Annotated in this window: 466 protein-coding genes, 5 tRNA genes, 11 pseudogenes, 1 riboswitch and 1 other annotated feature (2 of these 484 only partly in view); of the genes and pseudogenes, 172 read left to right on the forward strand and 310 right to left on the reverse strand. The window is 43.8% G+C overall.

The genetic code is table 11. The features are described 5' to 3' along the window. Window positions 1–410, reverse strand: the 5' portion of a protein-coding gene (locus tag GOL65_RS02995; protein ID WP_140918712.1) for an RrF2 family transcriptional regulator. It extends 112 nt beyond the left edge of the window; 410 of the gene's 522 nt are visible here — the first part of the coding sequence; its start codon is at window positions 408–410; its stop codon lies beyond the left edge, outside the window. A gap of 71 nt (window positions 411–481) precedes the next feature. Then, a complete protein-coding gene (locus GOL65_RS03000) occupies window positions 482–1150 on the reverse strand; it encodes an FMN-dependent NADH-azoreductase (RefSeq protein WP_140918713.1) in 669 nt (222 codons plus the stop codon). Window positions 1151–1387: 237 nt separating this feature from the next. Between GOL65_RS03000 and GOL65_RS03005 the strand changes: the two genes are divergently transcribed. The 4 genes from GOL65_RS03005 (at window position 1388) to yidA (ending at window position 4396) form a co-directional block, all read left to right on the forward strand. Continuing rightward, complete coding sequence (locus GOL65_RS03005; protein WP_140918715.1) at window positions 1388–1729, forward strand: metalloregulator ArsR/SmtB family transcription factor; 342 nt, start codon at window positions 1388–1390, stop codon at window positions 1727–1729. 72 nt (window positions 1730–1801) lie between these two features. Next, complete coding sequence (locus GOL65_RS03010; RefSeq protein ID WP_140918716.1) at window positions 1802–3091, forward strand: arsenic transporter; 1290 nt, start codon at window positions 1802–1804, stop codon at window positions 3089–3091. Between the two features lie 4 nt (window positions 3092–3095). After that, window positions 3096–3524 carry an arsenate reductase (glutaredoxin) gene (gene arsC, locus GOL65_RS03015; protein ID WP_140918717.1) on the forward strand — a complete coding sequence of 143 codons (429 nt, stop codon included), beginning with the start codon at window positions 3096–3098 and terminating at the stop codon, window positions 3522–3524. Between the two features lie 62 nt (window positions 3525–3586). Beyond that, window positions 3587–4396, forward strand: a complete 810-nt coding sequence (gene yidA, locus GOL65_RS03020; RefSeq protein ID WP_140918718.1) for a sugar-phosphatase — start codon at window positions 3587–3589, stop codon at window positions 4394–4396. Window positions 4397–4448: 52 nt separating this feature from the next. Here the strand turns inward: yidA and GOL65_RS03025 are convergent, their stop codons facing one another. From GOL65_RS03025 to GOL65_RS03080, 12 genes and pseudogenes are all read right to left on the reverse strand, one after another. Then, the gene (locus GOL65_RS03025; protein ID WP_140918719.1) at window positions 4449–5087 is read right to left on the reverse strand and encodes an NUDIX hydrolase N-terminal domain-containing protein; all 639 of its coding nucleotides are present in this window, start codon (window positions 5085–5087) and stop codon (window positions 4449–4451) included. 16 nt (window positions 5088–5103) lie between these two features. After that, entirely contained in the window at window positions 5104–5445 is a 342-nt protein-coding gene (locus GOL65_RS03030) for a hypothetical protein (protein ID WP_140918720.1), read from the reverse strand. A gap of 133 nt (window positions 5446–5578) precedes the next feature. Next, window positions 5579–6427 carry an S-formylglutathione hydrolase gene (gene fghA, locus GOL65_RS03035; protein ID WP_179038152.1) on the reverse strand — a complete coding sequence of 283 codons (849 nt, stop codon included), beginning with the start codon at window positions 6425–6427 and terminating at the stop codon, window positions 5579–5581. Window positions 6428–6502: 75 nt separating this feature from the next. Further along, window positions 6503–7620 (reverse strand): annotated as a pseudogene (locus GOL65_RS03040) (S-(hydroxymethyl)glutathione dehydrogenase/class III alcohol dehydrogenase). Window positions 7621–7681: 61 nt separating this feature from the next. Next, window positions 7682–7957 (reverse strand): metal/formaldehyde-sensitive transcriptional repressor, encoded by a 276-nt coding sequence (locus tag GOL65_RS03045; protein ID WP_140918721.1) that lies wholly within the window; start codon window positions 7955–7957, stop codon window positions 7682–7684. A gap of 143 nt (window positions 7958–8100) precedes the next feature. Then, the gene (gene panD / locus GOL65_RS03050; RefSeq protein WP_456085568.1) at window positions 8101–8481 is read right to left on the reverse strand and encodes an aspartate 1-decarboxylase; all 381 of its coding nucleotides are present in this window, start codon (window positions 8479–8481) and stop codon (window positions 8101–8103) included. A gap of 25 nt (window positions 8482–8506) precedes the next feature. Next, entirely contained in the window at window positions 8507–9355 is an 849-nt protein-coding gene (panC, locus tag GOL65_RS03055) for a pantoate--beta-alanine ligase (RefSeq protein ID WP_140918722.1), read from the reverse strand. 23 nt (window positions 9356–9378) lie between these two features. Beyond that, window positions 9379–10224 (reverse strand): 3-methyl-2-oxobutanoate hydroxymethyltransferase, encoded by an 846-nt coding sequence (gene panB / locus GOL65_RS03060; RefSeq protein ID WP_140918723.1) that lies wholly within the window; start codon window positions 10222–10224, stop codon window positions 9379–9381. Next, window positions 10221–11063, reverse strand: a complete 843-nt coding sequence (locus tag GOL65_RS03065) for a Rossmann-like and DUF2520 domain-containing protein (RefSeq protein ID WP_179038153.1) — start codon at window positions 11061–11063, stop codon at window positions 10221–10223. The genes panB and GOL65_RS03065 overlap by 4 nt, the downstream gene beginning before the upstream one ends. 46 nt (window positions 11064–11109) lie before the next feature. Then, complete coding sequence (locus GOL65_RS03070) at window positions 11110–11874, reverse strand: TIGR03915 family putative DNA repair protein (RefSeq protein ID WP_140918725.1); 765 nt, start codon at window positions 11872–11874, stop codon at window positions 11110–11112. Window positions 11875–11883: 9 nt separating this feature from the next. After that, window positions 11884–13146 (reverse strand): putative DNA modification/repair radical SAM protein, encoded by a 1263-nt coding sequence (locus tag GOL65_RS03075; protein ID WP_140918726.1) that lies wholly within the window; start codon window positions 13144–13146, stop codon window positions 11884–11886. Between the two features lie 494 nt (window positions 13147–13640). Then, on the reverse strand, window positions 13641–14069 hold the full coding sequence (locus GOL65_RS03080; protein ID WP_140918727.1) for a universal stress protein: 429 nt from the start codon (window positions 14067–14069) through the stop codon (window positions 13641–13643). 346 nt (window positions 14070–14415) lie between these two features. Between GOL65_RS03080 and ivbL the strand changes: the two genes are divergently transcribed. The 3 genes from ivbL to ilvN all read left to right on the forward strand — a co-directional run bounded on the left by ivbL (window position 14416) and on the right by ilvN (window position 16615). Beyond that, window positions 14416–14511, forward strand: a complete 96-nt coding sequence (gene ivbL / locus GOL65_RS03085) for an ilvB operon leader peptide IvbL (protein WP_108899406.1) — start codon at window positions 14416–14418, stop codon at window positions 14509–14511. Window positions 14512–14624: 113 nt separating this feature from the next. Continuing rightward, window positions 14625–16319 carry an acetolactate synthase large subunit gene (gene ilvB, locus GOL65_RS03090; RefSeq protein ID WP_140918729.1) on the forward strand — a complete coding sequence of 565 codons (1695 nt, stop codon included), beginning with the start codon at window positions 14625–14627 and terminating at the stop codon, window positions 16317–16319. 2 nt (window positions 16320–16321) lie between these two features. Continuing rightward, entirely contained in the window at window positions 16322–16615 is a 294-nt protein-coding gene (gene ilvN / locus GOL65_RS03095; RefSeq protein WP_140918730.1) for an acetolactate synthase small subunit, read from the forward strand. Window positions 16616–16691: 76 nt separating this feature from the next. Here the strand turns inward: ilvN and GOL65_RS03100 are convergent, their stop codons facing one another. Then, entirely contained in the window at window positions 16692–17303 is a 612-nt protein-coding gene (locus tag GOL65_RS03100; protein ID WP_140918731.1) for a response regulator transcription factor, read from the reverse strand. Window positions 17304–18044: 741 nt separating this feature from the next. Here GOL65_RS03100 and dcuC (GOL65_RS03105) point away from each other — a divergent pair. Both dcuC (GOL65_RS03105) and GOL65_RS03110 read left to right on the forward strand, forming a co-directional pair. Beyond that, window positions 18045–19463 (forward strand): anaerobic C4-dicarboxylate transporter DcuC, encoded by a 1419-nt coding sequence (dcuC, locus tag GOL65_RS03105; protein WP_179038363.1) that lies wholly within the window; start codon window positions 18045–18047, stop codon window positions 19461–19463. Window positions 19464–19722: 259 nt separating this feature from the next. After that, entirely contained in the window at window positions 19723–20901 is a 1179-nt protein-coding gene (locus GOL65_RS03110) for a sugar efflux transporter (RefSeq protein WP_140918733.1), read from the forward strand. An 84-nt stretch (window positions 20902–20985) separates the two neighbouring features. Here the strand turns inward: GOL65_RS03110 and GOL65_RS03115 are convergent, their stop codons facing one another. Next, on the reverse strand, window positions 20986–21729 hold the full coding sequence (locus tag GOL65_RS03115; protein WP_140918734.1) for an SDR family oxidoreductase: 744 nt from the start codon (window positions 21727–21729) through the stop codon (window positions 20986–20988). A gap of 221 nt (window positions 21730–21950) precedes the next feature. Continuing rightward, window positions 21951–22134, forward strand: a riboswitch (yybP-ykoY riboswitch). Window positions 22135–22145: 11 nt separating this feature from the next. On the opposite strand from GOL65_RS03115, the gene mntP reads away from it, so the two are divergent. Beyond that, the gene (mntP, locus tag GOL65_RS03120; protein ID WP_140918735.1) at window positions 22146–22715 is read left to right on the forward strand and encodes a manganese efflux pump MntP; all 570 of its coding nucleotides are present in this window, start codon (window positions 22146–22148) and stop codon (window positions 22713–22715) included. A gap of 110 nt (window positions 22716–22825) precedes the next feature. On the opposite strand, the gene GOL65_RS03125 is transcribed toward mntP, so the two are convergent. After that, window positions 22826–23485, reverse strand: coding sequence for a helix-turn-helix domain-containing protein (locus tag GOL65_RS03125; RefSeq protein WP_140918737.1), 660 nt, complete (start codon window positions 23483–23485; stop codon window positions 22826–22828). Between the two features lie 246 nt (window positions 23486–23731). Here GOL65_RS03125 and eptA point away from each other — a divergent pair, with 246 nt between their 5' ends. Both eptA and GOL65_RS03135 read left to right on the forward strand, forming a co-directional pair. Beyond that, window positions 23732–25369: a phosphoethanolamine transferase EptA gene (eptA, locus tag GOL65_RS03130; protein WP_140918739.1), complete on the forward strand. Its 1638-nt coding sequence runs from the start codon at window positions 23732–23734 to the stop codon at window positions 25367–25369. Window positions 25370–25401: 32 nt separating this feature from the next. Further along, window positions 25402–25776 (forward strand): diacylglycerol kinase, encoded by a 375-nt coding sequence (locus GOL65_RS03135; RefSeq protein ID WP_140918740.1) that lies wholly within the window; start codon window positions 25402–25404, stop codon window positions 25774–25776. 128 nt (window positions 25777–25904) lie between these two features. On the opposite strand, the gene qseC (GOL65_RS03140) is transcribed toward GOL65_RS03135, so the two are convergent. The 4 genes from qseC (GOL65_RS03140) to qseB are packed head-to-tail and all read right to left on the reverse strand — an operon-like array spanning window position 25905 to window position 29950. Then, window positions 25905–27257 (reverse strand): quorum sensing histidine kinase QseC, encoded by a 1353-nt coding sequence (gene qseC, locus GOL65_RS03140; protein WP_140918742.1) that lies wholly within the window; start codon window positions 27255–27257, stop codon window positions 25905–25907. Continuing rightward, the gene (locus GOL65_RS03145) at window positions 27254–27916 is read right to left on the reverse strand and encodes a response regulator (RefSeq protein WP_140918743.1); all 663 of its coding nucleotides are present in this window, start codon (window positions 27914–27916) and stop codon (window positions 27254–27256) included. The genes qseC (GOL65_RS03140) and GOL65_RS03145 overlap by 4 nt, the downstream gene beginning before the upstream one ends. Window positions 27917–27929: 13 nt before the next feature. After that, on the reverse strand, window positions 27930–29291 hold the full coding sequence (gene qseC, locus GOL65_RS03150) for a quorum sensing histidine kinase QseC (protein ID WP_140918744.1): 1362 nt from the start codon (window positions 29289–29291) through the stop codon (window positions 27930–27932). Then, complete coding sequence (gene qseB / locus GOL65_RS03155) at window positions 29288–29950, reverse strand: quorum sensing response regulator transcription factor QseB (RefSeq protein ID WP_140918746.1); 663 nt, start codon at window positions 29948–29950, stop codon at window positions 29288–29290. Before qseB ends, qseC (GOL65_RS03150) begins: the two co-directional genes overlap by 4 nt. 177 nt (window positions 29951–30127) lie before the next feature. Here qseB and GOL65_RS03160 point away from each other — a divergent pair, with 177 nt between their 5' ends. The 4 genes from GOL65_RS03160 to GOL65_RS03175 all read left to right on the forward strand — a co-directional run bounded on the left by GOL65_RS03160 (window position 30128) and on the right by GOL65_RS03175 (window position 34650). Continuing rightward, the gene (locus tag GOL65_RS03160) at window positions 30128–30538 is read left to right on the forward strand and encodes a YgiW/YdeI family stress tolerance OB fold protein (RefSeq protein WP_140918748.1); all 411 of its coding nucleotides are present in this window, start codon (window positions 30128–30130) and stop codon (window positions 30536–30538) included. A gap of 204 nt (window positions 30539–30742) precedes the next feature. Next, window positions 30743–31357 (forward strand): LysE family translocator, encoded by a 615-nt coding sequence (locus tag GOL65_RS03165; protein WP_140918750.1) that lies wholly within the window; start codon window positions 30743–30745, stop codon window positions 31355–31357. Between the two features lie 310 nt (window positions 31358–31667). Next, complete coding sequence (locus tag GOL65_RS03170; RefSeq protein WP_140918751.1) at window positions 31668–33713, forward strand: TonB-dependent receptor domain-containing protein; 2046 nt, start codon at window positions 31668–31670, stop codon at window positions 33711–33713. Window positions 33714–33774: 61 nt separating this feature from the next. Further along, a complete protein-coding gene (locus tag GOL65_RS03175; RefSeq protein ID WP_228723045.1) occupies window positions 33775–34650 on the forward strand; it encodes an alpha/beta hydrolase in 876 nt (291 codons plus the stop codon). 69 nt (window positions 34651–34719) lie between these two features. Here GOL65_RS03175 and GOL65_RS03180 read toward each other — a convergent pair whose 3' ends face one another. The 6 genes from GOL65_RS03180 to GOL65_RS03205 form a co-directional block, all read right to left on the reverse strand. Next, window positions 34720–37239 (reverse strand): DUF3772 domain-containing protein, encoded by a 2520-nt coding sequence (locus GOL65_RS03180; RefSeq protein ID WP_140918752.1) that lies wholly within the window; start codon window positions 37237–37239, stop codon window positions 34720–34722. Window positions 37240–37290: 51 nt separating this feature from the next. Beyond that, window positions 37291–39252 carry a peptidase U32 family protein gene (locus GOL65_RS03185; RefSeq protein WP_140918753.1) on the reverse strand — a complete coding sequence of 654 codons (1962 nt, stop codon included), beginning with the start codon at window positions 39250–39252 and terminating at the stop codon, window positions 37291–37293. Window positions 39253–39469: 217 nt separating this feature from the next. After that, entirely contained in the window at window positions 39470–39754 is a 285-nt protein-coding gene (locus tag GOL65_RS03190) for a transposase-like zinc-binding domain-containing protein (RefSeq protein ID WP_140918754.1), read from the reverse strand. A gap of 32 nt (window positions 39755–39786) precedes the next feature. Further along, a complete protein-coding gene (locus GOL65_RS03195; RefSeq protein ID WP_140918755.1) occupies window positions 39787–41655 on the reverse strand; it encodes a TolC family protein in 1869 nt (622 codons plus the stop codon). A gap of 1 nt (window position 41656) precedes the next feature. Continuing rightward, window positions 41657–43828 (reverse strand): peptidase domain-containing ABC transporter, encoded by a 2172-nt coding sequence (locus GOL65_RS03200; protein WP_140918756.1) that lies wholly within the window; start codon window positions 43826–43828, stop codon window positions 41657–41659. 28 nt (window positions 43829–43856) lie between these two features. Continuing rightward, window positions 43857–45110: an HlyD family secretion protein gene (locus tag GOL65_RS03205; protein ID WP_140918757.1), complete on the reverse strand. Its 1254-nt coding sequence runs from the start codon at window positions 45108–45110 to the stop codon at window positions 43857–43859. A 963-nt stretch (window positions 45111–46073) separates the two neighbouring features. On the opposite strand from GOL65_RS03205, the gene GOL65_RS03210 reads away from it, so the two are divergent. The 5 genes from GOL65_RS03210 (at window position 46074) to GOL65_RS03230 (ending at window position 56124) form a co-directional block, all read left to right on the forward strand. Then, window positions 46074–49745: an Ig-like domain-containing protein gene (locus GOL65_RS03210; RefSeq protein WP_179038154.1), complete on the forward strand. Its 3672-nt coding sequence runs from the start codon at window positions 46074–46076 to the stop codon at window positions 49743–49745. Between the two features lie 111 nt (window positions 49746–49856). Continuing rightward, window positions 49857–51947 (forward strand): type I secretion system permease/ATPase, encoded by a 2091-nt coding sequence (locus tag GOL65_RS03215; protein WP_140918759.1) that lies wholly within the window; start codon window positions 49857–49859, stop codon window positions 51945–51947. A 14-nt stretch (window positions 51948–51961) separates the two neighbouring features. After that, a complete protein-coding gene (locus GOL65_RS03220; RefSeq protein WP_228723046.1) occupies window positions 51962–53203 on the forward strand; it encodes an HlyD family type I secretion periplasmic adaptor subunit in 1242 nt (413 codons plus the stop codon). Then, a complete protein-coding gene (locus tag GOL65_RS03225; protein WP_140918760.1) occupies window positions 53204–55126 on the forward strand; it encodes a TolC family protein in 1923 nt (640 codons plus the stop codon). Between the two features lie 386 nt (window positions 55127–55512). Beyond that, window positions 55513–56124 (forward strand): response regulator transcription factor, encoded by a 612-nt coding sequence (locus tag GOL65_RS03230; RefSeq protein WP_168189626.1) that lies wholly within the window; start codon window positions 55513–55515, stop codon window positions 56122–56124. A gap of 1310 nt (window positions 56125–57434) precedes the next feature. On the opposite strand, the gene GOL65_RS03235 is transcribed toward GOL65_RS03230, so the two are convergent. Beyond that, window positions 57435–58097, reverse strand: coding sequence for a DUF3313 domain-containing protein (locus tag GOL65_RS03235; protein WP_140918761.1), 663 nt, complete (start codon window positions 58095–58097; stop codon window positions 57435–57437). 403 nt (window positions 58098–58500) lie between these two features. Further along, window positions 58501–59487 carry a helix-turn-helix domain-containing protein gene (locus GOL65_RS03240; protein WP_140918762.1) on the reverse strand — a complete coding sequence of 329 codons (987 nt, stop codon included), beginning with the start codon at window positions 59485–59487 and terminating at the stop codon, window positions 58501–58503. A 165-nt stretch (window positions 59488–59652) separates the two neighbouring features. On the opposite strand from GOL65_RS03240, the gene GOL65_RS03245 reads away from it, so the two are divergent. Both GOL65_RS03245 and yjbD read left to right on the forward strand, forming a co-directional pair. Next, window positions 59653–60552: a manganese-dependent inorganic pyrophosphatase gene (locus GOL65_RS03245; RefSeq protein ID WP_140918763.1), complete on the forward strand. Its 900-nt coding sequence runs from the start codon at window positions 59653–59655 to the stop codon at window positions 60550–60552. A 61-nt stretch (window positions 60553–60613) separates the two neighbouring features. Continuing rightward, window positions 60614–60877 (forward strand): DUF3811 domain-containing protein, encoded by a 264-nt coding sequence (yjbD, locus tag GOL65_RS03250; protein ID WP_130591216.1) that lies wholly within the window; start codon window positions 60614–60616, stop codon window positions 60875–60877. 190 nt (window positions 60878–61067) lie between these two features. Here yjbD and GOL65_RS03255 read toward each other — a convergent pair. Then, window positions 61068–61984, reverse strand: a pseudogene (locus GOL65_RS03255) (LysR family transcriptional regulator). A gap of 104 nt (window positions 61985–62088) precedes the next feature. Here GOL65_RS03255 and GOL65_RS03260 point away from each other — a divergent pair. Next, window positions 62089–63273 carry an MFS transporter gene (locus tag GOL65_RS03260; RefSeq protein WP_140918764.1) on the forward strand — a complete coding sequence of 395 codons (1185 nt, stop codon included), beginning with the start codon at window positions 62089–62091 and terminating at the stop codon, window positions 63271–63273. A gap of 164 nt (window positions 63274–63437) precedes the next feature. Here the strand turns inward: GOL65_RS03260 and GOL65_RS03265 are convergent, their stop codons facing one another. From GOL65_RS03265 to GOL65_RS03300, 8 genes are all read right to left on the reverse strand, one after another. Further along, window positions 63438–63737 carry a c-type cytochrome gene (locus GOL65_RS03265; RefSeq protein WP_140918765.1) on the reverse strand — a complete coding sequence of 100 codons (300 nt, stop codon included), beginning with the start codon at window positions 63735–63737 and terminating at the stop codon, window positions 63438–63440. Between the two features lie 8 nt (window positions 63738–63745). Then, window positions 63746–64243 (reverse strand): TlpA family protein disulfide reductase, encoded by a 498-nt coding sequence (locus GOL65_RS03270; protein WP_140918766.1) that lies wholly within the window; start codon window positions 64241–64243, stop codon window positions 63746–63748. Then, the gene (locus GOL65_RS03275; protein WP_140918767.1) at window positions 64233–64946 is read right to left on the reverse strand and encodes an ABC transporter ATP-binding protein; all 714 of its coding nucleotides are present in this window, start codon (window positions 64944–64946) and stop codon (window positions 64233–64235) included. The genes GOL65_RS03270 and GOL65_RS03275 overlap by 11 nt, the downstream gene beginning before the upstream one ends. A gap of 2 nt (window positions 64947–64948) precedes the next feature. After that, window positions 64949–66061 (reverse strand): ABC transporter permease, encoded by a 1113-nt coding sequence (locus GOL65_RS03280; RefSeq protein ID WP_140918837.1) that lies wholly within the window; start codon window positions 66059–66061, stop codon window positions 64949–64951. 13 nt (window positions 66062–66074) lie between these two features. Next, a complete protein-coding gene (locus tag GOL65_RS03285; RefSeq protein WP_140918768.1) occupies window positions 66075–67355 on the reverse strand; it encodes an ABC transporter permease in 1281 nt (426 codons plus the stop codon). A 2-nt stretch (window positions 67356–67357) separates the two neighbouring features. Beyond that, entirely contained in the window at window positions 67358–68728 is a 1371-nt protein-coding gene (locus GOL65_RS03290) for a Fe-S-containing protein (protein ID WP_140918838.1), read from the reverse strand. 158 nt (window positions 68729–68886) lie between these two features. After that, window positions 68887–69414, reverse strand: coding sequence for an iron transporter (locus GOL65_RS03295; RefSeq protein ID WP_140918769.1), 528 nt, complete (start codon window positions 69412–69414; stop codon window positions 68887–68889). A gap of 90 nt (window positions 69415–69504) precedes the next feature. Next, on the reverse strand, window positions 69505–71421 hold the full coding sequence (locus GOL65_RS03300) for an FTR1 family iron permease (RefSeq protein WP_140918770.1): 1917 nt from the start codon (window positions 71419–71421) through the stop codon (window positions 69505–69507). 657 nt (window positions 71422–72078) lie between these two features. Between GOL65_RS03300 and GOL65_RS03305 the strand changes: the two genes are divergently transcribed. Together GOL65_RS03305 and uspE are read left to right on the forward strand one after the other, a co-directional pair. After that, complete coding sequence (locus tag GOL65_RS03305; RefSeq protein ID WP_130591209.1) at window positions 72079–72828, forward strand: FNR family transcription factor; 750 nt, start codon at window positions 72079–72081, stop codon at window positions 72826–72828. A 117-nt stretch (window positions 72829–72945) separates the two neighbouring features. Further along, window positions 72946–73890 carry a universal stress protein UspE gene (gene uspE / locus GOL65_RS03310; protein ID WP_140918771.1) on the forward strand — a complete coding sequence of 315 codons (945 nt, stop codon included), beginning with the start codon at window positions 72946–72948 and terminating at the stop codon, window positions 73888–73890. A gap of 328 nt (window positions 73891–74218) precedes the next feature. Here uspE and pntB read toward each other — a convergent pair whose 3' ends face one another. Together pntB and pntA are read right to left on the reverse strand one after the other, a co-directional pair. Further along, a complete protein-coding gene (gene pntB / locus GOL65_RS03315) occupies window positions 74219–75625 on the reverse strand; it encodes a Re/Si-specific NAD(P)(+) transhydrogenase subunit beta (protein ID WP_140918772.1) in 1407 nt (468 codons plus the stop codon). A 12-nt stretch (window positions 75626–75637) separates the two neighbouring features. After that, a complete protein-coding gene (gene pntA, locus GOL65_RS03320) occupies window positions 75638–77170 on the reverse strand; it encodes a Re/Si-specific NAD(P)(+) transhydrogenase subunit alpha (protein WP_140918773.1) in 1533 nt (510 codons plus the stop codon). A 375-nt stretch (window positions 77171–77545) separates the two neighbouring features. Between pntA and ydgH the strand changes: the two genes are divergently transcribed. After that, a complete protein-coding gene (gene ydgH / locus GOL65_RS03325; protein ID WP_140918774.1) occupies window positions 77546–78499 on the forward strand; it encodes a DUF1471 family protein YdgH in 954 nt (317 codons plus the stop codon). Window positions 78500–78713: 214 nt separating this feature from the next. Further along, window positions 78714–80108: an amino acid permease gene (locus tag GOL65_RS03330; protein WP_140918775.1), complete on the forward strand. Its 1395-nt coding sequence runs from the start codon at window positions 78714–78716 to the stop codon at window positions 80106–80108. A gap of 364 nt (window positions 80109–80472) precedes the next feature. Here GOL65_RS03330 and GOL65_RS03335 read toward each other — a convergent pair whose 3' ends face one another. Beyond that, window positions 80473–81117 carry a Qnr family pentapeptide repeat protein gene (locus GOL65_RS03335; protein WP_140918776.1) on the reverse strand — a complete coding sequence of 215 codons (645 nt, stop codon included), beginning with the start codon at window positions 81115–81117 and terminating at the stop codon, window positions 80473–80475. A gap of 58 nt (window positions 81118–81175) precedes the next feature. Further along, on the reverse strand, window positions 81176–85063 hold the full coding sequence (gene hrpA, locus GOL65_RS03340) for an ATP-dependent RNA helicase HrpA (protein ID WP_140918777.1): 3888 nt from the start codon (window positions 85061–85063) through the stop codon (window positions 81176–81178). Window positions 85064–85291: 228 nt separating this feature from the next. Here hrpA and GOL65_RS03345 point away from each other — a divergent pair, with 228 nt between their 5' ends. Further along, window positions 85292–85897, forward strand: coding sequence for an FMN-dependent NADH-azoreductase (locus tag GOL65_RS03345; RefSeq protein ID WP_140918778.1), 606 nt, complete (start codon window positions 85292–85294; stop codon window positions 85895–85897). Between the two features lie 70 nt (window positions 85898–85967). Here the strand turns inward: GOL65_RS03345 and GOL65_RS03350 are convergent, their stop codons facing one another. Genes GOL65_RS03350 through GOL65_RS03360 form a run of 3 tightly spaced genes read right to left on the reverse strand, consistent with a single transcriptional unit; the run spans window position 85968 to window position 89104 of the window. Continuing rightward, window positions 85968–86291, reverse strand: a complete 324-nt coding sequence (locus tag GOL65_RS03350; RefSeq protein ID WP_140918779.1) for a YdbL family protein — start codon at window positions 86289–86291, stop codon at window positions 85968–85970. A gap of 9 nt (window positions 86292–86300) precedes the next feature. Beyond that, a complete protein-coding gene (locus GOL65_RS03355) occupies window positions 86301–86462 on the reverse strand; it encodes a YnbE family lipoprotein (RefSeq protein ID WP_130593633.1) in 162 nt (53 codons plus the stop codon). A gap of 26 nt (window positions 86463–86488) precedes the next feature. Further along, window positions 86489–89104 (reverse strand): YdbH family protein, encoded by a 2616-nt coding sequence (locus tag GOL65_RS03360; protein WP_140918839.1) that lies wholly within the window; start codon window positions 89102–89104, stop codon window positions 86489–86491. A 162-nt stretch (window positions 89105–89266) separates the two neighbouring features. Between GOL65_RS03360 and GOL65_RS03365 the strand changes: the two genes are divergently transcribed. Both GOL65_RS03365 and hslJ read left to right on the forward strand, forming a co-directional pair. After that, on the forward strand, window positions 89267–90253 hold the full coding sequence (locus tag GOL65_RS03365; RefSeq protein ID WP_140918780.1) for a 2-hydroxyacid dehydrogenase: 987 nt from the start codon (window positions 89267–89269) through the stop codon (window positions 90251–90253). Between the two features lie 177 nt (window positions 90254–90430). Continuing rightward, window positions 90431–90862 (forward strand): heat shock protein HslJ, encoded by a 432-nt coding sequence (gene hslJ / locus GOL65_RS03370; protein ID WP_140918781.1) that lies wholly within the window; start codon window positions 90431–90433, stop codon window positions 90860–90862. A 118-nt stretch (window positions 90863–90980) separates the two neighbouring features. Here the strand turns inward: hslJ and GOL65_RS03375 are convergent, their stop codons facing one another. Then, on the reverse strand, window positions 90981–91226 hold the full coding sequence (locus GOL65_RS03375) for a DUF333 domain-containing protein (protein WP_140918782.1): 246 nt from the start codon (window positions 91224–91226) through the stop codon (window positions 90981–90983). Between the two features lie 607 nt (window positions 91227–91833). On the opposite strand from GOL65_RS03375, the gene nifJ reads away from it, so the two are divergent. Further along, window positions 91834–95376, forward strand: a complete 3543-nt coding sequence (gene nifJ / locus GOL65_RS03380) for a pyruvate:ferredoxin (flavodoxin) oxidoreductase (protein WP_140918783.1) — start codon at window positions 91834–91836, stop codon at window positions 95374–95376. A 165-nt stretch (window positions 95377–95541) separates the two neighbouring features. On the opposite strand, the gene GOL65_RS03385 is transcribed toward nifJ, so the two are convergent. Then, window positions 95542–95817: an IS1 family transposase gene (locus tag GOL65_RS03385; protein ID WP_130591195.1), complete on the reverse strand. Its 276-nt coding sequence runs from the start codon at window positions 95815–95817 to the stop codon at window positions 95542–95544. Between the two features lie 504 nt (window positions 95818–96321). Here GOL65_RS03385 and ttcA point away from each other — a divergent pair. Further along, window positions 96322–97245 (forward strand): tRNA 2-thiocytidine(32) synthetase TtcA, encoded by a 924-nt coding sequence (gene ttcA, locus GOL65_RS03390; protein ID WP_140918784.1) that lies wholly within the window; start codon window positions 96322–96324, stop codon window positions 97243–97245. A gap of 83 nt (window positions 97246–97328) precedes the next feature. On the opposite strand, the gene zntB is transcribed toward ttcA, so the two are convergent. The 3 genes from zntB to ydiJ are packed head-to-tail and all read right to left on the reverse strand — an operon-like array spanning window position 97329 to window position 101871. Then, entirely contained in the window at window positions 97329–98312 is a 984-nt protein-coding gene (gene zntB, locus GOL65_RS03395) for a zinc transporter ZntB (protein WP_140918785.1), read from the reverse strand. A gap of 54 nt (window positions 98313–98366) precedes the next feature. Continuing rightward, window positions 98367–98789, reverse strand: a complete 423-nt coding sequence (locus GOL65_RS03400; RefSeq protein WP_140918786.1) for a hotdog fold thioesterase — start codon at window positions 98787–98789, stop codon at window positions 98367–98369. 28 nt (window positions 98790–98817) lie between these two features. Next, window positions 98818–101871, reverse strand: coding sequence for a D-2-hydroxyglutarate dehydrogenase YdiJ (gene ydiJ / locus GOL65_RS03405; protein ID WP_140918840.1), 3054 nt, complete (start codon window positions 101869–101871; stop codon window positions 98818–98820). 296 nt (window positions 101872–102167) lie between these two features. On the opposite strand from ydiJ, the gene ydiK reads away from it, so the two are divergent. Beyond that, window positions 102168–103265, forward strand: coding sequence for an AI-2E family transporter YdiK (gene ydiK, locus GOL65_RS03410; RefSeq protein ID WP_140918787.1), 1098 nt, complete (start codon window positions 102168–102170; stop codon window positions 103263–103265). Between the two features lie 252 nt (window positions 103266–103517). Here the strand turns inward: ydiK and ppsA are convergent, their stop codons facing one another. Next, the gene (gene ppsA, locus GOL65_RS03415; RefSeq protein WP_407657453.1) at window positions 103518–105908 is read right to left on the reverse strand and encodes a phosphoenolpyruvate synthase; all 2391 of its coding nucleotides are present in this window, start codon (window positions 105906–105908) and stop codon (window positions 103518–103520) included. Window positions 105909–106208: 300 nt separating this feature from the next. Between ppsA and ppsR the strand changes: the two genes are divergently transcribed. After that, a complete protein-coding gene (ppsR, locus tag GOL65_RS03420; RefSeq protein ID WP_140918788.1) occupies window positions 106209–107030 on the forward strand; it encodes a posphoenolpyruvate synthetase regulatory kinase/phosphorylase PpsR in 822 nt (273 codons plus the stop codon). A 256-nt stretch (window positions 107031–107286) separates the two neighbouring features. Here ppsR and GOL65_RS03425 read toward each other — a convergent pair whose 3' ends face one another. Genes GOL65_RS03425 through GOL65_RS03495 form a run of 15 tightly spaced genes read right to left on the reverse strand, consistent with a single transcriptional unit; the run spans window position 107287 to window position 115280 of the window. Beyond that, the gene (locus GOL65_RS03425) at window positions 107287–107679 is read right to left on the reverse strand and encodes a Mor transcription activator family protein (protein WP_130590730.1); all 393 of its coding nucleotides are present in this window, start codon (window positions 107677–107679) and stop codon (window positions 107287–107289) included. Continuing rightward, window positions 107676–108089, reverse strand: coding sequence for a gp16 family protein (locus GOL65_RS03430; RefSeq protein ID WP_140921052.1), 414 nt, complete (start codon window positions 108087–108089; stop codon window positions 107676–107678). Before GOL65_RS03430 ends, GOL65_RS03425 begins: the two co-directional genes overlap by 4 nt. A 1-nt stretch (window position 108090) precedes the next feature. Next, on the reverse strand, window positions 108091–108291 hold the full coding sequence (locus GOL65_RS03435) for a Lar family restriction alleviation protein (protein WP_140921053.1): 201 nt from the start codon (window positions 108289–108291) through the stop codon (window positions 108091–108093). Beyond that, the gene (locus GOL65_RS03440) at window positions 108291–108590 is read right to left on the reverse strand and encodes a hypothetical protein (protein WP_140921054.1); all 300 of its coding nucleotides are present in this window, start codon (window positions 108588–108590) and stop codon (window positions 108291–108293) included. The genes GOL65_RS03435 and GOL65_RS03440 overlap by 1 nt, the downstream gene beginning before the upstream one ends. Beyond that, on the reverse strand, window positions 108577–108879 hold the full coding sequence (locus GOL65_RS03445; RefSeq protein WP_179038155.1) for a nucleoside triphosphate pyrophosphohydrolase family protein: 303 nt from the start codon (window positions 108877–108879) through the stop codon (window positions 108577–108579). The genes GOL65_RS03440 and GOL65_RS03445 overlap by 14 nt, the downstream gene beginning before the upstream one ends. Beyond that, on the reverse strand, window positions 108866–109126 hold the full coding sequence (locus GOL65_RS03450; RefSeq protein WP_179038156.1) for a hypothetical protein: 261 nt from the start codon (window positions 109124–109126) through the stop codon (window positions 108866–108868). Before GOL65_RS03450 ends, GOL65_RS03445 begins: the two co-directional genes overlap by 14 nt. Before the next feature lies 1 nt (window position 109127). Continuing rightward, the gene (locus tag GOL65_RS03455; RefSeq protein ID WP_130591027.1) at window positions 109128–109736 is read right to left on the reverse strand and encodes a DUF3164 family protein; all 609 of its coding nucleotides are present in this window, start codon (window positions 109734–109736) and stop codon (window positions 109128–109130) included. After that, window positions 109733–110035, reverse strand: a complete 303-nt coding sequence (locus GOL65_RS03460) for a hypothetical protein (protein ID WP_140921055.1) — start codon at window positions 110033–110035, stop codon at window positions 109733–109735. Before GOL65_RS03460 ends, GOL65_RS03455 begins: the two co-directional genes overlap by 4 nt. A 1-nt stretch (window position 110036) precedes the next feature. Continuing rightward, window positions 110037–111278, reverse strand: a complete 1242-nt coding sequence (locus GOL65_RS03465) for an ExeA family protein (RefSeq protein ID WP_140921056.1) — start codon at window positions 111276–111278, stop codon at window positions 110037–110039. Window positions 111279–111288: 10 nt separating this feature from the next. Beyond that, window positions 111289–113070, reverse strand: coding sequence for a DDE-type integrase/transposase/recombinase (locus GOL65_RS03470; protein WP_179038157.1), 1782 nt, complete (start codon window positions 113068–113070; stop codon window positions 111289–111291). 13 nt (window positions 113071–113083) lie between these two features. Beyond that, window positions 113084–114127 (reverse strand): AAA family ATPase, encoded by a 1044-nt coding sequence (locus tag GOL65_RS03475; RefSeq protein ID WP_140921058.1) that lies wholly within the window; start codon window positions 114125–114127, stop codon window positions 113084–113086. Window positions 114128–114136: 9 nt separating this feature from the next. Continuing rightward, window positions 114137–114439, reverse strand: coding sequence for a helix-turn-helix domain-containing protein (locus GOL65_RS03480; RefSeq protein ID WP_140921059.1), 303 nt, complete (start codon window positions 114437–114439; stop codon window positions 114137–114139). Then, the gene (locus tag GOL65_RS03485; RefSeq protein ID WP_140921060.1) at window positions 114436–114675 is read right to left on the reverse strand and encodes a hypothetical protein; all 240 of its coding nucleotides are present in this window, start codon (window positions 114673–114675) and stop codon (window positions 114436–114438) included. The genes GOL65_RS03480 and GOL65_RS03485 overlap by 4 nt, the downstream gene beginning before the upstream one ends. Then, entirely contained in the window at window positions 114672–115019 is a 348-nt protein-coding gene (locus GOL65_RS03490; protein ID WP_179038158.1) for a hypothetical protein, read from the reverse strand. Before GOL65_RS03490 ends, GOL65_RS03485 begins: the two co-directional genes overlap by 4 nt. Before the next feature lie 60 nt (window positions 115020–115079). Continuing rightward, window positions 115080–115280, reverse strand: a complete 201-nt coding sequence (locus GOL65_RS03495) for a DNA-binding protein (RefSeq protein ID WP_407657454.1) — start codon at window positions 115278–115280, stop codon at window positions 115080–115082. A 91-nt stretch (window positions 115281–115371) separates the two neighbouring features. On the opposite strand from GOL65_RS03495, the gene GOL65_RS03500 reads away from it, so the two are divergent. The 36 genes from GOL65_RS03500 (at window position 115372) to GOL65_RS03675 (ending at window position 142001) form a co-directional block, all read left to right on the forward strand. After that, window positions 115372–115893 carry a helix-turn-helix domain-containing protein gene (locus GOL65_RS03500; protein WP_140921061.1) on the forward strand — a complete coding sequence of 174 codons (522 nt, stop codon included), beginning with the start codon at window positions 115372–115374 and terminating at the stop codon, window positions 115891–115893. A 32-nt stretch (window positions 115894–115925) separates the two neighbouring features. Beyond that, window positions 115926–116468: a hypothetical protein gene (locus GOL65_RS03505; protein WP_140921062.1), complete on the forward strand. Its 543-nt coding sequence runs from the start codon at window positions 115926–115928 to the stop codon at window positions 116466–116468. A gap of 13 nt (window positions 116469–116481) precedes the next feature. After that, the gene (locus GOL65_RS03510; RefSeq protein WP_140921063.1) at window positions 116482–116928 is read left to right on the forward strand and encodes a hypothetical protein; all 447 of its coding nucleotides are present in this window, start codon (window positions 116482–116484) and stop codon (window positions 116926–116928) included. Window positions 116929–117000: 72 nt separating this feature from the next. Then, complete coding sequence (locus GOL65_RS03515; protein ID WP_140921064.1) at window positions 117001–117570, forward strand: hypothetical protein; 570 nt, start codon at window positions 117001–117003, stop codon at window positions 117568–117570. A 97-nt stretch (window positions 117571–117667) separates the two neighbouring features. Further along, entirely contained in the window at window positions 117668–118036 is a 369-nt protein-coding gene (locus tag GOL65_RS03520; RefSeq protein ID WP_130590743.1) for a putative holin, read from the forward strand. A gap of 2 nt (window positions 118037–118038) precedes the next feature. Beyond that, on the forward strand, window positions 118039–118650 hold the full coding sequence (locus GOL65_RS03525) for a transglycosylase SLT domain-containing protein (protein WP_140921065.1): 612 nt from the start codon (window positions 118039–118041) through the stop codon (window positions 118648–118650). Beyond that, window positions 118641–119048 carry a hypothetical protein gene (locus GOL65_RS03530; RefSeq protein ID WP_140921066.1) on the forward strand — a complete coding sequence of 136 codons (408 nt, stop codon included), beginning with the start codon at window positions 118641–118643 and terminating at the stop codon, window positions 119046–119048. Before GOL65_RS03525 ends, GOL65_RS03530 begins: the two co-directional genes overlap by 10 nt. Further along, window positions 119014–119166: a hypothetical protein gene (locus GOL65_RS03535; RefSeq protein WP_179038083.1), complete on the forward strand. Its 153-nt coding sequence runs from the start codon at window positions 119014–119016 to the stop codon at window positions 119164–119166. The genes GOL65_RS03530 and GOL65_RS03535 overlap by 35 nt, the downstream gene beginning before the upstream one ends. Beyond that, complete coding sequence (locus tag GOL65_RS03540; protein WP_140921067.1) at window positions 119153–119356, forward strand: TraR/DksA family transcriptional regulator; 204 nt, start codon at window positions 119153–119155, stop codon at window positions 119354–119356. Before GOL65_RS03535 ends, GOL65_RS03540 begins: the two co-directional genes overlap by 14 nt. Beyond that, window positions 119353–119664, forward strand: a complete 312-nt coding sequence (locus GOL65_RS03545; RefSeq protein ID WP_140921068.1) for a hypothetical protein — start codon at window positions 119353–119355, stop codon at window positions 119662–119664. The genes GOL65_RS03540 and GOL65_RS03545 overlap by 4 nt, the downstream gene beginning before the upstream one ends. Before the next feature lie 20 nt (window positions 119665–119684). Beyond that, window positions 119685–119993, forward strand: coding sequence for a hypothetical protein (locus GOL65_RS03550; RefSeq protein WP_140921069.1), 309 nt, complete (start codon window positions 119685–119687; stop codon window positions 119991–119993). Between the two features lie 2 nt (window positions 119994–119995). Then, entirely contained in the window at window positions 119996–120550 is a 555-nt protein-coding gene (locus GOL65_RS03555; protein ID WP_140921070.1) for a DUF3486 family protein, read from the forward strand. After that, window positions 120550–122157 (forward strand): hypothetical protein, encoded by a 1608-nt coding sequence (locus GOL65_RS03560; RefSeq protein ID WP_140921071.1) that lies wholly within the window; start codon window positions 120550–120552, stop codon window positions 122155–122157. The genes GOL65_RS03555 and GOL65_RS03560 overlap by 1 nt, the downstream gene beginning before the upstream one ends. After that, window positions 122157–123632, forward strand: coding sequence for a DUF935 domain-containing protein (locus GOL65_RS03565; protein WP_140921072.1), 1476 nt, complete (start codon window positions 122157–122159; stop codon window positions 123630–123632). Before GOL65_RS03560 ends, GOL65_RS03565 begins: the two co-directional genes overlap by 1 nt. Next, window positions 123622–124725, forward strand: a complete 1104-nt coding sequence (locus tag GOL65_RS03570; RefSeq protein ID WP_140921073.1) for a phage head morphogenesis protein — start codon at window positions 123622–123624, stop codon at window positions 124723–124725. Before GOL65_RS03565 ends, GOL65_RS03570 begins: the two co-directional genes overlap by 11 nt. A gap of 2 nt (window positions 124726–124727) precedes the next feature. After that, window positions 124728–125213 (forward strand): phage virion morphogenesis protein, encoded by a 486-nt coding sequence (locus tag GOL65_RS03575; RefSeq protein WP_130591017.1) that lies wholly within the window; start codon window positions 124728–124730, stop codon window positions 125211–125213. Window positions 125214–125458: 245 nt separating this feature from the next. Further along, entirely contained in the window at window positions 125459–126511 is a 1053-nt protein-coding gene (locus GOL65_RS03580) for a peptidase (protein WP_140921074.1), read from the forward strand. 13 nt (window positions 126512–126524) lie between these two features. Further along, window positions 126525–126893, forward strand: a complete 369-nt coding sequence (locus GOL65_RS03585) for a head decoration protein (RefSeq protein WP_140921075.1) — start codon at window positions 126525–126527, stop codon at window positions 126891–126893. 39 nt (window positions 126894–126932) lie between these two features. Beyond that, a complete protein-coding gene (locus GOL65_RS03590) occupies window positions 126933–127916 on the forward strand; it encodes a major capsid protein (RefSeq protein WP_140921076.1) in 984 nt (327 codons plus the stop codon). A 10-nt stretch (window positions 127917–127926) separates the two neighbouring features. Continuing rightward, window positions 127927–128370: a gp436 family protein gene (locus tag GOL65_RS03595; RefSeq protein ID WP_140921077.1), complete on the forward strand. Its 444-nt coding sequence runs from the start codon at window positions 127927–127929 to the stop codon at window positions 128368–128370. Next, complete coding sequence (locus tag GOL65_RS03600) at window positions 128367–128825, forward strand: Gp37 family protein (protein ID WP_218652002.1); 459 nt, start codon at window positions 128367–128369, stop codon at window positions 128823–128825. Before GOL65_RS03595 ends, GOL65_RS03600 begins: the two co-directional genes overlap by 4 nt. Further along, window positions 128822–129067 carry a hypothetical protein gene (locus tag GOL65_RS03605; RefSeq protein ID WP_218652003.1) on the forward strand — a complete coding sequence of 82 codons (246 nt, stop codon included), beginning with the start codon at window positions 128822–128824 and terminating at the stop codon, window positions 129065–129067. Before GOL65_RS03600 ends, GOL65_RS03605 begins: the two co-directional genes overlap by 4 nt. Continuing rightward, entirely contained in the window at window positions 129057–130478 is a 1422-nt protein-coding gene (locus tag GOL65_RS03610; RefSeq protein ID WP_140921079.1) for a phage tail sheath subtilisin-like domain-containing protein, read from the forward strand. Before GOL65_RS03605 ends, GOL65_RS03610 begins: the two co-directional genes overlap by 11 nt. Window positions 130479–130480: 2 nt before the next feature. Next, window positions 130481–131002, forward strand: a complete 522-nt coding sequence (locus GOL65_RS03615; RefSeq protein WP_140921080.1) for a phage major tail tube protein — start codon at window positions 130481–130483, stop codon at window positions 131000–131002. Window positions 131003–131141: 139 nt separating this feature from the next. Further along, window positions 131142–131429, forward strand: coding sequence for a phage tail assembly protein (locus tag GOL65_RS03620; RefSeq protein ID WP_140921081.1), 288 nt, complete (start codon window positions 131142–131144; stop codon window positions 131427–131429). Between the two features lie 163 nt (window positions 131430–131592). Beyond that, window positions 131593–134430, forward strand: a complete 2838-nt coding sequence (locus tag GOL65_RS03625) for a phage tail tape measure protein (RefSeq protein WP_140921082.1) — start codon at window positions 131593–131595, stop codon at window positions 134428–134430. Continuing rightward, a complete protein-coding gene (locus GOL65_RS03630; protein WP_140921083.1) occupies window positions 134427–135287 on the forward strand; it encodes a phage tail protein in 861 nt (286 codons plus the stop codon). The genes GOL65_RS03625 and GOL65_RS03630 overlap by 4 nt, the downstream gene beginning before the upstream one ends. Further along, the gene (locus tag GOL65_RS03635) at window positions 135284–135499 is read left to right on the forward strand and encodes a tail protein X (RefSeq protein ID WP_130590762.1); all 216 of its coding nucleotides are present in this window, start codon (window positions 135284–135286) and stop codon (window positions 135497–135499) included. Before GOL65_RS03630 ends, GOL65_RS03635 begins: the two co-directional genes overlap by 4 nt. After that, window positions 135487–136626: a phage late control D family protein gene (locus GOL65_RS03640; protein ID WP_140921084.1), complete on the forward strand. Its 1140-nt coding sequence runs from the start codon at window positions 135487–135489 to the stop codon at window positions 136624–136626. Before GOL65_RS03635 ends, GOL65_RS03640 begins: the two co-directional genes overlap by 13 nt. Then, entirely contained in the window at window positions 136623–137180 is a 558-nt protein-coding gene (locus GOL65_RS03645; protein ID WP_140921085.1) for a phage baseplate assembly protein V, read from the forward strand. The genes GOL65_RS03640 and GOL65_RS03645 overlap by 4 nt, the downstream gene beginning before the upstream one ends. A 54-nt stretch (window positions 137181–137234) precedes the next feature. After that, a complete protein-coding gene (locus GOL65_RS03650) occupies window positions 137235–137606 on the forward strand; it encodes a GPW/gp25 family protein (protein WP_140921086.1) in 372 nt (123 codons plus the stop codon). Next, window positions 137584–138708, forward strand: coding sequence for a baseplate assembly protein (locus GOL65_RS03655; protein WP_140921087.1), 1125 nt, complete (start codon window positions 137584–137586; stop codon window positions 138706–138708). The genes GOL65_RS03650 and GOL65_RS03655 overlap by 23 nt, the downstream gene beginning before the upstream one ends. After that, on the forward strand, window positions 138701–139288 hold the full coding sequence (locus tag GOL65_RS03660) for a phage tail protein I (protein ID WP_140921088.1): 588 nt from the start codon (window positions 138701–138703) through the stop codon (window positions 139286–139288). The genes GOL65_RS03655 and GOL65_RS03660 overlap by 8 nt, the downstream gene beginning before the upstream one ends. Next, the gene (locus GOL65_RS22145) at window positions 139281–140282 is read left to right on the forward strand and encodes a phage tail protein (RefSeq protein ID WP_140921089.1); all 1002 of its coding nucleotides are present in this window, start codon (window positions 139281–139283) and stop codon (window positions 140280–140282) included. The genes GOL65_RS03660 and GOL65_RS22145 overlap by 8 nt, the downstream gene beginning before the upstream one ends. Before the next feature lies 1 nt (window position 140283). Next, a complete protein-coding gene (locus GOL65_RS03670) occupies window positions 140284–140709 on the forward strand; it encodes a tail fiber assembly protein (RefSeq protein WP_140921090.1) in 426 nt (141 codons plus the stop codon). A gap of 242 nt (window positions 140710–140951) precedes the next feature. Next, entirely contained in the window at window positions 140952–142001 is a 1050-nt protein-coding gene (locus GOL65_RS03675) for a 3-deoxy-7-phosphoheptulonate synthase (RefSeq protein ID WP_140918789.1), read from the forward strand. 236 nt (window positions 142002–142237) lie between these two features. Here GOL65_RS03675 and lplA read toward each other — a convergent pair whose 3' ends face one another. From lplA to GOL65_RS03695, 4 genes are all read right to left on the reverse strand, one after another. Further along, complete coding sequence (gene lplA / locus GOL65_RS03680) at window positions 142238–143254, reverse strand: lipoate--protein ligase LplA (RefSeq protein ID WP_140918790.1); 1017 nt, start codon at window positions 143252–143254, stop codon at window positions 142238–142240. Window positions 143255–143352: 98 nt separating this feature from the next. Then, complete coding sequence (locus GOL65_RS03685; RefSeq protein WP_140918791.1) at window positions 143353–143721, reverse strand: VOC family protein; 369 nt, start codon at window positions 143719–143721, stop codon at window positions 143353–143355. Window positions 143722–143823: 102 nt separating this feature from the next. Next, on the reverse strand, window positions 143824–144513 hold the full coding sequence (locus GOL65_RS03690; protein WP_140918792.1) for a helix-turn-helix transcriptional regulator: 690 nt from the start codon (window positions 144511–144513) through the stop codon (window positions 143824–143826). 51 nt (window positions 144514–144564) lie between these two features. Next, a complete protein-coding gene (locus tag GOL65_RS03695) occupies window positions 144565–145029 on the reverse strand; it encodes a C40 family peptidase (RefSeq protein WP_140918793.1) in 465 nt (154 codons plus the stop codon). A gap of 327 nt (window positions 145030–145356) precedes the next feature. Here GOL65_RS03695 and ltaE point away from each other — a divergent pair, with 327 nt between their 5' ends. Beyond that, window positions 145357–146412: a low-specificity L-threonine aldolase gene (ltaE, locus tag GOL65_RS03700; protein ID WP_140918794.1), complete on the forward strand. Its 1056-nt coding sequence runs from the start codon at window positions 145357–145359 to the stop codon at window positions 146410–146412. Window positions 146413–146611: 199 nt separating this feature from the next. Here the strand turns inward: ltaE and btuD are convergent, their stop codons facing one another. Both btuD and btuC read right to left on the reverse strand, forming a co-directional pair. Next, window positions 146612–147373: a vitamin B12 ABC transporter ATP-binding protein BtuD gene (gene btuD / locus GOL65_RS03705; RefSeq protein ID WP_140918795.1), complete on the reverse strand. Its 762-nt coding sequence runs from the start codon at window positions 147371–147373 to the stop codon at window positions 146612–146614. Then, the gene (btuC, locus tag GOL65_RS03710; protein ID WP_140918796.1) at window positions 147357–148358 is read right to left on the reverse strand and encodes a vitamin B12 ABC transporter permease BtuC; all 1002 of its coding nucleotides are present in this window, start codon (window positions 148356–148358) and stop codon (window positions 147357–147359) included. The genes btuD and btuC overlap by 17 nt, the downstream gene beginning before the upstream one ends. 239 nt (window positions 148359–148597) lie before the next feature. Here btuC and GOL65_RS03715 point away from each other — a divergent pair, with 239 nt between their 5' ends. Beyond that, the gene (locus tag GOL65_RS03715; protein WP_179038159.1) at window positions 148598–149227 is read left to right on the forward strand and encodes a type VI secretion system-associated protein TagO; all 630 of its coding nucleotides are present in this window, start codon (window positions 148598–148600) and stop codon (window positions 149225–149227) included. Between the two features lie 49 nt (window positions 149228–149276). On the opposite strand, the gene GOL65_RS03720 is transcribed toward GOL65_RS03715, so the two are convergent. Together GOL65_RS03720 and GOL65_RS03725 are read right to left on the reverse strand one after the other, a co-directional pair. Beyond that, window positions 149277–149519: an ogr/Delta-like zinc finger family protein gene (locus tag GOL65_RS03720; protein WP_140918798.1), complete on the reverse strand. Its 243-nt coding sequence runs from the start codon at window positions 149517–149519 to the stop codon at window positions 149277–149279. 60 nt (window positions 149520–149579) lie between these two features. Further along, entirely contained in the window at window positions 149580–150668 is a 1089-nt protein-coding gene (locus GOL65_RS03725) for a phage late control D family protein (protein ID WP_140918799.1), read from the reverse strand. A gap of 157 nt (window positions 150669–150825) precedes the next feature. On the opposite strand from GOL65_RS03725, the gene GOL65_RS03730 reads away from it, so the two are divergent. Genes GOL65_RS03730 through GOL65_RS03755 form a run of 6 tightly spaced genes read left to right on the forward strand, consistent with a single transcriptional unit; the run spans window position 150826 to window position 156331 of the window. Continuing rightward, window positions 150826–152016 carry a phage tail sheath protein gene (locus GOL65_RS03730; RefSeq protein ID WP_140918800.1) on the forward strand — a complete coding sequence of 397 codons (1191 nt, stop codon included), beginning with the start codon at window positions 150826–150828 and terminating at the stop codon, window positions 152014–152016. A gap of 9 nt (window positions 152017–152025) precedes the next feature. Next, window positions 152026–152541 (forward strand): phage major tail tube protein, encoded by a 516-nt coding sequence (locus GOL65_RS03735; RefSeq protein WP_140918801.1) that lies wholly within the window; start codon window positions 152026–152028, stop codon window positions 152539–152541. A 25-nt stretch (window positions 152542–152566) separates the two neighbouring features. Further along, the gene (locus tag GOL65_RS03740) at window positions 152567–152905 is read left to right on the forward strand and encodes a phage tail assembly protein (RefSeq protein ID WP_140918802.1); all 339 of its coding nucleotides are present in this window, start codon (window positions 152567–152569) and stop codon (window positions 152903–152905) included. Between the two features lie 8 nt (window positions 152906–152913). After that, on the forward strand, window positions 152914–153033 hold the full coding sequence (locus GOL65_RS03745; RefSeq protein ID WP_140918803.1) for a GpE family phage tail protein: 120 nt from the start codon (window positions 152914–152916) through the stop codon (window positions 153031–153033). Next, entirely contained in the window at window positions 153030–155870 is a 2841-nt protein-coding gene (locus tag GOL65_RS03750) for a phage tail tape measure protein (protein WP_140918804.1), read from the forward strand. The genes GOL65_RS03745 and GOL65_RS03750 overlap by 4 nt, the downstream gene beginning before the upstream one ends. 32 nt (window positions 155871–155902) lie before the next feature. Next, entirely contained in the window at window positions 155903–156331 is a 429-nt protein-coding gene (locus tag GOL65_RS03755; RefSeq protein WP_140918842.1) for a phage tail protein, read from the forward strand. 133 nt (window positions 156332–156464) lie between these two features. On the opposite strand, the gene GOL65_RS03760 is transcribed toward GOL65_RS03755, so the two are convergent. The 20 genes from GOL65_RS03760 to GOL65_RS03855 form a co-directional block, all read right to left on the reverse strand. Further along, window positions 156465–156890: a tail fiber assembly protein gene (locus GOL65_RS03760; protein ID WP_140918805.1), complete on the reverse strand. Its 426-nt coding sequence runs from the start codon at window positions 156888–156890 to the stop codon at window positions 156465–156467. A 3-nt stretch (window positions 156891–156893) separates the two neighbouring features. Further along, window positions 156894–158132 (reverse strand): phage tail protein, encoded by a 1239-nt coding sequence (locus GOL65_RS03765; RefSeq protein WP_140918806.1) that lies wholly within the window; start codon window positions 158130–158132, stop codon window positions 156894–156896. Further along, window positions 158129–158737 (reverse strand): phage tail protein I, encoded by a 609-nt coding sequence (locus GOL65_RS03770; protein ID WP_179038364.1) that lies wholly within the window; start codon window positions 158735–158737, stop codon window positions 158129–158131. The genes GOL65_RS03765 and GOL65_RS03770 overlap by 4 nt, the downstream gene beginning before the upstream one ends. Further along, window positions 158730–159641, reverse strand: a complete 912-nt coding sequence (locus GOL65_RS03775; protein WP_140918807.1) for a baseplate assembly protein — start codon at window positions 159639–159641, stop codon at window positions 158730–158732. Before GOL65_RS03775 ends, GOL65_RS03770 begins: the two co-directional genes overlap by 8 nt. After that, complete coding sequence (locus GOL65_RS03780) at window positions 159641–160000, reverse strand: GPW/gp25 family protein (RefSeq protein WP_140918808.1); 360 nt, start codon at window positions 159998–160000, stop codon at window positions 159641–159643. The genes GOL65_RS03775 and GOL65_RS03780 overlap by 1 nt, the downstream gene beginning before the upstream one ends. Continuing rightward, window positions 159997–160626: a phage baseplate assembly protein V gene (locus GOL65_RS03785; protein WP_140918809.1), complete on the reverse strand. Its 630-nt coding sequence runs from the start codon at window positions 160624–160626 to the stop codon at window positions 159997–159999. The genes GOL65_RS03780 and GOL65_RS03785 overlap by 4 nt, the downstream gene beginning before the upstream one ends. Window positions 160627–160716: 90 nt before the next feature. Continuing rightward, window positions 160717–161361, reverse strand: a complete 645-nt coding sequence (locus GOL65_RS03790) for a phage virion morphogenesis protein (protein ID WP_140918810.1) — start codon at window positions 161359–161361, stop codon at window positions 160717–160719. Window positions 161362–161364: 3 nt separating this feature from the next. After that, the gene (locus GOL65_RS03795; protein WP_140918811.1) at window positions 161365–161607 is read right to left on the reverse strand and encodes a hypothetical protein; all 243 of its coding nucleotides are present in this window, start codon (window positions 161605–161607) and stop codon (window positions 161365–161367) included. A 15-nt stretch (window positions 161608–161622) separates the two neighbouring features. Next, a complete protein-coding gene (locus GOL65_RS03800) occupies window positions 161623–161901 on the reverse strand; it encodes a hypothetical protein (RefSeq protein WP_228723048.1) in 279 nt (92 codons plus the stop codon). Next, window positions 161898–162800, reverse strand: a complete 903-nt coding sequence (locus tag GOL65_RS03805; RefSeq protein ID WP_179038160.1) for a hypothetical protein — start codon at window positions 162798–162800, stop codon at window positions 161898–161900. The genes GOL65_RS03800 and GOL65_RS03805 overlap by 4 nt, the downstream gene beginning before the upstream one ends. Further along, on the reverse strand, window positions 162797–163264 hold the full coding sequence (locus GOL65_RS03810) for a phage tail protein (RefSeq protein ID WP_140920795.1): 468 nt from the start codon (window positions 163262–163264) through the stop codon (window positions 162797–162799). Before GOL65_RS03810 ends, GOL65_RS03805 begins: the two co-directional genes overlap by 4 nt. Before the next feature lie 3 nt (window positions 163265–163267). Then, window positions 163268–163579, reverse strand: coding sequence for an Rz1-like lysis system protein LysC (gene lysC / locus GOL65_RS22625; RefSeq protein WP_456152038.1), 312 nt, complete (start codon window positions 163577–163579; stop codon window positions 163268–163270). Window positions 163580–163798: 219 nt separating this feature from the next. Continuing rightward, window positions 163799–164137, reverse strand: coding sequence for a M15 family metallopeptidase (locus GOL65_RS03820; protein WP_140920796.1), 339 nt, complete (start codon window positions 164135–164137; stop codon window positions 163799–163801). Next, window positions 164124–164414 carry a phage holin family protein gene (locus tag GOL65_RS03825; protein ID WP_140920797.1) on the reverse strand — a complete coding sequence of 97 codons (291 nt, stop codon included), beginning with the start codon at window positions 164412–164414 and terminating at the stop codon, window positions 164124–164126. The genes GOL65_RS03820 and GOL65_RS03825 overlap by 14 nt, the downstream gene beginning before the upstream one ends. After that, window positions 164411–164809 carry a putative holin gene (locus GOL65_RS03830; protein ID WP_140920798.1) on the reverse strand — a complete coding sequence of 133 codons (399 nt, stop codon included), beginning with the start codon at window positions 164807–164809 and terminating at the stop codon, window positions 164411–164413. Before GOL65_RS03830 ends, GOL65_RS03825 begins: the two co-directional genes overlap by 4 nt. Window positions 164810–164815: 6 nt before the next feature. Continuing rightward, window positions 164816–165019, reverse strand: coding sequence for a tail protein X (locus GOL65_RS03835; protein ID WP_140920799.1), 204 nt, complete (start codon window positions 165017–165019; stop codon window positions 164816–164818). Then, a complete protein-coding gene (locus tag GOL65_RS03840; RefSeq protein WP_140920800.1) occupies window positions 165019–165504 on the reverse strand; it encodes a head completion/stabilization protein in 486 nt (161 codons plus the stop codon). Before GOL65_RS03840 ends, GOL65_RS03835 begins: the two co-directional genes overlap by 1 nt. A 98-nt stretch (window positions 165505–165602) precedes the next feature. Continuing rightward, window positions 165603–166463, reverse strand: a complete 861-nt coding sequence (locus GOL65_RS03845; RefSeq protein ID WP_140920801.1) for a phage terminase small subunit — start codon at window positions 166461–166463, stop codon at window positions 165603–165605. Window positions 166464–166511: 48 nt separating this feature from the next. After that, a complete protein-coding gene (locus tag GOL65_RS03850) occupies window positions 166512–167546 on the reverse strand; it encodes a phage major capsid protein, P2 family (RefSeq protein ID WP_179038162.1) in 1035 nt (344 codons plus the stop codon). Between the two features lie 62 nt (window positions 167547–167608). Continuing rightward, window positions 167609–168451 (reverse strand): GPO family capsid scaffolding protein, encoded by an 843-nt coding sequence (locus tag GOL65_RS03855; RefSeq protein ID WP_140920803.1) that lies wholly within the window; start codon window positions 168449–168451, stop codon window positions 167609–167611. Window positions 168452–168604: 153 nt separating this feature from the next. On the opposite strand from GOL65_RS03855, the gene GOL65_RS03860 reads away from it, so the two are divergent. The 3 genes from GOL65_RS03860 (at window position 168605) to GOL65_RS03870 (ending at window position 172583) form a co-directional block, all read left to right on the forward strand. Next, window positions 168605–170323 carry a terminase large subunit domain-containing protein gene (locus GOL65_RS03860; RefSeq protein WP_140920804.1) on the forward strand — a complete coding sequence of 573 codons (1719 nt, stop codon included), beginning with the start codon at window positions 168605–168607 and terminating at the stop codon, window positions 170321–170323. Between the two features lie 56 nt (window positions 170324–170379). Continuing rightward, window positions 170380–171372 carry a phage portal protein gene (locus GOL65_RS03865; protein ID WP_140920900.1) on the forward strand — a complete coding sequence of 331 codons (993 nt, stop codon included), beginning with the start codon at window positions 170380–170382 and terminating at the stop codon, window positions 171370–171372. Between the two features lie 440 nt (window positions 171373–171812). Continuing rightward, a complete protein-coding gene (locus GOL65_RS03870) occupies window positions 171813–172583 on the forward strand; it encodes a hypothetical protein (protein ID WP_140920805.1) in 771 nt (256 codons plus the stop codon). Between the two features lie 50 nt (window positions 172584–172633). Here GOL65_RS03870 and GOL65_RS03875 read toward each other — a convergent pair whose 3' ends face one another. From GOL65_RS03875 to GOL65_RS03915, 9 genes are all read right to left on the reverse strand, one after another. Next, window positions 172634–173323: a DNA adenine methylase gene (locus tag GOL65_RS03875; protein ID WP_140920806.1), complete on the reverse strand. Its 690-nt coding sequence runs from the start codon at window positions 173321–173323 to the stop codon at window positions 172634–172636. A gap of 114 nt (window positions 173324–173437) precedes the next feature. After that, the gene (locus GOL65_RS03880) at window positions 173438–175948 is read right to left on the reverse strand and encodes a replication endonuclease (RefSeq protein ID WP_140920807.1); all 2511 of its coding nucleotides are present in this window, start codon (window positions 175946–175948) and stop codon (window positions 173438–173440) included. A gap of 10 nt (window positions 175949–175958) precedes the next feature. Next, window positions 175959–176318: a DUF3850 domain-containing protein gene (locus tag GOL65_RS03885; RefSeq protein ID WP_140920808.1), complete on the reverse strand. Its 360-nt coding sequence runs from the start codon at window positions 176316–176318 to the stop codon at window positions 175959–175961. A gap of 2 nt (window positions 176319–176320) precedes the next feature. Continuing rightward, window positions 176321–177214, reverse strand: coding sequence for a Dam family site-specific DNA-(adenine-N6)-methyltransferase (locus tag GOL65_RS03890; protein WP_140920809.1), 894 nt, complete (start codon window positions 177212–177214; stop codon window positions 176321–176323). A gap of 148 nt (window positions 177215–177362) precedes the next feature. Beyond that, the gene (locus GOL65_RS03895) at window positions 177363–177599 is read right to left on the reverse strand and encodes a TraR/DksA C4-type zinc finger protein (protein WP_140920810.1); all 237 of its coding nucleotides are present in this window, start codon (window positions 177597–177599) and stop codon (window positions 177363–177365) included. Between the two features lie 2 nt (window positions 177600–177601). Further along, complete coding sequence (locus tag GOL65_RS03900; RefSeq protein ID WP_140920811.1) at window positions 177602–177826, reverse strand: DUF2732 family protein; 225 nt, start codon at window positions 177824–177826, stop codon at window positions 177602–177604. Between the two features lie 92 nt (window positions 177827–177918). After that, window positions 177919–178131, reverse strand: coding sequence for a phage filamentation protein Fil family protein (locus GOL65_RS03905; protein WP_140920812.1), 213 nt, complete (start codon window positions 178129–178131; stop codon window positions 177919–177921). A 77-nt stretch (window positions 178132–178208) separates the two neighbouring features. Next, a complete protein-coding gene (locus GOL65_RS03910; RefSeq protein ID WP_140920813.1) occupies window positions 178209–178418 on the reverse strand; it encodes a hypothetical protein in 210 nt (69 codons plus the stop codon). 115 nt (window positions 178419–178533) lie between these two features. Next, the gene (locus GOL65_RS03915; protein ID WP_140920814.1) at window positions 178534–178860 is read right to left on the reverse strand and encodes a Cox family DNA-binding protein; all 327 of its coding nucleotides are present in this window, start codon (window positions 178858–178860) and stop codon (window positions 178534–178536) included. 100 nt (window positions 178861–178960) lie between these two features. On the opposite strand from GOL65_RS03915, the gene GOL65_RS03920 reads away from it, so the two are divergent. The 3 genes from GOL65_RS03920 (at window position 178961) to GOL65_RS03930 (ending at window position 180747) form a co-directional block, all read left to right on the forward strand. Beyond that, entirely contained in the window at window positions 178961–179263 is a 303-nt protein-coding gene (locus GOL65_RS03920) for a helix-turn-helix domain-containing protein (protein WP_228723049.1), read from the forward strand. Between the two features lie 128 nt (window positions 179264–179391). Beyond that, a complete protein-coding gene (locus GOL65_RS03925) occupies window positions 179392–179688 on the forward strand; it encodes a transcriptional regulator (RefSeq protein WP_179038163.1) in 297 nt (98 codons plus the stop codon). Window positions 179689–179766: 78 nt separating this feature from the next. Beyond that, the gene (locus GOL65_RS03930) at window positions 179767–180747 is read left to right on the forward strand and encodes a phage integrase (RefSeq protein WP_140920816.1); all 981 of its coding nucleotides are present in this window, start codon (window positions 179767–179769) and stop codon (window positions 180745–180747) included. Between the two features lie 129 nt (window positions 180748–180876). Here GOL65_RS03930 and ihfA read toward each other — a convergent pair whose 3' ends face one another. The 12 genes from ihfA to cydH form a co-directional block, all read right to left on the reverse strand. Continuing rightward, window positions 180877–181173, reverse strand: coding sequence for an integration host factor subunit alpha (ihfA, locus tag GOL65_RS03935; RefSeq protein WP_029095030.1), 297 nt, complete (start codon window positions 181171–181173; stop codon window positions 180877–180879). Between the two features lie 4 nt (window positions 181174–181177). Further along, window positions 181178–183565, reverse strand: coding sequence for a phenylalanine--tRNA ligase subunit beta (gene pheT / locus GOL65_RS03940; protein ID WP_140920817.1), 2388 nt, complete (start codon window positions 183563–183565; stop codon window positions 181178–181180). Window positions 183566–183581: 16 nt separating this feature from the next. Further along, window positions 183582–184565 (reverse strand): phenylalanine--tRNA ligase subunit alpha, encoded by a 984-nt coding sequence (gene pheS / locus GOL65_RS03945; RefSeq protein WP_140920818.1) that lies wholly within the window; start codon window positions 184563–184565, stop codon window positions 183582–183584. A gap of 97 nt (window positions 184566–184662) precedes the next feature. Further along, window positions 184663–184785, reverse strand: a sequence feature (Phe leader region). Further along, entirely contained in the window at window positions 184736–184780 is a 45-nt protein-coding gene (gene pheM, locus GOL65_RS03950; RefSeq protein WP_152537847.1) for a pheST operon leader peptide PheM, read from the reverse strand. It overlaps the preceding feature by 45 nt. A gap of 145 nt (window positions 184786–184930) precedes the next feature. Then, a complete protein-coding gene (rplT, locus tag GOL65_RS03955) occupies window positions 184931–185287 on the reverse strand; it encodes a 50S ribosomal protein L20 (RefSeq protein ID WP_027273088.1) in 357 nt (118 codons plus the stop codon). 37 nt (window positions 185288–185324) lie between these two features. Then, the gene (gene rpmI, locus GOL65_RS03960) at window positions 185325–185522 is read right to left on the reverse strand and encodes a 50S ribosomal protein L35 (protein ID WP_029095034.1); all 198 of its coding nucleotides are present in this window, start codon (window positions 185520–185522) and stop codon (window positions 185325–185327) included. Window positions 185523–185619: 97 nt separating this feature from the next. After that, the gene (infC, locus tag GOL65_RS03965; RefSeq protein ID WP_130591155.1) at window positions 185620–186162 is read right to left on the reverse strand and encodes a translation initiation factor IF-3; all 543 of its coding nucleotides are present in this window, start codon (window positions 186160–186162) and stop codon (window positions 185620–185622) included. A gap of 3 nt (window positions 186163–186165) precedes the next feature. Then, entirely contained in the window at window positions 186166–188094 is a 1929-nt protein-coding gene (thrS, locus tag GOL65_RS03970; protein ID WP_140920819.1) for a threonine--tRNA ligase, read from the reverse strand. A 259-nt stretch (window positions 188095–188353) separates the two neighbouring features. After that, window positions 188354–189142: a DUF2071 domain-containing protein gene (locus GOL65_RS03975; protein ID WP_140920820.1), complete on the reverse strand. Its 789-nt coding sequence runs from the start codon at window positions 189140–189142 to the stop codon at window positions 188354–188356. Between the two features lie 73 nt (window positions 189143–189215). Next, a complete protein-coding gene (locus GOL65_RS03980; RefSeq protein ID WP_140920821.1) occupies window positions 189216–190085 on the reverse strand; it encodes a fructosamine kinase family protein in 870 nt (289 codons plus the stop codon). Window positions 190086–190291: 206 nt separating this feature from the next. Then, the gene (locus GOL65_RS03985; RefSeq protein WP_140920822.1) at window positions 190292–190837 is read right to left on the reverse strand and encodes a YniB family protein; all 546 of its coding nucleotides are present in this window, start codon (window positions 190835–190837) and stop codon (window positions 190292–190294) included. A gap of 185 nt (window positions 190838–191022) precedes the next feature. After that, a complete protein-coding gene (gene cydH, locus GOL65_RS22545; protein ID WP_130591149.1) occupies window positions 191023–191241 on the reverse strand; it encodes a cytochrome bd-I oxidase subunit CydH in 219 nt (72 codons plus the stop codon). A 168-nt stretch (window positions 191242–191409) separates the two neighbouring features. On the opposite strand from cydH, the gene purR reads away from it, so the two are divergent. Both purR and GOL65_RS04000 read left to right on the forward strand, forming a co-directional pair. Further along, window positions 191410–192426 carry an HTH-type transcriptional repressor PurR gene (gene purR, locus GOL65_RS03995; protein ID WP_140920823.1) on the forward strand — a complete coding sequence of 339 codons (1017 nt, stop codon included), beginning with the start codon at window positions 191410–191412 and terminating at the stop codon, window positions 192424–192426. A 301-nt stretch (window positions 192427–192727) separates the two neighbouring features. Beyond that, window positions 192728–193141, forward strand: coding sequence for a type VI secretion protein (locus GOL65_RS04000; protein ID WP_179038164.1), 414 nt, complete (start codon window positions 192728–192730; stop codon window positions 193139–193141). Window positions 193142–193194: 53 nt separating this feature from the next. Here the strand turns inward: GOL65_RS04000 and htpX are convergent. The 9 genes and pseudogenes from htpX to pgpB form a co-directional block, all read right to left on the reverse strand. Next, a pseudogene (gene htpX, locus GOL65_RS04005) lies at window positions 193195–194067 on the reverse strand (protease HtpX). A gap of 226 nt (window positions 194068–194293) precedes the next feature. Continuing rightward, window positions 194294–196354, reverse strand: coding sequence for a carboxy terminal-processing peptidase (gene prc, locus GOL65_RS04010; RefSeq protein ID WP_140920825.1), 2061 nt, complete (start codon window positions 196352–196354; stop codon window positions 194294–194296). 19 nt (window positions 196355–196373) lie between these two features. After that, window positions 196374–197069 carry an RNA chaperone ProQ gene (gene proQ, locus GOL65_RS04015; RefSeq protein ID WP_140920826.1) on the reverse strand — a complete coding sequence of 232 codons (696 nt, stop codon included), beginning with the start codon at window positions 197067–197069 and terminating at the stop codon, window positions 196374–196376. A 133-nt stretch (window positions 197070–197202) separates the two neighbouring features. Then, window positions 197203–197661, reverse strand: coding sequence for a GAF domain-containing protein (locus GOL65_RS04020; protein WP_140920827.1), 459 nt, complete (start codon window positions 197659–197661; stop codon window positions 197203–197205). Between the two features lie 83 nt (window positions 197662–197744). Continuing rightward, complete coding sequence (gene yciH / locus GOL65_RS04025; RefSeq protein WP_140920828.1) at window positions 197745–198071, reverse strand: stress response translation initiation inhibitor YciH; 327 nt, start codon at window positions 198069–198071, stop codon at window positions 197745–197747. A gap of 16 nt (window positions 198072–198087) precedes the next feature. Beyond that, entirely contained in the window at window positions 198088–198789 is a 702-nt protein-coding gene (gene pyrF, locus GOL65_RS04030; protein WP_140920829.1) for an orotidine-5'-phosphate decarboxylase, read from the reverse strand. Between the two features lie 61 nt (window positions 198790–198850). Beyond that, entirely contained in the window at window positions 198851–200020 is a 1170-nt protein-coding gene (gene lapB, locus GOL65_RS04035) for a lipopolysaccharide assembly protein LapB (protein WP_140920830.1), read from the reverse strand. Window positions 200021–200026: 6 nt separating this feature from the next. After that, window positions 200027–200347: a LapA family protein gene (locus GOL65_RS04040; protein WP_140920831.1), complete on the reverse strand. Its 321-nt coding sequence runs from the start codon at window positions 200345–200347 to the stop codon at window positions 200027–200029. Window positions 200348–200548: 201 nt separating this feature from the next. Further along, window positions 200549–201304 carry a phosphatidylglycerophosphatase B gene (gene pgpB / locus GOL65_RS04045; RefSeq protein WP_140920832.1) on the reverse strand — a complete coding sequence of 252 codons (756 nt, stop codon included), beginning with the start codon at window positions 201302–201304 and terminating at the stop codon, window positions 200549–200551. A 250-nt stretch (window positions 201305–201554) separates the two neighbouring features. On the opposite strand from pgpB, the gene ribA reads away from it, so the two are divergent. Beyond that, window positions 201555–202145, forward strand: a complete 591-nt coding sequence (gene ribA / locus GOL65_RS04050) for a GTP cyclohydrolase II (RefSeq protein WP_140920833.1) — start codon at window positions 201555–201557, stop codon at window positions 202143–202145. 67 nt (window positions 202146–202212) lie between these two features. Here the strand turns inward: ribA and cysB are convergent, their stop codons facing one another. Both cysB and topA read right to left on the reverse strand, forming a co-directional pair. Further along, window positions 202213–203187 (reverse strand): HTH-type transcriptional regulator CysB, encoded by a 975-nt coding sequence (gene cysB / locus GOL65_RS04055; RefSeq protein WP_140920834.1) that lies wholly within the window; start codon window positions 203185–203187, stop codon window positions 202213–202215. A 244-nt stretch (window positions 203188–203431) separates the two neighbouring features. Further along, window positions 203432–206020, reverse strand: a complete 2589-nt coding sequence (gene topA, locus GOL65_RS04060) for a type I DNA topoisomerase (RefSeq protein WP_140920835.1) — start codon at window positions 206018–206020, stop codon at window positions 203432–203434. Between the two features lie 378 nt (window positions 206021–206398). Here topA and GOL65_RS04065 point away from each other — a divergent pair, with 378 nt between their 5' ends. Next, window positions 206399–206650 carry a YciN family protein gene (locus GOL65_RS04065; protein WP_140920836.1) on the forward strand — a complete coding sequence of 84 codons (252 nt, stop codon included), beginning with the start codon at window positions 206399–206401 and terminating at the stop codon, window positions 206648–206650. A gap of 40 nt (window positions 206651–206690) precedes the next feature. Here GOL65_RS04065 and GOL65_RS04070 read toward each other — a convergent pair whose 3' ends face one another. Together GOL65_RS04070 and sohB are read right to left on the reverse strand one after the other, a co-directional pair. Then, a complete protein-coding gene (locus tag GOL65_RS04070) occupies window positions 206691–207095 on the reverse strand; it encodes a VOC family protein (RefSeq protein WP_140920837.1) in 405 nt (134 codons plus the stop codon). Between the two features lie 271 nt (window positions 207096–207366). Further along, window positions 207367–208413 carry a protease SohB gene (sohB, locus tag GOL65_RS04075; protein WP_140920838.1) on the reverse strand — a complete coding sequence of 349 codons (1047 nt, stop codon included), beginning with the start codon at window positions 208411–208413 and terminating at the stop codon, window positions 207367–207369. A 183-nt stretch (window positions 208414–208596) separates the two neighbouring features. Here sohB and GOL65_RS04080 point away from each other — a divergent pair, with 183 nt between their 5' ends. After that, window positions 208597–209358 (forward strand): YciK family oxidoreductase, encoded by a 762-nt coding sequence (locus GOL65_RS04080; RefSeq protein ID WP_140920839.1) that lies wholly within the window; start codon window positions 208597–208599, stop codon window positions 209356–209358. An 83-nt stretch (window positions 209359–209441) separates the two neighbouring features. Here the strand turns inward: GOL65_RS04080 and GOL65_RS04085 are convergent, their stop codons facing one another. The 14 genes from GOL65_RS04085 to rnm all read right to left on the reverse strand — a co-directional run bounded on the left by GOL65_RS04085 (window position 209442) and on the right by rnm (window position 223857). Further along, the gene (locus GOL65_RS04085; RefSeq protein WP_140920840.1) at window positions 209442–210713 is read right to left on the reverse strand and encodes an amidohydrolase; all 1272 of its coding nucleotides are present in this window, start codon (window positions 210711–210713) and stop codon (window positions 209442–209444) included. A 42-nt stretch (window positions 210714–210755) separates the two neighbouring features. Further along, the gene (gene dcuC, locus GOL65_RS04090; protein ID WP_140920841.1) at window positions 210756–212054 is read right to left on the reverse strand and encodes a C4-dicarboxylate transporter DcuC; all 1299 of its coding nucleotides are present in this window, start codon (window positions 212052–212054) and stop codon (window positions 210756–210758) included. Window positions 212055–212691: 637 nt separating this feature from the next. Then, window positions 212692–214629: a BglG family transcription antiterminator gene (locus tag GOL65_RS04095; RefSeq protein ID WP_140920842.1), complete on the reverse strand. Its 1938-nt coding sequence runs from the start codon at window positions 214627–214629 to the stop codon at window positions 212692–212694. Window positions 214630–214964: 335 nt separating this feature from the next. After that, window positions 214965–215705, reverse strand: a complete 741-nt coding sequence (gene dagF / locus GOL65_RS04100; RefSeq protein WP_140920843.1) for a 2-dehydro-3-deoxy-phosphogluconate aldolase — start codon at window positions 215703–215705, stop codon at window positions 214965–214967. Between the two features lie 3 nt (window positions 215706–215708). After that, a complete protein-coding gene (locus GOL65_RS04105) occupies window positions 215709–216821 on the reverse strand; it encodes a DgaE family pyridoxal phosphate-dependent ammonia lyase (RefSeq protein WP_140920844.1) in 1113 nt (370 codons plus the stop codon). Continuing rightward, entirely contained in the window at window positions 216805–217944 is a 1140-nt protein-coding gene (locus GOL65_RS04110; protein ID WP_140920845.1) for an amidohydrolase/deacetylase family metallohydrolase, read from the reverse strand. Before GOL65_RS04110 ends, GOL65_RS04105 begins: the two co-directional genes overlap by 17 nt. 29 nt (window positions 217945–217973) lie before the next feature. Further along, window positions 217974–218624 carry a DUF4310 family protein gene (locus tag GOL65_RS04115; protein WP_140920846.1) on the reverse strand — a complete coding sequence of 217 codons (651 nt, stop codon included), beginning with the start codon at window positions 218622–218624 and terminating at the stop codon, window positions 217974–217976. A 97-nt stretch (window positions 218625–218721) separates the two neighbouring features. Next, window positions 218722–219519 carry a DUF4311 domain-containing protein gene (locus GOL65_RS04120; RefSeq protein WP_130591123.1) on the reverse strand — a complete coding sequence of 266 codons (798 nt, stop codon included), beginning with the start codon at window positions 219517–219519 and terminating at the stop codon, window positions 218722–218724. Between the two features lie 32 nt (window positions 219520–219551). Continuing rightward, window positions 219552–219848, reverse strand: coding sequence for a DUF4312 family protein (locus tag GOL65_RS04125; protein ID WP_130591122.1), 297 nt, complete (start codon window positions 219846–219848; stop codon window positions 219552–219554). Further along, on the reverse strand, window positions 219848–220213 hold the full coding sequence (locus GOL65_RS04130) for an SFCGS family glycine-rich protein (protein ID WP_130591121.1): 366 nt from the start codon (window positions 220211–220213) through the stop codon (window positions 219848–219850). The genes GOL65_RS04125 and GOL65_RS04130 overlap by 1 nt, the downstream gene beginning before the upstream one ends. A gap of 20 nt (window positions 220214–220233) precedes the next feature. After that, on the reverse strand, window positions 220234–220572 hold the full coding sequence (locus tag GOL65_RS04135; RefSeq protein WP_130591120.1) for a transcriptional antiterminator: 339 nt from the start codon (window positions 220570–220572) through the stop codon (window positions 220234–220236). A gap of 430 nt (window positions 220573–221002) precedes the next feature. After that, window positions 221003–221884, reverse strand: a complete 882-nt coding sequence (gene rluB / locus GOL65_RS04140) for a 23S rRNA pseudouridine(2605) synthase RluB (RefSeq protein ID WP_140920847.1) — start codon at window positions 221882–221884, stop codon at window positions 221003–221005. A 106-nt stretch (window positions 221885–221990) separates the two neighbouring features. Beyond that, window positions 221991–222611: an L-threonylcarbamoyladenylate synthase gene (locus GOL65_RS04145; RefSeq protein WP_140920848.1), complete on the reverse strand. Its 621-nt coding sequence runs from the start codon at window positions 222609–222611 to the stop codon at window positions 221991–221993. Window positions 222612–222936: 325 nt separating this feature from the next. Then, window positions 222937–223857 carry an RNase RNM gene (gene rnm / locus GOL65_RS04150; protein ID WP_140920849.1) on the reverse strand — a complete coding sequence of 307 codons (921 nt, stop codon included), beginning with the start codon at window positions 223855–223857 and terminating at the stop codon, window positions 222937–222939. Between the two features lie 403 nt (window positions 223858–224260). Between rnm and GOL65_RS04155 the strand changes: the two genes are divergently transcribed. Beyond that, window positions 224261–225385, forward strand: a complete 1125-nt coding sequence (locus tag GOL65_RS04155) for a ribosomal protein uL16 3-hydroxylase (protein ID WP_140920850.1) — start codon at window positions 224261–224263, stop codon at window positions 225383–225385. A gap of 352 nt (window positions 225386–225737) precedes the next feature. On the opposite strand, the gene dppF is transcribed toward GOL65_RS04155, so the two are convergent. From dppF to pepT (GOL65_RS04185), 6 genes are all read right to left on the reverse strand, one after another. Next, the gene (dppF, locus tag GOL65_RS04160) at window positions 225738–226748 is read right to left on the reverse strand and encodes a dipeptide ABC transporter ATP-binding subunit DppF (RefSeq protein ID WP_140920851.1); all 1011 of its coding nucleotides are present in this window, start codon (window positions 226746–226748) and stop codon (window positions 225738–225740) included. Then, window positions 226745–227725 carry a dipeptide ABC transporter ATP-binding protein gene (gene dppD / locus GOL65_RS04165; RefSeq protein ID WP_140920852.1) on the reverse strand — a complete coding sequence of 327 codons (981 nt, stop codon included), beginning with the start codon at window positions 227723–227725 and terminating at the stop codon, window positions 226745–226747. Before dppD ends, dppF begins: the two co-directional genes overlap by 4 nt. A 12-nt stretch (window positions 227726–227737) precedes the next feature. After that, entirely contained in the window at window positions 227738–228628 is an 891-nt protein-coding gene (gene dppC / locus GOL65_RS04170) for a dipeptide ABC transporter permease DppC (RefSeq protein ID WP_130591113.1), read from the reverse strand. Between the two features lie 10 nt (window positions 228629–228638). Then, a complete protein-coding gene (gene dppB / locus GOL65_RS04175) occupies window positions 228639–229658 on the reverse strand; it encodes a dipeptide ABC transporter permease DppB (RefSeq protein ID WP_140920853.1) in 1020 nt (339 codons plus the stop codon). Between the two features lie 125 nt (window positions 229659–229783). Beyond that, a complete protein-coding gene (dppA, locus tag GOL65_RS04180) occupies window positions 229784–231376 on the reverse strand; it encodes a dipeptide ABC transporter periplasmic-binding protein DppA (protein WP_140920854.1) in 1593 nt (530 codons plus the stop codon). Window positions 231377–231897: 521 nt separating this feature from the next. Next, window positions 231898–233139 (reverse strand): peptidase T, encoded by a 1242-nt coding sequence (gene pepT, locus GOL65_RS04185; protein WP_140920855.1) that lies wholly within the window; start codon window positions 233137–233139, stop codon window positions 231898–231900. A 395-nt stretch (window positions 233140–233534) separates the two neighbouring features. On the opposite strand from pepT (GOL65_RS04185), the gene potA reads away from it, so the two are divergent. The 5 genes from potA (at window position 233535) to GOL65_RS04210 (ending at window position 238966) form a co-directional block, all read left to right on the forward strand. Further along, a complete protein-coding gene (potA, locus tag GOL65_RS04190) occupies window positions 233535–234650 on the forward strand; it encodes a spermidine/putrescine ABC transporter ATP-binding protein PotA (protein ID WP_140920856.1) in 1116 nt (371 codons plus the stop codon). Next, entirely contained in the window at window positions 234634–235509 is an 876-nt protein-coding gene (gene potB, locus GOL65_RS04195; RefSeq protein ID WP_140920857.1) for a spermidine/putrescine ABC transporter permease PotB, read from the forward strand. Before potA ends, potB begins: the two co-directional genes overlap by 17 nt. Further along, complete coding sequence (gene potC, locus GOL65_RS04200; protein WP_130591107.1) at window positions 235506–236282, forward strand: spermidine/putrescine ABC transporter permease PotC; 777 nt, start codon at window positions 235506–235508, stop codon at window positions 236280–236282. Before potB ends, potC begins: the two co-directional genes overlap by 4 nt. Window positions 236283–236348: 66 nt before the next feature. Next, on the forward strand, window positions 236349–237389 hold the full coding sequence (gene potD / locus GOL65_RS04205) for a spermidine/putrescine ABC transporter substrate-binding protein PotD (protein WP_140920858.1): 1041 nt from the start codon (window positions 236349–236351) through the stop codon (window positions 237387–237389). 335 nt (window positions 237390–237724) lie between these two features. After that, window positions 237725–238966, forward strand: a complete 1242-nt coding sequence (locus GOL65_RS04210; RefSeq protein ID WP_140920859.1) for a Zn-dependent hydrolase — start codon at window positions 237725–237727, stop codon at window positions 238964–238966. A 557-nt stretch (window positions 238967–239523) separates the two neighbouring features. Here the strand turns inward: GOL65_RS04210 and GOL65_RS04215 are convergent. From GOL65_RS04215 to lolC, 6 genes are all read right to left on the reverse strand, one after another. Next, complete coding sequence (locus GOL65_RS04215; protein WP_140920860.1) at window positions 239524–239976, reverse strand: GNAT family N-acetyltransferase; 453 nt, start codon at window positions 239974–239976, stop codon at window positions 239524–239526. A 109-nt stretch (window positions 239977–240085) separates the two neighbouring features. Beyond that, window positions 240086–240934, reverse strand: a complete 849-nt coding sequence (gene cobB / locus GOL65_RS04220; protein WP_140920861.1) for a Sir2 family NAD+-dependent deacetylase — start codon at window positions 240932–240934, stop codon at window positions 240086–240088. A gap of 28 nt (window positions 240935–240962) precedes the next feature. Beyond that, window positions 240963–241874 carry an N-acetylglucosamine kinase gene (gene nagK / locus GOL65_RS04225; protein ID WP_140920862.1) on the reverse strand — a complete coding sequence of 304 codons (912 nt, stop codon included), beginning with the start codon at window positions 241872–241874 and terminating at the stop codon, window positions 240963–240965. A gap of 32 nt (window positions 241875–241906) precedes the next feature. After that, window positions 241907–243160 (reverse strand): lipoprotein-releasing ABC transporter permease subunit LolE, encoded by a 1254-nt coding sequence (gene lolE, locus GOL65_RS04230; protein ID WP_140920863.1) that lies wholly within the window; start codon window positions 243158–243160, stop codon window positions 241907–241909. Next, complete coding sequence (gene lolD, locus GOL65_RS04235; protein ID WP_140920864.1) at window positions 243160–243864, reverse strand: lipoprotein-releasing ABC transporter ATP-binding protein LolD; 705 nt, start codon at window positions 243862–243864, stop codon at window positions 243160–243162. The genes lolE and lolD overlap by 1 nt, the downstream gene beginning before the upstream one ends. Next, window positions 243857–245059 carry a lipoprotein-releasing ABC transporter permease subunit LolC gene (gene lolC, locus GOL65_RS04240; protein WP_140920865.1) on the reverse strand — a complete coding sequence of 401 codons (1203 nt, stop codon included), beginning with the start codon at window positions 245057–245059 and terminating at the stop codon, window positions 243857–243859. The genes lolD and lolC overlap by 8 nt, the downstream gene beginning before the upstream one ends. Window positions 245060–245478: 419 nt before the next feature. Between lolC and mfd the strand changes: the two genes are divergently transcribed. Continuing rightward, on the forward strand, window positions 245479–248928 hold the full coding sequence (gene mfd / locus GOL65_RS04245; RefSeq protein WP_140920866.1) for a transcription-repair coupling factor: 3450 nt from the start codon (window positions 245479–245481) through the stop codon (window positions 248926–248928). Window positions 248929–249014: 86 nt separating this feature from the next. Here mfd and GOL65_RS04250 read toward each other — a convergent pair whose 3' ends face one another. The 7 genes from GOL65_RS04250 to GOL65_RS04280 all read right to left on the reverse strand — a co-directional run bounded on the left by GOL65_RS04250 (window position 249015) and on the right by GOL65_RS04280 (window position 256162). After that, a complete protein-coding gene (locus GOL65_RS04250) occupies window positions 249015–250319 on the reverse strand; it encodes an NAD(P)/FAD-dependent oxidoreductase (protein WP_140920867.1) in 1305 nt (434 codons plus the stop codon). 253 nt (window positions 250320–250572) lie between these two features. Continuing rightward, on the reverse strand, window positions 250573–251112 hold the full coding sequence (ycfP, locus tag GOL65_RS04255; protein WP_140920868.1) for an alpha/beta hydrolase YcfP: 540 nt from the start codon (window positions 251110–251112) through the stop codon (window positions 250573–250575). Between the two features lie 84 nt (window positions 251113–251196). Beyond that, window positions 251197–252234 (reverse strand): beta-N-acetylhexosaminidase, encoded by a 1038-nt coding sequence (gene nagZ / locus GOL65_RS04260; protein WP_140920869.1) that lies wholly within the window; start codon window positions 252232–252234, stop codon window positions 251197–251199. Window positions 252235–252402: 168 nt separating this feature from the next. After that, on the reverse strand, window positions 252403–252984 hold the full coding sequence (gene lpoB / locus GOL65_RS04265; protein WP_140920870.1) for a penicillin-binding protein activator LpoB: 582 nt from the start codon (window positions 252982–252984) through the stop codon (window positions 252403–252405). A gap of 12 nt (window positions 252985–252996) precedes the next feature. Beyond that, window positions 252997–253347 (reverse strand): purine nucleoside phosphoramidase, encoded by a 351-nt coding sequence (hinT, locus tag GOL65_RS04270; protein WP_140920871.1) that lies wholly within the window; start codon window positions 253345–253347, stop codon window positions 252997–252999. Window positions 253348–253422: 75 nt separating this feature from the next. Continuing rightward, window positions 253423–253575, reverse strand: coding sequence for a hypothetical protein (locus GOL65_RS04275; RefSeq protein ID WP_179038165.1), 153 nt, complete (start codon window positions 253573–253575; stop codon window positions 253423–253425). 175 nt (window positions 253576–253750) lie between these two features. Continuing rightward, window positions 253751–256162, reverse strand: coding sequence for an autotransporter family protein (locus GOL65_RS04280; RefSeq protein ID WP_140920872.1), 2412 nt, complete (start codon window positions 256160–256162; stop codon window positions 253751–253753). Between the two features lie 860 nt (window positions 256163–257022). Between GOL65_RS04280 and GOL65_RS04285 the strand changes: the two genes are divergently transcribed. After that, window positions 257023–257253 (forward strand): DNA polymerase III subunit theta, encoded by a 231-nt coding sequence (locus tag GOL65_RS04285; protein WP_140920873.1) that lies wholly within the window; start codon window positions 257023–257025, stop codon window positions 257251–257253. Window positions 257254–257622: 369 nt separating this feature from the next. On the opposite strand, the gene GOL65_RS04290 is transcribed toward GOL65_RS04285, so the two are convergent. Then, entirely contained in the window at window positions 257623–258051 is a 429-nt protein-coding gene (locus tag GOL65_RS04290) for a universal stress protein (RefSeq protein WP_140920874.1), read from the reverse strand. A gap of 890 nt (window positions 258052–258941) precedes the next feature. Beyond that, on the reverse strand, window positions 258942–259235 hold the full coding sequence (locus GOL65_RS04295; RefSeq protein ID WP_140920875.1) for a hypothetical protein: 294 nt from the start codon (window positions 259233–259235) through the stop codon (window positions 258942–258944). Window positions 259236–259682: 447 nt separating this feature from the next. Here GOL65_RS04295 and GOL65_RS04300 point away from each other — a divergent pair, with 447 nt between their 5' ends. Further along, the gene (locus GOL65_RS04300) at window positions 259683–260111 is read left to right on the forward strand and encodes a TOBE domain-containing protein (RefSeq protein ID WP_140920876.1); all 429 of its coding nucleotides are present in this window, start codon (window positions 259683–259685) and stop codon (window positions 260109–260111) included. A gap of 74 nt (window positions 260112–260185) precedes the next feature. On the opposite strand, the pseudogene GOL65_RS04305 reads toward GOL65_RS04300, so the two are convergent. The 26 genes and pseudogenes from GOL65_RS04305 to GOL65_RS04425 all read right to left on the reverse strand — a co-directional run. Then, window positions 260186–260359 (reverse strand): annotated as a pseudogene (locus GOL65_RS04305) (isocitrate/isopropylmalate family dehydrogenase); the annotation flags it as partial. Window positions 260360–260641: 282 nt separating this feature from the next. Further along, window positions 260642–261835, reverse strand: coding sequence for a tail fiber domain-containing protein (locus GOL65_RS04310; RefSeq protein ID WP_140920878.1), 1194 nt, complete (start codon window positions 261833–261835; stop codon window positions 260642–260644). Window positions 261836–261907: 72 nt separating this feature from the next. Next, window positions 261908–262906, reverse strand: coding sequence for a DUF6453 family protein (locus tag GOL65_RS04315; protein WP_179038166.1), 999 nt, complete (start codon window positions 262904–262906; stop codon window positions 261908–261910). Next, entirely contained in the window at window positions 262903–265617 is a 2715-nt protein-coding gene (locus tag GOL65_RS04320; RefSeq protein ID WP_140920880.1) for a phage tail tip fiber protein, read from the reverse strand. Before GOL65_RS04320 ends, GOL65_RS04315 begins: the two co-directional genes overlap by 4 nt. After that, window positions 265617–266015 (reverse strand): DUF6950 family protein, encoded by a 399-nt coding sequence (locus GOL65_RS04325; RefSeq protein WP_140920881.1) that lies wholly within the window; start codon window positions 266013–266015, stop codon window positions 265617–265619. The genes GOL65_RS04320 and GOL65_RS04325 overlap by 1 nt, the downstream gene beginning before the upstream one ends. Window positions 266016–266027: 12 nt before the next feature. Beyond that, window positions 266028–266612 (reverse strand): hypothetical protein, encoded by a 585-nt coding sequence (locus tag GOL65_RS04330; protein WP_140920882.1) that lies wholly within the window; start codon window positions 266610–266612, stop codon window positions 266028–266030. Beyond that, the gene (locus tag GOL65_RS04335) at window positions 266612–267202 is read right to left on the reverse strand and encodes a hypothetical protein (protein WP_140920883.1); all 591 of its coding nucleotides are present in this window, start codon (window positions 267200–267202) and stop codon (window positions 266612–266614) included. Before GOL65_RS04335 ends, GOL65_RS04330 begins: the two co-directional genes overlap by 1 nt. A 3-nt stretch (window positions 267203–267205) precedes the next feature. After that, window positions 267206–269413, reverse strand: coding sequence for a phage tail tape measure protein (locus tag GOL65_RS04340; protein WP_456152039.1), 2208 nt, complete (start codon window positions 269411–269413; stop codon window positions 267206–267208). Window positions 269414–269473: 60 nt separating this feature from the next. After that, a pseudogene (locus GOL65_RS22630) lies at window positions 269474–270458 on the reverse strand (tape measure protein); the annotation flags it as partial. A gap of 12 nt (window positions 270459–270470) precedes the next feature. Beyond that, entirely contained in the window at window positions 270471–270761 is a 291-nt protein-coding gene (locus GOL65_RS04345; protein WP_179038168.1) for a phage tail assembly protein T, read from the reverse strand. A gap of 11 nt (window positions 270762–270772) precedes the next feature. Further along, window positions 270773–271144, reverse strand: coding sequence for a phage tail assembly chaperone (locus GOL65_RS04350; protein ID WP_140920886.1), 372 nt, complete (start codon window positions 271142–271144; stop codon window positions 270773–270775). Between the two features lie 31 nt (window positions 271145–271175). Beyond that, a pseudogene (locus GOL65_RS04355) lies at window positions 271176–271613 on the reverse strand (phage tail protein); the annotation flags it as partial. A 59-nt stretch (window positions 271614–271672) separates the two neighbouring features. Next, the gene (gene gp17 / locus GOL65_RS04360; RefSeq protein ID WP_140920887.1) at window positions 271673–272020 is read right to left on the reverse strand and encodes a tail completion protein gp17; all 348 of its coding nucleotides are present in this window, start codon (window positions 272018–272020) and stop codon (window positions 271673–271675) included. Beyond that, window positions 272017–272466 carry an HK97-gp10 family putative phage morphogenesis protein gene (locus tag GOL65_RS04365; protein WP_140920888.1) on the reverse strand — a complete coding sequence of 150 codons (450 nt, stop codon included), beginning with the start codon at window positions 272464–272466 and terminating at the stop codon, window positions 272017–272019. Before GOL65_RS04365 ends, gp17 begins: the two co-directional genes overlap by 4 nt. Beyond that, window positions 272463–272801 carry a phage head closure protein gene (locus GOL65_RS04370; RefSeq protein WP_140920889.1) on the reverse strand — a complete coding sequence of 113 codons (339 nt, stop codon included), beginning with the start codon at window positions 272799–272801 and terminating at the stop codon, window positions 272463–272465. The genes GOL65_RS04365 and GOL65_RS04370 overlap by 4 nt, the downstream gene beginning before the upstream one ends. Before the next feature lie 8 nt (window positions 272802–272809). Then, window positions 272810–273136 carry a head-tail connector protein gene (locus GOL65_RS04375; protein WP_140920890.1) on the reverse strand — a complete coding sequence of 109 codons (327 nt, stop codon included), beginning with the start codon at window positions 273134–273136 and terminating at the stop codon, window positions 272810–272812. Next, window positions 273136–273558 carry a hypothetical protein gene (locus GOL65_RS22150; RefSeq protein WP_228723051.1) on the reverse strand — a complete coding sequence of 141 codons (423 nt, stop codon included), beginning with the start codon at window positions 273556–273558 and terminating at the stop codon, window positions 273136–273138. The genes GOL65_RS04375 and GOL65_RS22150 overlap by 1 nt, the downstream gene beginning before the upstream one ends. Before the next feature lie 59 nt (window positions 273559–273617). Further along, entirely contained in the window at window positions 273618–274829 is a 1212-nt protein-coding gene (locus GOL65_RS04385) for a phage major capsid protein (protein WP_140920892.1), read from the reverse strand. A gap of 12 nt (window positions 274830–274841) precedes the next feature. Continuing rightward, window positions 274842–275696 carry a head maturation protease, ClpP-related gene (locus GOL65_RS04390; protein WP_140920893.1) on the reverse strand — a complete coding sequence of 285 codons (855 nt, stop codon included), beginning with the start codon at window positions 275694–275696 and terminating at the stop codon, window positions 274842–274844. Between the two features lie 12 nt (window positions 275697–275708). Continuing rightward, window positions 275709–277013, reverse strand: a complete 1305-nt coding sequence (locus tag GOL65_RS04395) for a phage portal protein (protein ID WP_179038169.1) — start codon at window positions 277011–277013, stop codon at window positions 275709–275711. Next, window positions 277013–278755, reverse strand: coding sequence for a terminase large subunit (locus tag GOL65_RS04400; RefSeq protein ID WP_140920895.1), 1743 nt, complete (start codon window positions 278753–278755; stop codon window positions 277013–277015). The genes GOL65_RS04395 and GOL65_RS04400 overlap by 1 nt, the downstream gene beginning before the upstream one ends. Next, window positions 278709–279176, reverse strand: a complete 468-nt coding sequence (locus GOL65_RS04405; RefSeq protein ID WP_140920896.1) for a phage terminase small subunit P27 family — start codon at window positions 279174–279176, stop codon at window positions 278709–278711. Before GOL65_RS04405 ends, GOL65_RS04400 begins: the two co-directional genes overlap by 47 nt. A gap of 118 nt (window positions 279177–279294) precedes the next feature. Beyond that, entirely contained in the window at window positions 279295–279624 is a 330-nt protein-coding gene (locus tag GOL65_RS04410) for an HNH endonuclease (RefSeq protein WP_407657456.1), read from the reverse strand. 5 nt (window positions 279625–279629) lie between these two features. Continuing rightward, the gene (locus tag GOL65_RS04415; protein WP_140920898.1) at window positions 279630–279866 is read right to left on the reverse strand and encodes a hypothetical protein; all 237 of its coding nucleotides are present in this window, start codon (window positions 279864–279866) and stop codon (window positions 279630–279632) included. 6 nt (window positions 279867–279872) lie between these two features. Next, the gene (locus GOL65_RS04420) at window positions 279873–280151 is read right to left on the reverse strand and encodes a hypothetical protein (protein WP_228723052.1); all 279 of its coding nucleotides are present in this window, start codon (window positions 280149–280151) and stop codon (window positions 279873–279875) included. Beyond that, entirely contained in the window at window positions 280148–281059 is a 912-nt protein-coding gene (locus GOL65_RS04425; protein WP_179038170.1) for a hypothetical protein, read from the reverse strand. The genes GOL65_RS04420 and GOL65_RS04425 overlap by 4 nt, the downstream gene beginning before the upstream one ends. Window positions 281060–281730: 671 nt before the next feature. Between GOL65_RS04425 and GOL65_RS04430 the strand changes: the two genes are divergently transcribed. Further along, window positions 281731–282024, forward strand: a complete 294-nt coding sequence (locus GOL65_RS04430) for a hypothetical protein (RefSeq protein ID WP_140921100.1) — start codon at window positions 281731–281733, stop codon at window positions 282022–282024. An 89-nt stretch (window positions 282025–282113) separates the two neighbouring features. Here the strand turns inward: GOL65_RS04430 and GOL65_RS22550 are convergent, their stop codons facing one another. Next, the gene (locus GOL65_RS22550; protein ID WP_218652004.1) at window positions 282114–282275 is read right to left on the reverse strand and encodes a YnfU family zinc-binding protein; all 162 of its coding nucleotides are present in this window, start codon (window positions 282273–282275) and stop codon (window positions 282114–282116) included. A 121-nt stretch (window positions 282276–282396) separates the two neighbouring features. Here GOL65_RS22550 and GOL65_RS04435 point away from each other — a divergent pair, with 121 nt between their 5' ends. Both GOL65_RS04435 and GOL65_RS04440 read left to right on the forward strand, forming a co-directional pair. After that, the gene (locus GOL65_RS04435; RefSeq protein WP_140921099.1) at window positions 282397–282633 is read left to right on the forward strand and encodes a hypothetical protein; all 237 of its coding nucleotides are present in this window, start codon (window positions 282397–282399) and stop codon (window positions 282631–282633) included. A gap of 256 nt (window positions 282634–282889) precedes the next feature. Beyond that, window positions 282890–283204, forward strand: a complete 315-nt coding sequence (locus tag GOL65_RS04440; protein WP_140921098.1) for a BON domain-containing protein — start codon at window positions 282890–282892, stop codon at window positions 283202–283204. Window positions 283205–283957: 753 nt separating this feature from the next. On the opposite strand, the gene lysC (GOL65_RS22555) is transcribed toward GOL65_RS04440, so the two are convergent. From lysC (GOL65_RS22555) to GOL65_RS04455, 4 genes are read right to left on the reverse strand one after another with little or no spacing between them, the layout of a single operon-like run. Beyond that, complete coding sequence (gene lysC, locus GOL65_RS22555) at window positions 283958–284191, reverse strand: Rz1-like lysis system protein LysC (protein ID WP_218652005.1); 234 nt, start codon at window positions 284189–284191, stop codon at window positions 283958–283960. After that, on the reverse strand, window positions 284124–284498 hold the full coding sequence (locus tag GOL65_RS04445) for a hypothetical protein (protein ID WP_140921097.1): 375 nt from the start codon (window positions 284496–284498) through the stop codon (window positions 284124–284126). Before GOL65_RS04445 ends, lysC (GOL65_RS22555) begins: the two co-directional genes overlap by 68 nt. Then, complete coding sequence (locus GOL65_RS04450; RefSeq protein WP_140921096.1) at window positions 284495–284929, reverse strand: lysozyme; 435 nt, start codon at window positions 284927–284929, stop codon at window positions 284495–284497. The genes GOL65_RS04445 and GOL65_RS04450 overlap by 4 nt, the downstream gene beginning before the upstream one ends. After that, the gene (locus GOL65_RS04455; protein ID WP_179038171.1) at window positions 284919–285251 is read right to left on the reverse strand and encodes a phage holin, lambda family; all 333 of its coding nucleotides are present in this window, start codon (window positions 285249–285251) and stop codon (window positions 284919–284921) included. Before GOL65_RS04455 ends, GOL65_RS04450 begins: the two co-directional genes overlap by 11 nt. Window positions 285252–285687: 436 nt before the next feature. On the opposite strand from GOL65_RS04455, the gene GOL65_RS22360 reads away from it, so the two are divergent. Then, window positions 285688–285819, forward strand: a complete 132-nt coding sequence (locus GOL65_RS22360; RefSeq protein WP_267313814.1) for a hypothetical protein — start codon at window positions 285688–285690, stop codon at window positions 285817–285819. Window positions 285820–285857: 38 nt separating this feature from the next. Here GOL65_RS22360 and GOL65_RS04460 read toward each other — a convergent pair. The 13 genes and pseudogenes from GOL65_RS04460 to GOL65_RS04520 all read right to left on the reverse strand — a co-directional run bounded on the left by GOL65_RS04460 (window position 285858) and on the right by GOL65_RS04520 (window position 294750). Further along, window positions 285858–285935 (reverse strand): annotated as a pseudogene (locus GOL65_RS04460). 394 nt (window positions 285936–286329) lie between these two features. Continuing rightward, on the reverse strand, window positions 286330–287409 hold the full coding sequence (locus GOL65_RS04465) for a helix-turn-helix domain-containing protein (RefSeq protein WP_140921094.1): 1080 nt from the start codon (window positions 287407–287409) through the stop codon (window positions 286330–286332). Beyond that, window positions 287393–288019 carry a hypothetical protein gene (locus GOL65_RS04470; protein ID WP_140921093.1) on the reverse strand — a complete coding sequence of 209 codons (627 nt, stop codon included), beginning with the start codon at window positions 288017–288019 and terminating at the stop codon, window positions 287393–287395. The genes GOL65_RS04465 and GOL65_RS04470 overlap by 17 nt, the downstream gene beginning before the upstream one ends. A gap of 337 nt (window positions 288020–288356) precedes the next feature. Beyond that, the gene (locus GOL65_RS04475; protein ID WP_140921092.1) at window positions 288357–288716 is read right to left on the reverse strand and encodes an antiterminator Q family protein; all 360 of its coding nucleotides are present in this window, start codon (window positions 288714–288716) and stop codon (window positions 288357–288359) included. 18 nt (window positions 288717–288734) lie between these two features. After that, on the reverse strand, window positions 288735–289766 hold the full coding sequence (locus GOL65_RS04480) for a DUF968 domain-containing protein (RefSeq protein ID WP_179038172.1): 1032 nt from the start codon (window positions 289764–289766) through the stop codon (window positions 288735–288737). Between the two features lie 3 nt (window positions 289767–289769). After that, window positions 289770–290561, reverse strand: coding sequence for an ORF6N domain-containing protein (locus GOL65_RS22155; RefSeq protein ID WP_228723053.1), 792 nt, complete (start codon window positions 290559–290561; stop codon window positions 289770–289772). Window positions 290562–290779: 218 nt separating this feature from the next. Continuing rightward, complete coding sequence (locus tag GOL65_RS04490; protein WP_140921050.1) at window positions 290780–291136, reverse strand: hypothetical protein; 357 nt, start codon at window positions 291134–291136, stop codon at window positions 290780–290782. Beyond that, window positions 291133–291780: a phage N-6-adenine-methyltransferase gene (locus GOL65_RS04495; protein WP_140921049.1), complete on the reverse strand. Its 648-nt coding sequence runs from the start codon at window positions 291778–291780 to the stop codon at window positions 291133–291135. Before GOL65_RS04495 ends, GOL65_RS04490 begins: the two co-directional genes overlap by 4 nt. Continuing rightward, window positions 291777–292811, reverse strand: a complete 1035-nt coding sequence (locus GOL65_RS04500) for a conserved phage C-terminal domain-containing protein (protein ID WP_140921048.1) — start codon at window positions 292809–292811, stop codon at window positions 291777–291779. The genes GOL65_RS04495 and GOL65_RS04500 overlap by 4 nt, the downstream gene beginning before the upstream one ends. Beyond that, window positions 292808–292990 carry a hypothetical protein gene (locus tag GOL65_RS04505; protein ID WP_140921047.1) on the reverse strand — a complete coding sequence of 61 codons (183 nt, stop codon included), beginning with the start codon at window positions 292988–292990 and terminating at the stop codon, window positions 292808–292810. The genes GOL65_RS04500 and GOL65_RS04505 overlap by 4 nt, the downstream gene beginning before the upstream one ends. Continuing rightward, entirely contained in the window at window positions 292987–293748 is a 762-nt protein-coding gene (locus GOL65_RS04510) for a KilA-N domain-containing protein (RefSeq protein ID WP_140921046.1), read from the reverse strand. Before GOL65_RS04510 ends, GOL65_RS04505 begins: the two co-directional genes overlap by 4 nt. Window positions 293749–293922: 174 nt before the next feature. Beyond that, entirely contained in the window at window positions 293923–294471 is a 549-nt protein-coding gene (locus tag GOL65_RS04515) for a YmfL family putative regulatory protein (protein WP_140921045.1), read from the reverse strand. 69 nt (window positions 294472–294540) lie between these two features. Continuing rightward, window positions 294541–294750 carry a helix-turn-helix transcriptional regulator gene (locus GOL65_RS04520; protein ID WP_140921044.1) on the reverse strand — a complete coding sequence of 70 codons (210 nt, stop codon included), beginning with the start codon at window positions 294748–294750 and terminating at the stop codon, window positions 294541–294543. A gap of 109 nt (window positions 294751–294859) precedes the next feature. On the opposite strand from GOL65_RS04520, the gene GOL65_RS04525 reads away from it, so the two are divergent. From GOL65_RS04525 to GOL65_RS04540, 4 genes are all read left to right on the forward strand, one after another. Beyond that, window positions 294860–295561 (forward strand): LexA family transcriptional regulator, encoded by a 702-nt coding sequence (locus tag GOL65_RS04525; RefSeq protein ID WP_228723054.1) that lies wholly within the window; start codon window positions 294860–294862, stop codon window positions 295559–295561. 26 nt (window positions 295562–295587) lie between these two features. After that, entirely contained in the window at window positions 295588–296022 is a 435-nt protein-coding gene (locus GOL65_RS04530; RefSeq protein ID WP_140921043.1) for a hypothetical protein, read from the forward strand. 2 nt (window positions 296023–296024) lie between these two features. Further along, complete coding sequence (locus tag GOL65_RS04535) at window positions 296025–296351, forward strand: hemolysin XhlA (protein ID WP_228723055.1); 327 nt, start codon at window positions 296025–296027, stop codon at window positions 296349–296351. Window positions 296352–296717: 366 nt separating this feature from the next. Beyond that, the gene (locus GOL65_RS04540; RefSeq protein WP_140921042.1) at window positions 296718–296954 is read left to right on the forward strand and encodes a hypothetical protein; all 237 of its coding nucleotides are present in this window, start codon (window positions 296718–296720) and stop codon (window positions 296952–296954) included. Window positions 296955–297033: 79 nt separating this feature from the next. On the opposite strand, the gene GOL65_RS04545 is transcribed toward GOL65_RS04540, so the two are convergent. After that, window positions 297034–297540: a hypothetical protein gene (locus GOL65_RS04545; protein ID WP_140921041.1), complete on the reverse strand. Its 507-nt coding sequence runs from the start codon at window positions 297538–297540 to the stop codon at window positions 297034–297036. Window positions 297541–297678: 138 nt separating this feature from the next. After that, entirely contained in the window at window positions 297679–298122 is a 444-nt protein-coding gene (locus GOL65_RS04550; protein WP_140921040.1) for a hypothetical protein, read from the reverse strand. A gap of 262 nt (window positions 298123–298384) precedes the next feature. Between GOL65_RS04550 and GOL65_RS04555 the strand changes: the two genes are divergently transcribed. The 7 genes from GOL65_RS04555 to GOL65_RS04585 all read left to right on the forward strand — a co-directional run bounded on the left by GOL65_RS04555 (window position 298385) and on the right by GOL65_RS04585 (window position 303214). Beyond that, window positions 298385–298756 carry a hypothetical protein gene (locus GOL65_RS04555; RefSeq protein WP_140921039.1) on the forward strand — a complete coding sequence of 124 codons (372 nt, stop codon included), beginning with the start codon at window positions 298385–298387 and terminating at the stop codon, window positions 298754–298756. A 33-nt stretch (window positions 298757–298789) separates the two neighbouring features. Continuing rightward, window positions 298790–299620: a YfdQ family protein gene (locus tag GOL65_RS04560; protein WP_140921038.1), complete on the forward strand. Its 831-nt coding sequence runs from the start codon at window positions 298790–298792 to the stop codon at window positions 299618–299620. A gap of 91 nt (window positions 299621–299711) precedes the next feature. Continuing rightward, complete coding sequence (locus GOL65_RS04565) at window positions 299712–300266, forward strand: HD family hydrolase (RefSeq protein WP_140921037.1); 555 nt, start codon at window positions 299712–299714, stop codon at window positions 300264–300266. Window positions 300267–300359: 93 nt separating this feature from the next. Further along, window positions 300360–300866, forward strand: a complete 507-nt coding sequence (locus tag GOL65_RS04570; protein WP_140921036.1) for a hypothetical protein — start codon at window positions 300360–300362, stop codon at window positions 300864–300866. Window positions 300867–301093: 227 nt separating this feature from the next. After that, window positions 301094–301810, forward strand: coding sequence for a hypothetical protein (locus tag GOL65_RS22160; RefSeq protein WP_228723056.1), 717 nt, complete (start codon window positions 301094–301096; stop codon window positions 301808–301810). Window positions 301811–301860: 50 nt separating this feature from the next. Beyond that, window positions 301861–302106, forward strand: coding sequence for an excisionase (locus GOL65_RS04580; protein WP_140921035.1), 246 nt, complete (start codon window positions 301861–301863; stop codon window positions 302104–302106). Further along, window positions 302087–303214, forward strand: coding sequence for a phage integrase Arm DNA-binding domain-containing protein (locus tag GOL65_RS04585; RefSeq protein WP_140921034.1), 1128 nt, complete (start codon window positions 302087–302089; stop codon window positions 303212–303214). The genes GOL65_RS04580 and GOL65_RS04585 overlap by 20 nt, the downstream gene beginning before the upstream one ends. 44 nt (window positions 303215–303258) lie before the next feature. Here the strand turns inward: GOL65_RS04585 and GOL65_RS04590 are convergent, their stop codons facing one another. Further along, window positions 303259–303786 (reverse strand): hypothetical protein, encoded by a 528-nt coding sequence (locus tag GOL65_RS04590; protein WP_140921033.1) that lies wholly within the window; start codon window positions 303784–303786, stop codon window positions 303259–303261. Window positions 303787–304011: 225 nt separating this feature from the next. Then, window positions 304012–305265: an NADP-dependent isocitrate dehydrogenase gene (gene icd / locus GOL65_RS04595; RefSeq protein ID WP_140921032.1), complete on the reverse strand. Its 1254-nt coding sequence runs from the start codon at window positions 305263–305265 to the stop codon at window positions 304012–304014. Window positions 305266–305397: 132 nt separating this feature from the next. Here icd and rluE point away from each other — a divergent pair, with 132 nt between their 5' ends. From rluE to purB, 5 genes are all read left to right on the forward strand, one after another. Further along, window positions 305398–306018, forward strand: coding sequence for a 23S rRNA pseudouridine(2457) synthase RluE (gene rluE, locus GOL65_RS04600; RefSeq protein ID WP_140921031.1), 621 nt, complete (start codon window positions 305398–305400; stop codon window positions 306016–306018). Beyond that, a complete protein-coding gene (locus tag GOL65_RS04605; protein WP_140921030.1) occupies window positions 306011–306460 on the forward strand; it encodes an NUDIX domain-containing protein in 450 nt (149 codons plus the stop codon). Before rluE ends, GOL65_RS04605 begins: the two co-directional genes overlap by 8 nt. Window positions 306461–306582: 122 nt before the next feature. Then, the gene (mnmA, locus tag GOL65_RS04610) at window positions 306583–307686 is read left to right on the forward strand and encodes a tRNA 2-thiouridine(34) synthase MnmA (protein ID WP_140921029.1); all 1104 of its coding nucleotides are present in this window, start codon (window positions 306583–306585) and stop codon (window positions 307684–307686) included. Window positions 307687–307688: 2 nt separating this feature from the next. After that, the gene (gene hflD / locus GOL65_RS04615) at window positions 307689–308312 is read left to right on the forward strand and encodes a high frequency lysogenization protein HflD (RefSeq protein ID WP_140921028.1); all 624 of its coding nucleotides are present in this window, start codon (window positions 307689–307691) and stop codon (window positions 308310–308312) included. Window positions 308313–308338: 26 nt separating this feature from the next. After that, window positions 308339–309709 (forward strand): adenylosuccinate lyase, encoded by a 1371-nt coding sequence (purB, locus tag GOL65_RS04620; protein WP_140921027.1) that lies wholly within the window; start codon window positions 308339–308341, stop codon window positions 309707–309709. A 68-nt stretch (window positions 309710–309777) separates the two neighbouring features. On the opposite strand, the gene pepT (GOL65_RS04625) is transcribed toward purB, so the two are convergent. Next, a complete protein-coding gene (gene pepT / locus GOL65_RS04625; protein WP_140921026.1) occupies window positions 309778–311019 on the reverse strand; it encodes a peptidase T in 1242 nt (413 codons plus the stop codon). 405 nt (window positions 311020–311424) lie between these two features. Here pepT (GOL65_RS04625) and GOL65_RS04630 point away from each other — a divergent pair, with 405 nt between their 5' ends. Further along, on the forward strand, window positions 311425–312087 hold the full coding sequence (locus tag GOL65_RS04630; RefSeq protein ID WP_140921025.1) for a DedA family protein: 663 nt from the start codon (window positions 311425–311427) through the stop codon (window positions 312085–312087). Between the two features lie 52 nt (window positions 312088–312139). On the opposite strand, the gene GOL65_RS04635 is transcribed toward GOL65_RS04630, so the two are convergent. After that, a complete protein-coding gene (locus GOL65_RS04635) occupies window positions 312140–312373 on the reverse strand; it encodes a hypothetical protein (protein ID WP_140921024.1) in 234 nt (77 codons plus the stop codon). Between the two features lie 161 nt (window positions 312374–312534). Between GOL65_RS04635 and GOL65_RS04640 the strand changes: the two genes are divergently transcribed. Continuing rightward, complete coding sequence (locus GOL65_RS04640; RefSeq protein ID WP_140921023.1) at window positions 312535–312759, forward strand: hypothetical protein; 225 nt, start codon at window positions 312535–312537, stop codon at window positions 312757–312759. A gap of 120 nt (window positions 312760–312879) precedes the next feature. Here GOL65_RS04640 and GOL65_RS04645 read toward each other — a convergent pair. The 6 genes from GOL65_RS04645 to uvrY all read right to left on the reverse strand — a co-directional run bounded on the left by GOL65_RS04645 (window position 312880) and on the right by uvrY (window position 316413). Continuing rightward, window positions 312880–312966: transfer RNA gene (locus GOL65_RS04645), tRNA-Leu, on the reverse strand. A gap of 11 nt (window positions 312967–312977) precedes the next feature. Next, a tRNA-Cys gene (locus GOL65_RS04650) sits at window positions 312978–313051 on the reverse strand. A gap of 25 nt (window positions 313052–313076) precedes the next feature. Next, a tRNA-Gly gene (locus GOL65_RS04655) sits at window positions 313077–313152 on the reverse strand. Between the two features lie 156 nt (window positions 313153–313308). Then, window positions 313309–313863: a CDP-diacylglycerol--glycerol-3-phosphate 3-phosphatidyltransferase gene (pgsA, locus tag GOL65_RS04660; protein ID WP_140921022.1), complete on the reverse strand. Its 555-nt coding sequence runs from the start codon at window positions 313861–313863 to the stop codon at window positions 313309–313311. Between the two features lie 68 nt (window positions 313864–313931). Next, window positions 313932–315764 (reverse strand): excinuclease ABC subunit UvrC, encoded by a 1833-nt coding sequence (gene uvrC / locus GOL65_RS04665; RefSeq protein WP_140921021.1) that lies wholly within the window; start codon window positions 315762–315764, stop codon window positions 313932–313934. Further along, the gene (uvrY, locus tag GOL65_RS04670; protein ID WP_140921020.1) at window positions 315757–316413 is read right to left on the reverse strand and encodes a UvrY/SirA/GacA family response regulator transcription factor; all 657 of its coding nucleotides are present in this window, start codon (window positions 316411–316413) and stop codon (window positions 315757–315759) included. The genes uvrC and uvrY overlap by 8 nt, the downstream gene beginning before the upstream one ends. A gap of 632 nt (window positions 316414–317045) precedes the next feature. On the opposite strand from uvrY, the gene GOL65_RS04675 reads away from it, so the two are divergent. Beyond that, on the forward strand, window positions 317046–317324 hold the full coding sequence (locus tag GOL65_RS04675) for a monooxygenase (RefSeq protein ID WP_407657491.1): 279 nt from the start codon (window positions 317046–317048) through the stop codon (window positions 317322–317324). A gap of 55 nt (window positions 317325–317379) precedes the next feature. Here GOL65_RS04675 and GOL65_RS04680 read toward each other — a convergent pair whose 3' ends face one another. The 3 genes from GOL65_RS04680 to tusE form a co-directional block, all read right to left on the reverse strand. Then, the gene (locus tag GOL65_RS04680) at window positions 317380–318015 is read right to left on the reverse strand and encodes a phage N-6-adenine-methyltransferase (protein ID WP_228723057.1); all 636 of its coding nucleotides are present in this window, start codon (window positions 318013–318015) and stop codon (window positions 317380–317382) included. 1218 nt (window positions 318016–319233) lie between these two features. Beyond that, window positions 319234–319551 (reverse strand): heat shock protein HspQ, encoded by a 318-nt coding sequence (hspQ, locus tag GOL65_RS04685; protein ID WP_140921018.1) that lies wholly within the window; start codon window positions 319549–319551, stop codon window positions 319234–319236. 118 nt (window positions 319552–319669) lie between these two features. Further along, window positions 319670–319999 (reverse strand): sulfurtransferase TusE, encoded by a 330-nt coding sequence (gene tusE / locus GOL65_RS04690; RefSeq protein ID WP_140921017.1) that lies wholly within the window; start codon window positions 319997–319999, stop codon window positions 319670–319672. 146 nt (window positions 320000–320145) lie between these two features. On the opposite strand from tusE, the gene GOL65_RS04695 reads away from it, so the two are divergent. Continuing rightward, on the forward strand, window positions 320146–320952 hold the full coding sequence (locus GOL65_RS04695; protein ID WP_140921016.1) for a sulfite exporter TauE/SafE family protein: 807 nt from the start codon (window positions 320146–320148) through the stop codon (window positions 320950–320952). 141 nt (window positions 320953–321093) lie between these two features. Here GOL65_RS04695 and GOL65_RS04700 read toward each other — a convergent pair whose 3' ends face one another. Beyond that, window positions 321094–321288, reverse strand: coding sequence for a hypothetical protein (locus tag GOL65_RS04700; RefSeq protein WP_130591069.1), 195 nt, complete (start codon window positions 321286–321288; stop codon window positions 321094–321096). Between the two features lie 380 nt (window positions 321289–321668). Between GOL65_RS04700 and GOL65_RS04705 the strand changes: the two genes are divergently transcribed. Continuing rightward, window positions 321669–321941, forward strand: a complete 273-nt coding sequence (locus GOL65_RS04705; RefSeq protein ID WP_140921015.1) for a YdgH/BhsA/McbA-like domain containing protein — start codon at window positions 321669–321671, stop codon at window positions 321939–321941. A gap of 115 nt (window positions 321942–322056) precedes the next feature. Here GOL65_RS04705 and zinT read toward each other — a convergent pair whose 3' ends face one another. Beyond that, window positions 322057–322716: a metal-binding protein ZinT gene (zinT, locus tag GOL65_RS04710; protein WP_140921014.1), complete on the reverse strand. Its 660-nt coding sequence runs from the start codon at window positions 322714–322716 to the stop codon at window positions 322057–322059. A gap of 249 nt (window positions 322717–322965) precedes the next feature. Continuing rightward, window positions 322966–323430 carry a hypothetical protein gene (locus GOL65_RS04715; protein WP_140921013.1) on the reverse strand — a complete coding sequence of 155 codons (465 nt, stop codon included), beginning with the start codon at window positions 323428–323430 and terminating at the stop codon, window positions 322966–322968. A gap of 810 nt (window positions 323431–324240) precedes the next feature. Here GOL65_RS04715 and GOL65_RS04720 point away from each other — a divergent pair. After that, window positions 324241–324870: an ORF6N domain-containing protein gene (locus GOL65_RS04720; RefSeq protein ID WP_140921012.1), complete on the forward strand. Its 630-nt coding sequence runs from the start codon at window positions 324241–324243 to the stop codon at window positions 324868–324870. 134 nt (window positions 324871–325004) lie between these two features. On the opposite strand, the gene GOL65_RS04725 is transcribed toward GOL65_RS04720, so the two are convergent. The 41 genes and pseudogenes from GOL65_RS04725 to GOL65_RS04925 form a co-directional block, all read right to left on the reverse strand. Then, window positions 325005–326198 carry a tail fiber domain-containing protein gene (locus GOL65_RS04725; protein WP_140921011.1) on the reverse strand — a complete coding sequence of 398 codons (1194 nt, stop codon included), beginning with the start codon at window positions 326196–326198 and terminating at the stop codon, window positions 325005–325007. Between the two features lie 71 nt (window positions 326199–326269). Beyond that, on the reverse strand, window positions 326270–327268 hold the full coding sequence (locus GOL65_RS04730; RefSeq protein WP_140921010.1) for a DUF6453 family protein: 999 nt from the start codon (window positions 327266–327268) through the stop codon (window positions 326270–326272). Then, window positions 327265–330474 carry a host specificity protein J gene (locus tag GOL65_RS04735; protein ID WP_179038173.1) on the reverse strand — a complete coding sequence of 1070 codons (3210 nt, stop codon included), beginning with the start codon at window positions 330472–330474 and terminating at the stop codon, window positions 327265–327267. The genes GOL65_RS04730 and GOL65_RS04735 overlap by 4 nt, the downstream gene beginning before the upstream one ends. 55 nt (window positions 330475–330529) lie before the next feature. After that, entirely contained in the window at window positions 330530–331126 is a 597-nt protein-coding gene (locus tag GOL65_RS04740) for a tail assembly protein (protein WP_179038365.1), read from the reverse strand. Window positions 331127–331220: 94 nt separating this feature from the next. Next, a complete protein-coding gene (locus tag GOL65_RS04745) occupies window positions 331221–331565 on the reverse strand; it encodes a hypothetical protein (RefSeq protein WP_140921008.1) in 345 nt (114 codons plus the stop codon). Window positions 331566–331584: 19 nt separating this feature from the next. Continuing rightward, a complete protein-coding gene (locus GOL65_RS04750) occupies window positions 331585–332406 on the reverse strand; it encodes a DNA translocase FtsK (RefSeq protein ID WP_140921007.1) in 822 nt (273 codons plus the stop codon). Window positions 332407–332619: 213 nt separating this feature from the next. Then, complete coding sequence (locus tag GOL65_RS04755; protein ID WP_140921006.1) at window positions 332620–333342, reverse strand: C40 family peptidase; 723 nt, start codon at window positions 333340–333342, stop codon at window positions 332620–332622. Between the two features lie 2 nt (window positions 333343–333344). Beyond that, window positions 333345–334094 (reverse strand): phage minor tail protein L, encoded by a 750-nt coding sequence (locus tag GOL65_RS04760; RefSeq protein ID WP_140921005.1) that lies wholly within the window; start codon window positions 334092–334094, stop codon window positions 333345–333347. Between the two features lie 8 nt (window positions 334095–334102). Then, the gene (locus GOL65_RS04765; RefSeq protein ID WP_140921004.1) at window positions 334103–334447 is read right to left on the reverse strand and encodes a phage tail protein; all 345 of its coding nucleotides are present in this window, start codon (window positions 334445–334447) and stop codon (window positions 334103–334105) included. Between the two features lie 2 nt (window positions 334448–334449). Then, window positions 334450–337548 (reverse strand): phage tail tape measure protein, encoded by a 3099-nt coding sequence (locus tag GOL65_RS04770; RefSeq protein WP_179038174.1) that lies wholly within the window; start codon window positions 337546–337548, stop codon window positions 334450–334452. Continuing rightward, complete coding sequence (locus tag GOL65_RS04775; RefSeq protein ID WP_322091295.1) at window positions 337548–337859, reverse strand: DUF1799 domain-containing protein; 312 nt, start codon at window positions 337857–337859, stop codon at window positions 337548–337550. Before GOL65_RS04775 ends, GOL65_RS04770 begins: the two co-directional genes overlap by 1 nt. Next, on the reverse strand, window positions 337859–338170 hold the full coding sequence (locus GOL65_RS04780; RefSeq protein WP_140921001.1) for a phage tail assembly chaperone: 312 nt from the start codon (window positions 338168–338170) through the stop codon (window positions 337859–337861). The genes GOL65_RS04775 and GOL65_RS04780 overlap by 1 nt, the downstream gene beginning before the upstream one ends. 59 nt (window positions 338171–338229) lie before the next feature. After that, entirely contained in the window at window positions 338230–338898 is a 669-nt protein-coding gene (locus GOL65_RS04785; RefSeq protein ID WP_140921000.1) for a phage tail protein, read from the reverse strand. Window positions 338899–338935: 37 nt separating this feature from the next. Then, the gene (locus tag GOL65_RS04790) at window positions 338936–339349 is read right to left on the reverse strand and encodes a phage tail terminator-like protein (protein ID WP_140920999.1); all 414 of its coding nucleotides are present in this window, start codon (window positions 339347–339349) and stop codon (window positions 338936–338938) included. Further along, on the reverse strand, window positions 339346–339930 hold the full coding sequence (locus GOL65_RS04795; RefSeq protein WP_140920998.1) for a hypothetical protein: 585 nt from the start codon (window positions 339928–339930) through the stop codon (window positions 339346–339348). Before GOL65_RS04795 ends, GOL65_RS04790 begins: the two co-directional genes overlap by 4 nt. 1 nt (window position 339931) lies before the next feature. Then, on the reverse strand, window positions 339932–340282 hold the full coding sequence (locus GOL65_RS04800) for a hypothetical protein (protein ID WP_140920997.1): 351 nt from the start codon (window positions 340280–340282) through the stop codon (window positions 339932–339934). A gap of 1 nt (window position 340283) precedes the next feature. After that, window positions 340284–340772 carry a DnaT-like ssDNA-binding protein gene (locus GOL65_RS04805; RefSeq protein ID WP_140920996.1) on the reverse strand — a complete coding sequence of 163 codons (489 nt, stop codon included), beginning with the start codon at window positions 340770–340772 and terminating at the stop codon, window positions 340284–340286. Window positions 340773–340812: 40 nt separating this feature from the next. Next, window positions 340813–341775: a major capsid protein gene (locus GOL65_RS04810; RefSeq protein WP_140920995.1), complete on the reverse strand. Its 963-nt coding sequence runs from the start codon at window positions 341773–341775 to the stop codon at window positions 340813–340815. Window positions 341776–341778: 3 nt separating this feature from the next. After that, window positions 341779–342477, reverse strand: coding sequence for a hypothetical protein (locus tag GOL65_RS04815; protein ID WP_140920994.1), 699 nt, complete (start codon window positions 342475–342477; stop codon window positions 341779–341781). A 64-nt stretch (window positions 342478–342541) separates the two neighbouring features. Continuing rightward, window positions 342542–343654, reverse strand: coding sequence for a phage minor head protein (locus GOL65_RS04820; RefSeq protein ID WP_140920993.1), 1113 nt, complete (start codon window positions 343652–343654; stop codon window positions 342542–342544). Then, entirely contained in the window at window positions 343626–345044 is a 1419-nt protein-coding gene (locus GOL65_RS04825; RefSeq protein WP_140920992.1) for a DUF4055 domain-containing protein, read from the reverse strand. Before GOL65_RS04825 ends, GOL65_RS04820 begins: the two co-directional genes overlap by 29 nt. After that, window positions 345044–346369, reverse strand: coding sequence for a phage terminase large subunit family protein (locus tag GOL65_RS04830; RefSeq protein WP_140920991.1), 1326 nt, complete (start codon window positions 346367–346369; stop codon window positions 345044–345046). The genes GOL65_RS04825 and GOL65_RS04830 overlap by 1 nt, the downstream gene beginning before the upstream one ends. Beyond that, on the reverse strand, window positions 346338–347165 hold the full coding sequence (locus GOL65_RS22165; RefSeq protein ID WP_228723058.1) for a hypothetical protein: 828 nt from the start codon (window positions 347163–347165) through the stop codon (window positions 346338–346340). The genes GOL65_RS04830 and GOL65_RS22165 overlap by 32 nt, the downstream gene beginning before the upstream one ends. A 3-nt stretch (window positions 347166–347168) precedes the next feature. Next, on the reverse strand, window positions 347169–347417 hold the full coding sequence (locus tag GOL65_RS04840) for a hypothetical protein (protein WP_140920990.1): 249 nt from the start codon (window positions 347415–347417) through the stop codon (window positions 347169–347171). A 3-nt stretch (window positions 347418–347420) separates the two neighbouring features. After that, window positions 347421–347699, reverse strand: a complete 279-nt coding sequence (locus GOL65_RS04845; RefSeq protein WP_228723059.1) for a hypothetical protein — start codon at window positions 347697–347699, stop codon at window positions 347421–347423. After that, window positions 347696–348604 (reverse strand): hypothetical protein, encoded by a 909-nt coding sequence (locus GOL65_RS04850; RefSeq protein ID WP_179038175.1) that lies wholly within the window; start codon window positions 348602–348604, stop codon window positions 347696–347698. The genes GOL65_RS04845 and GOL65_RS04850 overlap by 4 nt, the downstream gene beginning before the upstream one ends. Window positions 348605–348792: 188 nt before the next feature. After that, entirely contained in the window at window positions 348793–349029 is a 237-nt protein-coding gene (locus tag GOL65_RS04855) for an Acb2/Tad1 domain-containing protein (protein ID WP_140921180.1), read from the reverse strand. 29 nt (window positions 349030–349058) lie between these two features. Next, on the reverse strand, window positions 349059–349511 hold the full coding sequence (locus tag GOL65_RS04860; protein ID WP_140921179.1) for a lysis protein: 453 nt from the start codon (window positions 349509–349511) through the stop codon (window positions 349059–349061). Beyond that, window positions 349508–349924, reverse strand: a complete 417-nt coding sequence (locus tag GOL65_RS04865; RefSeq protein WP_140921178.1) for a structural protein — start codon at window positions 349922–349924, stop codon at window positions 349508–349510. The genes GOL65_RS04860 and GOL65_RS04865 overlap by 4 nt, the downstream gene beginning before the upstream one ends. Beyond that, window positions 349917–350303 carry a phage holin family protein gene (locus GOL65_RS04870; protein ID WP_140921177.1) on the reverse strand — a complete coding sequence of 129 codons (387 nt, stop codon included), beginning with the start codon at window positions 350301–350303 and terminating at the stop codon, window positions 349917–349919. The genes GOL65_RS04865 and GOL65_RS04870 overlap by 8 nt, the downstream gene beginning before the upstream one ends. Before the next feature lie 248 nt (window positions 350304–350551). Next, complete coding sequence (locus GOL65_RS04875) at window positions 350552–351682, reverse strand: helix-turn-helix domain-containing protein (RefSeq protein ID WP_140921176.1); 1131 nt, start codon at window positions 351680–351682, stop codon at window positions 350552–350554. Continuing rightward, a complete protein-coding gene (locus GOL65_RS04880) occupies window positions 351648–352301 on the reverse strand; it encodes a hypothetical protein (protein ID WP_140921175.1) in 654 nt (217 codons plus the stop codon). The genes GOL65_RS04875 and GOL65_RS04880 overlap by 35 nt, the downstream gene beginning before the upstream one ends. Window positions 352302–352374: 73 nt before the next feature. Then, window positions 352375–352938 carry a DUF1133 family protein gene (locus GOL65_RS04885; protein ID WP_140921174.1) on the reverse strand — a complete coding sequence of 188 codons (564 nt, stop codon included), beginning with the start codon at window positions 352936–352938 and terminating at the stop codon, window positions 352375–352377. Continuing rightward, window positions 352935–353225, reverse strand: coding sequence for a hypothetical protein (locus tag GOL65_RS04890; protein WP_140921184.1), 291 nt, complete (start codon window positions 353223–353225; stop codon window positions 352935–352937). The genes GOL65_RS04885 and GOL65_RS04890 overlap by 4 nt, the downstream gene beginning before the upstream one ends. Window positions 353226–353379: 154 nt before the next feature. Beyond that, the gene (locus GOL65_RS04895; protein WP_140921173.1) at window positions 353380–353955 is read right to left on the reverse strand and encodes a hypothetical protein; all 576 of its coding nucleotides are present in this window, start codon (window positions 353953–353955) and stop codon (window positions 353380–353382) included. A 16-nt stretch (window positions 353956–353971) separates the two neighbouring features. Next, window positions 353972–354607, reverse strand: a pseudogene (locus GOL65_RS04900) (phage N-6-adenine-methyltransferase); the annotation flags it as partial. Continuing rightward, the gene (locus GOL65_RS04905) at window positions 354600–355019 is read right to left on the reverse strand and encodes a hypothetical protein (RefSeq protein WP_140921171.1); all 420 of its coding nucleotides are present in this window, start codon (window positions 355017–355019) and stop codon (window positions 354600–354602) included. The gene GOL65_RS04905 and the pseudogene GOL65_RS04900, both read right to left, overlap by 8 nt. Before the next feature lie 234 nt (window positions 355020–355253). Further along, entirely contained in the window at window positions 355254–356657 is a 1404-nt protein-coding gene (locus tag GOL65_RS04910; protein WP_140921169.1) for a replicative DNA helicase, read from the reverse strand. Further along, complete coding sequence (locus GOL65_RS04915) at window positions 356647–357507, reverse strand: hypothetical protein (RefSeq protein ID WP_140921168.1); 861 nt, start codon at window positions 357505–357507, stop codon at window positions 356647–356649. The genes GOL65_RS04910 and GOL65_RS04915 overlap by 11 nt, the downstream gene beginning before the upstream one ends. Window positions 357508–357684: 177 nt before the next feature. Continuing rightward, a complete protein-coding gene (locus GOL65_RS04920) occupies window positions 357685–358122 on the reverse strand; it encodes a toxin YdaT family protein (protein WP_140921167.1) in 438 nt (145 codons plus the stop codon). Window positions 358123–358166: 44 nt separating this feature from the next. After that, on the reverse strand, window positions 358167–358376 hold the full coding sequence (locus tag GOL65_RS04925) for a Cro/CI family transcriptional regulator (RefSeq protein ID WP_140921166.1): 210 nt from the start codon (window positions 358374–358376) through the stop codon (window positions 358167–358169). Between the two features lie 108 nt (window positions 358377–358484). Here GOL65_RS04925 and GOL65_RS04930 point away from each other — a divergent pair, with 108 nt between their 5' ends. The 9 genes from GOL65_RS04930 to GOL65_RS04970 all read left to right on the forward strand — a co-directional run bounded on the left by GOL65_RS04930 (window position 358485) and on the right by GOL65_RS04970 (window position 365592). Beyond that, window positions 358485–359123 carry a LexA family protein gene (locus GOL65_RS04930; RefSeq protein ID WP_140921165.1) on the forward strand — a complete coding sequence of 213 codons (639 nt, stop codon included), beginning with the start codon at window positions 358485–358487 and terminating at the stop codon, window positions 359121–359123. A 272-nt stretch (window positions 359124–359395) separates the two neighbouring features. Next, window positions 359396–359584, forward strand: coding sequence for a hypothetical protein (locus GOL65_RS04935; protein WP_140921164.1), 189 nt, complete (start codon window positions 359396–359398; stop codon window positions 359582–359584). 1186 nt (window positions 359585–360770) lie between these two features. Then, complete coding sequence (locus GOL65_RS04940; protein WP_140921163.1) at window positions 360771–361022, forward strand: hypothetical protein; 252 nt, start codon at window positions 360771–360773, stop codon at window positions 361020–361022. Window positions 361023–361025: 3 nt separating this feature from the next. Then, window positions 361026–362492 (forward strand): exonuclease family protein, encoded by a 1467-nt coding sequence (locus GOL65_RS04945; RefSeq protein WP_140921162.1) that lies wholly within the window; start codon window positions 361026–361028, stop codon window positions 362490–362492. A gap of 2 nt (window positions 362493–362494) precedes the next feature. Then, window positions 362495–363442 carry a recombinase RecT gene (locus GOL65_RS04950; protein ID WP_140921161.1) on the forward strand — a complete coding sequence of 316 codons (948 nt, stop codon included), beginning with the start codon at window positions 362495–362497 and terminating at the stop codon, window positions 363440–363442. Further along, window positions 363439–364125: a lambda exonuclease family protein gene (locus GOL65_RS04955; protein WP_140921160.1), complete on the forward strand. Its 687-nt coding sequence runs from the start codon at window positions 363439–363441 to the stop codon at window positions 364123–364125. Before GOL65_RS04950 ends, GOL65_RS04955 begins: the two co-directional genes overlap by 4 nt. Beyond that, window positions 364122–364292: a hypothetical protein gene (locus GOL65_RS04960; protein WP_179038176.1), complete on the forward strand. Its 171-nt coding sequence runs from the start codon at window positions 364122–364124 to the stop codon at window positions 364290–364292. Before GOL65_RS04955 ends, GOL65_RS04960 begins: the two co-directional genes overlap by 4 nt. A gap of 56 nt (window positions 364293–364348) precedes the next feature. After that, complete coding sequence (locus GOL65_RS04965; RefSeq protein WP_140921159.1) at window positions 364349–364567, forward strand: DUF4224 domain-containing protein; 219 nt, start codon at window positions 364349–364351, stop codon at window positions 364565–364567. After that, a complete protein-coding gene (locus GOL65_RS04970) occupies window positions 364567–365592 on the forward strand; it encodes a tyrosine-type recombinase/integrase (protein ID WP_140921158.1) in 1026 nt (341 codons plus the stop codon). Before GOL65_RS04965 ends, GOL65_RS04970 begins: the two co-directional genes overlap by 1 nt. Before the next feature lie 114 nt (window positions 365593–365706). Here the strand turns inward: GOL65_RS04970 and GOL65_RS04975 are convergent. Together GOL65_RS04975 and GOL65_RS04980 are read right to left on the reverse strand one after the other, a co-directional pair. After that, window positions 365707–365794, reverse strand: a tRNA-Ser gene (locus GOL65_RS04975). Window positions 365795–365951: 157 nt separating this feature from the next. Next, window positions 365952–366371, reverse strand: a complete 420-nt coding sequence (locus tag GOL65_RS04980; RefSeq protein WP_140921183.1) for a CoA-binding protein — start codon at window positions 366369–366371, stop codon at window positions 365952–365954. Window positions 366372–366550: 179 nt separating this feature from the next. On the opposite strand from GOL65_RS04980, the gene GOL65_RS04985 reads away from it, so the two are divergent. After that, on the forward strand, window positions 366551–367009 hold the full coding sequence (locus GOL65_RS04985) for a methylglyoxal synthase (protein WP_140921157.1): 459 nt from the start codon (window positions 366551–366553) through the stop codon (window positions 367007–367009). Window positions 367010–367051: 42 nt separating this feature from the next. Here the strand turns inward: GOL65_RS04985 and helD are convergent, their stop codons facing one another. Then, the gene (gene helD, locus GOL65_RS04990; RefSeq protein ID WP_140921156.1) at window positions 367052–369106 is read right to left on the reverse strand and encodes a DNA helicase IV; all 2055 of its coding nucleotides are present in this window, start codon (window positions 369104–369106) and stop codon (window positions 367052–367054) included. A 208-nt stretch (window positions 369107–369314) separates the two neighbouring features. Between helD and GOL65_RS04995 the strand changes: the two genes are divergently transcribed. Continuing rightward, entirely contained in the window at window positions 369315–369767 is a 453-nt protein-coding gene (locus tag GOL65_RS04995; protein WP_140921155.1) for a YccF domain-containing protein, read from the forward strand. A gap of 33 nt (window positions 369768–369800) precedes the next feature. Then, window positions 369801–371966 (forward strand): YccS family putative transporter, encoded by a 2166-nt coding sequence (gene yccS / locus GOL65_RS05000; protein WP_140921154.1) that lies wholly within the window; start codon window positions 369801–369803, stop codon window positions 371964–371966. 46 nt (window positions 371967–372012) lie between these two features. Here the strand turns inward: yccS and GOL65_RS05005 are convergent, their stop codons facing one another. Continuing rightward, window positions 372013–372633 carry a TfoX/Sxy family DNA transformation protein gene (locus tag GOL65_RS05005; RefSeq protein WP_179038177.1) on the reverse strand — a complete coding sequence of 207 codons (621 nt, stop codon included), beginning with the start codon at window positions 372631–372633 and terminating at the stop codon, window positions 372013–372015. Window positions 372634–372867: 234 nt separating this feature from the next. Here GOL65_RS05005 and sulA point away from each other — a divergent pair, with 234 nt between their 5' ends. Beyond that, the gene (sulA, locus tag GOL65_RS05010; RefSeq protein WP_140921152.1) at window positions 372868–373362 is read left to right on the forward strand and encodes an SOS-induced cell division inhibitor SulA; all 495 of its coding nucleotides are present in this window, start codon (window positions 372868–372870) and stop codon (window positions 373360–373362) included. An 800-nt stretch (window positions 373363–374162) separates the two neighbouring features. Continuing rightward, on the forward strand, window positions 374163–375239 hold the full coding sequence (ompA, locus tag GOL65_RS05015) for a porin OmpA (RefSeq protein ID WP_140921151.1): 1077 nt from the start codon (window positions 374163–374165) through the stop codon (window positions 375237–375239). 107 nt (window positions 375240–375346) lie between these two features. Here ompA and matP read toward each other — a convergent pair whose 3' ends face one another. Then, entirely contained in the window at window positions 375347–375802 is a 456-nt protein-coding gene (matP, locus tag GOL65_RS05020) for a macrodomain Ter protein MatP (protein WP_140921150.1), read from the reverse strand. A 196-nt stretch (window positions 375803–375998) separates the two neighbouring features. On the opposite strand from matP, the gene GOL65_RS05025 reads away from it, so the two are divergent. From GOL65_RS05025 to ppx, 4 genes are all read left to right on the forward strand, one after another. Further along, window positions 375999–377750: an AAA family ATPase gene (locus GOL65_RS05025; protein WP_179038178.1), complete on the forward strand. Its 1752-nt coding sequence runs from the start codon at window positions 375999–376001 to the stop codon at window positions 377748–377750. Between the two features lie 99 nt (window positions 377751–377849). Continuing rightward, the gene (gene fabA / locus GOL65_RS05030; RefSeq protein WP_130591050.1) at window positions 377850–378368 is read left to right on the forward strand and encodes a bifunctional 3-hydroxydecanoyl-ACP dehydratase/trans-2-decenoyl-ACP isomerase; all 519 of its coding nucleotides are present in this window, start codon (window positions 377850–377852) and stop codon (window positions 378366–378368) included. Between the two features lie 559 nt (window positions 378369–378927). Next, window positions 378928–381021 (forward strand): polyphosphate kinase 1, encoded by a 2094-nt coding sequence (gene ppk1 / locus GOL65_RS05035; RefSeq protein ID WP_140921148.1) that lies wholly within the window; start codon window positions 378928–378930, stop codon window positions 381019–381021. A 2-nt stretch (window positions 381022–381023) separates the two neighbouring features. Then, the gene (gene ppx / locus GOL65_RS05040; RefSeq protein WP_140921147.1) at window positions 381024–382565 is read left to right on the forward strand and encodes an exopolyphosphatase; all 1542 of its coding nucleotides are present in this window, start codon (window positions 381024–381026) and stop codon (window positions 382563–382565) included. A gap of 64 nt (window positions 382566–382629) precedes the next feature. Here the strand turns inward: ppx and ompW are convergent, their stop codons facing one another. Continuing rightward, entirely contained in the window at window positions 382630–383280 is a 651-nt protein-coding gene (ompW, locus tag GOL65_RS05045; RefSeq protein ID WP_130591048.1) for an outer membrane protein OmpW, read from the reverse strand. A 407-nt stretch (window positions 383281–383687) separates the two neighbouring features. On the opposite strand from ompW, the gene GOL65_RS05050 reads away from it, so the two are divergent. After that, window positions 383688–384455, forward strand: a complete 768-nt coding sequence (locus GOL65_RS05050; RefSeq protein WP_140921146.1) for a YciC family protein — start codon at window positions 383688–383690, stop codon at window positions 384453–384455. A gap of 58 nt (window positions 384456–384513) precedes the next feature. Here the strand turns inward: GOL65_RS05050 and GOL65_RS05055 are convergent, their stop codons facing one another. Then, the gene (locus tag GOL65_RS05055; RefSeq protein ID WP_140921145.1) at window positions 384514–386229 is read right to left on the reverse strand and encodes a SulP family inorganic anion transporter; all 1716 of its coding nucleotides are present in this window, start codon (window positions 386227–386229) and stop codon (window positions 384514–384516) included. Window positions 386230–386456: 227 nt separating this feature from the next. Here GOL65_RS05055 and GOL65_RS05060 point away from each other — a divergent pair, with 227 nt between their 5' ends. From GOL65_RS05060 to yciA, 3 genes are all read left to right on the forward strand, one after another. Then, complete coding sequence (locus tag GOL65_RS05060) at window positions 386457–387326, forward strand: NAD(P)-dependent oxidoreductase (protein WP_140921144.1); 870 nt, start codon at window positions 386457–386459, stop codon at window positions 387324–387326. Window positions 387327–387406: 80 nt separating this feature from the next. After that, window positions 387407–387970 carry a septation protein A gene (locus tag GOL65_RS05065; RefSeq protein ID WP_140921143.1) on the forward strand — a complete coding sequence of 188 codons (564 nt, stop codon included), beginning with the start codon at window positions 387407–387409 and terminating at the stop codon, window positions 387968–387970. A 159-nt stretch (window positions 387971–388129) separates the two neighbouring features. Continuing rightward, entirely contained in the window at window positions 388130–388549 is a 420-nt protein-coding gene (yciA, locus tag GOL65_RS05070; RefSeq protein WP_140921142.1) for an acyl-CoA thioester hydrolase YciA, read from the forward strand. 85 nt (window positions 388550–388634) lie between these two features. Here yciA and GOL65_RS05075 read toward each other — a convergent pair whose 3' ends face one another. After that, window positions 388635–389426, reverse strand: a complete 792-nt coding sequence (locus GOL65_RS05075) for a TonB family protein (protein ID WP_140921141.1) — start codon at window positions 389424–389426, stop codon at window positions 388635–388637. Window positions 389427–389656: 230 nt separating this feature from the next. On the opposite strand from GOL65_RS05075, the gene GOL65_RS05080 reads away from it, so the two are divergent. Then, a complete protein-coding gene (locus GOL65_RS05080; RefSeq protein WP_140921140.1) occupies window positions 389657–389953 on the forward strand; it encodes a YciI family protein in 297 nt (98 codons plus the stop codon). 66 nt (window positions 389954–390019) lie between these two features. Here the strand turns inward: GOL65_RS05080 and GOL65_RS05085 are convergent, their stop codons facing one another. Further along, the gene (locus tag GOL65_RS05085; RefSeq protein ID WP_140921139.1) at window positions 390020–390199 is read right to left on the reverse strand and encodes a YciY family protein; all 180 of its coding nucleotides are present in this window, start codon (window positions 390197–390199) and stop codon (window positions 390020–390022) included. A gap of 191 nt (window positions 390200–390390) precedes the next feature. Here GOL65_RS05085 and cls point away from each other — a divergent pair, with 191 nt between their 5' ends. Together cls and GOL65_RS05095 are read left to right on the forward strand one after the other, a co-directional pair. After that, window positions 390391–391851, forward strand: coding sequence for a cardiolipin synthase (cls, locus tag GOL65_RS05090; RefSeq protein ID WP_140921138.1), 1461 nt, complete (start codon window positions 390391–390393; stop codon window positions 391849–391851). A 37-nt stretch (window positions 391852–391888) separates the two neighbouring features. Beyond that, window positions 391889–392224, forward strand: coding sequence for an HI1450 family dsDNA-mimic protein (locus GOL65_RS05095; RefSeq protein WP_108899207.1), 336 nt, complete (start codon window positions 391889–391891; stop codon window positions 392222–392224). Between the two features lie 90 nt (window positions 392225–392314). Here the strand turns inward: GOL65_RS05095 and GOL65_RS05100 are convergent, their stop codons facing one another. After that, window positions 392315–392962 (reverse strand): YchE family NAAT transporter, encoded by a 648-nt coding sequence (locus GOL65_RS05100; protein WP_140921137.1) that lies wholly within the window; start codon window positions 392960–392962, stop codon window positions 392315–392317. Window positions 392963–393434: 472 nt separating this feature from the next. Here GOL65_RS05100 and adhE point away from each other — a divergent pair, with 472 nt between their 5' ends. Continuing rightward, the gene (gene adhE / locus GOL65_RS05105) at window positions 393435–396104 is read left to right on the forward strand and encodes a bifunctional acetaldehyde-CoA/alcohol dehydrogenase (RefSeq protein WP_140921136.1); all 2670 of its coding nucleotides are present in this window, start codon (window positions 393435–393437) and stop codon (window positions 396102–396104) included. A 1158-nt stretch (window positions 396105–397262) separates the two neighbouring features. Next, window positions 397263–397670 (forward strand): histone-like nucleoid-structuring protein H-NS, encoded by a 408-nt coding sequence (hns, locus tag GOL65_RS05110; protein WP_130591035.1) that lies wholly within the window; start codon window positions 397263–397265, stop codon window positions 397668–397670. A gap of 294 nt (window positions 397671–397964) precedes the next feature. Here hns and GOL65_RS05115 read toward each other — a convergent pair whose 3' ends face one another. The 4 genes from GOL65_RS05115 to rssB form a co-directional block, all read right to left on the reverse strand. Then, window positions 397965–398969, reverse strand: coding sequence for an NAD-dependent epimerase (locus GOL65_RS05115; protein WP_140921182.1), 1005 nt, complete (start codon window positions 398967–398969; stop codon window positions 397965–397967). Between the two features lie 8 nt (window positions 398970–398977). Continuing rightward, entirely contained in the window at window positions 398978–400321 is a 1344-nt protein-coding gene (locus GOL65_RS05120; protein ID WP_140921135.1) for a UDP-glucose dehydrogenase family protein, read from the reverse strand. A 24-nt stretch (window positions 400322–400345) separates the two neighbouring features. After that, window positions 400346–401263: a UTP--glucose-1-phosphate uridylyltransferase GalU gene (gene galU / locus GOL65_RS05125; RefSeq protein ID WP_140921134.1), complete on the reverse strand. Its 918-nt coding sequence runs from the start codon at window positions 401261–401263 to the stop codon at window positions 400346–400348. 232 nt (window positions 401264–401495) lie between these two features. Beyond that, complete coding sequence (rssB, locus tag GOL65_RS05130; protein WP_140921133.1) at window positions 401496–402506, reverse strand: two-component system response regulator RssB; 1011 nt, start codon at window positions 402504–402506, stop codon at window positions 401496–401498. Between the two features lie 143 nt (window positions 402507–402649). Here rssB and GOL65_RS05135 point away from each other — a divergent pair, with 143 nt between their 5' ends. The 6 genes from GOL65_RS05135 to GOL65_RS05160 all read left to right on the forward strand — a co-directional run bounded on the left by GOL65_RS05135 (window position 402650) and on the right by GOL65_RS05160 (window position 406332). After that, window positions 402650–403108 carry a YchJ family metal-binding protein gene (locus GOL65_RS05135; RefSeq protein WP_140921132.1) on the forward strand — a complete coding sequence of 153 codons (459 nt, stop codon included), beginning with the start codon at window positions 402650–402652 and terminating at the stop codon, window positions 403106–403108. A gap of 85 nt (window positions 403109–403193) precedes the next feature. Beyond that, complete coding sequence (gene purU / locus GOL65_RS05140) at window positions 403194–404027, forward strand: formyltetrahydrofolate deformylase (protein WP_140921131.1); 834 nt, start codon at window positions 403194–403196, stop codon at window positions 404025–404027. Between the two features lie 188 nt (window positions 404028–404215). Then, window positions 404216–404300 (forward strand) — tRNA-Tyr (locus GOL65_RS05145). 99 nt (window positions 404301–404399) lie between these two features. Further along, window positions 404400–404972, forward strand: a complete 573-nt coding sequence (locus GOL65_RS05150) for an LOG family protein (RefSeq protein ID WP_140921130.1) — start codon at window positions 404400–404402, stop codon at window positions 404970–404972. Between the two features lie 103 nt (window positions 404973–405075). Next, complete coding sequence (gene xthA / locus GOL65_RS05155) at window positions 405076–405882, forward strand: exodeoxyribonuclease III (protein ID WP_140921129.1); 807 nt, start codon at window positions 405076–405078, stop codon at window positions 405880–405882. Between the two features lie 60 nt (window positions 405883–405942). Further along, window positions 405943–406332 carry a pyrimidine (deoxy)nucleoside triphosphate diphosphatase gene (locus tag GOL65_RS05160; RefSeq protein WP_140921128.1) on the forward strand — a complete coding sequence of 130 codons (390 nt, stop codon included), beginning with the start codon at window positions 405943–405945 and terminating at the stop codon, window positions 406330–406332. A 15-nt stretch (window positions 406333–406347) separates the two neighbouring features. Here GOL65_RS05160 and GOL65_RS05165 read toward each other — a convergent pair whose 3' ends face one another. The 4 genes from GOL65_RS05165 to GOL65_RS05180 form a co-directional block, all read right to left on the reverse strand. Further along, complete coding sequence (locus GOL65_RS05165; protein WP_179038179.1) at window positions 406348–408279, reverse strand: DNA topoisomerase III; 1932 nt, start codon at window positions 408277–408279, stop codon at window positions 406348–406350. Beyond that, window positions 408279–409373: a tRNA 2-selenouridine(34) synthase MnmH gene (gene mnmH, locus GOL65_RS05170; RefSeq protein WP_140921126.1), complete on the reverse strand. Its 1095-nt coding sequence runs from the start codon at window positions 409371–409373 to the stop codon at window positions 408279–408281. The genes GOL65_RS05165 and mnmH overlap by 1 nt, the downstream gene beginning before the upstream one ends. Next, a complete protein-coding gene (selD, locus tag GOL65_RS05175) occupies window positions 409373–410416 on the reverse strand; it encodes a selenide, water dikinase SelD (RefSeq protein ID WP_140921125.1) in 1044 nt (347 codons plus the stop codon). Before selD ends, mnmH begins: the two co-directional genes overlap by 1 nt. A gap of 190 nt (window positions 410417–410606) precedes the next feature. Continuing rightward, entirely contained in the window at window positions 410607–411155 is a 549-nt protein-coding gene (locus GOL65_RS05180; protein ID WP_140921124.1) for an NAD(P)H nitroreductase, read from the reverse strand. Window positions 411156–411314: 159 nt separating this feature from the next. On the opposite strand from GOL65_RS05180, the gene sppA reads away from it, so the two are divergent. From sppA to pncA, 3 genes are all read left to right on the forward strand, one after another. Next, window positions 411315–413171: a signal peptide peptidase SppA gene (gene sppA, locus GOL65_RS05185; RefSeq protein ID WP_140921123.1), complete on the forward strand. Its 1857-nt coding sequence runs from the start codon at window positions 411315–411317 to the stop codon at window positions 413169–413171. A 132-nt stretch (window positions 413172–413303) separates the two neighbouring features. Continuing rightward, entirely contained in the window at window positions 413304–414329 is a 1026-nt protein-coding gene (gene ansA, locus GOL65_RS05190) for an asparaginase (RefSeq protein ID WP_140921122.1), read from the forward strand. A 17-nt stretch (window positions 414330–414346) separates the two neighbouring features. Beyond that, on the forward strand, window positions 414347–414970 hold the full coding sequence (pncA, locus tag GOL65_RS05195; protein WP_140921121.1) for a bifunctional nicotinamidase/pyrazinamidase: 624 nt from the start codon (window positions 414347–414349) through the stop codon (window positions 414968–414970). A 116-nt stretch (window positions 414971–415086) separates the two neighbouring features. On the opposite strand, the gene msrB is transcribed toward pncA, so the two are convergent. After that, window positions 415087–415494 (reverse strand): peptide-methionine (R)-S-oxide reductase MsrB, encoded by a 408-nt coding sequence (gene msrB / locus GOL65_RS05200; RefSeq protein WP_140921120.1) that lies wholly within the window; start codon window positions 415492–415494, stop codon window positions 415087–415089. Between the two features lie 360 nt (window positions 415495–415854). Between msrB and gapA the strand changes: the two genes are divergently transcribed. After that, window positions 415855–416850: a glyceraldehyde-3-phosphate dehydrogenase gene (gene gapA / locus GOL65_RS05205; RefSeq protein WP_130590782.1), complete on the forward strand. Its 996-nt coding sequence runs from the start codon at window positions 415855–415857 to the stop codon at window positions 416848–416850. A gap of 101 nt (window positions 416851–416951) precedes the next feature. After that, a complete protein-coding gene (locus tag GOL65_RS05210; protein ID WP_140921119.1) occupies window positions 416952–417833 on the forward strand; it encodes a D-hexose-6-phosphate mutarotase in 882 nt (293 codons plus the stop codon). 79 nt (window positions 417834–417912) lie between these two features. Here the strand turns inward: GOL65_RS05210 and GOL65_RS05215 are convergent, their stop codons facing one another. From GOL65_RS05215 to rlmKL, 6 genes are all read right to left on the reverse strand, one after another. Further along, window positions 417913–418662 carry a MipA/OmpV family protein gene (locus tag GOL65_RS05215; protein WP_140921118.1) on the reverse strand — a complete coding sequence of 250 codons (750 nt, stop codon included), beginning with the start codon at window positions 418660–418662 and terminating at the stop codon, window positions 417913–417915. A 70-nt stretch (window positions 418663–418732) separates the two neighbouring features. Next, on the reverse strand, window positions 418733–419302 hold the full coding sequence (pqiC, locus tag GOL65_RS05220) for a membrane integrity-associated transporter subunit PqiC (protein WP_140921117.1): 570 nt from the start codon (window positions 419300–419302) through the stop codon (window positions 418733–418735). After that, entirely contained in the window at window positions 419299–420924 is a 1626-nt protein-coding gene (gene pqiB, locus GOL65_RS05225; RefSeq protein ID WP_140921116.1) for an intermembrane transport protein PqiB, read from the reverse strand. The genes pqiC and pqiB overlap by 4 nt, the downstream gene beginning before the upstream one ends. A gap of 11 nt (window positions 420925–420935) precedes the next feature. After that, entirely contained in the window at window positions 420936–422264 is a 1329-nt protein-coding gene (pqiA, locus tag GOL65_RS05230; protein WP_140921115.1) for a membrane integrity-associated transporter subunit PqiA, read from the reverse strand. Window positions 422265–422494: 230 nt separating this feature from the next. Continuing rightward, complete coding sequence (locus GOL65_RS05235) at window positions 422495–424399, reverse strand: ABC transporter ATP-binding protein (RefSeq protein ID WP_140921114.1); 1905 nt, start codon at window positions 424397–424399, stop codon at window positions 422495–422497. A 3-nt stretch (window positions 424400–424402) separates the two neighbouring features. Further along, window positions 424403–426574: a bifunctional 23S rRNA (guanine(2069)-N(7))-methyltransferase RlmK/23S rRNA (guanine(2445)-N(2))-methyltransferase RlmL gene (gene rlmKL / locus GOL65_RS05240; RefSeq protein ID WP_140921113.1), complete on the reverse strand. Its 2172-nt coding sequence runs from the start codon at window positions 426572–426574 to the stop codon at window positions 424403–424405. Between the two features lie 207 nt (window positions 426575–426781). On the opposite strand from rlmKL, the gene GOL65_RS05245 reads away from it, so the two are divergent. Next, complete coding sequence (locus tag GOL65_RS05245) at window positions 426782–427885, forward strand: YcbX family protein (RefSeq protein WP_140921112.1); 1104 nt, start codon at window positions 426782–426784, stop codon at window positions 427883–427885. Between the two features lie 18 nt (window positions 427886–427903). Here the strand turns inward: GOL65_RS05245 and GOL65_RS05250 are convergent, their stop codons facing one another. From GOL65_RS05250 to pepN, 3 genes are all read right to left on the reverse strand, one after another. Next, window positions 427904–428461, reverse strand: coding sequence for a cell division protein ZapC (locus tag GOL65_RS05250; RefSeq protein ID WP_140921111.1), 558 nt, complete (start codon window positions 428459–428461; stop codon window positions 427904–427906). A 191-nt stretch (window positions 428462–428652) separates the two neighbouring features. After that, on the reverse strand, window positions 428653–429663 hold the full coding sequence (gene pyrD / locus GOL65_RS05255) for a quinone-dependent dihydroorotate dehydrogenase (RefSeq protein WP_140921110.1): 1011 nt from the start codon (window positions 429661–429663) through the stop codon (window positions 428653–428655). Between the two features lie 199 nt (window positions 429664–429862). Next, on the reverse strand, window positions 429863–432481 hold the full coding sequence (pepN, locus tag GOL65_RS05260; RefSeq protein ID WP_140921109.1) for an aminopeptidase N: 2619 nt from the start codon (window positions 432479–432481) through the stop codon (window positions 429863–429865). A gap of 417 nt (window positions 432482–432898) precedes the next feature. Between pepN and GOL65_RS05265 the strand changes: the two genes are divergently transcribed. Beyond that, on the forward strand, window positions 432899–433258 hold the full coding sequence (locus tag GOL65_RS05265; RefSeq protein ID WP_140921108.1) for a hypothetical protein: 360 nt from the start codon (window positions 432899–432901) through the stop codon (window positions 433256–433258). Between the two features lie 290 nt (window positions 433259–433548). On the opposite strand, the gene GOL65_RS22560 is transcribed toward GOL65_RS05265, so the two are convergent. After that, on the reverse strand, window positions 433549–434400 hold the full coding sequence (locus tag GOL65_RS22560; RefSeq protein WP_407657492.1) for an acyltransferase family protein: 852 nt from the start codon (window positions 434398–434400) through the stop codon (window positions 433549–433551). 306 nt (window positions 434401–434706) lie between these two features. Between GOL65_RS22560 and GOL65_RS05275 the strand changes: the two are divergent. The 5 genes and pseudogenes from GOL65_RS05275 (at window position 434707) to GOL65_RS05295 (ending at window position 442249) form a co-directional block, all read left to right on the forward strand. Continuing rightward, window positions 434707–435745 (forward strand): annotated as a pseudogene (locus GOL65_RS05275) (IS630 family transposase). A gap of 818 nt (window positions 435746–436563) precedes the next feature. Continuing rightward, entirely contained in the window at window positions 436564–437772 is a 1209-nt protein-coding gene (pncB, locus tag GOL65_RS05280; RefSeq protein ID WP_140921490.1) for a nicotinate phosphoribosyltransferase, read from the forward strand. 275 nt (window positions 437773–438047) lie between these two features. Next, window positions 438048–439448, forward strand: coding sequence for an asparagine--tRNA ligase (gene asnS / locus GOL65_RS05285; RefSeq protein ID WP_140921491.1), 1401 nt, complete (start codon window positions 438048–438050; stop codon window positions 439446–439448). 293 nt (window positions 439449–439741) lie between these two features. Beyond that, window positions 439742–440824, forward strand: a complete 1083-nt coding sequence (ompC, locus tag GOL65_RS05290) for a porin OmpC (protein WP_140921499.1) — start codon at window positions 439742–439744, stop codon at window positions 440822–440824. A gap of 234 nt (window positions 440825–441058) precedes the next feature. After that, window positions 441059–442249: an amino acid aminotransferase gene (locus GOL65_RS05295; RefSeq protein ID WP_140921492.1), complete on the forward strand. Its 1191-nt coding sequence runs from the start codon at window positions 441059–441061 to the stop codon at window positions 442247–442249. Between the two features lie 64 nt (window positions 442250–442313). Here GOL65_RS05295 and GOL65_RS05300 read toward each other — a convergent pair whose 3' ends face one another. The 8 genes and pseudogenes from GOL65_RS05300 to GOL65_RS22565 all read right to left on the reverse strand — a co-directional run. Then, window positions 442314–442496 carry a hypothetical protein gene (locus GOL65_RS05300; protein ID WP_140921493.1) on the reverse strand — a complete coding sequence of 61 codons (183 nt, stop codon included), beginning with the start codon at window positions 442494–442496 and terminating at the stop codon, window positions 442314–442316. Between the two features lie 638 nt (window positions 442497–443134). After that, window positions 443135–443539 (reverse strand): Imm7 family immunity protein, encoded by a 405-nt coding sequence (locus GOL65_RS05305; RefSeq protein WP_140921494.1) that lies wholly within the window; start codon window positions 443537–443539, stop codon window positions 443135–443137. 189 nt (window positions 443540–443728) lie between these two features. Continuing rightward, on the reverse strand, window positions 443729–444475 hold the full coding sequence (locus tag GOL65_RS22025; protein WP_218652039.1) for an EndoU domain-containing protein: 747 nt from the start codon (window positions 444473–444475) through the stop codon (window positions 443729–443731). A gap of 540 nt (window positions 444476–445015) precedes the next feature. After that, window positions 445016–445339, reverse strand: coding sequence for a hypothetical protein (locus tag GOL65_RS05315; RefSeq protein WP_140921495.1), 324 nt, complete (start codon window positions 445337–445339; stop codon window positions 445016–445018). A gap of 12 nt (window positions 445340–445351) precedes the next feature. Beyond that, the gene (locus GOL65_RS05320) at window positions 445352–446368 is read right to left on the reverse strand and encodes a VENN motif pre-toxin domain-containing protein (RefSeq protein WP_140921496.1); all 1017 of its coding nucleotides are present in this window, start codon (window positions 446366–446368) and stop codon (window positions 445352–445354) included. Between the two features lie 184 nt (window positions 446369–446552). After that, a complete protein-coding gene (locus GOL65_RS05325; protein ID WP_140921497.1) occupies window positions 446553–446816 on the reverse strand; it encodes a hypothetical protein in 264 nt (87 codons plus the stop codon). 527 nt (window positions 446817–447343) lie between these two features. Then, entirely contained in the window at window positions 447344–447706 is a 363-nt protein-coding gene (locus GOL65_RS05330) for a hypothetical protein (protein WP_140921498.1), read from the reverse strand. Window positions 447707–448338: 632 nt separating this feature from the next. Further along, window positions 448339–449404, reverse strand: a pseudogene (locus tag GOL65_RS22565) (VENN motif pre-toxin domain-containing protein); the annotation flags it as partial. A gap of 1 nt (window position 449405) precedes the next feature. Here GOL65_RS22565 and GOL65_RS05340 point away from each other — a divergent pair. Further along, complete coding sequence (locus tag GOL65_RS05340) at window positions 449406–449600, forward strand: SymE family type I addiction module toxin (RefSeq protein ID WP_140921529.1); 195 nt, start codon at window positions 449406–449408, stop codon at window positions 449598–449600. A gap of 64 nt (window positions 449601–449664) precedes the next feature. Here GOL65_RS05340 and GOL65_RS05345 read toward each other — a convergent pair whose 3' ends face one another. Then, window positions 449665–449988, reverse strand: coding sequence for a hypothetical protein (locus tag GOL65_RS05345; protein ID WP_140921530.1), 324 nt, complete (start codon window positions 449986–449988; stop codon window positions 449665–449667). A 756-nt stretch (window positions 449989–450744) separates the two neighbouring features. After that, window positions 450745–451955 (reverse strand): annotated as a pseudogene (locus tag GOL65_RS22570) (VENN motif pre-toxin domain-containing protein); the annotation flags it as partial. Between the two features lies 1 nt (window position 451956). Here GOL65_RS22570 and GOL65_RS05355 point away from each other — a divergent pair. Continuing rightward, on the forward strand, window positions 451957–452157 hold the full coding sequence (locus tag GOL65_RS05355; RefSeq protein WP_140921531.1) for a SymE family type I addiction module toxin: 201 nt from the start codon (window positions 451957–451959) through the stop codon (window positions 452155–452157). A gap of 40 nt (window positions 452158–452197) precedes the next feature. Here the strand turns inward: GOL65_RS05355 and GOL65_RS05360 are convergent, their stop codons facing one another. The 5 genes from GOL65_RS05360 to GOL65_RS05380 all read right to left on the reverse strand — a co-directional run. Continuing rightward, window positions 452198–452545: a DUF596 domain-containing protein gene (locus GOL65_RS05360; RefSeq protein WP_140921532.1), complete on the reverse strand. Its 348-nt coding sequence runs from the start codon at window positions 452543–452545 to the stop codon at window positions 452198–452200. Window positions 452546–452553: 8 nt separating this feature from the next. Then, complete coding sequence (locus GOL65_RS05365; protein WP_140921533.1) at window positions 452554–452802, reverse strand: hemagglutinin; 249 nt, start codon at window positions 452800–452802, stop codon at window positions 452554–452556. Between the two features lie 96 nt (window positions 452803–452898). After that, complete coding sequence (locus GOL65_RS05370; RefSeq protein WP_140921534.1) at window positions 452899–453333, reverse strand: hypothetical protein; 435 nt, start codon at window positions 453331–453333, stop codon at window positions 452899–452901. Next, window positions 453320–461260 (reverse strand): hemagglutinin repeat-containing protein, encoded by a 7941-nt coding sequence (locus GOL65_RS05375; RefSeq protein ID WP_407657493.1) that lies wholly within the window; start codon window positions 461258–461260, stop codon window positions 453320–453322. Before GOL65_RS05375 ends, GOL65_RS05370 begins: the two co-directional genes overlap by 14 nt. A 34-nt stretch (window positions 461261–461294) precedes the next feature. Continuing rightward, window positions 461295–461373, reverse strand: the final stretch of a protein-coding gene (locus GOL65_RS05380) for a ShlB/FhaC/HecB family hemolysin secretion/activation protein (RefSeq protein ID WP_140919198.1). It continues 1658 nt past the right edge of the window; only the last 79 of its 1737 coding nucleotides appear in the window; its start codon lies off the right edge, out of view; its stop codon occupies window positions 461295–461297.

A 461373-nucleotide genomic window follows, 5' to 3' on the forward strand; every position in this document is an offset into this window, starting at 1 on the left:
GTGTGCTGGGAGAAAACCTGCCGCATGGCCTGTTCTGCTTCTAACATAATACGATGAATTGAACATACACCTTCAGTTGCCCACTGAGGCGCTTGCCGATCAAATACCGCACAGCGCTCACGTATCTCTTTGCACTCAAATAACCCCTTATTACCATCAACGGCTTCAACCACATCCTTAACCGAGATAGATTCAGGTGAACGAGCCAGATGAAAGCCACCTCTGGCTCCTTCCGTTGAATTCACAATGCCGGACTTTTTTAGTTTAGTAAAAATCTTGGCTAAAAAGTCGACAGGAACTCCCTGCAATTCAGCGAGATCGCGCACGTTTGCTTCTTTGATTCCGTCACGCTGGCTAATATACAACAAACAATGCAGTGCATACTCAACCCCCGAACTGACAAACGCCATGACTCCCCCTGAATAATTAAACCTGTTATTGCTGCGCTAAAGTCTACCGCAGAACGCTTTTGGTGTCCTGCTTATACCGCCATTTCTGGCTGGTTGCACTTAGCCATACTGGTTGCCCACTCTGTGGCCAGTTGGTCCAGGTCATTATGGGCGCGAACTAATGCGGCTTCACGAGCCTCGGCAACGGTAAATTGCAGTGGTTGAGCATCAACAAACTGCGGAGCTTCTACACCAATAAAGGCAAAAGCCGCTTTAAGTACCGGAGTCATGGCATCCATATGACTATAAGGTGAACCCTGACGTAAATCAGCACCGCGAGTAGTAATGAACAGCACTTTCTTATCACCCAGTTTACCAACGGTAGAACCATCCGCCAGTAAATCGTAAGTCACGTTAGTACGGGTAATAGCATCAATAAATGTCTTAAATGTTGATGGAATGGTCCAGTTGTACATTGGCATTGCACATACCAGTACATCAGCATCCATTACTCTCTGACACATGGCGTCAGATGAAGCCAATACCTCATGCATTCTCTCTGTCCGCTCCTCTTTAGGCGTATAGGTTGCCTGCACAAACTCTGCGGAAACGTGAGGCTGAACATCCTCGGTTACATCGAGATAATCAATGTCGAACTCAACACCATTACTTTTCAGTTGCTGAAGAAAATAACGTCCCAGTGCACGTGAGTTAGACCACTGGTGGAATTTTGAGCTCGCATCAATATGTAATATTTTCATTTGTGTTCCATATGCTTAATTGAGAATGAATGCTTAAAATTAACTACGACTATTTTTGTCGTAGTTAAGATATTCCTTTTTATGTTTTACGACAAGAGGAATTTTTCTGATTCAGATCCAATGAAGCGATAAACACCACCATTCAATCATATTCGTTAAAACAGATATGTTTTGTTTGACTCTGATATTTATCACCGTATGATAATCTCTTGGATTTCACCTAATCGGGTATTCATTATGGGGCCATTAACACCACTTCAATTGTTCAAAATATTGTCAGATGAGACTCGTCTGACAATCGTATTATTATTGAAAGATTCCCATGAGCTTTGCGTTTGTGAGTTATGTGAAATCCTTAAACTACCTCAGCCAAAAATATCCCGACATTTAGCCATGCTCAGAGAAACGGGCATTCTGCTCGATCGTCGTGAAGGTAAATGGATTCACTACCGCCTTTCACCCAATATACCGCTGTGGGCTGGTAATATTATTGAGCAAGCCTATAGCAGCGAGCTTAATCAAATAAAAGCAGTTCGTTATTCAGTATTAACAGAGAATAAACAGACTCGTTGTCGATAAATTTTTTATCTATACATATTCGTTTATTCATATATATAAAGTTAAAGCACCAATAATATTCATGGAGATTTTATGTGGTTGGCACTTAGCATTTTTCTTCTCACAATTACTTTGGTTATCTGGCAGCCAAGAGGATTAGGTATTGGCTGGAGTGCCACCCTTGGTGCCCTTCTGGCTTTAATGACCGGAGTGGTTCATCTGAACGATATTCCCGTTGTCTGGAACATTGTCTGGAATGCTACCACAGCCTTTATCGCAGTGATTATCATCAGTCTGTTGCTGGATGAATCAGGCTTTTTTGAATGGGCGGCATTACATGTTGCCCGTTGGGGAAATGGTAATGGTAAGAGGCTTTTTACCTATATTGTTTTATTGGGTGCTGCAGTAGCTGCGCTGTTCGCTAACGATGGTGCAGCCTTAATATTAACGCCAATTGTTATTGCAATGCTTCTGGCATTAGGATTCAGTCGTGGTGCTACATTAGCATTTGTAATGGCGGCAGGATTTATAGCTGATACCGCCAGTTTGCCTTTGGTGGTATCAAATCTGGTTAATATTGTATCAGCCGACTATTTTAATATTAGCTTCAGCAATTATGCTGCCGTTATGGTTCCGGTCAATATCGTGGCTATTCTGGCAACATTAATCATGCTTCACTGCTTCTTTACCCGATCGATCCCCGCTAGCTACGACATGAAGTTATTAAAGTTACCTGAAGAGGCAATACGGGATCGGAAAACCTTTAAAGCCGGGTGGCTAATTTTAGCCCTGTTACTGATTGGATTTTTTGGCTTAAATCATTTAGGAATCCCGGTCAGTCTGGTGGCATCGGTCGGTGCTATTACTCTTTGGATTATTGCACGACGAAGCCGGATTATTGATACCGGTAAGGTGATCCGTGGCGCACCATGGCAGATAGTTATCTTCTCACTAGGTATGTATTTGGTGGTTTATTGCTTACGCAATGCAGGGCTTACCTATTACCTTTCTCAAATTTTAGATCTGTTGGCCGAACAGGGATTATGGGCTGCCACACTGGGTACTGGTTTTCTAACCGCGTTAATGTCAGCAATAATGAATAATATGCCAACAGTGTTGGTTGGCGCCCTTTCAATTGAAGGCAGTTCGGCAACGGGCGTAATAAAGCAGGCGATGATTTATGCCAATGTTATTGGCTGCGATCTTGGCCCCAAAATTACGCCTATTGGTAGTCTGGCGACGCTGCTCTGGCTGCATGTATTAGCACAGAAAAATCTCACCATTACCTGGGGCTATTATTTCCGGGTTGGTATCATTATGACGTTTCCCGTTCTTTTGATAACGTTAATTGCACTGGCAATTCGCCTCTCATTTTTGGTATAAAACTATGCGAAAAATTACTATTTATCATAACCCTGCTTGCGGAACCTCGCGTAATACTCTGGCATTAATCCGTAATAGCGGTGTTGAGCCAACGATTATTTTTTATCTGGAAAATCCCCCCAGCCGCACCGAATTACTTAACATAATTGAAGATCTGCAAATGTCACCCCGAGAGCTGTTGCGTAAAAATGTCGAACCTTATGAAACATTAAATCTATCGCAAGCGCACTGGAACAATAGCCAGATTATTGATTTTATGCTGCAATACCCCATTCTGATTAACCGTCCAATAGTGATTACTGAACTGGGAACTAAACTTTGTCGCCCTTCTGAAGTGGTACTGGAAATATTACCGGATCGCCAATCAGCTGCGTTCACCAAAGAAGACGGCGAACAGATAATTGATGAACAGGGTAATCGGATTATTAAGTAACAATACTCATTAGCAATCTGTCTCTTTCGCTAATCTTTCAGCCTATTGTGTAAGGGAACGTCATGACCGTAAAATTAATCGCCATCGATCTGGATGACACACTGCTTCAGGATGATAAGACCATTTCTCCCGCTGTAAAACAGGCGGTGAGTCAGGCGCAATCTCAGTGTGTTCATATTGTTTTAGCTTCAGGACGCCCTTATAGCGGTATGCGGGGATATATAGAAGAGTTAGGGCTGAATAAAGCTGGCTGTTACTGTATTTCTTATAATGGTGGATTAGTGCAACACGCGAGCAACGGTGAAGTCATTAAGCAAACACTGTTATCCATTGAAGATTATAACCATGTTAGCGCCCTGTCTCTGCATCTTAATATTCATTTTCATGCTCTAACTTACGATGCTCTTTATACACCAAATCGGGATATCAGCACTTATACTGTACGGGAAGCCTTCCTCAGTCATGTTCCGTTAATCTACTGCCCAATTGATGAAATGAACCCAGACCTGATGTTCCCCAAAATGATGTTTATTGACCATCCAAAGGTTCTGGATGCCGCGATAGAAAAAATTCCTGCCAGTTACCATGACAAATACACCCTGGTAAAAAGTTCTCCTTTCTTTCTGGAAGTGCTGCACAAAGATGTCGACAAAGGAGCCGCGGTTAAATTCTTATCCCAACAGCTAAATATCCAGCAATCAGAAGTGATGTGTATTGGCGATCACCATAATGATTTACCGATGCTTAAGTTTGCGGGTATTGGGGTTGCCATGGGAAATGCGTCTGACGAAATTAAGCAACATGCGCAATTTGTCACCCGCACCAACCAGCAAGATGGCGTGGCATTTGCCATTGAGAAATTTTTAGCCTGACCGCTGGAATATTTATCCAGGGGAAATCATGATGCGATTTCCCCTACGACAGTCAGTCAAATACCGGCTGCCAGTTTTCGGTGCGACAGGCTTCAAAACATAAAGCAATTTGCTGTACCGTGGTTTTATCTTCTGAGAGTTCAGGCAGTTGTTCCAGACCAAACCAGCCGCTTTCTAATGTTTCGCTGTTGGCAACAAAATGGCCGCCAATCACTTCGCACTGAACAAAAACTTTGCAGATACCATAGGCATAAACTGGCGTGTTATGAAGATTGCGATCCTGTAGCGCAATTAATCGGGTAGCGATAACATCCAGTCCCGCCTCTTCCTTCACCTCTTTTACCGTATTAGCCCGGATAGACTGATTCACATCCACCCATCCTCCCGGTAAAGACCAATAACCGCTATTTTCTTTGACCAGTAATATTTTTCCCTGCTCAAATATCGCTGCCCGACAGTCCAGTTTCGGGGTTTGGAAACCAGTTTCATTACAGAATACATTAGTGACATGGGCCATTGGCAGGCCGCTATACTGGCTGACAATCTCAGCCGACAGCTCACGAATGCGTTCAAAACGCTCCCGATCGTAAACGTCCTGAGAGTAGTGACATCCCGTCTGACCAATAAACTGCAGCTCAATTGCCCACTTTAACCAGCGTATTTCATCTGATTCAGCTGGTTTCTGCTTCAAAATCAGAAAAATATCATTAGGTAAATTGAGATAGTGATGTGGCGTAAATATGCCTGACTGAATGACAGCCCCATAAAGCTAAAGCAAAATCTATCCCTGCTTCCGACGCCAGCCTGGCACTCTCACCGGATGCGCCAATCCATAAGGTTCCGGATTTATTCTGATCGGTTTGCGGTAAATCACCTGATTGAAAATCAAAACGTATAACCTCAGCGTATTGAGATAAAGACCGATCAAACTGAGCATGTTCAGAACAGAGTATATCCACCCTGCAATTTTGCTGTTTTAACTGCTGTAACAGCAAACCGGCATTATCGGGCAGGCATTCATAATCGAACAAAATATGGCTATAACGCATAGTGACCTGATGAAGGAATCTGAAAGCAAAGTAGCATTATGTTAGCAGTATGATGGGCATTTTACAGCAGGATAAGGGAAGTTATCCGGCACAATGATGGCCACCGGATAACATTTTAGTTACAACGTCACCATTATGCTTGTTGCAAATGTTTCATATGAAACTCAAGGTGTTGTTCAATAAAGCTGGCGATAAAATAGTAGCTGTGGTCATAACCTTGCTGCATACGCAGGGTTAACGGATAGTCGATATCAGCAGCAACCTGCGCTAAGCCTTCCGGCTGAAGCTGCTCGCCAAGAAAGCTATCGTTATCCCCTTGATCTACCAGCATGGGAATGGCTTTTCCCTGATAGTATTTTAACAGTTCACAGGCATCCCATTGTTGCCAGCTCTGGCGATCCTCGCCTAAATAGGTCTGGAATGCATTTTGTCCCCATGGAACGGCCGTTGGATTAACGATGGGTGAAAACGCCGAAACCGAACAGAAACGTTCCGGATTACGTAACGCCATCACCAAGGCACCATGCCCCCCCATCGAGTGACCAGAAATGGATTGAGGTCCGTTAAAACCTAACTTATTGCTTAAGAGGTGAGAAAGTTCATCTCGCAAATAGTCATACATTCTGTAATGCCCGGCCCAGGGCTGTTGGGTAGCATTGAGATAGAATCCAGCTCCCTGACCTAAGTCCCACTGGCTGACATCTGCCACCGCTTCCCCTCTGGGACTGGTATCCGGCATGACTATCGCAATCCCCAGTCGGGCAGCAATACGCTGTGCGCCAGCCTTAGTGGTAAAATTTTCATCATTACAGGTTAATCCTGACAGCCACCATAACAATGGCGGCGATGGCCAACGGGATGAATCAGGAATAAACAGGCTGAAGGTCATCGCGCAGCTAAGGGTGGATGAATGGTGGCGATAGCGCCGCTGACAACCATCAAACACCTTATGTTGCTCAATAAGCTCTAATTCATTCTGCATCTAAAAGCTCCTTTGATAATTTTAGCGATACTGAAGCAGAGCGCGGCAATAAACCTGCGCTCCATCGGGTAATCACTACTTATCGCCAAAGTGGATAACGGTACGAATAGACTTACCTTCATGCATCAGATCAAATGCCTGATTAATCTCTTCCAGCGGTAAAGTATGGGTAATGAATGGATCAAGCTGAATATCACCTTTCATCGCCTGTTCGACCATGCCAGGTAGCTGGCTGCGACCTTTTACACCACCAAAAGCTGAGCCGCGCCATACACGTCCGGTAACCAGTTGGAATGGACGTGTACGAATCTCCTGACCAGCACCGGCTACGCCAATAATGACGCTTTCGCCCCAACCTTTATGGCAGCACTCCAGCGCTGAACGCATCACATCGACATTACCTATACATTCGAAACTGTAATCCACACCACCATCGGTCATTTCAACAATCACGTCCTGAATAGGTTTATCGTAATCTTTAAGATTAATGCAGTCTGTCGCTCCCATCTCTTTAGCCAGTTCAAATTTGTCCTGGTTGATATCAATGGCAATAATACGACCGGCTTTAGCCTGTACCGCACCTTGTATAGCTGCCAGACCAATACCTCCTAAACCAAAGATAGCGACTGTATCTCCAGCTTTAACTTTCGCAGTATTGTGTACGGCGCCAATACCGGTGGTGACACCACAACCCAGCAAGCAAACCTTCTCCAACGGAGCTTCAGGATTGATTTTTGCCAGAGAGATTTCTGCCACAACTGTGTACTCACTGAATGTACTGGTGCCCATATAGTGATAAATAGGCTGGCCATTGTAGGAGAATCGGGTTGTTCCATCAGGCATTAAGCCTTTGCCCTGAGTGGCTCGTACCGCCTGACACAGGTTGGTTTTACCTGATTTACAGAACTTACACTCACCACATTCGGCGGTATACAGAGGAATCACATGATCGCCGGGCTTTAATGACGTGACACCGTCACCAATCTCAACCACAATACCACCGCCTTCATGGCCTAATACTGCAGGAAAAACCCTTCCGGATCGTCACCGGATAGCGTAAAGGCATCCGTATGACACACGCCAGTATGGGTGATACGCACTAAGACTTCGCCTTTCTTTGGTGGAGCAACGTCAATTTCAACAATCTGTAACGGTTTTCCGGCTTCGAAAGCCACAGCAGCACGAGATTTCATAAGGTTTCTCCATCAACATTTATTTAGAACCAGTAACATCAGACTGGTTCGGTAGAAATAGTTACTTCAGATAGGAATGAATAAGACCGGCAAGTTCATCAACCTTAGTGGATTGTAGCTCGCCTGAAGGGAGTATCTCCCGCAGCTCATCACGCAGATGGGTCTCTAAAATGTCGTTCATTAAGCCATTGGCCGCCCCGCGAAATGAGGCTATTTGCTGTAACAGCAACTGGCACTCTTTACCGGACTCCAGCGCTTTTTCTAACGCCTTCACCTGCCCTTTAATTTTACGTACCCGGGTAAGGATTCGTTTTTTATCAGCATCCAACTTTGGCATGGTATCGCCCTCTATATAGTATAGGGGGGTATACTATATTAATATAATAAATTGAGCAAACTGCATCGCTAATAACTGAGTGATTAATAAAAGAAATTCTGACAGCATTGTGGCCTGAAGACTCAGACCACAATACAGAGAGATTAAGCCAGGTCTTCTAAGCGACCGTGCTTTTCATAACGGGAAATTCGAATAACGCCATTGTCATCGTCCACAAACACCACTTTAGGCTGATGGGTCTTCGCCTCTTCTGGTGTCAGTTGGGCATAACACATGATGATCACTTTATCACCCACCTGCACATGGCGGGCGGCGGCGCCATTAAGACAAATCAGACCGCTGCCTCTTTTGCCTGAAATAGTATAGGTTTCAAATCGGCTACCGTTATTGATATTCACAATTTGAACCTTTTCATACTCCAGAATGCCTGAGGCATCTAACAGATCCTGATCAACAGTAATGCTGCCAATATAGTCCAGTTCAGCCTGAATCACTGTTGCCCGATGGATCTTGCTTTTTAACATGGTTAATTCCATGACTGCCTCTTATTCAAAGATCAAACACAAAGTTATCAATTAAGCGCGTTTTACCAATGTAAACCGCCATGGCACACAGAACCGGTGCGTCAATAGTTTCAACCGGCGTCAACTTACTGGCATCAACAATAGAGATATAGTCAATTTTGGCCATCGGTTCCTGCAAAATGCAGTTCTCCATTTGGGAGATAATCACCGAACACTGCTTTTCACCCTGCTGCATCAGCTTTCGACCCAACTGAATGGCACGATACAGACAAAGTGCTGCCTGACGCTGTTCTGCATTTAAATAACTGTTACGTGAACTTTTAGCCAGGCCGTCATGTTCACGGATAATTGGACAACCAACCACCTGAACATCAATATTCAGATCGTTGACCATTTGGCGAATTACCGCCAGTTGCTGCGCATCTTTTTGTCCAAAATAGGCGCGATCGGGCTGAACAATGTTGAAAAGCTTGCTCACCACCGTACAGACTCCACGAAAATGGATTGGACGGCTACGTCCGCACAGCTCTTCGGTCAGGCCTGTCATATCAACAAAACTGCAAAAATTGGCCGAATACATCTCTTCAGCTCGCGGGTGGAAAATCAAGTCCACGCCAGCCTGTTGGCAAAGCAGACTGTCTTTATCAAGATCTCGCGGATAGCTGGCTAAATCTTCCGTTGGCCCAAACTGCATGGGATTAACAAAGATTGAGGTCACTACTCTGTCATTCTCTGCTTTTGCCTGAGTCATCAGACTTTGGTGGCCTTCATGCAGATATCCCATGGTCGGTACCAGACCAACCTGTAGTCCGGCCTTTTTCCAGGCCTTAACCGTTTCCCTTACTTGCTGAATGGTTGTGACTATCTGAACCAAAGTGTCTCTCCTGTTGATACCCGTTATACGCGGGAAAACTCCAGTTGAAGTTTTTCCATAATTGCATCATCGATACGGAAAATATGCTCTTCTGCCGGGAAACTGCCTGACTTGGTTTCCCTGATGTAACTTTCAAAACCCGTTTTCATTTGTTCGCCAACGTTATTGAACTGTTTGGCGAATTTCGGTGTAATTCCACCATATAATCCCAACATATCCTGATAAACCAGTACCTGACCATCACATCCTGCTCCGGCACCAATACCGATGGTAGGTATTGTCAGACATTCTGAAATCAGAACGGCCAACGCGGCGGGGACGCACTCCAACACCACCGCAAATGCGCCAGCTTGTTCAACCGCCAGCGCTGAATGGACAATTCGGCGCGCCGCTTCTTCATCGCGCCCTTGCACTTTAAATCCACCAAATGCATTAACCGATTGTGGCGTTAATCCTAAATGTCCCATCACGGGAATCGCGGCCTGAGTGATAGCTTTAATCTGTGGACAAACCTCTTCACCCCCTTCCAGCTTAACCGCCTGAGCATGGCCTTCTTTTACCAGTCGGCCTGCGTTATACAACGCATCCTGCACGGAAATCTGGTAAGACATAAACGGCATATCGGTTACCACTAACGCACGTTTAGCAGCTCTGGCAACGGCTTTACTATGATGAATCATATCTTCCATCGTCACGGCCAGCGTGTCGTCATAGCCCAGCATAACCATCCCCAGAGAATCACCCACCAATAACGCATTAATTCCCGAATCATCCATCAGTTTAGCGGTTGAAAAGTCATAGGCCGTTAACATGGTGATTTTGTCGCGACTGATTTTTTGCTGTTGTAAGGTCACAACGGTGTTTTTCACTTTTTTAACTCCGCTTCAATGAATGAGTAATCCCGGTCCGGATTCTTTCGTTTGGCTACCGTTAATAAAACCTGTGATAAGCCAATATAAATACTACGTTCCTGCTCACCTAACGCTTCAAGGTGATGGCGAATCGTCATCGCATCACCTCTTTCCAGAGGTCCGGTTAATGCGTTAACCATGCCCGAAGAACAGATATTTTCAGCGTTGCCAAGAAATAAGGCATTCCAGGCTTTATCTGAAAATTCCCGATCGAATCCACACTGCTGAAAAATATCGGAACCTATTTTAGTCAAACCAATCACTAAATTGCTAACCATAACAGAAGCAGCGTGGTACAACGCTTTGTTTTCTGCATTCATGGTTCTTACCGAATTACCAAGAGACTCAATAAGTGTGGTTATTTTTATCAGATTAGTTTGGCTACCTTCAACGGTAAAATAGACCGCAGGTAGAGATTCAACAGAATGAAGTCTGTCATGAATGGCATAAACAGGATGAACGGAATATCCACAGGCACCATATTGTTCAAGACCATCAAACACTGATGATGATAATGCTCCACTACAGTGGCAAATATTTTTCCCCGCAATGGGATACTGCTTCAGTTCTTGCCAAAGTGTTGCAATAGAGGTATCCGGTACGGTTAAAAACAGCGTATCGCAAGCCTGAAGTAAAGAAGAGAGTTGACTGAAAAACTGGCTATTGGTGAAGCTTGCCGCTGCCTGAGCATCATCCAGATTACGGCTATAGTAACCAACAACGTTAATGCCCCGACTGGCAAAATATTTGCCTAAGGTAAAACCTACCTTCCCGGCTCCGATAAACCCTATATTCAAAAGCGTCACCCGACATTTTGTCTATTTGCAGGGCTATACCATAGCGTTAATTTTGCATTTCCGGTAGTAAATGCCAAAAGCGCGCTGGCATATGTTGGCGTTGTTGTCGCTTATTGATTCTTTCTCTAATGGTTATTGCTTTAAAATAGTTTCGCCACAGCGTCTGAAATTGCTGCTCATCTTCCGCTAATAACGTTGGATTAATTTTCCCATCAATCAACGTATTCTCGTCCGGCAATATAATTTCTTCAACTCGTTGCAAATTATAATAAAAACCGTATCCGCGGCGAATGTCATATAGCGCCCAATGCTGATCGGCAAAGCGATCAATAAAGTGATGAAGAGCTAATGGCAAAGTATTGTAGTCCGGAGCTACCGGAGCAAAAAAGATGTTCTCTTTAGTTTTCTGAAAGCGCACAAACTCAATCAAATACATGGTGTCTTTACTGACCTTTTTGGCCAGTTTTAGCATAGCCATCACATCTTCATCAGCAAAGTGTGTTTCAATCGAATGGGGTGCATCAATCACTTTACGGATATAACGGAATATCAGATGGTCTGCTTCAGGCAGATCTGATTGCCACACATGATGAATATGGTTCAATGCCTGTCTGGATAACTTTTTACCCAATGCCGCCCATACCCGATCGGATTTATTCGGATCGGTGACTGTCGTGTGAACCCTCTCCATAAACATCGGTTCAATATCACCTTCTGCCAGGAGCGCCTGCGGAAAATGCTTAATCTTATAGGCATCAAATACTACACTTAACAAGCCATCGAAAGTTTTGTCATAGTAGAAAATAGACATCGTTTTCTCCTAATCAGTAAAACCGAATGACAGCTGTTGCTGTGCAGGTGATGGTAATAATGGCGTATCTCGCAACACACTTTTTACATACTCCGGGGTTGCTTCATGAATGGTGTAATGCGGTAGCTCGTTATTGGTAATAAAGTACCGGGCTCGTTTTAACACTACGCCAATTTTCTTTAATCCATTCAGATTTAAGCGCCCATGTTTTCGGGCCACCATAATCATTTTCGCCGACTTCACTCCCACGCCGGGAATGCGCAAAATAGTAGCGTAATCTGCCGTATTCACATCAACCGGAAAACGTTCCGGATGACGAATTGCCCAGGCCAGTTTAGGGTCCATATCCAAATCAAGATAAGGACTTTTATCATCCAGAATCTCATTGGCATTAAATTGATAAAAACGCATTAGCCAGTCCGCCTGATACAAACGATTCTCTCGCTTCAGACAGGGATCTTTCACTACCGGTAAGCGTTTATCATAGGTATTCACCGGGATATATCCGGAGTAATAAACGCGTTTCATGCTTTGGCGCTGATACAACGCGGATGAGAGATGCAGAATATCTTTATCATTATCTTTAGCTGCACCAACGATGATTTGAGTACTTTGCCCTGCTGGCGCAAAACGGGGAGCTGAACGAAATTTCCGTCGCTCTTCCAGGCTCTGCACCATGCCCTGCTGAATATAGTGCATTGGCTTATACACACTTTGATGATCTTTTTCTGGTGCCAGCAGTTTCAGGTCCTGTTCCAGAGGGATCTCAAGATTCACACTCAGGCGATCGGCGTACAATCCTGCCTGATAAACCAGTTCCTGACTGGCACCCGGAATGGTTTTCATATGGATATAACCATTGAAGTGGTGAACTGTGCGTAGATCTTTCACTACCCGCAGCATCTTCTCCATAGTGTGATCCGGACTCTTTATCACGCCCGAACTAAGAAACAGCCCTTCAATATAGTTACGCCGATAAAATTCAATCGTGAGTTCCGCTAACTCTCCGGGTGTAAAAGCCACCCGTTCAATATCGTTACTGCGACGGTTAACACAGTAAGCGCAATCAAACAGGCAAAAGTTAGTTAGCAATATTTTAAGCAACGATACGCAGCGGCCATCTTCAGTAAAGCTGTGACAAATTCCCCAACCGCTGGTGCTGCCTGTCATCCCTGCTTTATTACGCCGCGTGGTTCCACTGGACGAACAGGACACATCATATTTCGCTGACTCCGCCAGAATGGTCAGCTTGTGAAGTACACTCTCTTTCATGTCGATCTCCGGGCGTTATCATTTACCACCAATATACTGTATAAATATACAGCTATCAATATATGATAATAACCAGAGCAACAGAAGTCAGTGAGAAAAGTAACAACATAAATTGAATCAAACTGATAAAAAGACTTAATAGTTCACTTTTATACCTCTGGACAACCATAGTCTATCATCGGGAGGGACGGGCGTAGGGGTCGTAGCAGCTTTAGCTGCCGGACAAACAGGCAAAGCCTGTTTGAACAGCGCTTGCGCTGGCCCGAAGGGTGAAACACCGCTAGGTGTTTCATAACTGCCCCTAGCCCGGCCAGGCCCGATACACTCCAATGTTAAGTACAAATTGTTTTCCGACCGGACACACTATCAATATAGGCTCGATGTTATCCCGGTCGGAATATCCTCAACAGCCGATTTATCAACAAATAAACAAAATAAATATATATGATGAGCCATCATCCGACAGCCCATCACTGAATGGTGAACAACCCGACTTACCTTACAATAAGCACTGATGTGGTTGCATAACGAACAATACTGGAAGCATTAGAACCTAATAAGTGTGTTTTTATATTAGGTCGTTTGGAGCCAATGACAATTAAGTCAGCGCCGATCTGCTCGGTGACCTCGACAATCTCATCTCTGACAGATCCAAAACTCATTGAATAAGAGACGCGATCTTTAGGCAGGTCGATAGTGGATGAGATTTCTTCCAGTTTTTTCTTGGCTTTAACGGCCGCTTTATCTTGCAGCTCCATATAGCCTAACTCATAAGAATTAATGATGGATGTTGACATGGGAAATACATGAAGCAGCCGGATTTTAGCGTCTGACTGTTTCGCCAAATGCACCGCGTATTCCAATGCTTTGCGGGTTAATTCGTCTTCCATGATATCTACGGGTACTAAAATAGATTTGTACATGCTGCACGCTCCTATTTTTTGTATACCTGGATCATCTATTTAATTATATCGGAGAAATGAATAATCTGTTGTGAGCTGGTTAACTTATTGAACTATCAATGCACGAAATCAATTTGTATGAAAAATAGCCTTGTTCTGAAATTGGTTAAGATGAACTTAAATGAGGAGTTGAAGATAACCCGCATCAAATGAAGAGAACATTGTGAGGCTCCCTGCTATACAGTGATAAACCTCTCACTTTTTATGTCTAATCAAAAAAATTAATCAAACCGGGTTGTGCATGTTTCATCGCTGTGCTTTTATTAACGGTACTGACATTTTATATATTGAAAAGGTAAACCCTGTGATGCCATCTCAATTCACTTCGACTCTTCTCCTTACCGCGCAACCTGCCGCGGTGGTCGTCGTGCGTGTGGTGGTGGTCGTCGGCAGTGCGCCGTAACGGGTCCTAATCAACGTAACGATTTCGAAACCCCGCCGGCGCAAACCGGGCGGGGTTTCTGCTTTATAGACTCCCTGCCCCGAGTGCCCGGCCTAACGTAAAGGAAAAAAATTATGGCCACTTCGGGTATGCCACATCAACGAACCCGTTTTACGGGTGCTGAGTTAATTGTTTATTTACTGGAACGTCAAGGGATCACGACGGTCGCAGGCATTCCTGGAGGTGCAGCGTTACCACTGTATGATGCACTGGGGCAAAGTACCATTATTCATCATGTGCTGGCTCGTCATGAACAAGGTGCAGGCTTTATTGCACAGGGAATGGCGCGTTCTACCGGTAAAGCTGCGGTTTGTATTTCATCCAGCGGTCCCGGTGCTACCAATCTGGTCACTGCCATTGCCGATGCCAAATTAGATTCCGTTCCGCTAGTCTGTATTACCGGTCAGGTTGCTTCCAGCATGATAGGTACTGATGCCTTTCAGGAAGTAGACACCTACGGCATTTCAATTCCTATCACTAAACATAACTATCTGGTACGGGATATTAGTGAATTGCCAAAGATTATGTGCGATGCATTCCGTATTGCTGAATCTGGCCGCCCTGGCCCGGTATGGATTGATATTCCTAAAGACGTTCAAACCGCCACTATTGAGCTGAGCGAACTACCACCCATTCCGGTGCCCGATCAACCTCCAATGTTCGATACGGCTCTGGTAGCTCAGGCCGCAGAAATGATTAATCAGGCGAAGCGCCCGGTATTGTATTTGGGCGGCGGTATTATTTGTGCTGATGCCCATAAACAGGCGATAGAGCTGGCGGAGCGTGCTAACTTACCAACCACCATGACATTAATGGCACTGGGTACCTTGCCCGCTGAGCATCCATTATCTTTGGGCATGCTGGGGATGCATGCTAATCGTAGTACTAACCTGATTCTACAAGAATCGGATCTGTTGATTGTTATGGGCGCACGCTTTGACGATCGCGCTATTGGTAAAGCAGAGCAATTCTGTCCAAATGCCAAAATCATTCATGTGGATATCGATCGTGCTGAATTGAGCAAGATACGCCAACCTCAAATTGCTATTCATGCAGATGTTGGTCAGGTTTTAGAGCAGTTATTACCTCAAATTAGCGCACAACCACGCGACGAATGGATTAAAACTGTTAACCAGTTCCGCCAACAATACCCGGTTCAAATGCCGGATGCCGATAATCCATTAAGCCATTACGGATTGGTACTGGCTGCCGCCCGGGCAGTAGACTGTGAAGCAGTTATTACTACCGATGTGGGTCAGCATCAAATGTGGGTAGCTCAGGCTTACCCTCTGTGCCGCCATCGTCAATGGTTAACATCAGGTGGGTTGGGCACTATGGGCTTTGGTTTACCGGCTGCTATCGGTGCCGCACTGGCAGATCGTAACCGTAAGGTTTTATGCTTCTCCGGAGATGGCAGCCTGATGATGAATATTCAGGAAATGGCAACTGCGGTTGAACATAATCTGGATGTAAAAATTATTCTGATGAATAATCAGGCGTTAGGACTGGTTCACCAACAGCAAACGCTGTTTTATCAGGAGCGTATTTTTGCTGCAGCTTACCCTTATCGTACCGACTTTATTAAAATTGCCGCTGGTTTTGGCATGGATACCTGCGATCTGAACGCCGAACAAGATCCGGAAGCCGCTCTGGCAGAAGCCATTCGTCGCCCTGGCCCTTGTCTGATTCACGCGCTAATCGATATTAACCAGAAAGTTTTCCCGATGGTACCACCAGGTGCCGCTAACATCGAAATGGTTGGAGCTTAATTATGTCTACAGAACAGTCTCAGCAACATCAAATCGCTTTAGAGCTAATTGTTCGCAACCATCCGGGCGTTATGTCACATATTTGTGGCCTGTTTGCCCGCCGGGCATTTAACGTAGAAGGTATTCTCTGCATGCCATTAAAAGGTGATACAGAAAGTCGTATCTGGCTTTTAGTACAAAAAGACCAACGCCTGTCCCAGATGGTTAGTCAGGTAGAAAAACTGGAAGACGTACAACAGGTCAAATACAGTGAAGATCTAAGCGTATTTGACCAACTAAGAAGTTTTATTCAGTAACATAACGATTTTTTCTGTGAGGGTAATCTTAATTACCCTCACAGGAAGATTAAACCTGATTCAGGCCGCATAATAATTACCCTGGTAAACCACAGAGCTTATACAGGTCCATTGAGTTTTTGATATTTAATTTATACATAATATTATAGCGGTGAACGCTCACGGTTTTCACACTGATATTAATTTTATCACCGATGTCTTTATTACTCATACCCTGAGATATATATTGAAATATTTCATATTCTCGTTTTGATAATGAGTCAATTCGTTTAACTTCATCATCATAAAGGTTATATTTAGGAATACACTGGAACCCATCAATGACCAATTGAGAGACTAATATTAATGATTTAATGTCATGTGTTTTATCAATAATGCCATCAATGGAATACTTCATGGCATTAAGAATATTCATGCCGGAGGTTTCTGATACTAAAGCAATAATTTTCGTGTCCGGGCTTACGCTGCGTATTCCTTCAACCAGTTTATCTCTGCCTGAATTTATCAGGTCGATACTAATTAGAACCAGATCAATACTTAAACTGCTTACTCGTTCAGCAATATTATCCGTAGTATTGGTTACGGTTATTACCTCAAGACAATCCGCATCTTTTAGTAATTCGCTAATCGCGAAACAAACGAACTGATTACTGTCAACAATCAATGTACGAATAACTTGTTGTTTCATTTATAACATCCTCGATTTAAAACTATTAGTTCGCTCGAATATTTCATCATAAATTATAATGAAACACTCTCCGCTTATATTGCATATAAGAATAACACCCTTATAGTTTGTGAGATTTTAGTAAAACTATATCTGACAAAACATGTTGGGCATTACGTTAAGTAATGACGTTCTAAAATACCGACTACTAAAATCCACCTGTCCTATATTTGACACTTGAAATATCAGGCCAAACATGTTGTAAAAATAATAACTCGACAAAACACCTATTGACTACGATTTCACTGTCCTATTTTGGACACCTCTTGAATACTGCTTCTGAATGGTGATCCCTGATAATCGTGCTGACATAAAAGTCAATTGCTCAATATTGGATACTTGACTCACTGCCACCGATGCGTTGCAAAGAATAATAGTACTTAATGCCCCACCCTGATATTGGTTGAGTATCCAATATTGGACCTCGCGCCATAAAGAAAAGTATGCATTTCATATGATGATAAAAACTACCGATATAATAGTGAGATAGTAATCAACACCAATATAATCAAACAAACCAGTCGATGATGCTAATCACACTTCTTTAACTGGTTCATTACCATGAACTTCAAGACATTGATCACATTATTCATCCAATCGATGCACCACATTTGTTAAATCTGTATAGTACACATCATTTTTTTGTACTCGACGCGTTTATTGTGCTGCTATTTTATGTGTCTCATCTTGGAGAAAAATATGATGGATGTTCCATATACGGTAAACCTACTGATTGGTGCGATTGTTGCCATTGCGGTGGGTTACTACATTATCAAAGGGTATTCTGCTACCGGAGTACTACTGATTGGCGGTCTGTTACTACTATTAATTAGCATCTCTTTAGGTCGCCCGATCCTGGCAGAAAAGGCATCGACCGGATTTCTGCTAACTGACGTTTTTGAATTTATGAAAACGTTATTAAGCAATCGGGCCGCCGATCTTGGCATGATGATTATGATTCTGTGTGGATTTGCTGCTTATATGACACATATTGGCGCAAACGATATGGTGGTTAAGCTGGCCTCCCATCCACTCAAATATATTAACTCCCCTTATATATTGATGATTGCCGCCTATTTCGTCGCTTGTCTGATGTCACTGGCAGTATCATCGGCTACCGGACTGGGCGTGTTATTAATGGCTACTCTGTTCCCATTAATGGTAAATGTGGGAATAAGCCGGGGTGCGGCAACCGCAATTTGTGCCTCTCCTGCTGCGATTATCTTATCCCCGACTTCTGGCGATGTGATTGTCGCGGCTGAAGCCTCTAAAATGGGCGGTGATAAGCTGATTGAATTTGCTTTCCATACCACATTGCCTATTTCCATCATTGCTATTATTGCTATCGCCATTACTCATTTCTTTTGGCAGCGCTATCTGGATAAAAAAGAGAATGTCGTTAGCGAAAAGCTGGATGTCTCACAAATTAAAACCTATGCACCTGTGGCTTACGCTATTTTGCCATTCCTGCCAATTATCGGTGTATTAATCTTCTCCGGGAAAATCAGCCTGCCGTTCACTAATGAACAAGGTGTTGCCCACGTTATTCCTAATCTGAACATTATTACCATCATTATTATCTGTATGGTGCTAACGGCAGTTATTGAGTTCTTACGCACTTTCAGTGCCAAGAAGATGTTTGCCGGTTTAGACTCAGCCTATCAGGCAATGGGTGATGCCTTTGTGACTGTGGTTATGCTGTTAGTGGCTGCGGGAATTTTTGCTCAAGGGCTAAGTTCTATCGGGTTTATTGCTGGCCTGATTCAGTTAGCTGAATCTTCTGGTGGCGGTGCCATGATCATGATGCTGGTTCTGGTGGTTATCACTATGTTGGCCGCCATGGCAACGGGTTCTGGTAATGCGCCGTTTTATGCCTTCGTGGAATTCATTCCTAAGCTGGCGGACCAAATGGGCATCAACCCGGCGTATCTGGTTATTCCTATGCTACAGGCATCAAATATCGGGCGCACCATGTCTCCGGTATCGGGCGTGGTGGTTGCTACCTCAGGGATGGCAAAAATATCACCGTTTGAAGTAGTTAAACGTACATCAGTACCGATGATTGTTGGTATGATCGTGGTTATTGTTGCCTCTCACTTTAAAGTGCCGCTAAACCTGTAGTTATTTTATTGCTATCGCCGATATTATTCGGCGATAGCTTATTTATTCTCTTCTGTTCACATCTGATTAATACCGCACGCTTGGTCAAATAATAACCTTAATAAAATAATTAACTCAGGTTATTGATTAACCAATTATTTGATCGCCAATAGTCATTAATATTTTTTGTTATCACTAAGTTATAGAATTAAAACGCCTTTTTATTTCAATTTAAACGGCGTATTATCCGCGCAGTTCATTATTTGAAACGATTCACTTTATGCGATCACTCCCTGCCTCTTTAAAACAAATGACGGATGTCACGTCGCTGGCTTTTCTGTTTATTGCCTTTTTAACTGGTATTGCCGGTGCATTACAGACGCCAACCCTGAGTCTGTTTTTAACCACAGAGGTACAAACTCGCCCGGTTCTGGTCGGCCTGTTCTATACCGGTAGTGCCATCATCGGCATTATTATCAGCCAGATGATCGCCAGCTACTCGGATAAATCTGGCGACCGGAAAATGCTGATAATTCGCTGCTGCTTGTTTGGTGCATTAGGCTGCATTTTATATGCTTTTAACCGCAACTATTTTTTGCTGCTTACCGTTGGCGTGGTGCTATCCACCTTTGGCTCAACGGCAACACCACAGTTATTTGCTCTTGCCAGAGAACATGCAGATAAAACAGGACGAGAAGCGGTAATGTTTAGCTCTATTTTACGGGCTCAAATATCGCTGGCGTGGGTGATTGGCCCGCCATTAGCTTTTGCACTGGCTTTGGGATTTGGTTTTAAAACCATGTATTTCTCTGCCGCTATCGCATTTGTACTCTGTTCTGTAGTGGTTTGGTACGCCTTGCCTTCTATGCCCAAAGCGAAACAGGCAACTAATACCCCGGTTCAGGCCCCGCGCCAGAATCGGCAATCGGTGCTGTTGCTATTTATTGTTAGTTCTTTGATGTGGACCTGTAACGGCATGTATATCATTAATATGCCGCTTTATCTGATTAGTGAATTGCAGCTGCCTGAAAAGCTGGCTGGGGTGATGATGGGAACCGCCGCCGGTTTAGAGATTCCGGTAATGCTGATCGCCGGTTACTACGCCCAGCGATTAGGAAAACGTAAACTCATGCACTACGCCATTGTTGCAGGGTTGCTGTTCTATATCGGGTTATTCTTCTTTACCTCCCCCTGGATATTGCTGATTTTACAGCTACTGAATGCCATTTTTATCGGTATCTTAGCCGGTATTGGCATGCTCTATTTTCAGGATTTGATGCCGGGTCAGGCCGGTGCAGCCACGACATTATTTACCAATACGGTTCGGGTTGGCTGGATTGTTGCAGGATCACTGGCAGGTACCGTAGCAGAGATATGGAGCTTCCACGCTGTCTTCTATATTGCTGCCGCTATGTGTCTGGCAGCAACCCTGTGTTTGCTGAAGATTAAAGTCGCATAATTCACTAATCATTAATCATTAATCATTAATCAATTGGAACACACCAATATCCTGATCAAAGATACTGGTGTGTTCATTCAATCATTAAATAATGCCACCATTTACCCGCAGCGTCTGTCCATTAACCCATGCCCCATCCGGCCCGGCTAAAAACGATACCGCAGAGGCGATATCTTCTGGCTGCCCCAAACGTTCCAGCGGCGCCAGATGAGCCAGTTTCTCAACCAGCTCCGGGGATTTACCATTCAGAAATAATTCAGTCGCCGTCGGTCCCGGAGCTATGCTATTCACGGTAATATTACGACCGCGCATCTCTTTGGCCATTACGCTGGTCAACGCCTCTACTCCCGCTTTGGTTGCCGCATACATACCATAACCGGGCTGAAGTAAACCAACCACCGATGAGGAAAAATTGATGATCCGTCCACCGTGTTTTAACCGTTTTGCCGCTTCCCGGGAAGTGTAAAACGTTCCTTTCAGATTAATATCCAGCAAACGCTCTACATCCGCATCACCCATCTCTTCAACCGGTGCTAAAGCCATCACCCCAGCGTTATTAACCAGAATATCAATGCCACCAAAAGCCGCCTCCGCCTCATTAAACAGACGTTTAACCGCGCTGGCATCACTAATATCGGCTTGAATGGCTATGGCCTGTGCCCCATCCAATTGCAGTTGATGAACCAACTCATCCGCCATGACCTGATTACCTGCATAGTTGATGATCACAGAAAAACCATCAGATGCCAGACGTTCTGCAATAGCCGCACCAATTCCCCGGGATGCTCCGGTAATTAAAGCCACTTTTTTTATAACCTGTTGTTTCATAAATTTGTCCCACCTGATTGGTCCGTTTTACATTATGACTATGAATTATTTTAGTCTATCGCCAACGGGATCTTAATGTGTAGAAGATTAACTGTTTTTATTTCATGCAAGTAGCAGATACTGACACATCAATAAAGATGATAATAAGAATCATTTAATTTTACTCATTGATATTATTGAGTTATTTATTCTTGGCTATCCCGACAACGAATGTTAAACTGCCTGCCGTCATTGGGGAGTAGCCGGTTTTTGTTAACACAACAAAAGCGCTTGTATCAACATACTCGCATGAACTTCACAGGTTCAGCGTGGTGCAGGCAACCGTCAGGTAGGCGAGACCATAGACATATTGCGCACACTGTAGGTTGGGAGGTGCCCAATATGTATATGAGGAGCCCGGCCGGAGAAACTAAACAGTGAACCTTTCTGCAACACTTATCCTTGCTTTTGGTATGTCTATGGATGCTTTTGCTGCTTCCGTAGGTAAAGGCGCAATTCTGCATAAACCCCGTTTCAGGGAAGCATTCCGCACAGGACTTATCTTTGGCTGTATTGAAGCCATCACGCCATTAATTGGCTGGGGAATTGGACTGGTCGCGGGCCAGTATGTTGCCGAATGGGATCACTGGGTAGCCTTTATCCTACTGTTCATTTTAGGTTGTCGCATGATTGTTGAAGGTTCGAAGCAGCCTGAAGCGGATGCACCAAAACTACGTCGTCACTCCTTCTTAATTCTTGTTACTACCGCATTTGCAACCAGTCTGGACGCTATGGCGGTTGGTGTTGGCCTCGCCCTGTTGCAGGTTAATATTATTCATACCGCAATGGCAATTGGTCTGGCTACCATGATTATGGCAACGCTGGGAATGATGGTAGGACGTTTTATTGGCCCCATTCTTGGTAAACGCGCCGAGATTATTGGCGGGATCATTCTGATTGGTATCGGTATTAATATCTTGCTTGAACATTTGGAGTGGGTTGCTTAAACCAACTCTGACAGCTTATCGCCCATCCACACATGGGCGATATTAACGGCTATTGGCTTTCCTGCCGATGAATCCTTGTTAATACTATGCCGTTTTCTATCTTTAATGAGTTACTTCACCTGTTCTGCATCTGCCCGAGCTTGATTCAGTATCGCTTTTGCTATCCATTTCGTTACGGCCTGAACATCATCATTTTCCAGCTGCCAGATATCTTTTAATACCATAAACACTTCTGAGCCATAAATAATCGACAATGCGTGGTTTACTTTTTCGACCAGATCCGCAGGTAATTCATCATTAAGCGGTGCAGTTACTTGCTTAAGGATCTGTTTACGATGCCCTCTGACCAGTTTTTCCCGCTTTATTGATACATCAACTGTATCATCCGTTTCTGATTTAAACAGCGATGCTCGCTCTTCTGCCCATTGTTGCAAAGATAACAATAATGCTGCTCTCAGTGCGCCTTCATGTTTAAACATTTGCGGATAAGCAAAACTCAGTAACTCATTAACTCGCTCTTCAACTCTGGTTTGTTCTGGCTGCCACAAAATAATGGGTTTAAGACTTTCATCCACTACGGCTGAAATCAGATCGCTTTGAGTAGGAAAATAACGATAGGCTGTTGCCCTGGATACCTGCGCTTCTGTGGCCAATTCCGTCACGGTTGGAAAAGCACCCTTTTCAAATAATTTCATGGCCTGTTTAATCAGAAGATTATATTTTCTTCTTTTTAAATTGGTCAGCTCACGTTCTTCAATACCAGATTCCATTTATTGCCTCTGCTTTGTATTAAAAGTCTTGCTCTAAATATAGTATCAAAATATTTCAATAATAAAGATAAATTAATAGCGCAAAATAAATTCAATGATTTCAATAAGTAAATATTCCCTTATCGATAACTTCAAGGGTAACAGTTTCCCCATAACACTTATCATTAATGACTTAATAATTGATTAAGGATTGGCTGATTAACTGCTGACTATTCACCAATTACTCATGGTCAGAGATAGTTATTTATGAGAAAAGTTGCCCGGATAAAATGTAACGATATTCTATTTGTTATTGCGGTTACTCTGTTTATCACTTTTATTCAAAATACCCGTTTTTTTTATCGGGCATGGCAGATCGTCGAGCCAGACTCCCTGCGTAACATTCTTTTCTCCGCCTCTATGCCGGTGCTATTATTTTGCTGTCTGAATGTCATCTTTAGCTTATTACTGCTTCCCTATCTCCGTAAGCCGGTCGCTATTATCTTCATTTTAGTCGGTGCTGCCGTTAATTACTTTATGTATAGTTTCAACACGGTTATTGACGGGAATATGACTCAAAATGCGCTGGAAACCGATCTCCATGAGGCCCTTGACCTATTCTCTTTTAAAATGGTGCTGTGGTTTACACTGATTGGCATTATTCCTGCCATCATTGTTGCATGGACAAAGATCACGCCTTCTCGCAGCTGTTGGCGTTTCGTGTGGGTAAGAGCTACCAACATTATCGTTTCACTACTGGTGATTGTACTAATCGCACTGTTTTTCTATAAAGATTACGCACCGTTTTTCCGCAACAATAAAGATATGGTCAAACTGCTTACCCCTTCTAACGTAATTGGCAGTCTGGTAAAAAATCTTTCGAATTATATTGATTCCCGTAAACCATTTGAACAAATTGGCCTTGATGCCCATAAAGGTCCGTTAATTACGCAACAGCCTAAAAAAACCTTACTGGTTCTGGTGTTGGGGGAAACAGCCAGAGCAGAAAACTTCTCTTTGGGCGGTTATTCACGTAATACCAATCCTCAATTATCAAAACGGGATAATGTCACCTATTTTGATAATGTTAGTTCCTGCGGTACGGCCACCGCCGTTTCTGTACCCTGCATGTTCTCCAATATGCCCAGAAAACAGTACAGCGAATCAACCGCTAAACATACTGAAAATGTCATGGATATTCTGGCACGTGCAAAAGTTAACGTGCTGTGGCGCGATAATGACAGCGGGTGTAAAGGGGTATGTAATCGCGTGCCATATGAAGATGTTACTAAATTGAAGTTGCCGGAATTATGTAAAGATGGTGCCTGTCTGGATGATATCCTGTTGTATAAGCTGGATGATTACATCAATACCCTCGACAACGACGGTATTATTGTTTTACATCAGATGGGCAGTCATGGTCCCAGCTATCACCAGCGTTATCCAAAAGAGTATCGTCAGTTTACGCCAACCTGCGATACCAATGACATTCAGGATTGTGACGTAGCCAGCCTGCGTAATACCTACGACAACACCATTGTGTATACCGATGCCATGCTGGACAAAACCATCAGTCTGCTGCAAAAACATCAAGACAAATTTGCTACCGCGATGATTTATCTGTCTGACCATGGTGAATCACTGGGAGAAAATGGTCTGTATCTGCATGGTACTCCTTATGCCATCGCCCCAAGTCAGCAAACTCATGTGCCTATGTTGATATGGACTTCTGCTGAATATCGCCAGGCACAAAAGCTGGATGAGGGGTGTTTAGCCAAAGAGGCAAAACAAAACGAATTCAGCCAGGACAATCTGTTTCACTCTTTGTTGGGCATTTTCAATATTCAGACAACGGAATATCAGTCGACTCTGGATATGTTCAAGAGCTGTCGTAAAACCAGTTAATTCACTATTCTGATGATCGGACAGGAGAAATTATGAGTAAAGTTCAAGCAACAGGCATCACCCGTATTGTTAATGCTGCCGGATATTCCCGCGCCGGGTTGATTGCCGCCTGGAAAAATGAAGCAGCTTTCCGTCAGGAAGCCATTTTGTGTCTGGCCGCAGTAGCGATTGCCTGCTGGCTTAGCGTTACTTCTGTTGAACGAATCTTACTGATTGGCTCGGTGATTCTGGTGGTAATAGTTGAACTACTTAATAGCGCAATTGAAGCTGTGGTAGACAGAATTGGTGCTGAACATCATGAATTATCGGGTCGGGCTAAAGATATGGGATCGGCAGCGGTGTTAATCACTTTATTGCTGGCTGCATTAGTTTGGGGAGGGGTTTTATTACCCTATGGATTTAGATAATTTTTTATATCCTCATCAATTTCTATAATTCCTACTTTAGTACTTGTGAATCCTCCGGCCGTAAGCACATCATGGTGTACGGCCGGAAACAATTTCCTTATCAGTAGCAATCGGTCCGAATATCTAAACTATCGCCAGAAGCCAACCCTAACACTGAATCCACCTTCCTCTCGATTGGCGAAATTAATCTCCAGACCATGCAGTTCAGCGATTTGCTTAACAATAGAAATCCCCAAACCGCTGCCAATTTTTGTTTGTCCTGGCGGACGATAAAAACGCTCACCTAATCGCTGTAAGTGTTCCTCAGTGACGCCTGGCCCACTGTCTTCAATCATTAACTGCTGCTCGGTTAAGGTGACGCTGACTGAACCCTCTGCCGGAGTATAGTGCAATGCGTTATCCACCAGATTTCGAACCAGCAATGATAGTAAAACTTCATTTCCCTGCCTGTCCGGCGGCATACCCTGATAATTTATCTGCAGATTTATTTGCTGCTCTTTTGCACTGGCAAAAAAAGCAGGCTGCATATCCTGTATTAACTGCTGCCAGTTAATGGTTTGCTGTTCCGGAATACCTGATTGAGCATCAAGTCGGGATAAGGTTAATAGTTGATCTACCAGCCTAGAGGCACGATCGATACCAATCGTCAGATTATTTAACGCCCTTTTCTGTACTTCAGGTTTATTTACCGTCAATTGAGCCACTTCGGTTTGGACCCGAAGAGCCGTTAACGGGCTGCGTAGTTCATGAGCAGCATCAGAAACAAAGCGTCGCTCCCGCTTAAGCATGTCACCAATACGAGCAAACAGCAGATTTAGCGCATCAACAAAGGGTTGCACTTCTGGTGGCAGATTTTTCTCTTCAATGGGTGTTTCATCATCCGGTTTTCGTAGCTTAAGCTCAGAAGTTACCCGCTTGAGAGGTGCTAATTCACGGTTAATCATTAGTGTAATAATAATCAACATAATTGGAATCATGGTTCCCCAAGGGGTTACCTGATGATCGAGCAAGATCGACTTAGCCAGTCGCTCCCGGTAAGCATTTTTCTGCCCGACAGCAATAATAAAACGCTGGTCCTGAGACTTAAGCCATAACACTCGCCATAGCTTACTTTCTCTGAACTCGGGAATCTCTCCCAACTTAGTATCCGTCGGGGAGTAAAAGAAATCGGGTACATCATCTCTGTCAGTCAGTAACTTTTTGCCATCAGTGGTGAAAATAGCAAATGAAAGTGCATCCCGGGCTTGCTTAAATTGATCGGGGCGAAATGAGGTATTGTTATTTTTAGCCTGAATCGTCAGTAAATCATCCAGACCTGAACGTTCCAGCCGTTTAGCAAACATAATCTGTTCCGCATCATATGCCAGTCGAATACGATGACGAACTTTAACGTAACCAATGGCTGATGAAATGACCCAGGAAAGCAGAATCAGAATAGTGAAAATCAGGATAAGGCGCGTACGCAGGCTTAATCTTTTCATTTTTCATCGCCTAAGGCATAACCCATTCCGTAAATAGTACGGATAAGATCTTTACCTAATTTATGACGCAAATTATGAATATGTACTTCTACCGTATTACTGCTGACGTCATCACTCCATGAGTATAACTTTTCTTGTATTAGCGCTTTGCTTAATACTCTGTTCTGACTCAGTAAAAATAATTCCAACAGCTTTAATTCTCTGGAGGTGAGGACTACTGGTTCACCCGCTTTAGTTACCACATAGTTGGCGGTATCTAATGCTATATCTTTATATTGAATAACTGAGCTTAGCTGCCCATGACGGCGACGAACCAAAGCCTGAAGACGAGCAGCCACTTCTTCCAGTGCAAACGGTTTGCACAAATAATCATCCGCGCCGAATTGTAATCCGCTCACCCGCTCTTTTATGGCATCACGCGCGGTTAAAATCAGTACCGGTGTGTCTATTTTTTTCTGACGCCAGTATTTGAGAATATCCAGCCCATCAATATGGGGCAGGCTCAAATCAAGAATCACCGCATCATAAGGCGCAGAATGGATAGCATTTTGTCCCTGTAAACCATCATTAAACCAGTCAATAGTGAAACCAAACTCAGTCAGGCCAACCTGAATTCCATCACCAATCAACTCATCATCTTCAACCAGCAGAATCCTCATGCCGGGCTCCTGTTTAATTAATTTCACGCCAGCTAATAACAACCTTAAAGCCGCCCTGTTCCCGATTACTAAATTTAACGCCCAGTCCATGTAAATGCGCAATACGCTGTACTATAGACAATCCCAGTCCACTGCCTGTCTTTTCCTGACCTGGTGGACGAAAAAAGCGTTCACCAATACGTTGCAAATATTCATTGCTAACACCGGGGCCTTCATCCTCCACGCTAAAACTATGTCTATCTAACGTCACGGTGATGGAGCTACCCTGTCGACCATAGCGAATCGCATTATCCAACAAATTACGCAGCAAAACCGATAACAGCAGTTGCTGCCCCTTAATGAGTGCAGGCTTCTGATGGATATCTAAACGGATATCAATACCTTCTGTCTGCGCTTTAGGGTAGATATCAGCAATGGCGTTTTGTAGCAGTGCCTGCCATTCTATTTGCTGTACATCATCTAATTGTGAAAATGAATCCAGTCGTGAAAGCATTAATAACTGATCAACCACTCGCGTAGATCTGTCTATCCCATCCGTCAGATTAGCCAAAGCATGCTGACGCATCGCTTCATCGTCACCAGATAATTGCACCACTTCGGTCTGTACTCTGAGCGCTGCTAAAGGGCTACGTAATTCATGCGCAGCATCGGAAGTAAAACGCCGTTCCCGCACCAGCATCATACCAATACGGGTAAATAATTTATTTAGAGCATCAACAATTGGCTGAATTTCACTGGGAAGCCGGCTCACTATTAACGATGATTCATCATCAGGCTGGCGTCGATTAAGTTGATTCGCAATATGGCGTAACGGCTTTAATTCCCGCGTAATCAACCAGACCATCAACAAAGCCATTAATGGTAATGCTATCAACCAGGGTTTGAGCTGTGAAATTAGCAAATCTTCCAGCATATCATCGCGGTAATCCAACTCCTGACCAACAGCAACGATATAACGACTATCAGCCGTTTTTAACCAGACAATCCGCCATAGATCGTCATCTTCGTTAATTGCGCTATTTGCAAAGCCATCCTGATGATAGTTGAAGATAAAATTACTGCCATTATCTCCATCATGTAGCACCATTTTCCCATCGGGAGTAAATATGGCAAAAGCTAAAGCATCATCGTCCTGAGCCCCCCGATTATGGCGTAATAACTTTTTAGTTTTTGGTAACTGCTGAGAAATATTACCGATAGTTGCGGGTTGCAATACTGAAAGCCGCTTGGCAAATATCATTTGCTGAGTATCAAACATCTCATCAATATTTTTACTGGTTTGCCGCCACGCCAGAAAACTGGCTATCGACCAGGTTACTACCACCAGCAGAATAAACAGAAGGATCAAACGCAGTCGCAAACTCAGTGTTTTCACTTATTGTCCCCCAGCGTGTATCCCACTCCATGTACCGTACGGATAAAATCATTTCCCAGTTTGCGCCGTAAATGGTGAATATGGACTTCAACCGCATTACTGGAGACCTCTTCATCCCAGTTATACAGTTTTTCTTCAATCAGAGGACGCGGCAGAACCCGACCGATGTTGTGCAAAAACAGCTCCAGAATTGCCAACTCTCTGGGTTTAAGGATAACAGGCTCTCCATGACTGGTTACACTCATGGTTGCGGGTTCATATACTACATGCCCATAGGAAATAGTTGGGGTAAGCTGACCATGGCGCCGGCGAATCAAAGCCTGCAATCGTGCTGCCACTTCGGTCAGGGCAAATGGCTTACACAGATAATCATCAGCCCCCTGCTGTAACCCATCGATACGCTGTTCCAGTGCATCGCGGGCAGTCAAAATGAGTACCGGGACATCATGACCGCTTTTGCGCCAGTCGCGCAGAATATCCATACCGTCAATACCCGGCAAAGAGAGATCGAGAACAACAGCATCATAAGGTGCAGCATCAATTGCCCGTTGGCCACTTTTCCCTTCAGAAAACCAGTCCACGCTAAAACCCAGTTTAGTCAATCCGGACTTGACTCCGTCACCAATCAGCCGATCATCTTCAATTAGCAAGATACGCATAATCTACTCCCATTAATTAACGGCCCATTTTTACAGGATAAACTCCAGTCTGGCTATTGCCGAAAGCCCGTTACGCAAATATATTTTTTATTTTCATTCTATTAAGATCCTGTTAAGAACTTAGTGATTTAATAGTTAGCGAAAAGAGTAGATCACCTGTCATTGAGGGAATAAAACATGAAAAAATTAACGATGTTAGCTTTAGTTGCCGCATTAGCCAGCGCTCCTGCTTTTGCTCAAAATAGCGCTTCAAATGGTGGATTTAGTGGCCCCGGAGCAACGACTACCGCACCAACTCAACAAGGTGGCGGATTTTCAGGCCCTAATGCAGGCACCATGACGGTTGAGAAAGCCTTAACCATGAGTGATGATACCTGGGTTACCCTGCAGGGAAATATCGAACAGCAAATCGGTAAAGAGTTGTATGTATTCCGCGATAAAACCGGCACTATTAATGTTGATATTGACCACAAACGCTGGAATGGTCTGACTATCTCTCCGACTGATACTGTAGAACTACAGGGTGAGATCGATAAAGACTGGAACTCTATTGAGCTTGATGTGAAGCAAATTAAAAAGATTAAGTAACAACCCGTTTAGCAGAAAAATGCCTTCTTCCATTTCCTGATATCCTTACCTTTAGCCTGATTATCCTGTCAGGCTTTTTTTTAGCCAACGAGCTGAGTTATCTGATTTTTCAGGCCACATATCATTTACCGCTTTGTATTTTTATTCAGCTCTGACATTATCAAAGCATAAAGCCTGTAACTATGGATATATGTCGGAGTTTCAATGCTGGAAACCTCTCTTTTTGTTGCCACTATCGCCACCCTTGGCATGCTATCACCGGGACCCGATTTTTTTCTGGTAATTAAGAATGCGGCCCGTTATCGTCGTTCTGTTGCCATGGTAACTGCGCTCGGCGTTATTCTTGGTGTTGCTACCCATATGTCATATTGTGTCGCAGGTTTAGCGGTCGTCATTACCGCAACGCCCTGGCTGTTTAATCTGTTAAAGTATGCTGGCGCACTCTATCTAATCTGGATTGGTATTCAGGCTCTGCTATCTCGCGGTGGTAGCAAAATGGATATTACAAACCTTGATCGCCAACAAACCAGCTATAAAAATGCCTTCATTCAGGGATACCTGTGTAATTTACTGAATCCCAAAGCCACACTGTTTTTTCTTTCCGTTTTTACTCAAGTACTCAGCATTGATTCCAGCACCGGCGAGAAATTATGGTACGCCTTTATTATCTGGATCCTGGCCGTTATCTGGTGGCCACTGTTAATTGTTCTGATTCAAAGTGCCCCGGTTCGTCGTGGACTGGCAAAAGTTCAAAGCATGGTGGATAAAGTGCTTGGCGTAGTACTGATTGGTTTAGGTATTAAAGTTGCTTTAGGATAAAGCAACTCGCTACAGTAGGCCGTTATTGGACGGCTTACTGTTTCCTTCGACTATCTGTTTTTAATCAATAATCGTTAATGATGTGACAATGTCACTGTAAATTCTCTTCTATAGCTTTATTCCCCCTGCTTACCACTGATTTCAAAATCAGTCCACATCAACAATATTAATAATAATTATTATCATTCGTATTTTCATGTAGTAGCATATGCAACGCCTGTTTGCCCGGCATTTAAAACCAATATTAAAGATTCGGCATCCACCTCGGAGCACAGTCTTTTGTTTTTATTATCATACTCAGGGATACACAATGAAAACCAGATCGTTAAACACACTCTGTCTGGCCATTATCAGTAGCTTCACTCTTCCCGCAATGGCGGCAGAAAGTGAAGAAACCATGGTTGTTACCGCATCGGGGTTCCAACAGGTACTACGTAATGCACCAGCCAGTATTAGCGTAGTTACACGCGAGCAACTGGAGAAAAAGCCCTTCCATAATTTGGGAGATGCGGTAAAAGATGTTGAAGGCGTCAGCATCACCGGTAGTGGTACCAATAGTCAGGATATCTCTATTCGAGGCTTACCCGGTGACTACACTCTAATTCTGGTTGACGGTAAACGTCAAAATAGCCGTGAGTCACGTCCTAACGGTAACGGCGGCTTTGAATCAGGCTTTATTCCACCCATGGAAGCCATTGAGCGCATTGAAGTAATTCGCGGCCCGATGTCTTCACTATATGGTTCTGATGCCATGGGCGGCGTAATCAACATCATCACTCGCAAAGTCGGCAGCGATTGGAATGGTGCTGTGAGTATGGATGCTACGTTGCAGGAAAACTCCGACTCCGGGAATATCTATGCGGGTAACTTCTACCTGTCTGGTCCGTTAGTTGAGAATCGCGTTGGATTCCAGCTATATGGCTACGGTAATTACCGACCAGAAGATGACATTATTGAAGGATACAACGAAAACGATAATAAAGGTGTTACCGCCAAACTGAGCTTTACGCCTACGGATACTCAACAAATCATTTTAGAAGGTGGTCGCGCGATACAAAAACGCGAGTCAACGCCAGGAAAATCCATTGAAGCCTATACGGTTCGCGGCTCACTTAAACAGCCTAATCCCAAAACAAATATCAATAATGAACGTAACCACTGGGCGCTGACGCATACCGGACAGTGGGATTTTGGTTTTTCCGACATTAGCGTGTATCAGGAAAAAACTAAACGCAGCACCGAAACACATACTTTGGACAGTTCTACCGGCTCCTGGAACGGTGGTTATAGCGACAGAAAACCAGAAATCACCAATACCGTAGTGGATGCTAAGTTAACCCTTCCTTTACCATCCAACATGGTCACCATTGGTGGTCAGTATCAGTATTCTGAGTTAAATGATGACTCAACCACCGGCAGAACAACCGCAGAGAAAACAGACATTACTGCCTGGCAGAAATCGGTGTTTATTGAGGATGAGATCGCCCTGCTGGATGATTTAACCTTTACCGGCGGCGTACGCTTAGACGACCATGAAACCTACGGCGATTACTGGAACCCACGTGGCTATCTGGTCTATCACCTGACAGATGAAATTACGCTGAAAGGTGGTGTAGCAAAAGCTTTCCGTGCACCAACCTTACGTGAAATCAGTCCTGATTATGGTACCGCCACTCAGGGTGGTGCCGGCATTATGTATGGCAATCCTGACCTTAAGCCTGAAACCAGTGTAAACCAGGAGATCGGCATTGCTTACGACCATGAGTCTGGTTTCAACGCTGCCCTGACACTGTTTAATACCGACTTTAAAAATAAGCTCACCAGCTACAGTACCGGCGGCAAAGACCCGATTACCGGTTTAAATCTGTACACTTATGACAACGTTGGTAAAGCAAATATCAAGGGCGTAGAAGCCGCGACCACCATCCCACTGGTGACCAATTGGATTCTGGGTTTGAACTATACCTATCTGGACTCCAAACGCAAAAGTGATGATGAATTCTTCACTTCTGGTGAATCACTAAAGGGACAACCGCTAGCACAAACGCCTAAGCACAGTGCTAATGCTAAGTTAACCTGGACGGTTAATGACGATCTGGAAACCTATACCCGCGTAACCTATACCGGTAAACAAGTATGGGCAGCACAACGTAACAGTTATACCGGCCCTCGCTATCGTGATGGTTTCACCACTGTTGATGTGGGCGGTAGTTATCAAATTAACAAAAATACCCAGTTAAACCTGGCAGTGCTGAACATTACGGATGAAACTGGTGATGATATCAATACTAACGGCGGGAACTGGATCGTTGAAGATGGCCGCCGCTATTGGGCCGGTATTAACGTGAAGTTCTGATACTGCATGGCGGAGTCACTATTCTGGCTCCGCCCGGTAATTTATAAGCAATGGTGTCCCCATGTCTAAATTAATCGCGCTGTTCTCCATGCTGCTGTTTTCCACCGCCCTTAGCGCCAAACCACAGCAGACCATTCCTCCTATTGATAAAACAGCCTATCAGCACTTCCAAATTCAACAATATGATATGAATGCCGATGAGCAACGCAGTTATCGAATCTATATTGCCGTTCCCAATACGCCACCGCCCACTTCCGGTTATCCAGTGTTATATATGCTGGATGGCAATGGTCAGTTCCCGCTGGCGGTAAACAGTTACCATCCTGATAATGGTCCCGCTCCGTTAATTATCGCTATTGGTTACCCTGGCGATGTTAGCTATAACACCGTACCACGCACCCGTGACTATACACCACCGGCCGAAGGGGAAGAGTTTGCTCAGGGAGGAAAAGCTGAAATATTTAACCAGTTTATTAACCAACAGTTAAAACCCTGGGTGAACCAGCACTATGCGGTTAATCAACAGAAACAGACATTAGCGGGTCATTCATTTGGTGGATTATTTACGCTCTACACGCTGTTTAATCACCCTCAACAATTTCAGCACTATGTTGCAGCCAGTCCTTCGCTCTGGTGGGGAAATGGTGTAGTAATTCCTGCTAGTTCGCCATTGTTATCTCAGTGGCCGGAATCCATTCTGGTAACCGTTGGAGAGTATGAAGAAAAACCTAATCCGGCAGATGCCAATAAGCCACAAGATGCGGAGCGCGCCAAAAGGCAGGCAAAACGCCAACAGGTAACCAAAGCCCGTGCACTGGCGGCAGAGATGAAGCAGCAGGGAGGCAATGTGAACTTCATTCTGTTCCCCGGGAAAAACCACGGTAGCGTTATCCCTGATGCCATAAAAGCAGCGGTGATTACAGCTGGAAAAACATAATACTACATCTGATAATTGCCCTTTCCGTTAACGCGCTTAATCGGGCGCTAACGGAAAGATTTCAATTAATTATTCGTCTTCTTTTTTACTGTTATCGGTATAAGCTGCTGCAATCTCCGGCGGCAGATTTTGCACTACTAAACTCTGAGGACTGGAAAGCTTAACGTTTGCTGCCCGTAACCGCTTCAGAATATCAAATAACAAATCGCTTTTGGTTCGGCTGACAACCCGTGGACTACTAACATAACCCGTAACGCTTAGCGTAATACCATCTGGCGTTAACTGGCTAAAAGAGACAGAAGGCGCGGGCGTATCCTGAATAGCTTCATGGGCTACGTAAGCTTCCAGCAAAATACCTCTTACCTGTTCAGGATCGATATCCAGTGGGAAGATTAATGGAATGGTAGCCACACCCTGAGCATTGCCCATGGTGACGTTACGCACATTTTGGGAAATTAGCTGAGAGTTAGGCACAATCACCGTTGATTTATCACTAAGTTGAATTTCAGTGGCCCTGACGTTGATACGTCGAATATCCCCTTCAACACCGCTGATACTGACCAAATCCCCTACTTTTACTGGCCGTTCCGTCAGCAAAATCAAACCTGAGATAAAGTTCTTAACGATCTCTTGCAGACCAAAACCGATCCCCACTGATAGCGCACTGACGATCCAGGCCAGCTTATTCCATTCAATACCCAGCAATGACAGAGTAATCAGAATCAGTAGCACATAACCAATATTGCTAAACAGCGTAACTAAGGACATCCGCATTCCGGTGTCCATTGCTGTTTTCGGCAGGAACTTCGTTGCCAACCAGCGACGGGCAGTGCGCAGAATGTACAAGCCAATCACCGCGCTGATTAAGGCGCTCATGACGTTTGCCGGAACGATATTTATTTTGCCAAAGCTATCACTTCCCAAAATATCGATAGCTTTATCAACAATGGTCATTGGCGTGGTAGCACCATAAGTGCCATTAAACAGCGCAATCGCTGCCAACATAACCAGAATAGTATTACCTATCGCGGAAAATAGAATGGTTGCCTGTTCCAGATAGCGATTGTCCAGACTTAACGCCTGTTTAATCCATTTTCCACTGGCGTGATTGACTGAGAACAGGCTTTCACACAAGTCGCCCATCAACTTAGTGGTTAAATAAAGGCAGGAGAAAACAATACAAACCCACACCAGTTCATAGGTTAAAAAGCGCGCCAGTGGAATATAACCAATCAGCAATGCCAGCACGATTACGACAGAAACGGCGCTAACCACTAAATGAATCAGGCTACCCAGCGAGGTTCGGGGTTCCAGTGGTTCACCTAACGCTACCATCTCCCGACGGATACGATTAGTCCGACGCGTTGCTCGCCATACCAGTAACGCAATTAATAACGCGGCAATACCGTTACTAAAAATAGCGGCAGAGACGCTACTACCAATAACATTATTGAATTGTTCCAGGGTGCCAAATAACATCAACACAATCGCGATCCCGGTGGGATAAGGCTTAAGTGCGATGGCAATCAGATCCGGCATCGGTATCAGTCGCCATGATGGCCGTTGAATAGACAGCAACGCCCTGCCCAACCCGGCAATCAGCCCGGAGAAAATGGTTAATCCTAATATCCCATTAGCAAAGTTATCTACCAGTGGCGGTAGCGTATTATTGCGGGCAAATACCAAATAAAACAGGTTCGCTCCGCCGTAAATAGTAATAACCGTCACAATAACCGTCGCAAAAGCTAAAAAGGTACGACGCAAGCGTCCATCAGGAAAACCCCAAATGCTTAACCATACCAGCGCTTTTTCCAGATATTTACGAGCATAGAGCCAAACTCCAATAGCCAGAGCCATCAAAATGATTGAACCAAACAATCGATCGGGCTGCCAGGCTTGCGTAATATTATCAGACAACATTTGGCTAAAGCCGACAATTTTAGTTCTGTCATCTACCTGTGGACTAAAAACAGGTGCCCAAAAACGCGGCCCTAAAATACTGCCGGAATTTAATGCCAACTGGGTTTTCAGCGCGTTTCGCCGTAATTCTATGATTTGCTTTGACAGGTTGCTGGCATTGGTTTTTAAAGTTTGAGAGTGTTCTAACTTTTTCTCCGTTGCCGCTTTATTCGTATTTAACGCCGTGCGTTGTTTAGTCACTTCCGGCGTTTCATCTAACGCACCAGGTGCCGGTGCGGGGCCAATAACATCCAGTTGTGCCTGAATTTGGGTTAATACTGGCGTCAGAATACCAATGTATTCATCCGCTTTATGTGAAACCTCCAGCGCCTGAGTATTCAGTAAGCTAAACTTTTTATCTTTAGTAACGGCAGAAACCTGTTGTTTAATGTCACTAAGTTGTTGCTGTAAACTTTCAAGCTCTGTGGTACTGACGTCTTTCTTTTCTTCCTGTTCTGAATCCTGGTCCTGTGGCTTAGCCTGTGTTTGATCTTGCGGTTTATTTGCCGAAGGTTTGGTATTGCTGCCAGCAACAGGTAGAGATTTAGGTGCTGCATATACCGAAGGTACCGTTGTGCCAATCACAGTCAATAAACAAATTAGAAGCAATATTTTTGAAAATCGATACATACAGCAATACTCCAAACGTCACTACATGTCAGTTAGAGATAATAGTCAGTGTTATAACTTTGGCTTGATGGTCTTTTTTAACTCATCGACAGAAATTGAAGCCAAAATGCTTCCTGCTAACGGCGCTTTTAAAACATGTGGTTTGATCTTGCCCCATACCTGCATTTCGCATGGTTTACAGTCAAAGGTTAACGTCAGCACTTCATCATTGTGTACCAGTTGCATTGGCGTTGCCCGTCCCTTAACCCCCTGAACACCTTTGGCTTGTTTAGGACATAAGTTAAAGGCAAAACGCAGACAATGTTTGGTAATCATTACCGGCACATCTGATTTTTCCTGATGGGCTTCATAAGCGGCGTCAATTAGTTCGACACCAAATCGTTGATAAAACTCCCTGGCTTTATGGTTATAAACGTTAGCCAGAAAGCTTAAATGAGTTTCAGGGTAGACTGGCGCAGGCTCAGAGACTGGCAGGCGCTCGGCACGCTGGTAATTTTGCAACCGGGCTTCCGTTAGTGCATCAATCGCATCCCGTCGCAGCTGATTTAACTGAGCACTGGGAATAAAATACACCACCGGTAAATCGACAGTGACTGAAACAGCGCGATAGATGGTTTGACCCAGTTTGGATAATCCATCTTTCAAATTTTGTAACGATTTCTCCGTCTGATTGGCGACTTCAAAATCACCACTGAGTGACGTTGTAACGCAAATACCCTCTTCACTGGTTGCCAACAGCAGTAATTCAGAACCAGACTGAGTTAAGTGTAGTTCAACGTCCACTTTACGTTCACTGGATGACTTCAGTAGCGACTGTTGCCACAGGTGATCCAGATTACGGTTTAGCGGATGGTTTGGTCGTAACTTACTAAATTCTGGCAGCATTTCGTTCGGATAAACCCGGTAGCGAAGCTCTGCCATTTTCTCTACTTTACTGGCGCGAAAACCGACAATTTCTCGCTTAATCAGTACGTTTAATCCATCACCATTAGTCAGCGGTTCAGTCACGCTAACATCCAGATAGCTTCCTCCAACCTTAAGCACTTCACCAATAGGCAACCCGATATATTTTGGTGAATCAAATGCACCGATATCCATCTGCCGTTGATTAACAAAGTAATCGGTGCTTCCCCGATGGAATGTTTTCTCCGGATTAGGGATAAACTGATGCACAGTTCTACCGCTGGAGGCCGCTAACAGGTCTGAACGTTGCAGCAAAATTTGGTCAATCTGTTGACGATAATAGGCGGTGATATTTTTCACATATCCCATATCTTTATAACGCCCTTCTATTTTAAAAGAGCGTACACCAGCATCAATCAGTGCAGACAGGTTTGCTGCCTGATTGTTATCTTTCATTGAGAGTAAATGTTTGTCATAAGCCACAATGCCGCCCTTATCGTCCTTTAAGGTATATGGCAAACGACAGGCTTGCGAGCAGTCGCCCCGGTTGGCACTACGACCGGTTTGAGCATGGGAAATGTAGCACTGACCTGAAAAAGCCACACATAATGCACCATGAATAAAAAACTCAATCGCTGCACTAACGTTATGTTTAATTTGCCGAATCTGTTCCAGATTAAGCTCTCTTGCCAGCACCAGTTGGGATAAACCCACGTCAGACAGGAATTTCGCTTTTTCAAGCGTTCTGATATCCGTTTGGGTACTGGCATGCAGATCGATAGGTGGAATATCTAACTGCAAAATGCCCATATCCTGAACGATCAACGCATCAACACCGGCATCATACAGTTGATAAATCAGCTGTCTTGCTGGTTCTAATTCATCATCATGTAAGATGGTATTTAGAGTAACAAATACTTTGGCATAATATCGGTGAGCAAAAATAACCAGCTCAGCAATATCTTTCAGACTGTTTCCTGCATTATGACGAGCGCCAAAGCTGGGACCGCCAATATAAATGGCATCAGCACCGTGTAAAATAGCTTCACGGGCAATTTCGACATCTCTTGCCGGACTGAGTAGTTCTATTTGATTGTCTGAAAGTCTCATATATCACTGAATTATATAATGGTTAATCGTATCGAACAGGTAGCAGACATGGCGATGTTGATAGCCGTCGCTACAGCGTGCGGCATTGTACATTAGATTTGAATTTCCGCGCATGGGGATCTTAGTCATCGCGGAGAGTTTATATGATATTAAGCTTAGATGATTATCCCGCCATCAGGCGGGATAATCCAAAACAGGAAGATGTTGGCAGAAATAATTAACGAGTCTTATTTTCTATTGAGATTAAATATAAGTAACGATCGAGCACCATGGTGGTAATACCCAAACTTCGGCAAATATCCATCTGGTTTTTTCCCTTTGCGTGCAGCGCTTCAATCTGGCGTAGAATATTCCCTTCATTACCCTGATAAATATAACTACTTTGAAACGTTCGACTACACCCGGAACAGTAGTAACGCTGTAATCCGGAGCGTGCTCTACCATGGCGGCGAACACAATTTCTTCTACCACAATGATGGCACATAATGGCGGCGGCTTTCATTTTGATACCTCCCTATACCTCAACTCCCTGCATCAATTCAACGTGCTGCTCTTTATGGTTGAGACGTTTAACTGCCCTAAACTGGAAGCCAGCGAAAGCCGGGCTAAATGCCAGTCCACCATGGTGTTCACGTTATTGATTTGCGCTTCCGATAAGTCATTTTGTGTATTTAGCAGCTCCAAAATACTGCCCACACCAGACTGATAACGACCACGAGCAATTTCATAGGCACGGCTGGAAGATGCCACCAGATCGCGCATATTCTTCAGATTGTTTTGAGCCGTAGATAAGCTCTGGTAGGTTTGCCATACCTGTAAAGCGATATTCTGCTTAGTTTGAACAAACTGGTTTTGCGTTTGTTCCAGGCGATTTTGCGCTGAGCGCACGGCATTGTATTGGCTAAAGCCACTAAACAGAGGCACTTTGACATTGACTCCCATATACAACTCATCGCTGTCATAGCCAGGGCCATACTTAGGACGATCGTTACCCCAGCGGGAGGTCAAATAGACCGATGGTAAAAAACCTCTTTTAGCTACGCTCAGCTCTTTTTCCGATACGGTAATTTGCTCTTTAGCCGCAAGGAGTTGTGGATGTTGGTTTAACGCTTTTTCAATTAGCTGATTAATATTATTCAGTGAGTTTTGGGAAGGAACCGATAACCCTTTCTGAAAACTAATATCTTTAGTTATATCTTTACCCAGTACGGAAGCCAGTGCCCCCATGCTATTACGCACTTCACCTTCGGCCTTAATACGGTAATTAGTGGCGGATAAGGCGGCGTTCTTAGCCTGCAGTTCATCCGCTAATTCACCAACGCCCGCTTCTCTTTTTCCCTGAGTAACCTGTAAGCTTTTATAAGCGATCACCTCAATGTCTCTGGCCGCATCCAGATAGGCTTCGGAAGCGATAACCGCAAAGTATTTCTGAGCCGCATCCAACACTACATCCTGCAAATCAGACATCGATAAAAACTCAACCGCCATTAGTTCACTTTTGGCCTTATCAACTGTGGCTTCACGTTGACCAAAATCAAACAGTAACCAGCTAAGTTCCAGTGTGTTCGACCATGACTCGGTTTTTGTTTTGTAGTCCTTCTTATCAACAGTTTGAGTCAGCTCTCTATGACCAAAGCTGCTATTTAAATCCACGGTTGGCATATAGCCCGAATAGCTACTGTCTTTAGCTATCTGATAGTGCTGCAGGTTTAACCAGGTTGCTTTTGCTTTAGGGTCATTACACATCGCCATGACCACCACATCATAAAAACTTAGATTTCCCTTACCCTGACCAGCCCCCAGACAGGCATTGTCATTTAAGCTTTTTTTACTGGATATATCCGCAACCACTGGTGCTTCAACAGTATCAACAGCTTGAGCCACTACCTTCTGCGGCTCTGGCGGTGTCGTTACCGGAGCCACCGGTTCCATCGATACCGGAACCGGTGCTACGGTCGCTGGTGGTAATGATGCTGAGGAAGTTCCTTTCACCAGATAGTCATCAATGCCGGGTAACGACGTAGGTTTAGAACTGGTAACAGTCACAGCAGAGTTTGTTGAACTTTTCATCGGCATTGTTTTTGCCGGTTCATATCCAACCGTGCGAGAAACGCTGGTCGTTTTCACCGGCGTTGAGCCTGTGGAGCTTGAAACCGCCACAGGTTTTGTTGTCGCGGATTGCGCCGTCATTGGTGCAGACGATGTTGTGGATATCGATTTAACCGGCAGCGGTCCTTTTGTACTGGCCTGTGGTGTTACTTTTACCGACGGTGAGCTACTTTTTTGCTGTCCGGAAGTACTTAGTTCATCAATAAGATTCATCACATCATCGCGACTTGCCGCAAATGAAGCGGATGGAAATATGGCGGAATAAACCAGACTGGCAAGAATAATCTTCTTCATTTTAGCTTCCTTGTTCCACAGCAGGCTCAGTTGACGGTGCTGTCGACCCAAAAAGCTGTGCCGGTGTCAAATCATGTCCTACTGTTCCATTTTCAATAACGATAATGCGATCAACCATAGCTAATGTTTGAGGACGATGAGCAATCACCAGACGCGTAATTGCCAATTGACTCACGGCCGTATTTACATGCTGTTCTAATTGCACATCTAAATGGCTGGTTGCTTCATCCAATATCAATAATTGCGGCTGTTTATACAGCGCTCTGGCTAACAGAATTCGCTGTTTTTGTCCGCCAGAAAGCGCAACACCCATATCACCAACCAGGGTGTTATATTGCATTGGCATTTGTTCGATATCTTGGTGAATAGCCGCCATCATGGCGCATTTAATTGCTTTCTCATGACTAACGTTGTGATCAAAGAAAGTAATGTTATCCATGATAGAGCCTGCAAACAGCACATCGTCTTGCAGTACGGTTGCACTGAAGCGGCGCAGGTTGGCTACGGTCAGTTGTTTAAGGCTAACACCATCAATCAGAATATCGCCGGTTACCGGTGCCAGGCTGCCACACAGTAACTGACTTAGGGTTGTCTTACCGCAACCAGAAGCCCCTGCCAGCGCCACACACTGACCTGGTTCAATAACGAAAGAAATGTCCTTAATGACATAAGGCTCATGCTCTGAATAACGGAAACTGACGTTATCAAACTCAATACGCGGTGGTTGGGTTTGTTGAGCATACTGTTTTTGCTCTATTGCATCTTCCGGTTCAGTCAACACAATGTCAGCCAAACGTTCGGTTTGAATACTCAACATTTTTAATTCAAAAAACTTATCTACCAGGCTGCTGATGCGGCTACTGAACTGCCCTTTATAAGAGGTAAATGCCATCAATACCCCCACAGTGAAAGTCTGATCCATCACCATGGTTGCGCCTATTCCTAATACCAGCAGGTTCTCAATGCCAAACAAAAGGCCATTGAGTTGCTGATAATAGATCTGCAGTTTCTGTACTCTGACACCAGAGTTAATTTGGCTAATCAGCAGCGCCATCCAGTCTGACATTCGCTCATTCTGGCGTTGAAACAACTTAATGGTTCTTACGCCACGAATGGTTTCCAGAAAATGACTCTGTTGTTTTGCACCATGGATAATCTGCTCTTCTGTTGCCATGCGTAATGGACGGTACCAAAGAATTCGTCCAATAACATATAGCAACATGGTGATAAGACAGATGGTCGCCAGATAAGGACTGTAGATGTACATCATTATCAAGGTGACGATGGTCATCATGCCATCAAGAATAGCAACGAAGAAGGATGATGAGAGCGTTGACTGAATAGAATCAACGGCGCCAAAGCGGGAGACAATATCCCCCAAATGACGTTTTTCAAAATAGCTGATAGGCAACCGTAAAAGATGGCGGAACACGCTATCACGCCACTGTACGCTGATAGATGTAGAAATATACATCATCACCCACGCACGCACGGCTGAGGTAAGCTGTTGGACCAGCATCATGACGCCAAAGCCAACAATTAATGTGACTAACAGGTTTCGATCGTTAGACACGATCACATAGTCTATTGTCCATTGAGTAAATAGCGGCGAGATAATACTGAATAGCTCTATTCCTAAGGCCAGTAACAGCACTTGAATAAAGCTGCTTTTAAGACCGGTAATTTTACCAATCAGATCGCGAAAACGAACCTTACGTCGGACTTCCTGGGGCTTAAATCCCTCGTCTGGCCAAAGCTCAACGGCAACACCAGTAAACGACTTAGAAACCTCTGAAAATGCCAGTTGGCGGACACCAAAAGCAGGGTCGTGAATAATACACTTATTCCCTTTAATCGCTTTGAGTACCACAAAATGAGAAAACTCCCAGTGCAATATGCAGGGTAATTTAAGCTTAGGTAAATCATCCATTTCCAACCGCAAAGAGCGGCTGGTCAAATTCATCTGCTTAGAAATATTTAGCAGTTGACTGAGGTTGGCACCCTTTTGAGAAATGCTGTATTTCCCGCGTAAAGTCGCCAGGTCAATATTGTAATTATAATAACCCGCGATCATGGCTAAACAGGCAAGACCACACTCTGCCGATTCCGTCTGGATCAGTACGGGTAAGCGCTGGCTGATTAGTCCAAAATTAATTTTTTTAACGAAACTCATCCCTATTATTTCCTTGTTGCTTTAACCCTTAGTCAGTCGCTTTCTTGGTGATACTCAACAAGGGTTCCAATACCCATTCGTAGAGCCTTCTTTTATCCAGTGTGATATCCGCTTCCAGTTCCATACCCGGTTGTAGCGCTTTATCTTTCCCATAAACGCTAATCAATTGCTTATCCGGCTTAACTACGATTTGGTATAGCGAGGCTTCATTGCCAACGTTAGTGGTGCTTTGTAATTCATGTTGCAGTAAAGCTGCCTTAGAAATAGACACCACTTCGCCACGATACTGGCCGAATTTTTGATATGGATATGACTGGTAACGCAACCAAACTTCAGCACCTTCCTGAATAAAACCCACAGCATTGCTTGGCGCATAAAGATGAACCATTAAAAGTGAGTTCTCCGGAACAATGCTGACCATGGGTTTGCTGTTGTCCACAAACTGCCCTGTTTGAGCAACAGCAGCGGTTATTGTGCCTGCCTGTGGTGCCTGAATAGTGATTTCACGTTTGGCTTCACTTTCAGCCAGTTCTTGTCGGGTGGTTGAAATATTTCTATCGATCTGTGCCTGTTGTTTATCAAACTTCAGCAGTAATCCATCCAACTCTGATTGTCTTCCCGCCAGTTCTTTTTGCGCGTTAATCTTCTCGCGTTCATAGCTACTCAGAGCACTTTGCTGCTGCAATAACTCCTCTTTCACCCGCTCGAATTGTTCCAGGGAGATATACTCTTTCTTATAAATCTCCTGATATTGCTGCTGACGGCGTTGAACCAGTTGTAAAATCTTACGCTGGTTCACAATCTGCTTATCTAAGGCATTAACCTGATCGTTTAACTGCCGAATATAGTTCTGCAGTAAGGATTTCTCTGCGGTAAATTGAGTTTGGTTCTTAGCTAAATCTTCATTCAGAGAATCCAGCCTGGACTGAATCTGAGTACTAATCACCTGCTGAGTACCGCTGCTGTTTTGCGACTCTCTTTCACTGGAAATGATGTAGAGCACATCACCCTTTTTAACCAGCTCCCCTTCCTTCACCTTTTTGTCAGTTACCACACCGTACTGTGGGCTATAAACTTTGATCACTCCACGATCGGGTACTAACTGTCCCGTAACAGTTTGTTTTCGCGTATAAGAAAACAAAATGCAGAAAAGCACGATAAATACAGTAATGGCGCAAACAAAAGCTGTAAAAAATCTTAATGTTAAAGGAGTACTTAACATAACGCTGCCAAGCCACTTTTGCTTTTCTGCCTGAAGCGCCTCCTGGCGAAATAGCCCCATAAGCCATTTTATCCTTAATAATTATTACGTTAACTAAATTCACTAACGATAGTTTCTTAATCAATGTGAGGTGATTAGATTGATGAATTTGCTTACCTCTTCATCAATTTACACATCAGTAATTGGTACCATTCTTAATAAAATAAGTGATTCCAAAAATTTAATAGAACTTCGCTATAAATATATCGAATATTTAACTTAAAATGTTTAAGCCACCGTTTAAATGAAATTATATAAAACAAGAATACATTCAGACCTAATAAATAAACCACCCATAAGACTAAGAGTGATTCTTGAATTTGATAATATTAATGGCTTTTAAGTGTCACCGAGATAAGAATATAACAATATTCCTATCCAATGCAATATACACTAAGTTTAAAAATAAATGACACTCATCACTTAAGGCGTGCTAAACATAAATCACCATATAAATGGCAACCTCAATATCTATTGAACTCAATTGCCATCAGGCAATATGAATTAAGCTAGTATCATTTAGAATGACAACGCATTATTAAATCAAGACTCAGGTCAAGATAAGCACCTAACACCATGAATACAGTAAGATTTAGATAAAAACAGACATTATCAAAACAAATTAATCCAAATTAAAATTAAATATAAATTAATTTGCAATTAAAATTTATAAAAAACCACCATCAAATAAGTAATGGTTAATTAAGTATAAATAAAGACTTATTTTATAATAAAAACACTATTTTATTTTTTCTTATAATTTGCATTACAAGATTTTTTTGATAAATTTACTAGGCGTCTAATAGGCACCTAAGTCTAAATTGGGAGGGTGAGTTTTTCTGAATTGAAAGACCTCTTAATTACGCACTTAAAGAAAGAATTATAGTTAATTACGATTTAATGGAAAAAAATTAGCTTTTTTGTAGCCGATATCATTTTTATTTTTAAACGCTAATTTTTACACCTCAAATATAGGTTATGGATATGAAACTATACGTACAAAAAGCAGGTCAAGCTGTTGAAGAAGTCTCTCTGACTGGTTCAACACAAATCAGTGCAACTCCGGGTACCCGCCTTTTCGTGGAAGCCAATGACGGCGCTATCACCCATATGTCACGTTCTGGTTCACAGTTAGTTGTGAACACCGCTGATGGTAAAGTGATCAATGTAGATAACTTCTTCGGCTCTGCCGATCAGGGTATGAGTTCATTAACCATTGATAATTCATCTGAATCAGGTTTACCTGAAAAGCAAATCGTTCTTGGTGATGACAGACTCTACGCAGATGGCAGCGAAGTTATTGCCTATACTCCTGAGCAGTTAAAAGAAGTTATCTCTGGTTGGGATTATTATGAAATGCGTGGCGAAGAAGCTGCCGCTGCAGGTGATGATGACAACACCGGTCTGTTTGTTGCACTGGGCTTAGGTGCTGCCGGTATTGCTGGTTTGATAGCTCTGGCAAACGATGACGATGATAATGGACATAGCTCCAGCGGCATTAATCCAAATCCTACGCCAGATCCAGATCCTAATCCAAGTGAAGTGACTGACCCAACGCTGATCACGCTGAATCGTTCTAATGGTTCAAGCCTGACCGGTACCAGTGATGCTAAAAACGCAACCGTCTATATTGATATCAATAACGATGGTACTTACGACTATACTGCAACCACTGATGCTGATGGTAACTGGTCTTTCCCTACCCCAACGTCTATTCCTGATGGCTCAACCGTTAGCGTTTGGGTATTGGATAGCAAGGGTGAAAAAATTGCAGTTAGCACTGTTATTGATGCAGCTGCACCTGACTTTATCTCAATGACTGTTTCTCAGGATTTAGCGGTTATCACCGGTAAAACTGAAGCAGGCGCAGTAGTTAAACTGGATCTGAATGGTGATGGTACCGCTGAATACACCATCAAAGCTGATGATAACGGTAACTACAAATTTACTCTTGAGAATGGCGCTACGCTGATTCCAGGAACCAGCGTAATCAGCCTGGCTGATGATTTAAATAACGTCTCTCAAATAACTATTCCAGTCGCGACCAAAGCAACTGTATTAGGTATGAGCGATGGTACCAATGCCATGGACCTGTCTACTACGACAGAAATCACATCTCCTACTCTGCACGGTCTGGGTACGCCTGGCGCTGTGGTTCAGGTTATGGATGGTGATACCATCATCGGTACTACCACTGTTGGTACTGACGGTAACTGGAGCATTAAAGCAACTGACTTACCTGTTGGTAATCATTCTTTTGGCGTTGAAACCGTTATCAATACTCCTGTAAGCGGCCCAAGCAAAGAAAATACTGCCAATATCACTTTCGAACAAAAACCTTATGACATGTCAGTTATTGTTGCTGATATCCGTGAGATTGAAGTTGATAACAGTATTGATGCGCCAATTTCAATTACCCGTGCTCTGCCAAACGGTGGCTACCTGGTAGCTTACCCACAAGCTGAAGCAGCTGGTTCTAAATTCTATGACATTAAAGTCAAGATTTTTGATGCCAGTGGCAATATGGTTTCTGAACTGACTCTGGGCGAGAAGAATGTCGCTGATGGTTACAGCCGTGACAGCGCTAAAGCTTACTTAAGTAACTTTGACGTTGCTGTTTCTCCGGTTGATGGTGCAATTACCGTTCTGTATTCCAGAAACGAAAATCCTTCAAGTTATACCGGTAATGACGTTGTCTTCCAACGTTTCTCTGCTGATGGTGCAGAAATCACTTCAGGTCCACAGGTTGTTGCCGCTTCTGGTGATATTGGTGGCATGAATGGTCTGCTGACCAGTTTACTGCCAGACGGTTTAGCAAATCTGATCACTAATACCCTGTCAGGTATTGTGAATCCGATTGCAGACTTCATGACCAATGCTCTGAAGACCATTGATTTCCTGAACATCCTGCCAGATACCGACTTTAAAGCGTTAGTTGATCTGTTTGTAAACGGTCTGACCGATCGTATCTACTCTGTGCTGTTTGGCCAGGGCCTGTTGAGCTCATCTATTGTTCAAATGGAAGACGGTAGCCTGGTATTTACCGGTACCCGTTTCATTGAGCCATTAGATCTGGAAAACATGGTTGAGAACGCAGACATTTCTGGTTTCATCAGAGAGTTCTGTGATGCATTAGGTTTAAATGGTGTTCCAATCATTGGCTCCGTTATCGACTTCATCACTGAAGGCGTACTGAATCTGATCGTTCAACCAATTGAAGGTTTTGTTGACACCATTCTGACCTGGTTCGACCTGAATGCTTTCGAAGCTGGCGCAAACCTGTACAGCGTTCGTTACGCACAAGATGCCAATGGTAATCTGGTTAAACTCAGTGAAACTGCAGAAGCTCCACATGATTTCTCTCTGGGTGGTTTCTTCACTGAAAATGGTTATATCACTACCAGCAACGGTATCTTCGATAAAGCAGTTAACTGGATCTTTGGTAGTGACGCTACCAGCGACAGCGAAGGTTTAGTTGGTGCCGATCTGGGCGGCGGTCAATATGCGGTAATCTGGCAGCAGGCTTGTAAAGACTGGTCTATCGATCAATTACTGAAGAACCCGGTTGACCTGAAAATCTCTGTTGTAGACTTCAGCACCGGCAAAATCGTACTTGATGGTGCAACGCTGAATACTAATGCACCAAGAGGTTCTGCTGACGTTTCACCTAAGATGATTACCTTACCTGATGGCACCTTCGCGGTCTCCTGGGTTCGCGTAACCGGTAGCGATATGGGTGATGTGTTAGTACAGCGTTTCCAACTGCTGAACGGTAAGTTGCTGGCACTGGATGCACAGCCAATCGTAGTTAACAGCACTACCGATGGTGCACAGGGCGTAATCGCTGGCTCCTTAACCGGTGCAAACGACATTACCGTTCTGGAAAACGGCAACTACGTTGTTAGCTGGGCGTCTGTGACAACTCAGGGTGAGTCTCACGTTGTATCTCGCGTGTTCGATATTACTGGTCAGGCTATCACCGACGAAATCATCGTTGATAAAGGCGTTGACGATCCAGGCATTTGTTCTCTGCCTTCTGTCGTTGCTCTGGCTGGTGGCGGCTTCGCTGTTACCTGGTCTGAAGTTTCAGAAACAGGTGGTAACCTGTACAGCCGTACTTATAACGATGATGGCTCAATTCGCGGTACTGGTGAGACAGGTGATGTTTCTAACCCAGGTCACTACATCAAAGGTACAGCAGAATCGGCAGTAGGCACCAATGGTGATGACGTTATCGATGCCCGTAATGGCGTTACTAACGTGGTTGCTAACGACGGTGATGACCGTATTCTGGTTATGTCTAATGGCTTTAAATCTATCGACGGCGGCAATGGTTTTGACACTGTTGTATTTGAAGATAAATCAGCCACTACCATTGATTCTACCACGCTGAGCAAGCTGCACAACATCGATCAAATCGATCTGAATAATACTTCTGCGCTGACTTTAGACGTTAAGTATGAAGATCTGATTAAGCTAAATGATGATAAGCATCTGTTTGTTAAAGGTGATGCAAACGACAAAGTTGATCTGGATTTAACCAGTTGGACTAACGTTGCAACCGCTAACAAGTCTGGTGTGCAATATAACCTGTATGTCTACGATAAAGACGAAGACGCTCAGGTTTGGGTACAAAATACTATCGCTGTAATTTAATACCTCTCTCAGGGGCGAGTTCTTTCGCCCCTTATTAATTAATTATTATTTATTAATAGTAATTAATTAATAAATAAGCCGTTATATGAATATTAATTCAAAGGATTGGTTATGGATTTCTCTCCATGGAATGAATGCGTGACGATTGTTGCCAAAGAGTTAGGCATAAATGTCAGCACAAATAATTTAAAACATATCGTTCAGAATGGTGGTGAACGTGGTGAAGTAATGCATAACCTGATAAATTACATTGGGTTACAATGCAAAGAAATTAATGAAAAATTAGAGAAAATTCCTGCGCTATTATTTCCTGTATTAGTCCCATTACAAAATAACCAGGCTGTTGTGGTATATGATATTAATGAAACTCATGCCACATTATCATTTCCTATATCTCCAGATGTTAAAACTCAGGTTAATTTAGAACAGCTGGAATTAATGAGAGAAGGTGCGCTTTGGTTAATTTATCCAAAAGAAAGAATAGAAGACAAACGTGTTGATGAATTCCTTAAACCTTATAAAGGAAATTGGTTATTTCAATTAATCGCTAAAGACACTAAGTTTTATGGGCAAATTGCTCTGGGTGCCTTATTTGGTAACATTCTTGCCCTCTCCAGCGCCCTCTTTTCTATGCAGATTTATGATCGGGTTATTCCTGCACAGTCCTATTCAACATTATGGGTTCTGTTTATCGGGGTAATGGTTGCACTGCTGATGGATATGGGTTTACGCCTTGCCCGAAGCCATTTGGCCGACGCGATTGGTAAGAAAACTGACCTGTTTATGTCAGGTATGTTTTTCTCCCGGGCTTTGAGGATGAAAAATGACGCCCGACCAAATTCCACCGGTGCCTTTGTTGCTCAACTGCGAGAAATTGAACATATCCGTGAGTTGCTGACGTCAACAACTGTCGTCGCCATGGTGGATATGCCATTTATTCTGATCTTTATTGCGGTGATTGCATTTATTGGCGGTCCTCTGGCATTTGCGCCATTGCTGGCGATTCCACTGGTAGTTATTCCTGGTTTGATTGCTCAATGGCCGCTGTCTCGTTTATCCCAGAAAGGTATTCGTGAAAGTGCTATTCGTAACGCCATGCTGGTAGAAACGGTTGAAGGTCTGGAAGATATTAAGATCATGCAGGCTGAAGATCGTTTTCTACGCACCTGGAATGAATGTAATATCACTACGGCTCAAATCTCTTTAGAACAGAGACACTGGTCAAGCCTGATTACTAACTGGTGTCAGTTTATTCAACAGTTAGTGTATATCAGCGTCATCGCGCTGGGTGTTTATCTGGTAATTAATAACGATATCACTACCGGTACTTTGATTGCCTGCTCCATCTTATCCAGCAGAACCGTAGCGCCGTTAGGACAGCTGGCATCAGTATTAACCCGTTGGCAACACGCCAAAATGGCTAAAACCGGTTTAGATGAATTCCTGAAAAAACCACTGGACCAAAAGCCATTCAGCGAAACGCTGCATACCGATGAGATCAAAGGCAACTTCAGTTTAAAAAACGTCAAATATCGCTTTAGCCCTGATGCTCCAATGGTATTGGATGTTGACCGACTGGAGATTAAACCAGGAGAAAAAGTCGCCATTCTGGGTTCTATCGGTGCCGGAAAATCTTCACTGCTACGCCTGATCTCCGGTATCGCTGAAGCGACAGAAGGTGAACTGCTGCTTGATGGGTTGGTGATGAAGGATATTTCCAATAACGATATTCGCCGCGATATCGCTTATTTACCACAGGGCGCGCAGCTGTTTCACGGCACCATCAGAGACAATTTGATTATGGGTAAACCTCAAACCTCCATCGAACAAATTGTTGATGTATTAAATATTGCCGGTGCTGCCAGCCTGTTGAAAACCGGGAAAGGTCTGGATTTATCCATTGCCGAAGGCGGTCGGGGGTTATCGGGTGGTCAGAAGCAAACGTTATTGCTGGCCAGAACCCTGCTGCGCAACTCCCCTGTTCTGTTCCTTGATGAACCAACAGCCAATATGGATGAGAAGTTGGAAAACCATGTAGTTGCTTCACTACGCGATCATATTAAAGACAAAACTTTTGTGGTGGTTACCCACCGCCAGGCCCCTTTAAGGTTGGTTGACCGAGTTATTGTCATGAATCAGGGGAATATCATCCTTGATGGGCCAAGGGATCTTGTATTGCAAAAGTTGCAAGCAACTAATTAGTCAGGATGATGAAAATGAGTTTGTTTAGTAAGAAGAAAAAAACCATCAGCATGCATGGCGATCCGGTACAAAAGCATACCTATATCATCTGGATGATTTTATTAACCTGCTTTGCCCTACTCTTATGGGCCAACTATGCAGAACTGGATGAAGTTACCAATGGTCAGGGAACGGTTATTACCTGGAACCGTTCACAAATAATTCAAGCCAGAGATGGCGGTGTTATTCGTGAATTGATGGTGCGCGAAGGCGATCTGGTGAATGCTGGTCAGCAATTAGCCGTTTTGGACGCTACTCGCTTTCAGGCTGGATACGACGAAATTGGTGCAAAAGTTAAAGGACTGGCAGTAAGCATCGCTCGTTTAACCACTGAGATAAAAGATGACAACAGTAAGCCAGACTTCTTGTTATTACTACGTGAGTTCAGCGGCGGTATTGCCTATAAGGACATGTCAGATGAAGAGCTGTTAGCGGATAACAAAGTACTGATTGATCACGAAATGTCTCTGCTCATCACCCGTCGCAGAGGTTTGGATGAAAACATATCGGGCCTACAGCGCAGCTTAAAACTGACCGTCAATGAATTGAACCTGATTCGTCCATTAGTAGTAAAAGGAGCCGTAAGTCAGGTTGAAGAGCTGCGTTTAAGAAGAGAAGAAAACGAGCTGAAAAATAAAATCACTGAAGCTCGTAACCATTACTTTGAACAGGCTAAAGAAGAGCTGGTTAAAAAGAAAAATGAACTGGACTCCATCTACTTCCAACTGTTGCAAAGAAAAGATCAGTTAACCAGTACGGTGATCAACTCACCGGTAAAAGGCATCGTCAAAGACGTACAGGTGACTACTGTTGGCGGCGTACTGGAACCGGGTGGAAAGCTGATGGAAGTGGTGCCATCCGAAGATCAATTGGTCATCGAAGTAAAAATAAATCCAAGGGATATTGCATTTATTCATCCAAATCAAAAGGCAATTGTGAAGGTTAGTGCCTATGAATCATCAATCTACGGAACTATGGATGCAACAGTAGAGCGAATCTCTCCGGATACTATTCAGGATCAGGTACGCCGTGAACAGTACTACTACAAAGTTTTTGTTCGTACTGAACGTTCTGCACTGGAAACACCTGACGGCAAGGTTCATGAAATTGTCCCGGGAATGTTGGCTACGGTTGATATCAAAACAGGGAAAAAATCAGTACTCGATTATCTGATTAAACCATTGAATAAAGCCAAAGAAGCGCTGAGGGAAAGATAAGTGATTCGATATAACAAAATCATGCTTACGCTGGTTGTCAGCTACTTTTCCACGCTGTCAGCAGAAATAAACGCCGAAACATTAAATGAAACACTGCAAATGGCAGTCAATCGTTCACCTACGATCAAATATCATTCGGGGAAAATTGCCTCCGCAGAGAGCACCATTGGGGAAGCCCGAAGCGGTTGGTTACCTAACGTTTCTCTTAATGCTGGCAACGAGGTTATGCGCAGCAACAAAAAAGACAGCGATGGCAGCAATACCTATTCGGTCAAAGTTGATCAAACCCTGTTCGACTTTGGCCGGGTTGGCGATCAGGTTGACTATGCTGAACATAATAAATCTTCAGAGGTATACACTGCTCATGATGAAGCCGAAGTGCTGTCATCAAAAGTTTCTGAAACCTATTTGAATATTCTGAAATATGAGCAGCTAATTGATATCAATAAAAAGAATACCATCGAACACCGCAACATTCTTGGTCTGGCAGAAGCCAGAGCCAGTGGTGGTGTAGATAGCCGTGGTGATGTTGAACAGGTTGAAGTACGGATCAAGGGATTAGATGCGGAGCTGGCTAACTATGAGGCCCAGTTGAAAGCCGCACAGGAAGATTACTACATTCTGGTGGGCAAACGCCCTTCCGGATTAAGTATTCCTGACGTTAGTGCGTTGAAAGCTAAACTTGCCGTGAAAATGAAAGAACGTATTTCAGCGTCACCGCGGGTTGAAGCCATCAGATCTAACAGAGATGCTGCCGCTGCAGAATATGCTTACACCAGTAAAAGCTGGCTCCCTGCCCTAAGCGTTTCGGTTTCTCAAGGAAAGTTAAGTACTTCCGGAGAAAATGACACGGTAGTGATGCTAAACGTAAACAGTAATATCTTCGATGGCGGCGGCGCGCTCTATCGCAGCAAGGGTGCAGCTCAACGGGTAGAAAGCGCCCGCTGGAACATTCAAAAATCCATCGAGGATTTATCCACTAAAGTCTCCCAGATGTATCAGGAAGCGCTGAGCCAGGAAAATCAATCCAATATTTATGCTCAACGTATTCTCCATTCACAGGAGGTAAAAGAGCTTTACCATGAACAATACAAAGTAAACCGTCGTTCTGTCCTGGATTTATTAAACTCAGAACAGGAGCTTTTTCAGACCATGAGCAATAAAGTGAATGCGGATTTTAACTTCCGGGTTCTGCTTATTCGCGTATTTTCTGAGTTAGGTGAGATAAATAAAGCATTTAATATCAAAGTAAAATTTGAAGAAGAAGACAGTGGTAATTTAGTTTCTAACCTATTTGGTGGCAATAAGCAGTCTCAGAAAGAGCCTGAAGCCCAAATAACAGAAGAAGTAATACCGGAACCAATAGTGATTCCTGCTACGTCGAAGGTAAACAGCAGACCAGAAATCGTCTATACACCAAACGTACAAAACACAGTGACCAGTAAACCAGAAATGGCTACACCACCGAATATTCAAGCTACACCACAAAATATTCAAACAACTGTGATTAACCGGTCTGATGTAACTGAACCGCGAAATGTCTCAACTACTGTGGCTAACAGGCCTGAAATTTCGCCATCACAAAATATTCAAACAACCGTGATTAGCAGACCAGATGTAGCTATATCACAAAATGTCCCAACCACCGTGGTTAACCGACCTGAAATTGCACCATCACAAACGGTTCAAACCAGAACTATTGAGCGTCCGCAAGTTTCTATGCCGACCTCAAATAATAACAATAATAGCAATGATGGTTATATCACTAAGCCATATAAATACTCTGAATCGCAGACAATCCAAACTCCGGCGTCAGCAATTCAGGAAAACATCAGAAAAGAGCAAATTACTAAACCCGTTATTCGTTCTACGCCGAAAGGAATAGATGATCCCATGCTTTTAATTGGGGTCAGAAAGAAATAACTTAAACTCATTATATTCAATCGTTCTTAACGAGTTGGTGAGTTGTTTATTTTAATGAATAGTGATTTTTAGAGTTTTATGTTAAAAATGAGCGAAGCTTCTAAGGAGGCTATTATATATGAGGGAATTATATAATTATTGCGGCAGGAAACTATTTCAACTGAAACATAAATGATTATATCAGTATAAAGGGATTTTATCAGAGCATTGTACAGATCCAAAAATCCCTGATGATTTTATTTATTTAGTAATACAAATATCTCTATTAATAGTTCACAACTCTGGTTAATGAATCTATTTTCTGTGTTCTGTTTCTGGTATAGAGGTCATAGCATTCAACACATTGAATACGGATGCGAGTATTAAACAACGATAGGCGCTTAAAAATGGACAAAGGCAAAATAAAGACATTAATTGTCGATAATAATCAATTCGTATGTTTCGCGATCAGTGAAATCTTAAAAAACACTGACTTTCTGGATATCGTAGGTGCTATTCATTCTACAACTGGCGTTGTTGATATGATTAAAAATCAAGATATACAGCTGGTATTGATTAATATTGATCTGATCAATAATGATAAAGATAAACTGGTAAAAGAAATACATGGTGAAAATTCATCAACTAAGATCATTGGACTAACTTCAGAAAATTCGAACTCCAATATCATCAATTCATTAGATGTGTCAATTGATGGAATTATCGATAAAACCAATGATATCGAATCACTTACCTTAGTCTCTAAACTAGTGATGAATGGCTTCCAGTGTATTCCAAAAAATAAACTGTGTAATGATAAAGTCAATAAAACAGCGATGCTAACCAATCGTGAACGCGAGATATTACAATTCATTACCCAAGGAATGTCTAATAAAGATATCGCAGAAAAGCTAAATATTAGTAGCAAAACCGTTAGCGTTCATCGCTATAATATTATGTTTAAACTGGAGATAAAAAATTCTCTTGATCTGTTTAAACTGGGTAGTTTTTCTATCTAATCAGCTATTATGTAAAGTTTGGGGCGTAAAAGGAGGGAATAAAATCTATTCCCTGCCTTTCATTTTTACTATCCAGGTACATTTTTAATTTCTGTATTTTTTTAAAAACACAGCTCCCCTTCATTCTCGTGATGATAAATACACTCTATTTGATTGTTTATTAAACAATGGTAAATCTAAATTCAATTTATTACTTCAACATAATGACTACAGGTACTAAATTATATCTATCCAGGCAATGTATTCTTTTAGAACATTTCAGAAAAAACAAAAAAACATTTATTAGCCACCTATCAATTTAAATGATCATCATAATTATCATTTTCTGGCCTATCTTTTAAAATGGCAAATAGACCTATAGCGCAAAATATATAAAGTATAATAAATGCACATAAAGAGAATATGATCATGAAATTTGATGACCACTCTACTATTGCCTGAAAAATATCTTGTATTAAACCAATCATAGACAATAACTCCTCAATTAGTAACCATTTGATGCGTTACTTGCTAAAGGCAATATGCACGCTAACCTGTAGCCTTCTTAAATAATCAGTAACGGTAGCTAATCTAACGCTGATTACTCAGAGGTGCTATCCATAAAACGAAATGAAAACAAAAGCGTTTTAAATTCAATTATTAAATTTAAAAACTAAATTATCCATTTGATTTTAAGAAGAAATAAATAAAATTTTCGGATAGTTTTATAAAATGAAGTGAAATTTTACGTGTTGCTGATAGATAGGAATGGTCAAATGCAGAAACAAAAATCTCCACCTGAGGCTTTAAGTGGAGATTTACTGGGTATCCTTGTTGCAGCTATAGGCTTACTACAGGCTCAAAACTAAGGCATGCTGATAATAAAAAGCGTTGAATAGAATATCAGCAGAATGGTACCCGTTACGGTTAATAATACTCTCATAGTGAACTCCTCGCTGATCTACTGAACACAAATTTACAGGTTAGTATCAAAAAGCTTTGGTCTTAAGTTTTTGATACTGCTTACTATAAAGACTAGTCTATTGTTTTAATTTTGTCATTTCAATGTAAATAAAATGTTATTGTTCATATAATTTATACCAAATAAAAAACCAATATTCATCAGAAAAATCAATATTTTTTCGTTAAAGTAAAGTTTTATGATTACTACGACATTAATCACTAAAGGATTAGCAATTAAAGATTTTGATTATCAATGTAATAGGTAAAATCTTACTGATTATACTCGTCTGGTTTAGCTGTTCATTTCAGATGCGGGAGCAAAAAAAACGCCGCAGTTATCTGCGACGCCTTGTATAACAAAGAAGAAATTACTCTCTGTAACGTTGAATATCCGATGCCATATCGGTAACGATTTTCTTAAGATCTTCTGCCGTTACTTTTTGGGAATCATTACTCAACTGTTTGCCAAATCCTTTGCGTACCACTTCGAACACAGTTTTACCCGTGCTGGCATCAATTAATTGACCTTCAAACAGCAGCGTTGTGTCTTGATCACGCTCTCCGGTTGCTGCCATTGTGCCAGCAATCACTAAAGCAACAGGGATAACTTCATAAAACTGTAAGCCCTCGGTAGAGGCAGCAACACCGGTAATTGCACCACGGAAAATCAGTGTGTTTGGTGTTTTAGCTGAATTAACCAGATTCAGACGCTGGCCAAAAGCAGCCTTAATATTTTGGTTGGTATATGCTAATACCTGATCCAGAGTTTGTTGCGTAACTTGTGCATTAGGCTTTGGTGTCGGGTAATAAACGATTGGTTCATAATAAAGATTTTGATAATTTTGAGCTTTAAACGATGGATCAACCCAGCGCAATACTTCCTGTCCTGACGCGCTTTCAGCTTTGTGCAATTTGGAGTAATCAGATAAAAAACCAGAGTAATCTTTAGTGTCTGCAACCTTCGAAGTACAACCGCCTAATAAAAGACTACCGATAACTACTGCTGCGGAGATATGCTTCATCGCCAACATACTTGACCCCTAATATGTAATCGTCAAATTGATTGTTTTGTTAAGCAGAGCACTATTTCTACATAAAAGAGAAGATTGCTGGAACCTGTGAACTACTTTCTTTTTCTTTTATAAAGCTATCTTGCCCTGGCCAATGATCTTAAATACCTTCTGTGCCGGTACACTCAGTATAGATGCTATTAATGAGGCTACCGTGAAAATAATTATTCCTGATATATCAATAAAAAAGCCTAATTGACGACACAATATATAATAAAAATGAAAATAATTTCAATTGAATATTTTTAAAAGAAATTAATAAACCATGATAACTAAATGAAAGGGCAAAAAATAGCAGTAATACTTTATTGATCTATTTACATTAGATTGTTTTATATGTTTTTTTTCATTCAAATATGATGTTTTACTTATTTTTTCCTCTGGCCCGACTTAAGGTTTTACTCGGTAACTCACCAAATATATCGCGATATTGTGCAGAGAAACGAGCCAGATATTGGAACCCCCATTTGGTAGCCACATCTGATACAGTAACATTCGGCCCGGCATCCATAAGGTCGCGCAATGCCCCATTCATTCGCATATTCCAAAACCAGTTTTTAGGCGACATTCCTACCGAATTTTTAAAAATAAACTCTAAAGCTCTCAGGGTATAACCGGTAGCTTTAGCCAGATCGCTCAATTTGAGGTTGTTTTCTGGCCCTGACAATATTAATTGCTCAGTAGCCATTATTAGTTGCCCGTGAAGTAACGCTAAACTATTGGGCTTTATTGGGTCAGCTTGACTTTCGGAAGCAAAAATAGCTTCAATAAAGCTATTCAGTAGTGCAGTTGACAGCATTCGGGATACATCTTCACTTAATTCTGTCTCACCTGGTTTATTGGCCATCTGTCTGATATCCATAAACATAGTTTTTAACTGCTCGTAGTTTTCAGCTTTCAGCGGGAAAGTCATGACCTGCTGAGGTATCAGCTTAATTTTTCCACTATGATATGCATTTAACGCTTCCTGTAGCCTCTCTCTGGCAATCGCGTAAGTAAACCATTCACCCTCACCCATCGACTGATAAAGAATATCAATCCCTTCAGGAAAAATATGCAAGTTACCAACCCCTGTGGGTATACCGTTATATCGCGTATACTCACCGCCTTTAATAGTAAGGCCCAGATAAACATATTCTGAAGATGCCTTTCCTCTGCCAATGGTCGCGCCCAGATGGTGTCCGGACTCCAGACGAGTTTCACCTAATGCCAGTCTAAAATTACGCGCTTCATTATTATGTTCAAAACTTATGATCCTCCGTTCAAAGTAGCCTCCTTCCACTACTTCAAATTTATTTACTATATCCAGTCCATGGCTACTTTTTTCATGATACTTTGACGAGGATGTCATAAATGCTTAACCACCTGATTAATTTTAATAATTAGGACTATAAACGATATCAAAAGCCGCAATTTACATAATCAGCGGACATTTTAAGGTATAGTAGTCTCCGCAGGGACTCCCATAGTTAAGTTCCCCATCCAACGCTTTTCATATTCAGTATAAGGTAGATTTATGATCTCGGTATTCGGCCATCTAAACCCGGACAGTGATTCAATATGCTGCGCTATTGTTGTCAGCGACTGGTTAAACTTCACTGAACAATCCGCAATGGCTTATCGCCTGGGGGAACTAAATCCAGAAACTGAGTTTATTCTGTCACAAGCACAGTGCCTTTCACCTCCATTGCTTGAGCACAACATTACAGGCCAGCCGGTCTGGCTGGTTGACTTCAGTGATTTAGAACAAGGCCCGGAGAATCTGAATAAAAGTCAGGTGATCGGTTTAATAGACCATCACCGTCTTGGGTCACTGATCACCGCAGAGCCTCTGGATGCCTGGATAAGAAGAGTCGGTTGTTGCGCGACGCTGGTTTTTGATATTGTTACCCGTACTCCGGGTTATCAACTAAGCCCATCACATGCATTACTGCTGCTGGCTGCGATACTCAGCGATACCATTGCTTTTCAGTCACCCACCACCACAGAGCAGGACCGAGAAGCGGCACACAAACTAAGCCTGATAGCTAAAGTAGATTTGGACACCTTTATCATTAAGTTACTGGATGCCAAAACCGATATCAGTGGGCTCAGTATTGAACGCTTGCTGCGAAAAGATGAGAAGAACTACCTTATTGGTAAATATAAGTTAATTCTTGGTCAGATAGAGGTCAGTGATTTCCACGCTATTGAAAATCAAGTGCCGGCACTGCAGCAGGAAATGGAAAAACGGGCACAGAGTGAAGGGTTGGACTTTTATGTCTTGATGATAACCTCTCTGTTTAGCTCACAAAGCTGTCTCTATTTCTCCCAAAATAATCCAATAAGTCAGTCACCAATTACCATTGAAAATATGTTAAGTCGCAAAAAGCAGCTAGTACCCTGGTTAACCCAAAAACTGAATGCAGACAAATAATTAACTACCATCCAATTTTCACGTTACACTGAGTAATATCTGCCATCGGGAAGGAGTAATAATGAAAAAGTTAACCTTAAAAGACTTAACTGAAAGCCAGCTACAGCAAATCAAAATGAAACAGGCGCAGTTAAAAAGGGAATTAGGCCGCTCTTTAACCAATAGTGAACTCAATAAAGCAAAAGAGGACGTTATTGCCCAAATAATGAAAGAGTTAGAAAAAGAAGAGAAAAAGGCCCGGGCAGAAAAGAAAAAAGATAAATACGTTCCCAGCGATGAAACCTTTAGCTGGAGCAAGAAGAATCATTCCAGAGGTGTTCGGTAGGCACTTTTCATGAGGTTAGATAACCAACCGGGTTATTTTAGTTTCAGAGAATATTCCGGTCGTAGATGCGCGGTACCAAAATAGCTGGCCGGGCAGCATACAAATTCGGGTTTGAGCAAAAAGCAGCCGTTCTGTGTGAAATAGAGATTCATTGTGCTAACTGGGCTCTCTGTGGCGATTCGATGTCGTCTTATGTTGCTAAGGATATATTGCCCAATTTCTGATGCATGAAATCAATGAGTGCTCTTATTTTTGCGGGCAAGTAACGCCGATCTGAATAAAGTGCGAACAATTGCAATGGGGCTGCCGATTGTTCAAACTCAACCTCGATTAACCGTCCATCGCTAATGTAGGGTTGGCAGGCCTGTTTTGATAGAATTGCAAAACCGACACCTGCTACCGCTGCTCGCCCTGCCATCTCTCCGCTGTTTACCCGATAATGCCCTTTAACCTTAATTGTCTCGAATCCCCCCTTTGTATTGACAAACTGCCAGGGAGCACCTTTCAGCGCACTTACTGTTGTAATGCAGGGTAATTCTTCAAATTGTCGGATATGAGAAGGAGTACCATAACGCTGAATAATGGAGGGGGCTGCCACAACAGTACAAGGGATAGTCACCAGATGGCGGGCTATGTAGTCACTGTCATCCATCTGACCACGGTTAATAATGATGGCTAAATCCAGATCGTCTCGCAGGGATTCGAAACCTGACAAATTGGTGACACAGCTGATCTCCAGGTCGGGGTACTGGCAGGCGAAATCGGCAATAACAGAGCCCAGCAATGCAGGGCCTATTTCATTGGGAATGCAGATACGTAATGGACCCTTGAGTTGCATTTGCCGCAACGTTAATTCTGTCTCAGTTTGCTCAAGCGCCTCCAGTAATGGCTTCGTTCGGATATAGAGTAACTGCCCTGCTTGAGTGAGTTTCATATGTCGGGTGCTGCGCTCAATGAGCTGAAGATTCAGTTTTTTTTCTAACTGAGAAATACAACGACTAACATTTGATGTCGGCATTTCAAGAACTTTCGATGCCCAACAAAACTTTCTCTTTCAACCACAGCAATGAACACTTTCAGTGTATTAAAATCAAGAGCCGAACGCATCAACTGTCCCACATATGATAATAATGATTGCCATTTTTACCATATAATCAACACCATTGATAGCGGTTAAACTCAGGATATCTTTTATCTATAGGTTGCTTGCTATGCCACTGGTCACACAGACGTTTAATCATAAAGCCCTCATGCGGATAGCTATTGTAATGGCTTTTATCCAGTTCACTAATGCGCTGGAATATATGGCGATAACGCCTGTTTTTGCTTTTATGGCAGACGGATTTTCGGTTCCCGTATCATTTTCTGGCTATGTCTCTGGTATGTACACACTGGGCGCCGTCCTTTCCGGAATTTTTGCTTTTTATTGGATCGACCGATTTAATAAAAAACAATTCTTGATTAAGAATATGGTGCTGCTGGGAACACTAACATTTTTGTCCACACTCACTACTCATTTTGACATTCTTCTGGCACTACGATTTTGCGCAGGATTGGTTGGTGGTACAACAATGGGGGTGGGTACGAGTATTTTGATAAATTATGCCCCGGCAAACTTACGTGGAAAAATGCTGGCAACGGTGATTGCATCATTTTCGATGGTAAGTATCGTCGGAATGCCAGCTGTATTATTTTTGTGCACACACTATGGTTGGCAAAGTGCGCTGTGGTTAATCAGCGCACTTTGCCTGTTATCTTTACCATTGATAGTATTTATTATTCCCAAGGATACGGCCATATCAGGCGTGAAGGCCAACCTGTCTATTGATACTCAAACCTTACTTTTCGCCTCTTGTGCTGCATTGGTACAATTTAGTCCAATGCTGATTATTCCCATTTTAACTCCATTAATGACGCAGTTTATGGGAGCACAACAAAACCTGTTACCCTTATTGTTCTTGAGCGGAGGGATTGCAGGTTATCTGTCTACAAAAATAACAGGTGTTCTAACATTGCATTTATCTGCCCTGATGTTAGCAACCATTTCAACCCTGCTCTTTGTAGCAAGTTTGCTGATTCCTGCGATGGGCTATCATAATGCAGCTCTATTTATAATCTTATTTCTTGGAGCTTCATATAGCCGACTTGTTTCCGCTTCGTCAGTTGCTGTCCTGTATCCTGAGGATGAAAAAAGAGCCAGTTTTTCTTCACTGCAGACAGCAATTATGTATCTGATAACAACTCTCGCATTCTTTCTGTCTTCCTTATTACTACCGGAACAGGGGATAACAACGCAAAATCTAAACAGACTTTTGGTTATCAGTGCATTAGCCGCATCTGGATTTCCCATAATGGTCATAATACTTCAAAAGAAACTGGTTAAACGTACTATCTAGACTGACCTCCTCATTATTGATTAGCATAACGCCCGCTCTGTGCCATAAAAATGCCAGATCAAGCCTGAGCTAATACTCTGTATATTCCGCTCCAATGAATATCGGGCCCAAGGCCCGATATTTAACGTTTGTATATATTAGTCAATAACAAAACAATGCCCACTTTACTTCATCGTCGGAATAAACTTCGCCAGATTTTTAATATCTTCATCCGTCAGACGTTTTTTAACCTGATTCCCGGCCCCTTTCACATCGCCATTGCGCCGCTCTGTCAACGCCTCAACAATCTGTTGTTCTTTCAGGCTGATTAGTGGTCGAGCCTTATTGAGAGCCGTTTTTTCGCCCTTCTTGCCATGGCAGGAAGCACAGTTCATGTTATAAAATTTCTGTTCTGGTTGCGCCGCTATTGCCGGACATACCCAGCCGAACAACAGCAACATTAGCCCCAAATAACCCGTTTTCATCCGCGACGTTATCCCTTAGCTTTCTGGAAAATAGCTTTTAGCTGAGGCTCATGCATCATCCCGACATATTGACCCTGTAATGTTCCTTGTGGGTCTATCAAAAACGATGTTGGCGTACCAATCACCTGATAGCGCTCCTGAGTAATCGCCAGTTGATCGCGTACGTTAGGGAATGAAACCTTCATATCCGTCAATAACGCTTGAATATTGGCATCTTCTTTATCGGTATTAATACCAACCACCACGATGTTATCCCGATATTCCTGACTCAGCTTCTCCAGCGTTGGCATCTCTGCCAGACAACCACCACAGTTGGAAGCCCAGAAATTCAGGTAAACATATTTTCCTTTCCACTGTTCCAGTGAGGCTTTATTACCGGATAAATCATAAGCTGCCAGCGTAGGTGCCTGAGTGCCAATCTTAGCCTTTTCTTCTTTACACCCTGTCAGCAACAATGCTGCACCGATAAGCAGCAGTACGCCTGATTTAGCTATGTTAAACCGCATTTTCCACCTCGCGATTATTCACTTCTTCACTCAGGTATTTCCCATGCTGTAATCGAACAATACGATCGGCAAAACGGCCCAACTCTGGGTTATGGGTTACCATCACAATGGTTCGCCCTTGCTTATGTAAATCTGTCAGTAAACCTAAAACCAGCTGTTCGTTCTGTTCATCCAGATTTCCCGTTGGTTCATCGGCAAAAATCACCGGAGGTTCATTAACCAATGCACGGGCAATACATACACGCTGTTGTTCACCACCAGAAAGCTGGCTGGGCAAGTGGTCAAAGCGATGGTCTAATCCTACCTGTTCCAACACCTTACGTGCCGCCTTCTCATCAACCACGCTATGGTAATGCTGAGCCAGCATCACATTTTCCAGTGCGGTAAGAAATGGAATCAGGTGAAACTGCTGAAACACCAGACCAATCTTATCCGAGCGAAACGCCCGACGGCCTTCTTCATCCAGCGCTGCGGCGTCTGTACCATCAAGTAACACCTGACCCTCACTGGCGGTATCCAGACAGGTCAAAATATTCATCAGCGTAGTTTTGCCTGAGCCTGACGCACCCATAATGGCGATAAACTCTCCGCGTTTAATCTGCAGATTAATATCATCCAGTGCGACAACCTGGCCAAACCGCTTATACAAATGGCGGGTTTCAATCACCCATGGTGAGGAATTCTGACTAACTGATTGCGTCACCGTTACTCTCCTTTTAGAACTTTAGCCGGTTCAATCTTCACGGCGCGATAAGTCGGTAAAACGGCTGCGATTAAAGCAACCAATAATGAAAGGATAAAGGTTAATGGAATAACCTGAACGCGTAGATCGATAGAGGCAGAGAACACCGTTTGCCCCAGAATTTGCGCCAGAATATAACCAATGACGATACCGGCAATAATGGCAAACAGCGCGATAATCAGGGTTTCCGCCATAATCTGACGTACAATATCTCGCCCTTTAGCACCCAGGGCTTTTTGCAATGCAAACTCTTTTGAGCGCTCGCTGACAATCGCCATTAGCGTGGTGTTTACGCACAGGGTCGACAGTACCAAAATCACCAGAGAGACAAGCCCCATCAATCCTTTAATCTTATCCAGTACCTGACCTTCACTGGCCGATACTTTACGAATAGGTCGAATTTCCAGATCCGGATAACGTTGCTGTAACTGTTGAGCAAAGGCATCAACCTGTCCGGCTTCGTTACTTACGCTCAATAAACCATGACTGATAACGTCGGGCTGTTTCAGCCAGCTTTGGGCTAAAGGCAGATTGATAATCAGCACATTATCCGTCGCGTCACCAGACTCAACAATTCCTCTGATCTGTAGTGATTTTTTCTGATCGCCATCAACCAATACCAGAGAATCACCAACTTTCAGCTCCAGACGATTCGCCAACTTGTAGCCAATCATTGCTTTGCGATCGTCAAAGCTAACGCTAAGCCAGCTACCGGTAACCTGCCAGTAAGGTACGATTTGTTTAAGTGACTCAAACCTGACGCCCATTACCACTACTTTTTCCAGCTCGGTACGCGCCATTCCGTACAGATAAGGGCTTTCAGCTCCAATTAGTCCCTTGGGAGCCTGTTCGATAATCTGTTGATAATCGTTTAACGGTAAGGTATTTCCATGACCGGGGCCAATATAGAAATTAGCGCCGAAGGTGCGCAATTCCTGGCTCATCTTGGTATTAATATCGAAATAGACCGCAGACATTGCCGTCACAATCGCAGCACCCACCGCCAGTGCAGCAAAGATCACTACCACCCGCTGCATTCTTAGCTTCAGCGCACGTAATACCAGGCGCCAAAACATATTTTGAGAATGATTAGCGCCCATACAGTACCTCCACCGGATACAGATGAGCGATGCGGCGCGCCGGGAACCAGGTACCCGCCAGCGCGATTAATACTGACAACACTAAAACACAAGGCACAACAATCCAGGCAAAACTTAATGGCGCATCAAATAACATCAGGCCAATTCCTTTTGCTAATCCCCATCCGGCGATACAACCCAGCAACCCGCCAATGACACCACTCATTGCCGCCTCCAAATAGAACAGCATCATAATTTGCCACTGTCTTGCACCCAAAGCCTTCATTAACCCAATCTCTTTGGTGCGTTCCATAATGTTACTGGTCATCAGAGATGCGATACCCATTGCCGATGCCAGCAATGCCGCCAGTGTCACTACCGCTAACAACAGTTGAATCTTCTCGATCACAATTCCTTCTGAAGCGGCTACCTGCCAGATTGGCCGTACGCCAGAACCTGAAATAGCCTCTTCCAGTTGATGAGCAATTGAGGAAACATAAGCGGTGCAGTACCACAAGTCGTATTCTTCAGCATCCAGTGACTCCAAATCAGCCCGTGCTTTCCGTGACAGCTCATTTTCAGGCACCGTTAATGCCGACACCCGAATGGCCTGTACTTTCCCCTGAAGCCCTAATAGTTCCTGAACCTGAGCCAGAGGCAATACCAGTTGCTGTTCTTCATCACCACCGCTGGCCAGAATACCGCTGATAGTGACATTCAATGTGGCCTTTGCACCCTTGAGCGTGACGTTGTCACCTAATTTCCAACCGGTTTGTTGCGCTAATTGCTGACCTAACAGTGCCTGATGCTTTTCACCGGTTTCATCAGGCCATTCACCTGAAACCTGCCAATAGGTACTGATAACTTTCTGGCCAGTGTGATAATTCTCTTCATCCGGCACATCGACTTTTTGCTCAAAGAAGGTTCCTAAAACGGGAATAGTTTTTCCCTGAACCTCCACTTCACCACTCAACAGTGGCGCAAAGCCCATAATATTATTGCGCCAGAAGATATCCTTAATATTAGGCAGCTCAGCCTGATCGAGAAAATCCTGTCCTGCCAGTGGATTACTCTTTTCACCAAACAATGACGGTAAAGTAGCCTGTCCTGCGGGCTCAATCAGAATGTTGGCACCGTAGGATTTCATCTCCCGCGCCATTTTATCGCCAATATCTATCGATACCGCCAGCAAAGCCGAAACCAGCCCTGCCGCCAAAAAGATCGTCATCACCGCCAATAACTTTTTACGGATATTTCGCGACCATGACTGTCGTAACATAAGCCACAGCATGGTTATTGTTCCTCCTTCACGAACTTCTCAGGGTTGTCCCTGAAGGCTTCATAATTTGCCGCCGTAGAGAAGAAGTAGGTTTTTCCGGCAAAGGTATAGCGATGTTCTGCTTTGGTATTGGTCAATTTACTGCCATCAACCGGATCGGTCACTTCCAGCGTCACAATGGTAGAAAAGTAATTCAAACCGCTCTCCAACGATTTCTTACTGATGGTCAACTCCGTATCGTTCATCTCCCATTCATCAATCGGTACCGGATTACAGCCGCCGGGTTTACCAATTGAAGGTATAAAGATGCGAACATCACAGGCAACACAGATAACCTGATTACCTTCCATAACATATCCCTGATCGCCGCACAGCAAGCAGGCATCAAATACCACGCCTAAACGTAACTTATCCGGATAACGATTTATGACAAAGAAACGTACCGCTTTACCATCTTCGGCCACCCAGACGAAACGATGTAATTTACCGTCTCTTACCTGCTCAACAGGAATATGCACTAAACCATCACTGGCCAGGGTTACCGGCAGCGCTTCAGAAAGTCTTGGCGGTTGAGAAGCAACTTTATCCCAATACAGCTGAGCGCCTGCCGTCAACAGCGCTAATAGCAAGGTGATAACAAAAATGCGGCGGGAATCCTGATATTGTGCCACCGCTTTTCGATGTTCAATAGGACGTGGCTCTGCCCGGGCGATAGAACGAGGCAGTACCACTTTGATTAAATAAATAACGCCGCTTAGCAACAGCACGCCTGCACATACATAGCTATTCAGATTATTGACATTAGTCACTTTTGCTACATAGCTGAGTAAGGATTTGGTTAACTCAACTACCTGTAGCTTCATCAAGACCAGCATCAGCTCGCCAGACAGCGGCGCTAACAGCAACAATGATAAAACAATCAGTAACGGCCAACGTAAATAACGCAACTGGCGCATACAAAACGTCATTAATGCACCAGAAAATGCCACCAGGATTAATCCCGCAACTACTGAACTAATATTCAACAATAAATCAGTATTGATAACATTAGTGGCAGTAATCGCGCTAAGGTTTGGTGTTTGCCCCCAACGCAGTGCGGCAACAAACAATAAAACTAACTGCCAGAAGTAACCTACTTTTGACGATGATATCAGTTGGCTTAGCAAAAACAGCAGTATCAGCGCCAGTTGCAATGCGGTAAAAAACAGCACCCATTGTTGAGATGTCGGAAGATTAATACCGGTTGCCGTTCCGGCAAAAAATCCCAGCAGGCTTAACCAGATTAGTGGACGAACATGAGGTGTTTTACGTAAAGACCAGCTAAGCCCCAGTAACAAGGCGGTTGGCAGAAATGATTGCAATACCGAAACCAGAAAATAACTCATCATCGACTTGTACCCCGCTCACAGACAGAACCGGAGCGGCAATGTATTCAGAATTTATTATTGGTTTTATAGGCTATCACCTTCCCATAAAACCAATAACACAGAAATATCAAAACAACCGCCGGGTAAGCCAATTCACTCACCCGGCGAGGCTGGACTTAGTTCAGACCGACATATTTAAAGTCGAAGCTAACATCAAACGGTTTCCACCAACGACCAACACCGGTTTCGCTATCGGTGTGACGATGTAAGCCCGCTTTTGATGGTGGTTCAATGTGGTAAGTCACTTTATAGTTACCTACGCCCATCATTTTGATATTGGCACCGTAGTGAGGACCATCGCCCGCTACCATTGGCATGAAGGTACCTTCCTGCTTTTCACCGGTATCGGTGTTCACCAGGGTGTAAGCGATGGTCAGGTATGGCATCCACTCTCCGGCACCAAAACCATTCTTGTTACCTTCAACTGAATGGATATCAGCTTCCAGATGAATATCGGCTTTAGCTGCTGGGATACCCATACCGCGAGGCTCCATGTCGATCGGCTGTAAATAAACTGCAGCGATCTCCATTTCATTCATTTTGACAGGTTCACCGGCTGGATACTCTTTAAAAGCAAACGCTGCAGGCGCAGTAAACAGACTCGCAACCAGCACACCAGTAACTAATGTTTTATTCATTGCCATCTTTTTTCCATCCTCTTTATTATCAATATTGATATTGCCGCTTCACCACGGCATTAAGATCAAACGCAAAGCAACGATCAAAGCTTCCTGTTATGCATTCGCCGCTGTCGCAGACGAATTTTTTTTCATCACCCAAAGCGCAATCAAAGCAGCAATAATCAGTACTACCTGCGGGGCAAGGGTTTCTATATAGGGGTAAATCCCCAGCCAGGATATTTCAGGCATTCCTGACAACAACGTAGGCTCAAACAGTTTTCCTTCGATCAACTCCAGAACACCTTTGCCTGCGAAAACAAATGCCATCAGATACATAAAGCTACCGGTAAACATGAAGAATGGTTTTAGCGGTAACTTCACTACGGTAAAACGCATGATCAGATAGGCAATCAGTAAAATGACACAGCCAATAACAAAACCGGCCAGAATAGAAAGATGTCCGCTGACAGAGGTGGAATCCCCCATCAGAGCAAAATAGAACAGAACGGTTTCAGCCCCTTCGCGGTATACCGCCAGGAAACAGGTTAACCAGAGACCAACCACCGAACCGGTACTTAACGACTGGGAAAGCTTACCTTCTAAGTAGGCTTTCCAGTGACGAGCTTCCACTTTAGACAGTAACCAATAACTCATGGAGAACAGCATCACCACCGCTATCAGCATGGTTACCCCTTCCAGTAACTCGCGGCTGGCGCCGGAGTTAGAGAATAACCACTGGAACAGCACTGCAGTTATTACACTGGCAACCAGTGCTACATAAACTGACTGACGAATTAACGGCAGTTTGTCGTGGTGATTGTTCTTCACCAGATAAGCGACAATCGCCGCGACAATCAGTAATGCTTCCAAACCTTCGCGTACGATAATCAACAGGCTGTAAACCAACAGGCTCCAGCTGGTTTGACCGCCGGTTCCCAACATTTCTACTGCGGCATTTAAATCCTGCTGCAATGCCTGCGACTGTTGCTGTATCGACTCAACCGGCTGCCCGGCTTTAATCTGGCTCACCATGCGGGTGAAATAACCTTCGATTTTGGTTTTAAAGGCAGAATCGCGGGAACCGATCTTATTCTCCATTCCACTGGCTTCAAACAGGTCAAAGTAGGCGTCCTGAATAGCCATCATCGCCCCTTTACCATCACCAGAGCTATACTGTTCCAAAGCCGCATTAACTGCTTTATCGATATCTGTCACCACTTTCTGCCAGTCGGCATCCGGCGTTGTATCCTCAATAGCTCCATTGGTTGCAGCTACGGCTTGTTGAGAATCACGCGTAGTCGGTAATCCGGGAAGAAGATCTTCAAGATCCTGTAATAAGGTGGTGATGCGATAGCTGACTTCATTCATTTGATCCGCTTCGCCACTGATTTTAATCAGCTCATTAAACTGGCGATTTATCTCCCCAGCCTGCTGAGAAGAACGGTTCTGGCGAACAGACATCTCCATTTCGGAGTTTTTAAATCCATCATATTGAGCTTTTTGCACCCGAATACGTGCTTCTGCATAGTTGTTCTGTTGATACAACGTAATAGCTTCAGCCAGCAAATCATCAATGGTTTTAAAACTTTGCTGCCAGTAAGGCGCTATTTGATCGTTATCGTAGGTGCCGTGCTGCTGTTCTGCGGTCAACTGATGACCATCTGCCAGAACCGGTAATACGCTATCCAGTTCCCCTTTCAGCCAGTTAATTTTTTCATCAACTTCGCTTTGCGGTTTACTGTCACCAATCATCTTTCTGATTTCGCCAAAAGCCGCTTCCATCTGGTAGCTTTTTTGTGCGGAGATATTGATACGAATTGGCCCTTCCAGATTTTCAAATACTTCAAAGTAAGCCATCTGGACTTCGGTACGCGCATCAGCAATTTGCTGCTGTTGGTAGAGTTGAGAAGTTTTATCTAAGCGCTGGCGAATATCATCCGTCAACTGCTTATAATCGGTATCCGCGACAACAACAGCGCTAAGCGCCAGCCATCCAATGCAGAGCAACAAAGCTTTCTGAATAATACGCATAATTATGATACATATTCTCACAATGATATTTATTCTCATTATACGTAGTTAATTAATATAATAAACCTGATCTCTATCAAACTATGGGAAAAGCAGAGACAGATATCTCTGATTTAGAATCATTGTTCAAAATACCTGATTCATCAGTACCTGAGCAAAAAATAGTCGCTAATACATAGGTTCTCCCCCGTTCTGTAGACAGAGGAAAGATTTGGCTCCATTTTAGTGATTGGCTAAATTGGTCTAAACTGCACCTGTCAATTATACTAGGCTTATAGTTTTTTGAACTGGCAGTCTCAAAAACAGCCAAAAAATGACCATAATGTTAAATAATCATCAATATTTATCGAAATAAGCGCATCAATTTAGTATTTACACGCGTGATGAGGTCATAAATCAGGTCAAATAACCGTATATTTCTTTTTTTTAACTAAATTTTTAGGTTTGAGGTTAAAAAATCATCAAATTGATATTTCTGTAATAACAGAAAAGTTGCTGATGTGACAAAAACTCAATTTATTCATTATTGAAATCATATTGTTATTGATTTTTTGTCGTTATGCTCACAACTCTTGTACCGACTTTTGTTCAAGCCTTACCTATTAGGCGAAAAACTGTTAAAATTGACACATATCAAATAAAGTAGAGTTAAATTATATGATTCCGGAAAAGCGAACAATTCGGCGCATACAATCAGGCGGATGTGCAATTCACTGTCAGGATTGCTGTATCAGCCCGTTATGCATTCCTTTTACGCTGAATGAGCATGAACTGAATCAGCTCGACAATATTATTGAGCGTAAAAAGCCGATTCAGAAAGGTCAGGCGCTGTTTAAAGCGGGTGACGATCTGAAATCTCTGTATGCGATTCGTTCCGGTACCATAAAAAGTTATACCATTACTGAACAAGGTGATGAGCAGATCACCGGTTTCCATTTGGCGGGTGACTTAGTGGGTTTTGATGCCATCGGTAATCATATGCACCCAAGTTTTGCTCAGGCGCTCGAAACGTCGATGGTATGCGAAATTCCTTATGAAGTGTTGGATGACCTGTCGGGCAAAATGCCAAGCCTGCGCCAGCAAATCATGCGGTTAATGAGCGGTGAAATTAAAGGCGATCAGGATATGATCCTGCTGCTGTCGAAGAAAAACGCGGAAGAACGTCTGGCTGCATTTATCTATAATCTCTCCCGTCGTTTTGCACAGCGCGGTTTTTCTCCAAGAGAGTTTCGCCTGACCATGACTCGCGGTGATATTGGTAACTATCTGGGCCTGACGGTTGAAACTATCAGTCGTTTACTGGGTAGATTCCAAAAAAGCGAAATCCTGAGCGTCAAAGGTAAATATATTACTATTCAGGATATCGATACCCTGGCCGAGCTGGCTGGTCAAAATCAAAGCGAATAATCACCGTCGGATCAAGATTTTACCTAAATCTTGATCCGAGTCCCGTTCCTCTCCTGTTCTGTTCCCGTTATATGGTTTATCTTTAACTATACTTTAGGTATTTAACGGGAGGCGCTCATGGCACACTATCAAAATCTTCTTGTCGCAATCGATCCGGATGAAGAGGATCAAGCGGCCCTACGGCGCGCCGTCTATCTTGTTCGCCGTAACGGCGGGAAAATTAAGGCATTTCTGCCTATTTTTGATTTCTCTTACGAAGTAACCAGTCTGCTCTCTCAGGATGAGCGTATGGCGATGCGCCAAAGCGCTATCGATCAGCGCGTGGCCTGGATACGTCAGTTAAGCCATTACTATCTGGAATCTGGCGTTAACATCGAAATTAAGGTGGTCTGGCATAAACGCTACCATGAAGCGGTGATTGAAGAAATTATTGAGCATGACCATGACCTGCTACTTAAAGCGGCTCACCAACACGATATACTGGAATCAGTAATTTTCACCCCGCTGGACTGGCATCTGTTGCGTAAAGCACCGTGTGCCGTTTGGATGGTAAAAGATCAACCTTGGCCAGAACATGGTAGAGCGCTGGTTTCGGTTAACCTCTCCAGTGAAGAAGATTTCCACGATGAGTTAAACCGTAAACTGGTGAGAGAATCTTTGGAACTGGCAGCCTTTGCTGACAGTACTGAAGTTCATCTGGTCAGTGCGTACCCTTCCACATCAATCAATATTGCGATTGAGTTACCAGAGTTTGATCCTACGGTTTACAACAATGCCATTCGTGGTCAGTTCCTGGTGGCAATGAAAGCATTGCGTCAGGAGTTTGGTATTCCGGAAGAGTTAACCCACGTAGAGAAAGGCATGCCGGAAGATGTTATTCCTGCCGTGGCAGAACAGATTCATGCGGGTATTGTAGTGTTAGGTACCGTTGGCAGAACCGGTCTCTCAGCTGCCTTTATCGGTAATACCGCAGAACGTGTGATCGGACATCTGAAATGTGACCTTCTGGCGGTAAAACCAGACGATACATCAGAACACGACGATCATGATGATGAAGATTAGTCGAGCTTGAATTATTAAAAAGAGCCGCGATTGCGGCCCTGAGACTGAGCCAGACGATTTTATTTTATGTTTTAATATAGCCAATCGGAGGGAGAGATTGCCGTTGGGGCCGTAGCAGCTTTAGCTGCCGGAGCGCCCCTAGGGAATCTAGGCCCGGAGCACTCCGGCAGCTAAGTACAGATGGTCTTCTGGCCGAGCACAAAGGCGATATGAATAATATCGGTTTTACGGCCGGAAGATGCACAGTTACTAATTTATTAAGTTTGTCAGCAGTCATCAAACAAAGGGCCGCAATTGCGGCCCTTTGATTTGCTTATTTCAATGAAACTTATAGAGCACGCAGGATCTTATCTACGCTTTCTTTAGCATCACCAAACAGCATCTGGGTATTTTCTTTGAAGAACAGTGGGTTTTGAACGCCAGCATAACCGGTATTCATAGAACGTTTGAATACGATAACGTTCTGCGCTTTCCACACTTCAAGTACTGGCATACCTGCGATAGGACTGCGAGGGTCTTCCATCGCCGCCGGGTTAACCGTGTCGTTGGCACCAATGACTAATACGGTATCGGTATCCGGGAAATCTTCGTTGATTTCATCCATCTCCAGTACGATGTCATAAGGTACTTTCGCTTCCGCCAGTAATACGTTCATATGGCCAGGTAAACGACCGGCAACCGGGTGAATACCAAAACGAACTTTAATACCGCGTTCACGCAACTTAGCTGTAATATCCGCAACCGGATATTGTGCCTGTGCAACAGCCATACCGTATCCCGGGGTGATGATAACAGAGCTGGAATTCTTCAGCAGTTCTGCCACTTCTTCCGCCGTAGTTTCACGGTGTTCGCCAACTTCTTCATCTTCACCAGTAGAGGAACCATCGGTACCAAATCCACCGGCAATAACGCTGATGAATGAGCGGTTCATCGCTTTACACATAATGTAAGACAGAATCGCACCGGAAGAACCAACCAGCGCACCAGTTACGATCAGCAGATCGTTGCTTAACATGAAGCCCGCTGCTGCCGCTGCCCAACCAGAGTAGGAGTTCAGCATCGAAACCACTACCGGCATATCCGCACCGCCGATAGAAGCCACCAGATGCCAACCAAATGCAAATGCAATCAGCGTCATTACCAGTAATGCAAACACCTGGAATCCGGTGCTATCGCTGTTAACGAACATAATCATCAACACAAATGAAACCAATACCGCAGCCAGATTCAGCTTATGGCGGTGAGGTAACATCATTGGTTTAGATGAAATAATGCCGCGTAACTTACCAAATGCCACAACTGAACCGGTAAAGGTGACTGCACCGATGAAGATTCCGAGGAATACTTCAACGTTGTGAATGTTTAGCACCACTTGCAGTTCGTGTGCCGGTACGCCTTCCATATGTGGGCCAACAATATAGCTGTTAAAACCAACTAATACCGCTGCCAGGCCGACGAAGCTGTGCAAAATAGCAACCAGCTCCGGCATTTCGGTCATCTCAACTTTTCTGGCGAGATAAATACCGATAGCGCCACCGATGATCATCGCCATAATAATCCAGCCCACATTACTTGAGTAAGGCCCGAAAATCGTGGCGATTAAGGCAATTGCCATTCCCAGTACGCCAAAGGTATTACCCATTCTTGACGTTTCATGCTTGGATAAACCAGCAAGACTGAAAATAAATAGAACCGCGGCAACAATATATGCGGCAGTAACTAATCCTCCAGACATATTTGTTACTCCTTAGTTCTTCCGGAACATTTTCAGCATGCGCTGGGTGACGGTGAATCCACCAAAGATATTAATACTGGCAATCAGTACCGCGATAAATGAGAAGAATGTTACCCATCCACCATGACCGATCTGCAACAGTGCCCCGACCACAATAATGCCGGATATAGCATTAGTTACGGACATTAACGGGGTATGTAGCGCATGACTTACGTTCCACACCACGTAATAACCAACCACACATGCCAGTGCGAAAACGGTAAAGTGGGAGAGGAAAGAAGCCGGTGCAACGCTGGCCAACCAACCGAACAGGATGATGGCTAACGCCAGTAAAGCATATTTTTTCACTGGTGAAGACGGTGTCGCCTCAGCTTTGGCTGCCATCACATCAGCAACTTTTGGCTTTTGAGGTTGAGCTGAAACTTTGATTGGTGGCGCAGGCCAGGTGATTTCACCGGTTTTTACTACCGTAACACCGCGAATCACATCATCTTCAAAGTTAATATCCAGCTCGCCGTCCTTCTCTTTGCACAGCAGCTTTAACAGGTTAACCAGGTTGGTACCATAAAGCTGAGAAGATTGGGTTGGTAAACGGCTTGGCAGGTCGGTATAACCGATAATTTTTACGCCGTTTGGTGTTTCAGTAATCTGATCCGCTACGGTCAGATCGCAGTTACCACCGTTTTGAGCCGCCAGGTCAACGATCACACTGCCCGGCTTCATGGATTCAACCATAGCGGTAGTAATCAGTTTTGGTGCTGGTTTGCCAGGAATCAATGCGGTAGTAACAATAATGTCCACATCTTTAGCCTGAGCAGCAAACAGCTCCATTTCGGCTTTGATAAAGGCTTCAGACATGACTTTAGCGTAGCCATCGCCACTGCCCGCTTCTTCCTCAAAATCTAATTCAAGGAATTCAGCGCCCATACTTTGAACCTGTTCTTTTACTTCAGGACGGGTATCAAATGCGCGGACAATCGCTCCCAGACTGCCAGCAGCGCCGATAGCTGCCAGACCGGCAACGCCTGCCCCTATCACCATCACTTTTGCCGGAGGAACTTTACCTGCGGCAGTAATTTGTCCCGTAAAGAAACGACCAAACTCATGTGCAGCTTCAACAATCGCACGATAACCAGCGATGTTAGCCATTGAGCTTAGCGCATCCATTGACTGAGCACGTGAAATGCGAGGTACCGAATCCATTGCCAGTACGGTAACTTTTTTGTCGGCCAGTTTCTGCATCAATTCCGGATTTTGCGCAGGCCAGATAAAGCTGACCAGCGTAGTGCCTTCACGAAGCAATTCGATTTCAAACTCTTCTGGCGCATTAACTTTCAAAATAATATCTGACTGCCAGACATCATCTGTTGAGACAATCGTTGCCGCGGCAGCTTCATAAGCTGAGTCCTCAAAGCTGGCAAGTTTACCTGCTCCTTGTTCTATGGCTACAGTGAAGCCTAACTTGATTAACTGCTCAACCGTTTTCGGTGTTGCAGCAACCCGGGCTTCATTGGCCAACCGCTCTCTTGGTACACCAATTCGCATAATATTCCCTTTCATCTGTCGTGGATGATAAGTGTATTGTTAAACCTTACTTATTTATTACATTATTGAGCCGAGAACACTGGATTTGCGTAATAACCACAAAACGATAATTACCCCGGTTAATTCAGCTGCCTATAACCTACTGAAAATATACTCGACGATCCACCGTTCTCTCTCTTTATGCGCAAGTTTTTTATCTGATTGTTATCAAAGTAGTGTAAATCAGCCTGATTTCTGGCTAACCTAGTTATAACTTGGAATGATAAAAAATGCTAAAGCATCCCTGTAATTCCATGACATAATCGCTTACCCTGTCGGTACTGATTTATGCATACGTTAACAAATGTTAATAATTAAGGCGTAAAGGATCCTTTTATGAAGCTGAAGACAACGCTAATTACTACAGCCCTGCTTTCCAGCCTGGCTTTTTCTGTGTTTGCTGCCGAAGAACTCACCCCTGAAAAGGCTGATTCATTAGCACCTTTTGACAGAATCACTTTTTCTGGTCGTTACGATAGTATCTACGACGCCAACAAAGCAGCATCAAAACAAGCGGATAAGCGTGGTGCATCAGCATTCTTTGTTCGTGATATTAGTGAAGTTAATAACGGCAGTAACTCACGTGTTACCGTTGACCTGTACCATACCGATGCTAAACCAGCGGTTGAGGAAGTAAAATATCGGGAATATAACGGCGTACGTGAATTACCTCGCGACGAAGCCAGCAAATTAGAACCTTTTGATACCGTTTCTATTCGCGGCAACTTCCCTCTTCAGGACGATATCAACAGCACTATTGGTAAGCTTGCCAGTGAAAAAGGGGCTTACTCTTTTTTCATCGTCAGACAAATTGATGCTAACCGTGGTGCTAACCAATACATAACCGCGTTTATCTATAAGAAAGATGCTCCTGAACGTAAAGTTCAAACTCAGGATGACCCAATTCCGGCTGATTCAGAAGCAGGTAAAGCTGCGCTGGCCGCGGGTGGTGCAGCGGCGGCTGAAGTTGAGATTCCAAACGTGGCGTCTTCCACCTCTTTCAGTACTGATGTTGGCCGTTTCTTTGAAACCCAGACCAGCTCAGAAGGTTCTCGTTATACCGTGACGCTTAAAGATGGCACTAAAGTTCAGATGCTAAACAACGCCACGGCGATGAAAATGACACCGTTTGATAGCGTTACCTTTACGGATAACTTCAGCAACTCGGTTGAAATGTACGAACAAGTTGCTAAACGCGCTGCGGCAAAAGGTGGTAAATATTTCCACGTAACCCGCGAGTGGCAAAAAGGCAGTGGCAACACCACCGTAACAGCTGATATCTTCAAATAAATCATACTGTTAAAAATTTTAAGGGCGATAATCTATCGCCCTTTTTTATCTCTGTTATTTCCCCCTAAATACACCATCTTTTTTCAGTGCATTAATCCATTGCAACGTTGGTCATCGCTACGTAGAATCAGCAAAATTTTTTAGCCAATCTGTGGCGGCACATGTGTTGTAGCTCGACAGGCTAATTTGAACGTTCTTTATCAGGTATCTGACGTTGGAAAAAAAACTCGGCCTTACCACGCTGACCGCGCTGGTGTTAAGTTCTATGCTCGGCGCTGGTATATTCAGCCTTCCGCAAAATATGGCTGAAGTAGCTAGCCCGGCGGCGCTACTAATAGGTTGGGCCATCACCGGTACCGGTATTCTGTTTCTGGCTTTTGCCCTGTTACTGCTAACCCGTATTCGCCCCGACCTGGACGGAGGTATATTTACCTACGCCAAAGAAGGCTTTGGTGAACTGATTGGTTTCTGCTCGGCCTGGGGTTACTGGATTTGCGCCGTGGTAGCCAACCTCTCCTATTTGGTGATTGTATTTGCTGCACTGAGCTTCTTTACTGACTCTCCTGACCATGTTGTTTTTGGTGAGGGTAATACCTGGCAGGCTATGCTGGGCGCTTCCGTGCTGTTATGGATAGTTCATGGCTTAATATTACGTGGCGTACAAACTGCAGCCTTAATTAATCTGATAGCTACACTGGCTAAGTTGATCCCTATTGCCTTATTCATCATTCTGGCAACACTGGCTTTCAATATTGATGTTTTCAAACTCGATTTCACCGGCGTCAATCTTGGTCAGCCGGTTTGGGAGCAGGTAAAAAGCACCATGTTGATCACCCTGTGGGTGTTTATCGGGATTGAAGGTGCGGTGGTGGTTTCCGGTCGGGCGAAGCATAAAGCCGATGTAGGACGTGCGACCGTTTTGGCAGTTTTAATGGCATTGTGTGTTTATCTGCTGATCACGTTGTTATCGCTGGGTGTCGTACCCCGCGTTGAGCTGGCAGGAATGCGTAACCCATCCATGTCTGGCGTAATGGTTATGCTTATGGGGCCAATTGGCGAAATTGTTATTGCCGCAGGCTTAATTATTTCGGTGTGTGCAGCCTATCTGAGCTGGACGATTATGGCGGCTGAAGTTCCATTTTTAGCTGCCCAACATGGTGCCTTTCCCCATGCCTTTATTCACCAGAACCATAAAGGTGCCCCTTCGGCATCACTGTGGTTCACCAACGGCATTATCCAGCTCAGTCTGCTGTTAATCTGGCTGACGGGAAGTAACTACAACACTCTGTTGATCATCGCTTCAGAGATGATTCTGATCCCCTATTTTCTGGTTGGCGCATTTCTACTGAAAGAGGCGATTCGCCGCAAAAGCATGAAACTGGGGCTAACCGCTGCCGGAGCCAGCATCTATGGTCTGTGGTTAATCTACGCTTCCGGTCTGGAAAATCTGTTTATGTCAGTGGTGCTGTATGCACCGGGTATTTTAGTGTTTATCTATGCTCGCTATGCAGCAATAAATAAGAAGAAACCGCTGAACATAACTGAGCGCGCTATTATTGTTTTGTTGTTTGTTTTGCTGGCACCAGCGTTGTGGATGACGTTGTCATAGAGATTGAGTGAGTTGAGTATTGAGTCAATTTCGGCTACTCAGTACAGATTACAAATAAACTAGATTAATCAGCAACAGAGAATATTCCGGCCGTAAAAGCTATGTGCACTCATGACTTTAGTGCCCGGCCGGAAGACAATCTGTACTCATATTCAGTGTGCGTCGGGCCTAGTCCGCCTATGGGCAGTTATGAAACACCTTACGGTGTTTCACCCTACGGGCCAGCGCAAGCGCTGTTCAAACAGGCTTTCGCCTGTTTGTCGTTGGCTTACGCCAAGTCGACCCAAACGGCGGCCTCTCCCGACGATTAACCTGATTAACATCATTCGACTGCAAAAATATTTTCCAGAGTACGTATTAATAACTAAAGAACGATTATCCCCAACGGCTCCAACAACTGACTCTGCTGTTCCTGAGTAATCTTCACTCCCGCAAGATTAACTCGCCGCACATCAATCTGACTCAAATCGCAGTTGGTCAGGTCGCAGCCGGTGAAATCTGCCGATTCCCAGTCAATATGATGGAATTCACCGCCGGACAAATCGGAGCCACAAAATCGGGCGGCTAACAGGTTAGCCTCTGACCAGCGGTTTTCTCGTAGTTCGCACTGTTCTAAAACCACGTCTTCAAAATTGCAGTAGCTGAAGTTATTGCGTAGAAAAGTAACGGAACAGAAGTAGCTGGTACTACCGATCATATTGACAAAACTGGCACCTTTAAAATTGGCACCTAATACTTTGCAATCAGCTATTTCTAGCTCCATAGCATCAATATGACGAAAATCAGCCAGGCTTAGGTCGCAATGGTGGAAATGGCTCTCTTTCAGAATAGCGCGGTAGAAAGAGCAGCCGCTGTCTTGCTGTTCATCATAGAATTTGCAGTGCAGAAATTGCATTTCACTCAGGTTCACACGGTCAAAACTACATTGGTAGAACTGGCAATGCTCAACGATTTCATCAGGAAAATCACTGCGAATAAACGCTTTATCTCGAAATACCTGATGCTTCATCGTTAATATCCTTAATCTAAATTCCACCTTATCAATTAAGCTAAGGTGGAATATTTAGTTACACTGTAACCTTATCAATAGCCTGTTGAATACGCTTATCCGAAATTGGAGATGGTGTACCCAACTGCTGAGCAAAGTAGCTAACTCTTAACTCTTCTATCATCCAGCGAATTTCTGTCACTTCATCACTGAGTAGTTTGTGAGGTGGAAGCTTATTCAATAACTGCTGATAGGTCTTTTGAATATGTTCAACTTTTAGCATTTGGGCACGATCGCGATGAGGATCAATGGGCAGTTTATCAATTCTGCGTTCAATCGCCTGCAGATAGCGCAAAATATCCGGCAATTTGTGCCAGCCGCTTTCACAAACAAACCCACGATAAATAAGTCGCCCCATCTGCGCTTTAATATCTGACAGCGCCAAAGCAACCGACATATCCACCCGTCCTTTAAGGCGCTTATTAATGTTATGTGCGGTCGTCAGAATCTGTTCAACCTGTTTGGCTATAGCCACCACGCTCTCATTCAGTTCAGCACGGATAAACTCTTTTAGTGAATCAAAAGAGCTTTCGTCCCAGGCCGGGCCGCCATGTTCAATGACCAGCTTATCTACACCGCAGGCAATACAGTCATCAATTAAGTCCAGCACTTTACCAAATGGATTAAAATAGAGCCCCAGCTTGGCTTTATTCGGCAATTTCTCATGCAAATACTTAACCGGAGATGGAATATTCAGCAACAACAGTCGGCGTGTTCCTTTCCACATCACCTGTTGCTGTTCCTGCTCGGTTTCAAATAGTTGAATACCTACGCTGTCTTTTTCGTCAGTTAATGCAGGATAGGCTTTAACTGAATAACCACCTCGTTTTTGTTCAAACCGTTGAGGTAATGAACCAAAAGACCAAACGTGAAGCCCGGTTTGTTCAATACCATCATCCGCAACCGCTGACAGAGTTTGCTGAACTTCGCCCTTAAGCTGACGCTTTAATTGCGGCAGATCTTTACCTTCTGCCAGCATTTTGCTTTTATCATCAATCACCCGGAAAGTGATTTTAAGATGATCGGGAATCTGATCTAATTGCCATGATTCACGTGACACCGTCACGCCCGTCATTAGGCGAAGTTCTTTTTCCAGTGAGTCTAACAGGCTCATTTCCAGCAGTTTAGCTCTTTGCAGGAAAGCTTCTGCATAGTTTGGCGCAGGCACAAAATTGCGGCGTATCGGTTTTGGTAATGACTTAATCAATGCAATGACCAAATCCCGACGCAGCCCCGGGATTTGCCAGTCAAAGCCCTCTTCCTGCACCTGATTAAGAATTGGTAATGGAATATGAACCGTAACACCATCCGCGTTAGCACCAATTTCAAACTGATAGGTAACTCGCAGTTTCAGATTCCCCTGATACCAGCTATTCGGGTAATCCTGAGCGCTGATTTTACTGGCACCTTCTTTAATCAACATCGATTTTTCGAAATTAAGCAATTCTGGCTGCTGACACGAGATTTTTTTCCACCAGCTATCAAAATGACGGCTGGAAACCACCTCTTCACCAATACGACGCTCGTAGAAATTAAACAGCGTCTCATCATCCACCAAAATATCGCGGCGGCGTGATTTGTTTTCCAGCTCTTCAACTTCAGACATCAGGCGTAAATTAGCTTTAAAGAATGGATGACGGGTTTGCCATTCTCCTTCAACCAAGGCATGGCGAATAAACAACTCACGGCTAAGCACCGGATCAATGGCCCCATACTGAACTTTGCGTTCATTCACAATCGGCAGGCCAAACAGCGTGACTTTTTCGCTGGCAATGACCGCCCCCTGAGCTTTCTCCCAGTGTGGATCGCTATAAGCATGTTTAATCAGGTGCTGAGCCAGTGGTTCGATCCATTCTGGCTCCAGTCGGGCAGCAATACGCCCCCACAGCCGGGTAGTTTCCACCAGTTCAGCCACCATCACCCATTTAGGTAGCTTTTTAAACAAACCAGAGCCAGGGAAAATAGAGAATCGGGCATTACGGGCACCGGTAAACTCATGCTTATCCATATCTTTTTGACCGATATGGGATAACAAACCAGAAAGCAGTGCCGTATGCACTTCCCTATATTCAGCAGGCGTGCTGTTAACCGGGAATCCCAGCTCTTTTACCACCTGTCGCAATTGGGTATAAACATCCTGCCACTCGCGTACACGCAGGTAGTTAAGGAAATCCCCTTTACATGACTTACGAAACTGGGATGAAGACAATTCTTCCTGTTGTTCACCCAGATAGTTCCACAGATTAACAAAAGCCAGAAAGTCTGAGTCTTTATCAATAAATCGGCGATGTTTTTCATCTGACGCCTGCTGTTTCTCCAGCGGACGTTCGCGTGGGTCCTGAATAGATAACGCAGAAGTTATAATCATCACTTCACGCACGCAGCCATTCTTCTGGCCTTCAATCACCATGCGAGCCAGGCGCGGATCAATTGGCAATTGAGCCAGTTGACGACCAACAGGGGTAAGATGACCTTTGCCCTGCTCGTTGTGTTCAATGGCACCCAGCTCTTCCAACAGACGAACACCATCCTGAATGTTGCGATTATCTGGTGCTTCAACAAACGGAAATGCAGCAATATCACCCAGCCCAATGGCCGTCATTTGCAAAATAACCGATGCCAGATTGGTACGAAGAATTTCCGGATCGGTAAACTCCGGGCGGGAGAGGAAATCCTGCTCGGAATAAAGCCGGATACAGATACCATTTGATACCCGACCGCACCGCCCTTTACGTTGATTGGCTGAGGCCTGAGAAACCGGCTCTATCGGTAAACGCTGAACTTTGGTTCTGGCACTATAGCGGCTGATACGGGCAGTTCCCGGATCGATAACGTATTTAATTCCCGGAACGGTCAGTGAAGTTTCGGCGACGTTCGTTGCCAATACGATGCGGCGACCAGTATGGGATTGAAACACCTTATTCTGGTCGTTATTCGACAATCGGGCATACAACGGTAAAACTTCCGTATGCGCCAGTTCCTGCTTATTAAGCGCATCAGCCGTATCGCGGATCTCGCGTTCACCACTCATAAACACCAGAATATCCCCTGGTGCTTCATGCATCAGTTCATCAACGGCGTCCAGAATGGCCTGAGTCTGATCCCGCTCACTGTCATCGGCATCTTCTACAATCGGTCGATAGCGCACTTCTACCGGATAAGTACGCCCCGAAACTTCAATCACCGGTGCATTATTAAAATGACGGGAGAAGCGCTGCGGATCGATAGTTGCCGAAGTGATAATGACTTTAAGGTCCGGGCGTTTAGGCAATAGCTGACGCAAGTAGCCCAGAATAAAATCGATATTCAGGCTACGTTCGTGTGCTTCATCAATAATGATGGTGTCGTACTGACTGAGTAAACGGTCCTGCTGTATTTCTGCCAGCAAAATACCGTCTGTCATCAGCTTAACCAGCGTATTGTCACTGATTTTGTCGTTAAACCGAACCTTATAACCAACTGCGGATCCCAGAGTTACGTTCAGTTCATCCGCAATACGCCCGGCAACCGAGCGGGCTGCCAATCGTCTTGGTTGAGTATGACCAATAATGCCCTTAATTCCCCGCCCCAGCTCAAGGCAGAGTTTTGGTATCTGTGTGGTTTTGCCCGAACCGGTTTCACCGGCAATAATGACGACCTGATGGTCACGAATGGCCGCCAGCAATTGATCTTTCTTTTGGCTAACCGGCAAATTTTCCGGGTAGCTGATTGTCGGACAGGCTGCCTTACGGTTAGCTACACGCTGCAAACCGCTCTGAATATCAGATTTAATTTCTGCCGCAATTAATGATAATTTTTCACCATTGGTGATTTTACGGGCACCATCTAAACGACGACGCAGCCGCTTTTGGTCGCGCAACATTAAGTGCCGGATTTGACCGGATAATGCGGCTAGTGGGGATTTCACTGTCTGGGATCCTGTGCTGAATAAACTGATGTGAACCGTTGATGGTTCTGTTACTCATTATATTACCACAAACCTGATTTATAAGCGGATAAGTCACTTTGCTATCTTATTCAAAAAATTAGAACAAACTTATCTAATTATTGCGCTATCAAATTGAAGTCAGGCCGAATATGATGTATTACATCACGGGGGCACCCTGTTATTGATCAACATAAACAAGGAATTATCATGAGTAAGGTTTTAGTCATCAAATCAAGCATTCTTTCTGGTTATTCTCAGTCAAATATTTTAGCTGATTTCTTTGTCGAAAAATGGAAACAAGAGCACCCGTCTGACATCGTCACTGTACGCGATCTGGCCGCTAATCCTGTTCCTGTATTAGATGGTGAACTGGTTGGTGCAATGCGCCCATCCGATCAGCCAATGACTGCCCGTCAACAAGAAGCGCTGGCGCTGTCTGATGAACTGATTGCTGAACTGCAAGGTAATGACGTTATTGTTATTGGTGCGCCAATGTATAACTTCAACATTTCCACTCAGTTAAAAAACTATTTTGACCTGATTGCTCGTGCTGGCGTGACTTTCCGCTACACCGAGAAAGGTCCTGAAGGTTTGGTAATTGGTAAAAAAGTATATATCTTAACCAGTCGTGGTGGTATTCATAAAGATTCCCCAACTGACCTGGTTGCTCCTTACCTGAAACTGTTCCTGGGCTTCATTGGTATTACTGATGTTGAGTTTGTTTATCAGGAAGGCGTGGCTTACGGTCCTGAAGTAGCTCAGAAAGCACAAGAAGACGCGAAATCCTTTATTCAGCAATACGTTTCTGCCTGATATTCGTTCTTTCTTTATTATGCAAAAGCCCCTGATACAGGGGCTTTTATCATTTAATCAGCGGACAATATTACTTCTTGAGCCACTGACCATTAATACCTTTCACATACTCTCCCGCCTCTGCCCGGTTTACTAATTTTTGCCCGGTCATTTTAGCGACGTCATTCACACTTACATTATTCTCTGCCGCTACCGATTTATACTGCTCGGTACGAGCCTGATTGATTTTATCGGTTAACGCTTGTGCTTCAGTTGTTGGCTTCACCACTGCAATATAACCATTCAGTGTTTCACCAACTAATCCCTGCTGCTTTGCCTCTTTTAAGGTTAATGCGCTGGCAGCCACACTAAACAGCAGTACCGTGGCAAATAATCCGGTATTGATGAGTTTCATTGCTGTTCCTTAAAAAATATCAGATTGGGTCTTCAGCATTTTTTCGACGTCTTTATCGACTTTAATATGAATCTCATGCTCAATTTTAACATTCATATTAATCACAATCGGCTCAGTTGATGGTGCAATCTCAATTCTTGGAACACAGCCACCAAGAGCAAAGGCCATCATCACCGTTAACCATCCAAATTTATTCACTAATTTTGCTCCTTCGGTAATGAGAAGATCTGTTGCAGATTGTCCTGCAAGTTATCGCCAAACCTTAAGCTACGCCATAACTGGAAAATATCTTCTTCATGATGATAATTGAGTTTCACTAAACGCTCAGCATTCTTGGTTGGGTTAAACCCTTCAATTTGTGCATCCATGACCAATAATCCTAAGTTACTGACGTTAACATCCGCTCTGGAACGGCGGATCTCCATGTAACGCAGCCAATCCATAATGTCGCCGGTTGCCATATTGTCATCGCTGATTGCCTGTACCATATCTTTATCCAGACGCAGGGTGAGATCTTTACTATTTTCCACCCAGCCCCCTTTCACCAGCCAATCCGGATGATTCAAATATAACGGCAATTCACCATCCACTTTACCGGACATGGTAAACTGCTTTGGTTTCAAAATGGTAAATAACTCACTAAGATCGACTCCTCTAACCGTGAGAATAGCCGGATCTTTCTGCGGTAATCTCAGTTCTTGCATACCGATATGCCCCTGAAGCATATCCACACCAACATTGGTTAATCGTAAAGGTTGACGCTCAGTCTGAGGATAATATCCCTGTAAGTCAGCAGTAATATTGCTCATATCAAACAGGTTATTCAGTTTTTTCACTCTTAGCTTAACCGGAGATTGTGGCCCTAGCTGCCACACGTGATCCTTCAGACGGTATGACATCACAAAATCAAGTCCGCTCAGTTCACCATCTTTTAACCACATACCGCCATCTTTCACTACCATATGACCACCAGCCTCAATTCCCTGAGTTTCAGAAATTGAGAACGCTGATTGAGCATACAGCGTACCCTTGCGAATTTTAAAACCGAGTTCCGGAGCCAGTAAGGTCTGGAAGACGTCCAGCGACTGTTCTGGCCACCAGCCTTCTCCCCGGATACGTTCACCATCCCAGCGGCCGCTTAATTTTATTGGGCCAATTTTTTTAGTGCTGAGATCGCCTTTCCATTGAAAGTTTGCCGGATCCTGACCAAAAAACTGAATATTTAGCGTCGATGGCGGTAAATAACCACCGCTGTCGAATTCAACTTTTTGCGCCTGTAGTTGCCATCCTGCATGGTACTGACCCGCAGCACGATTCCAGCTCAGAGGTTCAGCCAGAATTAATCTTGGCTTATTAACTGTAACTTGCCCATAAACCAGATGGTTAAATCCGGTTGATAATGTTTGCAGGTTGATCAGGCTATCGTTCCATTCCCCTTTACCGGACATATCCCATTTGGCTTTCATTGGTGGCATATCGCCATTGCCCCAGAAATTCCACTCCCAGTGCCCTTGATCGATCCAGAAATCTCGGGAGCGTCCGTCCAAATGCAGTTTGTATTTGCCCCAATAACGATGGCTGGCATTAATGATGGTTTGCAATCGACCGCTGACGCCTTTATCCGTCACCTTTATTCCTGCCAAAGGGAATCGAGCTTCATGCAGATAGATATCCGGGGTCACGGCTCCAGTTACACGTAATAAAGAACCAGACAATAAATTAAGAGTTGGGTTAGCAATCGTCCCCGATAGCTTACCGGGAATAGTGGTATATAAAGAAAGCTGTTCTTCATTCATTTTACCGGTGAGCTGGAAATTTAAGTCGCTATCTTTCAGACTGATTTTTCCCGGTGCAAAAGTTAGTACCGCGTTTCCTTTACCCGCACTGCCTTGAGTAACCACATTCAGCCGTGCTTCAATATTGGCTTCATTATAGTCATTGCTCCACTCAGTGAGAGTCATACTAATACCACCGGTAAAAGGCTGGGAAGCATAAGGCCAGCGCCATTGACCCTGACTCACCACCAGACGTTTACCCTCCAGCGTCCAGGGAACATCCAGTAAACTTTCTTTCTCACCTTGTGGCGTTATGGTCAGATGGCCATTTATCTGCTGCCAACTTAGTTCTAATAGCAGGGGTTTATCCACGTAGGTAGTAACAAATTCACCATTGATATTTCCCTGTTCCGGGATGGTATCCAGACTAACCGGAACCTGTATTTCACCGTTCAGTTGAATGACATCATCGCTATCCGGAATATGCAGGCTTAGCGACTCCAGCGTCAGCATCTGCCGATCGTTTAATATTGCAGAACCAGAGAGTAACTTTCCCTTAATGCTAAGACGCTGACCTTGCTTATTACTGGTGAGATCCACCTGACCCGAGTATGACTCCCATGGCGTGATACTCAGGCGATCGAGGGATAGCGAGAAAGCCGGTAGTTGTTTTTGAATATCGGCAACGGACAGCGGTGTGTCGTCGTCTCCGGAAGTGTCCTGAGTGGTTAACTTCTCCAGACAGTGGGTATCTATATCTAACGAATTACCATGCAGCTTCCACTGCCGATCCTGATATATTAGCGTTAACGGCCCAGCATCGGCCAGAAAGCAGTCCTGAGCCAAAAATTGAATGCCGTTTAAAGAAATTCCGCGCTTGATTAACTCTGGAGGCTGAGTAAATATCAGTTGTGTTCCGGCAGGTAGCCAAAGACTGGCAACTTTAGGTAGCCACGTTGAGATCGTTGCCCATAATGTCATTAATGACAACATAAGTATGGTCACGACAATCAGAACGTATTTAACAAAACGACCTATTACCACGCCTAACCTACCCCGGAACGCGAATCAGGCGGAAAATATAGCATATTAATAATATTGGCTAAACTGATTCTATCGCAGGTTACTAACCATATCGTTAAATTGTCCTGATACCCGATCTCTGATAAATTAATTTTATAATTCTGGTGGAGATATGTGATGAAACTTGCTATTTACAGCACAAAACAATACGACAGAAAGTATCTTGAAGTTGCTAATCAACGTTTTGGTATCGATCTCGAATTTTTTGATTTCAAACTTAGCCAGCAAACGGCTAAAACGGCCGAAGGTTGTGAAGCGGTTTGTATCTTCGTTAACGACGATGGGAGCCGCCCGGTTCTTGAAGAATTAGCGAAATCAGGCGTTAAAATTGTGGCCTTACGCTGTGCCGGATTCAACAATGTTGATCTTGATGCAGCGAAAGAGCTTGGATTGCAAGTGGTGCGTGTTCCAGCCTATTCACCTGAAGCCGTAGCTGAACACGCCATTGGATTAATGATGAGCCTTAACCGTCGTATCCATCGAGCCTACCAAAGGACACGCGATGCTAACTTCTCTCTTGAAGGATTGATTGGCTTTAATATGCATAACCGTACCGCAGGTATCATTGGTACTGGAAAAATCGGTATTGCCACTATGCGAATTTTGAAAGGATTTGGTATGCGTTTACTGGCATTCGATCCTTATCCATCACCGCTGGCTCTGGACTTAGGGGCGGAATATGTCGATCTGAAAACGCTTTATGAACGTTCTGATGTAATCTCTCTGCATTGCCCATTAACACCAGAAAACCATCACCTGTTAAATTCTGCTGCCTTTGAGCAAATGAAAGATGGTGTAATGATCATCAATACCAGCCGTGGCGGTTTAATCGATTCCCCTGCTGCTATTGAAGCCTTGAAAAAGCAGAAAATTGGCTCACTGGGAATGGATGTTTATGAAAACGAAAGAGACCTGTTCTTTGAAGATAAATCTAACGATGTGATTCAGGATGACGTATTCCGTCGCTTATCTTCCTGCCATAACGTGTTATTTACCGGCCATCAGGCATTTTTGACGGAAGAAGCGTTATTAAGCATTTCTGAAACTACACTTCAAAACATTCAGCAATTAGAACAGAACCAGCCTTGCCCTAATTTACTGTAATAATCGTCTGTTTTATGACCGGTAGTCACAATATTATGTTAACTACCGGTAAATCATTGTAAATCCCTATTTACTCTCATATTTATTATGGTAAAACACATTCAAATTTAAACCGATACAATAGCAACGCATTGATTATCGGGTCAATTTCCACGTAATAACTTCCCGGGGATGATAATGAAAATAGCCTTACCTTTTATTATTTCAGCCGTTCTGCTTAGCGGTTGTACATTAACAGATAGCAATAGCGTAAAAGAGAGTGATTTACAGCATCATAACTTCATTCTGATCGGCGTTGACGGCAAAAATATGGCTGATACCACTAAAGAAAAACGTCCATTAAATATTGAATTTGGCGAAAATATGCATGTCAGCGGAACTATGTGTAATCGCTTTATGGGTCAGGCAACGCTGAAGAATGGCGTATTAACTGCGAAACAGTTAGCCTCTACTCGTATGGCTTGCATTGATGAACAGATTAGTCAGTTGGATCAGGTTATTGCCACAACTCTAAGTAATGGAGCTAAAGTGACGCTGGATCAAGGCGTATTAACGTTAAGCTCCTCACAACACACTCTGACTTATAAGCTCAAAGACTGGGTTAATTAATCTTTGCGTTAACTCATTGATTGAATATAAAAAACCGGAAATTGCCTGTCGCACATTTCCGGTTTTTTTGCTGTGTAAATCAGCCAGAACCAATTTCAACTAAATCATATAGGTATGCTTAATAACGCTTACCGTTTGAGAGCTGACATTTGCTAACTACACTACCATCCAGATTATGTGAAGTAGTTGGCATACCACCCATGCTATTGCAGTTAGCTAATGCCATTTCATCCATTGGAGTCGCTCTGGCAGCCTCTTCGGTGATCATTGATTGATGTGGTAATAACCTCACCTGATCCGGCTGACTACTACAACCTGCCAATAAAAGTGCGCCAAGTGCAGCCAGGCCAATTTTTCCCTTCATGTTTACCTCTGTTATTGTATTTTTAGCTACGAAAAACCACCAGCTGCGATGGTTTGATTAAATTTGGCCAACAATTAACCTGAAATTAATATTCTGATTACTTTATTTCGCATTTTTTGTAATAACTTATGTTGTTAATTAAGCTATTATAATGAAGCTAATTAATTAGCGATCCACTGCTTTTCAGTTAATCTGACTGAGTCTTTTACCAGCGCCATTTGCGCTGGTTTTTTTTTATTCTTTTTTTGAACAACCGGTATAAACCGAAAAACCAGAGCGTTCAATGGCGCTGGCTCACAAATTTAATAATTATATTTAGCCTATATGGTGCTAATAGTCCAGCGCTGAAGCCATATTCTGCAAGCTTGCCCCTACTATTAAAAGGGAATTCAAACATCCTCAACACCTTAATGATAATAGCTATCATTATTTTCTGTCACAGAATGTAATAACACACAAAACAACAGCTGCCCAAACTGTCTTATCTGATATGATGAGTTGCGATTTCGGAAGATAAAAAAACCATTAATAACTATCCAATCCAATGTGTTTATTGTTACTCAGGTTTTGACCTGGGAGAGCTAATGTCAATAAAGGTATTGAATCTATGATTACTACCGATGGTAACAGTGCTGTTGCCTCCGTGGCGTATCGTTCCAACGAAGTTATCGCCATTTATCCTATTACACCCAGCTCAACCATGGCCGAACAGGCTAATGACTGGTCAGAGTATGGCACTAAAAACGTTTGGGGTGATGTTCCTCGCGTTATGGAAATGCAGTCCGAAGCCGGTGCTATCGCCACGGTACATGGCTCGTTGCAAACAGGAGCATTAGCTACCTCGTTTACCTCATCGCAGGGATTGTTACTGATGATCCCAACCCTGTATAAACTGGCCGGTGAGCTGACCCCTTTTGTGCTGCATGTTGCAGCCAGAACCATTGCTACCCATGCTCTGTCTATTTTTGGCGATCACTCTGATGTCATGGCAGTTCGTCAAACTGGCTGTGCAATGTTGTGCGCCAGCTCGGTACAGGAAGCCCAAGACTTTGCTCTGATTTCACAAATGGCGACGCTAAACAGTCGGATTCCGTTTATTCATTTCTTTGACGGATTCCGTACCTCTCACGAAATTAATAAAATTGTTCCCATCAGTGATGACTGCATCCGCCAGCTATTACCAATGGAAATGATTAGTGCTCATCGTAAACGTGCATTAACACCAGATCACCCGGTGATCAGAGGGACTTCAGCCAACCCGGATACTTACTTCCAGTGCCGGGAAGCCGCTAACCCATGGTATAACCAAACTTACCAGCACGTTGCCGATGCCATGCAAGCTTTTGAGCAACAAACTGGCCGTCACTATCAGCCGTTTGAATATTATGGTCATCCTCAGGCAGATCGCGTCATTATCCTGATGGGCTCTGCCTGCGGTACAACCGAAGAGACAATCGATACTTTACTAACCCGCGGCGAAAAAGTCGGCATGTTAAAAGTTAGACTGTATCGTCCTTTCTCAGCAGAACACTTGCTTGAACAACTACCTCAAAGCGTAACCCGAATTGCCGTTCTCGATAGAACTAAAGAGCCTGGTGCGCTGGCTGAGCCACTCTATCTTGATATTATGACGGCGCTGGCAGAAGCTTTTTCCAGAGGTGAACGGGATACACTGCCACAGGTTATTGGTGGTCGTTATGGTTTGTCTTCTAAAGAGTTTGCACCAGAATGTGTACTGGCTATCTTCAAAGAGTTAACGCTGGAGAAACCGCGCCCGCGCTTTACTGTCGGTATTTTTGATGACATTACCGGCCTGTCATTACCGCTAAGTGATGATAGCATTCCTCAAAAAGCCTCTCTGGAAGCATTGTTCTTTGGACTGGGTAGCGATGGCACCGTTTCTGCTACCAAAAATAATATTAAGATTATTGGTAACGGTACCCCACTTCACGCTCAAGGCTACTTTGTTTACGACTCCAAAAAAGCCGGTGGTTTGACCGTTTCTCATTTGAGGGTTAGTGATTACCCAATACATTCTGCCTATCTTATTTCTCAGGCTGATTTTATTGGCTGTCATCAAAATCAGTTTATTGATAAATACCAAATGGTCGAAAAACTGAAACCCAACGGTACCTTCTTGCTGAATACCCCCTATAGCAAAGATGAGATCTGGCAGCGTTTGCCACAAGACGTTCAGGCGTTATTGCATCAGCGTAAAGCTCGTCTGTTTATTATTAATGCGGCGAAAATTGCCAGAGAATGCCATCTGGCTAACCGAATCAACACTGTTATGCAGATGGCGTTTTTCCATCTGACTCAAATTATTCCTGGTGATGTTGCACTGCAACAGCTACGAGACGCTATTGCTAAAAGCTATAGCGCCAAAGGTCAGGATATTGTTGAAAATAACTGGCAGGCATTAGACGCCACTATCAGTGCGCTGGAAGAGATTCCTTTACAAGCGATTAATCCACAAAGCCCAATGCGCCCTCCGGTGGTTTCCGACAGCGCTCCGGACTTTGTTAAAACGGTAACCGCAGCGATGCTGGCCGGTTTGGGAGATGCACTACCGGTTTCAGCCTTCCCGCCGGATGGTACCTGGCCTTCAGGCACTACCCGCTGGGAAAAACGCAATATTGCAGAAGAGATCCCAATTTGGGAGGCTCCGCTATGTACCCAGTGTAACCACTGTGTTGCGGCCTGCCCTCACTCTGCAATTCGGGCCAAAGTCATTTCACCAGAAGCTTTTGCTGACGCGCCTGACGACCTGCAATCATTAGACGTTAAGTCAAAAGATATGCGCGGGCAGAAATATGTTCTGCAAGTTGCTCCGGAAGACTGTACCGGCTGTAACCTGTGCGTAGAGGTATGCCCGGCTAAAGATCGCCAAAACCCAGAGATTAAAGCGATTAATATGAAGTCTCGCCTGGATAATCTTGAGGTTGAAAAACGCCACTATGATTACTTCCTGCAGCTACCAGAAATTGATAAGAGCAAAATTGAGCGTATCGATATTCGGACTTCTCAATTAATTACTCCACTATTTGAATATTCCGGAGCCTGCTCCGGATGTGGTGAAACGCCATATATTAAATTGTTAACTCAGCTGTATGGCGATCGGCTGCTTATAGCCAATGCTACCGGTTGTTCATCCATTTATGGCGGTAACCTGCCAAGTACACCATATACTACCAATGCTGATGGTCGAGGCCCGGCATGGGCTAACTCACTGTTTGAAGATAACGCAGAGTTTGGCCTTGGTTTCCGCCTGACGGTCGATCAACATCGCGAGCGAACTTTACGTCTGATAAATCAGTTGGCACCACAGTTACCCGGTGAGCTAATTGCCGAACTTCAAGCTTCTGAAACCAGCGTAGAACAGCGCCGTGAACAAATTGTACAGTTACGAACACTGCTGGCAGGTATCGACTCACCGGAAGCGAAAGAATTAGCCGAATGTGTCGATTATCTGGTAGATAAATCTATCTGGCTGATTGGTGGCGATGGCTGGGCGTATGATATTGGATTTGGTGGTCTCGACCACGTCATGAGCCTGTCGGAAAACGTTAATATTCTGGTGCTGGATACGCAATGTTATTCCAATACCGGTGGTCAACAATCTAAAGCAACACCTATCGGTGCCGTCACCAAATTTGCTGAACGTGGTAAACGTAAAGGACGTAAAGACCTTGGTGTAAGTATCATGATGTATGGTCATGTATATGTAGCCCAAATATCTTTAGGCGCACAATTAAACCAAACGGTTAAAGCAATTCAGGAAGCTGAAGCTTATCCGGGGCCATCATTGATCATTGCTTACAGCCCGTGTGAGGAACATGGTTACGATCTGGCATTTAGCCACGACCAGATGAAGCAGTTAACTACCGCTGGTTTCTGGCCGCTATATCGTTTCGATCCTCGTCGGGTTGAAGAAGACAAACCCGGTTTAACTATTGATTCCCGTCCACCGTCTGATGGTCTGGCATCGGCTCTGTTAAAAGAGCAACGTTTCCGCCGTTTGAATACTATGGAACCAGATGTCGCCTCAGCCTTACACATTCAGGCTGAAAAAGATGTTCAGAGTCGTTATAACTTACTAAGCCTGTTAGCAGGAAAAACAGTAGAAAAAACGGAATCTGAACCATCATAAATAAACGGTAATAACCGATAATATAAAAAATAAAGCACCCTCATCAGGTGCTTTATTTTTTATTAATTAAGTAAATAAAAGTTTATTTAAGAGTACCGTCTTATTTTCAATAAAAAGATAATACCATCTTAATATTCTAAATCTATCACTCAATAATAAGAAGAATTAACTTATTCCTTCAGCGGTTTTCAAATAACGCATCACTGTGTTCAATCCCACTTTCAGCGTTCGGCTGGTCTGTCGTATTCCCGCACCTTGAGAGGCCATTTCAATAATCTTTTCTTTCATTCCTGGCTGATGAGCTCGGTACAAATAAGACAGCTGAAATGTTCTTCTGCAGCTATTACAATAGTAACGCGGATAACCACCTCGCCCTTTACCATGTTTTCTAACCGGTTTTGTCTCATTGCAATGGCGGCATGCGACTTCAATAGTGACCATTTTCCATCTCCTTTTGGACCCAAAAACATCAAATAAGTAATCATGACAGTGATAATTTCGGAATATTATTAACTACTTTGTTTCTATAACACTCTAATCAGAAATGAATTAAGTGTTTATATGCTACTTAACCACCTCAATATTATTCAGAATAGTCACAATACTAATTAATCAGCGTAATTCTTATGTTGGTATACCTGTTCGATTCTAATATATATTTTTCGATTACATCACTGGTATAATTGACAGTTCTGCATAAGATAATTTCATAATCGTTTTATAAATTAACTTATTTGAATCGAATTTTTGGTAACAACCCGAACCAAGCCTAACCATTTTGAGTTAGTTTTGGTTGCTTTCTTACCACTACTGTCGATTTCAGCCGCTACCGAAGCGTATTCTTCTACTGACAACACTCTCAATAATCCGTACCATACACCTCCACGATTTCCCGGCAGGTCGTCCCTGCTAACAGGCAACAATCAGGCAGACAGAGTTACCGCTATGAGCACAACAGCAGCGCTGAACCAGAAAGAACAATACAATCTGAATAAACTGCATAAACGTTTACGTCGCAACGTTGGTGAAGCAATCGCAGATTTTTCGATGATTGAAGATGGCGATCGGATCATGGTTTGCCTTTCCGGTGGAAAAGACAGTTACACCATGCTGGATATTCTGCAAAATTTGCAGCGCAGCGCACCGGTCAATTTCGAGCTGATTGCCGTTAATCTGGATCAAAAGCAGCCGGGATTTCCTGAACATGTACTACCAGAATATTTAAATACGCTGGGTATTGAGTACAAAATTGTTGAAGAAAATACTTACGGTATCGTGAAAGATAAAATACCCGAGGGTAAAACCACTTGCTCGCTTTGCTCTCGCCTGCGTCGCGGTATTCTTTACCGTACGGCAACCGAGTTGGGCGCAACTAAAATTGCGCTGGGTCATCACCGCGACGATATTCTGCAAACGCTGTTCTTAAATATGTTCTACGGCGGCAAACTAAAAGGGATGCCGCCAAAACTCATCAGTGATGACGGCAAACATATTGTTATTCGTCCACTGGCTTACTGTCGTGAAAAAGATATTGAGCGTTATGCCGAGGCGAAAGCTTTCCCGATCATTCCCTGCAATCTCTGCGGTTCACAACCTAATCTGCAACGTCAGGTGATTAAAGATATGCTGAGAGACTGGGATCGCCGTTATCCAGGCAGGATTGAGACTATGTTCAGCGCGATGCAAAACGTTGTGCCATCTCACCTGTGCGATCGTGAGCTGTTTGACTTCACGGCTATTCAACAAGGTATGGACGTGGTTAACGGCGGCGATTTGGCGTTTGACCGGGAAGAGTTCCCGCTACAGCCGGCTGGTTTTGTACCGGATGAAAATGAAGATTTAGGGATTAATGTTGTTGAGGTTAAGTAAGTCATTATCGTTAAGATCGGCAAATAACCTCGACCAATAATAATTCAGCCCCAACCTTTATTTGGGGCTGAATTATAAAATATCTACAACCACTTACTCTTCTTAAGCCACCATAATATTCCACCGCCAACAACCGCCAGACAGGTGCAGAAGATGGCAAAGGCATGCTCTTTACCGCCACCAGGAATTCCCCCCAGATTTACGCCAAACAGCCCGGTAAGAAAAGTTGCAGGTAAGAACAGCATCGCCATTAGCGACATAGTATAAGTGCGGCGGTTCATGGCATCGGCCAATTGAGAGTTAAGTTCATCAACCACCACTGCGGTACGTGCAATCGTTGCGTCCAGATCGTCCAGGCCACGGCCCAGTCGGTCGGCAATATCCTGCATCCGATGGCGATCTTCATTACTCATCCACGGCAGTCGCTCACTGGCCAGTCGGGAAAAGACATCTCGCTGAGGCATCAGGTGACGACGTAGCACAATCAGTTGTTTGCGGATAAGCGCAATAACGCCACGCTCTGGCACCTCTTTGTCCAGTAAGCCATCTTCCAGTTCGATTACCCGCCCGTGAATATCATCAATAAAATCGCTAACCTGATCGGTCAGAAGATCCAGAATTTCCACCAGCCAGTTTCCACTATGTGATGGCCCGGTACCTTTTTTTAATTCATTTACCACTTCATCTACCGCATGAATCGGCCGATGACGACTGGAAATAATCAAGCTATCGGTAATAAATACTCTTAACGTCACCAACGGATCGGGAACTGACTCACTATTCAGATTAATGCTGCGAAGAATAATTAATGTTCCATCCCCCTGGCGGGCAACTCTTGGGCGACAGCTTTCTCCGGACAGAGCCTCTTTAAAGCTCTCTGGCAATAGTGGTGTTTCATTCAACCAGTTAAGGCTTTCTGGCTGTTCGTAGTCTATGTGTATCCAGCAAGGCTGTGTCGCAGTTGCTTCCGTCTTATCCGTAACCGGCAATATACCGCCCTTGCCATCTAACTGATAAGCATGAATCTCCTGCGGGACCTCTAATTGTTCACCGCTTATCTTATCCACATCAATCACCTATACAACATAACCGGGTATCCTCGTCATAATGAACGCCAGTCACTAACGTAATTTCTTATCCAGAACCGCCGTAGTTAATCTGGAAATACAGCAAAGCCTGTCCGCATCATCATAAATTTTAATTTCCCACACCTGATGGCTGCGGCCTAAATGAATGGCCGTACATACTCCACGAACCGTTCCCTGCTTTGCCGCTCGAATGTGGTTTGCATTAATATCAATACCGACTACCTGCGCCTCTCCCTCACAGCACAGATAACCCGCAACAGAACCCAGCGTCTCGGCCAGTACCACTGAAGCTCCGCCATGCAGCAAGCCAAAAGGTTGAACGGTACGCTGATCCACCGGCATTGTCGCTTCCAGGCTATTTTCTGTTTGCGCCGTGTAGACAATGCCGACATGCTCGATCATGGTTCCTTTTGACATCTGGTTCAGTTCTTCCAGCGTCTTATGACGTTTCCACATATATTTGCTTACCCTAATTAATTGTTCATCACACCAGCTCAAGCAATGCCTGAAGCGGATGTTTCAATACTACATGACTAAAACGTTTAACCTGACTACGACATGAATACCCGGTAGCCAGACAACGGCTGGCATCTTTACCTTCCAGCGCTTTTTGCCATGATAAAGCATAGATACCGGCAGAATTATTCAAGTTATCTGCTTCATGACCATAGGTTCCCGCCATACCGCAGCAGCCAAGGCTCACATTATTTAATTTAGCGCCAAAGTGACTAAACAACTCTTGCCACTGTTTGCCACTGGCTGGCAGTGCCGTACTTTCAGTACAATGACTAAACAAATACCAGGGAGCCTGTTCCGTACTTTTCGACGGAAACTGTGTCAGGTTAGCATTCAGCCATTCATGCACCAACTGGACTTTAAAATCGCCCCGTTTCTCACCTAATATCTGGTTATACTCATCGCGATAACACAACACCAGAGCCGGGTCGACACCCACCATCGGTATACCCAGTTTAGCCACCCGGTTCAACATATCCGCCGTTCGCTGGGCTGTTTTGGCAAACTGCCGCAGAAAACCTTTTATATGCTGCGCTTTGCCATTTGGGCTAAAGGGTAACAGCACTGGTTTTAGCCCAAGTTTCTCAATCAGGTGAATAAAATCCGCCACTACTTTGGCATCGTAATAACTGGTAAAGGGATCCTGAACCACTAAAACGTATTGTTGTTTGCTCTGGCTATCAATTCCTTCCAGTTGTTCCAGCGTCATAGTGCAGGCCTGATGCCCTTGCAAATGCTGTTTCAACGTTGGGGAAGAGAGCAACGGCAGATTTACCATACCTATACTTTTGGCTCCCAGCGATTGAACCCATGATTGGCGAACAAAGAAGTTAAACAGCTGCGGTGCTTTTGCCATCACTGGCGCATAGTTTTCTACTGATGCAACAATATAATCCCGAGCCGGACGGAAGTAACGCGTGTGATATAGCTGCAGGAAGCGGGAACGAAATGCCGGAACATCAATCTTTATTGGGCATTGAGTGGAACAGGCCTTACAGGCCAGACAGCCTGCCATAGACTGCTTAACTTTATGAGAGAAGTCATATTCTCCCTGACGTTGACGCAGGCTGTTTTTAGTCTTATCTAACAAACTGCGCCAGCTTAAACGTTGCTCAGCCAGTTGATTCTCAAGTTCCAGTGGATCAACACCCTCTTCAGCCAATAAGCGCAACCACTCCCGCACCAGTGTTGCCCGACCTTTAGGTGAATGTACCCGATTAGCACTGACTTTCATTGAAGGACACATTGGACTGTTTGCATCAAAGTTAAAACACAGACCGTTGCCGTTACACTCCATTGCGCCTTTAAAGGAAGTTCTGACTGCCAGCGGAATACGGCGATCAAAAGTACCGCGTTTTACCGCGTCGACTTTATAAAGGGTATCTTCCCGCCCTATTGGTGGACAGATCTTGCCCGGATTCAGGCGATTGTCCGGGTCAAACACCGCCTTAATGCGACGCAGTTCTTCATACAGTTCCGGCCCAAAAAAATCCGGGCTATATTCAGCGCGAAATCCTTTACCATGTTCTCCCCATAACAAGCCACCGTATTTAGCTGTCAGCGCCACAATTTGGTCAGAGAGCTGCTTCATTAACAGCTCCTGTTGAGGGTCGCACATATCCAGCGCTGGACGAACGTGCAGAACCCCGGCATCAACGTGACCAAACATGCCGTAAGCCAGATTATGGCTATCCAGCAATGCGCGAAACTCTGAAATATAGTCGGCCAGATGCTGTGGTGGTACACAGGTATCTTCAGCAAACGGAATGGGTTTAGCTAAACCTTTGGCATTGCCCAACAGGCCTACTGCTTTTTTACGCATGGCATAGATACGTTCAATATCCGCTAAATCGCTACATAGCTGATAGCCAATGACGCCAGCTTCACCTTTTTCCATCAATTGATCCAGTCGGGAGCAGAGAAACTCAGCCTGATGATTTATCAGTTCAGGATCCTGACCGGCAAACTCAACAATATTCAGCCCCTGCATATCTTTACCCGGTACATCGGTAATCAGATTTTTTACTGACTCCCAGACAATATCTTCCCGCGCCAGATTAAAAACTTTAGAGTCTACCGTCTCCACCGATAGCGCATTCGCCTCAACCATTAGCGGCGCATTTCTTAACGCAGAATCAAAGCTGTCATACTTAATATTGACCAGTCGGCGCAATGCCGGTAATGGTGTGATATTCAGTCTGGCTTCAGTAATAAATGCCAGCGAACCTTCAGAACCAGTCAAAATGCGCGAAAGGTCAAACGTTTGCAGGTCATCGCTAAAAACATGCCTGAGGTCATAGCCGGTGAGAAAGCGGTTTAGTTTGGGAAATTTGTCGATAATAAGCTGGCGCTGCTGACGGCATCGCTCCAGCACCGTATGGTAAACCTGTCCCGCCGCCGTTTGTTGTGACGCCAGTTGTTCCGCCAGCGCTACCGGCATGGCGTGCGTGTCTAATAATTCTCCGTTAAGCAGAACGCTTCTTAAACCCAAAACATGGTCGGAGGTTTTTCCATACACCAGAGAGCCCTGTCCGGATGCATCGGTATTGATCATCCCTCCCAGCGTTGCCCGGTTACTGGTTGACAGTTCTGGCGAGAAAAAGTAGCCATGAGGTTTCAGATATTGATTCAGCTGATCTTTAACCACACCCGCCTCAACGCGAACCCACCCTTGTTCTAAATTAAGCTCAAGAATACGATTCATATGGCGCGACATATCAACCACGATGCCATCGTTGAGTGACTGCCCATTCGTGCCGGTACCACCGCCACGGGGGGTAAATTTGATAGAAGAAAAGTTGGCCTGTTGTCCGGTACGGGCAATCAATAGCACATCGGCAGTAGAGCGAGGAAACACGATAGCCTGTGGCAACATCTGATAGATGCTGTTATCCGTTGACATGCTAAGGCGGTCCGCATATTGCGTTGCGATATCACCACTGAAACCTGCCTGTTTTAAGGCGTCTAAATACTCCTGAACCGGTGATTCAACACCAGGTGCTTGCTTTAGCTGTGGAATCATTGCCATTAGTCTCTTTGCGTTATTTTTTATTTTATTATGTTCTAAACATTACCCAATCCAGCGAACTAAACTAGCATACTGCTTTATCGTTTGCGTAGCCCATCTGTTAAATTTATCGTAACTCTTAGCGCTGTCTTCAAATGTTGATGAAAGGCTAACGGCTCATTAACATACTTTTGCCTGCGCTTACGCTTAAATGATAGTTATCAGTTTATTAATTAAAATAGCGCAACGGTTAGCTATACCCGATACTATAGCTTAGTTATTAACATCTCTATTTCATGATGAGTACATCCATGACGCAACCGAAAAAACGTTTTGATCTTGCACGTCTGATGTTTGGAATACTTTTTATTCTTGTAATGATCGTAGTCTGTCTTTGGGTAGTTCGGCCTTTTATTTTAGGCTTTGCCTGGGCGGGCATGGTGGTTATTGCAACCTGGCCGTTGCTGTTGCGAGTACAGAAATATACTGGTGGGCGGCGGACGCCGGCCGTGATCTTCATGACGTTATTATTGGTGGTAGTGTTTGTTCTGCCTTTTGGTCTGGTGATTAATAGTATTGTAGACAACAGTGGTCAGTTAGTTGATTGGGTAGGAAAGCCCGAGAACTGGCATATCCCTAAACTGGCCTGGCTAAATGATATTCCGGGAGTTGGTCGACGCCTGTACCGCAACTGGCAAGCGATGACGGCTGATAATGGTAAAGTGCTGGTTGCCAGCGTTCAGCCTTATGCGGGTGCCGCTACAACCTGGTTTGTTTCTCAGGTTGCTCACGTTGGTGGCTTTATGCTGCACGGTACTCTGATGGTGGTATTCAGCGCCCTTCTCTACGCTAAAGGTGAGTCCGTGGCTAAGGGTATCCGTCACTTTGCATTGCGTTTAGCAGAGAAGCGTGGTGAAGCAGCGGTTATTCTTGGTGCTCAGGCTATTCGTGCTGTTGCATTGGGCGTAGTGGTTACTGCTCTGACTCAGGCCCTGTTGGGCGGTATTGGGTTAGCCATATCCGGTATTCCTTATGCCACGTTATTAACGGTGTTGATGTTTATCTGCTGTCTGGCACAGATTGGGCCGTCGTTGATTCTGTTCCCGGCGGTGTTCTGGCTTTACTGGAGCGGTGATAATACCTGGGGAACGGTGTTGTTAGTGTGGAGTTGTGTTGTGGTTTCCATGGATAACTTCCTGCGTCCTGCACTGATTCGTTTAGGTGCAGATTTGCCGCTGCTGTTGATTCTTTCCGGGGTTATCGGAGGGTTACTGGCCTTCGGTATGATTGGATTATTTATTGGTCCTGTGGTGCTGGCGGTGTCGTATCGTTTAATTTCTGCATGGATTGATGAAGTTCCTGAGCCGACGGATGAGTTGCCGGATTTGGAGCGGGATTTGAATATTTGATTGAGAATTAGGGTAATTTAGTTTTGAGAATATTCCGGCCGTAAAAGCAATATTATGTATATCGCCTTTGTGCTCGGCCGGAAGACAATCTGTACTTGGTCTTGGTGTGCGTCGGGCCTAGACCGCCTAGGGGCACTTCGTTGGCTTGCGCCAAGTCGACCCCAACGGCGGTCTCTCCCTCCGATTAACTTTGGTAATGAACGAAGTTCACAAACAAAGTTCACATGCTAAGACTATTGACTAACTACGTTATCAAACCGTTTCTGCGTTTTCTTCTGCCAGTGCCATCCAGGTTTTGATCACGGTGTCCGGGTTGAGGGACAGGCTGTCGATGCCTTGTTCCATTAACCATGCGGCGAAGTCTTCGTGGTCTGATGGGCCCTGACCACAAATTCCGACGTATTTGCCTTTCTTCTTGGCGGCTTTAATGGCCATGGAGAGTAAGGCTTTTACTGCGTCGTTACGTTCGTCAAACAGTTCGGAAACTACGCCGGAGTCGCGATCCAGACCCAGGGTTAGCTGTGTCATATCGTTCGAGCCGATAGAGAAGCCGTCGAAGTGTTCCAGGAACTCTTCTGCCAATAGTGCGTTAGAGGGTATTTCACACATCATTATCACTTTCAGCCCGTCCTGACCGCGTTTCAGACCTTCATGTGCCAGGCGATCGATAACCGCTTTAGCCTGATCGACTGTGCGTACGAATGGGATCATGATTTCAACATTAGTCAGACCCATTTGATTACGAACCCGTTTAACCGCTTCACACTCCAGTGCAAAGCAGGCTTTAAAGTCTTCGGAGACGTAACGACCTGCACCACGGAATCCCAACATTGGGTTTTCTTCATGAGGCTCGTAACGACTGCCACCGACCAGGTTGGCATACTCGTTAGATTTAAAGTCTGACAGACGAACGATCACCCGCTTAGGCCAGAAAGCGGCGGCCAGTGTCGCAATACCTTCTGACAGACGACCAATATAGAACTCCACCGGATCGTCATAACCAACCATCAGTTCACGAATTTCCTGCTGTACGGACTCTTCCTGCTGGTCAAATTCCAGTAATGCTCTTGGGTGTACGCCAATCATGCGGTTGATGATGAACTCCAGACGTGCCAGACCAACTCCCTCATTTGGCAAACGAGCAAAGTCAAAAGCACGGTCCGGGTTACCGATATTCATCATGATTTTTACCGGAATTTCTGGCAGTTGATTCAGTTGAGAACTTTGAACCTTAAACTCCAGAATATCCTGATAGATAAAGCCGGTATCACCTTCAGCACAAGAGACGGTAACTTTCTGTCCTTCATGCAATAGCTCGGTGGCATTACCGCAGCCTACAACCGCAGGAATACCCAGTTCACGGGCAATAATTGCCGCATGACAGGTTCTTCCGCCACGGTTAGTGACGATGGCTGCCGCACGTTTCATGATAGGTTCCCAATCCGGGTCAGTCATGTCGGTCACCAGTACATCGCCGGGTTGGATACGATCCATCTGGCTTAAGTCGGTAATCACTTTTACCGGACCAGCACCAATGCGGTTACCAATGGCGCGCCCTTCCGCCAAAATATCACCACGCTTGTGTAATTGATAACGTTCCATTACTTGTTCATTGGAACGAACCGTTTCCGGACGAGCCTGTACGATATACAGTTTTCCACTATGGCCATCCTTTGCCCATTCAATATCCATTGGGCGACCATAGTGTTTTTCAATCAGCAGAGCCTGATGAGCCAGTTCCTGAATCTCATCATCCCGCAGGCTGTACTGTACGCGATCTGCTTCTGGCACATCTTCAATACAAACCTGTTTGCCATGTTCCTGACTGTCAGAATAAACCATGCGAATCTTTTTCGAGCCGATGGTCCGGCGAACGATAGCCGGTCTGTCATTCAACAATGTTGGTTTGTGGACATAAAACTCATCCGGGTTAACCGCACCCTGCACCACCATTTCACCTAAACCATAGGCTGAGGTGATAAATACCACCTGATCAAAGCCCGATTCAGTATCAATGGTGAACATCACTCCGGCAGAGGCTAAGTCAGAACGCACCATGCGCTGTACCCCGGCAGAGAGTGCTACACCACGGTGATCATAGCCCTGATGCACACGGTAAGAAATCGCACGGTCGTTAAACAGCGAAGCAAATACATGCTTAATCGCTACCATTACCGCATCAATACCCTGTACGTTAAGGAAAGTTTCTTGCTGGCCGGCAAACGATGCATCGGGCATGTCTTCGGCGGTTGCGGAAGAACGAACCGCAAATGAGGCTCCAACATTACCTTCTGACAGCGTTTGATAAGCCTGGTGAATCGCTTGTGTCAGTTCTGGCTGGAATGGCGTATCAATAATCCAGCTGCGAATTTGTGCCCCGGCATCTGCCAGTGCTTTTACGTCATCCACGTCAATCTGGTCGAGTAGCTGATAAATGCGCTGATTTACGCCACTTTGCTCAAGAAAATCATTAAACGCCTGAGCAGTAGTAGCAAAACCATTAGGAACCGATACGCCCAGTTCGCTCAGATTAGTGATCATTTCCCCTAAGGAGGCATTTTTGCCCCCAACACGATCAACATCATGCATTCCCAGTTGGTTGTACCAAACAACGTTATGTTGATTACTATTGATATCAGGCATCAGAGATGTTCCATTATTGAGTCAATAAAACAGATTAAATAGCAAAACAAGTTTTATACCGGACAGGTCAAAAATCCAGATACATAAGAAAGCTTACACAGCAATGCACAACTTATGAAATGGTTAATCGTTTCCGCATTTAAACTGAGTTTTCTTAGACTTATAAATATTGTACCTTGTTCGTAATCGCGCTTTTTATGCGCATATTCAACAACGGTTTTAGAACAATATTGTTCATATCGATAGCATGATTTTAATTAGGAGTTATCTCATGATTAAAATCAGCAACAGGAGAACGCCATGGAGCGTACGGTTTTCTATATTTCTGACGGCACGGCGATTACTGCTGAGGTATTAGGGCATGCGGTGTTATCTCAGTTTCCCATTAGTCTGAATCAATACACTATCCCTTTTGTTGAGAATGAGGCAAAAGCCCAAGAGGTTCGCCAGCAAATTGACGACCTGTACCAGAAAACCCAACAGAAGCCACTGGTGTTTTACTCTATCGTTTCACCGGAAATTCGCGCTGTTATTGAGGCTAGTCAGGGCTACTGTCAGAATATTGTTCATACTCTGGTTGCCCCTTTAAAGCAGGAATTAGGCATTGCTCCGTTGCCTTCCGCGCACCGTACTCATGGATTAACCGCCAGCAATCTGGTGAAGTATGACGCCCGTATCGCCGCGATTGATTACACTCTGGCGCACGATGATGGTATTTCATTACGCAATCTGGAAGAGGCTCAGGTGATTTTGTTAGGGGTTTCCCGCTGTGGTAAAACCCCTACCAGCCTCTATTTAGCCATGCAGTTTGGTATTCGGGCGGCTAACTATCCGTTTACCGCTGATGATATGGATAATATTCAGCTTCCCGCCGCGCTTAAACCATTCCAGCATAAGCTGTTTGGCCTCTCTATTGACCCGGAGCGGCTATCCGCCATTCGTCAGGAACGTAGGGAAAACAGTCGTTATGCCTCATTGCGTCAGTGCCGCATGGAGATTGCCGAGGTTGAAGCGCTATACCGTAAAAACAATATTCGCTTTCTTAACAGCACCAACTACTCCGTAGAAGAGATCTCTACCAAGCTGCTGGATATCTTAGGCATGAGCCGCAGAATGTATTAAAAGCTTATTAAGGGGAAGTGTAGACCACCTTCCCTTATTGTTTCTTTGGCTCATTTCTTTACTGCCAAACCTTTCCAGTAAGTGAGATAGAACATGATAATTAAACGAACTGTACTGTGATAATTATGGAATGAACCGGAACATAGTGAAATATGATGGGATAGATTCTGTAAGAGGATTGCAAGGACTGCAATAAAAATCAGGCTTAAATTTTTAAAGAGACCCAAACAATTCTGAGTCTCTTTTTGTTTTACCGTTACTCTTTTGGCAATTCATTAGAATCACCAGAAAACAGGTCACCTTGCATATCTCTGAGCGTCTCTTTACGAATCAATTTTACCACCTTATATACGTGCTGAACACTCACGCCGAATTTAGTAGCAACTTCATCGTGGTTGCGGCCATTAAAAGCCTCGAAGATTTGCAGGTGAGTTTGGGCACTCTTAAGCTGAGTACCTGACGGAAAGTAAATCAACTGCCCACACCATACCTGAGACATCCGTAGCGCCACTTCTTGGCCAAGGTGCTCAGCCGTTATACCTGAAACGCCGAGCACATCTTTCACGCTGTCTGTTACATGATCAGCTAGGTTCACCAGTAACTCTGGCCCCTTACTTTTAAACAGTCGATCTTGGGCTGCCTTACTCATTTTGTAGCCTCCGTTCTCGATGACCATTGCTTAAGGTGCTCAATCACAATGCTGGCTTTACGTTTATCCAGCCATTGTAGTGTATCCACTTTAACCATACGTTTAATAAAGTGGTTCAGGGCTGATTCAGTGCCGTTTTTGACAACACCGCGTTTAGCCAGCCCATGCCAAAGCGAACGGATTAACTCAAGCTGCGGGCGTAGTGAATTAGCTTGAGTTGGTACCTTGGCACGAACTTTGAAACCTAGCCCTTTTAAGTGGTCTAAAACGATACTAAGTTGCTTCGGTGACATTTCCCGCAATGAGGCTTTTGCTGTCAGCTTAGCCAAGATAGAACGGTATACATCCTCATCTAAACAAAGTTGCGTTTTAGCAATCTGAATAAGCTGGATCAGTTTTCCTCTTTCCATGTCATTCACCTTTTACTCGGCGGTTCCAGGCATTGGTCGCCCACAGTTTCTTTTGTTCAATTGAGCCAACGAACATAGCCGTTTGAACATCGCAGCTATGGCATCTGACAATCCATGCTTGATACGGATTATCGTCTTTATCCATCTCAAACAATTCGACATAGGAAGAACCACAGAAAGGGCAAGGTTTTAATTTATCCATTAGAACCACCCCTCATACTCACTTACAGGAACCCGCTCTGCTTCAATAGAAAACTGCAATTCTTCTCGATCATTACAATCAATTGAGTGCGCTTTTTTAGCAGCCGTAGCAAGACACTCAACAGCTTTAAGGTATTCATCGGAACGGAAGTTACCAACAGTGAAATGACCACAAAAAACTCGCCAAACAGTGCGCCGTTCTTCAGCTTGTTTTTCAGCTATGGCGTGTTGTATTGCATTTTGAAAGTCTTTCAACTGATACAGGTCTAGGTTGGCAATTCTTTCTTTATAGCTGCTCATTGCAATGCCCCTCAGCAGTTGAGATACCTAACCGATTGGCTAATTGGGCCAGCTTGAGTTGCTTAAAATGGTCAATTAGACCATCCATGCCATTTTGCCTAAGCTGCTCGATCATAATCTCTACATCTGCGGCTTCTTCAGCTAGTGATCGCTCATCTCCACAATGGTTAATAACACGGCTAGCTGCTGCTGATAGTTCACTGGCCTCCTCGGCCAGCTTACATAATTGTCGGTCATAGCCCCATTTTATAGTGGCGGCTTTAAATAGTGCTGCTTTATTCATCATCATGCCCTCTCAAGAGTTTGATGACATCAGAAGCCAACTTGTAGGCTTGTTCTCTATCAATACTGGCGAAATGCTTATCACGCAAATTTAGCCCTACCTCAGTATCGCTAAATCCCCAGGATGGAATTGCTGATACCCCGTTATACTCGCAACGAAGCGCTACAATTGGATGGTCATTTTCGTCATGAGTATCAGTGGTAATAAGTACTTGACCGATATCGTCAAATTCAAATAATTTTGCAAAATCCATATCACACCCCCGCAATATCTAAAGGGATATGAACCATCCGGCCATCATCAGCCTGTTCCCTGAAGTTCAGATAGGTTTTAGAGACAGCCACCTGTAATGAATCAGCAATAGCTTCCATCGCCTGAAGCCAACGCGGATCGTTAATCTTTATCCGACGCAGGGAGAGAATACGGGCAGTATTGAGCTGGCCTTCTTTATCAACCTCAAATGCATCGGTAATCAATGCCTGTAGGTTTTCATTCGCTCCCTTGGCCCACTCAGACAGACACTCATCAATAATGTCTTTAGCTATCTGTAACTCTGGTCCAAACGTCAGCGAATCCTGAACAGAGATCCGAATTTGCTCAGCGCCATCAAACGTGCTGAACGTTATGTTGCCTTTCTGGCCACCAAGGGTACGCTGATATTTTTCAGCCACTAGATCCAACCAGGCATAGCACTCATCAAATGTCTTTGTTTTAAAGGCTTTTAGGGTTTCATGGATATCACGAGCCTTCACTATTTGGGCTCTTACAAATGCATCCATTTCAAGGTCATAATCTGACACTTGGGTAACAGGTACTAAACGGCCTTTACGGTCTTTCATGTATCCATCAGGAACTTGTTTCATTTAATACCTCCCCATATACCTAAAACGACAATAACAATAATCCCAATAACTGAACCCCATACCGCTAGCCTGTCAGCTAAGGAAACTTTTCGATGATGCATAACATCATCGCCAGTGAGCTGATGAAGAAGATTATCAACAGGGATACGAATACAAGGACGGTGAAGATATAAAGGAATATCATCCTTATCTTTTGGTCGCTCCCACATGTCACCATGCATAAGCCCTAAGCCAGCCAGTTCATTTTCAGATGTCCAAGCAACTGGTGTGTTGGCTTCAGAACGCTGAAGTCTATCCATATTAGATATCCTCCCGTGTTTTCACTGACTCGATGATTAACTCACCGGTTACTTTTGGCGCACCAATGCGGCAAGCCAGATTCAGCGCACCGGTAACCAGATTATTCACCGCCAGCGGATAACAAAGGGAGCGTACCTTTACGCCCCTGGAAGAACCCCGGCCTTCAGTAACGCTGATACGTAACCGGTTGAGGATTTCATCAAAAGCGCTAGGCTCAAACAGAGTGGTATAGTCAATATTGATGCAGGCAAATTTATGCTTAATGTAGTCCTCTACCTTTAGATCTAACGGTTTCAGGTTAACAATCTCGGTACGCTGAACAACCTCACGCACCTCTGGATTGAACTCAGAAAGCTTGTACTGAAGCTCTGTCTGGCCGATTAAGATAATGGCTAGTAACTTTTTAAAGCCTTCCTGAAGCTCATAGAAGCGCTTCAGGTGCTTCAAGGTTGGGATAGGTAAACCGTGCGCCTCTTCGATGATCAATACATGCTTACGCCCAGTTAAAGCACTGGCTTTCAGTAAGTCGTGCATCTGACGCGCACGTGCCTCGGCAGAACGGCGGGGTTTAGCCTGAGGGTCAATGGCGTTAACGATGGCACCGCTGATATCAACACTCTTCAGCGCCTTACCTTTAACTTCATTATCTTCCATACCCAGAACATAAGGTTCGATAACCGTGATCGGTTCATGGTTGACGTTAATCCATTCGATAAGGTCTTGACGTAACGTTGACTTACCGGCACCTGACTCACCGATAACCGCCAACATTCCGCCATATTTAGCGGTTTGACGCATAGCCTCGCGCACATAGCGGATATCGTCAGACAGAAAAACGTCACTGTCTGACTGCATTTCGTCAGTAAATGGATCGCGCAGAATACGGAAGTGGGCGCGGGTTGCGCGACTTAGCGTATGTTTACGTAGTAACATATGGGTGGACTCCTTTTTTCCTAGTGGGGTGTCTACTGGTGCAGGGTTGTCCGCCAAGATTCCCTCTGCACCAGTTTCTTCTTCAAATACATCAACTAAAAATTCTTCTTTTAACCCTTTGTTAACTAGGGCGTCTTCTATCTGTTTCTTTATGGTTTCCTTGTCAATGCTACGGGGCCAAAGATTGTGGTTAATGATCAGGTTAACGGCGGCTTGGCTTAAGGTACCGTTTTTGTACTTAATCTGACGGGCAAGCTCTGTTTGCTTCATACCCAGCTTGCTCATCATTCGCTTTAGATTTAACGCCATAAATCCGTCCTTAAATCGCTCTTAGACCGTTGGTACCAGTATCCTGACCAACGGCAATTGGCTGGGTAAATAGCTGGATAACTGACTGAATATTGTCCTCAGGAATGCCATCTTTATACCGACTGGCCAACCATTTGTTCTCGTCAACACTCAGGCTACGACCAATAGCACTGGAAATTCTTAACATTGCGGCGGTAGCTGATAGCATTGATACTGGCGTTTTTAGGTGCTCAGGAGTATCAATCTCCGTACCTTGCTTAGGTAAGTAAGTTGGATGCTCAATATCATTGAAATAACCGTGAGCATTTAAGCCGCCAAACGGTACAGCCTGTTTAGCGCGTGACTTTTTAACTTCTTCAGGGGTTTGGCCAGGATAAGCCAGTTCATCCATTTCTTTGGATACTTGCTCAATGATGGTCTCCGGCTGAGATTTGTATTCTTCACCAATGACAGCGGCATCCAGTAACTGGCCAAAGCGGTCATAGTTGCGCTCAGGTTCGACACGATAGATCAACATTTCACCGTCATATCTCGGAGCCTGGATCTGAATGGCACAATCACCATAGACTAGCGCCCGAACGTAAACCTTACCTTTAACAGTGACGCCATCCAGCCCCTTAAGGGAGTATGACAAGGCCCTATCTGACTGAGGATGTTTAAAACCGATGGTCATATCATTACGAACGGTACGCTCCTGCTCTTTACTCGTCATTAATGCCTGGCAAACTTCAACAGAAGGCAGTAAGCGCAGTTCATCGGCCCGAATCAGTTGCCATAGGTCATGACGAGATATCGGTTCAGCCAAACCACGTCGATTTAAGCGAGTATCTTGCCCTGGAATACGGTTAGCGTTATATGCCTCAGCCCATGCGGTAGCTGCCTTGTTCAGTTGGGCGATATCTTCCACGGGCTCAAAGCGCAGACGGCTTTCAAATTGGGTTTCAATGATGTTATTAGCGTTCTCAACGCCGCCTTTGGCTCTAGCGTTACCGGCTTCATGCTCCAAATAGGTCACCTCAAGGTGTTCGAGCAAATTTTTAATAGCGCTAGAAGTGTTCGCAGAACCCTTATCCCAATAGATAATCTTCGGTACACCATGAAATAGCCGACTATCCTGCTTACTCCAGGCAAACATGAGGAACTGGAACAGAACATGCTGATTTTCACCTGCTGATTCCACATACCAAGGGACAAAATGGCCAGAAGCACGGTCATATAAGGTATAACGCCACACCTTGTATTTAATTTTGGCGTAGTTCTCCAACTTGTTCTTATAGAACTCACGCTCCCGCATGATGTATTGCTTATTTTTCATGTAATAAATCAGACAAAGAGACGGATCGACTTCATGAACATGATTAGGATGTAAAGCCCGTAATGCCTGAACCGGGTTAACCTGCATTTGGGCTTTCACGTTAAGCTTACGTGAGCGTAATAGCCGGTTAAGCTGAGAATTTGACACACCGAACTCATGGCCATTCTGTTCCAACATACCCCTAGCAGTGGTAGTGAATAAGGTTTGTTTGCCGTTATCACGAACAGACTCACGACTGGCGGCACCTAAGACAATTAGGGCATCACGAGATACGCTGGTTTTACCTTTATCAGAACGGGTTTTACGTTCACACTTCCAGCCGCACTGTTGCTTTAAACGACGATAAATAGTCTGCGGGGGCCAGCCTAAAAACTCCTGAGCCTCTTCAATAATGCTTCCTCGCTGACCATGAACTGCTAAGTCCAGTTTTTTGGCCAGTTCAATTAGGTAGCTGTGAATTTCGGGACTAGTAGACATAGCAACACTCCAGTTACATATCAGACGTGCGAATATCGCTCATAACCTGGTCAAATCGACCGCCAGCGGTTTCTATTTCGTCACCAAATTTGTCCCACAGGTCTTTGTACATGCGCTTAGTCTGTGAGAGTGTGATGACTAACGCCCCGTTGAGTATTAATAAGGTGTTATGTAGCGCTTCAGGCAACTGGAACGGTGCTTCAGGGTCATAATTAGGGTCGTTTTCCATTGCTTCAAACTGCAATTTTTCCATCATCTCAATGTGCTGACGATACTCATTAAATAAGGTATCTACCTCAGCCTGAGTCTGTGTTATCTGAACCTTTAAGGGCTCAAGGCGCTCATCTAAAGGAATAGTCTTGAGCTCGTATTTGTTAAGCTTCAGGCCCATTTCTTCCTTTTCTTTGCTGATGTCGGTGTTGCGCTTTTGCAGAGCGTTATAATCGGCCTGGGTATCATCAACTTTCTTCTTAAGCTCTTCTTTTTCTCTGGTATGCTTAGAAATGAATTCCTCAGCCAGCTCAACCAGTGCTTCTTTATCACCGGCTTTAGCAACTTCGATTAAGGCAACTTTTTCATCTTCAGGTAATTTGCGATATTGGCGCAATTCACGGTAACCGAGCCCCAAGCGAGATAGATTTTCTAGAGCTTGTTCACCAAAGGATTTTAGATTTGCTAAGTCTTCATCAATAGATGAGCGAGAGCTCCCTAATAATTGACAATATTCATCCCAAGTGCCGACAAGTCGGCACTCTTGGCCGTCAGGTAAAATGATGTTTTTGCCTGCCAATGCTTTGTATAGCTTGCTTTCTTTCACATGAGCCAATTTGGTTAAACTGACGACGTCGGCAAATTTTGCTATTGAACGAGCCATTTGCGCTTGCCCTAAAATCTGATTGGCAAGATCCCGTTCATCGTTATATTCAGTCTGAACAGTCGCCATCAGATTTTGATTAGTCACAATCTCATCTTCCACCGACGATGACTGGTAATCAGGATCTTCACGCAGTTGTTTCAGTACATCTTCAGTTTTGCCACTATAAATTTTCGTTGTCATAAATAGCCCTTATTGACTGATCCCAGACATAATCCGCTGGTTTGTTTCTTGGATCCGGTTCTGCAAATTGGCAACATGCTCTGCATGGGCCTGTGCAATACGTAGCATTTCAGTACTGTGAGCAAATAGACCGTTATCAAGTTTGATAACTAAGCCTTCCTCAATCAGCACACTCATCGCCCGACTTACGTTGGATGGCGAATCATCAATAGCTTCCGCTATTGCACTGTTTGAAATGCCAGTCAGGGTGTAACCCTTAATGGCTTTTAGTACTCTCAGAACGCGAGAACCTGATGTTGAGGTTGTCTTCATACTCTGGCCTCCAGCGGTTGAACCTGATGAACAACGGCATAGTCGGAAAACGGCGTATCACCAAGATCTTCCGAGCCGTCCAATTCAGCAAAATCAGCAATGCGGATAATGCTATAGGCTGGGTAGCCAAACTGACGCGGAACGCGTCGGATGAACGTACCGTGGTAAGGCGTTTTCAAACCAAATAGAGGGGTTATCAGCACACGCTGGCCGGGTTTTAGTTGGGTAGGCTTCATCGTTTGTTACTCCGAGTTTTTCGACTATGGAGGCGATACTGCTTTCTTAATAACCGAATGATTTCTAACTGATCGGCTAAAGGTTGATAGTCAACCAATTTGTTTTCATCCATGTTGTCAATAACGTATTCCCAGAGGTCTACCATTGACAAAAAATAACGATTAAGAAATATACCGTCCCCATCCAATTGATTATTTCTAAAGCCCCCAGCCCATAACATAGCGCCAGCAGTGAGACATAACTCGAGTGTCATAGGTGGGCTATTTGCCAATCTGAAATGGTCAGGAATATAAATTTTATTTCCATCACTAAGATGGTGATTAGAGCTTGGTTTGTTTCCCATATAATCCCTCTCTTAACAACCAGCATGAAAAACTCTGTTGGTGTGTCATGTAAAAGCCCTCTAAGCGGCCTGAACTTTAGCTTTTAGACCCAAAGCAACTGCGATTTCATGAGCCGTACCGAATCTGCCTTTCATACGACCATTCAGTACTGCGTAGACATAACTTGTTTTAAAACCATGTTCTTCAGCCCAAGCAGTTACAGTGATGCCCTTTGAATGAAACTGAGCTTTAACTTGTTCAGCGGTCATAACTTTTTGCATAGTGCTTCTCCTTTGTTTATGGAATACTTAGTAATCACTTTAATGTCATTATTGTATTCATTTGAATACATGTCAAGGTTAATGTTTTCGTATGACTACAATTGGAGCAAGGCTAAAAGAAGAACGTTCCCGAATGGGATTAACTCAAGATGATTTTGCTGCATTAGGTGGAGTCAAACGAGGGGCTCAAGTTAATTATGAAAAAGATGAGCGGGCTCCGGATGCGAACTATTTGTCTTCGATTGCAAACAATGGCGTTGATGTTCAGTACATCCTAATTGGTATACGTTCACAGGTTGAAATACCTGGCTCTGTAATGAATGAAATGAGAGATAATGGGGTTCTCCCTGGTCAAGCTATTGCATCACATCAATTAGGAACAACTCTTCCTATTGGTTCTGACAACAAACCAGTTACACCAGAGCTTTTGGATACTGAGTTACTTCACAGAATCGCTGCTATGCTAGATAACGCCGCCAAGCAAGCTGGCAAGCGCTGGACTATAGTACAGTTGGTTGACGCTGTTGCACTTGTGTATAACTTCCTGATACAGGAAGAGAATGTTAATGATGAAAAGATAGAACGGACATTACGATTAGTAGTGAACCGTTAATAATTATAACGAAGGTATCAGGAGGCTCAGGCATGAGCGGAAATCAAAATATTGAAGATTTAGCAAACCAAATAGCCAGTACTTTAGAAAGTCTCCCTAACGACGGCAAAGAACGCCAGATGACGATTACCATTGGTGGTAATAATCACGGTACTGTTGTTATGGGGTCGAATATCACTATAAACCCACCACCTGAACGTGTCCGTGAGCCCCAAGATATGAGCACATCTGAACTACAACAGTTACGTGAAAATTGGCAAGTAGAAGTACGTTCAGCATTTTGGCGAAAATGGTTCAACACCCCATCACTAATAGTTTTTGCCTTACTCATTGCTATGTTAGGCATGATTTTGTGGCCAATATCAGAATTTTCAGCTAGGGGTATTGCTTCTGCATTATTACAAAATAACGAGACTAATATTCTAACTTTCCCTGTCGTTATCGGTTTTGCCTCTCTACTACTGGCATCAGGCATCTGGTTTGACCGAGTAAGAAAAGTTGAAGATCGTTTAATTAAAGAAAATAAAGAACAGATTGACAATATTAACGTTATTTTGCGCCGCAGAGGCTATTAATAAGGATATTAAATTGGATGATTTAAAACAGGTTTTTCACCAAATAAAGTTAAAAGTAATAGCATCTGATGAGTTTTGTGGAGCATACCTTCACGCTTGGGATGCTGAAGTGTATCCGTTATTACATGAAGATATGGATACTGAGTTAGAGCAACCGCTAGAAGTATATGATTCAATATTTGATATCCCATCATCTAAAGTTGAAGTTGTTTTAAATTATATGAATCTTGCTTACCTGAGAAAGAAAGCACTGACGTTTTATGGGCTCGAAAAGGTATTTGGTGGTCAATATGATGAACAATATGGCCGGGGTGTGTTAGTCGATATTTGTCGATATCTGTATTTATCTGATTGCTTTTGTGAATCATTTTGGATTGGGCTTTTGGCTGAAGGCAAACACCCTGCCGAGGCCGGTTTTTTAACCCGTCCATTCAATAAATCTGAAATTTTATTGTCGTAGTTCACTGTTTTTAAATGCGACACTGAATAGCTTTTAGTTAATTTCATTTGTTATAACAGCTAGGATAAAGCAATGAATAAAATACCCTGTACATTTTTATTATTAGCAACCCTGACATATACGGGAATTGTCGCAGCAACTGATATTGTAAAACCACTCAATATTCCAGAGGCAAGAGAGAAAGCAGAATTGACAGTAAATACATTAATGTCACTTGAAAAAAAATTTATGGCTAATGTTCAGGCTGGTATGAGTGCTCAGCAAATGAAGCAAGAAATATCTCAACCATTATTCACATTACTTGAGCAGTGGCCTCATTCTTATGTTGATGACGGTGATGCTCAAGCACACTTTCTGAGCTGCCGTGATTCAATTAGTAATCTTCAGAGTGTGGTTTCATCTGTAGTTAAGCCAATGAGTAAAAATAAGGAAACCAATAAAAAGAGCTTTAATGTTGCATTAGAGCGTTATGAAGAATCAGGCCAAGTTTGTCAGAAAATGCTGAACATGACTGATAAAGAGCTAGCCGCAATTGACAAACAAAAGCGAGAAGCTAAGTGCACTAAAAAGAGTGTCATTTTTGACGTTGATAAAGGCGAAATGGTTGAGCAACCCAAACCTGCCTACTGTACTAAGTCATAATCCATCACCAGAAAATAAGCTTTAATCTCGGCTAAAATACCCAAACCCCAGCACCGCCTACTATGGCGGTGTTTTCAATTCTATTGGGGTTTAAATCATGTCGTTACTAAAAAGTGTCCGCCAACATCGTTTACTGACCTGGGCGTTAGCCACCGTCATCCTACTCGGCGTTATCGCCGTTCTGTCACCACAGCAGTTACCTGTCACTCTCTATAAGCTTTCTCTGGTCTCCTTAGCGGCGGTGATCGGGTATCACTTAGACCGGGCATTATTTCCGTATGCCAGCCCCGGTAGTTACTTGGTTGATAACTGGAAAGCTATCAGTGCTCACCCGATTAACGGAGTGGATAAACTTGAACCTGAATACCCGGTAATTAGTGGTTATCAGCGTATATTCGCCGCTGTTCTGTTGCGCCGGGCGATTGTCGTCATGGCCGTTATTCTTGGCGTAACATTGGGGCTGTAATCATGAGAGCCGTTATCTTACTTATCTTACTGATAACGGCCTGTCATCCGGTGCTGGCTTCAACAATACCGGCTGATGCGGCCCGTTATAAGCGCGACCTTATCCGTGTTTCCCATGCTGAATGGGGACTGGATGCACCGGTAGCCACTTTCGCTGCCCAAATCCATCAAGAAAGCCGCTGGCGCACTGATGCCCGTTCGCCAGTCGGCGCTCTTGGCTTAGCTCAGTTTATGCCAGGAACATCAAAGTGGATTGCCGGTACCTATCCTGACCGTCTCGACGGTAATCAACCCTATAACCCGATGTGGTCTCTACAAGCTCTGATTATCTATAACCGATGGCATTACCAGCGTATCCCCGCGCAGACAGATTGTGACCGCTGGGCCTTTACGCTAAGCGCCTACAACGGTGGCTTAGGCTGGGTTCAGCGTGACAAGAAGAAGGCAGCAGCTCAGGGGCTTGATGCCAGCCGTTATTGGGGCTCGGTTGAGTATGTTAATGCCGGGCGCAGCGCTGCCAACTTTAAGGAAAATCGGGGTTATCCAGACCGAATCATTAACCGCTGGCAACCGCTATATCAGGATGCTGGCTGGGGGATTGGTGTATGCAATTAAGAACCATCTACCTCATTTTTAGCGTCATTGCACTGGTGCTGGGTTTCTCCCGTTATTACTACCAACAGGGATTGTCCCAAGGCCAATTGGATTGCGCTCAAGGTAAAGCTGAATCGGCGCAAAGCCAGTTAAGCCAGTTCGTATCGGCCAGTCAGCAATTGGCCATCAATGCAAACCGAGCCAGCAAAAACCTGTCGGTAAAAATAGCGGCCCAAACGGCTGCTGACCAACACAGTACCCAGGAGATCCGCTATGTACTTAAAACAGTTACTCGCAATCGCTGTGAGTTTCCTCCTGATGTCATGCACCAACTTGAACAGGCCAGACTACGAGCCAATCAGGCTGCTACCAGCGGCATTGGCAGTGAGCTGTCTCCCTCTGCCAGCACCGGAGAATAACGGTGATGACGCTATCGTTATTGCATTAAAACAGGCTTATGACGGCTATGGCCTGTGTGCCGGACGTTACGTTGAGTTACTTAATTATCTACAGGATTTAGACGATGGACGATATTGATCGCGCTAGTGAGCTGGAAACCCAGCAACGGGAACGCGCACTAAAAGCTCGACAGCAGCCTGACACTATTGGTAGCAGCCGTTGCTTTGATTGTGACGACCCCATACCTGAAGAGCGGCGTAAAGCATTACCCAGCGTTATCCGTTGTGTGCATTGCCAACAAATTCATGAAATTTGGGGAAGCAAATGATTATCGAAGTGAAGTTTTGGGAAGTGCTATCCCTACTTATGGCATTTATGGGTTTTGTCTTTGCGGCTGGAAAAATCTTGATGGCTCAGGTTGAAAAACGCCTAGATATCCGATTTGAAGAGCTGGAGAACGCCCGGAAGAAAACAGAAAGCGGCCATATGCGGATGGAGCGTGAGTTTTTGGAGTTCAAAGCCACGTTACCGCTGGAATATGTCCGTCGTGATGACTTTATACGCAGCCAGACAGTGATAGAAGCCAAGCTGGATGCACTCTATAACCGCTTAGATTCCATCGGTAAACAGAAGTGAACTGAGATAAGGAGAATGCAATGGACTATCAACGTCACCGCCGTGAAGCAATGCGCTGGAATATACTGCTGATGCTGTATAAATCGCGCCCGTATACCACGAATGAACGTTTTATTGTGGACGTTATTGGGGCAATTTATCCCGATGTAACCGCGCTGGAGCTACGTCAAGAATTAGATTACCTGGCTGACCGCAAAATGCTGGAGTTAAACAAACAGCCATCAGGTATCTGGTTTTCCGACCTTACTCGTTTGGGTGTTGATCTGGTGGAATACACCATAGATTGTGGGCCGGGTATCGCTCGCCCCATGAAATACTGGAGTGAATGACCATGGCCAGACGCAGCACTATCGACAAGCTACCGGCTGAGGTTCGTCATTGGCTGGAACGTGCTCTGACAGATAGTAATTTCAGTGGCTATCAGGAACTGGAAGAACTGATGCAGGGGAAAGGCTATCAAATCAGCAAGTCTGCGATCTTCCGTTACGGTAAAAAGATTGAAAAACGGTTTGCCACCATCAAAGCCAGTACTGAAGCTGCCCGTCTCCTGACTGAAGGTGCGTCTGATGACAAAGATGCACGTTCAGAAGCCATTATTGCCCTTGTTCAAAGCGAGCTATTTGAAACCCTGATCAACCTTCAGGAAGCGGACGAGACTGAAGACAAAGAGAAACGGGTTAACTTGCTGTCTACGGCGGCTAAGAATATAGCCACGCTCACCCGAGCCAGCGTTAACCTAAAACGTTACCAGGCTGATATTCGCAAAGAGGTTAGAGAGGAACTGCTACGCGAACAAAGCGCCAATCTGGATAAAGAAGCTAAAGCCCAGGGGCTGGATGAAAACGCCGTTCAGTTCTGGCGTGAAAAAATCTTGGGGATCAAGTAATGAAGCCGCTAGCCTCAACCTTGCGCGTTGTTGAATGGGAAGAATTACCATCCCGCGCGCGTGATATTCCCAGTAACTTTAATCCTACGGCTGAAGGTGTGCTAATGGCTCACCAGATTGAGGTTTTGAAGATTAAAACCTCAATTCTTGCCATACCTAAAGGGCGGCGTACCGGTATTACCTTTGCCTTTGGTTTTGAGGCTGTATTGACCGCTGCATCACAGAAAGCGATTGGGGGTATGGATGTCTTCTATATCGGTGATACAAAAGAAAAAGGCTTAGAGTTCATTGGGTATTGTGCCAAGTTCTCCCGTGTTATTGCGGAACAGCAAAGTGCTTCAGTTTCCAGCATCGAAGAGTTCTTATTTGAAGATCAGGATGAGAACGGTAAAACCCGCCATATTACCGCTTACCGGATACGGTACTCATCTGGTTATCAGGTTGTCGCACTCTCATCCCGTCCGGCAAATATCCGAGGTTTGCAAGGGCTGGTTATTATTGATGAGGCGGCATTCCATCAGGATGTTCAAGGCGTGCTAGACGCGGCTACGGCGCTACTCATTTGGGGGGGGCGCATTATCGTTATCTCTTCCCACAAGGGTAAAAGTAATCCGTTCAATCAGTTTGTTAATGATATTGAAAATGGCCTTTATGGGCCTGATGCCTCTGTATATCGGGTGACGTTTGATGATGCTGTGGCGAACGGGCTCTTTGAGCGCGTTTGTTTCATGAAGGGTGAAGCCCCGACAGTAGAAAGCAAGAAAGCCTGGTATACACGAATTCGTAACGCTTATGGCCCCCGTAAAGCGGCGATGCGTGAGGAGTTAGATGCTATTCCACGTGATGGCAACGGTGTGTGTATTCCGGGTGTCTGGATTGAAAACGCCATGCCACCCAGTCCTGACCGTGTGGTGTTACGCCTGATTCTAGATGATGACTTTGCCAAAAAGCCTAATGAAGAACGGAAGTCTTTTGTGGCTGACTGGATAGCGCGTTATTTAGAGCCAGTCATCGAAAAACTGGATAAAAACCTACGCTATGCCTTTGGTGAAGACTTTGCCCGTCACCGTGACTTTTCCTCAGTTCTACTGATGGCGGTGTTGCCTAATCTCTATCGTGACGTGCCACTTATCATTGAGATGCACAAGGTTCCTACCAGACAGCAGGAACAGATCCTTTGGCACTTACTCCACGCTATCCAGCGTTTTTCTGGGGGAATGGATGCTACCGGCCCCGGCCAGACATTGGCTGAATATACCGCTGATGAATTTGGTCATGACCGTATTGCCCAGGTCAATTTAAGCCGTTCATGGTATGGCACGTGGATGCCTAAGATGATCCAAGGGTTTGAGGACGGCATTATCACTTTACCCGCTGACGATAACGTCAAACAGGATATTCACTCCATAGAAGAGATTGACGGTATTCCTATGCTGTCGTCTGTTCGCAAAGAAGATTTGAAAGAACCCGAGCTCTATCGCCATGGTGACACGGCCATTGCACTGGTTTTAGCCTGGTATGCCTCCATTGAAATGAATAAAGGCCCGGTCAAGGCCCATTCACGTGGTAAACGGGCAACCACACAACTGTTAAAAGGATACAAATAATGAGTCAGGGTATTTGGGTTAGTCCGAATGAATTTGTTTCTTTCTCCGAGCTAAATAGACCATCGAAAGAGGCTGTAGCGACCCGTTCACGCGTTAATGGCTCATTAGGGATTAGTGGCAAATTACAAAATCCCGATCCTGTCCTGCGTAAAATGGGCAAAAGTATCGAGGTTTATCGTGACTTGACGGCTGATGCTCACGTAGGTGGTTGCGTTCGTCGCCGTAAGTCAGCCGTTCTTGCCCTTGAACATGGTTTTGATCGGGAAAATGCTAATCCTCAGGTGGTTAATTTTTTAGAAAATGTGCTGGCAAAACTTCATATGAGAAGCATCATCAGCGGCGCGTTAGATGCTCCATTATTTGGTTATACGCCACTTGAGGTGATGTGGGCGGATGTTGATGATCACCTTGTCCCAGTCGATGTTGTTGCTAAGCCCGCTGAATGGTTCTTTTTTGACGATGAGAACCGGCTCCGTATGCGTACTAAAGATGATAAAGACGGTATTTTACTACCTGAGCGTAAGTTTATCTTATTCCGTCAGGATGCTACTTATGAGAACCCTTACGGCATTGCTGATCTGAGCCGTTGTTTCTGGCCAACCACATTTAAACGTGGTGGTTTTGAGTTCTGGCTGAAGTTTACCGAGAAATACGGTAGCCCGTTCCTAGTCGGTAAACACCCGCGCAATACCCATAACACCGAAGTAGATGCGTTATTGGATAGCCTTGAAGCAATGGTTCAGGATGCAGTAGCCGCAATTCCTGATGATAGCTCAATAGAGATTTTGGAAGCTGCCGGTAAAGGTAGTAGTGCTGATGTATATGAGCGTTTCTTGATGTTCTGCCGCTCTGAAGTCAGTATTGCTCTGACCGGAACGAACCAGACAACGGAAGCCGATACTACCAATGCCAGTGCTCAGGCAGGATTAACTGTGACTGAGGATATCAGGGATGCTGATGCGGAGTTAGTCTCTGAAGGCATCAATATACTAGCCCGTTGGACTGTAGAACTGAATTTTTCAGAAAATGAAGAAGTACCCGTTTGGTCAATTCGTACACCAAAATCTATTGATAAAACGCAAGCCGAACGCGATCAAATCCTTAAAACCGCTGGCGCTAACTTTACCAACGAGTACTTTATTCGTGAATATAACCTGAAGGAAGGCGATTTAGGCGAACAACTTCCACCATCAGACGGTATGGGTTATCCCTCATTTGCTGAAAGTAAATCTCAAAAGCATGACCCGATTAAAGCCGCTGCTGACCAACTTAGCCGAGAGACGCAACCCATTATTGATGGTTGGATTGAGCGTATTCGCAGTTTTGCGGAGAAGGCTAAAAACATGGAAGAGCTTCAGGAACGGCTATTAGCCGAGTTCGATAATCTGCCTGAAGATGAGCTAGCCCAAGCGATGGCCAGCGCATTTACCGTGATTAACTTACAAGGTCGTGATGAGGTGAATAATGGCCGTTAAAGGTGTTTTCGGGCAAAAATTTAACCAGCAAAGTGATTACTTCAAACAGAAGTTGGCTATCCCCAGTGAGCGCTGGGATGATATTTCCAGAGAACAGCACGATCATGGATTTATTGTTGCTGGAGCGACAAAAGCGGCCTTAGTGAGTGATTTTAAAAAAGCCATGCAGTCGGTCATGGATGAAGGGAAAAGTATCCAATGGTTTCGCCAGAACTTTGACCAAATTGTGGAAAAACAAGGTTGGAAAGGCTGGACAGGTGAAGGCAGTAAAGCGGGTAAAGCCTGGCGCACCGAAGTAATCTATACCCAGAATCTTAAATCGTCTCACGCCGCTGGCCGTTATGAACAACTGACTGACCCAGAGGTGTTGGCTGAACGTCCCTATTGGCGTTATGTGCACCGTTCTAGCCTGAACCCTCGCCCTGAGCACGAAAAATGGAATGATTTAGTTTTACCCGCTGATGATCCTTTCTGGGATGAGCATTATCCCCCAAATGGTTTTGGCTGTAATTGCATCGTGGAATCATGCAGTGGGCGGGATTTAAAGAAATTAGGTAAGGCTGGCCCTGATATGTCCCCAACTCGAAATACTCAGCTATATACCGATAAAAATACTGGCGAACAGCGCCTAGTCCCTGAGGGTATTACACCAGGTTTTGATTATGCACCGGGTAAAAGTGCTGCTCAAAATGCCCTTGCTGCTAATGAACAGCAACTCGCTTCATTTGATGCGGCGATTGCTCGTAAGAATGCAGAGAAATTGATTAATTCAGACGTTTTCTTGTCATTTTTTAATGGTCGAATGAAAGGCAATTTTCCGGTTGCTGTGGTCAACCGACAGCAGATGACTGAGATGGCAATAAAAAGCCCAGTATTGTCACTTAAACGAAGTGCTGTAATGAAGCTACGGACTCAATATCCCGATTTAAGCCCGTCAGACTTTCGCCAGCTACAAACCCAGTTAGATAACGCCCAGTGGCAGCAGAACAGTCAGGGTGAAAGGCAAACCGTTGTGAGTATTTCAGGTAAATCGTGGAACGTTCGAGCGAAGCCAACCGCCTCCGGTACCTATATTGAAATGGATCAAGCATAGTTATGGCCAAAATCACCGTACAACTCGACAGTGCGCCGGTTAATCAGCTACTGAGCCAGATTGAACAGGCGGGTTTAGACCTGACACCGGTATTTAAAAACATCGGTGAAATCCTTCTTAACAGTACCCGCCGCCGTTTTGAAGTGGGTATGGGGCCATTAGGTGAACAATGGGCCGCAAATAGTGACGTGACGCTGGCCAATAAGCGGGATACCAGGCCACTGATTGGCGATACCCGCAGCCTGTCTACTCAGATTAACTACCAGTCTGATGCTAATCACGTGCTGCTTGGTTCGCTAATGGAGTACGGCGGCACCCAACATTTTGGGGCGAAAAAAGGCCAATACGGTCAAACTCGGTATGGTGTACCTCTGCCCTGGGGGGATATTGAAGCACGGCCCTACATCGGTCTGTCGTCTGAAGATGAGGAAGATATTATTGATCTGCTGTCTAACCATTTAGCCAGAGCAGCGGGAACATCAGATTAATCGTCAATTTAAGGCTGGCTAAGCCGTTTTCACCTGTTTAACCAGCCTTTGTCTGTCTTTGCTCGTTTACATCGCTAAAAGGCTATTATAAATCGATATAGCCCCACTTAAGCCACCGTTCTTATCTACCCTTTACGGTTTCGTTAAATACCTATCTCTCAGTCTCTTATTTAACCCCGATTAAAATCACCAAACCGGATAATTTGACATGGTAGCCATGACTAACAACAGCATGGTGAATATTAATGTCCAAACTTATCCATATCTTTAAGCCTGGTACCCATCAGCCGATGGAAGGCGAACCTATCTCTTTCACCTTGAAAGACTTTGAAGCCACCGTTCGCGCCTACAATATGGATCTGCATGAAGCACCGCTGGTTGTTGGCCACCCGAAACACAATAACCCTGCCTATGGTTGGGTAAAGCAAATGATTGCCACACCTGAAGGGCTCTTCATTGAACCCCATCAGGTTGATGAGGCATTTGCTGAACTCGTCCGTTCTGCCCGATTTAAAAAGATATCACCTTCCTTTTACGAACCGGATGAACCTAGTAATCCAGTACCTGGCGTTTATTACCTGCGCCACGTTGGTTTTCTGGGGGCTATGCCACCTGCCGTAAAGGGGTTGAAGGCGATTGAATTTGCGGATGGTGGACAAGGTATTGTGTGTTTTAACGAAAATCTTAATGAGGATACCAATATGGCTGATGCAGCTAATCCAACCGATAAAAAAGGTTTGCTGGCGCGACTAGTCGCTTTTCTGACTAAAGAGCTGGGTGAAGAAAAGGCCGCTGAAATCATTACTGAAGAAGGTGCTGCCGCTATTCAGGGTGCCGTGGCGGATGCTGCACCGGCAACCGTTAAAACTGACCTTCCTGCTGATGCCGGTGCGGATGAAATTTTACCGGAAGTCGCCGCTCAGTTAGTGGCTGTGTCGGAAGAAAATCAGCGATTAAAAGCAGAAAACGAAGAGCTACTGGAACAAGCGGAAGAGCTGGAAATTGATGGTGAGAGTGCTGATTTTGCCGAAGTGATTCGTCGCAAGGTCAAGCCTAGCCACCGTGCAGCCGTTCGAGCCATGCTTAAAGCCGCATCTAAAAAGCGCGGTACCAGTAAGTTGGAATTTAGTGAAGGTGGTAAGAACAAACCGCTTACGCCTGCTATTCAGGCATTTATTCGTTCTCTTCCTGATGTAGTGGATTTCAGTGAAGTGGCCAGAAAAGGTAATACGCCCCGTAATACTTCCGTCAACCCACTGTTAGCTGACGCAGAACGCCGCGCCAACCGCAATAAATAGGAGTCATTCAGTCATGACAACGTATACCGAACCCAAGCAATTAGCGGATGTGCTCATCGTAGAAGTTAAGCCTGGATGGACGAAAGACCGGGGCATGATTGCCGCCGATAAGCATTATGAAATTGGTGCTGTACTGGCCAAAGTCTCCGGTAAATATCAGCTGATTGACATGGCTGGTACCGGTGCGGCTAAAAAAGCCGTCGCTGTGCTGGCTCAGCGTGTTGACACCACCGGTGGTGAACGGCTGGCGGCAATCATTGCCCGTGGTGCCGCAGTGGCATTAGATGGTCTTGAATGGCCTGAAGGTATTACTGACGTGCAGAAAGCTACCGCGCTCAGTGAGCTTGAATCCCTAGGCATTATTGCCAGAGAACAAATTTAATTCCGTTCAGCCGCCTTATATCTCTAAAGGAAAGACACAATGAACTTAGCAGACCTGTTTACCACATCCACTCTAACCAGTGCGATTAACAAATTACCGGCGGTACCCACCCGCGCCGGTGAGTTAGGCATTTTTGAAGAAGAAGGTATTGCAACCACTTCCGTTATCGTCGAAAGCCGGGATGGACGATTATTTCTGGTACCCAATATCAGCCGTAGTGACGATCCTACGCCAGTTAAAAGCGATAAACGTAAGCGCCGTACTTTTGAAACGGCCCATTTACCGACTTCCGATCAATTATTGCCATCCGAATTACAAAATTTTCAACCTTTTGGAGACAGTGATTCAACAGACTATCAGGCACAAGCGATTAACAATAAGCTGGAAAAAATGAAAAACAGCTTAGAAGTGACCCGTGAATTTCAGCGTATTGGTGCGCTCCGTGGTCGTATTCTTGATGCTGATGGCTCGGTGATTTATGACCTATTCTCTGAATTCGACGTGACGCAAAAACGGATTATGGTGCCATTAAATGTTGCTGGTACCGACGTTCGCAAGCTCCTAATGAATGCCAAGCGACACAGTGAGTCAAAACTGACTGGTGCCATGGTGACCGGTTACAAAGCTTTCTGCGGCCCGGACTGGTTTGATGCCTTTGTGGCTCATCCTAATGTTGAAAAAGCTTATGCCGGTTATCAGGAAGCGGCGGATCGTTTGGGCGGTGATATGCGTAAAGGCTTCACCTTTGGTGGTATTGAATTTGAAGAGTATAACGCCAGCGTCTCCAAACAGGACTTCTTCCCATCTGACGTTGCTCAAGTTTTCCCGCTAGCCAAAGGCGGTGTTTACAAGATGTATAACGCCCCAGCCAACTATAACGAGACGGTCAACACGATTGGCTTACCGTTATATGCCAAAGCGGAAGAACGCAGCATGGGTAAAGGCTGGGATTTAGAAGCCCAGGCTAACCCGCTGGCCATTTGTACTTACCCTGAAGCCCTTGTTGAACTGAAGATGAGCTAAGGAAACGGTCATGCGCTACTGCACACTGAGTGATTTGGAACGGGCAGTTCCCAAACAAACGCTAATCCATTTATCCCACGATGATCCAGCATCGGAAAACTATGATGCTGCCGTTTTGGAAGATGCGATCAACTATGCTGAAGAGCTGGCAGATGGTTATTTAGTCTCCCGTTACCCTCTGCCATTGTCATCCGTTCCGACCATTATTCGTGATGCAGTAGTGTATCTGGCCCGTTACTGGCTTTATCAGCGCCGTCCTGAAGGGGCGATGCCGGAAGTGGTCAAAGATGGCAAAAAGGATGCCCTGGATACCTTAAGCCAGATCCAGAAAGGTACTATCTCCCTGAATGTCAAAATAGACGATACCGTGGTTGAAACCAATGCGCCCAGCGTATTTAGAGTTTCGGCATCTAAACGTCTGTGGGGAAAGAAAACGCTGGAGAAATGGCGATGAGCATCACAATTGACATCTTAGATGGCATTTTAAACCGATTGAAAGAGGTTCATGGCCGGGAGCTGGCGATCGAATATTTTCCTGAGCAGCCAGCTAACTATCGTCTTAACCATCCTGTGGGTGCGGTACTTATCAGTTATTCCCGCAGTAGCTTTGCGACCAATGAGGCGATAGACAGTACCTGGATGAATCGTGAGATGACCATTCCCCTCACGCTGATGTTTCGCCAGTTACACGGTAAAGCCGGTGTTATCGCTTATCTCGATAAACTGCGGTTAACCCTAACCGGCTGGATCCCCCCTCACTGTGATGTGCCTCTTAAACCGGTCAGTGAGTCCTTTTTGGCTCAAAACGTCGGCGTGTGGCAATACGCTTTGGATTTTACCACCCAGACTAATCAGATACAGGCTGATATGGGGCTTTCACCCAACTTAGCTTATGAGGATATTCCATGAAATTTACACCCTATCTGTATCACGGGCCACAAAGCAGCGTCACTGTGCGCTTTACTGGCCCTGATGGCACAGAGCAAGAAAAGGACATCATGCTCTATCCGGGCCTTTCTATAGAGTTACCCAGTGAACATGAATATACCCAAACGTTAATAGCCCAAAAGCTGTTAACACCACTGGCACCTGTCGCTAAAACCGTCAAAGGTGAGGCGAAAACCAAGGAGCAAAAAGACGATGGCCGCTAACTTCTTACATGGCGTTGAAACCCTTGAGATTGAAAATGGGCCTCGCGCCATTCGGGTGGTTAAATCCGCTGTTATTGGCTTGATTGGTACTGCACCTTGTGGGCCAGTTAATGATTTAACCCTGTGTTTGTCTGAAAGTGCCGGTGCCGAATTTGGCCCTCGGTTAAGCAATTTCTCTATCCCATATGCCCTGAAAGCCATTTACGATCATGGTGCCGGTACCGTCTTTATCATTAACGTTCTTGACCCAGATAAACACCGTAATGAAGCCACTGGCCATTCAATAACCTTCGGTGTGAATAATCGGGCTTCTCTGCCTCATGCCGCCATTATTTCTGCTGTCGTAAAAGCGGATAATGTCACTTATGTGGCAGATACGGATTACACCATCAATCTGGTCACTGGTGAGCTGATCCGAATGACCACTGGCAGTATTCCGGCAAAAGGGACCGTCACGGTGGACTATACCTATGCCGACCCAAGTAAAGTGACACCGGCTGATATTATTGGTGCGGTTAATGCGGCTGGAAATCGCACCGGCTTAAATGCGCTCGAAGATGCCTATAACCGATATGGCTTCTTTGCAAAACTCATTATTGCGCCGGGCTTTAGTACTCTAAATAGTGTCAGTACGGAGCTTATTGCCGCTGCTGATAAATATGGTGCTATGGCATTAATCGATGCACCGATTGGTACCACGCCTAACCAAGCTATCAGTGGCCGTGGCCCGATGGGTACGATTAACTTTGCCACCTCAAGCGATCGGGCAATTCTCTGTTACCCACATCTGAAGGTCTATGATTCAGCGACCAACAGTAACTTTTTAGAACCAATGTCACAGCGCCAGGCCGGGCTTATGGCTGCAAAAGACCTTGAGCGCGGTTATTGGTGGAGTCCGTCCAATACTGAGTTTAAAGGTATTGTCGGTGCTGAACGTTCACTGTCTGCTCGTATTGATGATCCAAATAGTGAAGTCAATCTTCTGAATGAAAATGGCATCGTGACGGTCTTCAACAGTTTTGGTACCGGTTTACGCTCTTGGGGAAACCGATCCGCAGCCTGGCCATCGACGACCCATATGAAGAACTTCATCTCCGTTCGTCGGGTAAAAGACATCATTGATGAGAGTATCCGCTATTCATCCCTACAGTTTGTGGATATGCCCATCACGCAGGCCGTCATTGATGCCATTGTTGAATCGGTCAATCAGTTCTTCAGAAAGCTGATTGGTGATGGTGCACTATTGGGTGGCGAGTGCTGGTATGACGCAGAACGCAACCCTCAAACTCAATTAGAACTGGGAAATGTTCTGTTTCAGTACAAGATGACACCGCCACCACCCATGGAGCGCATCACGTATGAGTCAGAGATTACCGGTGAATATCTTGCAGCCCTGAAAGGAGGTAACTGATTATGGCGGGTTTTCAAGCGCACAGAATTAATAACGCGGCGGTTTATCTTGACGGTAACAGCTATCTGGCAAAAGCATCTGAAGTGGATTTAGGCAGTGTTAAAACCGTGATGTCCGACTTTAACGGCCTTGGGCTTGTTGGTGTGATTGAACTGCCTGATGGTTTAGATAAAGTGGAGGGAAAGATAGTCTGGAACTCCCTTTATCAAGATGCTGTCAGTAAAATTGCTACACCGTTTACAACAGTTTCTCTGCAATGCCGTAGCAATATTGACGTGCATACAAGCCAGGGGCGAGTTGACCAGTTGCCCCTCGTTACACTCATGACGGTAGCATTCAAAGAATACCAACTCGGTAGTTTTAAACCCCGAGAGGCGACAACGTTTGAAACACCATTTAGCGTGACATCAATCAGACAGCTCGTGAATGGGAAAGAGACCTTGATGTTAGATTACCTCACCAATATTTATCGGGTGGATGGTAAAGACCAACTTGCTAAATATCGGGCTAATATTGGCCAATAGTCAGTATTCACGTTACTGCTCAAATACCCGGACATGTTCCGGGTGTTTTTTTAAACCCCGCTAAAATAACTGTCAATCAATAAGCTACAGAATCAGGGCTCAATAGTTTTTCCTTTTAGTTCTCTTCTGGAGCCTGAATATGAGCAAGAAAGCTGATTTCCTCACTGATACCAAAATCCCTTTATTACGTTCTCTTACCCTCGGTACCGGCGAAACCCTAAGTGAACTGGTTATGCGTGTACCTACCCGTGGTGACATGCGTAAAGCCCAGCGCCATAGCAAAGAACAGGCTGATTCGGAAACCTTTCTGTTTGCTCTTTTGACTGGTCTGACGATGGAAGATATTGATGCACTAACGCTTGCTGATAGCGCTGAGGTATCAAAAACCTTTCGCCACTTATGTGGAGAATCTACCGACGAGTCCTGAAAACTTACAGTCTATCGATGAATGGCTGGTACTCGAATTTCGATTGTCACCGGCTGAGATAGATAACCTGAGTTTTGTTGACGAATACTGGCGGTGGTTTGAACTGGCTCAAGAGCGGAATAACCAGCGCATTGAAGCGATGAATCAATAATATAGAGGCGTTATGAGTAATACTATCTCTGTAGGTCTACGCCTGGGAGCGGTGCTTGATAACGCCTTTAGCTCTGTTTTTGGTAATGCCAATACTACCGTTAACCGGCTAGGCCGAACCACTGAAGCCTTATCCCAGCGCCAGCAGCGCCTAGGCCAGATTATGAGCCGGGCTCTGAGCCACCCCACCCGAAATATTCAAGCACTGCGTACCCAATATGAGCGCCTGGGCCAATCCCTTGACCGACTAAGAACCAAACAAACCAAGCTCAATGCCGCCATGGCCAAACAAAAGGCGTTAGCCGATCAGCGCCAGGCCATGGGCGGGGAAATGATGGGCACCGCCGCTGCGGCCTGGGGGAATGCCACCATGCTCAGGGAGAGCGTTGGCCGTAGTGCCGAACTTAAAGATAGCTTGAGGGATGCACGGATCAAAGGCAGCTTAAGCGCTGAAGATGAAGCTCAGTTAGGTAAAGTCGTTCGAGATGCAGTAAAAGGCACAAATCAAGGCCATATGGAACTCTCTGTTGGTGTCGGCCAGTTGGTGGAAGGCGGTACCAGCATGGAGGAGATCCAAGCTTATGCTCCATTACTCGGAAAGGCTGTCACAGGGCTACGAATCAGCATGGATCAAGGTGCCGAGTCATTTCTGGCATTACGTGATATGGGTGTTGGCAGTGAAGAGCAAATGCGCCAGGCGCTTGATCAACTGATTTGGTCAGGTAAGCAAGGCGGTTATGGCATGGCTAATATGTTTAATGCCATTGGCCAACTCGGTGATGAAATTAAGAAAAATAAGCTGGGCATGGATTCCTTGGGGGATATTGCAGCCACCTTACAGATTGGTGATGGCACGATGGGAGCCGAAAATGCCATGTCTGGGCTGAAAGGCTGGCTGACAGAAATGAACACGGATAAACGTGCTGCTGCGTTTTCCAGTGCCTACAAAACTATCGATCCCAATGCAGAATTCGATTACCAAGCATCCATGAAACAAGCTGTTGCTAATGGATATAGCGAATTTGAAGCCAGTATGAAAATTGCCAGTGGTTTCTTAGAGAAGCGACTCGGCGCGGCGGGTATGGCTGAGATGAATAAGTACAAGGGAAATGCGGAAAAACAAGCTGAACTCATGGAGAAATTTGGCCTGTCTGAAATATTTAAGGATAACAATCAGGTCAATATGGTGCTGGGTTACCGGCAGAATAAAGAAGAGTATGACCGTATTCGCGATGGTGGAAAATCTAACGGTGAGTCAGCCGGGACATTACAACAAACCGCTGATTTACGCATGGATTCCCCTATGGAGAAGTTTAAAGCCTTTGGTAATACCCTAAAAGAGCTCTCCATTACGGTAGGTGATGCATTATTACCGCCAGTCATCCAGTTGGTGGATACGCTGATGCCCATTATTGGCAATATTTCAGGATGGATAGCCGCAAACCCTAAGTTGGTTGCCGGTCTTGTCGGAGCCGCTACGGCTGTCGTCGCCCTTAAAGTGGCCACATTAGGTGCGTCCTGGGGCATGAATTTCTTCGTCAAATCGCCGATGGCCATGTTGAACGTTGCCCTGGCTAACAGCAGTGCCAAGCTGGAGCTGTTCCGTGCTCGTATGTTGCTAGGTTCAGCCACTGGCACAAGATTCAGTAGTGTATTCCCTGGCATAGCGGCATCAGTGACCACGCTCGGTAAAACCTTTGCCAGCGTTGGGCGGATGATGTTCTTAAGCCCTATCGGGTTGGTGATTGGGGCTATTGCCGTGGCCGCTTTGCTGATTTACAAGTACTGGCAACCTATCAAGGCCTTTTTCAGCGGTGTATTTGAGGGTATTGCCGAAGCCGTTGAGCCTATCGGTGCCGCCTTTACTGAAGTCTTTGGCCCCGTCGGTGAGCTGTTTAAGCCTCTGGTTGAATGGGTATCCAAAGCCTGGAATTGGGTTAATAAGTTATTTGAGCCTGTTAACTCTACGGCTCAAGAACTGACGAACGCCAAGGACGCAGGACGGTCATTTGGTCAGGTGTTAGGCCAAGCCATCAATATTGTGTTACTTCCCTTAAAGCTTATGTTCAAGGCAGTCGGTTTAGTCTCAGAAGGGATTAAAGCCGCGTTCGCCTGGTCACCGATGGAAACTATCAGAACGGTCTGGGGAAGTATCTCCGGCTGGTTCAGTAGTACCTGGGACACAATCACCGGTTCTGTTAGCAGTGGTATTCAGAGTGCGTCAGATAAAATCACCAGTTGGTCTCCTTTGGATATGTTCAAAAACCTTTTCAGCAGCGTTTTAAGCTGGTTTGGTGTTGAACTGCCTGGTTCATTCTCAGCGGCAGGTGAAGCCATTCTGGATGGGCTGATTACCGGTATCACTAGTAAAGCTGCTGCCGTCAAGGACTCTATTTTGGGTTTAGGGAGTTCTATCAGTGGTTGGTTCCAGGGCAAACTCGATATTCATTCGCCGAGCAAGGTATTCATAGGCTTTGGTGAAAATATTTCTGAAGGTGCTGCTATTGGTATCGACAATCAATCTGGGATGGTTGGTAAAGCGGCTCTCGATTTAGCTTCAGCCACGAACATCCCTCTGGCCAGCCCAACCTTATCAGCCCCCAACTTACTCAATAATAATGTACCGGGTATTCAGTCTCCGGGTGCCGATGCTATTCGCAGTCAACAATTCGCCAGCTCATCAACAGGAATGAGCATCACATTTGCCCCTCAGATTACCGTTCAGGGTAATAGTGATGTCAGGTCGCAGGTAAATGATGCGTTAAAGATGAGCTTTAGCGAGTTTGAGAGGCTGATGAAAGAGTACGAGCATCGTACTAACCGTAGTGCCTATAAGGGGATTAACGGATGAAACGCTGGGCCATTTTAGGTGATTTTTCATTTGATATTCTGAGCAGCCCCCATGCCTATGGCCATCGTTCGTCGGTGACGTGGGCAGAACACGCCCTTATTCAAGGTAAGCCAAAACTGGAGTATGTCGGCGACGAACTGGATGAGATTACCTTTGAAGTCCTGTTCCATTCCCATCTGGTAAAGACTGAAACTCAGTTACGTTTACTCCGGGAAGCGAAAGAAAAACATGAACCCATGGCGCTGGTTATGGGGGATGGCGATTATAAAGGGCCGTATGTCATCGCCAACGTTGATACCAACGCCAACACCACCACACCGGGTGGCCGCATTCGCTCTGCCACGGTCAGTCTGACATTAAGAGAATATACCGGTGAATTTACCCGTGCGGCACCGGGTGAAGGATTGCTGGGCTCTCTTCTGACCTATGTTGATGCTAAGACCGGAACTGACCTAAAGAATATGGCTCAGGAAGCGATCGGCTATGCCAAGACCGCCATGAATGTGATTAATGCCGGTATGGATGCCTATCACGAGATTAAAGAAAATCCACTATCAGTGCTAGGTGCGCTCTCCGAACTGTCATCGATTACCGGTGGTGCTATCGGGCCACTGGAACAGCTATCAGGTTTAGCGGATGTGTTTAGGGATGGCCAAGAGCTTGTGGATGCCGGTAAACAGGCATTAGATGATGTACGCCAGGCTGTAGATTATCTGAAAGATGACAGTTTATCGATTTGGGATCGTCTCGACAGTGCGGCAGACAGTATGGGTAATGCATCAAGTTCATTAGAAAGCGCCAGTTCCAATGCACTAGCGCTGAGCGTCGGCGTAGCCACCCGGAGACTATTATCATGACCCAGCAATATCGGTTTCATATCACGACTGAAGGTGAACGTTGGGATCAACTCGCCTGGCGCTATTATGGCGATGCTTATCTTTATCCTCAAATCATTGCCGCTAATCGTCATGTGGCCATCACACCCACATTTAAGGCCGGAATAACCATTGCTATCCCGCTGTTGGAAAGCAAACCCTCTTCAGTAGGAATGCCGCCATGGAAATCATGAAAAATAACGTGCCGGTGTCTGATTTTCGGCTTTTATATGAAAAGAAAGACATCAGCAGTGAACTGGCTGCTTACCTGATATCGATTACTTATACCGATTTTCTCAGTGGTCAGGCTGATGAGTTGTCTATTGCGTTAGAAAATATTGACGGCCGTTGGTATGGTGAATGGTATCCCGGCCAGGGTGATGAACTGACCTTTGATCTGGGGTGGTTGGGAGAAGAACGCCGCCAGATTGGCGTTTTCGAGATTAACGACATCGATTTTCAGTTCTCACCCAGCACGGTGACCATTACCGCTCAGGCGGTAGGTATCAAGAATTCAGTCAGAACGAAAACTGCCCGTGCCTATGAGAAGATGACGCTGGATAAAATTGCTAAACAAATAGCAGATCGTCAGGGTCTAACCTTAGTTGGCGCTATTGAACCTATCGCTTTAGACCGGTTGACGCAGCAAGAGTCTGATATTGAGTTTCTTAAAAAACTGGCTGATGAATATGACTATGCTTTCAAAATTGAAGGCAGTAAGCTAATTTTTCATGCCATTTCTGAGCTTTTACGTCTTCCTCCTGTGGCCACCTTCAAGTTAACGGATATTTCCGGTGGCCATATTCGTGACCAGATTAAACAGGTACCAAAAGCAGTGGAAGTTAAGTCACACGATCCCGCCAAGAATAAGACCATCACTTATGATGTTAAGAACGGTGAAATGACGGCGAAAGACTCTAGCGTTAGCAAGTCAACAACCAGCGCCGACACCATCAAAACCTCAACCCGTTCGACTTCTCCTGAAGTGGCCACGGCTAAGGCTCAGGCAGAACTGGCAAAAGCTAACCGGGAGCGTACTGGCGGCAATATTGATTTAATGGGTAATCCTAATTATCTCAGTGGTAACTCAATCAGGCTTGAAGCCGGTGGTGAACTGAATGGTGACTACCTTATCCAATCTGCACAGCACCAATTAGACCGTTCCGGGGGATGGAATACCGCCCTGGATATCTGCCGCATCCGAGAGGCTGAAATTGTCACTGTCAAAGCGGATAAATCTAAGTCCACATCATCTGCATCCACACCTAAAAAGAAAGTCGTTATCTATGATGTGAAGAATGGACAAATGGGGAAAAAATGAATCTTGAATATGGCACTGTCTCCGCATGGGACGCTAAAACCTGTCGTATCCGGGTTGACCTTCATGAAAATGGGCTGACCTCTTATTGGTTACAAGTCCCACAAGGGTACTCCAAAAAATCAAAGCGCCGTTGTCCTGTCGAACTGGGTACGCCGGTTGCGATCCTCCTTAAAGACGATGGTGTAGGTGGTGTATTACTTGGCGCTGTTTATTCTGAGGCGGAACCCCCACCTATCGAGGATGATGATACTGATTATATGGAATATAAGGATGGCACAAAACTGTCCTATTCCCCCTCAGAACATAAGCTGGATCTCAATATCTCAGCAGGCACTGTGGATATAACCGCTCCGGCAGGCGTAACGATTAATGCCGCTGCCGGTGTCACTATCAATGCCGCATCAGGTGTAGCCATTAATGCAGGGTCTGGCGGTACAACGGTTATTGGCGTTGTTAACGTGACGGGTGACGTTATCGCCGATGGTATCTCATTAAAAAACCATACTCATCCGGGCATTCAAACAGGTTCATCATCAACGGGTCAGCCGCAATAAGTCTTTTTAACCTTCATTAAAATCAGTATTTTCCCATCCAGCTATCATAGCCATATGAAAATACTGAACTCCATTACATCAGCGCATTGGCAACCAGAACTGGGTACTCCCGGTTCTGTCGTTGAAGGCTTGTCTGATTTAAATCAGGCCATTCGGGTCATTCTATTAACACCTAAAGGGAGTGACCCACATCGACCTGAGTTTGGTTCTGATATCAATAAATACATCGACTGGCCAGCCAATCTCATCACGCCTTACCTTGTCCGTGAGTCAGTGGAGGCTATAAAGCGCTGGGAGCCGAGAGTAACAGTTATTCAGGTTATTGTTGATATAGACAGTTCCAAGGTCACCTTACGCGTTAAATGGAAAGTGGCAGACGGTATAGAAGAAAGTGAGGTTGCTTATGAGCGAACTAGCACCACCTGAGTTTGTCAGCATTGACCCCAAAGCTATTGAGCTGGATTTGATTGCCCGATATGAAGAGATATCAGGTAAAAAATTGTACCCGGCTCAGATTGAGCATCTGTTTATTAATCTACTGGCTTATGCCAAAGCCCGTACATTAGCCCGAATTCAGCACACTGGGGAACAGATGCTGCCCCGCTTCAGTGAAGCCCCCATTATTGATTACCTGGCGGAGCTGGTTGGCGTTATCCGTTTACCCGCACAGCCAGCACGCTGTACGTTACGTTGGCAATTCGATGCAGCCATCACCCAAGATATTTTCATTCCTATGTTTACTGTCGTCGGTAATGAAGATGGTAGCGTTTCCTTCAGTACGGATTTGGATGTTGTTATTCCTGCTGGCTCATTGTCGGCGGATGTTAGCGCAACGTGCAAGGTTGTTGGCCAACAGGGTAATGGGTATCTACCCGGCAAAATCAACAAATCAGAACGTCTTCTGGATGCCGGTTTATTGGTCAGTAATATCAGTGCTACCGCTGGCGGTGACGATGAGGAAACCACACCGGCGTTACGTGAGCGGATGATGTTGGCACCAGAAGGTTATACCAGCGCCGGGAGTTATGGCGCTTATAAGTTTCACGCCTTATCCGTTCACCAATCCATTATTGATGTGGTTGTTCTTGGCCCTGATTTGGATAACCGCATACCGCCAGGGCAAGTTTGGATATACCCATTAACCAAAGATGGGCTTCCAACAGTAGAGCTCATTCAGCTTATTGAAACCAAACTCAGTTCTGAGAAAAAACGGCCTATCAATGACCGTGTTTTAGTTAAGGTGCCGGAGATAGTTGAATACGATATTAACGCCGAACTGACGTTGTATCGCTCCGCTGATGTCACCACAACCGTCAACCTTGCTGAAAAAGCGATAACAACATGGGAAGCCGCAAGAGCGCTGAGGCTTGGGGTTGATATTGTTCCTCATCAGGTAAGCAAAACGCTCTCTGTGGTTGGCGTATATGACATCACACTGAATAGCCCGACCAAACGCATTGTTAAACCTTACGAATGGGCAGTTTGTACCGCCATTCAGGTACTTCCTGTAGGTATCAGCGATGAATAGCAGCCATATATCGCCCCCATTAGCCGGTGATATTCGTTTTGCAGCTCTCAGTCAGATGGCTGAAGAGATATTTGATGAACTGGAGCTGGAAGTTGTTCTGGTTTACTTGATTGACCTCGTTAACTCTGCCGTTTTCCCTTTTTTAGCCGAACAGTTCAGCTTATTGGGCGATGGGTGGGAATTAGTTGAATCTGACGATGCAAAACGCAACCTGATTAAAGGTGCTATCGAACTTCATCGCTATAAAGGTACGCCTTGGGCCGTTCGTGAGGTCATTAGGCGGTTTGGATTCGGTGAAGTTGAGCTGATAGAAAATATCTATGACTGGACGTTAGACGGCTCCGTTCTGCTCGATGGTTCTCATGTGTTGGGTGATGGTTCAGCTTGGGCCAGATACCGGATAATCCTAAAAGAGGCCATTACCAACGATCAGGCCGACAACTTACGCAAAGCTATTATCGCTTTTGCACCTGCCCGGAGCTATTTAGAAAGTCTCGACTACCAAGAGGCGGCATTCCGTCTTGATGGTACCAAATACCTTGATGGCCAATATAACTTAGGGAGCATATCCAATGGCTGATTTACCAGAACAGGAACTATGGGAAGGCGTTAGGCAATTAGAAACGTCTGACCGGGCATTAGGTGGCCCTGGTGGCGTTATGAATGTGCCATTACGTAACCTAGCTAATAGAACTGCTCATCTAAAAAAGGTTCTAGAAGGTAAAACTGGCGCGGCATCAACAACAACGGCGGGTATTGTTAAATTAAGCTCAGCAACGAACAGTGATTCAAATACTGATGCAGCTACTGCCAGTGCCGTAAAGAAGGCATATGATTTAGCTGCGAGTAAATTGAGTAGTATTCCTTTTGCGACAGTAAATGAGGTACTTGACGGGGAAAGTACAGAGAAAGTTGTTACCCCAAAAACTCTACAGAGCAAAGGTAATTTTTATAGTAATGTAGATATGTTAATTACCAGCAAGATAACCACAGCACAATTTGGCGCTCGTTTTTGGGTGGACCATAGCTCACCATCGGCTTTTACATTGCCTGATATAAGTAACATCGTCGGTTGTGGTCAAACAATAACTATATGGAATGTAAAGGATACCAATATCACCATTTCCGTTGGGAACTCATCCAACAGTATATCCATCCCTATGTCAACGGTAACAACTCTCACGTTAAAACCTACTGAGAGCGCGACCTTCATTGTTGAACAAGCTAAAGTGTGGCACGCAACCGGTGATGCAGTGTTTAAGCACTCAATTATGTTTGGCGCAAACCTTGCTCAAAATGGCTGGAAGCGAGAGCCATCAGGGTTGCTCACTCAATGGGGTTCTGCAATCGGGAATAATGGGTTATCTAATGTGACGTTTCCAATTGCTTTTTCTAATCGTCCATTCACGATAATTTTTGGTTTTCGAGAGGGGGCCTATCCGTCATATGCACAATCTATAGTATTGGATGACACTGCAACGACAAATGTAGGTTTTAGATGCAGAACAATGATGGCAACTTCCCCTGTCACAAATTCAGCTAGCGCCTATTTTTGGCGAGCAGAGGGCATCTAATATGTATAACTATAGTGCAAAAAATAATGCGTTTTACCCGGATTCTGAGCGTTCTACTTATGAGTTTCACAGCGTGTGGCCCGATGACTGTATCCCGGTTCCTGACTCTATTTATGACGAATTTGCAGCCGCCGAGCCACCAGCTGGTAAAGTACGTACTGCTAGTGCTGATGGATTACCATACTGGGATGATATTCCAGAGGCAACAAAAGAGGAGCTTATCGCTGTTGCTGATGCCGAAAAATCCACTTATTTGGCATTAGCAAATGAGAGAATAGCACCATTGGTTGATGCGGTTGAATTTGATATGGCTACGATTGAAGAAGTAGAGCGACTTAAGGCATGGAAAAAGTACCGGATATTATTGATTAGAGTTGATGTAAATACCGTACCTAATATTGAATGGCCAATACAACCGGATGCATAATACTGAAATTCAGTTGCGCCATTGGAAAATGAAAGCGCGTCGATTTATCACAGTAAACATCTGTCATTTATCGCGCGCGGCTTCAAGTAAGCTGACTTTCTCGCTTCACCATCAATATTTAATAAATGGCAACGAATTAATTTAATCAACTATTTGCAACCTTTGCTGTTTCCGTTATTGTGATGTACATCACTTCCCGGTATCTCACCGATGAGAAGATAAGATTTAGAGAAAGACAATTCATGAATAAAACCGATGAGCTCCGCACCTCGCTAATTGACAGCCTGGTGACCCCTGAGCGGCTGGCACAGCTGTTTCCAATTACAGAGGAAGTCAGCACTAATATTACCCGGTCGCGTCAGCGTATTGAAAAAATTATTCACGGTGAAGACCGTCGATTACTGATTATTGTTGGCCCTTGTTCAATTCACGACGTTGATGCCGCAATGGATTATGCCGAACGCTTAAACGTTTTGCGTGACCGTTATCAGGATCGTCTGGAAATCGTGATGCGCACCTACTTTGAAAAGCCGCGTACCGTGGTGGGTTGGAAAGGTATGATTTCCGATCCCCATCTGGACTGTTCTTATCAGGTTAATCAGGGGCTACAACAGGCTCGTGAACTATTACTAAAAATTAGCCAGTTGGGTATGCCAACCGCGACTGAGTTTTTAGATATGGTGATCGGGCAATATATTGCCGATTTGATTAGCTGGGGTGCCATTGGTGCCCGCACGACCGAAAGCCAGATCCATCGCGAAATGGCATCAGCACTTTCTTGCCCGGTTGGGTTTAAGAATGGCACTGATGGCAGTACTAAAATTGCTATTGATGCTATTCGGGCTGCACGTTCCAGCCATATGTTCCTGTCACCGGATAAATCAGGCCAGATGAGTATTTATCGCACCAGCGGTAATCCTTACGCCCATATTATTTTACGCGGTGGTAAAACGCCAAACTACCATGCTGCTGATATTGCTGCTGCCTGTGACAATTTGCGTCAGTTTGATTTGCCGGAGCATTTGATAGTGGACTTTAGCCACGGTAATTGTGAGAAGTTGCATCGCCGTCAGTTAGACGTGTGCGATAACATTTGTGAGCAGATAAAAGCCGGTTCTATGGCTGTTGCCGGTGTGATGGCTGAGAGTTTTCTGGTTGAAGGAACGCAGAAACTTCAGGCCGGTCAGGCGCTGACTTACGGGCAGTCGATTACCGATCCTTGCTTGAGTTGGGGGGATACGGAGAAGATGGTAGAGAGTCTGGCGGCGGCGGTGGAGTCGCGGTTTAGTTAGAACTTGATTCTTTAAATCAGTTCCTGCGGATATTCCGGCCGTAGTCATATAGTGCTTATATTACCTATGTGCCCGGCCGGAAGACCATCTGTACTCGAGTTTGGAGTGTGTCGGGCCTAGCCGGGCTAGGGGCGCTTCGTTGGCTTACGCCAAGTCGACCCCAACGCCAGTCTCTCCCGACAATTACTCCCGTTAAATACCTTTCTTATACCTAAAGAGACATATCTAACCCGCTATTATCTAACAATTTCCGCGATCCAGTCGCCCAGTTCGGTGAGTTCTTTTTCTTGTTCAGGATATTGTTTTATCAAGTTGAGGCATTGTTGTTTTAGTGCGTCGCTGTGGTAGATGGAGCCCTGTAGGTTTTCGGCCAGTTGTTCCAACGGTGTCGGGGTCAGGCTGTCGGTGAATATTTGGGTGCGGGTGATGTGGCCTTTTTCTACGTCAAAATGTAGTTCTACTCCGCCCCAGACAAAGCGCTGGTCCAGTAAATGGGTGAATGCAGGGGCCTGACCAAAGTTCCATTCCCAACTGCTCTGGCGGGCGAAGGTATCCACAAAGTTTGGTAAATCAGGTAATGCATCTGGGGAGATATGTTCGGCAATGACTTGCTCACCATAATGTTCAAAGAACGATTTAGTGACAGCGTCACAAATTTGTTGATGGGTAATGGTTGGCAGAAGCTGTTTCAGGTTAGTTACCCTGCCTCTGACCGAGGTGATACCTTTCGCCTGTAGTTTTTTTATATCCGGATTAAGATAGTTTGCCAGTCGGGTTAAATCCGCATCCAGCAATAAAGTTCCGTGATGGAATCCCCGATCCATGGTTTCCCGATAGGCCGAACCGGAAACTTTGCGTTCGCCTTCAGCTGTGTTTACTACCAAATCGTTACGTCCGGAGGCGGTTGCTTCAATACCCAGAGAATTTAATGCGTTAACCACGATGGCAGTAGAAATGGTTTTGTCATACTCAGGTTTTCCCGCCATAAAGGTAAAACAGGTGTTGCCTAAATCGTGAAAAACCGCACCACCGCCGCTGCTGCGACGGGCTAGTTTAACCTTATCCTCTTCCATACGGCGAGTGTTGCACTCTTTCCACGGGTTTTGCGCTCGTCCAATAACGACTGTATCTGCGTTACGCCATAAGAACAGCACTCGCTGTGTAGCGGGCATTTGGCGAAAAATACATTCTTCCACTGCCAGATTAAACCAGGGATCGTAAGAATCAGAGATAAGCAGACGCAAAGAAGACATAAACATTATCCATCCGGTAATAAGATAATTAATCTTAACATGGATAATGCCATTTCGTGTGATTAAGCGGAAAAATTCCCGCTTAATCATCAGGCTAGCTATTCACTGATGGCAAAAACTCGTAACCGATGACCATCGGGATCCTCTGCGGTAAAGGTATAACCAAAGTCCATCATTTGAGGCGTTTGCAGGATAGATACGCCCTTTTGTTTCCACTGTTGATAATAGTCGTCAACCGCCTGGTTAGACGCAACGGCGAAACCTAATTCTCCGCTGGCAGTGATTTCACCCGCCTTAGGTTCTACCGTACGTTTAGACCATAACCCTAGCAACACACCGGAAGAAAAACGGTACATCGCAAACGTTGGCGATGCTTCAACTGGCGCTTGATCCAACAAATTCTGATAGAAATTGTTGCTTACCGTTGGGTTATCCACATAAAAGACAAACATATTGGCATCTAACATTTTACTCTCCTTAAGATAAATGAAATCAATGCTACTCTGCTTTAGTTCAGCGGTGATGTACACATCCTAAGGAGAACCAGTGACAGTTTATGTCAGTAGGGTTTACTGGCGGGAAATATTATTTTGACGATACCACTCATTTAATAACGTCTGGCGACGGCGAGGATATTTATTGCCTGTGGTTTGCAGGTTAGTAATGCGGTCCAGCCGAAAATTGCGGATCTCTTTTCTTAATTCACACCAGGCGACTAACAGGCGAATTTGATCGAAAAAACCAATGGCAAAAGGCCATATGGTACGTTCAGTTTGCCGTCCATCCCGATCGCCATAACGAATCACCAGTTTATGTTCTGCTTCAATCGCCTGACGAATATCCAATACTAACTGCTGGCACAGTAACGATGAGTCTGTTGGCCCAACCAATAGCGGTGACTCATCCAACCGGTAGCGCAATGCAGGAGTAACGATGGCGGATATTTTGGCTAACGCTTGTCTGGCTGAACCCGCCAGTTCGCTGTCAGTTCGTTCTGATACCCAACGAGCACCCAACACTAAGGCTTCAATCTCTTCAGGAGTGAACATCAATGGTGGTAAGACAAAGCCTTCACGCAGAACGTAGCCAAGCCCCGTCTCTCCTTCGATTTGCGCTCCCTGAGCTTGCAGGCTGCGAATATCACGATACAGCGTACGTAAACTGATATTAAGTTGAAAGGCCAGATCGGCCCCGCTGACAGGATAACGATGATTGCGCAGAAGTTGCAGTAATTGAAGCAGGCGTTCTGAACGGGACAAAATAACCTCTTCTCTCTTACTGCAACATAATGATAAATAGACGCTGATACATCACAACCGGCGGGATTGCCAGTAGGCGTTCTTCCAGTATGGGCTGTCCAGTGAAGACGTCATCACCCCTTTACTGGTTGATGCATGTAAAAAGGCACCGTCCGCATCATAGATACCAACATGCAGTCCGTTTTCGCCTCTGCCAGTTTTGAAGAACACTAAATCTCCGGGCATCAAATCATCGCGAGAGACTTTAGATCCAACTTCGGCCTGTAGTTTTGTCGTGCGGGGAAGATTGATATTAAACCGATCGTGGAAGGTTTTATATACAAAACCGGAGCAATCCACACCGCTGCGGGACAAGCCGCCATAACGATAAGGTGCGCCTCGCCATTCACGGTGCTGCTCTTTAAGCTGTGCTAATACAAAAATAGGGTCGGAAAGTTTTCCGCTCGGCGGCGGTGTATTACTGGAACAACCTGCCAGTACCAGTAAAACCAGAAGCAATAGATATCGTAAATGCATCGGTCTCTCTTCTCCACGCTTTATGCACATAACTTTTTCATAATTAGCTTAAAAAACGAGAAAAGACAAGGTTTCAGTGCAGTTTAGTCCATTTAACCGGCATCTTTTGCTAATTAATCGGTTTTGCTGTCGTTTTTGAGAGATGAAATGACCATATTGATACACGACCATTAAGCCATCGAATTTCAGATTAACATCGTGTTTTTGCTAAGTGGCTATCAACAGAAACAATCTCACTTCATTTTTATCTTTTTTGTTACTCAATGAGCGTGATACAAAGGAAGCTTATAATTTTCCTGTTCCTCATTGTTCAGTAAGGTGCCCAATATGATAGATCTGCGAAGTGATACCGTGACCAAGCCCGGAAAAGCCATGCGACAAGCCATGGCTGATGCCGCTGTTGGTGATGATGTGTATGGCGATGACCCCAGCGTTAATCAATTGGAGCAAGAAGCTGCGGCACTATCCGGAAAAGAAGCAGCGCTGTTTTTGCCAACCGGTACTCAGGCTAATCTGGTCGCTCTGTTGACCCATTGCCAACGCGGTGAGGAATATATCGTTGGGCAGAAGGCCCATAACTATATGTTTGAAGCCGGTGGTGCAGCAGTTTTAGGTAGCATCCAGCCTCAACCTATTGATGCAGCAGAAGATGGCACCTTACCATTAGAGGTTGTCGCCAGCGTGATTAAACCTGATGATATTCACTTTGCCCGCACCAAACTGTTGTGCCTTGAAAACACCCATAACGGTAAAGTACTGCCGCTGGACTATCTCCATCAGGCATGGGCATTTACCCGCAAAAAGAAACTGGCTCTGCATGTAGATGGTGCACGTATCTTTAACGCCTCCGTCACCATGCGCGTTCCTTTAACCACTCTGACGCAATATTGCGATACGTTAACCATTTGTCTGTCAAAAGGCCTCGGTGCACCGGTAGGTTCCCTGCTGTGCGGCAACGCAGAATATATTAAACAAGCACGGCGCTGGAGAAAAATGGTCGGTGGCGGTATGCGTCAGGCGGGAATACTGGCTCAGGCAGCGCTGTATGCTCTGCACCATAATGTAGAACGACTGCGTGAAGACCACGACAATGCACAATGGCTGGCAGAACAGCTGGCTGCTTTAGGTGTGGAAGTGGTTTCTCCCGGTGCGCAAACCAATATGTTATTTCTGCGTCTTCCCGCTAACGAAGTCAGCCAGTTGGGTCCGTGGATGAAACAGCGCGGTATCTTGATCAATGCCGGACCAATCACCCGTCTGGTCACCCATCTGGATGTTTCTCGTGAAGATTTGAAACGTGTAGTGGATTTATGGCGGGAATTTAAGGGAAGAATTACTACTCCAGGCAGTGGAGATGGTGGCGCGCGGGGAATTTATGGGTGATGGGAGTTGAGGTTTGAGTTGATGCCGCCTTCGGTGAAGGCGGTTATATATATTTTAAAATTCTTTACTAATAATGAGATTAAACTTTCTCTACTCACTAAATAATAGCTGCCTCTCTTAAAATGCATAATACTTCTCAACGTTTATTAATTAGTAAACATCTCAAAACTACTCCATATAACAAACTTACTATTTTTTATTAAAAACTTTGATTAATTGGCCTTAACCAACGCTGCTCATTAACCTGAAATAATTCAAAACCAATATGAAAGACTTCTTCTAATTGCTGAACTGACATAACTTCAGCGGTCACACCAGCAGCAATCAATCGTCCCTGATAAAGTAACCAGGTTTCGTCAGCATGATGTAGTGTGTGGTTCAGATTATGCGCACTCACGATAGCGCTGGCACCCTGTAAACAAAACTGAGAGAGCAAATTATCTAATGCTGCCTGCTGTGCTACATCAAGGCTATTCATTGGTTCATCAAGCAGCAAAAGTCGGGCATCCGGATTCAATGCAGGCCAAACTTGTAGAAACACGGCTGCCAGTCGTACTCTTTGCCACTCTCCACCAGAAAGCTGGCTTAATGGTCGGTTTAATTTATCCGTTAATTCCAGTTGCTCTGCCAGGAACATCACTACGGTTTCAACTTCCGTCAATGTCGCTCTTTTAGGCTGATGCAGAGCGATGTATTGAAAAACCTGCATCATCGCCCTGTTGTCTTGTTGCTGACTGAGATAAGCCCGCATATTGGCCAGTTTTATTGCCGGGCAATGATGAATATTATATTGCTGCAACTCAATAGTACCCTGATAAGGTAATAAACCTGCGATGGAGGCTAACAGAGAACTTTTTCCGGCACCGTTTGGCCCTATAATATGTATCAACTTTCCTGAGTCAGCCGAAACGGTTATATCGGATAAACGGGAAGAAAGTGAAATATTAGTAAGTTTTAGCATGCCGTAATAACATCCAGATAAAAAGCGGTGCACCAATAGTTGAAGTAATAACGCCAATCGGTAACTCGGCAGATGACATGGCTACCCGGGAAGTTAAATCCGCCATTAACAGAAGCGTTGCCCCGGTCAAAGCGCAACCTGTTAGCAAGTAACGATGGTCTGTAATACCCGCCAGTCTTAAAATATGAGGAATAATTAATCCAATAAATCCAATAATTCCTGCCAGCGCTACACTGGTGCCGACTACCCAGGCGATAATCATGACAAAAATATTGCGCCAGACCACTAATGGCACCCCTAACTGACGTGCCTGATCTTCACCCAACGAGAGTAAATTAAGTTTATTACCCTGATAAATTAACCAGATCAATGCAGGAACCAGCGCCAGTATCAACCATTTTTGCTGCCAGCCAATGCCACCAAAACTTCCCATCAGCCAGTACAATAACTGGCGTAAATCCATACTGGAGCTGAAATAAACAGCCCAGGTCATTATGGCGCTACAGGCAATTCCTAAAGCAAAACCAATCAGCAATAGTCTGGCTCCTGGAAGCAGTTTGCGTCGCGATAGTCCTAACAGAATCAACGTCAGTATTAATGCGCCCAAAATGGCATTCATACTCAGCAACCAGACGGGCAATAAACCTCCTCCCAGTAAAATAGTCAACACCAGAGCAACACCGGCACCATTAGCAACGCCTAACAATCCTGGTTCTGACAATGGATTATCGAATAACGATTGCATTACGGCGCCTGACATTGCCAACCCTGCCCCTACGGCTATCGCCGCTAATGTTCGGGGAAGTCGCAATTGCCAGACAAACAGTTGAGCCTGTTCGCTAAACCATAGCTGAGGGGGTAGCCAGATATCTCCGGCAGACAAGCTGATAATAATAGTGATGGCTAAGAGCAGCGCAAACAGACAGAGTTTTATTCTGTCTCTACGCTGTTGCCTTTGTTGAAGCTGAGTAAAACGCAATCCCATGTCGTTACAGGGTTCTCGGATAATGAGTATTAAGTGATGATACAAAAGAAAAAGGCCGCGTGCGCGGTTTTTTTAAGTTAATTAATAAATTGAAATAAAAGGATTTATTTCAACCACTGTCCACATATTGACCATCAACAATAATTAACCCCCATTCATTGGGGGTTATTTGTTGCTTGTAAAAAAAAACTAATGATAATCTTCATGCACTAGCTTCTTGATAAGCAATGGAGAAAACCATGGTAAAAGTATTATGTCCTTTAGTTATTCTGCTGAGTTCTGCAATAACTATGGCGAACGCAGAGCAGCCAACAAAACAGGATGATTCAGTGTTACTTAAATGTCAGTCAGTAACTGATAACGATTTGCGCCTACAATGCTATGATTCCGCCCTACCGCCAAACAAAAATCCCTCTGATACTCAAAGTGAAGATGTTGGTAAATGGCAAGTCCGTTCAGAAAGTTCCCCAGTAGATGATTCAGAAAATGTATTTTTAGCTCTTCAGGCTGAAGAACCTATAAAAACACAATTCGGTAAAATGACTTACCCTGTCCTCATTTTATCATGTAAAGAAAATCAAACAGATCTAATCATTCAATGGGATTCTTACCTTGGCCTTGGACAAACTGATGTATTGCATCGTTTAGACAAACAAAAAGCTGAAAGTAAACCATGGGTTAATTCCACTGATAATGAAGCCGTATTTTATCAAGGGGATACAGTTAAATTTATAAAACAATTAACTAAAGGGCAAAAGTTTTATACACAAGTAACTCCTTATAGCTCAGGAATTGTTAGTGCTACTTTTACCTTGACAGGTTTGGCAGCGGCTATAAAGCCCTTACAAAAAGCATGTAAGTGGAAATAAATGAAATAAGCCCTGATAAAATTATCAGGGCTTTCCATACCGTTTTAACTTAAATGGCTAAATTTAATTGATTATCAGGTGTATGACTTTTAGGAAAGGCGTCCTTTGGAACGCTGGCACCTGGTACGGGCTTGGTTTCATTAAGAAAACCATCAATCTCGGTCAATGATGTAAATGAACAACCGCACAACATATTCTGACACTGATGATAGCTGCGGCGAGTCATTTGGCTCAATTCCGTACTGGTACGGGTTTTTGCTATTGCGCGACAACGCGGACATCTGATCGCCATAATTCCTTCTCCCCCTCTCTGGCTGCCCTATTAGTATATATTATAACCAGTACCAGATCACTATTCTGCAACTTCCCCCCAATCAGCCAACCGCACTTCAAGCTCTAAGGATGTGGTAAACCCGCCAGTCCCAATATCATGAACACAGCGCGTTATTGTCCATTCACCAGAATCAATAGTTGATTTAAAACCGGTTACCACTGCGGGCTGATCAGGAAACAACTCTGGGCGACCTCTGTCCAGATTAATAGAAAATACAGCAGCACCTCTCTGCAACTCAGCCCACTTAGCCGCCGCAGCCCGCTTTGCCGCCTTTTCTGTCGTGTATGTCCTTCGCATCACAAAGACATTACCTTCTTCACCCGCCATATAATTCCCTTCTTTTGACGTGGATTTGTTTTTGTCTTGTGATGGCGTTTTACTTTTGCGTTTGATGCTTACTTTTTGGGGTTTACCAAAATTGAGATCCAGCCAATATGCAGATACACCAGTATATGCATCACGATCAGCAACGCGGAAATTATGGCGATCACCACTGGTTCTGGCGATAGTAATTAATGGTAAGGGCTTACCGCTTTGAGATACACCACGCCCTGGAACAATAAACAGAATCATACCGTTTTTAATCGTTGCCACGGCACCCATCATTTTAGCCATTCGCGTCAGGAAGGATATATCAGACTCATTTGTCTGATCGGCGTGATCTATTTCAATCAATGCTAGCTCTTCACTGACGCCTGCCTGTAATTCGTAACGACTGGCTATAGCGGCAACCACATCACCCACTTTGATATCATGCCAGCTGTGATCCCGTTTTACGTTGAATGTTTGACGAAAATCAGCGCTTTTTGCACTGATAATAACTTGGTCTGGCGGCCCTCTGTGTGCCACCTCATCAACGGTATAAATACCTTTAAACACTAACGGTCGATTATTCCAGCCAAGTGACAATGATAATTTCGCGCCTCTCGGCGGCAATTCCACTTTTCCGTCAGTATCATCCAGTGTTAGCTCCAGAGTATCCGCTTCGAACTCGCGATTATCTATTAGCGACAATGAAATAAGCCGACTATTTAAAGCGGTACTTTCTTCACCATCAATCAGAATTTCAAATGCCGGTACGGGCGAGTAGTCATTATCAATCAGCATATATCACACCTTATTCATAATGACACATCGTCGCCACATGCGCGCGCGCGGGCAATGCCTGTTAGTTGTTATACGCCCCTGACAACCTTAACCAATAGCGCCGACTTAACTTGCAAAGCAACATAACAATGAACCGAATCACAGGAGCGTAACTTTTATGGCTACTAATTATCATGGCGTAACCGTCCGTGAGACTACTGATTTAAGCACCATTATCAACGATATTGATTCAGCCGTGATCGGCGTGGTCTGCGTTGCTGACGATGCAGATCCCGAAACTTTTCCGTTAAATGTGCCGGTATTGCTAACCCGCGTGGCTAACTTCCTGGGTAAAACAGGTAAAACCGGCTCATTATTCACTACACTAAAGGCAATAGCCGATCAGTGCAGCCCTCAAACTATTGTCATTCGCGTACCTGATGCCGCTAATATCACCGTGACGGAAGGTCAGACAGCACCGACTCAAGACCAGTTAATCATTGGTGGTTCTGACGAAAATGGCCGTTTTACCGGCATGTACGCCCTGCTTTCTGCTGAAATGCGCGTGGGTGTTCGACCGCGAGTGCTAGCCGTTCCTGGCTATGATACTCAGCCCGTTGCGGCTCAACTCGGTGTTATCGCTGAGAAACTACGTTCATTTGGCTATATCTCCGCCAATGGCTGTAACACAATCGCGGAAGTGAAAGAATACAGAGAGAATTTTTCACAACGTGAACTGATGGTCATCTGGCCTAATTTCATTTCCTACAGTACTGCGGAAGGTAAAAACATTTCTGTCCCTGCACCGGCCCACGCCGTAGGAATGCGGGCAAAAATTGATGCCGATATGGGCTGGCATAAAACGATCTCAAACGTGGCCGTTAACGGCGTTTTGGGCTTAGACCGTGATATCTATTTCACTCTTCAGGGTACTGATACTGATGCGGACGAACTAAACGCCGCCAGTGTAACCACACTGATTAAACAAAATGGTTTTCGCTTCTGGGGATCTCGTACCTGCGATCGTGAAACCTACTTTTTTGAAAGCTATACGCGAACCGCTCAGATACTGGCTGATACCATTGCTGAAGCACACTTCTTCTATGTTGATAAACCACTGACACCTTCACTGGTGAAAGACGTTATTGATGGTATCAACCGCAAGCTAACTGCATTAGTAACTGCTGGCCGCCTGTTGGGTGCTAAGTGTTGGTATGACGCGGACGCCAACACGGCAGAGACGTTGCGATCCGGTCAACTGACTATCAAGTACAACTATACCCCTGTTCCACCGCTTGAGCATTTAAGCCTGGTGCAGGAATTTACTGACGAATATCTGGCGGAGTTCGCCAACGCAGTCAACAGCTAAGGGGCGATCATGGCACTTCCACGTAAATTTAAATATTTCAACGGCTTTGTTAATGGTGATAACTACATGGGACTGATCCCTGAGGTCGAACTGCCAAAGCTCAGTAAAAAAGTTGAAGACTATCAGGCTGGCGGAATGCCAGGCGCTATCGCCGTTGATCTTGGTTTTGATTCCGGCGCGCTGGACATGGGTATTACGCTTGGCGGCGTCGAAGCTCGTTTATTAAAAACATGGGGAAATGCTACTGCTGATGGTACGCAGTTCCGCTTTGCAGGTTCAATTCAGGACGAAGCTACTGGTGAGGCTGTTGCTTGTGAAATTCAAACCCGTGGCCGTTTTACCGAGTTGGATCCTGGTTCAGCTAAAGCCGGTGATGATACATCACAAAAATACACCTTAAAGAATACCTATCTCAAGCTGACGATTGCGGGAGAAGAGATCATTGAGGTTGATTTACTCAACATGATTTACGTGGTTGGCGGTGTTGATGTGCTTGAAAAACACCGCGCGAACTGCGGTCTATAACCTTATCAAAGGAAACTGATTAATTATGAATAAGTTAAATACTCAGCATACTGTCACGCTGGTTCGCCCTATCCCACGTAAAGGCGGTGATATTAAAGAGGTAGCGCTTACCGCCGTGTTGAGACAGGCCGGATCGTTACGTGGGTTGAAAGTGTATGACGTTCTGACATCCAGTTATGACGCCCTATTAGTTTTATTACCGCGAGTAACATCACCGGCACTGACTGAAGATGAGATCGCGCGGATGGATACCTGGGATTTCTGCCAGCTATCTAATGCGGTGGCTGATTTTTTGCAACCGAATTCGGAACAGAACGAGACCGAACCGGAAACCGCATTATCCAATGCCCCTTTGACCGAATAGACAGCATCATGGCCGATATCGCCGTAGTGTTTCACTGGCGACCGGCTGATATGGACGCCATGACAGTGACTGAATTGCTGTCATGGCGTGAGCAGGCGGCTGATCGCAGTGGGAACAATTCATCATGACAGACCGCAAACTTAATATTCAGGTTGCATTTAGTGCCTTAAACAATATGGCCCGCCCTGTTTCCGCTGCTCGTAATGCGGCCGCAGGGCTTGCCACACAAATCCGCAGTACCCAAAATAGCATCAAGTCCTTAGAACGTCAGGCGACCAGTTTTGACCGTCTAACCGCAGCCAGTAGCCGCACAACTAACGAACTGACACAAGCAAAAGCTAAAGCCAGAGAAATGGCTGCGGCTTACGGCCCATTGAAAGGCAGAACAACAGAACAGGTTGAAGCATTAAAGCAACAACGTGCTGCTATTCGGTCATTGGTTCAACAACAAAACCAACAAAAAAACCGGCTTGGTCAGCTACGCGCTGAATTATATCGCCATGGTGTATCTGTCGCTCAGGGGAGCCGAGCTACCGACCAAATTAGATTGCGAACCGAACAATACAACAGACAGTTAGCTGAACAACAGCGGCGTCTTAATAATGTTACAAGGTCACAATCTCAATATAACCGAACCAAAGAACTTGCCGGAAAACTGACAAGTGGCGGTATGCGGGCAACAATGGCCGGTGCGGCGACAATAGCCCCTATCGTTGGTACAGTAAAAGCCTATAGCAGTCTTGAAGATTCTATGAAAGGTGTCGCCAAACAGGTAGACGGTTTGCGAGACGCTAATGGGCAGCGCACCAATCGCTTTTATGAGATGCAACAAGCGATAAAAGGTGCAAGTGAAACATTACCGATGCTCTACGGCGCTAATGATTATGCAGCGCTGGTTGAAGGTGGCGCCCGAATGGGTGTTGCTAACAGTAATGATCCGTGGGAGAAGCAAAAAACCGATCTGTTAACGTTTGCCAGTACTGCGGCAATGGCCTCCACTGCATTTGAACTGCCCGCAGAGCAATTATCTGAAAGTCTGGGTAAGATTGCTGGTCTTTATAGTATCCCAATTGCTGAAATAGAATCATTGGGTGATGCTATTAACTATCTCGATGATAATGCGAAATCAAAAGGCGCAGATATCATTGATGCATTACAGCGTATGGGTGGATTCGCTGATAAGCTTAATTATCAAAATGCGGCAGCCCTTGGTTCTACATTTTTAACCCTTGGCTCCACAGCAGAAACCGCAGCCAGTGCTTCTAATGCCATGGTGCGTGAGCTGGCTAACGCCATGATACAACCAGATAAATTTCAATCGGCGCTGGACACGTTAGGATTAAGTGCTCAACGTATTGAAAAAAGTATGTCTGAAGATGCTATGGGAACAATCATTGGCGTACTTGAGGCAACCAGTAAACTGGCAAAAGAAAAGCAAATCCCCGTATTAACTCAGTTATTTGGAAAAGAGTTTGGTGATGATGCAGCAAAACTCGCCAATAACCTCCCCGAACTCAGACGGCAAATTGAATTGACGCGGGGAACAGCCGCTAAAGGTTCTATGCGGCGGGAATCCGATATCAATAAAGACTCACTGTCAGCGCAATGGATGCTACTCAAAGCCAGTGCAGTAAATACATTTACCAGCCTGGGTGAAACATTACGCGAGCCTCTATTGGAGGCAATGAAATCAGTACAAGATTTACTGAAACGCTTTCGTACATGGATAGAAAATAATAAAGAACTGGCCGGTACGCTAATGAAAATCGGCGGAGCTATTGGTGCTGCGCTTGTTGCTTTCGGCACGTTGGCGGCAGGGATTGGCGCCGTTCTCGGCCCGATAGCCTCTGTTAAATTAAGCCTGTCAACATTACTGGAGGACACCAGTATAGGCAGCTTATTAAGTGGTTTTCTGGATGTTCAAGATCTGCTGGGTGGATTAATCGGGCCTATACAAGCGGTCGGTTCATGTTTAAGTTCAGTGTTCGGGCCGATGATTGGTGTTATTGCAGGCATCAGTGCGCCAATATGGGCGTTGATAGCCGTTATTGTTGTAGCAGCTATTGCCGTTATTAAATTTTGGGAACCTATTAAAGCATTTTTCAGTGGTTTCTTTTCTGGCTTAGTCAGTGGATTACAGCCTGTTATTTCTGCTTTCTCATGGCTATCCCCTCTATTTGATTCTATTGGCGCTGCTATTGGTGTTGTTTGGGAATGGTTTACCAAGTTATTTGAACCTATTCATTTTTCCGCCGAAGCACTCGACTCTTGCACCAGTGCAGGTCAGACATTTGGTGAGCTGGTTGGTAAAGCCCTTTCAGGTTTATTCTCTGTGATAACCAGTGTTGCAAAGGGTATTGGCTGGCTACTGGAAAAACTTGGCGCAATTCCCAGTGCTGCCGATGCGGCATTACATGCTGCTAATGCAATGGCGCCAAGCGATTTAAATAAACAATTTATTGAAGCCTTTGGCAGTAAAAATCAGAAAAAGGACGAACCTCCAAAATCTGACAATAAACCCGTTACGGTAAAACTATCCGGCCCGCAATTGGGAGCATTAAAAGGAAGTGGTAAAAATAGCAGTAAATCGGGAGGTGGAGGCGGTGGTAACTTCACTAATAAACTGGAACAACGTGACCTTAATAAACTGGGTGATATCGTTTTCAAGAATGTTCCGCCCTATTTATCACTGCGTGGCGGATATGCTGAACCAATGGTGCAACATGGGCGTTCAGCCGTTTCCCCTTATACTGTCCAGCCACCAGAACAGAAAACAAATAGCACTGCAGGATCGTCAGCAGCGTCTATGCCCGTTGTTAGTGATCAATACAATATTAATATTTATATCAATGATGCGGCCAATCTTAACGAGGAAAACTTAGCCAAACGTATCAGACAAGAACTTGAAGCGCATCAGGCCAGTATTGATCGTCGTCGCCGTTCATCACTGGTAGATAACAGTTGAGGTAAAAAATTATGCTTGGTATCCGCTTAAATATCATGATGATTCTGGGAATGTTTCCGTTTATGTTGAAAACAGTGCCTTACCAGAATTTAAATCAGGTAACAGACTGGCGTCATGTAAAAAATGACCGTATTGGCCGTTCTCCACGCCGCCAGTTTATTGGGACTGGTGATGATAAGATAACTTTGTCTGGTGTTCTCTATCCCGAAGTAAGCGGTGGTGACTTATCATTATCGACATTGCGGACTATGGCCTATTCGGGAATGCCCTGGCCGCTGATTGAAGGTACTGGCGTCATTTATGGAATGTTTGTAATTACCAATATTACAGAAACCCGCACCGAGTTTTTCAAAGATGGTAAAGCCAGAAAAATAGAGTTCAGTCTTTCACTGGAAAAAGCCAGCGAAGACTTGCGGGAAAAGCTGGCTGACTTTAGTTTGTCGGACATTTTACCATTCTAACCATACCGGCAAACACAGATATAAACGGCTATGTCTTCCTGAATAAATAAGTGGCCACCACAGTTATTTATATCTATTCTTCAGCAAAAAGCCCGCACATGTTTGCGGGCTTAATTATTTAATTGACTTATTTCTAAGGTTGATCCGGCCAATCAATGTCAGGTGCTGTAGCAGTGTCTACTCGGGTTAGTAATACTCGGTATTTTTTCCAGGCAGCTAACTGAATTTCCTCTTCATCTGTAGCTATGCTTAGTTCAACAGCATCAATTAGAGGGGCTATTTTTTCGTTAGCTCTTGCCAGTCGCATTAATTTTTCATTGTCAGCGATTGCTACAAGCTCTGCCAAGGTTGGTTCTGGAACATCAACCCACATGGGAAGTCCATCATTACCAGCAACACGCATCATTCCGGCTGGAGGAATATCTGTATATAACTGGTAAGTATCATCAGACACGCTAACACCATCAGACGGCCAGCCGTGCTCGGAATTAACATAAGATTCCTTCAGCTCAGTTGGGTAGAATGAATTATTAATAGCACTATAAATATAACTGGACATAATTTAGTATCCTATTGCTCTATAATATGCAGTGCCCGCTGGGTATATATTTCCCATGCTGCTATACGCCCTGAATTGTGCATTATTACTCAATACCATTGCAGAAAAAATGCCAGCTGATCCCGGGCTGAAGCCGTTATGGGTCAGCTGAATATTGATACATTTGTTTGGGAATGGGATTGGAAAACTATTCAAATAACCGGCTTCCACACCGGTATTCCCGCTAGCGTTGCATATTCCCCATTGTTCAATCAGGCCGCTTGGTTGATAGCCCCAGCCGTTTTCCGTAACGCTCGATCTAAATAACAGCGAATATTTTAATATTCCGTCACCAGTGGCATGCCATGACGAGTTCTGTTCAACAATCATTGTCACACTCTCAGTCGGCATTAATTTAAAGCTTTTCACTGTGGACATGGGTATTGAAATATTATCATCTGGATTTCCGACAGAAATAGTGACCATAGAGTTTTTCACATTCCAGATAGTGATCGTTTGCCCGCTACTATTAATGTTACCGATATCGGGTAATGTAAACGTTGCCGGTGAGTCATTATCAATCCAGACTCGGCGACCAAAATCTTGTAATGTAAACTGGCTAACAGCTTGTTTATTAACTTGAGAATGAAAATATCCTTTCTCTTGTAGTCTTAGAGGGGTTACTGATGCGGTTTTATTACTACCTTTAAACGTATCATCTGAGGTAGCAAGCCTCACAAAACCCTTTTGTGTTTCGGTTGCATCAGGATGCGCCCTTGATTCTGAATGCTTTAAAACTAAATCATCCACATACTTTCGGGTGGCTAGGACAACAGCCGGATCTATTTTTAATGAGATCTCACTGGTACTGTTAACAATCAAAATCATTCTGACTGCCTGTGTTCTGCCGCTGCCCTCACTGAGCTGAGGTTTATATGTTTCAGGGCAATTTGCAACGGCGATCAGAATACCATCTTTATCAAATAATCCGATTTCCCGAATGTACCAACCGCCAACATCTTCAGGAATAATCTGTTCCGCAATAATCTGATTGGTATTATTAGGATCAATACTCAATGAATTTAATGGTGCTCGGCGTTTTTCTCCAATCAGTATCGTTTGTGAAGCTGTCGGTGTAGGTATAGATCCACCGCCATCACCTACCGCCATATGAGCAATATCCAGCGTTGTACCTAATGCCGTAGCATTAGCCAGCTTTGCCGCGCCAAGGTCAGTAAGAATTGCATAAAATTTATTTGTCATGGGTTTACTCTCATGCTGTCAATAACGTGCACCGCTCCGGCATAAAATTCCATGCCAGATACGGAAATTAACTCTGATAAATAGGGGTAAACGGTTATTTCATCACCGAGATAAGCAGCGGCGCCAATATATGCAGGGCCAGAACTACCCAGACTAATCACCAATCCAGCTAAATGGCGGCTGCATGGCTTTGCGTCATCAATCAGCCTTTCCAATTCTGCATACATTTCATCGGTGATTCCTGACTCTAACACCCCGACCTCAAGCCGGAATGTGCCGGGCACTTCATTCAATTCCCACCACATAATGACGTTAATCAGAAAGCCTAGCGGCTCCACCGCTCGACGCAGCGCGCTAACCGTTCCTTTATGACGATGAATAAAATAAGCTTTTTTAATCACTTCACGTTTTGTCTGTTCCAGCCAGTCGAAAGACCAACGATCAACAGAAAAAGCCCAGGCGAGATAAGGCAATAATTCAACAGGACAAGTATCAGGATCCCATAATGTACGTAACGGTACGGAAATATCACTAAGTGGCGCGCACGCCAACGTCATGGCGTGTTCTAATGGTGAAGAATTAGGTGGTAATAACGATTTATTCATCATAACCACCCACTTCTAATTGGTAACTATTGCAGTATGCTGCCTGCGTCTTATTCAACACGATATCTTCAGCAGGCTTATTCAGCTCTACACGCTGCACCCCTTCCACATGCAACGCCGCGTGAATAGCTGAAATACGAATATCCCGACCTAAGCGGCGCTGAGCATTGATATAATCAATAAATTGTTGTTCCGCTGCCTGTCTTATTGGCTCGGCCTCTGGCCCAGGATAAAAATACAAAATTGCGTCAACTTCATATTCCACTATCTCAGCAGACTGCGTTGTTACTCTGTCGGCTACTGGCCTAACTTGTTCATCATTTAATACCTTATCAACAATGGCTATGAGTTCTGAGCTGGCGGTACCGTTGCCCTCTCTGGATAATACAGATACCGTAACGCAAGCGGGTTGAGGACTGATTGCAGATACATCGGCCACACGCCCATCAGCCGAACGTCCAAAAAACTCATAAGCAGCGGTCGGCCCTGCAACACTCAGCCCTTCAAATGCCTGTTGTGAACGGGTACGAAAATCCGCATCTGATTCCATGATGGCAGGAGCAGGAGGAATGACAGCGTTGTTTTCCTCTCTGATAGTAAGGCGCCTTACACTAAAATTGGCGGCCAACTGATCCAAGTCACTATCAGAAGCATACGCCAGCATAACGGCCCTTGCTGCCTCATTGACACGCTGACGCAGTATCAGCTCTCTATATGCACTTTCCTGAAGGTGTTTGACCATTGGCTCAGACTCAAGTGTCAGCGTGAGTCTGATAGCTTCCTGCTGCTCTGGTGGATATAGTGCTATTAATGCCGCCTTACGTTCAGCAAATATAGTTTCATAGTCTAACGACTCAATAACAACAGGCGCTGGCAATTGTGATAAATCAATAATTCCGCTCATTATTTTGCCATCCTTAAATTTACGTCAGTCATAAACGTTGAAAGATCATCTGTTCGGCGAAACGTCATTAGCGCAATATATTGCCCTTTATCATCAATATTGATGTTTATATTGGTCAGTGATACACGCGGTTCCCACTGATATAGCGCGCTATAAATAGCTGACATAATTTTCAAAACGGTGACAGGGTTGGCGGGCTGGTCTATCAACTCTTGTAATCTGGCGCCATAATTACGGCGCATTAATCTCGAACCAATCGGCGTTGTTAAAATATCGCTGATAGACTGTTGTATATGCTCCGCATCGGTAATCATTCGCCCTGTTGATGCATTCATACCTGCATATCTTTCCTGGCTCATTGCGGGGCATCCGTCAGACTTCCGCCACGTTCAACACCAGAGTGTTTGTGCGAATGAACAACAACGCCATTTGATTTAAAGTTGCCACCTGAATGATTAATGTTACCGGTCATCGTGCCACCCTGTTCAATACTCAACGTGGCAGTTGATAGATGGTTGGTACAGATAACTTTCGGGGTATCGAACGTAATAGATCCAGAGGCTTTGATGGTTGCTGTAGAGGTATTGACCGTAACTGAATCAGAGCTGGTAATAGTGATGTTCTTCACACCACTGATTAGCATGCTGCTGCTCTCAGGATTATATTCATACCGAGCACCATCAGGATGCTGAGTAACCTGTGTACCGCTATTAAAATCTGGTGGTTGAAGTTCATTACTGTACAAACTTCCAATAATGAATGCTTTTGACAGTTCACCTTCAGGGGCTAATAAAATAACCTGTTCGCCCACAGACGGCGCCCACCATGTGACAGCGTCACCAGCACGATCAGCGCGCCAACGGATCCAATCGGTGTCATTACCTCCAGTTTTAACCCGTGCAAGATATTTATCAGGGTTCACTTCCGTCACGATACCAGTACGAATTAAATTACAGAGTAAGCGGAGAAGTTCAAAATTATCCATTGATGACAACCAAGTTATAAAGATTACACTCAGTTTCACTATGTCCGCGCGCGCGCGCAATGAAATGAAATTGTCAGATAACGCTGACAATCAATCTTGCTGAAGAAAATTAACCACGCTATCAGCAATCCAGTCTATATCATCATGACTGAACCCAAGTAATTCACGTACCGGATAACGGGTTTTGGCCTGTTCTGCCACATTATCCACTTCACCATACTGATGAACGCTGGCAATCTGAGATGTGCGGCCATTAAACCCAACGGTTGCTTCATTAGCTGTTGCAGATGCTTTTAAAAATCGGGCGGTACGAAGACGTCGGAACATCTTTTCAGTACGGGAAATACGGCGTTTAGTCTGGCTTGTATTGATTTCAAGATAACGCTGAATATCACGTTTATAAAATGAACGGACAGCGCCACGATCGGTATCAAAACCAGTAATTTTCCTTGCGTCACCTCGCCCTGTGGTTCTCCAGTTTGTTAATTCTCTTACGCCTTCTTTCCATAGAAATCGCACACCGCCTTGTGTACGTAAAACACGATTTTTCCGTGGTATATAACTGCCGCCATCTGGATTTTGCTGGCGACCGATGCGTTTTTGATTGCGTTGACGTAAACCATAAGCAAGCTGGCGAGATAATCGCCGCCGCTGATTCGGCGCCAACTGTTCCACAACATTAGCCAGATAGTTATCAAGCTGTTGAAAAAGTGCGTCAGTATTACTGCTACTCATTAACTAACTACCCGTATAAGTAACAATTAACCGTGCTTTACCGCCACGATTAGTACGCATACATGCCCTGACTGGTGGATTTACGTTAATAAATCCTGAAAAGATATGGGCTGGCGCGTCACTTTCTGGCTGACCTGATGAATCACACAGATAGGCAATCCCCGTCATAACCTGAATTAGTGCCGACTGCTTACCATCTGTCACTGGCTGATATTCGTCAGTCAGCTCAATTTCTACTGTTGCCATCTATTAGAACTCCATTTAACCCAATACAAAGTCGGGTGTTGTTGGGTAGACGATATATTGTTGAGCGGCCAGCGGCACTTCACCACGAATCACATCTACAAAAAATCCATCCTTAGGCGTTGGTGGTGTTACTACATTTCCGTCTTCGTCATACTCTCCATTATCTTTGTAGAGAGTCCCGCGAACTGCTATTTCTATTCGTAACGTTGGTTGAATCCAGTTACCGGCAGTAAACCATTCCGGACAACATTCGATTGCAGTACGCTCATCTGGAAATCGTAAATATCTCATCATTGCATGTACTCAATTTGCGGAATGTATCGTGTTCCCCAATCATTAGTTGACCACGGCAATGGAAACCACGCATCCCCGTTTGCTGGGTACTCGTCAAACTCACCTGTTGTATACCTAACCCGAATGCCTGCCGCGCCCTGCATTTCAACGAGCAGAAATGAAGCGCCACGAGTTGCTTCAGTTCCATATGTCAAAATTGTTGATGTTGCTGTATTGCCGTACTCATACTGCCAGCCCCACGGCCATGTCATTGTGTTAGCGACTGATGGGCCGCTACTGTAAACTGATGTTGTTCCCGAAAATGACGTTGTTTTTGGTGTTGTTTTTTTAGTGATCCAATATTCCCATACATTTAGGTTTTCTATGTAAGCGTAGTCCGGTGTTGTAATGCGCTCGATAAACGCACGTGAGCTAACAGGGACGATAGAAAAACCACTTGCCACAGCGTTTACATCTAATGGGTCATACGTCCGGCAATATAAGCCGCTACCGACATTGGTATTGTAATATTTAGCCCCTAATGGCATGACCGTACCCGCAGGCGTAATAACAGGCGATTCCACAATGGTGCAGTAGTTTCCAACCATTGGAGTAACAATAGTTGTATTGTTCTTAATTAGATTTGTTCGCTGAGGCTCCGGTTCATGCCGCCCAACAGCAACCCCATTAATAAACTCAAGCGGACATTCGTCAGGGCCAGCAAAATGAATAAGCCCGTCCTTACCCTTATATGCGTGTGAGCTGGCACACATAAACCTCAAACGCCGATCAAGAACTTCAGTCGTTAAGTCAATTGGTGACAGGTCTGGCTTTCTGGCTGCAATACCCAATACCTGAGCATTAGGGATAATCAACCCCATGCCAGATTGCGTACCTAATACCGGTATATTCTTAATCATGAGCCTTTCACCATAAAACCATCAGCAATCAACTCCCAACCATCAGGCCCGCATTCCATTGATGGCATGGGTTCTGCCCGATGTTTGATTATCAACTCACCCTTATCACTTCTACTGACGATTGTTGATTCATCAACTTGTATTATGAAAAGAATATCCATTGTTGAATTACTTAACAGGTCGGCTTCATATGTGATCCCGTTCTGTCTACGGTCAGGATTAAGCAATAAATCCGGCTGGTACTTTCTGGCCCAGGCAAGAATGGGTACGCTCAGTGAATCAATAGAATCAGGGTAATCCATTACCAATACTTCAAGCGGGTAACGGTATTCAAACGAAGATGACAACTGGCCGGTTGCTACTAAGCGACCTTTTCTGGTGTAAACCACCAGGCTATCAGGATTATCACGCAGATAAGGTACTGCGGTACTGATAAATTTTCGTAGTAGCTCGGCTTTTAACATGGGTTATTTACCTGTTCTCTCATTATCAGCCTGCTGAATGGCTGCTTTATCAGCATTCGCTGAGCCAAGTGCATCCAGTAGCGCATCATTCCAGTTAAGGCTTGCGCCGTATGTCAGGCGCCCGTCTTTCATTTGCGGATACGGGATCGGTGTGGGTATCAGAAGTTCCGCCGGTAGCCGTGGACAGGGTGCGGGTACGTAAACTGTTCGCACGGTCGAGCAACCGGCGCTGAACTGAATCAGGCACAAAACCAGCAGCGCAAGAAACACCTTGTAAATCCGCGTGATTATCTGCCCTTCGCTGTTCACCGGCATACTGATCCTGTACTTTTTCACGTGCACGATCCTCTGTTATCAAATTAAATACGGTTGTCAGACGCAGTATGTTTCCCATTGCACCGGCACTGATATTGAGTTCATTGACGGCCTTTTGTTCTGCGGCTTTAGCCACCGTTTTTTCATGCCATTGCCAGACGGCTGTCAAGATGGCCAACATAGCTATCAATGACACTGCTGCAGTAAATTTTCCTGTCATCATTTAATGCCGTTATGAGCAAGGCTAAAATGATTGCCATCCGGTTTAGAAAATCGACCGCCCCAGCTACCGCCAAGACTTTCCCAATACTCACCCAATGGCCGATAGGCAGCACTATCAGTCTGATACTGACCATTGATAAATAAATTGAAGTCTACTGCTAAACGCTGAGTATGCAGGCTGTTAGCTATTCCGCTCCCTTTCTTTGCGTTCAATGCCGCTTGCTCTGGGGTTCGGTATGACTCACCAAAAGTCAGGTAATAACCGTTTTCATGTGACCACATAATTAGCCTAGCTATCATGACCGTGAATTGCTGTTGTTTTTCACTGAGTGTCATTATCTTGTCTCCTGAAAATATGCATAACATTGCCGCGGGCTGAAAAGATGGCAATACAAAGTGTGATGTTGAGTAATGTTTCAGCCCAATCAACATAAATGTACTGACCGAAAATGATACGAACCACTACTGCAAAGCAGGCAACCATCAGCACATAAGCCGACCACGATCCCGCAGGCCGATGCTGCGCGCCTTTGCGGCGATACGTAAATAATCTGGCAATAATCAACGTACAAATAACCGCATTCAATGCCAGCAGAAACGGACTGCTTATCATGTTCCATCCCCTTTATTACGGAACCTATCGAAGACTGAACCGCCGTCTTTCGGTTTAGCGCTGAACATCATCAATACCCTAACCGCCGCCGCTGATGCCAAGGTGGCCCCAATCGGGGCCGCTGCGTGTATCGGCTCACGTAATGCGGCTGACAATAATGAGGAAACGATAGAGGCAGTAAACTCAGCACAATAAACACCGGTAATCATAGAGACACCGAATAGAAAGGCCCGCTGCCAGATAGGAAAATCTACTGCGGATAGGACAAAAATAACCGAGCCAGCAAACGCCGCTATAATGATGCCTGGATCGATGCCTGGTATCAGTCCTGCCAAAGTAACGCCTGTAATTACACTTGTTGCAGTGCCGGTACTGATAGTAATTGGTTCAGCCATAATGTTTTAATTCCATAATTGCACAATGTCCTCTTGCGCCCGGGGTGCGATATCCGGTAAATAAACTATCTGACCTGCTGCTAACATGGGTGAGCCATTGCATAAGCCTGGATTAGCCTCATAAACAGCTTCAGTCACTCCCGCCGTTCTGCCGTAATACCGCATACAAATCTCATCGACTGTATCGCCCTGTTGCGCCTGTATTTTCATTAAACAAGCTCCGCTATTCCTCGGCTATCTCCCTGAATATCACTGACAGCCCAATTAACATCACGCCATAACGTGTCAATTTGTGTTGCCAGCGCCTCCGCATGTTTCTCTCCTTCGCGGGTTGTATCAATATCTCTGTACCCCTCAATCAATAATGCTTTTGTCAGGGAATAGACTGCATTCCGGTAACGCCATATTTTGACGGACTCACCATTAATTTTGCTGGCCGGTACTTCACTCAAGGCAGTCACGCCTAGCTCTTCTTGATTATTTCGCCACTCATTCAGACGATCATTGACATGTGCAACCGCTTCAATAGTGCGCATCATTAACCGGTCAGTCGTAACCTGACCATCAAGGCGCATTGCCTTGCGTAATTCACCTAATGAGATTTCAGGCCAGAATGAGTCACTATTTACCTTTGAATCACCATCATTCGGCGTCTCTGTTTCTGGTCTGACAGGTTCGGTCGCTATCATGCTCATTAAGCAATCTCCGATAAAGGCAGGCGGTGGACGGCATGAATAACGGGGAATAACCCAATTTCATACCGTGCCGCCTGGGTGCGCGGGGGCACATTCATTTAAGCCTTGGCTTTACTGTCCTGGGCTTTTTTATTCGTGGTCTTTTTGTCTTTCTTGACCGATTTAGAAGCAGTAGCTTTCTTGGCTGGCACCTTTTCTGGTGTCTGCTCTGGTTTGCTTTTGGCGGTATCGGTATCAGCAGTTGATGTAACCTGACTATTTTCTGCATCATCCTCACCAGAAGTGGCGCGTGTGATTTCTTTGATATCACGCAGCAGATTTTCAATATCACGCTTTACGCCTGCCTTTTGTGGATTTAGCCGCGTTGCCTCTCGCAGATAACCGATCGCCGTTTCCATTGCTTCAAGGGTTCTGTCCAACCGGAAAGTAAAACCAATGGCCTTACACAGTTTTGATCTGACCGCGTCTGGCATATCTTCATTCGCTGTCAGGCCATGTAATCCCATTAACAAATCAACACTGACTGTTGATTTAAAAGGATCGGCTTTAAAACCAGCTAAAATCGGATCACAAATTTCTTCAGCTAACACGGTGGCCGCTGTACGTTTGTACTGATCCGGCATGGGTAATTTATGACGTAATACATACTCGCCAATTCGCAAGGCTTGCGCGATATCACCGCAATCAACACACCAAATCATGATCGTGGTCAGCACATCATCAGCCTGGCCGGTATCCGCTGACAGAGTGCCCTCAATCCATGATTGATAATTAGGCAGCATCTTTCGCTTTAAATCGGCTTTGGTTGCATTTGATTGCACCTGGCTTAAATCTGTTTTATCCATTCGTAAACGGTACAAAATTTGCTCATAAGCAGTACGCTCCTGAAAACCGTCTTCAACTCTGCCACGGCGTTCCGCCATGACCTTATCAAAATGCATTTTTGCCGGTGTTAACATATATTTCCCCTTGCACACCGGCCAGCATAATGCTGGCCGGTTTATTGCTTATGGTTGTGCAGCAGTAATACCTTCAATCAGGCACCCAAAGCCATAATCCTCTACAACAAAGTCATCATTTGACGATTCATAAGTAGCAATACGATTAAGTTCCGGCTCTTCTCGTACCATGCGGCGGTGCGAACCTTCCTGCCAATAGATTGATAAGTTAGTCCATGACGTAATAAACAGTGTCCCTTCAGGGAAAAATGGCGCAATAAACGTTGGTAAATTGCCGATCTTATTCTCAGAGGCAATAAGTTGACCGGCAATTGCCTCCGAGTTTGGATTAGTGGAGCTGACGGCATTGATAAGCGGGAAGTTTCGATTAACCACAATCTGACCACTACAAATTGCAACTAAGTCAGTCGATTGTTTATACCATTCATCTAACAACGAAGTTTTTGCATCAAAAACCAATGAATCAAGGTTGCCGTATGCGCCCTTGGCGATCACCTTATTTTCATCATCACGACTGGTTACGGTAATATCTTTCATTACCCTCTGAGGCGAAAACTCCCGATATTTTTGCAGCCAGCCCTTACCAACATCTTGTAACAGCGGGTTATTCGCTAAATCAGACTTTGCTGCACGACTAACACCATTGAAGCCGATCATGATGCGATCTAGCGCCCGTCGATCAATAATTCTATTTGAGATACGCTGTTGAAAATCTTTAAATTTTGCCCACATATCCAACTGAGCATAAGAAATATAGGTGTCAGTGTTAATTTGCTGACAGAAATAGGTATCATCATCCAATGTATGGACAGACCGAGGCTGACGGCGATCAGTCGTAGAGGTATTAGTGCTGGATACTGGGCCGCCAATAGCTAATCCTATTTTTTGTCCCGTTTGTTCAGGCACACCGGCGATATTAATTTTTTCCAGCATTTCACTCGACAACTGAGTTTTATCTTCCAGTGTCTGCTCAACGCTTGGTGCCAGATTAAAATTCTTAGAGACATGATCGACGCTAATGCCGTTCAGTTCGGCCTGTCTTGCCTGATACTGGTCAAACAAGATACGGGTTTCATTACGCATAATATAAAATTCCTGTTTCTGTAATTCAGTGAGTTATCTGTGCCTGGCAAACTATTTCGCCGTTAGCATTCCGCCTGGTATTCCTTCGTGGTTCCATCACCACCAGTCGCTGGCGGGCGATGGCTATAATGGCGCGCATCTTCCTCAGTCAATTTCTTCTTCAACTCGGTGAAATCAGAACGCAATGTATCCACTTCAGTCTTAAGTTTTGAATTTTCCTGCTCATTGCTGAGTTTATTCACCTGGTCAATCAAACTGGCCTGGCTTTTCGCAACTTCTTCAACCGCTGAGCGAACCTCTGCATTTTCTTGGCTAAATTTCTGCTGACTGCCCTTCATTAATTCAGTCACACGGGAAAACCATGACTTACCTGATTCAGGTTCACTCGGTGCCTGAACAGCTTCAAATTCCATTGTTGACTCAATAGACTCAGTGAAAAAACAGGCTTGATCGTGCTTACGTGAGGCCAGTGGATTTACTGCACTGTTAGCACAGAATTGCATCATTTCAGTACCTAAACTGGCAGGGTTATCCGTGCAGGCTAATCCCATTAAATAGGCTTTACCGGTATCAGCAAAAGAAGGGTGAATTTCTACACTGTGATAAATTTTCTGGCGTTTCTCTTTCAGTGCCACCAGATCGTCAGTGGCATCGACTTTTGCAAACAGAGCACGGCGACCTGATAACGGGCCATCCGCAATATCATCAGCTTTAAGCTCAATCACATCACCATAGGCTTTAAAATCACCACTTGGAGACCAAATAAAATGCTCTAAGTTAATGCGGGCGCCGTACAGCTCAGGGTTATAAGTTTCAGCCATCTGATCGATATGTTGACGTTCCAACGTACGGCCATCACAAGTAGCCCCCTCAACAGCAACGCGGAAAAATTTGGATACAGGCATTGTGTCAATCTCCGAATGTGTAAACCCGATTCATATAAAAAGTGATCACATCATTCCCCCTGTAAGCGTCCGGCGCAAAACCTTCGAATTGTCGTGCCCTTGCGACAACTGAAACAGATATATCAACACCCGCGCGCGCGATAGCCTGACGCCATGAATACAAACACACCTGACATTCGTTCAGAAGCAAAGAGCCTTTACTGGCGGGCGTTTAGCATTTCTCAGATTGCCAATGCAGTCGGAGTCAGTATTAACACGCTCTACAGTTGGCGGCGCCGTGATAAATGGGATGAAGCAACCGTTAAACAGCGGGTGTGTGAGCGTACTCACGTCCAGTATTTGAGGTTGATCGAGAAGGAAAACCCCACGCCACACGACTTTAAGCGGATCGATCTGTTAGGCCGACAGTTAGATCGATTCTTCAGGCATGAGCATAAGGACGAAGAGAAAGAGAAGAAGAAAAAAACTATTAAAAACCACTTCACACCGGAGCAAATAGAACAGCTACGAAAAATACTGTATGAATCCTGGTATGAGCATCAAAGGCGCTGGTATAAACAGCGGAGCCGCCGTAACCGCTTTATTCTGAAATCACGTCAGATAGGTGGTACGCGCTATGTTGCACAAGAAAAACTACTGCGGGCGCTGGAAGATGGCGTTAATCAGATATTTCTATCAGCCAGTCGGGCGCAAGCGTTCCAGTTTAAACGCTTCATTCAGGCAGCGGCTAAACTGGTCGGCGTCGAACTGGTTGGCGGTGATACCATCGAACTGTCAAACGGTGCGATACTGTACTTTCTTGGCACATCAGCAGCGCACGCGCAGAGCTACACCGGCGATCTGAACTTTGACGAAGTGTTCTGGGTAAGCAATTTTCTGAATGTCCGTAGAGTTGCCGCGGGTATGGCATCACACAGTCACTTAACCCGTACTTATCTATCAACCTGCTCCAGTGAAGAGCATGAGGCATTTAAATTCTGGTCAGGCGATCTATTCAATGAAGAGAGGCCGAAAGCTGAACAGATTGAAATTGATACCAGTCATAAGGCACTTAAAAACGGTAAACTCTGTGGTGACAATGTCTGGCGGCAGATTGTCACGATTGAAGATGCGATCAAGCTTGGTTTCGACAAAATCAGTATTGAGCAGATACAGTTTGAAAACTCTCCGGATGACTATGGCAATCTTTACATGTGTCAATTCTCTTCATCCAAAAAGCGGGTATTTGACTATAACGCACTGATAAATTGCGGCGTTGATGGCTATAACGATGATGTCTGGCCGGACTGGCGCCCATTCTCTCCTCGTCCATTGGGTAATCGCCCTGTCTGGGTAAGTTATGATCCTAATGGCAGCAGCGGGAAAGGTGACAGCGGTGGCTTAGTCGTTATTGCACCGCCTTCCGTTCCTGGCGGTAAATTCCGCACGGTAGAACGCATTCAACTTCGAGGAATGGAGTTTGAGGCACAGGCCAAAGTGATAGAGGAAGTAACAGAACGTTATAACGTGCAGCATATTGCTATCGACGGTACAGGGATTGGTGCAGCGGTATATCAGATAGTTATCAAGTTTTTCCCTACTGCGGTTATGTACAACTACAACCCTACATTAAAACGAGCAATGGTACTCAAAATGTTGATGACCATTCGAGCCGGTCGCTGGGAATACGATGCAGGCATGATGAATCTGGCTCAATCTTTTATGACTGTTCGAAAAATTGTTACACCTGGCGGCATTACCACTTATGAGTCTGATCGCAGTCGCGGCAGCAACCACGGAGATCTAGCCTGGGCTACAATGCAATGCATTTATAACGAGCCTATTGGCGTTGAGATCACAGATACAAGCAATAGTTTTGTTGAGGAGTTCTAATAGTGAGCCGCAAACATAGACGGGCAACGAAAGCACAGACCGGACAACCAGAAAACATGAAGACTGAACCGCTGGAAAGTGTTGAAACCTTCAGCTTTGACAGTCCTGTTTCGGTTAACAGAATGAGCGATCTTAATGACTGCTTTGAGTGCTCTAACAATGGCCGGTGGTATGAACCGCCAATCAGCCCTTATAGTCTGGCTAAAATGCTGGATTCTGCTGCTTATCATTCATCACCATTGTTTTTTAAGCGCAATGTGATCCTGTCTTGCTACATTCCACACCCATTACTATCCCGACAAGATATGAGCGCCTGGATCCTTGATTACTTGATATTTGGTAATAACTATATGGAAGTCAGGCGCAATCGACTCGGTGATCCTATCGAATTGAAACATAGTCTGGCTAAATATACCCGTAGAGGTGTCGATCCCGATCAGTATTGGTTTGTTACTCACCATGTACAAGATTTTCCTTTTGAACCAGGCAATATTTGCCAGATCAAAAACCCCAGTATTCATCAGGAAATCTATGGTACACCTGAATATATTGCCTCATTGCACAGCGTCAGCCTCAACGGTGAGGCCACCATATTTAGACGTAATTATTACATCAATGGCAGTCATGCCGGTGTCATCGTCTATTTAACAGACCCCGTAGCTAACAATGCTGATGTTGAAAAACTGAAGCGGTCATTAAAGGATGCCCGCGGGAATGGCGCCTTTAAAAACTTATTTGTCTATGCCGCAGGTGGTAAAAAGGACGGTTTGCAAATACTTCCCTTCAGCCAGATTGCCGCAAAGGATGAATTCACCGGTATCAAAGATGCAACCCGCGATGATATGTTGGCAATCCACCGTGTTCCACCTCAATTAATGGGCGTTATGCCGGGTAATGTTGGTGGCTTCGGTGATGTTGAGAAAGCCGCTCAAGTGTTTGCGGTCAATGAGTTACTACCAATACAGGAAACACTGAAAGAGTTAAATGACTGGTTAGGGATCGAAGTTATCCGATTCAAAGAATATTCACTAACAAAGCCTACAGCCTAATCAATATACTCCCTACTGAAGCCGCCCTGCGCGGCTTTTGTCTTATTTATTTTCAAATCAATTTACAGCGCATCAGCGCGACGCTGAGCAATGCGTCAACATAATCACACAAGATATAACATTATCAGTTACGCATCCCAAAAGGCCGTAAAAGTGGGTTATTTCTCACATTTGGCATATTCAATCTTTCGTGCCTCTGCGCGCGCTGGTTCCCCCGCCTCGCCCGCACGCAAAAGTCATCGTTTTTTGTGCAGTTGTGCAAGCCAAGCAAGTCCTCGCCCTATCTGGGCTTGAAAATGAATTGGGACTTAAAAAAATTGTGCGGAATAATGCAAATTTGTATACCTAAAATCGATACGCTAATAACTTGTTTTTACGGGTAAATATAATTATGTTTTAACAATTAGTGTACTGTTGTCATTAACGTTCTGGAGAGTGATATGTCAGGTAAGAAAGGGATTGATTTATGGTTAGAAAGGCTAAGTTATATTGCTCAAATTGGATTATTGATTGGTGCTGCTTTTACAATCAACTATACAGTTATACCTCTCTATCAATTAGCATCATTGCAAGAGTCCATAGCTATTAAAGAGGTTGAATTTAAAGAGAAAATAAAAGAGATACAACTAAAGCAAATCCAATTAGACCAAATGGAAGTTAAGGCGAATAATTTTTACAAAGTTATTCGTAAAGACTATATCAACAAATATATTACAATATTTCACGTTCAATGTGACCCCATCAGATCAATGTTACTTAATAATAACTCTGATAAAAAATCTACTGAAGAACGTGCTATAGAAGCTATCAGTGTTGATATTAATACTTGTGTTAATGATGAAAAATTCATGAAGGAGATGTCTGATTATTTCACAGAAAAAGATTTTTCTTTATTCAAAGAGAAAATCACACAAATATCACAACAGGTTGAAAAGAAAAGACAAGAAACACTAAATAATATTAAAACTTACAGAAAAAGAGCCACTATTGACCCCTCAATTCTCCCAAAAGAAAAAGATTATTCAAAAGATTCGTTTGTGGAAAATTTAGACCGTCTGATGATATCGGTAGGTGTTGACCCTGATTCATTAATAGATGAGAAATACATAATGGACTCACGTATCAATGACGGGCTATGGGAAGAAGTAAAAAAATACGCTGATGATGTGTACGCCGATTACAGTGAACTAAGAGATATTAATTGGATGTAACTATAAGGTCTATTACGGCCTAATACATAGGCCGTAATATCAGATTAATTTCAATATTCATCATAATTTGACAACGCAGCCATAATTGCTAACTGCTCATCTGGTGGTAATGCCTTATAGTTTCTCGCCCACCGCTCAGCCTTCCGCTTTATTCTTTGTCTATCTATATAATTCTTTCCAGCAAATTGATGCGAATAAACAGCACCCTCACTGAAATTCATCCATAATTTTTCCGTCCTAACCCCACCGCGCGTCATTGACTGGTATTCATGTGTCCGCCATCCTGGTAATAAATCGTCGTACATTCTTGAAGGGTAACCAGATAAGATAATATTTACGTTATCCGGCAATAAACGCAGGATTTTCAGCAAATCAACATGATCTTTTTCTGTATATTCATGACGATAACGGGCGCGACTGGTTCTGGTACAGGGCAAATAGGGCGGATCACAATAAAGCTGAACACGTCCAGCCGTTGAAAAATCAAAATATCTTAGATAATTAACTGCATCAGCCTGAATAAGTTCAACGCGGGAAGCTTCTTTATTATGTATGGTCTCAAAGTATCCTAATGCATGCTCATCAATATCTACTCCAATATTACGCAGTGCAGGCGGCTTATTCAGCATTACCGCCCCACCGCCTAAATGAGTTTCAATATAAGTATCATGTGGCGCCATTCGACTGATGATCGCCTGATATGAACCTGACGCAGCTTTGCTTCCCAAATAACCTGCCATAATATTACCTCTGACTATGATTCAACTTTGGTACCACATAGCCATAAACGGCTATGTCTTCCTGAATGGCCAGAATAGACATAAATGACTGTTCTTCAGCACAGCCACCTATATCTATGCGGTACCCACTCTCAATCTACTAATTCGATCCATCAATGCAGCCCCCCGTGCCCGCGGTTCCTGCTGGCCCGCATATATACAACCATCACTCCGCGCACGGTAATACCGGCCATCAATATCCACTTTATGACCGGCTGCCAGCCGTCTGACTTCATGTTGGGATAATTGCCAACCTAATGACTGAGCAAACTCTTCAATTTTCACCCTCAGTTCCGCAGCCTGTTGGCTAAACGCCAGGTTACAAGCCTCTTTATTACGTGGAGTTGAAGACGAACAGATGATTTTTTGTTGGTCTGGCGGCTGATTTCTCACCCTTCGGAGTAATGCGCGCCGCTCCTTATCGCTCATTTCATCGAAATCAACAGCTGACACAGTCATTTCTGACTCTGATGTGCTGTCAATTTGTTCTACTGGCAGCTCTTTTTTGATTATTTTTTGGTCGCCCGTAGAGTTATTGACAGAACTCCAAGGGCCGCGTTGCGGCGGTAAAGGGCCAAGAGCCTCCAATGCTTCAGCGCTTTGCGCTTCACGCTTCTTCGTTTGTTTCGCTCGGATCTTCCACTTGGTTGTGCGGGTACAGATACGTGAGGTAATACCAAGGCGCGGTGAAAATACACCGTAAATCTTTTCCGATGTTTCGCCGTAAGTGTTTAATTCTTCCGATTCTTCATATGCAAGCCGCACTGTGTAACGATCCCGTGGAATTAACACGCCGCCTTGTTTTTCAATATAAGAAGCGAAACAGCCAACATCAGCGGCAGCCAGAACAGCATCCATATCTGAATCACTGAGCAGTTTTTTACCTGGCCTGAATATTCCCGCCTCTTTTTGAATGGCAACAAGCTGATTATTAAGTTTTCTCAACTCACGCCAGACCGTGACGGGTGGTTGGCCGAATGGTTGAAACTGGCGGATATTATGCTGTGACGCCCATGCCATAGCATACTTGGCGGTATCTTTTAGCGGCTTTCCTGTTTCTGTGTCCAGCTCACCGTCCAGCGCATAGCCATCAATATTTTTTGAAATATATTTAGCCACATACGCGGTAGCCGACCCCTTAGTAGGATCCAGTTTTTTAGACTTAAAGCGGGCACCGGTGCGGCGGCCTAATTCCTGCCGATCTTCAGCAATAAAGTAATCACGCAGGATTTTAACGGTTTCTTTTAGTTGCTCTGGAGGCATGAACAGCAATACATGCCAATGCGGCGTCCCGTCATGATGTGGTTCCGCCACTCTAAAACCATACGGCCGTAGCCCCTGACGTTTAAGAGCAGAAGTCGCTCTGCCCCATGTCAGACATAAATAGCGTTGCCCCTGCCTTGTTGAGGTGTGGTTCCATTTTGGATTGTGGTGACCGCTCTGAATATTGCTGTGGTATTTGGATGGACATGTGATCGTTAAAAAAACGCCTATATCCCCACGGGATTGGGCGATCAGTTCTACACCTGCCATTCTGTTCATTAATTCATGACGGCGTATAGCGCGATTACTCACGCTGGCGTTGACCATATCCTCAAGGCTGACCACATTATCATCATCGTCAACCAGTTCATGTGACTGATAAAAGCTACGATTCTTGCGGCGCTGCTCCTGCCATTGACTCAGGGCGTCAAAACTAACATAAGCCATCCGTTTCTTATGAATAACTCCGGCAGCTCTAAACTGATTTTCTCGCCACTCACAGCGTAAACGCCAAAGCTTTCGCCCCCACCAGTCAGGGTTAGTAATTCGCAATATTGAGGAATAACAGAGGCGGCGATCAAACGCTGAATTTAATGATCCCCACTCTGGCGGAGTGACCCGCAAAGCAAACATTTCCGTGCCTAAATGCTGATAAATCCATAACAGATCGTCGTCTGGCATTTCTGACGGTCTGGTTTCCATTGCTGAGCATTCGGTTTCAAACATTTCCCCTAATCGCCCTGCTATCTCATACGCAGCGGCAATGACCTCTTTTTTGCTGAATTCAGCAAGATGCGGCCAACGGCGGAAATAATACGCAGCAAGTTCAGAAGAGTGACCGCTGTTGACGGACTGCTGGCGGCGAACTCGATCAAGGCGCAGCAATGCTTTCTTCACGGTTCCCATGATGAAAGCATTGACGTGTTTTTGATCTCGGTTATCACGCAACCAGTTTATTTTTGGCAACAGAGCCTGCCGGATAAAAAATGGTTGTTCATTGAAGTGCTGCTGAATACCTTCCAAAGTTTCAGGCCAGCGCTCCATCTGATTATGATGAGCGGTCTTCTCTTCCAGCGCTTGTCGCTTGATTCTGTCTATCGCTGCCAGCCCTAAAGGCTGGTAATTCTTATTCAGTTTTTCAAGGTGTCGAGCTACTAAAGGACTGACACCTGTAACTTCAGGCGTCTTTATTTCATCATCTGCTGCTAAATCTACGACTTTACGTGGTTGATTCCACTGATATACATACCTGGTATTGTCAACAATACCAGGGTACGGAGCTGGCTCAGATGGGGCATAACGACCGCGAGAATCAATAGCCATTACATATATCTCAGAATGGGAGTTCATCATCAAAAGAATCTGATGAATCCAGCATTTGAGTACAGATCTCATGACGGATACTTAACATTACATAACCTGCCGCCCATTTCGACAAATCAGTAATATGAGTAATTTGCACCGTAATCTCTTCGCCGCTAAATCCTTGCTTCACATCGATCCACGGGAAACTTCCGTACTCACGCAAAGTCAGTAAGTCACCCACTCGATAATCTCGGTCAGCGCGGCGAAACTCCGCGCTTTTCTCTCCCATAGCTACCGCATGAAAATATTCTGAATTAATCTTCAGCGCGTGTGTTACTGGTTCCCTTTCTTTCGGTGCTGCACATGATTTATTTTTCGAATTTTTCATTTTTATTTATCTCCAATTGAAAAAGTAATTGGTATGTAATCCGGATGGTGCGGCAATAAACAAAAAGACACTGATGTTTTCTTTTTCTGTGGGTATATACCTATCAATTCCTTTACCGCTTTACGGCTTCCAGCTTTCGCGGCTGATGAGCGGCGGGCTTCAACCTCATAAAATGTAAAGTCAAGATAAACTTCTCTGGTTTCTGGGGTATTGCTATTGGAGAGAACGATATAAGCACCACGCTTAGCCGCCGCAATTAGCGCAGCATTCAGGCGTTGATGATCTGCATTGATAAACGCTTTTGTGTGATAGGTTGTAAAATTTGCTGTTTTAGACGTTGGAATGTACGGCGGATCGCAGTAAATCACGTCTCCCTCTCCCGCCATACCAATAATTTTTTCAAAGTCAGTGCAATGCAGGCTGGCTTTTGCTAACTTCTCAGCAAAGTTCAACATTTCCAAATCAGGAAAATATGCACTTTTCAACTTACCAAAAGGCACATTAAACAGGCCGCTTTGGTTGTATCTACACACACCATTGAAGCAATGCCGATTTAAATAAACAAAAAGTACAGAACGCGTAAAGTTTTTACCCGCGCGTCTTGAATTATTAAATATCCTCCTGTTATTTAAATATTCATGTTGTTCTGCACCATCAATAAAAAATTGAGCCAGCAACGTCATAAAGGCTTTTGGGTTTGCTTTTAGAAAATAATAAGCATTGATTAGATCGGGATTAATATCATTTAAGATATATGACTCATAATCTGTATTAATAAAGACATTGCCCGCACCTACGAAAGGCTCAATTAATCTCTTTCCTGTCGGAAGATATTTTTTAATTTCGGTAATAATGGAACCTTTACCACCTTGCCATTTTAAAAAAGAACGATTCATATCCGAATCCTTATTTTATTAATCGTATTTTTTATTTTCTGGACTATTAATAAAATCGCGCTCTTCCTTCCATTCATAAAAAATAATGAAAGCAATCAACGCGATTAATAAAAAAGCCAGAACAATTACAGTAATGTCCAACCAGCTATCAAAGAACATTGCCTGGCCTCCATTTCCTATAATGCTTTTGCAAACATTCATGTGTTTCCTGACAGGTCACACACCGAGTTACGCCGGTAATAGCTAGGCGGCGCGCTTCTGGTATTGGGCGATCACAATCTTCACAAGCATCTAAAGAAACGCCGCCATGTGCGCGGGCGGCTGCAATCTGACTTTCAAGCACTATTGCCTGTCGTTCCTGAGCTAAATCAATTTCATCAGCCATAATCAAACCTCCGAGCCTGATGCAACCTTGTGGAATGAATCGGCTTCATCACGGATAATTGCAGCAATATCCGCCGGTGATTCATCAACAATAAAATTGGCAAGGCGCTCAAGGCGTTCCGCTACCAGTGCGGCATAATTACGCCGCTCATCTTTTCTGGCCTCATTAAATAATGAGGTTAGATCCTCGCTATTTGGCTTATTCACCTGATTATTAATAGTTGGCATGTGTCTGCTTCCTTAAATTTGGGTAATAGAAACCCCTGACTTTTCAGTCATAATTAATTAAATAGCGTTGTTAATAATTAACGGTTAATTACTTAGCGATTAATTCCGAACAATTTAAACCACAATGAACGGCGTTTATTGCCACACATAAAAGGTTTATCCCTTCCCGCAATAAACTGCACATTACTGACCTTCGGTTGGAAGAACTGGCCGTCAGGTGTTTCCAGCCAGCCGCGAGAATGATGGCAATGAGTCACTTCCTGACCATGCCGTAACATACTTGATAATGATGGACATTTGTTCATTTGACTCCCCCGTGATTACTATCTTTGTACTAACTAACATTATTAAACCCGCTATATAGCGGGCTTAGTGATGCTAATTACTTTTCATCAATAACAGCATTTTCAATTGATGCTGGCTCAATATCTGATTCGTCAAACCAAACACTCACCGCGCGACCATCATTGGCCTGATAATGAATGTAATATTGGTTTTCTGTCATGGCGTAATCTGCACGGCCTTTTACATGACCTTCTTCGCCACTAACCTTAATTTTTACTATTGCTCCTAATGGATACTTGAACGACATAATATTTCCTTTTTTGGTTGATATTGATTTGGCTGATTGCGGTGCCTTTGGCCTCTGTCCATGCTTTTAAAAGAACTCCACCAAAGGCACCGCGCTCAGTTTTTCACTAAATGCACTATTTACGGGCTTTAGAACTCTTTGTGCAGGCTGAAGCTATAGGTTTGCTCTTCTTCGGTTTTGATGTCGTAAATAATCTATCTTTCCATGCATGCCAATCTGGATCCGCCGTTGCGGCAAGGTGTTCAGCAAACGCATCCCATTCCGCCTTATGAATATAAATCTCACCTTCTCCTGATGGGTTTTCTGGATTTTTCATGCGGATAACTGGCAACTTTCCAGCTTGTACCATTTGTCTGACTGCTTTTGGTGTTTTACCGATATAGCTGGCAAAAAACTCCACAGTGACAAGATTGGATGATGTGCTATCTGCAATCTCTAACATTTGTTATCCTCTCGCTTTACCGCCCATAGTGCGTTGGGGTGTCTTAGGGTTTGATTGAGGTGCTTAATGAAGCACCTTTTAATTGAAGGATAGTGCTTACATGAGAACCTTGTCAACAGATTATGCAAAAAAATTACTAACATTGAGGAAAGCTGAAGGTGTAACTCAGAAGATATTTTCTGAAATCACAGGCTTAGCTCTTGGCACGATAAAAAAGTATGAAACCGGCCAACAGATCGCTGGTATCGCTGTAGTTGAAAGAGTGATAAACATTGAAGAGTATAAAAAATACACTATGTGGCTATTACTCGGTGAAACATCACCAGAATCAGGGCAAATAGCCCCGATAATCGATGAAGATGAATCAGAACAAGACAGTAAAAAAATAGGTCAGGCCGAATAGTAATTTATTTAATTTCAGCTTCTGTAATGTATTAAGACAGATATCTCTTAATATTAAATTGTTGTAACTGTTTTTACCTATACCATGCGTTTTATAAGTAAATTGTAATCAACAAAAGAGAGATATTTATGTCTATAAGATCGATTAATTACGCGGAAAAACTGAAAGCAATTCGTATCGCTGAATATATGTCACAGGAAGAGTTTTCATTATCAACTGGAATGGATATCAGTGTTAATAAGGACTATGAAGACGGAGGAGGATTACACGATCCTTTGGTGATTGAAAGATTAATACTGATGGATAACATCAAGTATCGGAAGTATGTGCTCTGGCTGGCGATTGGACAAATTGCATATGAAGCCGGACAAATAGATCCGGCTCTCTCTCACTATGGGCCAGAAAAAACAATGTCACACCACTGAAGCCTGAACACTGGCAATCAGTTCATAAGGCTTTTATTGAAAGTACAAAATACCAGGTAGAAAACATCGGGGGGTTATATGTCTATTAAACCTGTCGATGGTCGTTATGAAGTGGACGTTAGACCGCAAGGAGCAACAGGAAGGCGCTTCCGGCGGAAATTTGATAAAAAAGCTGAAGCTGTAGCTTATGAAAAGTATGTTTTAAGTAATTACCATGATAAGGAATGGGTAGAAAAACCCGCAGATAAACGGTCATTAACTGAATTAATCGATCTGTGGTGGAAGTTTAGCGGATGCAATCAGGAGCATGGTGAGGCTGCATTAGGGAAATTGAGAAAGCTAGATCGTGATATGGATTACCCGCGGTCGTACATGCTCACAAAACCCTTTTTCACCAAGTTTATAGCTATTCGGCTGCAATCTGGAATAAAAGCATCCACAGTAAATAGATTAATGACTCATTTATCTGGGATGTTTACGGCTCTGATTGAACTGGATGAGTTTCACAACGAAAATCCGATCAGGCAATTAAAACCATTAAAAGAAGAAGTTCCAGAAATGGTTTTTTTTACTCTTGATGAGATTCAAGATTTATTAAAATTGCTTGATGATAATGAAAGAAAAATTGCTATTTTTTCATTAAGTACCGGTGCCCGTTGGGGGGAAGCATACAACGTAAAGGCCGAACATATTCTTGATTGTAAAGTCACTCTCTATAAAACGAAGAACGGTAAACAGAGAACTATCCCTATATCAACAGAAGTTAACGATTATATTGTGACTAAGCGCTCTGGCCGGTTGTTTGAGAAAGCCAGCTATAAGCTACTGAGAGAGGCAATAAAGATGGTTAAACCTGATATGCCAAATGGTCAAGCCGTTCACGTTCTGCGGCATACCTTTGCTACTCACTTTATGATCAATGGCGGCAACATCATCACATTACAGCGAATATTGGGGCATTCAAAAATACAGCAAACTATGGTTTACGCACATTTTTCACCAGACCATTTGCAGGATGCTGTAACCCTAAACCCATTAAGAAGAGTGTCCACATATTGACCATAGGTTGGGGTATCTTGGGGGGCGTTAAGGCTCCCTACATCCCTCTAACTTATTGATATACTGAAAAAGCGCTGTAATTACTGGGAAGAAAAAGGCCGCGTGCGCGGCCTTTTTAGGTCTGATGTCTTATTCTTTCGGCGTAGCGTTCTCAACCCGGCTCTTTAACTTCTGACCCGGACGGAAAGTGACTACCCGGCGTGCAGTGATAGGAATATCTTCGCCAGTTTTTGGGTTACGTCCCGGGCGTTGACTCTTATCCCGCAGGTCAAAATTACCGAATCCGGAAAGTTTGACTTGTTCACCGTTTTCCAAAGCTTTACGGACTTCTTCAAAAAACAGTTCAACGAGATCTTTTGCATCACGTTTACTCAGGTTAAGCTTTTCGCACAAGTGTTCAGACATTTCAGCTTTAGTAAGCGCCATAGGTTCAATCTCTCAAGGATGCTTGGAATCGCTGTTTCAATGCCTCTACGCATTCTGCAACGGTAGCGGCAATTTCCTCTTCTTCTAGCGTACGCGTGGTATCTTGCAATGTCAGACTGATAGCCAGGCTCTTATACCCCTCAGCGACACCCTTACCTCGATATACGTCAAATAAGTTTACGCCAACCATCTGATTTACGCCAACTTTTTTACATATTTCTAATACATTGGCAGCAGGTATGCTTTCAGCCACAACAATTGCGATATCACGACGGTTTGCCGGGAAGCGGGAAACCTCTCTGGCAAGCGGTACCCGGCGTTCTGAGACCTTGTCCCACAACAGTTCGAATACCACCGTACGACCGTTGAGATCGAGCTTACGCTCAAGCTCAGGATGCACTACACCAATGTATCCAATGCGTTCGCCATTTAAATAAATAGCCGCACTTTGGCCGGGGTGTAATGCAGGGTTTGCCTCGACTTTAAATTCAATCTCCGACAATTTACCCGTCAATTCTAACACCGACTCAAGATCGCCTTTTAAATCATAGAAGTCAACTGCTTCACGCGCAAGGTTCCAGTGCTCTTCATAGCGATTTCCTGCAATAACCCCTGCCAGCATAACCTCCTGCCGGACACCAAATTCTGCTGATGCATCAGGAACAAAGCGTAAACCGCTCTCAAACAGGCGTACACGACCCTGCTGACGGTTCTGGTTATACACCACTGAAGTCAACAATCCGCTCCATAATGAGAGGCGCATAGCCGACATTTCAACCGAAATTGGGTTAGGTAAAACTAACGCTTCCTGTTGAGGATGCAGTAAATTTTGTACCTTAGGATCAACGAAACTATAGGTGATTGCTTCCTGATACCCTTTATCTACCAGTAAAGTTTTTACCCGACGCAATGGTAAATTGGCTTCGCGATGTGGGGTCATTTCCAAATTGGCGCGCAGAGGCACATTTGGAATGCTGTTATATCCATAAACGCGGGCAATTTCTTCAATCAAATCTTCTTCGATTTCCATATCGAAACGCCAGCTTGGTGCAACGGCTTTCCAGTTATCTCCTTCACGAGATACTTCACAACCTAAACGGCTCAGAATATCGCTAACTTGATCATCAGAAATAACATGACCAATCAGTTTATCCAGCTTTTCACGACGTAGTAAAATGGTGGCACGTATCGGAAGCGTGGTTTTATTGGTCGCATCAATGACAGGGCCCGGTTGACCACCGCAGATATCCAGCAGCAAGCGCGTTGCTCTTTCTAATGCAGTTTGCTGTAGGGCTGGATCAACCCCTCTTTCATAGCGGTGAGAAGCGTCGGTGTGTAAACCAAAGCGACGCGCACGACCGGCAATCGCCAACGGGTTAAAGTAGGCGCTTTCCAGGAAAACGTCTGTTGTCTCTTCGTTTACACCAGAATGCTCACCACCAAAAATTCCACCCATCGCCAGCGGTTTTTGACGATCGGCGATCACTACAACATCCTGGTTCAGTTTTACTTTATTGCCATCCAGCAAAACCAGCTCTTCATTCTCTTTTGCCATACGTACGACAATACCGCCGTCAATACGCGCTAAATCGAACGCATGCATAGGATGCCCCAGCTCCAACAGAACATAGTTGGTCACATCCACGACTGGATCGATAGAGCGAATACCACAACGGCGCAGCTTTTCTTTCATCCACAATGGCGTAGCGGCTTTTACATTAATACCTTTAACTACCCGGCCTAAATAACGTGGACAAGCTTCGCTGGCATCAACCTGAATAGAGATAACATCCTGAATGACCGGAGCCACAGAAGACATGTCAGGCAGGTTTAACGGTAGCTTGTTAATCACTGCCACATCACGGGCAACGCCGATGATACCTAAACAGTCAGCCCGGTTTGGCGTTACACTGATTTCGATAGTGGCATCGTTTAACTTAAGATATTCCCGAACATCCTGACCGATTGGCGCATCTTCTGGCAGTTCAATAATACCGCTATGATCGTCGCTGATACCTAGTTCAGAGAAAGAGCACAGCATACCTTCAGACGGCTCGCCGCGCAGTTTGGCGGCTTTAATTTTAAAATCGCCCGGCAGTACAGCACCAACGGTGGCACAGGCTACGGTTAACCCTTTACGGCAGTTTGGCGCACCGCAAACGATATCCAGCAGGCGATCGCCACCGACATCAACTTTTGTTACGCGTAGCTTGTCTGCATTAGGGTGTTGACCACACTCCACAACCCGACCAACAACCACACCGGTAAATTCACCGGCTACGGGTTCCACACCGTCTACTTCCAGACCGGCCATGGTAATTTGTTCAGACAATTGGTCACGATTAATCGCAGGGTTAACCCATTCACGCAACCAGGATTCACTGAATTTCATGTTTTGGCTCCTGCTATTATTTAAATTGTTTTAAGAAACGAAGATCGTTTTCAAAGAAGGCACGCAAATCGGTGACACCGTAACGAAGCATAGCTAAACGTTCCATGCCCATACCGAAGGCGAATCCCGAGTAAATTTCAGGATCAATACCCACGCCGCGCAATACATTTGGATGCACCATACCGCAGCCCAGCACTTCCAGCCATTTACCGTTTTTGCCCATTACATCCACTTCTGCCGAAGGTTCAGTAAACGGGAAATAAGATGGGCGGAAACGCACCTGTAAATCTTCTTCGAAAAAATTCTGCAGGAAATCGTGAATGGTTCCCTTCAGATTGGTAAAGCTGATGTCTTTATCAACAATCAGCCCTTCCATTTGATGGAACATCGGGGTATGCGTCTGATCGTAATCATTACGATATACGCGGCCCGGAGCAATAATGCGAATTGGCGGCTGTTGATGATTCATGGTTCGAATCTGTACACCAGAAGTCTGAGTACGCAACAGGCGTTTGGCATCAAACCAGAAGGTATCGTGATCCGCTCGTGCCGGGTGATGACCAGGAATATTCAGAGCATCAAAGTTATGATAGTCATCTTCAATTTCAGGGCCGTTAGCTACGGCAAAACCCAGTTCACCAAAGAAGTCAGCAATACGGTCAATGGTTCGCGTTACCGGATGTAACCCGCCATTTTCCATACGACGACCCGGTAAAGACACATCAATGGTCTCTTCTGCCAGACGGGCATTCAGCGCCGCTGATTCCAGTGTGTATTTACGAGCGTTCAGTGCATCCTGAACTTCTTGCTTGGCTTGATTGATGACCTGCCCGGCGGCAGGACGCTCTTCTGCGGGAACATCGCGCAGCGATGTCATTTGCAGCGTCAGGTGACCTTTCTTGCCTAAATATTCCACGCGAACTAAATCTAACGCGGCAACATCATGGGCTTCTTCTATAGCCGCCTTTGCATTGGCAACCAGTTCAGCGAGATGTGGCATTATTTTCCTCTTCTTCCGGCTCTGGAGTTCCGATATCTGGTAATGAAACCCGGTTTATAAAACAACGATACTGTTAATTATCAATATTACTTCAGGCAACAAAAAAGCCTCCATCAGGAGGCTTTTGGCGCTAGTTTCCGTTTCTTCTCTTACGCGCAAGCCTCCTGGTATCAGGTGCTAAAGTAAAAGAAGAAACGGAAAATAGCAGAATTCATACTTGCGTTACCTTGTTATTATTCTGGTTAGTATTAGAAATCAAGCTGATAAAATGTACTGCGACTGACAATACTACGAATACTCTTCAATTTCACGTATTTAAGCAAAAAAAGTAAAAGAGGGAGTTTTCACCCCCTCTTTCATCTGACTTACGCCAGAACTGATTTTGCTTTTTCAACTAAAGCAGCAAATGCCACTTTGTCGAATACTGCGATATCAGCCAGAATCTTACGGTCGATTTCAACAGAAGCCTTTTTCAGGCCATTGATGAAACGGCTGTAAGATAAACCGTTTTGACGGGCAGCAGCGTTAATACGTGCAATCCACAGCTGACGGAACTGACGCTTACGTTGACGACGGTCACGGTAAGCATATTGTCCTGCTTTGATTACTGCCTGGAAGGCAACACGATATACGCGCGAACGGGCACCGTAGTAACCTTTCGCTTGCTTCATTATTTTCTTGTGACGTGCACGTGCGATTACACCACGTTTTACGCGAGCCATATGCTCTCTCCTATCGACTTATTATCTGAATTAAAAGTTATGCGTATGGCAGACATGCCACGACCAGACCCAGATCCCCTTTGGAGACCAGACCTTTCGGACGCAGGTGACGTTTACGCTTAGTAGCTTTTTTAGTCAGAATATGACGTAGGTTGGCATGCTTACGCTTAAAACCACCAGAGGCGGTTTTTTTAAAGCGCTTAGCTGCGCCACGCACAGTTTTGATCTTTGGCATTTTAAATATATCCACTTCGCATTGTTAATAAAACGAACCAGTTGGGCGAATAAAATCCGGATGGCGTTAACCACCCGGATCTTATTACTTGTATGCCTTACTGTTTCTTCTTAGGGGCGAGCACCATCACCATTTGGCGTCCTTCAATCCTACTTGGGTAGGATTCAACAACAGCCAATTCGACGAGATCGTCACGGACGCGGTTAAGCACTTCCATACCAATCTGCTGGTGAGCCATCTCACGACCGCGGAAACGCAGTGTGATTTTAGCTTTATCACCCTCTTCCAGAAAGCGAATCAGGCTGCGGAGTTTTACCTGATAGTCGCCATCATCTGTACCAGGTCGGAATTTAATTTCCTTGATCTGGACAACTTTTTGTTTTTTCTTCTGCTCTTTCGTAGCCTTACTCTTTTCATAGAGGAATTTGCCGTAGTCCATGACCCGGCAAACTGGCGGCTCAGCATTTGGGCTGATCTCTACCAGATCAACACCAGCTTCTTCTGCTTTTTGCAGTGCTTCATTCAGACTAACAATCCCCAATTGCTCGCCATCGATGCCTGTTAGTCGCACTTCACGGGCGCGAATCTCGTTGTTTATGCGATTAGGACGCGCTGTTTGAACTCTTTTTCCGCCTTTAATACCTTATTCCTCCAGTTGATTAAGACTACGACTGCGAATTTCTTGTTGCAGTTTTTCAATCACGTAACTTACGTCAAGACTGCCTAAGTCTTTGCCACGGCGGGTACGCACGGCAATTTTGCCAGCTTCTACCTCTTTGTCGCCGCAGACTAACATATAGGGCACACGTCGTAGAGTATGTTCGCGGATTTTAAAGCCTATTTTCTCATTTCTCAAGTCCGCTTTAGCACGAATGCCAGCAGCCTGAAGTTTTTTCGTTAATTCTTCGACATATCCGGCCTGAGCATCGGTAATATTCATTACCACTACTTGCTGCGGAGCCAACCATGTCGGGAAGAAACCTGCACATTCTTCAGTCAGAATACCGATAAAGCGTTCTAATGAACCTAAAATGGCGCGGTGAATCATCACCGGCACGTGACGCTCGTTATCTTCACCAACAAAAGAAGCGCTTAAACGCTCTGGTAATGAAAAGTCGAGCTGCACAGTACCACACTGCCATGCACGATCCAAACTATCATGCAAAGTAAATTCAATTTTAGGACCGTAAAATGCCCCTTCGCCCGGCTGATAATCAAATTCCAGACCGTTCGCTGTCAATGCTTCGGCCAGATCGTGCTCGGCTCTGTCCCACATAGCATCAGTACCAATGCGCTTTGCAGGGCGAGTTGATAGTTTTACACTAATATTTTCAAAACCAAAAGTGCTATACAGATCGTAAACCATTTTAATACAGCTGGTTACTTCTTCTCTCACCTGCTCTTCGGTACAGAAAATATGCGCATCGTCCTGAGTAAAGCCACGAACTCGCATTAAACCATGCAGAGAACCAGAAGGTTCATTACGATGGCAGCTACCAAACTCAGCCATTCTCAACGGCAGGTCACGATATGATTTTAGACCCTGATTGAAAATCTGCACGTGTCCCGGGCAATTCATTGGCTTAATACAGTATTCACGGTTCTCTGAAGAAGTTGTGAACATAGCTTCTTTATAGTTTTCCCAGTGCCCGGTTTTTTCCCACAGCACGCGGTCCATCATAAATGGCCCTTTCACTTCCTGATAATCGTATTCTCTGAGCTTCATACGCACAAAGGCTTCCAGCTCGCGGAAAATTGTCCAGCCATCGTTGTGCCAGAACACCATACCCGGCGCTTCTTCCTGCATATGATACAGGTCAAGCTGCTTACCGATACGGCGATGGTCACGCTTGGCAGCTTCTTCCAGACGCAGCAAATAAGCCGCTAATTGTTTTTTATCAGCCCATGCGGTGCCATAAATACGCTGCAGCATTTTATTATTGCTGTCACCACGCCAGTAAGCTCCGGAAACTTTTTGCAGCTTAAAGTTATGACAGAAACGCATGTTCGGCACGTGTGGACCACGACACATGTCGATATATTCTTCATGATGATACAGCGCCGGATGAGCGTCACGGCTGATGTTTTCATCAAGAATACGTAATTTATAAATTTCACCACGAGATTCGAAAGTATCCCGTGCTTCTTGCCAGCTAACCTTTTTCTTGATTACGTCGTAATCTTTCTTAACCAGCTCCATCATGCGCTGTTCAAGCAGATCAATATCTTCCTGATTTAACGTCCTGTCGATATCAACGTCGTAGTAAAAACCATTATCAATGGTTGGACCAATTGCCATTTTAGTATCAGGCCAAAGCTGTTTGATTGCGTGGCCTAACAGATGCGCACATGAGTGGCGGATAATTTCCAGGCCATCATCATCTTTGGCGGTAATAATTTCCAGATTGGCGTCGTTTTCAATCAGATCGCAAGCGTCAATGCGCTCACCGTTAATACGACCGGCGATACAGGCTTTAGCCAGACCGGGACCGATATCACGAGCAATATCCATAACTGAAACAGCATGGTCATACTGACGTTGGCTTCCATCAGGAAGAGTAATAACTGGCATTATAATTCCTTAGTTACAGTGGTGACCCATACGCAAGATCACATGCAAACAATATTTTTTATATTTAAATCAATGGACTGATGCCTTTTTCGACTCACAATTATCGAATGGCCACTCAATTGTGTACACACATTGACTTGTCGGTTTACGTTTTATAAAAACGAAGGGCGAATTTTACCACTGAGTACCGTGGCTGGATAGTACAAAATAAAAAAGCCTGATAACACAAGAGATAACTCGCCGGATCAATTGAACATAATTAACGAACCTGTCGTGGTGGAAGATAAACGGTAAATTCATTAATCGGATAAATTAATACGTTATAGGGGGATTGTTGTTCAGATTCAGTCAGTAATCCTAATCGGATTAACAGGTCAAAACGTGCGTTTATCAGGCGCCCTGGTGAGACATTAAGCTGTTTATGCCAGACCTGATAACTACCCAATTTTCCATCACGACGATAAAAAAATCCGTTCAGTGGATGAGTCAGATAAACCATGCCGGTTTCCAGATCGGGAAATCCGGGAAGCGTAATCGTATCATCAAGGTTATGAGCTAGCTCCACACTGGCTGATGCCCATTCTGCCTGAGTTTCCATTCGGTATTTAGTATAGCAAGCCAGTTTTTCGTCATATTCACAGTCAAACATGACTTTTCCACTGTACCAGGGCAAATTCCATAATAGCCGGGGAACAAACAGCGTCCACGAATCCAGTGTCGTGCCCAAAAACCAGACGCATTTCTCTCCTGTTACCGTATCAATCACATAAATGCGATAGTTGGTTTGTCCCATGGTAAATTTTGGGAAAGGATAAACCGCAGAGGTAAAATCGACATCAACGAAAGGTACCACTGACAATAGCCCTTTCTCCTGACCATCAATCATAATGGTATCCAGTTTAAAACGTTCTGAAATCAAACCGTCAAACCGCTGGGGATCTATTGCATACGTGATAATGGAAAAGTGTTTCAGTCGACAAAAAACATCAATGCCTGTTGGCTTAGGTTGAGGATGAAGGAAATCTTCAAAAAATAGTGGTATCTGCACTATCACTCCCTGATTATCAGTGCCAATAACTAAAAACTCTGCCAAAGCTATTTTGGCAGAGTCTCATCGATAATTACAATTCATCGCCAAATAGCTGTTCTACCGCCTGTTGTGCGACCTGAATATGTTCACCGCCAAATAAATTGGCCCGGTTTAATAAATAGTAAAGTTGATATAACGGTTGGCGATCGATAAAGCTGGCAGGTAACGGCCAAACGCTCTGATAGCCATCGTATATTTGCGGTGGTAAATCAGGATACAGCGGCAACATAGCTAAATCACACTCACGATCGCCCCAGTAGCATGCCGGATCAAAGATTATCGGCCCCACCGCACTTACACCACAGTTTGCTGGCCATAAGTCGCCGTGAAGTAAAGATGGTTGTGGATGATGGCTTTTTAGTCGATGGCTGACAATATCGATAATGGTATCAATATCGCCATAGTGTAGCCCTTTTTCATCGGCCAGTTGAAGCTGCCACCCGATGCGCTGTTCGGCAAAGAACACATTCCAGTAACGCTGCCAGCGGTTAGGCTGTGGCGTGGTTGCCAAATCACTGTCAAAATCCAACCCAAACTGAGGTTGGTCACTCCACTGGTGTAATCGAGCCAATTGCTGTCCCAAACAATAAGCATGATGGGCATCCAATGGTTTTAACGGCAGATATTCCAGCAACAGAAAGCTAAAGTCTCGATCGTAACCAACACCATAAACCTCTGGTACCCGAACCGTACCACTCTTAGCTAAAGCCGTAAGCTGATCGAACTCCGCATTGAAGATAGGTAGAATATCCCGCGTGTCATACTTGATAAAAACCTCTTTTTTGCCGTTGCTTACCCGGCGAGCATGATGAATATCACCTCCTGATAGCTCCTCCTTTTCAGTAATTGTATAAGCCTCACCCAGATACTCACTTAATAAACGACTGACGGATTGCCACATGACATCACCCCAAGGTTATGATCAAGATAGACTCAGGTTAACCTTTTGATTCCAGCGAAACTTCGATCCAATGCACAGCTTTGGTCTAAAAAGATCGCTACATGTTGATTTTGATATCGCAGGCCGCAGGAGACCCAAAGATTAACCTACAGACGCGGTATAATTACCGGTCTGTAGCATTAAGCGTAGAAGGCAATGAGGGAATATTAAAGCCGATTGATCAGATACAGGATGATATAGATAAAAATACCCCATAAAACCGGAGAAACATACAACAACCCAAATTGGGCAAAGATTGAGGTATTAGGTATTGAGATCAGTTTTTCCAGATCCTTGAATGAACGGGCTTCATCGCCATTCATCGCTTCCAGTATGGCTCTTTCTCTTACCCCTTCTCTCACGTTATACACGCGCTTAGCCAAACGAGCACCGGAGGCCTGTAGCGCCAAGCCGACAAACATTAGCAAGAAGATCACAATGAACCATACGCTACCGCTGGCAGACCAATTACTAATGTCAGGTATTGGGGAATTGACCCAAAAATACTCCAGAAATGAAGTGTACTGACGCGCAATTTTAATAATGACCTGTAGAAAATCCATAATCATTGCGGTCATCTCTTGCATATTGGTTTTAGGTGCAACCAGATACTTCAGTACAGAGATGATCGTCGATATAAATGCCGGAATAAAAATAATGATCCCAGCAATACGTTTAATCAACGCGACTGTACTGGCCTGTTGGTGAGTCATTCTGCCTCCATGTTGAAACACCGATTCTTTATCAAATCAATCACAAAAAAATTATGTTCCAGTTTAATGGAACATAATATGATGGTTTCCAGAGAGGCTCATATCACATTGTTAAACAACAATATTTATCACTCCACCAGAAAGTATAAAGCTCGATACATATCATGTATCGAGCTTTTAATATATTAGTGAGTTACCGCAATCAGACTGTAAGTAACGATAACAAATAAAGCGAAAACTACTGTGCTCAGTGACCATCTCAATTCAGCAGACATATCTTTTTCCTTTATGTAAACGTGATTAGACACGGGAATCATTGTAAAGCGCTTAACAAAAATGTATACCCCAAAGCGATTTTTCCATGATATCTCTTGGACTTTTGTATCAAATGCGCCAAAATTCATCGCCTGTTATCACTGAAAGGCATATAAGCCACAAACAGTGATGGTTCAAGGAATTCTACACCGTTTTGCTTTTAATGTGTAATGCGTTGGTTATAAACAAAAGCAAACGTTAACATATCAGCTTACACTGTATGTGATACCAGTATAAGCTCAGGAGTGCTCTGTTTCATGGCAACTATAAAAGATGTGGCAAAACATGCTGGTGTTTCAACCACCACGGTCTCCCACGTTATTAATAAAACGCGTTTTGTCGCTGAAGATACCAAAGCTGCCGTATGGGCAGCCATTAAAGAGCTTAGTTATTCACCCAGCGCCGTTGCCCGTAGTCTGAAGGTAAATAACACCAAAACCATTGGTCTGTTGGCTACCGCCAGCGGCTCACCCTATTTTGCCGAAGTGATTCAGGCGGTTGAAGAAGCCTGCTATAAAAAAGGCTATACGCTGATTTTATGTAACACACAAAACGACCTGGAAAAGCAACAGGCCTATCTGGCTATGTTGGCACAAAAGCGTGTTGATGGCCTGTTAGTCATGTGTTCCGAATATCATCCTCCGTTACTCTCACTGTTAGAGAATTACCACGCAATTCCTATGATGGTAATGGACTGGAACAAACACAGCAACTTTACCGATAATATCGAAGATAATGGCTTTCATGGTGGTTATCTGGCTGCCCGTTATTTGATAGATCGCGGCCATCGGGAAATCGCAACCATCACCGGTCAGCTAAATGAATTTACCGGCCGTGAGCGTCACAAAGGTTTTCTTCATGCACTGAAAGAAGCCAATATTGAGATTCTCCCTGAGTGGATTATCGAAGCAGACTTCCAACCTCAGGAAGGCTACGATGGCGTGATGAAACTTATGAAGCTGAAAAAACGCCCTACTGCCTTGTTCTGCGGTGGTGATGTTATTGCAATGGGCGCTCTGTGCGCTGCCGGAGATATGGGTTTTAGCGTACCAGAAGATATTTCAGTCATTGGTTATGACAACATTCGTCATACTCGTTTCTATAATCCACCGCTAACTACCATTCAACAGCCAAAAGAGAGTCTGGCTGTAATGGCGCTGGATATGTTATTAGACAGGATTATCAATAAGCGTGAAACGTCCCACTCTATTGAACTACACCCTGAACTGGTTGAACGAAAATCTGTTACTGATGGCCCTTATTTGAAAAAATAGTCATCACTAAATTTTTGCTCCAGAATCAATTTCCACCATTGGTTTTGGAGCACCTTCCTTGCTCTAAATTGCCTTGATTTATCACGCCTCCAGCCTAATAACATAACTGCCAGTTTGATTCAGTCTGCATATCGGCCTATATTTTAATAGATGTATTAATCAGGTACAGGATTTAAATCCCTCGTTTAAAGTCTGATAAAAGCATACATACAGGCTTTGAATAACAAGTGGTCACATTATGATATTTTCAACATTGCCCCATCGCTTTCGCTCCCTGCGTTTTGGGATAATCTTAGCCACCATGAGTTTGACGTTATCTGCCTGCTCTTTTATGCCATCTCATGTTGGAATGAGTTCAGCCCAGCTTAGCGTGACGGATAAAGCCAATGATGGTAAACCATTGAATGTCGATTTTGTTGCCGTGCGCAATGATAAACTGGTGAAAAAGATAGAAGCGCTCAGCGCCAGCCAGTGGTTTGAGCAAAAACAGCAGTTGCTAAAAGAGAACCATGACAATTTAATAGTATGGCCAGTAAAAATGTTGCCTGGTTCGCAAATTACCGTAAAAAATGTCCCTATCTCCGGTAAACCCGCCGACTCTCTAATCCTGTTTGCCGGTTATAAAAGTAAAGGTGCTCATCGCTTAATACTGAATGATATTCGCCATCCTAAGTTAGAATTCCGGGATGATGATGTGTATCTGTTTGAAGATTAAAAAATCAGGGAGCCATAAGGCTCCCTGATTCATAATAGATATCCAACGTTTTATTACTTCAGATGGGTACCTGCACGCAATGCTTCAATACGCTTGTCTAATGGTGGATGAGACAAAAACAGTTCACTAAAGGTTTTTGACTTACCGTTAATACAAAATGCCATCATAGTAGAGCCTTCCTGCGGCTCGTAGCTGGTTTTCAGGCGTTACAGTGCAGCTATCATCTTCTCACGACCTACCAGCTTAGCCGAACCGGCATCCGCCTTATATTCACGATGGCGGGAGAACCACATCGTAATAATGCTGGCCAAAATACCAAATACCAGTTCCAGCACCATAGACACGATAAAATAGACCATGGTGTTGCCTGATGAACTTTCGTTATCGCGATTCATAAAACCGGCTGCCACTTGAGCAATCAGGCGTGAAGCAAAAATTACGAAGGTGTTTACCACGCCCTGAATCAGAGTCATGGTGACCATATCACCGTTAGCAACATGGCTGATTTCATGAGCCAGTACCGCTTCTGCTTCATCACGGCTCATGTTTTGTAATAATCCGGTACTAACGGCAACCAAAGAGGCATCTCGTCTGGCTCCCGTTGCAAATGCGTTAATATCAGGAGCCTGATAAATAGCTACCTGTGGCATTGCAATACCGGCCTGCTGTGACTGGCGTCTGACGGTTTCAACTAACCAGCGTTCAACTTCATTCGCCGGTTGTTCAATAACCTGCCCACCAACAGAACGCAACGCCATCCACTTTGACATCAACAACGAGACGAATGCACCACCAAAGCCAAATAAACCGGCCATGATCATCAATCCCTGAACGCTACGTCCCTGAATGCCGGTTAAACTCAGCACTATGCCAAAAACCACCATAACTGCGAGGTTTGTTAATAAAAATAACGCTATACGCATCATAAAATGATAGTTTCCTCAGAGAAATAAAATAATGTTCTTACCACACAGATCTTATGGGCTAATATTCAAAATTCAAGTGTGAACAACACTCACATAACAATTAGATCATAACTTTACAATGACAGGTGATTAACTTCACATTTCGCTCTCTTTACGTGATTTCTGATGGCGATAAAAAAGGCGCTCAGAGAGCGCCTTTCATGTGTTGCATTAAAAATGTTGCTACTTAATCTTTCTTCACCGCAGCTGTCGCGGTTGCTTGTGCAGCATCATTCTTTTCTAAATCTGCCAAATCTACTGCAATCAATACCGTCTCATCCAGATAAGGATCGGCTTCCTTATAATCTTTTGGTAAATCTTCCAGCGACTTCAGCTTACTCTTACCTTCACGCTCCAGACGATCGTTGATGCGTTTCAAACGAATTGCATCATCCTCACTGCTCTCTTTTTCGCGTTTGGCATAGTTCAGTGAAATTGTGGCACGCTTATCTTTATTTGCCTTGTAACGGGCAATATCCTGCATGATGAACTGGAACTCCGGATCTTTAGCAATCCGCTCATCATAATTTTTCTTCAGGATTGGAATGTAGCGAGACTCATCACCTAATAGCGAGTATGTAGCTTTATCAACGCTATCCCAAGGCAATGCATTATCTTCAAAGCTTTCACCCGTCTCTACCGGATCGATACCCGTAGGCATGATGATATCTGGCGTTACCCCTTTGCGTTGGGTACTGCCACCGTTAATACGGTAGAATTTTTGAATGGTATATTGCACTGAGCCCAGTTCAGGCCAGTCAGGACGCAACATTTGATCATAAATACGGTTTAATGCACGATGCTGTTGTACGGTACCTTTACCAAAGGTTGGTTCTCCAACAATCAGTGCACGACCATAGTCTTGCATTGCTGCAGCAAAAATTTCTGATGCCGAGGCGCTAAAACGATCGACCAACACTACCAATGGACCTTTGTAATAAACAATGCCATCGGTATCGCTATCTTCACGAATCTTTCCGTTGTTATCACGAACCTGCACTACCGGACCGCTTGGAATAAATAATCCGGACAAAGAAACCGCTTCGGTTAATGCTCCACCACCGTTAGTACGCAAATCAATAATGATGCTGTCGACATTTTGCTTAGTCAGTTTTTGCAGTTGAGTTTTAACATCTTCCGTCAGACCAACGTAGAAACCTGGAATATCCAGTACCCCAACCTTCTTCTTACCAACGGTTTTCAGCGTCATCTTAACTGCGCGATCTTCCAGACGAATACGTTCACGTGTCAACACCACTGTCTTCGATTTTGCCCCTTTCGCTGCGGGTAAAATCTCCAGACGAACCTTACTGCCTTTTGGCCCTTTAATTAACGCAACTACATCATCCAGACGCCAACCAATAACATCAACCATTGGTTTATCCTGCTGGCCTACGCCAACAATTTTATCACCAACGGCAATGGATTTACTCTTGGCCGCAGGTCCACCGGCAACCAGTGAGTTGATTTGCGTATAGTCATCTTCCATCTGTAATACAGCACCGATACCTTCCAGAGAAAGGCTCATTTCCGTATTAAATTGCTCGGTATTTCGAGGTGAAAGATAACTGGTATGAGGATCGATTTCACGGGCAAAAGCGTTAATGAAAGACTGGAAAACGTCTTCACTTTTCGCCTGGCTTAAACGCTTAATGGCGGACTGATAACGCTTGGTCAGAATATCTTTGATTTCTGGCCACTCTTTACCTGCCAATTTCAGGTTGAGTTCGTCATATTTGACTTTTTCATACCACAGCTTATCCAGTTCTTCTACGCTGGTTGGCCATGGGGCTTTGCTGCGATCAACTTCAATTGAGTCATCGCCATCAAACGTCATTGGCTTATCCAGTAGCGTTAAAGCATAGGTTAAGCGTTCAAAGCGGCGCTTCTGAGCATAATTGTACAGATCGTAAGCTGTATCCAATTGCCCGGACTTTAACTCGTCATCCAGCTTGGTCTTTTTATCGGCAAACTTAGCGATATCCGAAGCCAACAAAACATTGTGACTAAAATCCAAAACATTCAAATAACGATTAAAGATTTTTTCTGAAAATGCATCATCTAGGTCAAATTGACGATAGTGTGAACGTGTAAAACGTGAAGTTACCCGTTCACTAACCGTGGCATGCTGCCCTTCCTGTTTTAAAACAGGCAGTTGATCGACACGGGTTATCGTCGTTTCCTTAGCATAACTTAATCCTGCGAGAAATAAGCTTGCAATGGCCGTTAACCGGATTAAGTTACTCATGCTTTGGCTGACCTCCAACTTAAAACTGTAAATGCTCTGCTCGAACCAGCATAGCTAAACCCGAAGCAAGTTGAACCCGAACGCCATCTTTAGCGATTTCAAGAACAGTTGCATCCATGGCGCTCTGACCTGCACGTACTTTGACATTTTGCCCGGTTTTAAGTGCAGCAATATCGGCAGCAGAAGCTGGACGGAGTTTTTCAACCACTTTAGCTGCGGGAGCGGGAGCAGTAGAGCGTGCAGGAGCAGGTTTTGCCTTCGCTTTTGATTGAGACGATGACTGAGCAGCTTTGCTATCCGGTGTCGCTTTTTTAGCAGCAGGACGAGGACGGCGAGCCTGAGGAGCTTCTCCTGACTCTTTACGTTGTGCTGCACGTTGAGCCTGGACTCGGGCTTTTGCCTCTTCCAGTTGCTTACGCGCATGCTCTACGTGCTGCTCTTCCAGCAGACCACAATCTGCACCGTCTAAATCAACACGCTGAGCATTTAATTTAAGACCGTGCAAATAACGCCAGCTGGAAGTATATAAGCGTAACGCAGTACGTAATTGTGTTTTACTGAATAAGGTTTCTTCAGGCAGTCGGGTTACGACATCCTGAAAGATTCCAATTTTCAGAGGCCGGGCTTCACCCTCAAGGGTAAAACAAAGCGGGAATTTTTCTGCCAGATAGGCAATTACTTCTTTACTGCTGTTCAACTTAGGTTGATTTTCCATGAAATTTCCTGATTACAACGAACTCACCCAAAAGCGCAGGCGTAGATTACGCGCCATTATAATCACGCTTTTAGTAAAAGCTACGTTATCCGCACTTCAAGTTTAAACTAATGATGATAACCGTCGGTAAATATTAGCTGATATGTTGAGAAAGCAACGCAGCAATATTTTCCAGACCATGTTGATCATCACTATCAAAACGACCAAATACCGTACTATCTATATCTAAAACAGCGATAATGTTATTTCCCTGATAAACAGGAAGCACTATCTCCGCATTGCTTGCACTATCACAGGTAATGTGTCCTTCAAATTGATGAACGTCATCAATACGTTGAATTCGATTTTCTTTCACTGCCGTACCGCAAACACCCCGACCAACAGGAATACGCGTACAGGCAATTTTTCCCTGAAAAGGTCCCAGAACCAGTACGTCACCCTGTAACAGGTAAAAACCAGCCCAGTTAACCGCTTCCAGTCGCTCAAATAAGAGTGCACTGGCATTAGCAAATGTGGCTATCAAATCTGGCTCCCCTGCAATCAGAGCAGACAGATCTCGGTGCAACTCGGTATAAAACGCTTTTTTATTCATTTTATCAACATAAACTATAAAACAGACTGCCAAAAATTTGACTGCAAAAGTGAGATATCATTCCAAAATTCCAGTATTTAAACTCAACCACCGGCCAGTTTAACTTTGAATCCTTTATATTCTAGCAGCACTTTTAACTCATCGCGTTTATCACCTTGAATTTCAATCAGACCGTCTTTCACTGCACCACCACAACCGCATTTTTTCTTTAACTCAGCAGCCAGTTTTTGCAATTCAGTATCATCGAGATCCAAACCAGTGATAATACAAACACCTTTACCTTTACGTCCGCTGGTTTGCCGTTGGATTCTGACAACACCATCACCTTTTGGACGTTCAACTTTAACCTCTTCCGGCGCAATTCGACCAGAATCAGTAGAATAGACTAAACGACTGTTATTATCTGTCATGATCGTGCCATATAAATTATGCCAGGCTGGCCAGAATATCCTGCAAAGCCTGAGCTGGATTAGCTGATTGTGTAATGGGACGACCAATCACCATATAGTCGACACCTGCATCCAGTGCCTGTGGAGGCGTCATTACCCGGCGCTGATCGCCAATATCACTACCTACCGGACGAATACCCGGAGTAACTAACTGAAATTTAGTGCCTAACAGTGACTTCAGATGACGAGCTTCATGGGCTGAACATACTACACCATCAAGGCCGTTATCTTTTACTAAACGCGCCAATCTTTCTGCATGTTCTTCCAGCGAGGACGTTATTCCAATTCCCCGTAAGTCACTTTCATCCATACTGGTTAATACCGTAACGGCAATTAGCTTAGGTGCAGAATCACCATAAGGCAAAAGTGCTTTTTTCGCTGCCTCTAACATACGAGCACCGCCGCAGGCATGCACATCAACCATCCAGACGCCCAATTCAGCTGCCGCCGCAACGCTCTTGGCTACGGTGTTGGGAATATCATGAAATTTCAGATCCAAAAAAACATCAAAACCACGATGATGTAACTCACGAACCAAATCAGGACCACAAAGAGAAAACATCTCTTTACCAATTTTCAGCCGGCAATCTTTAGGCTCTATTTTATCGGCCAGTTCAAGCGCTGAACGCTGATTATCGTAATCCAGAGCAACAATTATGGGTGAAGTCGACATCGACATACTGTTTTCCTGTAATGCATTCTTACTAAAAAAGCCCGATCGCTATCAGGCTATTATCTGTTTATTGACCGTCTAATCCACGAATAGGTTTTACCGTTGACCACGCCCGACAAGAAGGACAGTGCCAGTAAAGCGAATTAGCTGTCAGTCCACACTTTTCACAGCGATAACGTGGGCGGATACGAATTTGCTCACCCACCATTTCTCGTAACACAATCAGACTCTCTTTGGCTCGCCCTTCTTCAGCTTCCGCCAGTTGATAATCCATCAGGCGATAGAAGCCGCGGGTAGTTGGATGAAGCTGTAACTGGCGATTGATATAGGTTTGAGCCACATCTCGCCCTTCTGTTTGTTCCAGCATATCCGCCAGTCTTAATTCTGCTTCTGAACCGGTATTTTCGGCTACACAGCGCTTCAAATACTCTATCCAGCGTTCGGGCTGCTGTAATCGTTGGTAGCACTCATACAGCATGCCAATGGTTTCGCTGACAAAATCTTTATCCTGATCGATTACTCGCTCGAGCTCGTTAATTGCTTTGATATCATCACCGCGTGCAATCCAGATACGACCAGACATAATCGATACCCGGGCACAGTTTTTGTCAGCAGAGGCTGCTTTCTTCAGCAGTCCCATTGCTTTGTCCAGATCTTCAGAACCCATTGCCTGTAAAGCCAGCTCACAATAAAAATGAGCAATTTCAAGACGAAACTCATCTTTTCCGGCTTTAACCAATTTCTCGGCCATCTCAATTGCCTGCTGCCAGTCGCTGGTTGCCTGATAAATAATCAGCAACTGCTTCAATGCAGGAACACGGAAATCTGCTTCATCAATTAGCTGGATAAACATCTGCTCTGCACGATCGTAAAGTCCTGCTGCCATATAGTCCCAGCCTAATTGCTGAGTAACCAGCAAACGCTGTTCAAATGTCAGAGAAGCACTTTCAATCAAAGACTGGTGAATACGGATAGCTCGGTCAACTTCACCCCGGGAACGGAATAAGTTGCCTAAAGTCAGGTGGGCTTCAAAAGCGCCGCCGTCCTCTTTTAACATATCGACAAAGAGATCAACGGCTTTATCTTGTTGGTTAGAAAGCAGGAAGTTAACCCCATCCACATATCCACGGGACAGTTTATTCGCTTCCTGCTGCCGCTCCTGTTGTACGCCTCTTCGGCCCATATACCAGCCATATGCGGCAGCTACGGGCAACAACAGAAACAGCAGTTCTAGCATACAGCCTTATTCCTTTGTGGGTTGCGGCAACGCCACTGGTGCAGGCTCGCTGACCGATGACGGAGAAGGTGTTGCAGCTTGCTGCAGGCGTTTAATCTGACGTTCTGCACGACCTAAACGCAAGCGTAAACGCAGATAAAACAGACCACTAACCAGCCAACCCAGAATAAAGCCACCGCCAAATAGTATTGCCAATAAGGTGGATAAAGCATAATCCCCTTTGGCAATCAGGAAGTTGAACGTAACGACCTGTTCATTATGTGCGCCTAATGTTACTGAGATAACCAGAATAACAATGGCGATGAGTCCAATTATTAAATATTTCACAATGCTATCCAAAATAGAGATAAACGGATGAATTATACCAAGAATACTTGATTAATGTTCTATAACTTAGCATTTCTACTCACAGATAGAAAATCTCTCTTTCTTTCCGTGAGCTGTTTATCACTGACATAATCTAATAATACTATCACACAATCTTACTGACTCAGGAGAGTCGTGGCGAATAGTATTGTTTTGTATTTACTATTCTTCGCACTTTTCAGCAATGTTCACTGCTATCTGTCCGGGAGAAAACACCCAAAACGCTGCCGCCCAACTGGCCAGAAAAGCAAATAACCCACTGAGTAAAATCGAAACAATTAAATCTTCCGGCCAGTGCATGCCAAGCAACAGTCGGCTACCAGCAACAGTAATCGCCCAAACCATCAATACAACAGCACTGATATAGCGGCGACGAGGCAACAGCATTCCTATCCCCAACAGTGCCCAGGTTGCGGTAAATAGCGTATGGCCTGATGGAAAAGAGTAACCAGTTTCCCGTTCCCAGTGTTTAGACAACCAGGGTGGGACACGTTCTTCACCTTTAAGATGTTGTTCAACAATGCGAGCGCGCTCTTTGCGTGGTAACGCATAAAAGGCATTATCATCAAGTTGAAATTCATCTTCCATCCAAAGAACAAATGGACGAGGTTCTTCCATGGTTTCTTTGATGGCTGACTTTACTCCTTGGCCGCCAACGATTGTTACCGCTAGTATAGCAATCAGTAACGCGCCCGGTTTAAATGCAAGTCGCAAACGCCAGACAAACCACAACGCCAGTACCACACTGGTAATAGCCCCCCAGGGAGAACTGGCGGTTTCTGTCATCCAGAATAATGGTTTAAGAATAGGATTGTCTTCATTAGGTGTCCATGTCCAGTCGATAAACCAGACCAATACTGGCATCACCAAAAGGATTAAAACCCCAACAGATATTCGCTTTGCAAGCCCGCTTAACATATTACTTCTCAGTTCTGATATAATAACAGCGGTCTATAATCCCACAAAAATGGCTAAAAGAGTAAAAATACCGCCTCTGACCGGCGGATTTTTTCTTAACTATTCAGCAACAAAATTCATTTGATTAGATTATACTGATACGCTTTATCCGACTGATAAAGTCATAAGCATTAGAATTGCTGTTTATTTTCGCCGTGTCTTCGCGAAATAACAGGGTTCATAACGTAGCAATAGGTTATTGGAGAGTATCATGCAGCTAAAAAGAGTGGCAGAAGCCAAACTACCGACACCATGGGGCGATTTTCTGATGGTCGGTTTTGAAGAGCTGGCCACAGGGCATGACCATGTAGCATTGGTATTTGGTGACATCAGCGATCCAAAACCTGTTTTAGCCCGAATTCATTCAGAATGCCTGACTGGCGATGCATTATTTAGCTTACGCTGTGATTGTGGCTTTCAGCTTGAGACTGCTCTGCAGCATATCGCTGAAGAAGGTCGCGGCATTCTGCTCTATCATCGTCAGGAAGGTCGTAATATCGGCTTGTTAAATAAAATTCGTGCCTATGCTCTTCAGGACAAAGGGGCGGATACGGTTGAAGCCAATCATCAGTTAGGTTTTGCCGCTGATGAACGCGACTTTACTCTGTGTGCGGATATGTTCAAATTGCTGAATGTGGATTCTGTTCGCCTGCTAACCAATAATCCAAAGAAAGTTGAGATTCTGACTGGTGCTGGTATCAATATTGTTGAGCGAGTACCGTTGCAGGTTGGTCGTAACCCTAAAAATGAAAAGTATCTGGATACTAAAGCTGCCAAGATGGGGCATTTGCTGTCCAAATAATTACGCTGTAATTCAATCAACACAAAGCCCACCAATTGGTGGGCTTTGTCGTTTTGGCGTCTGGAAATTATCTCACCGGTAACTCAATATTTTTAAACAGCGCATCGACCTCTTCCTGAGTTCTCGCTGCTACCGCTTTATCAACCACATCACGGGTTAAGTGTGGCGCAAAACCCTCAATGAAGCTGTACATATAGCTACGCAGGAACGTAGTACGGCGAAAACCTATTTTGGTGGTACTGTGAGAGAAGATATGGCTGGCATCCAATGCTACCAGATCGGGATCTTCGATTGGGTCGACCGCCATATTTGCCAGAACACCGACCCCCAAACCTAAACGAACGTAAGTTTTAATCACATCTGCATCGGTGGCTGTAAACACAATTTTTGGCGTTAATCCTGCCCGGCTAAAAGCGATATCCAATTCAGAACGACCGGTAAAGCCAAAGGTATAAGTCACTAACTGATATTCAGCCAGCTCTTTAATACTAACCTGCTTTTTATTGGCTAATGGATGATCGGACTTCACAACAATCGCCCTATTCCAGTGGTAACAAGGCAACATAACTAAATCTTCATACAGATGTAATGCTTCTGTAGCAATCGCAAAATCAGCATTACCTTTTGATACAGCTTCCGCTATTTGAGTTGGCGATCCCTGATGCATATGCAGTGAAACTTTAGGATAGCGTTCAATAAAGGTTTTAATGGATTTTGGCAACGCATAACGCGCCTGAGTATGCGTTGTGGCGACATACAGGGAGCCTTGGTCGGGATAAGTATGCTCACCGGCAACCGACTTAATAGCGTCTATTTTGGATAACACTTCACGGGCAATACGTACCACCTCTTGCCCGGCTGGAGTAACTTCGGTTAAATGTTTACCACTGCGGGTAAAAATCTGGATGCCCAGTTCATCTTCCAGCATTCGAACTTGCTTGCTGATACCGGGCTGCGAGGTATAAAGGCGCTCGGCTGTAGAAGAAACGTTAAGATCATGATTCACCACTTCAACAATATAGCGAAGTTGTTGTAATTTCATGCTTTACACCACCACTTAACAAGTATCTCAATACTGAAAATAAGAAGTTATATTCCCTTGTCCAGTTCAGTGAATACATCCCTTTCATCACGCCACTGAAGGTTTAACCGGGTGTTAAAAACGCTATCAGATAATCTGACTTAATTTTACCCGCCGTTTGGCAGAAAAATAAAAACGCCCTGCAGTTAAATGACACACAGGGCGTTATATATCAAGTAATATTCTACTTAATCAGCAACTTTCGTTACTTTTTCGGTGCTTCGGCCCACTTACCATCCGCATAGAACACTGACCAACCGGTCGCTTTACCATTTTTTTCAGATGCTACATATTGCTGCTTAGTTTTACGGCTAAAACGAACAATTGCTTTGTTACCTTCAGGATCGGCAACCGGAGCATCGGCCAGATAGCTAAGCTTCTCTGGTAAACGATCTTTAAAGCGACGTAGCTCTTCTACCGTTGGTGCACGCGTTTCGCGAGATTTAGGGAAGGTGTTAGCCGCCAGGAATACCCCTGCCGCTCCGTCACGCAACACAAAATAGGCGTCTGATTTTTCGCAAGGCAATTCAGGTAATGGAACCGGATCTTCTTTTGGTGGTGCTATATCGCCGTTACGTAAAATCTTACGGGTATTTTTACAATCCGGGTTAGTACAGCCCATGTACTTACCAAAACGCCCTACTTTCAGGTGCATCTCAGAGCCGCATTTCTCACATTCAATCACCGGACCGTCATAACCTTTAATGCGGAACTCACCCTCTTCAATCTCATAACCATCACATTCAGGGTTATTACCACAAACATGAAGTTTACGCTGATTGTCGATCAGGTAGCTGTCCATTGCCGTGCCACATTTTTTACAACGATGGCGGGCACGTAATGCGTTAGTTTCGGCATCATCCCCTTCAAGTACGTTTAGCACTTCAGATTCAGGGATCAGATTGATGGTCTGCTTACAGCGCTCTTTCGGCGGTAATGCATAACCAGAACAACCCAGGAATACACCAGTACTGGCGGTACGAATACCCATTTTACGGCTACAGGTTGGACAATCAATAGAGGTCAGCACCACCTGATTAGGCCGCATACCACCTTCTTCTGGTTCCTGCTCCGCCTTCTCCAGTTGATTATTGAATTCGCTGAAGAAATTGTTCAGTACTGTTTTCCAGGAAGCTTTGTTTGTTGCCACGCTGTCCAGATCGTTTTCCATACGGGCAGTAAAATCGTAATCCATTAAGTCACGGAAGTTCTCTTCCAGACGATCGGTAACAATTTCACCCATTTTTTCCGCATAAAAACGACGGTTTTCCGTATGAACATAGCCCCGGTCCTGAATGGTCGAAATAATCGACGCATAGGTAGATGGACGACCAATACCGCGTTTTTCCAGTTCTTTAACCAACGAGGCTTCGCTAAAACGCGCCGGTGGTTTAGTAAAGTGTTGTCCTGGTAATAACTGCTCTAACTTAAGTGCAGTACCTACTGCGATCACCGGTAAGGCTTTATCCTCATCGTTTTTACGTAATGCAGGCAGTACTTTAGTCCAGCCATCAAAACGCAGCGTACGACCTTTGGCTTTAAGCAGGAAGTCACCTGCTTTGACCGTCAGCGTAGTGGAATCATATTTAGCTGGAGTCATCTGACAAGAGACAAACTGACGCCAGATCAACTGATACAGACGCTGTGCGTCCGCTTCCATATCTTTTAGCTGCTCAGCCTGAACATTCACATCAGAAGGACGAATTGCTTCGTGCGCTTCCTGTGAGTTCTCTTTGCTGCTGTATTGGTTTGGCTGTTCAGGCAAATATTTATCACCAAAATTGTCGGTGATATAGCCGCGTACCATTGCCAGAGCATCCTGACTCAGGTTGGTTGAGTCAGTACGCATATAAGTGATATGACCCGCTTCATACAGACGCTGAGCCATCATCATGGTTTTCTTCACTCCAAAACCCAGACGAGTACTGGCAGCCTGTTGCAGTGTAGAAGTAATAAATGGAGCACTTGGTTTACTGCTGGTTGGTTTATCTTCGCGCTCCAACACTTCGTAGTGCGCTTTTTCCAGCAATGCTACCGCAGCATGCGTTTCATCACGGGTAACCGGCTTAAACGCTTTATCATTAAAATGCGTTACCTGCATTTGCAGAGGAACATCTTTACCATGACTTAAATCAGCGTGCAGTTCCCAATACTCTTCAGGAACAAAGGCTTTGATTTCACGTTCACGTTCCACCACCAGACGCACGGCAACAGACTGCACCCGACCGGCTGATAAACCACGGGCAATCTTTTTCCATAATAATGGAGAAACCATATACCCTACTACGCGGTCCATAAAACGACGCGCCTGTTGAGCATTAACCCGGTCGATATTCAGTTCGCCTGGCTCTTCAAACGCCTGACGAATCGCATTCTTGGTAATTTCGTTAAACACAACCCTACGATAGCGATTATCGTCACCACCAATAACTTCCCGCAGGTGCCACGCTATGGCTTCCCCTTCGCGGTCAAGGTCGGTTGCGAGATAGATGGTATCGGCTTTTTCAGCTAACGCTTTCAGTTCCGCGACGACTTTTTCTTTACCAGGCAAAATTTCATAATGCGCTGCCCAGTCATGATAGGGATCGATTCCCATTCGGTTAACCAACGCCTGTTTAGCATCCTTTTTTACTTTGGTACCTTTTGCTGCAGGGCTGCTTTTAGTTACCGAACCACTCGTTGGCAAATCCCGGATATGACCGACGCTGGACTTAACCACGTAGTCATTTCCTAAATATTTATTAATCGTTTTGGCCTTAGCCGGGGACTCCACAATGACGAGCGCTTTACCCATAATATTGTTTACCTAAATTAGTCCTTCTAAATGAAACTCAACATTTCAATTTCAGCAAAATGATGAGAAAGCATGGCTTCTATATTGTAGCGAAAATACAGAATCTCAACCTGTAACGCCAAATTTCGGGTGATATTGATATTACTTACAATCAGTTAACACCACCCAACATCATGCAGACTCTGCTGTTGAAAGCCCATAACTGTACCTGATAAAAAGCGCTACGCAACAAAATTAGCATATTGATACCGTTTTTATCGGTAATACCACATCCTGTCAAACCAGAAAAAATGCACTCTCACAACTCATTTAACGCATTGCTCTGGCAGGCACAGGTGACTAAAATAGCCCATCCGTAAAAATTGAATGGAGGTATTCATGCTTAATCAAACATCACCTATTTCCCGTCAGGCATTACTGATAGAAGCGAATGAAATCATTCGCAACCATGAGGATTTCCTTCACGGTATGGAAGCCACCGGCGTAGAACAAAAAGGCGATGTTCTGGTTTTTCGGGGAGAGTTTTTCCTGGATGAAGATGGACTACCTACCCCCAAAACCACAGCAGTGTTTAATATGTTTAAACACCTGGCCCATGTGCTATCCGGCAAATATCATCTGCAAGATTAATCTGATTCTGTTACCAGCAACTCAGCAAATGGGTTGCTGGTTAACCCGGCAGTTGCGACATATCCATATAGGCTAATTCCCATACGTGCCCGTCGGGATCGGTAAAACCGTGTCCATACATAAACCCATGATCCTGAGGCTGGTTATAGGTGTTTCCACCTGCATTAATCGCCTTCTCCACTAAGCTATCCACCGCTTCACGACTTTCACAAGAAAGACAAATCAACACTTCGTTAGCTTCATGACTATTACAAATAGCTTTGGGAGCAAAATCACTAAAACGCGCCTGCGTCAGCAACATTACATAAATAGAATCACTGACAATCATGCAGGTCGCATTCTCATCAGTAAATTGAGGATTAAAACTAAACCCTAACTGAGTAAAAAATTGAACGGAACGAGGTAAATCCTGAACGGCTAAATTGATAAAAATCTGCTGAGTCATAACACCACCTCCACGAATCCAGTCTGTTCAGTGTAGTTGGTTTATAACGGTTGTGGCGGTTGCTTATCTCGCTTTTTTCTTAACTAAAGCTAACCGTCGGGAGAGACGGGCGTTGGGGTCGACTTGGCGTAAGCCAACGAAGCACCCCTAGCCCGGCTAGGCCCGACGCACTCCAAAGCTAAGTACATAAGGTCTTCCGGCCGATTACTATCGTGATATGAGTACAATGCTATTACGGCCGGAATATCCACAAGAATCAATTAAAATAAAACTACACTAACGGCTTCTGCCCCCGCTGCCACCACCTTAACAACAAGCGATCGGCGCCCTCAGCCACACTGCCCGTCAAACGATCTATCAGCTTTTTACGCTGTGCGTAGGTAACACCAATCACATCGCGATCTTTCATTTGAGCGATCACTAAATCATCACTGGTGCCAATATCATCGATCAAACCCTTCTCTTTTGCCTGAATACCAAACCAGTGCTCTCCTGTGGCAACCTGATCAATATCCAGCGATGGGCGTTGTTCACGCACAAAATCTTTAAACAACTGATGGGTTTCATTCAATTCTTCACGGAACTTCTCACGCCCCTGATCGGTATTCTCACCAAACAAAGTCAGAGTACGTTTAAATTCTCCGGCAGTATGTAATTCCACATCAATATCATTTTTCTTCAATAAACGATGGAAGTTTGGCAACTGGGCAACCACGCCGATAGAACCAATAACCGCAAAAGGTGCAGCAACAATGTAGTCAGCCACACAGGCCATCATATAGCCACCGCTGGCCGCAACCTTATCCACCGACGCTGTCAAACGAATACCGGCTTTACGTAAACGATCCAACTGCGATGCAGCCAGACCATATCCGTGCACCATTCCTCCCGGACTTTCCAGCTTCAGCAAGACTTCATCACCCGGTTTAGCCACTGCCAGAATCGCGGACACTTCCTCTCTTAAAGACTCAACTTCATGAGCATCAATGCTACCTTTAAACGACAACACATAAAGGCATGGTTTCAGGGTTTCCTTTTCACCATTTTTAACTGCCAGCTTCGCTTTTTTAGCTTCAGCCTTATCCTTCTTCTTTTGTTCCTTATGCCACAACTTCTGCTCTGCCGGTTGTAAACGGGCAAACTGCATATCTTCTTGCATATTGCGGTACTGCTCGCCTAAATCAACCAGGGTCAACTCCCCACGACGCCCGGACTTACGTTGGGTTACGCTCACAACCAGCAATGCAGCCGCAGCAACCACCACGACAAAAGTTACAATTTTTGCCAAAAAAAGACCGTACTGAGAAATCCACTCCACAGACATATTCCTATATAGTTGAACCAAACTTGCAATGAACTAACATGATGAACAATAACCCATCAAGTATAGCTATTTACTTTTGCTACTCATGCAAAAGTTTGTTTAAACGCTACAATTCTATATTCGCTATACCTTGTCACTTAGTTCGTGATGCCGACAAATATACCGTAAGGAGAGACTATGCACTACCAACCACCGTCCAATTTACTCAATAACAAAATTATCATGATAACCGGAGCCAGTGACGGTATTGGCAAAGAGGCTGCTCTAACTTATGCCCGTTATGGCGCTCAATTACTATTACTTGGTCGTAGTGAAATCAAACTGAAACAAGTACAGCAAGAAATTGCCAGTCAGGGTAATCATCCTGTGCTGATTTTTCCTTTTGATTTACTAACGGCAAAAACCAGCGACTATCAGGCACTGGCAGAAGACATCACTAACAAGATTGAACGTCTGGACGGGCTATTACACAGCGCTGGCCTGCTGGGAGAGATCGCCCCAATCAGCACACAGGACCCGGAAATCTGGCAACAGGTTATGCAGGTAAACGTCAATGCCGGTTTTATGCTCACACAGGCGCTATTACCGCTGCTGCTTAAATCGCCTAAAGCGTCACTGGTCTTTAGTAGCTCTGGCGTAGGCCGTAAAGGTCGTCGTGGATGGGGGGCTTACTCTGTATCCAAATTCGCCACCGAAGGCCTGATGCAGGTTCTGGCGGACGAATATCAGGGGACATCACTGCGAGTTAACTGCATTAACCCGGGCGGAACCCGTACCAGTATGAGAGCCTCTGCCTTTCCACAAGAAGATCCCGGCCTGCTGAAAACCCCTGCTGATATTATGCCAACCTACCTGTATGTGATGGGAGATGACAGCAGCAATGAATCTGGCGTTAGTTTTGATGCTCAGCCGAACCGGGTTCCCGGTGCAGCAAAATAGTTTAGCTCACTTGCTTTAAATGCAAAAAAGCCGCCTTTTCTTCATTAAGAACAGGCGGCTTTTTAATCACATCAATATGATGTTTATTTAGTCATCAGTTTTTGCAGACAGCCAATGAACAGATTTGCAGCGGTTTCCAACTGCTTCTCATCAAAGTCAAACTCTGCCTGATGGTGACCCGCTTTCAGATCCGCACCCACAATAAAGTACAGTGATTTACCACCGTGACGCTGAACGCGTTTAGCCAGTACGGTTGCATCTTCACTGCCGCCAAAGATTCGCTCTGGCACTACGGTCAGCTCAGGATTTTGCTTCACAACGCTGGTTAACAGATCGACCAGCTCTTTATCGTTTTGCAGATCAACCGCTTCACCCATAACTTCGCTTTCTAAACGTAAGTCAAAGCTATGAGCCGCACCGGCAGCCATACGCTCTACCTGCTCAGCCATGTAGGTGTTAATGGATTCATCTTCACCGCGAACTTCAACCTGAAGCTCACCATAGGCTGGTACCACGTTACGGCCTTCACCGGCACGGATAACGCCCACGTTAATGCGGGACATACCTTTACCATGACGGGAAATACCTAACATTTGAGTTGCTGCGTGACAGGCACCTGCCAGCGCATTGCGACCTAAATGAGGCTCAGCACCGGCGTGAGCTGGTGCACCGTAGAAGCGGAAATCATACTTGGTGGTGCAAAGGAAACTGTTTGGATTAACTACGATCTCACCAGTTTTGGCAATAAAACCGAGGTGCATACCTAAGAAGTAATCAGCATCGTCAACGATACCGCTTTCTGCCATTGGTCTTGCACCACGAACGCCCTCTTCAGCCGGTTGGAACAACAGCTTCACTTTACCACTCAGTGAACTACCGTTTTCAACTAACCATTTAGCAATTCCTAAACCGATGGACATGTGACCATCATGACCACATGCGTGCATCAGACCAGCGCTTTTCGATGAAAAGCCCTCTTTATTAGGAACGTGCTCACCAGCAGCACATTCCTGCACGTTAACGCAGTCAATATCAAAACGCAGAGCAACTGTCGGACCAGGTTTACCGCTGTCAAATGTTGCCATACAGCCGGTTAATTCATCCATCTCAGCTAACAGTGCTTCGTCAACACCTCTTTCCCTGGCCAGTTCCAGCCCACGTGTTACTACGTCAGCTTTACGACCACGAACAAATTCACGATTAATCACTTTTGGACCAGCAATAACTTCCAGCCCCATCTTACGTAATTCAGTGATTAAACGTGCCGTAGTAGTAAATTCGGACCAACCGATTTCAGGAAAACGGTGAAGTTCACGACGCCATGTTACTAATTGGTTTAAATCAATAGTCGACATTACTCTTCCTTCCTTATTATCTGATAATTACTGCATAACGGTTTACAACATAAACAGAGCTACGAAACATACAGCGATCAGCATACCAGGAGCAGTACGTTTGATTAGCTCAACTGGGTTTGCTGCTGCTAAACCAGCACAAACGATGGTTACACCAGCGATTGGTGACATAGTACGGCCTAATGCACCAGCAATAGCCGCTGCCATACCCAGGTCAGGAATGGTATATCCCAGATCGGCTGCATGACGGGTAACGGTTTCGTTGAAGGCTAATGCCGCAGCATCACCAGAACCAGTGATGATACCCATAAGGAATGGACCAATAGTACCGCCCCAACGAGCCAGCTCAGGATGATGAGTCAGGAAGAAAATAAAGCTGTCGATTAAGCCAGATACTTTCAGACCTGCAGCAAACACGGCTGCCGCAATGATGATACCCAGAACGTCACCGTAGGCATTTCCCATACCGCTGAAGAATTGTTTGGTCATTGCAGTTGGGCTGCAACGAGTAATAACCAGTGCATAGATAGCACCGATAACCATCGCTGATGGAACCGTCATTTTGACCGCGCCAAACCAATCGGTTAAACCCGCAATCAACAGCAGAATTAATGGAACAAATGGAGCGGTAGCATACAGGTAGTTAGCTTTTGGCTTCTCTTTAACTTCAGCACCTTGTTCTGCGCCTTCAGCTAATTCAATGCGGAACTCTTTACGAACCAGCGCCACAATTGACAGAGAAACGGCACCAATAATACCCACAGCAATGCTGATTGGTGCGTGGTGTTTAATCAGATCGATAACTTCCATCTTGGTGAAACCTTCAGTACCAACCATAACTTCGTTATACAGGTTAGATACAAAGGCATTATGCGACATACCCGGGCTTAAGAAAGAACCGATGGTACCACTCAGTACCGCAGCACCAGCAATGGCCGGGTGAATACGGGCACCAATCAGTAATGGAATTAACGTTGCCCCTACCGCTGCCGCACACCCGGCTGCTGAAGGAATAGCAATGTTGATAAAGTAGGTTACAACCACCGTCATAGGGATCAGGAAGAAACCCATACGACTCATCATACCGGTTAAAGTGCGTACCAGATGGGTATCACACTCGGTGTACTTCATCACGTAAGCAAAGCCCATACTCGCACAGATTGCCTGAATCAGACTACCTGAGGTCATACGTTCACTGAATGCGTCCAAACCCGCCATTGGTGTCAGTGCTAACAGACACATTACCAAGCCGGAGCCGATTAGCACCATCCGCGTTTCATACTGTTTTATCAGTAAATAAATAGTGATTGCGACAACCACCAGGGAAATTATTTGTAGCATATTATACTCACCATCTGCTTTATTAAAATTGCAATCGTTTGATTGCTTCCACACCTAATTACAAATATATCAGAACTATAATTACCTAAGACTTGGTACAAATAAACTATAATCTCAAAACTCTATTTCCGCACTACTGCACTATAGCAACTGACCCGTTGATATCGTTGATGGATGTCAAAAAAAAAGAAATTGAATAACTAAAAAGAGTAGGTGTATCAAAGATGTAAATGATTACCTAATTTTGAATAATGTAAGCGTGGTTATCATTTATTATTAACCATCTGTAATTTAATATTAAAAGAATAAAGACAGGTAGATTATGTTCTGCTTTATGGTTACAACATACCTATAACATTTGATTTTTTACTATCCGAAAATAGCTATCGCAATGGAATTGTGTACATTTTTACAGCATTATTGGTTTAAATTTTTGGTGAAAATTGACAGGGAACTAATGAGGCCTGCAATATCCATTATGTTTTTAGGGTTTATTGTTTATCGATAATAATTATTAATATTATTCAAATTACAAATAGATAGCCTGACATTCTTAATTGAGAAAATTGACTAATCACACCGTTAACCAATCGCCACATTAATATTTTCACACACTTTTAATAATAAGCAGGACAGGCTATACGCTTCGACCAAGGCTATCTTTGGCAATTACCTGAAAATCATTAAAGCTCTTGCTATTTAGTAGCCTTTTGGTGGCTTTTTCCCGCACAAAAGTAACAAATAAATCATAGATCGCCATCGCTTCTTCATACTCTGCCCTGCTGATTGCCAGCAGGAATATTACATTGGCAGTCTCTTTCTTATCTTTGCTCCACTCAATACCATTAGGTGCCAGTATCGTGACGACCACCGTCTTGTTCGCCAGCAGGCCCAATGAATGCGGTAAAGCAATGCCCTCACCCAACAGTGTTGAAACAATAGATTCCCGTTCGACTAATGAAGGATAAAATTCCTTAGTAATATATCCGTCAACCTCAAGCTTTTTACACACTTTCTTAAACAAAGCTTCCTGAGTCATTTTGCCTTTAACGATCATAAAGTGCCGTTCATCAAAGAAACGCTCAAGAATATAAGGCTTGGTTCGATCTATCATCGCCAACCGCCCTACCTGCTCCAACTGATATGGCGTTGGGAATGGGGCTATTTTAACAATGGGTTTATCTTTTTCCGTTAGCCTGACCGTGGTGATAACAAAGTCTTCATCCACTGACGCCAGTCCTTCGTATTCTTGTAAATCGATCACTCGACTTAACTTAAGCTGGGGAAATTCCCGTACGATTTTAGCCTCAATCATCCTAACGGTTGAATTACCTGAGTCCGTCACCACTAAAGCGTGAGGATGGCGGGTATATCCCACGCTGTAATTACGTTCCAGACCAACGCCAATGTGTACCGCCAAATATCCCAGCTCATCTTCGTTGATAGGATAAGGTAGTTTATGCTCAACATTAGCCATGGCACTCAACGTAACGTCATAGGCAAAGGGATAATATTGTTTAATATCTGACAGCAGCGGGTTTTTGCTATTAATCTGATAGCGCACTCGGGTTAGCATCGCTGCCAGATGAGTGGAAAGATCGGTTTTTAGCTTGGTATCATTACGTAAATCGTAATTGTAAGAGTCATTGATGTAGGTGAGGATATAATCCACCAGTTCATCACTGTTACTTTCGCTCTCGGGTTCCGCTGAGGCTACATGATTAGGAATACGTCGGGCAGAGATCTGTACGCTCAGGTACTCCTCTTCGGCAAATGAAACATCATTTCCCAGAAAATAAACAAAACCTTTCGATATTTCACTGGCAGTACTTCTGATTACGCCATCAATACCTTCGGCATCATAGCTCACAATTTCATGACCGCGAGTAATACGTAAAATAGAGACAGCACAGTTAATAATCAGATACTGGCGCCCTTCATTGGTCAGGCGAATATCAAAACGATTAACGCTGTTTTGCAGCACTTTTTCAATGTAGGTCAGATCGATATTGGCCAGAATTTCTTGTTTAAAATTATTCAGCGAGCGTTCGTTTTCCATAGAAAACTGATGCCACAAAATATCGGTAATGCAGGCACGAATAGCCGACTCACCACCCGCCAGTTTGATTCCCTGACGAGGTACGGTATCCAACGTTAACTGATATTTGCTTAACTGCTCTCTTACCGAGGTCATATCATGCTGCAGAGTTCCCCGACTAACGAACCATTCTTCGGCAATGTCATCCAGTTTAATCGGCAAAGAGGCCATCAAAAATTTCAATAACAATGCATCTACCCGCTCTTTAGCCGTGCGAGGGATGCTTTTCACCTCATATTTCTGCATTGGTAATGCAGCAAAAGCCTGTGGATCATCCACTTTCAGTCGATAACCTAATCCCCGTTCATAAGTCACACTTGCGCCATAGCTGGCCAGAACATCATTCAAGGCCGCAACATCAGTACGAATGGTTCGGGTTGATACGTCAAAACGTTTAGCCAGCTCTTCCTGTGGCAGCGTTTCGGACTGAATGGCATCAAATAGATAAGCAAGTCGCTGATAGGGAAATAACGTCACGGATAGGCCTTTTGCTTAGAATAAAAATAAAACCAATAACTAGCCTTTCTGAATAAAAAAGCTTCAAGGTAGCAAAGACTAAAAAGTTAATCGTCGGGAGAGACGGGCGTGGGGGTCGACTTGGCGTAAGCCAACGAAGTGCCCGTAGCCCGGCTAGGCCCGACGCGCTCAAAAGCTAAGTACGAAGGTTTTTAATCTTTCCCGGCCGGGCATGGACCTTAAATAAGCACAATGCATTTACGGCCGGAATATTCTCTACAGCTGATTAAAGTAACTTTTTAGTACTCTGAAGCTTTTCTGTACAGAAAGGCTTCTATCATACAAAGATTACAATCTTAACCAACCAGCTTCTTCACCATCGCCAGTAATGTTTTCACATCTTCCGGACGGGTATTGCCAGTTTCAGAATCAATAATGGAACTATAAATGTGTGGGATAATTTTTTCCACACCGGCGTCCAGTGCAATTTGCATAATCTCTTCAAAGTTTTCTAAATCAATTCCACCCGTTGGTTCCAGGTAGAAGTGATTTTCAGCACAGGCTTTAGCTACGTAAGCAAACTCATCTTTGTAAGTCAGGCCGCGCATATTAAAGAACTTAATCGAGCTTGCACCCATATCTTTCAACATGGCAATAGCAGTTTCAACCGGCACGATCGCATCAGGGAAGGTAGAGCTTAATGGACCAGTAGAAATCTTAACCCAACCCACTTTACCCGTTGGTGAAACCAGCGCATTCACGACGGTTTCATTTTGACCCAATAGCGCACGGCTAACTGGCGCACCGGTAAATACCTGATTAACATGCTGTGGCTGAATCACTTTTGATATTTGAGAAACCATTTCTGACTGGTTAGGGTCACCTGCCCCCAGTCCAACAGAAACAGCATTTTCGATATCATTGGCATACTTAGTCATATCTTCAATGGCGCTGGCCAAATCAGGATAGTTTTTTGACAGTACGCCAACCACTACATGCTTTTCTGCTGCTGCATACACTTCACGGGCATTTTCTCTGGAACCCGCCAGAACGTTAAGACAAACGCGATCTTTATAATAATTAGGACTTAATTTCATTACTTATGCTCCGGTAGCCAATTTACGAATAGAAGAAGAGATAACATCCAACTGAGGAGCAGATACGCTACGCACATCAGCCTCAACTTTGCCTTCATTCGCTTTGTATTCGCGGAAATAAATGGCGGTATCGCCCTGCTTTAACAGTTTCATTATTTCGAATGTATTTTTGCCAATAGCTTTCTCGTCAAAAGAGATTTCGGTTCTGGCAATATCACGTCCGGCTGCGTCCCATACCACTCTGGCGAAAATGCCAGGAATTGCATTCAGGTCATTAATAAATGGCGTCATTTTTTCCACCATTTCCTGACCGGTCTCTTTTTTCGCCGTCAGATACAGCTCAATTGCCAGCGTCAGGCCAAGAATGCCTTCTTTACCAACTTTCATCGCACGGCCAATACCGCTGCTTTGCTGTTTAACCCACTCAACGTATTGCTTTTTACCAATCACCAGACCGCTGGTTGGCCCTTCAATCGCTTTAGCACCACTGTAGATCACCAGATCCGCACCCATATTGTAATAGGCGGTAAGTTCTTCCTCTGCTGCAGCATCAACAATTAATGGTAAATTATGTTTTTTGGCTACCGCTGCCGCGTCAGTCACGGTCAGCATACTTTTCTGTACCGTGTGGTGAGACTTAATATATAAAATAGCGGCAGTTTGCGGGGTAATTTTTGCCTCTACCTGAGCGGCGCTGCACTCATTGGCAAAACCAGCCTCAATCACTTTACCACCGCCCAGAGAAATCATGGTATCAACCGGCGCACCAAAGTTTACGTTGTGCCCTTTAGGAACAATAATTTCACGAGCAACAACTTTATCTGAGCTATGCAGATTTAACAGCAGGTCGCTGTCATCTTTCACTATCACCGCAGCAACAGACTGAGCGATACCCGCAGAAGCACAGGACACTACCACTGCGTTTTCAACATCCAGCAGTTTGGCAATATATTCACCGGTCTTATTGACCAGATCTTTAATTTCAAAATATTGGTTAAGCCCGTAAGAAACCACATCAACCACTTCGGGTTTAGGGGTAGAAACACCTAATGCGGTCATTCTGCCTGAAGCATTAATCACATTCTTTAAGTGATACTTCTCATAAATTGATTGCATATTCTGACTCACCTTCTTTAGTTGCAATACTTTCCCCCGCAACAATCGCCGCGATAGGAATAAATTTTTGAGTGCCGATTCTTACCTGACCTTCTGCATCAGAAAGTTCGATTCGCTCATCTTTAATATCAAAAATCGTTACATCACCGTCATAGCCAACTTCCAGATGCCCTTTTCCTTTCAGATGAAGTAAATCTGCGGCTTTAACCGTGACGCAATCAAGAACCTGTTTCAGACTAAAACCCATGCACAAGAATTTGGTCATGACTGCCGCCAGGCTGTATACCGGGCCGTTAATACGGTTTTTGTGATAGATATCTGAACTGATAATGTCAGGATAGGTACCAATTCTCATTGCCTGCTCAGCAACAGAGAAACTGAAACTCTCACCACCGTGTCCCACATCAAGGATCACTCCGCGTGCTAACGCGCGTTGAATAGCCGGTTTGAGGTTGCCATCCTGATCGAGGATGCGGTTAGGCTTGCCGTTAAAGCAATGGGTGATAATGTCACCTTTGGTCAGTAAATCGGCAATTTCATCCAGGTTAGGCGGGTTATTACCGATATGAACCATCAGAGGTAAACCACTCTCTTTTTGCATCTCTTTAGCGCGAATCAACGGCAAAATACCGTTCTCACCGACTACGCTCTTACTCATTCGGGCTTTAATACCTACAACGAAATCCGGATGGCGTTTAATCGCCTTCTGTAAGCTTTCGTCGTCAATTTTGCTCATGTCCGAGAGTTCGTTTTGAGCAATGATGCCGATTCTGGCAATGTTCAGGAACGAATAAACATTGGTCTTCGCCTTTTGCACCAGAGAATAGAAATGGTCGACATCATCAGCACCAACGCTGCCAGCATCAATCATGGTGGTAACACCGCTGGCAGCACCGGCTAAATCCGGCTCATCAAAATAGATGGGGGAAGCCGGATAACAGTGGGTGTGAGCATCAATCCAGCCAGCACTAATATAGTATTTTCCGTCGAGATCGATCTGTTTCTTTGCCGTCAGTCCATTATCCACTGACGCACCAATTTCACGGATTTTCCCCTCATTAATGACTACGTCCACCACGTCGCCATTAATAAGTTTTGCCTGCTTAATGATTAAATCGTTCATGATATCTGCTCACTTATTAAAACTATGACTTATGCTGCTACCAGCGGGAAGAAATAACCAAATATCATGGCGCCCAGAATCGCACCACCAGCAACTGGTTTTTTCCATACGTAGAAGATCAGCGCACCAATCAGAGAACCAATACCGATTGGAATAGATGCAGCCATGGCAGCAAGGATAATCAAAGGACCAAGGAAACGGCCGGAGGTATTACCTGCGCCCATCATCACATCAGCACCAAAGGTAGAGTTACCCTGACCTACGGTAAATTTACGCGCCAGAATAATCAGTAAACCCACCATCACTCCTAACACCATGCCGGTAACCAGCGAAGCGTAGAAGTTAGTGACCAGGAAGTCGAAACCACCGGCCAGCAACAGTGCAGGAACGCCCAAACCTAAACCAGTCTGAATCGCACCACCGATATCCAGAATACCGACCAGAGAGCCTTCGATAATCCGCGCAAACAGGAAGCTGGCACCAAACGCCGCTACTGCTCCATAAACTCCGGTATCAATACCTGAACGTAACATGGCAACGAATGCCACTTCGTTAAAAGCACCAAAGCCGTGTACCACGTACATATGCGTACCGGCGAATACACCGGCAGACAACAATCCTACAAACAGAGGGAATGTCCACTCTGCGTACCAAAAATCACTTTTCAATTCTGTATTCATCATCAAGTCCTGGTAATTACATTTACTGTCGTTGATTTATATGATGACCGAAAGAGCCTATTCCTCATCCACACATCGAGGAGCTCATTCGACTTAATTATTTTCCGCTTAATACGTTATGGACGTGCTGTAACCAGTCTGGTACGCCCAGGGCGAAAGACTGCAGCAACTTAACGTCGAAGCCACGGAAGAAACCACTCAGGACAAACAGCAGAATCACTGCGATCATCATAGTACGAGTAATTTTGTTCCAGCCGTTGTCATCAACGCCTTTACCAATCAGGATACCAAGCACTAAACCAGGAATAGCGTTACCCATGATTAACTGCGCACAACCACCAAACAGGGTTGCCCAGAAACCAGAACGACGACCCGCATCCATTGCAGCCAGCCAGAAAATAACTGGCATCACGGTGTTAACCAGCAGGTTAGCCGCAGGAACCAGTACGTTAGTTGCTGTGGTTTGCAAAGATGCAGGAACCGCAGAAGCAGTGGTATTCAGGAAGGCAACTACCAGCGCACCGATAATCCCACAGGCAATCGCCATTTTTCTTGGGTTATGCAGTGTTTCGGTAACGTTTCGGTTTTTGATCATCAGAGCAGCAGCACCCCAGTTAGGGATGATGCGGTGGTCAACGTCTTGAGTAAACGCACCGGCAGCAACAGAAGATGCCCAGGCGTTAAAGAAGAAGCCTAAACCGAAAGAGAAGTGAGAAGCCGGATCCCCTTCACAGGAGTTCAGTTCACCCAGGGTACGGAATGCACCCATTCCTTGAACCGTTGGAGCATGGAACATACGAGCAGCACCGGCACCCAGGCCGAAACCGCAGAGACCACCGATAATCAGGGACTTTATCAGTATCTCAAAAACAGAAACAGTGGTATTTGCATCCATTTGTTTTTCCTCTAAAACATTTCTGCCGGTAGTTAAACCGGCTCGAAATGTATCTCTTGAACATTCAGCAAGGTCACGTCTAAAGCAACATCTAAAACAACAGAGTAGAATTCACGTTTACGCGGCAGAAAGAAAAACAGAAACTTCTCGTTACTCACTTTCACCGTGGCGTTAACGATTTCTACATCTTGAGGTTCGATGCGCAAAATGATGTTGGTGCTCTCTTTCAGAACCGTACGTTGTACGGAGTTCAATGCGTCAGCGATGGCTTTTTGTTTAGTGTCGCCCTTACCACTGACGCGAACTGATGTTTTCAGATGCTCTTTCATTATGCGTTGCCGTATTTTTTATTAAATGCTTTAACTAAACGCTCACCCAGCTCTTCTTTATCCATAAAACCAAAGCCCAGTACGGTGCAACCATCAGCAATAGCGGTTTCACCCTCTTCCACAGAACGCATACCGTGACGTACTTTGTAGCCATATTTGTTTTGAGCAGTAATTGCACCGGCTCCGCCGCTTCCACAGAAAGAGATTCCGATGTCGCCCTGTTCTGCATTCATCACGTCGCCCAGTTTCATATCGGCAGCTACGCCAGGAATCACGATAGCTTTACCACCAGCAGCTTCAACACCAGCAGCAACTTTTTGTCCTTTACCTAAACGATCGCCAATCACGACTACGATTTGTTTCATGTGTTCTATCTCCAATAGGATTAAGCGTTTGAACGCGCAATTTCAAAATGAACCGACAGCAGATAAGCTTCTTCAATAGGTAAGCCCGGCAGTGCATTTACCGCACGCTCGGCCAATGCCATTGATTCAGCAGAAATCTCATCAAACAGAGATTTATCTACTTCCGGCAGGGGTTCACCCGTTTTAGCCCTCAGGACCATTGCCTTGACGTGTGACTCCAGCATTTGTTGCTGAACGTCTGTGGTGTAAGCCCCTTCCTGTTTTAACCAACCGTCAATCACCGTCAGAAGTTCACTGGTAACGACTTCGGGTTCCAGATTGTCTTCCACCATGTTGAAACGAATATGACTCTCACTCATGCAACTTTATCTCTAATATTCAAACTCATTAATTATGGACGAATATCGGAATTTTGCCGCTAAACCATCTATGAAAGCAGATACTCTCAGCACGGCACTCCAGATTCAGTAAATCATACAAAATAAAAATCTGCTGTTACTGACCGGGTTTATTGTTACTTCCGATGTCAGCACACTACACATTTTATTTATTGGTTAGGAGACTGACTTTTTCCGGTTCAAAGTGGAAATAAAGTGGAAATGAACAATAAGATTGAACGTAAAGTGGAAATAAGTGGCAATGGAATATGAATGCGTTGTAACAATATCCATAGATAAAAAGAGGAATTGATTTATTATGATTAATCTATTGAAATAGAATGATAAATTGATAGTTTATTAGATAAAAAAATAGCGCCTTTAAAGGCGCTATTCTCATCAATATTGGTTATTAACGCTTCGGTTGAGCGCTTCTTCTACCGCTGTTTCTGGCAGCAGGTCTTTGGCTATGTTTCTTCACCGCACGGCGAATTTGATTTGCTTTTGTGCGACGACGGTCACGTTCCACCGGTAACTTACTTTGAGTTTCTGGTGGTAACCCAACCATTTCACGCAGGTAATTTGTCGCGTTCAGATCAAGTTCGGTCCAACCGCCACGTGGCAGCCCTTTCGGCAAGCCCAATGCACCGTAGCGAATACGAATCAGGCGACTAACCTGAACATCTACCGCTTCCCACAGGCGACGAACTTCACGGTTACGTCCTTCTGTCAGCGTGACGTTATACCACTGGTTCATTCCCTCACCACCCTGGAAGCTGATAGTGCGGAATGCGGCCATGCCATCTTCCAGCTGTACGCCTTTTCTTAACTGTTTGATTTTCTCTTCATCAACCTGACCGAATACGCGTACTGCGTACTCTCGTTCAACTTCACGACTTGGGTGCATTAAACGGTTTGCCAGTTCACCATCGGTAGTAAACAGCAGCAGGCCTGAAGTATTGACGTCCAGACGCCCTACTGCAACCCAGCGGGAACCGCGCATTTTAGGCAGACGATCAAATACGGTTGGTCGGCCTTCCGGATCTTTACGGGTACAAAGTTCCCCTTCCGGTTTGTAGTAGGCCAGCACGCGGCATACAGTTTCTTCCGGTTCACGCAGTGCAACTACATGACCATCGATACGCACTCTGATTGATGCATTGACTTCTATACGATCGCCCAAAGTGGCAATTTTGCCATCAACACTGATTCGACCAGCCTGAATCATCGCTTCGATTTCGCGACGAGAACCGTGGCCAGAGTTAGCCAGAACTTTTTGTAACTTTTCGCTCATTGAGCAACCTCGTTTGTCGCCTTCACAGGCGTCATAATAGTGATAAATCGGTGGTGCTGATTAATTTATCAGTGGATCTGAATCATACCTTATGCGGCCCTATCCATCAACGAAACGGTGTTGGATCCCCGGCGCCTTCTCTTACCACAACCGGTGACTCATCGGTCAGATCGATTACCGTGGTTGGTTGCTGGCCCAAATAACCGCCGTTGATAATTAGATCAACATGTTTTGATAATGTATCGCGAATCTCTTCCGGATCGGATTCCGCAAAGTCATTGCCTGGCAGCATAAGAGTAGTGGACATCATAGGTTCGTTGAGCTCTGCCAGCAATGCCAGCGCTATTGGGTTAGACGGTACCCGCAGACCAATGGTTTTACGTTTTTCATTCATCAGACGGCGAGGAACTTCTTTCGTCGCTTTTAAGATGAAGGTGTAATTACCTGGGGTATTATTTTTGATTAACCGAAAAGCGGTGTTATCAACATGCGCATAGGTGGAAAGCTCTGACAGATCGCGACACATCAGGGTGAAGTTATGGTTGCTGTCTAATTGGCGAATCCGACAAATACGCTCCATGGCGTGTTTATCTTCCAGCATACAGCCTAGTGCGTATCCGGAGTCTGTTGGGTAGACAATCACTCCGCCTTTGCGTAAAAACTCTACCGACTGGCTAATCAGCCGCGGTTGGGGGTTATCCTGATGGATATAAAAAAACTGACTCATGGGGACTCCTGTGGGGCCTGGCGGTTAGCGGTATTTATGTTGGGATCGGGCGCTAACGGCTTAAATCGATAATTTATTACGAAATCGTTTTATTTTAGTTCTTTGGATATTCCGGCCGTAAAAGCCTTATTGTTTATATAAACATAGTGCTCGGCCGGAAGACCGTCTGTACTTTAGTTCGGAGAGCGTCGGGCCTAGATTCCCTAGGGGCGCTCCGGCAGCTAAAGCTGCTACGACCCCAACGGAAATCTCCCCTCCGATTAGCTTTGTTAACAAACAAAATCAATTAGAGTTAACTTATTCTAAGTTTCCTGTATTACATCAACTACACAAACCAGTTATGCCATACCGGGGTGACTTTATCCGGTAGGAATAGTCGTCGTCCCAGTTCAACCCAAGCGCAGGGGTAGTGAAAATCTGAGCCCTGGGAAGCCAGTAGCTGATATTCCTGAGCATACAGTGCCAGCTGTGCGCGTTCCTGCGGGGCCTGTTGGCATTGGGAGACTTCCATTGCGTCACCGCCGGCTTGTTTAAACTCTATGATTAAGCGTCGTAACCATTTGGCCGACAGGTCATAACGGCCGGGATGGGCTAATACCGCCTGTCCACCGGCAAAATGAATGGCTTCCACCGCTTCTGTTATTGTACACCACTGAGGCGGTACATAACCGGTTTTCCCCCGGGCCAGGTAATTTTTAAATACCTGAGCCATATCGGATGCTTTGCCTAATTCAATCAGATAACGGGCAAAGTGCGCCCGGGTAATTGCTGCGTCACCGGCAAAACGCTGTGCTCCGTTTAGAGCATCGGGAATATGGTGTTTTTCCAGCCGTCGGGCTATCTCTTGTGCTCGCTCTGCTCTTCTGATTGTTTGTGCCGCTAACAGATCGATCATGGCTTTTGAATCAGGATCGATATTTAAGCCAACAATATGGATATCAAAGCTTTCCCAACCCGTTGAGATTTCTACGCCATTAATTAAACGCAGTGCCAAATCTTTTTCTTTAATAGCCAGCTTTGCAGCCGTCAAAGCGCTGGTGGTATCGTGATCGGTAATGGCCAGCACGCTGACTCGCATTTCAACCGCACGCTCAACCAACTGGGCTGGGGTTAACATACCGTCAGAGGCATTAGTATGACTGTGGAGATCGTACAGCGGAAAACGCGGCAGCTCCAAAGAGGTTGACGCTGATATCTGTTCGTTCTCTTGTGCATCAGAGGGTATTTGTGGGCTATCTAAAGACATGGGGATTTAAAATGGTCCTGCTTTACTGTCTGGTGATGTATTGAATCTCTTCAACCAAATGTTAATGCACTGGCTGGGTAATATTCGTTTAATTGCTTTATATGATAGCGCTTAATGCTGATAGCCCCTAACAGATAATAAGATTTATTTCAGATTGCTGGCAGTGTTACTTCAGCTGTTAATTTTTATTATAAAATCAAGGCTCTTATCCCATGTTTATCCTGTCTTTCTTCTATCCTGTCAGAGTACCTCATTGATTATCTTTTGCTCTTTATTCTGCCTGATTTTTATCTGAACTATCAGTTATAAATCAGAAATAGAAAAAACTGCGAATCCAGTCCGGTATTCTTCAGCAACCTTCGATATAATCACGCCAATTTCCTGCTGAATGGTAACTGAAACGATGGATTATCAACTTGATTTAGACTGGGATGACTTCTTAAACCGCTACTGGCAGAAGCGTCCAGTAGTATTGAAGAATGTTATCAAAAACTTTATTGATCCAATCTCGCCGGATGAATTAGCAGGATTGGCTATGGAGAGCGAAGTTGACAGCCGTTTGGTGAGTCAGCCAAATGGTCACTGGCAGGCCAGTAATGGTCCTTTCGAAAGTTATGACCACCTGGGAGAAAAAGGCTGGTCATTATTGGTGCAGGCGGTTAACCACTGGCATGCACCTTCTGCGGCTCTGGTTCGTCCTTTCCGTAAGTTGCCTGACTGGCGCCTTGACGATTTGATGATTTCTTTCTCCGTGCCTGGCGGCGGCGTAGGCCCGCATATCGATCAGTACGACGTATTTATTATTCAGGGTATGGGCAGTCGCCGTTGGCGTGTGGGGGATAAAAAGCCGTTAAAGCAATATTGTCCGCACCCTGCTTTGCTGCACGTTGAACCTTTTGATCCAATTATTGATGAAGATTTGGCACCGGGCGATATTCTGTATATTCCACCAGGATTCCCGCACGACGGCTTTACCCATGAAACTGCACTGAACTACTCTGTCGGCTATCGTGGTCCTAACTCTCGCGATCTGATCAGTAATTTTGCTGACTATGTGCTGGAACACGACTTAGGTGGTGAGCACTATAGCGATCCGGATCTGAAGTTAAGAGAGCACCCGGCACTGGTTGAAGAGTATGAGCTTGAGCGTCTGCGCGGCATGATGATTAATCTGATTAATCAGCCAGAAGATTTCAACCAATGGTTTGGTCGCTTCGTGACAACGTCACGCCACGAACTGGATATTGCGCCTGCTGAACCTGCATACCGTTCTGATGAAATCTATGACTCATTGGTACAAGGTGAGAGTTTAATTCGCCTCAGCGGTCTGCGCGTATTGCGTGTTGGTGATCTTTGCTTCGCTAACGGTGAACTTATTGATACGCCACACCTTGAAGCTGCCGATGCACTGTGCCGTTATCCATTAATCAGTCAGAAAGAGCTGGGTGATGCACTGGAAGATCCGGCGTTTGTTGCGGTGCTGGCTCATCTGGTAAATAGTGGTTATTGGTATTTTAATGACTATTGATGCTATCTGTTGATGGTGAGTATAAGGCCTCGCATAGAGTGAAACCTTAGTCTACTGATAAACCAGACAAATTGGCCTCAATGAATTTTCCGACCGTAAAAGCACTGTGTTTATATCGGCACTGGTAACGGTCGGTAAACAATCTGTACTTAGCTACGGAGTGCTCCGGGCCTGGCCGGGTTAGGGGCGCTTCGTTGGCTTACGCCAAGTCGACCCCAACACCCGTCCCTCCCGTCGATTGGCTATATGAAGAAACCAAACTGAACTAACTGACGTTGCCATCAGTCTGAGGCCTCGCATTATGTGAGGCCTTTTCATATCCATCTTACCGATGTGTGTCTACCTCGAAACGCTATACTGCCTTCTTAAGGCTACAGGATTTATTTTCCTCATCCTGCTCCACCGCAAAACAGGCAATTAATTGTCCGTCATAGTTCTTCAATGCTGGTTTAACTTCAAAACAGGTATCAAAGGCACGTTGGCAGCGGGCATTGAATGCACAACCCTGCGGTGGATTTAACGGGCTTGGTAGTTCACCGGTTAGTTTGATTCTTTCACGGCGTACATCCGGATTTAAGCGCGGGGTAGCAGAAAGTAACGCCTGTGTATAAGGATGGCGTGGATTATTAAAAATCTGATCTTTAGTTCCCTGCTCTACGCAGCGTCCTAAATACATTACCATTACATCATCGGCAATATGTTCAACTACCGATAAATCGTGGGAGATGAAGACATAAGAAAGCCCCATTTCCTGCTGTAAGTCCATCATCAGATTCAGTACCTGAGCCCTAACAGAAACATCCAATGCTGATACTGGTTCATCTGCCACCACGATATCCGGATTAAGCATCAACCCACGGGCGATAGCAATACGTTGACGCTGGCCGCCGGAGAACATATGCGGATAACGCTCATAGTGCTCGGTTCTCAGGCCAACTTTAGCCATAATCGCCAGCGCTTTTTCACGCCGTTCTGCTTTAGATAATGTGGTATTAATTTGCAGAGGTTCTTCCAGTATGTCACCTATCTTCTTGCGAGGATTCAGTGAACCATAAGGGTTTTGGAACACGATCTGAATTTTCTGACGACGCAGCTTTTGCGCCGCCGGATCGTGTTTCAATAGATCCTGCCCCTGATAATAAAGCTCACCTTCGGTAGGCACTTCAATCATGGTTAACATACGGCCTAAGGTTGATTTACCGCATCCGGATTCACCAACCACCGCCAGAGTTTTTCCTCGTTCCAGCGTAAAAGAGACGCCATCCAGAGACTTCACTTGTTGCTGAGCAGAGAACAGCCCGTTTTTAACTGAATAATACTTTTTCAGACCAATGGCCTGTAATAATGGATATTCCTGACTCATAGTGTTGGCCTCCCTTGATCGTCAAGCGGCGTATGGCATTTCACCTGTCTTCTGGCTTCCCCTTTTAAATCCGGCTCCTGCTGACGGCAAAGCTCAGTGGCATAGGGACAGCGAGGGCTTAACAAACAGCCTTTAGGCCGATCATATTTACCGGGAACCACTCCGGGTAACGAATTTAAGCGCTCTTTCTCACTGGAAAACTCAGGCAGCGCACGCAATAATGCTTGGGTATAAGGATGACGCGGGGTACGGAAAATCTCTTCTGCCTTACCGCTTTCCATTACCTGACCCGCATACATCACGATAATGTACTGTGCTGCTTCCGCCACCAGAGCCAAATCGTGAGTAATCAGAATCAACGCCATATTCTCGCGGCGCTGTAGCTCCAGCAGTAGCTCAATAATTTGTGCCTGAATAGTCACATCCAGCGCCGTTGTCGGTTCATCGGCAATCAATAGCTGAGGACGACAGGCGATAGCTATGGCGATCATCACCCTCTGGCTCATACCGCCAGACAGTTGATGAGGATAGTTATCCAGACGGGATTCCGGAGCAGGAATGCCAACCTGAGTCAGCAAATCTATGGCGCGCTGGCGGCGAGTTTTTCGATTGCCGCCCTGATGGATTTTCAGCGCTTCCATAATCTGATAACCCACGGTATAGCACGGGTTGAGGCTGGTCATCGGGTCCTGAAAAATCATGGCAATTTCATCGCCCACAATCTGACGGCGCTCTTTTTCAGAGATAGTACGTAGATCTCTGCCGTCGAAATGCAGGCCGTTAGCCATGACTTTTCCCGGGAAATCAATCAGCCCCATAATGGCCAGTGAACTGACCGACTTACCTGAGCCGGATTCCCCTACAATGCCAACCACTTCCCCTTTCTCGACGCTGTAACTTACGCGATCAACCGCCCGAAACGGGGTACTGTCATCACCAAAGTGAACAGACAGTTGTTCAATGTCTAATAGTGCCATTTCTTCCCCCGATTACTGCTTAAGTTTAGGGTCGAGCGCATCACGTAGGCCGTCCCCCATTAAGTTAAAGGCCAGTACGGTAAACAGAATGGCCAGTCCCGGGAATGTCACCACCCACCAGGCACTTTGAGCAAACTGTAATACGGAAGAAAGCATGGTTCCCCACTCAGGCGTTGGCGGCTGCGCGCCCATTCCCAGGAAACCTAACGCAGCCATGTCCAAAATAGCGTTAGAAAAGCCCAGCGATGCCTGAACGATCAGCGGAGCCAGACAGTTTGGCAGAATATTGATAAACATCTGGCGCATTGGGCCTGCACCCGCCACGCGGGAAGCCGTAACGTAATCGCGATTTACCTCTGACAGCACTGCAGCGCGCGTCAAACGCACATAGTGCGGTAATGATACAAAGGTCAGGGCCAGCGAAGCGTTAACAATCGAAGGGCCGAAAATCGCGACTAATACTAACGCTAGCAGCAAGCTGGGCAGAGCTAACATAATGTCTGCCACGCGCATAATGGCAATATCGATAATGCCGCCCAGATAACCGGCAATAACCCCTAAAATTACGCCAAGAATCAGCGATAAGCTAACGACCAGACAACCAACTAATAATGATAACCGGGTACCGTACATCAGGCGGGAAAGAATATCTCTGCCCACGTCATCGGTGCCTAAAATATGCTGCATGCTGCCGCCGTCCTGCCAGGCAGGTGGTGTTAACAAGGCATCCCGGAACTGCTCTGCCGGTGAATATGGTGCTAGCCATTGGGCACCAACGGCAATAATTAACATAATGATGATATAAATCATCCCCACTACCGCGCCTTTATTGCGGCGAAAGTAGTGCCAGAATTCCTGCAACGGCGTCATTGGTTTTGGCGCAGATACGGTTACTTCACTCATGATGCGCCTCCTATTTTCTATGCCGAATACGTGGATTCACCACACCGTAGAGAATATCTACCAGCAGGTTAACCAGAATTATCATAATGGCGATCAGTAATACGCCACCTTGTACCACCGGATAATCCCGGCGCTGTAAACCATCAATTAACCAACGGCCCAACCCCGGCCAGGAGAAGATGGTTTCCGTTAAAATTGCACCCACTAACAGTGTGCCTATTTGTAGTCCAATAATGGTTATTACTGGCAACAGCGCATTACGCAGTGCATGAATCACAATCACCCGAATGCGACTCAGGCCTTTGGCGCGAGCGGTACGAATGTAGTCTTCTCCCAGCACTTCCAACATTGACGAGCGAGTCATACGCACTATCACCGCCAAAGGAATGGTGCCCAGCACCAGCGCGGGCAGAATAATATGGTGAACCGCATCCCAGAAGTCACCGGGCTCCCCATACAGTAAGGTATCTACCAGCATCAGACCGGTTAAGGGTTTACTGTCATCGAGAAAAATAAAGTCACTGATACGTCCGGAAACCGGCGTCAGATTAAAGTGCACCGAGACCAGCATAATCAGCATCATTCCCCACCAAAAAATCGGCATGGAGTAGCCAGTTAATGCCAGACTGACAGATACATGGTCAAATACCGAGCCGCGTTTTACCGCAGCCAGAACGCCAACAGGAATACCGACGGCGATAGCGAATAACATCGCACAGAAGCCCAGTTCAAACGTCGCCATAAAACGAGGTACAAACTCATCCCAGATAGGGATTTTAGTATTGATGGATACCCCTAAGTCACCATGCAATAAATTGACCACATAATTGATGTATTGCTCATACAGCGGTTTATCCAGCCCCAGTTGAGCCATCATTTGTGCATGACGTTCAGCTGATATACCCCGCTCACCCGCCATTATCATTACCGGATCGCCAGGAATGACATGAATGAAAGCAAAGCTTAATAGGGTAATTCCGATGAAGGTTGGAATAATTAATCCGAAACGTCGGAGGATGAATTGAAGCATAATTGTGTATCTCAGTAGTTATTATAATTACGACAGATTATTGCTCTGTTACAGAGAGACGAGGTTTAGTCGACTGACCCCGAATCAGCAGTAATAGCCGAAACGGGGTCAGAGTTAACTACTTTTTATTTTTCAACGGACGCAGTAGCAAAAGCATGGCGACGACCATCAATCACATAGCCTTTCACTTCTTTACGTACCGGTTCAGACACGGTTGAGTGTGCAATCATCAGAGCCGGGGCCTGATCGTGCATCACTACCTGAGCCTGTTTGTACAGCTCAACACGCTTATTATGGTCAGATTCAACGCGAGCAGCCTGAATCAAATCTTCAAACGGCTTATAGCACCAGCGAGAATAGTTTGAACCATCTTTAGCAGCATCACAGCTAAACAGGGTGGCGAAGAAGTTATCCGGATCCCCATTATCACCAGTCCAGCCAATCAGCATTGCCTGATGTTCGCCATTCTTGGTGCGTTTCAGATACTCGCCCCACTCATAGGTCACAATCTTGGCTTTCACACCGATAGCTGCCCAGTCTGACTGAATCATTTCGGCCATACGACGAGCATTCGGGTTATAAGGACGCTGTACCGGCATTGCCCACAGATCGATACTGAAACCATCTGGCAAACCAGCTTCTTTCAGCAGCGCTTTAGCTTTAGCAGGATCGAACTCATAGTCTTTCACATCATCGTTATAAGACCACATTGTTGGTGGGATCAGGTTTTTCGCAGGCTGACCCGCGCCCTGGAATACTGCATCAATAATTGATTTTTTATTGACCGCCATGGTTAATGCCTGACGAACTTTCAGGTTATCTAACGGTGGCTTTAACATATTGAAAGAAAGATAGCCGATATTCAGGCCCGCTTTCTGTTGAAGAACGATATCTTTATCCTGCTTCATCTTTTCGAGATCCGCAGGGTTTGGATATGGCATTACCTGACATTCATTTTTCTGAATTTTTGCGTAACGAACAGAAGCATCAGGGGTAATTGAGAAAACTAAACGATCGATTTTTGGCTTAGTACCCCAATATTGATCGAATGCTTTATACAGAATGCGGGCATCTTTCTGATACTGCATTAACTGGAATGGGCCAGTACCGATAGGTGACAGATCGACTTGCTCTGGTTTGCCAGCTTTCATCATGGCATCAGCATATTCTGCAGAGAAAATAGAGGCAAAGTCCATCGCGATATCGGCAATAAACGGCGCTTCCGGACGAGTTAACACCATCTTAATGGTGTAATCATCGACCTTCTCAATACTTTGAATCAGATCCTTCATGCCCATATCACCAAAGTAGGCATAGTTACCGCCAGACACTTTATGGTATGGATGGTTTTCGTCTTTTTGACGCATAAAGGAGAAGATAACATCATCCGCATTAAAGTCGCGGGTTGGTTTGAAATCTTTATTACTGTGGAACTTCACGCCTTTGCGCAAATGGAAGGTGTAGGTTTTACCATCGCTGCTCACATCCCACTTCTCGGCCAGACCAGGAATGGTTTCTGTACCACCAATTTTAAACTCGACTAAACGGTTGTAGATAGGTACTGAACTGGCATCAAAGGTTGTACCACTGGTATACAGTTGTGGACTAAAGCCTTCAGGCGATCCCTCAGAGCAATATACCAATGTATTTGCCTGTGCGCCGGCAACAATACCCAGCGCAGCCAGTCCGATACTCAGATTAAGTAACTTCTTTTTCATTATTAACTCCCACGATAATAGGATGTTGTTCGCTTGCTTTGTTTACGAGCCGGTTAACGGTTGTTTCTTTGCATTTTAGTAACGCAATTTATTATTTATATTGACAGTTTTTCGATTCGACGATCAAAAAACAGTCAACGGTCAGCATAACCCTTTATGGAGATAAATAACAAATCGCATAAAAGATACATTTCATTAACATTTACGCAAATGAAGTATAGTCATAAAATTTAAATCAGAATAGTTGCCGCTATTTTGTATTTTTATACTTTAAAAGATCAAAATATCAGCATATTAAATCGTTAATGTTATTTTTTTACTCGAAATACCAGATGAGAAATCGTTGTATGTTATTTTCGCAGGAAGGGAAAAACAGGAATTAAGCGATGAAGAAAGGATTACTTTTAAAACTCTGAATATCATCACACTTTCTGAACCGGTTGGTTCACAAAATAAACAAAAAAGGTTGCACTTAATGGTGACAATGTCACCTATGGTGCAACCTGATTAATTTATTTAACTCAGAAAGCGTGAGTTTTAGCTTTATCTGCAGTTAATTCTGCAATACGCATAATAACGGAGACAGCCTTCTCCATACCATCAACCGTAACAAACTCATGTTTACTGTGAGCATTGTATCCACCGGTAAAGATATTTGGACAAGGAACTCCCATATAGGAAAGGATCGCGCCATCAGTTCCCCCTCGAATAGGGTTAATTACCGGTTCAATCTGGTTATCCAGCACCGCCTGACGAGCAATATCAATCACATGAGGATGGCGTGCTACTTCATCACGCATATTGTAATAAACATCTTTAATGTTAACTTCAATATGGCAGTCCCGGTGTAACCCTTCCCCTACCTGTTGTGCAACCTCAATCAGCATACGTTTGCGACGTTCAAAACCATCACGCTCAAAATCACGAATCAAATAGCTCATTTCAGCGTAATCAATGCTACCGCGCATCGCATTTAAATGGAAGAAACCCTGATGTCCTTCAGTATGTTCTGGTGTTTCCAGTGCAGGAAGCGCCTGTTGAAAACGTGCAGCCAGAGAAAGTGCACTAACCATCACCCCTTTTGCTTTACCAATATGTACCGCATTACCTACAATTTTAACCGTTGCCTGAGCAGCATTGAAGTTTTCACATTCCAGCTCACCTACTCCGCCGCCATCCACGGTATAGGCCCATTTAGCGCCAAATTGCTCAACATCAAAATTCTTCATGCCCTTACCTACTTCTTCATCTGGGGTAAATGCAATTCGAATATCACCATGGGGGACATTGCTACCTTTAAGGCGCGCTATAGCAGTAATTATTTCTGCTATACCCGCTTTATCATCAGAGCCAAGCAAAGTTTTGCCATCGGTGGTGATCAGGGTGTGTCCATACAGTTGATGTAATATCGGGAACATTACAGGTGATAGCACTTCATCACCAATACCCAATGCAATATCGCCACCGCGATAGTTTTCTACAATTTGCGGCCTGACACCTTTGCCTGAAACTTCTGGCGAAGTATCCATATGGGCAAGAAAACCTATGGTGGGAACTGACCAGCCAACATTTGAAGGCAGTGTTGCCATCAGGCAGCCACTCTCGTCTAACACAACATCCGTTAAACCCAGTTCAATCAATTCTTTTTGCAGATTTTTTGCCAACACGGTTTGGCCTTCCGTACTTGGAATCTGGCGAGCATTAGGCCTTGACTGAGTATCAAACGAGACATAGTGAAAAAAGCGATCGAGTAGTCTGTCCATTTTTATCCCCTTAAGTATATCCTTATCATTATGCGTATCCCTTGGTTCAATATATTGCGTCAAGTCAGTTTTAGACCTGTTTTTGCATGATATTTAAAGGAAATAGACAGCAAAAAAATAACATCCAAATGCCAATTTATTCTTTTCGGCAACTCGTTGTTAACCATTAAAAAAATTACTGATAAAAAAACAGACAATAATTGCCTAAATAGGCTTTCATTTATTAACGTCAGGGTCTATTATCCGCGCTCGAAAAATCGAATGGGGTCACTGGTTTTGGATTGGCAGAAATAAGCGGAATAAGTCAATTACGCTACACTTAATGTTTATCCATGCAGTCTTTTCCAGTGATGGTTCTATCTGCCTCAATCCACGGGATAGAGTAACTAAATTAAATGACTGATAACACCTCTATTTTACCAGTTGTCGAACTTAAAAACGTACGTAAAGCATTCGACGGTCGTGACATCATTAACCACTTTAATTTAACGATTAATGATGGTGAATTCCTGACTATCCTGGGCCCTTCCGGCTGCGGAAAAACCACAGTATTACGACTGATTGCCGGTTTAGAAACCGTCGATGAAGGGAGTATTTTACTGACTAATCAGGATATTACGCATCAGTCTGCGGAACAACGGCATGTGAATACCGTATTCCAGAGCTATGCGCTATTCCCTCATATGACGATTTTTGAAAACGTCGCTTTTGGCTTGCGCATGCAAAAAACGCCAGCAGACCAAATTACGCCTCGCGTAATGGAAGCGCTGAAAATGGTACAACTGGACTCATATGCCCAGCGTAAACCACATCAGCTTTCTGGTGGTCAGCAGCAGCGCGTTGCTATTGCGCGTGCCGTAGTGAATAAGCCAAAAGTTTTACTGCTGGATGAATCACTTTCTGCGCTGGATTACAAACTGCGTAAGCAGATGCAGAGTGAACTACAAGCATTGCAGCGTAAACTGGGTATTACCTTCGTGTTCGTTACTCACGATCAGGAAGAAGCCCTGACCATGTCTGACCGTATTGTAGTTATGCGCAATGGCCAAATCGAACAAGATGGCACTCCTCGAGAAATCTACGAAGAGCCCAAAAATATGTTCGTTGCCCGCTTTATCGGTGAAATTAACGAATTTGATGCGGTAATTATTAACCGTATTGATGAAAAACGCGTCTGGGCCAATGTTGAAGGTCGGGAGTGCGGTATTCTGACCGATCTGGATGTTCAGCCAGGGGATAAAGTTAAAGTTCTGCTTCGCCCTGAAGACCTTGCAGTTGTGGCCGTTAAAGACGGTGAAAAAGTGGATGGCCTGGTTGGCTACATTCGCGAACACAACTACAAAGGAATGATGCTGGAATCTGTCGTTGAGTTAGAAAGCGGTAAAATGGTGATGATCAGTGAGTTCTTCAACGAAGACGATCCTGATGTCGATCACTCACTGGACCACAAAGTCGCAGTGACCTGGGTTGAACGCTGGGAGGTGGTACTGGCAGATGAACTCGCACAATAAACCGTCACAGCGTAAGCTGTTTCAACAGGTTTCTATCGCAATCATCGTATCCTGGTTGGTACTGTTTGTTTTCTTACCTAACCTGATGATTATTGGAACCAGTTTCCTTACCCGGGACGATGCGAATCTCATCTCGCTGGTATTTAGTCTGGACAATTATAGTCGGCTGTTCGACCCGATGTATCTGCAGGTGATGTTGCACTCGCTAAATATGGCGTTAATCGCGACATTCTTCTGTTTGATTATCGGTTATCCGTTTGCCTATTGCATTGCCAGCATGCCGAAACGTACCCAGCCAATTATGCTATTCCTGTTGATTATTCCATTCTGGACTAACTCACTGATTCGTACCTATGGCCTGAAAATTTTTATCAGTACTAAAGGTATCCTGAACCAGATTCTGTTAGGCATTGGTTTAATCGATGAGCCGCTGCGTATCATGTACTCACAAGAAGCGGTTATCATTGGTCTGGTATACATTCTGCTACCGTTTATGGTACTTCCTCTCTATTCCAGCATTGAAAAACTGGATAAAACCTATATTGAGGCAGCCCGCGATCTGGGTGCGAAAAAGGTTCAAACCTTTGTACGCGTGATTATTCCATTAACTATGCCAGGCATTATTGCCGGTTGTTTGCTGGTTTTACTACCGGCGATGGGCATGTTCTATATTGCAGACCTGCTGGGTGGTGCGAAGAACTTACTCGTCGGTAACGTAATCAAAAACCAGTTCCTGAGATTGCGCGACTGGCCATTCGGTGCAGCAACCAGTATTAGCTTAACCATCCTGATGGGTCTGATGCTGTATTTCTATTACCGCGTAGCTAAGTTACTTAACCGGAAGGATGAACTGGAATGATTGGACGCCTTTTCCGTGGCGGCTTTATGACCGCCGTTTATGCCTTTTTGTATATTCCGATCGGTATTCTGATCGTTAACTCGTTTAACTCCGCAAAGTATGGCGTGACCTGGAAAGGATTTACTACCCAGTGGTATGAAATCCTGATGAACAACGACAGCCTGTTACAGGCTGCGGGTCACTCGGTGGTGATTGCAACATTCTCTGCCACCTTTGCCACACTGATAGGCTCATTAACGGCAGTGGCGTTATATCGCTATCAGTTCCGTGGTAAACACTTTGTCAGCGGTATGCTGTTTGTGGTGATGATGTCTCCGGATATCGTAATGGCTATTTCGCTGTTGGCACTGTATATGCTGTTGGGGTTATCTCTGGGTTTCTGGTCATTGATGCTGGCGCATATCACCTTCTGTCTGCCTTTCGTGGTAATTACCGTTTACTCTCGTCTGAAAGGTTTTGATGTCAGAATGTTAGAAGCGGCTCGCGATCTGGGTGCTACAGAGTTCACCATCATGCGCAAAATCGTGTTACCTATAGCTATGCCCGCAGTGGTAGCCGGTTGGTTGCTGAGTTTTACGCTATCGATGGATGACGTTGTGGTCTCCTCCTTTGTAACCGGACCATCCTATGAAATTCTACCGTTGAAGATTTACTCAATGGTAAAAGTAGGTATGTCTCCAGAGGTGAATGCACTAGCTACCATTATGCTGGTGTTCTCACTGATTATGGTGCTGGCCAGCCAGCTGGTTATGCGCGATCGCAATACCAAATAAGTTTATCGCCGGAGCCTTGCTCCGGCGTTTAATCTCCAATCGCTCCCTTTTAAGGAGATACGCTGAATGAAAAAGTGGTCTCATCTGCTGGCTGCAGGAGCCATGCTGCTCTCTATCGGTACTGCTCAGGCCGATAAAGATGTCGTTTATTTCTATAACTGGTCTGAATATGTTCCACCGGGATTAATGGATGATTTCACCAAAGAAACCGGTATTAAAGTAATCAACTCATCATTTGAGTCGATCGATACCATGTATACCAAGCTGAAAACCTACAAAGATGGCGCTTACGATTTAGTTGTGCCTTCAGCGTATTTCGTTGCTCGTATGCGTGATGAAGGCATGATTCAAAAGATTGATACCAGCAAACTAAAAAACTTCAAAAACATTGACCCGGCGTTACAGTCAAAACCATTTGACCCAACCAACGAATGGTCTATCCCTTACACTTGGGGTGCTACGGCTATCGCGGTGAATACTGATGTTATCGATCCGAAAACCGTTACCAGTTGGGCTGACCTGTGGGAACCTCGCTTTAAAGATCGCATTCTGATTCTGGATGATGCTCGTGAAGTGTTCCCAATTGCTTTGCAAAAACTTGGTTATTCCATTAATACCACTGACCCTAAACAAATTCAGCAAGCCTATGAAGAATTACGTAAGCTGATGCCTAACGTGGTGGTATTCAACTCCGATGCTCCGGCAAACCCTTATATCGAAGGGGATATTGATATCGGTATGTTGTGGAATGGTTCTTCATATATGGCCCGTCAGGAAGGGGTTCACCTTCAGTTTATCTGGCCTAAAGAAGGTGCCATATTCTGGATGGATAGTATGGCTATACCATCAAACGCCAAGAACGTTGAAGGTGCGCTGAAGTTAATCGATTATCTGCTGCGCCCTGAAGTTGCAGCCAGAATTGCCAATGAGATTGGTTACCCAACGCCAAACATTGAAGCCAGAAAGCTGCTGCCTAAATCGTTAACTGAAGATAAGTCACTGTATCCTGATGCCGAAACCCTTAAAAATGGTCAATGGCAAGGTTCTGTAGGTGAGTCTGGTTTATTGTATGAAACACTATTCCAGAATCTGAAAGCAGGCGGTTGATAAACGTTACGCTATTACCGCAACACAGATTAAATAATGCTGCCGGAGAAAACGTATATCGTCTTCTCCGGTATTTTTTTATCGGTTACCACCCTTTCATTTCGTCTCTTCTTATTGCTCGATTTAAAGCGGACATGATGTATATCAAGTCAAAGCGGGAATTAGACTGAAGTCTAAATTATCCCTTGTTATGATGATCTGGCATATTGTTACCGTTAATCACATTGTTTCACATGCGTGGGTTTATTTATTTCATGGTTTCCTGATATAAAGAATAAACACTCATCGCAATATTAAACATCCTGAAATTTAAGGATGACAAGAGGATAACTGGAATGGTTCAAACACTAACAAAGCAATCCGCTCTCGACCTTTTTGAGCAAATTACTGCCTTCAGCGTTAATGATTCAACACCCGGAATTACCCGTCTGGCCTACTCAAAAGAAGATGAACTGGCACATAAAATGATGATCGAAAAAATGCAGCAAATGGGACTGCAAGTTCGTCAGGATATGATGGGGAATATTTTTGCCCGTCTGCCGGGTAAAAATCCTGAGCTGCCGGCTATTGGTACTGGCTCCCACATTGACTCGGTACCTCAGGGCGGCGCTTACGATGGTGTTATCGGCGTTATTGCTGGCTTATATGCTATCTCCCAGTTTAAACCTCAACAATTAAAACGCTCCCTTGAGCTGGTTATCTTCCGCGCAGAAGAGTCCAGTCGTTTTGGCTTTGCCTGTATGGCCAGCAAAGTGATGGCAGGTCAGGCCGACTTTGATAAGTGGGCAAAAAATACCGACAGTGAAGGTAATAATATTTTTCAGGTGTTAGATAACTGTGGTTATCAAAGCCAGAAGCTGGATGAGTGCCGTCTGCCTGCAGATTACTTCGATGCTTTTATCGAAACTCATATTGAACAAGGCAAAGTGCTGGAGCATCAACATAAGCGTATCGGTGTAGTTAACGGTATTGCTGCCCCATGTCGCTATCGCGTTGAGGTTCACGGCCATGCGGACCATTCCGGCGCAACACCAATGTCTCAGCGTCACGATGCGTTAGTGGCCAGTGCCGCTATTATCACTGATATAAATACCGCAGCCTGTTATGAATCAGCTTATGGCACTGTGGGCACCGTTGGTCGTCTTGACGTAACGCCTAATGCGATTAACGTTATTCCCGGCGATGTAACCTTCTATGTGGATATTCGTGGCGTTGATAAAGCCAGCGTAAATCGCGTTGTGGCTAAGTTCCTCTCATCTGTAGAGCATGCTAAAGCGGCACAGGATGTGGTGATTCATGTTTCCGAGCTGGCGAATGATATGCCGGTGTTGATGAAAGATGAAATTGTGCAACGTCTGGAGCGTATTTGTCAGGAGCACAGTGTTCCTTACGTTACTATGATGAGTGGCGCGGGCCATGACACTATGTATATGGCACAAGACTTCCCGGCAGGCATGCTGTTTATTCCTTCAAAAGAAGGTGTGAGCCACCACCCGGATGAGTATAGCGAGTTTGAAGATGTGATTCTGGCGGCGGAGATTCTGCGGCAGGCTATGGGGGAGTTAGCGGATATTTAGTAGGTTCTGTTAGATTCCGGGATATTCCGGCCGTAAAAGATTATGTGCATACATTATCATTGTGCTCGGCCGGAAGGGCCTGATACTCAGCTTTAGAGTGCGTCGGGCCTAAATTCCCTAGGGGCACTTCGTTGGCTTACGCCAAGTCGACCCCAACGGAAATTTCTCCCTCCGATTCGCTTTGTTCAAAAGACAAAATCACAAACAGATATTCAGGGCATAGCCCTGAATATCAAACAATATTTTGACCTTTTCTGTTGACCTTTAAGAGCACTGGAATTCAGTTGACGACTGAGAGAGGGTAGCACGGCCAACAGGGATGTTGCCCGAGGCGCAGCGACGTCGGGAGCGGCTCTGCGCCGGTGCGTAAGCCCGAACGAAGAAGGAAGGCAGTCGCGTAGCGACCTGGATTCGTGTGCGAAGGCGCGGAGGTGCAGGAGGCGTTAAGGCGACGCCTCCTGCACCTCCGCATGAAAGTTTGGTAAGACACTACTCTATTTGCGGGCGAAACTGACTCAGAACTCAACTATTCATCATCCTCGAACTAGACTGAATACCTAACTTCTTGCCTTCAACCTCAACTGCAATATCGGATACGCCTTCCCCATACCATCCCGTTCAGATCGCGCCACCACCTCAAACCCACAATTAAGATAGAAACCAACGGCCTGTGGGTTTTGTTCGTTTACATCTACCTGGGTGATATGTTTCTGAGCAATAGCATAGTTTAATAGTCGTTTACCCAATCCCTTACCACGACAGTCCGGATCGATAAACAGCATTTCGATTTTATCTTCTGCTATACCAATAAATCCGCTGATCTGGCCCCCTGTAGTTTTGGTGCAAAACAGCGTTACCATTGGCAGAAATTCATTCAATATTAGCGGGCGAAAGAACAGGATATCTTCTTCTGATAAAAAATCATGAGTGGCTCTGACAGAGCGTTCCCATAGTTCGGTAACTTCCGGATACTCTGCTGCAGTAACCGGAAATATCAGATTATTGTTCATCTTATATGGCCTTTGTAATTGTTTTTTAGTTAAAGATGATCGGGTATATCAAATAATTAGGGTTTAATGGTTAATAAACAATCCCTCATTTATTAACCACCTGCTGTCATTACTTCTTTACACAATCAGTCGCGATAGTATTTAAAAAAGTATCCTGGATATATTTCGGTACCACTTCACTGGCTAATCCATAGTGTTTTTCCGTAAAGCTACTGCCAACCTGGCTCTCTTCCAGATTCAATTCTACGGTATGGGCGCCATATAAACGGGCACTACGTACAAATCCAGCGGCAGGATACACATGTCCTGAAGTGCCAATGGCAATAAAATAATCTGCTTCAGCAATCGCCTGATTGATTTTATCCATTTCAAATGGCATTTCACCAAACCAGACAATATGCGGACGCATCGGTTGCGGAGGCTGACAACAGTCACAGAGATCGTTAACCGACAAATCCCCTTTCCACTCGCTAACCTTGCCTGATTTAGTACAACGAACTTTCATTAGCTCACCATGCATATGAATAATTCGCATATTACCAGCGCGTTCATGTAAGTTATCGACGTTTTGCGTAATTAGCAGAAAATTATTGCCCAGAACGTCTTCCAGTTTCGCCAGCGCTTTGTGTGCTTCATTAGGTTGTATTTCAGGATTAAGTAATTGGCGGCGGCGGGCATTATAGAATTTTTGCACAAGTTCTGGATTGGCAATAAAACCTTCCGGAGTCGCAACATCCTCAATGCGATGCTCTTCCCATAATCCATCTGATGCACGGAAAGTACGTATGCCGGATTCAGCTGAAATACCGGCACCGGTTAATACCACTACCGATGGATTTTGGCTGGCTTTCACCTCTTCACAGGCGAAACATAGCACGCTGTGGTAATAACGCATACGATGGCGCTGATGTCGTATATGTTTCACTCTTGAACGAAACAAACGGCGATGAACTCGCATTGCTACAAACTCCTTTTATTACCCGGATTTAATCCAATAAATTTAAAAATGCGGCACCACGAACACCGCCAGAATCGCCCCAGCGGGCTTTTTCGATACGAGGTACTTTTGCCACGCTTAATAAGTGTGGCTTAATTCGCTCTGGTAACAAAGGATACATCTCATCAAAGTTAGATAATCCACCGCCAATCACCACTAAGTGTGGATCGAGAACGGTAAATATATTGGCCAGACAAACCGCCAGTAAATCTAAGAAACGCTCAACATGTTCAACTGCTTTTGCTTCTCCCGCCCGGTAGTGCTGGATAATTTGTTGAGCCGGCAATTTTTCACCGAAGAAATGCTGATACACCCATTCAAATCCCCGACCTGAAATATAGTTTTCGATACAACCGGCATGACCACAACCGCAGGCTACCCGAGGTATATCTCTACCCAGCACTTCCAGCGCATCAACCGGCAATCTCAGATGCCCAAACTCACCAGCGATATAGTGACGACCGCTAAAAGTTTTTCCGTTAATAACAATACCGCCGCCAACACCAGTTCCCAGAATAATACCTAATACGCTGGCGTATTGACGAAACTCACCATCCCAGGCTTCTGACAGGGCAAAACAGTTAGCATCGTTATCAATTCGTACCGGACGCTGAATTAAGGCAGCCAGATCCGCAGCTAATGGCTTACCCATCGCGGCTGGAACATTAGCGGTAAACAGTTTTCCGGTTTCTCCATCGGGCATGCCGGGAATACCGATCCCTACTTTACCCTGACATCCTAATTGGCTATCGGCTTCAAGAACCAGCTCTGATAATACTTTCAATAATGCCGGGTAGTCATCACGAGGAGTAGGAACCCGTTTTTGAATCAGACGGTGATGTTGTTCATCAAAAGCACCGAACTCTATTTTGGTACCGCCCATATCAAAGCCGTAGTACATATCTCTTCCCTTCTCACTTATCAGGTGATCTATTACTGTCCGCTCAGCACACGCGCAGGATCGATACGGCTTGCTCGTCTGGCTGGATACCAACTGGCAATCAGGCTCAGGATAATCGACGTTACCAGTACACTAACCACATCAAGCAAATGCAGTTCAGACGGTAGAAAATCAATAAAATAGACGCCGCCGGATAAAAAATGATGCCCAATCATGTTTTCTATTATCTTAATAATATTAGTGAGCTGCATGGATACGATCACTCCCACTACCACACCACTGATACTACCAATCAGACCCGCCATTAAGCCGTACCAGATAAACACCGAACGAATCAGTCGGTCTTTCGCTCCCAGCGTTCTCAATACCGCAATATCTGAACTTTTATCTTTTACTGCCATCACCAGCGTTGAAACAATGTTAAAACAGGCAACACCAATCACCAGAATCATCGCCAGATACATGATGCTGCGTACCAGTTGAATATCGCGGTACATATAGCCATAGGTTGAAATCCAGCTACGATAATAGGCATATTTACCCGTCGCTTCTACCGCACGCTTAGAGACCACATTAGCGGTGAAAACATCATTCGCTTTAAATGCGATACCGGTGACACTATTTCCCATCTCCAGATATTGCTGAGCATCGCTCAGTGGCACCATACCAAAGCTATGGTCGAGCATTCCACTCAACTGTAAAATTCCCACAATATGCAAGCGAATGCGCTGCGGCTGACCGATCTTCATTTCACCGCTTGGGTCGCTGCTTGGGATCATAACCGTCACCCAATCACCTTGCTTTACATTGAGTTCGTCGGCAATGCCTTTGCCCAGAATCAGTTGCTGCTCACCAGATCTAAACTCTTTCCAGGCATTGTCTTGTACGAACTGCGGTAAGGCGCTCAGTTTCTCTTCCTGATCCGGTTGAACACCACGAACCTGGATAGCTCGCAGTTGAGTACCGCTTTCAACCAGACCGGTAAATGAAATAAAAGGCGCTGCCGCAGCCACACCATCCGTCTGTTCAACCTGTTTTAATGCAGCAGGCCAGTCATTAAATGGTTGATCGACGGCCTCAATTTCACCATGGGGAACGACTGCCAGAATGCGGTTCTTCAGCTCACGTTCAAAACCGTTCATAGCGCTCAGGCCAATAATCAGTACCGCTACACCCAGCGCAATACCAATAGTCGAAATAATGGATATCAGTGATACCATTCCACTACGGCGGCGGCCACGGCTAAAACGAAGTGCAATTTTTAACGACAGCGGTGCAGCAGACATTACTCAGCCTCCAGCATCATTGACTGCTGACTCAGGTGGCCATCACGCATTTCAAGCTGACGATCGAGGCGACGGGCCAGTTTTAAGTCATGAGTGACTACCAGAAATGCCGTACCCTGTTGACGATTCAGGTTTCCTAACAGTTCGAAAATACTGTCTGCGGTGCGTTGGTCAAGGTTACCGGTAGGTTCATCCGCCAGTACCAGCGCAGGATTATTGACCAGTGCACGAGCGATCGCTACCCGCTGACGCTCTCCACCAGAGAGTTCTGACGGGCGATGTGCCGCACGTTTTTCCAGCCCAACAGCAGCCAGCATTGCTCTGGCACGATCTTCTGCTTCGGAAGGTTTAACCTGACCAATCATTAGTGGCATTGCTGCATTTTCTAACGCGGTAAAATCTGGCAATAGATGGTGGAACTGATAGATGAATCCTAACTGTGTATTACGCAGTTCTGCTTTGGCGGTTGAACTCATAGAACTCAAAGAACGACCTTTAAAAATCACATCTCCTGAGGTTGGCGCATCTAATCCACCAAGCAGATGTAATAACGTACTTTTACCCGAGCCAGAACTACCGACAATAGCCATTAATTCACCGGGAGCCATTGAAAAAGTAACATCTTTCAACACTTCGGTTTTTAATTTGCCTTCCTGATAGGTTTTGCAAAGGTCTATACATTGCAGTAACAAAGATTTATTCATAGCGTAATGCCTCTGCGGGTTGTACGGCGGCAGCCCGCCAGGAAGGATAAAGCGTGGAAAGCAGCGCCAGTCCCATAGAGAACAGCGCAATAATAATCACCTGAGAATAATTGATAACCACCGGCAGACCCGCCCCGGACAGAGAACGCCCAATAAACGGCATGAGTACATTCAGGTTACCGGCGAGAAGAACGCCCAATAATGAGCCTGACAGTGCACCAATGATGCCTGCGGTAGCCCCCTGAACCATAAAGACACTCATAATATGTCGACGTTTAAGCCCCTGAGTTTTCAGGATAGCGACTTCCCCTTGTTTCTCCATCACCAACAGACTAAGAGAAGTAACAATATTAAAAGCAGCTACGGCGATAATCAGGCCAATCAACAGCCCCATCATGTTTTTTTCCATCCGTACTGCCTGGAACAGTTCGCCTTTACGCTCCCGCCAGTCTTTCATCACCAGTCCTTCCGGCAATGGTTGTTGGCTAAGAGAAACTACATCCAGTGGTTTTTGCATATATAGACGCCAGCCGCTGATATTACCAGCCGCATAACGCATCAAACGAGAAGCATCCTGTTGATTCACCAACAACTCACTGGCATCAACTTCGCTACCGGCAGCAAAAGTACCAATAACCGTAAATAAGCGTTGGCTGGGAATTCGCCCCATTGGCGTAAACTGGCTGGCTCCGGTTACCATAACTCTGATTTGATCGCCCAGCTTGATACCCAACTGTTCCGCCAGTTTCTCACCAAGAATTACCCGATAGCTGCCCGGTTCCAACTGAGAAACGTGAGCGCCGTATACCGCACCCGCCAGTGGGTCATTGTCTTCTTTATTTATCCCCAGCATGACGCCAACAGAGAGCCCTTTGGCGCTTTGTAAAATGACATCACCCGTAGTTAACGGAACAATGCGTGTGACACCCGGCAGCGATGATAGTTGGGTTATTGGATGTTCCTGAGGATTGATATTCCCCTGTTTGGTGGTGACTAACGCCTGTGGCATCAGCCCTAAAATATTCTTTTCCAGTTCCTGTTCAAAGCCATTCATTACCGATAATACGGTAATCAACGCCATCACACCGAGAGTAATACCGATGGTGGATAACCAGGATACAAACTGGCTAAACCGGTCTGTCGCTCTTCCACGCATGTAGCGCAGACCTATAAATAACGCAACGGGTTGATACATTAAGATCTATTTACTCTTTTTATGGACGCTCACCTGTAAGTGTTCCCGGTAAGTCAGTCAGCCAGTAATAAAAATCATCGTATTATGACGAAACGCTTTCATTGCATTATCGCTCAGGGATAATAAAGGCTGATGGCACTTTATGGAACCTTTAAGCGCTTATCTGCCGATATTTCTTCCGGGCGCATTTTATCATTGATATACCAATGGAAAAATCCCCGTTACCCTAACCTTTACACAGATTTAAATCTGATTTCACCGGACAACACCCCATAGATTAGATTAAAATAGAATGCACCATGACCTGTGCCATGATGCACAGCGTTACATTCACTCAGCCAGATTGGTATGGGATTGCGCATTCAATGCCCGTCCCTACAGGTTTAGTTACCGACCAGATAAAGAGATTTTATTACAGAATGTCCCTTCAACATCGTTTTACGTTACCAGAGCGCCCGGGTGATCTGCGTCAGATCGGTCATTTATACGGTTCTTCCATTGCGGTTATCAGTGCTGAAATTATTAACCGGCATTCTGGTCCGGTTCTGTTAATTACTGCGGATATGCAGCAGGCTCTGCGAGTTAACGATGAACTGCGCCAGTTTACCCGTAAGCCTGTGACGGCACTGCCGGATTGGGAAACACTGCCTTATGACAGTTTCTCTCCCCATCAGGAAATAGTCTCTTCACGCCTTTCCAGCCTTTATCAACTACCGCAGATGCAAGATGGCGTGATGATTCTGCCGGTTAACACCCTGATGCAAAAAGTTTGCCCTCATGCGTTTTTGATGGGGCACGCGCTGGTGGCGAAAAAAGGCGATCGTTTATCGCGGGATAATTTGCGTTCTCAACTGGAACAGGCGGGTTATCGCTCGGTCGATCAGGTACTGGAACACGGTGAATTTGCTACCCGTGGCGCCCTGCTGGACCTCTTCCCTATGGGAAGCGAAGAACCTTACCGTCTGGACTTTTTTGATGATGAAATCGACAGTATTCGCCTGTTTGATGTAGATACTCAGCGCACCCTGAACGAAGTGGAGCATATTAATCTCCTGCCAGCCCACGAGTTCCCAACGGATAAGAATGCGATTGAGTTATTCCGTAGCCAGTGGCGTGAGCAATTTGAAGTACGACGTGACCCGGAGCATGTCTATCAACAGGTCTCTAAAGGTGTCTGGCCTGCCGGTATCGAGTACTGGCAACCGCTGTTCTTTAGCCAACCTCTTCCAGCTCTGTTTAGCTATTTACCTGACAACACTCTGTTAATCAGTCTGGGAAATATCGAACAGGCCGCTGAACGTTTCTGGGCTGATGCTTCTCAGCGTTTTGATAACCGCCGCGTCGATCCAATGCGCCCTCTTTTGCCACCAGAGAATCTGTGGCTACGCGTTGACCAGCTATTTGCTGAATTAAAACAGTGGCCGCGTATTCAGCTTGACCATGAAAGCGTTAGTAAAAAAGCGGGCAGCCTGAATCTGGACTATCAGCCGTTGCCGGATATTGCCGTTCAGCATCAGAATAAATCGCCATTAGATAATCTGCGTCGCTTTATTGAGTCTTTCCAAGGGCAAGTGGTGTTCTCAGTGGAAAGTGAAGGCCGTAGAGAAACACTACAAGAGCTGTTAGCACGTATTAAGTTACGTCCGGTGTTAATTGATGAACTAACTCAGGCGCAACAGCCGGGACAGTATCTGATGATTGGAGGCTGTGAACACGGTTTCCTTGATAATAACAATCAGCTTGCCGTCATATGTGAAAGCGACCTGTTAGGCGAACGCATTATGACTCGCCGTCAGGATAATCGCCGGACAATCAATACCGATACGCTGGTGCGTAATCTGGCGGAACTTCGTCCGGGTCAACCGGTAGTTCATCTTGAGCACGGTGTTGGCCGTTACGCTGGGCTGACTACATTAGAAGCTGGCGGGATAAAAGCTGAATATTTGATTCTGACTTATGCCGGTGAAGACAAGCTGTATGTTCCGGTCTCTTCTTTACATCTGATCAGTCGTTATTCTGGTGGTGCTGAAGAAAATGCACCGTTGCATAAGTTGGGTGGTGAAGCCTGGAGTAAAGCGCGACAAAAAGCGGCAGAAAAAGTACGTGATGTTGCGGCAGAACTTCTGGATATTTATGCCCGTCGGGAAGCTAAACCGGGATTTGCCTTCAAACAGGATCGCGAACAGTATCAGCAATTCTGCGAATCATTCCCTTATGAGCCAACGCCAGATCAAATCAATGCTATTGGCGCAGTATTAGGGGATATGTGTCGAGCTAATGCCATGGACCGTCTGGTGTGTGGTGATGTTGGCTTTGGTAAAACCGAAGTCGCAATGCGGGCCGCATTCCTTGCGGTTATGAATAATAAGCAAGTTGCTATTCTGGTACCAACGACACTATTAGCTCAACAGCATTACGATAACTTTCGCGATCGCTTTGCCAACTGGCCTGTTCGCATTGAAGTGATGTCGCGCTTCAGAACGGCTAAAGAGCAGCAGCAAATTTTAGAGGCTGCCGTCGAAGGTAAAATTGATATTCTGATTGGTACCCACAAATTACTTCAAAACGATCTGCGCTGGAAAGATTTAGGCTTATTAATTGTTGATGAAGAGCACCGCTTTGGTGTACGCCAGAAAGAGCGTATTAAAGCTATGCGGGCCGACGTGGATATTCTGACATTGACCGCCACTCCGATTCCCCGCACCTTAAATATGGCCATGAGCGGTATGCGCGATCTGTCTATTATCGCCACCCCACCAGCTCGTCGTTTAGCGGTAAAAACCTTTGTCCGTGAATATGATGACCTGATTATTCGTGAAGCTATTTTGCGAGAAGTGTTACGTGGTGGACAGGTCTATTATCTCTACAATGACGTAGCCAGTATTAATAAAGCCGCGGAACATCTGACTCAGCTAGTGCCAGAAGCCCGTATCACCATTGGTCACGGCCAAATGCATGAACGAGACCTGGAACGAGTGATGTCCGACTTCCATCACCAACGTTTTAACGTTCTGGTATGTACCACCATTATTGAAACTGGTATTGATATTCCAAATGCCAATACCATCATTATTGAACGTGCCGACCGTTTTGGACTGGCGCAGCTTCATCAGTTACGTGGACGTGTGGGTCGTTCTCATCATCAGGCTTACGCCTATCTGTTAACACCACATCCAAAAGTGATGACTACTGATGCGGTTAAACGTCTTGAAGCCGTTGCATCACTGGAAGATCTGGGTGCCGGTTTTGCCTTAGCGACCCACGATCTGGAGATCCGTGGTGCCGGAGAGCTACTGGGAGAAGATCAAAGCGGCCAAATCACCACTATCGGTTTCTCTCTGTATATGGAATTACTGGAAAGTGCAGTAGATGCTCTGAAAGATGGCCGTGAGCCATCATTAGAAGATCTGACACAAAGCCAGACCGATGTGGAATTACGCGTCCCTGCTCTGTTACCAGATGATTATATGCCGGACGTGAATACTCGCCTGTCATTCTACAAACGCATTGCCAGTGCAATGACCGAAGACGATCTGGACGAACTGAAAATCGAACTGATTGATCGTTTCGGTCTGTTGCCCGATGCAACCCGTAACTTGCTACAAACCGCCGCCATACGCCAACGTGCTAAGAAACTCGGAATTAAGCGCATTGAAGGAAATGAAAAAGGTGGATTTATCGAATTCAGTGAACGCAACCATGTTGACCCAAGCTATCTGATTGGTCTGTTGCAGAAACAACCACAGCGCTACCGTCTGGATGGTCCAACTAAACTGAAGTTTAATATCGATCTAACCGACAGAATAAAGCGGTTAACGTTTATCAGTGAATTACTGGGGAATTTTGAACAACATCGGTTGGCATCTTAATTAATCAGCTCTGATAATGCGTTAATTTAAAGGGGAATTCAGCTATCAACTGGATTCCCCTTCTCATTTAGCATTAGACCAGGCTATTAATGCAACTTCAGTCTTGGTCGAATAATCCGGTTAATACTTCCCACCAAAACAATCAGTCCGGTCTTCACACAACCAAACAGCGCTACCTGATGCATACGGTACAGAGAAATATAAGCCAGTCGAGCCAGGCGACCTTCGATCATCATTGAGCCTTTAGTCAGGTTCCCCATCAGGCTGCCAACGGTACTGTATTTCGACAATGAGACCAGCGATCCGCGATCGGTATAACGATAGTTTTTCAAGGTGCCGCCGTTCAGCAGAGCCATAATATTGTGGTAACACAGCGTTGCCATTTGATGCGCAGCCTGAGCGCGCGGAGGAACGGGTGTGCCATCATCTTGCAGACAGTTAGCACAATCACCTAAAGCGAAAATAGAAGGATCACGCGTGGTTTGTAATGTCCGTTCAACCACTAACTGATTAATACGATTAGTTTCAAGACCTGCGATATCTTTTATAAAGTCAGGTGCTTTAATACCTGCTGCCCAAACCAGCAGATCGGCTTTAATAAACTCACCGTCTTTAGTATGCAGACCATTAGCATCAGCACTGGTTACCATGGTTTTGGTTAATACATTAACGCCTAAATTGGTCAATTCCTGATGGGCAGAGGAAGATATACGTACTGGCAATGCAGGCAGAATACGTTCACCCGCCTCAACCAGAGTAACGTTTAGCGCTTTACTATCCAGCCCTTTATAACCATAGCTGTGCAACTGTTTTACCGCATTGTGCAACTCAGCTGACAGCTCAACACCCGTTGCCCCACCGCCAACAATTGCAATATTGACACGTTCTTCTTCATGAGGTTGGGAAGAGAACTTCAGGAACAGGTTCAGCATTTTATTATGGAAAAGTTGAGCCTGTTTTGGATTGTCCAGATAGATACAGTGATCTTTTACGCCTGGCGTACCAAAATCATTAGAAACGCTGCCCAATGCCATTACCAGAATGTCATAAGATAAATTGCGCTCAGGTACCAGTTCCTCCCCTTGCTCATTATCGATACGCGCCAGACGAATATGCTTCTCATCACGGTTAATATCGATCAACGTGCCCAGTTGAAAACGAAAAGCGTTGTTTCTGGCATGAGCCAGATAACTTAATGCGTCGACACCATCATCTAATGCACCGGTTGCCACTTCATGTAGTAAAGGCTTCCATAAATGACTGTGATTACGATCCACTAAAGTGATCTCAGCCTTACCTTTACGACCCAGCTTTTTACCCAGACTGGTCGCAAGCTCAAGGCCACCCGCGCCACCGCCAACAATGACAATTTTTTTAGTTTCTGTTTCCACGTTAATATCTCACTAAAAAATAAACCACAAATTCGGGTAATGGTTTTCTCTCATCGCCTTTTAAAACAACAGCCCGACTTGATTCTCATTACTACATTGGAGACAGAATATCATAATTGGGCATTTGGTCATACCAAATTTGATATAAATCAATTTATGTAAAAATCACACACTTTCGAACTATTCGTGCAAACAACAGGCATAAAAAAACCGGCAACAAAACTGGCTGCCGGTTGATTATATGAAAGTAAAATTAACGTTGTTTAAACGCTTTTATAGCCTGCAGATGGGTGGATATCTCTTTAAACTTATGCCCCTGCTTTTCATCCCAAATCAATGGGTAATATGGGCTAAGTATTTCTGCACTACGCTGGCTATCCAGCGCTTCATCATGGCGGGAAAGGATCACCAGACAGTTATCCTGATTTTTGGTACGGAACTCATCCACACACTTAGTTGCAATATCCAGATACTCTTCCGGACGATCAATCTTTCCGGGCATATTCTCATGAGGAAACAGATTAGGATTGAAAATGGTTTGGCGAATACCGCACAAGAATCCTATTCTTTCAGCCCAAAAGCCTCCAAGCCCTACGCCACAAATCAACGGCGAACTATCATCTGATTGCTGAACTGCCTTATCTGTTTCTTTCAATAAATACTGCATATCATGACGCGGATGGCGCGTGCTATAACTGATAAAGCGCACATCCGTATCAATAAACTGTAGCTGTAAGACCTTCTCATGATTCCCCGGACTGGTTGAATCAAAACCGTGTAAATAAATAATCATATTTAGCCCCACTAACTACCGGTGTATGACATCATTACCTTATCTTGCCCAAAAAGCGTGTTTCTGTTCAACCTTTTTATCAATTCAGCCTTGTCTTTCTTTCATCTGCTGTTTGTGCTGTTCCCAACGTTCGCTTAGCTCACTCAACTGCTTATTAGCCTGTTTCCAGCGAGGTAATGCCAGTAAGTCACGACGAGTCATCTTATTTTTATGATAAAGCGGGATAATTCTTTCAGCATGAATACGCATATCGGAAGGTAAGCCATCTAAAACACTGACAGCACCTTGCCGGTTATTACATACCAGAATCATATCGCATCCGGCATCTAAAGCCGCCTGTCCACGTTCGGAATAACTTCCCATAATGGCGGCGCCTTCCATTGACATATCATCAGAAAACACCACGCCGCTAAAGCCCAATTGTTCACGCAAAATATTCTTTAACCAGTAAGGTGAACAGCTGGCCGGACGCGGATCTACTTCACGATAAATCACATGGGCTGGCATGACGGCATCCAGAAGTTCTGCCGAGAACAAATGACGGAATACCGACATATCTTTATCAAATAGTTGCTGATAAGTACGGCTATCTATCGGTGTTTCTTTGTGAGAGTCAGCAGACACTGCCCCATGCCCGGGAAAATGTTTACCGGTTGCACGCATTCCTGCGCTATTCATTCCCTGAATAAACTGACTGGCTAACAACATAACAACTTCCGGATCGTTGTGGAATGAACGATCGCCAATTGCCGCACTGGTATGGCCGACATCAAGTACGGGCGCAAAGCTGATATCGATATCCATAGTGGTCAGTTCTGCCGCCATTAACCAACCAGCTTCCAACGCCATCTCTTCAGCCTGACGATCTTCCAGCAGTGCAGCAAATGATTGTGGAGCCGGTAATTGAGTGAACCCTTCACGGAAACGCTGCACTCGACCACCTTCCTGATCCACTGCCACTAACAAACGATGGTGAGACGCTTCTCTGACCTGACGAACCAGTTCGGCTAATTGCTTAGGATCGTGAAAGTTACGGGCAAAAAATATTAAACCACCCACTAAAGGGTGCTTTAATATCTCACGCTCTTCGGCATCAAGCTCATAGCCGACAACATCTAACATCACTGGTCCCACATTAACCTCACTTTTAATACATTGAATTAATATACATCCGGGCGAGTTATATAGTTGATTATGTTTAAAACAACCGCCCTGTTATAAAAACAGGCTAAACCTGCACCAAACAGATTTAGCCCTTAATCAAATTAGTCTGATACGTAATTCACTTCATCAACGCTGGGTATTTCCCTGACCAGACCAGATAATTTCACCCGTTGAAGTCTGCAGCAATTGGATCATGATTTCCGGCAGACTTGGGTTACCGCTAGCCGATGCATAAACCACATATTTAGCACCTAAATATCGGGCTAAACTTACTGCTTTTGCCCGGGAAACCAAACTATCATCCCCTTGCAACCCTAGCGCCTGACGAGCTTCATTTAGTTTACTCTCAGGTACCAACTCAAAATGGCTGTTGGATTGCATGGCTTCTTTTAATGCATCCGTAGCATCTACCGTTGAAATACTGCCGGAAGTATTATTTTTTACCTGATTCAGTAGCAAAATACCGTTATTGGTTTCTGCTGCAGAAGCGCTAATCATCTTATTAACCAGCGGTTGTACACTAGCCATCCAGTTAATAGGTGCTTCTGGTGGTGGCAATGTAGGCGGTGTTGGCGGTGGCTGATACGGCGGTTGAGCTGGCGGTGGAGGTGTTACCACTACCGGCGGCTTAGGCTGGGGCTTAGTACCCTGACAACCAGCAAGCGCTAAAACCGCTAAGCTTAATCCCAAAAACAAAATCTTTTTCATTCTCAGCTCCACTTAACGGGACAGCATTGGCCCCAGAACTTTACCACCCAGCAAATGCATATGGATGTGATAAACCTCCTGGCCCCCATGACGATTACAGTTAACGATCAGTCGATAGCCATCTTCTGCAATACCTTCCTGTTCAGCAATTTTCGAAGCCACGACCATCATTCTTCCCAGTGCTTGCTCATGTTCTGGTTTCACATCATTGACGGTTGGGATCAGAATATTAGGAATAATCAAAATATGGGTTGGTGCCTGTGGAGAAATATCACGAAATGCCGTTACCAGTTCATCCTGATAAACGATATCTGACGGGATTTCACGACGAATAATTTTACTAAAAATAGTCTCTTCAGCCATAGGTGCCTCTTATATAGAAATAAGCATGAGTCAGATGCTTTCAGTATGAGTGAGATAATCCTGCTGTTTCAAGTTTTACGATAAATGAAAAGCATCAATAATCAGCGTTAAGCCTGCAATAGCTGCGATTGCAATTAAAAAATAGCGTAGATGGAATCTTGCCCCTCTGGCTGCCAGTACCAGACAACCAACCAGAATAATTATGCGAAAAATTGACTCTGAATCCATGATACCTGTCCCTAAATTGCCAGAACGTACTAGCAGCAACTAATTAAATATTGGCGGATTATAGCCCGAATCAGCGGGGAGCACTATGGCACTACGATAATGACAGAAAATATTATAAAAACGGCCTCCAAAGGAGGCCGTAAGTAAACAGGATATTTAACTATAACGTAGACAATTAGAAACGACCTTGCACACCTACGTGTACAACATAACCATCAAAATCGCCTTCAAAGCTTTGCAGATATTTCGCATCCATATAGAACGAGGTGTTCTTAGTTGCATTAGCTGTCATACCTGCACCTGCTTGCCACCAGGTAGAATCAAAGTCAGCTTTAACATCAGTACCACCAACATTAACGCTAGGATCTTTACCAATGGTAGAAACAGCATCTAATGTCAGATAAGGTTTAAAGAATTCACTGTCTTTATCCATTGCCTGATCGCGGAAGAAACGGATACCTGCACGTGCTAAACCACCATTGTAATCATCACCTTTAATATCAGAAATCTCATCGCTGAAATTCTCTGAGGTCAGATATTGATAAGCAATTTGGCCCTGCGGTTCAATTTTCCAGTTTTCAGTTACGCCGAACGGTTTACCAGCTTCCAGAGAAACAATAGCACCGTAACTCTTCTGATCTGCGTCATAACGACTGTTATAGCTGTTATCGTAATAGGTGAATTGAGTGACTGCATCGATATAGCCACCATCTTGAGCATAACGGGTATAATAACCACCGATGCTGTAAGCGTTTGTGGTGATATCGCCAGTATTAATACTTTCACCAGCAGCAGTACGGCCTTTATCTTTCGCTTTAGTATGTTCCTGACCTAAAGTTACAGTCAGACCACCAGTAACAGATGTACCAGCTTCAGTGGTGCTTTGATAAATATCACGACCAAACTGAGCAAACATGGTATCAACATCATAGTTAAAGCGGCCAGATTTAGACTCTAAATGACTGCCACCAAAACGACCCCAGGTTTTATTATCAGAACCTCTGGCGAACTGTTGAGTATCGCCCATACGCTCATGCAGAGTGCCAATAGTTTGGTAGCCGTAAAGCATGTTGACATAAGGTGCAGCGATATATCCAGGCACTTCCTGACGATAAGACTTAGCCGTATCTTGTGGTGTTGGAGTCGGCGTTACTGGATTAGTTGGGTCTACTGGAACAGTTGGATCCACAGGAGTTGGAGCTACATTTCGTAAATACCAGTCATTGGCATCCACCCCTGCTACATCACCTTCATACAGGTAATAGTCAAAAGCACCCATGCTGACATAGCTACCATTACCTAAAGTAAATTGAGATGTACTGTTACCATCAATTTGAACAACTTTAATACCATCATCAACGGTATAAGCACCATTTCCATATCCAGTAACAAACAGACGGTGGTTACCTTCTGCATCTCCCGTTACGTGAATTTGGTCAGAGTTAGTGCTGGCACCACCTTCATTCAATTCGGTATGAATGTAGAAATCACCACTACCTGACAGGCTTCCGGTGGTTAATACGCGGTTATAAGTAGTACCAGTTGGTACCGCGAATTTCACAGAACTGTTCGCCATATTTAAAGAGGCAATAGTCGAAGAGTCAGTCATTTTCCAGGTACTATCGGTCGCCTGTAAATTAATACCACCATTCGCTTTACCGGTAAATTCTGAACCAGTCATAGTGGTATCCAATTTAGCACCACTATCTACATTCATATCACCGGTAATTTTAGAATCGGTAAATGTGGAGGTCCACTCACCGCCAGTTGCTTTAACTGCGTTACCATTAGCAATACTCAGATCTGAGTTGATAAAACTTAATTTACCGGTGGTGCCAGTACCTTCCAGAGCAATCAGATCTGAAGCGGAAGTTGTTGTTAATGTACTTAATTGGCTGCTATTTCCAATGGAAATTTCTGAACCATCTTTAGCATAAATAGCTGATTGAGTAGATGAAATCTCTGCACCACCTGCTAAATTTACTTTACTAAGTGCACTAGGATCAGAAGTAGCAGAGATGCCAGTTCCTGCTGAAGTGATTTTAGTTAATCCTTTGATATCAACAAGACCACCTGCGTCAACGCTGATACCTGAGCTCTGAGTACCATTTGTAACAATAGTAACATTTCTGTTTAACGTTACAGAACTACCTGTACCTTTAGATATGACACCAATACCATTACCTGTAGATGGTGTCTCACCAGTGATTGATGTACCATCCGTTGCTGTTATAACCCCTGTGGTTATTAATAGGTTGGTAACATTATTATTATCAAAACGAACCGTACTACCAGCCTCAGCGCTGATACCATGTCTTTCATCAGAATAAACTGCCTGTAAGACACTTAGAGTATCTGTTAGCGTCCCGCCATTGGTTGCACGTAAAACATAATCGCCAAAACTATCAATTGGAGCGTTTACCGCATAAATATTGGTTCTTGGGTTATTGCTTAGATCATTAGGTGCACCATTAGCTTGTGTTTCATTTGTATTTACACCAGCCATAGATACACTGCTATACAATACTGTTCCAGCTAAAGCCACAAAAACAGATAACGGTTTCAATTTTGAATTGACTATCGACATATCTAAATATCCCTATTGATGAATATCATCTGCACCAGCTTATCCTGTTCAAATAAATCACAGCGCAACAATATTGTTTTCATTTAACATTAATTTCTTATAACAGGAGGCAAGAACACCCCAAATATATAAGAAAAGCCTTACCTAATGAATATAAAAAATTTTAGCTAATCTAATATAGCTAAAAGTATAAAGAGTACACAGGCATTTAACTATAAACATCCATCACTCAATTAGAATCCGAAAGGACTATAATCAATATTAAAAAAAAATAAAGATAAAATTATCTCTGTATATATTTTAGACAAACCATAAAAATACACTATCATCTCACTAAAGAAACCTGCTATTTATTTAAATGCTCATCTCCCCATTAAATGGAAACATAAAAATACAATAAAATCAATAGAAAACAAATTATAGATCAAATGAATCTATTTTTTATAAAAATATATAAAAATATTTTTTTATTTTACATAAATGAAAACAGTCTTATTAGCTCAAAAATGACGCAATAACCCCCTGCACATCAGAGTTAAGCGGAAATTAATTAGCACACAATAGAAAAAAATATTAAAAATTAATGAAAAAGTGGCATGAAAATGATTAATCAAACGAAGTCCTTTTTCGTTTCGTTTAAAATATATTAAATGAAAGAAACTATTACCTCAGGTAAGTATAATAATTAACTAATATCGATAATATTTCTAATGGCTAAAAGCACTAAAATTTTTAAAAGAGTGTTTTTTTAGTAATCCCAAAATAGATACCTGAATACTTCAGAATAATATCAAAACTAACACAATGAAATCACCCAGAAGTCAGGGTATAATCATCGCCAGATACAGAGGAGTTTAGATATGAGTCATAATCTGGCAGATCTTCCAAAAGAAGAACGTGAAAAGGTCGACGTAGATTTGCACGCATCAGGCATTGCGTACAAAGAACGTTATGGTATGCCGTTTAACTTTCGTGAAATCGAAGCGTTGATTCCCGCCAATCTTCGGGAATACTTTAAAGAACGTGTCGATTTCTATCGAAGTAACCCTTACCATTTAGGTAAGTTACCTTACATTGCTAATGAAAAGTAACTGCCATCAGCAGAAGTATATCTTATTGATACTATTAAATTATATTAATCCGAATGTAACCTGTAATCTTATCTGTCCAGTTCGTTAGTATATGTGTACAGAACAAAAAATCGAAGTTCATCCTATCTCTTGATGTTTATCATTATGTGACTAAAATCACAGTCACAATGAAGTTTCGTGATGATTGTCACATTAATATTCAGAAGGAGGATATGGTATGAAAACGATGAAATCGATGTTTTCTCGTCTTAATCAGTTGGTTAATGAGTTATCAAAGCCAACTTTTTACTAAGGCAATTCGGGGCAGCTTTTGCTGATATTCCCCTGCAATAAAGCCACCGTTCGGTGGCTTTGTCATTTTAGTAATCGTTATCTTACGACCAGGACCGAGGTATTAGCATATCTCACAATACCCGATGCATTTGATCCTAAGAGATGGGTAGTTATATTTGGTCGTCTTGAGCCAATAACAATTAAATCTGCGGCCACTTCGCTCGCCACGACTGCAATTTCATCTCTGGGTGAACCGAATGCGATTGAGTAAGAAACTTGCCCCACCGGAAGATCGAGCGAGTCTGCCAATTTCTTAAGATCTTCTTCCGCTTTGACTGATGCTTTATCTTTAAGCTCCGGGTAACCTAAAGCATAAGAGTTAATAATAGCTGATGAGATTGGTAATACGTGAAGTAATCTCATCTTTGCCTGTGACAACTTAGCCAGATATACCGCATGCTTAACCGCATTCCCTGTCAGTTCTTCTTCCAGAATATCCACCGGGACTAAAATAGATTTGTACATAATGCTCTCTCCTCTAATTTAGAAACTGAAAAGATAGGCTGGAAACATTATATTTGATTACTTATTATTTTTTGTGAGTTGGTTAACTTAACAGCAATAACCTGTTATTGCTGTAGAGAAAACATCTCCGCATGATTAGCATAAAGTATGAATTTTACACAAAATAGTATGAACGAATAGTATGAACGATTAGCATCTCCATCGGCCTTACCTATCATAAAAGACGCAATAATATCATTCAATATATAGAGATAATATGCATAAAGTAATTATAAGTAGATATTTCATCCACATTAAATAATAAATTATTTATAAATAAGACCTTTATGAATATATCTTTTGAAGATACATAGAACGTTACCAAATTCAGAACAACCAAAGTCGATATGTAATGTTATCGCTTAAATCATCCTAGACAGACTCTCTATACAGTGAAAAGAATCTTTAGTTCTTTCATATACCACTCGAGAACTCTTATCTGCAGGATATACCCCCAAATAAATAGAAAAATTAGCCAATAACAACCATCAATCTCCTAAAGCAGTAAGCATTCATAATAAATGTTAGATGTATAGAGAAAAATATTATTTCAATCTATTTTTTAATATCAATACAGAGTCAAAGAATAAATAAAGTTATTATTTATATTTATTAGTAAAAATGGGAGTTTATACTCCCACTTACTGTATTGGACTTATCACTTTTTTCTCGAGGTACCGATCAAACCAACTATACTATCAGGCATTTCTATTGCCCAAATGCAATTAGTTTAATAGTAATATACACAAATAGATTCTTAGTGATTTTAATTTGGTAGTTAGCTTCAACTTACTATAATCATTCATATTAATTTCTCTATAAAATCATTAGAAATCACATCCTATTGATATTTAATCAGTATCAGCACCCAATATGGCATTCACCCCCCCATCATTAAGGAGGAAATCAAGACCTCTATTGGTAATACGTAATTGCCCTAAATTAATCATATAGTCATTCACACAACGAGTGATCCCGCTGGTCAAAAGCTTATGTTCTTCAAGATAGAGTAAATTAGCAACAAGAGTATCTTTATCTCCAGCCACAGAAAGTAATGGTAGCCACTCCTCTCTATGGAAATTATTCGGGTATACATTAGATAGTATTTTCAATATGCTACTTTGCAGATCTCTGTTGATTTTCAAGACACCCTCTCCCTTAGTTTTCCCCAACAAGAATAACACTTAGACTAATTCAATTATATAATTTATTATTATAAATAATCTAAATATACTACCGATAAAGCTTTAGAATAATCAATAGTTAAATCAGCTTTTATCTATATCTATTTTACGAAATTATTAATAATTTCGTTGTTAAAAACAAATCTATTGAATGGTTAAAAAAGAATATTTATATAATTATTTGCTGTATAAGAAACAGACTATACGACTCGTGCTATTTATAAAAAATCAGAACTAACAATAATATATTCTATTACTTTGACGAAATCTCCTCTTAAACAACATCCTTAAGTTCAAAATTTACACCAGAAAAAATCCTGGAGCCTCAAAAATAGACATTTGTGTTGAAATCAGGCAACAGTATTAGGTAGTCTGCGGTTATCACTCGCCACTAATGAAAGGTAAATAATGAAAGTATCCGCAAGAAACCAGTTAAAAGGTATTGTTGAATCTATCAACTCAGGTGCAATCAATGATGAAGTCACCTTACGTTTAGATGGAGGAGAAAACATCACCGCAGTTGTCACTAAAAATAGTGTAACTACATTAGGCTTAGTGAAAGGTAAAGCAGCTATAGCTATCTTCAAAGCCCCTTGGGTAATTCTGGCATCCACTGAAAATGGTTTGAACTTCTCAGCACGCAATCAGTTTAAGGGGCGTGTTGAGTCATTAGAGAAAGGTAGCGTGAACTCTATTGTCAATATGGTTACTGAGAGTGGTCTCAAACTATCTGCAGTAGTGACCAACAACAGCGTTGAAGATATGCAGCTCCATACAGGCTCATCAGTTATGGCCCTCATTAAGGCATCAAATGTTATTCTGGCTACTGAGAAATAAGTTGAACAAAAGTCATACTCAATAAAAAACGGGAACCATCAGGCTCCCGTTAATATTTGTGACACTTTTAGCAATTACATGCAGGCAATCACATCTTTACCAAACTCGCTACAGGAGCGCTCTTTAGCGTCATCCATCATACGGGCGAAGTCATAAGTGACAGTTTTATTCTTAATTGCCCCTTCCACACCTTTGATGATTAGGTCAGCTGCTTCGGTCCAGCCCATATGACGCAGCAGTAGATTGGCGAATTTTAATTAACCAATTGAATTTTAAATATAAAACGAAGGTTTTAGCAGTTAAAACAAGTACTTTAAGCGCATTTGTAACCCATTGACTTATAGAAGCTATTTTTTAGTTTTGATAATGGTTTTTTTCGGAAACTGGGAGTTTACAACTAAAGATTAAGAATCGCTGCCGGTGACCAAGTTTACCGGCGCAATGAATATCTAATGAATAAATAAGTATAGGTAGGATTTGAAAAGAGCCACGGATCATCTGTGGCTCTTTCTTATTTAATAATCAATGATTCAAGATTTAATTTTAGTTTGAAGTTCCTTAATTTGCGCTTGTTGGCGCTTAACAATCATATGAAGTTCTTTAATTGCTTCTATTGTTAGTGCTGATACACCAGAATAGTCAACTGTGCAGCTTGTAACCTCTTCTGTTTCCCTTGTTGAATTACCGTCCTCATCAAAAGTTTGAATGGTTCGTGTAATCTCGCCAACGACCTCTGGAAGTACATCTTTCAGTTCCTGAGCAATAACACCAGCAGAGACCTCGCCAGTATCTTTGAGAGTGTAGGTATATCCACTTATTTTTTCAATTTTATCCAGCGCTCCATTAATAACCTCTATGTTAGATTTATGGTTCCTATCTGAAGTCTGGGTAAGACTGACGCAAGTAATATTACCCGGGGCAACAAACTGCCCTGTTTGGATGAATTGAAAGTACTTTGCACCATATTGCATATTAGTAACTATATTAATATTGCCATACTGTTCCTGGTAAATACGGGCTAGCACTACATTTTGCCCGGCTCCTGCCATAAAATTGATAATGGCTGGCCATCCTGCGGTAATTACTGACCTTAAATTAAGGTTACCAGCTTCAATTGAGATATCTCCAGCAACCACTCCACCTGACTTACCATTAATGGAGCTAAATCTCGAATCATCTCCTGCTGCTACCGTTCCTGATGATATACCTATATTTCTTGTTGCTGAATTGCCCAATCCTAATTTAGAACGGGCTACCGGGGCATCTTCTGAGGCAATAATTGTTCGCCCAAATGGGGTAAATTCAGCTGTAACAGACTCTATCATACCAACAATATTGTTCCATGATGGGCCCATGAACGTCGAACCGTCTGGAAGGGTTACTGTAATATCACCGGGAGCACTATAAACGCTTTGCCAGTTTTGCTTATCAAAGTTTAAGCCTCTCAACGCTCTGGCAGCCTCTGCACCCAATTGAGCTGTAATGCTATTTAATGTATCACGAGGAACATTTGTCCATGCACTTCCGCTTTGCGTTGGGCCGTCATACTTAAGTGTTGTCGTAAGTGTTGTATTACTCTCTACACTTTTTATTGGCAGTGTATAAGTAACGCCACCAACTACGGCAACGACCATATCACCAGCAGCACTATCAGTTAGAAAGCCCGTCCCACTTCCAGATATTTGATCTGAGCCATTAGTCAGTGTAATAGTTCCTGCGCTCATATTTTAGCCTTATTCAGATAAAGAAAAACCCGCTGTATTTTAGCGGGTTATATATTGACGATAGATGAACTATTAAAAATAGTTGGTAGCATCAAGAACGGGGAAGCTAACAGGTGAAACCAAGGAACGATTCATATTCGAATCAGTAACACTGTTCATATATCGCCCCGCAGCTCCGGTTATGGCATTACCTGACATTTTGACACCACATTCACTCCAACCGGCACGGCCTCCCGACGACCAGACTTTCATTGCACCAACACCACCAACCGGGATCATTGGTTTAGTTACCGGGCAATAAGCCCACGTTCCGGGATTGGTGTTTAATGATATTGTTCCAGCCAAAAGCATCGGCGCATATTTAGATGAGAAAGTACAAACACCATTGGCATTCCAGATAGCTAATCCGTATTCAGGAAGTTCAAGATTAAAATCAGAAGAGAAAATGGCAATATTGGCATTTACTGTTGCCGGTTGAATGTTTCCATCACCCACGACCTGATAACAGCTTATTGTTTTAGTTGAATCATCAAACATTAAAGCCGCATCCGGTGAACTCCAGTTAGCAAAAACAACGGCATTCTGCCTGCCGGGTATTGTTGTTGGAATGCTCCAGGAGCCGTTAATAGTAACATTTCCGCTCCAGACACAGCACCCAGCTTTAGACACATCACTAATCTCAAGGTAATTAGTTGCATCAGATAAGGCTATGCCATAACTTTCTGCTGTATCACCAGCGCCGAGTATTTCAAACACTGCGAAGCTGGGATAAATGTATCGATAATATTCGTTGATATGTAGAGTGATAACATTATTATTTATAGAGATATTATCGACAATAATGGCGCTGGTTACATTACCAGTCCCACCCAGCACCATCGCCCCCATTCTCACAGGAACAATATACAACGTTGAACCCGGTGTCTTATTTGGAACGGTTACGGTTATATAATTATTGCCGCCAACCTCTGTTTGATAATATCCAAGATAACTCATTGCGCGTGAGCCGGAAGTGATTTCAACTTCCTTACCCGTTACGTCAGGCAATATCGATAAACCGTATTCATTCATCGTATTTTACCTACCTTAACTCTACGTAGGCCACTACTGTCATAAGCAGCAATGCCTGTATTGTCAGATACAGTTCTTCCTTGTCCAGGAGTTGAGCCGTTTATTTCAAAAGTGCCATCCCTGAATCCGAGTCGCATGCCCACTGAGCCAGAGACATAATTATCAGATTGAAGGTAGTTAGAGATTTTACCACTGCCAATTGACGCATCTTTAATCTTGGCAGAGGTAATGGAAGCATCCTGAATAAAGGCAGTATTGATAAAGACTTGTCCATTATTGACAAAGAACGCCGCCTGATAATTTCCCGGATTATTCCCAGAATAAATACCAAACTGATCTGCAGCAAAAACGGTCGTTGATTTATAACCTCCATTGCCATTAGGCTCTATACCCATAGCAAACCCCGTATTATGAAATTGTCCGTCGCGCCTGATACCAAGATTCAGTGTGTAGAAAGCAGATGCCGTACCATCGCTTTTTACCTCTGCCGTCAACTTTTCACTAACAGCAGAAGTCAGATCGCCAATCTCTGCCTGAACCTGCGTTGACAACTCTGCCAGACCACGATCAACATCGGCTACCGTGGTTTTAATAATAAGTATGTCCGCCCTGACTTCACCCTGTTGTTTCCATTGATGTTCAGCAGTGGCGTTATTAGCCAAAGCATTATGTAGCTGCCCCTCCAGATTCATATCAACACCGTTCTGAAGATTATCAAAAGCGCCTGAGCCTCTTATTGCCTCATCGAGATAATCAATCAGCTGTCCGGTATCCATCTGGCATAATGCCGCCACTTCAATAAAGGCTGATGCACCAAATGCGTTAATCGAACGGACATACCAGTAATAGGTGTGGTCATTTTTAAGGCTGTGTGACGACCAGTTGCTGCCAACACCCATTCGACTGGCTTGCGTTTCCACGGTATAGGTTGATGTATCAGGTAATGGTATTTCCCATGATGTCCAAAAATCAAACTGGGTGGAAACATTAGTTAGCTGCGATAGCACCGGAAACAGGGTAATAGAAAAATATCCCAGCTCCACCCTGACTGACGATGGCGTGTCCGGCGCATCAATAACGAACTCCAGCCAGGCTTCCGGCGAACGTGCCCCCATAAAGTTGACGGCGGTAACATGAGCCGTGTAGGCACCACGTATCAGACCGGTAAGCCGGGTTAATGAGCCTGGCACCTGAATTGATAGTACAACCACACCATTCTGGCGCAAAACCACCTGGTTATAGGCTACGGTACCAATATTGTTCCAGGACAGAATTCCTTGCACCACCTCGCCTATCTCTTCGACCTGATACACCAGTGACTGTGGTTGTGCCACTCCACCAGAAGGTAGCTCGGTCAGAGGAGGTCGTTCCAGCGGTTGCCCTATCGCATCATTCCAGACCTCTGCACTTTCTTGTTTGAGCGTTAGCGTCACACCATTCTGTATCCCGAACTTCCAGTCAGTCACGCGCATTTCTACCATATTAATCCCCAGCGTCGGCAGATTAACCATGACGTACATACCGGGGCGGTAACGAAAACCGCTAAGATTCAAGGAAAGATTCATCGTACGGGCAGATCGGGTGCGCTTTAGCTTAATATCAGCCAGACGCTGCGCCTGATATTCTGAGGTAACAAACCGCAGTTTCATGTCCTGCGAGATTTCTATACCATCTTCCTCAATCCATGGAGTAACGCGTACAGGAGGAAAATCCGCCTCACTGAATCGCTGAAGCGGATCGATAAACGTCCCTTTAATCGTGTTGACGCGTTCTCGCTGGGCTACTTCCGGCATGATCTCTATATCACCGGCAAGCTGTCCTTCATCAATAATCTCTGTTGCCGGGCCATAATAAGCCCCCACCAACAAACCATGACGCCCACCAATGAACGTTGGATCTCCTGAGCAGGAGGCCAGTAATTCATCCAGCACCGCTGACTTATTCTCGCTTAAATCCCACTCTCCGTTTATCGTATAACGCGGCTCTCTCAACCCGTCACTACGGACAACCAACTCATCACAGATATTGGCGGCCATCTGGAACTGATCCCAGAGAATTTCACTGTCCGGTACTTTCAGGTAATGACGATAAAAGTGCAGAATAATCAGCGCCGCGTTATTGCTGTACTTCGTTTCGCCGGTACGGGGGTCATACACCGCCCAGCCACGCTTTAATACCTTAACGTTAGGAATGCCTGATGGAAACTTTTCCGCATCAAATTTGAGGGTAATACGAAGCCACGCCACACCCCTGCCTATCATGTCATCTTTCCAGCTCGGTGCATTGGTCAGCAGATAGGGATCTGCAGAGGAACGATCATTATGAAACTCATATTCGGCGTGCTCACCGTAGGTACCGATCACATCGTCAGCCAGATAAACATTCCCGATGGAACTCAGTTTATGGCCAGCCAGGGTGATACCCATAAACAACCTTTCACCATTCTCCTGATTACCTGGACCTTCCTCAGCAAAAAAGAGCGTGCCTGCCGTTTCAGTCTCCCCATACACCACGGTCTTTGGACTGGCGGCAGCCCGCATGACCTGTTTACGCTCTGACTGATCGCGATAACTATTTACGCCAGCCTTCTTGGTTAATGCCATGGAGGCAACCGCGCTGGCTATCGTGATAACCGCAGCTACCGCGTACATTTCTGCCGCAGCCGCTGCACCAGCAGCAACCGCAGCAACAATTGGAATAGCAGCCGGCATTAGCGAACCCTCCAGACACTCAGCGGACGATCGCGCAACAGCACCAGCCCCGTATCTCCTGCGCAATACACACCGTTACTCCAGACTATACCGGCGCAACGATTTCCGCCGTTATTCATTACCGCTACATCGCCACGTTGTAGTAACTTAATCGGGACTTGATCCATACATGCACACAGGGCGTTTTCCAGTGTTCCATGATGTTTTAACAGCGCCTTTTTAGCACCGATCCTGCTATCATAAGTTCCTCTATAAACAGCGGCGAAATCCTCACCGCACATAGCTTGTACACAATCAGCAGCAAACAGTGCACAGTCATGTTCACCCCATGAAAAAGGCCGCATTTTCGCGGCCTGTAGTGTTCTTACCAATCGTTCCTGCCAGTCTGGATATTTCACCTGATGAACTCCTTACGAGTATGTGAATCCTGGTGCATCCTTCTTACTACCCCAGTAAATTGAACGCTCCGCCATCTGTGCCACATAACGAAAAATACGATCGTCCGGAAAATTCGCTTTGTGGGACTCATCTGTAAAGCGATCTGACCAAGGGCGCTGCCAGTCTTCAAATACGTTCGATAGCGTGTACTGGAGTGCATTTGTATCGCCAGCAGTAGCGCCCGTTGCTGAAACCTTCCCTTTAAAAAGAAGGTTATTTGCCACCACCTGATCGTTTTCATTAAAGACCAGTAGATAAATGGCAGCTTCCCGCCCCACGCAGTTTTCATTGAGCGTGGAAGCCAGGAGTGATACATCCAGCCCAGACAAGGTCAGTTTCAGCTGTGATGCGCTGGTTGTGTGTGACTCCCCTGCATCGTCTACTGAGCCAAGTCGCCCCATCCCGTAATAGACGTAACCATCTAACACAATTGGTCCCGTTCCAGAATGGACGTATACAGTACCGCTATCGAAATGGATCTGTGCCGCCAGTCCTACACTGACACGCCCTTGCATAAGCAGTTCAGAAACTGATTCAGAAAAAGGTGAATAAAACATTAGAATGCTTCCTCAAACTCAATGACATAACTGCTAAAAACCCCAGGAACCCGGTTACTTACGCCTTGATTGTTATCCCGTAGTTTGAAAATACCGGACGGATTCTGTGTTTCTATCTTGAAACCCATTGGCGGAGAGGTCCTTAGAACAGGCGAAAACACCAATTCAGCATTGCCGGTTACGCTGCTGCTGATGTCTTCGGTTATGATTTTCAGTTCATCATTTACCGTAATATAATCCCCAATTTTCAATACCAGCATACTCGGCACCCAGCCAGAAGTTATAAGATGTCCTCCGGTTTGCCCATTCACCGCGACGACAGGAGAGCCGTTCGCTACTCTGCCACCCCGGCCATAATCCCGTAAACGCACGCGCCCATATTCGCCATCCAGCGCAGCGATCAAGGCGTCAATCTTTCTGGCATCATCGTCACGCAGATTATTTACGGTTAACGAACAGCGCCAGCGAGAGCCAGGATACCGAACTGTCTGTGTTGTACCATTAAAGGGGGAGCGGAAGGATTTGCTATTGCTTTCAAGTTGCCATGTCAATGATGACGGGCATATATCAGGCCAATCAATAATATTCATTCATCATACTCCAAGCAGTTTTCTCCCCTGTCCTCTGGTCTGGAAATCGTTTAACATTTCCTGCCGTGCCAGTGCCGCGCCATTTTTGGCACCTTCCGATGCCGCTTCACGCATCGCCGCCATCAGGGCTGCATCACCGTTTCCCTGAACAGTAATATGTTGATGAATGACGACCGGAGACGAATTACCCGCCAAAGGATCGGTAGAGTTACCTGAGGCCAGAAAATCTTTCAGATCAGCATTCGTTCTGGCATCAACAACCCGTTCCCCCCGATCAAGTAACCACGTACCTTCTCTGGGGACATTATCAATACCATCATGTGCCATACCAGCCAGTGTGGTCGATGCCATTAATGCCACCGAGGTGTAGCCAACTCCGCGAATAACAGACGCCATGGGGACACCCATAAACATTCCGCCTTGTGCCATGGCTTTTGTTGCTGCTTCTTCTGTGTTGATGATAGCCTGTGCAATGGAAGCCGCCTTACTGGCCAAAAACATAGCTTTATAAACAGCACTTCCTTTCTGTCCCATCGCTTCCATTAATGCCGCAGCATCTCCAGTCAGCGAAGAAAACATACTTAACGTTGCCGTTCTGTATGAAGACTGTATCTTCTCAAGACGCTCTGAATTTTGTTGATTAATCTCCGCTACCCGGTCAGCATAAGTTCGCTCATTGATTTCTTTCTCATCGAGCAGTTGCTTTTGCATCTCAAGCTGTTTCTCATTCCATTTCTGAAGCTCTTCTTCTGCATCAGCAACACGTATCAGTTCACCTGAGGCCCCTCCGATAGATGCATCCACACCACCAAATTTCGGTGCCTCGGTTATACTGGCTTTTGATGCTTTTTCAATAGCAACCGCTAATTCATCTGCCGACAATTTAGCATCACGGATCGTCTTAAGGCGCTCCTTTACTGTTGATAATGCTTTTTCTTCTGCGGTTTGCAGATCGGACATTGTGTCCTGATAAGCCTTTTTAGCATTAAGCCGATCTATCTCGATCGCTCTTTGCTCTATTGCCGCTTTTTTTGCCGCATCCAGGCTTTTCAGTTCACCATGGGCAAGCTGATAACGTTGTTTGGCCACTTCAGTTGTCTGCCCAAATAATGCAATTTGTTGGTCAAGGCTTTCCAGTTGCCGCTGATAAGACTGAGCTATTCCATTAGCGGCTTTATGAGATGCAGTTAACGCTTTTGTCTGCTTACCATCATCAAAAACCTGCCCTAGTTTGGCGGCGTAATCAGTGAGCCTAAGGGCAAGCTCCTCACTAATCGCCCCTGACATAACCTGACCTTTAGCCAAGGCAAGCAAATCATCTTTATGTTTTAATGCAGCATCACCGGCAACCTTTTGCAGTCCGGCAAGAATATAGGCTTCTCTTGCGGCTCCGGCGGCATTTAATCGAGAAACATCCAACTGTAGCGCCAGTGAATCAGCAGCCTTTCCAAATCCTTCAAAATCTTTGGTTATCTCAGCTGTAGCGGGTGAAGCACTTTCAATTGCTCCTGTTAATGCTTCAACTGTTTTAGCCATCCAAGAGAATTTATCAGTCAGTATACCGCTAACATTAGCGCTGGTTTCCTGAGTCTGATTTAACCGTTTCTGATCAAGTTCAAGCTCACCAAGAAGAACTGATTTACGACGCAATAACTCCTCTTCAGACCCCAACCATCGAATATAAAGAGAGGAAACATCGCCATATCCAACCTGTCCTGCTTTATATTTCTCAAGTGCTGCCCTGATTCTCTCTAATTCAGCTCGCTTCCTATCCATAGAATCATATTGCGCATCCTCTGAATCAAGTAGCTTTGCCTTATTAGCCCGTAACTGGGCCTCACTCATGCTATTAAGTGATTTTTCTAAATCTCCCAGAGAATCGGCAAATGCAATAGCAGATTCTCTGGCTTGCTCTGATTTTTGATGAAAATAGAATATTGCACCGGCGGCAAGCATAGCGGCCCCAACCGGACCGCCAAGTAATCCTAACGCCTTACTGGCTAAACCAGATGTAACAGCAAGCCGGCTTTGAACTGCTGACAATTGTGCCGTTGCCGCCGCTTCAGCACGGGTTAACCTTATAACTTCAGCGGAATTAGCGGCTAATTGTCGACGAATGACAGCTCTCGCCTGCTCTGTTTGTGCCAAACTCAATTGAGCAACTAATGATTTCTGTGCGGCAACAGCTCCGGCACGTTCCGCATTAATCAAAGAAAGTGAAGTTGTTAACCCCTCTCTTTGTGCTGCTGCAAGCGCAAGTTGACTCTGAGTGGATGAAATTAACTGCCTGGTTGATCCAGCCAGACTGGAAGCCCAACCACCAACAGCACGAGCCAAACCAACACTGACCAATACGCCGCCTGCCAACGCTACACTATCAATATTTTTAGCAACACCATCCAGAACACCAGAGATGCCCGCAGTAGCTCCACTGGCCTGATTAGCACCCCCAACCCATTCAAGGAACGCATTGGCTATTCGAGTTGAAGCGGCACTAACACTATTTGGCATAGACTCAAATTCAGACCGAAGTTTTCCGACCTGACCGATCAATGCAGGTACAATTTTATCAGTGGTTAACGCCCCAGCATCAGCCAGACCTTTCAGATCTTTCTGAGCAACTCCCATCCCATCAGCTAATGCTTTCATCAATCTTGGGCTGGACTGAGCTACAGAGTTAAAATCCTGCCCCCGAAGAACACCACGACCAAGAGCCTGGGATAATTGAGTAATTGCAGAAGATGTTTCCTGCGCTGTTGCTCCTGATACCTGCAACCCTGTCGATAACGCATCAGTGAGTTTCAGTATATCCTGGGTACCATAGCCCCATTCACGAAGAGAGGCTGATGTTCTTGAAAATAATGCCGCATTATCTGCAAGCGCCGATCCGGTTCGCTGACTGATTTCCATTAGTCCGGATTGTGCATTGGAAAAGTCTCCGGCATCCGTTGTGGCAAGTTTAATTCTGGCAGAAAGAGAATTATATGAATCAGCAAGTTGAATCAGATTCCGTGTTGCAAATGCACCTGCAAACGCCCCTGCCATTCCCAGCGCCATGTTTTTAGCTTCTGATAATTGGGCTGTAACAGAGGATAACGCCAGTTGTGAATCTCTTGAAGCCGCAGCAGCCTGGCTGCCCACCACGTTGCATGGTGCGATAATAATCGCTCCCCATACGTGAGGCACGGGCAATCTCAGACTGAAAAGATTGAGAGTTTGCTGAAATTTTAATAATGAGTTCACGTAAAGTGGCCATCATTCACCCTGTTTATTTTGCTGCCTGCTTAAATGCTGCTTCAAGACCGGCTAACGGATCTGTTTGATTACCATCAATCTCTGATTGCCAACGTAAGATTGCATCCTGAATTGAGACATCTTTCCCCTGAGAGCGGTACAGCGCAGAGACTATCTGTGCAGCCTGATAATCCCCACGAACATCACCTATCGGAGATATTCGGTCGTACTCAGCCCACATCATGAGTTCATTTGCACTCATGTGCTGGCGCAGCTCTGATAATGTTCGCCCCATTCGAAGAGCTAACATCATCAGAAACTGCATCCCAGGACTGGCTACTTTTTTTTAATGGCATCAGCACTGGTAATCAACTCAAGTGCCTGTTTTAACAAACGGGAATGTACTGGTCCGTAATGGGCCACCACTTCTTCGGTATCTTCAACAGTGAAGACTCGTTGATAACGTTCATCACACAGAACATCAACAAACAATGTCACGTCAGCGCGAACATCACGAAGCGCCTTTTCAGGCAGGGATAACTTATCCTCGCCTTCCTCTTTGACAATTTCACGCCAACGCAACCAGGCTTCACCTGACGGCTCTCGTAAAATGACTTTCGCGCCTTCCCATTCAGGAACGTCCGTTTCCATATGACGAAAACCCGACAACGGAGATAACGCCAATGATTTAAGTGATTTCTTTGCCATAGGTTAATTATTCCCCTCCGCCAGTATCTTCCGGGGCATTAATTTCAACCGGCTTCCCTTTCAGACGAAGAGAGAATGTTGCCGCGACAACACCATTTGATTGAGTATCCCAGGTATGCTGACGAACTTCAGCGAGAAAGTTATAGCCATTACCAGATGGAAAAACGATTTTGAAAGCATAAACGCCATCAGTGTCATATGCGGTGCGTAAAACATCCTGTGCGGCATTACGGAAAAAGTTACCGGACAGGCTAACTTCAGAAGCCGCAGCCAGACCGTTAATGTTTTCCTGTTCTTCAGAACACAACGTTGTAACATCAATATCCTGTTTCTGCCCGGCGGTGAAACTGGCTTGTTTTAACGCACACTGTAAGGGTAGATAGGTAGCTGTTTCCATTGTGTCTTTGGTTGCCGGAGCAGAAGAAACAAGAATTTGTGTACCCTGGGATTTTTCAAAAAGTGCGGCCATATAGCCTCCATAATAAAAAAACCCGCTCAGGTGGCGGGCATAGTTGAAAATAGGGATGGTTAATCGATTATTCGAGTATCGAGTGTTGCCCGATAGAGTCCAGTTTCAGAATCGTACCCTTGAAGAAGCTGCTGATCTGTAAGTGACAGAGAGGATAGCGCCTTAATAACCTTTGCCCTTATCGCCCTTGATTCTGCTAACTTATTTGAATAAACATCTATTTGAAGTGAATTCCATTCCTCAGCCGTTCCACATAGAACATCAGCAGGATTCTGCGAAATAATAGAGAAAATGACCCAGGGTGGTGATACCGCTGGCTCACCGGCTGCATTAAGTTTCACCACATATGGATAAACTTTTTGATCGGCTAAGTCGGCAATTCGTGAATACACATCAGCTTCTGTCATTTGCTCAGAACCTCATCAATCGCCTGATTCATTCGGCGCATAGTCGCGTCTGTGGCTTCCTGTTCCTTGGCGTCAAACGATGGGCGAATAAACGGAATAGGTGCCATTTTCACAGTACCCAATTCAACAAATCGCCAGTAGTAGGCATTGCTTGGGCTATTAGCCTTCACCTTGCTATTACTGTTATTCCCCTTCGAATTGGTTCCCCGAATATGGATACCGGATGATATTTCTCCGCGCTGCTTGCCTTTCTGTGTCACAACAACAACATTTCGTTTCAGCCTACCTGTCTTCTCCGGGGCTCTTCGCTGAACCTCATTTTTAAAGACTTCCGCACCAGCTCGAGTGGCATCACGCAACACTTTGTTATTTTCAGCCCGGCTTAATAACTCCAGATCTTTTGCTATATCATTCAGAGCAGAGAAATCAAGATTAATATCAATCACCGTTTTACCCCCTGTTTGCAAAGAATTTCGAGATGCGATCCTTTCTTATTAGGAATAGGTTGCCCAACGATATCCAACACTGAACCGCGAAAAGGACCTGTGAGACACAATAGCCTGGATGATGCTTTCACATCATGACGATAACGCATCCAGACTCGTATTGTTGCCTCAGCCATTTCCGCACCAGATGCAATAAGGTCCCTACTACTAATTCCCCTTACTTCGGCCCATGCAGGAGGGCTGTCTTTCCAATCCTCAATTTCTTGTCCATCATCTTCGCGACTGGTCGTGAAGTTCTGGATAGAAATGCGATCTCGTAAACGACCGGATTGCATGATTACTCCTATAATCCATAAATTCGATATGGCTGAAGCAATGCGTCTACAGCTAACGGCAGTTTTACAGGGGTACTGCCAACAATAACAGCCTCTCTGTTTTCGTATAGGTGACCTATATATAGAAGCATGGCCGCCTTCACATCATCCGTTAGTACCAGTCCATCAGGATCTTCAGCTTCCTCCAAATCTTCTGGTGTGGAATATAACTTACGGCGAGTCCATTGCTGAACATGCTGATACGCGGCACCTATATAGGTACTAATTAGCTGATCATCTTCTAAAAAATCGAGTTCAATGCGGCAATGTTGCTTAACAATATCAAGCTGTAACATTACTTTTTACCCTTTTTAGATGGCTGCTCTTGCTGCTCTTGCTGCTCTTGCTGCTCTTGCTGCTCTTGCTGCTCTTGCTGCTCTTGCTGCTCTTGCTGCTCTTGCTGCTCTTGCTGCTCTTGCTGCTCTTGCTGCTCTTGCTGCTCTTGCTGCTCTTGCTGCTCTTGCTGCTCTTGCTGCTCTTGCTGCTCTTGCTGCTCTTGCTGCTCTTGCTGCTCTTGCTGCTCTTGCTGCTCTTGCTGCTCTTGCTGCTCTTGCTGCTCTTGCTGCTCTTGCTGCTCTGCAGGATTATCGCCATCGATACCTTTGGCATAACCTTTTTTAATCAGTTCTCGACCATGTTGTTCCAACGTTTCAAACTCACTACCTTCAACTACAACAGCACTACCAACATAAATTGGCTTAATTGCAATTAATTTCATTGGTTTATTTCCAAAAAAAAAGCGGTCATATAGACCGCTAATTAATATCAGGCTTATACTCAGCCACCAGAAGGAGCAGTAAACGAACCATAAATGAATGCTTCTGGACGCTTAACCGCTAAAGCCAAACGTTCTTCACAACGAATTGAAATCATATTTTTCTCAAAATCGTCGGCGTTTTCTGTTGAAATAACCACGTTGGCCTCTTCGCGATCGAAGATTTGAGCCGCTGCATTGAAGGCACCAGTAAGGAATTTACCCTGAAAAGCGGGAGCCTCTGTTGCTACTACAGATAATCCCCATAATGTTGGCCCTGCTAAAGAAGATGGATTTGCAAGGATATAACGCCCCAACGAATCCTTGGTTAACTCAATTTTGGCCCAATCAATAAAATGCAGAACATGCCCAGAAGATGGGAATCTAGCCAGTTGAGCCTGTAACATAGCCAGCCGTAGATCATCAATACCGTTTTGTTTCTCTACCGCAAAAGAGGGACTGTAAGTTGATGCTTGGGGAATGATTCCATGCAAATGAACACCAGTACCATCACCAAACAGAATTTCCTGTTCTTCAACATATTTCAGGCCGTAGCGCATTTCTGCATCTACTGTAGATTGCAACTGAGCAAAATCATCCAATATTTGCTTTGATGCTTTGAACATATGAGCAACAGTGGTGACTGGTGTAATTTTGGTTGTAAATTGAATATCACTGTATGGTTTAGTTGTTCCTTCTGGCACGACTGCTGCATTGTTAGTAAAACCGGTCTGTTGCACCCAAAAAATTGCAGGAGAACCGGTGCGCCCAGGTGCGATCAGATCACGAATGAAAAGACGTTGTTTAGGGGCTGAGTCAATACCCGGCAACCGTTGATGCTCAACAACTCCATCAGCAACATCGGTGGATAATAAAGCCGCTTTTACTGGAATACTGACCCGCTTTCCACCCTCCACACTACCTGCAAAAACTTTCAGCGCTTCTGCTGAAATAACCTGATGACCAACGGTTTCAATAACCGTCTTCGCATTTGCCAGCGGCATCTGTGCGACGTGCTGTTCAAGTTCGCCCAAGCTGGCTTTTAGAGTTTTTTCAGCATCTTTCAGAGCATTCAACTCTACTGCCATCTTATCCACGGTATCTTTTGTTTCTGCAGAAAGTTGGCCGTGTTTCTTCGCTTCGGTCAAAGCTTCTTCTGCTTTTGCATTGAATTTACTGGTAGCCTCTTCAATTGAGGCCGTAACTTTTTTCAGAACATCATTTACTTCAGACATAATGTCTCCAGATTATTGAGCAGCCGCTACCATGCCACTTAATGCAGCACCGAGATCAGCTAAAGTTTTGGGGGTTATATTGGTAGCGCACGGCATACCGGTAGAATTAGCAGTAGCGCCAGACATACTGCCGGTTACGGCTTTAATTAATTTTCGACGCTCAGAGCGTGGTGTATTTGTCTTAGCAAGCAACGCATCAAGTTTTCGCAATGCTGCCGATGGAGAATCATCATCTTGAGATACAGCATCAGCTGATAACAAACTGTCAGCCAGACCTTTTTCTACTGCATCACTGCCGCCGATATAACTTTCCGCATCCATCAAGTCATGAATCGTTTTGATATCCAGACCTGAACGAGCTGCATAAATATCAGCCATCGCATTATCGAATGGCTCAAGTGACTCAGCCACACCGGCAAAATCATGGCGATTTCCCATGGCAACAACCCAACAGTTATGGATCATCAAAAAAGCGCCACGCCCGATCTGAACTTCATCACCTGCCATCGCAATTACTGATGCTGCACTGGCTGCAATACCCAGCACTTTCACGGTAACCTTTCCCTGATACTCACGAAGAAGGTTATAAATGGCTAACCCTTCGAACATATCGCCACCAGGTGAATTAATATTGACAGTGACATCAGCACCATTCATTGAACGTAATGCCCCGGCAATTCGTTTTGCAGTAACGCCATCCCCCCAATAATCGTGTCCAATAACATCAAAGACCGAGATAGTATTATCATTACTGTCTGCAGCGCGGATACCGCCGTTCCAACGCTCCAATGCTGATGGGGGTGGTTCACAGGAAATCCCCGCGCAGGGGTGACCCGCCGGAGCCGCCGGTAGTTGTTTTCTTGTCATGGGGTAAAGCTCCTACGCTGCTTGTTTTAGCGGAGATTGTTCAAGTGGAATGTCAGGGAACAAATAATTATGCAGTTTGGTAATGTTACTGACCTGAGCATCAAGATTATTCTGTTTCAGGTCTTCCAGTGGAGTCAGGTTAAGCTGGACTGTATAAATATCACCACCTGGTATTGGTGGCATATTCTCCAAACGGCGAACATCATTACGAGACATCCAACCATTTTGTAACGCGCTGGTATAATATGCAGAACGCCCTGCACTATCGGTTCGGAGTAATCCTTCAACAGAAAATTCAGCGAACAAATCATCATCATTACCCAGAAGACAATGTGCGATTTCTTGCTCTATATTTACCAAAAGCGGCCGCAATGTATGCGTAAGAAATTGCAGGTTCATACCTTCCAGACTTGATGCCCAGCTACTCTGTTTATTCGTATGCCCAACCATAAACGGGGGAACTCTAAACCAACGACAAATCTCTTCAATGCTAAACGATCGGCTTTCGAGTAATTGCGCGGCTTCAGGATTCATTGTCACATTTTGATAAGTAAGCTCATTCTCCAGCACCATCAATTTCCCAGCATTTTTGGAACCAATAAATGACTGAAGATTCTTACGTAATCGTTCGCGCTGTTCTTTATTTAAAGCCGTTTTAGAGGATAAAAAACCAGTACTTTGTAAACCGTTTTCGAAAATTTTTGCTGCAGCTTCATCAACAGACATAGCTGCACCAATCACATCAATACCTGCCATGGTTGGAATCATTCCGCAAACTCCATCCATACCAAACCCACGAATATGCATAATGCGATCTAATGGAACAATTCGTTCTTGACCATTCTCAGTATATGTATATTGCAGCCTCCCATTATCGAGGCGCTTCACCACCATATTCTGTGGGAGTAATGGAACCAGCGAAACCAGTTTTTTGCCGATATAGAACCGCTCGACATAAGCATTACCACGTAAACATATACTGGCCACCAACATCAGCATGAAGCGTGATGGAGTCATTTCAGGGTTTGGCCTTCGGCATAAAACTTGATATACAGAATTACCATGAGCCAGCTTTCTTGAACCGTCAGACTGACGTTCATATATCTTCAGCGGTAGAGTAGAAACGGATTCGCTAAGTAATCGAACACAAGCCCATACTGCTGACAATTTCATTGCTTTGTCAGCGGTTACCACCTTTCCGCTACTGCTGGTACCAAACCATTCTTGCCAAAACTCACCAGTAGCCAGGCTGATTGGCACCCCTAACCAATTTAAAAGGGCGCTTTTTACTCGCCCAGGTTGTTTATTCTTAGCCATCAAACACCCACTATAATTGGATCGTCAAAGAAACCATCAAGGTCACCATCATCAGGTTCATATCCTTCAGCGGCACCAATTGCCATGGCTGATGCCACAATGCCATCAATACGCCCGGTACTTTTCTTCTTGGCAAATATCCTGTTTTCTTTTTGGTCTGCCTCAGTTACTGCTGAAGCGGCATTCCAGCGCAGGCAGGGGTTGGTCTTAATAATGATTTCTTCATCATCCAATAACCCCTCAAACAGTTCGATAGAATGAGGCATCCATAAGCCAGATTCCTGAGCCTTATAGAATCCCTGACCATGCTGAATTAATGGTACAGATACCGCAGCCTCCTCCAATTCAGGTTCAAGATACTTAATGCGATACTGGTCAAAAGCAACGGCCACAATAAAGTAGAATAGAGATAATTCAGCCAGGCGTTCAGCAACAAAGCCATATTTCACAGCTTTGCCTGGGGTGGTGTGGATATATCCAGAGCGCTCCCATACATCATAAGGAACCCGATCCGTTTTTGCCCTTTCTAACAACGTATCTTTTGGAGTCCAGAACTCCACCAATAGCTTTTTATGCTTTGGAAAATACAGAGCTAATGCAGTGAGATCCCGAGTGCCTGATAAATCCAGCCCGGCAAAACACTCTTCACCTCTAAGTTCTTCAAGATCAAAGTCATCCTCACGATCCATCCATACATCACTACCGATCCAAGGGTTATCAGCATCTACCCACTGACAGAAATTTAGCCGCCTGACAATGCTCTCTTTTGATGGCATTCCTCTGGCCTGCGTTACCTGTTCACGTAAATACTTATCCGTAAACGTGGCGCCCATAGAAGGGTTAGCTTTTCCCCAACATGATTCATCTTTAAAAGGATCGTCTCCTTCATCCAAAGAACAGATAAAAGCGAAGAAACTATCATCCTCTGCAGTTCCTTCAGCTATCTTGCGACCATATTCATGGTAGTCATAACAAACCGATGTTTTGTCATGACCGCTATTTGTGATCATGAAAATTAATGCCTGACGCCGACCTTTAGTACCGGCGCGCATCATTTCAACAACCTGGTTAGTTTTATGCTCATGCACTTCATCAATAAGTGCACAATGTGGGCGAGGTCCTGATTGCCCATCATCAGAACTGATAGGTTTAAAAAATGAACCGGTTTGCAAAAAGGCCAGATTCCAGACATTCAGACCAGTGCCGGATTTATTCAGTCTTTGTGACAACGCCGGAGATTGATCAACCATTGCCACGGCATCACGAAACAGAATCATTGCCTGATCTTTTTTTGTCGCCGCCGCATAAATTTCAGCCCTGGGCTCTTTATCCGCTACCAGGCAATACAGTCCAATACCACCAGCTAATGGAGATTTTCCCGAGCCTTTGCCTGATTCGATGTAGACCATTCTAAACCGGCGGGTACCATCAGGCGCTTTCCAACCAAAGATCGAGCCAACAATAAAACATTGCCATGGCAGTAAATTGAAAGGTTTTCCTTCATGTTCACCACCATTCAATTTCAGCACTTTCGAAAAGAAATCAATAGCTCGCTGTGCTGCACCCACATCCCAGCAAAGTCCACGTTTCGGCCCATTATCCAGATCATTTAAATGGCGGCGGCAAGCATTACGGATATCAGGACCGGCCAATGTTTTCCCGCTGGTCACATCCATAGCATATTGAGTTGCAGGATCAACCGAAGAACGCGTTGAGCGGGTCTTCCTCTTCTTCTCCACCATTTACATTTACCTTAGATCTAGCGGCCGGTGTTAAACCAAACTCAACTAAATAACTTTTAAACCGCCGATCTGCATCTGCCAACATAGCTACTGCCGGATTCGCTTTAATTAGAAAATCCCCTAGTTGAGTTTTGGTTGTATAAGTCCGACCTTCTACCGCTATCGTATCCCGTAGCTGAAGGATATCAGCGTAAATATCACAAAGGCGTTCCAGAGCAAAAATATCAGCAACAGTAAGAACACCCATCCCATCTAACAAAACTGTTAAACGACCCCAGGCTGTTTTCCCCCAGTCGGTAAGATGTGCCGGAGGACTTGGTATTTCTCTTGCTGGTTTCGGCTCTTTGTCGTTAAGTTTCCGCTTACCCGGGTTGCCCGTGACCAGTTTCAAGTGGGTCGGTTTGGGCCTCCGTCCTGCCATAAAACCTCCCTAAAAAATCTTTTCATTTCGCGGTTGTGCACAAAAAGGAGGGTGGGCGGTCTAGGAAAGCTAAGTTCCTGAACTTTTTCCCCTCCCCCTCCTTATTTGAGAATCATTCTCATTTATGCCAATGTGAATTTAGATCAAGCGGTAAACCGTCAACAGAGCACCCTATTGCCTTACCACTCTTCTCCATCCTCTGTTTTGTTGAGTCATGATGTTGCTTACATAAGCCTTGCCAGTTCTTTCTGCTCCAAAATAGACGCTGTGCAACCTTCATTTCGTCTTCTGTGGTAGCTTCTTTCATTCTGTGTGGAATGATATGGTCAACAACGGTTGCTGGTTCATATCTACCCATATCCAAACACATCACACATAGAGGATTATCACGCAGATATACCAATCTGGCCTGCTGCCACTTGCTACCATACGGCTTTGCTGTTTTCATCACTATTAGCTGGCTATTCCCACAATATATGCCGACTGACTATAGGTTCTTGCCCAGATAGAGAGCGGCGGAGTGATTGTAAAATCAGAACGCAATTGACACGGAGCATTGTCAGCTGGCATTGATGAGGATTCGGTTATTTCTACTGCCCCATATTTAACCTGAATATTTATAGTTTCTGTACCAGTAGATAGCCGCATCCAGCCATCAGAAGGCGTTAACGTCCAATCTTTCATTGCCATACTTACCTACGCTAATATGTAATCTGGAGTGGTTGGGCTAACGATGTACTCTTTTGCTGCTTCAGGTACATCACCGCGAATAACATCAATGAAAAAACCGACCTTTTTGGTCGGCTCTTTGATAGTGTTTCCTTTTTCGTCATACTCTCCATCGTCATTATAAAGAGTCCCACGAACCGCTATTTCTATTCGTAGCGTTGGTTGAGTCCAGTTACCGGCGGTAAACCATTCCGGACAACATTTGATTGCAGTACGCTCATCTGGAAATCGTAAATATCTCATCATGTGATGTACTCAATTGTTGGGATATAACGAACTCCCCAATCTTTCTTGGCCCACGGAAGCGGAAACCATGCATCTCTATTTGCTGGGTATTCATCATACTCGCCACTGGTATACCAAACCCGTATACCCCTTGCCCCTTGCATTTCAACAAGCAGAAATGAAGCACCGCGAGTTGCTTCAGTTCCGGTAGTTAGAATCGTTGATGTTGCTGTATCACCGTATTCGTATTGCCAGCCCCAGGGCCATGTCATTGTGTTCGCGATTGATGGTCCGTCACTGTAAACTGACATTGTTCCCGAAAATGAAGTTGTTTTCGGAGTTGTCTTTTTAGTAACCCAGCGTTCCCATACGTTTAGGTTATTAATGTAATCATAGTCCGGCGTTGTAATACGCTCGATAAACGCACGGGAAATAACAGGAACGATAGAAAAACCACTTGCCACGGCGTTTACATCTAATGGGTCATATGTTCGGCAATATAAGCCACTACCGACATTGGTGTTGTAATATTTAGCACCCAGAGGCATGACCGTGCCTGCTGGTGTAGTAACAGGCGAATCAACACTAGTGCAGTAGTTTCCGACCATCGGAGTCACAATTGTCGTATTGTTTTTAACCAAATTGGTGCGTTGCGGTTCTGGTTCATGCCGTCCGACCGCAACACCGTTGACATACTCAACGGGGCATTCGTCAGGGCCAGCGAAATAAATAAGACCATCTTGTCCGTATACCGCATGAGAGCTCGCGCATTGATAACGTATCCGTGGATCGGGTGCTTCAGTCGTCATGTCGATGGGTGAGTAATCTGGCTTCACCTTCCCACCGCCCAAAATCACCGCGCCGGGAACTATTAAACCGCTTCCAATCTGCCCATTACCCAGCACAATAGTATTTGGCGGAATCAACATACCAATATTCTCCGGACACAAAAAAACCAGCACTTGGCTGGTTAAATTTAATATTTGCGCGATGTATCGAAGTATTTAATCCATCATTTGTCTGAAAGACTATTTCAATGAACATCATTAATAAAAAAGAGCCCCAATTAAGGGGCTACCAAAATGGTATAGGCAAGGTATTCATAAGCATTAGACTTAATGCACTATGCACCTTAAGCGTAGTTGGCATTCAGTGAAGAACAAGGTGAGCTTACATTTGCTAATAAGTTTAATTCTAAAGTCGTAGTGCCGTTCCGACATCTGGAACTATAGTAAATAAAGCTGGGTGGAGAGGCTTAATACAATACCCGCAAGGGAAATATGCCCGGAGTTTTCATATAGGACTCTAGTTGACACCCGGCAACCTATCAGCAATAGATGATTATTTAATCACTCTATGACATAATCAAAGCATAACGTAAAATCATATATGTTTAATTCCTTTTTTCCCCTCTTCGTGAGGGGATTTTTTATGAGCAAATGTAAGCTCACCTTGTTCTTCATTGAATACCAACTACCCTTAGATAGCATGTTACCTACCTGTACATGCCTTTAGAACCGCCTTGCTTTAAACCATCTTGGTAGCCCCTTCTCGGGGCTTTTTTAACAGTACAATCCTTCTCTATTACTTCAGGGGTGTTATGAAACTGACTATTAGCCAGATATCAAAAAGTAATAAGCCATTAAATAACCCTAAAGTCATCTTTGTTCGAGCTAATTCCCCTGATTCGCCTAACCTGATTTATCTTATTGCAATGACCAACTGCAATCCCTCAGTAGAAGATACTCTTGAGTTGCCTGATGAGTTTGAACTAGAAAGACCGACAAAAAAGAAAGCTAAACTTAATGGTATTCCAGTTCGACTAACTACAGTGGTTGAGACTGGTAATGAATCAAAGATTATTGGCGCTGAAATACTTCATTTAGAACTATGAATAAAATCCATTGTGAAAGAGATTGAAATGAAAAAACCCCAGCAGATGCTGGGGCTAATAATTATTCGCATTTTAATATCAAGATATCCTTACCGATGAATGACGAATAACCCCCTACAATGCGGGCAACATAACACAAGCTCCTGAGAAATTTTCAGCGTCGATTGCTTTGAATTTTCCTTACATAAAGGGCACTCTACTGTAGAAGTACGTTCCTTCATCTTCTGCATCATTTCATGAAGATAAGACATAATATTCTACCTCTTTGGCGAATGAGCCTTATTGTATCACACTCTCACTTTTGATAGTTTTTTATACAATGAATGAACTATCATATTGTGCTATATTTGGTGCCCTATTCAGGAGTATCAAATGAAATCATCAGAAACTTTAGCCTGGTATCCATCTCAATTACCCTCAGTCAAACTAATACTCGGGACTGCTATCATTGCAGTCGTAAAGCAAGGCCGTCCAATCAACACCAGAACTCTGATTGAATATTTATATGTTGTTCAGGCCGCAAAAAAAATGAAGCTCAACGACAGGATTGCTATGCAAACTGCAATCGCTGTTTTAAAGGATAATCAGAATGCACATGGGCACATATAAATAAAAAAACCAAAACTCGTTATTTGGATTTTTTTACTAAAAAACAAAACAAATAAAATAAAAAAGTTGCATAAATCGCAAATAGGTAGAGTATATAACTATTAATGCAATCCTAATTCTTGCATTAATGTATAACCCTTTAGAACTATTTCCCCCATAAACTATTGGGGGCTCTTTTTAATCATCATTACACATTCCCACTCAATTTCCACGCATCTAACTAAATCAAAACACTTAAAATTATCAGGAGATTATTATGAAGATATTCAATAAATATATAGGGACCTCTTTAATGGCTCTTGTACTAGTTACAATGCTCGGTTGTGCACCAACAGCAAAACATGAAGGTACTGGTGAATATTTCGATGACACAGTGATTACAACAAAAGTAAAGGCCGCTATCTTCAATGAACCATCGTTAAAATCATCTGAAATTAATGTTGAAACTTTTAAAGGAAATGTACAACTAAGCGGTTTCGTTAATTCCAAAAATGATATTTACAAGGCAATTGATATTACATCTAAAATTAGTGGTGTTAAGACGATTAAAGATGACATGCAAATGAAATAATTGTCCTAATGGCAAAGAGGTGAGATTAGCTCCCTTACCTCTACGCCTGTGTTGGAAGCCGTCATACTATCGTTATATGAAGCCCCTGTAATTGATAGGTAAAGCCTTAACCATTAATAGGTAGACATTAATGTATAGCTTGCTATGATTTTATATGAACACATATTACAAATTCCACATTTCCTTTTCCTTTCCCCTCTTTGCGAGGGGATTTTTTATTTTCCGCAGAGTAAAAGCTGTTGTAAAAGTGGCTGAAATGAAAAACCCACCGAAGTGGGTTTATGGCATCTCACGGCTATGGCATCGGGCAAAAGCCCATTGCGCTAGTCGTTTTAGGCACCCACTGAGTAGTACAGAACTTTGTGTAAAATGGTCTGCGCCATTTACACGTAACAAAAATTCCATTTGACGATGACGACAAGTATTGCCAGTTTCCCCATCTTTCAGAACATCCTGTCTGGTAAGCATTTACTGGTAACACCATAAATATAAATCCAGATGTGAATAATAATAATAATATTTTCCTAACCATAATACGCTCCCTTTTTCCCTGCCGATATTCAAAATAAATATCTACAAGCAGTATTATAATAATGAACATGTTAGAGGATATTTTAACTGCTATTTATACTAGTATGGCATGCTTTGTGATATTGATCACATTCTTGATTTGTATTCAATAAGTTAAAAATATTAGGAATATATTAGGAGAAAACTTTCAAATTTAATGTACTTACAACACTTAGATTTTATTTAATTAGCACTATTGTTTAGCGTGAAGCTAATTCTTTCTATCGTCTTCAGTGCTGATATCTGGCTATTGCACTGCTCAATGACTGCGAATAGTTCCGCGATGTAGCCAGGGTAATCACCGTAATTCTGTATTGTGTAGTCGGGCACTTGGCACGGTTTAAATAGGCTACTTGGTACCGGTAGCGGCGGCGTTGACTTCGGCGGCACGTTCCCGCAGCCGTTTAGTAACAGCATCAGGCACAGGAACGCTAAAGCACTTGCTGTTGGCCTGCGCTGCGACAAGCTGTTTTTGCAGCTCTTTGGCCCGACTATCACTAGCCTGCTTTTGTTCTGCGACTCCATCCATGACCTCTTGAATCTGTAAATATTGAGTTCTGATTTTAGCTGAATATGCTCGCTCTTCTGCTAACACCGCGATTGTCTGTTGCTTCTCATTCCTGAGCTGATTCAGTTGATGATTCAACCAACGGCAATAAAGCAACAACACCACAACGCATAGAGCACCTAATGCGGCAGTAATCCATTTATTAGAGAAAATCATGATATGAATAAATCACGTTCTGCCCGGCGACGGTTGTATAAGCCCTTCATAAATTTATTATTGGCATATACCCAGCGAGTGAACTGGCCAGCCGCAGCGCGGAAGTTACCCTCATTAAGACGCTTCAGAAGTGTTGAGCCTTTTAGTGCGTTACTTCCTAAATTAAAAGCAAAGGAGACAAGAGCATCAAATTGGTTCTGATTAATCGAAACGTTAACCAGGCTTGATACTTCAGACTCGAACTGCTTGAGGTCGTCTTTCAAAAACTCCTCTGCTTCCTGTTCCGATATCTTATCGCCCGGCTTTACATCTTCGATATGTCCGTAACCGATAGTCCACGGCTCTCCCCCAGTTGCTGGGTCTGAGTATGCGGTTAATACCAGCCCTTCAAATCGTTTGATCAGATCAATTCCATTCTGACTAGTTACCATTGCCGCCTCCCATCTTCCGACCAATAAATGTATCCAGAATCCCGGCTATTTTCTTGGTACCCATAAACCCGATAATGACACCGAATAATGTCGCCAAATTGGACGGTAAGCCGAAGTATTCAAATGCAGAAATAATGCCAAGACTCAATATCCCGCAGAGTGTAGCTTCAAGAAGTGAGCTTTTAAGCCCCTCACCTTCTTTTCGTGCTCTGGCAACCGCAACAAGGAAAGCTAATAGTGCTCCAGAGATTACCGGTGTATTTGTGTTAATCCAGTTCCAGACCTCAGCCCAGAAGCTGATATTTTTTTCAGGCATACGCATTTGCACCTCCATTGGAAGTGTCCGTTTTAGTTAATAGGGGATTAGCCCTCAGTCGTTTTCTGATAGATGAGGGTGTGTTGGTTCTGACTGAGGCTGAATACGCCCTCATTTACGAGCCTTGAATTATTTCAATTTAAAACTATAACATTAGGTAATCACTATAGAATGGCGAAAGAACATGAAAATAAGTAACTTTGAAAAAGCGTTTATTCTAATGACACTTGCCATCTTATGCCTATGTGTCATATCAGGCATTCTTGTTTTTAGCGTCTATTAAAACTAGGTAGCTATTAGATCTTGGTCTGAGAAACTTAAGGGTTTTAAGAGTTGCCGGTGACTCAACTTAATTAAAAATACACTTAATGTTAAAAAACAAGTGACATTGTTAAAATTATGTAATTAAATATAACCAGTATTTTTCGATGAGGATATATTTATGAACATGTCACTTTCTGCTATTACCTTAGTTATTGCCATGTGTGCAGTATCAGTTACAACAGGGTGGATGCTGAATGACTTAGGTAAAGAAAAAACATACTTCACGCTGAAGCAATGCCCAATCAGATAACAAAAAGCCCCGCACAAGGCGAGGCTATATTTGATTGATCCGCCATCGAGGTATCGAACCCCGACTCTCAACTTCCGCTACAAAATTGACTACTCTACCGGTTAAGCTAATGGCGTAATTGGTTTTTAAGATTTCAGCCTGATCACAATAACATAGGCTAGAAATTTAGCTCCATAACTTTGACTACTTTACAATCATCAGTTACAACAGAAAAACCGCCATTCAAACAGATTCGCTCTTGCTTGATTCTTAATGGATAGCAATGCTTTTACGCTCGTAAAGTGTTCCCTCTACAAATCCTCAATAAACTGTATGCCAGTTAGTATCTCAAATTTGACTGAGGTGAGGTTCTATTCTTCTCGTTTCCCTAACCAGAATATATTTAATATTAGCCCACAGCCGTTAGTCACTATGTGCAGTATGTGTGTGGAGTGGTTGACGTTTGGCTGTGGGCTAAATACAAAAAAGCCCCGACAAATGTCAGGGCTAGAATGTGATACTTAAAATTTATTAATTAACTAAGCGTAAATGGCTTTGACCATTCAGACCATAAAGCTGCCGAACTTCCGGTAGGTGCAGACTAAATACTGAAGCCAACTCATTTTGGTCATAACTTAACTCTTCTCGAACATATTCTATCATTTCATTCAATAGAGTCGGTTTTTCTCCATTTACCTCAAGCTTTACTGGTTCATCTATCTTATAACGCTTTATTGCCATTTGGCGCCAAATCCAATCACTCTGTCCTGCTGTAATTGCATTTAGTGTTTTAGCTCTATAAAGAATGAAAGCCATAGAAGTCCGCCAAAATGGTTTTAAATAGGCAGCTTTCTCTATGTTAATGTTTCGCAGTTGATTCCCGATATCAATCGCAGGCATCAGGAACTCTGCAGCAAACGCATTTGCTTCATCTTCCATTGTATGACTTGGGGCTTTATGCATAACTAAATGCCCTAACTCATGAGCTAAAGTAAAACGATACCTGTCCATTGGCTGATTTTTATTGATAAAAATTAATGGCGGTAATGTAGGAAGATTATAACTTAACCCAGAAAGACCAGAGTCTTCCATATCGCAATCAATAATTATTATTCCTGCTCTTTCCAAGGCATCAACTATATTCTTTATCGGGCCTCTGGGAAGATGCCAAGCTCTACGAACATTCTGAGCTATTTCCTCAACTGGATAATCTTCTGGATCATAATACGGAAGCTCATACTCAGGCTCAAAATCAACAAACTGTAATAGCTTTCTAACATGAGCAATTCGTACGTTAACCTCAGCAAGTAACTTATCCAGAACTTTCATTCCAACTGATGCTTTCTTGCGATACATAGGATTAACACTAACAGGTCCGCCATATAAACGCTCAGGAAGCATAAAAAAATCAATAGGGCACGATAAAGCCTGAGACAAGCTATTTAACTGCTCATCAGTAACAGGTTTTAATCCTTGCTCTATTTTTGAAAGAGTACCTTGAGACACTGAAATTCTAGCAGCCAATTCCTTCTGGCTGCAGCCTAACATTCTTCGTCTCAATTCAATCATTTCAGGGCGTATGGTAGTTGCTGGCTTAATCTCCCCGACCATTTTCTATTTTCGCCTCTCTCGTCTTCGTCCGCTTTGCTTTAACAACGGACTTCGCTGGTTTAACTTGTGTGGCTTTCTGATCTCCACCGTCACCCCAAAGATTATTATTTTCAGGCATTTCATGCACATTGTAGTTACTGAGATCAATAGCCCAAGCTACATATTTCCCATTTCTTTGAGTGAGGACTATTTTATCAATTTGTACGCCATCGTCACTAAGTATATATAACAATTCTAAGCGAACTAAGCCGCCAAATAGATCAACATTAGGATCGTGGAAATCCATAGCTGCTTGCGTTGGGTAGTTTGATGACCGAAAATTTTTATCCCCTTTCTTGATTCGGACAAAATATTTATCCTGAATAAGAAATCCGGTCTGATGTCGAAGCTTTATATACTTGATATCACTCAGCCCACTGGTTTCAATTTCATCATTTAGAAAGAATAATGCATCGTTACGTAGAATTGCGGCCCGAGCACGCTTATCCATCAAGCGATGAGCCACACTATTTAACAACCAACCATTCCATACCTGACTAAAAACAGAGGTAAAAACTGGGTAATACTGATTAAACTTCGAATCCGCTTCTTCTTTTGTAATTAATGCCACGCTAAATAACCTTTTAATATTTTGTTGTGAAATGCAGCATTAGTATAAAACCCAGCTACAAAAACAGCAACAAAATATTCCAAAAACTATTCCAAAAGCATTAATTGACTGATTTTAAAATTAAAAAACCCGCTCAAAGATGGCGGGTTATTAATGAAGCTCTTCGGCGTAGCTATTCCAGCTTACAATGAAAATCTATACTGAATGACTGAATATGTCAATAAAATAATTCCATTTAATTAAGTTAATATAGAAATATTTCCTATAATTCATATCAAAAGGGAAATAAAAAAGCCCCAGCATCAACTGAGGCTTTATCTACAATCACTCAAAACAATCAATCTGTAGCGTATGCATCACCACTATTTACATAAAGCTGACCAGCTATAAACGCCTCTGCTACCCGTAAGATGCCCGTTACATAACTTGTTGCCTTCCCGATCTGCTTCGCTAACTTTGCCTGACTAATTCTATAAATATAATGAGCTATCACTAATTTGTAGGCTAATTCATCATAATGCCTTAATCCTGATACCGCGCTATCAACCTTCATTGCATCGGATTCGCTACACTCCGCACGAGTATAATCAGACGATGATTTCATATCCTGAAAGCCAGGAGCCACCTTTTTATACTCAGTGCCACAACTACACCTTGCCCAATTTCCCCACATTTCCAATACAGTTTTAATATGCATATTTACTACTCCACACAGTTATTTTCTTAATGCACCAATACCCAGGGCTCTATTCAAAAATCTGAATAACAACGTTAACTGGTTATCGTGCCTCTCTTCCCATGCCTTCGTATCGGCATGAATTTCCCCGTGGCACCGTCTGCACAACGGAAGCACGAAAAGATCGTGTACTTTTGTTCCCATTCCTCCCAATCCATGGCCTATGACATGATGCGGATCATCAGCAGTAGCACCACATCCACAACATGGCTGTGTTTTTACCCATCGAGTGTATTGTTCACATTCCCAGCGAATCAGTTTTGGTTTAAGCATGTAAGATTGCGGCGGTTCTGCATCACCGACTAATTTAATAACCGGCTTATCCAGTTGTTCCCATCCCTCACGGGCCATTACTGCCATTTCTTCAATCACTGGTACCGCTCTATCATCAAACGGCGTTATATCTGCCTCTTTCATCTCTCCGCCTGGTAGAGAATTTTTAGGCAGATTCAATACCTGCCGGGCAATATCTTCTGGCAACCGGTCAGACACCGATTTAAGAACAGACCACCAACACACCTCATGAATACTAAGTTGATGGTCTTCCGGTATCCTTAAATCACTGCTGATGCGCTCAAGAACCCATTCAATAATATTGCGCCGAGCCAGCTCATCCAGTACCGGCGTTGACCATTCACGCATTTTATTATCATGATGCCAGCATAACCTGATCGCGCTATTGCCATAGTTCAGGGTAGTTAATTGGTGGTGACAGTCTTCATCTGATACCTGGCAGCACTTCCGACCTGATATGGCGTTGATTAACTGGCTCTTACCACCAGCAGCCAAAATTACATCAGAATTTATCAGGAACGGGGTCAGGGCATGATTAAATGCTAGGTTCTGAACAATATCGGGCAACGGCCCAGAGTTGACCTGCTGTAAATATTCCGGCTCGTTACAAATAAGGATCCGTTGTGTGCGCCGAAAATTGGGGAGCAGTTCGCTCCCCGGTTTCAGTATCACAATTCCAAGATCCTGCTGAACATAAGGTGTTAGCAGCATTCTCATGATTTACACCACCTGTGCTAAACCCAAAGTACCTTTCATTTCGAATCGACCGATTTTAGGGTGATACCAGTATTTGCTACGTACAGGCCGAGTAGATTCATTAAGAACAGTTTTAATTGCCCCAAGGAAATCATCCTCCCGGACAACTGTTACATTAGACAAGATACCTACAGGAGTCATAAAAGGTACTTTTTTACTTTCCAGGCTAAATGCTTTTATTAAATCACGCGTTTTCTGTACAGATAATCCACCTTCAGAGGAAAGATTTTTGATTGTCTGCCACCCCGGAGGGATGGCGCCTGAAGAAATCTGCTCTATTTGACGCTCAACGCCATTAACCCGACACTCAAACTGCTTCATTCGACGCTGATTAGCTACAGCTTCAGATGCTATACGAGCAATCATCTCAAGTTCTGATTCAGGTTCATCCCTAAAATAGGCACTTTCCATTTTTTCAAAGAATGACCAGGCTTCATCAGTATCGACAATCTTTGACATTCGGGCGGCGCCTTTCTCGGTATATAGAGTTAAGCTGCGAGCCTTGTTCGAAATTTGTGCGTCAATATTATTAGCGCACAAAATTTGCACTTCATCGCCAGTTAAGGTGATCACATGAACCCCTTCGATGAAGCGAGATCGGTGATTGGACAAATTGGCACGGAGATTGGATGCTGTCGTACCGTAACCAGCCGCCAGCGTTTCAGTGGTAACGACGCGGGCACCTTGCCATTCAATGACAGGAAGATTTTCGACAGCAATAGTAGAAACTACGCCAGTAGCGTTTAATTGATTCATGTGTTTTCCTCCACACAGTTTTAGTGATGCTCCTCCCCAAACATCTGCACAATGAAAGGAGCGGTTAGATCGAAAATACAGCAGTGATAAACTTTTTTCTAGCCATTAATTCAATGAAAATTAAAGACTACCGTACCATTACTGCCTTTTCTTTAGTTTCTCTGGTGCTAATAACAAAACAGCTACACCGGCACAGGCCACAACGGTCAAAAATATTGCTAATCCCATTGCGCCTCCAGTTCATCAAGATCGATTTCGACTATAACTCCGGTTGCACCTTCGCTTTCATCCGTCTTTCTTAATGCTGCCGCTTTCTTTAACGCTCGATAACACCGGTCTTTTCCATCCATGGCGTACTTCTGGGTATAGGCATTGTCGTTTAAATCAAATACCAATCCCCATATCTCTATTGCCCGGCGTAACCATCCCTTATTCTCGTAATGATGAGCAAGCCTACATACGTCATAGAATGCCGGACTCTCTCCGGAGAACTGAGGTGGTTTTTCTGGCCCTCTAAATGCACCAATACAAGTGGAGGCGATTTCATCATGTAGCACGGCGTTACTTTTCCTCACGCTGCCACCCTCCCCAGCCGCCCCGCTTCCCTTCGGATTTGTTCCAGAAATGCTTCGCCGGTGTCTACCAGTTGATCACGGGTCACATAGCTGAACCGCTCCCCTTTCCACGTCTTATCAAAAACTACTATCGCACCAGCAAAGAATGCGCCGGTTGGTTTTTGCTTGTCGTTGGCAGGGATAAACCACAAGGGAGCATCAAACCCGATGCGTCCACGGATGAAGACAATGTGATCGGCATCTTCTGGCCACCATGCCTCCGATGTTGCTGCTTTGATTAAAAACACATACCGGCCGCCCTTCTCACGCATCGCCATTGTGTGATTCATGATATGAGTCATGCCGGTTATATATTCCCCGTCATGCTGCTGTGGTCGGCTATAGGGTGGATTAGCAAACGCGGCGCCGCGCAACTCTTTCAGACGTTCAGACCAGTCCTGAGTTAGCGCGTTGTCCTCTGCTGTGTAATACGCTGGGCATTTGCTGTTTTCAGCATCAGTAAACAGATCTAGCGCCAGCGGACCAAACATACTGTTGATACCCCAGAATATGGGATCTGGTGTACGCCACTGATCGCCTATGTCTTTTAGATAATGACTTTCAACTGACCGCTGTTCCATCAATTCTTGGCTGTAGGTATTCATGCTGCAGCCTCCCCTGATAGCCGTTCGCTATATTCTGTCCAGAGACTATTCCAGCGCTGCTGGGCAAACGATGCCTGCTGATTCCTGATACCGGCTTTTCCTGCGGCCTTCCGAACTTCAATTTCTAACTGGCTAGGATTGGTGATTTCACCAACACCGGAAGTGTAACGGCGATACGCTGCATCACGTTCTGAGTTATCAACACCTGAGCCCTTGATCGGCTTCCCGTCCTTCACCCACTTTCCGTTTACGTATTCAGGCCGCCCACTTTCATTCCATTTTTCTGCTGCCTGCAAGTATCCGGGGAATTTACTCGGGCTAAACAAGGGAATTGGACGTAGATACTCAGACATTTTGAGATCATCCCCCCATTTCTCGTTCGTGTAGTCCACGACCAAAAGCAGTTCAGATAGCGTAAAGCCCTCAATCAGTCTGGCGCGAATGCCTTCCAGTGAAGTTTTACTTGGTTGATATTTTGATCCAGTCACTAAGTTCAGGTGGTTTAATACCTGCTTAGCCTGATCAGTAATCATTGTTGCGGGGTCTGGCTGCTCAGCAGCCGGACAAGAGGTTTTAACTGATGGATCTTGTTTTGAACTTACTGACGGATCGTGTCCAGATTCTGGACCCTGAGAAACCGATTTTTTGATATTTCCTGAACGTTCAGATTCTGAATGTCCAGTTTCTGAATGTTCGGATTCTGAACGTCCAGAATCTGAACCCTGAGAATAAATAGCATTGGCTGCTGTCCGTAACTTCTCCACGTTTAACCGGTATATGTTGGTGGCGCTGCGCTGTCCCTTTCTACGTTCCTGTTTTGTTAACCAGCCTTCTTTCATCAGCTCATTAATAGCCGTAATGACCGTGCTACGACCTGCGCCAATCTGACGGGCAATTGTATCGACTGATGGCCAGCAAACGCCTTCATCATTCGAAAAATCAGCCAGCCGTACCATGATGGCCACTTTCATTGTCTTCATGCCAGAAGAGGCGCAACCATCCCAAACATATGCAGATAATTTTACGCTCATGATTGCTGGCCCTCCGCTACATCCTGAACCAGCGTATATTGCTGGTAAAATGCATCGCGAGGCATAGTACAGTCGTATTTCAGATGCAACGGACGATACGTGACCATCACTTTTGAATGCTTTTTATATGAGCGGATATAACGAACTTTAACGCCGTCAGAATTTCGACAGAGGATCATACTGATACCTCCTTCATTTCAAATCGGCCCAATTTAGGGTGGTACCAATATTTACTACGGCAGGGACGGGTAGCCCCTCGCTTTACTTCCGTTAGGGCTGCTATAAATTCGGCTTCATTGGCTACAGTTGCATTAGCAAGAACACCATTCGGCGTATTGAAAGGTACTTTTTTGCTTTCTACGCGAAATGCTGCAATCAGAGCGCGAACTTTGTCATCAGACAGACCAGAAATTGCTACTAAGTTTTTTATAGTCTGCCATCCCGCTGGGATTGTTCCCGCAGAAATGCGGTTAACTTCGGCTGATACACCAGAAACACGCTGTTCTATAGCCAATAGTCGCCGTTGACTTTCAGCGGCAACAGTAGCCATTTTAGCGATCATCTCCATCTCAGTTAATTGAGTAGGCATCTGAATGCCAGAATCAAATGTCCTGATGACTTTTAAGTTAAATGCAGGACTAATCCACATGGCATACGCATAAACCAGTTCACGACACGCGTATGTACCCTGATTAATGCCTCCTCGGATTGATTCGAATGAAGCAATGCTCATATCTGAGCAACGGTCAATTTCTGCACATAAATCTCTAATCTGATCATGTCGCAAAAAATTAGCGGGTTTATGCCGTTCCTCACCACCTGCTGCAATATGTAAGTCATTGAGACTATAACGCCCCGCCGAATCTTGACGGATAGTTGTTCCATCGATGGCTAAACCAGAGGTATCAGCCGTTGGCTGAGTGGCTAAATGATGCATACGCCACCCCGCCGATTCACTACACCCACAATTCCAGCGGCGCGACTGTGGTTGCACGGTACCCAGCGACCTTTTATCATGCGCTCATACCGAAACAACGCGCCACGCCCTACCAATGGAACAGCGCGAAGTTGCGGAAAATGCAACTTTGTTGTTAAACTGATCATGCGTTAATTACTCCACACAGTTGTTTTTGACGCCGACGCCAGTGACCTGCACAGTCCTGGCGTCAACCTTTTCTTCGGGCGGACAAAAATATCGATATAGCAGAGTGTTATATTCCATCCACTTGGCTATGACCTGATGACTGTCATCTTCAATAAGCTCTCGCTCTGCCAAATCGATCACCCCATCAGCAATAGCCAGCTTCACTTTCTCTGAGTGCTTACCCATCCAAGTGATGGCATCCAGTAGACGATTATTGATATCGTCATTATCTACTTCACCGATATCCACCAGTGGTACATTTACGCTATTTGAGTACCGGGATACTGCATCTGCAATATGAGTAGTCCCACTCGCTCGTTGCAATACCAGCGCCCAGCCCATCGGGAAAATCTGATCACCATCTGCACGTAGCCGGTTAAATATTGCGTTCTCTGTTACGTCTAACCATTCAGCCGCGTCAGAATATCCACCGGGCAGACTTGCTATTGTCTTTTTGATAGCAATAATCAGCCATTCCGGCTGCTTTTCTGCTTTCCAATTTTGTTTAGGTCCCACAGTTATCCCCTTTTAGTTGTGGTTTTAATAGGTATCTTGAGTAAGTAATAATTCTCCTTGTGTTAGGGATTAAGCTGCTTTTGGTGGAAATACATCGTCCAGACCGCAAGCAACACCTAGTTCATTAAGGGCACTCACAATAAGCCTGCAATTTTTTAAACTTGGCTTTCTGCGACCGAGTTCGTAATGACCGATCGCTCCTTGCGTTAACCCAACTTTCTCGGCGAGATATTCTTGTGAAACATTCGCCTTCTCTCTTAACTCTCTAATGCAACTCATGAGACTCTCCTTTTGTTTCATTTATAATACATTTTGTATTTTATTATAGCAATATAGTCAATACATTTTGTTAGTTGATGGAGTTAATACAGAGCGTAATAATCTAAAAATGAAACAGACATGGAATACTCTGGCTAAAGCCAGAATGTCCGAGCTTGAGATATCACAAGAAAAGCTTGGTGAGATGATTGGCAAAACTCAGGGCGCTATTGGGCATTGGCTTAATGGGCGTAGAGAGCCCTCTATTGATGATATAGCGTCTATACTTAACGCTCTTGACCTTCATGAAATTACAATAAAATCTGATGGGAGCGCGTCATTGAATCCAAGTCTAGAGTTAGAGTCAATTGCCTCTAATCAACGATTAAAGACACAAGCTGGCTATTTTATTGAGGTGCTTGATGTAAAGGCTAGCGCTGGCCCTGGGGTAATCAATAACGATGTTATCGAAACGGTAAAGCTTGTTGAATACACAGGGGATCAGGCTAATTTAATGTTCGGTGGTCGCAACCCCAAAAACATAAAAATGATTACTGTTAGCGGCGATAGCATGGCTGGCACTATTGAGCTAGGTGATTCTATTTTTGTTGATGTAAGTAAGAATAGCTTTAGCGGTGACGGTATATATGTTTTCGTATTCAAAAACACACTGCATGTTAAAAGAATACAGATGATGCCTGACTGCCTCCTCGTTCTCTCTGATAACCCAAAATACAAAGAGTGGAAGATAACAGAGGAAACCGAACAATATCTAAGGATATCCGGCAAAGTCCTCCTAAGCCAGTCCCAAGCCTACAAGCGTCACGGATAGAAATCCTAAACTATTAGGGAGTAAAAGTGAAAAAGTACCAAATTCTTTCTGTATTTACATGTGATAAATCATCGGGTGTGATCGATTGTAATACTTTAGTTTATAGAAACATTTTTTCAGTGAATTCTTTTCCAAAAGAGATTGATTTTTTAGTCGGTGCTACTATTGCAACACCAGCAGATTATCCATTTTTCAATATTAAATTTGATTTCTTTGATGAGAAGGATCAGGCGCTGACACAGGAGGTGCATGATCTTGAACCTATTGCAATTGAAGTACTAACAAATGAAAACAACATATCAGTAACAACTATAATTTTTCATCCTGAACATCATATCATTAGTAAACCAGGCATTCTAAAAATCGAAGCAACCCTTGGTCAGGCTAAAAATATAAATGCCATTCTTGATAAAAAAAGTACCATGGTGATTGTATCCAAAACATGGAGAGGTAAACTATAATTATGGCTCAGACGTTTAAGTTTGATGAGGAAAAGCAGAAAAGACAATCCCTATCATCACCCTCCTTACAAAGAGAACATGAACACGGTGGTGGTAATGGTGGAGGTAATGATATGTTAGAAGCTAGGGTTAAAAAAATTGAAGAAGACCTGCATACAATAAAAACAGATATAGCGGTCATTAAATCAAATTATTCTTCAAAAGAAGATATTTCCTCTATTAGGATAGAGTTACATCAATCAATATCAGGACAAACTAAGTGGGTGGCAGCAACAATCATTGCAGTCGCTGGCGCATCTCTTGCAGTTGCAAGGTTCATTTTTTTATAATCTTAACGATCCAGCCCCTTAATTGGGGCTTTTTTGTGCCTACAATCCAAGAAATTTATTCATCCTTAAAGCCCGCCTTTGTGACACTTATCACATTACTAGAATACTGGTGACGATTCCGTAACCGAGAATCAAATTACTTTCAAACTAAATTCTTTTTATTATCAATAATATAACCGAATTCGCATGCAATTGCCTCCACATAAAATACATTTTGTATTTATTATTTTAAATACATCTTGTATTATTAATCTATCGAAAGCAGCACATCAAGTGTTCCGTTAACAATATAAAACACAGAATATCCGTGTGGAGTGTAACCAGGTGGTTCAGAGTGCAGTCTGACCACGCTACAGGAGCGTAATAATGAAACCAACTGATCTGAAACCTGGTGCGCGAGTGATTATTGAATCACACGGTGGCCGTGATGTTGTTGTGGGTACATTCATCAGGCGCGTATCAAGACAACCGAACAGACCAGCCCATAGCATTATTCGTGTTGATGATTTTGCCGGGTTGCATGGTTCCGATGACCTTGGTGATACCCCATATCCTGATTATGTGGTTTCTCGGCGGGTTTATCCGCAGCCGGAAAAAAAATAGCTGCCACCACAAACAAAAAAGCGAACCACCAGGCTCGCTTATTAATAGAAGTAAATGCTCTTTAACAACTAGGCCGACACTATTCCTCACCAGGTTTCTTGACGTTATTGGCAAGATAATCAGCTTGATTTGGTAACCCACCAGCAAGCCATGAAAGTATCTTTTGGCATCTGGTTAAAGTGATAGGCGTCTCGTCTTTAAGGCCTAAGACTATTGTAGCCCGTTGTTGAGCCGCAAATTCTAAGATATGCCACACCTTGGTATCAATGGACTCAATTCTTAAGAATTCAGCTTTCAGTTGCTCGTCGGTCAATGATGGCTCATTTCTTATCAACTGAAGATATCTAACAGCCTGAAGGTCTGCTGCTGCAGAAGCCTTGCCAAATTGGTAAATAAATGAAATTGCACTAAATAATGCAATAAGAGCGCCGTAAGCCATTGTTCCCTTAAAAGAAGCAAAAACAGAGGCACCTAAGAAAAAAATCAGGGCAGAAAGAAAGCGATCGATTCTTCCCCAAAGGGTTGATTGCATCCTCTCTAAGTAATGCGAATGGTTGAGCTGATAAATCATCTCATAACGTGTCATGTATTACCTCACCTTCTTTGATCGGTTGAGACCCATATAAAAAATTACAGGTATCTGGATGAATAACATATTCAAAGATTGGTTGGTAGCACTCCAATCTTACCACGATCGCTGTGAGTGGAAAAATAATCAGCGACTTTATTTATTAGGTTGAGGTGGAGGTGTTGGTCTTGGAGCAGGTTTAGGGGAACGATGTCCACCAACATCAGGCCTATTACACAATACCTTGGGTTTTGGTGCTGGCGGTGGCTTCGGGGTTTGGTGATTAGGAACGATAGGACCTTGAGATAAACAAATCTCAATTTTTGGTTTTGGAGATGGTGCTGGTTTAGGGCATTTATGATCTTCTCCATATCCACGACGCTCCTCAGTCATGAAAATCTTCGGTTTCGGTTTTGGAGCTGGCGTTGGTTTTGGACATTTATGGTCACCAGTTCGAATCATCCAGACTTTAGGTTTTGGAGTTGGTCTTGGGTTTTTATGAAAAGGCTCTACAGGGTCAGAATCCTGACTATAGATTTTAGACGGATTAGGTTGTGGTGGAGATACAGGACTTCTGTGCTTGCGCTCATAATCTGACATAAAAATATCCTTATCTGTTGTGGTGACATAAGGATACCACTTCGCCGGAAGTGGTTAAACATCCGGCACTTACAAATATTCAAAAGCGCCCTGCGGCTCAAACTTAAACTGTGATGAGTAAATGTAACAAGCTGATGGGGCGCTTCTGAATGCAGACCTTAACAGGTCGTGTGGAGTGGTAAACCGCTGTGAACGTGGGCGCTATGTGCAGTATGGCAACCATCAACACAGTACCTTTAAATATTTACGGAGTAGTTAACGTATGAGTAATGACCGTATGACTGTTATCCCTGATTTCTTCGGGGAACTGGATGCTGGTGTATTCCAGAATAAGTTTGCCGCCGCTCTGAATAACGTGGCGCTGGGTGTCCTTAATAATGCTGGTAAGGGCAAGGTAACCATCACCCTAAACATTGAGCGACTGAATAACTCAATTGAGGAAAAGCGGGTTGGCATCAAGCACACCCTGTCTTTTACCACCCCTACCCCTCGCGGCAAATCTTCTGAAGAAGATACCACCGAAACGCCGATGTACGTCAATAAGGGCGGAAAACTGACCATTTTGCAGGAAGACCAAGGTCAACTGTTCACTATTGCTGGAAAGCCTGACGGCAAGCTATCAGCAACCAAATAGTCCCATACTCATTATTAAGTTTAAGGAAAAATTATGACTCAGTTAGACGCATCAGCAATCAATGAAATTAAAGATCTGACGCTGGCAGGACATCACACTAGAGGGCTTGACGCTGTAGCCTCTGATATTGCTGTATTACCAAGTGGCTATAACGTTGTAAACCTTGAAAAATTTAATTTATATCGTGACCGTTTTCGCGGCTGTATGAGCACAACCAGTATTGATGATTTCGTTCGCTATTCCATTCAAACCGCCGATTTTGAAGCCAGTCCTGCTGGTTGCTTCATTAATGCGGATGCGATGGAGGCGGTCAGTATTTTTAATCTCGGTAATGTCGCCAACCCCGGCCATGCAGATAACACTGCATCAATTGCGCTGAAGAAAACAGCCCCTTTCCGTGCCCTGCTGGATATTAACGGTCGTAAAAACCGCCAGAAGGATTTAGCTGAATGGCTTGAAGATTGGAAAGAGTACCTTCTTGCTTTTGATGCTGAAGGCGCTGAAAAGAGCATCCAACAAGCCGTTTCAGCAATCCGCCGCATCACAATTGAGTCAATATCTTCCTCTGACCATGAAGATCAGGACTTCAGCGCAAAACGATCTGTAATGGAGAGTGTAGAAGCTAAGAGCAAAGAGGTTATGCCGGTTGCGTTTGAGTTTAAGTGCGTTCCTTACGAAGGCTTAACCGAGCGACGTTTCAGTCTGCGTCTTAGTATTCTGGCCAGCGATACCCCTCAGCTAGTTCTTCGTATTGTTCAACTGGAAACCGCAGAAGAAGCGATCGCAATGGAATTCCGCGACCTGCTGATCGAGAAGTTCACAGATAAACCAGTTAATACCTTTATCGGTTCGTTTAAAGCGTAATGCTGCCCAAAGCTACCGGTTTGCCGGTGGCTTTACGAAGTGTTACAGCGTTGTGCAGACGCTACCCATTAACTGTTGTGGAGTAATTAACATGTCTTGGTTAACGACAATTTCAGGTAAGCATTTTAACTATCAAGACCCCGACCCAGGTTCTATTTGCATTCGTGATATTGCCCGTGCTCTATCCCATGAATGCCGGTTTGCTGGTCACGTTCCAGCGTTTTATTCAGTTGCCCAGCACTCTGTTTTCGTCAGCCATTTAGTGCCGCAAGAATTCGCAATGGAAGCACTGCTGCATGATGCTGTTGAAGCATATTGCAAGGATATTCCTGCCCCATTGAAACGCCTGTTACCTGATTATCAGGCAATAGAACATCGTATCGACCTGTTAATTCGTGGTTTATTCAAGCTGCCGGCAGAGCACAGTAAAGAGGTTAAACACGCTGATTTGGTAGCACTGGCAACTGAACGGCGGGACTTTGGGCTTGATGATGGTACCGAGTGGCCCATCTTAAAGGGGATTACCCCAGACAAAGAGCTAATTCTTAGCTGGCCTGCATATGATGCATATAACGCATTTATTGACCGGTTCTATGAACTGAAAAATGCTGGCTACCAAGCCTCAGTAGAGGGCCAGAAACTATGAGCCAAGTTAAGTTCTCTTTAGGCGCAAAGCTGTTTATAGCTGGCCTCATTTTAGTCTGGGTATTGTGTATAGCTGCATTGGGAGTGCTTATCCATGGATACTAACACTGCATTTACACCCAGTAATGTGCAAATTGACCTAATGCAGCACGCTCTGGGTATTAGTGAGCACAACCGAAACGATATTTATCGAAATTATTTCTATGTCGATGGCAGACATTCTCACTGGGATGAATTAGTAACTCACGGATACGCGACCGTTCAGAAAGCACCAGCATTTACCAGTGGAGGGGTTACTTATCACTGTACCGAGCGTGGGCGTATAGCAGCAATTTGCGCTATACCGGAGCCGGAGAAGTTAACCGGTGGAAAGCAGAAATATAATGAATACCTCCGCTCAGAGTGTTGTGAATCATTTGCAGAGTGGCTTGGTATTGAAGTTCCTGAACGTGATTACTGCTATTGGGGAGAGGATGACGGCAAAGTCCGACTGAGAAGCAGCCGTGCGACTGGCGAATACTGCAAAACATTAAAGGACGCCAAGGCCAGTTATAAAGCTGCTCTGAAAGCTAAAAAGGAAGGTGCTTATGTCTACTACTAACACAGGTATCAACATCAACGAAGTGTTGGGGCCTTTTAACATAGGAGCTTACTGCATTCATACCAGTAAATATGGAAAACGTGGATGCAGAGTTGTGGGTCACGATGGGCATGCTGTGATTATAAAGCGACTCGGTGGCGGGTATTACGGAGTGCCTGAAAGGTCTTTAACTCCATGCTCTGTTACTGAGGCGAGAAATGCAGAGGTGAGCATTAAAGGAAAAAGCCATGAGTAATGATATCAACACAATTGCACAACAGTTGAGAGCAGCGGCTATTATCAACACGTCAGCCTTTCTGACAGTAACAAATAGCGAAGCTATTGCATTATGTGATGCTCTGGAAGCGGCACAGAAACATAACAACGAACTGGAAACCTCAGAGAATCAATTGATTACTGAGCGTGATAATGCAGAGCAGGCTTTATCAGATATGTTCATGGCAGTAATTGGTGAGCCACCAGAATGGAGTAATGTGTACGGGTTTATTGATGCTGTTGACGATGTATCTGAACGTATCACATATCTTGAATCCGATCCGGTCCAGATAGTGCCGGATGATTATTTCGCTTCGCTGGTCGAAACTGCCCGAGTATCCGCAAATAAGGCAATAGCTAAATTCCCACAGCCGAATTATGTGCTGCTAAAGGTTGCAGAAGAAGCTGGCGAAGTGGTTCAGGCTGGCGTCCATTACGCAGAGAACCGCAAATCTTGGCAAGATGTGGAGGGCGAAATTGTCCAATTATTGGCAATGCTTATTCGACTTGTCACAGAGGGCGATCAAATTAATGGCGTCACTCCGCCTGACCACTACCGCATAACCCAACAGCCTGCAACACATGAAGCTGATGTTATTTTAAATCAAAGTAAAGAAGAAATAAAAAAAGTTGTCCATGAGGTACTGATCGAACAATCAAAGCTTGGTGGAATGTTAAGTAAATGGTAAGGCAATAAGGCCCACGTGCAGGTGGGCCACTACTGTGTGGAGAAATAGCCATGATCCAAATGTTAACACTTGAAGAATGGGCGTTGGATAAATACCGAAGCAATCCCCCCTCCAAAAGCACCCTAATGAAATATGCCAGAGCTGGGCATTTCCAACCACCAGCTAGGAAAGAAGGAAGGCTATGGAGAGTGCGGGAAGATGCGGAGTTAGTAGGCCAATTGGCAACGCCTGAAATCAAGAGAAATGATAACCCTAAGTTACAGAGGATCTTAAACGATGGCAGCCAGACCCCGTAAAAATAACGTTGATATACCTAATCTATACCCTCTTTATAGTCGGTCAGCAAATAAGGTTTATTGGCGTTATCGCCACCCTATCACGGGTAAATATCACGCTCTTGGTACCGATGAACAAGAAGCAAGAGAAATCGCTATTGAGGCTAATACCCGGCTGGCAGAGCAACGTTCCCGGCAGATATTAGCGCTCAATGATCGAATCGCAATGATAAAGGGAAAAGAAATTACGGTTAACACCTGGCTTGATCGTTATTGGAAAATTCAGGAAGAGAGATTGAAGGAAGGCGATATTAAGCCGAATACATTTAAGCAGAAAAAGAAACCTGTTGATTTACTGCGCCACAACTTTGCAATGAAACCCCTTCCGGCAGTTGATGCAAGATACATTGTATCAATATTGGACGCATCCAAAGAGGCCGGACAACATAGAATGGCTCAAGTTATCCGTTCTGTTTTAATTGATGTATTTGCGGAAGCACAGCAAGCTGGCGAAGTTCCCCCGGGCTATAATCCTGCGCTGGCCACCAAACAACCGCGAAGGAAAATAACCAGGCAGCGGCTGAATCTGGATGAATGGCAACAGATTTTTAATATTGCAGATAAGAACCATACGTATATGGGTAATGCAATGCTACTTGCTCTTGTGACCGGTCAGCGCCTGGGCGACATCTCTAAAATGAAATTTAGTGATATTTGGGATGACCATTTACATATTGTGCAGGAAAAGACTGGGGCAAAACTGGCGATCCCCCTTTCGATAAAATGTCACGCCATTAACTGGACGTTAAAGGATGTGATCACGAAATGCCGCGATCGTGTAGTGAGCCATTATCTTGTTCACTACACCAAGCCAACATCAATGGCGAAACGTGGCGGACAAGTTAGCCCTAATACACTCACAACCAACTTCAGTAAAGCTCGGGATCTAACGCGTATTGATTGGAGTAATGGCACACCAGCAACATTCCATGAACAACTGTCACTATCAGAAAGGTTATATGGTGAGCAGGGAATAAATACCCAATTATTACTTGGTCACAAATCTCAAAAACAGACAGAGCAGTATCATGATGATAGGGGTAAAAACTGGATTATCGTTGCAGTGTAGTTATTCTTAATAACGCTATCACATAACGATAGCGTTATTAGCAATTAATTTATTAAAAGTTCAAATAATTCTTTAATATGACATAAAACATAAATACTAGGTATTACTATAGAAATAGAAGCTAAAATAACCGCAACCATTACACAAATCCGATATTTTCTTTCTCCCTTTTTCACTCGCTCCCATTCAGATTTCAGTATTATTTCACTATGTCTATAATACCGTTTTCTGAACACTTGAGGTGATAATTCAGGTTTTGTAGCCAATATATTTTTAGAAATTAACTGTAACAACTCGTCTTCTGATGGCGTTGGATTATCACTCGTAAATCTTAACTTTATGCTTGCAGCAGCAAAATTAATTTTATCAGTCAATTCACTTACTATTTCTGGATCTGTTTTATCAGAAATGCAGCAATAGTACATCATCAACTCAGCTAGTTCCTTTCTTAACCCATCAATCCAAGCTTGCCTAAATTCAGATGTCTTATTCTCTTTTGTGATAATAAGCCCTATTGCAGCGCCTATCGCACCTAGAGATGCTGCAATAATTGCCGCGATTCCTCCATCCATATGATAGATCCCTAATTAGATTAAACTTCATCGCACTATACTAATCTTCAGTAACCATATCATCTAAATATTCATAAACTAACTGATATTCAGCCACTGATTAACACGTCTTTTTAATGGAGTTTTGATAAAAAGTTTTGATAATGTTTTGATAATAGATAGCAAGCTAACAATAAAAAACGGGAGCGTTCAGGCTCCCGTTAATATTTGTGACACTTTTAGCAATTACATGCAGGCAATCACATCTTTGCCAAACTCGCTACAGGAGCGCTCTTTAGCGTCATCCATCATACGGGCGAAGTCATAAGTGACAGTTTTATTCTTAATTGCCCCTTCCACGCCTTTGATGATTAAGTCTGCTGCTTCGGTCCAGCCCATATGACGCAGCATCATCTCAGCAGACAGAATGACAGAGCCTGGGTTCACTTTATCCTGACCAGCATATTTTGGTGCCGTACCGTGAGTTGCTTCGAACAACGCGCAGTCATCACCAATATTTGCTCCTGGTGCAATCCCGATACCACCAACCTGTGCTGCCAGTGCATCAGAAATATAGTCACCGTTGAGGTTCATCGTTGCAATCACATCATACTCTTCCGGACGCAGCAGAATTTGCTGCAGGAAGGCATCGGCGATAACGTCATTAATAATAATGTCTTTGCCAGTCTTAGGATTTTTGACCTTCAACCATGGGCCACCATCAAGCAGTTCACCGCCGAACTCTTCTTTTGCTAACTGGTAACCCCAGTCTTTAAAAGCGCCTTCGGTAAATTTCATGATGTTGCCTTTGTGTACCAGCGTAACGGAGTCACGATTGTTATCAATCGCATACTCAATTGCTGCACGAATCAGGCGCTTACTACCCTCTTCCGAGCACGGTTTAATACCAATACCGCACTGCTGTGGGAAACGAATTTTAGTTACGCCCATTTCATCACGCAGGAACTTAATCACTTTATCAGCTTCAGCAGTGCCTGCTTTCCACTCAACACCTGCATAAATATCTTCTGCGTTTTCACGGAAAATCACCATATCGGTCAGATCAGGACGTTTAACCGGACTTGGTGTACCTTCAAAATAACGCACCGGACGCAGACAAATATAGAGATCCAACTGCTGACGTAATGCTACGTTCAAAGAACGAATACCACCACCAACTGGCGTCGTCAGAGGGCCTTTAATAGCGACTTTATATTCACGAATTAAATCCAGCGTCTCATCAGGTAACCAAACGTCTTTACCATATACCTGAGTTGATTTCTCACCAGTATAGATTTCCATCCAGGAGATTTTGCGCTCGCCGCCGTAAGCTTTCTTTACTGCCGCATCAACAACATCAATCATGACAGGCGTTACATCAACACCAATACCGTCACCTTCAATATAGGGAATAATAGGATCTTGCGGAACTGTGAGTTTGCCATTAGCGTTAACTGTAATTTTTTTACCTGTGGCAGGAACAACTACTTTGCTTTCCATCAAACTCTCCTCTGAGGACATGTTTGTTAATTTTTTGTAAGATGCACACATGATACTACTTGATTACTTTCAGTCCGCCAATCAAAAACTTTTTCAAGTATAATGATTTAACGATTCAACACGCGAAATGTCATGTTAAAGCTAGCAACTAAAAAAAATTCTGCCACTGGCAGAAGACAAAAAACCGTCAACCGTGCGCCAAAAGGCCCACGGCGCGTAATTTTGTTCAATAAACCCTATGACGTATTACCTCAATTCACGGATGAAGCGGGCAGAAAAACATTAAAAGATTATATTTCTGTAACCGGCGTTTATGCCGCAGGAAGACTGGATCGCGATAGTGAAGGCCTGCTGGTTTTGACAAACGACGGTAAATTGCAGGCAGAATTAACACAGCCGCAACATAAAACAGGGAAAGTCTATTTGGTTCAGGTGGAAGGAATTCCTGACACTGAAGCACTGGATAAATTACGTAAGGGCATCACTCTAAATGACGGTCCAACTCTTCCTGCCGGTGCAGAACTCATTGCTGAACCCGATTGGTTATGGCCTCGGGATCCACCTATCCGCGAGCGCAAAGCTATTCCAACCAGTTGGATAAAAATAACTCTGTATGAAGGGCGAAACCGTCAAGTTCGTAGAATGACAGCCCATGTAGGATTTCCAACCCTGCGATTAATCCGTTACAGTCTGCATAACTGGAATCTTGATGGCCTTGCCCCCGGCGAATGGAAAGAGGTGAAATATGTCTGACGACCAATATAAACCCCACGTCACCATGGCCTGTGTTGTTCAGGCTGAAAATCGTTTTCTGATGGTGGAAGAACGGATCCACGGTTTACCAACATTAAATCAACCCGCTGGTCATCTTGAAGCCTATGAAACACTGTTAGAAGGCGCCCAGCGAGAGCTTTGGGAAGAAACCGGCATTCATGCCGCACCACAATCTTTGCTGCAAATTTATCAATGGATTGCCAGCGATGGTACGCCGTTTATCCGCTTTACCTTTGCCATTGATTTACCAGAGATGCCCGAAACTATGCCTCACGACAGCGATATTGACCGCTGCCTGTGGTTAACGGCTGAGGAAATTATTCATGCGCCCAATCTGCGTTCCCCTTTAGTCAGAGAAAGTATGATTCGTTACCTGCAGCCTGAACGCTACCCCCTTTCAATACTGGAAAACTTCAGATAGCGAAAAAGCGTTTGTGTTAAGCGGTGCGCCAAGGCTATCAACGTGCTAAAATGCTGCGCTGCAAAGCAGTCTCAACAATATATTTTGTATCACCCTAAGTCATAACAGTACGCGAGAGCCCCATGTCAGATAATAGCCAGAAAAAAGTCATTGTCGGTATGTCCGGCGGTGTTGACTCCTCCGTTTCAGCCTGGTTGCTACAGCAGCAGGGCTATCAGGTGGCCGGTTTATTTATGAAAAACTGGGAAGAAGATGATTCAGATGAGTATTGTTCCGCAGCTACTGATTTGGCAGATGCTCAGGCTGTCTGCGATAAATTAGGTATTGAGCTTTATACCATCAACTTCTCCGCGGAATATTGGGATAACGTATTTGAGCACTTCCTGGCTGAATATAAAGCCGGGCGTACCCCAAATCCGGATATTCTGTGTAATAAAGAGATCAAATTTAAAGCATTTCTGGAATTTGCAGCAGAAGACCTTGGTGCTGATTATATTGCTACTGGTCACTATGTTCGCCATCAGGATATTGACGGTAAAAGCCGCCTGCTGCGTGGTGTAGATGCTAATAAAGATCAAAGTTATTTTCTTTATACCCTAAGCCATGAGCAAGTTGCTCAAAGCTTGTTTCCTGTTGGCGAACTGGAAAAACCGGAAGTTCGCAAAATTGCTGAACAGTTAGATTTAGCCACTGCGAAAAAGAAAGACTCTACGGGTATCTGCTTTATCGGTGAACGTAAATTCAAAGATTTTCTGGCCCGCTATTTACCGGCACAACCTGGTGACATCGTTACGGTTGATGGTGACCACGTTGGTATCCACCAAGGGTTGATGTATCACACTTTGGGTCAACGCAAAGGATTAGGCATTGGCGGTTTGAAAGACGGTGGTGAAGACCCATGGTATGTGGTTGATAAAGATCTGATTAACAATCGTTTGATTGTTGCACAAGGTCACGACCATCCCAGCCTGTTCTCTACTGGTTTGATAGCCCAACAACTACACTGGGTCGATCGTAATGAAATCACTGAAACGTTCCGCTGTACGGTTAAGACTCGCTATCGTCAGCAGGATATTCCTTGTACTGTGATCCCCCATGGCCCGGATCGGATTGAAGTTCGTTTTGATGAGCCCGTAGCAGCCGTTACCCCAGGACAATCGGCCGTGTTTTATCAAGGTGAAGTTTGCCTTGGCGGCGGTGTTATTGAAGAACGTTTACAGGATTAATTGTGGCAAAAAATTATTATGATATTACCGTAGCTTTGGCTGGTATCGCTCAGTCAGCTCGCCTGGTTCAACAACTGGCCCATAACGGTCAGTGTGATAACGATGCCCTTTCTGTTTCGCTAAAAAGCATTCTGGTGACGGATTCTCCTTCTACCCTGGCTGTTTTCGGACATGAAAGCGACCTGAGCGTAGGACTGGATACCTTACCTTGTGTTCTGACCAATAACCGCCAGGAGTTAAGTGCAGAAATTACTCGTTATGTGCTTAGCCTGATGGTTCTGGAACGTAAGCTTTCAGGTAATCCTCAAGCGTTGAATGACCTGTCTACTCGCATTAGTCAACTCGACCGCCAACTGGCTCATTTTGATATTGAATCAGAAACCATTATCAGTTCTCTTGCCAGTATCTATGTTGACATTGTTAGCCCTCTGGGACCTCGCATTCAGGTGACTGGTTCCCCGGAAGCACTACAGAAACCATTGGTTCAGGCCAAAGTTCGCGCAGCGCTATTAGCTGGTATTCGCGCTACTGTTCTTTGGCAGCAGGTCGGTGGAAGCCGCCTGCAATTTATGTTTTCACGCAATCGCCTGTTACAGCAGGCCAGAGAAATTGTTGCTCATCGTTAAACTTTCAGACTTCAGGAGTCTTACTGATGGAATTATCTTCACTGACCGCCGTATCCCCTATTGATGGACGTTACGGAGATAAAGTCAGTTCATTACGCTCAATCTTCAGCGAGTTTGGCTTGCTTAAATTCCGCGTTACTGTGGAAGTTCGCTGGCTACAAAAATTGGCTGATTGCGCACAAATAAAAGAAGTTCCTGCTTTTAGCAAAGAAGCAAACGATTACCTTGATAAAATTGTCTCTGACTTCAATGAATCAGATGCCCTGCGAATTAAAACCATTGAGCGAACTACCAATCACGACGTTAAAGCCGTGGAGTATTTCCTCAAAGAAAAAGTGGCAGATATTCCTGAACTACAGGCAATTTCAGAATTCATTCACTTCGCCTGTACTTCAGAAGATATCAATAATCTTTCTCACGCTTTAATGCTATCTACCGCTCGTCAAACGGTGCTGCTACCAGCCTGGCGTGAAATCATTGACTCAGTGAAACATTTGGCAGCTCAATATCGGGATATTCCCCTACTTTCCCGTACCCATGGCCAACCGGCTACACCAAGTACTATTGGTAAAGAGTTTGCTAACGTGGCTTATCGTATGGAACGCCAATATAAGCAACTGGGCCAGATTGAAGTCTTGGGTAAAATTAACGGTGCTGTCGGTAATTATAATGCCCATATGGTGGCTTATCCGGAAGTCAGCTGGCACCAGTACAGCGAGAGTTTTGTTACTTCGTTAGGCATAACATGGAATCCTTACACCACTCAAATTGAGCCGCATGACTATATTGCTGAACTGTTTGACTGTGTAGCTCGTTTCAACACTATCCTGCTGGATTTTGACCGTGATATCTGGGGTTATATTGCTCTGAATCACTTTAAGCAAAAAACCATTGCTGGTGAAATTGGCTCTTCCACTATGCCGCATAAAGTGAATCCTATCGATTTTGAAAACTCCGAAGGTAACTTAGGATTAGCAAATGCGGTATTAGGACATCTGGCAGCTAAACTACCGGTATCCCGTTGGCAACGTGATCTGACCGACTCTACCGTCTTGCGTAATTTGGGTGTTGGTATTGGTTATGCCATGATCGCTTATCAATCCACCATGAAAGGCATTAGCAAGCTGGAAGTTAATGAAAGTAACCTTCAGAACGAACTGGACCATAACTGGGAGGTTCTGGCTGAACCAATCCAGACGGTAATGCGTCGTTATGGTATTGAGAAACCTTATGAGAAACTAAAAGAGTTAACTCGTGGTAAACGTGTTACTGCTGAAGATATGCAGATCTTTATCGATAAGCTGGAATTACCGGAAGATGAAAAAACACGGCTGAAAGCGATGACTCCCGCAAACTATATTGGTTATGCGGTAAATATGGTCGATGAACTAAAGTAATCATGACCTAACAAGTAAATACAGGGCGCTAAAATAGCGCCCTGATTATTCAGATTATCCCTTAATCATTACGCCTTAAATCGTTGTTCTGTCAGTTTCACTATTTCCACCAAAACTTCACTGGCAGCCCGAAGTGACTTAATCGGTAGATATTCATAGATGGAATGGAAGTTATGCGCCCCCGTAAATACATTCGGACAAGGCAGACCATTTTGTGACAAAGCAGCACCATCGTAACCACCGCGCATAGGAGTTACTTTAGGTTCAATATTCAAATTACGATAAGCCTGTATGGCAATATCAATAGGATAGGCTGACTCGCCCTGTAAGCTATTAAACACATTGGCATAACGATCGGAAAGCGTACATTTCACACTTCCCTCTCCCCATAGGGCCGCACAACTATCTGACAGATTTTGCAGGAATTGCATTCGTTGCTGATAGCCTTGTTCAGTAAAATCCCTAACATCCATATTTAATATGGTTTTAGCACTGTTTCCCTGCAGTTGCTTAACCCAATAATACCCTTCCCGACCTTCAGTATATTCAGGGGCTTCTCCCCCAGGCAGCATGGAAACAAACTTATGGGCCATTAACAGTGAATTCTTTAATTTTCCTTTTGCTGACATTGGGTGGGCAGACTGGCCAGTAAACACAATAACCGCATCACCCGCATTCCAGTTCTCATATACCAGTTCACCAATACCACAGCAATCGAGGGTGTAGGCAAAATCAGCACCAAAACTTTTTACATCAAACACCTTAGAACCACGCAGACCCTGTTCCTCATCAGGAACTAGTCCTACCTTTACCGGACCATGTTTAATCTCAGGATGTTGGACTAAATACTGAATCATATTAACGATAGAGGCGATGGCTGCTTTATCATCTGCTCCTAACAGGCTGGTGCCGTCGGTTACAATAATCTCATCACCTATATAATCCTTCAGCTCAGGGAATTCACTCTGGCGTAAATAGATGTTCTGTTGTTTATTAAGACAAAGATCCCCACCAGAATAAGCTAGTATTTGTGCATGAGTATCCGTTGTTTGCTCCGCACTGGTGTCTAAATGCCCAAAAAAAGCGACCGCCGGAAGTGAATAGTCAACATTAGCAGGAAGGGTTGCAGTTAGTATCGCTCTCTCACTCACCTGCACATCCTTCAAACCAAGCGCTCTCAACTCTTCAGCAACCTGATTAGCTAAAATACGCTGGCCTTCAGATGAAGGCATAATACCGGCAGCCCCATTTTCTCTATTCGTTGTTGTATTAATTTTGGTATAGGAAATAAAACGCTCGACAATATCCACTCTATCCACCTTTTATTCTTTAAGTTGTTTTACTTACGGTACCACAGGGAGGATATTTGTTAAATTCATTTCATATTTATCAAAATCATTACTTATCAATACATTGAAGGTATAAACACAGTTAAATTTCATAATGTTATAAAAGTACCATTGTATATATAATAATTATTTTTCAGGTGAGAATAATATAACCAGTCTATTATATAAGCGTGTTTCTTATTCATATAAGAACTAAAAATAGTAATATCATTATACTTTTCAACGTTGATTACCGCTGTTAACTGTATAGTTAACACTGATGATGTTAAACTTATCTACGTCAGCCAGCTTTTGGCATTCATTTCATCTTTACTGCATTAACTCTGCCTGAAACAGTCTCTGCTAATGTCATGCATAGGAAAGAAAATGGGTTCGATAACAGATTTATTCCAGGCACTCCTGCATCAGGACTTCAAAACATTAGCTAATCCAGAATTTCTTTGGGCTATTTACGGCATCTTATTTCTGATAATTTTTTTGGAAAATGGTTTATTACCTGCAGCATTTTTGCCCGGAGATAGCCTGTTATTGCTCGCCGGTGCTCTGGTTGCTCAGGGTTCGCTACATTTTCTTCTCACGATTTTGGTTCTTTCCACCGCAGCAGCGCTAGGGTGTTGGTTTAGCTACCTTCAGGGGCGATGGTTAGGCAAAACTAAAACGGTTCAGGGCTGGATGTCGAAAATACCAGCCCACTATCATCAGCGAGCGCATCAGTTATTCCATCGTCATGGCTTCTTTGCACTGCTTATTGGTCGTTTTCTGGCATTTGTACGCACCTTATTACCAACGATTGCTGGTCTGTCGGCCCTTGATGCAAAACGCTTTCAAATTTTTAACTGGTTGAGTGCAGTGTTGTGGGTAAGCGTTGTTACCAGCTTAGGTTATCTCATTAGCCTGACACCATTATATAAGCACCATGAAGCTGCCGTTATGAATGGATTAATGATTCTACCTGTCGCCCTCCTGGTTATCGGATTGATTGGTTCTCTAATTGTAGTATTAAAGAAAAAGTCTGAGAAAAAGAAATAATTAACATTTCAGCTATCAGATATCACAGTTCGTCATGTGATATCTGAAATGATTATTGGTCACGAAGTGCATCTATTGCTATCTTGCAACGAGAAAGAAAAATAGTAATGGCTTCATCATAATTCAGCTCTTTAAATAGAATAGCTCGCTCAAATTGCTGCTCACCTTGCCCATCATTCCAACACCACTGTATCTTCACCGTGCTCTTTATTGGGTCGATTTCTATAGTCACTAAAGCGTTTGGACAGCTCTGTTGAGCATGAAGGATAAAATCGGTAAGTTCCATCGTGTTTCCTGAGTGATATTAATAAAAACGCTTATAACAGGCTTGATATTAATCTGTATAAACTCAAAAGTGACAGCTCAAATAGTAACATCTTGTCGCTTTTTCAATGCTATAGTCCCCGACAAGTTAATAATACTACTTTTCAGGAACCCTTCATTTCTATGAGTATTGAAACACTTAAATTTATGCAGGATGAGCGCCAACGACTTATCGGAAAATCCGTATGCCGCTTAAATACCCTTGGAGAAGATATTTCCCGAGAAAACATAATCAAGACGCTGGAAGATTTAATTAGTGAAACTGATGACAGCTCACAACAACGAGTTATTCAAGATACCATCACTGCTTTTATAGCCACAAATGGAAAATTCACCTTAGCACGCTAAAACCAAATATGGATGATGGCTAACTCTAACAAACACCACAACACTCAAATTTCGAACGAAAAAAAACCACCTTTTGGGTGGTTTTAGCTAACTTAACGTTCTGATTTCATCAATATCAAATGGTGCCCGGGGCGAGACTTGAACTCGCACGGCGTTGCCGCCGAGGGATTTTAAATCCCTTGTGTCTACCGATTCCACCACCCGGGCGTACTTGATATTGGAGGCGCGTCCCGGAGTCGAACCGAGGTAGGCGGATTTGCAATCCGCAGCATGGCCACTCTGCCAACGCGCCGTAATATTCATACAGAATATTAATTTGGAGCGGGAAACGAGACTCGAACTCGCGACCCCGACCTTGGCAAGGTCGTGCTCTACCAACTGAGCTATTCCCGCGCCTAAAGCATTATATCAGAACTTACTGATTTAGCTGCTTATCCCAATCAAGGCTGCTGCCGTAATTGGATGCTGTGCATTCTACTTACCTGACGAGGTGAGTCAATAGAATTATTACAACATTTAGTTCGTTTGCTGCTTTTTCCGGCGTATCGGCTATGGTTCCAGCAAGTCTGCCTTAGAGGCTTTCAAATATTGGAACATCGACCAGAATGTTAAGATCGTGGCAATGTATAACAAAATAAAACCAAAAATCTCAACCATGTGGTTAGGCCGCCACAACAATATCACCAAAGCCAGCATTTGCGCGGAGGTTTTTACTTTTCCTACCCATGAAACCGCAACGCTACTTCGTTTACCTATTTCGGCCATCCACTCTCTCAATGCAGAAATAATAATTTCACGCGCGATCATGGTAGCGGCTGGTAGTGATATCCACCAAACGTGATAGTACTCAGAAACTAACACTAATGCTGTCGCAACCATCACCTTATCGGCAACCGGATCGAGAAAAGCACCAAAGCGTGTAGTTTGCTTCCAACGTCGAGCCAGAAAGCCATCAAACCAGTCGGTTACCGCAGCAACCACAAAAATAATGGCACAGACCATCGGAGCCCACTGATATTGTGCCGGTAGATAAAACGCCACAACAAAGAATGGGATCAAAATGATACGAAAAAGTGTAAGCAGAGTCGGTATATTAAATTGCATAGTGCTATGGTGCTCTATTGCTGTTCAGTATAAAAAGGAAGGCGTATGCCTATGTTGCTACATACTCTTCAGGGTTTCAATGCATTGTGTATCTTTTCTGCTAAAGATTGCGATATCCCAGGTATTTTTGCGATCTCTTCGACGGTAGCGCTTAATAATGGTTGCAAGCCTCCCATATATTTTAGCAATGCCTGACGACGCTTGGGCCCCACACCTTCAATATGTTCTAACGCGCTGGTATTTCTGACTTTTGCCCGACGCTGGCGATGCCCGGATATGGCATGGTCGTGCGAATCATCACGAATATGTTGAATCACATGCAACGCCGGAGAATCTGGCGGTAAGGAAAATCCTTCACCTTCAGCAGCTAAAAATAGAGTTTCCAACCCCGCTTTACGGTCACTACCTTTAGCGATGCCAACCAATAATGGCTTTGACTTATCCCAATCGACATCTAACTGGTTAAAAACATCGATAGCTTGCCCCAACTGCCCTTTTCCACCATCAATAAAAATCACATCCGGAATTTTCTCATCCGTTAGTGCTTTTCCATATCGCCGCTTTAGTACTTGCGACATCGCCGCGTAATCATCACCGGGTGTTATACCGGTAATATTGTAACGCCGATATTCAGAACGCAATGGGCCATTGCTATCAAAGACAACACAGGAGGCAACGGTTTCTTCCCCCATAGTATGGCTGATATCAAAACACTCCATCCGGTTAATTTTAGTTAGTTTCAATACCTCTGCCAGTGATGCCAGACGCTGATGGATTGTTGATTGTTGAGATAATTTAGTTTTAAGTGCAATTTGTGCATTGGTTCTTGCCAATTTCAAATAACGAGCGCGATCCCCTCTGGGATTGCTTTGTATCTGAATTTTTCGCCCGGCAACTTCTGATAATGTTTCTTCCAGTGCATTTTTATCCGGTAAGGAGAAATCCAGTAAAATTTCTCCGGGTAACGATCTTGACTGGCTTCCCTGCAAATAGAACTGACCAACGAAAGTCTGAACCACTTCATCCAACTCAGTTCCTTTAGGAATTTTAGGATAATAACTGCGGCTGCCCAGCACTTTGCCCTGCCGTAAGAACAAGACATGCATACATGCCAGGCCGGCCTCATAAGAAACACCTATTACGTCCAAATCATCGCTATCGCCAGAAACGAATTGCTTTTCAGTGACTCGCCGAATTGCCTGAATTTGATCGCGAATACGCGCCGCTTCTTCAAAATTGAGTGACTGGCTTGCCTGCTCCATATTGGTTATCAGTTGGTTCAGAACTTGTTGATCTTTACCTTCCAGAAACAATCGAACATAGTTGACCTGTTTCTGATACTCATCATCACTGACCAGTCCAGCGACACAAGGTCCTAAACAGCGACCAATTTGATATTGCAGGCAAGGACGTGAACGATTGCGATAAACACTGTCCTCACATTGGCGTACAGGGAAAAGTTTCTGCAGCAACGCTAAAGTTTCACGCACAGCCCCTGAATTAGGAAACGGCCCAAAGTACTCTCCTTTGGCGTGTTTTGCTCCCCGATGCATTTTTAAGCGAGGGTGTTTATCTGAACTAAGGAAAATTAGCGGGTAAGACTTATCATCGCGCAACAAAACGTTATAGCGCGGCTGGTATAACTTAATATAGTTGTGTTCGAGTAATAACGCTTCTGTTTCAGTATGGGTTACCGTAACATCAATATTAGCAATACTCTTAACCAACGCCTCTGTTTTTCGACTACTTACGTTCTGACGAAAATAGCTGGAGAGACGCTTTTTGAGATCTTTTGCCTTTCCTACATAAATAACAACGCCAGAAGTATCGTACATACGATAAACTCCTGGCTCATTCGTTACATATTTTAAAAATGCTTTACTATCAAAACTGTCAGTCACTATTTAGCAATTTCTCTGATGTCACAATGCCATGACGGATAGCAAGATGTGTTAATTCCACATCGCCACTAATATTCAGTTTGCTAAACATTCTGTAACGATAGCTGTTGACCGTTTTAGGACTAAGATTTAGCGTTTCCGCAATCTCATTGACTTTTAATCCTTTAGTAATCATCAGCATAATCTGCAGTTCACGTTCAGATAAACTGGATAATGGCGTATCTGCCTCCGGCTCTAACTGACTTAATGCCATTTGCCGGGCAATATCAGCACCGATATAGCGCTGCCCGGAAGCAATCGCTCGAATAGCGTTAATCACCTCTTGAGGTGCTGCGCCTTTACTCAAATAGCCTGATGCCCCCGCCTGCATAACTTTTGCCGGCAGTGGATTTTCAGTATGGATAGTTAACATAATGACTTTAATATCTGGTGAGTAGCGTAAAATTTTACGCGTAGCCTCCAGGCCACCAATGCCCGGCATATTCATATCCATTAAAACGATATCTACGCTATTGGAACGACACCACTTTACAGCATCCTCGCCGGTCTGTGCCTCGCCAACAACTTTTATCCCTTTGACATCTTCCAGAATGCGTCGGATCCCTGCGCACACCAATTCGTGGTCATCAACAAGAAGAACGCTTATCAACAGAAAGTCTCCAAACAAGAAAGGTAAAGTGATGCTTTTTACTCATTAGGTAATAGTTCATAAAAAACACTCAACCGACTGATAGTACAGGATGAAACACCATTTCAAAATAAAAATATATTCAACCTGCCACCAAATCAATCCTTCAAAGGTAACTTAGGTTTACATATCCTCACTGCAAACTCAACGAAAAGATTTACTACCATACCGTCATTTTTATGATTATATCAATATTATAGATGTTCGTCTGTAATGATAATCTAATCAACTAAAGACCTTCGTGAAGCCTATATTATGGAATAAGAAGACAATATTAATAATGCTATTTGGTTATTATTCATCCATGAATATCTCAAAGAGTTACAAAGTCAGCCAACATAACTCTCTTTATGAAAAGACAAACACATCTTCTATTGCTACTTACCAATCAAAACCGTTGTGTTGTTAACGATTCAAATGAAAAATGACATTGATAAATCATTATTTTTTGTGTCTACTTAATTGCTGTAACTTTGTAGTCAACTTGTTAATCGCGACGAAATCATCTTTGATGTGATTCCTTTCTCGTCATAAGCAGACAACTTTATTTTCAGGAGGTCATGATGACCGTATTACTTCAGGTAGATTTCAGTATGCCGGCAGAGATGTTAGGTGACAATTTATCCAAAAGCGCCGTTTCTCTGGCTGAAAGCATAAATAATGAACCTGGTTTCATTTCAAAAATCTGGACTGAAAACCTACAAACAGAAGAAGCCGGTGGAATCTATTTATTCACTGACCGTGAATCTGCTGAACGTTATTGGGAAATGCACCAAAAACGTATTGCTTCTTTTGGTGTCAAAAGCGCAAATTGTAAAATTTTTGATATTAATCTTCCACTAACTAAAATAACTCACGGCCAGATTGAATAGCTCTCATATGTGACATAAGTCCTTTAGCAATAGGCTTATGTCACATATGTCCTGATCAGGCAGCTACAACAATACGCGACGCTTCATCTTTCATCATCGTCATCACGGTGTTTCCTCTGGTAAGCAGATCATCACGGTGCACACAGCTTAACTGTGGCCCAGTCCATGTTTTATCAAAAATCAGTATTGCTACACCAAATGAAGCTGTTGCAACTTCTTGTCGTTTATCTGCCGGAACGAACCATTTAGGTATATCAAAAGAAATTCGTCCACGGATAAAGGCGATATGATCGGCTTTGTCACCCGGCCACCATTCTTCTGCTGTTGCCACCTTAACTAAATAGACATAACGCCCACCCAGTTCTCGTTGCTTAATGGTATGACGCATAATATGAGACATACCTGTAATGTAATGCCCTCTATGCTGTTTCGCTCTAGAATATGGTGGATTAGCAAATGCTGCACCATTAAGCCTGGATAATTGATCGGCCCAGTTTTTGGTCAACGCATTATCTGCTGCGGTGTAGTAGCTCGAACATTTGTTGTTTTCACCATCACTAAATAAATCCAGAACCAATGGCCCATACAAATTATCGATCCCCCAAAATAACGCGTCTGGGGTACACCACTGGTCACCAATATCTTTCAACTGATGGTTAGGCTTTGAACGTAATGTCTTAACTTGTTTCAAATATTCAGCTCTTGAAAAATCAACCATATATCTACTCTTAGTTTAATAATTTTCAAATAAAAATAACGACACCACAAAAGTATTCATTACAAGGGGATACTAAATAATAGGTATGTGATAAATATTTTTGTGATATGTCATTTAAATAGAAGCCAGTGTGGTGGCTTACCTATAAATATAAAGTCTATATTTATATTTTCAAATAAAAAATAAATTATTTTATGAGGAATTGTATCCGGTTAACAATTCCCCCTCAAAAAGATACGAACACACAATTGAACCAATAAGATAATTAAAGAAAATAAATTAAAAATCGATTAAAAAACAACATGATAATTAAATCAACTAATCCGTATTGTTTTTAATGATATTAATATATATTGATTAATAATTAAGTAACACACAAATTAGATGAATTAACCAAATAATAACAATTAATAACACATATCTTATAATTCAATTTTATTTGTATATGAAAATACCATGAAAAAATATGGAACCCTGCCCATACCTACAGGCAAAAACTAAGAAATAGATATTTTTATTGGTTAAAAAATCAGATTAAATGAGGCTGTGATCTCATTTAATGAAAATTATATCAATAGAATTATTTCTGACTAAAAATGCACAACACAAATGAACACTGTCAATTATGTAACAAAATATTTAAATAGATGTATAGGAGTAAGGTGTTTTTAGCATCATGATTGATGCTAATTTTGAGCCATCTACACTTTAACTGGATGACTTGATTAAACTGATATACAAATAAATTTCTAACAAAAGATAAAAGATCGATAATTAATTTTATTTGAATTTTTATTTTGATTTATAAAAGAAACTCAAAATAAAAAACCATAAAAAAAGAAATTCAAATCCAATGAATTTAAGACTCATATCTCTTAAAAACGCCCAGCCATCTTTCTTGTTAGATAAAAAAACTAGTGATTTTACCAGCTTGTTTTATAGGTCAAATCTCAGTGATAATTACCTCAGCGTTTTATCAGTTACAAATTTACTCTTTTTGGTTTGCCGTGAAACCGACTCCACACACTTTTTGGGTTTCACGGCTATTTTTTTGCACTAAATCTACATAATCTGGCCAGGATCACACCCATTCAAACAGCTCCTTCATTCAAAGAATTATATGGACGCTTCTATTTTTTAGACAATAAAAAACCACTCTGTGATAAACAGAGTGGTTTTTCAATACAAATATCAATTCCTCAAGCGAGGTGCTTGCAATTGATCTCTGATCGATGCAGCCAGCTCGTCAAGAGAAGGTTGTTCGGGATGTGATTCTGCATCCTCTCCTGCAAGTTGTATCTCAGCAAGATAGGTATGGATAGGTTGCCCCTCTTCATCTTCCATAACAACGTGATACCAGGGGGCATTTCTCAAGTTATCATCTGCAGCAACTTCATCAGAAGCTGGCTGCTCCAGGGAATACTCGGCATCAATATCAATTATTACACCAAGGTTACCCAGTAACTTATGTCTGACTTGCTGACCAATAGAAAATTTACTGGTAATCATTGTAGCCTCCTCGTATTCAGGTCCTGCCTTTTCCTTAAATATGGGGGGAACTAGTCATATTTCAAGTTAAATTGTGCTATTGGAGCAATTTCAACGCTAAATCCACTTAACTTTACATTCAAATGCACTTAACCGGTTTAGGTAAACCTGCGATTTTGGTCGCCTGTTTTGCAGGGCCTTTCACAAAAAGACGATAAAGATAGCGACTATTCCCCTTTTCTTCGCCATATTTTTGCGTCATTGCTTTAACTAACATTCGAATAGCTGGAGAAGTATTAAATTCCTGATAGAAGTCTCTTACAAAATGGATAACCTCCCAATGTTCTGCGGTTAACTCAATATTTTCTTGCCGGGCCAGAATCACTGCCATTGATTCACTCCAGTCATGACTGTTAAGCAGATATCCTTGAGCATCAGTCTCTATCATGCGTCCTTCAAACTCGAACATACAACCTCAGCATCGCTATTGATGAAGATTTTGATTTTTGATCATTGTAACGTAAAAACTCTATACTCAGTACCTATGCTCTGGCTGATGACAGAGGTAGTATTGGTTAACTTGTAGTTTATTAAAAATTTAATCAAGGAAATTCAATGGCTATTGAATGGATAGTAGCGTACTTATTACTGGGCGCAGTAGTAGGTTTTATGGCTGGTCTGCTGGGAATTGGTGGTGGCGGTATCATGGTGCCAATATTAACAACTATTTTTGCCGCACAGGGAATTCCTCAAGAGCATCTGATCCATTTGGCCTTAGGCACATCAATGGCCTCTATTGTGATAACAGCATTTTCAAGTTTAAGAGCGCATAATCGCCATCAAGCGGTTTTATGGCCAGTAGTGTGGAAAATTACCCCAGCGATACTGATTGGTACGTTATCAGCAACCTGGTTAGCCGCATTATTACCTACTAAGGCATTGGGAATATTCTTCTCCTGTTTTATGGCTTATGTTGCTTTACAGATGATTTTAAATATCAAGCCTAAACCCAGCCGTCAATTACCCAGTACCGTTGGTATTTCTATTGCCGGGCTCTCTATTGGTGGTATATCTGCTCTGGTTGCCATTGGTGGAGGCTCACTTACTGTCTCCTTCCTGACTTGGTGTAACGTTCGTATACAACATGCAATTGGAACATCAGCTGCCGTTGGTATGCCTATCGCTCTGGCTGGCAGTATTGGTTATATGATTAATGGCTGGAATTCAGCAAATACCCCTGATTATAGTGTGGGTTACGTCTATTTTCCTGCCGTCATTCTTATCTCTGGGTTGAGCTATTTTACTGCTCCTATCGGAGCCCGACTGGCTCACAAAATGCCAGTAGCTATGCTTAAAAAGGTTTTTGCTTGTTTATTGATAGTGCTAAGCCTGAAGATGCTACAAACGATCTTTTTTGGTTAATCATCAGCACCTGATTAAATGAAGAAGGGTTAGTTCAAGACTAACCCTTTTATTATTTCGAATTCTTTAACATCTGAAAGACTAAATGCTTTTATATCAGGATAATAAACAGCTAATTCCCCTGCTACGGGGTCAAAAAAATTAAGACTCGCTTTGTGCCAGAAACTCCAGCGCTGATGTAGCAATCCTGCCCTTTTCAGAATCTGCGGAATCTTTGTGTATAACCCGTAACAACCGCTCCGTTATTGAGTCTTTGCTTACCGGAACCTTTTTTTCACATAGCTTAACGACCGTTTCACCGATGATTTTCTGTATAGCATCCATTTTTTGAGACATAAGCCACCTGTGCATAAGTTGGTTGAAATTTCATTAAGCTATAAATAGCTTAAATATTCAAGGTAATATTATTTTATCTTTTAGCTGAAATAAACTTTTAACATTCTGAAACTTATCTAATAAATCCTGATAAAAAATGATGAGTTTATTTCTTTTATGCCATTCAATAATGTTTTAATAACAAAAACGAATAAATAACAATAATCTATGATTACAATGAGTTATAGGTAAGGAAAGGTAAAGTACTATATTTTTATCACAATATACTGATATTTATTGAGAATCTGTTGATGGTTATTCTTTGACAAATAGATGCGTTGTTAAATAATTATAACGTTATTGTAATTTTTTTTAACTTAATTATCTGTCGAGGCACCATCATGAAATTATTTAACGCTCTGATAATTACCCTTGCCGCAAGTTTTTTCTCTCTTAACGCATTCGCTGCAACAGAGATAAAGCAAGAACAAGCAAAAGCTAATAATTACGAAAAAATTGGTGTTGTGGATGTAACTAAAAAAGTAACTCAGTCACCTACTGATATCAGCGAAGCATTATCAAAACTGGCAGATGAAAAAGGTGGGAAGTATTTTGTCATCATTGCTGAGGGTGGAAATAATGAAATTCACGCATCTGCGGATGTGTATAAATAATCGTTTCTAACCTGTACAAGAGAAATACCATTCTATGGTATTTCTCTTGATATGTAATTTCTACATTTCACCAGAAAAAACATCATACTAAGTAGCCCAATGAGTCTTGAGAGGTTTAGTGATGTAACATCTCGTGAACAATCTGTTCTTTAGTCATCGAGTACGGATAATATGTAGGCCAATTTTCCATTTCCCGTAATAATTTATCATGGGACTCATTCCCCATATAAATATGAAAGTGAGATGATTTATGAGGTTCGATAATATGATCGCTAAACTGAATATATTTAGGTGAATTTGAGTGACTGTCCTGGCAACTAAACAGATAGCGCACCCCTTTCTTTCCTGAGACATAATGTAAAATCTTAAAACCAGAGTAAGTGTATTTACATGAATCTATCTTATTGCCTGAATGAAACTCTACAACACCATTCTCGATTCCTATCATATTAGTGTCAGTAGCATAACCCTTTTTATAATAGTCCCTATATTCCTCAACGCTTTTACTTTTATCTTTCTTTGCTTTCTCAATCAATACCGGGTCTAAATCGCCATTCAGTAAATAAGAATTCAATGATTCCCATACGCCATCCCAGTCACTAAGCGTTCTGTCTTTAACATCTTTATCATCAAAAATGCCCTTGCTTGCCTGAAGCGCTTTTTCAGATTGTTCATGGCTATGACCATGGGAACCATGAGCAATCGTTTGAAAACTAATAAGTGAAAAACAGGCACTTAATACCATAGCGGATAAAATATAATGCTTTCTTTTCATTAAAATGTCCTGATAAATCGATGAATAAAGATATGTTATAACATAACAATGATTATTTTTAAATTATTTCTGTAAGATTCTTGATAAGTGAGTAAATGGTGTCAGGTCGGACATTATCGAATGGTATTGTTCTGAAGATAATAGTAATGAAATGGTTTACCACACTGTAATTTTGCTGTTCTTTTGTGGGATATGTATTTTCCTCTTTATGCCGTATGCCAACAGAAACAGGCTTTAACTATTTTATATCTAATGGCTTCTCTGACAGTTATCGACACGTTTATATTGGGATAATTTCTCAATACCCCCATCAGACAAAGAACGACTGATATCACCATCGATAACATACTTATATTCATTATCAGACACATAGATATACTCTATTGTTTCAACAATAATATCGTCTGTTTTGTGGTGATACTCACCTTTAATTTTAAATTTATATTTATGTTTTCCTGGTTTCTTATCAACACTCACCAGAAAATCATTATCTTTCTTAAAATATGATATCGTTCTTGTTATACCGATTTTCTTAGTATCGGTTATAGGATCACCAAACTTATCTCCATCAAAATATGTTTGTTGAGCATTGACCATTTCACATTTCCATTCACCACCAACAAGTATATCTTCTGTAACTTGTTTATCATCGCCGCATCCGGATAAGAATAAGGTCGACATAATTAGCATCGCCGCCGTTATGATTCCTTTCATTTTTTCTCCTCCTGACATAACAATTTGAATAGACAACAAAAATATTCAAAGAAGATAGGTGTTGCAGCGATATTCAGCACTAATCATTGATTCCCTGAATAAAGACCGGTGACGTACCCTGGTAACAAAAATGAGTCTTCGCACACATATCAGAGCTACAGCCAGAGACATACAACACACATAAAGCAAAAATAAAATTTTAAACATTATTAATCCTAATGAGTGCAATTAACCATAATATCCATTCAAAGATTGTCAGCCAATTTTTACAAGCATAAAAAAACGGGCTAGCCGTTAAGCTAACCCGTTGATAATTCTGGCGGAGGAGGTGAGATTCGAACTCACGGATGGTTGCCCATCGACGGTTTTCAAGACCGTCCAAAACCATATGAATAACAACAAGATAAGCTAATGACTTAGAATTATTGTTTAAATCTCACACACCAAATTACAATAAGTTAGGCTAAAAATATCAGCAAAATTCTATCAAATTGCATACGCAGAAAAGGCTTATTTTAACAAAGACATTCATCGTGATTTGACTCAATCAGATATTCGGGGCTATAGTTATTGGGCACTGGCAAAATCCAGTGTCAGGATTGGCGTCCTGAATATCTAAAAGGCGCACACGCCGCGCATGCGGTTTTTTTGTGCATAACATACTGCTGCATCAGAACAATGGTGGGGCGTATGGGGGAGCCGAAAGGCTCGCCGGGTCCTTTTAGCCGGTACGCCAACCTTGTACGTCTCACCACCCATCGATTGGCGTCGTAAGTGGTGATTTTCAGACTACTAAAAGGAAAATCACAAATGAATAATCAATTATCTGTTTCAAGTCTCCCTTCAATTACCCACAATAGTCAACCCGTCATTACTACCGACCTATTAGCACAGCTCTACGGTACTGACACTGCCAATATTAAAATGAACTACTCTAGAAATATTGGACGCTTTATAACAGGAAAACATTATTTTAAGCTGGAAGGCTCAGAGCTAAAGGATTTCAAAAACAAGGTAACTCAAAGTTACTTAGTCGCACCAAGAACAAAACACCTCATTCTCTGGACAGAACGTGGCGCAGCCAGACATGCAAAAATGCTGGAAACCGATCAGGCATGGGAAGTATTCGAAAAGTTAGAGGATTGCTATTTCAATCAAAAACCAGTTACAACGAATGTTGTCTCCCAATCAGAGATAGCGCCGGAAATCTGGGATTTATACAACCTCAATGCCATCAATCACTTTTTCCACCATATCTACGACATCTACCGGAAGCAAATAAAGCCTGGGTTGATTGCGCTGGACTCCCCGATCCACTATCGATTAAATGACCAGTTTACTGATGGAACGATATTCCTTGCCAAACTGAAACACAGCTTAGAAAAACGCGCTGGGTGTGACATGTCACAAGCAGATAAAATCATCATGCAAAGGTTTTAATCCGACGACTTTCCCCGCTTCGCATAAAGCTAAGCGGGGAAAATGTTAAACTTCGTCAGAATAAACCTGTATAGATAGGATTTGAAAGGAGCCACTGATCATCTGTGGCTCTTTCCTATTTAACAACCAATGATTCAAGATTTAATTTTAGTTTGAAGTTCCTTAATTTGTGCTTGTTGGCGCTTAACAATCATGTGAAGTTCTTTAATGGCTTCTATTGTTAGTGCTGATACACCAGAATAGTCAACTGTGCAGTTTGTAACCTCTCCTGTTTCCCCTGTTGAATTACCGTCATCATCAAAAGTTTGAATGGTTCGTGTAATCTCGCCAACGACCTCTGGAAGTACATCTTTCAGTTCCTGAGCAATAACACCAGCAGAGACCTCGCCAGTATCTTTGAGAATGTAGGTATATCCACTTATTTTTTCAATTTTATCCAGCGCACCATTAATAACCTCTATGTTAGATTTATGATTCCTATCCGAAGTTTGGGTAAGACTGACGCAAGTAATATTACCTGGAGCGACAAACTGCCCTGTTTGGATGAATTGAAAGTACTTTGCACCATATTGCATATTAGTGGCTATATTAATATTGCCATACTGCTCCTGGTAAATACGGGCCAGCACTACATTTTGCCCGGCTCCTGCCATAAAATTAATAATGGAAGGCCATCCTGCGGTAATTGTTGACCTTAAATTAAGATTACCAGCTTCAATTGAGACATCTCCAGCCACCACTCCACCTGACTTACCATTAATGGAGCTAAATCTCGAATCATCTCCTGCTGCTACCGTTCCTGATGATGTACCTATATTTCTTGTTGCTGAATTACCCAGTTCTAATTTAGAACGGGCTTCCGGGGCGTCTTCTGAGGCAATAATTGTTCGCCCAAATGGGGTAAATTCAGCTGTAACAGCCTCTATCATACCAACAATATTGTTCCATGATGGCCCCCTGAACGTCGAACCGTCTGGAAGGGTTACTGTAATATCACCGGGAGCACTAAAAACACTTTGCCAGTTTTGCTTATCAAAGTTTAAGCCTCTCAAAGCTCTGGCAGCCTCTGCACCTAATTGAGCAGTAATGCTATTTAAAGTGTCGCGGGGGACATTTGTCCATGCACTTCCGCTTTGTGTTGGGCCATCGTATTTAAGTGTAGTAGTCAGTGCTGTATCGCTCTCAATACTTTTCACTGGCAATGTATACGTAACGCCACCAACTACGGCAACGATCATGTCACCAGCGGAGCTATCAGTTAGGAAGGCCGTCCCGCTTCCCGTTATTTGGTCTGATCCATTGGTTAATGTAATAGTTCCTGCGCTCATGCTTTAGCCTTATTCAGATAAAGAAAAACCCGCTGTATTTAGCGGGTTATGTATTGGCGATCGATGGATTATTAAAAATAGTTGGTAGCATCCAGAACGGGGAAGCTGACAGGCGAAACCAGAGAACGGTTCATATTCGAATCAGTCACACTGTTCATATACCGTCCCGCACCACCAGTAATGGCATTGCCTGACATCTTGATGCCACACTCACTCCATCCGGCTCGCCCTCCCGATGACCAGACTTTCATTGCCCCGACTCCGCCAACCGGGATCATTGGTTTAGCTACCGGGCAAGATACCCATGTTCCGGGATTCGTGTTTAATGATACTGTTCCGGCCAAAAGCATCGGGGCATATTTAGATGAGAAAGTACAAACACCATTGGCATTCCAGATAGCCAGTCCGTATTCGGGAAGCTCAAGATTAAAATCAGAAGAGAAAACAGCAATGTTGGCATTCACCGTTGCTGGCTGAATATTTCCATCACCGACTACCTGATAACAGCTTATCGTTTTGGTTGAATCATCAAACATCAAAGCCGCATCTGATGAACTCCAGTTAACAAAAGCAACGGCATTCTGCCAACCTGGTATTGTTGTTGGAATACTCCACGAGCCGTTAATTGTTACGTTGCCACACCAGACACAGCACCCCGCTTTAGACACATCACTAATCTCAAGATAATTAGTCGCATCAGATAAAACGATGCCATAACTTTCTGTCGTATCACTGGCACCGAGTACCTCAAATACCGCAAAACTGGGATAAATGTATTTAAAATATTCATTGATATGAAGGGTGATGACGTTATCATTTATAGCGATATTATCAACAATGATGGCACTGGTTACGTTGCCCGTTCCGCCTAACACCATTGCGCCCATTGTCACAGGAACAATATACAACGTTGAACCCGGTGTTTTATTGGGAACGGTTACGGTGATGTAATTATTACTGCCAACCTCTTTTTTATGATATCCAAGATAACTCATTGCCCGCGAGCCGGAAGTAATCTCAACTTCCTTACCTGTCACATCCGGTAATATCGATAAACCATATTCATTCATCGCAATCTACCCAATTTAGCTCTCCGTAAACCGCTGCGGTCATACACTGCAACGCCCGTGTTATCGGTTACGGCTCTCCCTTCACCAGCAGTAGAGCCATTCACTTCGAAATTACCATCCCTGAACCCAAGTCGCATACCTACTAAACCGGAGACATAATTATCAGACTGAAGGTAATTAGAAATTTTACCGCTATCAATTGAAGCATCCTTAATCTTTGCGGAAGTGATAGAGGCATCCTGAATAAATGCATCACTAATGAATACCTGACCATTTATAACCGCGAATGGTGAATATTGGTTTTCATTACCTCCACTCATTAAAACAAATTGATTAGCGTTAAAACCAATCCGGGTTACTACTGGTTTAGATGCTTCAGCAATTACGGCAATCGACATACCAGCACTATAAAAGACATCATTTATACGTACACCGGCCCTTAATGTATGGATTGCTGAGGCTCCGTAGGAGTCAACAACAGCCGTCAATTTATCTTCCAGTGTCGCGGTAACATCATCAATTTCGGCCTGAACAGTTGTACTTAACTCAGCCAGTCCCCTATCGACCTCTGCTATCGTGGTTTTAACTATCAGGATATCGGCTCGCACTTCGCCATGTTGCGCCCATTGATGCTCTACCGTTGCATTATTCGCTAATGCGTTTTCGATAATCCCTTCAATGTTAGTGTCAATTTGCCGAGTAAGTTGCTCACCATCGTTAGAATTAAGGAAATCATCTGCAATATCACCAAGATAATCATCAGCGTTATCATTGGACATTCCCCTTATCCAGTCAGTCCACCCGGATTCATTTCCAGTCTTATCGACTAACTGAGCACGATACCAAAACTCCTGGCCGGCACGTAATCCAAGTTGAGAGTATTCTGATGAAGGGTAAGGAACATCGGACAACAATAAAGGATCTGAAAAGTCAGAATTTGCCGTGTACTGAATTTCAGTTTTTAGCGTATCTCCTGTATTAGCAGGAAACCCCCACAATATACGAATACCCCAGTTAATCCCTTCAGTCCTAAAACCAACAGGTTTGGGAGGCGCTCCCTCTTTACCGTTTAAAGCCGTTTCTTGTGAAAGCCCCCACAATGAAGAGATATCACTTGCATTTATTGCTCGTACCCTAACAAGATATCTACCTGCATAAATATTAGGTACTTCAAACCCTAACGTAGATGTTCGTGGAATACTGACCCAACTATTACTTCCCTTTCGCCACTCAGCTTCATAAGCAATCGCCCCCTCTACAGCATCCCACGTCACGCGTAATGTTGTGTTTGATATCCCCTGAGTGACGCTTGAATAGCTACTGATTAGAATATTTTTAGGCTGAGACTGTACTCCTGGAGGGATAACCGTTACTGGTCTTTCGGGAATTCGTGCACCAGTATCAATTCGAGCGTACTTATCTGGATCATGCCAGATAGCTGTAACTGAGAATTTATTACCTTCCTCTTCGGTAATATTCGTCACCCTGTATTGCTGAATTGCTAAATCTTCAGCATCGATCAACCATATGGCCTGTGCTTCGGGTGTTTCACTGAATGTTGTAGTTACCGTGATAATATTATCTTTGGCGGCTTGGATCGTTCGCGCTTCAGACTTACCAGACGGTAAGTTAAGGATCAGGCGATCACCAGCCTTACAATCAGCTTTTCGATCAGTTGTTATCTTTCGTCCATCAACAGCGCTTATTCTTCCACCTATTGTTCGCCCTGCTAATAGCTGATCTGCCACACCAATGATCTGACCAGGTAATGGGATATATCCTTCCAGTCCTGTAACGAAATTAACCGTTCTATCGTTTCGATTACTCAGAATTGCCCATCTACCACGGCGATTAGCCTCAGTCTGGCGAGTACATCCTATTGCTGATATCTCCGTTTGGTTAATACCATAACGTCTAATTAAGTCATTCTCTGAAACAACCTCTAATTCGCTTTCATAATGATTATTTGGGTTATCCCATGACACCAAAGCAGATGTATAACGGTTTTTCTGGCTGCCTCCTCCATAGTTGAAAACACCATTCTCAACGTTAGCACGGTTAAAGTTAAAATCTACATCACGAGGCATATCAGCAATTACGCAGAGTTGATTACCAGACCAGTATGTCATTCCCCTGAATACACTGGCGATATCCCGCAAGACGTTAAAAGCATCATTTTGAGACTGAACATAAACATCACACAAGAAACGAGGCTCCATACCTGAGCCGCCTCGTCCATCAGGTACAAGCTGATCACAGTATTGGGCTATTTTGTATAGTTCCCATTTATCAACTTGCGTAATATCTAATTTATCACCCAGCCCAAAAATTTCATTTAGTGCAAGATCATAAAAAACCCACGCGGGGTTATTACTGTAAGCCCATTTAAAAGAACCATCCCATATGCCATTATATTCTCGTGTTACCGGATTATATGTCGTTGGAACTCTGATGATCCGCCCCTTGGCTCTTACACTAATTAACGGAATTCTATTTGGGAATTGTTGAGCATCAAATTCAACATAAAGTAACGCGGTATTAGGATAGCGAAGCTTAACATCAATGATTTCTGATATGGCCTCAACTTTGAATTTGTCAGTTACTCTAGTCGTTGTTGAATCAGGGGTTATACGTCTGATTCTAACCAACCACCCTGTTGTTACTGATGGTAAATCTATTCTGTGGGTTCGCTGATATAATGTTGTTGTTTTGTCATCAACAACACCATTAACCATTGTTTTATATGAATCGCCATCAGTAGCCACATCAATCTCGTACTCAACTCGAGCGCCGTTAGTATCACCGTTAGCTTCTTGAGTAATTAGTGCCGGAAAACCAAGGCGAATTCGTATAGCATCAATTTGCGTGTTGTTCAGTGATTTAACCCACGGGTTTGCCGCGCTCACCTCGGTTTCCACAGTAATCTCATTACTGGTATCAGGCATTCCTTTTATGTAATCCTGGTACTGGGTGCCATAGCGCACCTCCCATTGCACACCAGAGAAATTATTTGAACCATCAGAATTAGTTAATGGTGTATGGTCTAAAAATATATTACCACTATCAATTCCTCTATCAATTTCCCCTTCAGATAGCGCCAACACAATCTTTGCTTTTGCGATAGAACGGATGCTATCCGGGGCTTCAACTGGGGTACGCGAACTCGTATCGCCGCCCTTTTGTCCGGTAATTATTTTCTGTGTCATATTTTGCCCATAAAAAAAGGCCGCATTTAACGACCTCGTTTATTATTAAGTAAATTTACTGTTTATCTTCGGTGTATATTCCTGCTGATATGACCGCACCGCCAATTTCCCGTTCACCGTAAAGAACGCCAACCGGATTTCCCTGCATCGTTGTGTTAACAGCACCACCAAAGGCGTAAGATGGCTTGTTCTCTGGCCCCTCTCGCATCGATAACCCTTTAGGTTGAGGGGAAAGCATTTGGATAACACCACCAACCATTAGCGACGCACCAGCGAGAGCAAGGCCGCCGCCCATAGTTCCCGCAGAAGAAAATGCAGCCGCTGCGCCACCACTAAAATATATAGCAGCCGCAATAATCACAGCACCAATGATTGTCTGAAGCATTCCGCCTCGTTTACTGCCCATTACCACTGGTACTATTCGTACAATTTTTCCACCAGATCCATCAGAAAGCTCATCTTTATTTATATTTCTCTTGTTTTTAAAGATCGCGAACGTTAATCCCTGACGATGTGCATTCGTCATAAACTGTTCAAAGCCAGACAGAACAGTACACATTGCCTTAATCCCTTCCTTTGGTGAAGACACATATAACTTATGCTCTTTACCAAATTTCTTCCCCAATACTCCACTTAATTGAAATATTGTCATTGGCCCGTTATCAATCGCGTTCATATAATCTCCATGCAATAAAAAACCCGCATTTAGCGGGCTGTGAGTCAATCTATGTGTGTAAGAAATGCTTTTACAAACACCCCTCTATTACATCTGTTCGTGCCTTTATCCGACTATCAAATAAACTAGTCTGATAATAAAAATTCACCTTCGTCATGCTGTCCTTTGAAATGATGTCAGCTAACTCTAAAGCATTGCCGGATAATACCGCATATCCGTCTCCATATGGCTGAATAGCAATATTGCCATATCTCATAGTATTTTCTTGCCACCCAGTCAAAACACATTCAGCAACCGTTTTTGATGGCTTCGAGGATGAATATGTTTTAAATGGCTCACCATCTCTCACCTCTCGAATTGACGAAGCACATCCTGCCAACACAATAACCACTACAGCCAGAAGTATCTTTTTCATAATGACTCTCTGTTAATTCTCATGAATCTATTAAGGCAAATAACCTACTCGTTATCTGGTCAATATTATTACCATAATGATCCATGAATTTACAGAACGGCTCTCCATCCTGACCTATCATGCTATAGCCAATTCTTATCCAGCGTATTTTATCTTCATAACTTATATTCTCTGAGAATATCTGATTAACAAAAAGCATAAAGCGAAGGAAATCGCCACCGTCCGATGAGATTTGCCCTATTTCTGAGGACATTGTCCCTGCTCGCATTTCATCAATATCGATTCCTATATCTCGCCAACGTTTTACATTTGGAATCCATATCCCCTGCCAATGCTCTGAGATTATCTTAGGAAGAAACTCTGCTGTTTTCTTTTCTATACGCCCATGCTGTTTAAGAATGTCTACAGGTGTTCTAAATTGCATTGTTGCGGAAAACTTGTAGCCATTAAGAATGTCCGCATTAGACTCACTCTTAAAACTTTCATCAATCAGTTGCTGGTTTGCTAAAAACTCAAACGGAGAAAAAGAACGAACGACATAAACAGGATCGCCAAACATGTCCCTTGATTTTGTTTGGTCGAGCCAAATGACAATCTTTTTATCAGAAACGGCATCGATTCGGCATTGATACTCAATATCACTAATGCGGGAACAGACATTCCAATTCCCCTTCGCGTCTTGGAAGTCTACGATTCCCGTCAAATAAATGCCGTTAATCAAACGAGTCGTTCTGTAATAACCAATTCTGAATTTTCTTTGCAATGATGAAATGGAAACTGACTTTGTTTTAATAACATAGGCGGTTATTTCATCCAGTAAAGGATCATCGGCGATATCCATTCCTAACCTCAGCCACACCCTCGAATTTAGGCATGGTATCAATTAGCTCTTGGTTATTCACCTGTCAACATTGCTGATAAGGTTAAGGGGCTTTATTTTGATAATCCAGATATTGATCCGTCCGTGGATGCACAACAAAAAAATGCAGAAATTGATGACGCTATCGTTAAGTTATCTATGCAGATAGAAACTGATACATCAAGAATTAACACTTTACTTCGATTCCGAAGATAATAACTCCTTATGCCTCAATACCTTAACCGTCCTATCCTTCCAGTAGCCACCATAGGGCACTCGCTGGCTCAATTGCCCGTATAAATGATGAAGTAACATCCCCCCGTCAACCAATACGCCCGCATGGTTAGCGACAGGCGCGGAAACCTGCATAATAACCATATCCCCCTCTTTCGCTTCGCCATCAAACTCACGAAACCCTGCTTCGTACCAGTGATCCATATAGATATTAGTTTCGCCAGACTCCCACCAGACTTGTTCTGTCCGGTGGTCAGGTATATCAATTCCATGCATTTGCTTGTAATAGTCAAGAATCAAGCCGCCGCAATCTGTATGACCTAAGACGAACTCGCGCCCAATCAATGGCAGTACCCCTCGTGGCTGTATCTCCCTGATATCACCTTCAGGCCATGATGCAATAATCCAGGGCAATTCAGTAACATCACATTGAGCTTTATCCAGTTCACTTGGTTGGGTTGTTGCATCTGGGTGGCTGTGACAGATACGAATGATTTCGCCCTGTTCCTCTGAGGCTGCGTAGTCTTCAGGTGATAAAGTGAAGTGTTCTGATGGTTCCGGATGGATATTATTACATGGAATATAGCGTTCTTTTCTGCCGGTCATGATGACCACACCACAAGCCTCATTAGGATAGCTGACCTCAGCATGAGCCAGAATATCCTTAATAGTTTTCTTTCGCATAATTACCGCCTGATTAATGACGAACTCGGCATTCCTCCGAACGGCAGGGGCGCATCTTTCCCGAAGCGACTCTGACAATCTTGAATTAATCCGGAGCACTCATCCTTACTGGGATCGTCAGTGGGATTACCCTTCTTATCAAAATATTTCGTCCCAGCGTAATCGCATCCTTTCCCTGTGCGATACCATCCATTTATGCACCATGCACAAATAGCGTGTATCTGGCGCCGGGGTAATTTAACCCCCTGTAAGTCGATAGGTGATGACAATGTAAAGTCAACTTGCGTGTTGGTTTCTCCGCTCCGGCAATCAATATAGAAAACCTGTTTAAACTCTTCCTCTGGACTTGCTTCAGGATTTCCGCCAGGGAAATTTTCAGCATCCAGATAGCGAACTAACGTATCGTGAATAATAACTTTGGCCTGCACCATGTCATCAAAGTACAAGCACATAGCGGTTATTACCCCGTTAACATTACTCACTGAAAGCGTTGGCTCAGCGGAGCGTCCATCAGTAGATGTCTCTATGCCTGTTAATTCGTACGGGTAAGGGTGGTATTCATTACCCTGCCAGAAAATAACTTTAGGCTTTAACTCTGCTCCGTTTTCAGCATCGGTGAGCTCTTCGGGGGTATATGGCAAGGTTTCTTTATGAAACCTCAAGATATCTGCCCCGAAAGCGGAACCGTCTACCTCAATAAGCCTGATACGCCCATCAATATTAAGTTTTTGAACATCATTTTTTATCGACATTTAATTCCTCACGGTTCAAATGACTGCTTGAACACTGCGCTGACTGTCAAAGTCGTTTCACTCAGCGGTACAACCTTAATTGGCTCATTTGATACTCTAAATAAACCTTTTTCACCAAACGGAGGTGTCCAAATAAAAGACTTTGTAACATGTCGTCTCAAGAAGTCTCTTACCATTTCAACTTCATTATTCCTTCCCGTGTAAATAATCGGCCATGACTGAGACTCAGTGTTGATCCCATCCTCAACAACTTGTTCGTAACCATCGCCAAACTGAAGTGAGCGCACTCGTCTTGAATATGTCACCTCTTGTTGATTCTGAATCTGAGTACCCCATTTAAACGTCTCTATCATGATTACCTCTTATTCATTGCCAACCAAATCATCCCGCCTTGGCGCAATTCTTTGGCTACCCCATCCTTAATGGTTTGATTAATCGTCTTATTGAAAGCCTCTGCCACATCAGCGTTATTTGAACTCTCGGAGTTATCCTTTCCACCTTGCGTAATCACCTGAACGTTGGCTTGTACATTGATGCTGCCAGAACCGCCTTTCATTCCTGATGCTGATAATCCATACATAGGAGCATTACCAACAATCCCGCCTTCTGCATACCCCTGTGCATTACGCATCATGGCATACAGGTTACCAACCCCAATATTACGAGTAGCTTCTTTGGTAAAGACAAACTCACCACCATGGACTACGCCTTTTGGCTCATATTTGCCGCCATCACCGGTATACCCACCACCGGCATACTCAGAAATATAACCACCATTCCACGCCTGTACTGGTGCGGCACCTCCAGCAGATGAACCACCAGCCATCCAACCCATAGCTTGCTGAACAGCATAAGCAACGAGCATTTTATTAATGATTTCAACAATCATTTTCAAAATGGATACAGTGAATTGCTTAAAGCTCGTTGTTCCGGTGGTCACCAAATCAGTAAGCATGCTGGACATCCCGCCAAGCGCAGATTGTGCAACGCTGCTCATTGCAGAGTACGTATTGGTTGCACTGTCCAGATACTCAGACCACCCTTTTTTCGCCCCCATCAACCAATCACCACGCAACTCGTCGTCCTTTTGATAACGTTCCTCTAATTTGGCTAAAGCCGAATCCCTGTCTTCAGGGGAGGCCTTCATCATCTTAGTTTGTTCACGTTCCCGATTACGTTGCGCGTCCCGATTACTCATCCCTGCGCTGTCTTGCATGGCAGATATTGCCGCTTCCTGCTGCTGAATGAATTTAAGTGCGGTTTCGTGGCCTTTAGCCAGTTCCTCCGCATTTTTCAATCTCCGTGATTCACTGGACTCTAATTCTAACGAGGCTTTTATCTCCTCACTTCTTGCCAGGATACTCTTCTGATCAGCGGTAAGTATTCGCTTCTCTTTCAGCTCAGTGATTTGTTGGGTGAACTCAGCAAGGCGCCTTTCCTGCTCCGTTAGCTGTGATGTTGCCCCCATCTGTTCATGTAAAGAAGCTAAGCGTTGCTTTGACTCCAGTAGCATTTTCGTAGCAGCATCATCAGTGTAAGATTTGCCTTTTGGCGTTTTCGGATCCTTATACATTTCATTAATTCGTGAAATGTTTTTGGCATACTGATCGGCACTAATAGCCCCAGCATCAAGGAATTTCTTTTGTTCCTGAATGGCTTTATTCCGCTTTTCAGCGTTAGACATAAACTGTTGATTGGCTCGATCCGCTTCCTGCTGGGTTTTAATTGCTTTATCTTCCGCATTCCGGCGTTCTGATGCGATTTTAGTTAGCCCTTCCTGAACCCCCTTCATCGACTGCAGGGTATTCATTTGTTGCTGTAATCTGGCTTTTTCCTCGTCCCGATACATATAACCAATAGCAGAGACTACGCCCGTGATTTTCATATTATCGAGAGCAGTAATCTTCTTTTGGATATTAGCGATTTGTTCCTCTGGCCCACGGCTTCTACCGATATCCAACATCGAATCCCATGCACCTTTGGCAGCATCCGCAACGATTCGCCATGCTTTTTCAAGAGAGCCAAGGCTGTTTTGAACGTGTTGGCCTTTTTCATTAACTGCGTTAGCGTATGTTTCGGTTGCTAATTTTGCGGCCTCTTGATGTTTCCCCTCTTCCTGCAATGCTTTGATCTGGTTATATGTCGCTAATGTAAGAAAATGATATTTCTCATTTAATTTAGCAATAGCCTCTACCGGATTGGCAGCAATAGCATTGAAATCAGCTACTAATTGGCCCGTCGCTATACCCGCAGCATCGCTAATATTAAGTATTGCTGTTGCCGCAATATCTAACGACTCTCCGGCAACCTTACCCTCAGAAACCAGTTGATTTAAGACTCCAGCCGCATCAGATACTGTTGATCCCGCTGCCCGAGCAACTTTAAATGACATATCAACTAATTGCCCTGACGTTTTACCAACAATATTCCCTGTCAGGATCAATGATGTATTAAACGCATCCTGTTCGCTTGCACCTTTATAATAAGCATAACCAAGGGCTGTAACTGCTGCTGCCAGTCCACCAACAACTAGCCGGGTTGGTGTTAATATCCCAATAAAGTTCTGCCCGTTCTCAACGTTATCAGATAGCGCATTCGCATTTTCAGATAGTGACTCTTCCGATTCATCTGATGCGGACTTTATGCCTAACAGCTCACGCTTTAGTGTCTCAAAAACTGCCGATAAACTATTGGATGAAGCTAATTGCTGTACCAGATCAGAACGGCCAATCATCGTAATCAGAGAATTGCGCATTCCAGCAAAATCACCTCTGACCATTTGAGCCGCCAGCATGCCAACTTCCCTACGAGTTGAAGCTGAATTATTCTTTAAACTGGAAAGCGCATTATTCGATTCAGATAATTTTTTGATATAAATATCAGCAGAGGAACTGATACCCAATTGCGCCGCTTTATACCGAAGCAATTCTTCTCTCGAAAGGGTTTGCGCCGCCAACTGCTCCTTTAAACGACGAATAAATTCAACTCTCACCGTATTTAAACGAGCTTCGGCTTTTTCTGCCTGCCCTAACTTATCTGTCGTTTCGCCAAGCAGTGCAATATAGTTTCCTTGCCCTAACTCACCGGCTCTATTCGCCCTGTTAAGTTCAGCCTGGATATTCTTTAATTTTGCACTGGCGCCCTCTACCTCTCTTATTGCGTCAATTTGTTTAAAAAACGACTCAGCTAACTTGTCCTGCTTTTCCGCCAGTTTAGTTGCTGCTGTTTCTGATGTATTTAATCGTTGAGCAAAATCACTTATCCGGCGGTGTGATTCATTCACAGATCGAGATAGTTCATCAACTTTTGACGATGTCGCTTTATTTGAATCACCAAAAGAATCAGCCGCTTTAGCTGATTTTTCCGCAGATTGCTGAAAGTTATCAAGAGCCAGATTACCGCGCTCAAGCTCACTGGTATTAACCCGAAGCGAAATAGTAGCAATATCGGACATTACGCCCCCTTATCTTTATAAACTTCGGCCAGTGCGGTACGTTCCATAATTCTGATATCTGCTAACATGGCCGCTTCATCCTCAACGTCATGAACCTTCATTAACCAGGGCAACACGTTATAATCTAAACCGGTAACCCCTACGGCTCCTGTTCGCCATTGTGTGCTGATTGACTGAAATAAAAGAAATGATGGCCAGACATCCGGCCAGACGTCGATGACCTGATCATCATAACTTTCGGCTGACAGGCCAAACGATGCCAGATCATCTACTGACGGTTCAGACGCATAATAAGCAGAGGCGACCGTTATTAGTTTTTTTCGCGATTCCCTACCATTTCTTCATAATATTTCTTCACAATCGCGGTACCTGCTTGCGGGTAGTTCTCTAACAGGATCACTACGTTTTCATGAGTGAAATCGTCAGAAAGCGCCCATCCTTCTGCAATTTGCATCACAAAATCAGCCGCTGTCGTATCCTTGATGGATTCAATTTCTGATAACTGTTTTAGTGGATGATGTTTAAACGTGAATGTCAGAACACCATCATCATCGCCAGCTCGGGGAATGGTCACATCGGCTTTAAACGTTGGTTTTGGTTGTAACTGGAATTTAGTAGCCATAATTACCTCAATAAAAAGAAAAGCCCCGTATATCGGGGCTAATAATTAATTTATGATGATTAACTCACTGTCATTGGATAGTGAGTCATACCCTGCGATTTCAACGCAACACTCAGCGTAACTAATCGCACCTGATTTTTTGTCGCAGAAGGAATACCATTAAAAGAAGGTGTACCAGACCAAAGGATAACTTCCTTCGCTTTTGGCACATCCATTTTGAAAGCTACCGTTTCTGCGTACAGATCCGCTTTTTTCAACACATCGTACAAGTCAAGCGTGTAGTCATGTGCGAAATTGTATGACTGAGTAACGGCATTTTTAAATGTTGGAATATTGCGCTGACGGGTATCACGCAGAAACTGAATCGTTGCATACTGTTGTTCGCCGCCAGATGACTCAACAGTATCAATATTAGGAATTTCCATCCATTCAGTAATTTTGCGCAGACTGCCAATACCGCCACCAACAGGAAAGAAATTCACATCACTGGTATCAATCTCTTCGATTGTTACTGTATCCGTTTCTTTCGCTGTAATTTTTGCAACAATATTGTCTATTAAGTCCCAACCAGAAGTGATTAGTACAATGTCACCAGCAATCAAATCAGTTGCAGAATCAACGGTAAACACTGCGCCTTTTGCGTTGCTTACTGCTGATACACTGATGCTGTCCGCCATTTCACTGCCAATATAAACGGCCGAGCCGTCAGGTAGGCTAAAAGCTGCCATTATATTCTCCATATTTATGAAAGTGCCGTGGACACGGCTATGATGGGTATACGTCTACCCGGTAATTAATGCTGATAGGAATGCTGTAGCTTGTGTCTTTTTCAATGCCGGCAAATATGGTAGGTTCACTGGTAACCCACCCCGTAAAACCATTGCCGGTGATTTCTCGCCCTTCTGGAAATAGCGCGGCAATACTACGTGCACGTGCACGGGGTTTTGCAGAACCAATATTGACCGGAAAAATAGCCGTTACCTGAAAAACACCAGGATAAACTTTACTTTTACCCGCCAGATCGATGCTGTATGGCGTTGCAGGCATATCATGAACTTTGAGGTATTCTCCGCTGTTCGGTGGATCAAAGCTGACATTAGGCCATGCAACGGGGATGTCTTGTTCATCCGCCCATGACCCTATGATGATATCTAAGGCTCCGGTGATATCGGGTCTCATTTGTTAACCTCTCTGGCCGCTTCATCAAAGAAATTCTGGAAGTCAGCAGCGGTTATACGCACCATACCGTTAGGCGCTTGTGAAGAATGACCAACCTCTAATTCATAGGAGTACGGAACGTTGTTGGTAAAATAGATCGCGTTCATTCCTACCCTGAAACTTTCCAGCATTAATCTGCCAGCAACTATTGTTAAGCTGCCGTTCTTATCAATTCTGCCCGTTTCCCCCTCTGGCGCCGTATCAAAACCAACTTGCCAGTTGCCACGAAAACGCCCACCGGTATAACCAGCTGGAGATTTTATCTCCATACTGTCGTTAACTCGGGCACGCTTCTTGAGCCGTCCGGTTTTGGTTAAGTTATCCGGATCCTGCCGTTGTGTTTCGTTGTAATCAAAAACAGCCTGGTTATAAGCTCCTGCAGTCGAGTTTATTTCCCATAATTCAGGGTTACCAACGGGAGACATATCGACCAACTGCGCCAAGATCCGAATGCCTGTAGCACGCACTACCGCCTCTTGATTAGCTTTGGCTTTACTAACGAATGCATTGATAGAAACAATAAAAGCGTCATTATCACTCATGTTATGCTCTCAACTGTGTGCGGTAACAAATTAGAAGAGATGCGGGTTTTACTGGGTTAGGTTCGACAATACGGTATTGTTTGCCATCAACAAGTACCAAATCACCAATTTGCAATTCAGTCTCCGCAGTAAAGACAATCCTAACATCGCCATTTATGATGACCGATCCGTCAATTTCACTGGGTTTATAATCAGTCCTGACACCAATAGCGTTAAACGCCTGATCATCTTTATGATGCTCTACACCACCGATGACACTCACTCCACCTTTTCGGGTAACGACATACTCAGCGCCGTTTTCAGTAAGTAATCTGGTTGCGGTAGCTCTCATTCGGCGGTAATCAATAGCCATACTACCCCCGCATAACGTCAAAATTAACACCGGCACCGCTACCTAGCAGCCCCCGCAGTAATCCTGTTAACCATGGGAAATAAGGAGGGCTGGCACTACTACCCTCAGCATATTGAACGGAAACCGCACCGGAAATACTCTCTGCAACGACTTCACCACCGCCAGAGAAACTGGGTGTCAAATCTGTTTCTTGGGCTTCGATAGCTAACCGGCATTGAGCCTGTATAAGTTGCGAGGGGATTCTATCTGCAGCCACCTCGACACCATCCACAATCACACCAGAGCGCGGCCACGGTAGAGCCTGTTCGGGTGATGAACGATAGCCCCGCCAATTTTGCCCTGTCAGGTAGTCCATGGCCTGAAATAGTAGTGGTTCACATTCATCATCACTTTCTGGAACGTGATAGCCGCGAGTAATCGCGAATTGCCGTAGGTCATCAACACTGGCGTAACTATTAAAACCGGGTAATGTCGGGTCTGTTATCAGCATGACAGCCTCCAATAAGAAAGGGGCCGAAGCCCCTCATGAATTAACCGCCAGCCTTCTCGCCAAATGTCACGATTACACCCGCAGTGTCTTTATTACTGGTACGGCATTTTTCCCAGTTTGAACCCGTGGTTAGCTGTGCATCAGTTGGTGACTTAATGTTACTGTTCTTCCATTGATAACCTTTTAAACCGATGGTGAAATCGTACTCACCTTGCATCATGGCTTTCAGGTTTTCTTTACCCAGCACATCTTGGGCCTTCATAATCAGTGGAGTGGTCTGTATTGCAGCCGCCGCAGAAGTTAACCCTAATGCATGCTGCAACTGTTCTTCTGACAGAGCCGGAATATCAGAGATAACAAAACGGCGACCTAATCCATCCTGCATAACGTTAACATTACCAATCTGGAACAAACGGTTTGTATTGGTTAATGCTTCATCGATGAAGTCGTTATACGTCGCACCATCCATCACCCATGACACCAGCCGGGTAAATGCATCACCCAATGGGCGAGTACCTTTATTCAGGCCACGTAACGACGGTAATACAGGAGAACCGGCAGCGCCAGAAAGGTCAACAACCATATCTGCGTTAGTTGAAATGGCTGTTTTCAATGCGCTACATGTGGTATTCAGATAATCCTGAATCATCGCTTCGGCTGCCTGAGCAGCAACAACTGATGATGCCTCCGACACATCTTTACCTAAACGTTTCATCATGGTCGGCGTAACTTGAACTGGCCCGATACGTCCATCAATTTTGACCATGCGGTCAAGAATTTGACCCAGTTCCTGAGGCGTTAATGTTTTGTCAGCATAGGCATTACGACGCTGCGCAATACCACCCAAAAGCTGCCAACTGGTTTGTTCGATATAATCACCGATGTGATCGCCATTACCCATTACCAGTGCGCCACCAGAAGCAGCATTAAACTTTTGCACTTCCTGATCCACCAGCTCAGTTGCGGCGGTAGAAACTTGCTGTTGAAAAATAATAAGAGACATTCATTACTCCTGATTGTTATCAATAATTTGACGTGCACGGCTAACTAATGAGTCAGGATCCATGCCGTTGTTATGTCCGCCGCCCCCAGCGCCAGAGTTTCCGCCACCGTTCCCCCCGGTTCCGCTGGCCTTACTACCGATAATCACGCCCTTAAAAGCAACATTACCGATGAATTCTTTTTTCAGATCATCCATGCTTGCTGCGCTAGGCTTACCAGCGCCATCAAGAATTCGCGTCACATGCTGACCATCTTTTTCTTCAATAACTAATCGTGACTTAATGTGAGGCAACATAACTGGTGCAGCATCACCAGCCAGTTCAGTGGCTAATTTCTGCGCTACGTTGTCAACCAATAAGCCCTGTAAGCTGGCATTCAACGTATCAATTTTAGTTTTTGACTGGTTTTCGGAATCAGCCAGCTTTTGCGCCCAAGACTTCTCCAGAGCGTCAATATCACCATTTTTCTTTGCCTGTTCCTCAGCAGATTTTTTGGCATCTTCCTCGGCCTTGCGACGAGCTGCCTGTTCTGTTTTTTTCTCAGTCATCAGTTCATCGACTTTCTTTTTCAGCCCATCGAGTTCGCTGGTATCCGGCATACCTTCAATGGATATTTGGTAACCATCACCTGATGCTTTGTATAAAGCCTTCATTGCAGCGTCTAATGCTTCGAACTCTTCTTTAGTAATAAAAAATTTCATCATCAACCCCGTTGTGATGTTGCAGTCCCTGACCGCAGATAATAAAAAAGCCACCCTAAGGTGGCCGTTAAAGTCCGGCGTCAATAAACGCCTGTTCGTCAATCTTTCGTAGCTGTTCCAGCGTTAGCCACTCCCCTTTATCCGTAAAGAATTCGGAAGGATGTATTCCACCATCACGCATCAACCTGGCCCGGGTTTCGCCCAGTACCTCAACCTGTCGTTTATATGGTTGTCGCTGTAACCAGTCACGGAAATTCGTTCCGGCTGGTACTTGTCCGTCCATGCTGGCCCGTGTTCCCTCTGGCATTTCATCAACATCAATTCCCAGTTCTCGCCATGACTTAACAACAAATGTCTCTGTAGAACGGCAGCAATAATGAATACGACCCGGCCCTGTTCCGTAAGGGATTTTGTGTCCGATCGGCTTGTTATCCAGCGTATACCGTAAGCAATCACGGATAATACAGGTTGGCGTGGTGCGATTATCAAGCGTACTGCGCCATTGCTTACAGTCGATAACATCCGTGTTCGCTTTCCCGAACTCAGTGCGGGCAACGGCTGCCATATGATTAACCGCCGTTTTAATTACACTCGTGGCATTCGCTCTACCAGTTTGCAGAACACCATCCTGATAATTCCGCGCTTTTGTTCCTCTCACCCTCCGGTATATTTGTTCTGTCGTTTCCCCCTGCAAGTACCCCTGACTTACTGCATTGGTTATTCGCTGCATACGGTCAGCTTCCAACTTATCAGTCCATTCACTTAATAAACGACCTTGAAACGGTCTGGCCATCGCAGAGGCATAAACTTGTTGAGGTGTTATCCCTGTGAGTGGAAAGCGTTCTTTTACGAGATCAGGGAGTAGAGAATCAAACAGACTTAATTGAAAGCCAGAGTCATAACCAATAAACTCACTCAGTTCGTTGGTTAATGAACCATACAGCCTTTGATAAATCTGCCTGTTAATATCCCTGACACTACTCAATAACGAATCTAATCGACGGACAGAGAAACTATCCGGCTCCATTACATCAAGAGATGCCAACAGGCTTGCAGATAATTCAGCATCAGCCTGATTAAGGGTATTAACCATTCGTAGAGCAACGCCATTTGAATAACGAGAAACAAAGAGCGAATGCGCAATGGATTCATCAAGCATCCGGTCGTTGACTGTTCTCATTTCCACCGCCTGTCAAATTCGGTTGCTGGTTTCTGATTAAATCTTCCACTTCCTCCGGTTCCACGCTCTGATCTATTAAACCTACGCTTTGCTGATAGCGGATAAAATCGACAAGTAGCATTTGGCCTGATTGCACCATCGCCATCAACGTATTCAGCGCCGCTGAATCCAGAGACGAAATCTCAAAGCGTTTATTGATTTCGATTGTTCCTTCCCCGCTACCGGCAAACAGTATGGCAAACTCTAACGCCCGGTTAATAGCCTGTTCTACGTTGCCAACACATAAAGAAAGGATGCTGTTATCAGTCTGAGCCTCATCACTGGCCTGTGTAGCTGTGCGAGCTGAGGTATTGCGCTCAACCAATTTCGCACCAAGCATGGCCATCTGCTTTTCTCGTCGTTCCGCTACAGTTATAGGTAGGTTTCTATCCTCGGCCTGAACGATACTAATAACGCCATTGTCTGGTAATAAAATCCCTTTTGTTGACCCGATTTTGATACCACCATCTAAATACTTGTCAGCCCAAGGTTGATTCAGCCCACCAACAGCAATCGTTGGTTGTCCGGTAAGATGTGCGATTTCTGCTATATCGGCCTCAGCCTGGTAATGCTTAATATTCACATTGGCAATATCGGCAAGCGGTGGTGCGTCAGGAGTGTGATCATTGTTACTTGCACCAATCCATGACCACGGCAACTCAGTTAATTGCTGTCCGGTACTGTCCTTAAGCTCAATCAATTGCCCTTCCATCATCCCTGTGGTGCTTTGCTGCCAGCGCCGTGAATAAGCCTTGTCATCAATAAGTCGAAGCTCAATCCAGACTTTTTGTAATAGCAATTCAAAATTATTCGGGTCGTCTACCGGTTCAACATAATGCACAACGACTAATGATGTTTTACCTGCAGTAACACGCCAATTGATAATTTCTTTTGCAGTAAAAAGCCTGAGAATTGGGCGCCCTAGTTTACTCAACGTCTGGTTACCAGAGGCGGTATAGTCAGTCAAAATACCTGCACGACCACGTTGCAAATTCTGGCTTAAAGCATCACGTGCAATTTGCGTCAGTGGTTGCCCTTCGCCGTCCGCATCACCTTCAATATCGGCAATACGTCCAGTAAGAGCTATCTTTACCGGTTTATTGAATGCCAGCCCTAACAGTCCGGATAATGTGCGGCCAGTTGCATTGATAAACGGTGCCCGCTGTTTATACGCTTTATACCGAATATCCTGCGGGTCGTCGTTTATATGGTCGCTACTGGGATGAGGTAAGTATTTTTTACCACGCTTCTTTATTTTGCGCTCACCATCAACACAATCACCGACTAATTCCCACTCTGGCAGGAATTCACGGTATGCCGGGTGGCGATAATCGATATTTTGTGTAGACATTAATATGCAAATCCTATGTTGACATCGGTTGCTGGTTTCTCTATTGGGAAAAGGAACGCAATGGGATAGCCGCCACCGTCGTTACCATGATCAAAACCGCCCTTCTTATCCGGTTCGCCTTTGTCATCGTAAATTTGACGTTCAAGACATTGCGTAAATTTAGGGCATTCATGAGTATTAACCAGCATCCGGCGCTCACCGTAGGTGTTGCACAGCATGGCATTCATGGCATTGACGCGATCTTTAACGGCTGGGTTGGTTGAGTTAACGCAGACAGAAAAGCCCGCATCCTCTAACAGAGCAATATCTGACTCACTCGCATTACTTGATTTCCGATTCTTGCCAGAAGCATCTGGATACACCGCGATACTGTGTCCTGAATATCGTTCCTCTATTTTCTTAATCATTGCCGGCGTATCGAATACGTTCATGAATTCATAAACAGCTCGGGGCAAGCCATCTCGCATCACGTAAACCACAGCAGCCATTTTGCTAACGTTGAAGTCCATACCAATATGCAAAACATCACCTGGTTGTACTGTTTCGTCAGTGTGGTTTTTCCGACGATCAAAACAGTAGTAAACAACACCCTGATAGTTTTCAAAGCTGGCTAAATATTCCTGCCTGAAAGTGCGCGGATCCATCTTCCGTCGTGCGGCTTCCAATTCCTCAATGGGAACATTACCGCCGTCGACCGACGTATACAGCCAACTCATGTGGTCAGGCTCTCGCCCATCCTGTCCGGCTAGATAAGTGTCATAACAATGGTTGAACCCTTTAGGGGTACCGATGCGTAATGCATGGCCACCGATATACTGAACACCGTCAATAGTGTATCGGCAGGTTGAAAGCATTGGCCGTAGAACTTCTTCCCATGCCTCATAAGGACAATCAGCCCACTCATCAATCAGAACAAAAAATAAACCTGAACCACGCAGATCATCATAGTTATTCAAGCCAACGCACCGTATAACATGACCGCTATTCAGAGTGATTGATAATTCAGTTTCGTTTGGTTTAGATGCCCGCCAGTGAACCGGTATCGCCTGCTTTAAGCGACGCCAGAAAACTCTCTTAGCCTGTTTCTGAGTTGGTGCGCAATACCAGATTTCATCCTCAACACTGACATTCCAGCGTTGAGCCAATCTGGCCGCTCGTCGCATTTCTGCTTTACCAAGAAATGTCTTACCAAATCGACGACCGCACACAGCATCACGAAAACGCGCTTTCGGCTGCCATCCCCAAACATAAATATTTGCCTGTTTTGGGGTCAGGCTTACCGCACCTTCATTATTAAAGGATTGGCGAGTCAGGTGTAGGTTCATCAGGAGTTAGTGCCTGTAATTGATAATCGTCTTCTAAACCGCCAGGCTTATCAGATTGATTTAGCTCTTTGCGTAATTGCTCAATTTCAAGTTCTGTTTTCTCTGTCACCGTATTGCGGAAATTAGTGTCAGCTTCGATTTTCGGCACCTGAACATGCGCCAAACTCTCAGCTACGCGGATACCACTAATAGTGCGTTCCAATGATTCAATGCGGACAGTGTTGCGGTGCATGGCTTTGTATGCCGCGCCGATATTGCTCATTAATAACTTTCGTTTTTCTTCTGTCGGCTCATCCTCCAACTCAGCTTTCCAGCGGCCTATATTCTCTGCGGCGGTCAGGTTGCCTGCACGTAACCAAAAAAGTTCATCACTTAATGTCAGTGATTGCGCATCTTCGCTGACAGCATCAGATAGCAGCATTCGACGACCATAACCGCCGTGTTTTAATGCGTGCTGGTTTCCTTTCTGGAATGGGGGATGATTCGTGACTACTTTCCGTTTTTGCTCGGGTTTCGTTTCTTGTGGTTTTTGCGCATTGTCACTTTGCGCACTCTGCGCAATTTCTTTCTTAGCCTTTACCGGTGTTGGCTTATCGGCTTTTTGCGCAGTTTCTTTGCGCAGTTTTGGTGTTTTATCTTTTTGCGCAGTTTTTTGTGCACCAACCTTCTTGATGTATCTCCGCGCAGTATCATAATTCAGTCCCTGCGCTTCACACCATGTTTTGGGGGAAATGCCGGTTTTGGCATGATCGGACAGGAACCGTTGCTGAAGCTTACCCCAGTCCGGTTTTGCCATTGCTTAATTCCTTACGAAAATATTCCTACAACCCTTGCTTCTGGAAATGATGTGCATCTTCCCCCAGATAACCATTGGCGATGTCACTGTAAAAACTGGGTGTCTTTGTGTTGGTGCATTATCAGCAGGCATTGTTGCTGATTCGGTTATTTCAACTAACCCGCTCTGAACTTGAAACGTTCCCGTCTCTACACCAGTAGTTAGCTGCTTCCATCCTTCCTCACGCTTTAAATCAAAGTTTTTCGTTGCCATTTTTTATCCTAATACAAAGTCAGGGGTTGCTGGATTAACAAGGTATTGCTGCGCTGCGGTAGGTATCTCGCCACGAATAACATCAATAAAAAAACCGACCTTTTTGGTCGGCTCTTTGATAGTGTTTCCTTTTTCGTCATACTCTCCATCGTTGTTGTAGAGAGTCCCACGAACCGCTATTTCTATTCGTAGCGTTGGTTGAATCCAGTTATCACCATCCAGCCATTCCGGACAACATTTGATTGCAGTACGCTCATCTGGAAATCGTAAATATCTCATCATGTGATGTACTCAATTGTTGGGATATAACGAACTCCCCAATCTTTCTTGGCCCACGGAAGCGGAAACCATGCATCTCCATTTGCTGGGTATTCATCATACTCGCCACTGGTATACCAAACCCGTATACCCCTTGCCCCTTGCATTTCAACGAGCAGAAATGAAGCACCGCGAGTTGCTTCAGTTCCGGTAGTTAGAATCGTTGATGTTGCTGTATCACCGTATTCGTATTGCCAGCCCCAGGGCCATGTCATTGTGTTCGCGATTGATGGTCCGTCACTGTAAACTGACATTGTTCCCGAAAATGAAGTTGTTTTCGGAGTTGTCTTTTTAGTAACCCAGCGTTCCCATACGTTTAGGTTATTAATGTAATCATAGTCCGGCGTTGTAATACGCTCGATAAACGCACGGGAAATAACAGGAACGATAGAAAAACCACTTGCCACGGCGTTTACATCTAATGGGTCATATGTTCGGCAATATAAGCCACTACCGACATTGGTGTTGTAATATTTAGCACCCAGAGGCATGACCGTGCCTGCTGGTGTAGTAACAGGCGAATCAACACTAGTGCAGTAGTTTCCGACCATCGGAGTCACAATTGTCGTATTGTTTTTAACCAAATTGGTGCGTTGCGGTTCTGGTTCATGCCGTCCGACCGCAACACCGTTGACATACTCAACGGGGCATTCGTCAGGGCCAGCATAGTGAAGCAGTCCATCAGCGCCGTAGTATGCGTGTTGACTGGCACATTGATAGCGTACCCGGCTGTCGAGTGATGTTGCCGTCAGATCGATGGGGGAATAATCCGGTTGTGTACCACCATTACCAAAAACCACAGCACCTGGCACTATTAATCCTGTTCCGGACTGTTGTCCGATAATCGGAGCATCTTTAATGATCAGCATGGAAATACTCCGTTTTTAGAATTTTTCACTGGTTCGGCAAATATAACCCTCGGGAATTCCGAGAGTCATACCCTATGAAATTAGAATTTTATTCTGAAACTGGCAGGGTGTTAGCTTGTCACGATCGGTATTATCAAGCCCACTCAATGAATGAGCTTTGTAATAACTACTTGCTGTAGTTACAGCCTTTAGCAATCGTTATCAGGTTGCGCCACTGCGCGGCAGGCTGCCATACATGCCGTTTGCATGTCTGTTTTAGCAATCGCTAACCAGCGAGGGCAGTTTTCACCATCGTTGAGAAAATCAAGTTGCGCGATGAACTGACGACTGATTTCCTTGAGCCGGTTCATATTGGCGATATCTTTCTCGTTTAAAGTTCGATATCCCTTAACTTTACTTCCATCCTGTGGTTTTGCTTCGTTCATTACTTACTCCAGAAGGTATTTATATACGCCTATTTGGATAGGCAGAGGTTGTTGATGTAGCCTTGCAGGTACTCTACTTTTGCCTGGTCTTCAATGATTCCTCCTCGGATATCGAAAACAGTTTGTCCAGAAGCACTAGTGAGTTCGACACTGGTGTCATTGCCCACGCTGCCGGTGGTGGTGGCTGGACATTTGGCTTTGATACGCAGCTTGCGCTTACTAACGGTAAGCTCATTACGAAGACGGTTATTTTCAGATTCGGAGGCATGAAGTTTCTCTGTTGTTCGTTTATCCAGTTCAGCCGCTCTATTTTGCTGTATCTGAATTTTATCAATCTCTTGATAAGCAGAATCCCGTTGCTCTGTCAGCATAACGTTGTCAGACCGCAATCTGTCGTTAGCTGACCATAAGTGCCATGCACTTAAAATGAGCACAAAAAAAACCGCTATTGCGGCTGTAGGTAGTAATGTGCGCCAAGTCATAGCAGGTTAAACGCTCTTTCATACGTTTCATCATCGTATGGCTGATAGCCATTTTCATGATCAACAATTGCTTTAGCTAAACCGATAGCCGTTTTTTTACTGCGTGTATCTATCCAGTCATTCGGTGACACACCCAGCGCTTTAGCGACCTGATTGATATATGCGCCCGTGTTATTTTCGGATGTTGGTGCCCAGCGGTTAATCAGTCCGGATACACTGTTCAATGCATATTTACGTTGATACGTACCCAGCAGAGACATCAGCGCACGAATGCCATAATCCGGTGATTCGAATCGGCAAAACCGTTTTTCAATAGTTGGGTCATGCGGTAGCAAACCTTTCCATTTATTCTTCGGGTTATAATCAATATTGCCCGGGTTGTTATTGCGAACACCGCGAGTTTGTTTACTCATCCTTACCTCCCACATCATTAGCTTTACGCAGACGGGATAATGCAACCTCTCGCAAGGTTTTAGCCCCAATCACACCAATGAACGCGAATATAAATAACTCAATATTCAGCTCTGATGTTTTAGTGAGGACACCAGACATGCCAGGTGTTAATTCAATGATCCTCACAACAATTGGAGAAATGACAGGAACAGATGTGACCGCGACAAAACCAGTCAAAAATGCATCCACAAAACTCTCTTTTATTTTCCCGCCGTAAAAGACAGCTCGACCTAAAGCAAGAATGAAGGCGATTATTCCACCGTTGATCCACCCTGAGTTAGCTGAGTACCATGCAACAAGAGCAGAGAAAAAACCGTTATATTTTTCAGGCATACGCATATGCACCCCCTTTTAGTGGAGTGTCCATTAATGTGAGTTAGAAAGGATGGCCTCTGGCGCTTATCTCCAGATATCAACGTATACCAGCTCTTAGGTAGGCCAAATGAGGGAGCCACGACAAATACCGAGGCTGATTTTTGACAATAAAAAACCCGCACATTGGCGGGTCTAAAAAAGTTCTTTTGCTTCCTGTTGATGCAACTATGCGAAGCTTACATGAATATAACTACTTTCTGGCTAAATGCAAGCTAATTATTAACTACCATTTTGAACACCGATGCTCGGTCTGTTATGGGTCTATGAACACCAAATAGATCTCTAACAAGTTCTACAGATAATCCAGCTTTTTTCAGAACATTCAGCCATCCATTGTCATCAAGTAAATTAATCGCTTTCTCTAATAGTACCGGTTTCTCTTCGGGAATACGTTCATCACCTGGTTCTGTTCTGGTATACCCTTTTGTATTTAAATGAATATAACCTGTTCTGGCTTGAATTTGAGACAGCAACCCTAAAGATGCTGCTCTATAAATTGCCATTTTTAAACTAATCTTCCAACGGAGCTTGAATTCAACCATTGCATTCCAATCGAACTGCTTACCTCTAATTTTAGGAAATTCATTAATAAATGATATTCTTGGAACTAGCAGTGCACTTGAAAATTGATCCGCCTGCGATTCGGTTTTATGATCCCCTGTCAATATACCGTCATGCATCACAAGATGCCCTAATTCGTGACCGATATCAGACCTAAATCGACACACGCTTTTTTTAGAATCATTCCTAATAATTACGGGCCGTTTATTATGGACAGTAAAAGCATCAACTCGGTCATCGACTCCCGTGACCTGAGTGACAATAACACCCAATCTTTCTGCTAGTTTAGACATTGACGATATCGGGCCTAACCCTAATCCCCATTGTCTACGGCATTCTTCCGCAATCCGCTCAATATCTGTCACTGAATTCAGTGGATAGCTTGAAATATCCGGTATGTTCAAGTCAGGTAACTCTATCTCGTCTTCAATAACAGAGATAATAACATTTAACATTTCCGCTCGTGCTAATACACTATTCGTCAATGTTTGAGTTCGAGATTTTTTACTTCGAAAATGGCATAAATCACTTTCCAACGGATATTTACGCTCACTAAATAAAAAGCTTGGTTGTATTCCGAGTACTTGTGATATCTGTTCTAGTAACTGCTCAGATGGTCGCGCGCCCTTTTCTAATTTACTGACAAATTGTTTTGTCTTATCAAGTTTATTCGCTAGTTCTTCACACGATAACCCCTTGGCCATCCTAGCCAATCTTAATTTATCGCCACGATAATCATTATCGAGATTAAACACCTGAAGTACCTTCACTCTGGTTATCATTAGAATCCACGTCTGAATTTCTACGACGAGGTTCAACATCATCAATATCAGCTTCTTCTGGACGAATTGCGTTATCCACAAGGCTAACCGGCATAGATACACCTGACATATGCAATACTTGGCTTACAATGGCTCCATAAGAATTTATACCAACTAAAGCCACTGCCCAGCTAGGGATCGTATTATCCTCATCACCCTCAGTTTCATCAATAAAATAAGGTTCAGCAATAACACGCCATGTCAAATCTTGTTCCGGTTCAGTTTTACCAAAAAGAGAAAGTTGATCACATTCAACTCTATTTCTAAGTAAACGATGTTTCTTTTTTGGGCTATCTATACTATCCGTTGAAAATTGGATAGGTACTAAATTTAGTGTCATAACATAATCAAGCCCCTTTGAAATCATTTTTAAACCAAGAATATTACCTTCATTTAAAATGAGATGATTTCGAACCCAATCATATGTACGCACACCAATGGACCAATTGCTATCTAACACATGCGTATGATAGGGTACCATGGTAAGGACATTAGCTATTTCAGTTAGTAGGTTACGCACTGACGTTTCATCTAAATGTGGCTGACATTCCCAACTTGGCATCAATTCGCTTTCTGACATATTAAGTTTCGCTTTTTTTAGGATTTGTAAACCATATATTTTCGTATTTTTTAACTTTTGTCAACCTGATGCATTATCTTTTTTCATTAAGATAAAAACTATTGTTACTCCCCTGAAATTGTTCCCTCATAGGTCGATACAGCATGAACTCAGCTAACGCCAGCCATTGATCAATTCGGTTGCGGCAAGTGCCATATGACCATTCAGGGTGAGCATATTTCAGATCCTCCGCCATTCTTCTCTTACTCTTTCCTCGTCCGTAATAGTGCTCGTGGATAACGTCATATAAACCGTGATAACCATTGAGTGTCTTGCCAACAACACCATCAATAGTTATAGCTTCGCTATCAGTACAAAATGCCAGGCTGCTTTTATGTTTACTGTTCAACATATCTTCAAAATATGCTGCCATCTCACATTTATCCAGCCCTGATTTTTTTAAATGAGCAAGCACTCTTGATATTGCTGTTTTACTCATTTTTTCAGACAACAGTCGATTAAACATATTACCGGCCTTTCCTCCACCGATATATGACCAGCGCCCCCACATTCTCAGCCTGCCTTGAATCCAAACTCTTTCCAGAGTGCGGAGGCGCATAACTTCCCCTGCTTTACCTGTTTCAGTTGGATATATCATATCGCCTCCACTAACCCTCTACGGGTAATTTCTTTAATAGTTAAAACTATGGCGCGATCCATTAACTGGCGGCGCTCTTCACGGGTTAGATTTTTGCCGTTATCTATTGCGTTATGGCATGGGATGCATAATGCGGCGGTAAGGCTATCATCAGCTTTTAATCCCATTCCTTTACCTTCATTTCTGTGAGCGACCTGTATTCCCCAAGCCCCACATAGAACGCAATACTCAACACTTCCAACGGCTGCCAACCATTTTTTACTGCGGAAAGTTTTTTGCTTAAGCACGCTCACCTCCAATACTTCTGTTGGTAAGTGCGATTGGGGCGCAGAAGGAGCAGAGTAGAATGCTCGGGCTCTTTTATAATCCTTGCCGCATTCAATCCATTTGCCAGGCTCTGATTTGCTTTCCATTAAATACATCACTGCCACAGACTTCTGTTTATTTGTCATTGCTGGCCTCCTGCACTCTATCCAACCGCTCAATCTCAGCAAGAATTAAAGCGGCGGCTTTTACTAAATCACGGCGCGGGTTTGTCTGCTTCCACCAAGACTTATCCCATGGCCATATATCTGGTGGTCTCATCCGTGGGTCATAAGCATGTAAGGCATATGCTGCCGCTGCATCTGATAACTCAGTCTCAGAGTGCTTATCATCATGATCAGTAGTGTAGCCCTCAGCTGTAATCTGACGTTGACGCTCTGCAATAACATCTGTCAATGCATGGGTTTGTTGTTGAACTAAAACAGGGGATAAGTAGAGTTTATAAATTCCACTATTTAATTCCTCTAACCATTTGTACTTATATGAAGTTAATCTTTTGTTAACTTCATTCACTGTAACTTCAAGTACTGGCATCTGCTCTTTCTCTGCCTGCCTGCGTTCCTCCAACTCCATAAGCCCACTCATGATAGGAGCAGCAGATTTATAAAGAATTTTTCCATTACATAAATCTGTATGCATATCGATATCTTCGATTAAATACTCCAGCTCGGTATCACTTAGTCTGTTATGCATCAGTAGCCCCTCTATTCAGTAAATTGGTAGATAACCATTCGACTTGTTTCAAAAATGTCTGCCCTACGCTTACCAGCCTTTCCCGTGAGATATAGCTGACCTTTTCCCCTATCCACTCTTTGTCAAAAATAACAATAGCTGCGGCAAATCCGGCGCTACTTGGTTTCTGACTATCGTCAGCAGGGATAAACCACATAGGAACATCAAACCCAACACGCCCACGAATAAATGCAATGTGATCCGCAGACTCTGGCCACCATGTTTCAGATGTAGCTGCTTTAATCAGAAAGACGTAACGCCCCCCTTTTTCACGCATTTTTAAAGTGTGCCGGATGATATAAGTCATGCCAGTAATGTATTGGCCATCGATTTTTTGAGGGCGACTATAGGGAGGATTTGCAAACGCAGCTCCGTTGAGTTCTGCCAGGCATACTGACCAGTCTTGTGTCAGTGCGTTATCTTCTGCTGTGTAATATGCAGGGCATTTAGAATTATAACCGTCTGTAAACAGGTCTAAAACTAATGGGCCATATAAAGCATTGATACCCCAAAACAAGACATCAGGAGTACGCCACTGGTCACCAATATCTTTAAGATAATGTGTTGGGCGTTGCATTTGGGCATAAAGCTCTTCGCTATAAGAGTTAAGCATTTATACCCCCACGAATACGATTTAACGCTGAGTCAAACGCATTAATTCGACTACACAAAGCTAATTCTTTATTGGAAAACGGCGCGCTATAAACGTGAGTATCATCACTGACTTTGTAGGATGTGGGTCTAACTTGACGTGTCCGTCTCTTTTTTTTCTCCAGTAATAACTCCTCATCGAAACCTAAAAGTTCATATATGCAATATCTGTTCTTATAGTCGTCAGAGTTCACCAACGTCGATTTAATTTTGATACGATTACGTTTTTCTAATTTATATAATCTGTCGCGTACGATGTTCGTTTTAATATCGTTGCATTTAAATGAATTATTTAACTCATCACAGATTTCTTGCGCTGACTTTGGCCCCTTCATCATTATTTTTAATAACGTTTTGTTGCTTAATTTGGTCATTGGTCATTCCTCATTTTGTACACATTGAGCCACTTATTTAGCTGCTCTCTGAAATATTCCCTCAAGTCTTCTGAGGTACTATCTCGTTCTTTTTCAACTTGCCGGCGCGATATCTTTCCTTGTTTCAAACCGATAATGAGCTGGTTAGTTCTCAATTCGATCCGCAGTTTCCTCTGCTCTATTTCCGGCCAGTCACAAATGTTTCCAACTGGTCGATTGGTCATTGCCTAGCTCCTAAAATTGGTCAATATCACCTCTGTATTTGCGTCCTCCTGTTTTGTTGCTTGCCTCCATCAGACGCATGGCATCTAATGCGTCGATGTCTTTGATATAGCCATTAATCATTTGTGCGTACGCTGTGCCGGTACCACCTTCACGGTTAAGCCTGACAAGGTACTCAACTAAGGTTTTATCAGCATTTTCGTTGTAAACAGCATCACGATAGATACCGATCCAAACGTCAGCATCTTGCTCAATATTTCCTGTATCTTTGCTGTCACTGGGGAGTGGGCGCTTATCTGCCCGTTGTTCTAACTGGCGGTTTAACTGAGTCAGTAGCAGAACTACACAGTCAAGCTCCTTAGCCAGATTCTTTAAGCCGGTAGTAATATCGCCATATGCAATATCACGGCGTTCCGCCTGCTCTGCCTTCATCAGTGTCAGGTAGTCAATTGCGACAAGTCCAACAGCACCATATTTTCGCTTAGCCTTCCGGCACTCATACTCAATATGGGAAAGGCGAACACCTGGCGTACTGTCGATCATCATTTTGGTGTTCATTAATTCTTGAACTTTTGCCATTGCACGAGCCATTTCTGTATCGTCGTGTGCGCCGGTATAGAAAATATTTGAACTGACATGAGCCTCTTGAGCCACCATTCGCTCGACGAGACTTCTATCTGTCATTTCCAAGTTAAACAGTAAGGTTGGTAATTTGTGGGATAGCGCAAAATGCGTAGCAATCGCGTTATACGTAGCTGTTTTACCCATCTTAGGCCTAGCGCCCACTACGACCAGAGAACCGCGCAGTGCTTGTTTTGGTGCAAGAATATCGTCAATGCCCGTAATGCCCAGCGTTAACCCTGCCGCATGATCGGGACTGCTAAACCTGCGTTCTACATCTTGCGCCCAGTCATCCAGTACGTCCCTTACTTCACGTAACCCACCACGGCTACCAGTCTTTGCAGAATCAATCACTGACGAGATAACTTGTTGCATAGCCATTAGCTGATCGTCTAATTTTGTACCTTGCTCTGCCATCATCAGTTCAGCGCAAATATTCAGCTTTTCCATTGCATACCGCCGAATAGCCTTTTCTCTGACGATTCGTGCATATTCAACAACGTTGGCCAACGTTGGCATGCTGCATATTTCCGCGAGATATCCAAAACCACCAACAAGCTCTAAATCAGTTCCCAATGTCTCTGACAGAGTGATCAGGTCAGTTGGCATACGTGACTTGATTAGATTCAGAATTGCTCTGTAAATGATCTGATGTTGTGACCGGTAAAATGCCGTAGGTTTTAAAATCCCGATAACCCGCTGGCAACGCTCGTCGTCGGTGTTTAACATCAGGGCACCAAGCACAGCCTGTTCAGCATCGTTGCTGTGTGGTGGAACCAGTAAATCATTTGTCATTTGCGCGTCGCTCCTTCACTGACACGTAACAACGCTCAGTTATCAGATAATCAAGATTTTTGGCTTTCCAGTAACCGCCCTTGCCGTTTGGCCTGTCTTCAGTCATCCACTGACAGTTTTGTGAAATATAATCCAGATAGGCTTCCCACTTGGGGTGATTAAAATCGAATTTTTTCCAGAAGCCTCGAATATCCCGTTTTCGCTTATCGGTCATCACTACGATCGCTGGCATTTTTGGCAGGATGTCGTGATAGGCGTCGATAATGGCTTGGTAATTTATCCTTTCGGATTTTTTATCACCCTCACGTTTTGGGTCATCCGAATCGTCGGATGTACCAATACCGTTAGGTATTGTATTTATATCTTCCTCTACCTCTTCCTCTACACTCGCTTTTTGACACGCTGCCGTAACGCCATCTGCGTTACTATTTGCGTTACTATTGCGTTTCCTTTCACGTGACCTTGCAGATCTATTGCTTCCAAGTGCCCGTTTTTTCGATGATTCTCCATTGTGTTTATCAAGATCTTTGAATACCAGAGTATTTCCCTCAACTATTAGCCAACCAGCAGAAATTAATGCATCGGCAAAACCTTTAACGAAAGTGACGCGATCTATTGCACTTTTTGTGATTACAACTGCGTTACGCCTTGCGTTACTGTTTTCTGAATCTGTAACGCTGTTACCGTTACAATTTGCGTTACCATCTATTGTTTGCTGGTCGGCCCAAACCCATAAACGGATCAACTTTCCAAGTGCCGCATCAGGGTCAATACTCAGTATTTCTGCAAGCTGGAAAACCTCCGGTTTATCCGGCGTAATTACTTCGACTTTTATCCAGCTACTGGCCATAATTACCACCCCTGTCGTTCAGAAAGGATGCGAAATGCCCTTGCTTGACGCATGAGACTTAATCGATTAATCGCCTTACGTTTACGGCGCCACGCCTTACGCCATCCTTCCGTCGATACCGGCTTCCCATTAACAAAAAAGCCATTTTTGTATTTAATAGTGGTCATTGGTTATTCCTCACAAACTCATGCGCTGTGGTCTATTTGGTCGTAGTGCCAACAGCGAGTTAATTGCTTCCTCTCGTTCCTTTTCAAAATTTGGGTCATTAAGGATTGCAGCGTTTACTGCCTCCGAACATTCACGATTGGCAACCGCTACCAGATAAGTTAAATCCTCACCGATTAATCGAGCCCGGCGCTCACCTGGTAATGATTTCTCTATCGCTGGCCACAGCTGGGAAACTTTCTCTACTGCCGATCGGTGATTGCTTCGTACCCACCTGAAAAATTGCTGGCGATTGTTGTAAAGCTCAATATCGTTAGAGTACGGAGGTAATAAGTCAGAAAGCCCTAACTTATTGGCCTCTTTGGTAACTAAAGCCACAATAGTCTTTTGCCCTACTCCAATAGCCCACGCTTCGATTTCTTCTCTGATTGCATCATGTGTAATTTTCATAGCGTCTCCTGTCGCTCATCCCGATTATTGGTAATCAGATGATTTTATTTATTACTGTTAAAATCATTTCCTGATTGTTCGGGGTAAAAAGAAACATCATATTTCAGTGCGCCATTTGTTAATTTTTCAATTAACAAAGCGTATTGCCAGGGAATAACATTCCCCCACAGGCTTACTGTTGACTTTGATTTACCAATGGCTCTGGCAACCCCATTAGTTGACTCAAAGTAATCAAGCACATCTTGTTTAAGCATTGATTGCCTCCGTTTAGTTTCGTTTATTTAGTTTAATCATTTAAACAACAAAAGATCAAGAAACAAAACCAGAAAAGTTTAATAATTTAAATTATGAAAAGAGAGACAATGAGCGATCGAATCGCACAACGAATGGTTTCGTTAAATCTAAAAAGTAAAGATTTAATGAAAGCAACAAAAGCATCTAAAGGAACTGTTAGCCAGTGGGTTAACGGTGGGACGGAACCATCATCAAAATATATACTTTCTCTTGCAGAGGTATTGGGCGTATCGGAAAGATGGCTCATTGAGGGCGGATTAATAGAAGAGACTCAAGGCAATAGCCAACCGGGCCCAGACCTGCGGCGTAGGGTGCCGCTTATATCTTCTGTACAAGCCGGAAACTGGAAAGAGATTGTGGAAGAACATTTAACCGAACTTACAGAATGGATTGAAACAACGGCGAAGGTATCGCCATATTCATTTTCGTTAAGAGTTACTGGTGATTCTATGGCAAGTCCAGCCGGTCACGGGACATCTATACCCAACGGCTCAATTGTTATAGTAGACCCTCAAATTGAGGCAACGAACGGGCGAATTGTTGTTGCTCGAGTAAATGGTTCAAATGAAGCAACGGTAAAAAAGCTTGTTATAGATGGCCCTAACATATACTTAATGCCCCTTAATCCTAATTTTAAACGAATTGATTTTGATGATAACTGCGAAATCATAGGAGTTTGCGTTAGGGTTGAGATGGACCTAATTTAGAACCTCTACACAATTCCTACCAAACCGGCCTCGTGCCGGTTTTTTATACCTCAAACAATTTTTATTTAAAATATTAAACTTAAAATTGACTTTTATGTTTAAATGATTAAACTTTATTCCATCAAGGCACAGTAGCACGCCAACAACCAGGTAAGGATACCGACCGAAAGGTAAAGTAGCTCTCAGTGGCATAGAAATACTGAGTGGTTGTAGATAGGTAAAGTTCTGACAGCCGGGAAATAGCGGCAAATAAATACAATGAGGGTTTAACAATGGAATTTAAAGATCTGCCAGGTATCGCGCAAGCGGCAGCATGTGAAGTGTTAAAACTACATTTTCCAAGCGGTGCAGTTAGCGCAGAACAATCAAATAAAATCGCACTGCGCGTAAGAGATGCTTTTATTGCTCTTTATTCTCTATCCGAGTCATCTCAGAAGAATAATGATCTAGAAGCAAAGTGAATGCCTCACTTGCCATGCGTTCACTACTGATTCGTCCAGCTCTGATTAGTTCAACCACTATCTCATGAGCCGCTCCATCTGGATTCATTAACGGGCTTTTTATATCAGCCATAATATTTCCTCATAGTTGTAGGGACTTAGAGGATACCACGAATGCCGTGAGTGGATAAATAATCGGCAATGATTTCAAGTTTCGATTCGGGCCGTCCGGTAATAACCGGTATGAATTGGAGAAGGTGAACGGCAAGTAGCCCTCCCTGTCACGGCAGTGAACGCGGTCTCGCCACATATCCCGCGTAAAGAATGCCCCGTGAGGCTTAAATGGCCGTCAGCTCCACGATACGGAGCACTGAATAACTATGAGCGAACGGTCGTAAGTCCTGTGGAATGAAAGGCAGGTAAGCGACGCCGGAAAGCGTAACCGGCAGCCATGTAGCCCCAGCCGGAGGTGGGATATAACACCGGCAGCACAACACCGTTTTTGCACGTAGGGGCATCCTTTATCGGGGGTTGTATTGGACGATTGTAGACCTGTTTCAATGGGGATTCGGGGCAATCAGAAGATTAGCAGACAGCCCGGAAAGACGGGTAAACGCTGAAATGTAGTGATAATCCGAGCCGTGGCGGTTACCACGGCACATAGCTAAAAGAACATCGGCGGATAACGGCCTCATAAGCCAATCTACCCGTAGTAGTTGGCGCTACATCGGTGTTCTTTTAGGTGTGTAAACACCAATCATGAGGAATAAAACGACCCGTCAGCCCTACGATACAGGGCACTAAATTACAGATGTAAAAAAGCCCACCGAAGTGGGCCTAATTACCCCCGGCTTTGCGACCAAACATCACCGGGAAGTTTAGTTGGGTTACCACACCCAACTTAAGGAATAACCAATGACCACTTAAGGCCATTGATCACCATTAAATATACAGGAGTCGATATGATATCGCTACCAAAAAAAGTAAAGAAAACCCTTTACGTGTACCTCAATAAAGCGCCACACACCCTACCAAGTAATGTATTGGTTTTTAGCTTCATTGACATGTCCAGTATCGATACTTATCTATTTCTTCAAACCCAAGAGATAGAAGTCGAGATCAATGAATCTTCTCAGCGCCAAATCGCAAATTATATAAATAAAGAAATATTCAATTAATTATCTGTGACATGTCACAGGGGGTTAGCGTGAATTTTCCAAAATATGAAAGCCCAATCTACGACCGCGCACTTGAGATTATTTCTACCGATAGTGCGTTGTTAGATGCCCACGACAGAACTGTAAGAAGTCTCGCCCTCGCCCATCGAGATAAGCAGAATTTTTTACGTGACCAGTTCTGTGACCAACTTGTTTTACTACTTACGGATGCTATTGAAACAGCAATCAATGAACAAAACGCCGACGACCACGGCGATGATTTTTACTTAGATGAGGAATAACCAATGTCCATTTTTTTATGTACCTTTCGTCCTAAAAAATCCGCTGAAAAAAACGGTGCTGTAATTCTCGTTACTACGGTTGAATCAGCAAGTGATAGCCGCGCTGCTAGTCGCGCAGGAGTGCTTCTTGAAGATTATGATGCTGACTCATATGAAAACTTTCAGAAGCCCATTGTAACTGAAGTTCCAGAGGGAATTTTAGCCCCTGAAATTGGCGTGTTCGATAATACATTCCATGAGCGCTATGAGTTAAATGGCAACGTTTGGATGGTACCAGAACCAAAACCTGAGTCAGTACCTGCGCCAGTAGAACCAGAAACCTCAGCAAATGAATCTGAATCAGGTGTGTCATTCGATAAGTTAGCGTTTGATGTGAAGGTTGCTGCCTTATGTTTGTTCTGTCATGCAGCCCTGGAGCCGGATAAAGAACAGTTACATGAAGCTCACGAGGCAATCAATGACTATGAAGCGAATCCAGAAATCAGCGCTATTACTCAAGCCTTGACAGGAATTGAGGCGGCAAAACATTTATTACCTGAAAAATTATTATCTCTTGTTGAGGCTATTCAGGATAAGTATTCCAGCTCACCTACTTTTCCTCAGTTTCCGGTCATTCGTCAGTTTGCAGAACGCTGGATATCAACACCCCCATCAGAGCGTGATCAGAAGTTTGCTACATCAACACCGGCTACAGCAGCCGAAGCAAGTAAATACTCTGATATTGATATTGATATGGATGTAGCGCTAGGACTCGTCTGCAGCAATCTGGCAACTGCTAATCCGATTGAAGTTAATCGGGCGCGTAACATGGTGAAGGACAATACCGATTCTCAATACAAGCGCATATCAATGAATTTGCGGACTGTCTCCGGCATTACGTCATATACACGGGAACAAATTTACGGTTTAACTCGTGAAATTCTATCTCTTGATGGGGTAGCTGATGATCAATTAGCCGTCAGCACATACATTGCAAACTGGATATCAAAAAATCCTGTCGCTACTTCTACAGCTCCTGAGATCAAAAAAGTCGGTGATAAATTTACAGTTACTGGTTTTAAGACTGGCCTTAACTGTGAAAACCATATGGTTGTAGGCAATGATGATCTGCCTGTTGTGGAAAACGACTTTGTAACTGAAGAGGGAGGTTTTGTTTATGAGGTACCACCGGAAACGCCGGATGTTGCCAACAAGCCTGTGCTTGATAAACCATCAGTGGAGGATACTAAGCAAGCTGTAACGGATACTCTAAATAGTGTTGGCTATGCGGTGTATGGGACAGTTCAACCTGCCTCCAATAATAACTGGCATAACCTCGATTCATATTCATGTATAGCGATGACCTCTATCGTTTTACGTGCGATCGATGAATATGCAAATGAGCATGATATCAGCCTCGATAAGATCGATTACTACCGCATATTAAGTGCCGCAAATTCCGCTGCCGGTACCAATGATATGGAGGTCTGATCATGGCTAACACTAAACTTGATACTGTTAAAAATGTGGTTCTCTCCCTTTCGGGGGAGTTCCAAAAAACTCTATCTGATCAGTCATTAAATTTTGCTCGTGAATCAGGGTTTGCGTTACAAGCTCTGCAAAATAACCCGTATTTACTCGGTATCGCTACCGGTAATCAGGCATCGTTAACCAATGCAATCGTTAATATTGCAGCTATTGGAATCAGCCTAAATCCCGCATCCAAACTTGCTTACTTGGTTCCCCGTGATAACAAGGTATGTATTGATATCAGCTATATGGGGCTTATGCACATTGCCCAACAAACTGGTGCAATTAAATGGTGCCAGGCAGATGTTGTGCGCCGTACTGACCGATTTAAACGGATGGGTATTACTCTTGAACCGCTTCATGAGTATGAGTGCTTTGCGGAAATCGAGCAGCGTGGCGATATGGTCGGCGTGTATAGCGTAATAAAAACAGATGATGGCGATTTTCTCACTCATACCATGCGTATTGCCGATGTTTTTAATATTCGTGACCGGTCTGTAGCATGGAAGGCATACATAAAAGACAAATCTAAAACTTGTCCGTGGGCTACGGATGAAGAGCAAATGGTATTAAAAACCTGCGTTAAACAGGCTGCAAAATACTGGCCTCGCCGTGACCGTCTTGATAATGCTATTGAATATCTGAATACCGAACTGGATGAAGGAATTAATTTTGCTGCAGAACGTTCTGGAACCGAGCCAAAAGATATTACGCCAGCCAGTGATGAATCGTTGAATCACCTTTTCGGTTTAATGGCTCAAACAGGGAAAACAGAGGCCAGCATCGTCGAAGGTGTAATTCCACGGCTCATTGGGCGAAGTGTAACCTCTATTCCAGATCTGACAGAGGAAGAAGCGAGAAAGTTAATAGGCTTCATTGAAAAGCGCATTAAAACGCAGGGGGCAGCATGACAGATAAATCTATTATTCTGGCCCGTACCGGCATAGATGTTGACAATATTGAACAGGGTTCGGAAGCATGGAAACGCCTACGACTAGGCGTTATTACAGCAAGCAATGCTATCAATGTTATTGCTAGCGGTCGTGGCGGTAACGGATGGGGTGAAAAAAAGAAAACTTACTTGCTAACCCTTATTGCTGAAATTTGTACTGGGCAATCTCCTGACATCACAGCCAAACCATTAGAGTGGGGGAAAGATCATGAAGATGATGCCCGCTACGCCTTTGAATTTGTCACCGGCCTGGAAGTTGTAGAAGTTCCATTTTTCTACAAAGATGAATCACTACGGTGTGGTGCCAGTCCTGATGGAATTTGTAGTGATGGTGCAGGTCTTGAACTTAAATGCCCTTTTAATACGGCTACGTATCTGGATTTCCGCCTAAACGGGAACATTAAACCCGAATATGTAGCTCAATGTCAGTTTTCAATGTGGGTAACTGGTAGAGAGCGCTGGTATTTCGCCAACTACGATCCCCGAATGAGTTTCGAAAACGTTCACCATATCGTTTTTGAACGTGATGAATCATTCATGAAGCAATTTGATGAACAAGTGCCGGAATTTATAGAGGCAATGGACGCAGCCCTCGTTGATCTTGGCTTCCAGTTCGGTGACCAATGGGGGAACCGCGCATGATGAATAAGACGTTAAAGAAAGGCGAATCTGTGCACGTAATCTGTCCTGATGGCGGAAAAATAAAGATTAAAGCCAAACGTTACTCAGAGTTTGAATTTGAGGTGCCTGAGAATGCTCGGTACATAGATATCAAACCGAATGAGAAAAAAGCACCTGATTATCAATAATCAAAAAATACCGGTTGGCAATGTTACGTTGTCAGCCGGTCATGAGGAATAACCACATGGCTAATGAATTTTTAACAGTTGATGAAGTCATCGAACTGACTGGATTCAAAAAACAGTCATGTCAGTGTGAAGCATTAACCGCTAATGGCTTTTCATACGCTAAAGATGCCGAAGGTCGACCTAAATTGACGTGGACACATGTTAACGCGGTACTGAACGGACAAATCAATACTGTTATATACCAAGATGAGCGGCCTAATTTCGGGGCTATATAATGAATCCGGTCGATAAAAGTAAACTACCTAAACGCGTATACGCCAATAAATACAGTTATTACTACAAACCAACTGACAACGTTTCTATTACCCTCGGACCTCTATCTATGCCGATGTCCGAGGTATGGAGAAAATACGAAATAGAAGTTAATGGTCAAAGTAAAATAATGACCTTTTCTAAATTATGGGCGCTATTTCTTAAGAGCCAATATTATTTGGAGCTTGCCCCACGTACACAAGATGATTATTTAAAACATGAGAAAAAGTTACTGGCCGTATTTGGAAAAGTGAAGGCGGATTTAATACGGCCAGAAGATGTCAGACAGTTTATGGATCAAAGAGGATTGCAAAGCAAAACACAGGCAAACCATGAAAAGGCCAGCATGTCTCGTGCATATAGGTGGGGATACGAGCGCGGATATGTGAAAGGTAATCCCTGTGCCGGTATATCGAAACTAAAAGTTATACCGAGAGATTATTATATTAGTGATGAGGAATACGAAGCGGTGTATTCATTTGCCAGTGACCGGTTAAAGGTAGCCATGGAAATAGCGTATTTATGCGCAAGCAGAGCCGGTGATGTTGCAAAAGCCAAATGGTTAGATGAGCTGGAAGCTGGTTTTTATATCCAACAAGGCAAAACTGGGAAGAAGCAGATCAAAGCATGGACACAGCGTTTAAGGAACGCATTGGATTTAGCAAAAAAAGCTATGCCGCCGAAATCACGTAATGACTATATCGTAGTTAATACACTTGGTGAGCGGTTAACAATAAAAACGCTAAATAACTGGTGGGTTGATGCCAAGCAACAAGCATCAGAAAAACTCGGTCGCCCTCTTTCGTTCACTTACCATGACATAAAGGCCAAAGGAATATCAGATTACACAGGTTCATCAAAAGAAAAACAGTTATTCAGTGGCCATAAAACAGAACAACAAGTCCTTACATATGACCGGAAAATTGCAGTCACCCCATCATTGGATGTACCTGTAATTTCCGAGCAAAAAAATAGATTTGTTAATTAAAAGTTAACTTAAAGTGAGCGCCAAAAAGTGAAAATCTTCCAAGTCAATCTTCCAAGTCTCTTCCAACACCCATAAAGCAAAACGGGCTAGCCTAAGCTAACCCGTTGATAATTCTGGCGGAGGAGGTGAGATTCGAACTCACGGATGGTTGCCCATCGACGGTTTTCAAGACCGTTGCCTTCAGCCGCTCGGCCACTCCTCCGCAACGGCGTGAAATATAGAACAGCTTGAGGTGCCTTGTAAAGAGGATAATTCAGCTATTTTGATCGTTCGGCTGAAAAAACATCAAAAACAATGTTTTTTGTCGATTTAAACGTCATTCCCCTCAAATTTATCCGAGTGCTATCAGAGATTGCTCTCTATAATTCCTTCTCCAGACCCAATTTTTTAATTTCAATCTTCGGACACTTATTCATCACGACTTTTAGGCCGGCTTTTTGAGCTATCGCTTCAGCTTCGGGATTAATCACATCCAGCTGTAACCATAAAACCTTAGCATTAATGGCTATTGCCTGTTCCGCAACTTCATAGGCAGCCTCTGAGTTACGAAAAACATCCACCATATCTATAGGGCGATCAATATCTTTTAGACTGGCAAAAACTTTTTGCCCCTGTAAGCTCTGCCCTGCCAATTTAGGGCTAACGGGAATAACCTCATATCCTTGAGATAGCAAATAGGCCATCACTACGTAGCTGGCTCTTGCTGGCTTATCACTTGCTCCGACCAGCGCAATAGTATTAACTTGCTGCAATATGCTTTTTATTTCACTTTCTTGCATCATCACTTACTTACTCCTGCAATTATTCTTTCTGTTTTATCTCAGTTTAGCCACCAGGCCAATGTTCAGGTAAGGCAAAAATCAATAAGATGTATACTTTTATATATTATCGCTTTTTTCCGAAACAGAGTTTCAGTAGTCTATACAGAATAACTATTTAAATAGAGGTTTGGTTTCATATGCAACTAACAACACGAACAATTTCAATACAAAAAAACATTGCACTGGTTGCTCACGATCACTGTAAGCAGTATCTCTTAAAATGGGCTGAAGACAATAAGTCCGTTTTGGCTAAACATAAACTATTTGCTACAGGTACTACCGGAAACTTGATTCAGAGAACGGCAAATGTTCCTGTCTCCAGTATGCTTAGCGGCCCTATGGGAGGAGACCAGCAGATTGGAGCTATGATCTCTGAAGGTAAAATTGATGTATTAATTTTCTTCTGGGACCCACTAAATGCCGTCCCTCACGATCCTGATGTAAAAGCCTTATTGCGACTGGCAACTGTCTGGAATATTCCTGTAGCAACTAACCGGGCAACTGCTGATCTGCTGATATGTTCAGGGTTGTTTGAAAAAGAGATAGTCATTGATATTCCTGATTATCAAAAATACCTGCAAGAACGTCTGAAATAATTCTCAACCAGACCTTAAGCCTTTGCTACCTACACAGCAGGCTTAAGGTTTTCGTTTTATTACTGCGCCACTATCGGCTAATTGTTTGATAAATATCGATGGCGACTCAGGATTCTGTAAGAGCCATACCTGATGTTTAGCACGGGTTAATGCCACATACATTAAGCGCCGCTCTTCAGCATAAGGAAAGTGTTCTGTCTGTGGCAATAATACCTGTTCAATGACGGCACCACTCTCTACAGATGGAAAACCATCTCGTCCTGAATGTAATCCGGTAATAATCACATACTCAGCCTGTTGTCCTTTACTGGCATGCATTGTCATAAATTCAATATTTAACTTTGGCCATCGAGTTGCAGCTTTAGCTAAAACGACAGGTTTTGAATAATGATAGCGTCCCAGAACAAGAATCCTTTCACTCTGTTTCACATAACTACTCAATTTATCAAACAACGCTTCCAACTGATTATCAGGCAAAATAGTGATGGGATGTTTTTCCCCCTGAACCAGACTGGAGACATCTCGTTTTATCTGGGCTGGATTTTGCTGAATATAATGACTGGTAATATCACTGATGTTCTGACCAAAGCGATAAGTTAAATCCAAATTACATTGCTCACCAATACCGAAAATATGATTAAAGTTGGCAGTTAATAACTGTTCTGCTCCACTGAATCGATATATAGATTGCCAGTCATCACCAACGGCAAACAGGTTGCTACCCGTTTGCTGAGCACGTAGCGCATTAATTAATGCCGCCCGCTGAGGTGAGAGATCCTGAAACTCATCGACCAAAATGTGACGCCAGGGGCTAACAAACTTTCCTTTTTCAATCCAGTTAACTGCTTGATGAAGTAAGCCTGGGAAGTCTACCGCCCCTTCTTCTTTTAATGCTTTTTTCCAGGCTTTTAATAATGGTGATAATAAGCGTATCTTCTTCTGAAAATCTGCCTTCAACTCTTCTGGCGCAGACTCAATCATTTCAGCCTGACTTCCGCCATGATTACGAATCAGACCAAGCCAGTAATCTAACCTTACAGCTAAACGTTCAGATAACGCACTGTCTTTCCAAAATGCATCCTCAGCCAGCTGCCACCCTAACTCTTGAGACAACCAGCTCTTCCAACCTGATGCCTGGCTTTTTTTCTCTGCACATTCAGACTGCCATTGCTTAATCAGGAATGTTTGTCGGCTTTTAGTATCCGTTTCCAGTTTGCTGATAATCGGAACTTTTTTGCTACATTGATTAATTATTGATAATGCCAACGCATGAAATGTTTTAGCCTGAACATCCGTTCGCCCCAAACGTTGCTGGATGCGGTTATTCATCTCATCAGCAGCATTACGCCCAAATGCCAATAACAACACTTCCTCGGCGGTTGCTTCTTTGCGATATAACAACCATCCAGCTCTGGCAACCAAAACAGATGTTTTACCACTGCCTGCTCCAGCCAAAACCAAAACATTTTTTTCACCGCTAATAACCGCTCTGCATTGTGCTTCATTCAGCGGTTGAGTTTCTATATGGTCAAAAAATTGACGATGCTGTTTTAGCATGGTTTGAACCCAATGCCGATTGCTGTTATTAAGCAGTTGATTGCCCATCGTTAACCATTTTGAACAAAAGGCATAACAAGCCTGGCAGTTAGCAAACTCGATTAAACGCTCAACGGGTAACGGAACAGAACTTACGGCTATTGTGACTTCATCCTGAATCTCTGATAAATCATCATGTGTGAGCCAACGTTCTTGTCGTAAACGAGCATTAATTTTTTCTGCCTGCTGTGTCAATATATCAGCAGCAATCAGACTCATTTCCTCTCCCCACTTCTGCCAGACACTCATCAAGTGTTGATAGAATCGTTGGGTATCTTGCCACTCAGTGCCATGAAGACGTACCACTTTTTGCCCGGGCAATTCAAACTCCAATTCCCCCCAGACAATGCCTCTTTTACAACGAACCGCAACTAATTGATTAAAAGGGATGGTATAGGCGTGTTTAGGACCACTGACTTCAACGCCAGCATTCAACATTTTTACCCGATTATAGGGATGTTGGGCCAAATGTTGCCCAACTGAAGTTGATTTCAATTCCATAGTATTAACAGCGCCTGTTTTATACAGTAAAAATTCTAATCACAGTTTACCCTTTATTGCACCGAGCTCTCCAGCCAGAAACTGCGAAATATGCTGAAATTATCAACCAGAAATATGATTGGTAACTCTTTTCCATTGAGTAAATTTGAATTAACCGTAACAATACCCTTGTTATATCTATTCTCTTATCATTGTGCGGAGTTATCTAATGCGTAGTATATTAAATATACTCAATTTTATTCTTGGTGGTGTGATCACTACATTAGGATGGTTACTGGCAACAATCGTAACCATTGTGCTTATATTTACTCTGCCTTTAACGCGTTCCTGTTGGGAAATAACTAAACTTTCACTGTTTCCATTTGGTAATGAAGCTGTACATGTTGACGATCTCAATCCTGATGAAAAAAACGCCTTAATGAATGCGGGAGGAACCGCGCTTAATATTTTTTGGTTTATCTTTTTTGGTTGGTGGTTATGTTTAGCCCATATCTGCGCCGGAATAGCTCAGTGTATTACTATCATTGGTATTCCTGTGGGGATTGCTAACTTCAAAATAGCCGTTATCGCACTATGGCCTGTTGGACGTCGTGTTGTTTCAGTTGAGGTGGCACAAGAAGCTCGTATATCTAAAGCCAAGCGTCAGCTTCAACAACGTTAAGTCTTCATCTTTTATGAGTAACAGGATACGGATGTGATTTCATTGATATTAGGGCTTCGTCGTTACTTTTATAACAGTAATCTGCTCTACAGCATCCGTATCTTTATCGCACTGACGGGCGTAGTTTTTGTTCCCTGGTGGATTAATCAAAGTTTACTCACGCTTCCCTTAACGCTTGGTGTTGTTGCAGCAGCATTAACCGATCTGGACGATCGTCTGACCGGACGGCTGCGCAATTTGTTGATTACGCTTATCTGCTTTTTTCTGGCTTCCGTTTCTATTGAACTACTGTTCCCCTATCCCTGGCTATTTGTTGTTGGTTTACTTTTCTCAACGGCCGGATTTATCCTGCTAGGATCCCTTGGGCAACGTTATGCCACGATCGCTTTTGGTGCTTTGCTTATCGCTATCTATACCATGTTGGGAGAATCGCTGTATGAATCATGGTATACGCAACCGGTATTACTGCTTGCAGGGGCCATTTGGTACAATATTATTACTCTGTTTGGGCATCTGATCCTACCTATTCGCCCGTTACAAGATAATCTGGCTCGCTGCTTTGATAATCTGGCTGGCTATCTTGATAGCAAATCAATGCTGTTTGATCCAGACGAAGAACATCAATTTACCGATCAATTGATTCACGCCACCATGGCTAATGGTGTATTGGTTAGTACTCTAAATCAGACCAAGGTTTCGTTGCTAACTCGTCTTAAAGGTGACAGAGGTCAGCGCAGTACGCGTAGAATGTTGCATTACTATTTTGTTGCTCAGGATATTCACGAACAGGCCAGTTCTTCTCATGCACAGTATCAACAATTAAGCGAGGCGCTGCGCTATACCGATATTCTGTTCCGTTTCCAACGGCTTTTAACCTTACAGTCAAAAGCATGCCGCAGCATTGCTTACTCTATTCGATATCAGCAAAAGTATATTTATGATGTTTATCAGACTCAGGCGATAAAACATCTGGAAAAGAGTTTATCTAATCTGGAATCCAGCCATAGCCTGCCAATTGCTATGACACAATCATTACAGCATTTGCTAAATAATTTGAAAGCCATTGATTCCCAGCTCAATAACATCGAATCAGAGCAAACAACCAATACTGAATCCGTACAAGACAGCACACTGGCTGACGATAAATTAACGGGCTTAAAAGATATCTGGTCAAGAATCTCTCAAAACCTAACACCACAATCCGCCTTGTTTCGCCATGCGGTTAGAATGTCAATGGTCCTGTGTATTGGATATGCCATTATTCAACTGGCCGATCTGCAAAATGGTTACTGGATTATGCTAACCAGTCTGTTTGTTTGCCAGCCAAACTATAATGCAACCCGCACCCGACTGACATTAAGAGTGGTGGGTACTATTGCTGGTATTTTATTAGGTCTGCCAATCCTCTATTTTGTACCTTCCCAGGAAGGTCAACTAATTCTGATTGTTATCAGCGGCGTTCTGTTTTTTGCTTTCCGTAATGTTCGTTATGCTTATGCGACCATGTTTATCACACTGTTAGTACTCTGCTGTTTTAACCTGTTGGGCGAAGGTTTTCAGGTTGCACTTCCCCGAATCATCGATACGTTGATAGGTTGCGGAATTGCCTGGGCTGCGGTCAGTTTTATTTGGCCTGACTGGAAATTTCGGCACCTGTCCGTAGTACTGAAAAAAGCAATTGATGCAAACTGTCGTTACCTTGATGCCATACTGGAGCAATATCATCAGGGAAAAAACAACAGCGTTGATTACCGGATAGTTCGGCGTAATGCCCACAACTGCGATGCTGAACTTGCCTCTGTAATTTCAAGTATGGCTGCAGAACCTAATAAAGATGCTAATCAGTTGGATAATGGCTTCCGATTACTCTGTCTGAATCACTCTTTACTGGGTTATATCTCAGCATTAGGTGCCCATCGGGAACGATTAACTGATAGCCCAGAAACTCTATCTCTTCTTGATGATGCCATGTGTTATATTGATGATGCATTGCAAATAAATGCTGAACAAAATGAAAAAATGGTTTCGACGCTCAATTCTGTTAATCAAAAGATCAAAATACTTAGCAGTCAGTCTGAAAACAAAAACCAATTAGTTACACAACAACTAGCGCTAATAATTGGGCTACTACCTGAGTTTGTCTCTCTGTCAGATACTATCTATTCTGAGATAAAGGAATCTCCGACATCCTCCAAATAAGAGCGCTATCTATTGAATTATTTTAATTTTTCAGAATTAACAAAACCTACTTTTTTGTCTTATCGTAAAGTTTGAGCTGTTCAGTTAAATCATCACGAAGTGCCGTAGGTAAAGTAACAACATGACACCCTTCTATTGCACCGGCTAATGAAAAAAGCAGATCGGATTTAATGCCCTTCTTCATTTCTCGAATCTTAATGAAAGATTGAAATGCCCCCAGACTAAATAACTCTTCACAGGATTTAATTCCCGCTTGCCTTAACATTCGTTCTATTGCCAGATTGAGATTAGGTAAATCCTTTATTCTTACATACTCTTGAGTATCTTTTTCTCTCATTTCAGATGAAGCCGCAGATAAAGCTTCTGCAGCAAAACGCCGTAACGCATCTTTGTTCCGCCATAAAGATTCATTCACATGGTAATACTTTAGCAACACAGGGATCCCCCTCTTGCTATAAACAAATTGATTCATACCATAAGTGACAAAGACTGCTTCCAATTTTTTATTTGCTCTTAAATAGAACTTGTCTTCAGATACTAACCCAAACATTACCTTGCCTTTACATATTCCATAGCCTCCAAACATTGAACGAGATGTGAGTTCCCCTAATTCACTAAAATGTTCAATAACGCTCCTGACCAACTGTTTAGTATCTTCTCTGTCCATATAACCTCTCATGTTGTATTTGATAAATAGCTTTAATGTAGTTTGATACGTAACGACACAAAGTAACGTATTGAAACTATTTTCAACATAATCAATTTTCAAAAAATATCTAGAAGTAATAGTTAGTTAATAGCTAAATAATGCAAAATTTGCGAAGCATCATGAAAATACTTGATTTCGTCCAATAGCTCGATTACTGTATAAAAACACAGTATGAATATAGGTGACTAAATTATGCACTCAATACAACAAACACATCATAACGCTTCATATACACTAACTAATGCAATAGGTAGTACTCAGAAGCCTGCTTGTACCTCCAGTCAAGTGAGTGAAATTATTTACGATCCACAAAATCCATTTACACTTCACCTGTTATTACCTTTTCTGCAACAATTAGGGCATCAACCCCGCTGGCAACTTTGGCTTTCGCCTGAACGTCGCTTAAATCGTTACTGGATAAATAGTCTGGGATTGCCGGAAAATAAAACCATCGGATTAAATTCAGTTTCAACTGAAAGTACCGTTGAGATGATGGGAAAAGCACTACGTAGCGGTAACTTCAGCTCAGTTATTGCCTGGCTACCTGCGATTAGTCCGGAAATTAAAGAAAAATTGAATCAAGCAGCAAAAGAAGGTGATTGCTATGGGTTCATTTTGCAATCTCTTCCAATGTTACAGAGTTCCCTGATGCATAATGAGATGTTTGGGAAATCTCATTGGCACTAACTGATCCTGCACCTTTTATAATCAGCCAATACGGCATATCTGATTATCAAATGCATGGTCATACATAGAAATAGTTATATCTTTAAATTTAGCCTAATGCGTTGCGAAAGATAAGGTAATGCTTAAACATTAAGGCCTATTTTAAGTAAGTATTTATATTTACCAATTATCCAGCGCCCATTTTGTAAGCAGGACATTATTAAACCAAAAATAGACATTAAATATTAAATTCAGAGGGGAATTGGCAGACATTTTTCCACTGATGATTATTGCTTAATGTTATTACTTCCTGTGATAAAAGCGCTTTTTATTGCCCTCAGAAACAACTCTTCCCTCTGTATCAATCAATTGGATTATTAGTTCACATAACATCTTTACTTAAGCTAACATAACATTACAAAGCATCTGTGGTGTAATTTTATGTTACATAATAACAATCTTTTAATAGCACAGAATGCTTAACACTTTCCTTTCTTCTCTCATAATCATTAATTTATCGCTATTATTTATTCAACTTGATTATTATACTGCCGCTCAGGTTAGCTTTTAATTAAGAGTTACTGACGTAACACAGGCGTTAATAATTAAACTAATCAGGATATTTTTATCTGCTTTTAGTACTCAACACTTGTAACTTTTCTTACACGTTGTAAACTTTACCTTGATTAGGTTGCTTTATGGTTCCGGATTCTCGATGTCAGTCATGGATTGATGAGGGTACTTTAACTTCGAACTTTAAAACTAGAACCACATAGCATTAACTTATATCACTACTATTTTAGATGATAACGAGGCGCAAAATGAAAAAGACAGCAATTGCACTAGCAATGGCACTGACCGGTTTCGCTACTGCAGCGCAAGCCGCACCATTAGACAACACTTGGTACACTGGTGCTAAAGTGGGCTGGTCTTCTTACCATGACACTGGTTTCTACAAAAACACCGGTCTTGATTCACTGAACAACCAAAATACTCACCCTAACCAATTAGGTGCTGGTGCTTATTTCGGTTATCAAGCAAACCAATACTTAGGTTTTGAATTAGGTTATGACTGGTTAGGTCGTATGACTTACCGTGGTGATAACAGTGCTGCTTATAAAGCTCAAGGCATCCAATTAGCAGCTAAACTGAGCTATCCAGTAATGAACGATCTGGATATCTACACCCGTTTAGGTGCTATGGGCTGGCGTGGAGACACCAAAGTTCATCCAGCAACTGGTGGTGAATACAAAGCTCATGATACCGGTATTTCTCCACTGGCAGCAGTTGGTGTTGAATATGCTATCACTCCAAGCATCGCTACTCGTTTAGATTACCAGTGGGTTAACAACATCGGTAACGGCGATTCTGACAGCGTTGGTACTCGTCCAGACAACGGCATGCTGAGCTTAGGCGTAGCTTACCGTTTTGGCCAAGCTAAACCAGCTCCAGCTGTAGTTGCTGTACCAGTTGTTGAAACCAAGCGTTTCACTCTGAAATCTGACGTTCTGTTCGCTTTCAACAAAGCAAACCTGAAGCCAGAAGGTAAGCAAGCTCTGGATCAATTATACGGCGAATTAAGCTCAATCAACCCAACTAACGGATCTTTAGTTGTTCTGGGTTACACCGACCGTATCGGTTCAGAGAAATACAACCAAAAACTGTCTGAGCAACGTGCTAACAGCGTTGTTAGCTACTTAGTATCTAAAGGCATCCCTGCTGATAAGATTTCTGCTCGTGGTTTAGGCAAATCTAACCCAGTTACCGGTTCTACCTGTGATGGTATGAAACGTGGTGCTGCTCTGATCGACTGCCTGGCTCCAGACCGTCGTGTAGAGATCGAAGTTAAAGGCGCTAAAGACGTTGTAACTGAAGTTAAAGAAGCTGTTAGAAAGTAATAGCCTTCTGATATAGCTTGATACAAAAAAACCCCGCTTTGCGGGGTTTTTTATTACTTTCTAATACGAAAATATCACGCCAAAACTTGTCTGTTTTTCAGCTGATACTACTTATCCTGAGTTAAGATAGCTTTCAAATCCTGTTTCAATAACGACATCTGATTAGCATATTGCTCTTTTCTTTCAGCATCTTCGATAAGCTGAACAATAGTTTCAGACAGCGTTGCTCCACGACGTTGAGACAAAGCAGAAAGACGCTGCCACACCAGAAACTCAAGGTCAATAGACTTTTTACGCGTATGCTGCTGCTCTGCATTAAAATGGCGCTTACGTCTGGCCCGGATAGTTTGTTTTAGCCGGTTTAATAAATCAGGATTTATATGTGCCCCGATCCATTCCTGAACCCGATGCGGCTCATTTTCTAACTGTAGCAGCTCATCCACTTTTTCCTGAGCCGCACTATATTCAATATAGCGAGTTATCTCTTCACCTTCCCGGTACTTTTTAACCAGATACTTCCACTTCCACCCACTTTCAAGATTATCTAATTGTTGATATTTCATAAAGCACCTATTGAGTGACCGTGTAACATTTGTAGCATAGCAGCTTTTTAGGCCATCTCAAGAGTTTGTCCCTACTGTTTTGCTGCCATTGTCTATAATATTGACCAGACAATTGGTTAACTGAATCATGGGAGTATGAACTCCGTGTGTTTCTTGTATAATCTCGTTTTCCTTTTTGAATAAAACAGCGAATACTTTGACTATCAATCAACTTGAATGGCAACAGTTATTGCCAAATACCGCTGCCTGTACAGGCCTGTTCGAACGAGAATATCGTCGCGAACCATTAAACATTGCAATCACGCAGCCTCGTTTGCAGAAATCTTTGCATACCTTCTGTCATCAGCATGTGACGGCTTCGCCGTTTATGTTGATAAAAGCTGTTGATAGCCGTGCCTACCTTTCACTGATCCATGATACGGTAAAAAATATTCAGCCCGTACGTTCTGAAGTTTTTGGCAGCAGATATGAAATCAACAACGCAGTTATCAGCCGTGTTGATGCTCAAAGTAAAAGCGACAATTTTGCAGCTACTGATGACTGTCTGTATGAAGAATGGCTGGAAACAGAACAACTGTTTGGCTGCCTGCGTAAACACAACGATAGCTATACGTTGGAACCAGGTCTGATTCATAAAGCAAACGGTGGAGTTCTGATTCTTTCTGTTCGTACCTTATTAACTCAGCCACATTTATGGTTTCGCCTGAAGCAAGCAGTAATCAGCAAGCGTTTTCAGTGGTTTTCTGTCGATGACAGCCGCCCTTTACCATTATCCATTCCTTCAATGCCATTGGAGCTAAAAGTTATTTTAGTTGGCGACCGTTACGGATTAGGTGAACTTCAGGAACTGGAGCCGGAACTGATTGAGCAGGTTGTTTATACTGAATTCGAGACCGATCTGGTTGTCAATCAGGATGAAGATATTGTGACCTGGTGTGAATATCTTAATTCTGTTGCCTTTCACTATCAGTTACCTTCAATTGATGCCAGTGCTTATCCTTCGCTAATAAATATCGCAGTCAGAAAAAGTGGCGATCAGGAAAAGTTGCCTCTCTGCCCTCAATTACTGAGCCATATATTAAGCGATGCGACACCTTTTGCTATGCCAGCTATTACTGCTCAGTCGCTGGAACAAGCAGAGCAGGAAAAGCTGTGGCGTGAGAGCTACCTATCAGAAATGGTATTGGATGACATAGATCTTGGTCAGGTACGTATCGAAACCGAAGGTTTTGTGATTGGTCAAATCAATGGCTTATCCGTTTTAGAATATCCGGGACATCCTCGTGCGATGGGCGAACCTTCACGCATTAGCTGTGTGGTTCATCTGGGTGATGGGGAAATCACCGATGTAGAGAGAAAGTCCGAACTGGGCGGCAATCTGCATGCTAAAGGCATTATGATTATGCAGGCTTTTATTGCCGCAGAGCTGGCCTCAGACCAACAGTTCCCATTCTCTGGCTCTATCGTGTTTGAACAATCTTACGGTGAAGTCGATGGTGACAGTGCTTCACTGGCTGGTCTGTGTGCATTAATGAGCGCATTATCACAACAGCCAATTAATCAGCAAATTGCCGTAACCGGTTCAGTCGATCAGTTTGGTAATGTTCAAACCATTGGTGGAATTAACGAAAAGATCGAAGGATTCTTTGATGTTTGTAATAGCCGTGAATTAACCGGCTCTCAGGGCGTTATTTTACCGTTGACTAATATACGTCACTTATGTTTAAAAAATGAGGTTGTCGAAGCGGTGAAGGCGGGTCGTTTCCATTTATGGGCCATCGACCATGCGCAAGATGCCTTACCATTACTGACTGGATTACCTTACGTTGATGAAAACAAACCAAGCATCATTGGTTCCATTCAGGAACGCATTACTCAAGTAGCAGGAAATGATCGCAATCGCCTGCCATGGGCGCTTCGTTGGCTTAATTGGTTCAATCGCGGCTGATCGGACTTGTTCAGCTTACAACTGTAAGCTAATCTAGTGCGATATTACCAATGGGTACACTGCCCTTTTACATATTCAAAAAATAAGGTTAGTACAATTATGTTTGAAAAACGCGAATCCTATACAAAAGAAGACCTGCTTGCTTCAGGTCGTGGCGAATTGTTTGGCGCAGGCGGACCTCCATTACCGGCACCAAATATGTTAATGATGGATCGCATTGTAAAAATGACCGAAACCGGCGGGCAGTATGACAAAGGTTATGTAGAAGCAGAATTAGATATCAATCCTGACCTGTGGTTCTTTGGTTGTCACTTTATTGGCGATCCTGTTATGCCTGGTTGTTTAGGTCTGGATGCAATGTGGCAACTAGTCGGCTTCTATTTAGGCTGGTTAGGTGGTGAAGGCAAAGGCCGTGCGCTTGGTGTTGGTGAGGTCAAGCTTACCGGTCAGGTATTACCAACCGCTAAAAAAGTCACCTACCGTTTGCATTTAAAGCGTATTGTTAATCGCCGTCTAATTATGGGATTAGCCGATGGTGAAGTATTAGTTGATGGCCGTGTAATCTACACAGCGACCGACCTGAAAGTAGGTCTGTTCAAAGATACCAGTGCATTTTAACCATCAGCACTTATTGATTTAAGGTGGTTTTCACCATCCTGATAAAGGTGTATTTCATCGCAATGGAATACGCCTTTATTGTTTTAGACATTTGTAGATTGTGATTTAAACGTTACTTAATCGAAATGAATCAACACGATTATGATAAAAGATCGAGTAATTAATCATTTCACAATGGTGGCAGCAAATAGAGCTCTCCCAGACTTCCCCTTTATAAGGCGCTTTTGATAATAGTTTTTGCTTACAATATGGGCAGTGATAGACCAAAGAATGTTCATTTTCATTAATTGGGTCCACACTCAATGAGTTGTTGCCTCGCATTATTTATCCTTATTTATATTCTGTTTTTCCTTAGGCAACACTTAAGACGACACAATCTCAAAAAACTTAAATTTCAAATATTCGATTTATCGCTAAAAAACACATAAATCGGCAATGCGCGTTGGTACCAAGGTTAGCTAAACTATTAACTACAGAACAATTCCTCTCAGGTATCTGTAGACTTGCCCCCACACTAATCGCCATAATGGTCCCATTATTCAGTTGTCACGGAGTCATGATGAATCAGGAAAAACTCTATATTGAGAAAGAACTGAGCTGGTTATCGTTTAATGAACGGGTATTACAGGAAGCTGCTGATAAAAGTAACCCATTGATTGAGCGGATCCGTTTTTTAGGCATCTACTCCAGTAACCTCGATGAGTTTTATAAGGTTCGTTTTGCCGATGTAAAACGGCGTATTTTGATTAAGGAAGAACAAGGCTCAGCGTCCAGTTCCAGGCAGGTGTTAAAAAAGATTCAGGCTAAAGTATTAAAAACCGATCTGGAATTTGACAACCTGTACAACGAACTCCTGTTGGAAATGGCTCGTAATCAGGTGTTTTTAATCAATGAGCGTCAACTATCTGAAAATCAGCAAATCTGGTTACGCCATTACTTCAAGAATCATCTTAGACAACACATTACCCCTATTCTGCTCAATAACGACATTAGCCTGCTTGAGTTTTTAAAAGACGACTACACCTATCTGGCCGTTGAAATCGTGATTAATGCAGATAAAAAGGAGTATGCCCTGTTAGAAATTCCATCTAATAAGGTATCTCGTTTTATTACGTTGCCACCTGAGCCGCCTCGTCGGCGCAAACCAATGATCTTACTGGATAACATTATCCGTTTTTGTCTTGATGATATTTTTAAGGGTTTTTTCGATTATCAGTCTCTTGATGCCTACTCGATGAAAATGACTCGGGATGCCGAATATGACCTGGTAAATGAAATGGAATCCAGCTGGCTTGAACTGATGTCTTCCAGCCTGAAACAGCGCCTTACAGCAGAACCAGTTCGATTTGTTTATCAACGTGATATGCCAAATGATATGGTGGAAATTCTGCGCAAAAAGCTGGGAATATCATCTTATGACTCGGTGATCCCCGGTGGCCGCTATCATAACTTCAAAGACTTTATCAGTTTTCCAAATGTAGGTAAGGCCAATCTGGTTAATAAACCATTACCCCGTTTAAGGCATATTTGGTTCAACAACTTCCGTAATGGTTTTGATGCTATTAAAGAGCGCGATGTACTGCTTTACTATCCTTACCACACTTTCGAACACGTTCTTGAGCTGGTGCGTCAGGCATCATTTGACCCTAACGTATTAGCCATCAAAATTAATATTTATCGGGTCGCCAAAGACTCTCGCATAATCGAGTCAATGATTAATGCCGCCCATAATGGTAAAAAAGTGACTGTGGTTGTAGAACTGCAGGCGCGTTTTGATGAAGAAGCTAATATTCACTGGGCTAAACGCTTAACTGAAGCGGGTGTACACGTTATTTTCTCAGCCCCAGGCCTGAAAATTCATGCCAAACTTTTCCTTATTTCCCGTATAGAAGACGGTCAGATTGTTCGCTATGCCCATATTGGCACCGGTAATTTTAATGAGAAAACCGCCCGCCTTTATACTGACTTCTCTCTGCTCACTGCAGATTCACGTATTACTAATGAAGTCCGCCGGGTATTTAACTTTATTGAAAACCCTTATCGCCCCGTGAGTTTTGAGCATTTACTGGTTTCACCACAAAACTCTCGCTTAATGCTAAATAAGCTGATCGACAGAGAAATCTCTTTTGCTCAGGCCGGATTGGATGCTGGCATCACCTTAAAAATTAACAATCTGGTAGATAAAGAACTGATTGACAGACTTTATGCGGCTTCTGGTGCCGGTGTGAAGATTCGTCTTATCGTACGAGGAATGTGCTCACTGGTGCCAAATCTTCCCGGTATTAGCGAGAATATTCAGGTTACCAGTATTGTTGATCGATTCCTTGAACATGCTCGCGTTTATATATTTGAGAATCAGGGGGATAACCAGGTATTTATCTCCTCAGCTGACTGGATGACCCGTAATATTGATTACCGCATTGAAGTTGGCGTTGCCATTCTTGATCCGGTTCTTAAACAACGGGTTCTGGACATTATTGATATTCAACTATCCGATACGGTAAAAGCCCGCATTATTGATAAAGAATTAAGTAATCAATATGTTCCTCGTGGAAACCGCAGAAAAGTTCGTTCACAAATTGCCATTTATGACTATCTGAAAGCATTAGAACAGCCGACCAACGTAGAGTCGACAGATATAGCAGAGAAATAATAATGCACTTAAACGATTCAATAACAACAAAACCACAAGAAATCGCAGCTATTGATTTAGGGTCCAACAGCTTTCATATGGTTATCGCCCGTGTTGTTAATGGGGCATTGCAAATTTTAGGTCGATTAAAACAGCGAGTTCATCTGGCTGATGGTTTGGATAAAGATAACTATCTCAGTGAAGAAGCGATGTTACGTGGGCTCAATTGCCTGAGCCTGTTTGCGGAACGCCTTCAGGGTTTTTCTCCAGACAGTGTACGCATCGTTGGTACCCATACTTTACGATTGGCGGTCAACGGTCAGGATTTTCTGCAGCGCGCCAGTGAGATATTACCCTACCCAATCGAAATTATTTCCGGACAGGAAGAAGCTCGTCTTATTTATATGGGTGTAGCCCATACTCAACCGGAAAAAGGCCGTAAGCTAGTTATTGATATTGGTGGCGGCTCTACTGAGTTAGTAATTGGTGAAGACTTTTCTCCGCTGATTGCTGAAAGCCGACGTATGGGCTGTGTTAGCTTCGCTAAACAGTTTTTTCCCAATAATGAGATAACCAAACAGAATTTTCAGCGCGCACAGTTGGCCGCGGAACAAAAGCTGGAAAATCTGGCCTGGCAATACCGTATTCAGGGCTGGCAATACGCCTTAGGTGCATCAGGAACAATTAAAGCAGTACACAATGTACTTATTGAAGAGATGGGTGAAAGAGACGGCATCATTACGCCTGAACGTCTGACCCAAGTGGTTAATGCCACCCTTAAATTCAGATCCTTTGAAGCTATCGATTTAGATGGCCTGTCTCCTGACCGCCAAAGCGTTTTTGTTCCCGGACTGGCTATTTTATGTGGCGTATTTAATGCGCTGGCAATTAAGGAACTCAGGTTATCAGATGGTGCTCTACGCGAAGGAGTGCTGTATGAAATGGAAAGTCGTTTCCGCCATCAGGATATTCGTAGTAGAACAGCCATCAGTTTAGCTGAACATTATAATATCGATCGGGAACAGGCTAATCGGGTATTAACCACTACCCAATCTTTTTATGCTCAATGGCTTGCTCAAAATGCCTCACAGGCCAATCCACAGTTAGAAGCACTCCTTGGCTGGGCTGCAATGCTACATGAAGTGGGATTAAGCATTAACCACAGTAATATGCAGCGCCACTCCGCCTATATTCTCCAAAACACTAACCTGCCAGGTTTTAACCAGGAACACCAGCTTCTGTTGGCCTCTCTGGTTCGCTTTCATCGTAAAGGAATAAAGTTGGATGAACTTCCCAGCTTTAATTTAGTTAAAAAGCGCCAGTTTATTCCGTTGATTCAAATTCTCCGTCTGGCTATCCTGCTAAATAATCAGCGTCAGGCAACCACAGAGCCTGAATATTGCCGACTTTATAGCGATGATTACCATATAACTCTGATTTTCCCACCTCAGTATTTAGATATAAATAGTCTGGTACTTGCCGATCTGGAGCGAGAGCAGGAATATTGGGAAGATGTGGCCGGTTGGAAGTTATTACTAAAAAATGATGATGAACAAGTGGCATAACAAAGATTAAATAGAAAAAACGCCGGTATATAACCGGCGTTTTAATTTAATAAGGTTCAATAAATTAGAACTTGTAACCAACACCAAACATAAATGCCCATGGGTCAAGGCGGGTACTGACGCTATGACGAGTACGGTTACCTGCGGCATCCGTTGAGGTGAAGTTTACATCAGTATCAATGTTCATCCACCATACAGAAGTATTCACTACCCAGTTTTTATCAACGTTGTAGTCAACACCTGCTTGCAACGCCACACCCCAGGAATCATCAACGCTTAAGTTACTTAAGCCTGCACCTTTACCGGTGTTGTTGAAGTCTTCACTGAAGAATGTGGTGTAGTTGATACCTGCACCCAAATAAGGACGCCATGTGCTCTCTTTAGTACCGAAATAATACTGAGCCATCAACGATGGTGGTAAGTGTTTAACGGTTGCAATTGTGCCTGTCGCTTTTAAGCCAACATCATGATTGAACGGTGTAGCACCTAATAATTCAATACCGATATTATCAGTAATCATGTAACCGAAAGTTAATCCGAGCTGCGTGTCATTATTTACGTTGAATGAGCCCAGACCTAATACGTTATCAGAACCTTCATTCGGTCTTACTGTAATTGAACCAGCACGGAATAAAAAATCACCGGCCTGATGAGCAAAAGCAAATGAAGGCGCTAATGTTGCAGCAATTAAACAAACCAGAGGGAGTTTTTTCATTATCCATGTTCCTTTTAGGGTTAATGTGTGTGAAATATACCTCCTTGGTAGTAAAATTGATCCAATGCAGATCACAGTTCCTGACAAAAATTGACAAAAGAGTGAACTTAACAAGTTAATTGTTTTCTATCAGGTTTCTATATTTGATTGAGATCAATATTCAATGATATACAACTCATTTAACAACGCTTATATATTCATCAAAATAAAAATCTGAAGACTTTACCTTTCCTGATATCACAATTTGGCGACACCTCTACCTCGGAGATAAAATCTGTAAGCGACCAACAGGATGGCATCTTAATTTTTTGCCGATAAAAATCGGCATAGATAATAAAGTTCAAGAGTATGGGCTAACAGGTTACAATCGCTATAACAGTGCATATTATCTTTAGACAGGAGACTCCATGCCCATCACGGCCAATTCCCTCTTCCGTGACAGCGTAAATTTTATACGTAACCAATTATCCAGCTTTATTATGCTGGCATTACTGGCGTCATTTATCTCTTATGTTTTGCTTCAAACCATGATGCCGGATACTACCGTACTTCATCAGATGATCACGGGGTCTGTTGGGTCGTCCGCTATGACGCGTGGAGAAGTTGAACAGGCTATTAAGGGAATGCCCTATGAGCAGCAATTAGCCATTGTTGAAGCTGCTGTTCCACTGTTTGGTGCCGTTGCTCTGAGCTTTTTGCTCAGTCAAACCATCCTTATTGCAGGCGTAATCAATCTGGTTATTCAGGTCTCACAAGGGCAGCCATCCAGTGCTTTACGAGCCATTGGTTCCTCCGTAACATCATTACCGATGCTCGTGGTTTTACTCGTTATCTCGTCAATAATGATTACTTTTGGGTTATCTCTATATCTGTTACCCGGCCTGTTTTTTGCTTTTGTGTTGGTGTTATCCCCGATTATCATGTTGGAATCCCGCAAGGGTTTGATTTATGCCATCAGCACCAGTTGGGGAATGGCATTTTCCAATCTGAGAATTGTCCTTCCTATTTTGTTATTCACACTGTCGACTAAATTTATCTTACTGGTGATTTCCATTAATTTATCCGCGGTATCACCAATGGTAGTCGCACTATTACTGAGTGCAGTGAGTAATCTGGTAACTGCATTCCTGTTTGTCTACCTGTTCCGTTTGTATATGCAGGTTAAACCCGCATAGCATCCAATAAAAAAGCCGGTAATAAACACCGGCTTTTTACACATATGAACGTTAATCTTTATGATGACTCTTCTGAAGTATGCGCAGTTTCTTTACTCTGAATGAATTTAAGCGCCAGATAGAGATCGGGAACCAGCATGATCTCCTCTTCCTTCATGGCTGGTCGGTTATCCTTAAACCAACGAGTAAGTTCTGTTCTGCGCCCTGCCAATACCAGTTTAATCTGGCGTAACTTAAGGTCTCTCTTCAGTTCATCAATAGATGCCAGCACACTGATATCCGCATAAGTAAAGCTGGCCACCGCATCAATCACCACCCAACGAGGCTGAAATGGCGTACTGTCCACCAGATTTAAGATACGGCGTTTAAAATAGGCGACGTTAAAATAGGTCAACGGGGAGTTAAACCGGTACATCATGACCCCGGGAACCGCTTTAACCGTTGTGGTATTACCCAATGAGTGGATCATTCCATCTTCGTTAACACCAAGTAGTTGCTCTGTTGGCCGGAATACCGTGCGTAAAAACTGCAATAACCCCAACAGTACGGCTAATCCGATGCCTTGAATAACACCTATCAATAGCACACAAACAAACGTAAATATCGCCAGACTAAATGCCTGTCGATTACGTCGTCTGAGGTTCCAGATACCGCGTAAATCCATTAGCGACCAGGCAGCATAAACAAGCACCACACCAAGGGCTGAAACCGGAATAAACTGTAATGGCTTAGTCAGAAGTAAAACTACCAGCGCAATAACTAACGCTGCAATAATAGATACCAGTTGGCTCTTTCCACCATTTGCATCATTAACAGCGGTACGGGAGTCAGCTCCGCTGATGGCAAAACCCTGAGAAACAGCCGACATAATGTTCGCTATTCCTAACGCTCTGAATTCTGCATCAGCATCAATATCGTAGCCATTTTTAGCCGCAAAACTGCGTGCTGTTAGCATCAAACTAACAAAGCTAATTAGCGCCAGGTTAAGTGCCGGAATAACCAGTTCCCGCATCAATCCTGGTTGAAAATGATTCCAGTTAACTATCGGTAGACCAGAATCAAATCCGGCCCCTCCAATAGTTTCTACACCATATTGTTGAATATCCATTCCCCACACCAATGCGGTTGCCACAACGATAGCGATCAAAGGCGCTGGCCACTGGCTGCGAAACTTTTTAATTCCGATTAACAGCAACAACGTTAATGCTGAAATACCTAAAGTTGGTAAATGGCTATCCATTATCTGGAATGGGATGGCAATAATTTTTTCTATCAGTTGATTAGCATTGATGTGAATACCGAGGATTTTAGCAACCTGCCCCACCATAATGGTGACAGCGACACCATTTAATAACCCGGTCAGGATTGGTTGCGAAAGTAAATCTGCCAGCGCTCCCAGCCTGAATTTACTGGCCAGAATGCACCATCCCCCCATAATCAGGGTCATAATGATGGTTAATTGCCACTGCATCTCGCTGTTACCCGCTGCTAATGGGGTAACTACTGCTGCAATAACCGCACAGGTTGTCGCGTCCGGTCCAACGATTAACTGACGAGAAGAACCAAAGAAGGCATAAGCAATCATGGGTAAAATACAAGAGTAGAGACCAACAATAGCACCCACATTTGCCAGTTCTGCATAGGCAATAGCTACCGGCAGTGCAACCGCTGCTACCGATAGCCCGGCACGAATATCCGCCGTTAGCCAGCTTTTATCGTAAGCCAATAAATTCTGTAATCCGGGCATCCATTTTAAAAATACTCTTGAAAACATATTTATCCTCTACCACCGCTTACCCTGTCAGACGTTCTGTGGAAACTGCCGCAATAATCATACAACATAATGCCTTAGCCGGCGGGGAATAACATTGTACTTTGTTACTTATTCTTCCTGTTTAATACAACTCTATATACCAATTGGTTGTTTTTGCCACTTTTACCCTGAGATTAAAAAGACTAGGATAGCTTGTCCAAAGCTTATCAATAATAACGGGAGTATAAATGGCTAAGATTAGTTTTGTAGGTTTAGGTGTAATGGGCTACCCGATGGCGCGTCACTTAATAAAGGCCGGACATGACGTTACAGTTTATAACCGTACCACCGCAAAAGCAGAACAATGGGTAAAAGAGTACGGTGGTAAACTGGCATTAACGCCTCGTGAAGCCGCTATTGACGCCGATATGATCATGAGCTGCGTTGGAAATGATGATGATGTTCGCTCTGTCTATTATGGTGAGAATGGTATTTTCGCTGGCGTCAAAAAAGGTGTAATTCTCATCGATCACACAACCGCATCTGCCGACTTAGCGCGTGAGCTATATCAGGCGGCAAAAGAACTTGGATTTGATTTTCTCGACGCCCCAGTATCTGGTGGACAAGCCGGTGCAGAAAATGCAGCACTGACCGTTATGTGCGGCGGTGATGAAGCTATTTTCAACGCTGCTGAAGACGTTCTGAAGATTTATGGTAAAGCCGTAACTTTAGTTGGTGAAAGCGGCTGTGGTCAGCTATGTAAAATGGCTAACCAGCTCTGTATTGCTGGAGTATTAGCAGGCGTATCTGAAGCCGTACGTTTTGCACAAAAAGCAGGATTAGATGTCAAAACAGTACGTGACGTAGTAAAAATGGGATCGGGTAGTTCATGGCAGTTGGAAAACCGGGCCGAGACGATGGGGGAAAACAAATTTGATTTTGGTTTTGCCATCGATTGGATCCGCAAAGATCTTGGTTTTTGCTTTGACGAAGCTGAACGTAATGGCGCTAAACTTCCCTTTGCGAAACAGATTGATGAAGCCTATGCTCAATTACAGCAACGTGGGCTGGGTCGTTGTGATACCTCTGCCCTGATCCGTTTTTTGGATGATAAATAGTTATTTGTTACTTTAGCGGTAGTGTAAACCTACCGCTAAATCCGGTATAGTCGGCAGCTCGCTGACCAATGGAAAGAACTATGAAGCAGTTTCTTGATTTTCTGCCCCTAATTGTATTTTTCACATTTTATAAACTCTACGATATTTTTATCGCTTCCGGTGCATTGATTGTCGCAACCGCTCTGGCTGTCATCTATAGCCTGATAAAATACCGTAAAGTAGAAAAAATGATGATCGTGACCTTTGTCATGGTGGTCATTTTTGGCACCTTAACCATTATTTTCCACTCACCTGACTTTATTAAATGGAAGGTGACGGCTATCTATGCCCTGTTTGCATTAGGATTAATTTTTAGTCAGTTCGTACTGAAAAAACTCTTAATCAAAAGTATGCTTGGTAAAGAGATCACCTTACCTGAACAGGTATGGTCACGGCTAAATATTGCCTGGGCATTGTTCTTCCTGGCATGTGGTCTTATTAATATTTATGTCGCATTTTGGCTATCCATGGATGTCTGGATGAACTTTAAAGTATTCGGACTGACCGGACTAACGCTAGTGTTTACGCTACTTAGCGGCATTTATATCTACCGACATATTCCTGATGAACAGAAAAATCCGACCGCCAGCGACAAGCAAGATTAGGTTTTCTGTCAGCGAATCATGATATAACCATAATTAGATTTTTATCGCTCCCATTGCGTGTGGCACCGGGAGTGATAAAAATAATATCAGCAATTGAATTGAGGCTTAACGGATAAGCCATTATCTTTCACTTATAACAAACACTATCAGAAACACATTATGAGCAAACAAGATCGTACTCCTCGTGGAGAGCTGGTTCTCCGGACTCTGGCAATGCCCGCAGATACTAACGCTAATGGTGATATCTTCGGTGGTTGGATCATGTCACAGATGGATATTGGTGGCGCAATTCTGGCTAAAGAACTTGCCCGTGGTCGTGTAGTAACGGTTGCCGTCGATGCTATTACTTTTTTAAAACCTGTCACCGTTGGTGATGTGGTTTGTTGCTACGCACACTGTATGCGTACCGGACGTAGTTCTATCACGGTAAATATGGAAGTTTGGGTTAAAAAAGTTTCTTCCGAACCAATTGGACAACGCTATTGCGTTACTGAAGCGATCTTTACCTATGTAGCGGTTAACGACCTGGGAACTTCCCGCTCTCTGCCTGATAACAAAAGAAACCTCTCTTTCGATTAATTCTATTCAGTCTGAGTTAATTCATTCCAAAATAAAGCAGGTCGCAATAGCGACCTGTTTTATTGATTAATCATGCTGATAGCGATTAGCGAATTTGCGCCCCACCGTCAATTTTGAAGATAATCGTCAGCTTTTTATCTTTAACCACAACCGGTGTATAGCGCCATTTCTTCAACGCAACTTTTACATCCCGTTCAAACATTCTTGGCGGCGTTGATGACAAAATTCGTACGTTCTCAATTCGTCCATCTTCATCAATATCAAACATAATCTCAACCTGCCCTTCTATACGGCGATCAAACGCCTGTTTAGGATAAGCGGGTTCAACTTGTCTTAATATCTTCGAACCTGTTGCTGGTGCTGCACCACTAACAGAAGATGCCGGGCCACTGGCAACCTTGCTGGTATTGGCAGTAGTAATTGGCGCTGTCGCTGGCTTCTCTACAGGTGCCTGTACGGTACGCTCTTTTACAGGCTCTCTTTTCGGTTTAGGCTCTTTCTTCGGTTGTTTTTTAGGTTTCTCTACCGGTTTTGGCTTAGGTTTTTCTACTTCAACAGGTTTAGGTTTCTCCACCGGCGGTGGTTCAGGAATAGGTTCGGGCTCAGGGATTGGTTCAGGTTTAACTTCTTCTGGCTCGGGTTCAGGTGCAGCCGTTGGTTGTTGCGCAGGGCTATTTTGCTCTGCTACTTCCGCTGGTGTAGCAAACATAGCCGGGTTAACCATCACAACATTCATGGGAGCCGAATCATCTGGTGCGGGAATTTCAATCTGATCTTTTATCGAGGCGAAGACCAACCCACCGATAAGCGATGCATGAAGACAGACTGAAAAGGTAAGCGGCCAGGAAAAACGACGCGCCAGAAAGAATTTTTTCAAAAGGAACCACTTCACTATTCTGGAATGGGGGAATTCTAAATGAAAATGGTAATGAGATTCAATATCAATTTAACATATCGGTGTTTCAGTGTAGCAATTAGTCAGCAGATAGTCTGCACATTTTCATTTATCACTCTGGTTATAATATCTATAGTTTACAGTAATAAATCATGTAATATCGTCTCTCTTATCGCCCAACAATTATGACAATAACATTGAGGAATAATACCGTGTTATATCTGATTTATGCTGAAGATGTACCTGGCTCTTTAGAACAGCGTCTTGCCGCCCGCCCTGCTCATCTGGCTCGTTTACAGTCGTTAAAAGACGAAGATCGTTTAATCGTTGCCGGTCCAAATCCTATTGCGGATAGTGAAGATCCGGGAACAACCGGTTTCTCTGGTTCTGTTATTATCGCTGAATTTGCTACTCTGGAAGAAGCTAAAGCGTGGGCAGATAAAGACCCTTATGTTGATGCAGGGGTCTATCAGAAGGTAACGGTAAAACCATTTAAGCGCGTATTTTAATATTGCTGGGGGTTCTCTCAATACAATATCAGGGAACCCCAACCAACCAGTTAACGATCGATGTTATTACCATTCATGGATATTTGCATAGAGTAAAGAGCGTTGCTGACGCCCCAATTGCTTCTCTGTTCTGATGTGGTGTATCCGGCTGTTTCTGCGAGATTGTCCTTCCAGCCAGCGATGGCGTCGGCGTTGTGCCTGCCGCAACATGCGCCAGCGTCCAACTTCAGTTCTGGATCTGTGCATAATGACAAATGTATCTTTAAACAACGATAAGGTGTGTTAATTGTAACGCAGGCAATTTTTTCTTTTGGATGAATAAATCAAAAAATAAGTAACAAAATCTATAATACACTTTAAAGAAGTGTTTTACCTTTCCGCGACTCTGCGTAAACTCAACTCTTTATTTTTGAAGCAAACAGGATAACAAATTTCCGATGACCACTTTCTATACTGTATTGAGCTGGTTACTGGTATTAGGTTACTGGTTACTGATAGCGGGTGTTACGCTCCGGGTATTGATGAAGCGACGTTCTGTCCCGTCAGCCATGGCCTGGTTGTTAGTTATCTATATTCTTCCGTTAGTCGGTATTGTGGCCTACCTCCTGTTCGGTGAACTTCACCTTGGTAAACGACGGGCAGAACGCGCTAAAGAAATGTGGCCGTCTACGGCTACCTGGTTAGGAGAATTAAAAAACTGCCAGAATATTTTTGCTACTCAGATTAGCCCGGTATCAGAACCATTGTTCCAACTCTGTGCCCATCGTCACGGTGTTCCCGCTGTCAGAGGCAATCAGCTTGAACTGTTAACCACCAGTGAAGGCACAATGAAGTCGCTGATCCGCGATATTGAATTAGCAGAACACAGTATTGAGATGGTGTTTTACATCTGGCAAAGCGGTGGTCAGGTAGATAATGTTGCCGAAGCACTCATGGCTGCGGCTCGTCGGGGAGTACATTGTCGGGTGATGCTCGACTCCGCCGGAAGTATGCATTTTTTCCGCACCCCTTACCCAGAGCTAATGAGAAATGCGGGTATTGAGCTGGTTGAAGCCCTGAAAGTTAATGTGTTACGGGTATTTCTGCGCCGTATGGATTTACGCCAACACCGTAAAATCGTCATTATTGATAATAATATTGCCTATACCGGCAGTATGAATATGGTTGATCCTCGCTTCTTTAAACAAGGATCTGGCGTTGGCCAATGGATTGACCTCATGGCGAGAATTCAGGGCCCTGCCGCAACCATGCTGGGATTAATCTATGCCTGCGACTGGGAGATAGAAACGGGTAAGCGTCAGCTTCCTCAGGCACCTGACCCTACCATGTTGCCGTTTGAAGAAGAAGATGGCCATACGGTACAAGTTATCGCCTCCGGCCCGGGTTTTCCTGAAGAGATGATTCATCAGGCTCTGCTTACTTCGGTTTATTCCGCCAGAAAGCGTTTAATTATGACAACGCCTTATCTGGTTCCCAGTGATGATTTACTGCATGCCATTTGCACTGCCGCTCTGAGAGGCGTTGACGTTAATATTATTGTTCCAAAGAAAAATGACTCCTTAATGGTGGGCTGGGCCAGTCGCTCATTCTTCTCTGAACTCCTTGAGGCCGGTGTCAAAATACACCAATTTGACGGCGGATTACTTCACACTAAAAGTGTTTTGGTTGACGACCAGCTTAGTCTGGTAGGAACCGTAAATTTGGATATTCGTAGCCTGTGGTTGAATTTTGAAGTAACAGTCACTGTCGATGACCGGGCATTTGCTGAAGATCTGGCTTGTGTACAGGAAGACTATATCGCTCGTTCAACACTGTTGAATCCGGAAGAGTGGGCAACTCGCCCTATGTGGAATCGGATAATCGAACGTTTATTTTATTTCTTCAGTCCATTACTATAGCCACAACATTTAAATATTCTCTTTGATGAGCGTCCCGATGGATATAGCAGATTTTGATTTAGATAACCGGTTGGATGAAGACGAAACGCTGGATCAGGCCTACGATATTTTTTTAGAACTGGCCTCTGACAATCTTGACCCGGCAGATGTCATTCTATTTAACCTGCAGTTTGAAGATCGCGGAGCCGCTGAGCTACACGATCCTTCGGATGAGTGGCTTGAACATGTAGACTTTGATTTAAATCCTGATTTCTTCGCCGAAGTAATAATCGGCCTGACGAATGAAGAAGATGAAGTCGATGATATTTTTGCCCGAATCCTTATCAGCCGTGAGAAAAACCATAAGTTCTGTCACATTCTCTGGAAAGAGTAGTCTGATTAATTTTGAGTATTTAGGCCTTTATAATAAAAATCCCCGCCTGATTTGCGGGGATTTTTATTATTTATCTTACTAACGTCAAATCTAAGCCAGCAATCCCGGGAAAGACACTTTTATTCCCGTAATAATGAACTCAATTCCCAACGACATCAGCAATAGCCCCATAATACGCGTTACAACGTTAATTCCTGTTTGTCCTAACAAACGAACTAACAGCGGCGCAGCACGGAACAATAGCCAACAGCAAAATGAAAAGAAAGCAATCGCAATAAAGAAACCCAGATAATCCATCCAGGTGTTATATCGGGTACTCCAGACAATTGTAGAACTGATAGCTCCCGGCCCTGCCATTAACGGAAGTGCCAATGGTACTACGCCAACATTGTCACGAATTGCGGTTTCAGTTTTTTCCTGCTTATTCTGCTTATCTTCCCCCAGCTTACCGCTGATCATCGACATTGCGATAGTCACAATAAGAATACCGCCCGCAATACGGAAAGAGTCGATTGAAATCCCAAACAGACGCAATATCGCATCACCTAAAAACAGCGAACACCACAATATAATGGCAACAGATAAGTTCGCCGTCAGATTGGTTTTATCTCTGGCAGCTGGCGACTGATAATTCGTCATACTGATAAAAACCGGAAGAATACCCACCGGATTAACTAATGCAAACATACCAACAAGGAACTTAATGTATCCTGATAAATCCAACATGGCATGGCCCATTGTGGACTCCCTATGTAATAGACCGCAGCTCGAATTGAAACGGTGCTTAATGTAATAGAGTTATCTTTTAGGGTCTAGCGTTAAAAACCGGATACAACACCCAATTTTAGAAAAAATGCAGCGATATAACCCTAATATAGCAAATTAATATTATATAAATGTAATGCCTGACCTCTGGATGGATAATTTTGTAACAAACTGGCTTGCTGAAAGGTGTCAGCATGCTATTTATGTGATATAAATCACAATATCAATCACTATGAATAGGTAAGCTGTGTTACAACAAATAAATATATAGGCACGCACAACACATATATTATTTACCTGTAAAATTAAATTTAGTTATAACAATAATTTAGCTTAGATTTTTTCAGTAAGTAAATCGTATTGAGATAACAGAGCTTCCACTATACTTAATACTTGCATCGCGACTTACTCACTAAAAAAATTTATCAATCTTAGGAGAGTCACAATGACCGTAAGTAACGCCACTGAACTTAACGCACTTGTTGCACGAGTGAAAAAAGCTCAACGTGAGTATGCTAATTATACTCAGGAACAAGTCGATAAGATATTCAGAGCCGCCGCTTTAGCGGCAGCAAATGCCCGTATTCCTCTGGCTAAAATGGCAGTTGAAGAATCTGGCATGGGTATTGTGGAAGATAAAGTGATTAAAAACCACTTCGCTTCTGAATACATTTACAACAAATATAAAGATGAAAAAACCTGCGGTATTCTGGAAGAGGATGAAACTTTCGGTACTATTACCATCGCAGAACCAACGGGTATTATCTGTGGTATCGTTCCAACCACTAACCCTACTTCTACGGCTATTTTTAAAGCACTTATTAGCCTGAAAACCCGTAACGGAATTATCTTCTCTCCACATCCTCGCGCTAAAAATGCGACCAATGAAGCTGCCAATATCGTTTTACAAGCCGCAATTGAAGCCGGTGCTCCAAAAGATATTATTGGCTGGATTGACGTACCTAGCGTTGAGTTATCAAACCAATTAATGCATCATCCGGATATCAACCTGATTCTGGCTACCGGTGGTCCGGGTATGGTTAAGGCCGCTTATAGCTCAGGTAAACCTGCTATTGGTGTAGGTGCAGGTAACTCCCCTGTCGTAATCGATGAAACCGCTGATATTAAACGTGCGGTTGCATCTATCCTGATGTCTAAAACTTTTGATAACGGCGTAATCTGTGCGTCAGAACAGTCTGTTATCGTAGTTGATAAGATCTATGACACTGTACGTGAACGCTTTGCCTCTCATGGCGGCTACATGCTAAAAGGCCAGGAGCTAAAAGCAGTACAGGGAATCATTTTAAAAAATGGCGCTATCAACGCCGCTATCGTTGGTCAACCCGCTGTAAAAATTGCAGAAATGGCTGGCGTAACGGTTCCGGCCACAACCAAAGTATTAATTGGTGAAGTGACTCAAGTTGATGAGTCAGAGCCTTTTGCTCATGAAAAACTTTCTCCAATGCTGGCAATGTATCGGGCGAAAAATTTTGAAGATGCAGTAGAAAAAGCCGAGAAATTGGTTGCTATGGGCGGTATTGGTCATACATCAGGTCTGTATACCGATCAGGATAATCAGGGCGAACGTATTGCCTACTTCGGCGATAAGATGAAAACAGCGCGTATTCTGATTAATACGCCAACCTCCCAAGGCGGTATTGGTGACCTGTATAACTTTAAGCTGGCACCTTCACTGACATTAGGCTGTGGTTCATGGGGCGGCAACTCAATTTCTGAGAACGTAGGACCAAAACATCTTATCAATAAGAAGACTGTGGCTAAGCGAGCAGAAAATATGTTATGGCATAAACTTCCTAAATCAATCTACTTCCGTCGTGGTTCATTACCCATTGCTTTAGAAGAAGTTGCGACCGATGGTGCCAAACGTGCCTTTATCGTTACTGACCGTTTCTTATTCAACAACGGTTATGCAGACCAAATTACTAATGTCCTGAAACAATATGGCGTTGAAACCGAAGTATTCTTCGAAGTAGAAGCCGACCCTACACTGAGCATCGTGCGTAAAGGGGCAGAACAAATGCACTCCTTTAAGCCTGATGTCATCATCGCATTAGGCGGTGGCTCCCCAATGGACGCAGCTAAAATCATGTGGGTGATGTATGAACATCCTGAAACCCACTTTGAAGAATTAGCATTAAGATTTATGGATATTCGTAAGCGTATCTATAAGTTCCCGAAAATGGGTGTGAAAGCCAAGATGATCGCTGTCACCACTACTTCAGGTACCGGTTCAGAAGTAACACCGTTTGCTGTAGTAACTGATGATGCTACCGGTATGAAATATCCATTAGCCGATTATGCATTAACACCAGACATGGCGATTGTGGATGCCAACCTGGTCATGAATATGCCTAAATCACTTTGTGCTTTTGGCGGTTTGGATGCAGTAACCCACGCATTAGAAGCATATGTATCAGTTCTGGCTAACGAATATACTGATGGTCAGGCTCTACAGGCGCTGAAACTGCTGAAAGAGTATCTGCCGGTTAGCTATAAAGAAGGCGCTAAGAATCCGGTTGCTCGTGAGCGTGTTCATAATGCGGCGACTATTGCAGGCATTGCCTTCGCAAACGCCTTCCTGGGTGTATGCCACTCAATGGCGCATAAATTAGGTTCAGAATTCCATCTTCCACATGGTTTGGCTAATGCGTTGTTAATTTGTAACGTTATTCGCTATAACGCAAATGACAACCCAACCAAACAAACTGCATTTAGCCAATATGACCGTCCGCAATCTCGCCGTCAGTATGCAGAAATTGCCGACCACTTAGGTTTATCTGCTCCTGGCGATCGTACTGCTGCCAAGATTGAGAAACTGCTAAACTGGTTAGATGAAATTAAGAAAGAACTGGATATTCCGGCATCGATTCGTGAAGCTGGTGTTCCTGAAGCGGATTTCCTGGCGAAAATTGATAAGTTATCTGAAGATGCATTTGACGATCAATGTACTGGTGCTAACCCACGTTACCCATTAATTTCCGAGCTGAAAACCATTCTGCTGGATACTTACTATGGGCGTAGCTACGTTGAAGAACAACAGCAACCTGTTGTTGAAGCAAAAGTTAAAGCACCTGCTAAAAAAGCTAAAAAGTAACTTCTGATTTTATCCTTTCAAAGCCGCCTTAACTGGCGGCTTTTTTATATCCAACCTTTTATGTAATCTATGTGAATAAAACCGCGTATAGCTCGTTTAGGGGCGCAGAATTAGTCCTTAAAGGTGTCTACACCACAGCCCGGGTGAGGTTAAATACATTCTGATATCCAGGCACTCAATCAGAAGCACGCCCATCGAGCCTGCTGTGTGCTGTGGCCTGGTAACTTGAATCGGCATCCATAGCTTGAGCACTATAGATAATATTGAAAAAGTGCTCATGCATTATTTAATGGTTAGCGAATATGTATCGTATGCTCTGGCTATCATAATTCTAATTAATACATATAAATCCATTAAAATATTCTATCCCGCCGTAAGATAGATTCATCCGATATTATATTGATAGATAATGAACACACTTTTATCAGGGATATCGCCAAACTTCCTTCCAGAGGTAATCTGACGAACGCTCAAACATTCTTATAATTAGCCTTAATTAACTACCATATTCATATGAATTTATTATAATTATCTTTAATTCTAAACAGATAACCACCCATATTAAAGTGTTACATGAAACGCTTGTAGGCTGTGTAAAGACTATTTGTCAGCTAATTATTTTTTGAAATTATAACGATTTGCTTGAGTATCTTTTGTTTTCAGACCATAAAAATCACTCATCGTTATAAATATATTTGATATAAAACCTACCTCATATCGTCATGCTATAAACCGCACCATTCCTGGATATAGAGCATGACAATAATAATGTATATAGTTACACCGAATAAAATAGACGTCAAAAAGTATTGTTGGTAATTGTTACCTCTCTATTTACAACGCGTTATTGATAGAGTTTGTCGGGTTAAGAGTAAGAAAAGCTAACGTATGAGAACAGTAATAAGTGTCATATAACAAATTACCTCTATTTAGTAAGACAAATAAACCTATGCTCTGGCTTTTAATGAGATACGCTACGAATTTTTTATAACCACACAAAATGTGTTTTCCTTCCTATTAACCAGCAGTTATTGACAATATTTGACTATCGTTTATAAATAAATTAGCTTTATTTATGTAATACCCTATTGCAGAATTTAATTTAGCGCTTTATTATTAACCAAAATTTCAATCCATAATTAATTTGAGAACGATACAATGAGCGAAGCATTAAAAGTCCTTAACAACATCCGTACTTTGCGTGCTCAAGCCAGAGAGTGCTCTCTTGAGACTTTAGAAGAAATGTTAGAGAAAATGGAAGTAGTGGTCAAAGAGCGCCGTGAAGAAGATCAGGCAAACCAAGCTGAAATTCAAGAACGTACTCGTAAATTACAACAATATCGTGAAATGTTAATTGCTGACGGTATTGATCCAAATGAATTACTTCAGTCTCTTTCTGCAACTAAAGTCACGGGTAAATCTAAGCGTGCTGCACGTCCTGCTAAATATCAGTTTACTGATGAGAATGGCGAATTAAAAACCTGGACTGGCCAGGGTCGTACACCAGCTGTTATCAAGAAAGCTATTGAAGAACAAGGTAAATCACTGGATGATTTCCTGATGTAAGTTTAGCTTTTCCCCCTGAATAAAGCCTCCAAAAATGGAGGCTTTATTTTTTTGTGCTATTTTAATAATTATTATTCAGATAAGGTTTCTCGTTCACTGCAGACATATACCTATTCATCTTCAGATTATGTCATGGCTATTAACTAATAGTTACAATAGAAATAATACAATTTAAATATACCTTTTCTAACAATTTACCTACCAGCTTATTTAAATTATTTAAGATAATTAACCAAATAAAAAAGAGGAACTGAGTCCTCTTTTTAAAACATAATACCGACTAATAATTCACAGTTATTGGTAAAATTCCCGATACCAATCAACAAACTTCTGTACTCCGTCAATTACAGACGTATGGGGTTTAAAGCCAATAACATTATACAATGCCGAAGTATCCGCACTGGTTTCCATTACATCCCCAGGTTGCATTGGTAACAGGTTCTTTTGAGCTGTTTTTCCCAACGCTTTCTCAATGGCTTCAATATACTCCATCAAACGTACAGGGCTGCTATTACCTATATTATAAACAACATAAGGTGCAGAGCTGGTGGCCGGAGTACCCGTTTCAACAGTCCATGACGAATTAGCCGTTGGAATAATGTTTTGTAAGCGAATTATTGATTCGACAATATCGTCAATATAAGTAAAGTCTCTACGCATATCCCCATGGTTATATACGTCAATGCTACGCCCTTCTACTATAGCTTTAGTAAATTTAAATAAAGCCATATCTGGTCGTCCCCATGGACCATATACGGTAAAAAAACGTAATCCGGTTGTAGGTAGATTAAACAGATGGGAATAAGTATGAGACATTAGCTCATTCGCTTTCTTTGTTGCGGCATACAGCGAAATTGGATGGTCTACACTATCATCTGTTGAAAATGGTAACTTACGGTTTAGACCATAGACAGAGCTGGAAGAAGCATAAAGTAAATGCTCAATATTATGGTGGCGACACCCTTCCAGAATATTTAAATGCCCGGTCAGATTTGCGTCTGCATACGCATGAGGATTCTCTAATGAATAACGCACACCAGCCTGAGCAGCTAAATGTATAACCCGTTGGAAATTTTGCTCAGCAAAAAGTCTGGCAATATTATCCCGATCCGCCAGATCCAATTTTAAGAATTTAAACTTAGGATGGCTTTCAATTAGTTTTAGCCGTGCCAGCTTCAAATTAACATCATAATAATCATTAAGATTATCGATACCTATGACATCATGGCCCAATGCTAATAGTCTTTGACTAACATGAAAACCAATAAATCCAGCGGCTCCTGTAACAAGAAATTTCATCATCGACCTCAAATAACTGGATTTACCGAAGCACCACGACCAATACCATAATAGGTAAATCCTCTTTGAGCCATGCGTTCTGGTTCATAGAGGTTACGCCCATCAAATATCGCGGCATGCTTCAATGTTGCTTTAATAAGATCAAAGTCAGGGGCCCGGAAGTTTTGCCACTCGGTACAAATAATCAAAGCATCTGCACCCTGCAGCGCTGCTTCTTTCGTACCCATTAATGCCAAATCAGATCGGGTACCATAGATACGTTGAGTCTCTTCCATCGCTTCAGGATCAAATGCCTGAACCTTAGCACCCGCTTCCCACAGCGACTCCATTAATACCCGACTGGACGATTCACGCATATCGTCAGTATTCGGTTTAAAAGATAGACCCCAAAGAGCAAAGGTACGCCCTTTCAGATCGCCATTAAAATGACGTTGAATAAAACTAAAAAGCTTGTGTTTTTGTTTGGCATTAACAGCTTCAACCGCTTGTAATAATACGGGTTGATAACCAATGTGTTCCGCAGTGCGGATTAATGCCTGCACATCTTTAGGAAAACAGGAGCCACCATAACCACAACCAGGATAAATAAAGTGATAACCAATACGTGAATCAGAACCAATACCCTGACGAACTTTTTCTATATCTGCACCCAACAACTCAGCCAGATTGGACATTTCATTCATAAAGCTGATTTTTGTAGCCAACATACAGTTAGCTGCATACTTTGTTAGTTCAGCACTGCGAATATCCATAATAACCATTCTGTCGTGGTTACGATTAAATGGGCCATAAAGCTCACGCATCAAATCCAATACTTGGTTATTATCAGTTCCAATAATAATACGCTCCGGCTTCATACAGTCAGATACCGCTGCGCCTTCTTTAAGAAACTCCGGATTTGAAACCACATCAAACGGCAAATTAGCCTGACGACGAGCAAGTGTATCCATAACCACTGATTTAACTTTATCGGCAGTACCAACGGGTACCGTTGATTTATCGATAATGACTTTATAGCTGGTCATATGTTCCGCAATAGTACGAGCTACCGCAGTAACATATTTTAAATCAGCAGAACCATCTTCATCCGGAGGCGTACCAACCGCAATAAACTGGATTTCACCGTGAGCCACACCCGCTTTCGCATCGGTAGTGAACGTTAATCGCCCTGCTTCATAATTCTCTTTTACCAGCGGCGTTAATCCGGGTTCAAAGATAGGAATAACACCTTTCTTAAGATTGGCTACTTTCGTTTCGTCAACATCGATACACATAACATCATGACCGACTTCTGCCAGTACGGCAGCCTGTACTAATCCTACATAACCAATACCAAAAACTGTGACTTTCATCTTTTATTGTCCAAATTATAGTGATTAACCTTTAGCGGGAAGCTGAAGCTGTTGCAGCCATGAGCCAAACTCTGCACCTAACCCTGCATGGCGCAAACCATACTCAACAAATGCCTGCATATAGCCCATTTTATTACCACAATCATGGCTGCGGCCTCGAATATGATAGGCATCAACAGGTTCAGACTCCATCAGCATTGCAATAGCATCTGTTAATTGGATCTCATCACCAGCACCTGGTGGAATACGGGATAATAATGGCCAGATATCGGCAGATAATACATAACGTCCAACAATTGACAGATTAGATGGTGCTTCAGCAACGCTAGGCTTTTCTACAACGTTAACGATAGGCGCACTCTCACCAGAGGTAAGACCATAACCATTGCAGTCAACAATACCATAATCACTAACCTCATTAATTGGAACAGGCTCAACCATAATCTGACTATGGCCTGTTACTTCATAACGATTTAACATCTCACTGAGATTATCTTTCTTAAGATTTGACTCATATTCATCAATAATGACATCGGGTAACACCACCGCAAAAGGCTCATCTCCAATTAAAGGATGTGCACACATAATGGCATGCCCCAGTCCTTTAGCCAGCCCCTGACGGACATGCATTATTGTCACATTATTAGGACATATAGATTGAACTTCATTCAAGAGTTGGCGTTTAACCCGACGCTCTAAAATAGCTTCCAATTCAAAGCTGGTATCAAAGTGGTTTTCTATAGAGTTTTTGGATGAGTGGGTAACCAGAACAATATGGTTAATACCTGCAGCAATACATTCATTAACTACATATTGGATCAAAGGCTTATCTACCAGCGGTAGCATCTCTTTCGGAATCGCTTTGGTTGCAGGCAACATGCGGGTGCCCAGTCCGGCAACAGGAATGATTGCTTTTCTTACTTTAGGCTGTATAGCTGACATAAATTATGTTCTCACTATGTACAAATATCGCTTATTAATACGATATTCAGTTAGTTAATATAGCGTTCTCCATTGCCCATAAATGAAATAGATTAAACTTTAAACGCGCCATCAACCTGGCACATCTAAGGCATACTATTCTGAGCAAATTATGGCGAGAGTATATCAGCTAAGAGACCATTCTCCGATATCATTCATCGGTCAATCCAATAACAAATGTTAATCAACAGGTTTAAAGCGTTGCACTCAGTTGCAAGCGACCACCGCTTCCTTTTATATGGCAAATCCACCGTTCCGCAACCAAACTAGTCTGGCTGGGATAAAGTGTTTGTAAGGTCCCCATGGGAACGCTGTCGTCTAACTCATATTTACGATCGTTAGCTTCGATACTGACGTGCAACCCGGCAGAAACGATTAATAACTTTTGTTTTGGCGCATGGTAATAGCCAGCAAGGAAAGGAAACTGCCCCTCCAGATAAGACTGATGTAGCAGTTGGTTAATGCGGTTTAAAATAGTAGACATTTGCGGTAATGCTTCATCTTGCTCAGCTAAATGTTCCTGCAATAGATTATTAAACAAAGCTCTTAGCATTAATGCTGCCAGTACACCTTTATTTTCCGATCGCGAAATATCGAGGCAATAAAAAGCAAAATCATGTTCAGACAACGCAGCAATATCAAACACAATTCCCGGTTTCTCCGCCAATGTCAGTTGGCGATAGTTAATTTTACAACCAGCAAGAGTTTGCTGGGCCGGAGGCTGAAGTTGTTTAAGTAACTGCACTGCCTCCTGAGGTTTTTCGCTAAGATCGGTCCAGTCGGCCAGCATAGCTAGCTCTTCGCTGGCAGGTGAAGAAAATAAATAAGGATAAAAGCTGGACAATAGCGCATCGCGCAAATGGTTCAAATCAGTAATAGGTTTGAGCAAAACATCCTGAACGCCGAGACGCAGCATCTTATCAACGTCAGTGATTTTTTCCGTTGCTGAAATAACAATCACTGGAATTTGGCAGCCTTGATGACGTAAGCGGTCAACTAACGTTATGCCGTCCATATTTGGCATATTCAAATCGCAAATCATTAATTCTGGCTGAAATTGTGCAACGTAGGTTAACGCCTGTTCGCCATCTTCAGCTTCGCCAATTATTGCACCTAATGAGGTTAAATATCCCGCCAGCATTGAACGGAATACCGCATCATCTTCAACAAGGAGTATATGTCTATTGGCTAAAGGGGGTGTCATTGTAAACTTCCATGCTTTCTGTTTATTATATTTTGGTTCAAATTTGGCACTTGTGCCTGTAAAAGTATCAATTATTCTTGTCAATTTATCTTGCCGCAACGCTAACTATTTATAAACGCGTTGTCAGCATAGTGGAGTTAATATTGTTCAAACTATGTCCATGCGGTAGCTTAAAGGAGTTTTCCGTATGCTGCCACCCATTGATTTCTGGTCAAACCATTGCTTCAACCGCGCTTGAGTTAATGAAATCACGCTATAGTGCTTATGTGAGTCATGATGTCGAATATTTGGTCGCCACATGGCATCCTGATTTCCGGTCACCAGATCTGGCTGAATCCATCACCCACAGTTTTGAACATACCCAATGGCTTGGATTAAATATTGTTGCAACAGCAGAACATGGCAACGAAAGCTATGTTGAGTTTGTTGCTAAATATCTTGATACTCAAACACAGCAACAACATGCACTCCACGAACGTTCTCATTTTATTAAACTGCACGGAAGCTGGTATTATACTTCTGGCATTAAACCTCAGGTTGGCCGTAATGATCTATGTCCCTGTGGTTCAATGAAAAAATATAAAAAATGTTGTGGGAAATAACTGAATAAAATTATTCGTTATGCTGAATAACGATTTATCCCATAATGATAAGTAATAGCAAATACATCAAAAGGTTAAGTACGCCATGCAAAAAAAAATACTCCGTACGATTTGTCCTGATGCTAAAGGCCTGATCGCAAAAATAACTAACATCTGTTACAAACACCAACTGAATATTGTTCAGAATAATGAGTTTGTTGACCACCGCACCGGACGCTTTTTTATGCGTACGGAGCTGGAAGGATTCTTCAATGATGAAACTTTGCTGGCCGATCTTGATGATGCATTACCAGAAGGTTCTGTCCGTGAATTGAATGAAGCGGGAAGACAAAAGATTGTTATTCTGGTCACCAAAGAAGCCCACTGCCTGGGCGATCTTTTGATGAAAAGTGTATATGGCGGGCTTGATGTAGAAATCGCTGCCGTTATCGGCAACCACGATACTTTGCGTACTCTGGTTGAGCGCTTTGATATTCCCTTCCATTTGCTCAGCCATGAAGGGCGGACTCGTGAAGAACATGATAAGCAAGTAGTTGAAATGATTGACAGTATTAATCCGGATTATGTTGTTCTGGCTAAATATATGCGTATTTTAACGCCTGATTTTGTTCGTCATTATCCAAACCGAATTATTAATATTCATCACTCATTCTTACCTGCTTTTATTGGTGCACGCCCTTATCACCAGGCTTACGAGCGCGGAGTTAAGATTATTGGTGCTACCGCTCACTTCGTAAATGATAATTTAGACGAAGGACCAATTATCATGCAGGACGTTATTCATGTGGATCACACATACAGTGCTGAAGACATGATGCGTGCCGGGCGAGATGTTGAAAAAAATGTGCTGAGTCACGGGCTATATCGCGTTCTGGGACAACGAGTTTTTGTTTACGGAAATCGAACCGTTATTCTTTAAACATTCTTCCATAGTACAAAAGGCGATGTTAATGCATCGCCTGTTGATTAAGTTCGAATAATCGACGTTTCATGCTGGAAAAAACAACAAACAATCATTATTTCCACATCAATACTTTACACAGCCGAAGCTTCTGATATGATGCGCGTCCCTGTCATTCATGACAGAGTCAAATATGTATATCCTATGGTGGGATTCCCGAGCGGCCAAAGGGAGCAGACTGTAAATCTGCCGTCACAGACTTCGAAGGTTCGAATCCTTCTCCCACCACCATTTACTCTCTTCGTTTAAACAATAATTTTCACCTCTACCTTGAAGCTCTGACCTAAATAGGCTATACAAGCCCCTTGTTTTATTTTATCAGGGTGTCTCATGCGTAAGAATATATGTGTTTATTGTGGTGCCAGCACCGGAAATAATCCTGCCTATGCCGAAGCGGCGCAACAGCTGGGAATAGCAATCGCTGAACAAGGTCGTCGCCTGATATATGGTGGTGGTAATAAAGGATTGATGGGCATTCTGGCTAATGCGGTATTAGATGCTGGTGGTCAGGTTACCGGTGTTATTCCTGAACGTTTAGTTGAAGCGGAAACGGCTCACCACGGCATTACTGACCTGGAAGTCGTTCCTGACATGCATATTCGTAAAGCACGTATGAGTGAACTGGCGGACGGATTTATCGCTCTACCGGGTGGAATAGGAACGCTTGAAGAACTGTTTGAAGTATGGACCTGGAGCCAAATTGGCTACCACACTAATCCGGTTGGCTTGCTCAACATTCAAAACTTTTATTCTCCAATGAGCCAATTCTTACAGCATGTGGCCGATGAAGGTTTTGTACGCCAGAGCTATCTGAATACCTTGTTAATCAGTGATTCAGCACATGACTTACTTAACCAGTTTGATCAATACCAGCCACATAACCTTAACCGCTGGGCTAAATAGTAGAAATCGTGTCGGGCTATTCAGTCTGAATGGCCTGATAACAATTATTCTCAGTTTCTGTTACCATTAATCCATATTTCTGACAGATAAAAGATCCTTAATCATGAAGTTTATATCATTTAATATCAATGGGCTAAGAGCCCGCCCTCATCAGCTCGCCGCCATTATTGAACAACATCAACCGGATGTTATCGGGCTGCAGGAAACAAAAGTTCATGATGATATGTTTCCCCTTGAAGAAGTCAGCCAGTATGGCTATCACGTCTTTTATCATGGTCAAAAAGGACATTATGGCGTAGCGCTGCTAACCAAAGCGCAGCCTGTAGAAGTCAGAAAGGGATTCCCTACTGATGATGAAGAAGCACAACGCCGCATTATCATGGCAGATATAGAAACGCCTGCAGGCTTACTAACCGTAATCAACGGCTATTTTCCTCAGGGTGAAAGCCGCGATCACGCCATTAAATTCCCGGCTAAACAAAAATTCTATGCGGATCTGCAATCTTATTTAGAAAAACATCTCAATCCGACCAACCCGGTCGTGATCATGGGTGATATGAACATCAGTTCAACCGATTTAGATATTGGTATCGGAGAGGAAAACCGTAAACGTTGGCTACGCACGGGAAAATGTTCTTTCTTACCAGAAGAACGTGAATGGATGGAGAAACTGCTCAATTGGGGATTAGTTGATACTTTCCGTCAGGATCATCAGGAAACCAACGATCGCTTCTCATGGTTTGACTATCGTTCCAGTGGTTTTGATGATAACCGAGGTTTACGTATAGATCTGATACTAGCCAGTCAATCTCTGGCTCCTCTCTGCGTTTCTACCGGTATTGATTACGATATCCGGTCCATGGAGAAGCCATCCGATCACGCTCCTATCTGGGCTGAATTTAAGCTCTGATAATTATTTAGCCAGACCGGTTACGTTAATTGGTCTGGCGCTTCTGTCAGAACAATCAATATGAAAATAGTTAATGTCGTCGCAGCCATTATGCAACAGCAAGGGCGGATCCTGATTGCCCGGCGGGATAACCAAAGCGATTTGGCTGGCTACTGGGAATTTCCCGGAGGGAAGATAGAACAAGATGAAACACCGGTACAGGCTTTAATCAGAGAGTTAGAAGAAGAGTTTAATATTAGCCATATTCAAGTCACTGACTATATTGCTACCAGTACCATTCAACAGCCAGAACGCATTATTCAACTACAAGCCTGGAAAGTGGTGGCCTGGCAAGGTGATATTCACCTACATTGCCATACTGACTTTTGTTGGGTCACACCGGATGAAGCATTATATTACCAGTTAGCCCCTGCAGATATTCCTTTGCTTTTAGCTTATCAACGTACATAACTCTCAGACTAACGATCACTCCTCACTTTTCTTCTTACTGGATTTAGCCCGTTTCTTCTTTGGTTTAACCTCTTCGGCTTCCGTTGTCTGCTGTATATTTTTAAACGCCTGAGGCATTCGATTACGTTTTGCCTGAGCAATTAAATCCTGTAGAGTCACCACCATTGGCTGCATAAAATCCTGATAGCGACACTGCTTTTCACTAATTTGAGTTAGCGTAGATTCCCAGTGAGCTGTCATATCAGGACGAGCCGCAATTTCAGGCAAACAATGAATCAGCGCTCTGCCAGCTTCCGTTGAAATAATTGTCCGCCCTTTCTTTTGTAAAAAACGACGTTTAAACAACAGCTCAATAATACCGGCTCGGGTAGCTTCAGTACCTAACCCATCTGTTGCCCGTAATATCTTCTTTAAATCTTTATCCTGCACAAAACGAGCGATACCCGTCATCGCTGACAGCAAAGAGGCATCGGTAAACGGACGCGGTGGCTGGGTCTGCTTCGCTACCACTTCTCCCTGCTCACACAACAATTCATCGCCTTTATTTACCACCGGCAATGGCGTTCCCTCATTCTCTTCATCACGTTCTTTGCTACCCAACAGCATACGCCAACCAGCCTCAGCCAGAAAACGAGCTTTAGCAATAAATTTGCCACCGGCAATATCCAACTCAATAACACATTTACGATAAACCGCATCCGGGCAAAACTGCATCAAATACTGAAGAGAAACCAGCTGATAGATTTTCTGCTCATCCACAGATAAAGAGACAGATGAACTACGTGCTGTAGGAATAATCGCGTGGTGAGCATCAACTTTTTTATCATCCCAACAGCGATTACGCTTTTCACTATCAACAACGGGTAATGGGAAAATATCAGGCTGATGAATTTCAATTGCTGCTATCACCGCATGACGATCGGCAAAGTGTTCTTCCGGTAAATAGCGACTATCAGAACGAGGATAGGTAATTAGCTTATGGGTTTCATAAAGCCGCTGGCAGAGATCCAACACTTGCTGTGCGCTAAAGCCAAAACGTTTAGCCGCCTCAATCTGCAAAGCTGAAAGCGAGAAAGGCAACGGTGCCACATCATTCTCCCGCTTATCATTATATTCCGTAACTAAAGCGGGTTGACCGGTAATACGCTTAACCACATGCTCCGCTAAACTGCGATTAAGCAATCGCCCTTCTTCATCCTGGAAAGACTCACAAGAGTCGCTAGGCTGCCAGATAGCTGTAAAACGTTCTTCTGCCGGAGTAACGATATGCGCTTTTACTTCAAAAAAATCTTTTGGGACGAAATTTTCAATTTCTTCATCCCGACGAACTACCAGGCCTAACACCGGGGTTTGTACTCTGCCAACAGACAGTACGCCGTTATATCCGGCATTACGGCCCAAAATCGTATAGGCTCTGGTCATATTGATACCGTACAGCCAATCTGCCCGGGCTCGCGCTAAAGCAGAAACGCAGAGTGGAATAAATTCCCGATTATCCCTTAATTTATCAATGGCTCGCGTTACGGCCTGCGGGTTAAGGTCATTGATCAGACAACGACGTACCTGTTGGCGTTTCCCAGCATCAAGTTCGAGATAATCCAGAACTTCATCAACTAACAGTTGCCCCTCGCGGTCCGGGTCTCCTGCGTGTACCACTTCATTAGCTTCCGTAAGCAGCCGCTTAATCACATTCAACTGTTTGGTTACTGAATCTCTCGGCTTTAGTTGCCACTTTTCAGGAATAATGGGTAAATCAGAAAGCGACCAGCGCGCATAGCGAGCGTCATATTGATCGGGCTGAGCTTGTTCCAGTAAGTGCCCAACGCACCAGGTCACGACCTGATCGTTGCCACAAACAATAAAACCATCCTGACGTTTATGTGGTTTTGGCAGTACATCTGCAATAGCCCGTGCCAGACTCGGTTTTTCGGCAATGAATAAACGCATCAGTGGTTATCATTCAACAAAAAATCACGGACAGCGTTATAATCTCCCCGGAAAATAATACGATCGGATTTTTTACTTAATTGATAGCTATACATAGGGTCATAATACTCAATTAACAGCGGTACCAGCCAGTTTTCATGTTTATCACTGCCCTGTCCCATCTGTTGATGATGTAACGCACTATCCAGCTCATTCAGCAGTGCCTGATAACGTTCCATTCCTAAGCGTTTACGAATCGCAAACAGACCATGATGAAGATAGTGACTAAAACGCACCCATCCATCATCTTCGCCATATTGTTGCTGAAACCCAGCGCTCATAGTATTGATATACTCTTCCTTCAAACGCAACAGGCGTAGTTCAAAAGGATCTTCAATAACCACTAAACTCGCCGTTTGCATTGATTCATAGATTTCCAGCGGCACATGGTTAGAACCAATAGTTTTACCCTCATCTTCAACCACCCAGCGGCATATACCCTGATGTTGTTTTTTTAATAAAGAGACGGCAACCCGGTTCTCAAAATTTATCTGGGTACTTTGATTTTCCAGTGTTCTCCCAAAGGAAGACCCCCGATGTTTGGCTGCTCCCTCTAAATCGATACCAAAGGGTAACTCCGTTACTAAGCGGGTTTTACCACTGCCGGTATTTCCACCAATCACCTTCAGCGGCATAGTAGCAACTTTCTGATTTACGCTTATCAGAAAATTACGCATTGCTTTATATCCACCTTTTACCAGCGGATATTCAACACCAGCTTGCCTCAGCCACTGTTGAGTTATATGAGAGCGTAAGCCGCCGCGCAGGCAATATAAGAATCCCTGGGGATACTGCTGACAAAAGGTTCGCCATTGGGCAATTCGCTGTTCACGAGCATCACCACTGACCAATTGCTCACCCAACTCAATCGCTGCTTTTTGTCCCTGCTGTTTATAGCAAATACCAACCGCGTGGCGCTCTTCATCCATCATTAGTGGCAAATTGGTCGCACAAGCAAACGCACCCTGAGCAAACTCGACTGGGGCGCGTACATCAATCAATGGAATGTCATGAAGAAATATCTGCTGATAATCAGCACTACTGTTGGCGGACATTAACTAACCTCAATCAATGGGCGGCCTTGTTGAGGAACAAACAACTCGCCAATTGCTGTTAATGTAATTTGGTACTGTTCGGCAATTTTCTGTACTTCAGCTTCAGCCTCCGCAGTAACCGCGATTAACAGGCCACCTGAAGTTTGCGGATCGCACAGCAAGTTACGCTGTAAGTCAGTCAATGAACCAATAAGATGTCCGTAACTATCAAAGTTACGTTGCGTTCCTCCCGGAACACAGCCTTCGGCAATATACTGCTCCACATCCGGTAATTTTGGCACTGCATCAAACCAGATATTGGCTTGTAATCCTGAGCCCTGACATATTTCACTTAAATGACCCAGCAATCCAAAACCGGTCACGTCGGTCATCGCCGTTACGCCTTCAACTTTAGCAAACTCTGCACCGGGCTTATTCAACTGACACATGGTTTCAGTTGCTATTCCCTGATGTTGTGGCAACAGCTTACTTTTCTTCTCTGCGGTAGTCAGTACACCAATACCTAATGGTTTTGTGAGGAATAACTTGCATCCGGCGGTTGCCGCGCTGTTTTTCTTAATTTGTTCGGTACTTACCATACCGGTAACAGCCAGACCAAAAATCGGCTCAGGGGCATCAATTGAGTGACCACCAGCCAGTGCTATACCCGCCTGCTGGCAAACATAACGACCACCGTCGATAACTTTCTGGGCAATTTCAGGAGCCAGTTTATCGATTGGCCAGCCAAGAATAGCAATCGCCATAATAGGTTTGCCACCCATGGCATAAATATCACTGATGGCATTGGTTGCCGCAATGCGGCCAAAATCAAAAGGATCGTCAACAATCGGCATAAAAAAATCAGTGGTACTGATAATACCGATACCGTTACCAATATCATAAACCGCTGCGTCATCGCGGGTTTCATTGCCAACTAGCAGATGAGGATCGATAAACTTCTCTTGCTCAGAATGCAGGATCGTTTCCAGTACTTTTGGGGAAATTTTGCAGCCACAACCGGCACCATGACTGTACTGAGTTAAACGAACATTTTGCTCTGACATATATCAATTCCTCTTTTCGGCCTGAGTGGCAAACGGAGATCAAGCGTATATAGTACCGCGACTCGTCACTATTGATAAGTCATACCATGTCGATCGTGGATATATTGCTCAGATTACAGCGTACAGAAAGGGATTAATGCGATGAGATTTCTCGGGTACGCTATTTATACGTACCCGAAAGCGATCGGTCTTAAAAGTAAGAGACAAAAGGTGATGTGTCTGGCGCTTTAACTTTAGCTGGTTGCATCAGTGGTGTTCCTAAATAGAGGAAACCAACAATCATGTCCTGTTCACGGCAACCAAAAGCCTCTCTGACAATCGGGTATTCAGTCCAGAAACCGCTGCGCCAAATTCCACCAAAACCCTGAGCAACTGCAGCCATTTGCATTGCCTGAACCGCACAGCTTGCTGAGGCTATTTGTTCCCAACGAGGGACTTTATGATGTTCCGTGCAATGGGCCACTACCGTAATGATCATTGGGGCCCGAAATGGTCCCTTCTGTGATTTTTCCTGTACTGACTCATCCTGATCGGCATCTACCGCTGCCGCCAGCAACACATCCGCAAACCGACTGCGCGCTTCACCCTCAATAATAATAAAACGCCATGGTTCCAGAGTTCCGTGATCTGGTGCTCTCATACCTGCCCGAATAATGTTTTGCAACGCTTCCCCTTGAGGAGCTGGTTCAGATAAGCGTGAAGCGGAACGGCGGTTAAGTAACAGTTCTAACGAATCCATAAATTCTCCAGACAAACGGGTAATAGCCTATTGTAAGGTTAATTATTTGTTACGAACACAAAAATAACGTAACCAATTGGTTATTTAACACTGACTTTTCTATCATCAGGCTTTAGGATACCTAACAATATTCTTTACCGCTCAATGAATGGAGTATACATGCGGGCACTATGGCAAATTTTTGCAACCATATTTAAATTCTCCTGGCGGGTTATTAATTTTATTCGTCAGGCTGTTTGTAATCTGATTTTCTTCTTTGTTCTGCTGATTGGTTTTGCACTTTACATACAGGTACAAGATTCTACTATTCAGCCAGAAAAAGGGGCATTACTGGTTAATCTCAGCGGCACTGTCGTAGACAGCTTAAGTTCCGATAGCAAATTGCGTCAGTTGGGACAAGAGTTGATTGGCAGCAATAAAGACGTTCAGGAAAATTCACTGTTCGATATTGTGAAACAGATCCGTCAGGCCAAAGACGATGACAAAATTAGTGGAATAGTACTGTCTCTGGGTAATTTCATCGGTGCAGATCAACCTTCCCTGCGTTATATCGGTAAAGCCTTAAAGGAGTTTCGCGATAGCGGAAAACCAATCTATGCCATTGGGGATAGCTACTCCCAAGGGCAATATTATCTGGCCAGCTTTGCCAATAAGATTTATTTATCTCCTCAGGGTTCAGTGCTGTTAACCGGGATTTCCACCAATAATCTCTATTATAAATCGCTACTGGATAAGTTGAAGATCACCACCAATATCTTCCGCGTGGGTACCTATAAATCTGCGGTTGAACCTTTTATCCGCGACAATATGTCCCCGGAAGCTCGCCAGTCCGATAGTCGTTGGGTAAATACGCTCTGGTCCAACTATATGACTGATGTAGCAGCGAACCGTAATATTTCGATTGCAGAGCTCTATCCGGAACCTGCCCAGCTAATTCAGCAATTGAAGGCCAGCGATGGTGATACTGCAGCATTCGCGCTGAAGAGCAAGTTAGTAGATGAAATATCTTCCCGCTCGGCGGTAGAAAAGATGCTGAAAGAGACTTTTGGTTGGGATCAGCAAAATAAGAACTACAACTTTATCAGCATCTATAACTATCAGATGACAGAGTCTGACTTTGAAAGAGCTAAACTACCAGAAATTGCGGTGGTTTTTGCTAATGGCGCTATTGTTGATGGTCCTGAAATGCCTGGCATGGTCGGCGGCGATACCACTGCCAAGCAGTTGCGGGCAGCACGCCTTAACGACAAAATTAAAGCCATTGTTCTTCGGGTAAACAGCCCGGGCGGCAGTGTTACTGCGTCAGAAATGATTCGTTCGGAAGTTCAGGCACTGAAAGAAGCGGGTAAACCGGTTGTCGTTTCTATGGGGGGAATGGCCGCTTCTGGTGGTTATTGGATCTCTACACCTGCGGATTACATCATCTCCAGCCCTAGCACCTTAACTGGCTCTATTGGCATTTTTGGCGTTATCAATACGTTTGAAAACTCGCTGGATGCTATTGGCGTTCATACTGATGGTGTTTCTACATCGCCATTAGCTGATGCAACAATTACTAAAGCATTACCACCACAATTCTCTGAAATGATGCAGCTAACGATTGAGAATGGTTACAGAACCTTTATCAATCTGGTAGCAAAGTCTCGCCATAAAACACCGGCAGAAGTTGACAGCATTGCCCAGGGCAGAGTCTGGATTGGTTCAGATGCTAAATCTAATGGATTAGTCGATCAGCTAGGCGATTTTGACGATGCTATTAAAAAAGCAGTAGAACTTGCCAAACTGAAAGATTATGAAATCAAATGGACGGTTACAGAACCAACCGTCAGAGAAATTTTGTTGGGTCAGGTTTCAGCTTCAGTTAACGCTTTGCTGCCAGAAACAATGAAAATTGAACTCCCTGCACCATTACGTCAGGTCGCAGAGGATATCAATAAGCAACCGGGTTTCTTTGGCAATATGAACGACCCTGGTTATCGTTATATTTACTGTCTAAGCTGTAGCTACACGCAGTAATTATTCTGATTAATATCCCTTTCTTTCAGGCCCGGTTTATTACCGGGCCTTTTTCTATTTATTGAATACATTTTATTCTTCAATTTAATTTTCTATAATCCCCACACTTTCCGATTTATGGTCTGAATTCCCATGCAAAATAAGCAAAAAAAATCGATTTATGTCGCTTATACCGGTGGAACAATTGGTATGTTGCGCTCAGAACACGGATATATCCCTGCTTCCGGCCATTTACAAAAACAGCTGGCACAAATGCCAGAGTTTCATCGCGATGAAATGCCTGCCTTTGTTATTCACGAATATCAGCCTCTAATCGATTCATCAGATATGACACCGCAAGACTGGCAACATATTGCTGATGATATTCAGAAAAATTATCACCTGTATGATGGCTTTGTTATTTTGCACGGCACAGACACCATGGCGTTTACTGCTTCTGCCCTCTCTTTTATGCTGGAGAATTTAGCCAAACCAGTTATCGTAACCGGCTCGCAAATCCCTTTAGCTGAATTAAGATCTGACGGACAAATTAATCTGCTCAATGCGCTGTATGTAGCCGCCAATTACCCAATTAATGAAGTTTGTTTATTCTTTAATAACAAACTGTTTCGCGGTAATCGCACCACAAAAGTTCATGCCGATGGTTTTGACGCCTTTGCTTCACCAAATTATCCCGTCCTACTGGAAGCTGGAATTCATATTAAACGCCTGACAGCACCGGACGCGCTTTCCTGCACTGGTGAGTTAAAAGTGCATGCCATCGCTCCTCAGCCAATTGGTGTTGTTACAATTTATCCGGGAATTTCGGCTGAAATTATTCGTAACTTCTTGCGCCAACCGGTTAAGGCGTTAATTTTGCGCTCATATGGTGTTGGTAATGCTCCACAAGACCCCGATTTATTACAAGAACTGCGCGACTCTGCTGAGCGAGGCATTATTGTGATTAACCTGACTCAATGCCTTTCAGGAAGAGTGAATATGGAGGGTTATGCCACAGGCAATGCATTAGCCCATGCTGGAGTTCTCAGTGGCTTTGATATGACCGTTGAAGCAACATTGACAAAACTGCATTTTTTGTTAAGTCTGGACCTTCCCACTCATCAAATCAGAACGTTAATGCAAAAGAGTCTGCGCGGTGAATTAACGGAAACTGAATAATCATTAAGGGAATTACCATGAAGAAGGCTTTGCTTCTGGTCGATCTGCAAAACGATTTCTGCCTGAATGGCGCCCTTGCTGTTCATGATGGAGATGCAGTTATTGATATTGCTAATCAGGCTATGCGTGCCTTTCATCAACGCGGCTGGCCGGTCATCGCCACGCTGGACTGGCACCCGGAAAATCATAAGAGTTTTGCTGTTAATTCGGGAACTCAACCTGGTGAAGTTGGAACACTAAACGGGCTAATGCAAGTCTGGTGGCCAATACATTGCGTTCAGAATACCTCTGGCTCCTCTCTGCATCCACAGTTAGAACAGCAATATATCAGTCAACGAATTTATAAAGGGCAAGATCCTGAAACCGATAGCTACAGCGCTTTTTTTGATAATGGCAAGCGCTCGGCAACAGAGCTTAATCAATGGCTAAATAGTGAAAACATTCAGCATCTGGTAGTGCTTGGATTAGCGACTGACTATTGCGTAAAATTTACCGTTCTGGATGCTTTAGAGCTAGGTTATCAAACGGAAGTTATTGAAGAAGGATGCCGTGGAGTCAATTTAGCTACGGATGACAGCGAAAAAGCCTTACATGAAATGGCAACCAAAGGTGCCAGAATCATTCAACTCCATGATATATAAATAGCAGATTGAGAAGCGCTGGGAGAATACCCACGCTTCTCAATTCGCTTATTATTTTTTGCATCATTTAGTTTAAATATTCAGCTGAATCGATTTTGTTAATATTCGGATACAATTTAACCGATACTCTTTTCGCCGCTCTGTTCATCAACAAAAACCATTGAGGCTGAATTGATACAATATCGCTTTCCGGTTGGTGGTGGCCCATCAGGAAAAACATGCCCTAAATGTGCATCACAATGATTACAGCGAATTTCAGTACGATGCATATTATGTGAATAATCATCAATATAGCGAACAGCATTTGGACTGATTGCTTCAAAAAAACTCGGCCATCCACAACCTGAATCAAATTTGGTATCGGAGTAAAACAACGGCGAATCACAACATATGCAGTGGTATACTCCCACCTGCTTATTGTGCAAAAGATGCCCGGTAAACGGGGCTTCAGTCCCCCGCTCCTGAGTGACATAGCGTTGAATGTCAGACAATTCTTTGATTTTATTATTCAATGAGTTACTCATTTTCACCTCTAAAAATCAGTGATGATAGAAGATATATTTCAGACCTTTAATTATAACAATAAATTAACAAAACAGCAGATAATTTATCGCTAAAATGGTCATTTCCAGCACTAAAACAGCAATAATTACCCAATTCGTATCGAATGGGGTTATAATTGAAAAATCGGCACCCGATAGACCGCCTGAAAAGCACAAAAATCCAGCAAAACTGCGTCCGTTTCTCACTTGTACTCAGACTTTTTTTTGTGATTGCTGACAATGATTGACACGATTCCGCTTGACGTTTTGCAAGGTTTTTGTAATTTTACTGGCAGGTTTTAAATTCACTTCATTCACTAACAAACAAGCTGGTGGAACAATATGACTATCAAAGTAGGTATTAACGGTTTTGGCCGTATCGGTCGCTTCGTATTCCGTGCTGCACAAGAACGCACTGACATTGAAATCGTTGCAATCAACGACTTGCTCGACGCTGAATACATGGCTTACATGCTGAAGTATGATTCTACACACGGTCGTTTCAAAGGCACCGTTGAAGTGAAAGACGGTCAGTTAATCGTTAATGGTAAGAAAATCCGTGTAACTGCGGAAAGAGATCCAGCAAACCTGAAATGGAACGAAGTTGGCGTTGATGTTGTTGCTGAAGCAACTGGCCTGTTCCTGGATGATGCTACCGCTCGTAAGCACATCACCGCTGGCGCTAAAAAAGTTGTGTTAACTGGCCCATCTAAAGACGATACTCCTATGTTCGTTATGGGCGTGAACGATTCTACCTATGCTGGTCAGGACATCGTTTCTAACGCTTCTTGTACTACTAACTGTCTGGCTCCAGTTGCTAAAGTTCTGCATGACAAATTCGGCATTGTTGAAGCGCTGATGACTACTGTTCACGCAACAACTGCAACTCAGAAAACTGTTGATGGCCCGTCTCATAAAGACTGGCGCGGCGGTCGCGGTGCAGCTCAAAACATCATCCCTTCTTCTACCGGCGCAGCTAAAGCTGTAGGTAAAGTCATTCCTTCACTGAACGGTAAGTTAACCGGTATGTCTTTCCGTGTTCCAACTCCAGATGTATCTGTAGTTGACTTAACTGCTCGTTTAGACAAAGCAGCTTCTTACAAAGATATCTGTGAAGCAATGAAATCTGCTTCTGAAGGTGCTCTGAAAGGCATTCTGGGTTACACCGAAGATGACGTTGTTTCTACTGACTTCCTGGGCGAAAAATGCACTTCTGTGTTTGATGCCAAAGCAGGTATCTCTCTGAACGACCACTTCGTGAAAGTTGTTGCCTGGTACGATAACGAAATCGGTTATTCAAACAAAGTATTAGACCTGATTGCTCACGTTTCTAAATAAGAGACATCAATCGTTCTGATTCAAGAGGGCAGCGTATTCGCTGCCCTTTTTATTAGCACCATTTCAAGTTGTAAATTAGCTATGATTAGAAGGGCAACGCTATGTCAGACTTTCTCTTTTCATTACCAATAGAACAGCAATTAACTCCCTATTTAACCCTACGTAAAAAAGACGAATTAGCCATTATTGTGGTTAATCACCCTAAAGCCAGAGGCGCTATCGCACTACAAGGTGCCCATCTATTATCATGGCAGCCTAATGGTGAGGAGCCAGTAATTTGGTTAAGTAAAGCCAGCCATTTTAAACAAGGCACTGCAATTCGCGGTGGTATTCCTGTTTGTTGGCCATGGTTTGGTAAAGTAGCCTCCCCTGCTCATGGCTTCGCCAGAAATGAGCTGTGGCAATTAACTGCGTATGATGCAAATGAAGAATCAGTCTGGCTCACCTTCTCTTTAGAAGATAATGAACAAACGCGTCAAATATGGCCTCATTCCTTCTGCCTGATTGCTCGCATTAAGCTGGGTACTACCTGTGAAATTGAGCTGGAGTCGCATGGTGATTACTCAATTACCTCAGCACTCCATACTTACTTTAATATTGCTGATATTTCTCAAATCAGCATATCTGGTTTAGGTTCTCACTACCTTGATACCATAACTGGCACTCAACATGACACCAGCGATAAAACGCTTACTTTTGCCGGCCCGGTGGATCGTGTTTACAGTCAGCCAGAAGCCTTTAGTCTGATTCAGGACCCAGTCTTTGGCCGCAGCATTGAAGTTCATCACCGTAATGCCAGTGATGTTGTGGCATGGAACCCGGCAGCTGAAGGCGCAAGCGGTATGAAAGATATGGAAAATGATGGCTATAAAACTATGGTCTGTGTTGAAACCGCTAATGCCAGTCAGCCTGTTGAGGTACACAGCGATAAGCCGCAATATCTATCAATGACTATCCGCTGTCATAAAAATGAGCCTGCATAACCCATAATTTTGACAAAATAAAACCGGTCAATAAATTGACCGGTTTTATAAAAAGAATACATCTTCCAGTTAGTCGATATTAGAAAGTGTACGTCACACCACCTGCAACAATGGCTGAGTACGATCTATCAACCATTGGGCTATCTTTAACTTCACTGGCCAGACGGGTATAACGACCCGTCGCATAAGTACTCCAGCTATTATTGATCTTATAAGTCGCGGTCAATTCAGCATAAGGAGACCAACTGCTATCGGCTTCATATTTTTCCAGACCACTACGAGCAGATTCTTTACCAGATATACCATAGTAGTAATCATTAAAGTTGCTGCTATACCAAACGGCACCAACTCCCGGAGTAATTTTTAAATCATTCAGTACGAAAGGATGTAAATAGGCAGCATCGGCACGCAGGCCATTACTTTCATCTAACATATCTGCTGAGAATGATGTCCGGATAATACCCCAGTCAGCCGTATGTTTATAGCTAACACCACCCATCATTGTTGAGTCACGATTATCCAGTTTTTTCATCTGACGATCGTCACTTTTACTGGCACGAAAACGCAATGGTGAGTAATAGAGATCCAATGACAGTTGATTCTGACTATCTTTCCAGACATAAGCACCGGCACCAATACCACGAATATAGAAGTGTTCGCCTTCATAAACAATCGTTGGTAAAGGCGATACCTTGTTATCAATGCCTTTATAAGGATACATTTCAACTGCTGCTCCAGCCCCAATAGACCAGGTATCTGCATTAGCAACCGGAACAGCCAGCACGGCACCTAAAATACATGAACTCCAGACAATACGACTTAATTTCATTACTACCCCTGATTTACACAATATCCATAATCAATGAGTGAATAATATTCTCACTACATTGATTTATCATTTAATTCTTTAGTGCTTTTGCTATTTGCACTGCTTCTTGTTGCCAGGCATTAGCCAAAACATGAACTAATTCATCATAACCGTCTTTTTGTAGTGGCAACTCGATATCAAAAGGACGACGAAGAATTTGACTACCATGCTGCAATATCCAATAACCACTAACTACGGCATAACCATCATAGCGGCCGTGAAATCCGTTTACCGTTACGCGCAGTACATCCACATCACTGCTTCCACCAATAGGCTGTGCAGACACAACCCAACCGTTAAGTTGGGCGTTTAAGTTATCGGTTAATGCCTGCTTTAATTGCTGCTCCAGGCTGCTACCCCAGAGATTATTATTGGCTATTGTGTATTTCACATTGCTGGTTTGATAAGCAATGCCGGTTCCACTGAGAAAATCAGCTACGGTTACATTTTCAATCCACAGCTGCTTGCCAGAGTTAACCGCAATAGCAGCCGAACTGGTTTTAGCTGTACTCACCGATGGCAGTTGATAATAGGATACCTGCGGCTGGCTGCTACAGGCGCTCAATAACAGCGCAAGGGTTGCAATAGTCCATTTCATCATTGGTTATTGGCCTTTTTTGGCGTTGGGTCATTAGCACTTGGTGCTTCAAATACCAGTGCGTTACTCTTCTGATTCAGTTTTTGCAATATTGGCTGCAACTCACGCATAACTTGATCCAGACGTTGCATATCTGCAACCATGGTGCTGTATGCCGTTGAGCCAGGCTGAAGCCCTTTCAAACTACGATTTAACTCAGTAAGCGTTTTCTGCATATCTTTCGGCAGGTTGTTAACCTCTTTACTGGACAATATCGCATTCAGATTATTCATCATACTGCGCGTTTCTTTTAAGGTATTAGTCATCTCTGCCAGCATTGGTTCAACCGGCATGTTATTAACTTTATCCAATACCGTCATTAAACGTTTCTGAATTTCGGCCAGTCCACCAGGCATGGTTGGTATCAGTGGATGTCCGTACACCTCTTTCGGTCCTTTCCATGGTTTCGCATCTTTATGGAAATCGAGATCGACAAACAGTGCACCGGTTAGCAGGTTTCCTGATTTCAGCGACGCTCTCAGGCCATTAGCATCTACAGATGACAATAGATGAGCTTTCATATCAAAATCTTTACCAAATCGGTTTTGAATTCGATCCGGTTCAATACGAATTAATACCGGTACATAGTAATTATTATTTGTCATCTTCAATTCCGGCATATAGAACGGAACCTCAGAAACAGTACCAACTCGGATACCCCGGAACTCAACCGGTGCGCCAGGTTGCAAGCCACGAATAGAATCTTCAAAATAGAGTAAGAAATCTTCATGTCGGGTATACAGCGACTCCTGAATGCTCTTTTGATCGGAGTAAAGTTCAAACTCTTCGTTGTCTTTGACCGGATCGCCCTGAGACCAGCCATTAGGTAAATCGAAGCTAATACCTCCAGCCATCAATGTATCCAATGAGGCCATTTCTACCCGAACCCCTTGTGATGACATATCAAACGCAATACCGCTGTCTTGCCAGAAACGAACGTTGCTGGTCACTAATCCACGATAAGCATCCATAATAAACAGGCTGTAACGCATTACCCGTTCTTTAGGATCGAATTCACTGCTCTCTACCGTACCTACACGGAAACCACGAAACAGTACAGGATCGCCAGCGTTCAGACGGCTTGGCTGTTTACTCTCCAGTGAAACACGCAATCCTTTAGTATCGGCTGATGCCAATGGTGCATTCTCTTCCAGCGTGAACTTATCTTGTTCCTGCTTATCATTCCCTGGAAGTAACTCAATATAAGCACCGGAAAGCAGGGTATTCAAACCTGAGACCCCTTCCCGACCAATTTGTGGTTTTACCACCCAAAAGACCGTGCCTTTATTGAGTAGTTTAACCATACCGTCATTCAAACGTGCGGTAATAACCACTTGCTTCAGGTCATCACTCAGGGTAACGCTCTCTACCATACCAATGCCGACGTTACGACTCTTAATTGCCGTTTTACCCGCCTCAATACCCTCTGCATTGGAGGTAATCAGAGTAACAACAGGCCCCTGAGTACTAAAATGGTAAAAAAGGATCCAGGCACCAATCAGTACCGTCACAATCGGAATAATCCACACCGGTGACCAGCGCTTTATTTTTTCAACTTTTGCTACGTCCTGATGACTATCCTGCACGCTCAGGCTCCTTATTGGTTAATCATTTTTTTACGATCCCACAAAAGACGGGGATCAAACATCATAGCCGCAATCATGGTTAGAATAACCACCATAGCAAACAGCACTGCGCCAACATCAGGATAGATGCTCATCAATCGCCCCATTCGAACCAGCGCAGACAAAACCCCTATCACAAATACATCTATCATTGACCATCGACCAACAAACTCAACCACTTCATACAGATAATGCATTTTTTCGCGGTCCAGTTTGTTGCCTGCCTTTCCAGCTCCGGAAGCGTCATAACACAGCCAGCCGATAGCCATTATTTTTAAAGTAGGAACCATAATACTGGCGATAAATATCACTAACGAAACGGGATAGGAACCATCCTCCCAGAGAATAATGACACCAGAAATAATATTGGATGCCATTGGGTTCCCTAAAACTTCGGTCACCATGATAGGCAAGATATTGGCAGGTATGTAAAGCATAATGGATGTCACTAATAATGCGAGAGTCCATTGCAAACTATTGCGGCGCCTGGCATATCCGACGGTATGGCAACGCGGACATTGGTGTTCATCCATAGGTAAAATCGCCATACAGCATGGGCAAGATCTTAACCCTTGCTCCATACCGGACATGCCAAGCCGAGGTGTTTGATGTAACTCCGGTGCCGACTGAATTGATTGCCATAGCCAGTAACGATCCAGGCACTGAAATGCACGTACCTGAAGCAAACAAAACAGACAATAAGGTACAAAACTTGGGCCAATACCAATATCACCATAAGCCATTAATTTTACAAAACTTACTAACACCCCAACCAGAAAGATCTCCACCATACACCAAACTTTGGCAAGATAGATAACCCGTCCCATAATCACTTTCAGCCGATAAGGCAGCCTGACCTTCAGGCACAGCAAAATGATGGCAACCATACAAAATGCCGGGATTAGCTGAACAAAAATAATAAATAATGTCGCCAGACTGGCGTAATCGTCACTCACCATTGCTTCCGGTATTGCCATCAGCTTAATCTGATTGTAGATACCTGAAACTTGCATATTGATGAATGGAAACAGGTTGGCGAAAACCAACATGATGAGTGCACTGATAGCACAACTGACCGGTTGTAAGACAGGTTCTACCCACAGAGCACTTAACGTAGTGTGACAACGTGGGCAAACGGCTTTATCTCCCTGCTTAATCTCAGGAAGTTTGACCATCCAGTCACATTGTGGGCATAACACCAACTTATCGTTAGATTTTTCTACCGTTACTGCATCGCCATGGGTCTGTTTGATATTTACCCGTGGCAGTGATGCATGGGAACAACCCGCATCAGTACACATTACTACCACCTTTTATCATTCAGAAAGAACACCCATTAGCACACTCAAGTATAATCCATTAAATTGAAACATATCTTCAAACAGGGTTGATAAATACTTTATTAACTATCAATTTGAATAATATATTTATCATATTATTCATTTTTTCTGTTAATAAAGTTTTTTGAAAAATCCATTTTATTTTATCAACCATCTGTTTTTAAAGTATTTAATACAGATTACATTCTAAGTCATCCATTTTTCTGAGATTCTAATTCTTCCCAGCGCAAAAATGCCTCTTCAAATTCTTGTTCTTTTGTTGCCAAATCCATCAGTACTTTTTGCGTGACTTCATGGGGTTGATTAAAGAACGAAGCGTCACTTACTTTAGCCTGAAACTCAGCAACCTCAGCCTCCAATTGCTCTATTTTGGCGGGTAATCCTTCCAGTTCACGCTGTTGGTTGTAGCTTAGTTTATTGTTAGTACGTTTCTTTTCTTCCACTTTTTGTGCTACAGGTTTAGATTCCGTAGCTGAGACAGGTGTCCGCAATTCTTTAGCATTTGCCTGTTGATGATGAGCATCGAAATAACCACCAACATACTGTTTAATTACACCCTGCCCTTCAAAAATCCAGCAGTCAGTTACTGAGTTATCAACAAATTGTCTATCGTGGCTGACCAGCAATACGGTGCCACTGTAATCATTTAGTAACTCTTCCAACAGCTCCAACGTTTCAATATCCAGATCGTTGGTTGGTTCATCGAGAATCAATAGGTTACTGGGTTTCAAAAACAGGCGAGCCAGTAGCAGGCGGTTACGCTCTCCTCCGGACAACGCTCTCACCGGAGTCATGGCGCGCTTTGGATGAAACAGAAAGTCTTGCAGATAACCTAATACGTGACGGGAACGACCATTAACCATCACTTCCTGTTTACCATCCGCCAGGTTATCAATAACGGTTTTATCCGGATCTAACTCAGCCCGATGCTGATCGAAATAGGCCACTTCCAGTTTAGTCCCGCAGCGTACTTTGCCACTGTCTGGCTGTAACTGTTGTAGCATCAACTTCAATAAGGTGGTTTTGCCGCAGCCATTTGGGCCAATCAGGGCGATCTTATCTCCGCGCTGAACCTGAACTGAAAAATCTTTTACCAGCGTTTTGCCGGCCACGCTATAACTGACATTTTCCAGTTCAAAAATGATTTTCCCTGAACGCAGTGACTCTTCCACCTGCATCTTCGCTGTACCCATGGTATTACGGCGAGCTGCATGTTCATTACGCATCGCTTTCAATGCCCGAACACGCCCTTCATTACGGGTACGACGCGCTTTAATCCCCTGGCGGATCCAAACTTCTTCTTGAGCCAGCCGGCGATCAAACTCTGCATTTTGCAGTTCTTCAACCCGCAGTGCCTCTTCCTTTCCTTCCAGATAAAGATCGTAATTACCGGGCCAGGACACCAGTTTACCGCGATCCAAATCAACAATACGGGTTGCCATACTGCGAATAAATGAACGGTCATGGGAGATAAAGACAATGCTGCCATCAAACTCTTTCAAAAACTCTTCCAGCCAGGAGATGGTTTCGATATCCAGATGGTTAGTTGGCTCATCAAGCAGCAATACATCAGGAGAAGAAACCAACGCACGAGCAAGCGCCGCTTTACGTAACCAACCACCAGATAATGATGACAATGGCGCATCGGCGTCTAATTCGAGCTTAACCAGCACAGCTCGAATATGGCTATCAATCAGCCAGCTTCCCTGATGTTCCAACATCTCTTGCAGACTGGCTAATCTCTTCAGGTTTTGCTCACTGGGATCGCTACCCACCAGTTGAGACAGATGATGATACTCTTTTAACTGTGCTGCCTGCTTTTCCACACCTTCGGCTACAAAATCAAAGACGCTCCCTTCCACATTACGAGGAGGATCCTGTTGCAGACGAGCGACTACGATATCCTGCTCAAATACCAGTTGCCCATCGTCTAACGGCACTTCCCGGTTCAGAATTTTTAATAACGTAGATTTACCCGCACCATTGCGCCCAACCAGACAAACACGTTCGCCGGGCTCAATATGCAGCTCGGTATTATCCAATAGTGGTGCATCACTGAATGACAGCCATGCACCTGACATATTAATTAAAGACATCTGTTACTTTTCCTCACCGGCGTGAGACACCAGCCAGCAATTATGAATTTGTCGGTTACGGGCAAAATCGACAGACAACGTTTTTTCGGAAATCTCTTGTGCACTCAGCTTCAATTTAGCTAAGCCGTCCATATCCATCTTAAAGCCACGTTTGTTGTTGGAGAACATAATGGTACCACCAGGACGCAGCATTCTTTTTAAATCAGCCATTAAAGCCAAATGGTCACGCTGCACATCAAAACTGTTTTCCATACGTTTAGAGTTTGAGAACGTGGGTGGATCGATAAAGATCACATCAAACTGTTCATTCGTTTCATGCATCCAACCCAGACAATCTGCCTGAATCAACCGGTGCTGTCTGCCTACCAAATCGTTAGCCCGCAGATTGCGTTCTGCCCATTCCAGATAGGTGCGTGACATATCAACTGTGGTGGTGGTACGTGCACCGCCAATGCCAGCATGTACGCTGGCGGAGCCGGTATAGGCAAACAGGTTAAGAAAATCTTTACCACGACTCATCTGTCCTAACATCCGACGTGCAATACGGTGGTCAAGAAACAGGCCAGTATCCAGATAGTCTGTCAGGTTAACCCACAATTTAGCGCCAAACTCATTAACCAGGAAAAAATCGCCCTTCTGCGCCAGTTTTTCATACTGACTTTTACCTTTTTGTTTCTCACGAACTTTTAAAATTAATGCGCTGGCGGGTAATTCAAGAACCGCCAATGTGGCATTGATAGCATCGAACAGGCGTTGACGTGCTTTTTGCGGGTCTACTGTTTTTGGTGGTGCGTATTCCTGTAAAACATATTTGCTGCCGTAACGATCGAGCGCCAGATTATATTCAGGTAAATCAGCATCGTAGAGACGATAACATTCGATACCTTCCTGCTTCGCCCACTTCTCCAGTTTTTTCACATTTTTTCGCAGCCGGTTAGCAAAATCTGCCGCAATTTGTACTGACTGCTCACCGTTTTTCTCACCATCTGCCCCTGCGGAATGATCGCCCGGTAATACGCTTCTTTCACTATTCTCAGCCAGAGAGTAGTTTTTCTGCACGCAGTCCAGTGGACCATTCTTAGCTTTAAACTGACGTCCTGCCCGCAGTTGCAAACAGCTTAGCAGTTCTGGTGATGCACTAAATAAAGAGAGGTTCCAGCCACCAAAATCGCGCTTCATTATCTGCCCCAGCGCACTATGTAAAGCAATCAGCGCCGGTTCACTATCCAGACGTTCACCATATGGAGGGTTACTGAGTACCGTTCCTTTTTGATCTGCCGGTAATGGGTTGGTCAAACGCGTCAGTTCCTGAGTTTCGAACTGAATCAGACTGGCAACACCGGCCCGACGAGCATTGTTCTTAGCAATCTCAATGACCCGACGATCGTGATCATAACCAAAGAAGCGTGATTGCGTTTTATTGATGCCACGACTGGCTCTAACCTGTGCTTCTGCCAGCAATTCACGCCATAGCTCAGCATTATGTCCAAGCCATTGATTAAAACCCCAGTAATCACGACGCAAACCCGGAGCAATATCCGCAGCTACCATAGCCGCTTCAATCAATAAGGTGCCGGAGCCGCACATAGGATCAACCATTGGCGTTTCTGCCTGCCAGCCAGAGCGCATCACTATCGCTGCCGCCAGGTTTTCTTTTAATGGAGCCTGACCCGCCATATCGCGGTATCCACGCTGATGCAAACCATCACCACTTAAATCGATGGCAATATTGGCACGATCTTTTTGTAAATAGACATTAATCCGAATATCGGGCTGTACCTTCGCCACATCCGGACGTTGTTGAACTTTACGCGTGAAGCTATCAACAATGGCATCTTTTACTTTCAGAGCACCATACTGACTATTACGAATCTCTTCGTTGGTACCGGTGAAATTAACGGCAAAGGTTTTATCAACCCCAAACAGGGAAGGCCAGTTAATGGCATTAACACCAAGATACAGATCCATATCGCTGTATACGCGGAACTCGCTTAACGGCAACAGAATGCGTGAAGCTAACCGGCTCCACAGCAAACTGGTATACATCAGGCGCTCGTCACCTTCAAAATGCACACCACCCTGCACCACTTTACAGGCACTTGCCCCCAGCGCTTCCAGCTCAGTTTTTAATAATTCTTCCAGCCCACGCGCCGTACTGGCAAACAGAGAGATCATAAGGTTACACCGCATAATAAAAATAGTGGTGCATTATAGCCAATCCATGCGCTTTGTCATAAAGTTACCCTCTATTAATTAGTGAAATCTCGAATCACCGCCGTTCAGTGCCGATACTCCTCAGGTTACATATTTATTTATGCTGCCATATCATATCGTTAGCTTCTGGCGTTGGTGAGCTTCACCTGCTATCAATGGAGTTGTTACGTGGTTACTCTTTCTCGTTTATATGTACATCCGGTTAAATCAATGAGAGGTCTGGAGCTTTCTCATGCCCAGGTTTGTGAAAGCGGTCTGGCATTTGACCGTATTTTTATGGTGACCGAGCCGAATGGAACATTTGTTACCGCCCGACAATATCCACAGCTAGTGCGTTTTATTCCAGCCTTACTGATCAATGGCATATCTATTACTGCGCCTGACGGGCAAAGCAAAATGGTAGGCTTTAGCGACTTTTCTCAAAATCTTTCTCCAACCGAAGTTTGGGGAAACCATTTTACGGCCCATATTGCGCCTGACAGTATCAACCAGTGGCTAAGCGGCTATTTAAACAAGGAAGTACAGCTTCGCTGGGTAGGCCCTGAGCTTACTCGTCGGGTAAAAAATCGTCCTGAAGTCCCCCTCTCTTTTGCCGATGGTTTCCCATACTTGCTGATCAATGAGACTTCATTTCAGGTGCTACAATCGCGCTGCCCGGGCAGTATTGTGATTGAGCAATTCCGTCCAAATCTGATTATTCGCGATGCCGCACCATTTGCGGAAGATAGCTGGCAAACCATTCGTATTGGTGAGGTTATATTTGATTTAGTTAAACCCTGCAGTCGCTGTGTTTTAACCACCGTAAATATTGAAAATGGTCGTAAACATCCTCAGGGTGAACCTTTACGCACCCTCCAACAATTCAGAACCGCAGAAAATGGCGACGTGGATTTTGGTCAGAATATGATTGCCCGAAATCATGGCGTTATTCGTTTAGGTGATTCAATTGAAGTACTGGCGACCCATCCTGCCAGAGTCTATAAATCCAAAGACCCTGTGGAAGTGCTTGAGCCTGAGCAAGTGGAACCAAAAGATGTGGTGATCAGCTACGGTGAGCACACCTTTATTGGTAATAATCAGCAGGTATTGCTGGAACAGCTAGAACAAAACGGTATTCAGATTCCCTACTCTTGTCGGGCGGGTATATGTGGGTGCTGTAGAATCAAACTGGAAACGGGAGAAGTCAGTGCCATGAGAAAAGGTGCAATAAAAAGAGATGGCTCAGTCCTTGCCTGTAGTTGCATACCAAAAGGCAATATCAAACTAGCTTAATCATTTAAGCTAGTTTGGTTATACCGCTTGTGCGAGTAGATAATCCGGGGAAGAATCCTGACTAATGATACTTACGGCACTCATTCTGTCGTGCATCACTTTAATCGCATCACCCAGTTGCAGAGCTTTACCAGAGAGCGCCAGATAAGGCTGAGCCACCAGACACAGGCTGGCGTTCTCTCCAGCATCAACTACCAGCAATAATACCGTTTCACCACTATCAATCAGGGTAACGGCGACTATTTCGTTATTCTGAGGCTGTAATTCCACCTTCTGCTGAACAAAATACCAACTCTTCGGCATTAATGGTTTTAAAAAACGATAAGCCGTCAGCGCATTCAAATTTAATTCCGCACGCTGATCGTTAGTTAAAGGTAAGCAACGGCAGCGTTCTTCTAATTCAAAAAATAGCGCGGCATCATCAACACAAAATGCGGATTCGGTAAACGCATCAGGCGTCAACATTTTGGCCGGGAACCGAGAGCGGAAAATCATGTCATTAGATAAATCTAACATTAACCGATCGTGTTCATCGTCAAAATACCAGCGCCAGTTATCATCTGGCTTAATCCTCATTACACTTTCCTTAAACTATGAAGCTTATTTAATTCAATCTTTATCCCGGATAACGTCCACTATTATCTAATTAATCGAATAAAGATTCTGATAATTATGACTAACAATATAAACGCAATCACAAACGTTTAAAATATAGAACAACCGGGAGGAAAAATAAACCCCCGGTGATCAATTAATAAGAAATAAGATTAAATATGTGTGAGAATTTCTTTCACTAGCCCCGGACCTTTATAAATAAAGCCGGAATATATTTGGATTAATGAAGATCCTGCTTCGAGTTTCTCTCTGGCAGAAGTTAATGAATCTATTCCACCTACGCCAATAATAGGCAGTTTCCCTTTAAGTTCTGTGGATAAACGACGAATGATTTCAGTACTGCGAAGCTGTAAAGGGCGACCACTTAATCCGCCAGATTGATCGCTATTAATTAGCCCATCGACTAATTTCCGATCTAATGTAGTATTGGTTGCAATAACACCATCAATATTGTGTCGAATTAAACTATCAGCAACCTGGATCAATTCTTCTTCAGAAAGATCCGGAGCGATCTTAACGGCTATTGGAACATATTTGGCATGACGTTTTTCTAATTCAATTTGCTTATTCTTAATGGCCGCTAATAGATCATCCAACGCCTCACCATATTGTAATGTTCTCAACCCAGGTGTATTTGGAGAAGATATATTTACCGCAATATAACCTGCATATGGATATACTTTATCCATACAAATCAAATAGTCATCTTTGCCCTGCTCTACTGGTGTAACTTTATTCTTTCCAATATTTACACCGATAATTCCATCAAAGCGTGTTTTTTTAATATTCTCGACCAGATTATCAACGCCAAGATTATTGAATCCCATTCGGTTGATCAATCCTTCCGCTGCCACGATCCGATATAACCTTGGTTTCTCATTACCTGGCTGTGGTTTTGGCGTAACCGTACCAACTTCAATGGATCCAAATCCCATTGCACCTAACGCGTCAATACATTCACCATCTTTATCCAGCCCTGCAGCTAATCCTAATGGGTTTTTAAAATTAAGCCCCATGCAACTAACCGGTTTATTGGGAACAGATTGGCGAATAAGACATTGCAATGGCGTACCGTTAACACGGCGAAGTAAGCGAAAGGTAAATTCATGTGCCTGCTCTGGATCGAGCTGAAACAATGCTTTTCTGATGAAAGGGTAAAACATACTCCTCCTTAAAAACCTGCCCAAAATGACAACTCACGCAGCCCGATGGGATTGGTTTTTAGTCCGGGCTATCGACCGGAGACATATTATTCAGCATTGGCCTGCTAAAAGAAATGATCAATTACAGGAAATCGGGCATTTATGCGTAAAACATGTATAAAAAAACCGGCATAATAGCCGGCTTTTCTGATTAAATGGATTATTCACCATTTAGCGTTTTACTGATCTTCTCAAATAAATCGCCGGAGAGATTATCCAGTTTTGTCAATTTTTCCAACGCATTACGCATTAATTCCTGACGATGTTGGTCGTAACGACCTAGACGAATTAATGGCTCAATCAAGCGTGAAGCAACCTGTGGGTTTTTCTGATTCAGTTCAGTCAGAATTTCAGTTAAAAATACATACCCACTACCATCCTTAGCATGGAATGCAGATGGATTCGTAGAAGCAAAAGCGCCAATTAATGAACGAATTCGGTTTGGATTATTCATGCTAAAAGAGCGATGACTCAATAATGCTTTAATATTGTTAAGCACTGCGTTATCCGGACTGCTGGCCTGCAATATAAACCATTTATCCATCACCAAACCATCCTGATGCCAACGCTCATCAAATATCTGCATTAATTTATCGCGACACGGTAATTGTGCGGCAACCGCTGCGGATAATGCCGCTAAAGCGTCGGTCATATTATTAGCCTGATGATACTGTTGGCTAATAAGATTATTGGCAAACTCTGTTTCGGTAAATGCTAAATAGCCCAAACAAGTATTACTTAATGCTCGTTTGGCGATATCACTGTGTTCAATACGATACTCATCGGTTCTGTTAGCTAAATAAACCGCCAGCCATTCATCCTGCATTTCTTGAGCGAAACAGTTAACTAATTCACCTCTGACCTGATGAATAGCGTCAGGATCGATAATATCAAAAAGTTCTGACATCTCATTTTCTGACGGCAAGCTTAATATCAGCGCAGCCAGTGCTGGATCTAATCGATCGCTTAATAAAATGGCTCGGAAAGCATCAATCACATGCAGAGGTAACTCAAACACCTCACCTTTCTGCAACCGAGTAACATTTTCTTTTATATATTTTGCCAGCAGCATTTGTGCTGCATCCCAACGGGAAAAATCGTTGGTGGAATGCTGCATTAAAAATGCCAGTTGCTTATCTGTGTAGGGATAATCCAGCTTAACCGGTGCAGAAAACTCTCTTAATAAAGAAATGATTGGCTGCTGTGGCACTCGCTCAAATACCAGAGTTTGTTCAGCCTGAGTAATATTCAGCACTGAATTTACTGGTTTCCCTGCTGAATATAACGGAATGACTTCGCCACTATCGGCATACAGTTCAATACTCAATGGAATATGTAACGGTAATTTTTCCGCCTGATCCTGTGTTGGTGGCGTAAACTGGCTAACGGTTAAAGTATATTGCTGCGTTGTACTGTCATAACTGTCGCGTACTGTTAGCTGTGGTGTTCCTGACTGGCTATACCAGCGACGGAATAACGTTAAGTCGATACCGGATGCATCTTCCATCGCCTGAACGAAATCATCACAGGTAGCTGCACTACCATCATGACGTTGGAAATAGAGCTTCATTCCCGCCTGAAATTTCTCTTCTCCCAACAAGGTATGCATCATACGGATCACTTCCGATCCTTTTTCATACACTGTCAGGGTATAGAAGTTATTCATCTCAATGACTTTATCCGGACGAATTGGATGCGCCATTGGGCTAGCATCTTCCGCAAATTGTGCTCCGCGCATAACGCGAACTGAATCTATACGATTCACTGCGCGAGAACCCAGATCGGAACTGAACTCCTGATCGCGAAAAACAGTTAACCCTTCTTTCAGGCTAAGCTGGAACCAATCCCGACAGGTAACCCGGTTTCCTGTCCAGTTATGGAAATACTCATGCCCGATGACCGATTCAATGTTCAAATAGTCTTTATCAGTGGCGGTTTCTGCCTTAGCCAACACATATTTGGAGTTAAATACGTTTAGCCCTTTATTTTCCATCGCTCCCATATTGAAGAAATCAACGGCAACGATCATATAAATATCTAAGTCATACTCCAAACCAAAACGTTGCTCATCCCACTTCATGGAGTTTTTCAGCGAGGTCATTGCCCAGTCGGCGCGATCGAGATTTCCACGATCGACAAACAGCTCCAGTGCCACACTTCTGCCAGAACAGGTAATAAAAGTATCTCTTAATACGTCAAAATCACCGGCCACCAACGCAAACAGGTAACAAGGTTTAGGGAAAGGATCTTGCCATTGCACCCAATGACGTCCATCCTCCAAATCCCCTTGATCAATGCGATTACCATTTGATAATAAATAAGGGTAAGCCTGCTTATCCGCCACAATACGCGTAGTAAAACGCGCCAGAACATCCGGACGGTCGAGATAATAGGTGATATGACGAAAACCTTCGGCTTCGCACTGGGTACACAATGCCTCACCAGAAAGATATAACCCTTCCAGAGCACTGTTAGCGGCAGGATGTATTTCATTAACAATCTTCAGCGTGAAGTTATCCGGCAGTTGCTCTAATACCAGTTTCCCTTCCTGCTGCTGATAGTGAGTCCAGGGCGTATCATTTACGCTGATAGAGATTAGGGTCAGATTTTCACCATCTAATACTAATGGTGCGCCTTTATCTCCCTGACGTTGAACCTGACTGATAGCCGTTACCTGAGTAGTTTCTGAGGCTAAATCAAAGGATAAATCAATGTCGGTGATAGTGAAGTCAGGTTTGCGGTAATCCTGACGGTACTTAGCTTGTGGTTTCTGGGTCATAAAAAACCTATATAAGAAAGACAATGTTGTTCAATTAATTTATCAATTGAGTCTATGCTTCTTAACAATCAGATGCAAAACTCCAACCGGCTAAACACGAAAAATAATCATTTTCTTCACTAACAATATTCAGTATTGTGCCTGACTGAATAAAAAGTCAGAGTGGAAACCGCATATTTTCTGGATTTATTAACCTGACATTAAGTGTGAAAAATTTAAATTTATTTATATATCAATAAATTAAAAAGTTCAAGATTAAAAAAACAAACGTTAAAAAACTACAAAAACAACTTTTCACTACATTTATATTAATCAGTTACATTCCATTTTAAACTGCCAATCCTCGTTTTTTTCTCTTTTTAATGATTGATGTAAGGCTAGTTGATAAGATATTTAAAAAACTAATAAGGGGAAAAAGTGAAAAAGTTATTTTTACTTCTGGCGTTAACAGGATTGGTCGGATGCCAAACTGTCACGGATATGAGAACACAAGGACCATATGCTGAATACTCTAGCGCTAAAGATGCTAAGTCGCTAGCCACATGTATTATGGCCGGATGGGAAAAGGAACCGTTAGTTATTGGCCAAGCTTTTGATGCTGCGATCAATTTGATTGATGGTGGCTACTCAGTTTATACCCCCAATTATGCTGAAGTTGCTGATGTTTATGAGGCTAAAAATGGTTCACTCATTAAATACTATTTACAACGTGGTGGGGCTATGACAACGCAATCTCGGATAGATAAGAGAACAAATACAGTTACTTCTTGTTTATAGAAATTTTTAGTATTCATAAGTTTGTTAACATAAAAATGCTCTCTATTTAGAGAGCATTTTACTTCTAACTGAATACCACGCCCTATGGACGTAGTTATCGCTTTTCTGCTCTACCAGTAAGGCTATTCATGGTAAAACCCGAATTTATTATCCCTACAACTAAATAAAGATTTAACCATGAGTAGATTTCAAAAAACATCGCATGCGCTATGTCATTGTCAATATCATTACCTAAATAGCAAAATGATCTTAATACAAAAAAAGCATCGCGGCTCTTTGCTTGTTTAATATCAATCAGAATATTTTACACTAGTATTAATCTTCTGCATGCTACGCCGATAATTTGACCATTTTCTTCTCAAAAAACTATTAGCAGGATACTCAACTAACTTATATAGAATAATAGACAATACGACACATAATAAAAATATAGATAAGGAAAACAAAATTACGAATATTATCCCTTTACCTACAGGGTTAAAAATATGAATAGCATTTAATAAAATTATTTGATGAACCATATAAAACGAGAATGAAGAGTCCCCCAAAAGAAGAAGATACTTATTATCAAGCATCTTCGATATAAAACCATTACAAAGAGAGAATGCACATACAATTAACGTCATAGGAATAATAAATATCAAATCATATCGATAGTTCATAGGAATATTATACGTAGTAACAGTAATAATTATTGTTAAAATAACTATTATTGAAAATACTTGAAACAACCCTCCCTGTGTATAACTCAACTTTATCTTTCCTGATGAATAGAGCTTATAAGAAAGCATACCAAAAATAAAATCAGACAGCCTGAAAAATGGGTTAATATACAACAACCAGTGTTCAGGAAAGAGGTTGAAACCATGAATGGAAAAATATATATTCAAAGCAAGTATGAATATTAATATGATTACTACAGCCCTCGTATTTAACATTACTAAGACGCAAAATGAGATATAAAAAAACAGCTCCGAAGATATACTCCATGACACAGAATTCAATGAAAAATAATATACTTGATTTGGAAAAAATGACTGAGTTAATGTTATGTTACTTATAAAAACAAACAAATTAAATTCATAATTATTCATTAAGAAATAAGAAATAAGAAATAAGAAAAAAATATAAAAACAATCAATGTAACAATGTGAATAGGGTAAAGTCTAAACAACCTAAATGCCATAAAGTCCTTTTTATCTAAACCTTTATTGCGATAGCCACTGAAACTATACGAAATAATAAACCCTGATAATACATAAAAGAATGTAACTCCAATATACCCATTAAATAAGTATTTATTGAAAAATGGAAAGCCATATTCTTTGAAGTCAGAGATATAAGATATAAATAACTGCGCCTAATAGTAGATCACCGAATGGAACTCAATCCGGTTTGAGCGATCTGATCAATCGCCAAAAAGAACATATCGCCAACCGGACTGAGTTATGCCGATCATAGCACCGATACCCAGAAATGAACGACGTCAGATGGAAAAAATTGTCCATAAAACAACAGACAAAAACCATTCCAGACGTCTCATGGCCATGCTGATGTTACATCGTGGTGAATCACTCAGTTATGTCGCTAAAAACCTGTGTGCAGCACGTTCCTCCGTCGGTCTGGATTCACTGGTTCACACTATTTGGCATCGAAGGCCTGAAAAGTCTTCCGCCCGGACGCCCAAAAAAGTGGCCTGTTGAGGCGATGATGCGCATGCTCAATTTACTTGTTGAGCGCTCTGCACAGGACTTCGGATATCTGCGGTCACGGTGGAGTACTGAGATGCTAACGATTGAAATTAATAAACTATTTAATTCAACTTTGCATCCAGGAACGATCCGTCGCTGGCTACCTGAAGGTGGGATTGTCTGGCGCAGGGCAGCTCCGACATTACATATTCGCGATCCCCTCAAAGATGAAAAACTGGCAGCGATTAATGAAGCATTAGAAAAAAACTGCGCTGACCATCCCGTCTTTTACGAGGATGAGGTGGATATCGATTTGAATCCCAAAATAGGCGCTGACTGGCAGAAAAAAGGACAGCAAAAACGAATCCCTACGCCGGGAAAAAATGAAAAGCATTACCTTGCCGGAGTACTTCATGCGGGAACGGGCAGAGTGGACTACGTCAGCGGGACAAGTAAGAACTCAGGTCTATTTATCAATATGTTACGAAAGTTGAAAAGTACATATCGCAGTGCAAAAACAATTACGCTAATCGTTGATAATTACATCATTCACAAGAGCAAAAAAACGTTGAAATGGTTGGAGGATAATCCGAAATTTACTGTTATTTATCAGCCAATTTACTCTCCGTGGGTAAACAAAATAGAACTCTTATGGTTGGCCTTGCACGAGACCATCACGCGCAATCATCACTGCAGAACAATGTGGCAATTATTGAATAATGTCAGACAATTTATGAAAGCCGCTTCACCTTTCCCGGGCAACAAACATGGGCTAACGAAAGTGGAGCGGTATTAGGCGCAGTTATTTATGATGAAAAAAAACAGCTACCGCAGCAAAAAAACGAAGAGACGTTAAGCTATTTATTTTTTGTGCTGCACTATTTTTCACTTCTACACCCTTTCCTTATACATAACTTCGTTAAGACAACATTATAGCTTAACCATTAATTTCCCCATAATCATATCAGTTTCAGTTAAATGCCAATTAAAAAGTAACAATCAGAAAGCCATCAATTACCTGTCATTATTATCAATCTGCACAGAAGACAAACCATTATTTGAGTACACCTGAAGAGACAAATCAGTCTATCTTCCTTTCAGGATACTCATTGGGTTTCCATTCTTATAACTACTAATACTATTCTGAGCGAACATAACCGCTGTGGCGTGAGTTACGTGATACGTTTTAGCGATAATGTGAAAGAATTAGTGGTAAAATTAGTTTTTTCATTAACTCTTCCAGAAAAGCTAATAAAGTTGTAGCTTCTCTGTCTACTTCATTCTCTGACATCAGAGATAAAGTAAAAATGAAAAGGGATGAGATGACGATTCTGCATCATTTCATGAAATTCGCAGTTTATCTGTCAGATTGTGTAGTGAGCATCCTGATAAAAAGTTTGCTCAAAAGCTTCTTAAAGATAAGTTATTATCCATTGCGAATAAGTATCAGGACGTTAGAGTAAACGAATGGAACGAGGTGAAATGATTTCAAACTATTTTGAACTTTCGGTTATATGCCATTGATTTATATAACCGTTTTATTTAATTGAATATTGAAGGTATACTCTCCGGATATTTCAGTGCGTCACCTAATGAGAAAACAGTAACCGCAACATGAAACAACAGGCAACCCCCATCCTTACGTCATTATTAGATACTGATGCTTATAAACTGCATATGCAGCAGGCGGTTTTCCATCGTTATCGTAATACCACTGTGATCGCGGAGTTTCGCTGTCGCAGCGAAGACCTTCTGGGTGAATATGCAGATGAAATCCGCCAACAGATATCATTAATGCGTGATTTGGCATTAACTGAAGATGAGTACCAGTATCTGACCTCTCTGCCCTTTTTCCAGCAGGACTATCTCGACTGGTTAAAAACTTTCCGTTTTAATCCGGCTCAGGTGCAGGTAAGTAATGAAAAAGGTCGACTAAAGGTTCGTATTACCGGGCTGTGGTATGAAACTATTCTTTGGGAAGTTCCCCTGTTGGCGGTAATTAGCGAAACCATACATCGTCACAGAACACCTGATATCGGTACCGAACAGGCCATTTCGCATTTAAAACAGAAATTGACCCGTTTCCGTCAGGATTATGCTGATGTCGACCTGTCACAATTCAGAATATCTGATTTTGGTACTCGCCGTCGTTATAGCAAAGCAGTTCAGCAGGATATTGTAAACCTGTTACAACAAGAATTTTCGCCGTATATGGCAGGCACCAGTAATTATGATCTGGCTCGTCGCCTGAATCTTTCGCCAATAGGAACCCAGGCTCATGAGTGGTTTCAGGCTTTTCAACAAATAAGCCCGGTACTGGCCAATAGTCAGCGTGCTGCATTGCAGGGTTGGCTGGATGAGTATCCGGATCTGTTGGGAATCGCTCTTACAGACTGCATTACCATGGATGCGTTCTTACGTGATTTCGGCATTCAGTTTGCCAGCCAGTATGAAGGGCTACGACATGACTCTGGCGATCCGTTTGAATGGGGCGAGAAGGCCATTGCTCACTATCAAAATCTGGGAATCGATCCATTAACTAAAATGTTAGTGTTCTCTGATAATCTTGATTTGGATAAAGCGGTGGCGCTGTACAAACGGTTTCATACCCGCGTTAAGCTGGTCTTTGGTATCGGTACTCGCCTGACCTGCGATATACCCGACGTCAGCCCACTGAATATCGTCATAAAACTGATTCAATGTAATGGCAAACCTGTAGCAAAACTATCAGACAGCCCGGGAAAAACCATCTGTCAGGATAAAGCGTTTGTTAAAGCATTACATAAAGCCTTCAATTTACCACTGGTGAAACGAGGCAATTAATTCGCCACATTAATGTGGTAAATGAAAAGAAAAGCCGCCTTTCTATTGTAAAAAGGCGGCTTTTTTTAGTACCTTTATCAATTACCCCGGCATTCAATAGGCCATCACGCTAAAAGTACTTCTATTTTTAAGCGAATGTCCGATGTTGTATGGCGGAGATTGCTGTTTTCTGGATGCCAGTTAACATGCAGAAAGTAATTAAGTGTCAGGTCGCAATGAATACCAAGCATCCTGAAATAAAATTCAAATAATTTAACATCATAAGAGAGAAATTTATGAGCGTAGTGCCTGTAGTCGACGTACTGCAAGGCCGTGCTGCGGTTGACAGCGAAGTCACCGTACGCGGTTGGGTACGTACCCGGCGTGATTCTAAAGCCGGTATATCCTTTCTAACCGTTTATGACGGTTCGTGCTTTAATCCATTACAGGCCGTCATCAATAATTCTCTGCCTAATTATGAGAACGAAGTGCTACGTCTGACGACTGGCTGCTCTGTCGTTATTACCGGCAAAGTTACCGCATCACCAGGTGAAGGCCAATCCTTTGAATTACAGGCAACTGAGGTTCAGGTAGCTGGCTGGATTGACGATCCGGATACTTATCCAATGGCGGCTAAACGCCATACTATTGAGTATCTGCGTGAAGTGGCTCACCTGCGCCCACGTACCAATATTATTGGTGCCGTTGCGCGCGTCAGACACACGCTTGCACAAGCAATCCATCGTTTCTTTGACGAGCAGGGTTATTTCTGGGTATCCACGCCTATTATTACCGCTGCTGATACAGAAGGTGCCGGTGAGATGTTCCGTGTTTCTACATTGGATCTGGAAAACCTGCCGCGTAACGATAAAGGATTGGTTGATTTCAGCCAGGATTTCTTTGGTAGTGAGTCATTCCTGACGGTATCTGGCCAATTAAACGGTGAGACTTATGCCTGTGCGTTGTCCAAAATCTATACCTTTGGCCCAACGTTCCGTGCAGAAAATTCCAACACCAGCCGTCATCTGGCTGAATTCTGGATGGTTGAGCCGGAAGTTGCCTTTGCTAACCTGAACGACATTGCTGCACTGGCAGAAAGCATGCTGAAGTATGTTTTCAAAGCGGTTTTAGAAGAACGCGCTGATGACATGGCCTTCTTCGCAGAACGCGTAGACAGTGAAGCTATTTCTCGCCTGGAAAAATTTGTAACCTCTGACTTTGCTCAGGTTGACTATACCGATGCAGTCGAAATTCTGATTAATAGCGGTCAGAGCTTCGAAAACCCGGTAAGTTGGGGTATTGACCTGTCTTCTGAACATGAACGCTATTTAGCAGAGAAGCACTTTAAAGCGCCAGTGGTAGTTAAAAACTATCCAAAAGATATTAAAGCCTTCTATATGCGTATGAATGAAGACGGTAAAACTGTTGCGGCAATGGATGTTCTGGCTCCTGGCATCGGTGAAATCATTGGTGGTTCTCAGCGTGAAGAGCGTTTAGAACAGTTTGACCGCCGTCTGGCTGAGTTAGGCATGAATAAAGAAGATTACAGCTGGTATCGTGACCTGCGCCGCTACGGTACCGTGCCACATGCAGGCTTTGGTTTAGGTTTCGAACGTTTAATTGCTTATGTGACCGGAGTTCAAAACGTACGTGATGTAATTCCGTTCCCAAGAACCCCAAGAAACGTGTCTTTCTGATATCTACAGAAATTGACTAAATTTCACTCAAAAAACAAAAGGCCAGCAATTTTGGCCTTTTGTTTTTTAAAAATTAGATGCTTATCACAAAGTTCAATTACATTCACAATTGGAAATACCTATTTTCCGCTTGTAACTTCTTTAGGATATTAGTAGCATTTAAAGGCTAGATTAACTGCCTTGCGAATGAAAAACTGCGGGTGGCTTAAAAAATGGCATCAACGTTTACCAACTATAAAGTTGGAAGCAGTGGCAGATGTCAGACAACTCCAATGAGGGAAGTTAATAAAATGATGAAACGTAAAATTTTAGCAGTGATCGTACCAGCTCTGTTAGTTGCTGGTGCAGCAAACGCAGCGGAAGTGTATAACAAAGATGGTAACAAGTTAGACATTACCGGCAAGATTCAGGGTTCTCACTATTTCTCTGACGACAAAGGCAACGACGGCGACAAAACTTACGCTCGTTTCGGTCTGCGCGGTGAGACTCAAGTTAGCGATCAAGTAGTTGGTTATGGTTACTACCAAACCGAGCTGAACGCTAGCAAGCAAGAAAACAACGGTGGCAACACTCAAAAAACTCGTCTGGCATACGCTGGTATTAAAGCTGGTGATGCAGGTTCTTTCGACTACGGTCGTAACTACGGTGTTCTGTATGACATCGGCGGCTGGACTGACGTTCTGCCAGAATTCGGTGGCGACAGCTATCAACAAACTGACGTCTTCATGACTCAGCGTGCTGGTAACCTGGCTACTTACCGTAACAAGAACTTCTTCGGTATGGTTGATGGTCTGAACTTCGCTGTTCAGTATCAAGGCCGTAACGATTCTGGCGACCGTAACGGTTCTGACCGTAACGGCGACGGCTGGGGTCTGTCTTCTGTATATAACTTAGGTAATGGTCTGTCTTTAGGTGCTGCATACGCTTCATCTGACCGTACCGATCTGCAAACTGCTGATGGCCGTGGCGACCGCGCTAACGCTGCTACCGGTGGTATCAAATACGATGCGAACAACATCTATTTAGCAGCTATGTACAGCCAGACTTACAACATGACTCGTTTTGGCACCAGCAACAACTACGTTGCTAACAAAGCGCAAAACGTTGAAGTTGTAGCTCAGTACCAGTTCGATTTCGGTTTACAGCCATCTTTAGCTTACGTTCAGTCTAAAGGTAAAGACCTGAACTACGCTGGCTACGGCGACAGCCAGGACTTAGTGAAATATGTTGATGTTGGTGCTACTTACTACTTCAACAAAAACATCTCTACTAAAGTTGACTACAAAATCAACTTAATTGATGACAGCAAGTTCACTGATGCAGCTGGTATCTCTACTGATGATATCGTAGCTGTTGGTATCGTTTACCAGTTCTAATTCATCTTATTTGATGATATGCAAAAGGCACTCTTCGGAGTGCCTTTTTAATGTGCGAAATAAACTATTTGGCTAACCAGATGGTGTTGATTATTAGATTTTTCAATATATCCATCAGCTTTATAGTTTTAATTACTTTTTCATTCTAAACCATTGTCAAACTCAATAAATTAGCGTTACTCTGACTATACTTCTGCTTTTCTCAATTAATCTGATTCATGGAAGCCATCAACTATGTTTGAACATATTAAAGCTGCGCCCGCTGACCCGATATTAGGATTGGGAGAGCTGTATAACGCTGAAACCCGCCCAAGCAAAATTAACCTTGGTATTGGGGTATATAAAGATGAAACGGGCCAGACGCCGGTTCTTGAATGCGTAAAAAAAGCAGAGCAGTATCTGCTGGAAAATGAAAAAACCAAAAACTACCTTGGTATTGCAGGTATTCCTGCATTTGCCACTTGCACTCAGGAATTATTATTTGGTGCTGGTAGTCCGATTATTAGCGAGAAACGAGCGCGTACGGCACAAGCCCCAGGCGGTACCGGTGCATTACGTATTGCCGCGGATTTTATTGCCTCCAACACTGATGTGAAGCGCGTTTGGATCAGTAACCCTACCTGGCCAAACCATAAAAATATTTTTCAAGCTGCCGGATTAGAAACGCCAGAATACACTTACTATAACGCCGAACAACACGCTTTAGATTTCGACGGTATGTTAGCCAGTTTAGAACAAGCTCAGGCTGGTGATGTGGTACTGTTTCACGGTTGCTGTCATAACCCTACCGGAATAGATCCTACTGCTGAACAATGGCAAAAACTGGCTGAGCTTTCCGCAGCTCGCGGCTGGCTGCCACTGTTTGACTTCGCCTATCAGGGTTTTGCTAATGGTCTTGAAGAAGATGCTCAGGGCTTACGCCTGTTCGCCGCAACTCATTCAGAATTGATCGTTGCCAGCTCTTTTTCTAAGAACTTTGGCCTGTATAACGAACGCGTTGGTGCCTTTACTCTGGTTGCTACCGATAGCGAAACCGCTGAGCGTTCGTTTAGTCAGGTGAAGTCGGTTATTCGCGCTAACTACTCCAACCCTCCTGCTCACGGTGCTTCTATTGTTGCCACTATTCTGAGTAACCCTACTCTACGTGCGACCTGGGAACAGGAATTAACGGATATGCGCCAGCGTATTCATCGTATGCGCCAGCTATTTGTTAATACCCTGCAGGAAAAAGGCGCACAGCAGGACTTTAGCTTCATTATTCAACAAAATGGTATGTTCTCCTTTAGTGGTCTGACTCAAGAGCAGGTGCTACGTCTGAGGAGCGAATATGCTATCTATGCGGTGAACTCTGGCCGAATTAACGTTGCCGGGATGACGCTGGATAATATGGCTCCGTTGTGTGAGGCAATTGTCGCGGTGCTATAAGCCTGACCAGGTGTTTTATTCTGTTGATGGGTCAGTTAATGAAATAACTGGCCCATTATTTTTACTACTTTTCCGAAACTTTGGCATCAAGCACGACAAATAAGGCTGCCATTTTCTCTTGCAGGATAAATTGTAGTGACTCTTTTACTGGGGCCTCATCCAGTTTTACTACTGCTGTGATCAGGGCAAGGCACTGCTCTGCCAGTTCCAGCGGATCGTTTGAAGTGAGTTCAATTGAATTAAGCATGGCTGATTACCTCGCTTAACGGATAATCAGCCACGATCGGGTATCGTTTACCCGATCCGGATCGAAAATTGGATCTGATGGCGGGTATAAATTTAGGGGGAGTTTGGGTATGCTGTTTAGTAGCCATGATGTTACCTTTGATAACGTTGTGGTTAGAAACCCCGTAAGTGTTACCGCACTGCGGGGTTTTGCTTTTTGGCGGCGGGTAAACCCGCCTGCCCTGCAACAGTATATTTATACAGCGATTGGGTCAATTGGTGGGTTGGAGTTTCAATAAGGAGAATTTGGGATATTGGGGATGTATCGCAAAATGAGGTGGGTATTAACTTTAGTTGGTTAAAGATATCTCCCCCAATGGGGAGATATCATACCAGCTCACAGTTTAAAACCATCGGTAATTGTCTAAAAAATTTGGGGGTTACCCGGCTACCAAGTGGTAATTACCACTGAGAGTGCTCTAATTATGATAGAGATGAATGTCAATTTCTGACGATTTAAATGAAGATCCCAGCCTATAATGACTGGGAGCAAACACAACGTCCCCAATAGTACAGGTCACAGCCCACGACTTAAAATCAGTGGTAATTAGCTGAAAACTGCTGAATCAAGATCCGATAGAGCATAATTAATGTATTTTATCATTCCTCAACATCCTCGATAACCGGTATACAAGGCGATAAAAAATGATCTTTTTCTTTTTTTAAATTACCTCTAGCTAAAACAAAAACCTCAAATTCATTAGAAGCATCTGAGTTTTCATCATTTCTGATGTAAAGTAAACCATAAGAACCTATGGCAATTTTTGCAATATAATTATAAAGTTCAATAACATCTATTACATCCTGAGACAAATGATTTGTATTACCACTAACCAATAGCTGATTAGAACCATTAACCTCATTAAGCTTAATAAATCCTGGTGCATCATTCATTCTGTGACTTAATATAAATAAAGATAGTTCATCCAAAATCAAACGCATCTTATTTTCATCACTTTCATATGTAGAGTCACTTAATGATACCCAGCCGTAATATTCAATCATTTTATTTTCTTACCATTCTTATAGCTAAAATCACATGTAATTATTTAATAAATCAGGCACTCTTTTTCTACTTTACTACCAGCAGCAGGAAAGCATTGATACACAACAAGAACTATTGATTATCAGGCTGAGATAACTGTTTGATAAATTAATAAGATCCCAGCTCTTAGGCGAAAATATTGCTACTATTTATTTAGCTTTTTTAATAAACTCCTCTAAAACACATTTTACTGGTGAACTAGCTTTTTCTAATATAATTTCAGCCTTTGATAACAATTGTTCTTTTTTAGATTTATCCAAAGTTGATAAATCTAAAAATCTTAATGAATCAACACAAGTGATAAACAAATCCTTATCACTTGTATTAATAGTCTCTAAGACCACTTCTAGTTCATACGGATTATGTAAATCACCCAAACATTCTATGAGTCTTTTTTGCCAAAAAATAGGTTTAAGTTTTAGCTGTTTTAATAATAAATGCCAATCGCTATCACTAAATTGTTTAAGGATTTCAGTTGATTCTAAAATAGCACAATCATACCAATAATCCCCAGGCTCACTTTCTTGACTAAACTCAGAAATACAAGTATCAAATTTATGATAGCCAGCAATAATATCATTACCTTTTTTGATCATATCAATTTCTACTCCATTAACTGTTCCTCGATAAAGAGTATCACCAGTTGAAGTCCTTTGCCCTATAGGTTTAGTATTTCCAATTTTATTAACGGAATCAATAATATTCTTATCTGACCAATGTTCAGGAAATAATGCTCTCGTTTTTATTTTTGATAAATTTCCATCTTCAAACTGGGTTGTATATTTTACAATTTTGGTTCCATCTGGATTTACTTTTATAGTTTCTACTGCATATTTCGGATTAGCATCATTTATACTTGGAGAATGCCCTCCAATTATCTTATTTGAACCGGTAATCCGCTACCCCTCCAAAATTTTAGTTTCCATTTCAGGAGTTAACTTAGATAAAGAACTATTCGTACCCTTTCCTGCACCTTGTTCAACAACTGAACCTCCTTTTCCCTCTAGAAGGTAATATTTTCGCTGGTATCAATGCCCTTGATAATATTTCAGCTACATTTTCCAATACTTTTTGGTCGCCATTGGCAGCCTTTATTGCCATATCTTTAATTCCTTCCCACGCATCACCATTCATGACGGCGTCGAGAGTTTTTGCCGCCGCAGCATTTTTCTTGGTCAGATCGCTTTGTACCTGGCTACAGTAATCGTTTCCGGTTGCACACATCACCAGTAGAAGTGGTTCATCTCACTGAGTAAACCCAACCCTGAGCTTATTATCCTGCCAATAACTGCATGAAGTATATGTGCAAACGGATCAAAATCGCTCTGATAATGTGAGTTCACAGATATTTACCTACGGTATTGAGAACTGGCGGTTAAAATAACGAGCCCAGCCTATACCGGCTGGGGTATAAGATTGAAATTTCATGATTTTTATTAAAAATCAGAATATTCACTATATTCAATATCATCTTCTGTCAGTTCATCAAAACCATCGTCTTTAAGCATTTTATTAAAATAGTTTATTGTATTCTCTAAAGCTTCTTCAACAGTTTCTCCATTACCTATAGCTCCCTCAGGGCAACCATCAAATTTTCGTTTTATTTGTAAATCTGTTCTTCCCGTATATAAACCAGACTGACTTTCATAAACTTTAATTTTCATTTTTGCATAAGGTAAAAGAGGTATCATCCAGATGATAAACTCAGCCACCACTTTATCTATGCTACCAACATTTTCTAACTGTAATTTACGCCACATAAACTTAATCCTCTATTGTCTACCGAATGAGATAATTTTCTTATCACTAGTCATATCGATATATTTGCCATTCTTATAATATCTTGTGACCCCTTCGGTTGCTCCACTGATTTGAACTTTCTTCGCCCCTTTCAAATCATTAGCAAAATATTGAGCTTTAAGAAGATATTGCTCCACATCAGCGGCTCCCACTTCCGTTCCATGCTTATTAAAATGTTTTAACAGCGAGTCCTCTGATGAATCAAAACTGCCCGAATGCCAGTTGTCACTAACGGTCTTACGATTCTCTGAGATATAAATATTTTCTCGCCAGTCTGGCTCAACAATTTGACTTCCGCCAGTATTACTTTGTAAACTATCAGCAATTTGGTTTCCGCCTGTATTCGTTGCTGAACCACCAGCTATCTGATTTCCACCCGTGTTAGTTGCTCCTTGGTCTGGCAATTGATTGCCGCCAGTATTGTTCGAGCCTGGGTCAATTATCTGGTTTCCACTAGTGTCATTTGGAATATTTAGCCTATCACCCCAAGTCACACTCCCCAATATCAGACCCGCCATCCCGGCACCACTTTTTATCTGCTCATCCAGATATTCTATTTGTTGTGGAGTCAGTTGCGCTATCTTTGCTGGGTCTCTGGTTGCTCCCGCAGTTAACGCGTCTTCTATCATAGAGTTAGTAAGAGCAATAGGAATATCTGCTGAGCGCATTGTATTCATACAACCTGCACTTTTAAGACAATTTTCTAATGCCATTTCCCCGACTTTCTTCGCACCTTTGCTCAGTCCATTATTCTCAATCGCATTCTTCCCTGCCTGCGCCCCGGTCATGGCACTTGCACTACTGTCCCCAACCACTCCCCCGGCTAATCCCGCAGCCAACGTACTCAGCAATGAAACAGTTTGCTTCTGTTCCTCATTCAGTTGTCCTTTTGGCACATCCGGATAAAGCTGCTCTATTATCAGACTCCCGATGAGTTCCCCGGTTGCAGCACCAGCAGCGGCTTTGTCACCTTCCAGTGGTTTCAGCATATGCGCCAGTTCTGGAACAGTTACAAAAGAAAATACAGCCCCAATATTACTAAACTCGTTCCACTCTTTATCCGGCCCACCTTGAGTGGTTCCAATAATTGGAATTTGCTGATAATCTGATTATCTGTAGATTCCCGTAAGAACCCAATCAGTAGATCTACCCAAGCCTCCAACTCCTATTTATTCACTCAGTTTCTTTAACATATGAGTTATAAGAACCATCTTCATTTTCTAACCAAAATCGCTCACATTGCGGGCAACACAAAACTCTGACTCGGTCAGAATCAACAATTTCAATAAATTCATCATCACTAATACGATTATTAGTTTTATCTAATATCCATAAAATCTTATTAATTTTATTTTCAGATAAAAAAGAATATTCATAATTATTGCTACCATCGGATAAATTCATTACATAGCCGCAACGGCATGTAAATTTAGGCATTTCTACTTCCCTCCTATAGTTGGACGGTCATACCGTATAACTTGACCCTTGGAGTTTTGGAAAAATAGAATATTAATATTTTTCGCTGTTGGTTTCCCCCAAGTTCTATTAACTATACTTTGCATCATTTCAGCAGGCACATCAGCTTGAATAAAAACAGCGCTAGTTTGTTTGTTTTTTCCTCAATCATCCTCAACACTGATTTTTCTGACATAACAGTAGGATTAGGTGTATAGTCAGCCAGTTACAACTACTTTTCGCCAGTGCATTTTGATGTCCGGACAACCAAGCCCAGACGCACTTTTTCGGCCCGATACGCCACCACCCCAGAACTGTTAAAGAGCAACCAACGCCACATCATAGCAGCGGCGTCAGCCGCTGCCATTACCTGTTTTATTATTTTGTTGCCGGGCTGGTCCCACAGCCTGCCAGTTACCGTTGCCGTGGAACACGGGCAACTGATTATCCGGCCTGTGACTGAATAAACTACCTATAAAACTATCCCGGCCTGATGGCCGGGATATGCACTAAGATCCTTTGTAGTTCCCTGCCTCATCTCGCCATAAAATAGCAGGCATTTCATAAAAATACATATTCAACTCTTCATCATTCTCATCGGTTACATTATCCGGCCAGTTTTCTTGCAGATAATTTACTATGGTGTCACTATCTGCTTTCCAATATGGCTCTTTCCTACCTAATGGATCATCCGGCCTACAAAAACGTACGACCTCCTGATCAAGCAATATCCTTATAATATTAAAAAACATGTCCTTATATACAGGTATATCATAACCTGGATTCCAGCCAATAATAGAACCGAATAGGCCAGACAACCATAACTCCTTTGAGTCCTCAATTATTTCTTCAAGGTTAGATATAATGTTCATTTCATACCTCATTGTAGAAACTTAATTTCAACAGGAGCATTAGGTTTAGCGACTCCTCTTGGTATATCAATAGTCCATGCTTTACCTGTCTCATCGACTGAATTTGAAAAATTTCTTAAGTTAAATGTTCCTTGAGGTGTTCTGACTGAATATACAATACCTCTCCCCGGCACATCTCTGGCAACAGGCATTTGTTTACTACCAATCAACTCCATAAAATATTGTTGTACCTCCACTTCAGAAGCCCCACTAAATATTTTCGCTTTTCCACTATTTGGCATCTCAATTAAGGTTCGTTCACCTATCTGAACTCCAGACCTTGGATTGTTATAGTCAAAAAGTTCTGAAACTTCATTAGTACGTTTAGCTGCCGCTTCTTGCCATCTGGCATTCTCTTCATCCTGCGGCCCCCAACCTCCCGGAGTCCCAGAACCCGCACCACCCATCTCTGCCTTTCCACCATCAGTCAGGTTTCCACCCACATTTGGCACTGGTGGAATATCATCCCCAAAAATCGCTGCGAGAATCGCTGCAAGACCAACAGCCCCTCCACCGCCACCACTGGCACCGGTGGATCTGCCTCCACCCCCGATAACATCCACAGTATCAAAGCAGGTCGCCGGATCACAACGGCCCAGCGCATTATTCTCAACCGCATTCTTCCCTGCCTGCGCCCCCGCAAACGCATCCGCAGTACTATCCCCGGTTACCCCGCCTGCCAAACCTGCTGCCACTGTGCTTAACAGACTAATCGTCTGCCTTTGCTCTTCCGTTAACATATCACGGGCAGTATCCGGGTAAAGCTGTTTGGCAATATATTCGCCCATTGCTGCACCGGACGCGCCAGCTAATGCCGAATTACCATTAACATGAGCCACCACCGCACCCAATACCGCATGAGCCATAATATTGGCTTCGTCATTACCTTTGGTCAGGTCTTTAATCACATTCGCTACATAAGGTGCTGCCGCCCCCGCCAGCGCCTGCGACATATCACCACCAGCAAGCCCCTGCAACGCAGCCACCGCCGCCTGTGTCGCTCGCTGAACATTACTACCGGTACCAAATGTACGTAACCCGTTCTCGTATGCCTGCTTCTCTATAGCTTCCTGAGTGACCGCCAAACCACCCGCCCGCAGATCGGCCTCTGCCTGTGCCAATGCCGCCGGATCTTTCTTCGCTTTCTCACCGTAAATCGCACCCTGAGTGGCAACGATATCGATCATCTGACCGCCTATCTCACCTATCAGTTGGATCTCTTTTAGCCGGTTCTGCTCTTTCTCTTTATCAAAGATAGGACTGATACTGCCATTAGCATTCTCAACATCGCGGCTTAAATCAGCAATATCCTGCTGCTGATTTTCCCGATCCCGAATAATGATTGCCCCATCCGATATCGCCGCCTGTGTTGTGCCGGAAGCACTACCATCATTACCACCAGCAGCAATCATACCACCCGCGACGTTACCGATAAATTTACCGCCACCGTCGCCACCGGCGCTAATCCCTACACCCTGATGCTCGGTTTTAAACTCAGCTTTATTCTCAATGTTACTGAAACCCAGCGTATCGGTATCAAGCTGGTTTTTATCCGCGCTGGCGATTAGGGATGCTAATTCCACCACTAACACACTGCTGCTTCGCATCGTAATTATCGCTGTCCTGCTGGCTTTGCAGCCACAAGTCACGGCCTACATTCATAACTAAAGCAAAACAACCACAACCCCGTCATTACACCGTGGGATATGTCCCCAATGGTGGTAAAACTCAACCCAGCCCACAGCTTAAAATCAGCGGAAAGTGGCTGGAAGAGTTGGGGTTTACGACCGGGCAACCGGTGATTGTTACCTCTGAGCTGGGGCGGGTGGTGATTGAGGTGAATGTTCAGTTCTGACAGTTAAAATAGAGATCCCGGCCTTGGCCGGGAGCAGGGAGCAGGGAGCAGGGATTCAATAACATTAAAAATCAGACCATTCACTGTATTCAATATCGTCTTCTGTCAGTTCGTCAAAACCATCGTCTTTAAGCATTTTATTAAAATAGTTTATGGTATCTTCCAAAGCTTCCTCGATACTATTTCCATATCCTATAGCTGACTCAGGGCTACCATCGAACTTCCTTTTTATCCTCAAGTCAGTCATTCCGGTATACTTTCCAGATTGACTTTCATAAATTTTAATTTTCATTTTGGCATAAGGTAAAACTGTACTCATCCACATTGTAAATTCAGCGACAGTTTTTTCAATTTTCCCAACACGTTCCAACTTCAAGTCATGCCACATATATTCCCCCTACTGCTTACCAAATGATATTATTCTATCGTCACTCGCTATATCAATGTATTTCCCATTTTTATAGTACCGAGTTACATTCTCTGTGGCTCCTGTGATTGTGACTTTTCTCGCACCTCTCAACTGTTTAGCAAACTCTTCAGCTTTTCTAAGGTATTGCTCAGCGTCACTCGCACCAACTTCTTTTCCATGTTTCTCAAAATGCTTCTGTAATGAATCCCCTGACGAGTCAAAACTACCTTGATGCCAAGAACCAGAAATATAAGCTAAATCATCCTTATCCGGTTGTTCAGGAATAGGTGTAATGGTCGTATTTTCACCAGTATTTGGAACGCCACTAGTATTTCCTGTATTTGTTGCGCCTTGTTCACCACTTCCTGGATTTACTAATGATGTCCCACCTTGCTGATCCGTTATCGGATTAACCAGCTTACCACCGTTAGGATCCTGTTCTGGTATCGGCAATATTGTCGTTGTACCCTTATTACCTTCGGCGGCTATTGCATATGCCACAGCCCTCTGACTCAGATACCGTATCGCAGCATTTGGGTCGCCTGTAAATAGCGATGCAAATACATCGATTTCTGCCTCAGAAAGATTCTCTGATACCTGACGTGCGGTTTCTGCGGCAAATCCTGCACTAACTAATACTTCTACACTTACTTTCGTCAGTTCTGTCCGACATGCGCTATTGGAGACACAGGTTTTTGCGCCCCACTTTACAACTTCTTTCACAACAACAGTCGTGGCATTATTCTCAACCGCATTCTTCCCTGCCTGCGCCCCCGCAAACGCATCCGCAGTACTATCCCCCGTGCCCCCTCCTGCCAAACCTGCTGCCACTGTGCTTAACAGACTAATCGTCTGCCTTTGCTCTTCCGTTAACATATCACGGGCAGTATCCGGGTAAAGCTGTTTGGCAATATACTCGCCCATTGCTGCACCAGTTGCACCAGCTAATGCCGAATTGCCATTAACATGAGCCACTACTGCACCTAATACCGCATGAGCCATGATATTGGCTTCGTCATTACCTTTGGTCAGGTCTTTAATCACATTCGCTACATAAGGTGCCGCCGCCCCCGCCAGCGCCTGCGACATATCACCACCTGCAACGCAGCCACCGCCGCCTGTGTCGCTCGCTGAACATTACTACCGGTACCAAATGTACGTAACCCGTTCTCGTATGCCTGCTTCTCTATAGCTTCCTGAGTGACCGCCAAACCACCCGCCCGCAGATCGGCCTCTGCCTGTGCCAATGCCGCCGGATCTTTCTTCGCTTTCTCACCGTAAATCGCACCCTGAGTGGCAACGATATCGATCATCTGACCGCCTATCTCACCTATCAGTTGGATCTCTTTTAGCCGGTTCTGCTCTTTCTCTTTATCAAAGATAGGACTGATACTGCCATTAGCATTCTCAACATCACGACTTAAATCAGCAATATCCTGCTGCTGATTATCCCGATCCCGAATAATGATTGTTCCATCCGATATCGCCGCCTGAGTCGTGCCGGAAGCACTACCATCATTACCACCAGCAGCAATCATACCGCCCGCGACGTTACCGATAAATTTACCGCCACCGTCTCCACCGGCGCTAATCCCTACACCCTGATGCTCGGTTTTAAACTCGGCTTTATTCTCAATGTTACTGAAACCCAGCGTACCGGTATCAAGCTGGTTTTTATCCGCACTGGCAATACTGCTGATTACCGCACCGTCAAGCTGAGTGTGATTTCCTACCGTAATATCAAAACCGCCAAGACCCGCATAAATCCCGGTTTGTTCCTGAACGCTATCGTAAGTGCTGTGCATCTTATCGCGACTATAACTGAAGTTACCGCCCGCGTTAGATCCCCAAATAGGAATACTAATTCCACCACTAACACTCTGCTGCTTCGCATCGTAATTATCGCTGTCCTGCTGGCTTTGCAGTCACAAGTCACGGCCTACATTCATAACTAAAGCAAAACAACCACAGCCCCGCCATTACACTGTGGGATATGTCCCCAACGGCGGCAAAGCTCAACCCAGCCCGCAGCTTAAAATCAGCGGTAAATGGCTGGAAGCGTTGGGATTTAGCACCGGGCAACCCGTTACCGTCACCACCACACAGGGACGCATGGTGATTGAGGTCGATGTTCGAACTGACGGTTAAAACAGAAGAACCCGATACGATGATCGGGTTCTTTTATACCCTAAGTCCACTCAAGAGAGCCATCCTCAAGAACCCAGACCGCTCCTCCCGGACAGGTTTCATCAAAAAACCAAAGCCCATCTTCCATTTCATCCTCTGTTTTAGGGAAGACTTGCCTGAAGCGCTCTATTTGCTCGGCTACAGTACCGTTCAGAAAAACACCTTTTTTGGCCAATTTTATTAAGTTATCTTCTAATAACTTTTCAAATAACATAAAAAAATGTTTTTCTCTTAAACAATACGTTTCCGCCATAGATTCCGTTGACCACCAAACGGCTTGTAAATTACGCCCTTCTAAAGCTTTAGAAAACTCAAGAAAGTCAAAATCAGAACCATCTAATAATTTCATGAACAAAGTTACCTAAACTTAATCTCAATACCAGACTGATATTTATTTGCCAGATTGTTAATGTCAGTATTCTGTTTAATATCTAACGTCCAGCGAGCCCCTGTCTTATCTGCTGATGTAGATACACTTCTTAAATTTAATATTGTTCCATCACTTAGTTTAGCCGTATATACACCTGGTTTGACCTGCCTTAGAGGTGTATTACCAGCCAATTGTTGTGCATAATCTTGAGTTTGTTTATCCGACAAAGTTTCCATTAAACGAGAACGGATGGTGATTGAGATTGTGGATATTACTGACTGATTATTTATCCTATTCTCGGCCATCAGGCCGAGAATATATTCATTTATTACTCAACGTTTCTCATCAAGCAAAGGAAACATTTGTAATATATTCATCAAAGCAAAAATTGTTTTCCCCTCAGGAGCCCAAACTCTTACATCGTCATTGCCAAGAAGAATAAAATTGAAAGTCATCTTCGACTCTTCTCCTTGCTTAACTAAAGGGGGTACTTTTATTCTTTTCTTAATATCATCAAGATAAATACGGTGAAGCGTACCACTGTGCTTACTAACCACTTCCTCCCCACTTATAAAAGTCCACAGATCCTTATTGCTCCAAAACACAATAGCTGGGGGGGTGTCTATGGCTGTATATTGCAACAAATAATTTTTAATAGATTCCTCTTGCTCGTCAAAAAGCAGATCATTAGAGAAATCTAATTTATTTCTATCTAGTTTCCAGAGTAATTTGTTTTTATAAAAATCTTTTTTTTCACTTGAATACAATTTTAAAGTCTCCCAATCCTGAAGTATCTCTGATAACAGTTCCACCGTGGAAAGGCTTACCATCCTGACTTCTTCTGCTCAAAAACTCCATAAGCTTTTCGTTAGCAATGTAACCAGTATTCACTTCTACGCTGGTAGCACCCTGCGATTTTGCATAATTAAGTAATGTCTGAATATCACTAGAAGAAATATTGCTTGTTACATTAATACGTAACTGAGCAACACCATTTTGAACTTTAACACTCTTAACATCTACACCCAACCTATCGGCTGCATCTAACACGGATTGTATATTTTCTTGATTCCGTGCATTCTCTTCATCCTGCGGCCCCCAACCTCCCGGAGTCCCAGAACCCGTTCCACCCATCTCAGTCTTTTCAGCATCCGTCAGGTTTCCACCCACATTTGGCACTGGTGGCTCATCATCCCCAAAAATCGCTGCGAGAATCGCTGCAAGACCAACAGCCCCTCCACCGCCACCACTGGCACCGGTGGATCTGCCTCCACCCCCGATAACATCCACAGTATCAAAGCAGGTCGCCGGATCACAACGGCCCAGCGCATTATTCTCAACCGCATTCTTCCCTGCCTGCGCCCCCGCAAACGCATCCGCAGTACTATCCCCGGTTACCCCGCCTGCCAAACCTGCTGCCACTGTGCTTAACAGACTAATCGTCTGCCTTTGCTCTTCCGTTAACATATCACGGGCAGTATCCGGGTAAAGCTGTTTGGCAATATACTCGCCCATTGCTGCACCAGTTGCACCAGCTAATGCCGAATTACCATTAACATGAGCCACCACCGCACCCAATACCGCATGAGCCATGATATTGGCTTCGTCATTACCTTTGGTCAGGTCTTTAATCACATTCGCTACATAAGGTGCTGCCGCCCCCGCCAGCGCCAGCGACATATCACCACCTGCAAGCCCCTGCAACGCAGCCACCGCCGCCTGTGTCGCTCGCTGAACATTACTACCGGTACCAAATGTACGTAACCCGTTCTCGTATGCCTGCTTCTCTATAGCTTCCTGAGTGACCGCCAAACCACCCGCCCGCAGATCGGCCTCTGCCTGTGCCAATGCCGCCGGATCTTTCTTCGCTTTCTCACCGTAAATCGCACCCTGAGTGGCAACGATATCGATCATCTGACCGCCTATCTCACCTATCAGTTGGATCTCTTTTAGCCGGTTCTGCTCTTTCTCTTTATCAAAGATAGGACTGATACTGCCATTAGCATTCTCAACATCACGACTTAAATCAGCAATATCCTGCTGCTGATTATCCCGATCCCGAATAATGATTGTTCCATCCGATATCGCCGCCTGGGTTGTGCCGGAAGTACTACCATCATTACCACCAGCAGCAATCATACCGCCCGCGACGTTACCGATAAATTTACCGCCACCGTCTCCACCGGCGCTAATCCCTACACCCTGATGCTCGGTTTTAAACTCAGCTTTATTCTCAATGTTACTGAAACCCAGCGTACCGGTATCAAGCTGGTTTTTATCCGCACTGGCAATACTGCTGATCACCGCACCGTCAAGCTGAGTGTGATTTCCTACCGTAATATCAAAACCACCAAGACCCGCATAAATCCCGGTTTGTTCCTGAACGCTATCGTAAGTGCTGTGCATCTTATCGCGACTATAACTGAAGTTACCGCCCGCGTTAGATCCCCAAATAGGAATACTAATTCCACCACTAACACTCTGCTGCTTCGCATCGTAATTATCGCTGTCCTGCTGGCTTTGCAGCCACAAGTCACGACCTACATTCATCGTGATCTGCTCACCGCTAACCAGCGCACCAATTAACGCCGTATCACGCTGACTGTTGATAGTCAGTTGATTACCGGTATCAATGGTGGTTTCTGCCCACTGGGTACCATCGCCTTTTTCATGGCCGCTACTCTTATTAGCATTAGCAAATATGCTAACGCCCATCTTGCCTTCAGTACCAACACCGACACTAACACCAATAGCACCACCGCTACTGCTGTTCTTTCCAGTGGTTTTCTGAGTATTGGCCGCTCCCGTCAGCAATATATCGCGCTCTGCGCTCAGAGTAGTATCTCCACCAGCCTTAAGCTGACTACCACCAATCACGATATCACCACTGGCAGCACTATCCCCTTTACCATAAGCGATAATGTTCAGGTTATTACCGGCATTCAATGCAGAACCTTTAATCGTATTCTGATCCAGATGTTGCTGCGAAGAGGATTTCTGAGAACCTATAGACGCGCTGATACCAATCAGATTATCAGATTTATCTTTAACATCTTTCAGGTTATCCAGCACTGCACCCTGTACAGCCTGTACGCCATATAGCGCAGACTTCACACCATTAAGGGCAGCCAGACGATCGTCACTTTCATCTTTGGCCTGCTGAGCGGCGGTAAAGCCAGAGTTAATCGCTCCTCCCACCACTCCTGAAAGTGCCAGACTAAGCCCCTGTGTTTTCTGCTCATACTTTTCATCACGCTGACGCAGGTCATGCCCCGGATCGATCAGCACATTATCAGCAATAATATTGATATCTTTTGAAGCGATAACATCAGAGCCACCAATATGGGCCTGCCCACCAGCAAGAATACTCACACTACCACCGGTCGAACCAATCATGCTGGCGCTTTGGCTTTGAGTGGTGCTGGCATCATCAATCTGGTGGCGCGAGCTGGTTGTACCAATGGTAAAACCAAGACCTCCACCGCTAAATACACCGCTCTTTTTCTTCTCATTCAACCGATAAGTGGATTGTTCTTCAACTGCCGCTAAAATATTGACGTTATTACCGGCTTTTAGCTTCAGGTCACCATCACCAATGATTGACGAACCAGTAATATTCAGGTCATTACCGGCTGACAGCGTCACATTATCACCACTTAACAGCGAACCCTTTTCATAGGTAGCGTAATCCTGCTCCACTTTATGGGTAACGGTTTTCGACATGAAACCCGATTTCTTTTTAGTTTCTTCAAAGAAACGATAATCACTTTCTGTTGCCGTGATGATATTGATATCTCGACCAGCATTAGCATAAATATCTTCTTTTGCCGTCACCGATGCGGCCTGAGCATTAATATCCTGACCCGCAATAATCTGAACGTGTTTACCACTGATAATCTCGGTACCCTGCTGACGAACAGATTCGGTTATTTCCTGCTTACGTTTACCGTGAGTCTCCTGATATTCACGGCTTTCAGCCGTGGTCAGGTTAACGTCACGACCGGCAGCCAGTGACACGGAATCCTCAGCGGTAATTTCTGCGGCCTGAGCATTGATGTCACGACCTGCGGCCATATTCAAACTACCGCCGCTCACCAGTGAACTACTTAATACCCCCTGCGCTTCGGTTTTATTCTTGCCCACCTGAACAGACTGGCTCTGCTGAGCGGTAAGAATATTAATATCCTGCCCGGCACTCAGCGTCAGTGGCCCTTTTTCTGTGGAAACTTCAGATGCCGTCAGCTCAATATTCTTCCCGGCATTCAGGCTCAACGAACCTTCGGACTGAATGGAAGCAATATCGCCCACATCGGTTTGTGAGAAGGCTAACGTTTGATTTTTTGAGTTCAGACCGAAGCCGCCTGCATTACCAGAAACTGACCACTGCTGTGTTTCGGTGCGGTTAATGATGCTGCCGTCCAGGCTCTCCAACGTCACCTGCTGACCACGAATGGTGGAGCCAATATTATTAATATCGTCCATCGCAAACATTGACAGATAACCACCGGCTTTTATCTGCCCGGCATTGATATTATCGATAGTGCTCCAGCTATCAATAAACAGGGAGTTATCGGCCAGTATGCTGCCATTGCTGTTGATTACGCGACCGGCCTCCAGCTCAACATGCCCACCTTTAATCACGCTACCAGAAACCGCAGTAACATCGTTTTTAGCCAGATACAGTTTTGGTGCCAGAACCGTTTGTCCCTGAATGGTCACCGGTTCCCACCAGACGATGCTCTTATCCAGTCGGGCTATTTGTTCTGCGGTCAGGCTGACGCCAAAGGTTAATCCCAGTGAACCATAGGCTTGCGCTGCGTTATCAATCAGATACTGCATTTGTGACAAATCAGAACCAACGCCATTGATATAACGACTACCGGTCTGCTTTAACATCGCATCGCTGATATAGCGGGTATCAAAAGCAGCGTCACCGAGGAAACGGTAATCGTAATCCGGATTCAGGTTCAGACGATCAAGGAAATAAGCAGAACCAATAAACTTATTTTTATCGGTAAAGCGGCTGTCGGTTTCATATGGCGCAGAACCCGGATGCATGCCGAGCATTCCGTATAAATCGTTAAACAGGCTGTTGTCCAGGCCCCCTAGTCCATCCAATTTCGGGTTGGTGGTGATCAGGTAAGGGCTGTTGGGGTCCTGACTGGTGATAAACAGGCCATTAAGGCCATTGGGTAATGAGAGGCTGTGGAAATCGTCCAGTGTTGGTATATCCAGCGTATGATTAACATCACCTGCATTAGCTACCGTAGTCGTATTACTGATGTCTTCATCAAAATAAGCATAAATATCACCTCCTGCCTGAATAACGGCCTGATATAAAGGGCCTGTCGGAGTACTGTATTTTATATCTCTTAAACGATGAACATAAACAAAAGACATATATTCAGCAAAATCACGCGTATATATCTTCTCTAAAACAGACGTTCCAGCTTGATAACTCTGATTATTCAGATTACTACCTATTAAGGTAATGTCACGCCCAGCCAGCATAACGCTGGCCTGATTCTCTAATGAAGTAGCAAGAATATTTAAATCACGGCCACTGACAATCCGTCCCGCATTTCCAACCGTATTAACGGTGATTGTCTCTCTATCACCAATCTGGTAACGATACTCAAATATTTCTTTTGATAGATCTGATTTCATGATCCAAAGATATTCAATACCATCATCAACAACAAAGGTAACATGATTTTCAGGCATTCCAGGAGGCAGAATTAAACCTTCACTTCCCCCTACGGCTGGCGTACTCACTCTATCTACCTGAAAATCTAAATAGCTATTCTTAAATACTGTAGTATCGATCGTAATATCACCATCAATCGTCTCTATCGTCCCCGAACTGTTCAGCACCAGACTGTTAGCATTCCCTGCCGTATCCTTCTGCATCCACAGACTGTTACCCGCCAGAATGTCACCCTTCAGATTACTGATTTTGTCAGCAAACAGTTGCATATCCCCTGCCGCATACAGCAGAGAACTATTGGTGATGTCATTAACAGCACTCAGGCGTAAATCCCCGGCTGCGCCGGTAAAACCGCTGTGAGTAATAGAATTCTGACTGGTTATCTCAATATTGCCGCCGGACTGAAGATTGCTGTTATCATCCAGTTCAATATCAGCAGCATTCAGGCTGAGAGTGCCACTGCCTGCTGCAATTTTGCCCTGACTGGTCAGTTTACCTCCGCTGGTCAGGCTGACACTCTGCCCCTGTAAGGTGCCGTTTTGAGTCAGTGCACCTGCGGTGCTGAGAGAAAGTGAGTTGCCTGCCGCGATGGTGCTATTGTGGGTAAAATCCTGATTAAGTCGAACAGAGATATCCGTTAATGCCAGTATCTGGCCTGAGTGATTTAATACATCGCTAATTAATGTCAGATTACCGCCGCTGAACAGCCTGCCGCTGCTCTGGTTATCAGTCAGTTGGGTGTTAATATCCAGTTGGTTTAGCGCCAGTACCGTGCCACTGTTGGTCAGCGTTTGCGCATTAACGCTGACATTCTGCCCCTGCAACGTGCCCTGTTGGTTAATGGTAGTGCCGTAGAGTGTCAGCGCAGCATCAGATTGCATAATGCCCTGCTGATTAATATCCGCGCTGGTTAAGGTCAGACCGCCACCGGAAGCCAGTGTCCCTTGTAACAAAGCACTTTGACTGGCGTTCAGGACCATACCCTGCCGCGCCTGAATATGGGCCGTGTCCAGTGCCGTTAATAACGGAGAATCCAGAGAGAAGGTACCGCCAGCAGAAATCAGCCCGGCTAAGGTGCTGGCAGAAGCTATTACTGCAATATGAGCATCGCTTAGCAACTGGCTTCCACCAAAAGTGTTCAGCGTAGTGGTATTCAGCCGGATATCCTGTTGCGCTTTAGCTGAACCCGCCAGGTCCACCTGGGCTGACTGAAGGGTCATACTGCCATCGCTGAGCAACAGCCCTGATGGCTCTACCTTCAGCCACTGACGTGCAGTCAGGTTTAGCCCCTGCTGTGAACCAAGACTACCGGACAGCGTGATATTATCCGCCGTCAGTATTGTCTGACCACCGGACAGCATGATGCCGCTGTTATTTACTGTTCCGGCAGTAATATTTTGTAAGCCCTGAGTCTGTATTTTTCCCTGATTATTCAGTGAGGTGGTGTTAATAGTGCTGTTGCCGTTGGTGGCAAACAGCCCCTGATTTATCCATTCTCCTGTAGATAATGACAGGGAGTTACCGGAACTCATCTCACCCAGACTATCAACGCGCTCAGTGGTTGCCACATTCAGATTTTGCTGAGCCTGAATTTTTGACTGAGCGCCGGTTTGCAGGCGTGTTCCACTTAACGCAATATTCTGTCCGGCGCTGACGTTACCATCCAGCGCCAGATGTCCGCCCTCAAGACTGACATTCGTCAGCCCTGTAATGCGGGAAGCAGCATCCTGCTGTATCGACTGCTGACCTTTCGCTTTCACCTGACCGGCAGAAATCTGGCTGTTGTTCCATAACTGATACTGTGCATCCAGCTGTGCCGTCCCCTGACTACCAACCGCACCTTCCGCATTAACTCCCGCCGCCACAGTGGCGCTGTTCAGTTGCAGGCTCTGTTGAGTATTCAGGCTAACGTTATTACCAGCAGCAACGGTGCCGTTGCCAACGGTTATCTGCCCCTGACTGTTGAGCATGACATTACCTGCTGATGATACCGCCCCCTGCTTAATTTCAGTCTGACCACGACTGGTTAAGCGGATATCACCACCGGCTTTATGATTCCCCTGTAGTGCCAGCTCATCGGCCTGCACCGTCAGGTTACCCTGAGACAGGGTATTATTCAGCGTCAGTTTACCGTTAGCGTCCAGTTGGATATCGCCCTGCCGGGCATTCAGATTACCCAGGTTAACCCCGACGCCCTTTTCGCTGGACACCATATGGATACGGTTGGCGTACATTCCGCCTAACGCACCTGTATCAATCGCCACCCTCGGTGCGGCACCCTCTCCGGCAATGGGGGTAATACTGCCATCACTACCCACCCGGTTACTGCCGCTGATAACGCTTAAATCTTTTGCATATACCGCCGCATTGACTTCTGTAGCACGGGAGATAATCGCCAGTGAACTGCTGTTGCTGGCATCCAGCCCCTGTCCTTCAATGGTAATCGTACCTTTACTGACTTCCAGTGCCTGCACATTCCCCTGTGCATCCAGCACCGGTTTACCGGTGGTTAATGTCACGTTTGGCGTATTGATAAACCCACAGCCGCTACAGGTGATACCGTACGGGTTAGCCACCATCACATTAGCCTGTTTACCCGCCACTTCGGTATAGCCCTGAAGCTGTGAACGATTTGCGCCCACCACTTCATTGATAATGGCGTTCGCTTCCTGCCCGGCTTTCAGGTTGGGGTTATTCTGAATCAGTCCACCCAGTTGAGTCTGATTTAATGCTCCTGTGGCATTGTTTAAAATCAGCCCCTCTTTACCGACGTTAAAGTTCTGGTACTGGTTATGGGATACGCCCGCGCCGTTTGGCGTGGCAATATTCACCACCGGCACACCGTTTGCTGCATTTTCGGTATGGGTATTGCCCGATGCCACATCAATACCGGCAGCCAGTGCTGGCGCAACCGGCTGAATACACAGTAGCGCACTGATTAAATAGCTCAGTACACGACGGCGGGTTGAAACGGGTAGTACATCCATGTTGTTTTTCATTATTATTATCCCGTGTGTTTAATCAGAACATAAGTCCAATGCGGTAATAGACGGAGTACCGGTCAGCATCGAGCCAGTCCGGATATTTCAGTGGTTTGGAA

The organism is Limnobaculum xujianqingii (assembly GCF_013394855.1).
Taxonomy (GTDB): Bacteria; Pseudomonadota; Gammaproteobacteria; order Enterobacterales; family Enterobacteriaceae; genus Limnobaculum; species Limnobaculum xujianqingii.

Coding starts and splice junctions, on each gene's coding strand:
- GOL65_RS03000 (WP_140918713.1), bottom strand. CDS start 1,150: ATGAAAATATTACATATTGATGCGAGCTCAAAATTCCACCAGTGGTCT.
- GOL65_RS03005 (WP_140918715.1), top strand. CDS start 1,388: ATGGGGCCATTAACACCACTTCAATTGTTCAAAATATTGTCAGATGAG.
- GOL65_RS03010 (WP_140918716.1), top strand. CDS start 1,802: ATGTGGTTGGCACTTAGCATTTTTCTTCTCACAATTACTTTGGTTATC.
- arsC (WP_140918717.1), top strand. CDS start 3,096: ATGCGAAAAATTACTATTTATCATAACCCTGCTTGCGGAACCTCGCGT.
- yidA (WP_140918718.1), top strand. CDS start 3,587: ATGACCGTAAAATTAATCGCCATCGATCTGGATGACACACTGCTTCAG.
- GOL65_RS03030 (WP_140918720.1), bottom strand. CDS start 5,445: ATGCGTTATAGCCATATTTTGTTCGATTATGAATGCCTGCCCGATAAT.
- fghA (WP_179038152.1), bottom strand. CDS start 6,427: ATGCAGAATGAATTAGAGCTTATTGAGCAACATAAGGTGTTTGATGGT.
- GOL65_RS03045 (WP_140918721.1), bottom strand. CDS start 7,957: ATGCCAAAGTTGGATGCTGATAAAAAACGAATCCTTACCCGGGTACGT.
- panD (WP_456085568.1), bottom strand. CDS start 8,481: ATGTTAAAAAGCAAGATCCATCGGGCAACAGTGATTCAGGCTGAACTG.
- GOL65_RS03070 (WP_140918725.1), bottom strand. CDS start 11,874: ATGTCTATTTTCTACTATGACAAAACTTTCGATGGCTTGTTAAGTGTA.
- GOL65_RS03075 (WP_140918726.1), bottom strand. CDS start 13,146: ATGAAAGAGAGTGTACTTCACAAGCTGACCATTCTGGCGGAGTCAGCG.
- GOL65_RS03080 (WP_140918727.1), bottom strand. CDS start 14,069: ATGTACAAATCTATTTTAGTACCCGTAGATATCATGGAAGACGAATTA.
- ivbL (WP_108899406.1), top strand. CDS start 14,416: ATGCCATCTCAATTCACTTCGACTCTTCTCCTTACCGCGCAACCTGCC.
- ilvB (WP_140918729.1), top strand. CDS start 14,625: ATGGCCACTTCGGGTATGCCACATCAACGAACCCGTTTTACGGGTGCT.
- ilvN (WP_140918730.1), top strand. CDS start 16,322: ATGTCTACAGAACAGTCTCAGCAACATCAAATCGCTTTAGAGCTAATT.
- GOL65_RS03100 (WP_140918731.1), bottom strand. CDS start 17,303: ATGAAACAACAAGTTATTCGTACATTGATTGTTGACAGTAATCAGTTC.
- dcuC (WP_179038363.1), top strand. CDS start 18,045: ATGGATGTTCCATATACGGTAAACCTACTGATTGGTGCGATTGTTGCC.
- GOL65_RS03110 (WP_140918733.1), top strand. CDS start 19,723: ATGCGATCACTCCCTGCCTCTTTAAAACAAATGACGGATGTCACGTCG.
- GOL65_RS03115 (WP_140918734.1), bottom strand. CDS start 21,729: ATGAAACAACAGGTTATAAAAAAAGTGGCTTTAATTACCGGAGCATCC.
- GOL65_RS03125 (WP_140918737.1), bottom strand. CDS start 23,485: ATGGAATCTGGTATTGAAGAACGTGAGCTGACCAATTTAAAAAGAAGA.
- eptA (WP_140918739.1), top strand. CDS start 23,732: ATGAGAAAAGTTGCCCGGATAAAATGTAACGATATTCTATTTGTTATT.
- GOL65_RS03135 (WP_140918740.1), top strand. CDS start 25,402: ATGAGTAAAGTTCAAGCAACAGGCATCACCCGTATTGTTAATGCTGCC.
- qseC (WP_140918742.1), bottom strand. CDS start 27,257: ATGAAAAGATTAAGCCTGCGTACGCGCCTTATCCTGATTTTCACTATT.
- GOL65_RS03145 (WP_140918743.1), bottom strand. CDS start 27,916: ATGAGGATTCTGCTGGTTGAAGATGATGAGTTGATTGGTGATGGAATT.
- qseB (WP_140918746.1), bottom strand. CDS start 29,950: ATGCGTATCTTGCTAATTGAAGATGATCGGCTGATTGGTGACGGAGTC.
- GOL65_RS03160 (WP_140918748.1), top strand. CDS start 30,128: ATGAAAAAATTAACGATGTTAGCTTTAGTTGCCGCATTAGCCAGCGCT.
- GOL65_RS03165 (WP_140918750.1), top strand. CDS start 30,743: ATGCTGGAAACCTCTCTTTTTGTTGCCACTATCGCCACCCTTGGCATG.
- GOL65_RS03170 (WP_140918751.1), top strand. CDS start 31,668: ATGAAAACCAGATCGTTAAACACACTCTGTCTGGCCATTATCAGTAGC.
- GOL65_RS03175 (WP_228723045.1), top strand. CDS start 33,775: ATGTCTAAATTAATCGCGCTGTTCTCCATGCTGCTGTTTTCCACCGCC.
- GOL65_RS03180 (WP_140918752.1), bottom strand. CDS start 37,239: ATGTATCGATTTTCAAAAATATTGCTTCTAATTTGTTTATTGACTGTG.
- GOL65_RS03185 (WP_140918753.1), bottom strand. CDS start 39,252: ATGAGACTTTCAGACAATCAAATAGAACTACTCAGTCCGGCAAGAGAT.
- GOL65_RS03190 (WP_140918754.1), bottom strand. CDS start 39,754: ATGAAAGCCGCCGCCATTATGTGCCATCATTGTGGTAGAAGAAATTGT.
- GOL65_RS03195 (WP_140918755.1), bottom strand. CDS start 41,655: ATGAAGAAGATTATTCTTGCCAGTCTGGTTTATTCCGCCATATTTCCA.
- GOL65_RS03200 (WP_140918756.1), bottom strand. CDS start 43,828: ATGAGTTTCGTTAAAAAAATTAATTTTGGACTAATCAGCCAGCGCTTA.
- GOL65_RS03205 (WP_140918757.1), bottom strand. CDS start 45,110: ATGGGGCTATTTCGCCAGGAGGCGCTTCAGGCAGAAAAGCAAAAGTGG.
- GOL65_RS03210 (WP_179038154.1), top strand. CDS start 46,074: ATGAAACTATACGTACAAAAAGCAGGTCAAGCTGTTGAAGAAGTCTCT.
- GOL65_RS03215 (WP_140918759.1), top strand. CDS start 49,857: ATGGATTTCTCTCCATGGAATGAATGCGTGACGATTGTTGCCAAAGAG.
- GOL65_RS03220 (WP_228723046.1), top strand. CDS start 51,962: ATGAGTTTGTTTAGTAAGAAGAAAAAAACCATCAGCATGCATGGCGAT.
- GOL65_RS03230 (WP_168189626.1), top strand. CDS start 55,513: ATGGACAAAGGCAAAATAAAGACATTAATTGTCGATAATAATCAATTC.
- GOL65_RS03235 (WP_140918761.1), bottom strand. CDS start 58,097: ATGTTGGCGATGAAGCATATCTCCGCAGCAGTAGTTATCGGTAGTCTT.
- GOL65_RS03240 (WP_140918762.1), bottom strand. CDS start 59,487: ATGACATCCTCGTCAAAGTATCATGAAAAAAGTAGCCATGGACTGGAT.
- GOL65_RS03245 (WP_140918763.1), top strand. CDS start 59,653: ATGATCTCGGTATTCGGCCATCTAAACCCGGACAGTGATTCAATATGC.
- yjbD (WP_130591216.1), top strand. CDS start 60,614: ATGAAAAAGTTAACCTTAAAAGACTTAACTGAAAGCCAGCTACAGCAA.
- GOL65_RS03260 (WP_140918764.1), top strand. CDS start 62,089: ATGCCACTGGTCACACAGACGTTTAATCATAAAGCCCTCATGCGGATA.
- GOL65_RS03265 (WP_140918765.1), bottom strand. CDS start 63,737: ATGAAAACGGGTTATTTGGGGCTAATGTTGCTGTTGTTCGGCTGGGTA.
- GOL65_RS03270 (WP_140918766.1), bottom strand. CDS start 64,243: ATGCGGTTTAACATAGCTAAATCAGGCGTACTGCTGCTTATCGGTGCA.
- GOL65_RS03280 (WP_140918837.1), bottom strand. CDS start 66,061: ATGTTTTGGCGCCTGGTATTACGTGCGCTGAAGCTAAGAATGCAGCGG.
- GOL65_RS03285 (WP_140918768.1), bottom strand. CDS start 67,355: ATGCTGTGGCTTATGTTACGACAGTCATGGTCGCGAAATATCCGTAAA.
- GOL65_RS03290 (WP_140918838.1), bottom strand. CDS start 68,728: ATGAGTTATTTTCTGGTTTCGGTATTGCAATCATTTCTGCCAACCGCC.
- GOL65_RS03295 (WP_140918769.1), bottom strand. CDS start 69,414: ATGGCAATGAATAAAACATTAGTTACTGGTGTGCTGGTTGCGAGTCTG.
- GOL65_RS03300 (WP_140918770.1), bottom strand. CDS start 71,421: ATGCGTATTATTCAGAAAGCTTTGTTGCTCTGCATTGGATGGCTGGCG.
- GOL65_RS03305 (WP_130591209.1), top strand. CDS start 72,079: ATGATTCCGGAAAAGCGAACAATTCGGCGCATACAATCAGGCGGATGT.
- uspE (WP_140918771.1), top strand. CDS start 72,946: ATGGCACACTATCAAAATCTTCTTGTCGCAATCGATCCGGATGAAGAG.
- pntB (WP_140918772.1), bottom strand. CDS start 75,625: ATGTCTGGAGGATTAGTTACTGCCGCATATATTGTTGCCGCGGTTCTA.
- pntA (WP_140918773.1), bottom strand. CDS start 77,170: ATGCGAATTGGTGTACCAAGAGAGCGGTTGGCCAATGAAGCCCGGGTT.
- ydgH (WP_140918774.1), top strand. CDS start 77,546: ATGAAGCTGAAGACAACGCTAATTACTACAGCCCTGCTTTCCAGCCTG.
- GOL65_RS03335 (WP_140918776.1), bottom strand. CDS start 81,117: ATGAAGCATCAGGTATTTCGAGATAAAGCGTTTATTCGCAGTGATTTT.
- GOL65_RS03345 (WP_140918778.1), top strand. CDS start 85,292: ATGAGTAAGGTTTTAGTCATCAAATCAAGCATTCTTTCTGGTTATTCT.
- GOL65_RS03350 (WP_140918779.1), bottom strand. CDS start 86,291: ATGAAACTCATCAATACCGGATTATTTGCCACGGTACTGCTGTTTAGT.
- GOL65_RS03355 (WP_130593633.1), bottom strand. CDS start 86,462: ATGATGGCCTTTGCTCTTGGTGGCTGTGTTCCAAGAATTGAGATTGCA.
- GOL65_RS03365 (WP_140918780.1), top strand. CDS start 89,267: ATGAAACTTGCTATTTACAGCACAAAACAATACGACAGAAAGTATCTT.
- hslJ (WP_140918781.1), top strand. CDS start 90,431: ATGAAAATAGCCTTACCTTTTATTATTTCAGCCGTTCTGCTTAGCGGT.
- GOL65_RS03375 (WP_140918782.1), bottom strand. CDS start 91,226: ATGAAGGGAAAAATTGGCCTGGCTGCACTTGGCGCACTTTTATTGGCA.
- nifJ (WP_140918783.1), top strand. CDS start 91,834: ATGATTACTACCGATGGTAACAGTGCTGTTGCCTCCGTGGCGTATCGT.
- GOL65_RS03385 (WP_130591195.1), bottom strand. CDS start 95,817: ATGGTCACTATTGAAGTCGCATGCCGCCATTGCAATGAGACAAAACCG.
- ttcA (WP_140918784.1), top strand. CDS start 96,322: ATGAGCACAACAGCAGCGCTGAACCAGAAAGAACAATACAATCTGAAT.
- GOL65_RS03400 (WP_140918786.1), bottom strand. CDS start 98,789: ATGTGGAAACGTCATAAGACGCTGGAAGAACTGAACCAGATGTCAAAA.
- ydiJ (WP_140918840.1), bottom strand. CDS start 101,871: ATGATTCCACAGCTAAAGCAAGCACCTGGTGTTGAATCACCGGTTCAG.
- ydiK (WP_140918787.1), top strand. CDS start 102,168: ATGACGCAACCGAAAAAACGTTTTGATCTTGCACGTCTGATGTTTGGA.
- ppsA (WP_407657453.1), bottom strand. CDS start 105,908: ATGCCTGATATCAATAGTAATCAACATAACGTTGTTTGGTACAACCAA.
- ppsR (WP_140918788.1), top strand. CDS start 106,209: ATGGAGCGTACGGTTTTCTATATTTCTGACGGCACGGCGATTACTGCT.
- GOL65_RS03425 (WP_130590730.1), bottom strand. CDS start 107,679: ATGAGTAAGGCAGCCCAAGATCGACTGTTTAAAAGTAAGGGGCCAGAG.
- GOL65_RS03430 (WP_140921052.1), bottom strand. CDS start 108,089: ATGGAAAGAGGAAAACTGATCCAGCTTATTCAGATTGCTAAAACGCAA.
- GOL65_RS03435 (WP_140921053.1), bottom strand. CDS start 108,291: ATGGATAAATTAAAACCTTGCCCTTTCTGTGGTTCTTCCTATGTCGAA.
- GOL65_RS03440 (WP_140921054.1), bottom strand. CDS start 108,590: ATGAGCAGCTATAAAGAAAGAATTGCCAACCTAGACCTGTATCAGTTG.
- GOL65_RS03445 (WP_179038155.1), bottom strand. CDS start 108,879: ATGATGATGAATAAAGCAGCACTATTTAAAGCCGCCACTATAAAATGG.
- GOL65_RS03450 (WP_179038156.1), bottom strand. CDS start 109,126: ATGGATTTTGCAAAATTATTTGAATTTGACGATATCGGTCAAGTACTT.
- GOL65_RS03455 (WP_130591027.1), bottom strand. CDS start 109,736: ATGAAACAAGTTCCTGATGGATACATGAAAGACCGTAAAGGCCGTTTA.
- GOL65_RS03460 (WP_140921055.1), bottom strand. CDS start 110,035: ATGGATAGACTTCAGCGTTCTGAAGCCAACACACCAGTTGCTTGGACA.
- GOL65_RS03465 (WP_140921056.1), bottom strand. CDS start 111,278: ATGGCGTTAAATCTAAAGCGAATGATGAGCAAGCTGGGTATGAAGCAA.
- GOL65_RS03470 (WP_179038157.1), bottom strand. CDS start 113,070: ATGTCTACTAGTCCCGAAATTCACAGCTACCTAATTGAACTGGCCAAA.
- GOL65_RS03475 (WP_140921058.1), bottom strand. CDS start 114,127: ATGACAACGAAAATTTATAGTGGCAAAACTGAAGATGTACTGAAACAA.
- GOL65_RS03480 (WP_140921059.1), bottom strand. CDS start 114,439: ATGAAGACAACCTCAACATCAGGTTCTCGCGTTCTGAGAGTACTAAAA.
- GOL65_RS03485 (WP_140921060.1), bottom strand. CDS start 114,675: ATGAAGCCTACCCAACTAAAACCCGGCCAGCGTGTGCTGATAACCCCT.
- GOL65_RS03490 (WP_179038158.1), bottom strand. CDS start 115,019: ATGGGAAACAAACCAAGCTCTAATCACCATCTTAGTGATGGAAATAAA.
- GOL65_RS03495 (WP_407657454.1), bottom strand. CDS start 115,280: ATGCAAAAAGTTATGACCGCTGAACAAGTTAAAGCTCAGTTTCATTCA.
- GOL65_RS03500 (WP_140921061.1), top strand. CDS start 115,372: ATGACTACAATTGGAGCAAGGCTAAAAGAAGAACGTTCCCGAATGGGA.
- GOL65_RS03505 (WP_140921062.1), top strand. CDS start 115,926: ATGAGCGGAAATCAAAATATTGAAGATTTAGCAAACCAAATAGCCAGT.
- GOL65_RS03515 (WP_140921064.1), top strand. CDS start 117,001: ATGAATAAAATACCCTGTACATTTTTATTATTAGCAACCCTGACATAT.
- GOL65_RS03520 (WP_130590743.1), top strand. CDS start 117,668: ATGTCGTTACTAAAAAGTGTCCGCCAACATCGTTTACTGACCTGGGCG.
- GOL65_RS03525 (WP_140921065.1), top strand. CDS start 118,039: ATGAGAGCCGTTATCTTACTTATCTTACTGATAACGGCCTGTCATCCG.
- GOL65_RS03530 (WP_140921066.1), top strand. CDS start 118,641: ATGCAATTAAGAACCATCTACCTCATTTTTAGCGTCATTGCACTGGTG.
- GOL65_RS03540 (WP_140921067.1), top strand. CDS start 119,153: ATGGACGATATTGATCGCGCTAGTGAGCTGGAAACCCAGCAACGGGAA.
- GOL65_RS03545 (WP_140921068.1), top strand. CDS start 119,353: ATGATTATCGAAGTGAAGTTTTGGGAAGTGCTATCCCTACTTATGGCA.
- GOL65_RS03550 (WP_140921069.1), top strand. CDS start 119,685: ATGGACTATCAACGTCACCGCCGTGAAGCAATGCGCTGGAATATACTG.
- GOL65_RS03555 (WP_140921070.1), top strand. CDS start 119,996: ATGGCCAGACGCAGCACTATCGACAAGCTACCGGCTGAGGTTCGTCAT.
- GOL65_RS03560 (WP_140921071.1), top strand. CDS start 120,550: ATGAAGCCGCTAGCCTCAACCTTGCGCGTTGTTGAATGGGAAGAATTA.
- GOL65_RS03565 (WP_140921072.1), top strand. CDS start 122,157: ATGAGTCAGGGTATTTGGGTTAGTCCGAATGAATTTGTTTCTTTCTCC.
- GOL65_RS03570 (WP_140921073.1), top strand. CDS start 123,622: ATGGCCGTTAAAGGTGTTTTCGGGCAAAAATTTAACCAGCAAAGTGAT.
- GOL65_RS03575 (WP_130591017.1), top strand. CDS start 124,728: ATGGCCAAAATCACCGTACAACTCGACAGTGCGCCGGTTAATCAGCTA.
- GOL65_RS03580 (WP_140921074.1), top strand. CDS start 125,459: ATGTCCAAACTTATCCATATCTTTAAGCCTGGTACCCATCAGCCGATG.
- GOL65_RS03585 (WP_140921075.1), top strand. CDS start 126,525: ATGACAACGTATACCGAACCCAAGCAATTAGCGGATGTGCTCATCGTA.
- GOL65_RS03590 (WP_140921076.1), top strand. CDS start 126,933: ATGAACTTAGCAGACCTGTTTACCACATCCACTCTAACCAGTGCGATT.
- GOL65_RS03595 (WP_140921077.1), top strand. CDS start 127,927: ATGCGCTACTGCACACTGAGTGATTTGGAACGGGCAGTTCCCAAACAA.
- GOL65_RS03600 (WP_218652002.1), top strand. CDS start 128,367: ATGAGCATCACAATTGACATCTTAGATGGCATTTTAAACCGATTGAAA.
- GOL65_RS03605 (WP_218652003.1), top strand. CDS start 128,822: ATGAAATTTACACCCTATCTGTATCACGGGCCACAAAGCAGCGTCACT.
- GOL65_RS03610 (WP_140921079.1), top strand. CDS start 129,057: ATGGCCGCTAACTTCTTACATGGCGTTGAAACCCTTGAGATTGAAAAT.
- GOL65_RS03615 (WP_140921080.1), top strand. CDS start 130,481: ATGGCGGGTTTTCAAGCGCACAGAATTAATAACGCGGCGGTTTATCTT.
- GOL65_RS03620 (WP_140921081.1), top strand. CDS start 131,142: ATGAGCAAGAAAGCTGATTTCCTCACTGATACCAAAATCCCTTTATTA.
- GOL65_RS03625 (WP_140921082.1), top strand. CDS start 131,593: ATGAGTAATACTATCTCTGTAGGTCTACGCCTGGGAGCGGTGCTTGAT.
- GOL65_RS03630 (WP_140921083.1), top strand. CDS start 134,427: ATGAAACGCTGGGCCATTTTAGGTGATTTTTCATTTGATATTCTGAGC.
- GOL65_RS03635 (WP_130590762.1), top strand. CDS start 135,284: ATGACCCAGCAATATCGGTTTCATATCACGACTGAAGGTGAACGTTGG.
- GOL65_RS03640 (WP_140921084.1), top strand. CDS start 135,487: ATGGAAATCATGAAAAATAACGTGCCGGTGTCTGATTTTCGGCTTTTA.
- GOL65_RS03645 (WP_140921085.1), top strand. CDS start 136,623: ATGAATCTTGAATATGGCACTGTCTCCGCATGGGACGCTAAAACCTGT.
- GOL65_RS03650 (WP_140921086.1), top strand. CDS start 137,235: ATGAAAATACTGAACTCCATTACATCAGCGCATTGGCAACCAGAACTG.
- GOL65_RS03655 (WP_140921087.1), top strand. CDS start 137,584: ATGAGCGAACTAGCACCACCTGAGTTTGTCAGCATTGACCCCAAAGCT.
- GOL65_RS03660 (WP_140921088.1), top strand. CDS start 138,701: ATGAATAGCAGCCATATATCGCCCCCATTAGCCGGTGATATTCGTTTT.
- GOL65_RS22145 (WP_140921089.1), top strand. CDS start 139,281: ATGGCTGATTTACCAGAACAGGAACTATGGGAAGGCGTTAGGCAATTA.
- GOL65_RS03670 (WP_140921090.1), top strand. CDS start 140,284: ATGTATAACTATAGTGCAAAAAATAATGCGTTTTACCCGGATTCTGAG.
- GOL65_RS03675 (WP_140918789.1), top strand. CDS start 140,952: ATGAATAAAACCGATGAGCTCCGCACCTCGCTAATTGACAGCCTGGTG.
- lplA (WP_140918790.1), bottom strand. CDS start 143,254: ATGTCTTCTTTGCGTCTGCTTATCTCTGATTCTTACGATCCCTGGTTT.
- GOL65_RS03685 (WP_140918791.1), bottom strand. CDS start 143,721: ATGTTAGATGCCAATATGTTTGTCTTTTATGTGGATAACCCAACGGTA.
- GOL65_RS03695 (WP_140918793.1), bottom strand. CDS start 145,029: ATGCATTTACGATATCTATTGCTTCTGGTTTTACTGGTACTGGCAGGT.
- ltaE (WP_140918794.1), top strand. CDS start 145,357: ATGATAGATCTGCGAAGTGATACCGTGACCAAGCCCGGAAAAGCCATG.
- btuD (WP_140918795.1), bottom strand. CDS start 147,373: ATGCTAAAACTTACTAATATTTCACTTTCTTCCCGTTTATCCGATATA.
- btuC (WP_140918796.1), bottom strand. CDS start 148,358: ATGGGATTGCGTTTTACTCAGCTTCAACAAAGGCAACAGCGTAGAGAC.
- GOL65_RS03715 (WP_179038159.1), top strand. CDS start 148,598: ATGGTAAAAGTATTATGTCCTTTAGTTATTCTGCTGAGTTCTGCAATA.
- GOL65_RS03720 (WP_140918798.1), bottom strand. CDS start 149,519: ATGGCGATCAGATGTCCGCGTTGTCGCGCAATAGCAAAAACCCGTACC.
- GOL65_RS03725 (WP_140918799.1), bottom strand. CDS start 150,668: ATGCTGATTGATAATGACTACTCGCCCGTACCGGCATTTGAAATTCTG.
- GOL65_RS03730 (WP_140918800.1), top strand. CDS start 150,826: ATGGCTACTAATTATCATGGCGTAACCGTCCGTGAGACTACTGATTTA.
- GOL65_RS03735 (WP_140918801.1), top strand. CDS start 152,026: ATGGCACTTCCACGTAAATTTAAATATTTCAACGGCTTTGTTAATGGT.
- GOL65_RS03740 (WP_140918802.1), top strand. CDS start 152,567: ATGAATAAGTTAAATACTCAGCATACTGTCACGCTGGTTCGCCCTATC.
- GOL65_RS03745 (WP_140918803.1), top strand. CDS start 152,914: ATGGCCGATATCGCCGTAGTGTTTCACTGGCGACCGGCTGATATGGAC.
- GOL65_RS03750 (WP_140918804.1), top strand. CDS start 153,030: ATGACAGACCGCAAACTTAATATTCAGGTTGCATTTAGTGCCTTAAAC.
- GOL65_RS03760 (WP_140918805.1), bottom strand. CDS start 156,890: ATGTCCAGTTATATTTATAGTGCTATTAATAATTCATTCTACCCAACT.
- GOL65_RS03765 (WP_140918806.1), bottom strand. CDS start 158,132: ATGACAAATAAATTTTATGCAATTCTTACTGACCTTGGCGCGGCAAAG.
- GOL65_RS03770 (WP_179038364.1), bottom strand. CDS start 158,737: ATGAATAAATCGTTATTACCACCTAATTCTTCACCATTAGAACACGCC.
- GOL65_RS03775 (WP_140918807.1), bottom strand. CDS start 159,641: ATGAGCGGAATTATTGATTTATCACAATTGCCAGCGCCTGTTGTTATT.
- GOL65_RS03780 (WP_140918808.1), bottom strand. CDS start 160,000: ATGAGCCAGGAAAGATATGCAGGTATGAATGCATCAACAGGGCGAATG.
- GOL65_RS03785 (WP_140918809.1), bottom strand. CDS start 160,626: ATGGATAATTTTGAACTTCTCCGCTTACTCTGTAATTTAATTCGTACT.
- GOL65_RS03790 (WP_140918810.1), bottom strand. CDS start 161,361: ATGAGTAGCAGTAATACTGACGCACTTTTTCAACAGCTTGATAACTAT.
- GOL65_RS03795 (WP_140918811.1), bottom strand. CDS start 161,607: ATGGCAACAGTAGAAATTGAGCTGACTGACGAATATCAGCCAGTGACA.
- GOL65_RS03800 (WP_228723048.1), bottom strand. CDS start 161,901: ATGATGAGATATTTACGATTTCCAGATGAGCGTACTGCAATCGAATGT.
- GOL65_RS03805 (WP_179038160.1), bottom strand. CDS start 162,800: ATGATTAAGAATATACCGGTATTAGGTACGCAATCTGGCATGGGGTTG.
- GOL65_RS03810 (WP_140920795.1), bottom strand. CDS start 163,264: ATGTTAAAAGCCGAGCTACTACGAAAATTTATCAGTACCGCAGTACCT.
- lysC (WP_456152038.1), bottom strand. CDS start 163,579: ATGCCGGTGAACAGCGAAGGGCAGATAATCACGCGGATTTACAAGGTG.
- GOL65_RS03820 (WP_140920796.1), bottom strand. CDS start 164,137: ATGACACTCAGTGAAAAACAACAGCAATTCACGGTCATGATAGCTAGG.
- GOL65_RS03825 (WP_140920797.1), bottom strand. CDS start 164,414: ATGATAAGCAGTCCGTTTCTGCTGGCATTGAATGCGGTTATTTGTACG.
- GOL65_RS03830 (WP_140920798.1), bottom strand. CDS start 164,809: ATGGCTGAACCAATTACTATCAGTACCGGCACTGCAACAAGTGTAATT.
- GOL65_RS03835 (WP_140920799.1), bottom strand. CDS start 165,019: ATGAAAATACAGGCGCAACAGGGCGATACAGTCGATGAGATTTGTATG.
- GOL65_RS03840 (WP_140920800.1), bottom strand. CDS start 165,504: ATGAGCATGATAGCGACCGAACCTGTCAGACCAGAAACAGAGACGCCG.
- GOL65_RS03845 (WP_140920801.1), bottom strand. CDS start 166,463: ATGTTAACACCGGCAAAAATGCATTTTGATAAGGTCATGGCGGAACGC.
- GOL65_RS03850 (WP_179038162.1), bottom strand. CDS start 167,546: ATGCGTAATGAAACCCGTATCTTGTTTGACCAGTATCAGGCAAGACAG.
- GOL65_RS03855 (WP_140920803.1), bottom strand. CDS start 168,451: ATGCCTGTATCCAAATTTTTCCGCGTTGCTGTTGAGGGGGCTACTTGT.
- GOL65_RS03860 (WP_140920804.1), top strand. CDS start 168,605: ATGAATACAAACACACCTGACATTCGTTCAGAAGCAAAGAGCCTTTAC.
- GOL65_RS03865 (WP_140920900.1), top strand. CDS start 170,380: ATGAAGACTGAACCGCTGGAAAGTGTTGAAACCTTCAGCTTTGACAGT.
- GOL65_RS03870 (WP_140920805.1), top strand. CDS start 171,813: ATGTCAGGTAAGAAAGGGATTGATTTATGGTTAGAAAGGCTAAGTTAT.
- GOL65_RS03875 (WP_140920806.1), bottom strand. CDS start 173,323: ATGGCAGGTTATTTGGGAAGCAAAGCTGCGTCAGGTTCATATCAGGCG.
- GOL65_RS03880 (WP_140920807.1), bottom strand. CDS start 175,948: ATGGCTATTGATTCTCGCGGTCGTTATGCCCCATCTGAGCCAGCTCCG.
- GOL65_RS03885 (WP_140920808.1), bottom strand. CDS start 176,318: ATGAAAAATTCGAAAAATAAATCATGTGCAGCACCGAAAGAAAGGGAA.
- GOL65_RS03890 (WP_140920809.1), bottom strand. CDS start 177,214: ATGAATCGTTCTTTTTTAAAATGGCAAGGTGGTAAAGGTTCCATTATT.
- GOL65_RS03895 (WP_140920810.1), bottom strand. CDS start 177,599: ATGGCTGATGAAATTGATTTAGCTCAGGAACGACAGGCAATAGTGCTT.
- GOL65_RS03900 (WP_140920811.1), bottom strand. CDS start 177,826: ATGCCAACTATTAATAATCAGGTGAATAAGCCAAATAGCGAGGATCTA.
- GOL65_RS03905 (WP_140920812.1), bottom strand. CDS start 178,131: ATGAACAAATGTCCATCATTATCAAGTATGTTACGGCATGGTCAGGAA.
- GOL65_RS03910 (WP_140920813.1), bottom strand. CDS start 178,418: ATGTCGTTCAAGTATCCATTAGGAGCAATAGTAAAAATTAAGGTTAGT.
- GOL65_RS03915 (WP_140920814.1), bottom strand. CDS start 178,860: ATGTTAGAGATTGCAGATAGCACATCATCCAATCTTGTCACTGTGGAG.
- GOL65_RS03920 (WP_228723049.1), top strand. CDS start 178,961: ATGAGAACCTTGTCAACAGATTATGCAAAAAAATTACTAACATTGAGG.
- GOL65_RS03925 (WP_179038163.1), top strand. CDS start 179,392: ATGTCTATAAGATCGATTAATTACGCGGAAAAACTGAAAGCAATTCGT.
- GOL65_RS03930 (WP_140920816.1), top strand. CDS start 179,767: ATGTCTATTAAACCTGTCGATGGTCGTTATGAAGTGGACGTTAGACCG.
- ihfA (WP_029095030.1), bottom strand. CDS start 181,173: ATGGCGCTTACTAAAGCTGAAATGTCTGAACACTTGTGCGAAAAGCTT.
- pheT (WP_140920817.1), bottom strand. CDS start 183,565: ATGAAATTCAGTGAATCCTGGTTGCGTGAATGGGTTAACCCTGCGATT.
- pheS (WP_140920818.1), bottom strand. CDS start 184,565: ATGCCACATCTCGCTGAACTGGTTGCCAATGCAAAGGCGGCTATAGAA.
- rplT (WP_027273088.1), bottom strand. CDS start 185,287: ATGGCTCGCGTAAAACGTGGTGTAATCGCACGTGCACGTCACAAGAAA.
- rpmI (WP_029095034.1), bottom strand. CDS start 185,522: ATGCCAAAGATCAAAACTGTGCGTGGCGCAGCTAAGCGCTTTAAAAAA.
- thrS (WP_140920819.1), bottom strand. CDS start 188,094: ATGCCAGTTATTACTCTTCCTGATGGAAGCCAACGTCAGTATGACCAT.
- GOL65_RS03980 (WP_140920821.1), bottom strand. CDS start 190,085: ATGTGGCAATCCGTCAGTCGTTTATTAAGTGAGTATCTGGGTGAGGCT.
- GOL65_RS03985 (WP_140920822.1), bottom strand. CDS start 190,837: ATGACTCACCAACAGGCCAGTACAGTCGCGTTGATTAAACGTATTGCT.
- cydH (WP_130591149.1), bottom strand. CDS start 191,241: ATGAATTTTGGCGCATTTGATACAAAAGTCCAAGAGATATCATGGAAA.
- purR (WP_140920823.1), top strand. CDS start 191,410: ATGGCAACTATAAAAGATGTGGCAAAACATGCTGGTGTTTCAACCACC.
- GOL65_RS04000 (WP_179038164.1), top strand. CDS start 192,728: ATGAGTTTGACGTTATCTGCCTGCTCTTTTATGCCATCTCATGTTGGA.
- prc (WP_140920825.1), bottom strand. CDS start 196,354: ATGAGTAACTTAATCCGGTTAACGGCCATTGCAAGCTTATTTCTCGCA.
- proQ (WP_140920826.1), bottom strand. CDS start 197,069: ATGGAAAATCAACCTAAGTTGAACAGCAGTAAAGAAGTAATTGCCTAT.
- GOL65_RS04020 (WP_140920827.1), bottom strand. CDS start 197,661: ATGAATAAAAAAGCGTTTTATACCGAGTTGCACCGAGATCTGTCTGCT.
- yciH (WP_140920828.1), bottom strand. CDS start 198,071: ATGACAGATAATAACAGTCGTTTAGTCTATTCTACTGATTCTGGTCGA.
- pyrF (WP_140920829.1), bottom strand. CDS start 198,789: ATGTCGATGTCGACTTCACCCATAATTGTTGCTCTGGATTACGATAAT.
- lapB (WP_140920830.1), bottom strand. CDS start 200,020: ATGCTAGAACTGCTGTTTCTGTTGTTGCCCGTAGCTGCCGCATATGGC.
- pgpB (WP_140920832.1), bottom strand. CDS start 201,304: ATGTTAAGCGGGCTTGCAAAGCGAATATCTGTTGGGGTTTTAATCCTT.
- ribA (WP_140920833.1), top strand. CDS start 201,555: ATGCAGCTAAAAAGAGTGGCAGAAGCCAAACTACCGACACCATGGGGC.
- cysB (WP_140920834.1), bottom strand. CDS start 203,187: ATGAAATTACAACAACTTCGCTATATTGTTGAAGTGGTGAATCATGAT.
- topA (WP_140920835.1), bottom strand. CDS start 206,020: ATGGGTAAAGCGCTCGTCATTGTGGAGTCCCCGGCTAAGGCCAAAACG.
- GOL65_RS04065 (WP_140920836.1), top strand. CDS start 206,399: ATGCTTAATCAAACATCACCTATTTCCCGTCAGGCATTACTGATAGAA.
- GOL65_RS04070 (WP_140920837.1), bottom strand. CDS start 207,095: ATGACTCAGCAGATTTTTATCAATTTAGCCGTTCAGGATTTACCTCGT.
- GOL65_RS04080 (WP_140920839.1), top strand. CDS start 208,597: ATGCACTACCAACCACCGTCCAATTTACTCAATAACAAAATTATCATG.
- GOL65_RS04085 (WP_140920840.1), bottom strand. CDS start 210,713: ATGTCGACTATTGATTTAAACCAATTAGTAACATGGCGTCGTGAACTT.
- dcuC (WP_140920841.1), bottom strand. CDS start 212,054: ATGCTACAAATAATTTCCCTGGTGGTTGTCGCAATCACTATTTATTTA.
- dagF (WP_140920843.1), bottom strand. CDS start 215,705: ATGAAATTAAGTCCTAATTATTATAAAGATCGCGTTTGTCTTAACGTT.
- GOL65_RS04105 (WP_140920844.1), bottom strand. CDS start 216,821: ATGCAATCAATTTATGAGAAGTATCACTTAAAGAATGTGATTAATGCT.
- GOL65_RS04110 (WP_140920845.1), bottom strand. CDS start 217,944: ATGAACGATTTAATCATTAAGCAGGCAAAACTTATTAATGGCGACGTG.
- GOL65_RS04115 (WP_140920846.1), bottom strand. CDS start 218,624: ATGAATACAGAATTGAAAAGTGATTTTTGGTACGCAGAGTGGACATTC.
- GOL65_RS04120 (WP_130591123.1), bottom strand. CDS start 219,519: ATGGATGCAAATACCACTGTTTCTGTTTTTGAGATACTGATAAAGTCC.
- GOL65_RS04125 (WP_130591122.1), bottom strand. CDS start 219,848: ATGAAAGAGCATCTGAAAACATCAGTTCGCGTCAGTGGTAAGGGCGAC.
- GOL65_RS04130 (WP_130591121.1), bottom strand. CDS start 220,213: ATGAAACAAATCGTAGTCGTGATTGGCGATCGTTTAGGTAAAGGACAA.
- GOL65_RS04135 (WP_130591120.1), bottom strand. CDS start 220,572: ATGAGTGAGAGTCATATTCGTTTCAACATGGTGGAAGACAATCTGGAA.
- rluB (WP_140920847.1), bottom strand. CDS start 221,884: ATGAGCGAAAAGTTACAAAAAGTTCTGGCTAACTCTGGCCACGGTTCT.
- GOL65_RS04145 (WP_140920848.1), bottom strand. CDS start 222,611: ATGAGTCAGTTTTTTTATATCCATCAGGATAACCCCCAACCGCGGCTG.
- rnm (WP_140920849.1), bottom strand. CDS start 223,857: ATGTCTTTAGATAGCCCACAAATACCCTCTGATGCACAAGAGAACGAA.
- GOL65_RS04155 (WP_140920850.1), top strand. CDS start 224,261: ATGGATTATCAACTTGATTTAGACTGGGATGACTTCTTAAACCGCTAC.
- dppF (WP_140920851.1), bottom strand. CDS start 226,748: ATGAGTCAGGAATATCCATTATTACAGGCCATTGGTCTGAAAAAGTAT.
- dppD (WP_140920852.1), bottom strand. CDS start 227,725: ATGGCACTATTAGACATTGAACAACTGTCTGTTCACTTTGGTGATGAC.
- dppC (WP_130591113.1), bottom strand. CDS start 228,628: ATGAGTGAAGTAACCGTATCTGCGCCAAAACCAATGACGCCGTTGCAG.
- dppB (WP_140920853.1), bottom strand. CDS start 229,658: ATGCTTCAATTCATCCTCCGACGTTTCGGATTAATTATTCCAACCTTC.
- dppA (WP_140920854.1), bottom strand. CDS start 231,376: ATGAAAAAGAAGTTACTTAATCTGAGTATCGGACTGGCTGCGCTGGGT.
- pepT (WP_140920855.1), bottom strand. CDS start 233,139: ATGGACAGACTACTCGATCGCTTTTTTCACTATGTCTCGTTTGATACT.
- potA (WP_140920856.1), top strand. CDS start 233,535: ATGACTGATAACACCTCTATTTTACCAGTTGTCGAACTTAAAAACGTA.
- potB (WP_140920857.1), top strand. CDS start 234,634: ATGAACTCGCACAATAAACCGTCACAGCGTAAGCTGTTTCAACAGGTT.
- potC (WP_130591107.1), top strand. CDS start 235,506: ATGATTGGACGCCTTTTCCGTGGCGGCTTTATGACCGCCGTTTATGCC.
- potD (WP_140920858.1), top strand. CDS start 236,349: ATGAAAAAGTGGTCTCATCTGCTGGCTGCAGGAGCCATGCTGCTCTCT.
- GOL65_RS04210 (WP_140920859.1), top strand. CDS start 237,725: ATGGTTCAAACACTAACAAAGCAATCCGCTCTCGACCTTTTTGAGCAA.
- GOL65_RS04215 (WP_140920860.1), bottom strand. CDS start 239,976: ATGAACAATAATCTGATATTTCCGGTTACTGCAGCAGAGTATCCGGAA.
- cobB (WP_140920861.1), bottom strand. CDS start 240,934: ATGCGAGTTCATCGCCGTTTGTTTCGTTCAAGAGTGAAACATATACGA.
- nagK (WP_140920862.1), bottom strand. CDS start 241,874: ATGTACTACGGCTTTGATATGGGCGGTACCAAAATAGAGTTCGGTGCT.
- lolE (WP_140920863.1), bottom strand. CDS start 243,160: ATGTCTGCTGCACCGCTGTCGTTAAAAATTGCACTTCGTTTTAGCCGT.
- lolD (WP_140920864.1), bottom strand. CDS start 243,864: ATGAATAAATCTTTGTTACTGCAATGTATAGACCTTTGCAAAACCTAT.
- lolC (WP_140920865.1), bottom strand. CDS start 245,059: ATGTATCAACCCGTTGCGTTATTTATAGGTCTGCGCTACATGCGTGGA.
- mfd (WP_140920866.1), top strand. CDS start 245,479: ATGTCCCTTCAACATCGTTTTACGTTACCAGAGCGCCCGGGTGATCTG.
- ycfP (WP_140920868.1), bottom strand. CDS start 251,112: ATGATTATTTATTTACACGGTTTTGATTCAACCAGTCCGGGGAATCAT.
- nagZ (WP_140920869.1), bottom strand. CDS start 252,234: ATGTTAGATGTTGTCGGCTATGAGCTTGATGCCGAAGAGCGTGAGATA.
- lpoB (WP_140920870.1), bottom strand. CDS start 252,984: ATGAAAAAGATTTTGTTTTTGGGATTAAGCTTAGCGGTTTTAGCGCTT.
- hinT (WP_140920871.1), bottom strand. CDS start 253,347: ATGGCTGAAGAGACTATTTTTAGTAAAATTATTCGTCGTGAAATCCCG.
- GOL65_RS04275 (WP_179038165.1), bottom strand. CDS start 253,575: ATGGATTCAGAGTCAATTTTTCGCATAATTATTCTGGTTGGTTGTCTG.
- GOL65_RS04280 (WP_140920872.1), bottom strand. CDS start 256,162: ATGTCGATAGTCAATTCAAAATTGAAACCGTTATCTGTTTTTGTGGCT.
- GOL65_RS04285 (WP_140920873.1), top strand. CDS start 257,023: ATGAGTCATAATCTGGCAGATCTTCCAAAAGAAGAACGTGAAAAGGTC.
- GOL65_RS04290 (WP_140920874.1), bottom strand. CDS start 258,051: ATGTACAAATCTATTTTAGTCCCGGTGGATATTCTGGAAGAAGAACTG.
- GOL65_RS04300 (WP_140920876.1), top strand. CDS start 259,683: ATGAAAGTATCCGCAAGAAACCAGTTAAAAGGTATTGTTGAATCTATC.
- GOL65_RS04310 (WP_140920878.1), bottom strand. CDS start 261,835: ATGAGCGCAGGAACTATTACACTGACTAATGGCTCAGATCAAATATCT.
- GOL65_RS04315 (WP_179038166.1), bottom strand. CDS start 262,906: ATGAATGAATACGGTTTATCGATATTGCCTGACGTAACGGGTAAGGAA.
- GOL65_RS04320 (WP_140920880.1), bottom strand. CDS start 265,617: ATGCCGGCTGCTATTCCAATTGTTGCTGCGGTTGCTGCTGGTGCAGCG.
- GOL65_RS04330 (WP_140920882.1), bottom strand. CDS start 266,612: ATGTTTTATTCACCTTTTTCTGAATCAGTTTCTGAACTGCTTATGCAA.
- GOL65_RS04335 (WP_140920883.1), bottom strand. CDS start 267,202: ATGAATATTATTGATTGGCCTGATATATGCCCGTCATCATTGACATGG.
- GOL65_RS04345 (WP_179038168.1), bottom strand. CDS start 270,761: ATGCAGTTTCTGATGATGTTAGCTCTTCGAATGGGGCGAACATTATCA.
- GOL65_RS04350 (WP_140920886.1), bottom strand. CDS start 271,144: ATGGCAAAGAAATCACTTAAATCATTGGCGTTATCTCCGTTGTCGGGT.
- gp17 (WP_140920887.1), bottom strand. CDS start 272,020: ATGACAGAAGCTGATGTGTATTCACGAATTGCCGACTTAGCCGATCAA.
- GOL65_RS04370 (WP_140920889.1), bottom strand. CDS start 272,801: ATGCAATCCGGTCGTTTACGAGATCGCATTTCTATCCAGAACTTCACG.
- GOL65_RS04375 (WP_140920890.1), bottom strand. CDS start 273,136: ATGTTACAGCTTGATATTGTTAAGCAACATTGCCGCATTGAACTCGAT.
- GOL65_RS22150 (WP_228723051.1), bottom strand. CDS start 273,558: ATGAAATTAATTGCAATTAAGCCAATTTATGTTGGTAGTGCTGTTGTA.
- GOL65_RS04385 (WP_140920892.1), bottom strand. CDS start 274,829: ATGTCTGAAGTAAATGATGTTCTGAAAAAAGTTACGGCCTCAATTGAA.
- GOL65_RS04390 (WP_140920893.1), bottom strand. CDS start 275,696: ATGACAAGAAAACAACTACCGGCGGCTCCGGCGGGTCACCCCTGCGCG.
- GOL65_RS04395 (WP_179038169.1), bottom strand. CDS start 277,013: ATGGCTAAGAATAAACAACCTGGGCGAGTAAAAAGCGCCCTTTTAAAT.
- GOL65_RS04400 (WP_140920895.1), bottom strand. CDS start 278,755: ATGGTGGAGAAGAAGAGGAAGACCCGCTCAACGCGTTCTTCGGTTGAT.
- GOL65_RS04405 (WP_140920896.1), bottom strand. CDS start 279,176: ATGGCAGGACGGAGGCCCAAACCGACCCACTTGAAACTGGTCACGGGC.
- GOL65_RS04410 (WP_407657456.1), bottom strand. CDS start 279,624: ATGAAAACAGCAAAGCCGTATGGTAGCAAGTGGCAGCAGGCCAGATTG.
- GOL65_RS04415 (WP_140920898.1), bottom strand. CDS start 279,866: ATGGCAATGAAAGATTGGACGTTAACGCCTTCTGATGGCTGGATGCGG.
- GOL65_RS04420 (WP_228723052.1), bottom strand. CDS start 280,151: ATGATGAGATATTTACGATTTCCAGATGAGCGTACTGCAATCAAATGT.
- GOL65_RS04425 (WP_179038170.1), bottom strand. CDS start 281,059: ATGTTGATTCCGCCAAATACTATTGTGCTGGGTAATGGGCAGATTGGA.
- GOL65_RS04430 (WP_140921100.1), top strand. CDS start 281,731: ATGAAACTGACTATTAGCCAGATATCAAAAAGTAATAAGCCATTAAAT.
- GOL65_RS22550 (WP_218652004.1), bottom strand. CDS start 282,275: ATGTCTTATCTTCATGAAATGATGCAGAAGATGAAGGAACGTACTTCT.
- GOL65_RS04435 (WP_140921099.1), top strand. CDS start 282,397: ATGAAATCATCAGAAACTTTAGCCTGGTATCCATCTCAATTACCCTCA.
- GOL65_RS04440 (WP_140921098.1), top strand. CDS start 282,890: ATGAAGATATTCAATAAATATATAGGGACCTCTTTAATGGCTCTTGTA.
- lysC (WP_218652005.1), bottom strand. CDS start 284,191: ATGCTGTTACTAAACGGCTGCGGGAACGTGCCGCCGAAGTCAACGCCG.
- GOL65_RS04445 (WP_140921097.1), bottom strand. CDS start 284,498: ATGATTTTCTCTAATAAATGGATTACTGCCGCATTAGGTGCTCTATGC.
- GOL65_RS04450 (WP_140921096.1), bottom strand. CDS start 284,929: ATGGTAACTAGTCAGAATGGAATTGATCTGATCAAACGATTTGAAGGG.
- GOL65_RS04455 (WP_179038171.1), bottom strand. CDS start 285,251: ATGCGTATGCCTGAAAAAAATATCAGCTTCTGGGCTGAGGTCTGGAAC.
- GOL65_RS22360 (WP_267313814.1), top strand. CDS start 285,688: ATGAACATGTCACTTTCTGCTATTACCTTAGTTATTGCCATGTGTGCA.
- GOL65_RS04465 (WP_140921094.1), bottom strand. CDS start 287,409: ATGGTCGGGGAGATTAAGCCAGCAACTACCATACGCCCTGAAATGATT.
- GOL65_RS04475 (WP_140921092.1), bottom strand. CDS start 288,716: ATGCATATTAAAACTGTATTGGAAATGTGGGGAAATTGGGCAAGGTGT.
- GOL65_RS04480 (WP_179038172.1), bottom strand. CDS start 289,766: ATGAGAATGCTGCTAACACCTTATGTTCAGCAGGATCTTGGAATTGTG.
- GOL65_RS22155 (WP_228723053.1), bottom strand. CDS start 290,561: ATGAATCAATTAAACGCTACTGGCGTAGTTTCTACTATTGCTGTCGAA.
- GOL65_RS04495 (WP_140921049.1), bottom strand. CDS start 291,780: ATGAATACCTACAGCCAAGAATTGATGGAACAGCGGTCAGTTGAAAGT.
- GOL65_RS04500 (WP_140921048.1), bottom strand. CDS start 292,811: ATGAGCGTAAAATTATCTGCATATGTTTGGGATGGTTGCGCCTCTTCT.
- GOL65_RS04505 (WP_140921047.1), bottom strand. CDS start 292,990: ATGATCCTCTGTCGAAATTCTGACGGCGTTAAAGTTCGTTATATCCGC.
- GOL65_RS04510 (WP_140921046.1), bottom strand. CDS start 293,748: ATGCATCATTTAGCCACTCAGCCAACGGCTGATACCTCTGGTTTAGCC.
- GOL65_RS04520 (WP_140921044.1), bottom strand. CDS start 294,750: ATGAGTTGCATTAGAGAGTTAAGAGAGAAGGCGAATGTTTCACAAGAA.
- GOL65_RS04525 (WP_228723054.1), top strand. CDS start 294,860: ATGAAACAGACATGGAATACTCTGGCTAAAGCCAGAATGTCCGAGCTT.
- GOL65_RS04535 (WP_228723055.1), top strand. CDS start 296,025: ATGGCTCAGACGTTTAAGTTTGATGAGGAAAAGCAGAAAAGACAATCC.
- GOL65_RS04540 (WP_140921042.1), top strand. CDS start 296,718: ATGAAACCAACTGATCTGAAACCTGGTGCGCGAGTGATTATTGAATCA.
- GOL65_RS04545 (WP_140921041.1), bottom strand. CDS start 297,540: ATGACACGTTATGAGATGATTTATCAGCTCAACCATTCGCATTACTTA.
- GOL65_RS04550 (WP_140921040.1), bottom strand. CDS start 298,122: ATGTCAGATTATGAGCGCAAGCACAGAAGTCCTGTATCTCCACCACAA.
- GOL65_RS04555 (WP_140921039.1), top strand. CDS start 298,385: ATGAGTAATGACCGTATGACTGTTATCCCTGATTTCTTCGGGGAACTG.
- GOL65_RS04560 (WP_140921038.1), top strand. CDS start 298,790: ATGACTCAGTTAGACGCATCAGCAATCAATGAAATTAAAGATCTGACG.
- GOL65_RS04565 (WP_140921037.1), top strand. CDS start 299,712: ATGTCTTGGTTAACGACAATTTCAGGTAAGCATTTTAACTATCAAGAC.
- GOL65_RS04570 (WP_140921036.1), top strand. CDS start 300,360: ATGGATACTAACACTGCATTTACACCCAGTAATGTGCAAATTGACCTA.
- GOL65_RS22160 (WP_228723056.1), top strand. CDS start 301,094: ATGAGTAATGATATCAACACAATTGCACAACAGTTGAGAGCAGCGGCT.
- GOL65_RS04580 (WP_140921035.1), top strand. CDS start 301,861: ATGATCCAAATGTTAACACTTGAAGAATGGGCGTTGGATAAATACCGA.
- GOL65_RS04585 (WP_140921034.1), top strand. CDS start 302,087: ATGGCAGCCAGACCCCGTAAAAATAACGTTGATATACCTAATCTATAC.
- GOL65_RS04590 (WP_140921033.1), bottom strand. CDS start 303,786: ATGGATGGAGGAATCGCGGCAATTATTGCAGCATCTCTAGGTGCGATA.
- icd (WP_140921032.1), bottom strand. CDS start 305,265: ATGGAAAGCAAAGTAGTTGTTCCTGCCACAGGTAAAAAAATTACAGTT.
- rluE (WP_140921031.1), top strand. CDS start 305,398: ATGTTAAAGCTAGCAACTAAAAAAAATTCTGCCACTGGCAGAAGACAA.
- GOL65_RS04605 (WP_140921030.1), top strand. CDS start 306,011: ATGTCTGACGACCAATATAAACCCCACGTCACCATGGCCTGTGTTGTT.
- mnmA (WP_140921029.1), top strand. CDS start 306,583: ATGTCAGATAATAGCCAGAAAAAAGTCATTGTCGGTATGTCCGGCGGT.
- purB (WP_140921027.1), top strand. CDS start 308,339: ATGGAATTATCTTCACTGACCGCCGTATCCCCTATTGATGGACGTTAC.
- GOL65_RS04630 (WP_140921025.1), top strand. CDS start 311,425: ATGGGTTCGATAACAGATTTATTCCAGGCACTCCTGCATCAGGACTTC.
- GOL65_RS04635 (WP_140921024.1), bottom strand. CDS start 312,373: ATGGAACTTACCGATTTTATCCTTCATGCTCAACAGAGCTGTCCAAAC.
- GOL65_RS04640 (WP_140921023.1), top strand. CDS start 312,535: ATGAGTATTGAAACACTTAAATTTATGCAGGATGAGCGCCAACGACTT.
- pgsA (WP_140921022.1), bottom strand. CDS start 313,863: ATGCAATTTAATATACCGACTCTGCTTACACTTTTTCGTATCATTTTG.
- GOL65_RS04675 (WP_407657491.1), top strand. CDS start 317,046: ATGCCGGCAGAGATGTTAGGTGACAATTTATCCAAAAGCGCCGTTTCT.
- hspQ (WP_140921018.1), bottom strand. CDS start 319,551: ATGATTACCAGTAAATTTTCTATTGGTCAGCAAGTCAGACATAAGTTA.
- tusE (WP_140921017.1), bottom strand. CDS start 319,999: ATGTTCGAGTTTGAAGGACGCATGATAGAGACTGATGCTCAAGGATAT.
- GOL65_RS04695 (WP_140921016.1), top strand. CDS start 320,146: ATGGCTATTGAATGGATAGTAGCGTACTTATTACTGGGCGCAGTAGTA.
- GOL65_RS04700 (WP_130591069.1), bottom strand. CDS start 321,288: ATGTCTCAAAAAATGGATGCTATACAGAAAATCATCGGTGAAACGGTC.
- GOL65_RS04705 (WP_140921015.1), top strand. CDS start 321,669: ATGAAATTATTTAACGCTCTGATAATTACCCTTGCCGCAAGTTTTTTC.
- zinT (WP_140921014.1), bottom strand. CDS start 322,716: ATGAAAAGAAAGCATTATATTTTATCCGCTATGGTATTAAGTGCCTGT.
- GOL65_RS04715 (WP_140921013.1), bottom strand. CDS start 323,430: ATGAAAGGAATCATAACGGCGGCGATGCTAATTATGTCGACCTTATTC.
- GOL65_RS04720 (WP_140921012.1), top strand. CDS start 324,241: ATGAATAATCAATTATCTGTTTCAAGTCTCCCTTCAATTACCCACAAT.
- GOL65_RS04725 (WP_140921011.1), bottom strand. CDS start 326,198: ATGAGCGCAGGAACTATTACATTAACCAATGGATCAGACCAAATAACG.
- GOL65_RS04730 (WP_140921010.1), bottom strand. CDS start 327,268: ATGAATGAATATGGTTTATCGATATTACCGGATGTGACAGGTAAGGAA.
- GOL65_RS04735 (WP_179038173.1), bottom strand. CDS start 330,474: ATGACACAGAAAATAATTACCGGACAAAAGGGCGGCGATACGAGTTCG.
- GOL65_RS04740 (WP_179038365.1), bottom strand. CDS start 331,126: ATGACAATATTTCAATTAAGTGGAGTATTGGGGAAGAAATTTGGTAAA.
- GOL65_RS04745 (WP_140921008.1), bottom strand. CDS start 331,565: ATGAAAAAGATACTTCTGGCTGTAGTGGTTATTGTGTTGGCAGGATGT.
- GOL65_RS04750 (WP_140921007.1), bottom strand. CDS start 332,406: ATGGATATCGCCGATGATCCTTTACTGGATGAAATAACCGCCTATGTT.
- GOL65_RS04755 (WP_140921006.1), bottom strand. CDS start 333,342: ATGCGAAAGAAAACTATTAAGGATATTCTGGCTCATGCTGAGGTCAGC.
- GOL65_RS04760 (WP_140921005.1), bottom strand. CDS start 334,094: ATGTCGATAAAAAATGATGTTCAAAAACTTAATATTGATGGGCGTATC.
- GOL65_RS04765 (WP_140921004.1), bottom strand. CDS start 334,447: ATGATAGAGACGTTTAAATGGGGTACTCAGATTCAGAATCAACAAGAG.
- GOL65_RS04770 (WP_179038174.1), bottom strand. CDS start 337,548: ATGTCCGATATTGCTACTATTTCGCTTCGGGTTAATACCAGTGAGCTT.
- GOL65_RS04780 (WP_140921001.1), bottom strand. CDS start 338,170: ATGGCTACTAAATTCCAGTTACAACCAAAACCAACGTTTAAAGCCGAT.
- GOL65_RS04785 (WP_140921000.1), bottom strand. CDS start 338,898: ATGGCAGCTTTTAGCCTACCTGACGGCTCGGCCGTTTATATTGGCAGT.
- GOL65_RS04790 (WP_140920999.1), bottom strand. CDS start 339,349: ATGAGACCCGATATCACCGGAGCCTTAGATATCATCATAGGGTCATGG.
- GOL65_RS04795 (WP_140920998.1), bottom strand. CDS start 339,930: ATGAGTGATAATGACGCTTTTATTGTTTCTATCAATGCATTCGTTAGT.
- GOL65_RS04800 (WP_140920997.1), bottom strand. CDS start 340,282: ATGGCTATTGATTACCGCCGAATGAGAGCTACCGCAACCAGATTACTT.
- GOL65_RS04805 (WP_140920996.1), bottom strand. CDS start 340,772: ATGCTGATAACAGACCCGACATTACCCGGTTTTAATAGTTACGCCAGT.
- GOL65_RS04810 (WP_140920995.1), bottom strand. CDS start 341,775: ATGTCTCTTATTATTTTTCAACAGCAAGTTTCTACCGCCGCAACTGAG.
- GOL65_RS04815 (WP_140920994.1), bottom strand. CDS start 342,477: ATGATGAAATTTTTTATTACTAAAGAAGAGTTCGAAGCATTAGACGCT.
- GOL65_RS04820 (WP_140920993.1), bottom strand. CDS start 343,654: ATGAGAACAGTCAACGACCGGATGCTTGATGAATCCATTGCGCATTCG.
- GOL65_RS04825 (WP_140920992.1), bottom strand. CDS start 345,044: ATGTCTACACAAAATATCGATTATCGCCACCCGGCATACCGTGAATTC.
- GOL65_RS04830 (WP_140920991.1), bottom strand. CDS start 346,369: ATGAACCTACACCTGACTCGCCAATCCTTTAATAATGAAGGTGCGGTA.
- GOL65_RS22165 (WP_228723058.1), bottom strand. CDS start 347,165: ATGGCAAAACCGGACTGGGGTAAGCTTCAGCAACGGTTCCTGTCCGAT.
- GOL65_RS04840 (WP_140920990.1), bottom strand. CDS start 347,417: ATGGCAACGAAAAACTTTGATTTAAAGCGTGAGGAAGGATGGAAGCAG.
- GOL65_RS04845 (WP_228723059.1), bottom strand. CDS start 347,699: ATGATGAGATATTTACGATTTCCAGATGAGCGTACTGCAATCAAATGT.
- GOL65_RS04850 (WP_179038175.1), bottom strand. CDS start 348,604: ATGCTGATCATTAAAGATGCTCCGATTATCGGACAACAGTCCGGAACA.
- GOL65_RS04855 (WP_140921180.1), bottom strand. CDS start 349,029: ATGAACGAAGCAAAACCACAGGATGGAAGTAAAGTTAAGGGATATCGA.
- GOL65_RS04860 (WP_140921179.1), bottom strand. CDS start 349,511: ATGACTTGGCGCACATTACTACCTACAGCCGCAATAGCGGTTTTTTTT.
- GOL65_RS04865 (WP_140921178.1), bottom strand. CDS start 349,924: ATGAGTAAACAAACTCGCGGTGTTCGCAATAACAACCCGGGCAATATT.
- GOL65_RS04870 (WP_140921177.1), bottom strand. CDS start 350,303: ATGCGTATGCCTGAAAAATATAACGGTTTTTTCTCTGCTCTTGTTGCA.
- GOL65_RS04875 (WP_140921176.1), bottom strand. CDS start 351,682: ATGATAACCAGAGTGAAGGTACTTCAGGTGTTTAATCTCGATAATGAT.
- GOL65_RS04880 (WP_140921175.1), bottom strand. CDS start 352,301: ATGTCAGAAAGCGAATTGATGCCAAGTTGGGAATGTCAGCCACATTTA.
- GOL65_RS04885 (WP_140921174.1), bottom strand. CDS start 352,938: ATGATATATCCAACTGAAACAGGTAAAGCAGGGGAAGTTATGCGCCTC.
- GOL65_RS04895 (WP_140921173.1), bottom strand. CDS start 353,955: ATGCATAACAGACTAAGTGATACCGAGCTGGAGTATTTAATCGAAGAT.
- GOL65_RS04905 (WP_140921171.1), bottom strand. CDS start 355,019: ATGACCAAATTAAGCAACAAAACGTTATTAAAAATAATGATGAAGGGG.
- GOL65_RS04910 (WP_140921169.1), bottom strand. CDS start 356,657: ATGACAAATGATTTACTGGTTCCACCACACAGCAACGATGCTGAACAG.
- GOL65_RS04915 (WP_140921168.1), bottom strand. CDS start 357,507: ATGGCCAGTAGCTGGATAAAAGTCGAAGTAATTACGCCGGATAAACCG.
- GOL65_RS04920 (WP_140921167.1), bottom strand. CDS start 358,122: ATGAAAATTACACATGATGCAATCAGAGAAGAAATCGAAGCGTGGGCT.
- GOL65_RS04925 (WP_140921166.1), bottom strand. CDS start 358,376: ATGCTTAAACAAGATGTGCTTGATTACTTTGAGTCAACTAATGGGGTT.
- GOL65_RS04930 (WP_140921165.1), top strand. CDS start 358,485: ATGAGCGATCGAATCGCACAACGAATGGTTTCGTTAAATCTAAAAAGT.
- GOL65_RS04935 (WP_140921164.1), top strand. CDS start 359,396: ATGGAATTTAAAGATCTGCCAGGTATCGCGCAAGCGGCAGCATGTGAA.
- GOL65_RS04945 (WP_140921162.1), top strand. CDS start 361,026: ATGTCCATTTTTTTATGTACCTTTCGTCCTAAAAAATCCGCTGAAAAA.
- GOL65_RS04950 (WP_140921161.1), top strand. CDS start 362,495: ATGGCTAACACTAAACTTGATACTGTTAAAAATGTGGTTCTCTCCCTT.
- GOL65_RS04955 (WP_140921160.1), top strand. CDS start 363,439: ATGACAGATAAATCTATTATTCTGGCCCGTACCGGCATAGATGTTGAC.
- GOL65_RS04960 (WP_179038176.1), top strand. CDS start 364,122: ATGATGAATAAGACGTTAAAGAAAGGCGAATCTGTGCACGTAATCTGT.
- GOL65_RS04965 (WP_140921159.1), top strand. CDS start 364,349: ATGGCTAATGAATTTTTAACAGTTGATGAAGTCATCGAACTGACTGGA.
- GOL65_RS04970 (WP_140921158.1), top strand. CDS start 364,567: ATGAATCCGGTCGATAAAAGTAAACTACCTAAACGCGTATACGCCAAT.
- GOL65_RS04980 (WP_140921183.1), bottom strand. CDS start 366,371: ATGCAAGAAAGTGAAATAAAAAGCATATTGCAGCAAGTTAATACTATT.
- GOL65_RS04985 (WP_140921157.1), top strand. CDS start 366,551: ATGCAACTAACAACACGAACAATTTCAATACAAAAAAACATTGCACTG.
- helD (WP_140921156.1), bottom strand. CDS start 369,106: ATGGAATTGAAATCAACTTCAGTTGGGCAACATTTGGCCCAACATCCC.
- GOL65_RS04995 (WP_140921155.1), top strand. CDS start 369,315: ATGCGTAGTATATTAAATATACTCAATTTTATTCTTGGTGGTGTGATC.
- GOL65_RS05005 (WP_179038177.1), bottom strand. CDS start 372,633: ATGGACAGAGAAGATACTAAACAGTTGGTCAGGAGCGTTATTGAACAT.
- sulA (WP_140921152.1), top strand. CDS start 372,868: ATGCACTCAATACAACAAACACATCATAACGCTTCATATACACTAACT.
- ompA (WP_140921151.1), top strand. CDS start 374,163: ATGAAAAAGACAGCAATTGCACTAGCAATGGCACTGACCGGTTTCGCT.
- matP (WP_140921150.1), bottom strand. CDS start 375,802: ATGAAATATCAACAATTAGATAATCTTGAAAGTGGGTGGAAGTGGAAG.
- fabA (WP_130591050.1), top strand. CDS start 377,850: ATGTTTGAAAAACGCGAATCCTATACAAAAGAAGACCTGCTTGCTTCA.
- ppk1 (WP_140921148.1), top strand. CDS start 378,928: ATGAATCAGGAAAAACTCTATATTGAGAAAGAACTGAGCTGGTTATCG.
- ppx (WP_140921147.1), top strand. CDS start 381,024: ATGCACTTAAACGATTCAATAACAACAAAACCACAAGAAATCGCAGCT.
- ompW (WP_130591048.1), bottom strand. CDS start 383,280: ATGAAAAAACTCCCTCTGGTTTGTTTAATTGCTGCAACATTAGCGCCT.
- GOL65_RS05050 (WP_140921146.1), top strand. CDS start 383,688: ATGCCCATCACGGCCAATTCCCTCTTCCGTGACAGCGTAAATTTTATA.
- GOL65_RS05055 (WP_140921145.1), bottom strand. CDS start 386,229: ATGTTTTCAAGAGTATTTTTAAAATGGATGCCCGGATTACAGAATTTA.
- GOL65_RS05060 (WP_140921144.1), top strand. CDS start 386,457: ATGGCTAAGATTAGTTTTGTAGGTTTAGGTGTAATGGGCTACCCGATG.
- GOL65_RS05065 (WP_140921143.1), top strand. CDS start 387,407: ATGAAGCAGTTTCTTGATTTTCTGCCCCTAATTGTATTTTTCACATTT.
- yciA (WP_140921142.1), top strand. CDS start 388,130: ATGAGCAAACAAGATCGTACTCCTCGTGGAGAGCTGGTTCTCCGGACT.
- GOL65_RS05085 (WP_140921139.1), bottom strand. CDS start 390,199: ATGCACAGATCCAGAACTGAAGTTGGACGCTGGCGCATGTTGCGGCAG.
- cls (WP_140921138.1), top strand. CDS start 390,391: ATGACCACTTTCTATACTGTATTGAGCTGGTTACTGGTATTAGGTTAC.
- GOL65_RS05095 (WP_108899207.1), top strand. CDS start 391,889: ATGGATATAGCAGATTTTGATTTAGATAACCGGTTGGATGAAGACGAA.
- GOL65_RS05100 (WP_140921137.1), bottom strand. CDS start 392,962: ATGGGCCATGCCATGTTGGATTTATCAGGATACATTAAGTTCCTTGTT.
- adhE (WP_140921136.1), top strand. CDS start 393,435: ATGACCGTAAGTAACGCCACTGAACTTAACGCACTTGTTGCACGAGTG.
- hns (WP_130591035.1), top strand. CDS start 397,263: ATGAGCGAAGCATTAAAAGTCCTTAACAACATCCGTACTTTGCGTGCT.
- GOL65_RS05115 (WP_140921182.1), bottom strand. CDS start 398,969: ATGAAATTTCTTGTTACAGGAGCCGCTGGATTTATTGGTTTTCATGTT.
- GOL65_RS05120 (WP_140921135.1), bottom strand. CDS start 400,321: ATGAAAGTCACAGTTTTTGGTATTGGTTATGTAGGATTAGTACAGGCT.
- galU (WP_140921134.1), bottom strand. CDS start 401,263: ATGTCAGCTATACAGCCTAAAGTAAGAAAAGCAATCATTCCTGTTGCC.
- rssB (WP_140921133.1), bottom strand. CDS start 402,506: ATGACACCCCCTTTAGCCAATAGACATATACTCCTTGTTGAAGATGAT.
- purU (WP_140921131.1), top strand. CDS start 403,194: ATGCAAAAAAAAATACTCCGTACGATTTGTCCTGATGCTAAAGGCCTG.
- GOL65_RS05150 (WP_140921130.1), top strand. CDS start 404,400: ATGCGTAAGAATATATGTGTTTATTGTGGTGCCAGCACCGGAAATAAT.
- xthA (WP_140921129.1), top strand. CDS start 405,076: ATGAAGTTTATATCATTTAATATCAATGGGCTAAGAGCCCGCCCTCAT.
- GOL65_RS05160 (WP_140921128.1), top strand. CDS start 405,943: ATGAAAATAGTTAATGTCGTCGCAGCCATTATGCAACAGCAAGGGCGG.
- GOL65_RS05165 (WP_179038179.1), bottom strand. CDS start 408,279: ATGCGTTTATTCATTGCCGAAAAACCGAGTCTGGCACGGGCTATTGCA.
- mnmH (WP_140921126.1), bottom strand. CDS start 409,373: ATGTCCGCCAACAGTAGTGCTGATTATCAGCAGATATTTCTTCATGAC.
- selD (WP_140921125.1), bottom strand. CDS start 410,416: ATGTCAGAGCAAAATGTTCGTTTAACTCAGTACAGTCATGGTGCCGGT.
- GOL65_RS05180 (WP_140921124.1), bottom strand. CDS start 411,155: ATGGATTCGTTAGAACTGTTACTTAACCGCCGTTCCGCTTCACGCTTA.
- sppA (WP_140921123.1), top strand. CDS start 411,315: ATGCGGGCACTATGGCAAATTTTTGCAACCATATTTAAATTCTCCTGG.
- ansA (WP_140921122.1), top strand. CDS start 413,304: ATGCAAAATAAGCAAAAAAAATCGATTTATGTCGCTTATACCGGTGGA.
- pncA (WP_140921121.1), top strand. CDS start 414,347: ATGAAGAAGGCTTTGCTTCTGGTCGATCTGCAAAACGATTTCTGCCTG.
- msrB (WP_140921120.1), bottom strand. CDS start 415,494: ATGAGTAACTCATTGAATAATAAAATCAAAGAATTGTCTGACATTCAA.
- gapA (WP_130590782.1), top strand. CDS start 415,855: ATGACTATCAAAGTAGGTATTAACGGTTTTGGCCGTATCGGTCGCTTC.
- GOL65_RS05210 (WP_140921119.1), top strand. CDS start 416,952: ATGTCAGACTTTCTCTTTTCATTACCAATAGAACAGCAATTAACTCCC.
- GOL65_RS05215 (WP_140921118.1), bottom strand. CDS start 418,662: ATGAAATTAAGTCGTATTGTCTGGAGTTCATGTATTTTAGGTGCCGTG.
- pqiC (WP_140921117.1), bottom strand. CDS start 419,302: ATGATGAAATGGACTATTGCAACCCTTGCGCTGTTATTGAGCGCCTGT.
- pqiA (WP_140921115.1), bottom strand. CDS start 422,264: ATGTGTACTGATGCGGGTTGTTCCCATGCATCACTGCCACGGGTAAAT.
- GOL65_RS05235 (WP_140921114.1), bottom strand. CDS start 424,399: ATGTCTTTAATTAATATGTCAGGTGCATGGCTGTCATTCAGTGATGCA.
- rlmKL (WP_140921113.1), bottom strand. CDS start 426,574: ATGATCTCTCTGTTTGCCAGTACGGCGCGTGGGCTGGAAGAATTATTA.
- GOL65_RS05250 (WP_140921111.1), bottom strand. CDS start 428,461: ATGAGGATTAAGCCAGATGATAACTGGCGCTGGTATTTTGACGATGAA.
- pyrD (WP_140921110.1), bottom strand. CDS start 429,663: ATGTTTTACCCTTTCATCAGAAAAGCATTGTTTCAGCTCGATCCAGAG.
- pepN (WP_140921109.1), bottom strand. CDS start 432,481: ATGACCCAGAAACCACAAGCTAAGTACCGTCAGGATTACCGCAAACCT.
- pncB (WP_140921490.1), top strand. CDS start 436,564: ATGAAACAACAGGCAACCCCCATCCTTACGTCATTATTAGATACTGAT.
- asnS (WP_140921491.1), top strand. CDS start 438,048: ATGAGCGTAGTGCCTGTAGTCGACGTACTGCAAGGCCGTGCTGCGGTT.
- ompC (WP_140921499.1), top strand. CDS start 439,742: ATGAAACGTAAAATTTTAGCAGTGATCGTACCAGCTCTGTTAGTTGCT.
- GOL65_RS05295 (WP_140921492.1), top strand. CDS start 441,059: ATGTTTGAACATATTAAAGCTGCGCCCGCTGACCCGATATTAGGATTG.
- GOL65_RS05300 (WP_140921493.1), bottom strand. CDS start 442,496: ATGCTTAATTCAATTGAACTCACTTCAAACGATCCGCTGGAACTGGCA.
- GOL65_RS05305 (WP_140921494.1), bottom strand. CDS start 443,539: ATGATTGAATATTACGGCTGGGTATCATTAAGTGACTCTACATATGAA.
- GOL65_RS05315 (WP_140921495.1), bottom strand. CDS start 445,339: ATGTGGCGTAAATTACAGTTAGAAAATGTTGGTAGCATAGATAAAGTG.
- GOL65_RS05320 (WP_140921496.1), bottom strand. CDS start 446,368: ATGCTGAAACCACTGGAAGGTGACAAAGCCGCTGCTGGTGCTGCAACC.
- GOL65_RS05325 (WP_140921497.1), bottom strand. CDS start 446,816: ATGCCTAAATTTACATGCCGTTGCGGCTATGTAATGAATTTATCCGAT.
- GOL65_RS05330 (WP_140921498.1), bottom strand. CDS start 447,706: ATGAACATTATATCTAACCTTGAAGAAATAATTGAGGACTCAAAGGAG.
- GOL65_RS05345 (WP_140921530.1), bottom strand. CDS start 449,988: ATGTGGCATGACTTGAAGTTGGAACGTGTTGGGAAAATTGAAAAAACT.
- GOL65_RS05360 (WP_140921532.1), bottom strand. CDS start 452,545: ATGAAATTATTAGATGGTTCTGATTTTGACTTTCTTGAGTTTTCTAAA.
- GOL65_RS05365 (WP_140921533.1), bottom strand. CDS start 452,802: ATGGAAACTTTGTCGGATAAACAAACTCAAGATTATGCACAACAATTG.
- GOL65_RS05375 (WP_407657493.1), bottom strand. CDS start 461,260: ATGGATGTACTACCCGTTTCAACCCGCCGTCGTGTACTGAGCTATTTA.